The following is a 347,434-nucleotide window of genomic DNA, read 5'->3' as shown; positions in this document are numbered from 1 at the left end:
GCAAGACTCCGGTTCAGGCTGTCGATGAGACGCTCCGCGTCGAGCAGGCCGACGGATGCGTCCTTGAATGCAGCAACTGCATGCGCATGCGACGACAGGCGTTGCGCGAGCGTCGCGGGCACCGGTTGAAGTTGCGCGCGTGTGAAGCGATGCACGCCATCCACCGCATCGACGGGAAACGCGATCGGCCCTTCGTGCTCGCCGTTGCCGCGCTGCATGACGACGAGCCGCCCGAGCTCGCGCGCATCGATCGACACGCTTTTTACGGCGCTTTCACTCGTTTCGATACCGAAGAGCGCGGCGAGCGACGCGCAGACGATCAGACGCCCGCGCACGTTCGCAACACCCAGCACCGCGCGATGCCGCCGATGCGGCAGCGAATGCACCGGCCGCAGTTGCGCCACTTGCGCGCAGAACGGTGTCGGCAGGCCGAGCCATTCACCGCCGATGCGAAACACGAGGCATGAAAGCGTGTCCGCTTCGTCGTCGTTGCGACGGACTGGGGACGATGCGACCACGGACGTGCGCGCTTCCACGCGGTCGAGCATGCGCGACGCGGCTTCCTCGTGCGTCGGGCAGTTGCGGCAATGCACATAGCGTTCGAGCTTCGGGCACGATGCATCGCCGCGCACGCCGATGCGGTTCCAGCAATCGTCGATATCGACGGCGATGTTGATGTCGCGGGCGTTCATCGCGCGCTCCCGGTGACGCGTTCCGCACGCGCGCGCAAGAGGCGTGCGCCGCTTTCGTCGCCATCGAGCGAAAGGCATGCGGCGAGATGCGTGAGCGCTTCGCGATGCGCGGGATCGAGATACAACGCGCGGCGATAATGCCCGCGCGATTCCTGCTGCGCGCCGCGCGCATCCGCGATCACGCCGAGCAGATAGTACGCATCCGCGTTCGATGGATTCGCGCCGAGATAGTGACGCGCAGCGAGTGCGGCAGCATCGAGCTGACCGGCATCGGCAAGTTCACGCGCCTGCGCGAGGTCGTTGTTTGCGGGTCGGGTTCGAACGGGCGCTTCGACGGCCACAGGCTTCGCGCGAGCGACGGGCGGCGCGCTCGCCCACGCGGGCAAGACGAACGGCGCTGGCGTCTTGATCGCGGGCACGCCCGGCCACGTGCCATTGAACACGTTCGCGCTCGCGCGCTCCGGACGATTGAACGCGAACGCGAGCGGAATGTTCGCGGAGCTCATGCCCTCGCGCATCAGAAGCCCGGTTTCCGCCGGACCGACGAAGAGCGTGCCGCCTTGCGCGAGCAAGCCGTCGAGCACGCGCAGCACGGCGCATTGCGTGTCGCGATCGAAATAGATCAGCACGTTGCGGCACAGAATGAAATCGAAGCGCTCGAACGCGTGCGCATCGAGGTGCAGCAGATTCGCCTGCGTGAAGCGCACGCTTTGCGCGATGGCCGGATCAAGCTGCCAGCCGCCTTCGGCCGCGCGGAAATGCCGGTCGCGATAGCCGAGCGCGCGTCCGCGAAACGCGTTACGCCCGTAATGCGCGCGCCGGGCGATGGCGAGCGCGCGCTCGCTCACGTCGATCGCATCGATGGCGAAGCGCTCGGCGGGAATGCCCGCTTCGATCAGCGACATCGCGACCGTATAGGCTTCCTCGCCCGTCGAGCACGGCGCGCTCAGCACACGTATGGGTTTCGCGGGACGTTCGTGAAGACGCACGCGTGCAAGACGCGCGAGCGCGGCGAAGGCTTCGGGATCGCGAAAGAACCATGTCTCCGGCACGACCACCGCTTCGATCAGTTCCTGCATGCACGACGGGTCCTGCGTGACCGCGCGATAGTAATCGTCGAGCGTGCCGCCCTCCCGATCGCGCCACAGGCTGTAGCGTTCCCGCACCGCGCGCGAAACCGAATTCGCCCCGATCGACTCGGCATCGAGCCCGATCGTCCGGTGCAACAGGTCGATGAAACCACCGATGCCGGACGGTTCGTCGAAGGCGTTCGGCCGCGCGCTCATGCCGCGCTCCCGGCGAAGAGCAGCGCCTGCACGTCGTCGGGCAACAAGTGCTCGATGCGCACCCACTGGAGCAGCCCCGCTTCGTCGCGCGTGAGCGGGCCGAGATAGCGCGCGTGCGGCGTGTCGATGCCCGCATCGATGAACGAAGCGGCGTCGAACGTCACCGTGCGCGTCGCCTGTTCGAGCAGCAGGCCGAGCCGGTGAGGCGTCGTCACGCCATGTTCATCGCGGCGCGGATACGTGACGAGCGCGAGTCGCGTGGACAGTCTTTCGTGCGATGCGCGGGCAAGCGCGAGCGCCGCGAGGTCGATCACGGGCACGCTCGCGCCTTCGTAATCGAGCACGCCGGCAACCCATGCGGGCGCGCCCGGCAGCGTCTTGAGCGGCGCGAGCGGCAACATGCGCTCGATCTGCGCGCTGTCGAGCAGATAGCGGTCGGAGCCGAGCGTGAACTGGACGAAGAGCATCGCGGCGCGCCCTGCTTTAAGCAGCCACCTTGAAACGCGATACGCCCGTGCGCAAGCCGTTGGCGACGTGCGTGAGATCGTCGATCGCTTGCGTCGACTGGCGCAACGATTCGGCCGTCTGCTGCGCCGCCTCCGACAATTGCGACAGCGCCTGCGAAATCTGGTCCGCGCCGGTGGCCTGCGTCTGCATGCCTTCGTTGATCATCGAGACGCGCGGCGCGAGCGTCTGCACCTGATGGATGATCTGCGAAAGCTGTCCGCCCACTTGCTGCACGTCGAGCATGCCGCGGCGCACTTCCTCGGAGAACTTGTCCATGCCCATCACGCCTGCCGCGACGGCCGACTGGATCTCCTTCACCATCTGCTCGATATCGAACGTGGCGACGGCCGTTTGATCCGCGAGACGGCGAATCTCCGTGGCGACGACCGCGAAGCCGCGCCCGTATTCGCCGGCCTTTTCCGCTTCGATCGCCGCGTTCAGCGACAGCAGATTGGTTTGATCCGCGACTTTCGTGATGGTCGCGACGACCTGATTGATATTGCCCGCCTTCTCGTTCAGGATCGCGAGCTTGCCGTTCACCGAACCCGCCGCTTCCATCACGAGGCGCATGGTTTCTTCCATGCGCGTGAGTCCCGCCTGACCGGTGCCCGCGAGCGCCGCCGACTGTTCCGCGACGCCCGACACTTCGTTCATCGTGCGCACCAGATCGCGCGCGGTCGCGAAGATTTCACGCGACGTCGCGCCGATTTCCGTCGTGGTCGCAGCCGTTTCGCTCGCGGTGGCCTGCTGCTCGCGCGCGGTCGCGGCGATCTCCGACACGGAAGTCGTCACCTGCACGGCCGATTTCTGCGCCTGGCTGACGAGGCCCGTGAGCTCGTCGGTCATGCGGTTGAAGCCCGCTTCGAGCGTGCCGAATTCGTCGCGGCGCGCGAGCGCGAGCCGCTGCGTGAAGTCGCCCGTGCGCATCTTGTCGACGACATCGACCATGCGCAGCATCGGCACGGTCAGCGCTTTCATCAGCATCAGGCCGAGCACGGCTGCCGCGGCGATCGCAATCAGCATGATGACGATGAGCGTGACCTCCGACTTCTGCACCGAGGCGCGAATACTCTCGATCGACTTCGCATTGAACGTCTCGTTGTGATCGACGAGCGCGCGCGTCGCGCTCTGTCCCGCTTCCCATGCCGGCGTGAGGCGCGTGTTGAACGTCTCGACGGCCGCGTCTTTCGAGCTCGCGAGCGCGCGCAGCGTCTCGTCCTGAATCGGGGCGTAAAGCTCGCGCTGGCGCTTGAAAGCGTTGAAGAGGCGGCGATCGTCTTCTTCGAAGATGGTGGGCACGTAGGTGTCCATCAACTTGTCGAGCGTCGCGCGCGTTTCGGCGAGGCGCTGCGTGTCGCGGCGCGTCTGCTCCGCGTCCTTGTCGATGAAGACGAGCCGTTGCGTGATCGTGTAAGTCTCGAACCACGCGGCGCGCAGATCGTTGGATAGCGACACGCCGACCATCGAATCGTCTTCGAGGCTTTTGGCTTCCCGGTCGATGCCGCCGAGCAGCGTGTACGACAGTGCGGCCATGACGAGCATCAGCGAAAGAACGATGCCGAAGCTGGCCAGAATGCGGTGGCGAATGGACAGTTGCTTCACGCGATGAGCCCTGGCAGTGGATTAAGTCGCTGGCGCAACGCGCAAGCGCGAACACGCCCCGGCAACGAGGCTTTTCAATTGTAGGATGAATTCCGGCGCATCGAAGCCGCGCGCTCAGAGCGTGTGTCTGACGTGTTAACGGCCGATTGTGGCCGTGCTTGAATCCGCCGTGTGGAGACGAATCATTTCGCCGTGTTTCAGCACGGTGAACGCGTCGGCGGGCAGGCCAGCGTGGCGCGCGGCCTCGGCGAGACGGCGCGGCGGCTCGTCGAGCGGCTCGTCGGTGAGTTCGAACGAACCCCAGTGAATGCCGACTGCCTTTTTCGCACGCACATCCTCGAAGATGCGCACGGCTTCTTCCGGATCGACGTGCTGCGCATGCATGAACCAGCGCGGATCGTAAGCGCCGATCGGAATCAGCGCGAGATCGAAGCCGCCGAAACGCGCGCCGATGTCGCGGAAATCCGGCGAATAACCGGTGTCGCCCGCGAACCAGAACGAGTACGGACGCGCCGCGCCCGCCGGCGTCTTCACGACCCAGCTGCCCCACAGCGTTTCCGCGCGGTCGAAGAGCGTGCGCGCGGACCAGTGCTGAGCCGGCACGAACCAGATGTCGAGTCCCGAAGCGTGCGTTTCGTCGCTCCAGTCGAGTTCCTGCACGTTGGTCACGCCGATGTCGTTCATCCACCGCTTGATGCCGAGCGGCACCAGAAAGCGCGGCGGACCGCCTGCCTGCCGGTTGAGCGCCTCGATGCTCGGCTTGTCGAGATGATCGTAGTGATTGTGCGAGATCAGCACGATATCGATGTGCGGCAATTCATCGATCGTGAGGCCGGGCGGTGTCTTGCGCTTCGGGCCCGCGAACGAAAGCGGCGAGGCGCGTTCGGAGAACACCGGGTCGGTGAGGATGTTCACGCCGTCGAGCTGCACGAGCGCGCTCGCGTGACCGATCCACGTGAGCGTATCGACGGAGCGGTTCGCCTTGAGCCACGCGACATCGGGATGCGCCATCGGAAAGTGATAGCCGTTCGCGGGCGGCTTCGGCAAACCCTGCGTGAAACGCTCCCAGCGCCACTTCAAAAACGATTCGCGTGGCAAGTGGCCGTAGTTGTTTTCGAAGCCCGCCGCGGTGTGCTTCGCGTGATGCAACGGCTCAGGCGGCTGCAGTTGTTGCGCTTGCGCCGCGGGAACGGCCTCTTCGCTTCGCGCGGGCGTGCCCGACGAGCAGCCCGCCAGCAGCGCAAGCGCGCACAACGCGGCGTGGGAACGTCGCAGGATCACGCTGGCCGAAAAAGATGACAAAACACGCATGTTTTGAGCGAAGGCATGCCGAAGCGGGCATTCGATTGTACGAAATGCACGCGAAGCCGTCTTTGCGCGATTTTTCCGCCGATAGTCCGATAGCGGCTCGACCGCGCCGCATAAGGTTAAGCGCGCGCTGCACGGCAAACCGGCCCGCTTCTTGCGTTGTCTCGCCCCGGCACTGAAAAATCAGTGCTTCGAAAATCAATTGCGGCGCGCGCTCTTATTGATGCGATCATTGCATCCAGCGCGTAGCACGGCAGCGTCGGACACGGGGGCGTCATGAGCGGCAGTCAAAGAAGAAACGCGATCAACACATTCAACCCGCAATTGCACACGATGCACGCGATGCTGGTGTCGCGCTCCGCATCACACGTGGCGAGCGCGATGCGGCCGGAGGGCCGCGACGACGCGCTCGCGGAAGGCATCGCCGACGTCATCGCGCACTGCGGCCATGCCGGGCTGGGCCTTTTTCTGGCGGCGGTCTGGCACTGGCTCGACGAACGCGACTATCACGAAGCCGCGGATGGCGTGCAGCATCACATCGAAAGCGGCACGATGCCGACGCTTGCGCCTACGCTCAAGATGGCGCGCCGGCGCGATGCGCGCGTAACGTAACGCATGCAGTCACGCGTGAAGCCGTAGCGTTACGCGCCGAACCACCCCGCGTCGACGTAATAGTCGCGCGCGGTGCAGCGCGCTGCGTCGTCGGAAGCGAGAAACAGCACCATGCGCGCGACATGCTCGGGGTCGATGCGTTCGTGCAGGCATTGCTGCGCGATGAGCTTCGCTTCGCTGTCCGGCGACTGCCACAGCTTCATCTGACGCGGCGTGCGCACGGCGCCGGGAATCACCGTGTTCACGCGGATGCCATGTTCGCCGAGTTCGCGCGCGAGCCCGCGCGTGAGACCTTCGATCGCGGCCTTCGCGGTCATGTAGAGCGTGAGCTCGGGCAGCGCGAGATGCCATGAAATCGAGCCCATGTTGACGATCGCGCCATGCTTCGCCGCGCGCATGCGCTTCGCCGCGGCCTGCGCGCAGAAGAACTGATGCCGCAGGTTCACGGCCATGCGCTCGTCCCAGTACGCGGCGCTCACGTTGTCCCAATGATGACGATCGTCGTTCGCGGCATTGTTGACGAGCACGTCGATGGAACCGGCCGTATTGGCGATATCGTCGAACGCGCGTTCGATGGCGGCCGCGTCGCGCAGATCGCAATGCAGGAACGTCGGCCCATGCGGCTCGCCCGCGAGCGTCTGTTCGAGCCGGCGCGAATCGGCCTCGGCGACATCGATGAAAAACACGCGCGCGCCCTGCTTCGCGAATGCCTCGACGATCGCCGCGCCAATGCCGCTGCCGCCGCCCGTCACGACGACACGCTTGTCCACGAGACTCGGATAGATGGCGTAGGACATGGCGGCTCGCTCAATGTGAATGGCGCGGATTACCGCGCTTTTCGATCACCTTCAGATACAGCGTCGCGGGTTCGAGGCATCCGCCCGTGGACAGTTGCCCCACGGTTTGCCGATACAACTCCTGCCACGGCGTCTGCGCCACGGGCGCGGCGAATGCGGACTGCGCGCGACGGCTTTCGAGCTCGGCCTCATCGAGCAGCACGTTCACGCTGCGCGCGTTCAGGTCGACGCGAATCTTGTCGTTCGTGCGCAGGAGCGCGAGGCCGCCACCGACTGCCGCTTCCGGCGACATGTTCAGAATCGACGGGCTCGCGGACGTGCCGCTCTGCCTTCCGTCGCCCATGCAGGGCAAGGAATCGATGCCGCGCTTGATGAGTTCGGCGGGCGGCGCCATGTTCACGACTTCCGCGCTGCCCGGATAACCGACGGTGCCGCAGCCGCGAATCACGAGAATGCAATGCTCGTCGATGGCGAGCGCGGGATCGTTGATGCGCGCGTGATAGTCCTCGGGGCCGTCGAATACGATCGCGCGCGCTTCGAACGTGTTTTCCGCGCCGGGCTCGCTCAGATAGGTCTTCGTGAAGGCCTCGCCGACGACCGACATCTTCATGATGGCGCTATCGAAGAAATTGCCCGACAGCACCATGAAGCCCGCGCCGTGTTTCAAGGGATCGTCCGCCGTGCGGATGACGTCGTTGTCGGCCGCGGGCGCATCGCTCGCGATCGCGCCGATCGTGCGGCCCGATACGGTCAGGCAATCGCGTTCGATGAGTCCTGCCGCATCGAGTTGCCTGATGACCGCGGGCACCCCGCCCGCGCGATGGAAACTCTCGCCGAGATATTCGCCCGCGGGCATGCAGTTCACGATGAGCGGCACTTGTTCGCCATGACGCTGCCAGTCTTCGAGACTCAGCTCGATGCCCATATGCCGCGCAATGGCGATCAGATGCGGCGGGCAATTCGTCGATGCGCCGAGCGCGGACGCCACGACGATTGCGTTGATGAAGGCTTCGCGCGTCATGATCTTCGACGGCTTCAAGTCTTCGCGCACCATGTCGACGATGCGCTTGCCCGTCGCATACGCCATCTGTCCGCGCTCGCGATACGCGGCCGGAATGCTTGCGCAGGTCGGCAGCGACATGCCGAGCGCTTCGGCGAGACTGTTCATCGAGAGCGCGGTGCCCATCGTGTTGCAATGACCGATCGACGGCGACGAAGCGGTCGTCAGCCGCATGAAGCCTTCGTAATCGATCTCGCCCGCCGCGAGCAGATTGCGCGCATGCCAGATCACCGTGCCCGAGCCGACGCGCTTGCCTTCGTACCAGCCGTCGAGCATCGGACCGCCGGAGAGCACGATCGCGGGCATATCCACGGTGGCCGCCGCCATCAGACATGCTGGCGTGGTCTTGTCGCAACCGGTCGTGAGCACGACGCCGTCGAGCGGAAAGCCATGCAGGATTTCGACGAGCCCCAGATACGCGAGATTGCGATCGAGCGCGGCAGTCGGACGGCGGCTCTGCTCCGCGAGCGGGTGGACCGGAAACTCCATCGGGATGCCGCCTGCATCGCGGATGCCGGCTTTCGTGCGCGCGGCGAGTTCGATGTGATGGCGATTGCATGGCGCAAGATCGCTGCCCGTCTGCGCAATGCCGATGATCGGACGGCCCGATTGCAGCTCTTCGCGCGTGAGGCCGTAGTTCATGAAGCGCTCGACATAGAGCGCGGTCATGTCGGCGTGGGATGGATCGTCGAACCATTCCTGGCTGCGCAGACGCTTCGGATTCGATTGGGGCATGGGGTGTCTCTCCGATTTCTCGCAGTCGTTCGACATTCGACGCTGCGTTTATGGGTTCGTTACCGGTAACATCGAAATCAATGTTAGCACGCAATCGCCACGTTGCTTTGGCTCAGGCGCTTTCGCGCGGTATAACGGAATAGGTTACGCGCAGGCGCTTGCCGGACGGCCCGGTGATGCCCTGGTCGCGCGCTTCGAGCGCCGCAAGCAGGGTCTCGCCGGTGCGCAGACCGATGCCGTAGGCGTCGACGGAGACTGTCGTGATCGACGGCGTGCAGCACGCCGCGACTTCGAAATTGCCGAAGCCCGCCACGGCGATATCGTCCGGCACCGCGAGACCGCGCCGGTGGCATTCCATTATCGCGCCGAACGCGGACATGTCGCTCACGCACATCACCGCTTGCGTGTCGGGCCAGGTGTCCAGAAGCGCGGTGATCGCCGGGCCGCCGTGGCTCATCGTGATGGGCGAATCGCCGAGACGCACGATGCGTTCGTGATCGAGGCCGAGCGCCTTCATCTGCGCGCGGAAACCCTTCAGGCGATCCAGTCCGCGACGATCCAGTTCGCTCGCCCCGCCGATGAAGCCGATGCGCTCATAACCGCGATCGGCAAGATAGCGCACCATCTCGCGCGCGGCGCTGACGTTCGAGAAGCCGACGGCGGCATCGATCGGATCGGCGGGCGCATCCCACATCTCCACGACGGGCACGCCCGAGCGGCGCAGCAACGTGCGCGTTGCATCCGTATGACGTGAGCCGGTCAGCGCGATGCAGCGCGGCTGATGACGCAGCATCGAGCGCACGAGCCGCTCCTCGCGGTCCAGATGGTAGTCCGTGTCGCCGATCAGCAATTGCAGACCGTGCGGTTCGAGCGACGCGGAAAGGCCGCGCACGGTGTCCGAGAAGTTGGAGCTGGCGAGCGACGGCACCAGCACGGCGACGAATTCCGAGCGCCCGGACGATAGCGCGCCCGCGGCGGCATCGGCGACGTAGCCGAGATCGTCGATCGCCTTCTGCACGCGCTCGCGCGTCGCCAGCGCAACACTGTGGCCGGCGAGAACGCGCGATACGGTCATCTTCGAGACGCCGGCAAGACGCGCGACGTCGGACATGCGCGGCGGGCCGGCGGCGGGATCAAAGGGGGAGATCGGCATGCGTCGGCGTTCAGTCGACTCGCACCCAGCCGTCTTCCCGCTGTTCCAGGATGAGGTGGAGTTTGGTTTCGCCGGCTTCCCGGTCGGCGGCCGTCACTTCGGGGAAGGCGCGCTTGATGTCGCGATCATCGGCCCACGGGGCGACATTTTCGAGCTTGTAAGTGTAGGTGACGTCCGACCGATGCGCGGTCGGATCGGGCTCGGTCCAGGCGACAACCTTGCCGAGTTTGACGTGCGCATAGCAGAGCATCCATGCGCGTGGATCGCTCGTTGCGTTGGGGTCGCCTGCGGGCCGTGTCGTTTCCACCGCGTACTTCTGCCCTTCGCCGGTCAGACTGTACGCGATGCCGTTCTGTTTGGCGTTGGTGGTTGCCGGAGCCGTGGCCGCACGCGCGATCAGACCGCTTTTTTCGAGCGCGGCGAGTTGTTCGCGCAGCGCTGCGGACGAGTACTCGTTGAGATCCCGGTTCCCGTACACCGATGGGAATGCGTACGGGCCGCGACCGCTCCGATTCAGGCATAGCAAGCCGCGGTTGGTTTTCATGTCGGCGGAAATGGCGTCGCCCAGACTGGACTCGCTCGCGTCGTTCTTTTTGCCGCAAGCCACGACAAGCAAGGCGGCGCTCACGGCAGCAATCAACAGGCTCGTTCTCATATGCGCTCCGGGAAGGTCGGCATGATGGGTACAACCTTTCGATGCCATTCTACCGACAGAAGTCGGGTGTTCGAAGAAGGCATCGTGATGGAACGAACTCTCGTGATGCAAACGGCGCGCCCAACGCAAAAACCCCACCTTTGCGGGGTGGGGTTTTTGTTTGCAGCATGAGGAGCCTGACGATTACCTACTTTCACACGGGTGATCCGCACTATCATCGGCGTGGAGTCGTTTCACGGTCCTGTTCGGGATGGGAAGGGGTGGTACCGACTCGCTATGGTCATCAGGCATGACTTGTTGCTGTGTCGTCTTGGGGACGCGACAGCCAATCCGGGAAGAAGTAGCAGTGTTTGGGGTGGTGATCGTGGCACAACGACACTCAACCTGAGCGTGCCCCCTACGGGGGCGGCACTGAGTAAGTGCTGAAGCACTAACTCATTGCGTAAAACACACTGGTTATAGGATCAAGCCTTACGGGCAATTAGTATCAGTTAGCTCAATGCATTACTGCACTTACACACCTGACCTATCAACGTCCTGGTCTGGAACGACCCTTCAAGGGGCTCGAAGCCCCGGGGATATCTCATCTTAAGGCGAGTTTCCCGCTTAGATGCTTTCAGCGGTTATCTCTTCCGAACATAGCTACCCGGCGATGCGACTGGCGTCACAACCGGTACACCAGAGGTTCGTCCACTCCGGTCCTCTCGTACTAGGAGCAGCCCCCTTCAAATATCCAACGCCCACGGCAGATAGGGACCAAACTGTCTCACGACGTTTTAAACCCAGCTCACGTACCTCTTTAAATGGCGAACAGCCATACCCTTGGGACCGGCTACAGCCCCAGGATGAGATGAGCCGACATCGAGGTGCCAAACACCGCCGTCGATATGAACTCTTGGGCGGTATCAGCCTGTTATCCCCAGAGTACCTTTTATCCGTTGAGCGATGGCCCTTCCATACAGAACCACCGGATCACTATGACCTGCTTTCGCACCTGCTCGACTTGTCGGTCTCGCAGTTAAGCACGCTTATGCCATTGCACTATCAGCACGATTTCCGACCGTACCTAGCGTACCTTCGTACTCCTCCGTTACACTTTGGGAGGAGACCGCCCCAGTCAAACTGCCTACCATGCACTGTCCCCGATCCGGATCACGGACCAAGGTTAGAACCTCAAACAAACCAGGGTGGTATTTCAAGGACGGCTCCACCAAGACTAGCGTCCTGGTTTCATAGCCTCCCACCTATCCTACACAGATCGGTTCAAAGTCCAATGCAAAGCTACAGTAAAGGTTCATGGGGTCTTTCCGTCTAGCCGCGGGGAGATTGCATCATCACAAACACTTCAACTTCGCTGAGTCTCGGGAGGAGACAGTGTGGCCATCGTTACGCCATTCGTGCAGGTCGGAACTTACCCGACAAGGAATTTCGCTACCTTAGGACCGTTATAGTTACGGCCGCCGTTTACCGGGACTTCAATCAAGAGCTTGCACCCCATCATTTAATCTTCCGGCACCGGGCAGGCGTCACACCCTATACGTCCACTTTCGTGTTTGCAGAGTGCTGTGTTTTTATTAAACAGTCGCAGCCACCAGTTTATTGCAACCCTTTCACCCTCCTGGCGCAGGCCAGTCAAGCTACAAGGGCGTACCTTATCCCGAAGTTACGGTACCAATTTGCCGAGTTCCTTCTCCCGAGTTCTCTCAAGCGCCTTAGAATACTCATCTCGCCCACCTGTGTCGGTTTGCGGTACGGTCACTATTAGACTGAAGCTTAGAGGCTTTTCTTGGAACCACTTCCAATTGCTTCGCTTCCGAAGAAGCTCGCGCCACACCCTTGAATTACGTGCCCGGATTTGCCTAAGCACCTTCTCCAATGCAGCGACCGGGACTTCCAACACCCGGACAACCTTCCGCGATCCGTCCCCATCGCATCTAACAATGGTGCAGGAATATTGACCTGCTTCCCATCAGCTACGCATTTCTGCCTCGCCTTAGGGGCCGACTCACCCTACGCCGATGAACGTTGCGTAGGAAACCTTGGGCTTACGGCGAGGGGCTTTTCACCCCTTTATCGCTACTCATGTCAGCATTCGCACTTCCGATACCTCCAGCATGCCTTTCGACACACCTTCGCAGGCTTACGGAACGCTCTCCTACCACACGCACTTACGTGCGCATCCGCAGCTTCGGTGACTGGCTTGAGCCCCGTTACATCTTCCGCGCAGGACGACTCGATCAGTGAGCTATTACGCTTTCTTTAAAGGGTGGCTGCTTCTAAGCCAACCTCCTGACTGTTTTAGCCTTCCCACTTCGTTTCCCACTTAGCCAATCTTTGGGACCTTAGCTGGCGGTCTGGGTTGTTTCCTCTTGACACCGGACGTTAGCACCCGATGTCTGTCTCCCGTGATTGCACTCTTCGGTATTCGGAGTTTGCTATGGCGTAGTAATCCGCAATGGACCCCACAACCATGACAGTGCTCTACCCCGAAGGTGATACACGAGGCACTACCTAAATAGTTTTCGGAGAGAACCAGCTATTTCCAAGTTTGTTTAGCCTTTCACCCCTATCCACAGCTCATCCCTAACTTTTCAACGTTAGTGGGTTCGGTCCTCCAGTACGTGTTACCGCACCTTCAACCTGGCCATGGATAGATCACTTGGTTTCGGGTCTACGCCCAGCAACTGATCGCCCTATTCGGACTCGCTTTCGCTACGCCTGCCTTAATCAGTTAAGCTCGCTACTGAACGTAAGTCGCTGACCCATTATACAAAGGTACGCCGTCACCCCTTACGAGGCTCCGACTGTTTGTATGCATGCGGTTTCAGGATCTATTTCACTCCCCTCCCGGGGTTCTTTTCGCCTTTCCCTCACGGTACTGGTTCACTATCGGTCGATCACGAGTATTTAGCCTTGGAGGATGGTCCCCCCATCTTCAGACAGGATTTCACGTGTCCCGCCCTACTTGTCGTACCCCTAGTTCTTCCATCCTATTTTCGTCTACAGGGCTATCACCTGCTATGGCCGCACTTTCCAGAGCGTTCGACTAATACGATAGATAAAGAGTACAGGCTGGTCCCATTTCGCTCGCCACTACTTTGGGAATCTCGGTTGATTTCTGTTCCTGCGGTTACTTAGATGTTTCAGTTCACCGCGTTCGCTCCACGCAACCTATGTATTCAGTTGCGGGTGACCCATACGGGCCGGGTTTCCCCATTCGGATATCGGAGGATCAAAGCTCGTTTGCCAGCTCCCCTCCGCTTTTCGCAGGCTACCGCGTCCTTCATCGCCTGTGATCGCCAAGGCATCCACCACATGCACTTGTTCGCTTGACCCTATAACGAGTGTGTCTCTCGACTCACCACGTCATAGGCTGAGTATTCGCGTTGTGCCGTATTCCAAAGCAATCTTTCGATCACCTTTTCATACTTGATACAATCACTACCCTGACTACCCGACTCGCACCCATCTCTAAGTGCTTTTAGATAGTCTCTTTACTACTTCTTCCAGATTGTTAAAGAACGTTTAGCCGACAGGATCACTTCAATTCCTGCAGCATCAACTGGCTTCAATCGCCAATGCTTAATATTCACGCTCGGTGAACACTAGGCATTGAGGATTGGTGGAGGATGACGGGATCGAACCGACGACCCCCTGCTTGCAAAGCAGGTGCTCTCCCAGCTGAGCTAATCCCCCGCGTCTTAGGCCTGCACGACCCATCTCGACTCGTGGTGGGTCTGGATGGATTCGAACCATCGACCCCCGCCTTATCAAGACGGTGCTCTAACCGACTGAGCTACAGACCCAAAGCCTGTCTTAAACAACAGCCGATAAGCGTGAGCGCTTAACTTTTAAGTGCGAAGCTCGAGAAAGGAGGTGATCCAGCCGCACCTTCCGATACGGCTACCTTGTTACGACTTCACCCCAGTCATGAATCCCACCGTGGTAAGCGCCCTCCTTGCGGTTAGGCTACCTACTTCTGGTGAAACCCACTCCCATGGTGTGACGGGCGGTGTGTACAAGACCCGGGAACGTATTCACCGCGGCATGCTGATCCGCGATTACTAGCGATTCCAGCTTCACGCAGTCGAGTTGCAGACTGCGATCCGGACTACGATCGGTTTTCTGGGATTGGCTCCACCTCGCGGCTTGGCAACCCTCTGTTCCGACCATTGTATGACGTGTGAAGCCCTACCCATAAGGGCCATGAGGACTTGACGTCATCCCCACCTTCCTCCGGTTTGTCACCGGCAGTCTCCTTAGAGTGCTCTTGCGTAGCAACTAAGGACAAGGGTTGCGCTCGTTGCGGGACTTAACCCAACATCTCACGACACGAGCTGACGACAGCCATGCAGCACCTGTGCGCCGGTTCTCTTTCGAGCACCCCCACCTTTCAGCAGGGTTCCGACCATGTCAAGGGTAGGTAAGGTTTTTCGCGTTGCATCGAATTAATCCACATCATCCACCGCTTGTGCGGGTCCCCGTCAATTCCTTTGAGTTTTAATCTTGCGACCGTACTCCCCAGGCGGTCAACTTCACGCGTTAGCTACGTTACTAAGGAAATGAATCCCCAACAACTAGTTGACATCGTTTAGGGGCGTGGACTACCAGGGTATCTAATCCTGTTTGCTCCCCACGCTTTCGTGCATGAGCGTCAGTGTTGGCCCAGGGGGCTGCCTTCGCCATCGGTATTCCTCCACATCTCTACGCATTTCACTGCTACACGTGGAATTCTACCCCCCTCTGCCACACTCAAAGCCTGCCAGTCACCAATGCAGTTCCCAGGTTAAGCCCGGGGATTTCACATCGGTCTTAACAGACCGCCTGCGCACGCTTTACGCCCAGTAATTCCGATTAACGCTCGCACCCTACGTATTACCGCGGCTGCTGGCACGTAGTTAGCCGGTGCTTATTCTTCCGGTACCGTCATCCTCCATCCATATTAGGGACGAAGTTTTCTTTCCGGACAAAAGTGCTTTACAACCCGAAGGCCTTCTTCACACACGCGGCATTGCTGGATCAGGGTTGCCCCCATTGTCCAAAATTCCCCACTGCTGCCTCCCGTAGGAGTCTGGGCCGTGTCTCAGTCCCAGTGTGGCTGGTCGTCCTCTCAGACCAGCTACAGATCGTCGCCTTGGTAGGCCTTTACCCCACCAACTAGCTAATCTGCCATCGGCCGCCCCTATAGCGCGAGGTCCGAAGATCCCCCGCTTTCTCCCTTAGGTCATATGCGGTATTAATCCGGCTTTCGCCGGGCTATCCCCCACTACAGGACACGTTCCGATGTATTACTCACCCGTTCGCCACTCGCCACCAGGGTTGCCCCCGTGCTGCCGTTCGACTTGCATGTGTAAGGCATGCCGCCAGCGTTCAATCTGAGCCAGGATCAAACTCTTCAGTTCAAACCTGTTACTGTTTTCGGTTCCGTTAAGAACCGGTCGCTCACTCAACGTACTGACGATGATTAATCTGTCCTAAAACAGAAAAACCTTCCTCTGATACTTCGTGTGAGACTCTTGATACTTTTGCTATTGCTGATCCCGAAAGACCAGCCGCACTCGCTATCAAGCGCCCACACTTATCGGCTGTTAGTTTTTAAAGAGCACATCGCAAGACATCCAACCTCACCACCGTCTTGCGTCGCTGCGTTGTCTGCAGCAGAGAAACGAGATTATGACGGGCCGATGAAGCTCCCGCAAGTCCCTTTCGCAAATTATTTTTCTACGCCAGAACAGCGCGTCCGAAATCCAGATTTCTCAGTCTGATATTTCGAACGCGATAATCCTTGACTGATCTCCTCGCGCCGAGCGATCACTCGACGGCTCAACTCCCGAAAAACGGTTTGCAGAATCCCGCAGGCCCGACGCAGTCCGATGCCGAAGACATACCATGCTGCATCGGCATGCGCATCGCGCCGGAGCCCGCTGCCGCGCCGCCCGCCTGCGCGCCGCCATAGGCCTCGTTGGTCTCGTTCGCCTTCTGCGCGGCCACCTTCGCCTCCGCAGCCTGAATGTCGGCGGGATAGTTGGCTTGCTCGCCCATGGCGGGCGAGTAGCCGGCCTGTTCCAGTTGCGCGAGTTCGGCCTTCACTTGTGCGCGGGTCAACGGCACGTTTTGACTCTGCGCGAAAACGAACGTGGGCGAGGCGACCACAGCGAGGGACACGATAACTTTGGCGATAGCGTTCATGATGTTCACACTCCGACGGTAAAGGTTGACCGGATCGCACGCGATCCACGAACCTCATCGAACGCACAGGGCCCTTGCGCGGCTTCGACTCACTCCGACCGTTGCGAGCGCTAAAGCGCTAACTTCGATCGACACCTAGGTTTCAAGCGTTGAGGCTACGATTGGTTAACCCGCGCACGCGGCCATCTATTCCCGCGACAAGACGAGATTTCGATCGAGCGGCGCACGGCATCGCATCGACGTCTAGGGGTATCAGGAGGGGAAACAACGAGGAAGCGCGGAGGACGAAGCCGGATGAGGAGTCCGGCAAGGCGCCAGCCAGCACCCGTCCACCGCGAGCGTATTGTGAAGCAGGGCGGCGCAAAGATCATCGCCGCCCGCGTTGAAGATGCCTTGCCGATCCCGCAACAATGCTATTCGCGGGACCGATGTTCAATGCGCATCAGGCACGAGATGCACGCGCTTTTCGGTTGCAGCCTCGACGGCCGAGCGCGAATAAAGCAGCGGAAAGTATTGCCCGTCGAGCCACATCTTCGCGAGATCGCGATAGTGCGGGTTATCCGGATCGCCCGACTCGCCAGGCAGGTTCACCGCACGCGACGCATCCCAGTTGCCGACATCCACGACCACGCGAAACGAAGGACCATTGGTCTCGCGGAAATCGCTCGCGCGATAAGTCGATTGATTCGGCGTGTACGCGCTGCCGCCCTTTCCTGTCGGCCCGACATTGAGCTTTGCGCGCATGTCCGCGTCGACGACATCGGCGAGAGGATGCGCATTCAGGTTCGTCTGCAGCTTGCCCCATTGCCACTGGCTCGCATCGGCGCCTTGCAGATGCCGCATCTCGCCATACGCATCGCGCAGGCTCGAAAGCAGCACGGCGTCGCGTTTGGCTGGCGCGTCGGCGCCGAAGCGCGTCTGCGGATGTTCGAGCGTCTCGAGCATCACGGCAGTGTCGGGCGCGCCGAACGACGCCGCTGCATCCTTTGGCAATATCGCTTCCTTGAAGACACGCCCGAGATGCCGCGAGAGCCATACTTCTTCCAGCGCCGCCTGCGGTGAATCGGCGCCCATGTGCGCGTCCCAGCCCTTGAGCATCGCGAGTGCGGCGCGCGTGTCATCGTCATCGCTTGAAAGCGGCGCAAGCAAGGCGACGAGCCTGCGCGCCGGAATCGAAACGATATCGTTCTGCAAACGTTCCGAATCTTCGATCGACACCTTGGGCAGCGACTTCAACACTTCATCGATGCGCTGATGCCGCGAACCGTTGGTCCACTCGAAGCCGAGCTTGCGCTCGGCGTACGGATAACCGGCGGGCAAATTCATTTCATTCGACGTCGTGAAGTAGCCTTGCGCCGGGTTATAGACCGAAGGCATTGCATCGCGCGGCCAGAAACCGGCCCATTCATAGCGTCCATCGCCGGGCACGGGCATGAGGCCATCCCAGTTCGGTCGAATCGGCGCGAGACCACTCGGTACCCAGCCGATATTGCCGTCCTTGTCCGCGAAGACCTGATTGACGGTCGGCGCGCCCCATGTCGCGAGTGCGGCCTTGAATTGCGCGTAGTTCTTCGCGCGCATGTAACGCATTGAATCGAAGTAAGGCGACATGCCCGGCGACAGCCACGCGGTGCGCACGGCGAATGCGCGATGCTTGCTCTCTTCCGTGTAGATCACCGGGCCATGCCGTGTGAACAGCAGATCCGCGCTGACGGGCGCACCATTGCGAACAGCGATCTGCTCGCGCACGACGCGCATCGGCTCCCACTTGCCTTTATAGCGATACTGACGCGGATTCTCCGGATTCAACTCGTACACATAGAGATCTTCCTGATCGATATTGAAGATCGTGAGGCCGTACGCGATCGATCCGTTATGCCCGATGGAAATACCCGGCGCGGAAGGCTCGCCCCCGCCGATGATGTCGAGCGTCGGCGTGCTGATCTGCTGGATGTAGCGCAGGCTCGGCGCGGCATACGCGCGATGCGGATCGTTCGCCATGATCGCGCGGCCCGTCGCCGACTTCGATGGCGCGATGACCCAGTTGTTGCTGCCTTCGGTGACTTCTTCGGGATTGTCGGCGGCGGCGATGACCGTCGTCGAAGAATCCGCGCTCTTCATCGACTCCTTCGTGACGCGCACGCCTTGCGTCGCAAGCGTAAACACCTTGAGCACATCGTCGGGAAGACAAGGATCGAGGCCTGCCGGAACCTGCGCTTTCCAGGGCGGCTGCAAGCCAAAGCGTACGGTATCCGCATCGACCGAGCTCTTGCACGTCACGCGCGCCCGCGCCACTTCGCTCGTCAGGTTTCTCGTGAGACCGTGACTGCGAATCCGCACGATATCGTCGGCGCTCCATTTAGCGGGCCAATAGCCGATCTTGCGAAACTCATAAGGCATGCGGTCCGGATGCGCGGCAAGCCAGGCGACGTACGCGTTCACGCCTGCGGCGAAGCGCGTCGCCGCCGGTTTCGCGTCGGGTCCGTAGCGTTGCCATTCGGTCGCCATGTCGCCCCGATAGAGAAAGAGCCGCGTGGCCTTGTCCTGCTCCACATAGGCGGGGCCGAATACCTCGGAGAGCTCGCCGAGACCTCGCCGCCGCCAGAGGTCGATCTGGAACAACCGGTCGCGCGCCGCGTTGAAGCCTTGCACGAAGAAGGCGTCGCTGTCATTGGCCGCGAAGATGTGCGGAACGCCCCAGCGATCGATCAGAATGTCCGACGGCTGCGAAAGACCGGCCACGGCGATGGTCTCGACCTCCGGCGCGTCGGCAAGCGCCACTTGCGCCGCAAGCGGACCAACCAGCGAAGCGCCAAGCATCAGTGCGCGCAAGCGTAGTCCCATCTTTCTCTTCATCAGAGCGTCTCCTTTTTTATCGATGTTAATTCGAGTCACGCGAATACTGCACTGTAATGGGATTGCAAACGATACGCAAAGGTCCAAAAGAACGCTTCTTAGCAATCGCAATGCCTGATAGCGGATTAATTTGCATAGGTATGCGAATCATTAAGCGTGGATGTCAAAAACCTTCCCCGCTACATACGCACCTCTTACATTTTCATTCAAATTCACTGCCAGCTTTGAATAACTGAACGAAAGCCCTGTTCGACCGCCTTTTACGCAAACGTTTCACAAAAGTTTCGCGCAGCATGAGCACACTTGCGTCCGCCATCTTCATCGCATGCGTACGCAGAGGAGTTCGCTCATGCCGTGCCGTTTCTTTCTGATCGTCGCGCTGTTGCTGTCACTCGCTGCCTGCGGTGCGGGCGACGGCACATCTTCAGCCCCATCATCGACTGAGAACGCCGCATCGGATAGCACCGACGCCAACGCAGCCGCGGCATTGCCGGCGCTCGCCAGCGATCCGGTTGCAAGCGCTCAAGCGAGTCTCGACGACGATAGCCGTCAAGTCACGCCCGTTCTGAGCTACGCCCCGCAAACCGATGACACCCCGCGCCACTAACCCATCTCCCCCCAGCAGAAGGACAATAACCAATGACATCGAATAGCCGTCGCCGTTTTCTGCAAACCGTCGCCCACTCGGCTGGCGCCGCCGCAGCCCTCACCGCCTTCCCTGATTCGATCCGTCGCGCGCTGGCCATACCGGCATCTTCGCGTACCGGTAGTATTCAGGACATCGAACATATTGTCGTGTTCATGCAGGAGAACCGTTCTTTCGATCACTACTTCGGCCATTTGCGCGGCGTGCGCGGCTATAACGATCGATTTCCGATTCCGTTGCCGAACGGAAAACCCGTCTGGTTTCAGCCGTCCAAGGCCGATCCGACGAAACCCGTTCTGCCGTTTCACCTCGACACCGCCACGACGAGCGCGCAGTGCGTCGGCGATCTCGACCACTCCTGGTACAAGACCCACGCAGCAATCGATGCCGGGCGCTACGACCAGTGGTGCGCCAACAAGACCGATATGACGATGGGCTACCATCTGCGCAGCGATATTCCCTTTCACTATGCGCTCGCCGATGCATTTACCGTCTGCGACGCGTACTTCTGCTCGCTGCCCGGCCCCACGCATCCGAATCGCGCCTACCTCATGACCGGCATGGTCGATCCGACCGGCACGAAAGGCGGCCCGCTGCTCGACAACAACGACTTCGTGGACGGCGACGGCCCGCCGAACTATCAACTGCTCTCGTGGACGACCTATCCCGAACGCTTACAGGACGCCGGCATTTCATGGCAGATCTATCAGCAAGGGCTCACGGGCGCCGATCCGCTCAACGGCAATTACGGCACCAACATCCTGCAGAACTTCACGAACTTCATCAACGCGAAGCCCGGCACGCCGCTCTATGAACGCGCTCAGACCGTGCGCACGATCGATGACCTGAAGGCCGACGTACTCGCCAATCGCCTGCCGCAAGTGTCGTGGCTGTGCCCGCCCGCTGCGTTTTCCGAGCATCCGAAGTACACGCCGGCATACGGCGCGCAATACACGTCGCAAGTGCTCGATGCATTGACCGCGAATCCGGAAGTGTGGAGCAAGACCGTGCTCTTCATCATGTACGACGAGAACGACGGCTTCTTCGATCATGTCGTGCCGCCGCAGCCGCCGAGCTCGCGCGCACAAGGTCTTTCGACCGTCACGACCGACGGCGAAATTCACAACATCGTCAATCCCGCGCGCGGCGGCAGCTATACCGTCGATAACCTGCCCTACGGTCTCGGGCCGCGCGTGCCGATGACGATCGTCTCGCCGTGGACGAAGGGCGGCTTCGTGTGCTCGCAGGTGTTCGATCACACATCGGTGATCCGCTTCATCGAAACGCGCTTCAATGTGATGGAGCCCAATATCACGGCATGGCGTCGCGCGGTGTGCGGCGATCTCACCGCGGCATTCGATTTCCGCACGACGGATTCACGCATGCCGCCGCTGCCCGACACGAGCAACTACCGTTCGATCGCGGATAACCAATGCTCGACACAGCCGCCGCCGGCCGTGCCCGCAACGCCCGGCGCAATCGACGCGCAGGAATCGGGGCCGCGCTTCGCGCGCGCGCTGCCTTACGAATTGCACATCAATGGCCACGCCAAAGACAAGCAGAATCAGTTCGTGATCGACTTCGCCAACACCGGGCGTCAGGGCGCGCATTTCTACGTCTATTCGAGCAACCGCACCGACGGTCCGTGGCGCTATACCGTCGAAGCCGAAAAGTCCCTGCGCGAGACGTTCGATCTCACGAACACGAACGGCGTCTATGCATTTGCCGTGTATGGACCGAATGGTTTCATCCGCAATTTTTCAGGCAATGTCGCGCCGCAGACGCAAAAGCAATCCGCGCGCGCCGCGCAACCGGAAGTGAAGGCGCATTACGACATCGCGAACGGTAATCTCATGCTTCGCTTCGTCAACGACGGGAACGCGCATGCAAAGCTATCCGTCGTCGATAACGCCTACGGCGCGCATCCGCGTCAGGTGAACGTGCCGCCGGGCGCGACGCTCGAAGAAACTTGGATTCTCGGGGCCAGTCATCACTGGTACGACTTGACCGTCAGCGACCGTGACGACGCCAGCTTTTCACGCCGCATCGCGGGTCACGTGGAAACCGGCAAGCCGAGCATCACCGATCCGGCGGCTATTGCGCCGATGACCGCAGCGAGTTAAGCGAAGTGTCCCGCCTCGATGTAAGTCGGGGCGGGCTCAATCACTCGTCGTGTCGCGGCCTTTCCTGCAACACGGTGTCGCGAATCGCCTCCGCGAATTTCTCCAATGCCTGTACGGGTCCGCTCACGCTGTTGTACTCCTGAGTGCCGATCCGCCCTTCCAGTACCACCGCAAAGCCGCAGTCCTGCGCGATTCTCAAAATATCGTCCATATCGTATTCGCCTCAAGTCGTACATGGCGAAGCACTCGTAATGCCTGCTCGCCGTGACGCGCATAGGCATGGACACGTCAAATTTACCGAACCAAAACAATTAGCCGGGCATCTTTTCCTCTGACAAGAGAACGCCTGCGCTGCACTTTTCCTATCCTTCTCCTGATGGCGAGCGCGCCTCGCTTGACAGCGGCATTTCGACTCGCGTATTGTTTGGTAGACCAACCAAGAAACGGAATCGCCCATGAATCGCGTTGCCGCCACACCGATTTGCTTATTCGTCGTCGCGACGCTGGCGGCGTGCTCGCATCAGGCACGCGACAGTTATCAGGGCTACGTCGAAGGGGAGTTCGTCTATCTCGGCTCGTCACAGTCGGGCAAGCTCAGCGCGTTATCGGTCAAGCGCGGGCAAAGCGTAAAGGCAGGCGCGAGCACGTTCTCGCTCGAATCCACCGATGAAACCGCCGCACTCGATCAGGCCCAGCGCCAGCTCGGCGCAGCGCAGTCTCAACTCGAAGACATCCTTACCGGAAAACGCGCGCCGGAAGTGGCTTCGGTGCGCGCGCAACTCGCGCAGGCGCGCGCGAATGCCCGCAAGGCCGCATTGCAGTTGAGCCGCGACGAAGCGCAATTCGGCGCGGGCGGCATCGCCAAGGGACAACTCGACGATTCACGCGCCAATGCCGATGCAGCCGCCGCGCAAGTGCGCGATCTCATCGAACAGGTCGACATCGCACGCTTGCCGGGACGCCCGCAACAAATCGCCGCCCAGCGCGCACAGGTGGCGGCCGCGCAGGCATTCGTCGCGCAGGCGCAATGGAAAGTCGATCAGAAGCAAGTTGCCGCGCCCGCGGACGGACTCGTATACGACACGCTCTATCGCGTCGGCGAATGGGTGCAGGCGGGCAGTCCCGTCGTGCAGATGCTGCCGCCGCAGAATGTGAAAGTGCGCTTCTTCGTGCCTGAAACCGTGGTGGGCAGTCTCGCGACCGGCCGCGCGGTGTCGATTCATTGCGACGGCTGTGCCGAAGCCGTACCCGCGACGATCACCTACGTGTCCAATCAGGCGGAGTACACGCCGCCCGTCATCTACAGCAATGAAAATCGCGCCAAGCTCGTATTCATGGTCGAGGCGCATCCTCAAGTCGGCGACGCATCGAAGCTTCATCCGGGCCAGCCCGTCGCAGTGAGGTTGCAATGAACGCGCAGGACACGCCCTACGTCATCGACGTACACAATCTCAACAAGCATTTCGGCGACAAGCACGTTGTCAACGATGTCTCGCTGCAAGTCGCGCGCGGCGAAATCTTCGGCTTTCTCGGCCCGAACGGCAGCGGCAAGACGACCTCGATCCGCCTGATGTGCGGACTGCTCACGCCCGACTCCGGCAGCGGCACCTGTCTCGGCTATGACATCGTGCGCGAAAGCGAAGAGATCAAGCGCAATGTCGGCTACATGACGCAGCGTTTCTCGTACTGGGAAGACCTGACGATCCGCGAAAATCTCGACTTCGTCGCGCGCATCTATCAGATGACGAACCGCCGCGAAACGGTCGATCGCGCGCTCGAAGCGCTCGGTCTGCAAAGCCGCGCCAATCAACTGACCGGTTCGCTTTCGGGCGGATGGAAGCAACGCCTTGCGCTCGCCGCCTGCATGCTGCACGAGCCGAAGCTGCTCCTGCTCGACGAACCGACCGCCGGCGTCGATCCCACTGCGCGCCGCGACTTCTGGGAAGAACTGCATCGACTCGCGGCAAAAGGCATCTCCGTGCTCGTCAGCACGCATTACATGGATGAAGCCGAGCGCTGCCACAAGCTCGCGTATATCGCCTATGGAAAGCTGCTCGCGCAAGGCACCGCGAATGAAGTGATCGCCGCGCAGAATCTCGCGACATGGAGCATTCAGGGCGATCATCTGAGCGAGCTTTCCGAGCGCTTGCGCACGACGCCGGGCATCGATCAAACCGTCGTGTTCGGCTCGGCGCTGCACGTGAGCGGCAGCGATCACGCCGCGCTCGAACGGGCCGTGCGCGATGCGACGAAAGACGGCGCAATGCGCGCCGAGCGCATCGAAACCGGCCTCGAAGACGTGTTCATCTATCTGATGAGCCGCTCCACCGATAATTTCAAGGTGACGTCATGAACGCGCGCGGGCCGCTTGCGATGTTCGGGCGATTCTCCGTCACGCGCTGGTGGAGCATCGTCATCAAGGAGTTTCTGCAATTGCGGCGCGACCGCATCACGTTCGGCATGATCGTGGGCTTGCCGATCGTGCAGCTCGCGCTGTTCGGCTATGCGATCAACACGGACCCGAAGCATTTGCCGACCGCCGTCATCGTCGGCGATCAAAGTCCGTTCACGCGCAGCTTCGTCGCGGCGATGAAGCATTCCGACTACTTCGATATCGTCGAGACGCTGCCCGACGACGCAGCCGGCCGCCGCGCGCTCGCGCAAGGGCGCGTGCTGTTCGTGCTCGACATTCCGGCCGATTTCTCGCGTAAGCTCTTGCGCGGCGAGCGGCCCGCACTGCTCATCGAAGCAGACGCCACCGATCCCAACGCGGTGAGCAAGGCAAGCAACGCGCTGCCCGGCCTGGTCCAGTCCGTCGCCGGCAAGGACCTCACCGGCCCGCTTGCATCGCTGAACGGCAAGCCCGCCGCATTCGACGTCCAGGTGCATAACCTCTACAACCCCGAGGGCATCACGCAATACAACGTCGTGCCGGGCCTGATGGGCGTCATCCTCACGATGACCCTCGTCATGATGACGGGCCTCGCGATGACGCGCGAACGCGAGCGCGGCACGATGGAAAATCTGCTCGCGACACCCGTGCGCCCCGTCGAAGTGATGACCGGCAAGATCGTGCCTTACGTGTTCATCGGTCTCATTCAGGCATCGATCATTCTTCTCGCCACGCGTTTCGTTTTTCACGTGCCGTTCGTCGGCAATCCGTTCGCGATCTATCTCGCCGCGCTGCTGTTCATCGCCGCGAACCTGACGGTGGGCATTACTTTGTCGTCGCTTGCGCAGAATCAGTTGCAGGCCATGCAACTCACGATGTTCTATTTCCTGCCGAACATTCTTCTATCGGGTTTCATGTTTCCGTTCGCGGGCATGCCCGCATGGGCGCAGTTCATCGGCAATCTGTTGCCGCTCACTTACTTCAACCGCCTGATTCGCGGCATTCTGCTCAAGGGCAATGGCTGGGCGGATCTATGGCCTTCCGTCTGGCCGATGGCGCTCTTCACCGTCATCGTGATGGGCATTGCGCTGCGCTTCTATCGGCGCACGCTGGATTAGGGAGACGTCGATGAAACCCATGCTTTCTCTCTGCGCCCTCGTGCTGTGCGGCTGCACCGTCGGCCCCGACTTCCACGCGCCCGCGCCGCCGGATACGCAAAGCTATATAAGAACGTCGACGATGACTGCTTCCCAAGGCTTTCCGTCAACCGACCATGCCTTGCCGTTCTGGTGGAAGCAGTTCGGTTCCGATGCGCTGAACGATCTCGTCGATCGCGCATTGAACGACAGTCCGAGCCTCGCCCAGGCCCGTGCGAAGCTCGTGCAGGCGCGCGAGGACTACCGTGCGCAGGCGGGCGCAACGTATTTTCCCGCCGTCGATGCATCGCTTTCCACCTCGCGCCAGAAGGTCGATCCCGCTGCGTTCGGCGTGCCCGTGCCGAGTCCGGGACCGTTCACGCTCTACGACGCATCGGTCAGCGTGTCCTATACGCTCGATATCTTCGGCGGCGAGCGTCGCGCGCTCGAAGCATTACGTGCGCAGGTGGATTACCAGTCGTTCGAACTCGATGCGGCGCGTCTTTCCATCGCGGGCAATGTCGTATCGACGGCGATCCGGCGCGCTTCGCTGCAACAGCAGATCACGTTGACGGAGCGTCTCGTCGATGCGCAGACCCGGCAGTTGAGCATCATGGAAGGCCGCTTCGAAGCAGGCGGCGTCGCATCGTTCGATGTGCGCAGTCAACGCACGCTCGTCGAGCAGACGCGTGCGAGCCTGCCCTCGCTCATCGCGCAACGCAATCAGGCCGATCATCGGCTTGCGATATTGCTCGGCGTCGAACCGTCCAAAGCCGATTTCGATGCGATCACGCTCGATTCGCTGCACGCGCCCGAGAGCGTGCCGCTCACCTTGCCTTCGACGCTCGCACGCGAACGTCCCGATATCCGCGCGTCGGAAGCGCTGCTGCATCAGGCGAGCGCGAATGTCGGCGTAGCGACAGCCGACCTCTATCCGAAGTTCTCGCTAACGGCGGGCGCGGGCAGCCAGCGCACGAACATCCAAGACATGCTGAGCAGCGTGAACGTGTGGAATGTCGGATTGAATCTGACGCAGCCGCTCTTTCATGGCGGCGAATTGCGCGCGAAGAAGCGCGCTTCGGAAGCGGCTTACGACGCGGCGCTGTCGGCGTATCGGCAGACCGTGCTGGACGCCTTGCAGCAAGTCGCCGATAGCCTCACCGCGTTGCAAAACGATGCGAACGCATTGCAATCGCGCGCGGTGGCCGCGAGCGAAGCGCAAGCGAACCTCGATACGGCACATGCGCGTTTCATCGCGGGCGGTGTGAGCCGCTTCGATCTGCTCGATACACAACGTCAGGCGTTGCAGACGCAACTCGATCATGCGCTCGCGCAAGCGAATCGTCTGTCTGACACGGCCGCCCTCTTACAGTCGTTAGGCGGCGCGAGCGAAGACATGAAAGCAGCCTCCGCGCCGCAATGACGCCGACGCATCAACCCGCGAATCGCGGCTCGGGAATGCCTCGCACGCCCAGCCCCGTCACCGCGAACAAGCCGCCCTTGTCGCGCTCCTTCTGCGGAATGCCCCACATCGGGCGGCCCATCGTCGTGACATACAGGATGTCGAGATTCGGGCCGCCGAACATCACGCTCGTGAGATTGCGCACCGGAAACGGCACGACGCGGTCGAGCGTGCCATCGGGCGCGAAGCGCAGAATGCGTCCGCCAAATACGAGCGCGGACCAGATATAGCCCGCTTCATCGACGGTCGCGCCATCGAACGTGCCCGCCATGTCATGCGCGGAGGCGAAGAGCCGCTTGTTCGTCGCGGCGCCCGTTTCGATGTCGTAGTCGTACGCGTACATCTCCTTGCTGTAGGTGTCGGTGAAGTAGAACGTCTTGTTGTCCGGGCTCCAGCATGGGCCATTCGAGCAGCTAATGCCGCTGTCCAGACGCGCAAGCTTGCCGTCCGTGTCGAGCCGGTATAGGCCGCCGCTGCGCGTCGAGCGCTGGCCGCGATCGGCGTCGTAACGGTCGAAGTCATACGACATGGTGCCCGCGACGAAGCGGCCTTTGCGATCCACCTTGCCATCGTTGAAACGCGTTTCGGTATCGTCGCTTTCGGGATCGGCGATGAACTGCACGGTTTGCGATTCGAAGTCGTAGAAATGCAGGCCATTCGCGAGCGCGACGACCGCGCCGCCTTGCTCGCGCAACGCCATCGAACCGATGTGACGCGGCACGAAATAGCGCTTCACGTCGCCGCCGTCCGCGCGACAGCCATAGATTTCCGCGGCCGTGCTGTCGATCCAGTACAGCCGTTCTTCCTGCACATCCCAGAGCGGACCTTCGCCAAGGTGATTGTTCGCATCGACCAGCAAGCGTACTTCAGCCATCGTCGTCTCCTTTATTCGGGCTCACCATCCTCGATCCGACGGCGATGCGCGAGCAAGGCCATCAGTCTGCGATCGCGCCAGCGGCTGCGTTCCTCGATGCGCTCGCGCGGCAGCACCGCGCGACGCTCGGCGTCCAGCCTGCCGAGCGTATCGGCGGACCAGTCGAAGGATTGACGCGTCGATGCGATCGCGCGATACGTGCCGCCATAACGCGCCGCGTAGTCGGCAACCCCGCCGGGCGCATTGAGATCGATCGTTTCGAACGGGCCCATGAACGACCAGCGCATCGCGAGTCCGTCGCGAATCACGGTGTCGAGATCGGCCGCGCTCGCATAGCCTTGCTCGTAGAGACTCAGCGCTTCGTCGAGCAGCGCGCCTTGCAGGCGATTGAGCAGAAAGCCCGAAATTTCCCGATTCACGTTCACGGGCTTTTGACCCGCTTCTTCGTAGATGGCGCGGGCGCGTTCCATCGTCTCCCGCGAAGTCCACGGCGCGCCGCACAATTCGACGAGCGGCACGAGCGACGGCGGATTCACCGGATGCGCAACGAGGCAACGCGCGCGGCCTTCGATGCCCTCCGTGAATGTCGATGCAGGCAGTCCCGAAGTCGAACTCGCGAGCAGCGCATCGGGTTTCGTGAGCCGATCCAGTTCGATGAACAGCGCGCGCTTCGCCTCGACCACTTCCGCGATGTTCTCCTGCACGAGATCCGCATCCGCAACCGCATCGCCGAGGCTCTCGCAAATCACGATGCGAGACACGATTGCATCGACCGGTTCATCGATCAGACCGAACGAGGCGAGATCCTGCACGCTTTCACGAATCGCGGGAATCGCGCCGGACAGCATCTCCCGCGATGCATCGTGCAGTTTCACGTCGAAGCCGCTTTTAGCGAAGACGATCGCCCACGCGCGCCCGATGCGCCCCGAACCAATCACCGCGATGTTTTTCGCTTGCATCTGACTGTGGTCCTCATTCGAGTTGAGTTAGCCCTTCTTGTCCCGCAACGTGATGACAGCCGCCAGCACGACGAGCCCGTTGATGATGTCGCGCACGGCCGGCGGCACGGTGGTGCCCGCGAGCAGCGTGCCGAGCGCGGTCAGCAGGAGCGCACCGCCGAACACGCCGAGATAGTGCCCGCGTCCACCCGTGATGAGTGCGCCGCCCACGACCACGACCGCGATCGAAGGCAGCAGATACGGATCGCCCATGCCGAGAAACGCTTGCGAACTGAACCCCGCGAGCAGCAGACCGACGAGCGCCGAGCACAAGCCCGACAGGCAATACACGGCGATAAGCGTCGTGCCGACGCGCACGCCGGAGAGCTTCGCCGCGACCTGCGAATTGCCGACCGCATAAACGCGCCGCCCGAACGGCGTGCGATGCAAAAGCAGCAACGCGATGATGAGAAACACCGGCACGCTCCACGCCGCGAGCGATAGCGGACCGAGGCGCCCGTTGGTGAATTCGCTGATCGACGAAGGCGACCAGCCTTGCGGCGAGCCGTTGCAATAGATCAGCGTCAGACCTTGCAGCAAGCCATTCGCCGCGAGCGTCACGACGATGGGCGGCAAGCCGAGCATCACCACGCCGACCCCGTTGAACACGCCGACGAAAAGGCCCACGAAGAGCACGAGCGGCACGGCCCACGCAGCCGCACCGTTCACGCCATGCGTCAGTCCGGTCAACAGCACGCCGGACAGCGTGATGAGCCAGGGCATCGAGAGATCGAGTCCGCCCGTCAGAATGACTGCGCCCTGACCCAGACCGAGAATCGCGAGAAAGAGCGTGAGCGTTAAGAGACTGCTATAGAAATTCGCGCTGACGAGCACGCCGGGGCCATACACGATGCCGGTTATGACGACCACCGCGAAGAACAGCATATAAGCCGGCACGACATACTTCGCCCATTCCCGATTGCGCTCGATCCAGTCAGCGATGGCGCGCCCCTTGAGCTCCGTGTTCTCGATGGGCCGAAAATCGTCGACCTCGAACGTGACGCGGCGTGCGTTTCTATCGTCGCGCGCGCGCGTGCCCGTTCGCATCGCCTTGAACCATTGCGCTGCGTGCCGCGCGCATTCGTGCGCGGCCGACTGCTTGCCGATCGACGAGCCGAGCACCGCCAGAATCAGGATCACCGCTTCCGCAATTGTCGTGAAGAACGCCGATACATTCAGCACGAGCAGAATGTTCACGGTGATCATCAGCGTCATCGCGGCGAATACGGTGCCCACGCAGCCACCGCGCCCGCCGCCGAGCAGCGTGCCGCCGAGCACGACGGCGGTGAACATCGAAAGCAGCAACGGACGGCCCACGAGCGGATCGGCCGAACCCGTCTGCGCCGATACATACAGCCCCGCCGCCGCGTAGAACATGCCCGCGAGCGCATAGGTCGCGATGCGGTAGCGCGTGACCGGCATGCCGTTCGCATAAGCGCCGTCCGGGTCGCTGCCGAGCGCATAGAGCCCCACGCCGAAGCGCGTGCGCTTGACGAACGCCCAGACGAGCAGCGCGACGATCAGAAGCCCCGCCGACATCGGCAACTTGTCGGCAATGAGATCCGCCGTGAGCGCCGCGCCGAACTGATCGCCGACGCTGCCGCCGGGCTTGTTCTGAATCAGCAGCGTGAGGCCTTGCACCATGAACATCGTCGCGAGCGTGACGACGATCGATTGCAGGCGGAACCATGCGATCAACGCGCCATTGACGAGCCCGATGCCGCCGCCGATCGCGAGAATCAGTGCAGCGCCCGCCCATTGCTCGACGGGCGAGCCCTGCACGAAGCGCACCGCGAGCACGTTTGCGAGCGACACGACCGCCGACGCCGACAGATCGAAGCCGCCCGTCAATACGACGATGGTCTGCCCGATCGCCGCGAGCGCGAGCGTGGTCGCACTCGAAATGACCGAGCCGATGTCGTACAGCCCGACCGGCGTCGCGGACAAGGCGACCCATCCGGCGAGCATCGCGAGCAGGGCCGAGATGGCGATGATGAGCCCGCGATGATGATCGATGCGCGCGCCGAATCCCACGCGCGCGCCCGGCCGCACGATTTCGCTATCGGGCGACGCTACGGCAATCTTCATGAAGCACCTCTCAACTGGAAAGCATCTTGCGCATCACGTTTTCTTCGGTGAGCGCTTCGCCGGACAACTCGCCGGCATTGCGTCCGCGATACATCACCGATACGCGGTCGCACACGTTGACGAGCTCCGGCACATCGGTCGAGTAGAACAGCACCGCGCCGCCCGCCGCCGCGAAGGCGCGCATCAAGACGAAGATCTGATGCTTGGTGCCGACATCGATGCCGCGCGTCGGATCGAACATCAGCCACACGCGGCTTTGCGTGAGCAGCCATTTCGCCATGGCGATCTTCTGCTGATTGCCGCCCGAGAACGACAGACATGGCTTGTAGAGCGCGCGCGGATTCACTTCCATCTGCGCGAGCGAGCGGCGTATCGCCGCCTGTTCGCGCTTGCGGTCGATGAGCCCGAAGCGCGAGAAACGTCCGATCACGGGCAGGGACACGTTCTCGCCGCCAGGCAAGCGCAGAAAGAGGCCTTCGGTCTTGCGGTCCTCGGGCAGAAAACTCGTCGATACGCCCGCTTTCAGCGAGTCCGCCGTGGAGGTCAACGTGACCGGCTTGCCCTCGATGCGAATCTCGCCCTCGTCGATATAGCTCGCGCCGAACAGCGCCTCGAACAGCTCGCGCTGCCCCATGCCCTGCAAGGCCGCGATACCGTGCACTTCGCCGGGCTTCACGGCGAGATCGAAGTCGGTGACGACGCCATCGACGCGCACGTTGCGCGTTTCGATGGCCGGCGTCGCATCGCTCACCGCCGATGCGACCTTCGGCGGATACTTCGCCTCCATCGAGCGGCCGATGACGAGTCTGATTACTTCGTCATCCGATATATCAGCCGCATCGAACGCGCCCACGTCGCGGCCATTTCGATACACGGTGAGGCTGTCGCAGAACTCGCGCACTTCCTGCATGCGATGCGTGATGAACACGAAGGTCACGCCGCTCGCTTTCAGTTCGTCGATGCGCCGCGCGAGCCAGTTGACGTCGCGGCCCGAGAGCGCCGAGGTCGGCTCGTCGAGCAGCAGCACACGCGGCTGGCGCACGATCGCTTTCGCAATCTCGATCTTCTGCCGCACCGGCAAGGAAAGATCGCGGATATACGCGCCGGGACGCACGTCGGGCAGTTCGAGCCGGTCGAGCCATTCCGCCGCTTGCCGCTGCGCCTCGCGCTTCCTGATGCGCCCGAGGAAGCCGGTCGGTTCATACGACATCAGGAGATTCTGCGCGACGGTCAGATCGCGCACGAGCGTCATCTCCTGAAACGCCGTCTGCACGCCCGCGCGATGCGCGTCTCTCGGCGCACGCATCGTCACGTCGTCGCCCAACACGCGGATGCTGCCCGAGTCTGGCTGCATCAGCCCGGACAGCAGCTTGACCGTGGTGGACTTGCCCGCGCCGTTCTCGCCGAGCAGCGCATGCACCGCGCCGCGTTTCACCGAGAACGACGCGCCGTCGAGCGCGACGGTCGCGCCGAAGCGCTTCGTCACCTTCGACAGATCGATCGCCAGCGATGCGTCGTTCATCGTCGCACCTCAGTCCTGATTGCCCGTCAACGCGGCGTTGAAGCCCACTTCCTTCGTGTCTTCCGAATAGATGTCCGCGAACCAGCCCGGCGGCACCTTGTCCGGCGCGAACGCCGTGCAGCCCGCCTTCAGTTCGTCGATGCTGCCGGTCTTGCAGAGCTTCGATTCAGCGGTCAGCACGAGCGGCAGCTTCAACGTCACGCGCGCCGGAAAATCACCGCCATCGAGCTTCTTCACGGCCATCTTGAGCGCCATCGCGCCCGAATACGGCGGCGCGCCGTACGAGATCGAGCGATAGCCGATCGAGCGATACGCGCCCTGCCCATTCACTTCGCCGGGCGGCAACATCTGCACGCGATGCCCGTTCGACGATTCGCCCGCGCACGGCTTGATCTTGTCATCGGCGATGCCCGCTTCGAGCTGCATCGACGCCGCCGTGAAGCAGCCCACCTGCATCCACAGGCCGTCGATCTTGTCCCAGCTATTCGTCGCGAGAATCTTCGAGAGCTCGGTCTTGGCCGTCGCCTGACTCCACATGCCCGTGCCTTCCGCAACGATCTTGATGCCCGGGAACTTCGCGAACACCGCCTTCGCCGCCTCGGTGCGCGCGCGATCCACGGAGGTGCCCGGCACACCCGTGATCATCACGACATTGCCCTTGCCGTTGAGCGTTTTCGCGAGCCACTCGGCGGTGACGGTGCCCGCCTGATGCTGATCGATCGTGACGTTATGCGCGCACGGCTCGGTCACTTCGCCGTCGTATGCCGCGACCACCACGCCTTTCGAACACGCATTCTTGATCGCGCGATTCAAAGCCGTCGGCGAGATCGGATAGATGACGATGGCTTTCGCGCCGGCCTGCACCATCGAGTTGATCTGCTGAATCTGCTTCTGCGCGTCGGTGCCCGCGACCTGCACTTCGAGATCGACCTTGTCTTTCAAGCCGGGCGTGTTCGCCATCGCCTTGACCATGTTCGCGGCTTCCGTCTGCCAGTCGTTGCCGACATAGCTCATCGAAAGAAAGATCTTGTACTTGCCCGCCGCGTGCGCCTGTCCCGAGACGGCGAGCGCCGCCGCGAACGCGAGGCCGAGCGCCGCCCGGCCCGCATGACGAATCGATTGCGTCCATGCTTTCATGTCATCCTCCGTTGCTGCGTTATTGGTCTTCGACGATGCGCTTCTACTTGCTCACATGCGGCAGCCGCGCACTGGCCGGCAAGGCGATACCCGCGCTGCCGGGCACGACATTCGGGTCGTGTCCGGGTATGACGAAATCCGCGATCTGACGGATGCGCGACAACGAGCCGATCTCCGCGAGCGTTTCATGCACGATGCCCACGGGCACGAGATCGACGATGTTCTCCATGCAGTTCGCGCAATCGCCCGCGATCAGCACGACGCCCTCTTCCGTATCGACCGCGACGGACTGATGCCCCGGCGTATGACCGGGCGTCGGCACGACGCGCACGCCGGGCACGATATCGGTCACGCCGTTGACGAACTGCCAGCGAAAGTACGCAAGCGGCTCGCGGCCGATCAGGAACTCCTGGTAATACGTGGCCTGCGTCGGCAGCGGATGACCCGCGTACTCCCACTCCGCCGCCTGCACGATGAAGCGCGCGTTCTTGAATAGCGTATTGCCGCCCGAATGGTCGTAATGCAGATGCGTGTTGATGACGATATCGACATCGTCCGCGCTCCAGCCGACATATTCTTTCAGCGCGCGTTCGAGCTTTTCCTCGGGCGCCTGATCACACGGACAGACGAAGCTCGACACCCAGCCCGGATCGTGAATGCCCGTATCGACGACGATCTTCTTCGACGCGCCGACAATCGCCGTCGACCACACGGGCACCTTCATTTGCTGGCCGAAGTAGCGGCCATACACTTGCGAGGAGCGATCGACGGTGAGCCAGCCCGTCGGCATCGCGACTACTTTCAGCCTGGCGTTCACGATGTCCTCCGCCGTCAGAAGTTGGTGTCGCTCGCGCCTTTCAGCTTGAGCATCTCGCGCGCCTCGGCGGGCGTGGCGATATCGAGCGACAGGCCTTCGATAACCTGGCGAATCTTGCGCACCTGCGCCGCGCTCGATTCGGCGAGCTTGCCCGGTTCGATCCACAGCGAATCTTCGAGACCGACACGCACGTTCGATCCCTGCGCGACACCGATCGAGCCAAGCGGAATCTGATGACGGCCCGCACCGAGAATCGACCACACATAATCGTTGCCGAACAGCCGATCCGCCGTGCGCTTCATATGCGCGAGATCTTCCGGGTGCGGCCCGATGCCGCCGAGCAAACCGAACACGCTCTGCACGAAGAACGGCGGCTTGACCAGTCCGCGATCGACGAAGTGCGCGAGGTTATACAGATGCGAGATGTCGTAGCATTCGTGCTCGAAGCGCGTGCCGTTATCGCTGCACGACGTGAGGATGTATTCGATATCCGCGAAGGTGTTCTTGAACACGAGATCGCGGCTGTTTTCCAGATGCTTGCGCTCCCACTCGTACTTGAGTTCCTTGAAGCGCTCGAGCATCGGATAGAGACCGAAGTTCATCGAGCCCATGTTGAGCGACGCCACTTCCGGCTTGAAGTGATGCGCGGGCTTCAAACGCTCGGCCACCGTCATGTGCGGACTGCCGCCCGTCGTGATGTTGATGACCGCATCCGTTTCCGCCTTGATGCGCGGCAGAAACTCCTGAAACACGGCGGGGTCCTGCGTCGGATGGCCATCGTTCGGATCGCGCGCGTGCAGATGCAGAATCGCAGCGCCTTCCTTCGCGGCGGCGAGCGCGGCATCGCCGATCTGTTGCGGCGTCAGCGGAAGATACGGCGACATCGAAGGCGTATGAATCGCGCCTGTCGGCGCGCACGTGATGATGACCTTGCGTTTCGTTGCCATGTGATCCTCGTTGTTTTAAAGGACTTCCACGTTGCCGCAGACCGAGATCGCCTGTCCCGAGATGCCGCTGCCCGCGGGCGAACATAGAAAGAGCGCGGTGGCCGCGACTTCTTCGGGCGTCGTCATGCGGCGCAGCGAAATCTTCGCGAGATATTGCTTTTCCATCTCTTCATAAGAGAGATCGAGCTGCTTCGCGCGCGCGGCGATCACGCGTTCGATGCGCGGCCCCTTCACGATGCCCGGCTGGATCGCATTGACGCGGATATTCGAGGGCCCCAGTTCGATGGCGAGACTCTTGGTCATGCCGACGACCGCCCATTTCGTCGCGGCATACGGCGTGCGAAACGCATAGCCGAGCCTTCCCGCCACCGACGACAGCGCGATGATCGTTCCGCCGTCGCGCGCGTTACGCAAAAGCGGCACCGCGCGGCGCGCGAAGTAGAACTGCGCGTTCAGATTGACGTCGATGGTCTGTTCCCACTCGTTCGCGTCGAGTTCGTCGATGCCGCCGGTCGGGCCCGCGATGCCCGCGTTGTTCACGAGCACATCGAGTCCGCCGAGTTCGCGCTCCACATCGGCGAATACGCGCTCCACGGCTTCCTTGTCGGATACATCCGCGAGCGTGGACGTGATCGCATTGCACTCCGCGCTCGCTTCGGCCTGCGTCAGCGCATCGATCGTTTCGGCGCTCGAATCGCAGACATGCACGCGCGCCCCCGCATCGACGAATGCGCGCGCGATCACGAGCCCGATGCCCGACGCGCCGCCCGTCACGAGCACGCGCAAGCCCGCGTGCGGTTTCAGCATCTGAAGAACCGTCATGCCTTTGTCTCCCTTTTGTTTTCGATTCAGGCGCTCGCTTCGTTGCCGGGCTCGGCGCTTTGCAGACGCTCTTGCAGATCGGCCGCTGCATCACCGATGTCTTCCTCGATGCCGGCGCGCGCGCCTTCGCCGTCGCCGCGCCAGAGCGCTTCGACGATATGGCGATGCGCCGCCATCGACCGGCGCATGTGCGGTATGTCGGGCGCGACGAGATTGAGAAACGGACCGATGCGCATCCACAGGTTCTGGATCGTCGCGAGCGTGAGATCGCTCGCGCCGTGCGCGTAAATGGCGATGTGAAAGTCGAAGTTGCTGCGCAGATAAGCGGGCACGTCGCCGGCTTCGACATGCGCGTCCATGGTGTCGAAGATCGCCTGCAGCGCTTCGAGATGCGTTCGCGTCATGCGCGATGCCGCGCGCTTGGCGACCGCGCCTTCGAGTGCGATGCGCACGTCGCGCAGTTCGTCGAGCAAGTCGAGCGTCATCGGCGGGACCATCAGCGCGCGGCCGGGTCCGTCGATCAAGGCACCCTCTGCTTGCAGACGCGTGAGCGCGGCGCGCACCGGCATCGTCGAAGAACCGACGGCTTCGGCCACGCTGCGCAGACTCAGCAATTGTCCGGGCGCGAAGCGGCCCGTCATGATGGCTTGCCTTAACTGCGCGTAGACGCGGCCAGCCATCGTTTCGCGTGCAACTAATTCGAGCGCGGGTAAATCCGTCGTCGAGCGTGTCGCCACTTTGCCTCCGTTCTTTCGTTCGGCTGCTGCGATGCGGTTCGTTTGGTGTGACCTGTGATCACACTGCGATGGATGAAAGTGTCGGCTGCGCGAGCGCGTGAGTCAACCTCGGATTGCTAGGTGAAAACGCGGAGAACGCGGCGGATTGCGGAAGAACGCGTCAAGCGAACCGTCCCTGCACCGCCCTCTGAATCTCCGAGAACGCAACCGGCTTCACGAGATGATGATCGAAGCCCGCTTCCTTCGAACGCTGCCGGTCATGCGCCTGACCATAGCCTGTCACCGCGATCAGCAACGCATCCGCCGTTGCAGGACGCGCGCGCATTTCGGCCGCGAGCCGATAGCCGTCCATCCCCGGCAGACCGATATCGAGCAGTACGATCTGCGGCGCGAATGCATCGGAGAGCGCAAGCGCTTCGGTCGCGTCGTGCGCGGTGCGCACATCGAAGCCGTCGGCTTCGAGCAGGAGCGCCATCGCGGTGGCCGCGTCCACGCTGTCATCGACGAGCAGCACGCGCTTGCCGCTCGCCACGTTCGCGGGCGTCTCGCCCACGCCTTGCGCGGCCACTTGCGGGTCCTGCGCGAGCGGCAGCCATACGATGAATTCGCTGCCCGTCTGCGGCCCCGCCGAAAACGCCTCGATGCGCCCGCCCTGCAATTCGACGAGCGTCTTCGCAAGCGGCAGGCCGATGCCGAGCCCGCCTTCGGACCGTTCGAGTGAAGTCTCCGACTGCACGAAGAGATCGAAGATATGCGGCAGCATGTCGTGCGCGATACCGATGCCCTTGTCGCGCACGGCGATGCGCACTTCATCGCCGAACTGCTCGGTCTCGATCGCGATCTCGCCGTCTTCGAGACTGTACTTCGATGCATTCGACAACAGATTGCCGAAAACCTGCGCGAGCCGCACGTTGTCGCCGGCGACATAGAGCGGCGCATCCGGCAACTTGACCGTCAACGCATGGCGCTTTCTTTCGAGCGCGGGCTGCACGGTCTCGATCGCAGCCGCGATCGCCGCGGCGAGATCGACCGTTTCCCGGCGCAACGTGATCTTGCCCTGCGTGATGCGCGCGACGTCGAGCAGATCGTCCACGAGACGGCTCAGATGACGCACTTGTCTGTCGATGATCGCGCGCACCGTCGCGAAGTGCTGCACGGACGGCTCGCGGTCGGGATCGAGCAGATCGACCGCATTGCGAATCGGCGCGAGCGGATTGCGCAGTTCGTGCGCGAGCATCGCGAGGAACTCGTCCTTGCGGCGGTCCGCTTCGCGCAACAACAGCTCCGCGGCCTTGCGTTCCGATATGTCGTTGACGATGCCCGCGATGCGATACGGCCGCGCCGGATGCCCCGCCGCGCGCACCGGGAACGCGCGCTCCGCGACCCAGCACGGCCCGCCGTGCGCGCGCACGATGCGATATTCGACCTGATACGGCGTGCCGTTCGCAAGCAGTTGCCGGTATGCATCGGCGACATGATCGCGGTCGAGCGGCAGAATGTCGCCGGACCAGTGATCCGGTCCCGGCACAGGCGCGGGCGCGCCGCCGCCCGTATCGAAGAGATGCGCGTAAGCCGGGCTCACATAGAGCAGTTCGCCGGATGCGGGATCGAGCATCCAGAAGACATCGTCGATATTCTCGGCGAGCTGGCGAAAGCGCTCCTCGCTTTCGCGCAGCGCGTTTTCCGCGAGGCGCACGCGCAACAGCGCGCGCACATGCGCAATCAGTTCGGCCGGCTCGACCGGCTCGGTCAGATAACTGTCCGCGCCGCCTTCGAGACCGCGAATGCGATCGAGGCTGTGCACCGCCGCCGCCGATGTCTGCAACACGAGCGTGCCCGCCGTCTCCGGCGAAGCCTTGATCTGCCGGCACACTTCGAGGCCGTTGATGTCGGGCAGCTTCACGTCGAGCAGCACGAGATCGGGCGCTTCGGCGCGCACGCTTTCGAGCGCGGCGGTGCCGGTCGGCGCCTCGATCACGTTGAAGCCCGCGCGCGACAGGATGCGCGTCTTGGCATAGCGCGCGCCGTCGTTGTCGTCGACGTTGAGGATCAGCACCTCGTTCCGGTCGCTTCTCATGATGGTCTTTCCTTGCCCGTCACCGCATCCAGCACGCCCGGCAACTCGCCGCCGCCCACCGGCTTTTCGATGAATACGGTCGCGCCCAGCGCCTGCGCTTCGGTGCGATCTTCCGCCTCCCCGAGCACGAGGATCGGAATGCTGCGCGTCGCCGCCTGCGCGCGCAACGCGGCCAGCCAGATCCACGCTTCCGATGGCGCGGGCCGCACCGCGAGCAACAACGCGGCGGGCTGCGTGCGTGAGAGCAAGCGGCTGGCTTCGTCGAGCGTCGCGGCGTTCATTGCACGATACGGCGAATCGCGCAACGCCGCTTCGCAGTCGAGCCGCTCGATCGGATTGCTCGCGACGATCAGCACCGCGGGCCGCGTATCGCTCGCGGCATGATGTGCCGCATCGAAATCGGCGCCGTAGAACGCGGGAATCGTCGCGCTGAACACCGAACCGCGCCCGACCTCGCTTTCCAGCGACACATCGCCGCCGAGCAGCTTGCACAGCTTCCGGCACAGCGGCAGGCCGAGACCCGTGCCCTTCACATACTGCTGCAAGCGATTCTCGACTTGCCCGAATTCTTCGAACACGACCTGCTGATGTTCCGGCGCAATGCCGATGCCCGTATCGCTGACGGAAAACGTGATGAGCCGGCGCGCGTCGTCATAACTCGCGCTCACGCGCACGTCGCCGCGCTCCGTGAACTTGAGCGCGTTCGACACGAAGTTGCGCAACACCTGCGCGACCTTTCCTTCGTCGGTGCGAATGGGCGGCAGGCCTTCGCACGAATCGAACACGAGCTCGACCGCGCCGCCCGGCGACAATGGCCGCAACATGCCGCGCAGCGCTGAAAACAAGGTATCGACTTCGAATTCGGCGGGCCGCACTTCGATCTTGCCCGCTTCGATCTTCGCGAGATCGAGCAGGTCGTCAACCGTTTCCGACAGGTCTTCCGCGGCCTTGCGAATGAAGCGCACCTGCTTTTCCTGCTCTTCGGTGAGCTCGCCGTCGATGCGCTCCAGCAGGAGCTTCGACAAGGCGCGGATCGACGAAAGCGGCGTGCGGAACTCGTGACTCATGTTCGACAGGAAGCGCGATTTCGATTCGTCCGCGCGGCGCAGATGATCGGCGCGCGCATCCAGTTCCGCGTACAGCGCGACGACGCCGCGATTCGTATCTTCGAGCTCGCGCGTGAGGCGCGTCAGCTCTTCCTGACGTTCGCGCAGATCGGCAAGCGCCGCGATCAGTTCGCGATTCTGGCGCTGCAGTTCCGCGGCGGTGTCGTCGGCGGACTGGCGCGAAAGTATCTCGATGACCGACTGCAACTCGCGCGGCGCATGATCGGGCAAGGCCTTCGCAAGCGATATCGACGTATCGCCGCCAGCTTCGTCCGCGATCGCGCAATGATCCATCAACCGTTGCGCCGCGAGCAGGCCGAGCGCGGCTTGCGCGTCGTCCTTGCTGTCGTTGCGCATGGCGCGCAGCCGTTCGCCCGCGCCCTTGGCCGCCAGAAAGCGCACGACGAAGCGCGGCGGATGCGTGGCGTCATCGACGTAAAAATCGGCGCGCGCTTCGTGTCCCGCGAGCAGCACCGTGCGCGCGGCTTCGAGCACCGAAGTGGAAATGCGCGTCTGATCCTGCGGCGAAAAACCGAGCGCCGCGCTCGCATCGCGCGCCTTCACGCGGGCCGCGACGATATCGCGCTCGCCTTCGATACGCATCGCGTAGAGCGCGCGCGTCATCATGCGCTCCCGGCCGCGCGCGCGACGAACACGGTGATGTCGTCGCGGCCGCGCGCGAAATCGCGATACAGCACCGCCGCGACGAGCGCCGGATGACGCATCGCGAGCCCCGGATAGCGCGCGAGATCCCAGCGCGACGTGAGCCCGTCCGACGCGAGCACGACGAGCGCATTGGGCGGATACGGCACGTCGAATTGCTGCGCGCGCCGCGCCGAATGCCCGACGATGCCGCTGTGCGACACCAGATGCTTGTGCGCGCCTTCGCTCCACACGCTCGCCGAAATATTGCCGATGCCCGCGAACGACACCGGCATGTCCGACATCGACGCGAACGCCGGCATGCGCGCGATGCCGACCGCCGCGCCGCGCGTCGGGCGCAGCGCATCGTTGGCCACGTCCATGATGCGTTCGAGCGTCTCATCGCCATTCGCGGCCAGCACCTTCGCCGCTTCGATCGCGGCGACGTTGGCAAGCGGTCCGTGGCCGAGGCCATCGGCGACGAGCACGGTGAATTCGCCCTGATTCATATGGCACGACCAGGCATCGCCGCTAACGGTTTCGGTCGCGAGCGGCAGATTCACGACACCGTAGCTCAGTTGCGCGGCGGGCCTGTTCGCCGCGCCGGGCGCATTCCAGAACACGACGCGCAGCACCGTGCCGCGTCCGGGCGCGCTCCAGACATCGAGCTCGTCGGACAAACGTTCGATCGCGCCCATGCCGTTGCCGGGACTGCCCGCGGTCGTATAGCCGTCCTCGAAACAGCGATGCAAGTCGTGGATGCCCGGGCCGTTATCGATGCACAGCACTTCGATGCCATAGCGAGGCGACGCGCCGTGACCATCGACGAGCGGCCGCACCAGCAGTTCGCCGTGCTGCGCATGCTTGAGCAGATTCGTGCCGCACTCCGTCACGACGATCGCGAGTTCGCCCGCGGCGGTCTCGTTGAAAGCGAGACCCCGCGCGAGCTCGCCGATCAGCCGCCGCGCATGCGCGACCTGGCTCGTGTCGGCGATCTCGTAGCGCTGCTGCGCGGCCATCGATTCCTTCAGAACGGTTTCCATTTGGTGATCGAAACGTGTGTGCCGGCGCCCGGCGCCGAGCGGATATCGAACTCGTCGCACAGGCGCTTCGCGCCGCCGAGCCCGAGCCCGAGACCGCTGCCGGACGTGAAGCCGTCGGACAGCGCGCGCGGGATATCCGGAATCCCGGGACCGTTATCGACGAATTCGAGTTTGAGGCCGCGGCGGCCGTTGCGCTCGACGAGCGTGCAATGCACGTCGCCGCCGCCGCCGTAGATGAGCGTGTTGCGCGCGAGCTCGCTCGCCGCCGTCACGAACTTGGTCTGATCGATGAGAGACAGTCCTTGCGCGACGGCCTTCTCGCGGACGAACTGGCGCAGCCGCACGATCTGCTCGTCGGAGCGGATCGGCAGCGTGTCGGGCGGCGACGATGAGCTCGGCGCGGCTGTGGAGTGGAAGGTCGTCATGGCGTCGTTCACATGAGGCCGTCAGACCGTGCCGCTTTTCGCGAGCAGCGCCATGCCCTTTTCCACGTTGAGCGCGGTGCGCACGCCCGAGAGCGTGAGCCCGAGCTCGACGAGCGTGATCGCGACCGAAGGCTGCATGCCGACGACGACCGTCTCGGCGTCGAGCACGCGCGCCATCGCGGCGGTGTTGCCGATCATGCGCCCGATGAACGAATCGACCACATCGAGCGATGAAATGTCGATCAGCACGCCGCGCGCGCCGTCCTTCACGATCCGGCTCGTCAGATCGTCCTGCAGCGTGAGCGCGAGCCGGTCGTGCATGTCGACCTGAATGGTGACGAGCAAGAGCTTGCCCATCGTGAGAATCGGAATGCGTTCCATCGCTTGAGGCCCCGTTCAGTCGCGTGTCGTTCGATGCGTGCTTCGAATGGCGAGATGCGGCGTCATTCGGGTTGCAATGGATCGAAAGCGTCGCTCTGACGACCCGCGCGCGATGCGTCGTGCGCGAACGCCGCCGTCACCGACTTGCCGGTGCGTTGCAGCGCGACCACGAAGGCCGCCGCGAGCGACGCCTTGGTCGTGACGTTCGACAGGTTCACGCCGAGATGCACGATGGTCTGCGCGATCTGCGGACGAATGCCGCTGATGATGCAGTCCGCGCCCATCAGCCGCGCCGCCGCGACGGTCTTGAGCAGATGTTGCGCGACGAGCGTATCGACGGTCGGCACGCCGGTGATGTCGATGATCGAGATGGCCGCGCCCGTCTCGACGATCTTCTGCAACAGGTTTTCCATCACGACCTGCGTGCGCGCGGAATCGAGCGTGCCGATCAAGGGCAGCGCAAGAATGCCGTCCCACAACTGCACGACCGGCGTCGACAGTTCGAGCAGTTCCTGCTGCTGGCGCACGATGACCTGCTCGCGGCTCGCCTGAAACACTTCGGTCGTATAGAGGCCGAGTTCGTCGAAGAGCGTGCTGATCGTCCAGGTGAGATCGGCGAGCGTGGCGGAGTCGTTGCCGACCGCGTCGCGAAGGCGCGCAAAAAGCGGCTGCTTGAGCGAGAACACGAAGAGCGCGGTCTCGACCGGCGAGAAGCCCTGACGCGCGCGCTGCGACGACATGTCCGCGAGAAACGAGCGCACTTCCTGCCACGCGGGCGCCTTGAAATCGACGCGCTCGGCGCTGCTCAGCGCGGCCGTCAGAAGCGAGACGAATTGCGTGAACTGATTGCGCAGTTCGGCTTCGCCGACGAGCCCGCGACGCGACGCGATAGCGTGCTGCTGCGCGAACCACTCTGCGAGCAACTGCTCCTGATTGCCGGTGAACAATTGAGCGAGCCGCATTCCGCCGACCATTTCCATGCCGAAATCCCCGTGCGATAGATGTTTTTCGGGCGCTGCGCCCGGATGACTTTTGTTGCGCCGCCGCGATGGCTATCGAAACAAAGCAACGCAAGGCGCTCGGAATGTAGCATGCCATCCCGAAATTCGACAGTCCGCGACGCCTTATGGCGCAAGGGATTCCGGCGCATCGGCAATTGCTGCCGATCGCTTCGCGCGCGCCGCTCCAAGACAAGTCAAATCTCCTGATCGTTCAGCGTGAGAGCAGAAAGAGTTCGAGCGCCTGGAGGCTGATCGGCTTGAGCAGATAGCCGTCGAAGCGGGTTTCGCCGCTGTCCACGACAAGATCGGTGTGCCCTGTCATGGCGATGATGCGTGCGTGGCTGCTCGGCCCGCGCGCGCGGATCGCGGTGCAGAGTTCGCGGCCGTCGGCGTCGGGAAGCGTAATGTCGAGAAAAATGCTGTCGAATCGTTCGCTCGCCGTGAGCGCGAGGCAGCCCGCGCCGTCGTGCGCGATGGCCGCGGTATGACCCATCCCGCTTGCGATGTCGACGAGGGTCTCGATGCAGGCGTGATTGTCGTCGACGAATAGCAGGTTCATCGTCACTGACTCCGTTTCGACGGGATGGGTTATGCGCGTCGGACAGTGTAGTGCATGCCCGATGCCGCCCGCGCTTGCATTGCGCCAACGGCGAGGATTTGTCCGCGTTGCCCTAGATCGCATGATGCCGTGTATAGCGGCACGAATATTTTTTCGGCCGGCGCGCGGTGCAATACTCGGACGACTGCTTCACTCGACCCGTTCATCGAACCGCCGGAGCGCGCATGTCCCAAACGACTCATCCCGTCGACGAAGTGTTGCCCCTTGGTCAGATGCTCGCGGTCGGCATTCAGCACGTGCTCGTGATGTATGCGGGCGCGATCGCGGTGCCGCTCATCATCGGCGCGGCGTTGAAGCTGCCGAAGGAACAGGTGGCGTTTCTGATCAGCTCCGACCTTTTCGCGTGCGGGCTCGTCACGCTGGTGCAATGCATCGGTGTGTGGAAATTCGGCATACGGTTGCCGGTCATCATGGGCGTGAGCTTCGCGCCGGTCGGTCCGATGGTCGCGATGGCGTCCTCGGGCGCGGGCCTCACGGCGATCTTCGGCGCGACGATCGCGGCGGGCGTGTTCGCCATTCTGATCGCGCCGTTTTTCGGGCGTCTGATGCGCTTCTTTCCGCCGATCGTGACCGGCACGATCATTCTCACGATTGGCATGACGCTCTTTCCGGTCGCGATCAACTGGGCCGGCGGCGGGCGCGGCGCGGCGAATTTCGGCGCACCGGGCAATCTGATGATCGCGGCTGTCGTGCTGCTCGCGATTCTGCTGATCAACAAGTATCTGAAGGGCTTTCTCGCGAATATATCGGTTTTGCTCGGCATGGCGATTGGCTTTGTTATCGCCTTGCCGCTCGGGTTGATCGACTTCTCGGGGGTCGGCCAGGCGGCGTGGTTTGCGCCTGTGCGGCCGTTTGCGTTCGGCATGCCGACTTTCGATCTTGCGGCCATCGCGTCCTTGTGTCTCGTGATGGTGGTCATCATGGTGGAATCGCTCGGCATGTTTCTCGCGCTCGGCGATCTTGCGATGCGGCCCGTTTCGCGCGTCGATGCGACGCGAGGCTTGCGCACCGATGGTCTCGGCACGGTGATCGGCGGCATCTTCAATACGTTTCCGCATTCGTCGTTTTCGCAGAACATCGGGCTCGTGGGGATAACCGGTGTGAAGAGCCGATGGGTCGTCGCGGTGTCGGGCGTGATCTTGATTTCGCTCGGGCTGTTGCCCAAGTTATCCAATCTGATTGCTTCGATACCGGTCGTCGTGCTTGGGGGCGCGGGGATCGCGATGTTCGGCATGGTCGCGGCGACGGGCGTGAAGATCTTGAGTAAAGTGGATTTCGATAGCAAGAATAACTTGCTGATTATCGCGATCAGTCTGGGGGTGGGGGTTATTCCGCTCGTCGCGCCGACGTTTTTTGCGCATATGCCGGGGTGGGTGGGGCCCTTGACGCATAGCGGGATTACGCTTGCTGCGGTGTTTGCTATCGCGCTGAATGCGATGTTTAATCGCGGGCGTGGGGAGGGGGAGGTTGAGAGGGAACTTGCCGAGGATATGGCGTTGAGTTTGCGGCAGGGGGATAGGGAAGGTTGATTTTTGGGTTTTTGTTTTTGTTTTGGTTTCGTGGAACTTGCTTTGGTGTCGGTCTATTGGCACTGCCCCTCCCCGGGGCGGGGGTAACTTTCTTTGCTGCTGCAAAGAAAGTCACCAAAGAAAGCAGCTCTCTCACCGCCCGCGGTCACACGCAGTTTGGCCACTCTTCTCCTCCGGGAACGGCCCTCGCCTAAAGAGTGCCCCCATAGGCCCAATCGGGCTTGGATCGCGCACGGTCTGTCACATCGCGCCACACAACAAACTGGTACAGCCATCTCAAGCTCCGGCCAGCTTCGCGGCCGACGGGTGAATTGGGTTTGCGTGCGCGTTCGTCTTCCGTTGGTTTCCCTTGCATACTCCACGGCAGCGCGTAGCGCTGTGCCGAAGCTATTTCGTGCTGAACCAGCGCCTTTTGAGTACTAGCTTGTCAGACCGTGCGCGATCCAAGCCCGATTAGGCCTATGGGGGCACTCTTTAGGCGAGGACCGTTCCCCGAGGAGAAAAGTGGCCAAACTGCGTGTGACCGCGGGCGGTGACAAAGCTGCTTTCTTTGGTGACTTTCTTTGCAGCAGCAAAGAAAGTTACCCCCGCCCCGGGGAGGGGCAGTGCTAATAAACCAACGAGAAATCGGGAGCCGGCGAAAAATACCCACTACCATGTGAAGAACCACCCCGGCCCAAAAAAGAAACAATGCGCGAAGCCCTCTGGATCCTCCTAACCGCGATAGCGCTCGCCTACGCTCTAGCCTTTGCGGCCTTATATTGGCTACAAGGCAGACTCGTCTATCCCCTAGAACAGATTGAAGCCTTCAAAAGCCCCGAACTCGAACACCAAACCGAGCCCATCAGCATAAAAACCGCCGATGCCCTCACCCTGACAGCCCGCTACAAGGCGCCGCCAACCGAAACCTCCCCCACGATCATCCTCTTCCACGGCAACGGCGAAGACCTGACCCAACGCGCCCATATCGCGCTGGAGATGATCGAAGCAGGCTACGGCGTACTGCTCGCCGAATACCGCGGCTACGGCGGCAACCCCGGCAAGCCGCACGAAGCCGGCCTATACGCCGATGCCCGCGCCGCCTACGCCTACGCCGCAGCGCGTTCGAAACACATCGTGCTGCATGGCTATTCGCTCGGCTCGGGCGTCGCCGTGCAACTCGCGAGCGAAGCGAAAATCGACGCGCTGATTCTCGAAGCGCCATTCACCAGCATCGTCGAAGTCGCCGCGAAGCGCTTCTGGCTCTTTCCCGTGCGCCTGTTCGCGCGCGACCGCTACGACAGTCTGTCGAAAATTGCGTCCGTTAATGCGCCGATCCTGATCTACGGCGGCACCCAAGACGGCGTGATCCCGCCCGAGCAGTTCCAGCGCCTCTTCGGCGCGGCGCGCGGCGAAAAACAACTCGCGCTTATCGAAGACGCCGACCATCTCGATGTCTGGACGAAGGGCGGACGCGAACACGTCATGCGATTCCTCGCATCGCTGCAAGCCACGCGCCACGCAATGCAAGCCTAAGCGCCCGCCTTCCTGCGCGCACGTCCGAGCTTGAGCGTGATCCATGCCGGCGCGTGATCGCTCGCATGCGGCTCGCCGCGCACCCATTTATCGACGCCCGCTTCATCGAGCTTCTTCGCCAGATCCTTGCTGAGCAGAAGGTGATCGATACGCAAACCCGAATTCGTCTGCCAGTGATTGCGAAAGTAATCCCAGAACGTATAGATGCGCTCGTCGGGAAACGTCTTGCGCAACGCATCCGTCCAGCCCTGCGCGAGCAGGTCCGCATAGGCCGCCCGGCTCTCGGGCTGCAACAGCGCGTCCTTGAGCCATGAGCGCGTGTTATAGATGTCCTCGTCGGTGGGCACGACGTTGTAGTCGCCCGCGAGCACCACGGGATGACCGCTGTCGAACAAGGCCTTCGCATGCGCGTTGAAACGCTCGAACCACGCGAGCTTGTAATCGAACTTCGGGCCGGGCTGCGGGTTGCCGTTCGGGAGATACAGACAGCCGATCACGATGCCGCCCACCGCCGCTTCGATGTAACGGCTATGCGTGTCGTCCTCGAAGCCGGGCAGCCCGCGCCGGCTGAGCACGGGGTCGACGCCCTTCGCGAGAATCGCCACGCCGTTCCACGATTGCTGGCCGTGCCACAGCGCGCCATAGCCCGCGCTGGCGATCGCATCGGCGGGAAACTGCGCGTCGGTCGCCTTCAATTCCTGCAGGCAGACGATATCGGGCGCTTCGCGTTCGAGCCATTTCAATAGCGCGTCGAGCCGCGGACGGATGCCGTTGATGTTGAAGGTCGCGATTTTCACTCGGCGTCTCTCCATCGGTGGATCGGAATCGATCGTACACGCGTCGCAGATTGCGTGCCGCGTCGCGCGCGAGCAAGACGGCCGAAAATCTGCGACAGTCACGCACAAACGACAACCACGCGCGCCCCATGTCCGACGGCTCCATCCACTGGCAACGCAATCTCTACGTCTGCGTATTCGGCTCGTTCACGACCATCATGGCGATGACGCTGCTCTTGCCCTTCCTGCCGATCTACGTGCAGCAGTTAGGCGCGACATCGGTCGATGCGGCCGTGCAGTGGTCGGGCGTCGCGTTCGGTGCGACCTTTCTCGCGGCGGGGCTCGTCGCGCCGCTCTGGGGACGCCTCGCCGACCGCTATGGCAGAAAGCCCATCCTGATTCGCGCGAGCCTCGGCATGGCGATCACGATGTCGCTGCTCGGCGTCGTGCAGACCGTCTGGCAGCTCGTCGCGATGCGCTTTCTCGCGGGGCTCGTCGGCGGCTATGCGAGCGGCGCCATTGTGATGATCGCGACGCAAACGCCGCGGCATCGCACCGCGTGGGCGCTCGGCACGCACGCGGCGGGCATGATGGCGGGCAATCTCGTCGGTCCGCTCGTCGGCGGATTGCTGCCGGGTCTCATCGGCATACGCGCGACTTTCTTTCTCGCGGGCGGACTCATCTTCTGCTCGTTCATCATGACGACGCTGCTCGTGAAGGAAGAGCGCCGCTCGCCGGAGAGCGTGAAGCAAACGCCGCGCGGCGGATGGCGCGACGTGCCGCTTCTCACGCCCGTCTTCGCCATGCTCGCGAGCGCCATGCTGCTCATGTTCGCCAACATGTCGATCGAGCCGATCATCACGGTCTATGTTTCGCAGCTCGTCGACGATCCGAAGAAGATCACGCTCGTCGCGGGCTTCGTCATGTCCGCCGCCGCGCTCGGCAGCGTGCTCGCCGCGCCGCGCGTTGGACGGCTCGCGGACCGCATCGGCGCGCCGAAAGTCATCGTCTGTTGTCTTGCCGCGTGCGGCGTGCTGCTGATACCGCAGATCTTCGTGACCAACGGCACGCAGCTCGTCGTGCTGCGCTTTCTGATGGGCCTCGCATTGGGCGGCCTCCTGCCCGCGATCACGAGCGTCGTGCGTCACAACGTGCCGGACCATGCGGCCGGCTACATCCTCGGCTACGCGACCTCGGCGCAGTACATCGGGCAAGTAACGGGACCGCTCGCGGGCGGCTTCATCGCCGCGCATTCGGGCATGCACGCCGTCTTCGTGATGACGAGCGTTCTGATGTTCGCGGGCGCCGCGTTCAACGCATGGGTCTTTCTGCGAAAGAAGCGCGCCCGCGAGGCCGATGCGCAGACTTAGGCCTTCTCGCTGTCGAGATGGGCCATCTGCACGGCTTCATACCGATCGCCCGATGCCGCGCCCTTCGGCACGGCCGCTTCGATCGCGGCGAGTTCGTCGTTCGTGAGCTTCACGTCGAGCGCGTCGAGCGATTCCGTCAGCCGGTCGCGGCGGCGCGCACCGATGACCGGCACGATGTCCTCGCCCTGCGCGAGCACCCACGCAATCGCGATCTGCGCAACGCTCACGCGCTTGGCATCGGCGATCTTGCGCAGTGCATCGACGAGCGCGAGATTGCGTTCGACGTTGCCTTGCTGAAAGCGCGGGCCGCTCGCGCGCCAGTCGCCCGTTTGCGCGGCGTCCTTGTTCCAGTGCCCGCTGATCAAACCGCGCGACAGCACGCCATATGCCGTGATCGCAATGCCCAACTCGCGGCACGCCGGCAAGATCGCGTCCTCCATGCCGCGCGTGATCAGCGAATACTCGATCTGCAGGTCGCACACGGGATGCACGGCGGCGGCCCTGCGCAGCGTCTGCGCGCCCACTTCCGAGAGCCCGACATGACGCACATAGCCCGCATCGATCATCTCGGCAATCGCGCCGACGGTGTCTTCGACCGGCACGTTCGCATCGAGCCGCGCCGGACGATAGATGTCGATATGCTCGACGCCAAGCCGCTGCAAGGTGTACGCGAGCGCATTCTTCACGGCGACGGGACGGCCGTCGAAGCCGATGAAGCGGCCCGCCGGATCGCGCATGCCGCCGAACTTCACGCTGAGGATCGCGGCATCGCGGCGCGAAGGCGGCGCGCTTCGCAACGCCTCGCCGATCAACATTTCGTTGTGACCCATGCCGTAGAAGTCGCCGGTGTCGAGCAGCGTGACGCTCGCTTCGAGCGCGGCGTGAATCGTCGCGATGCTTTCCGCGCGATCGGACGGCCCGTACATGCCCGACATGCCCATGCATCCGAGTCCGATGGCCGACGATTGCGGGCCGGTCTTTCCGAGCTTGCGCTGTTCCATGCTGTTCTCTCCTGAAGGCGATGGAGAGCATTATGTGAGCAAAAAGCCCGTGCGATAATCCGCCTCAATGCGAATGGGCTGTGCGCCGAGGCGAACAATGAGCGAACCCGATCTGTCGGATCTTCACGCGTTTCTGGCTGTCGCGCGTTCGCGCGGCTTCAGGCAGGCGGCGCTGTTGCGCGGCGCGTCGGCGTCGTCGCTGAGCGAGGCGGTGCGCAGGCTCGAAACGCGTCTGGGCGTGCGGCTTCTCAATCGCACGACGCGCAGCGTGACGCCGACCGAAGCGGGCGCGCGCCTGATCGAGCGCCTCGCACCCGCGTTCGCGGAGATCGCGGGCGCGCTCGATGCCGTGAACGGCTTTCGCGACAGCCCGACCGGTACGCTGCGCCTGAACGTGCCCACCATCGTCTCACGCGAAGTCCTGCCGCCCATCGTCGCGCGCTTTCTTGCGACGCATCCGGGCATCACCCTGGAACTGAGCGCAAGCGATAAGTTCATCGACGTGCTCGCGGCCGGGTTCGATGCGGGCATCCGCTATGACGAACGCATCGAGCGGGACATGATCGCGGTGCCCATCGGGCCGCGCACGCAGCGCTTCGTCGCCGCGGCCGCGCCGGCCTATCTCGAGGCGCATGGCGAACCGAAGCATCCGCGCGAACTCGTGAATCACGCATGCATCGCGCATCGCTTCGAAAGCGGCGTGCTGGCGACGTGGGAATTCATGCGGGGCAAGGACGTGATACGCATCGTGCCGCAAGGGCCGCTCGTGACGTCATCGATCGAAGTGAGCCGCGCGTGCGCCATCGCGGGCCTGGGTCTGGTCTATACGTTCGACGAGTTCGTGCGCGAAGCCATCGAGCGCGGCGCGCTGGTGCCGGTGCTCAAACCGTGGTGGCAGAGCTTCACCGGGCCGCGTCTTTACTATGCGAGCCGCGCGCACGTGCCGGGGCCGTTGCGCGCGTTCATCGACTTCATTCGGGCCGAAAGCTGATCTTCGGACGTTATTGCTGCACGCCCCAGCGGCGCACGGTCACGCGCTCGAATGTATCGAACACGAGATGCTCGACCGCGAGCCCGATCACGATGACCGCCGCCAGTCCGGCGAACACGCGATCCGTATAGAGCTCGTTGCGGTTCTGGAAGATGTACCAGCCGAGGCCGCCCTTGCCCGAACTCGCGCCGAACACGAGTTCCGCCGCGATCAGCGTGCGCCACGCGAACGCCCAGCCCACGCGCAGGCCCGCGAGAATCGAAGGCAGCGCGGCAGGCACCAGAATCAGCATGACGTGACGCATGCCGTTCAAACCGTAGTTGCGGCCCGTCATGCGCAAGGTCGAAGGCACCGCCTGAAAACCGGCATACGTGTTGAGCGCGAGCGGCCACAACACCGAATGCACGAGCACGAAAAGCAGGCTGCCCGTGCCGAGACCGAACCATAGCAATGCGAGCGGCAATAGCGCGATCGACGGCAGCGGATTGAACATCGCGGTGAGCATCGAGAGGATGTCGCGGCCGATGCGCGTTGATACCGCGAGCGATGTCAGCACGAATGCGAGCGCCGCACCGAGCGCATAGCCGCGCAACAGCACGGACATCGAAATGCCGATTTTTTCGATCAGTTCGCCCGACGCGATGCCCTGGACGAACGCGACGAAGGTCGCGCTGAAAGTCGGCAGCAGAAGATCGTTGTCGACGGCGCGCGCGGCGATTTCCCACAGCCCGATCAAGACGAGCGCGATGATCGTCTTGCGCAGCCATGAGCGGTCAGCAAGCCGCTTCGAAAGCGGCAACGGCGCTTCGTGCTCGATACCGGCGGGCGCGGCGGGCGTGACTTCATATTCGGGCCGAACAGGCGGCACGGTGAGATGCGGCGTGCTCAAAGCGCGGCCTCCTCTTCAAACAACAAACGATGAATGCGCGCCACGCTCTGCTGAAACTCCCCGCGGCCCAGACTTTCCTGCGTGTATTGATGACTGTTCAGTTCGGCGCGCACGCGGCCTGGATGCGGCGTCAGCAGCAGAATGCGGTTGCCGACGATGAGCGCTTCCTCGATCGAATGCGTGACGAACAACAGCGTGAAGCGCTCGTCGCTCCAGAGGCGCAGAAGCTCTTCCTGCATGCGCCGGCGCGTGAGCGCATCGAGCGCGGCGAAGGGCTCGTCCATCAGCAGCACGCGCGGCTGCATCGCGAGCGCGCGCGCTATCGCGACGCGCTGCTTCATGCCGCCGGACAGCGTGTGCGGATAGGCATCGGCGAATTTCGCGAGACCCACTTTGTCGAGATAATGCAGCGCGCGCTCGCGTGCCTCCGCGCGGCCAAGCTTGCGCGCGACGCGCAGCGGAAAGGCCACGTTCTGCACGACGGTCTTCCACGGCGGCAGTTGATCGAACTCCTGGAACACGACGATGCGATCCGCGCCCGGCCCGCGCACACGTTCGCCGCCGATCTCGATGCTGCCCGCAACGGGTTCGATGAACCCGGCGACCGCCTTCAGCAAAGTGGACTTGCCACAGCCCGACGGCCCCAGCAGCACGAAACGGTCGGCGCCGTAGACATCGAAGCTGACATCGTGCGTCGCGCGCACGAGCCGCTCGGGCGTGCGGTATTCGAGCGTGACGTTCTTCGCGCTGAGCAACTTGCCGCTCGTGGAAGCATCGCGCTCGGCTTCTCTTGAGTACAGCGCTTGAGGATTGGCGGCCATGTTCGATGTGCTGGATTGCAAACGCACACGATACCGGCGCGCCCCGCGCGCGCGAACCAATCATTGCGCATATTCAATCCGCGATCGCGGATAAGCGCTGCGTCAGCTTCCGTCTTTCGTCGCGGGATCGCTGAAGAAGTAGTCCTGCCACGACTTCGGCTCGTTTCTGATCACGCCCACGCGATGCATGAACTGCGCAAGCGCGAACGTGTTCTGCGGCGCGACCTTGAATTGCACCGAAGGATCCTTGATAACCTTGACGAGCAGGTCGCGATCGATCTTCGCGTTGTTGACACGCAGATAGATATCGGCGGCCTGCTCGGGATGCTGCGTGATATAACGCGCGGCGTCGGCGAGACCGGCCACGAACGCGCGATACGTCTTCGGATTCTCGTTGCGGAACTTCTCCGTCGCATAGAGCACGGTCGCGGAACTAGGGCCGCCGAGCACGTCGTATGAATTGAGCACGATATGCGCTTTCGGATTGCCCGCGAGTTCCTGCTGCTGGAACGGAGGATTGCCGAAATGCGCGTTGATTTCCGTGCCGCCCGCGATGATCGCCGCGGCCGCATCGGGATGCGGCACCGCTTGCGTGAGCTTGTCGAGGCGGTCGTATTGCTTGTCGCCCCATTGCTTTGCCGCCGCGTATTGCAGGACGCGCGACTGCACCGAAACGCCGACGGCGGGCACCGCGATGCGATCCTTATCGCTGAAATCGGCGATGGTCTTCACGCGCGGATCGTTCGATACGAGGTAATACGGAAAATTGCCGAGTGAAGCGACGCCCTTCACGTTCTGCTTTCCGTGCGTGCGGTCCCAGATCGTCAGAAGCGGCCCCACGCCCGCCGCGGCGATATCGACCGAACCGGACAGCAGCGCATCGTTGACACTCGAACCGCCCGAGAGCTTGGCCCAGTCGACCTTGATATCGAGCCCTTCCTTCTTGCCTTCCTGCTCGATGAACTTCTGATCGCGCGCGACGTTGAGCAGCAGATACACGACACCGAATTGCTCGGCGATGCGCAGCGTGCCCTCGGCATGCGCGCCCGCCGACGTGATGCCGAGCGAAACCGCGAGCGCGGCGGCGAGCGCGCGTGCGGCGCCCTTCCCTGTTCGAGAATGCATCAATAAAACCCCGTGAATTAAGCGATATTCTTCAGAAAGGCGCGTCGCCTTCGATGGTCGTGCGATACAGCTTGCGGCGCTGATCGTCCGGCGTGCCCGCCGCGAGATGCATGACCGAGCGGTTGTCCCAGAACACCATGTCGCGCTCGCGCCATTGATGGCGATAAACGAATGCGGGCTGCGTGCTATGCGCGAAGAGCTCCGCGAGCAGTGCGCGGCTTTCGTCTTCGGGCAAGCCGATCACGCGCGTCGTGAAATGCTCGCTGACGAAGAGCGCGCGCCGTTTCGTTTCGGGATGCGTGCGCACGATCGGATGCGTCACCGGCTTCACTTGCGCGATCTGCTCGGCCGAGAGATTGGGCCGCCACGGACTGCGCTTTTGCAACTCCGCATACTTGGCGAGATACGTATGCTCGGCGGCGCGGCCCTCCACCGCTTGCTTCAGATGCGCGGGCAACGTGTCCCAGGCGAGATGCTGGTTCGCAAAGAGCGTGTCGCCGCCGGTGGCGGGCAACTCCTGCGCATGCAGCATCGAGCCGAGGCTCGGCGTGTCCTTGTACGAGAGATCGGAATGCCAGAAGTGACCCGCATCGCCGAGGCCGATCGGCTTGCCGTTCTCCATGATGTTCGACACGATCAGCACTTCCGGATGCCCCGCGAGCCCGAACTGATGCAGCACGTGAATCTGCAGCGGACCGAAGCGCCGGCTGAACGCGACCTGCTCGTCCGGCGTGATGCGCTGATCGCGAAACACGAGCACGTGATGATCCAGATGCGCGCGATGAATGCGCGTGAAATCGGCTTGCGAAAGCGGCTTCGAAAGATCGAGCCCGATGACTTCGGCGCCGAGCGGCGCGTCGAACTTGCGAATCTCGATGGATTGATCGGCGGCGTCTTGCGCGGCGCGCTCGGAATGAGGGGCGGTCTGAATCGTCACGTTCGAACTTGGGGCAATCGATGACTTCGGGGAAGCGATCAATCTAACGCGCCGCGATTGCCGCCGCAACGAAGCATCTGCGATTTCTTTATGCGCCAATGAAATAAGGCCCGCTTCAAAGGCCCACTTCATTCGCCCGAAAGATCGAACGGCAATTCGACCTGCACCGGCTCGATAAAACCGCTTTCGTCGGGCCGCCCCAGCGCGCTCACTCTCACGCCGAGCAGCCTGATCCTGCGATCGAGGACGATGCGCTTCAGGCATTCGGTCGCGGCGCGGCGAATCTCGGCCGGATCGGCCGTCGCGACGGGCACGGTCAGATCGCGCGTCACGGTGCGGAAGTCGTCGAAACGCAGTTTGATGCCCACCGTGCGCCCGACATAACCTTTGCGCTGCAAGTCTTCGGCGACGCGCGTGCACAGGCCCGTGAACTCCGCCGAAAGCGTCGCGCGATCGTGCTTCGGATGAAAGTCGCGCGCGAAGGTCGTCTCGCGGCTCATCGATTTCGGTGTCGAGCTGACGACGACGGGCCGCTCGTCCTGCCCCTGCGCGATGCGCGCGAGCCAGGCCGCATACGTATGACCGAAATGCGTCTGCAACAGGCCAGGATCGGCGGCCGCGATATCGCCCACGGTGACGATGCCGAGCGCCGCGAGCTTCTCGTTCGCCTTCGGTCCGATGCCGTTGACCTTGCGCGCCGCGAGCGGCCAGATGCGCGTCGGCAGATCGTTCATCGTGAGGATGGTGAGGCCGTCGGGCTTGTCGAGTTCCGAGCCGATCTTCGCGAGCAGCTTGTTCGGTGCGATGCAGATCGAGCAGGTAAGCCCGGTCGCGTCGTGCACGGCGTCCTTCATCTTCTGGCCGATCTCCGCGGATTCTCCGGCCAGGTCGCTCACATCGATATAAATCTCGTCGATGCCGCGATTTTCGATTTGCGTCGTGAAGCCAGCGACGGCCGCCTTGAAGAGGCGCGAATAATGCCGATAAGACTCGAAATCGGTGGGCAGCAGAATCGCGTCGGGGGCGAGCTGCGCGGCCTTCATCATGCCCATCGCGGAGAACACGCCGAACTTGCGCGCTTCATAAGTGGAGGTGGTCACGACGCCGCGGCCCGCGTAATCGCGCAGGCGCCTGAAGCGCCGCGTGCCGTCGGGCAGCGTTTCGGGAATGGCGTCGCGCCCACCGCCGACCACCACCGGCATGCCGCGCAACTCCGGATAGCGCAGCAGTTCGACCGACGCGAAAAACGCGTCCATGTCGAGGTGCGCGATGCGGCGCGGGGCGTGCAGGGAAGACGGCGCGTCCATCGAAAGGATCAGCGTGCCGCCGCGCGAAGCGGCGCGCGCGCGGCAAAACGGACGGGAACGAACGCGCGAAACATGCGGTGGCGATTCACGGCGCCCGTTGCGCGGCGCCGTCATGAAAAGAAAATGGCTTACTGTACATCCATACAGGTCTTTGCGCTAGCGCCTTGCCGCGCGCGCTGACCCGTTCATTCCGGCGTGCGCTTTTCCGCGAGCGCGCGGCGGCAATCGTCGAAAACCTGCCGCACGACATCCGACTGATAGTTGAGGTCTTCGCTGTCGAGAATTTCTTCGACGGCTTCGCGCGCCCAGTCTGCTTCGAGCATGGCGCAATGCTGCGTGGCGATATCCCGCGCGATGGCCGCGAGCTTCGCGACCGTGAGCCAGTCCGCGTAGCGCTGATGCCGGTCGAGCCACTTATGCGCGGCCTGCACGTGAAACGAAGGAGCGGGCCAGTCGCCATTCAGGTAATACGCGCCGAGACTGCCGCACGTGAGCCAGCAGAGCAACTCGACGCGGTCGCGGGCACTGAGGGTACGAGACACATCGTTCATGGCGGCCTTCACGAAAGACGATCGACGAATGCGGATCACGCCGGCGCTCCGTATGAAACCCGTATGAAATCCGTATAAAAACAAGATAGCACGGGATGGTGCGGCGCGGCAGTGCCTTTCGCGCGTCGTAATCCGCTTCACGGTGCGTTGCCGAACGCTTCGTCGTTTCGAAAAGGAGGGGTGGCTTCGCTGCTCTCATTTACCGCTAATTCACGCGGCATAACCTGCATTCGTCGGCCCCGCATGCGGGCCTTTCAATGACAGGAGCACATCATGTTCGAACGTCTTTCGCAATCCGTCGGCAGCTTCTTCTCGATGCACGATGCCCACGACGACTACCTCGCCTCATCGAGCGATCTCGCCGATCTCGAGCGCCGCATGCGTCAGGTCGAAACCGAAGATCACGACTACAGCATGCATTTTTGCGGCTCGCTCGGCCGGCATTACGATGCGCAGTGAGCGCGCGACGCCCGCAACGTGCGCTACTTCGGTTCTTCGCGGCCCGCCTGGCCCAGCATCACGGTCCAGCCGAGTCCGCGCACGTTGCGAATCACGCTCGCGCCGAATTTCTTTCGCACCGAATGAATGAGCACGTCGACGGCGTTGCTCTCGACTTCCTTGCCCCAGCCGTACAGCCGGTCTTCGAGTTGATCGCGCGAGAAGATCGTGCCGGGACGTTCGAGCAGCGCGTGCATCAGCGCGAATTCGCGCGCGGACAGCACGCCGGAATTTTCGCCGCACGTGAGCGTGCGTTGATCGAGATTGAGGCTGAGCGAATCGTCGCCGAGACGCGAGACCGCATAGCCTGCCTTGCGACGCAGCACGGCGCGTATGCGCGCGAGCAGTTCGGGCATGTCGAAGGGCTTGAGCAGATAGTCGTCGGCGCCGAGATCGAGGCCTTGCACGCGCGTGTCGAGATCGTCGCGGGCGGTGAGAATCAGCACCGGCGTTGCGTTGCCCGCGGTGCGCGCCTGGCGTAGCAGTTCGATGCCCGTCATGCCCGGCAAGCCCAGATCGAGCAGGGCCACGGTGTATTCGGCGGCGTCGAGCGCCTCGCGGCCCGCATTGCCGTCACGGACCCAGTCGACGGCGTAGTCGGCGTCCTTGAGCGCACGCATGAGGCTCGTGCCGATCTGCACGTCGTCTTCGATCAGGAGAATTCGCATGTTCCACCCCGCTCCCGCGAGAATGGCGCGCGCCACGCGCCCGGAAAGCGGCACGAAGAAATTAATGCACGACCGGTCGTGTTATTTCATTCTGAACCGGCGAGTTTCATTTCGCGCCACGCAGCGAATGCATTGTAATCGGCGCAAAACGGCGCGCAAATCCCTACGTGTTTCATGCGCAATCCGTCACGGCCGCCGCGCTCTCCTTCACGTCCTCGGCCGGAAAACCGATCGACGCCACGATGCCCGAGCGCCCGTCGCGGCGATTGGCCAGCATGACGTCGCCGCCATAACGCGCGGCGATCGCCTTCACGATCGAAAGGCCCAAGCCGCTGCCTTCCACGTCGGGATTGGCGCGAAAGAAGCGGTCGAACACGCGCGGCAGCAGCGCTTCGTCGATGCCCGGCCCCGTATCGACGACATCGACCCAGACCATGCCGGCGTCGCGGCGCATGCGCAGATCGATGGTGCCGCCATCGGGCGTATAGCGCACGGCGTTCGAGACGAGGTTCTTCACCGCCATGCCGATATCCGTCTCGACCGCGCGCACGTGCGCCTGCAGCATTTCCTCCGCGCCGATATCCAGGCCGCGCGCAATCGCGATCGGCAGCACGTCGGAGACCGCGTTCGTCACGACCGTGGAGAGATCGACGCGCGAAAGCGGCGTGCCGTTCACGGGCGCATCGGCGCGCGCGAGCCGCAGGAGTTGCGTGATGAGACCGCCGGCGCGCGCAATGCCCTTGCGCAATTCCTGAAAGCGCTCCTGATTGCCGGGGTAGATATGCGGCGCGAGATTGTCCGCCTGAAGCTGAAGCGCGGTGAGCGGCGTGCGCAGTTCGTGCGCGGCGTCGGCGATGAACTTGCGCTCCTTGTCGATCGAATCGGCGAGGCGCTCGATCATCGTATTGATCGAATGAATGAAGGGCTTGATCTCCGTGGGCACGCCGACCGTCGACAACGGTTGCAGATGGCCCATGTCGATGCACCGCACCTCGTTGCCGAGCGCGGTCAACTGGCGCAGCGAACGCCTGACGACGAACGCGACCGCGATCCACACGAGCGGCAGCAGCACGGCGATCGGCCAGAGCGTGACCGTCGCGGTTTCCGTGGTGAGCTCGCGGCGCACGGACGAGCGTTGCGCGACCTGAATGGTCATCGTCGGCTCCTGGCGGGTGAAGATGCGCCAGTGCTCGCCGTTGAATTCGGCGCCGCTGAAGCCGGGCTTCGCATCGCGCGGAAATTGCAGCGACGGGTCGGTCGTGCGGTAGGGCAAGTCGGCATCCGGCTTCCATACGACGACGACGATATCGCGGAAATCCTGCGAGCCGCGCGCGGGATTTTCCGGTATGCGTTCGACGAAGCCGCCCTCACGCAGGCGCGTGGCCACCTGTTCGAGGCGCATGTCGAGCAGCGCGCTCATGCCGGTCTTGCTCAACTGATACGAACTCACGCCCTGCACGACGCCGATGATGCTCACGAGCAGCCCCAGCGCGACGACCAGCTGATTCTTCAGTGATTTGAGCATGCGTGTATGCCGCTTCGGGAAGGACCGGGACGAGCCGGGACGCAAACCATTTTCCGGTTCGATTTTAGGCGACATTGCGGGGGATTTCGGTCTGAAAGACGACATGTGAGTGATGGAAGCGGCGCCGAGCGCGATGGATCTACATGGAGCAGCGTAGCCGTGTTCAATTAGCGTTTAATGAGGAACGTCTCGCGCACGGCCGAGCAGCCCGCGGCTCACCGGGATAACATTGCATGCGGCGCTGATTTAAAAGGCGGCATCGCGCGGATTGCAAGGAGATCGCAAGCCTACAAGCGCCGTCGCCGCGGAACCTTCCATTCGTCATGTATTCCCCGCACGCGCGCGGCGGGCGATATGCCATTCATAAAACGCATGTCACAAACCAAGAAAACCGCTCGTCCCCTCGTCATTGCCGCTGTCATGGCCTCGATGGCCATGGTCGCGATCGAAGCCACCATCGTCTCGACCGCGATGCCGCAGATCGCGACGCAGCTCGGCGGCCTCAATCTCTATAGCTGGGTGTTCTCGTCGTTCCTGCTCACGCAGACCGCGCTGACCGTGGTATTCGGCAAGCTCGCCGATATTTTCGGCCGCAAGCCCGCGATTCTCGTGGGCATCGCGATCTTTCTCGTCGGCTCGATACTCGCGGGCTTCGCGTGGTCGATGCCCGCGATGATCGTGTTCCGGCTGCTTCAGGGCGTCGGCGCGGGCGCGATCCTGCCGGTTGCGCTGACGGTCGTCGGCGATCTCTATCCGGCGCGCGAGCGCGGCAAGGTGCAGGGTTATCTCGCGAGCGTGTGGGCCGTGTCGGCGGTGCTCGGGCCGATGGTCGGCGGCCTGCTGATCCGCCAGCTTTCGTGGTCGTGGATCTTCTGGATCAACGTGCCGATCGGCATTCTGGCCGCGCTGCTCTTCACGCTCTTTCTGCACGAGGAAAAGCGCCACGACCGCCCCGCGGTCGATCTCGCGGGCGCGTTCTTCTTCACCGCCGCGGTGGCCGCGCTGATGATGGCGCTCACCGATGCCGGTCACGCGAGCAATGCGCGCGTCGGCGTGGAGATCGCGGTGCTGGTGCTCGCCATCGTGGGCTTCGTGGTGCAGGAGCGCCGCGCCGCCGATCCGATGATCTCGTTCAAGCTATGGTCGCATCGCCCGATTGCGGCGAGCAACGTCGCGACCCTGCTCGCCGGCATGGCGATGATGGGCCTCACCACCTTCCTGCCGATGTACGTGCAGGGCGTGATGCATCGCACGCCGGTCGAAGCGGGCCTCGCGCTCACGATGATGATGATCGGCTGGCCGAGCGGCGCCACGTTCACGTCGCGTACGTTCAGCCGCATCGGCTTGCGGCGTCTTCTGATGACCGGCCCGCTGTTCATCCCGCTCGGCGCATTGCCGTTCGTGCTGCTCGGCCCGCAATCGAGCCCGGTCTGGGCGGGCGTCGGCTCGGCGGTGCTGGGCTTCGGCATGGGCATCACGAGCGTGTCGTGCCTCATCCTGATTCAGGAAATCGTGCAGCCGCAGGAACGCGGCAGCGCGACGGCGTCGAACCTGTTCTCGCGCAATCTCGGCAACACGCTCGGCGCCGCCGTGTTCGGTGCCGTGCAGAACTACGGCCTCACGCACACGGACGGCCTGCCGCCCGTGCATGCGGATCAGTTGAAGCAATTGCTTTCGTCCGTGCCCGGCGACTTCTCGCTGAACAACGACATCCGCCTCGTGCTGCATCACTCGCTGCACATGACCTTCACGGCGATGTTCGTGATCGCGCTTGGCACTGTCGTCTCGATGATGTTCATGCCGAAGATCGACATTGGCCGCGCGCGGGGAAGCGCCGGCACAGCCAGCGCGGCCGATGCGAAAAACGCTGCAAATCAGGCTCTCCACTGAAATCCGCGCGATGATCTCGACGCAATACATCAGCCGCATCACGCTCATGCGCGACAAGGCGCCGTCCTTCGACGCCTATCCCTTTTCGCTGCCTGCCGTGCGTGCGCTCGATATGCTGGAGCCGCATCCGAAGGTCACGTTTCTCGTCGGCGAGAACGGCTCGGGCAAGTCCACCTTTCTCGAAGCGATCGCCGTCTCGATGGGCTTCAATCCCGAAGGGGGCACGAAGAATTTCCGCTTCGGCACGCGCGTGTCGCATTCGCCGCTGCACGAGTATTTGCGCATCGCGAAGGGATTCAAGCGGCCGCGCGACGGCTTCTTTTTGCGCGCGGAGAGCTTCTTCAATGTGGCGACGGAAATCGAGCAGCTCGACGATGAACCCGGCTTCGGTCCGCCGGTCATCGCGTCATATGGCGGCAGGTCGCTGCATGAGCAGTCGCATGGCGAGTCGTTTCTCACGCTGTTGATGGAGCGTTTCGGCGGGCAAGGGCTGTATTTGCTCGACGAACCGGAAGCCGCGCTTTCGCCGCAGCGTCAGTTGGCTGCGCTCGCGCGCATTCACGATCTCGTCAATGATGATTCCCAGTTCATCATTGCCACGCATTCGCCGATTCTCATGGCGTATCCCGATGCGTGGATCTATCAGTTCGGAGAAGACGGCATCGCGCGGGTCGCGTATGAAGACACCGAGCATTTCAAGGTGACGCGCGCGTTTCTCGCGAATCCTGAGCGCATGTTGCGCACGCTTTTCGACGGCGAGCGCTGAAGGCGTCCTGCCGATGTGGCCGGGCAGGACGCTGAGCCTGCCGTACTCAGTCTTGCGCCTGAATGAGCGGGCTGTCTTGCTTGGACTTGTCGACGCTCGCGTCGTTGCTTGGCTGAGCGTCCTGCGCCATCGTCTGCAGGTTCATGCCTTGCTGCGAGGCGGGAGCGCCGTCCATCGGCGCGTAATACGGCGAAGGGCCGTAGCCGCTTGCGAGCGCATAAGAAGCGGCGGCGAGCGCCGTGACGAAGATGATGCCTTTGAGATTGCTGATCATGATAGTGCTCCTGAGGGTTTCACGTAACCACTTCATCGGCCTCACTTGCACTGCCTGCCAGCAATCGAGCTTCTGAAATGTGATCGCAGTCTACTTGCATGTTTTCGTGTTGAAATCCCTACGGATGGTTGGGTAGGAACGTATGGGTTCTTGTTCGGCGGATCCCGTATTCGTGTCGGTTTATTAGCACTGCCCCTCCCCGGGGCGGGGGTAACTTTCTTTGCTGCTGCAAAGAAAGTCACCAAAGAAAGCAGCTCTCTCACAGCCCGCGGTCACACGCACGTTGGCCACTTTTCTCCTCGGGGAACGGCCCTCGCCTAAAGAGTGCCCTCACAAGCCCAACCGGGCTTGGATCGCGCACGGTCTGACAAACCAGTGCGCGAAGTGCACTGGTTCAGCACGAAATAGCTTCGGCACAGCGCTACGCGCTGCCGTTGGGTATGCAGGGGAAACCAACGAACACGAATGCACTCGCATACCCGATTGACCCATCGGCCGCGAAGCGGGCTGGAACTTGATATGGCTGTACCGGTTCGTTAAGTGGCGCGATGTGACAGACCGTGCGCGATCCAAGCCCGGTGGATCCTTCGAGGGCGACACTTAGGCGAGGGCCGTTCCCCGAGGAGAAAAATGGCCAAACTGCGTGTGACCGCGGGCGGTGACAAAGCTGCTTTCTTTGGTGACTTTCTTTGCAGCAGCAAAGAAAGTTACCCCCGCCCCGGGGAGGGGCAGTGCTAATAGACCGGCACGAAAGCAAGCTCCACGAGAACCAAAAAACGAAAAACCAAAACCCACCCCCTACCCCCTAACCACCTTCAAAGGAAACAAAACCCTAGAAGCCACCAACCCCAAAGCCCCCCCAAGCAAAGTCTCCCAAGCCCGCGCCGCGAGCAAAGAAACCGAATGCACCCCGCTGGCAGCCAGCGTCACCACAAGCACAAACGCAAAAGCCCCACACGCGATGTCATACCGCTCCGGCAGAGCCATTGCATAAACAATCATCGCCAAAGCGGAAAACCCCCACACAACAAGCGGCCAATGCTCCGCAAGCGGCAAACACACGAGCCCGAGCGGCACGCCAACGAGCGTCCCATAAATCCGCCGCCTGACGCGATCCGCCGTCCCCACCGCCGAAGTCGCGACGACATACACGCACGCCGTGATCGCCCACGCCGACTCCGCGAGCCCGAACACGCGATTGAGCGCCACCACGACCAGCGCGCCGCACGCCGCCTGCAGACCCATCGCCGTAGCGGGCGATATCGCCTCACGCCCATATGCAGGCTCCGAAGCCAGCGCGGGCAGCAGCGCCGGATGCTCCGCCGGTCCGCTCAACACACGCGGCACGATGGCCGCGAGCATGCCGACCGGCAGCGCGATCAGAATCGCCGACGCATCGCCGGGCGAGAGATCCATCCCATAGCCGAGAAGTTGCCCGATATAAAGCTGCGAGCCGATGCCCGCCCCGGTCAGCCCGAAGCGCTTGAGATAACCCGCGAAGAACGCGCCCGTGACGAGAATGAGTTCGGCGCCGCCCCGTCCCAGTTCACGAAAGATCGGCCCGAACAGCGCGAACGTGAGTGCGCCGAACGCCGCGGCGATGCACAACATGGCCAGATCGCGGCTCGATTCGTAGCGCGTCGTGCGCGCCTCGGACACGCTCGCCCACAGCGCGAACCCGCCCGCGAGCGCGCCGACGGACACGCCCACCGGCACGCGCTGCGTCACGTCATGCAGCGCGCCGAGCGCCGCCGCGAGTCCGTACGCGGTCACGAGCCGCAAACCCTTGATGCGCCGATGCGTGCCCGGATCGACTCGATCGATCCACGCGAGCGCCGCCCGTACGCGACGCGCGCCCGATCGCGCGAGCAGGGCCGCCGAATTCGCGAGGCGCGCTTTCGCGTCGCCGATGTGCTGCTCGTCATCCATGGACGTCACCGTAGGAACACGCGCCTGCCACGCATTCTAGGCGATGCCGCGCCGAGTCTTCAGCGCGCGTGCACGCCCGGCCGGCGCGCGCGGCCCGCTTTGCCGCGCCGCCTCGACGATGCAGTCGGCCAGCCGCGCCGCCGCATCCGGCTCGTCGGTGCGCAGCCGCCGCGCGCGCTCGACGAGACCGATCTCGCGATGAAAGCCATCGTCGCCGAGATCGAGCGCCACCGCGCCGCGCGGCCATGCGCCGATGCCATCGGACACTGGCACGAGCGCCACGCCCAGCCCGCGCGCGACCAGTTGCGCGATGCCCGGCAGTTCATCGACTTCGATCGAATCGCGCACCGCGATGCGCCGCTTGCGCAAGAACATGTCCACTTGCCGGCCGCCGAACGAGCGCCGGTCATAACGGATGAACGGCTCCGACTCGATCAGCTCGCGCCAGTGCGCGCCCTTCTTCGCCGCGGGCGCGAGCAGCACGAACGGCTCCGCAGCGAGCGTGCGCCACCGTAACTCGGCCGGCAGCGAGAACGGCGGACGGATGATGACGGCCATGTCCATCTCGCCCGCATCGACGCTCGCGAGCAGATTGAGCGACACGCCCGGCACGAGCCGGATGCGCCACGCGGGCGACGCGCGCCTGAACGCGCCGATCGCATCGGGCAACAGCGCCGCATGCGCGGACGCGATCGCGCCGACCGACAGCAGACCGCCGCGGCCATCCCCGCCTTCCGGTTCGGACAGGCGCGCGTAGAGCGCGAGCAGTTCGTCGGCGAGTTCGAGCGTGCGCCGGCCCGCCTCGTTGAGCGTCGCGGAACGCCCGGTGCGGTCAAACAGCGTCATGCCGAGATGCGCTTCGAGGCGCTGCATCTGCGCGCTCACGGCCGATTGCGTGAGGCCGATCTGCGCGCCCGCGCCCGCGAACGTGCCGTGGCGCGCCACCGCGATGAAAGTCTGAAGTTCGCGCAGCATGTCGATTCATCAAAAAAATTGGGGATGACTCCCGCAATATATCGTTTTTCAACACCGATATTTGTGAATAGACTGTGGTCTTCCCCTCCCCACTCATGACAAAAGGAAGCACGCCATGCCGCCGTTTCACCTCGCATTCCCTGTTCATAGCCTCGCTGCCGCGCGCGAGTTCTACGGCGAGCTGCTCGGCTGCCCGGAAGGCCGCAGTTCTGACGCCTGGGTCGATTTCGATTTTTACGGGCATCAGATCGTCGCGCATCTCGCGCCGGAAGAAATCGGGCATCGTTCGACGAGCGCCGTCGATGGCGACGCGGTGCCGGTGCGCCACTTCGGCGTCGTGCTGTCGATCCCGCAATGGGAAGCACTCGCCGACAAGCTGCGCGCCGCGGGCACGCGCTTCATCATCGAGCCGCATGTGCGCTTCAAGGGCGAAGTCGGCGAGCAGGCGACGATGTTCTTTCTCGATCCGTCGGGCAATGCCGTCGAGATCAAGGCGTTCGCCAATATGTCGTCGCTGTTCGCGAAGTAACGCGTTCGCCCAGGCGTCTCCTTTCGTTCGTGCGACGCATGCCTGACGGATCGTTTCCACTATAGAATCCGTCGGGCGCGCCGTGCGCGACATCGGGGAGACGGGAATGAGACCTTTGGAGGGACGCCGCCGCTTTCTCGGCGCGGCGCTGTGCAGCACGATCGCCGCGTGCGGCGGCGGTTCGGATTCCGGCGACGCCAACGCATCGACGCCATCCGGCGGATCGTCGACCGGCCCCGTGCCGGACGCGAACATCAACGCCGCTCTTGCCCAACTCGACGCGCTCGCGAACACCCTTCTAAGCACGACCGGCGTGCCCGGCATGGCCGTCGCGGTCGTGCGCGGCACGCAGACCGTGTACGCCAAAGGCTTCGGCACGCGGCTCGTCGGCTCGGGCCAGACGGTCGATGCCGACACGGTGTTTCAGCTTGCATCGGTATCGAAGTCGGTGGGCGCGTCGGTCGTCGCGCATCAGGTCGGCGCGGGCGGCATCGCATGGAATACGCCGGTGCGCGCGCATCTGCCGTGGTTCACGCTGTCCGATGAAGACGTGAGCGCGGCCCTCACCATCGGCGATCTCTACTCGCATCAGTCGGGCTTGCCCGATCATGCCGGCGACACGCTCGAAGACATGGGCTACGGCCAGCGGGACGTGCTCGAGCGTCTGCGCTATCTGCCGCTGCATCCGTTCCGTCATTCGTACTTCTACACAAATTTCGGCCTGACGGCGGCGGCGGAATCCGTCGCGGCCGCGGCGGGCATCGACTGGGCGACGTTGTCGGAAAACGTGCTCTACAAGCCGCTCGGCATGACGAGCACGAGCTCGCGCTACGCCGATTTCATTGCGCGGCCGAACCGCGCGACCGGGCACGTGAAGCGCGGCGATCAATGGGTGCAGGGCGCGGGCACGATGCCCGATGCGCAATCGCCCGCGGGCGGCGTGAGCGCGTCGGTCAACGACATGGCGAAGTGGCTCGCGATGATGCTCGGCGCGGGCGTGTTCAACGGCAACCGCATCGTCGATGCAACCGCCCTCGCCGCCGCGACGACCGCGCAGGTGCAAAGCTCGCCGCCCGGCGACGGCCGCCCCGCGGGCTTCTACGGCTACGGCTTCAACGTGGGACAGACGGAAGCCGGGCGACCGTCGTACAGCCATTCGGGCGCGTTCGGCGTGGGCGCGGCGACGAACTTCATGGTGGTGCCATCGACGAATCTGGCGATCGTCGCGCTCACGAACGGCTATCCGGTCGGCGTGCCGGAAGCGCTCAACCAGCAGTTCTTCGACATCGTGCAATACGGCTCCGTCCAGCACGACTGGTTCAAGCGCTACAACGACGGGCTCCTGCCGCTCACGAAGCCCTCGGGTTCCCTCGTCGGCGCGACGCCGCCCGCTTCGCCGCTGCCCGCGCGTGCGTTGTCGACTTACGTCGGCACGTACAAGAACGATTACTTCGGGCCGATTCAGGTCGTCGATAACGGCGGCGCGCTCGCCATCGTGATCGGTCCGCGTCCGCTGACGCTGCCGCTCTCGCACTGGGATGGCGATGTCTTCACGTTCGCGTTCGTCAACGAAAACGCAAACCCCGGCACGATCTCGAAGGCGTCGTTCCTGAGCGATCGCGTGACGCTCGAATATTACGACGCGGACGGCCTCGGCACCTTCGTGCGCTGAAGCAATGCGCATCAAAAGCAAACGGGACGCCGCGCGGGCGTCCCGTTTGTGCTTTCATCGCGCTGCTTGCTGCATGCTACTTGCTGCCTGCTACTTGCCAGAGCCGCTCGCGCTAACGGGCGCGCCGGGGCCGCTCGGCGTCGCGGTGCCGCCCGGTTCCGTGGACGGTCCCGCGTTCATCGGGCTCTTGTGCATCTGCTTCGAATGCGAAGACTTGTTGGCGTGCGGCTTCGCGTGCGCGGGCTGCGTCGTCTGCGCGTTGTCGCCGGCCTGAAGGCCGGTGTTCGAACTCGGCGGATTGTCCTGCGCGAAAGCGGACGCACAGACGAGCGCGAAAGCGCCGGCAGCGGCGGGAAGGGCGAAACGTTTCATGTCGGAGACTCCTGTTGGCGGTTTGCAAAAATGCCTGCCGGCCGCCGCAAGCGCGCGGCGGCCCGGTCGCACGTTACGAGTCAGCACGCGCTATGCCACGGTCTGACGATTCGCAATCGCCGAAGTCTCCGATGAAAGTTTTCAGGTCTTGAACACGGCGACGGTGCGCTTCAGCTCTTCGGCCTGCACAGCGAGCGCGGCGGCGGCGGCCGTTGCCTGCTCGACGAGCGCGGCGTTCTGCTGCGTGACCGCGTCCATCTGCGTGATCGCGACGCCAACCTGCTCGATGCCCTGCGTCTGCTGCGAAGAGGCCGTCGAGATCTCGCTCATGATGTCTGACACGCGCGTGACGGACGAGAGAATCTGCTGCATCGTGTCGCCCGATTGCTGCGCGAGGTCTTGCCCCGCCGTCACGTTCGTCACCGATTCGTCGATGAGCGTCTTCACGTCCTTCGCGGCGGCGGCGCAGCGCTGCGCGAGCGCGCGCACTTCCGATGCGACCACCGCGAAACCGCGCCCGTGCTCGCCCGCGCGCGCCGCTTCGACGGCCGCGTTCAACGCGAGAATGTTGGTCTGAAACGCGATGCCTTCGATCACGCCGATGATGTCGACGATCTTCTCCGAGCTGCCCGCGATCTTGTCCATCGTCGCGACGACGCCGAGCACGACGCCGCTGCCGCTTTCCACCGTCGCCGAAGCGCTCGCCGCGAGCTGGGTCGCCTGGCCGGCGTTATCGGAATTGAGGCGCACGGTGGACGTGAGTTCTTCCATGCTCGATGCCGTTTCCGCGAGCGAAGCCGCCTGCTCCTCGGTGCGCGACGACAGATCGTGATGGCCGTCGGCGATCTCGCGCGATGCCGCCGTGATGCCGTCAGCGACCAGCTTGATCTGCGCGATGGTCTGCGTGAGACGCGATTGCATCGTGTGCATCGAGTGCATGAGGCTCGACTCGTCGCCGCGCTGCACGTGCACGGCTTGCGCGAGATCGCCCGCCGCGATGCGCTGGCAAACCGTCGCCACGTCCTGCGGATCGCCGCCGATGCTCTTCAGCACGCCGCGGATGATGAGCGTCATCGCGAACGTGAGTGCCGCGCCGATCGCGCCGATGAGCAGCAGCGACTTCAGCAGGATCACGCGAAAGGCCGCGTCGATATCGTCGATGTAAGCGCCCGAATAGACATGCCAGTCCCATTCGCGCACGTAGTCGCCGTAGGTGATCTTGGGCAGCGGCTCCTGCTCGCCGGGCTTCGGATAAAGATAGGTCGTGATATGCGAGCCATCGAGACCGTGCTTGACGATCTCGGCCGTGAAGTGCTTGCCGGTGCTATCGACGAAATCGTTGATCTTGTTTTCCGTATCGGGCCGCACGGGGTTCATGATCTGGAACAGCTTCGAATCCAGAATGCCGATGTAGCCGCTCGTGCCGTAACGGATTGCGCGCACACTGGCGATGGCGAGCCGCTTCGCCTCGGCTTCGGGCAGCGCGCCGCTTTGCGCCTGCTTCACGTAGAACCTGACGACGCTCGTCGCCGATTGAACCTGTTCGGCGAGCCCGTCCTGGCGGTTTTGCATCAGCGCGTGTTTCGTGGAAATCGCGTTGAGCGCGCAAAGAAGAATCAGGCTGAGCCATACGAAGCCCACGATGCTCATGAGCTTGGTTTTGAAAGAGAGTTTTTTCACGATCTGATGGAAGAGCCGAGGGAGAGCGCCCGGGCGGCGCTCGCTGTGCGGCTTTCGAATCGTGGCTCTTTTACGTTTGCGCGCCGGACGGCGGCACGGCCTCGATTTCGAAAGCTGCGTGCAGATTAACGGCCGTGCGCGGGGGTTCTTTAGGGAGGGATGGGCAGCGCTTCAGGCAACAAAAAACGCCCCGCGCGACCGAAGTCGCACGGGGCGCTCAACTACTGCCACACACGTCGAATCAGTGCCCGAGCGGCTCAGTCGATTTCAGATCGCTAGTCATGGCCGTCTGCGGATGCGCGGCCTGCTTGATCAGCAACGCAACCGCCGAAACGATGCCCGCCACCGCGATCGTCGCGAAGATGCCGCCGAAGGTGAAATGCAGACGCGTCAGTTCGGCGACGAGGAACGACCCCGCGATGCCGCCGAATCGCCCGATGCCCAGCATCCAGGCGACGCCCGTGCCGCGCCCTTGCGTCGGGTAGAACGCCGCGGCGAGCGCGGGCATCGACGATTGCGCGGTGTTCATCAGCACGCCCGCCAGGAACACGACCAGCACCAGCATGCCGACATTGCCCGCCGCCTGACCGATCAGATACACGCTCACGGCCGTGAGCGCATAGCACGCCGCGATGATGCGGTTCGCGTTGAACTTGTCCATCAGCACGCCGCACAGCACCGCGCCGACGCCGCCGAGCGGGAACAGCGCGGAAATCAGCGTCGCCTTTTGCGGCGGCAGGCCGGATTCCTTGAGCAGGATCGGCATCCAGTTGATCGACGCGTAGAAGATCACGAGGCCCATGAAATACGTGATCCACAGCATGACCGAGCCGACGATGTACTGGCGCGACAGCACCACGCTCATGCCGCTCTGACCCGCCGCCGCCGGCGCGGCTTCGGTCATGAAGAACGAGCCGGCCTGCATCGCGTCCGACGAAATGCGCGCGAGCGTCGCGCGAATCTTCTCGACGGGCTTCGCTTTCGCGACCATGTAGCGCACCGATTCCGGCAGCGTGGCGATGAGCAGCACCGAAAGCGCCAGCGGCGCGACGCCGCCCAGCACCAGCACGCTGCGCCAGCCGAAATGCGGAATCATCCACGCCGCTAGAAAGCCGCCGAAGGCAGCGCCCAGCGGAAAGCCGCAGAACATCAGATTGATGAGCGTCGCGCGGCGGTTGTCGGGGCAGAACTCGCTCATCAGCGTGACGGCGTTCGGCATCGCGGCGCCCAGGCCGATGCCGGTGATGAAGCGCAGCGCCGTCAGTTGCGTGATGTCGGCCGAAAACGACGACGCGAGACACGCGACGCCGAAGATCAGCACCGACGAAAGCAGCATCGCGCGGCGGCCGAGCCGGTCGGACAGCGGCCCGGAGAGCAACGCGCCCGCGGCGAGGCCGAAGAGCGCCGCGCTCAGCACAGGCGCGAGCGCCGGGCGGCTGATGCCCCATTCGGTCACGAGCGACGGCGCGATGAAACCGATGGCGGCGGTATCGAAACCATCCAGCAGGACGATCACGAAGCACATTCCGAAGATCAGCCATTGAAACGGCGAAAACGGATGCTCGTTGATGAACGTCTGTACGTTCACGGCAGGACTTCTACTCACTTCATTCCCTTTTCGATGATGGACGCGCAACCGGCAAAAGCGCGCCCCGGACCCAAAATGTTCGCTGGACGAACAGCGATTCACATAGCGAACTCGCGCTGAGGGTACTGAAGAAGCTTGCGCCTCGTCAACGCGGGCTTACCCGCGTATAACGAAAGCGCCGGGAATGAAGCCTGTCTGTCAGGCGACGCGGCGTCCGGCGCGCCAGGTTTCGCGCGGCACCTGCACGTTGTCCACCGCCGCGACGCGCACGAAATCCGCGCGCAGGCCCGTCGCGATCGCGCCGCGGTCCGCGAGTCCCGCCGCGTGCGCCGGCGCCCACGAAACCGTGGCGACGGCGCGCGGCAGCGACCAGCCCGCCTTGCCGACGAGATCGAACACCGCGATCAGCAGGCTCGACGGCACGTAGTCCGACGAGAGAATATCGAGCAGCCCTTCCTTCGCCAGTTCCAGCGCCGACACATTGCCCGAATGCGAGCCGCCGCGCACGACATTGGGCGCGCCCATGATCGTCGCGATGCCGTGCGCGCGCGCGGCGCGGGCCGCTTCGAGCGTCGTCGGGAATTCGGCCAGCGCGATGCCGTCGCGCGCCGCTTCCTCGACGTGCTCGACGAGCGTGTCGTCGTGACTCGCGAGCGAGATGTTCAAACCCTTGCAACGCCCGACGATATCCGCGCGATGCTTCGCCGCATAGCGCTGCTGATGTTCGGCGAGCTCGGCGAGAATCTTGTCCGCGTGCTCGTCACTCCACTTGCCGTGACGCTCCTGATACTTGCGCCATTTCTCGTGATCCTGCCATTGGCGCTGACCCGGCGTGTGATCCATCACCGATGCGAGCTTGAAGAGCGGATGCGCAGACAACGAATCGAACACTTCGACGACATCCGTCGTGCCGACTTCGCAACGCAGATGCAGGAAGTGATCCGCGCGCAGCAGATCGCGCTCGACGAACTTGCCGATCGATTGCGCGCATTGCACCTGCAACTCGCGTCCACGCACGCCGTCTTCGGGACGCGAACCGACGCCCAGCGCATCGAACACGGTCGTGATGCCCGCCGCCGCCACCTGCGCGTCATGCACGATGATGGCCGCTTCGTGATTCCACAGCACGCCCGGACGCGGCGCAAGATGCTTTTCGATGTTGTCCGTATGCAGCTCGACGAAGCCCGGCAGCAGATAATCGCCGTCCCAGTCTTGCGCCTCGCGCGCGGCGGTATTGCCCGGCGCGATCTCCGCGATGCGTCCGTCCTCGATACGCACGGTGCCCACGAAGTCTTCATCGCGCGTCACGATGCGCGCATTCTTGATCAGCATGTTTGCAATATCCCGGATTCGGTTTGAACGGACGCGGCGTTCGCGCTCGCGAGCCGCACGATGCGCGTCGCGACGCGCTCGCGCGTGTCCTCGTCATGAAAGATGCCGACGATCGCCGCGCCCTGCTCGCGCGCCTCGACGATCAGATCGGCGACCACGTCGCGGTTCCCGGCATCGAGCGACGCGGTCGGTTCGTCGAGCAACAGAAGCGGATGCGCCGCGATCAGCCCGCGCGCAATGTTCACGCGCTGCTGCTCGCCGCCGGAGAACGTGGCGGGTGCGAGCGTCCACAAACGGCGCGGCACGTTGAGGCGTTCGAGCAGCGCGCTCGCGCGTTCGCGCGCTTCGTCTTCATCGAGGCCGCGCGACACGAGCGGCTCCGCGACGAGATCGAGCGACGACACACGCGGAATCGCACGCAGAAACTGGCTCACGTAGCCCATCGTGGTGTTGCGCAGGCGGATGATCTCGTGCGGCAGGGCATCGGTCAGCACGACGTGACGCGAAGGCGCGTTGTCGTCGCGAATCGCGATCTTGCCGCGCGTCGCGAGATAGTTGCCGTACATGCAGCGCAGAAACGTGCTCTTGCCCGCGCCCGAAGCGCCCGCGAGCACGACACATTCGCCGCGCGCCACATCGAGCGATACGCCCGACAAAGCCGTGATGCGCGCCCCGCCCTGCTGATGCAGCGTGAAGGTCTTTTCGATATCGCGCGCGCTCAGCATCAGCGCATCGTTCGCGACGAATTCATTACTCAATGTCATGTTCACCTCAGACCGGCAACACGGACGCCACGAGCGTCTGCGTATAAGGATGTTGCGGATCGTCGAGCACCTGATCGGTGAGTCCGCTTTCGACGACGCGCCCGTCCTTCATCACCATCAGCCGATGCGCGAGCAGACGCGCCACGCCGATATCGTGCGTGACGATCACGGCCGCGAGATGGAGCTTGCTCGTCAGCGTGCGCAACAAGTCGAGCAGCCGCGCCTGCACGGAGACATCGAGGCCGGCGGTGGGCTCGTCCATGAACACGAGACGCGGTCCCGTCACCAGATTACGCGCGATCTGCAGACGTTGTTGCATGCCGCCCGAAAACGCGGAAGGCAGTTCGTCGATGCGCGCGGCGTCCAGTTCGACGCGGCTCATCCAGTCGGCGGCCGTTTCGCGCAGCCGGCCATAGTGGCGCGCGCCGATCGCCATCAAAGGCTCGCCGATGTTCGCGCCCGCCGACACATTGCGGCGCAGGCCATCGCGCGCGTTCTGATGCACGAAGCCCCATTCCGTGCGCGACAGGAGGCGCTTTTTCGGTTCCGCGAGCGTCAGCAGATCGAGCGCTTCGCCCTCGCGTGTGGTGTAGGCGAGCGCACCGCCGTCGATCCCGCTGCGCAACGCGAGCGCATTCAGCAAGGTCGATTTCCCCGATCCCGATTCGCCGACGATGCACAGCACTTCGCCCGGATGGACGACGAGATCGACATCGACGCAGCCGCCGCGTCCGTCATAACGCTTGGTGAGGCGTCTTGCTTCGAGCAGTGCGTTCATCGCATCACCTCGTCGTCGCCGCGTCGGCTGTGGCAGTAGTCGCTGTCGGAGCAGACGAACATGCGCTTGCCCGCGTCGTCGACGATCATCTCGTCGAGAAAGCTCTCACGCGAGCCGCACAGCGCGCACGCATGCGCCCACTTCTGCACGCTGAAAGGATGATCCTCGAAATCCAGGCTCTTCACTTCCGTATAAGGCGGGATAGCGTAGATGCGCCGTTCGCGTCCCGCGCCGAACAACTGCAAAGCCGGGTTCATGTGCATCTTCGGATTGTCGAACTTCGGGATCGGCGATGGCGATGTGAGATAGCGCTCGTTCACCATCACCGGATAATCGTAAGTCGTCGCGATACTGCCGTGCTGCACGATATCCTCATAGTATTTCACGTTGATGAGGCCATAGTCCGCGAGCGCATGCAGCTTTTTGCATTCCGTCACGCGCGGCTCCAGGCGGAACAGCGGCTCGGGCATCGGCACCTGATACACGAGGATCTGCTTGTCCGTGAGCGGCGTTTCGGGAATGCGGTGACGCGTCTGCACGATGGTCGCATCGGCCGTGCGCGTGGTGGTCGCCACGCCTGCCGTGCGCGCGAAAAAGCGCCGGATGTTCACCGCATTCGTGGTCTCGTCGGAGCCTTGATCGATGACCTTCAGCGTATCGCGTTCACCGATGATCGCCGACGTCACCTGCAGGCCGCCCGTGCCCCATCCATACGGCAGCGGCATTTCGCGCGATGCGAACGGCACCTGATAACCCGGCACCGCCACGGCCTTGAGCAGCGCGCGGCGAATCATGCGCTTGGTCTGCTCGTCGAGATACGCGAAGTTATACCCTTCGGTGAGCGCGTTCATGCCGCATTCTCCTTGTTGCCGTTTTCGCCATGCGCCGCGCGCAAACGGCGCAGCAATTCGAGCTCGGACTGGAAGTCCACGTAATGCGGCAGCTTCAAATGCTGCACGAAACCGGACGCTTCCACGTTATCGCTGTGATACAGCACGAACTCCGCATCCTGCGTCGGCGAGCCCACCGTTTCGCCCAGCTCTTCGGCGCGCAATGCGCGATCGACGAGCGCCATCGCCATGGCCTTGCGTTCCGAATGGCCGAAGGCGAGGCCATAACCTTGCGTGAAGGTCGGCGGCACCTCGCCGCTGCCCGCGAACTGATTGATCATCTGACATTCGGTGATGTCGATATCGCCGATCTCGACCGCAAAGCCCAGTTCGTCGATATGCATCTCCACCGCGACTTCGCCGTGACGGATCTCGCCCGCGAACGGATGGCTATGCGCATAGCCGCGCTGCGTCGCATAACCGACCGCGAGCAGGAAGCCTTCGTCGCCGCGCGCGAGATTTTGCAGGCGCGTGGCGCGATCGGCGGGAAACGACAGCGGCTCGCGCGAGAGATCGCCCGGTTCCGGCGCGTTTTCGTGCGCGCGCTCCTGCTCGATCAGCCCTTCCTTGTCGAGCATCGAAAGCACACGCGGCATCGCATTTGTTTCGGATTCCTTTTCTTCGATAGCCGCGCCATTGGCGTGTTCGCCCTCGGCGAGCAACGTGAAATCGAGCAGACGCTGTGTGTAATCGTAGGTGCCGCCCAGCATCTGTCCGCCGGGAATGTCCTTGAATGCCGCCGAAATGCGGCGCTCGACGCACATCGCTTCCGTATCGACCGGCAGCGTGTAGCCGAAGCGCGGCAGCGTCGTGCGATACGCGCGCAACAGGAAGATCGCTTCGACAAGATCGCCCGCCGCCTGCTTGATCGCGAGCGCGGCGAGGTCTTCGTCGTAGACGGAGCCTTCGGTCATCACGCGCGCGACGGCAAGACGCATCTGCTCGCGAATCTGCGCGACGGACAGCTCGGGCACCGCGAGATCGCCGCGGCGCTTCATCGCAAGCACGTCCCATGAACGTTCGATGGCGCGTTCGCCACCCTTGACCGCGACGTACATCAGTTCACCTCCACTTGCGTCGTGCGCGGCAGGCCGACGAGCGCGCCGCCCGCCACGAAATAGCAATCGATGCCGCACGGAAAGAGCGCGGTGAGCGTCGCGCGCTGATGCCAGAACGCGTGCGTCAGTCCCGCGATGGCCACCGTGCGCGATTCCGCGATGCCCGGACCGCGCCACACGAGCGGCTCGCCTTCGGTCAGCGACGGCACGCGAATGAACAACGTCGCGGCATCTTCGGGCGATTCGGGCTCGCCATGCGAGAACGCGTCGAGCGAAGGCATGGCGCGCGCATCGTCGATATAGGCGAACGCTGCCTCGCGACGATCGTTCGTCAAAGGGGCGCTCGCGTGAAAGCGCAGCGCATCGCCGAGCACGTTGTCTTCGCGGTCGATATGGACGGGCGTCGAGTAATCCGTGATCGCCAGCAGCGACGCGAACGCCGCTAGCGGCACGCGGCCCGCCAGCGCATCGCGCAACGCGTGGTTATCGGGCAGCGCGGCATCGATGGCGACGATGCTGCCGGGGCGCGACAGCGCATCGAGCAGCGCGCGGAACACGCGCTGCGCGTCATGCACCGTGTCGTTGAAGCCGGGCACGAGCGTGGTCATGTCGATCTGCATCATTCGCCTCTCACCATCGTGAAGAATTCGACCTTGGTCGCGGCCGCTTGCGCTTGCCTGCGACGGCGTTCGTCCGCGATGCGCGCGGCCAGCGGCTCGATGACGCGCGCCTGCAAGCGGTCCGCGTAGCGCGGCATTTGCAGCAGCGCATCGACGAGCGCGGCGAGCGTCGCGCGTTCCTTGTCGCGGCCCATGTGCACCGCGACGCCGACCGGCGCGCTGCCGTCGCCGGTGCGCACACGCAGCGTGGCGCGCGTGACGGTCGTCTCGCCGAGATTGAAGGCATCGCCCGTGCCGCCGATGCGCGCACGCACCATCGCGAGCCCGGACTCCGGCGCGCGCAGCCATTCGTAAGCAGGCAGGCGCTCGCCGTCGAGCGCCGCGTCCAGCGCCTCTCGCAGCGCCTCACGCGGCGTGCGGGCGAGCACCGCCATCCATTCGCGGCGGCCCCGCGCGTGTGGCGCGTGCGGCTCCATTGAAGTACTCATCGCTTTCCCTATGTTTGTAGGACCGGTCGTCGCTATGCTACTCGTGGCCTTATCTAGTCGTCTAGACGTTTGGTCATGTGGTGAAGCTTTCACATTTCCATCACGAGTTGCGCACTACAATCCGGGAGAACGATATTCAAACCGACAGGAATGACAGCGCAATGACATCGAACGAAAATGCCGCGCCTCATGCGGTCGAGCGCGGCGCGGGGGTCGCGGTCTGGCGGCAGATCGAGCAGATTCTCGCCGCCGAGATCGCCGCGAAGAGCTTCGGCGACGAGGGGCGGCTGCCGAGCGAGGCGGAACTCGCGAAGCGCTTCGACGTGAATCGTCATACCGTGCGCCGCGCGATGCTGCGGCTCGCGGCGACGGGCCTCGTCAGCGTCGAGCAGGGGCGCGGCACCTTCGTGCAGCCCGGCGCGATCGACTATCAGATCGGGCGGCGCACGCGATTCACCGAGAATCTGCGGCGTCAGAAACATGCGTCGGCGGGCGTCGTGCTCACGTCCGAGCGCGTGAAGGCCGATCCGTCCGTCGCGAAGGCGCTCGGCGTGCGCGCGGGCACGCTCGTCTATCAGATCGAGACGCGCCACGATTCCGACGGCATTCCGATGACCTATGCGCGCAACTGGTATCCGGCCGCGCGCTTCAACGAGCTGCCCGCGGCGATCGAAGCGGCGGGCGGCGTGAGCGCCGCGCTCGAGACCTTCGGCGTGAAGGATTACACGCGCAAATGGAGCCGCATCGGCAGCGTGCTGCCTTCGTCGGAGGTCGCGCGGCGCTTGCAGATCAATCGCCAGCAGCCGGTGCTGTGGGTCGAAAACGTCGATGTCGACGAGCACGGCGTGCCCATCAAATACGGCATCACGCATTTCGCCGCCGATCGCGTGCAATTGATGATCGAGCACGATCTATGAGCGGCGCGCACGTGAATGGCGGCAATCCGCGCGTGGCCCTCTATTACGCGCCGCCCGCATCGTCGGCGTGGTGGCGCGAGGGGTGCGAATGGCTCGGCCGCGACGCCGAGAACGGACTGGAAAGCGCCACGCCCGCGCATGCGCTCACGCACGCGCCGCGCCGCTATGGCTGGCACGCGACGCTCATCGCGCCGTTTCACATGGCGCCGGGCATCGAGCTGGCCGACGTGCTCGCGTGCGCGCGCGCCTGGGCCAGTTCGGTGCCGCGCTTCGACATGCCGGTGCAAGCCGCGGAACTCGGCAACTTCGTCGCGCTGCGTCCCGCGCAGTCCTTCGACGACGACTGGCTGCGCACGCTCGCCGGCAACGCATTGCAGGCGCTCGCCGCGCTGCGCGCGGTGCCGTCGCGCGAAAGCATCGAGCGCCGCATTGGCGCCGGCATGAGCGCACGGCAGATCGCGCTGCTGCGCGAATGGGGCTATCCGTATGTCTTCGATGAATACCGCTTCCATATGACGCTCTCCGATTCGCTCGACGACGCCGTCGCGCGCGCATCGATCATATCGGCGTGGACGCGTCGCATCGAGACACTCGGCCCCTTGCCGATGCATGGCGCGGCGCTCTTCATCGAGCCCGCGCCGGGCGCGCCGTTCACGCTATGGCAGCGCCTTCCGTTCAACAACGCACAGGATGTCGTGGCATGACCAGATTCGACAGCGCAAAGCTGATCTACGTGATGGGGCCATCGGGCGCGGGCAAGGACTCGCTGCTCGGCTTCGCGCGCGAACGCGTGGGCGCGCACGTGATGTTTTCGCATCGCTACATCACGCGCGCGGCGGCGGACGGCGAGAATCACATCGTGCTCTCGCACGACGAATTCGCATCGCGGCTTTCGTACGGCCTCTTTGCGATGCATTGGGAAAGCCTCGGTCTTTGCTATGGCATCGGCATAGAGCTGGATGCGTGGCTCGCGCGCGGGATGCCGGTCGTCGTGAACGGTTCGCGGCAGCATGCGGAACTCGCGCTCGAACGCTATCCGGATGCGCGCTTCGTGCATATCGATGCCGCGCCTTCGGTGCTCGCCGCACGTCTCGCGCGTCGCGGACGCGAAGATGCGCGGCAGATCGAAGCGCGCCTCGCGCGGCGTCCCGCGTTCGAATTGCCCGCGCATGCGCATGTCGTGAAGATCGACAACTCCGGCATGCTCGCCGACGCGGGTACGCAATTCCTCGACCTGCTCGCGCTCGCGGGCCGCGCTTAACACCGCTTTTTCGCCTTCCGCGTCGCAGACGGCGGCGCGGACCCGGCCCCCTCTCCGCGTATACCCTCAGTTGCAAGTGGATTTTCGTTCGCCGACACTTCGCAAATATATTTGCGACTTCATCAATCAAGCAAATTGACTTGCCACCACTTCGACAAGGGGTCGATCATGAAATTCGCCGCAAAACTCGCCGTGGCCGCCGTCGCCGCGTTCTCTCTCGTCAGTGGCGCGGCCCGCGCCGAGACGCTGCTGGTCGCCTGCGACACGGCATTCGTGCCGTTCGAATTCAAGCAGGGCAACGAATACGTCGGCTTCGACATCGATCTGTGGAAGGAAATCGCGAAGGATCTGAAGATCGACTACAAGCTCCAGCCGATGGACTTCAGCGGCATCCTGCCCGCGCTGCAGACGCATAACGTCGATGTCGCGCTCGCGGGCATCACGATCAAGGAAGAGCGCAAGAAAGTGATCGACTTCTCCGACGGCTACTACGACAGCGGCTTCACGCTGATGGTGCCGGCCGATAGCGCGATCAAGGGACCGGACGACCTGAAAGGCAAGACGCTCGCGATCAAGACCGGCACGTCGTCCGCCGATTATGCGAAGGCGAACTTCAAGGGCACGGATCTGCGCGCGTTTCCGAACATCGACAACGCGTATCTCGAACTCGCGACCGGCCGCGTCGATGCCGCGATGCACGACACGCCGAACGTCCTCTACTACATCCATACGGCGGGCAAGTCGCGCGTGAAGGCCGTTGGCCCGCAGATGATGGCGCAGCAATACGGCATCGCGTTTCCGAAGGGCAGCCCGCTCGTCGCGAAGGTCAACGCGGAGCTCGTGAAGATCAAGGCGGATGGCCGCTATGCGGCGATCTACAAGAAATGGTTCGGCGTCGAGCCGGCGAAGTCCTGAACGCGGGCCACGGAGAAAAGCGATGCAGTTCGATCTCTCGGTCATCGTCGACGCCGTGCCCGCGCTCATGCACGGCGCGCGTCTCACGGTGCTGATCACCCTCGCGGGGCTCGCGGGCGGCATGCTCGTGGGCCTGCTGTTCGGTTTGATGCGCGCTTACGGCAATGCGCTCTGTCAAAGAATCGCGTTCACGTATATCGAGTTCGTGCGCGGCACGCCGATCGTCGTGCAGGTGATGTTCATCTACTTCGCGCTGCCCTTGCTGCTGCATGTGCGCGTCGATGCGATGAGTGCGGCCATCGTGTCGATCGTCATCAATTCGGGCGCGTATATCGCGGAGATCGTGCGCGGCGCGTTTCTCTCCGTGCCGCGCGGCCTCAAGGAAGCCGGGCTCGCGCTCGGCATGCCGGGCTGGCGCGTGCTTGCGTTCGTCGTCGGTCCGGTTGCGCTGCGGCGCATGACGCCCGCGCTCGGCAATCAGTTCATCGTGAGCCTGAAGGACACGTCGCTGTTCATCGTGATCGGCGTGGGCGAACTGACGCGGCAGGGCCAGGAAATCATGGCGTCGAATTTTCGCGCGGTCGAAATATGGACGGCCGTCGCGCTCATCTATCTCTGCATGATCGGCGCGCTGACCTTCGGCCTGCGCACGATGGAACGGCGGATGCGCATTCTATGACTACGATGAATCACAACGGCCGCATGGTGCAGTTCAAGGGCGTGACCAAGCGCTTCGGCAAGACGGTGGTGCTCGATGAAGTCGATCTCGACATCGACGCGGGCGAAGTCGTCGTGCTGATCGGCCCGTCCGGCTCGGGCAAATCGACGCTTCTGCGCTGCATCAACGCGCTGGAGCAGATCGATGGCGGCGATCTCGTCGTCGATGGCGTGAGCGTGCTCGGCGGCGCGAAGAAGGTGCGCGAGATCCGTCAGGAAGCGGGCATGGTGTTTCAGCAGTTCAATCTGTTCCCGCAGATGACGGCGCTCGAAAACGTCGCGTTCGGTCCGCGTCAGGTGCGCGGCATGAGCAAGCCCGAAGCCGAATCGCTCGCGCGCGATCTGCTGACGAAGGTCGGGCTCGGCGAGCGCGTCGGGCACTACGCGAGCGAGTTGTCGGGCGGACAGCAACAGCGCGTCGCGATTGCGCGGGCGCTCGCCGTGAAGCCCAAACTCATGCTCTTCGACGAGCCCACGTCCGCGCTTGATCCCGAGTTGCGTCAGGAAGTGCTGCGCGTGATGCAATCGCTCGCGGAAGAAGGCATGACGATGGTCGTGGTCACGCACGAGATGGCGTTCGCGCGCAAGGTCGGCACGCGTCTGATCTTCATGGAGCACGGGCATATCACGGTCGACGGCGCGCCCGCCGAATTGCTCGATAATCCACCGAATCAGCGTTTGCGCGATTTCCTGCAACACGTCGAATAACTTTTGGCGATTCACTTCGAATTTATGGCAGCACTCGGTTTTATCGACATTTCCGGCTCCCCGCGCGAAGCGGGCGAAGCGCTCGGCCGGTTCGGCGCGCACGCGGTTCATGCGCACTTGCTCAACACGCGCGCATGGCAAACGGTCATGCAATGGCGCGGCAGCGACACGGCGCGCGCCATGGCCGCGCTCGTGCGCGAACGCTTCCCGCGCGTGTGGGACGAGCTTCACGGACTCGCGGCGGGTCTCGCCCTGCCCTTCGACGACGTCTTTCTCTGGAATTGCCGCGGCGATGTCTGGGCGATGTCGCCCGATGGCTGCACCACGGTGCAGCTTCCCGGCGCGGACGTGCGGCGCGTGAGCCACAACGAGGACGGCATGCCCGGCTTCGACGGACATTGCGCGATTGCCGAATGCCGCATCGAAGGCGGTGCGGGATTCGCGGCTTTCGTCTATCCCGGCTCGCTGCCGGGACATACCTTCGCCGTGACGAACGACGGTCTCGCGATAACCGTGAACAATCTACGTCAGCGCGAAGTCGTCGCGGGCGTGCCGCGCATGGTGCTCACGCGCGCGATGCTCGATGCGTCCACGCTCGACGAAGCGGTGCGCATCGTGCGCGACAGTCCGCGCGCGGGCGGCTTTCATCTGACGCTCGGCGCCTGCGGCAATCCCGCGCTGCTGAGCGTCGAGTTCAGCGCGCATGACTGCTCGGTCGTCGAAGTGAACGCGCCTTCGTTACATGCGAATCACGCGATTCATCCCTCGATGCACGGCTTCTCGCAGATCGTCACCGACTCGTCGCGTCACCGGCAGGCGCGTGGCGATGCGCTGATCGCGTCGGCTGAATCGATCGATCCGCTTGCGATTCTCGCCGATCATGCAGACGCGGCGCTGCCGATTCATCGCACGCATCCCGACGATCCCGACGACGAGAACACGCTCGCCACCGCCGATATAGTCATTCATGCGTCTCACATAGAATGGGAGGTTCACGAACATCCCGGGCATCCCGCCCGGTATCGGATGATCAATGGACACAGGCAAACGGAAGGGGCGTCGCGCGAGCGAGGCTGAAGTGGGCGCGCAGATGCCGCCGCGCAACGTCGATGGGCTGCGCGAGCTCGTGATACGCATTGGCCGTGACGAAGCCGATGTCTCGCTCGGCGGCAAGGCGCATACCGTGCTCGCGAAGCTGCTGGAACGTCCCGAGGAAGTGGCGGTGCGCACGATCACCGATCTGGCGGCATCGCTCGATGTCAATGCATCCACGCTCACGCGCCTTTCGACGAGGCTCGGCTATGCGGGCTTCGCCGACTTCCAGAGCGTGTTCCGCGATAGCCTCGCCGAGCGGCATCGGCATTTTTATAGCCAGCAGGCGGAACGGCTCGTCGCGAGCAGCAAGGCCCATGCGCCCGATGCCGCGCCCGAAGTGGATATGGTCGTGAAGCTCGCGCGCGAATCGATCGGCAACGTGGAAGGATTCATTGCGCAGTTATCGCCAGCGGATTTGCGCAGCGCCGCGCGCCTGCTCGCCGAGGCGAAGCGCGTGCGCGTTCATGGCCTGCGCCAGTTCAGCGCGCTCGCGAGCTTCGTGTGTTATGGCCTCGGCATGATCCGCACGGATGTCGCGCTGCTCGATGCGCAAGGCCTGGGCGTCGCGGAAGGCCTCGCGCAGTTGCAGCCCGGCGATGTCGTGATCGTCACGAGCGTCGCGCCCTATACCCGCAGCGTCGCCGATGCCGCGGCCGCCGCGAAGGAAGCCGGGCTCGATGTCATCGCGATCACCGATACGCTGGCATCGCCGCTCGTGCCGCCCGCGCGTCATGCGTTCCTCATTCCGCACGAAAGCAGTTTCTTCAGCAACAGCATGGGCGCGTATCTCGTGTTCTGCGAAGGCTTGCTGAATCTCGTCGCGGCGCAGCTTGGCAAGCGTGCGCTGCATGCGCTCGAGCGACGCGAAAAACTCATCACGACGCTCGATATCGAAATGTCGTGACGTGCCTCAGATCACACGCTCGCGCACCCAGCCCGAGACAAGATCGATCAGCGACACGATCACGATGACGATGATCATCACCGCGGCCGTCTGCGCATAGTTGAACGAGCGGATGGCCTCGTACAGCACCACGCCGATGCCGCCCGCGCCGACCATGCCGACGACCATCGCGGAGCGCACGTTCGACTCGAAGCGGTACAGCGCGAACGAAATCCACAGCGGCAAGACCTGCGGCAGCACGCCGTAGACGATTTCGTCGAGACTGCTTGCGCCCGTCGCGCGCACCCCTTCGGCGGGACGGGCGTCGACAGCTTCGACGGCCTCGGCGAAAAGCTTCGCGAGCACGCCCGTCGTGTGCACCCACAACGCAAGCACGCCGGCGAACGGACCGAGACCGACCGCGACGATGAACAACATCGCGAAGACCATCTCGTTGATCGCGCGGCACGCGTCCATCAGGCGTCGTACCGGCTGCGCGATCCACACCGGCGCGATGTTCTGCGCCGACAGCAGGCCGCACGGCACCGCGCAGATCAGCGCGAGCGCCGTGCCCCACACGGCGACCGCGAGCGTCACGATCATTTCATGCGCATACGTGCGCCATTCCGTGAAGTCGGGCGGAAAAAAATCGCGCGCGAACTGGCTCATGTTGCCCGATGCGCCGAGCAGATCGAGCGGGCGCATGTCCGCGCTCGACCATGACAGACCGAGCACCGCGATCACGACGATCCAGCCGAGCGTCGATGTCCAGCTTCGTTTGGGCGCCGTTGCGTGAACGGGCCTTGCGATGCCCGCATCGAACGTGATTGCGTCGAGCGGCTTCATTTACTTCGCCGCCGTATCGAGCGCGGCGATCTTCTGATCGAGCGCGGCGATTTGCGCCTTCTTGTCGGCATCGTCGATATGCGCGTCGTTCTGGACCTGCTGCTTCTTTTGAAACAGCGCCATCTGACGAATCGGCACGAGCTGCGCGTTCGACGAATCCGCAAAGCCGGAGTAGCCCGAAATCGCGCTCATGACGGACTGCTCGCGCGGATCTTTCTGCGCGTAGTGATCGAAGAAGTTGCGCAGCTTGTCTTTCGTCGCCTGCGGCAGATCGCGACGCCATACGAGCGGGTCCGACGGAATCAGCGGCGATTTCCACAGCACGCGCACCTTCGGATACAGCTCGGGATGCGTCGACTTGATCGTGTCGAGCATGTCGGTGTTGTTGGTCGCGATATCGATCTTGTCGTTCACCACCGCGAGCATGTTCGACTCGTGGCTCGACGGCAGCACGCTCTTGAACGCGGTCTTTACGTTGATGCCGTTCTTCGCGAACAGATAGTACGAAGGCACGAGCGTGCCCGAAGTCGAGTTCGGATCGCCGAAGCCGAGGTTGATCTGCTTCGTGTTCTTGAGCACCTGATCGAGCGACTTCCATTCGCTGTTCGCGTTCGTGATCAGCAGCGAGTAATAGCCCGCCTCGCCGTTCTTGTACTTCACCTTCGCGAAGACTTCGCCATTCGAGCGGTCCACCGCCTCGATCGCCGATGCATTGCCGAAGAAGCCGATCTGCACCTTGTTGAAGCGCATCGCTTCGATGATGCCCGCGTAATCGGTGGCGAAGAACGCCTTCACGTCGAGACCGGTCTGCTTGTTCAGATCGTCGATGAGCGGCTGCCAGCGCTGTTTGAGCGCGGCCGACGAATCCGTCGAGATGATGCCGAAGTTGAGCGTTTCGGCGCTGGCGGTCTGCGTCAGCAGGCACGACGCGAGCGCCGCGCCAGCCAGAAGGAAACGGGCTGCTTTCATGTTGCGATCCAGGGGTTGTGATGGGGGTTGATGACTCAGGACGTGGCGAATGCAGGCGATGGCCGTGCAGCGTCCGCTGTCCCGGTGCGTTCCTGCGCCGCGCGATGCGTGAGCAGTTCATCCGCGGACGAGCCGTACAGATCGCGCAGCACGTCGGGCGTGAGCCGCTCGCTTGCGCCATCGAAGACGACGCGGCCATCGCGCAATGCGATCGTGCGCGCGCAGTACTTCATCGCGACATCGATCTGATGCAGCGACACGACGACCGTCAGCTTGTGCTCGCGATTGAGCGATTGCATGAGTTCCATGACGCGCCGCGCGGATTCCGGGTCGAGCGATGCGATCGGCTCGTCGGCAAGCACGATGCGCGCGCGCTGCACGAGCGCGCGGGCCAGCGCGGCGCGCTGTTGCTGGCCGCCCGACAGGTTGCTTGCTCGTTCGAAAGCGTGGTCGCCGATGCCCATGGCGCTCAGCGAATCCATCGCGAGCGCTTGCTCGCCGCGCGGAAAACGGCCCGCGAGACGCCGCCACAGCGACACGCGAGAGAGCGCGCCGATCAGCACATTGGTCTGCACCGACAACCGGCCGACGAGATTGAACTGCTGAAACACAAAGGAGACGTCGCGGCGAATCGAGCGCACTTCGCGCACGATCCTGCCGTTCTGCTGGATCGGACGGCCGAGCAGCGTCACGTGCGACGGCGCGGGGTCGGATGCCGTAAAGCCGGCGATATGGCGCAGCAGCGTCGATTTGCCCGATCCCGACGCGCCGATGAGCGCGACCATCTCGCCCTCCTCCACGCGCAGATCGACGGAGTCGAGCGCCTTGCGGCCGTTCCTGAACGTCTTGGTGAGACGCTCGATGCGAATTGCGTCCATAGCTTCCCTCGATGGGCGCGCTCGAAAAGGCGCGCTGAAACGTTCGGGAGATTCTAGGAAGCGAACATGACGAGACAGTGACGCGCATGAGACGTCTAGATGAATACATCACTTTGACCGCGCACGCGTTGAGACGATCGAGCAGAAATACGATCCGAACGAGCATTCACGTTTTCGGCGCCGCACCGCATGATGGACCCCAATGCATCGACCATTCGAGACACCATCATGAACACGATCCACAAGGATGTCGCCATCATCGGCGCGGGCAGCGCGGGACTGACGGCGTATCGCGCGGCCAGGGCGGCGGGCGCTTCTGCAATCCTGATCGAAGGCGGCGCGCACGGCACCACCTGTGCGCGCGTCGGCTGTATGCCGTCGAAGCTGTTGATCGCGGCGGCCGAGGCGGCGCATCACGCGACGCATGCGGCGGCATTCGGCGTGCATATCGACGGTAACGTGCGCATCGACGGACGCGAAGTGATGGGGCGCGTGAAGCGCGAGCGCGACCGCTTCGTGAGCTTCGTCGTCGCGGGTGTCGATGCGATGCCCGCGGAGGACAAGCTCACGGGCTATGCCCGCTTCATCGACGATAACCTGCTGCAAGTCGGCGAGCATACGACGGTGCGCGCAAAGAGCGTCGTCATCGCGACGGGATCGAGTCCGGTCATGCCGGCGATGTATCGCGCGCTGGGCTCGCGCGCCATCATCAACGACGACGTGTTCGCGTGGGACGATCTGCCGAAGCGCGTCGCGGTGATCGGCGCGGGCGTCATTGGACTGGAACTCGGACAGGCGTTGGCGCGGCTAGGCGTGAGTGTGTCGGTGCTCGGTGCGCGCGGACGCGTCGGGCCTTTGACAGATCCCGAGGTTCGCGGCTATGCAGCGCGCGTGTTCGGCGAGGCATTTCGCTTCGATCCGCGCGCGCAAGTCGAAGCCGCCGTGCGCGATGGCGACGAAGTGCGCTTGCGCTATGTGTCCGGCGCGGGCGAGACGATCGAAGACACCTTCGATTACGTGCTGGTGGCGGCGGGACGCAAGCCCAACGTCGCATCGCTGGGTTTGCAGAACACGTCGCTCGCGCTCGATGCCGATGGCTTGCCGGTCTACGATCCGCTGACCCTGCAGGCGGGCGCGCATCCGGTGTTCATCGCGGGCGATGCCAACGGCGTGCTACCCTTATTGCACGAAGCAGCCGACGAAGGACGCGCGGCCGGCACGAACGCGGCGCGTTATCCGCAGGTCGCGCCGGTCGAACGCCGCGCGCCCATCGCGATTGCTTTCACGGACCCCGGCATCGCGATGGTCGGTGCGCGTCATGTCGATCTCGCGCCGGATTCGTTCGTGACGGGCGAAGTGAGCTTCGAGGATCAGGGGCGCGCCCGCGTGATGCTCAGGAATCGCGGGCTCATGCATGTGTACGTCGATAAGGCGAGCCGCCGCTTCGTTGGCGCGGAATGGATCGGACCGGATGCAGAGCATATCGCGCATCTGCTTGCATGGGCTTTGCAGATGAAGCTCACCGTCGATGACATGCTGGGCATGCCGTTTTATCATCCGGTCGTCGAGGAAGGCTTGCGCACCGCGCTGCGCGATGCGGCTTCGAAGCTGGCGTGATCTCAGTCGGGAATCTCCGGCTCGACCAGTCTCGCCAGTTGAAGCAGCGACTCCTGCCAGCCGAGATAGCACATCTCGACGGGGATCACCTCAGGCACGCCTTCCTGCACGATGTCGAGCTCCGTGCCGCACGAAACCTGCCGCAGCGAAACGGTGACATGCATTTCGCCCGGCAGGTTCGCATCGTCGAAACGGTCCGTGTAGCGAATCTTTTCGAAGGGCACCAGTTCGAGATATTCGCCGCCAAACGAATGGCCGTGACCGGTGCTGAAGTTATGAAATGACATCTTGTGCGTGCCGCCCTCCCGTGCATCCATGTGATGGACCCGGCAGGTGAACCCGTAAGGCGGCAGCCATTTCGACATGGCGTCGGGTTCGAGAAAAGCACGATAGACGCGTTCGGGCGTCGCGCGCAAGACGCGATGAAGACGGACGATTCCGGTAGTCATGGTGTGTTCACCTTTCAGAAGAGTTTGGACACATCTCTACGACGATGCGTGCAAGCCCGGATCGACATTCGCTGGATCAGGGAAATCCCCAAGCAAACCCGCATACATAAACCAATGTAATGCTGCGCGGAAAAGAAATAGCATTGACGGTGCTTTTATGCCCTCGAATACTAGGGCTCCTCGGGGTACCGCCCGCGTCTCTCGTCCTCATCGTTCGGAGGATTGGCCGGCACTCCTTCTTCGGGCCACAACGAACAGGGAACGCGACATGAAGAATGCCTTATTCGCACGTTTCGTCATGAAGGCGGCACTTGCAGTTTCAGCAGTCACGTTCACGATGCACGCGCAATCCGCCGAGCCGATCAAGATCACGCTCGCCAACTGGGCCGATACCCAGGCGGTCGTGTACACCGCGAAATACGTTCTCGAAACGAAGCTGCAACAGCCCGTGACGCTCGTGAATGCGGATCTCGGCATCCAGTTCCAGGGGATCGCTCGCGGCGACGTCGATCTCATGCTGGGCGCGTGGCTTCCCGTCACGCACGCGGCCTACTTTGCCCGCTACAAGAATGACATGGTGGATATGGGCATCATCTACACCGGCGCGAAGATCGGCTGGGCGGTCCCCGACTATGTGCCCGAAAGCGACGTGGCTTCGATCGCCGATCTCAACAAGCCCGACGTCAAGACGAAGCTGAACAGCACGATCCAGGGCATCGAGCCCGGCGCTGGCGAGATGGTCGCATCGGAGAAAGCGATGAAGGACTACGATCTCGCCGGCTACACGCTGATCCGAGCGAGCGAGGCCGGCATGCTGACCGCGCTTTCGCGTGCCTATCAGTCGAAGCAGTGGATCGTGGCAACCGTCTGGAGCCCGCACTGGTTGTGGCAGAAGTGGAAGATGCGCTATCTGAAGGACCCCAAAGGCACGCTTGGCGGCGATGAACAGATTCATGGCTTCGCGTCGAAGCAGTTCGCGAGCAAATATCCTCGCGCCGATGTCTTCATCCGCCATTTCAAGCTGACCCTGGCCGATGTCGAAGAGATCGAACTGACCGGCAATACGACGAACGACTGGAATGCGGCAGCGAAGAAGTTCGTCGATGCGCATCCGGACAAGGTTCAGGCATGGCTGCAGCAGTAATCGCCTGATCGGGCCGCCTGACACGCATCGTGTCAGGCGGCGCATCGCTTTCTTATCGTCAGAACGACGCCAAAGGCGCGCCGAAAACGCCTTCTTCAGGCACGATTCCGAGCCCCACGCCCTGCGGCGGCCTGACATGACCGCCCTCGACGCGAACGCCATGCTTCGCGTCGAAGTGCCCTTCGATCATCGGCGCCGCGATCCAGACGCCATCGAGCAATGCGGGCGGCACCGTCGCGCCGATATGCGCACACGCCGCCGCGATGAGATCGCCGCCCCATGCGTCATCGCATGTATGAGGCAGGTTGCGCGCGACGCAGACATCGCGGAAGGCGCGCATCGGATGCAGGCCGCCGAGCCGCGTCACCTTCATGCCGAATCCATCGACGAGACGCGTGCCCGCGGCCGTGATTGCCGTGCCGAGGTTCGTGCAACTCTCGTCCATATACAGCGCGTGACCGATTCGATTGCGAATCGATTGCAGGTCTTCGATCGAATTGCACGGCTGTTCGAGAATGAACGGAATATGCGCGCATTCCCGGCTGAGCCGGATGGCGTCGCGCGTGCTCAGGCTGCGATTTCCATCGACGGCGAGACGTATGCCCGCACCTCGAATGACCTCCCATACCTTGATGACCGATTCGACATCTTCTTCGATGGCCCTGCCGCCCACTTTCAACTGAAGACGCGGATAACCTTCGGCGCGCTTTTCCGCCGCCACGCGCGCCACTTCGTCGGGCGCGCCGATGGTCACGGCGTAATAAGAAGGCAGGCGCTCGGCCAATGCGCCGCCAAGAAGATCGGACACGCTCACGCCGTAATGCTTGCCCAGCAAATCGTGCATGGCGATATCGACGGCAGCCTTCGCATAGCTGTGACCATTGAGCAGGCTTTCCATGCGATCGTGCAGCGGCACCGGCAACGCCTCGACGCCGATAATGCCGGGCGCCATCTGCGAAAGCGCCGCGAGCGCACCAGCCGGATGCGACTCGGCGTAAGTGGGACCGACGGGGCAGGTTTCGCCCCAGCCGCTCAGGCCATTGTCCGCGACGAGTTCGACCAACGTGGTCGTCAGCGAATAGACATCCGCGCGCGCCATCCTGTAAGGGCCATTAACGACAGGCAGTTCACATTGATATAAACGGATCTGCTTGATCTTCATGCTTTTACCCCGGGAATGGTCAGCACGAGTTTGCCGAGATGCGCTTTGCTCAAGAACGCCTCCTGAGCTTCGCGGATGTTCTCTAACGGAAAAGTCAAGGCCACGAGCGGCTTGATTTCGCCTCGCTCGATGTATGAGATCAGGTTCGGAAAAACTTCCTCGTCCTGAAAGGTACAGCCCATCAGCGTCAGGTCCTTGAGGTAAAGCGTGCGCAGGTCGATCTTCGATATCGGCCCTGCAATCGCGCCCGCGATCGCATAGCGGCCGCCCAGGCGCAGAACCTTGAGAAGCTCGGGCCACTGCTCGCCGCCGACCACATCGATCACCACATCGATGGCGTTTTCGCCGAGCACCGAAACGAGATCCGCATCCCGGTCGATGACGCGATCGGCGCCGAGATCGCGCAGCGCCGACGCCTTGCCCGGCGAAGCTTGCGCAATGACGGTCGCGCCGCGACGCCTGGCCAGTTGCACCGCCGCCGATCCCACGCCGCCGGATGCTCCGGTGATCAGGACCACTTCGGCGCCGAGCTTCACGCGATGCAGCATGTTCTCGGCGGTGGAATAAGAGCAAGGAATGGAGGCGAGTTCCGCGTCCGACCAGTCGCACACGACCTTGAAGGTTTCTCTCGACGGCGCCACGGCGAACTGCGCAAAGCCTCCGTCACATTCGCTTCCGAAGGTCCAGCATTCGAACGGCCGATAGCCCACATAGCTGCGAAGCATGCTGCTGATGAGCACGCGCTCGCCGATGCGCGAGGCTGGCACGCCGTCGCCCACCGCGACGATAGAGCCGCAGCAATCCGCGCCCTGAATCCGCGGGAAGTCGAGCGACGCGCCCGACCACGATGCGTCCGCGCCATCGACATGTTCGAATCCTTGCGCGCCGCCCGTTCCCGTATCGCTGTCGATGGATTTCGAGTACCACCCGATGCGCGTATTGATGTCGGTGTTATTCACCGCGGAGGCGCGCACCTGAATCAGCACCTCGCCTTGCTTCGGCCGAGGCACGGGTACATCGGTGCGATATTCGAGCTTGTCGAAGCCGCCCAGCCCGGTGAGGCGAACGGCGTGCATGGTGACAGGCAGTGGCGACATCATCTTTTCTCTCTCCGATACTCGGATAACACGGGAAGGCTTGTCACTCGTCCATCTCGGCAAGGCGTGGCCGGGGCACAATCGCAGGCGCGATCTTTTGCGTACCCGCCGCGCGCTGCTGGCCGATTTGCAGTAAAGCGATGCTGATGAAGATCAGCACGATCGCAACGGCTTCGAGCATCCCGAAGCGCTCTCCCACCGCCCAGCCAATCAACAGCGCAACCGCCGGCGCAAGATAGTTGGAACTCGACGATGCCACCGCGCCGAGCTTGTCGAGCAGGTAGTAATAGATCAGGAATGCCGCGCCCGTTCCCAGAAAGCCCAGCCCGATAACGACACCGCCCGTCGCGTGCCAGTCTTCGAGCAGGCGGCTCATGCCGGAGAAATCGGTCACGGTGCAAAGCATGATGAGAGCGAGCCCCATTTGCCATGTCGCCAGTGCAAGAGGCGGAAGATTCGCCGGCGACAGAAATCGCCGCACGTAGATGTATGAAAGCCCGAGCGTCATCGAACTCGCCAGCAGCCAGCAGACGCCCGTCAGATCGATGTCGCTCTCCGCGCCTTCCCAGGGCCGCGCTATCAGCACGATGCCGGCGAATCCGAGCAACACGCCGGCGCCCATCATCCCGTTGAATTTCTCGCTGCGCAGAAAGAGTAGCGAGAACACGGCGGTGAATAGCGCGATCGATCCGCCGAGCACACCGGCGATGCCCGAAGGAAGCACGGCTGTTCCTTCGATGATCGCGACATAGTAAAAGGCGGTAGCCGCACCCGCCATAACCAGAAAGTGCGGCAGCAGGCGCAGTTGTTCACGCGTGATGACTCGCCTGCGCCACGCGAAAAATGCGAGCGGCAAGAAGCCGAAGAAAACACGCAGAAATGCAACCTGAATCGGGCTGATCAGCGCCGTGGCCCACTTCATGTAAATGAAGTTGGAACCCCAGAGAACACCGAGGAAGACGAACGCGATTCTTGAAAGTGGCATGCTCGATGGATGGTTCGCTGTCGGATCGTTCGAGCACTCACCGGGATTCGAATGCTCGCGCTGTACCGAGTATTGGTTTTCCGGAAAACGTCGTCAATGCGCTTTATTTTCCCGAACGCATAACTCCACGTTATGCGTCGTTACGCCCGCGGCGTGACGAAGAAGCTCGACGAGCGTCTGAATCGTCGGCGTGATGCTGCGGCCGTGAGGCACGACCACGTAATACGCATCTTGCAGCGGAAGTGCCGCACTCGTGAGGCGGACCAGCTCGCCCGACGCCAGATGCTCGTGAAGCAGTCTGCCCCAGCCGAGCGCTACGCCCTGTCCGTGACGTGCCGCCTGAACGGCATCGTTATACAGGCAGGTACGAAGGCCGTATTTCAGTTTGGCCGGCCGCAAGCCCATCGCGCGGAACCACTCTTCCCAGGTCAGCCAGCCTTCGGACGTGGGGTCGTACGAGATGAGCGTCAGATTCGCGAGCTCTTCGAGCGAGCCGGGCGCGCCGTACTCGTCCAGCCATGCGGGCGAGCAGACGGGAAAGACTTCCTCGCCGAACAGCAGATGCGATGTGCCGTCGCTCCACTTTCCGTTGCCCCAGCGCACGGCCGCATGAACTTCGTTGTGCCGCAGGTCCGCCGTGAACATCGTCGTTGTCAGGCGCAGCCTGAGGTTCGGCTGAAGTCGCTTGAGCTTGGCGAGGCTCGGCATGAGCCGGAAATGCGAAAACGCGGCCGTTGTCGCGAGCACGAGTTCTTCTTCCTCGATGCCATTCGATAAGCGGTCGAACACGCCCGCGATTTTGCCCATCGCTTCCGCGACGACCGTGTAGAGCGCCTCGCCTTCGCTCGTCAGCGTCGAAGCGCGATGCAGCCGGTCGAGCAGACGCACGCCCAGCAATTCCTCGAGAATGCGGATTTGCCGGCTCACGGCCGCCTGCGTCACGCCCAGTTCCGCCGCGGCATGCGTGAAGCTGCGCAAGCGCGCAACGGCCTCGAATTCGACCAGCGCCGTCAACGAAGGTATAAGCCGCCGATAACCTTTCACGCCATCCATAGCAAGTTTCATCGTGGTCGAAGTGTCATTCCGGTCCGGCGGACCATTCCTTCATGCTGAGATTCGCCGTCGCGCCCAGGGTCAAAAACGGCTGAGGCGGAAGGCGCTTCGGCGCGGCAAAGCCACGGAACACCTGTACCAGCCATGAATCGATGCCAAGCGCCGCCTCGGCGGCCGCGATGCCCGAGGCCGTGGCTTTCGTCGCACCGACGCCATTGCAGGCGATGGCCGCGAACATGCCGGGCTCGATCTCGCCGAAGGCGGGCACGCCGTTCCATGTCAGCGCCATTGCGCCGGCCCACCGGTATTGCATGGACAACGCTTTGAGCATCGGGAAGCGTGCCTCGAACTTGCGGTCGTGAACGCGTCCCGCGCGCGCGATTGCGGCCTGGCTCACCTGCATGCGCGGGTTATAGGTGTATCGCGAGCGAATCAGGATTCGATCGCCGTCTTTGCCTCGCACTCTTCGCACCGTCGTTCCCATCGGGAAGGCCGGCGTGGCCGCCCATGAGCGATCGCCGCCAAGCAGGGAAGGATCGAATGCTTCGGTCATCGACGCATACGTATAGACATGCAGAAGCTGGCCACGAAAGAGGCCAAAGCTCTGCGCCTGCCCGTTATTCGCAAGGATGATCTTGCCCGCGTTGATCGCGCCTTTGGGCGTCTGGATGCGCCACGCCGCGCCGCGCCGTTCCAACGACAGCGCGGGCGTGTTTTCGTAGAGCCTGACCGAAGCGCCGAACGAATCGGCCAGACCGCGGATATACGCCGCCGGCTGGATGATGACCGTGCCCGGCGTATAGATAGCCGACGTGAACGCGCCCGTGCCGGTGACGGCTGCAATCTCTTTCTCATCGAGCAGCCGATACGGCTCGCCGACCTTCTCCAGTTGCTTCGCATAGGACACGACATGCCTGTCGCCCTGCGGACCGAGCGCGACGTTGTACTTGCCGCAAGGATCGAATACTTCCTTGCCCCAGCGTTTCTCGCTGGCAAGCTGGCGCGCAAGCGCAATGGCGATGCGATGGACCGCGATATCGTGCCGCCTCGCATCGCTATCGGAGCCGCCATAGTCTTCCGATGAAACCTCATGAGGCAGATCGATGATGAAACCCGAATTGCGCCCCGTCGCGCCCTCCGCAATTTCACCGGCCTCCAGGATGACGACATCGAGTTTCGGATCGAGTTGAGCAAGACGCCGTGCCGCGGAAAGCCCCGCGAAGCCGCCGCCGATCACGACGATATCGGCGTTCACCTCGCCATCGAGCGATGGACGCGGCGTGCGGCGAGGCAGCATCGTCACCCAGCCGGACTCGCCGAGATGCTGAGGCAGTTTGTTCGCTACGAACATGATGTGTCGCCCGATTTGCTATACCGCGCTTTCGCGCTCGACGAGTTCGCCCAGCGCGCTGCGCAGGGCGTCGGCCTTCCCCGATGAAAGACGCGACAAGGGACGACGCGGATTGCCCGCGCCATAACCTGTCATGTCCGCCGCCGCATAAACGGACTGCACGTAATCGCTTTCCCAGATCAGGGACATGACCGGTTCGAGCAGCCGCCAGATGTCGCGCGCGTCGTCCCATCGATGTTCCTGCGCCGCCGCGACGAACCGAAGGCACGTCTTAGGCGCGAAGTTCGCGCCGCCCCAGATCAGTCCTTTCACGCCCGCGTACATCGCGTAGGGTACGAGCGCGTCCGCGCCGTTCATCATCGGCAGACCGGTGCGGATCAGCGCCGCCTGCTTCGCGAGATCGCCGCTGCTGTCCTTCACCGCGAGGAACTCCGGTATGTCGCAAAGGCGGCGCAGCAATGAAGGCGTGATTTCGACGCCGACAGCTTGCGGCACGTTGTATCCGATGATCGGAAGTCCGCCGCGCGCGGCCGCCGCATAGAACTCGAAGACGCCATCGTCGTCTGTCGGGCCTTCGAAGAACGGCGGCAGCACCATCACGCCGTCAGCGCCGCAATCGGCGGCATGGCGCGTACGCTCGATGACATCGTCGACAAGCAAAGCCGACGTCTGCGCGATGACTTTGGCGCGGCCATCGATCACCTTCGCGCCGAACGCGACGAGCGCTTTCGATTCCTCTTGCGAAAGATAGACGTGCATGCCCGTACCGGAACTCAGCACGAAGCCGCGAATGCCTGCGGCAAGATAGCGCTCGATCAGCGCTTCCAGCCGTGCGTGGTCGGGCTTTCCATTTTCATCGAAAGGAGTGCTAATCGCCAGATTGATGCCGGGGAAAAGAAAATCATTCATGTCTTTAAGGTCGCGTCAGATTGAAATCGTCGAGAACAACGTCAGAACTCGATCGCCACGGCAACGCCTTCGGGCGCTACGTAGGAAGCCATGTTGCGCCGCGCCAGATAGACGTGCTCGCGCACGATCTCACCGGCGGCGTCGGCATCGCGACGCTGAATCGCATCGATGATGTCTTCGTGTTGCTGCACCGCCTCCGCGAGTTCGGCGTCCATCCGCTCGTCGCGCGGCTGATAAAAGGTCTTGCCGAGCCGTGCATGATCGATCAGCAAGCGGCACAGGCTCGGCAGCAGATAAGGGTTATGCGCCATCTTGCCGATTGCGAAGTGAAAGTGATCGTTTTCGAGCACGCGTTCATCCACTGCGTTGCCTTCGACAGCCGCGCGAAAGCGTTCCTGTATGCGTTTGAGTCCGTCTATTTCAGCTTGCGTCGCATGCACCGCCGCCAGCTTGGTCGTGGCGACATAGATGAGCGGGGCCGCAAGAAAGTAATTGCGCAGCGAGTCATAGTTCATCGACGCCACGCGCGCGGTGCGATTCGCTTCAAGTTCGATATAACCCTCGGCTGCCATCTGCCGCATGAGTTCACGCACCGGCGGCCGCGACAGACCGAACTCCTCGGCGAGCGCCACTTCGTCCAGGCTCGCGCCCGGCGCGAGTTCCATGCGCAAGATACGGTGCCGAAGCGCTTGCGCCAGTGTCGCCTTGCGGTCTTGCGACGGCGCTTGTGCGTCGTCCCGGTCGAGTTCCTCCACGTTCCGCTTCATGTGCTCTCCTGTTGTGCGCATCCTGTGTCTTCAATTTGTATTCGTCAAGACTTCAATGTGTCTTATCAGGGAATTCACGGATATGTGCGGCCATCCTGCGGGTAAATGCGTCGAACGCGCATAACTTAATGTAATGCGGCCTGGAAAATAAAGCCCATTGACGCTGTTATCGACGCCCTCAATACTCAGCGCTCAAACGAGGCGGTCTGAACCTGACGAGCCATACAAGAAGAGCGGGCGCATAGCTCGACACATCCACAAACGTGCCTGGAGCAAACAGGAATGGCGCATAACGAGCTTCAAGCGGTCCAGTTGAGTGAGAGAGACAGACTTCTGCACGACGTGCGCGCGTATCGACTCGCTCGCGTGCAGGAGCAGTTACGCAAGCACGACTGTCCGGCGATCCTGCTATACGACCCGGTCAACATTCGCTATGCCACCGATACGTCCAACATGCAGGTATGGGCAGGCCGCAATCCCGCGCGCTATGTGATGGTCTTCGCCGACGGCCGTATCGTCGCGTGGGAGTTTCACAGCAGCGAGCATGTTTGGGACGGACTGAACCTCGATGTCGAACTGCGCGGCGCGCTCAGTTGGACATTCTTCAATGCGGGCCACGAAGCGGAGCGCCGCGCGCAAGCGTGGGGCGCCGAAATCGTCGATGTGTTCACTCAGCACGCGCCCGGTAGCCGCGTGCTTGCCGTGGACCGGCTCGATCCGTTCGGCACGGCGTATCTGGAAAAGCAAGGCATCACCCTGCTCGACGGGCAGGCCTTGATGGAAACCGCGCGGCTCATCAAGTCGCCGGGCGAACTCGTGCTCATCGGCGAATCGCTGCGCACCGCGGAAAAAGGTATCGAACGCATGCGCCGCGAGCTACGCCCGGGACTGACCGAGAACGACATCTGGGCGCATCTTCACTTCGAGAACATCCGCAACGGCGGCGAGTGGATCGAAACGCGGCTGCTCGCTTCGGGCGATCGAACGAATCCGTGGATGCACGAGTGCTCGTCGCGCGTGTTGCAAAGCGGCGATCTGCTCGCTTTCGACACCGACATGGTCGGACCGAACGGCTATTGCTCGGATATCTCCAGAACATGGCGGGTAGGCGACGGCCGTCCATCGGATGAACAACGCAAGCTCTATGAACTCGCGTATGCGCAGGTCCACTACAACATGGATCTCCTGCGCCCCGGCATGACGATCAAGGAGTTTTCGGAAAAGGCATGGAAGATTCCGGATCAGTTCGTGAAGAACCGGTATTGCTGCCTTGCACATGGCATCGGCATGGTCGATGAATATCCTTCCATCGCGCATCAGGTCGATTGGGAAAGCTCGGGTTATGACGGACGTTTCGAAACCGGCATGACGGTGTGCGTCGAAAGTTATATCGGCGCTGAAGGGGGCACGCAGGGCGTCAAGCTCGAACAGCAGGTCGTGCTCACCGAAAACGGCTGCATCGCGCTGACGGATTGCAGCTTCGAAACCGACTGGCTGTAGTTATCGCATTTCATCAGGAGACAGCATGTCAGGCAATCGTGGAGTGGTTTATGTCGGGCCGGGAAAAGTCGAAGTGCGCAGCATCGCGTTTCCGGAACTGGTGGACCCTGCCGGCCGCAAGGCCAATCATGGCGTGATTCTCAAAGTCGTCGCGACGAATATCTGCGGATCGGATCAGCATATGGTCCGCGGCCGAACGACCGCGCCCGCGGGGCTTGTGCTCGGCCATGAGATCACGGGCGAAGTGATCGAGGTCGGCGCAGACGTCACGACGCTGCAAAAAGGCGATCTCGTTTCCGTGCCGTTCAACGTGGCCTGTGGCCGTTGCCCGATGTGCAAGGCGCAGAACACGGGCGTTTGCCTGACCGTGAATCCCGCGCGCGCCGGCGGCGCCTATGGCTATGTCGACATGGGCGGCTGGATCGGCGGTCAGGCGGAATACGTCATGGTCCCGTATGCGGACTTCAATCTGCTGAAGTTTCCCGACCGCGATCGTGCAATGGCCAAGATTCGCGATCTCACCTGCCTGTCCGATATCCTGCCGACGGGTTATCACGGCGCGGTGACGGCGGGCGTCGGACCGGGCTCGACGGTGTATGTGGCGGGCGCGGGTCCGGTCGGACTTGCCGCTGCCGCGTCCGCGAGACTGCTCGGCGCGGCCGTCACCATCGTCGGCGATGTGAATCCGGTGCGTCTCGAACATGCGCGAAAGGTCGGCTTCGAGACGGTCGATCTATCCAAAGATGCATCGCTGGCTGAACAGATCGCGGACCTGCTCGGCGAACCGGAAGTGGATTGCGCGATCGATTGCGTCGGCTTCGAAGCACGCGGTCATGGACACACGGGCTCGCAAGCCGAGGCACCCGCCACCGTGCTCAACTCGCTGATGGAAATCACGCGTGCGGCAGGCAAGATCGGCATTCCGGGCCTCTACGTCACCGACGATCCCGGTGCCACCGACGCCGCCGCGAAGCACGGCAGTCTCTCCGTGCGCTTCGGCCTCGGCTGGGCGAAGTCGCATTCCTTCTTCACGGGACAAACGCCCGTGATGAAGTACAACCGCAATCTGATGCAAGCGATCCTCTGGGACCGCCTCAACATCGCCGAAGTCGTGAACGTGTCCGTCATCGAACTCGATCATGCACCCGGTGGCTATGCCGAATTCGATTCGGGCGTGCCGAAGAAATTCGTGATCGATCCGCATGGCAGTTTGCTGGCAGCCGCCTGACATAAGCGCCTGTTTCAACGCTCAAACGCCCGCATTCGATGCGGGCGTTTGCGTTTTGCCGCGGGTCGCTAGAATGGCGGCATGTCGAATGCACTGAACAAACGCTCGCGGCACGAACCCGAATTGCCGCTTCACACACCGAGCACCGCGTCACTCGCCGTCGCGGCCGCCATTGCGATGATCGCGTGGCTCGCGTTCGCAGCGCAAACGGATATCACCGTCGCGCGGCTCGTGAATCGCGGCTATACCGTGTTCGATGGCCTCGCGCGCATGAGCAGCTATCTGACGAACGTGACGGTGCTGCTCACCGCGTTCTGTTTCACCTGTGTCGCAACGCGCGCGCAATTTCCGCTGGCCCGGTTCTTTCGCAAGCCGACCGTCATCACCGCGGTGGTCGTGTATATCGTGTTCGTCGGCATCGCGTATAACGCATTGCTGCGCTATCTGTGGACGCCGTCGGGTTATCGCGCGCTCGTCAATGAATCGCTGCATACGGTCGTGCCCGCGCTGGCTGCCTTGTACTGGCTGCTGTTCGTGCCGCGCTTTCATCTGTCGTGGCGGCGATGCGCGTTCTGGCTCGTCTATCCGCTGTCTTATCTTTGCATCACGCTATGGCGCGGCAGCCTGTCCGACTTCTATCCTTATCCGTTCATCAATGTCACGGAACTCGGCTATGAACGCGTGCTCGTCAATGCGACGATGCTCGTCGGCGCGTTCATCGTGCTGATGAGCGTGTTTCTCGTAATCAATCACCGGCGTCAGGATTTGAACGTCGCCGATCCGGAAGTCGAGTCGGGCGATTCGTCTTCCGGCGGCATCGACTAACTTTGTGCGCGCTCGCGGTTCACGACGAGATCCGCAATGAAGGCAAGCGCCAGCGCGCACGCGCCGCACGCAAAGATCAGCGCGTAGTTGTTGTGCGTGTGCGAGAACAGGAACGAATAGCCGTATCCCGCGAGCGCCTGGCACAGCGCAAACGCGGATGTCGCCCTGCTCCACGCGGCGCGCTGCTCGGTGTGATCGTGCGGCAGAAGTTCATGCACGCGGCCGAGCGCCAGCGGCACGATTCCGGGCGTGAAGATCCCGAGTGCGGCCGTCGCGACGGCGATCGCAGACGGATTCGCCGATAACGCCAGGAGCGCCGCCGCGCACGCCTGCCCCAACAAGGCATAACGGTATGCCAGACGAAAGCCGATGCGATCGCCCACGTTGCCGCAGATGAGCGGCCCGAATATCGCCGCGACGCCATACAGCACCCAATAGCGTGCACCCACTTCCGCCCCGCGTCCATAGCCGCGCGCAATCCAGTCGACGAGCAGAATCATTGCGGGCACGAGGCCGAACGCATTCGCCGCATATTGCGCGTAGAGAAGGCGCAGACGCGTGCCGTGATGCGCGTTGGAACGGATCGCCGCGCGCTGTGTTGCCGCGGCCGGCGGAGCCGACGCGGGCCAGCCGAACCACGCTATCGCGGTGAGCACGAGCGAGAACACGCCAAGACCGATCCAGGTGTCGTAGAGACCATGCGGGATGAGCTTCGGTATCAGCGTGCCCGATGCGGCGATACCGAAGCCCAGGCCGAGAAAGATCATCCCGCTCGCGAAGCCGCGGCGCGCGGGCGGAATATGCGGCAGGATCGTCGTGGCGACGAGCACCATGATCGCGCCGCCCGACAGCCCCGACAGAAAGCGCCACGCAAAGAACCACGCTATCGACAACGGATAGGCGCACGCGAAAAACGCCGCCGTCGCCACGGCCATCAGGAGACGCAGCGCGTGACGGTTCGTGAGCGCATTCGCTATCGCGCGGCCAAAGAGCGCGCCCGCGAAATAGCCCGCGAAATTCGCCGCGCCGAGCGTCACCGCTTGCGACGACGTGAACCAGTGCGCCTCGATGAGCGGCGGTATGAGCGGCGTGTAGGCGAAGCGCGCAAGGCCGATCGCGACGAGACTCGCGCAAAAGCCCGCCAGCATGGCGAAGAGCGTGCGTGCATCGAGTGAAGCGTTTTGATCGGCGCGTGCGGCCGATCCCGTTTGATTCGACATGACGAAGACTCCCGCAGCCGTGCGTGGCAGCACGCGGCCGGTCGATGTAACGTGAGAAGGATTGAACGAACTAGCGCTTGCCGGCGGTCAGGCCGAGCGGCGGGAGCTTCAGCATCGCCAGCGTGGGCGCGACAGCGCCAGTCAGCACCGCCGGCTCCGGATCGACACGCGCCAGCACGCGCACGCCGATGAGCAAGGCGAGCAGGCTGGATGCGGCAGCTTCGGCGGACACCACGCGCTCGATGTCGCCGCTTTTCAGGCCAGCCTTCATGCAGCGCTCGAAGAACGCACGCAGCACGGACATTTCCGCTGCAATGAGTTCGCGAAACTCGTCGTCCTCCGGCGATGCGCCGAGCGCCGCATTGACCAGCATGCAGCCGCGCCGATGCGCGTCCGATACTGAACGTTCAATGATCTCGCGAAAAAACGCGGTGATCGCGCGAGAAGGCGTCATCGTCGATTCGAGCCGCTGGATGCGCTCGCGCAACGTGTTGTCGAGATAGTGCTGGAGCGCGCGCAGAAAGAGCGCGCGTTTGTCGCCGAACGCGTTGTAGAGACTCGGTTGCGTAAGGCCCGTGAACTGCACGAGATCACGCGTGGAAGTGCCGTCGTAGCCGTGCGTCCAGAACGCATTGGCAACGGCGTCCAGCACGCTGTCTTCGTCGAAATTGCGCGGTCGCGCCATGGTCGTGCTCCATCGATTCGTCGCGCCGATGTTCTATATCGGACGATACAAAACGATTATATATCGATGGATACAAAACCGCGCGATATCTCCATACCGCGAGGCGGGTTTCGTGTTTTGCGGGGGAATCGACTGAGGAAAGAGGGAGCGCTTCGAGGACGCGCCTGCATCCCCGAAGGCATGGACGCGGTCAGGCTTCTTTCGTATCGAACATCAGCAGTTCGACGCCGGCCTGCGCGAAATTGCCCAGATCGGCGGCGGTCTTCTGTCCTTCGGGCGATTCGAGCGCGGCTTTGATCGCGTCGAGCGAATCGAACTGCAGCAGCGCAACGAGGTGATACGGCGAATCGCCCGATGCCGCCACGACGGGCCCCGTGCTGATTTCATAGCGCCGCAGGCCCGGCAGCGTCTTCGCGAGCGGCGCATGCGTCGAGGCGTAATAATCGTCGAATGCTTTCGTGTCGGGCGGATTCTTGTATAGCGCTACGATCTGGGCCATCGTCCTGTCTCCTGTGGGTGGTACGGCCTTACTGCTTCTCGAGTTGCAGATAGACGCGCTGCACGTTCTGCGGTTGCGCGATCGCATAGAGCTTGTAGTTTTTGAATGCGGGCACCTGAACGGTGTGCATCGCCTCGGTGAGGCCGATCCCGCTCTTGTAGGCGCGCTGCACCGACGCATCCAGCTCGCGCAGATAGACCCCCGTCTGCATGATGCCGTCGCCGCGTAAAGGCGCGCCGAAGCCGGGCACCACGATCTTCAGATCGAGTGCGCGCAGATGTTCCAGCGCGGCGAGCCAGCCGGGAATCTGCTCGTTGCGCAGTTCGGGAATGCGTCCGTTGGATACGAGCCCGCCCGCGAAGAGCACGCCGCTTTGCGTGTCGAGCACGGCGAGATCGCCCGGCGTGCTCGCGGGGCCGAAGTGCAGCAGTTGCAGCTTGCGTCCGCCGCTGTCGATCTCGGTCGTGCCGTTCACGGTTTGATCGGGCACGGTCACGCGCGAGCCAGCCATTTCGTCTTCGCCGAGCGTCTTGCGCAGATTCGCGAGGCAGATCGAACAGCGCTCGCGGATCAGTTGCGCCGTGCGCGCATGCGCGAGGATCGGCACGCCGTCGTCGCGGAACGCCGCCGCGCCAAAGACAAACTCGGGCGCCTGATGCGTGATGATGACGAGCTTCACCGGCAAGGGCGTGATCGTGCGGATCGCTTCGATCATCGCGCGGCCATAGCGGTAGGACGATCCCGTGTCGATCACCGTCACGCCATCCGTGCCGACGATAAAGCCATTATTCGCAACGATGCCGCTATTCTTCGGCGCGACCGCATCGCTGTCGCCGATGAACGCATAGACGCCCGGCGCGATCGCGACCGGCGCGGGCATGCCGCGCATCGCCGCTTGCGCGAGTGCGCTTGCCGCGAACAGCAACACGCAAACGAGCGCTTGCAGGCCGCGCCGCGTCATTTCATCGCCGACGTTTGCCCGCCGCCCGGCTGCGCAGTCACCGCGACGGCGCCGCCCCACTGCTTGTTCTTCGTATCCTCGACCTGCGCCTTCAATTCGCCGTTCGCACTCGGCACGAAATAAAAGCGAACATTCGGGTTCTCGCTGATCGAGAAATTGACGTTCGCGGTCATCACTGGTTTATCGGCATACGTGACCGATATCTTGCGAATGAAGTACGCCGTCGCATAGTTCCGCGTGACCTGATTCATCGCCATGCCCGTGCGATTCGGATGACGCACCATCAACTGCGCGAGTTCGGGCTTGCCCGCGACCGCCTGCCCTTCGGCCTGGAGCCTGAGTTGCCCCGCCGCGCGCTCGGCGGCGTCTTCGTCCTTGTCCGCGGGCGCCGAGCAGCCGCCCGACGCCTTCACGAAACGAATCGCGCTATAGAGCTTGCCGTCATTGGTTTCCGCGATCGCGCGCATGAACGTATAGTCTTCCACGCGCACGCGCGTTTCGATCGTCGCGAATCCCGACTCCGGCGTGAACTCGAACGAGCCTGCATACGGCTCGGGGTTTTCATCGATGAAGAGATAGATCTTCCTGATGTAATGCGACGGCGTCTGCGGGAATTGCGCATTGATCGCGATCGGCACGACGGAGGCATCCGCGGCGCGCGCGGGGGCATCGAGCTTGATGACCGCATCGCCGTGAGTCTCGATGGCGCGGCCCTTGAACGTGCCTTCCTTGAAGTCGAGCCAGCGCGCCACTTTGTCGGGATCGTCCTCGGGTTGCGCCGCTTGCGCGACATGAGGCGCGAGCGCCGCGGCCGCGAGACACGCGATCGTCGTCACGCGAACGCCGGACCATGCTGTCTTCATGATGTCCCTCCGATGCTGCGCTACTGCTCCCATTCGAGTTCCGCATACGCGGCCGTCACGTTGCGACGGTGATAGATGTCGTACAGGAGCCACTTGTCCTTCTGATCGACGCCGATGTTATCGACGGCCTGCCGGATCGTTTCGCCTCGCTTGATGGCCGCACGCACATCGCGCGCCAGATTCGCGAGATAGCGTTCCTCGGCGTCGAGCGATTGCGGCCAGGGCGGGTCGAGCGGGCCGTGTCCCGGCACGACATGACGCGGATTCATCTGCCGAATGCGCGCGATGTCGTCGAGCCAGCCGACGACGCTGCCATCGATCACAGGAATGCAGCCTGCGAATAAAAGATCGCCCGTCCACAAGGTCCCGCTCTTCTCATCGTATACCGTCAAATCGTTGTTGGTATGCGCCGTTTTCCATGTGCGCAGCGTCAGCGTGCGTCCGCCGAGATCGATGCTGCCGCTGCCGTCGATCGTCATCGTCGGCGCGACGATTTCGCTGCCCGCGGCCACATCGCCCAGTTCGCGATTCAGGGCGCGCATGTAGTTGTCCGCGCGCGAGGCTTCCGCTTGCGCGAGCGCCTTGCTGCCGACGAACTGAGGGTGATCGTCCTTGAACGCGGCATTGCCGAAGATGTGATCCGGATGCATGTGCGTGTTGATGACGTAGCAAACCGGCAGCGCCGTGACCGCGCGTATTGCGGCGCGCAACGCGCGGCCTTCGGCGAGCGTGCCGCCGGTATCGACCACTGCGACGCAACGCGTGCCGACGATGAAGCCCACGTTGGCGATATCGCCGCCGTTCGCACGCGTCGCGACATCATCGTGACCGCGGTGCGCGTAGTTGCCCGGCGCGACTTGCGTCATCGAGAGCGCGGTTTCGCCTCGCGCGATGGCCGCGCATGCGATCAGTATGACGAACGCCACATGACGCCACGCGGATGCGCCGGTCATCGGCCGCTGCCCGCTTCGGCGAGCCGTTTTGGCCGGCGCAGGCCGAACTGCGCGTATTCGCGTTCGAGAAACGGCTCGGCGTTTTCGAGGAGAAAGCGCCGGAACGCGAGACATGTGGGCGAGAGTTGCTTGGAGCGCGAATGCACGAGTTGCCAGGTTCGTTCGACAGGCGTGCCGTTCACGTCGAGCACGGCGATTTCGCCGGTGCGCAGTTCGAGCGACAGCGTGTGCAGCGAAATGAGGCTCACGCCCATGCCGGCCATGACGGCCTGCTTGATCGTTTCGTTGCTGCCGAGCGTGACGCTGCGCGCGGGCACGAAAAGGTTTTGCCGGAAGACATGCTCGGCGACCGCGCGCGTGCCGGAGCCCGGTTCGCGCAGAAGGAACGTATCGCTCGCGAGTTCCTGCAGATCGAAGCCGCGTGCCTGACGCAGTGGATGCGAGAGCGGCGCGATGATCACATGCGGATGATAGGCGAGCGGCTCGGCTGTCGTGCCGAGTTCGGGCGGCGGGCGGCCCATGATGGCGAGATCGGTGGCATTGTCCTGCAGCAATCGCAGGAGCGTTTCGCGATTGCCGACGGAGAAGTGCACATCGACTTTCGGGAACTGCTGCGAATAGAGCGCGAGCAGCTTGGGCGCGAAGTACGTCGCGGAACTGACGATGCTGACGGCTATCGAGCCGCTGTCGGCTTGCGTGAGCGACATCATCGCGTCTTCGGCGTCCTTGATTTCGCCGAGTATGCGGGTTGCGTGATGCGACAGGCGTTCGCCGGCTTCCGTCAGCGCGAGACGTCGCGCTACGCGTTCGAAGAGCGGGAGGCCTATGGCTTCTTCGAGTTGGCGGATTTGCATCGATACCGCGGGTTGTGTGAGGTGGAGTTCCTCGGCTGCGCGGGCGAAGCTGGGGCAGCGGCTCGCTATCACGAAGATTTGGAGCTGGCGCAGGGTTAGGGAACGGATGAAATTCACGGGGGGTTTGGGGGTGGGGTGGTTTGTTTGGGCTTCTATGGAATCCTGATTTCTTGTCGGTCTATTGGCTCTGCCCCTCCCCGGGGCGGGGGTAACTTTCTTTGCTGCTGCAAAGAAAGTTACCAAAGAAAGCAGCTTTGTCACCGCCCGCGGTCACACGCAGTTTGGCCATTTTTCTCCTCCAAGGTGGCACTCGCCTAAGTGTCGCCCTCGAAGGACCCATCGGGCTTGGATCGCGCACGGTCCGTCACATCGCGCCGCTTAGCGAACTGGTACAGCCATTTCAAGCTCCGGCCCGCTTCGCGGCCGACGGGTTTCCCTTGCATACCCGGCGGCAGCGCGCAGCGCTGTGCCGAAGCTATTTCGTGCTGAACCAGCGCGCTTCGCGCACTGGCTTGTCAGACCGTGCGCGATCCAAGCCCGGTGGGTCCTTCGACGGCGACACTTAGGCGAGTGCCACCTTGGAGGAGAAAAATGGCCAAACTGCGTGTGACCGCGGGCTTGAACGAGCTGCTTTCTTTGCCTACTTTCTTTGCAGCAGCAAAGAAAGTAGGTGCCGCCCCGCACAGGGGCAGTGCCAATAGACCGACACGAATACGGGATCCACCCCAAAAAAACCTACCGACTAGCCCGAGGCCCATTCGAAGCCTTCGGAGAACCCATATTCTTCAAAGCCCCTTGATAAGCAATCGTCTCCTTCTGCAGCGGATGCGCAAAATCATTCCCCTCCCCCGGCACTTCCGTGCGAATCATCAGCAACCGCCCGGGCACGTCATCGGCCATGACGAACGTATACCGCTTGCCCGTGTACTTACTGAACCGCTCCGAGTTCGGATCATTCAAATAAGGCTGAATGACGATCTGCTGAGCCTTGGGGTGCTTTCCAAGCCCGAGCGCCTCGCTCGACACCGTCGTAATCTGAGGCCCGGCCGCCAGCGCCATCCGCACACGCTGCTGGAAATAGCGCCGCTGTCCGCCGGTCAGTTGCTCCATCTCCGCGATATCGTGCTCCAGAAAATAGATGATCACCGGATTGCACGGCAGCCCGCCAGGCACATTCACATTGCCGGTGCGATCCGTCACGCGCGCGTCATTCTTGCTGTTGCCCGGACTCACGACAAGCACGCGCAACGTATCGTTGACCTTCGACGGCGGCCCGGAATAATCCACCGCATAATCCAGCTCGGTCTGCGGCTCGACGCCATCCATGTGCGACTGCATGAACAGCAAGCGCTCAGCCGGCTTGATATCGACGCCCGGCGCAGAGGCGGCAGGCGCATCCGCCGCGCTGACCGCAGGCGACGCCACCAATGCCGCGAACGCGATGGACCATGCGCAAAGCGCACCCCCGTATATGCGCCTCATTGCGCGGCCACCGGCTGCAATGGCAGCAAAGGAACCTGATAACCCGAAAGAATCTGATCGATCTTCGGCTGATTGGACGCTATCCAGTTATCGACCTTGTCGCGCCATGCTTTCTCGCCATAACGCACGCCCATCGATATCTCGTAGTCGAAACGAATCGGCTGGCCCGCCGGAAACGGCACGAGGCGCACCTTGTTATCGGAGCGATTGGCGAAATAGCCCGCAATCGGCCCCCATACGAAAGCCGCATCGACGTTGCCCTGCACCAGATCGTGTTCGATCATCTCGCCCGGAAAGGCCTCGGGATCGCCGCTTTGCCCCTGATACGACACCGCCTGATCGATCAGATTATTTCTGAGCAGCCAGTCGACCGCGGGGCTCTTCACGAAGATGCCTAGCTTCATCTTCTTGAGCTGGTCGGGCGGCAGGTTCATCAGGTCCGACGGCGACTTGATGCTCGCGTATTCGGGCTTGTTCGGAAACACCATCGCATAAGTGGAATGCAGATACGGGCGCGTAGTCGCCGTGAGTTCATAACCCTTCGGCACGCCGATGATCAGATCGCATTTGAAGCGCTCCGACTGCGGCACCTTTTCGCGCAAGGTATTGCGCACGAAACCCATGCGTTGCGGCCAATACGTGTATTCGAGCTTATAGCCGAAATCGCTCGCCATCTGACTCGCGATCTTGTTCTCGTAACCCTCGCCCTTCTTGTTCGAGAGCGGCATGTTGTTCGGGTCGGCGCACACGCGCAGCACGCCGTCCGCGCCATCGTTGTTCGGCAGATTGGGCGGCGGGGCGCTCGCCCCCTGTTGCGCGAAAACGGGTTGCGCCGAGAACGCCGCGAGCGCCGCGCAGAGTGCGGCCGCGAATCGGAACGAAGCGGCGCGGCTTGCATTACGATCAGACATCGATACCTCCGGGAGTGAGAGCAATCATCAGACGTTGGCGCGTCATGCGCCCGGCGTCTTCATTTTGCATCGATTGCCTGCAGGTCGCCCGGGTTGATCTTGCCGTCGGAGCGCCCCTTCAGATACGCATAGAGGTTCTCCCAATTCTTTTGCATCATCTGGCTGGAGCTGAAGTCGGGCATGCCCTTGTCCACGCGTCCGCCAAACACCGTGCGATGAAACTCGTTCTTGTCCAGCGTCTTCAAAGCATCGATCAGCGACGGGCCGACCATACCTTCCTGTTTCGCCCCGTGACAGCGTTCGCACGCCAGCGCGCGCCAGGTTTTCCAGCCCTGTAGCGTGTCACTGTCGACCTTGTTGCCATCGACGACCTTGTACGCGACCGGCTTCATCTGTCCAGCGCTCGACGGCGTCTGGGCGAACGAAGCGGACGACGCAGCGAGCGTCATCGAGAGCAGCAAGAGTGATCGGCCTTTCATACGTCGGACTCCTTGAACATGTCTTGTATATGGGGGTATTCGCGCGACGGCCATTGCGGCCGCCGCGCTGTGCTTCGATCAACTCAATCAACCACCCGGAATCGCGAACACGAAGAGCGTGCCGCCAAGAGCCGTGTACTTCGCGAGGTCCTTGTAGCCGCCCACTGCGCCGAGGCCTTCCGTCGACTTCTCGAGACCCGCCGCCATGCCGATACCAGCCCAGCCGCCGATGCCCGAATACACGCCGACGTATTGCTTGCCCTGGAACTGATACGTGAACACGTTGCCGATGATCCCGGACGGCGTCTTGAACTTCCACAGCTCCTTGCCGTCCTTGATGCGCACTGCCTTGATATAGCCTTCGAGCGTGCCGTAGAACACGATGCCGCCAGCGGTCGCGAGCGCGCCGGACCAGACCGAGAACTTCTCCGGCTTGGACCACACGATCTTGCCCTTCGAGGCATCCCACGCAATGAAGTTACCCATCGCGCCCTTCTCGTTCGGGCCCGGATACATCGAGAGCGTCGCGCCGACGAACGGCTGACCCGCCACGTAATCGACCTGGAACGGCTCGTAGTCCATGCAGACATGATTTGTCGGCACGAGGAACAGGCTGGAGTTCGGGTCGAATGCGGCCGGCTGCTGATCCTTCGAGCCGAGCGCCGCGGGGCAGATGTTCTTCACGTTGTGATCGGGACCGGCCTTCTGCGTCGAATAGCTCGCATTGCGAATCGGCAGGCCGCTCTTCAGATCGACGCTATCGGCCCAGTTCACGGCCGGATCGAACTTCTGCGCGACGAGCAGTTCGCCCGTATCGCGATTCAACGTATAGCCGAAGCCATTGCGGTCGAAGTGAACGATCGCGGGCACTTTCTTGCCGCCGATGTTCAGGTCCGACAGGATCATCTCGTTGACGCCGTCATAGTCCCACTCGTCGTGAGGCGTCATCTGATAGACCCACTTCGCCTTGCCCGTATTCAGATCGCGGGCGAAGATGGTCATCGACCATTTGTTGTCGCCGGGGCGCTGTGTCGGGTTCCACGTGCCCGGATTGCCCGAGCCGTAGTACACAAGGTTGAGTTTCGGGTCCCACGCGTACCAGCCCCATGTGGTGCCGCCGCCGTATTTCCACTGATCGCCCTGCCAGCTCTTGAGCGACGAGTCCGCGCCGACCGGCACCATCTTGCCGTCTGCCCAGGTCATCGTCGTTTGCGGGTCGAACAGCATTTCGTTATCGGGGCCTACGCTATAGGCCTTCCACACTTCCTTGCCGTCCTTGATGTTGTACGCGACGAGACGTCCGCGCACGCCGAACTCACCGCCGGAGATGCCGGTCAGCACCTTGTCACCGAAGACGTGCGGCGCATTGGTGTTGGTTTCGCCCTTCTTCGGATCGCCGTTCTGCGCGCTCCATACGACGTCGCCGGTTTTGGCGTCGAGTGCGACGAGCTTGGTATCGGCTTGCTGCAGGAAGATCTTGCCGTCGCCATAAGCTAGACCACGGTTGACCGTATCGCAGCACATCACCGAGATGACCTGATTGTCCTGCTTCGGCTGGTATTGCCAGATGAAGGTCTGATCCTTCAGGTTGATGGCGATAACCTTGTTAGGGAATGGCGAGTGGATATACATCGTTTCGCCGATGACGAGCGGCGAGCCTTCATGGCCGCGCAGCACACCTGTCGACATGGTCCAGGCAACCTGTAGCTTGCCGACGTTGTTTTCATTGATTTGCTTGAGCGTGCTATAGCGGTGATTCGAATAATCGCCCGCTTGCGCCGCCCAGTTCGAGGGATTCTTGATCAGGCTATCGAGCTGCGAGTCGGCCTGAGCGACATAAGAATTCAGGCCTGCCGTCGCTGCCACCGCCAGTCCAAGAACCAGGGTGCGTAAGTTCATGTCTCCTCCAGAATGGTGATGCTTCCGACCCAGGTGACTACGCTACCGGTTGCATCGTGCGCGCCTTCAAATGCAGGTAACGAGCTGCGCCTCGCCCGGTACATAGCCGGGCTTTTGCGTAGAGAGGCCAATTGCATATTCCATGCCGGTTTCTTCCGTGCTGCCTTAAATCGGGAATTTGACGCGTGATGCTGTCGTTAGCGGACGGGTTTTTGTCGGGTAGCGACACATACTGTGTCAAATACGCGAAGCAGAACGCGTGACATGACGCGTCGCAGCATGCCTTTTGCGCGATGGTGCGGGGCTCTCGCAAGCGGCGCATACTTGTGGCTCGCGTTCTTTGAATGGAGGCGGTTGCCATGGCTCAAGCCGAAAAGGTCTATTCCGACGAGGAAATCCAGCAACGTCTGACGGGTACGCTCGCGCATTGGTATCTCGAGGATGGATGGCTCAGGCGCAAGTTCAAGACAGAGAGCTGGAAGGGAACGCTTATGGTGGTCAATACGGTGGGGCATCTGGCCGAAGCGGCCTGGCATCATCCGGATTTGACGGTTTCTTATGCTTTTGTTGTGGTCAAGCTCAAGACTCATTCGGCCAAGGGCATTACTGATAAGGACTTTGCTTTGGCTTCCAAGATCGAAGAGGTCGTGCAGTGGCAGCCTGGGAAGGAGGGTGGGCCTCTTGAAGGGACGCCTTCGGATGATCAGCGGTTTCGGTATATCAAGTATGACGGGTAGGGTTTTGTTTTTTTGAGTGGAACTTGCTTTGTTGTCGGTCTATTAGCACTGCCCCTCCCCGGGGCGGGGGTAACTTTCTTTGCTGCTGCAAAGAAAGTCACCAAAGAAAGCAGCTTTCTCATTGCCCGCGGTCACACGCACGTTGGCCATTTTTCTCCTCGGGGAACGGCCCTCGCCTAAAGAGTGCCCCCATAGGCCCAATTGGGCTTGGATCGCGCACGATCCGTCACATCGCACCCTTCAACAAACGGGTACAGCCATTTCAAGCTCCGGCCCGCTCCGCGGCCGATGGGCTAATCGGGTATGCGAGTGCATTCGTATTCGCTGGTTTCCCTCGCATACCCCACGGCAGCGCGCAGCGCTGTGCCGAAGCTATTTCGTGCTGAACCAGCGCGCACAAAGTTATGGTTTGTCAGACCGTGCGCGATCCAAGCCCGGTTGGGCTTGTGAGGGCACTCTTTAGGCGAGGGCCGATCCCCCAGGAGAAAAATGGCCAAACTGCGTGTGACCGCGGGCGGTGACAAAGCTGCTTTCTTTGGTGACTTTCTTTGCAGCAGCAAAGAAAGTTACCCCCGCCCCGGGGAGGGGCAGTACTAATAGACCGACACGAAAGCAAGTTCCACAAAACCAAAACCAGATCAAAACCTGGTACAGGATTTGCCTAACCCCCAAAGCCCCAAAAAACCCCGCCGCAAAAAAGGACCTCGATGCCATCCCCCGGACGCCTGACCCCGCCCTCAGCGATTACAGTCGAGTCCCCATCGCGCCTGCATCTCGGCTTCATCGATCCGAACGGCTCGCTGGGCCGCACCTTCGGCAGCATCGGTCTCGCCATCGACGCGCACGCGACGCGCATCACGGCTCGTCAAGCGCCCGCATCACGACGCAACGATCCGCGAATCGAAGGCACCACGAGCGATGCCCAGCGCGCCCGCATAGCGCATTACCTAAGGCAGCTCCACACCGCGCTAGGTGAAAGCGGAGAAGACGGCCCGACGATCGACATCGAGGTGCACGAAACACCTCGCCCTCACACGGGGCTAGGCTCCGGCACGCAACTCGCCCTCGCGCTCGGCACCGCCTTCGCGCGCGTCAAAGGCCACGCGGCCAGCACCGCCGATATCGCCAGAATCCTCGCGCGCGGCGCACGCTCCGGCATCGGCATACATGGCTTCGATCACGGCGGACTGATCGTCGATGGCGGCCGCAACGCGTCCACGACAACATCGACGGCACTGCCGCCGCTCATCGCGCGTCAGCCGTTTCCCGAAGCATGGCGCGTCCTGCTCATCGACGACACCTCGCGCGAAGGCCTGCACGGCGACGAGGAAAAACGCGGCCTCGCATCGCTCGCGCCCTTTCCGGCGACGCTCGCCGCGCATCTCTCGCATCTCGTGCTGATGCGCATCCTGCCCGCGGTCGCGGAACACGACTTCGACACCTTCGCCGACGCCATCTGCGATATGCAGCACACCATCGGCGAATACTTCGCGCCCGTGCAAGGCGGCGTGTTCGCGAGCCCTGCCGTCGCGCGCGCGCTCGAAGCCGTCGCCGCCGAGCAGAAAGCCGGCATCGGACAGACCTCGTGGGGACCCGTCGGCTTCGCCTTCGTCGCGAGTGCGCAGGACGCCGAGCGCGCGCGCGCCGCCGCAGAACGCGTGTCGCAAGGCGCGCCGCTCGCCTTCACCATCGCAGCGGGACGCAACAGAGGCGCGACCTGGCGCGCGGCCGAGCCGCGCCAGCACGGGGCGAACGCCGCCTGAACAGAGACATCACCACACGACAAACGAGTCCATCGCCATGCCCGAAGCCACCGAACGACCCTACGTCCTGCACATGTTCACCGCGACGCCGCAAATGAGCCCGTTCGATGTGAACATGGCCGCCGATGCCGGCTATCAGATCCTCGTGCCCTACTGCAACGTCGGCGAGGACAGCGTCGTGCAGCTCACGCAGGATGCGATCTTTTCGCGCGGGCCGAAAGGCGTGTCGCGCACCGGCATCTTCATCGGCGGACGCGACGTGATGCTTGCCGCCGACATGCTCGAAAGAGCGCGCAACGCAATGGTCCCGCCCTTCGAAGTCTCGGTCTTCGCCGATCCGAGCGGCGCGTACACGACGGCCGCCGCGCTCGTCGCGCTCGCGGAAAAGCATCTGCGAACCGCGCATTCGGTCGATCTCGGCGGCAAGCGCGTGCTGATTCTCGGCGGCACGGGCGCGGTCGGGCGTGTCGCGGCGGCGATGGCCGCGTCGCTCGGTGCGGATGTCGCGGTCGCCAGCCATTCGAGCCAGTCGCGCGCCACGCAAGTGAGCGACGAAATCAACCGGCGCTTCGATATCGCCACCTCGGGCGTCGCGACCGGCACGCCCGATCAACTGCATCGCGAACTCGCGCGCGCGGAAGTCGTGTTCGCGACCGCGGTGGCCGGCGTGCAGGTGATGACCTCCGCCGATCTCGCGCATGGCAGGAATCTGCTGATCGCCGCCGATGTCAACGCCGTGCCGCCCGAAGGCATCGCGGGCGTCAACGTCATGGACGACGGCAAGCCGCTCGCGGGCGCGGCGCGTTCGGACGCGGTCGGCATCGGCGCGCTCGCCATCGGCAACGTGAAGTATCAGGCGGAGCATCGGCTCTTCCTGCGCATGCGCACCAGCGGCAAGCCCGTGTATCTCGGCTTTCCCGAGGCCTTCGACGAAGCGCGCGCGATCGTCGCGGGACAAAGCTCATGATGACGCGCGCGCCGCGTGTGGCCGTCGCCGGGTTGTCGGCGCGCCTCGTCGCGCAGTCGGCGGCGCGCGCGGGGCTGAACGTCGTCGCGCTCGATATCTTCGGCGACCGCGACACGCGCGAGCACGCGGGCATGTGGTTCGATATCGGCGCGGTAGGCGGACAAGGGCTTTCGATCGATCGCGCGCGCCTTTTCGATGCGCTCGAACACGCCGCGCGCCTGCCGCGCATGCTCGGCCTCATCGTCACGAGCGGCCTCGAACCGCTCGCCGACGAACTGTCGTGCGCGCCGCGCGTGCCGCGCTTCATCGGCAACGGCGCGCAGGCGGCGGCGGTGCGCGATCCGCGGCGCTTCTTCGCGCTGCTCGACGAAGCGCATATTGCCCATCCGGAGGTGCGTCATACGCGGCCCGCCGATCCGCGCGGCTGGCTCGTGAAGCGCTCCGACGGCTGCGGCGGCACGCATATCCAATGGGCGAGCGATGTCGAACGCGTGCCCGACGGCGCGTATTTCCAGCGGCTCGCGCAAGGCCGTTCGATGTCCGCGCTTTTCGTCGCGGCGCATCGCGAGGCGTCGGTGATGGGTTTCGCGGAGCAACTGACGGTCGAAGCCGGCCGGCTGCCCTTCGTGCACGCCGGCTCGCTCGGGCCGGTGCAACTGCCGCAGCGCATCGGCGCGCGCATCGTCGAAGCGATCGAACGAATCGTCTGGCAGACGGACCTCACGGGCCTGAACAGCATCGATTTTCTGCTCGACGGCGAGACCTTCAGCGTGCTCGAAATCAACACGCGCCCTTCGTCGACGATGGCGCTCTACGAAGCCGCATGGCCCGACGCGTGGCCGCGCGGGCTGATCGGCGCGCATCTCGACGCGTGTCTGCACGGCGAGCTGCCGCATGCGCCCGACACGCTCATGCAGGCGCCGCCGCTCTTTGCCGGGCAGCGCGTCGTGTTCGCGCCCGATGGCTTCACTGCGTCGCGCGCGTTCAGCGACGCCTGCTTCGCCGATCCGGCATGCCACGACGTGCCGCTCGTCGGCGCGCGCATCGAAGCGGGCCAGCCGGTCTGCACGATGACCGCGACGGCCGCCGCCTTCCCCGACTTGCGCGACGCGCTGGATCGCCAGTGCGCGCGTCTTCTGCAACGCATCAATACGGTCTGACTCATGACATCTCCGCCTATCAGCGTCAACGCATCGAGCGAGCGGCTCGTCGCGCGCCTCATCGACGATGCCGCGCGCCTTGCCGTCGAGATCACGCGCACCGATGGCGGCACCGTCATCGTCGATGCGGGCGTGAACGCGAAAGGCAGCGCCGAAGCGGGCATCCTGATCGCGCGCATCTGCATGGGCGGGCTCGGACGCGTGGCGCGGCGCGTTGCATTCGATCACGCGCCGCTCTGGCCGGTCTTCATCGAAGTGCATACGAGCAATCCGGTTCTCGCCTGTCTCGCGAGTCAGTACGCGGGCTGGAGCCTTTCCGCGACGAAAGAGCAGACGGGCGGCAAGAAGTTCTTCTCGCTCGGCTCAGGCCCCGCGCGCGCGCTCGCATGCAAGGAACCGCTTTTCGACGAACTCGGCTACCGCGACCGAAACGATCGCGGCGCGCTCGTGATGGAAGTGGACCGGTTGCCGCCGCAGGTCGTCATCGACAAGGTGCTGGGCGACTGCGGCCTCGCGCCCGAGCAGCTCGTGATCGCCGTGACGCCGACGCACTCTGTGGCGGGCACGGTGCAGGTCGTTGCGCGCGTCGTGGAAGTGGCGCTGCACAAGACCCATGTGCTGGGCGTGAGCTTGAGCGAGATCGTGGAAGGCAGCGGCAGTGCGCCCTTGCCGCCGCCCGCGCCGGACGGCATCCAGGCGATGGGCCGCACCAACGACGCGATTCTCTACGGCGGCCGCGTGCATCTGACCGTGAAAAGCGATGCCGCCGCGAAACGTCTCGCGGCCGAACTGCCCTCGTCGAACGCGCGCGATTACGGGCGGCCGTTCGCCGACATCTTCACGTCGTTCAACTACGACTTCTATCAGATCGACCCGGCGCTGTTCGCGCCCGCCGAGGTCTGGGTGTCGAGCCTCGAAAGCGGCGCGACGTATCACGGCGGCAAGGTCGATCGCGCGTTGCTCGAAGCGCAATGGAGCGCGTCATGAGCCTGCCGGCGTTGCGCGTAGCCATCATGACCGACGAAACCGGCTGGCACACCAGCCGCCTGAAGAAAGCGTTTCGCGCGCGCGGCGTGGAGGCGCGTTGCGTCGATCTCGCGGATTGCCGCATCGATACGACCTGGCCGCCTCACGGCCTTGCGATTCCCGGCTACGGCCACACGCTGCCCGACGCGGTGTTCGTGCGCGGCATCGCGGGCGGCACGTTCGAGCAGGTGACGTTGCGGCTCGGCATTCTTCACGCGCTGCGCGAATGCGGCGTGCCGGTTTATAACGATGCGCGCGCGATCGAGCGCAGCGTCGATAAATCGATGACGAGCTTTCTGCTCAACCGCTACGGCGTGCCGACGCCCGCGACGTGGGCCGCCGAATCCGCCGCGCATGCGCAGCGCGTGCTGATGCGCGAGGCCGCGGCGGGCCGTCAGGTCGTGATGAAACCGCTTTTCGGCTCGCAGGGTAAAGGCCTCAGGAAGCCCGGCGTGCGTCTGCCCTCGCTCAAACCGTTCAGCCAGGTCGCGTATCTGCAGCGTTATGTCGATGCGGGCGCGCCCGGTTTCGACTGGCGCGTGCTCGTGATCGGCGGCCGGGCGCTCGCGGCGATGAAGCGCGTCGGCGGCGACGACTGGATCCACAACTTCGCGCGCGGCGCGCGCTGCGAGCCGGCGGACATCACGCCCGCGCTCGCCGATATCGCCGTTCGCGCAACCGCGGCGCTCGGGCTCGATTACGCGGGCGTCGATCTGATTCCGGCCGAAGGCGGGCGACCCGTCGTGCTCGAAGTGAACGGCGTCGCGGCGTGGCGCGGCCTGCAATCGGTGACGCCGCTCGATATCGCGACCTTGCTCGTCGACGATCTGCTCGATCGCAAGCTGCCTCGATCGACGGGCGCGCTCGCGCTCGCCAGCGGCGATGAACACGCCTAGCGCGCTGCTTGCCGGGCGCGCGCGCGCGGCGTTCCTGCGTGCGTGCCGGCTCGATGTCGAGACGATGAAGCCCGGCAACGTGAGCGTCGCGAGCGCGGGGCACGGCATGACGTCGGCGCAATTCATCGCGAGCGCGGGCGCGGCGGCGGCGGGTTTGTTCACGCCGGGCGCACGCGTGGGCGCGCGCATTCTCGACGCCGTGCGCCGCACGTTCGATGCGGCCGGCTGCAACACCAATCTCGGCATCGTGCTGCTTGCAGCGCCCTTGTGCGCTGCGCTGGAGCGCATCGAATCCCTGGATGCCGCGTCCTGGCATCGGGAAACGGAGCGCGTGCTCGCCGAACTGGATATCGACGATGCGCGCCTTGCCTATCGCGCGATCGCGCTTGCGAATCCGGGCGGACTCGGCGACGCGCCCGAGCAGTCCGTCCACGCGCAGCCGACTGTGACCTTGCGCGCCGCGATGACGCTCGCGGCCGGGCGCGACAGCATCGCGCGTCAATATGAGAACGGTTTCGCCGATATCTTCGGTGCGGGCCTCGACGCGGCCGGCGCGGTTTCGCCGTCGAGCGAGCATCGCGCGATGCTCGACGCGTTCCTGGCGTTTCTATGCGGCTGGCCCGACTCACACATTGTGCGGAAGCTTGGCGCGGCGGTGGCGCAAAGTGTCACGCGCGACGCGGCGAAGCATCGCGCGGACTGGCGTGCGGCGGGCCGTCCCGCGCAGTCGGCTGAGCTCGATGCGTGGGACGCCGCATTGAAGGCGCGCGGCATCAATCCGGGCACGAGCGCGGACCTTGCGGTGGCGACGCTCTTCGTCGCGTTGATGACGAGCGCGGCATCGACATCGAATGCATGAAGCGCGCCGTGCGCGGACGAAAATTGGCACGGAACATGTTAGGAAGTTCGCGGTTGAGCGGTCGCATCGTGAATCGGGCGCACCGCGAGCCTTGCGCGGCTTGAGGGTCAACCGTCGCGAGTCGAGAGCAAGTCGCTAGTCCCTAGAACCAAATCCACTGGAGGAACAGCATGGCCAAGATCAACCGCGTCCTGGTAGGAGAGTCGCTCGTCGGCGATGGCAACGAGGTCGCACACATCGACTTGATCATCGGACCGCGAGGTTCAGCTGCAGAGACCGCGTTCTGCCACGCGCTCACGAACAACAAGGATGGCTTCACGTCGCTGCTCGCCGTGGTCGCACCGAATCTGATGACCAAGCCGAACACGATTCTCTTCAACAAGGTGACGATCAAGGGCGCGAAGCAGGCCGTGCAGATGTTCGGCCCGGCGCAGCGCGCGGTGGCGATGGCGGTGGCCGACAGCGTCGAAAGCGGCGTGATTCCCGCCGACGAAGCCGACGATCTTTTTATTTGCGTCGGCGTGTTCATCCACTGGGACGCCAGCGACGATCAGAAGATCCACGACTTCAACTATCAGGCGACGAAGGAATCGATCGAGCGCGCGGTGGCGGGCGAGCCGTCGTCGAAGGATGTAGTATCGAAGAAGGGATCGATGTCGCATCCGTTCTCGCCGAGTTGATTTTTTCTTGCTTGTGGCCGGTGCGTGGGTTGTGTCTTGCGTGCCGGCTGTTACGGGTTTATTAAAACTATGAGGCTCATCGCATGATCCCAAGTTGCCGCGCGCTGACGGTGGTGGCGTTCCTCTCGCTGATTTCATCGCTTTCGATCGCCGCGACGGGCGGCGGCGGCAGCGGTGCTGCGCCCGCAAAGACGCATGATTATCCGACCGAAGGGCGCGTGGAATATGTCCTCGGCTGCATGGAGGATAACGGGCGCGAATTCGCCAACGTTTATAAGTGCTCGTGTGCGATCGACAGGATCGCGAAAGTGCTTCCTTATGATGATTTTGTCGAGCAATCGACGTTTTCTAAATACGCTACGCTGGGTGGGGAAGGCGGGGCTGAGTTTCGGGTGGATCGGGCTAAGGCTCAGACCAAGAAGTTTCGGGAATTGCAGAAGGATGCGTTTAGGGCATGTGGGATTCAAGCTGCTGCTGCAGCCAAGTGAGCTTTCTTTTGCTGGGTCCCGTTTTGGTGTTGGTTTATTAGCACTGCCCCTCCCCGGGGCGGGGGTAACTTTCTTTGCTGCTGCAAAGAAAGTCACCAAAGAAAGCAGCTTCTCACCGCCCGCGGTCACACGCACGTTGGCCATTTTTCTCCTCGGGGAATGGCCCTCGCCTAAAGAGTGCTCTCACAAGCCCAACCGGGCTTGGATCGCGCACGGTCTGACAAGTCATAACTTTGAGCGCGCTGGTGCAGCACGAAATAGCTTCGGCACAGCGCTACGCGCTGCCGTTGGGTATGCAGGGGAAACCCACGCATACCCGGTTGACCCGTCGGCCGCGAAGCGGGCTGGAGCTTGAAATGGCTGTACCAATGAATTAAGTGGCGCGATGTGACGGACCGTGCGCGATCCAAGCCCGATGGGGCCTTCGAGGGCGACACTTAGGCGAGGGCCGTTCCCCGAGGAGAAAAGTGGCCAAACTGCGTGTGACCGCGGGCGGTGAGAGAGCTGCTTTCTTTGGTGACTTTCTTTGCAGCAGCAAAGAAAGTTACCCCCGCCCCGGGGAGGGGCAGTGCTAATAGACCGACAACAAAGCAAGTTCCACGAAACCCAAAAAAACCAAAGACCTCACTCCCTAACATACCCCCTCCCAATCCATGCAAGGCTTGCGGAGCCGCTACCTCCGCACAAACCCTCGACGCGTCGCCGTCGCTCAATCACCACACCCACCGCATCCACATCATCAAACTTCGCAGGCTTGGCCAACGAAACCCTCACCCAATGCGCGCCAAAATCCGCGATGACCAACTGCGCGATGCGCTCCGCCAGCGCTTCCAGCAACTGCAACCCATGCGACGCGAAGAGCGAAAGAACCGCCTCCCGCACTGCCGCATAATTAACCGTATCCTCGATGCGATCCGTCGCACACGCGCGAAGCGAAGGCACGCCGATAGCAAGATCCAGCCGCACCGGCTGCGGATCATGCAGCTCCGAAGAGTCGATGCCGATCACGGTCTGCCCGGTCAGCCCTTCGATATAAACGATATCCATCGCGCCATCAGCAGGTTGCGGCGCAACATAAACAGCTTCGCGGATCGGTTCGAATCGGCCCATGTGCTCATCGCCGCGTAAAGCGGTCCCTGTCGTAGATGGTGGAAAACCGGCAACCTGCGCCGAATGCATCCGTAAGGAGCAAGCAAAAAACGGGCGCGTTTGATCTTCTCTATGCGACTCCTTATTGAACCGATGCGTCATAGGATGTAAAGTTTTTGAGAACCGGGCCGGATCGGGGCCTTGAAAGCCATTCGGACAGCAATCGGCAACACCTGAAACTCACCCGATCCCCCGGCCACGAGGCGCGCCTGCAAGCGGAACACGCGTAGACAGGCAGGCAAAGCCGCAGCGCCAACGTAGAACACAACAGATTCGGCGCCGGACGGCCGCGCGGATAACCGCGCACCGGAAACGCGGCGCAACGGAGACTTGCCCCCATGTCGTCGCTTGCTGACGTAGACACGCATGTCCGGGAAGTGCTGAACATCGTCAATAATCCGCTGGCCGCGCGCCGCGCCAGCGATTCAGTCGCGCAATCGTGGCTGCGCTGCCTCACGGAGTTCCGGCTCGATCCGGCGCGCTTCGTGATGCCGCCCGTCCTGACGCAGCACGAATTGACCGAGCGACGCGAAGCCGCGAGCGATCTCATCGCCTGCTCGAAGCTCGAAATGACGACGCTGTATCAGCAGCTCGCCGATCCTGAACTCGCCGTCGTGCTCGTCGATGCGGACGGCGTCATCGTGCATCAGGTGTCATCGGTGCCGTTCGGCGAAGCGGTCGCGGCGGACGGCCTGCGCGTCGGCGCGCTATGGAGCGAGCGCGAAGCCGGCACGAACGGCATGGGCACGTGTCTCGTCGAGCGCGAATGCATCGCCGTGTGCCAGCACGAGCATTTTTATCCGCGCTACACGTCGCTCACGTGCTCGGCCGCGCCGATCTTCGATGAACGCGGCGGCGTCGCCGGCGTGCTCGACGTGACGAGCCGCTCGAAACTGCTTCAGCAGCATTCGCTCGTGCTCGTCGGCATGTCGCGGCAGATGATCGAAAATCGCCTGATCGATGCGCGCTATCGCCACGCGAACATGATCCACTTTCATAGCCGGCCCGAATTCGTCGGCACGCTGCACGCGGGCAAGCTCGCCGTCAGCGACGAAGGCGTGGTGCTCGCCGCGAGCCGCAGCGCACTCTTTCAGCTCGATCTGCGCTCGCCCGCCGAGCTCTGCGGCAAGCGCATCGAGGAAGCGTTCAACGCGACGCTCGAAGACATGATCGCGCGCAGCATCCGCGGCTCGTTCCATCCGGTGACGGTGTATAGCGCGAAGGCGAACAGCCGCTTCTTTCTCATCGCGCAGACGCCGCGCGAGGCCGCCAACGGCGCGACGCGCATCCTGATGAACGATCCGTCAGCCAGCGCCCGCCCGAAGCCCGCGGCGCGCAAGGACACGCGCGAAGCGCCCAGCGCCGGACGGCTCGACAAGCTCTCGCATCTGGAATTCGGCGATCCGCGCATGGCCTCGCAGATCCAGCTCGCCGCACGCGTGATCCAGCGCAAGATTCCCATCATCCTGCGCGGCCAGACGGGCACCGGCAAGGAAGTGTTCGCCAATGCGCTGCACAGCATCAGCCCGAATGGAGGCGGTGCGTTCGTCGCGGTGAATTGCGCATCGTTGCCGGAGAATCTCATCGAGAGCGAATTGTTCGGCTATCGCGCGGGCGCGTTCACCGGCGCGCAGCGCGAAGGCCGGCGCGGCAAGATCGTGCAGGCCAATGGCGGCACGCTCTTTCTCGACGAAATCGGCGACATGCCGCTCGCGTTGCAGGCGCGTTTGCTGCGCGTGCTCGAAGAACACGAAGTGACGCCGCTCGGCGCGGAAACCACCGTGAAAGTGGACTTTCAGCTCATCAGCGCGAGCCACCGCAATCTCGCCGAGCTCGTGCAGACCGGCATGTTCCGCGAGGATCTGTATTACCGGCTGAACGGCATCGAGATCAATCTGCCGCCCTTGCGTGAACGCGCCGATGCGCTCGCGCTCATCGGCCATATTCTCGAAACCGAATCCGACGAGCCGCCTACGCTTTCCGCGGAAGCGCGGCAGGCGCTGCTTTCGTATCCGTGGCCGGGCAATATCCGCCAGTTGCGGCACGTGCTGCAAATGGCGATCGCGCTGTGCGATGGTCCCGAGATCCGCTGCGCGCATCTGCCGCCGGATATCGTGAACGGCGCAGCGCCCGCGACGCAAACGCCCGCGCGCGCACCGGCCGCGCCGGTCCAGCCGCCGCATCTCGCCGACGACGCCGACACGTCCGCGCTCAACGCGATTCAGGTGAAGGAGCGCGAAACCGTGCTGCAATTGCTGGACGAGCATCGCTGGAACGTGAGCAATGTCGCGAAGGTGCTCGGCATCAGCCGCAATACGCTGTATCGGAAGATGCATCGACTGCATATCCGGCTGTCGCACGATACGCCCGGATCCGACAACGCCGCCTCCGACGCATGACGCAACCCACGCCCGTCCGAAGGCTCGACGAGTTCAAGCCCGACGCGCGCTTCGCGTGGTGCGTGACCGGCTCCGGCCATATGCTCGAGGAGTCGATCGCGCTGGCCTTGCGCCTGCCCGGCGTCGATCTCTTTCTTTCCGCCGCCGGCGAGGAAGTGCTGCCGCTTTATGGCTGGACGATCGCGAAGCTGCGCGAGCACTTCAAGGTGTTTCGCGACAACAGCGCGAGCAGCGTGCCTGTCGGCATGATCTATGGCGGCGAATATCACACGGTCGTGATCGCGCCCGCGACGAGCAATACCGTCGCCAAATGCGTGTTCGGCATCTCCGATACCCTGCCCACCAACCTCTATGCGCAAGCCGGCAAGCAATGCGTGCCGGGCATCGTGTTCGCATGCGATACCGCGCCTTCCGTCATCACGCAGGCCCCGCACGAATGGGTCGAAGTGAGGCCGCGCGCGATCGAGTTCGACAACGTCGAGCGGCTCGCGCGCTTCGCGCACACGACCGTGGCCCGCACGCTCGACGATCTCGAAGCCGCGCTCGATCAACGCCTGTCGGACCTGAAGCTCGCATGGAACACATCGTCTTCCTGACCGGGCGGCTCGCGCAGCTAAGTCTTCAGCAAGTGCTCGAAAGCATCGCGCCCGCCGCGTCGGGCACGCCCTTTTCATGGGAAGTGCGCGAGATCGGCCTTCAGGTGGCGGGCTTGATGACGGCCGACATGATCCGCAGGCGCGTCGCGATTCCATTGACCGAAGGCACGAGCCGCATGATCGTGCCCGGCCGCTGCCGCGGCGATCTCGATGCCTTGACGGCGCACTACGGCGTGAAGGTCGAGCGCGGTCCGGAAGAAGTGAAGGACCTACCGCAGTTCTTCGGGCGCGAGGCGCGGCATGTCGATCTGTCGCGCTACGAGACGGAGATTTTCGCGGAGATCGTCGATGCGCCGCGTCTCGATCTCAACGGCATCGCGGCACGCGCGCGCGAATACAAGCGGCAAGGCGCCGATGTGATCGACATCGGCTGTCTGCCGGAAACCGCATTTCCGCATCTCGAGGATGCGGTCGTGATGTTGAAGGAACAAGGCTATCGCGTGAGCGTCGATTCGATGCGCGATGAAGAGCTCGTGCGCGGCGGCCGCGCGGGCGCCGACTACGTGATGAGCCTCAACACCGACACGCTATGGATCGCGGACGAGGTCGCATCCACGCCGATACTCGTGCCGCGCGAGCCCGCCGACGCCGCCTCGCTCGATGCCGCCATCGACGCCATGACTCAACGCGGCCGCGCCTTTCTCGCCGACCCGATTCTCGATCCGATACCGTTCGGGCTCGCCGCGTCCATCGCGCGCTATGTATCCTTGCGCGAGCGTTATCCCGATGTGGCGATCATGATGGGCGTCGGCAACGTGACCGAGCTGACCGAAGCGGATACGAGCGGCATCAATGCGGTGTTGTTCGGCATGGCCGCCGAATTGCGCGTGGCGGCGGTGCTGACGACGTCGGTGAGCCTGCACGCGCGGCGCGCCGTGCGCGAAGCCGATGTGGCGCGGCGCGTGATGCATGCCGCGCGCGAAACGCAGACGCTGCCCAAAGGCATTAGCGCCGATCTTTCCGCGTTACATGCGAAGCGGCCTTTTCCCTACGATGCCGACGAGATCGGCGCGCTCGCCGCTTCTGTTCGCGATCCTAACTATCGCGTGCAGGTGTCGGCGGACGGGATTCATGTCTATAACCGGGACGGGCACCATGTCGCCGTCGATCCGTTCGCGCTGTATCCGCGACTCGGCGTGGAGCATGACGGCGGGCATGCGTTTTACCTCGGTGTACAGCTCGCGCGCGCGGAAATCGCATGGCAACTCGGCAAGCGTTTCGATCAGGATCAGGCGCTCGACTGGGGATGCGAGGTCGATCGGCCGGAAGAGGATCTGATGGCCTGGCATGCGCCCGGAAGCACGAAGAAGCAGCGCTAGGCCTTCCATTTGATCGAGCAGCCGAGCGCGGGATACTGCTCGGCTGCCGGCGTCTCGTCGTTTTCCGCTATCGCGCGCATCGCTTCGAAGAGATCGCGGCGCGCGTCCGGCAAGGCCTCTTTGCGCGAAGCATCGATGCGTCCGCGATAACGCAACCGCAAATCCCGGTCGAATCCGAAGCATTCCGGCGTGCACACCGCACCGTACGTGCGCGCGACGTCCTGGGTCTCATCGTGCAGATAAGGGAATGGCAGTTGCCATGCCTGCGCGACGGCGATCATGCGGTCGAAGGCGTCGTCGGTGTAGACGGTCGCGTCGTTCGAATTGATGCCTGCGACGTTGATGCCGATTTGCTGCAGCGCTCGCGCGTCGCGAATGAGGTTTGGCATGGCCGACTTGACGTAGGGGCAGTGATTGCACATGAAGACGATCACGAGACCGTTTTCGCCTTTGAGCGTGTCGAGTGTGTAGGTTTTGCCGTCGGTGGCGGGCAGCGTGAAGGCGGATGCGGTTGCGCCGAGTTCCGCTGTCGGGGATTCGGTAGGCATGAGATAGCTCCCATTTTTTTCCGCTGGCCGTTCGGCATATTGGCGGGGTTGACGGAGTCGGATAGCATGAGATTTCTTTTTAGTTATCCGGAGGATTTATGCACATTCTCAGCATCGACGAAGCACAGCAAGATCTACTCAAAGTCCTGGAGATGGTGGCGCAAGGCGAAGACGTGGCGATCGGCGGGAAGTATCCGACGCTGCTACTGAAGGTACGCTCGGTCGGCAACATCGTAGACAAGCACGGCAAAGAAGCGGGCGGCTCGATCATCATATTCGATCCTGAAGACGAAAGCGCGTTCGAGGACGAGGCCTTCAAACCCTTGCCCGATGACATGATCGAACAGATGTGTAACGGTCCGCTGTTTCCGGAGGAAATTCACGCCACACATGAGAGTCGATGATGCGCGTATTGCTCGATACCCACATCTACATCTGGCGCGTTTCGAACGATCGCCGGTTGACCCCTCGCTTTCGTAGGGCGATCGAGGAAGCGCGGCAGGTATATGTCAGCACGGCCAGTATCTGGGAATTGTCAATCAAATCCGCTCGCGGCAAGCTCGAACCGCAGGGCGAGCGTGCAATAGACGAACTGGAGGAGCAGCCGTTCATCGTGCTTCCCGTTCAACTGAAGCATGCCAGAGCAATACGCGACATGCCCGACCTTCATCGCGACCCGTTTGATCGCGTGCTCGTCGCTCAAGCGCTTACGGAAAACCTCAGATTCCTGACCGTCGACAGCGAACTCGCCGACTATTTCAACGAAGCCCTCCCCGCCTGACCCAGCGCCGCACGTTCCCCAAAGAAACGAGCGGCGCTCCTCTCACTGATACCGCTTCGCCATCGCCTCCAGCCCCATCGGCCTGATGCGATCCGCGTGCCCCGCGCACCCGAACGCCTCGAATCGCTCGATGCACAAATCGCGCGCCGCCGCCGTCGCCGCCTTCAGCGCATGCCGCGGATCGAATTCCGACTTCGCCGACGCCATCGCCCTTCGCATCGCGCCGGTCATCGCGAGCCGAATGTCGGTATCGATATTCACCTTCCTCACGCCGTTCGCAATGCCGCGCCGGATTTCCTCGACGGGCACGCCGTAAGTGGCCGGAATCTCGCCGCCGTGCTCGCGAATGATCGCCAGCCATTCCTGCGGCACCGACGACGATCCGTGCATCACGAGATGCGTATCCGGAATGCGTTCGTGAATCTCGGCGATGCGGTCGATCGCGAGAATGTCGCCCGTCGGCTGGCGGCTGAACTTGTACGCGCCATGCGACGTGCCGATGGCGATCGCGAGCGCATCGATGCCCGTCGCCTCGACGAACGCGCGCGCCTCGCCGGGATCGGTCAGCAAGCGGTCGTGCGTCAGCGTGCCTTCTGCGCCGACACCGTCCTCCTCGCCCGCTCGCCCCGTTTCGAGCGAACCGAGACAGCCCAGCTCGCCCTCCACCGAGACGCCCACCGAATGCGCCGCCTCCACGACGCGCCGGCTCACGTCGACGTTGTAGTCGTAATCGGCGGGCGTTTTCTGATCGGGCATGAGCGAGCCGTCCATCATGACGGACGTGAAGCCGGAACGAATCGCCTGCTGGCACACGGACGGACTCGCGCCGTGATCCTGATGCAGCACGACGGGAATGTCCGGATGCGCCTCCACGGCCGCGAGCACCAGATGCCGCAGATACGGCTCGCCCGCATACTTGCGCGCGCCCGCCGACGCCTGCAGGATGACCGGGCTCCTCGTCGCCTCGGCCGCCTGCATGATCGCGTGGACCTGCTCCATGTTGTTGACGTTGAACGCGGGCACCCCGTATTCGTGCTCCGCCGCGTGATCCAGCAACTGCCTCAATGCGATGAAAGCCATCTTGACGTCTCCATGCGGTTGGCAAAATTCAGGCGGCCACGCGGCGCGCTTCATCGACGAGCGCGTCGGTCGTCACGCCGAAGTGCGCGAACAATTCGCTCGCGGGCGCCGATTCGCCGAAGCGGTCGATGCCGATCACGCCCCCCTTCAGCCCCACGTACTGCCGCCAGAAACCGGTGACGCCCGCCTCGATCGCGACGCGCGGCACACCCTCGGGCAGCACGCGCTCGCGCCACACGTTGCACTGACGATCGAACACGGTGGTCGATGGCATCGACACCACGCGCGCGAGAATGCCCTCTTCCTTCAGCGGCGCGACCGCCGCGAGCGCGAGCGCCACTTCCGAGCCGGTCGCGATCAGCACGACGCGGCGCGCATCGCGTTCGCACGTCGATGGCCAATCGGCGAGCACGTAGCCGCCGCGCTCGATCGCATCGATCTGCGCGTCGTCGCGCGGCACGAAGGGCAAAGTCTGGCGCGAGAGCAGAAGGCACGAAGGCCGGTCGCGGTCGATAGCGCTCACCCACGCCTGCATCGTCTCGACGGTATCGCACGGACGCCAGACGTCGAGGCCCGGAATCATGCGCAGACTCGCGGCATGTTCGACCGGCTGGTGCGTCGGTCCATCCTCGCCGAGGCCGATCGAATCGTGCGTGAACACGAAGACCGTGCGCGTCTTCATCAGCGCGGCCATGCGCAGCGCGTTGCGCGAGTAATCGGAAAACGTGAGAAACGTGCCGCCGAACGGCAGATAGCCGCGATGCAGCGCGACGCCGTTGAGCACCGCGCTCATGCCGAATTCGCGCACGCCGAAGTGGATGTAATTGCCCTTCGCCGGCGACGCCGACACGTCCACCGCATCCTTCCATCGCGTGAGATTCGAGCCGGTCAGGTCGGCCGATCCGCCAAGCAGTTCGGGCAACGCGCGCGCGAGTCCTTCGATCGCGATCTGCGACGCCTTGCGCGTCGCGACCGACTGCCGCGCGCGGTCCGCATCGTGCACGAGCGCATGCGCCACGTCGCGCCAGTTCGCGGGCAATGCGCCGCGCACGCGCCGCTCGAACTCGGCGGCCTCGTCCGGAAACACGCGACGGTACGCCTCCATGCGGCGCTGCCAGTCGTCCTGCGCCGCCGCGCCCGCCTCGCGCGCGTCCCACAGCGCGCGAATCGACAACGGCATCTCGAACGGCGCATGCGTCCAGTCGAGCGCGCGGCGCGTGGCTTCGACTTCATCGGCGGGAAGCGGCGCGCCGTGCACGTCGTGCGTGCCGGCCATCGTCGGCGCGCCGAGCCCGATCACCGTCTTGCAGCAGATGAGCGTCGGGCGCTCCGACTCGCGCGCGGCCTGCAACGCGCGCGACACTTCATCGACGTCATGGCCATCCACCGCGCGCACGACGTTCCAGCCGTAGGCTTCGAAGCGCTTCGGCGTATCGTCGGCGAACCAGCCTTCGACATGGCCATCGATCGAAATGCCGTTGTCGTCATAGAGCACGGTGAGCTTGTTGAGCCTCAACGTGCCCGCGAGCGATGCCGCTTCATGCGACACGCCTTCCATCAGACAGCCATCGCCCACGAAAACGTACGTGCGATGATCGACGATCTCGTGCCCCGGCCGATTGAATTCGCGCGCGAGCAGCGATTCGGCGAGCGCCATGCCGACCGCGTTCGTCAGGCCTTGCCCGAGCGGGCCGGTCGTCGTTTCGACGCCGGGCGTGACGCCGACTTCCGGATGGCCCGGCGTCTTGCTGCCGAATTGTCGAAAGCGCTTGATCTCGTCGATCGAAAGGTCATAGCCGGTCAAATGCAAAAGCGCATAAATCAGCATCGATCCATGACCATTCGACATGACGAAGCGATCGCGGTCCGGCCAGTCGGGATCGGCGGGATTGTGCTTCAGATGTCGGCCCCAGAGCGCGACCGCGATCTCCGCCATGCCCATCGGCATGCCGGGATGACCCGAGTTCGCCTGACCAACCGCATCGACGGCGAGCATGCGAAGCGCATTCGCCATGTGTCGGATATCGGGTGAGCGATGATGCCTGGGCAATATTTCAGCGACGGCATTCATGGATGCCTCCTTTGATGCGATGTGAGAAACCTGTCTAAGCGCGCGCGCGCCGGTCGCGTAATTGCAGAATCATCGGCGTGAAGATGAGTTGCATCGCGAGACCCATCTTGCCGCCGGGCACGACGATCACATTCGGCCGCGACATGAACGAGTCGTGCAGCATCGTCAGAAGATAAGGAAAGTCGATGCCCTTCGGCTTCGCGAAACGAATCACGACGAAGCTCTCGTCGGGCTGCGGAATCTCGCGCGCGGTGAAGGGATTCGACGTATCCACGGTCGGCACGCGCTGAAAATTCACATGCGTGCGCGAGAACTGCGGACAGATGTAGTTCACGTAATCGGGCATGCGGCGCAGAATCGTATCGACGACCGCTTCGTGCGAATAGCCGCGCATCGTCTGATCGCGATGCAGCTTCTGAATCCATTCGAGATTGATGATCGGCACGACGCCGACGAGCAGATCGGCATGACGCGCGATATCCACTTTCTCGGTGACAGCCCCGCCGTGCAGGCCTTCGTAGAACATCATGTCGGTGCCGGGCGCGATGTCTTCCCACGGCGTGAAGGTGCCCGCGTCCTGCTTGTAATGCGCGGACTCGCCTTCGTCGTGCACGTAATGGCGATATTGGCCGCCGCCCGTTTCGCCATAGCTTTTGAACAGGCTTTCGAGTTCCGCGAGCAGATTCGCTTCGGGCCCGAAGTGGCTGAAGTTGACGAGGCCATCGCGCTCGCTTTGCTTCATCGCTTCGCGCATGCCGAGCCGGTCGTAGCGATGAAACGCGTCGCCTTCGACGATCTGCGCGTTGATCTTTTCACGCCGGAAGATATGCGTAAAGCTCTTCATGACCGTGGTGGTGCCGGCGCCGCTCGAACCCGTCACCGCGACGATAGGATGTTTGACTGACATGCGCTTGTCTCCCTGTTCTAGATGTGGTTAGCGCTGGTTCTATGCTTCCGTTTCCGGTAAGAACAGCGAACGCTCCTTGAACAATGGCGACGTAAAAGGCTTGTCTTCGCCGCGATCGTATTCGCCGTGATAGCGCTGAATGCGCGCGACTTCATTGCGTGAACCGAGAATCACCGGAACGCGTTGATGCAAGGCTTTCGGTTCGAGATCGAGGATGCGCTCGCGCCCCGTGATCGATAATCCGCCCGCCTGCTCGACGATGAAACTCATCGGGCTTGCTTCATACAGCAGGCGCAAACGTCCTTCCATCTCGGGCGTCTTGAAGTCGCGCGGATACATGAACACGCCGCCGCGCATCAGGATGCGATGCACTTCCGCGACCATCGACGCAATCCATCGCATGTTGAAGTCCTGCGCGCGGCAGCCGGTGCGGCCGTCCTTGCATTCCTGCACGTAGCGGCGCACGGGCGGTTCCCAGAAACGTTCATTCGATGCATTGATCGCGAACTCGCAGGAGTCGTCGGGAATGCGGATATCGGAATGCGTGAGCACGAAGTTGCCGACGTCGCGTTCGAGCGTGAAGCCGTGCGTGCCGTTGCCGACGGACAGCACGAGCATCGTCGATGGGCCGTAGATCGCGTAACCGGCCGCGACCTGTTCGCGGCCCGGGCGCAGGAACGATGCCTCATCGGGCGGATTGCTCTCGTCGCCACCGCGTCTGAGCACGGAGAAGATCGACCCGACGACGCCGTTGATATCGATGTTCGAGGACCCGTCGAGCGGATCGAACGCGAGCAGATACTCGCCGCGCGGATACGGCTCGGGAATGGCATAGACCTCGTCCATTTCCTCGGACACCATGCCCGCGAGCAAGCCGTCCCATTCGCAATGCTGCAGGAAGATATCGTTGGTCACCACGTCGAGCTTCTTCTGTTCTTCTCCGTGCGTGTTGATCGAATGCGCCGAGCCGTGCTGTCCGCTAAGCGCACCGCGCGTCAATGCGGCGGCGATCGTCTTGATCGATGCGGCCACATCGATCAGAAGCGCGGACAGTCCGCTCGCCGCTTCCGGACCGGGCTTGCGGTCCAGCGTGTCGATCAGGAACTTCGATAAGGTCGTGCGTCCATCCTGCATCGCGTTCTCCTTCGGGCGTTATGAATCGATGAACACGCGGCTTGCGCGAATATCGCTGGCATCGAGCTGCATGAGCGCGTTGGCATCGGCCGCGCCGCTGCCACGTTCCGCCGCGGCGAACAGCCGATTGGCCTGACGCAATCGCGCGCGGTCGAGCGCATTGCGCACCGAGCGCGCATTGGCGAAGTTGGGCTGTTTGATGCGTCGCTCGAGATACGCTTCGAAGGCTTGGCGCGCGTCGTCGTCGAAGCGGTAATGCATGTCGGTCAGCATGTGCTCGGCGATCTGCAGAAGCTCATCGGGCGCATAGTCCGGAAACACGAGGTGATGCGCGATACGCGAGCGAAAGCCGGGATTGCTGTGGAAGAACGTCTCCATGCGCGCTTCGTAGCCCGCGAGAATCACGACGAGATCGTCGCGCTGGTTTTCCATCGTCTGCAGCAGGATTTCAATGGCTTCCTGCCCGTAATCGCGTTCGTTCTCCGGCCGATACAGGTAGTAGGCCTCGTCGATGAAGAGCACGCCGCCCATCGCACGCTTGAGCACTTCGCGCGTTTTGGGCGCGGTATGGCCGATGTATTGGCCGACGAGATCGTCGCGCGTCACCGAGACGAGATGATTGCGCCGGATATAGCCCAGCCGGTGCAGCACTTGCGCCATGCGCAGCGCCACAGTGGTTTTTCCGGTTCCGGGATTGCCCGAGAAGCACATGTGCAGCGTGGGCGCACCCGACGCGATACCGAGCGTCTCGCGGGCGCGTTCCACGAGCAGATGCGCGGCGATCTCGCGGATACGCGTCTTGACGGGCGCGAGTCCGATGAGATCGCGGTCCAGCTCCGTCAGCACTTCTCCGATGCGCGAATCTTTGTAGAGCGCCATTAGATCGGCTTTCGTTTGAAGAGGCGCTGCTTCGAGCGTGGCTTCGGCGCTCATGATGTCGTCTCCTCATCAATAGCGCTCGCCGCTCGGGCGATCGGTTGCGTAGGTGCGGATCGCGTAGCGCTGGATGCGGCTTCTGTTGTCCTGGCGTTCGAGGCGGAAGCCTCGCTCTTCTGCCGGCCGGTTGACGATGAACGAGAGACGCATCGTTTCGAAGCCACGTACTGAATCGAAGGCGTTGACCTTGATGTAGTGGTTCGGATACGTCTTGCGGCATTCGTTCACTTCCATCAGCACGCCGGCGGCATCGCGGAGGTCGAACATGGGGAGGCCCCACATTTCCCAATAGGTGTTTCTTGGGTGGGGATCGTCGGTGTATTCGACTGAGCAGGACCAGCCTTGGTCTAAGGCGTAGTTGATTTGTGACGATATCTCCTCGTCGGTTAATTCTGGGAGGAAGGAGAAGGTTCCTTGGGTTATGTGCATTTTTTCGTCATCCTTATGTTGTATGGGTTGGGTTGGGTTTCGTGGAACTTGCTTTCGTGTCGGTCTATTAGCACTGCCCCTCCCCGGGGCGGGGGTAACTTTCTTTGCTGCTGCAAAGAAAGTCACCAAAGAAAGCAGCTCTCTCACCGCCCGCGGTCACACGCAGTTTGGCCACTTTTCTCCTCGGGGAACGGCCCTCGCCTAAGTGTCGCCCTCGAAGGCCCCATCGGGCTTGGATCGCACACGGTCCGTCACATCGCGCCACTTGATGTATTGGTACAGCCATTTCAAGTTCCAGCCCGCTTCGCAGCCGATGGGTCAATCGGGTATGCGTGGGTTTCCCTCGCATACCCAACGGCAGCGCGTAGCGCTGTGCCGAAGCTATTTTGTGCTGAACCAGCGCGTTCAAAGTTATGGCGTGTCAGACCGTGTGCGATCCAAGCCCGGTTAGGTCTGTGAGGGCACTCTTTAGGCGAGGGCCGTTCCCCGAGGAGAAAAATGGCCAAACTGCGTGTGACCGCGGGCGGTGACAAGCTGCTTTCTTTGCTTACTTTCTTTGCAGCAGCAAAGAAAGTGAGTGCCGCCCCGCACAGGGGCAGTGCTAATAAACCAACACCAAAACGGGATCCAGCGACACAAAAAAAAATCAAACCGCCACACTAGGCGTAACAGCAAAATCCGGCGTATCCGTCGAAGCATAATTAAACGTGACATCCCGCCAAGTATCGAGCGCCTGCTTCAAAGGCGTACAAAACCTCGCGGCAGCGTCCAACACATCCAACCCTTCATTGACAATATCGCGCCCCTCGTTACGCGCCTTAACCATAGCTTCGAGCGCAACACGATTCGCCGTCGCACCGGCCTGAATACCTTGCGGATGTCCAATCGTCCCACCGCCGAATTGCAGAATGCAGTCATCGCCGAACAGATCGAGCAGTTGATGCATCTGCCCTGCATGAATGCCGCCCGACGCAACGGGCATCACCTTCCGCAGTCCAGCCCAAGGCTGATCGAAAAAGATCCCGCGTGAAAGGTCAGGTTCGTTCCGAGCCTCTCGGCACACGTTGTAATACCCCTGCACCGACAAAGGATCGCCTTCGAGCTTGCCGACAGCCGTCCCCGCATGCGCATGATCCACACCCGCCATCCGCAGCCACTTCGCGATCACGCGAAACGAGATGCCATGATTGCGCTGCCGCGTATAAGTGCCATGCCCCGCGCGATGCAAATGCAGAATCATGTCGTTGCGACGCGCCCACTTCGACATCGACTGAATCGCCGTCCAGCCGATCACGAGATCGATCATCACGATGCACGAGCCGAGTTCCTTGGCGAATTCCGCTCGCTCGTACATGTCTTCCATCGTGCCGGCCGTCACGTTGAGGTAATGGCCCTTCACTTCGCCCGTCTCGGCTTGCGCGCGGCTCACCGCTTCCATCGCGAAGAGATAGCGGTCGCGCCAGTGCATGAACGCCTGCGAGTTGATGTTCTCGTCGTCCTTCAGAAAGTCGAGGCCGCCTTTCAGCCCTTCATACACGACACGCCCGTAGTTCTTGCCCGACAAGCCGAGCTTCGGCTTCACCGTCGCGCCGAGCAGCGGGCGACCATACTTGTCGAGCCGTTCACGTTCGACGATGATGCCCGTCGGCGGCCCCTGAAACGTCTTCAGATACGCAACGGGAATGCGCATGTCTTCGAGACGCAGCGCCTTTAACGGCTTGAAACCGAACACATTGCCGATGATCGAAGCCGTGAGATTCGCGACCGATCCTTCCTCGAAGAGATCGAGTTCATAAGCGATATAGGCGAAGTACTGCGGCTCGTCGGCGCGCTGATTCGGCACCGGGTCCACGCGATACGCCTTCGCGCGGTACATGTCGCATGCGGTGAGGCGGTCGGTCCATACGACAGTCCACGTCGCCGTCGACGATTCGCCCGCCACGGCCGCAGCCGCTTCTTCCGGCTCGACGCCCGCTTGCGGCGTGATGCGAAAGAGCGCGATGACATCCGTGTCCTTCGGCGTGTAGTCGGGCTGCCAATAGCCCATCTCGCGATACTTCATGACGCCGGCCGCATAACGCGAGCGCGGATCGGACGGATTGCGCGCCGCCTCGACGGCAGCCTTGCTGAAATCGTTCATTCCGTTTCCTCGACAGTGAGATGAGTGAGACTTCGCCTGTTGCCCCGCTGTGATTGCAGAGTAAGCACTGGCCGCAAGGAAAGGAATTCACGAATTACTTGGCCCGGCTTAAGCGATGCCTTATTGGGTGTTAGCCCTGATGCGGTTATCGCCGATGAGATGGGACACTTTGCTCTGATTCCGTCACAGTCGGTTCGCACGGCGGGGTATCGACGCTCTTCGGCATCCGCTTCATGTCATTGGCATGACGCTTGCATCGTCGAAACGCCGGCCCCCTCCCGGCCGCCTGGCGGATTCGTCCGCATCGGCAAGCATTGAAGCGGTTATCGAGGCTGCAACTCAACTCACATGGAGGAACGCGCATGCAATGGACTACACCGAGCTTCACCGATATGCGTTTTGGTTTTGAAATCACGATGTATATCGCGACCCGCTAAACACGGATCGAACCCGCACGAAGCCGCGATGCATCCCGCAAGCGGCGCTTTCGTGCGGCCCGAATTCATGCGCCGAGCCTTATGATCTACGAGACCATCGTGACGACCGCCGATCGCGAAGGCCGGCCGCATATCGCGCCGATGGGCGTGCGCTTCGAAGAAGGCTTCGCGATTCTCGCGCCGTTTCGTCCATCGGCGACGCTCGACAACGTCATCGCGACGAAGAGCGCGGTCGTCAACTTCACCACGGACGTGCGTGTGTTCGCGGGCTGCGTGACGGGCTATCAACGCGACTGGCCGACCGTGATCGCGAGCACGGTGCCAAGCGTGCGGCTCGCATCGACGCTGGCGCATACCGAGTTGCGCCTGGCCGAACTGCTCGATGACGAAACGCGTCCGACGCTGCGCATGGAATGCGTGCATCGCGAGACGCATGCGCCATTTGCGGGCTTCAATCGCGCGCAGGCGGCTGTCGTCGAAGGCGCTATTTTGGTGAGCCGTTTGTTCATGCTGCCGCCTGAAAAGGTGGATAGCGAGATTGCGTATTTGCGCATCGCGATCGACAAGACCGCGGGCGATGCCGAGCGCGAGGCCTGGCAATGGCTCTTGCAGGCGATCGAAGCGCATCGCGCGAAGGCGCTTCATTCGTAACATCCCTCTGGAGTTTTCATCGATGACCGCATTGCTCGCGAGCGTCCGCTCGTCCGACGAAGCATTCGATGCCGCGAATGCGGGCGCCGATCTGATCGATCTGAAGGAGCCGGGTGCGGGCGCGCTCGGCGGGGTCGCGATTCACGTTATCGCGAGGATCGTGCGGGAGTTGCGTGCGCGGTATGCGGTGCGGCCGATCAGCGCGACCATCGGCGATTTCCCTAACGATGCGATCGATGAGATCACGTCTCGTGTGCTCGATGTGGCTGCTGCCGGCGTTGATTATGTGAAAGTGGGCGTGTCGCCTGGTGCGGGGGCTTCGGCATGTTTGCGGCATCTGGCTGGCTTGCCTGCGGCGGTTGTGCCCGTGTTGCTATCGGATGATGGTGTGGATCGGGAGCTGGCCGCGCTTGCGGTGCGGTTGGGGTTTGTGGGTATCGTGTTCGATACGGCCCATAAGGATGGGCGCACGTTGTTCGATTGTGTCGATGCGGAAGGGTTGGCCGGGTGCATGGCCGATGCGCGCTCTCGTGGGGTGATGACGGCGGTCGCCGGGTCTTTGGGATGGAGTGATCTTGATCGGATTCGGATGTTGTCGCCGGATATTGCAGGGTTTCGCGGGGCGCTGTGTGGGGAGGGGGTTGGGCGCGGGGGGCGGCTCGATCCTGAGCGGGTTGGGAGGTGGGTGCGGGCCTTGCGGGACGGGGGCGCTGTTTGATTTTTTTTTGGCCTTCGCCGGATCCCGTTTTCTTGTTGGTTTATTAGCACTGCCCCTCCCCGGGGCGGGGGTAACTTTCTTTGCTGCTGCAAAGAAAGTCACCAAAGAAAGCAGCTCTCTCACCGCACGCGGTCACACGCAGTTTGGCCATTTTTCTCCTCGGGGATCGGCCCTCGCCTAAAGAGTGCCCTCATATACCCAATCGGGCTTGGATCGCGCACGGTCTGACAAGCCATAACTTTTAGCGCGCTGGTTCAGCACAAAATAGCTTCGGCACAGCGCTGCGCGCTGCCGCCGGGTATGCCGCGGAAACCCACGCATACCCGATTGACCCATCGGCTGCGAAGCGGGCTGGAACTTGAAATGGCTGTACCAATACATCAAGTGGCGCGATGTGACGGACCGTGTGCGATCCACGCCCGATTGGGCCTATGGGGGCACTCTTTAGGCGAGGGCCGTTCCCGGAGGAGAAAAATGGCCAAACTGCGTGTGACCGCGGGCCGTGACAAAGCTGCTTTCTTTGGTGACTTTCTTTGCAGCAGCAAAGAAAGTTACCCCCGCCCCGGGGAGGGGCAGTGCTAATAGACCGACACCAAAGCAAGTTCCACAAAAACAAAAACCAAAAAAACCTTAAACCGCCACATTAAGCAACCGATCCCTCATAACCGAAGCATCCCCTTTACTAAAAACCTCGACAACATAATTCGCATCCCGCACATAACCAGGAAACCGACGATCCAGAACCCCACGAGCAGCCAGCGCCTCAAGCGGCGCATTCGCCTCCACCTCACATGACTTCACGATCATCAACCGCTCCGCATTGAGCGAAGTCGAAAGCCACGCGGCGAGCGAATCCGACGTGGTATCCCAGTTGGTCATCGAATCGGGCGTCGAGCGCATCAAATCCGTCGGTACCCAAACCGCCACCCGCCCATCCCGCAACGCGCGCCGGATGCGATTCTCGTTCGACGCGAGCACGAGTTCCGACACCACGCCCTGCATCAGAATCGCGTACTGCGCCATCGCGAGCAAACACATGTTGTGCGCGGCGAGATCGTCGAATTGCCATTCGCGCTGATACTGCCGCACCGCGTCCGCAAAATCGCCCCCGCCCGGCACGATCACGACGCGCCCTCCGCCCACTTCCCATAGCCGCGTCAACCACTCGCGCAGCGCCGGGTCGTGACCGAGGCTACCCCCGATCTTCACCACCCACATGGTTCCTGTCCTCGTTCGATCATGCCGCCGGGCCACGCACCCGGTTCCATACCGCTCGCTGTATTCCACACGCTATCACGCCGCGCGCGGCGATGCTTCCTTCGACGAATCCACCTGCTTGCCCGCCGCCATCGACGCCAGCAACGCCACCGCAACGCTCGGCGCACACGTCGATACCCACTCGGCACGCGCGGCGTCGTCATCCGGTACGCCCGCCAGCCGCGCAAAGTCGATATAACCGCGCGCCTCCTGCCGCGCGAGCGCCGCCGCCAGAAACCGCCCGCATCCCGCGCCGACGATCGGCGCCGCCGCGAGCGCCGCGTCCCGCGCAATCACGCGCGCGAGATTCGCTTCGAGCGTGCGCAACTGCTCGTGCCGCCAGGTCTGCGCGAATCGCCGCCACTCGCCATCGCTCGCATCGGCGGCATCGCGGCCGATCATCCGCGCAATGCGCGCACGGCTCGCGGCTTCGGTCTTCGGGCCGTTGTCGGCGCTCGGATGCTGGTCGTGCTCCGGCCACAATTCGCCCGTCAGGCGATAGACGTCCGCGGTCGTCGCGAACCACTCGTTCATCACGCCCGCCGTCTCGCCGCGAAACGCGATGCGATGGGCCACGCCGCATAACGGCGTGCGCACGACGCCCTGATAGACGAGCTCGCCGCTGATGAGCCGCTCCGCATCGTTCGCGCCGCGCGCGATCACGCGTCCATCGACAATCGGAATGATGTCGGTCGTCGTGCTGCCGATATCGATCAGCACCGCCGCCGGCACGCACGCCGCGACCCATTGCGCGGTCGCGAGCCAGTTCGCCGATGCGACGCTGCGCCAGCCCTCCGCGCACGCCGAACGCGCGAGCCAGCCGGCCTCGCCGGCGAAGAACATCGTGCGCGGGCCGAGCCGTTGCGCGAGCGTGCGCGTGAGCGTGCGCACGCCCTCGGCGCGATCAGCGAAGCAATCGACCATTTCGCCCGTCATCGTGACGGCATGACGCGCCGATGCGTGGCCGGCGGCGGGCCAGCGCACGAACACGGCGTCGATCACGCGCTCCAGATGCGCGACGCCCTGCCACAACGGACACGCCCATTGCGCGACGTCCGCGAGCGCGCCCGCGCGCGTCGTCATCGAGACCTTGACGTGCGCGCCGCCCACGTCCCAGCCGAACACCGGCGCGTCGTTCGAAACCGGCGATGACGTCATGACAACGCTCCGCCGCACGCGCGCAGCAAGGGCGCATCGCCGTCGAAACCGGTCACGCGATGCGCCGCGAGCAGCTCCGCCGCGAGATTCTTTCCGCCGCGCCGGCTGAGTTCCGCATACGCGACAGTCAGGCGCGGATTCACCTCGATCACGACCGGCCCGCGCTCGTGATGCCACACGACATCGATACCGACGAAACCGCGCAAACCCGGAAACGCCTCCGCAACGCGCAGCGCGAGGCGTTCGAGCGCCCGTCCCTGCGGACCATGCCGGTCGATGCGATCGACATCGACGCCGTCGAACTGCACGATGCGCGCGCGCCGCCCGGACCCCGCCGCATCCGACATGCCGATGCGCTGCCGGTTGATGCTGACGAGCCGCGCGAGCCGCTCGCGGCAGATGAGCGACAGGCTGAGCGGCTCGCCATCGACCCATTCCTGCAGCACGGGATTGCGGCCCGCCGCCGCGCGCGCTTCGTATTCCGCGCGCGCGGCAGCGAGGTCGTCGTAGAAATAGGTATCGAGGCCGCCGGCGCCGTCGTCGGGCTTGACGACCCAGCGGCGTCCGGCGCCCGCGGCCGCGCGATCCGGTTCGAGCGCGGGCGTCGCGGCAATGCTGCGCGCGGCCAGACATGCGGCCGTCGCGCTTTTGCTCGATGCCGCGCGGATCGCTTCCTTCGCGCAGCCGAGCCAGCGCGCCTGGCCAACGGCATCGTAGAGCTTGAGCAGCAGTCCGTCGCATTCGGGCGCGACGATGCAGGCATAGTCGTGCTCGCGCGCCACGCGGGCGACGAAGGCCGTGACCGGTTCGCCGGGCGCCGCGCGCACGTAGCCGGCGTCGTCATCGACCTGTTCGAAGCGCGAGCTTGCGACGGTCACGTCGATGCCCGGCAGCGCGCGCAGATCGGCGGCGATGGCGTCGAGCATCACGCGGCCTTCGACGATCAGCGCGGAGAGGTCGGCGAGGCTGCCTGCGCCCGCCACGTCCGGATCGATGCCGCCGCCGGTGAGATACTCGAATACAAAGATCTTGGTCAAAGGAAAGCCATCCATGCAGGTGATACCCGTTCTCGATCTGCTCGACGGACACGCGGTGCGCGCGGTGCGCGGCGAGCGTTCGCGCTATCGGCCGATCCAGTCTTCGTTGTGCCCGACGAGCGATCCGGTTGCGATCGCCCGCGCGCTCGTTGCCGCGACTGGCGCGCGTACCCTGTACGTCGCCGACCTCGGCGCGATCCTTTCGCGCGGCGCGCACGACCATGCGCTCGCCGCGCTTTGCGATGCCCTCGGCGACGGCTTTCGCATCTGGCTCGACGCGGGCTTTACCGCGTTTTCGCCGATGCGCGCGTCGATCGAACGTATCGCGCGGCTGACGCAGTCGCCCGCGCCTGCCGCCATCGTTCCCGTGTTCGGCACCGAGACGCTGCTCGACATGGGCGCGATCGCCGAGGCCTCCGCGAGCGGCTTCGAGCCGATTCTCTCGCTCGACTATCGCGGCGGACGCGCGCTCGGTTCGATGCATGTCGAGAGCGCGTGGTGGCCGTCGCGCGTGATCGTGATGACGCTCGATCACGTGGGTGCGCAGGCCGGGCCTGATCTCTCTACCTTTGCTTCGGTTCGTGCGCTTGCCGGTGCTCGCTCGTTGATCGGCGCAGGCGGTGGGCGCGATGAAGCCGATCTCGTGCGGTGTGCCGACGCTGGCGCGGCTGCCTGGCTTGTTGCTTCCGCTGTGCACGATGGGACTTTGGGTCGTCGCGATGTGCCTCGCGGGGGTTCAGGGGGGTGAGCTTTCAATATTTGTGCCAAGGGCTTGGGGGCTTGGGTGGTGGTGTAATCCTTTGGCAAGGAGGTGTTGCATCGGGTGGTGCACGGGTGACAGTGTGTTGCATTGCGGAGCAGGTTTTTTTGGTTTTGTTTTTGTTTCGGTTCGTGGAACTTGCTTTGTTGTCGGTCTATTGGCACTGCCCCTCCCCGGGGCGGGGGTAACTTTCTTTGCTGCTGCAAAGAAAGTCACCAAAGAAAGCAGCTCTCTCACCGCCCGCGGTCACACGCACGTTGGCCATTTTTCTCCTCCGGGAACGGCCCTCGCCTAAAGAGTGCCCCCATAGGCCCAATCGGGCTTGGATCGCACACGGTCCGTCACATCGCACCACAGAACAAACTGGTACAGCCATTTCAAGCTCCGGCCCGCTCCGCGGCCGATGGGCTAATCGGGTATGCGAGTGCATTCGTGTTCGCTGGTTTCCCCTGCATACCCAGCGGCAGCGCGCAGCGCTGTGCCGGTGCTATCTCGTGCTGCGCCAGTGCGCTCAAAGTTATGGCTTGTCAGACCGTGCGCGATCCAAGCCCGATTAGTCCTTCGATGGCACTCGTTAGGCGAGGACCGTCCCCGAGGAGAAAAATGGCCAACGTGCGTGTGACCGCGGGCGGTGACAAAGCTGCTTTCTTTGGTGACTTTCTTTGCAGCAGCAAAGAAAGTTACCCCCGCCCCGGGGAGGGGCAGTGCTAATAGACCAACACCAAAGCAAGTTCCACGAACCGAAACGAAAACCAAAACCAAAAACCAAAACCGGCATCAACCTTGCTAACAAGCCCAACACCATGCCAACGCTCCCCCAAACACCACCAGCGCCAGCAAAAAACCCCCTCTGGACTTGTCCATTCTGCCCCCTGCTATGCGACGACATCCCGCTCGCGCGTACCCCCGACGAACGCCTAACCGCCCCGCACACCGCCTGCCCGCGGCTAGCCGACTCGCTTGCAAGCTTCACTCAGCACGACGCAAGTCGAAAACCAGCCATCAACGGGCAGCCCACCGATCCAACCTCGGCGCTCTCGCAAGCCGCATCGATCCTCTCGCGCGCACGGCGGCCGCTCTTCGGCGGACTCGCGACCGACGTAGCCGGCGCACGCGCGCTCTATGAACTGGCGGCGCAGTGCGGTGCAATCCTCGATCATCTGCACGGCGACGCGCTCGCCGACAGCAACCGCGTACTGCAAGACCGCGGCGCGTTCTTCACCACGCTCTCCGAAGTGCGCTCGCGCGCCGATCTCATCGTCGTGTTCGCGTGCGAACCCGCGCGACGCTATCCGCGCTTCTATGAACGCGTCATCGCCGAAAATCGCAGCGTGAACATCGTATTCGTCGGATGCGATGTCGATCAGGCCGCGCCCGCCCATGCCGAATCGATCCTGCCCGGCACCGATCCCTTCGATACGCTCGCGCTCTGGTCGGCGCATGTCGAAGGCGGCCGGCCGATTCCGCTCGCCGAACTCGTCGCGCTGACGGAGCGCATCATGAAGGCGCACTACACGGCGTTCGTCTACGAGCCGTCCGCATTGCCGACACAACACGCCGCGCTCGCGATCGAAGCGCTGCAGCGCATCGTGAAGGCGATCAACCGCACCGCGCGTGCGGGCGCGCTCGCGCTGACCGGCGACGATGGCGCCGCATCCGTCAATCAGGCCGTCACATGGCTGTCGGGTTTCCCGGTGCGCACGCGCGTCGCCTACGGCTTGCCGCTCGATCACGATGCGCATCGCTATCGCACGGAAACGCTTCTGCAACGCGGCGAAATCGATGCGCTGCTATGGATCTCGAGCTTCGCGCCCGAGCCGCTGCCCGCCTTGCTCCGTGACGACGTGCCGGCCATCGTCCTCGGCCATCCATCGACGACACTGCCCGCGCGCAACGCCCCGACCGTGTTCATTCCCGTCGCGACGCCGGGAATCGACAGCGGCGGGCATTTGTTCCGCGTCGATACGTCGGTGGTCGCGCCGCTCGCCGCCGCACGCGACAGCGCGTTGCCCACGGTCGCATCGATCGCTTCGCAACTCGCGCAGGCAAGGAGGCCGCAATGAGCGTCACGCGCCTGCGAGGCGGCACGCTCTACGACCCGGCGAACGGCATCGACGGCGAAAAGCGCGATCTCTTCATTCGCGATGGCCGCATCGTCGGCGATGCGTCGAACGAGCACATCGAACACGATTACGACGCGAGCGGCATGGTCGTGATGGCGGGCGGCATCGACCTGCATTCGCATATCGGCGGCGGCAAGACGAATCTGTCGCGCCTTTTGCTGCCCGAAGATCATCGCGACGATCCGCGCGCCGTGCCCGATCGCCCGAACGAAGGCCGCTATATGCGTCTGCCTTCGTGCGGCGTGTGCGCGCCGGGCACGCTCGCGGCGGGCTATCGCTATGCGGAAATGGGCTACACGGCCGCGTTCGAACCCGCGATGATCGCCTCCAACGCACGCCACGCGCATCTGGAAATGGGCGACACGCCGGTCATCGATCACGGCGCATATGTGATGATGGGCAACGACGAGCTCTTCCTGCAAATGCTCGCCGCGAAAGAAGACTTCGAGCGGCTGCGTGATTACGTCGGCTGGACCATCGATTCGAGCAAGGCGCTCGGTGTGAAGGTCGTGAATCCGGGCGGCATCTCGGCGTTCAAGTTCAATCAGCGTTCGCTGGATGTCGATGAAAAGCACGCGCATTACGGCATCACGCCGCGCGACGTGCTCATGACGCTCACGCGCGCGCTCACCGATCTGCGCGTGCCGCATCCGCTGCATGTGCACGCGAGCAATCTGGGCGTGCCCGGCAACATCGATTCAACTATAAGGACAATGGACGCAGCCGTCGGCCTGCCCATTCATCTGACGCATATCCAGTTCCACAGCTACGGCACGGAAGGCCCGCGCAAGTTCTCGTCGGGCGCGCGCGCGATCGCCGAAGCCGTGAACGCGCGGCCCAACGTGACCATCGATGTCGGCCAGATCATCTTCGGTCAGACCGTGACCGCATCCGGCGACACGATGATGCAGTTCAAAAATGCGCCGATGGCGAACCCGCGCAAGTGGGTGCTCGGCGATATCGAATGCGATGCGGGCTGCGGCGTCGTGCCGTTCAAGTATCGCGAGCAAAGTTATGTGAATGCGCTGCAATGGATCATCGGACTGGAGATCTTTCTGCTCGTCGACGATCCGTGGCGCGTCTCGATGACCACCGATCATCCGAACGGCGCGCCGTTCACGAGCTATCCGCATCTGATTCGCCTCTTGATGGACAAATCGTTTCGCGACGAACAACTCGACAAGCTGCACGCCGATGCGAAAACCGCGAGCGCACTCGCCAGCATCACGCGTGAATTCTCGCTATACGACATCGCGATCATCACGCGCGCCGGTCCGGCGAAACTGCTCGGCCTGAAAGACCGCGGCCATCTCGGCGCGGGCGCGGCGGCGGATATCGCCGTGTATCGCGACGACGCCGACCGCGAGCGCATGTTCACATCGCCCGCGTTCGTGTTCAAGGACGGAGAACTGATCGCGCGCGACGGCACACTGCTCGCCACGCCGACGGGCGGCATCCACTACGTGCGGCCCGAGTACGATCGCGCGATCGAAAAACGCGTGCGCGACTATGCGCAAGCGAATCTCGCGACGCGCTTCGAAAACATCGCCATCGGCGACGACGAAATCTGCGCGTGCTGCAACGGCGGGCGGCTCTTGCCGGTTGCGTGCTTCGCGGCGAGCGGAGTCTGACGCATGGTCATCAACGACACGCAGATCGACGACACCTTCGCCGAAGCCTTCCCGATGAAGGCGACGCGCCTCGTCATTACCGCGCATACGCCGGTGTGGGCGCGGCATGCCGCGAATTCGCTGACGGGATTCGCCACCTCCGTGATCGATTGCGGCTGCGAGGCGGGCATCGAACGCGATCTGGCAGGCGACGAAACGCCTGACGGAAGACCGGGCGTCTCCGTGCTGATCTTCGCGATCTCGTCGAAAGAACTGGCCAAGCAGATCGCGCGGCGCGTCGGGCAATGCGTGCTCACGTGCCCGACCACCGCCGTGTATGGCGGCATCGATCCGTCGAATGTGCGCGCGCCGCTTTCGGATAACGCGCCGCTCGGCGCGGGCCTGCGCTTTTTCGGCGACGGCTATCAGATATCGAAAGTGCTCGGCGGCACGCGATACTGGCGCGTGCCGGTGATGGACGGCGAATTCGTCTGCGAGGAATTCACCGCGACCGTGAAGGCGGTCGGCGGCGGCAATCTGCTCTTTCTCGCGCGCGATATCGACAGCGCCCTGCATGCGGCCGAATCCGCCGTCGCCGCGATGCATCGCTTGCCGAACGTCATCACGCCGTTTCCGGGCGGCGTCGTGCGCTCGGGCTCGAAGATCGGCTCCAAATATGCGGGCGCGAGCGCATCCACCAACGATGCGTTCTGCCCGACGCTCGTCGGTTTGTCGAAGAAAAGCGAACTGACGCCGGATGTCGCGTGCGTGCTCGAAATCGTGATCGACGGCCTGACCGATGCGGACGTCGGCGCCGCGATGACGGCGGGCATCGCGGCCGCGACGAAGATCGGGCGCGCGGGCGGCGTGCTGCGCATTTCGGCGGGCAATTATGGCGGCAAGCTCGGACCGTATCACTTCAAGCTGCATGAACTGTCGAAGGATATCGACGGGAGCCGCGCATGAACGCCATCGAACTGCGCGTAAAAAGTACGCCGGGCTTTCGTGTCGATGCGTCGAATTTACTGCCCGCGGTGCTTGCATCGACCGAATCGAACGAGTTGCCGCGCATCGTGCTGCAAGGCGCGGGCGAAACGTGCGCGCTCGGCGATCTTTTCGATATCGCGCGCACGCAAGCCGAAACGGCGAGTCTTACCATCGAGGGCGACGTGCGATGGCTCGATCGCATCGGCGCGAACATGACCGAAGGCACGCTCACGGTGCATGGCCACGCGGGCGATCATGCGGGCACGAAAATGCTCGGTGGCGCGTTGCACATTCATGGCGATGCCGGCGCGTTCGCCGCGTGCGAAATGCAGGGCGGACGGCTCACGATTCACGGCGATGCGGGCGATTTCGCGGCAGGCGCGCTGCCCGGCGACATGGAAGGCATGACGGGCGGCACGCTCACGATCCACGGCAACGCCGGCGCGCGCCTCGCGGACCGCATGCGGCGCGGCACCGTGCTCGTCGCGGGCCATGCGGGCGATTTCGCCGCGTCGCGGCTGGTTGCGGGCACGGTCTGCATCGGCGGCGAAGTGGGCGCACACTTGGGATACGGTATGCGGCGCGGCACGGTGTTGCTGACGCGCGCGCCCTCTCGCCTTCCGCCGACTTTCACGGAAGGCGGCCACGGTTTCGACACGTTCTGGCTGCTGTTCACGCGCATGCTTGCGCAGGCGATCGCACCGTTTTCACATCTCGCGGGCACGATGTTGCCGCGACGCTACGCCGGCGATCTCGCCGTCGACGGACGCGGGGAATTGCTGATCGCCAATTCATAGGCAGGAGATGAACAATGGAATGTTGGCACTTCAAAGGAGAGAGGCGATGAGCACCGCGCGGACATCCGCGGCGTCGCGCGACGGCAGGCTGCCCGGCCCGAGCGAGCGTTTCGCAGGCCCATTGATCGCGCTGCACTGGCTGATCGCCGTCGCGATCATCGCGATGCTGTGCATCGGCTTCTATATGGTCGGCCTGCCGCGCGGGCTGCCGTTCAAGTCCGATCTCATCAACTTCCATAAATCGCTTGGAATTACCGTTTTCCTGCTGGTGCTGATGCGCATCCTGGTACGCCTGGCTTATGGCCGTCCGCCTCTGCCGCCGATGCCAACGTGGCAACGCGCCGCCGCGAGCATTACGCAGGCTCTTTTATACGTAGGGATGGTGGCGATGCCGCTCACCGGCTATCTCGGCTCGTCGTTCAACAAGTTCGGCACGAAGTTCTGGGGCCTCACGCTGCCGCAATGGGGCTGGGACGACAAGCACTTGCGCGGCATCTTTTTCGGCATTCACGAGACGATCGCGTGGATCATGGCGGCACTGGTCATCGTACATTTTCTGGGCGCGATGAAGCATCAACTGATCGATCGCGACGGTCTTTTGCGGAGGATGTGGCCTTGAAGATTCGCGTGCTCGGTTCATCGGCGGGCGGCGGTTTCCCGCAATGGAACTGCAACTGCCGCAATTGCGACGGCGTGCGGCGCGGCACGATCGCGGCGCGCGCGCGCACGCAGTCGTCCATTGCCGTGAGCGATAACGGCGAGGACTGGCTGCTCGTCAATGCATCGCCGGACATTCTTGCGCAGATCGCGGCGAACCCGGAATTGCAGCCCGCGCGCAAGGTGCGCGACACGGGCATCGCGGCGGTCGTCACGATGGATGCGCAAATCGACCACGTCACCGGTCTTCTAATGCTGCGCGAGCGCGGCACGCCCTTGCCGCTCTATACGACCGACGCCGTGTGGCAAGACCTCTCGACGGGCTTTCCGATCACGTCGATCCTTTCGCATTACTGCGGCGTGGAGCATCGTCGCATCGCGCTCGATGGCAACGCGTTTTCAGTGCCCGAACTGCCGCGCGTCAAGATCGACGCCTTGCCTCTGTCGAGCAAGGCGCCGCCTTATTCGCCGCATCGCGATGCACCGGAAACGGGCGACAACATCGGGCTCATGTTCACGAATACCGCTACGAACAAGCGCGCATTCTATGCGCCGGGGCTCGGCGCGCTGGAGCCGCATGTGCTCGACGCGATGCGCGAAGCAGACCTCTTGCTCGTCGATGGCACCGTATGGACCGACGATGAAATGATCCGTCTCGGGCTCACGAAGAAGACCGGCAAGGACATGGGTCACCTGGCGCAAAGCGGCGCGGGCGGCATGATCGAGGTGCTCGATTCGATCGATCGCGACGGTGTACGCAAGGTGCTCATCCACATCAACAACACGAATCCGATTCTCATCGAAGACGGACCCGAAAGACGCATGCTCTCGGAGCACGGCATCGAAGTCGCGCACGACGGCATGACATTCGATCTGTGACCTCGCTGTGACCTATACGCCATGGAGAACGACCCGATGCTGAATCCCACCACAGGCCCGATCTTCACGAAGGTGAACGGCGACGGCCCCGCGTGGACGCGCGATGAATTCGAGGCGCAGTTGCGCGCGAAGGGCACGGCGTATCACATTCATCATCCGTTCAACGTGAAGATGAATAGCGGCGGCTGTTCGAAGGAGCAGATACGCGGCTGGGTCGCGAACCGCTTCTACTATCAGATCAACATTCCGCTGAAGGATGCGGCGGTGATGTCCAATTGCCCCGATCGCGAAACGCGCCGCCGCTGGGTGCTGCGCATTCTCGATCACGACGGTTACGGCGATCAGCCCGGCGGCATCGAAGCATGGGCGCGGCTTGGCGATGCGGTCGGTCTCTCGCGCGACGATCTCTGGTCGCTCAAGCTCGTGACGCCGGGCGTGCGCTTCGCCGTCGATGCTTACGTGAACTTCGCGCGCCGCGCGCCGTGGCAGGAATCGGTGTGCTCGTCGCTCACCGAGATGTTCGCGCCGCAGATTCACAAGGACCGTCTCGCGACATGGCCCGAGCACTACAAGTGGATCGAGCCGGACGGGCTCCATTATTTCCGCTCGCGCGTCTCGCTCGCGCAGCGCGATGTCGAGCACGGCCTCGAAGTGACGCTCGCGCATTTCACGACGCGTCAGGCGCAGCAGCGCGCGCTCGACATTCTGCAATTCAAGCTCGACATCCTCTGGACCATGCTCGATTCGATCGAAAAGGCCTTCCCGCAATGAGCGATATCCCTCCGACTCAACGAAAGCAGGAAGCCGTCGAGGCGCCGGACGATTCGCTGCATCCGAAGCTCAAGCGCCTCTTTCGCCTGCAATGGGAACCGGCGCAGGACGCGCATGTGCTGCTGTATCCCGAAGGCATGGTGAAGCTCAATCAGAGCGCCGCGCAAATTCTTCTGCGATGCGACGGCACGCGCGATATTCCCGCGCTCGTCGCCGATCTCGAAGCGGCGTTCAATGCAAGCGGCCTCGGCGACGACGTGCGGGCGTTCATCGCCGGCGCGCGTGCGCGGGGCTGGCTGGAGTAGCGTCATGACTGACTTGTCCGAACCCATCGCGAAGCCGGCGCACGAAGACGCGCCGAATGCACCGATTGCGCCGCCTTTGTGGCTGCTTGCGGAATTGACGTATCGCTGTCCGCTGCATTGCGTGTTCTGCTACAACCCGGTGAACTACGCCGACCACACGCGCGAACTCGATACCGATCAATGGCTCGACGTCTTGCGTCAGGCGCGCGCTTTGGGCGCGGCGCAACTCGGCTTTTCCGGCGGCGAGCCGCTCCTGCGTGACGATCTGGAAACGCTCGTGGCCGAAGCGCGCAAGCTCGGCTTCTATACGAACCTCATCACGTCGGGCATTGGTCTCACGGAGAAGCGCATCGGCGCGTTGCAGGACGCGGGCCTCGATCACATCCAGCTCTCGTTTCAGGACTCGTCGCAAGAGCTCAACGATTTTCTCTCCAGCACGAAGACCTTCGACTACAAGAAGCGCGTCGCGAATCTCATCAAGGCGCACGGCTTTCCGATGGTGCTCAACTGCGTGCTGCATCGCTATAACCTGCCGCATATCGGACGCATCATCGACATGGCGCTCGAGATGGGCGCGGAATATCTCGAACTCGCAAACACGCAGTATTACGGCTGGGCGCATGCGAACCGCGCGCAACTCATGCCGACGAAAGAACAGCTCGATGAAGCGGAAGCCGTGGTCGAGCGCTATCGCAACGAGATCGGCGACAAGTGCAAGATCTTCTTTGTGGTGCCCGATTACTACGAGCGCAGGCCGAAGCGCTGCATGAACGGCTGGGGCTCGGTGTTTCTCGGCATCGCGCCCGATGGCGCCGCCTTGCCGTGCCATACCGCGCGCTCGCTGCCGGGCCTCACGTTTCCGAACGTCACCGACATGCCGCTCAAGGACATCTGGTACGAGAGCGACGCGTTCAATCGCTTTCGCGGTTTCGGCTGGATGAAGGAGCCGTGCCGCAGTTGCGATGAAAAGGCCATCGACATGGGCGGCTGCCGCTGTCAGGCGTATCTGCTCACGCAAGATCCCGCGAATGCCGACCCCGTGTGCGACAAGTCACCCCATCACGAGCGCGTGATCGAAGTGGTGCGCGCGGCATCGGCAAGACAGGAACCGCAGGAACAGCCGATCATCTTCCGCAACGATGCGAACTCGAAACGCATCGCGGCGCTCGATCGCGAGAATGGTGCAGAAAAAGGAGAAGACAAACCATGATTGCCGACATCTCCGTGCTGCTCGTGGACGATCACGCCGTCGTGCGTGAAGGCTACAAGCGTCTGCTCGAACTGAGTCCCGACGTGAATGTCGCGGGCGAAGCGGCGAATGCGGCCGAGGCTTACCAGAAGTTTTGCGCGTTGCAGCCGGATGTCGTCGTGATGGATCTCGCCTTGCCCGGCGCGAGCGGCATCGAGGCGATGCGGCGCATGCTCGCGCGCGAGCCGCATGCGCACGTGCTGATCTTCAGCGTGCACGAGGAAGCCATCTTCGTGCGCCGCGCGCTCGATGCCGGCGCGCGCGGTTATGTGACCAAGTCGAGCGCGCCCGATGTGCTCGTGGAAGCGGTGCGCGCCGTCGCGCGGCGCATTTCGTATCTGAGCCCGGACGTTTCGCAGGCGCTCGCGTTGCGCGCGAGCATTCAGGAAGGACGCCAGTTATCGGCGCGCGAGTTCGAAGTGCTGCGCTTGCTGGTGCAGGGTTATACGCTGCCGAGCATCGCGGAGAAGCTGGGGTTGAGCCAGAAGACCGTCGCGAATCATCAGTCCGTGATCCGCCAGAAGTTCGGCGCGGACAACGGCGTGCAACTCGCGCAGATCGCGAATCGCTTAGGGCTTCACTTCGCCGATTTCGCTTCGTCGGCGGCGGCTTCGTTCGGGACCGAAGTCGGCAACGGCAGCCCCGCCTGAGCCGGCACGCGCGCGCAAAACAGAAAGCCCGAACCCGGCTCGCTCGCGATCTGAAACTCGCCGCCGAGCGCTTCGACGCGCTCGCGCATGCCGATCAGCCCAAGCCCCTTGCGCGGCTTCGCGAGATCGACGCCCGGCCCGTCGTCGGCCATCGTCACGACGATTTCTTCCGGCGCACGCGCCAGATAAATCTCGACGCGCGACGTCCGCGCGAACTTCGACACGTTCGTCAGCCCCTCCTGCACGAGCCGGTACAAGGTGATGTTGAGCGTATCGCTGAGATCGTCGAAATCGCCATCGACGGCGAGCGTGAAGGTCGCATCGGGCAAGCGTTCGCGCCAGCCATCCACGCAATGTTCGAGCGCGGTCGGCAGGCCGAATTCGTCGAGTCCGATGGGACGCAGCTTGCGAATCATCCCGCCGATCTCGCGATACACATGCGTCCCGCTTTGCATCAGCGCGAGCGACAGCCGATGTATCTCCGCCTCGCGCCCGGCCGACAGATCGCGGATGCGTCCGGCATCGAGCGACATCGCATTGAGGTATTGACCGAGCTCGTCGTGCAGTTCGCGCGCGAGATGGCGGCGCTCGGTTTCCTGCGCGGCTAGCGCCTGATTCGCGAGGCGCCGGTTCTCCGCCAGCAGATGAGCCGCTTCCTCTTCGAGCGTGCGGCGTCGTTGCACTTCCGATTGCGCCTCGCGATAGCGACGCCAGGCGAACCATGCAAGACCGAGCGCGAGCACGACGAGCGTGGGCGGCAATTCGTCGAGCTGAAAGCGCTCGGCGCTGCGCGTCCAGTGATACGCGAACTCGCTGAAATCGAAGCGCGCGAAGAGCGCCCCGGCCACGATGGTCACGCCGAACACGCACGCAAGATCGCGCCACACAGGCGCGCGGCGCTCTGCGTTTTTCGTGTCTTGCGCGGTAGAGGGCAAGGATTCGGTCGGCATCACGGAATCCATTCTACGCACGGCTTCATCGCACAGTGCGGTGCCTGAAACGCAATTGGGAACGCTTCCCTGCGCGATCGGGAAAAGCTCCCGGTCCACGCGGCCGTTCTTATGCGACGCTTTCATTGAAAGAAATATTCCTTTCGCGTGGATCAAAAATAGAAGAGGAGACGATGATGAAGAGCATGCCGCGCAAGCCCGCGCACGCGCATCCGTTCAAACCCCGAGCAGGACTGCGGCTCGTCTTCGGCAGCGCGTTCGCGAGCATCACCGTGGCCGCGTGGGCGCAGACGCCGCCGGCCGATACCGCCGAAGCGCCCGCGCCGGCCTCCGCCACCGTGGCGCAAGCCGATGCGCCGCCGAATACGGAATTGCCTTCGATCATCGTCGTCGGCACCACGCCGCTCGTGGGCGTGGGCACGCCGCTCGAGAAAGTGCCCGCCAACGTGCAGACGATCAAGGGCGCGGAGATCGAAGCGCAGCACTCGCCGACCATCACCAATTATCTGGAGAAGAACGTCGTCAGCGTCGATACGAACGACGCGCAGGGCAATCCGTGGCAGACCGACATCAACTATCGCGGCTTCACCGCTTCGCCGCTGCTCGGCACGCCGCAGGGTCTTTCCGTGTTCATGGACGGCGTGCGCATCAACGAGCCGTTCGGCGATGTCGTCAACTGGGATCTGATTCCACAAGCCGCGATCCAGACGATGCAGATCATTCCCGGCTCGAATCCGACCTTCGGCCTCAACACGCTCGGCGGCGCGGTCGCGGTGCAGACCAAGAACGGCCGCAGCAATCCCGGCGGCAACGTGGACGTGAGCTTCGGTTCGTGGGGACGCAAAAGCGCGCAGATCGAGCAAGGCGGCGTGATCGGCGATCACCTCGATTACTACTTCACCGCCAATATCCTGAACGACAACGGCTGGGCCGATCACAATTCGAGCAAGCTGCGCCAGGCGTTCGGCAAGATCCGCTATACCGACGCCGATACCACCATTTCCGTTTCGATGGGCGGCGCGGACAACACGCTGAACGGCTCGCAGACGATCCCGCGCTCGTTCATGGACAACTTCCGCCAGGCCTACACGTTCCCCGACACCAACGAGAACCAGGTCGGCTATCTCACGATCAACGCGGAGCATTACTTCACGCCGAACGTGCAGTTGAGCGGCAACGTGTACTACCGGCACTATCGCAACAAGAACGTGAGTTCGAACGTCAACGACGACTTCGATCCGGACGGCGACGACGAAGACGAACTCTCGCAGGCCTTCAACGATCAGTCGGTGATCGTGACCGACAGCTACGGCGCGAGTCTGCAGCTTACGCTGCTAAACAAGCTGTTCGGCAAAGACAATCAGTTGATCCTCGGCGCGGCGGGCGACTTCGCGAATTCGCACTTCACGCAGGCCTCGCAGCCGGCGGCGTTCGAGGAGAACCGCGCGACCATCGGCACGGGTCCGTTCGCGCCGACCACGGACGCGAAGACGCGCAATCAGAACTGGGGCATCTACTTCGAGAACACGTTCTCCTTCAACGAACAATGGTCGATGACGCTCGCGGGCCGCTATAACTGGGCGAAGGCGGTGATCGGCGACGAAAGCGGCGTGCAGCCGCTGCTCGACGGGAATCACACGTTCTCGCGCTTCAATCCGGCCGTGGGCTTCAACTGGAACCCGACGCCTGGCTTCACCGCTTACGCCACGTATAACGAAGGCATGCGCTCGCCGACGGCCATCGAACTCGCGTGCGCGGACCCGGCCGCGCCCTGCTCGCTGCCCAACGATTTCATCGCAGACCCGGACTTGAAGCCCGTGATTTCGAAGACGTTCGAAATCGGCGCGCGCGGCCGTATCGGCAACCATACGTCGTGGAGCGCGGCGGCCTATAGCACCACGCTCACCGACGACATTCAGTTCGTCAGCGCCCAGGGCGCGGGAAGCACGCTCGGCTATTTTCAGAACGTCGGCAAGACGCGCCGGCAGGGCTTCGAGCTCGCGGGCCGCACGCAATGGGGACCGGTCGGCGTCGCGGCGAGCTATAGCTATGTGAACGCGACGTATCGATCGACGTGGACGGAAAGCAGCACCAGCAACTCGAGCGCCGACGACGATGGCAACATCACCGTGCATTCGGGCGACCGCATTCCGGGCATTCCGGCCAATACGGTGAAGATGCGCATCGACTACAACCCGATTTCGCGCTGGAATATCGGCACGAATCTCACGTATCGCAGCAATATCTTCGCGCGCGGCGACGAGAACAATCAGGACGTGAACGGCAGCATCGCGGGCTATTTCATCATCGATCTCGACACGACCTACAACGTGACCAAGCAGTTGCAGGTCTATGCGACGGTAAAGAACCTGCTGAACAAGCGCTATGCGAACTTCGCGATTCTCGGCGAGAACTTCTTCGACGGGCCGAATCACACCTTCAACAACGGGGCGACGGTGAACGAGCAGTTTCTCGGCGTGGGCGCGCCGCGCGGGGTGTGGGTGGGGATGCGGTATGCGTGGAAGTGAGGGCGTTCGAAAGCGCGCCGTCTAGTCCTGCCAGGACTTCCACGGGATGCCGCGTGCGTTGATCCCGTCCCACATCGCGACGTTGCATTCGTGCTTGTCCTGATCGCTGCGCGGATGCACTTCGTCGAACAGAGTCAGCGTTTGGTGCAGCAAGCCCAGCAGGCCGCCTTCGAGTACGGCGGGGCTCGCGCCCCAGCGCAGATCGATTTCCGATATCGCGATGCCCACCGAACGATGCAGCGCCAGAAGTTCGTTCATGTCCCAGTCGCACTTTGGCGGATGCGCGTACAGCTTGCACAGGTTGGCGATGTCATGCCCGGTCACGCGCGGGTAGAACGCCGGCAGGATACGCGCGTACAGGCGAGCCTTGGCTTCATACAACGCGGACAAGCTCAGATTCAGCGACGTCATGCCGCGATGAATCCGGTAACGGGTCAGCGCTTCAGGCAGATTCGCGAAGCGCGCACCGCGCAACATGCAATCGAACCAGAAGCCGAGATCGTCGACGATATCGAGATTGGGATCGTAGCGAATGCCGTGCCGCTGAACGAACGCGCGGCGGAACATCGTGCTCGGATTGGCGATATACGCCTGGCCTGCGACGAAGCGCGCCTTGATATGCGCGTCGTCGAGCGGGAAATCGCTCACGAAATCGTCTTCGCCGAAATGCCGGATTTGCGAGCCGACGACCGTGATGTCCGGGTGCGCATCGAGAAACGCGGCCTGCTTGCTCAGCCGCTCCGGCTCCGCGATATCGTCGTGATCGATACGCGCGATGTATTCGCCGCGGCACAGATCGAAACCCCGGTTCGCGTTGGCCGGGCGGCCCAGATTGTGTTCGAGCGGAAAAACGCGGATGCGCGAATCGTTCAGGCTGCGCGCGAGATCGAGCGTGGCGTCGGTGCTGGCGTCGTCGAGCACGAGAATTTCGAAATCCGCTTCCTGATGCAGCAGCGACTGCAACGTTTCGACGATGTGTTTCCCGGCGTTATACGTCGGGATAACTACAGATATCTTCGGCATGATTCGGTGAGGGCGCAAGCGGGCGATCCTCGATTATCCGCGCGTCCTGAATCCGAAGTGTGAAACAAGGTATGGCCGCACGCGGCGGCCATCTACCATCACCCCTCACCGCCCTTCGATCGACCCCGCGCTCGCCGGATACGTCACGATGCCCCACGCGAGCGGCAAGTCGCCGATCTGCTTGACCTCTTTATAGTCGGCGCCGTCGAGCACATAGACCGCGTTCGAGCGCCCGCACGCGAGCAGCAGCTTTGAGCCGTCCGGCGTGAAGCTGAAGTGCCAGCAGCGCTGCCCGACGGGCACGTCCTGCATGTGCGCGAACGTGGTGCCGTCGAACACCTGCAGCGTCTTGTCGCGCGATGCCGCCACGAGAAGCCGCTTGCCCGATGGATCGAACGAGACGCCATACGGACCGGTCTTCGTATCGACCGTCTTCAGCGTCTTCAGACTCGTGCCATCGAGCACGACGAACTTGTTCGCGTTCTCCAGCGTCACCACGTATTGCTTGCCGCTGGGCGATACCTTGATGCCGCGCGGTCGCGAGCCCTTCGCGAGCTTCACCGTGCGTACCGGCTTGCCCGTGCCGACGCGATACACCGACACGGTATCGTCGCCCTCGTTGGTCACGAGAATCAGCTTGCCGTCCGGCGAAAACTCGACGCCCTCGGTCTCGTGTCCGCTCTTCACCGAATGCGTGACCTTCAAGGTCTTCAGATCGACGATGGCGATCTCGGCGGGCGGCGAGTTCGGGTCGTCATCGTCTTTTTCGGGTTCGCCCGGCTTGGGCGGGCCGCCGCTTTCGCCCGGTTCGTAGGTCACATACGCATAGCCGCCGAACACGCGCACGAACTCCGGATTCTGGCCGATCTTCACGCGCCGCGTAACCTTGCCCGTCGACGTATCGATTTCCGAAAGATCGCCCGTCGCCTTGTTCGCCACGTAGAGCCGCGTGCCGTCCTTGTTCAGCGAGAGGCCGCGCGGGCCGTCCTTGCCGAAGTCCCAGGTCTTCGTGAGCGAAAGATTCTCGAGGTCGATGACGCCGATGCCCGCCTTCTCGGTCGTCACGTAGGCGGTCGGCGCGGCGGCGTGCGCGACGTTCGCGGCGAATGCAACGGCAAGCGCGAGCGATGGCGCGATTCTGACTTGCATGGTCGTCTCCAGCGGTTTCGTGTGGCTTATTCGAGTTCGTTCGGACGCACGCGCGCGGCGCATCGCACAGCGCGCGTGCCTGCAAGTCCAACTTAGCCCAATCGAAGGCGCGCTGGCAACGGCATCGGCCGGGAGAAATTCCCGAAATCGCCGCAGATGCGGCGTCGCGGCATTCAGCGCGTCGCGTCCGGATCGCTCGCGAGCAGATCGACGAGCGCCTTCGCGCCGCGCCGCCACGAGAGATCGGTGTTGCCGCGAATATCGACCGAACGCTGAAAAAGCGTCGCGCCGGTGACGGCATCCTCGACGCGCAGGTTCATGTTGAGAATGAGGTTGCTGATCTTCTGCACCCAGCACACGCCGACGCGCGATGCATCGAGTTGCTTCGCCACGCGCAGCTCGCAGCCATTGCACGCGCTCATGTCCTGCGTGCCTTGCAGCGAAGCGATGAGCTCGCCCGCCTGCGCGTTGTCGGCGACGCGAAAGAGCGCGCGTTCGCGCACGTCGTCGCGCAATGCGCCGCTCACCATCTTCAGGCGCTGCGACTGAATGCGGTTGATATCGGCGTCGTTGTAGGCGGCGTTGTCGTCGATCAGGGTGCAGTCGAGCAGGGCGATCGACTGCGCCGCGCCTTGCGCCAGCGCACCGCTCATGAAGATAGCGAACGTCATCGCGAGCATCGCGCGAAGTATGGGGATCATGGTCATGGCCTCGATGATGTGCTGCGGTCTGCGCCAACAGCAGACCGCATACCTGTTCGCGCCCATCCAACATACCGGCGGCGAGCGCCGCGATCAAGCGGCGCGACGCATGAAGCGACCATCCCCGCGAAGCCGCTCCCGCAAGGCTCACGCGCGGACGCGCACTTCGATCGCGGCAAATGGCATGGGGCTTGCAAAAAACCTCGCGAGCATGTGCCGTGCTCGACACGCCGAATCCACTCAAGCCAGGAGAACCATCATGAAACGCATGCTGATCGTCGAAGACCTGAAGGCCGGTCCCGATGACGCCATCGAAGCTTCGCTCACGCCAGCGCAGATGAAGCGCATCGTCGGTGGCCGCGCGGTGCTCGCGACCGTCGACGGCAGAGGCTATGCAACCATCGACGACTGGGACGTCAACCTCGCGATCTTCGAAGGCCGCATCAAAGGCAGCGAACGCGACAACTGAAACGCGCGCGCCGGGCACGCATCCGATCCGCGATGCGTGCTCACGACGCCGCGCGCAATGCTTCATCCGCGACGGCAAGCCGCGAAGCCATCATCTTCACGACGAAGCGATGCCATTCCTGCGCGGTCAGCGGATCCTCGAGTTCGAGCTTGCGCAATGCCGCGAGCGTGAGACGACGCAAGCGCGCAGGCTCGTCGGCGACGACATCCGCGCTGCGCGGCGCATGCGTATACACCGCCATCTCGCCGATGATCGTGCCCGGCCCGAACGAGCGCAGCCGCACCGAGCGCCCGTCCGCGAGCGGCAGCGAGACGGTCACGCGCCCTTCCTCGACGATATAGAGCGCATCGCCCGCGTCGCCGCGCCGAAAGAGCGCTTCGCCCGCGCCGACATCGCAGACATCGAGCCAGTGCGCAAGGCCATCGAGCGCGCGCTCTGTGAAATGCGGCGCGAGCATCGCGCGAAAATCGCCGGACGGCGCGCATGGCTCGAATGCGCGCGTCAACGCGGCAAGCTGGCGCCCTTCGATCCATTCGAGCCCGGCATCGAGCGTCTCGAACTCGTGAATGCCGAGCGCGAGCGCGCCCGTGCGCATGAGCCGCGCGCGCGAGTTGCGCGGCAGCGCGGTCAGCACGAGTTCCGCGCCGATCGCCGCGCATGCCTGACGCAGCTTCACGAACGCGAGCGACACCGACGCATCCATGCCGTTGGTCCACGCGAAATCGAGCACGACATAGCGCACCGGCCGCGGACCATGCGAGCGGATGCGCTCGCGAATACGCTGCAGCATCGAATTCGCCGAGCCGAAGAACAGAAAGCCTTGCAGGCAGACGCCGCAGATTTCATCGCCGCGATCGATCAGAAAGCGCGTCTCCTCGATGCTGCGCTCGACATTCGACGTGCGCGTGCGGCCATCGAACTCCATGCGCACGCAGCCCGCGCGGCCATACAGCAAGGCGAACGTGACGCACGCCGCGACCACGCCCGCGACGACGCCCGCAATCACGCCATAGAAGGCAATCACCGCGAGAATCAGCGGCACGAGCACATACTCGTGCCACGCGAGCTTGCGGTACGCGCCGACGAGCCAGTCCATCATGAGCCGCAAGCCCATGTAGATCTGCATGCCGACGAGCACGGGCACCGGAAAGAGCGAGACGAGATCGGGCGAAGCGATCAGCACGAAGAGGCACGCGAGCGCAGCGAACACGCCCGCCGCGCGGCTCGTCGCGCCGGCGCGCGCGTTGAGCATCGAGCGGTTGTACGACTGGTAGCCGACCATCCCGCCGAAAAGCCCGCTCGCGATATTCGCGAGGCCCGCGGCCCGCATCTCGCGATTCAGGTCGATGTCCTGACCGGTCGCCGCGCCCATCGCGGTCGAGTTCATGATGATCGTGATCGCCGACACCGACGTGACGATGAGCGTCTCCGGCATGTGCGCGACGATCGCGCGCCAGTCGATCTCGCCGCGCGCAAGCGATGACGGCAGATGCAGCTCGGGAATATGCAGCGCGTGCATCGGCACATGCTGAAGCAGGAGGCCCAGATCGCGCGCTTCGTCAGGCGAGATGCCCGAAGCGTGCAACAGCGCATAGAAGAGCGCGATGCCGATGGCGAGCGTGATCGGCAACGCGGCCGAATGACGCCAGGTGCGCGCGAGGATCGTCGCGAGCGCGCCGACGAACAGCGCGGGCGCCCATGCGAGCCAGTGCAGGTGCACGAGCCGCGGCAGCGCATGCCAGTCGAGCGCGACGCCCGTCAGCACGCGAAACGCGCCCGCGATCAGCAAATAGCCCGTGCCGGCGAGAAAGCCGCCCATGACGGGATACGGCAGGAATTGCAGCGAGCGGCTGCGCTTGGACGAACCGATCGCGAAGAGAATGAGCCCCGTCACGAGCGAGCACAGCGCGATGGCGACGAGCACCGTCAGCAGGATCACCGTGGGCGTGCCGCCGTTCGCGCGCACGCTGCTCGCGACGCCTGCCGCGACGCCGACGAGGAACGCCGTCGCGTTGCTGTCCGGCCCGCCGATGTTCATGCGCATCGAGCTCGTCAGCGCGATCACGAACGCGGTGACGATGCAGCTCACGAGCGCGGTCGGCACGCCGAGCTCCGCATAGCGCGCGAGATCGGCGCTGAAGATAAGCGTGCCGAGACTCATCGCATAGCACAGCATGACGAGCGTGGAGACCGTGCCCGCGGTGATGTCGCCGACGAGCGCGGTCGCACGCGGCATGGCGCGCTCAAGGACCGTGCGATGTGTCGTGGCTGGCTTCACGGCGCCTCCCGGAGGCGGGAAAACGGCTGACAGATGCGCTGAAGGTGCGCGGAAAAGTATCCGCCGCGCGCGAGAACGCTGTCAATTTCCGCGCAACGCGTCTTTCGTCTGACGTGAACGGTCAGCCGTGCATCGCGGTGGATTGATCGCGTCAACAAGAGTAACGTTGACTCGTGAGCGAACACTACAAAGGAGGCGATCATGCCCGACGATCCCGCTCAATGGCGCGTCTTCGATTACGAAGGATTCGAGATTCACGTGCTGCCGCAAGCGAAGCCGACGCCCGAGCACGCGCCGCCCAGCAAGATGGAGCGCTACGTGTATATCGGTCATGTGTGCAGGCCCGGCGCCCACGCCGACACGCCCGGCGAAGCCGTGCATTTTCATGCCGATGGCGACGACGCGTACAAGACTGCGGAAGATGCCGTGGACGATGCGCGGCATATCGGCAAGAGCATCATCGACGGCACGCATCCGGATCTGTCGGTGTTGCCGCTCGTATCGCATCAGCATCATTCCGGATGAGCGGCGATCAGCAGCCGGACGAGGGCGATGCGCGCATCGAAAGCCTGAGCGCGATCACGCTCGCGACGCGCGACATGGACCGCGCGGTGCGCTTCTATGAAGCGCTGGGCTTTCGCATGTTGTATGGCGGCGTGAACGAGGCATTCACGTCGTTCGCACTCGGCAGTTCCGGCAGTTCATACCTCAATCTCACCAGCGAGACGCACGGCCCGATCCAGTTCTGGGGCCGCGTCATCATCTACGTGTCCGATGTGGACGCGTTCTATCGGAAGGCGGTGGCGCAGGGCATCGAGCCGCAATTCGCGCCACGCGATGCGCCCTGGAACGAGCGCTACTTCCATCTCACCGACCCCGACGGTCACGAACTGAGCTTCGCGCGCCCGCTCTGATCCGGCGCGCGCAGGCACGACGTTCGCTTCATACCCAGTGACGGGTAGCGTACGCATTCGCCCTTTCATATGACCGATCGCGCACATACCCTCGCATCGCGTTGCACGAGGATGACTCCATGGCGTGACGCATCTTGCGGAAACAAGGCATGGCCGAAGATGCGTGAAAGCTCGCTGTTGCTATTTCGCAAAAACGGGCACGGGCCTGGAATCCAGGCGTAGAGTTCAAGTGCTTTGTCAAGAACGTGGTGCGTCGCGGCAGGGGATTCATCGGACGGGGCTTCAAACAACGGCGGGTTCTGCCGTTATCCCGAACATGAATGCCGCGTGCTGGAGACTGAAATGAAATGCGCGAACGAGCGGTCCCTGCGTTATCAGGTCGAGAAATGGCTGGCGCCCGGCTGTGTGCCGGTGCATGTGCGGCAGTTCAGCCGCACGCGTTCCGATGGACGCCGCTATGTCTGTGTCGAGGCACTGCACGGCGCGGTATCGAGAGCGCTGTTCTTCTTTCGTCACGACGATGGACACTGGTGCGTCTACCCGCCCGCGCCCAGTCGAAACAACATGCGCGGCGAACGGCTCGCCGCGTGATTCGATGCTTCTATTGCTTGTTTTGCAGGTCTGATTCGATTGTCCGGTTTCAGCCGCCCCGCTCGAAGACAGAGCGTTCCTCGCGACAGCAGCACATAACTAGAAACGCATATTGTTGAGGAACTGAAACCACATCGCGCCGAGCGGATTCGCAGCGCCGGCGGTGGCGGCTTCCTTCTCATCCTTTTTCGGTTCCGGCTTCGCTTCCGCCTTTTCCTCGGGCTTCTTCTCCTCCTTATCGAGCGCTTCCGCCTTCGCCTGCCGCGATTCGTGCAGCGCGATCGCGCTGTCGGCTATCTGCCTTGCCGTGGATTCGTCGCATTGCGCGCCGAGCAGCACGCCGAACACGACATCGCGGTTATGGCCTTGCGACGCGAAACGCATCGCGAGCGATATGCGCTTTGCATAGAGCGCCTCGCGTGCCTCGCGCTCTTTCGCTTCACGCGCCTCGCGTGCCTTGCGCGCCTTCGCTTCGCGCGCCTCGCGTTCCGCTTCTTCGCGACGTGTGCGCTCTTCCCAGCGACGCATCTCTTCCGCATAGATGCGATCGTAGACCTCGCGCTGCGCGGGGTCGGACAGGATGGCGTAGGCTTCCTTGATTTCCTGGAACTTCGCGCGGGCGGCGTCTTCGTTGCCCGCGTTGCGGTCGGGGTGGCAGCGCATCGCGGCTTTGCGATACGCGCGTTTGATTTCTGCTTCGTTGGCGTGCTCGTTCACGCCGAGCGTTTCGTATAGCGTTGCCATCTTGCGTTCGGTGGATACGGGTGCCGGTCATCGTAACACGCGAAAAACGGGGTCTCTTCGCGCGATGCGGCGTTGCAACACAAGCCCTTATCGACCGATGACCGCGCGTGCGGCCGCACTGCCGAGCGCATCGAAGAGGGCGCGCGCCGGCCTCAGATAGCGCGCGATATGCAGCCGGATATTGACCACCGCCAGCACGAAAATAACGAGCGTGACGAGCAGATAGTCGCGCCGCTCCGGCATGACGTGATAGCGCGTGTGCAGCAGCACGAACACGATCCACGCGAACGCGGGCGCGTGCAAGCTCCAGTGCCTTTGCGCGAAATGCCACGCGATGCGTCGCACATCGCGGCGTGACGCACGATCGAGCCCGGCGAGCGCCGGATGGCGGCTGAACGAGAAAGGCATCGTATCGATCCTCGCGCGCGATGCGGCGAACGCAGCCATCGTCGCGTCATGAAAGCCTGCGAAAATCGCGCGCTTCCCGCTTTCAGCATAACCGCTCGACGGTTTCCTTACGATGGCCCTTTCACTCGACGACATCCGGCAGCTTTTCGACAGGCACGGCTCGATCGCCTACAGCGGCGAGCCGGTCACGCAGTTGCAGCACGCGTTGCAGAGCGCGACGCTCGCCGAAGCGGCGGGCGCGAGCCGCGAGCTCGTCGTCGCCGCGTTGCTGCACGATCTCGGGCACTTGCTGAACCTGCAGGGCGCGACGCCGAGCGAACGCGGCATCGACGATCTGCACCAGTACTACGCGCTGCCGTTCCTGCGCCCGCTCTTTTCCGATGCCGTGCTCGAACCGATTCGCCTGCACGTCGATGCGAAGCGTTGCCTGTGCGCGATCGATCCGTCGTATTACGCGCGTTTATCGGCGGATTCGGTGCGCAGCCTGCAATTGCAGGGCGGCATCTTCGGCGACGAAGCCGCGCAAGCGTTTCTCTCGAAGCCCTACGCGCAAGACGCCATTGCGTTGCGCCGCTGGGACGACGAAGCGAAAGACGCGCATCGCGTCACGCCGGACCTGCCGTATTTCCTGGCGATGGCGGCGAGCGTCGCGCGTGCGTCGAGCTAGCCCGCGCACGAAAACGTTCGTTCGTGTATCGCGCTAGACTGTGCGCCATGCATCGAATCCCATTCCAATACGTCTCGCGTCACGCGAGCACCGCATCGTGAAAGGCGGCAACTTCCGCGTCACCGCCGCCGTCGTCGCCAGCGCCCTGTTCATGCAGAACATGGACGGCACGATTGTCGCGACGGCCATCCCGACGATGGCCCGCGATCTCAACGTCGATCCGGTTCATCTCTCCAGCGCGATCACCGCGTATCTCGTCGCCTTGACCGTGTTCATTCCCGCGAGCGGATGGGTCGCCGACCGCTTCGGCGCGCGGCGCGTGTTCATGTGGGCGATTGCGACCTTCACGCTCGCGTCCGTCGCGTGCGCCGCCGCCACGACGCTGCCGCAACTGCTCGCCGCGCGCGTCGTGCAAGGCCTCGGCGGCGCAATGATGGTGCCCGTCGGCCGCCTGATCCTGTTTCGCGGCGTCAAGCGCGAAGAGCTTCTGCTGGCGACCACATGGCTCACGATGCCCGCGCTCGTCGGCCCGTTGCTCGGCCCGCCGCTCGGCGGCTTTCTCACCGACGCGCTCTCGTGGCGCAGCATCTTCTGGGTCAACGTACCGGTCGGCGCGATCGGACTCTTTCTCACATGGAAATTGCTGCCGCCATCGACGCCCGAAGACCGCACGCCGCCCGATCTGCGCGGCATGCTGCTGGCGGGCGTATCGCTGAGTCTCTTCATGGTCGGCATCGAAAGCGCGGGGCGCGGCGTGCTGCCGGCGGGCATGCCGTGGATCTGCGCCGCGGCCGGTCTGCTGCTGTTTCGCGTGACGGTGCTGCATTGCCGCCGCGTGACCAATCCGGCGATCGATTTTTCGCTGCTGTCGATTCCCACGTTTCACGCCGCGACGATCGCGGGCAGCCTGTTTCGCGCCGGCGCGGGCGCGCTGCCGTTTCTCGTGCCGCTGACGCTGCAGACCGGCTTTGGCTATAGCGCGACGGCAAGCGGCCTCGTCACCTTCGCGAGCGCGCTCGGCTCGTTCTGCATGCGCCCGATGACCGCGCTCGCGCTGCGGCGCTTTTCGGTGCGCACGGTTTTATGCGCGGGCAGCGTGATCTTCGCGGCGGTGCTGCTCGTCTGCTCGACGATGTCGCAGGCGTGGCCCGCCGCCGCCATCTTCCTGCTTCTGCTCGTGGGCGGACTCGGCCGCTCGCTCAGTTTCGCGACGATGGGCGCACTCGCTTTCGCCGATGTCCCCAAGCCGCGCCTCGCCGCCGCGACCTCCTTCCAGGGCACCGCGCAGCAGTTGATGAAGGCGGTCGGCGTGACGGTCGCGGCCGGCACGATCCAGGCGACGATGCTCGTTTCCGGCAGCGCGCATACCGAGCGCTGGCAACTGGCGTGCGGTTTCATCGTCACGGCGATCGTCGTGCTGGCTTCGCTGCCGATGTTCGCGCGCCTCTCGGCGGACGCCGGCGAGGGCATTTCGGCACCGTCGTCGGCCAAACGCGCCGAGCGCACGTAAATCATGCCGAATTGTCAAAATAAACATCATATTTAAGACAAGTACCTGATCCACATAGGTTTTTTATGTGGCTATAATGCGGTTCCGCTTTGATCTCTCCCGTCCGATGCGTCGTTTCCTCGTCTTCTTTGCCGCGCTTGCCTTCTCGTTGAGTTCCGCGCACACCGCGCTCGCCCAGGAAGCGCCGACCAGCGCCTCCGCCAGCGACGCCGCCGCGCAAGACCCGAAGGCACAGGAAGCCGGTCACAAGATTTCGAACATGCTCACGCGGAAGTTCGGCGTGGCGCGCGAAAAGGCGCAGACCATCGCGTCGGCGGTCATGGCATCGGCGGCGAAATATTCGCTCCCGCCCGCGCTGCTGCTCGCCATCATCTCGATCGAATCGCGCTTCAAGGAAACGGCGAAGGGGCCGAACAACGCCACGGGGCTGATGCAGGTGGTGCCGTCGGCGCACAAGAAGCTCGTGCGCAACGTGGATCTGACGGACCCGGAAGACAACATCGAAACCGGGTCGGCCATCCTCTACGGCTATATGAAGTCCGCTCAGGGCGACATGGACGCCGCGCTGAAAAACTACGGCGGCTCGCGCGCCTATGCCGAAAAGGTCAGCTTGCGCGCGAAGACCTTCGAGCCGGCTGCATCGGTGGATGCGGCATCGGCGGCCGGTCAATAAATCTCGCGCCGTTCAGGGCGCATGCTGTTTCTCTCGCGCGCCGCCTATTAGACGGATGTCGCACCGCCGGGCTGACATCGCATCAATACGCCTTGTGCGTGCCGGTTCCGTTCGACTTCATGCCGCCCGAGTTCATGTCGCCGTTATTCGGCACGCTGCGTTGCACCGTGCCCTTGTCCTGGCCCATGCCATTGGTGGCGTCGTTGCTCATGCCGCTCTTCGCGCCGGTGCCCGTGGTGCTGTCCGCCGCGCCGCCCATGCCGGTGGCGCCGCCCTTGCCACCCGCAGCCGACCCCGCCCCCGACGACCCATTGCCGCCCGCGCCCATCGAGCCGCCTGCCTGCGCATAGACGCCGCCCGACAAGCCCAACACCAGCGCCGAAATCACCAGCTTCTTCGTAGTCGCGTTCATCGCACGTCTCCAGAGTTTGCCTGCCGGTCGCGGCAACGTATCGGATGCGACGACCGTGTGCGGATTAGCGCAAGCGACGTGCCGCATCCGGCATCGAATCAATAGCCGCAAGGCACATAGGCGCGACGATAGTTGTCGTAGCAATAGCCAGGCGGCTGCGCCGGTTGTGCGTAGACCGGCTGCGCGTACTCAGGCTGTTCATAGACGGGTTGCGCATAGGCCGGTTGCGCGTACACCGGCTGTGCATTCGCGACCGACGTCACCAGCGCACCCAGCACCGCGCCGCCGATCAAGGCACCGACGATCGCGCCGCCATCGCCGCCACCACCGTGATGGCCGCCGCCGCCGTGTCCATGCGCCGATGCCTGGCCGGCCATCGTCAGACTGCCGATCATCGTCAAGACAATTGCTGCGCGTTTCATGAGTTTCTCCATTTCCCGTTTGGCCGGGTTTATGGAAGTCATCTTAAGCAACCGGCTAAGAAATAACTGCTGCAGTTGGTAACTGTGCATTTCAACGATTACAAATGCGGCGTTGGAAATCCGCTAAAAGAAAATTCGATTCGGATACCGAATTACCCTAAGGCGAGTTACAAATGGATGCGAATTCGCGAAATCGTAACAAGCTTTTCGCTGCGGCCGGTAATGCGGATCGCCTTGCGCGAACGGCTCAGCCGCTTTTACCGTACGCCGTTTCATTTGCTCGCCACTGGTTACGCTTTGTCACCAGAAGAACGTCAACTATATCGACGGACACGGCGTTTTCATCCTCAGCGCGGCGCACTGCGCCTCGTGTCCTTATTAAAAGATCCAAGGGAGTTTCAAACCATGAAGAAGATCGTCGCTGCTCTCGCATCCGCCATGCTTGTCTCCACCGCATTCGCGCAAACCGCCACCACCGATGCCGGCAAAGCGCAACTGAAGGCCAATAACGAAAAGGCCGAAGCCCAGGCGACCGCCAACAAGAAGAAGGCGGAAGCGCAGCACGATGCCGCGAAGGCGCAGGCATCGGCGAACGAGGACAAGGCATCGGCGCAAGCCGACGCCAACAAGGAAGCCGCGAAGGTAGCGCAGGCGACCACGCCGGAACAAGCTTCCGACGCCCGCAGTGATGCCGCCAAGGCACAGGCGAAAGCCGACAAAAAGAAGCACGCTGCGCAGACGAAGGCCGACAAGAAGAAGCACGAGGCATCGAAGGATGCCAACGTGGCGCAAGCGAAGGCCGATAAGGAGAAAGTCGAGGCACAAAGCGACGCTAACAAGGCGGCGGCCGATGCGAAGGTAGACGCGGCGAAGAAGTAAGGGAGGCCGGCGTCATCGCATCGCGCACCGGGCACGCTCGATAATCAACCGGTGCGTTCCACAAGGCGAGTCTTCGGGCTCGCCTTTTTACTTTCGACTAAAGGAAATGCTCTAGTTGCGTGATCGGCGCGCGGCTTATCATGGGTGAAACATAAAAAGAAGGAGACGCCCCGCCATGCGCACGCTGACCGATCAGTTGTCGCAGTACGCCGCTTATCATCGCGACAGGCGCAATATCGCGACGCACTTCGTCGGCATTCCTCTGATCGTGCTCGCCATAGCCGCATTGCTGAGCCGGCCCGCGTGGCCCGTGTTCTCGGGCGCGTTCATGCTCACGCCGGCCTGCGTGCTGTTCGCGCTCGCCACGCTCTATTATCTCTGGCTCGACGTGCCGCTCGGCATCGCGATGGGTATCGTGTCGGCTGCGAGCGCGGCGTTCGGGCGGTGGGCCGCGTCGCAGGTCACATCGACATGGCTTGCCATCGGCATCGGCTTTTTCGTGATCGGCTGGGTGTTTCAGTTCGTCGGACACGTGCGTTACGAGCATCGCAAGCCCGCGTTCGCCGACGACATCATCGGGCTATTGATCGGGCCGCTTTTCATTCTCGTCGAGCTGCTGTTCGGGCTCGGTCTCATGCGCGGCCTGCGCGATGCGATCGACGCGCGCGCCGTGCGTTAATCGACGCGCTCGATCTCCTCCGCCACCGTTTCATGTTCGACGCTCGCGTGATGCTCGCTTATCGGCAAGGCCTGCCTGCGCGAACGTTCGCGCATCAGGAGCCGCGCGCTGTGCACGCCCGTCAGTACGACGGCGATCCAGATCGGCACATACGTTCCCAGTTCACGCAATGAAAATGGCTCGCCGAGCAAGAGCACGGCGACGCCGACGAGCAGCACCGGCTCCACGTAACCGAGAATGCCGAACAGCGCGATCGGCAGATGACGGCTCGCGCGCAGATACGATGCGAGCGCGATCGTGCTCAGCGCGCCCAGCCCCGGCAACAGCAGCAGCCAGAGATGCGGCTCGCCCGCGACTTCCGCGAACGAGCCGCGCACGAACAACATGATGGCCGCGACGGGCGCCATCAACATGATTTCCACCGCGAACGACACGAGCGGATCGGCATTGAGCTTGCGCCGCAGCATGAAATACGGCGGGTAGCCGAGCATCACGACGAGCGTCGGCCATGCGAACGCATGCGTGACGATGAGTTCGTGCGCCACGCCGGCGGACGCGGCGGCGACGCCCGCCCACTGGAAAGCATCGAGCCGCTCGCCGTAATGGAAGCGCCCGAGCAGCACCATCGCGAGCGGCAAGAGAAAATAGCCCAGCGACACTTCGAGCGCCCGCCCGTGCAGCGGCGCCCAGAGAAAAATCCACAACTGCACGCCGAGCAGCGCGGCGGCGGCGGCGAACGCAAGCAGCAGATGCGGCGTTTTGGCGAGCTTCGCGACGAGCGCGCATAATTGCGGCCAGCGTTTTCGCACGGCGACGAGCGCAAGCGCGCCGGGCAGCGTCCACAAGATGCGCCAGGCGAAGATGTCGAGGCCATCGAGCGGCGCGAGCCATTTCGTATAGCCGGACATGAGCGCGAAGAGCGTGGAAGCCGCCACGGACAGCGCGATGCCGCGCCCCAGATCATGCTGATTCATCGAAAAAGAAGCGCCCTCGCGCGAAAGTGAATGCACGCCGATCGAAACGGCGAGAGCGCATTCTAATCGCAGCGCGAGCGTCTTTTTCAAAACCCGCTTCACACACGATTCGCCGGCGTGCGCGCTTCTTGCTTGTCAGACGCGTCGCATTTCGACGTGAACTTCATCGCGTGAACGCCGTCTCACGCGACTGTCTTTAGCCGGTCACGATGATCGGCGACCCTTGCCGGTCCGGCGCGCGATTGGCCGGTCCGGTCCCGAAGTCCGAGCGGCAGCTCGCGCGTTTCCTCCGCCGCTCACGTCATTGCATCCGCAGCAACACGCGCCGTGCCCTCGTTTTTCGCTGAAGGCACGCGAAGAAAACGCCGCATCGATGGAGACGTCATGACTCAACCTGCCTTGTCGCCCCGCTTCGCCAACGCCTTCGCGGAGGCCGTGTACGTAGGACTCAGCAAGCGCCCGCAAAAAGAACTGCCCTCGATGTATCTGTATGACGAAGTCGGCTCGGCCCTCTTCGAAGTCATCACCGCGCTGCCCGAATACGGGGTGACGCGCGCCGAAGAACGCGTGCTGAAGGATCACGCGACGGATATCGTCGCGGCCTTGTCAGGCGAGATACAAGTGGCGGAACTGGGCAGCGGCAGCGGCCGCAAGACGCGCCGCATTCTTGAGGCGCTGTGTAAAAAGCAGCCCACCGCTTACCATCCGATTGAAATTTCTCGCACCGCGCTGCAGTTGTGCCGGCGCGAACTGAGCGACATCGAACGCGTGTCGATCGTCGGACATGAGCGCGACTATCTCGCGGGCCTGTCGGAAGTGAGCGCGAGGCGCAAGGATGGCGAAAGGCTGCTCGTGCTGTTTCTCGGCAGCACCATCGGCAATTTCGCGCGGCTCGCCGCGACCCGCTTTCTGCGCTCGATTCGCGGCATGCTCAAGCCCGGCGATGCGCTTCTGCTCGGCACCGATCTCATCAAACCGCTGCCGGTGCTGATCGCCGCGTATGACGATCCGATCGGCGTCACGGCCGCGTTCAACCTGAACATGCTCGCGCGCATCAATCGCGAGCTGGGCGGCGATTTTCCGCTCGATGCCTTCGAGCACGTCGCGCGTTTCAATCCGGATGCGCGCAGCATCGAAATGCACCTGCGCGCGAAGCGTGCGCTTTCCGTGCGCGTGCGCGAGGCGGACTTGCGCGTGGATTTCCGCGAAGGCGAGACGATCTGGACGGAAAGCAGCCACAAGTACGCAGCCGAGGAAGTCGCGCCGATCGCCGCCGACGCGGGCTTCGAATGCACGCACCAGTGGCGCGACGAGGAATGGCAGTTCGCGGAGAGCTTGCTGGTCGCGCGTTAGTGCTGCTCGAAGCGCTCGTAGCGTTTTTCGACGTGGCGCTCTTCGCTGTGAAAGTCGGTGACGCGGGCATGCGGCGGCCCGCGTCGCAGCCATTCGAGCATGAGATCGACCTGATTGGCCGCGCCCTGCACGACCGCTTCGACCGAGCCGTCGTCGAGATTGGCGACCCAGCCGCGCACGCCGAGCGCATGCGCCTTCCTGACCGTGTGATGGCGAAAGCCCACGCCCTGCACGACGCCGCGCACGCGCACGTAATAGGTTTCGATTCTCGTATCCAGATCCGGGCCTGGCATTGCGGACTCCCTTCGTTCGTCGTTCATAGGCCGCATTGTAGATTCAGCTCAGCCTGAACGGCTGCGCCCCGTCCGCGCGCTCGCCCGGGCGCGGGTGAAACACGCGCGGCAGCGTCACTTCGAAGGTCGTGCCGGCTTCGGCCGTCGAGCGCACCCTGACGTCGCCGCCGTGCATCTGCGCGATCTCGCGCGTGATGTAGAGCCCGAGCCCGAGGCCGCTCGATTCATGCTGACGCCGGCCCGAACGATACGGCGCGAAGATCGTCGGCACCACGTCGGCGGGAATTTCGCCGGCGTTCTGCACGCTGATGGTCACATCGTCGGCATCGCCCTGAAGGCGCACCTGAATCGCCGAGCCTTCGAGCCCGTGCTGCAGCGCGTTGCCGATGAGATTCGAAAAGACCTGCGAAAGCAGATCGCCGTCGCCTTGCAGGAGCGTGTCGCCCTGACGCAGCACGAACACGCGCCCCTTGCCGACGCGCGCCTCGTATTCGTCGACGATATTCTTCGCGAGCGTCATCAGTTCCACCGCGCGCGGCTGCAGCGTGACGCGCCCGCCGCGCAGGCGCGCAAGGTTCAGCAACTGATCGACCATGCGCACCATGCGCATGCCGCTCGACTTGATGCGCTCGCCGATATTCGCGACGTTCTCGTCCTTCACGAAGCGCGACAGATATTCCGCCGACGCGATCACCGCCGAAAGCGGCGTGCGCAGATCGTGTCCGAGCACGGCCATGAGCATTTCGTTCGCATCGAGCAGTTGCTGCACGGTCGCGAGTTGCGTCGCGAGCTGTTGCTTCTGCCGCTCCATCTGGATGAAGACATCGACCTTCGAATTGAGGATGCGCGAATCGAACGGCTTGTAAAGAAAGTCCACCGCGCCCGCTTCGTAGCCGCGAAACGTGCGGTTCGTGTCCTGCGCCGTGGCCGTGAGAAAGATGATCGGCACGTGCGCCGTGCGCGGGCTGCCGCGCATCAGTTCGGCGAGCTCGAAGCCGTCCATGCCGGGCATGTTGACATCGAGAATCGCAAGCGCAACGTCGTGCTTGAGCAGCAGTTCGAGCGCGGCCGGCCCCGATTCGGCTTTCAGCACCGACAGATCCGGCCGCGCGAGCGATGCTTCGAGCGCGGTGATGTTATTGCGGATGTCGTCGACGATCAGCACGTGGATGGGTTGCGTCATCTGGTGACTCCTTGCCTTCTTTTCATGGCTGGCGGCGGATGCATTGCGAAAGCCGCATCGTCATTGCGTCCAGCGTCAGTACTTCGTGCACCGCGCCCTCCGCGATCGCCGCGAGCGGCATGGCGGGCGACGGGGCCGTCGTCGGGTCCTGCGCCCAGCATGCGCCGCCCGCATCGCGGATCGCACGCGCGCCGCGCGCGCCGTCGTCGTTCGCGCCCGAGAGCACGATGCCGAGCAGCCGCTCGCCGTAGGCATGCGCGGCGGATTCGAACAGCACGTCCACCGAAGGCCGCGAGAAGCGCACCGGCGGATCGACCGAAAGCGCGATCGACGGCGCCTCGCCGCCTTCCGCCTCCACGAGCATGTGATAGCCCGCCGGCGCGAAATAGACGGTGCCGTGCGCGATCTCATCCTTGTCGAACGGCTCTTCGATGGGCAAAACGCAGCGCGTCGCGAAGAGTGCCGGCAAGAGGCTCGGCTGGCCCTGCCGCACATGCACGACGATGAGCACCGGCGGCGCGAACGCCTTCGGCAGTGCGGGCAACAAGTGGCTCAACGCATCGACGCCGCCCGCCGATGCGCCGATCACGACCGCTCCGATGTGCTGCATGCCGATAGTGTCGAACATCGTCACACCTTCTGATAAAGGCGCTCGCGCGGATTGAAGTCCGCGAAGCGGTCCGCGTACTTCGAAAAGCGCAGGCTCTCCTTGCTGCCGAGACCGAGAAAGCCGCGCCGCACGAGCGAATCGCTGAACAGGCCGAGCGCGCGGTCCTGCAGCGCGCGATCGAAATAGATCAGCACGTTGCGGCACGACACCAGATGCGCTTCCAGAAACACGCTGTCGGTGGCGAGCGAGTGATCGGCGAACACCACGCGCGACTTGAGCGTCTGCGAGAACTTCGCCGCGCCGTAGGCCGCGTGATAGTAGTCGGACAGCGAGCGCTTGCCGCCCGCCGCGAGATAGTTCTGGCTGAAGCCCGCCATGCGATCGAGCGGATAGATGCCGCCCTCGGCCTGACGCAAGGCTTCGGCGTTGATGTCGGTCGCATAGAACACGGTGCGGTCCGCGATCTTCTCCTCCGCGAAGAGCACCGCGAGCGACCACAGCTCCTCGCCGCTGCTGCATCCCGCGACCCACACCTTGATCGACGGATAGGTCTGCAGAATCGGCACGACCTGCTCGCGGATCGCGCGAAAGTACTGCGGGTCGCGAAACATCTCGCTCACCTGCACCGTCAGGTACTGAAAGAGCCGCGCGAAGAGCGCCGGATCGCGCAGGATGCGCTCCTGCAAATGCGAGAGCGTCGGCAGGCTGAAATCGTGCACGGCCTGCGCGAGCCTGCGTCTGAGCGAACTCACGGAGTAATGCCTGAAGTCGTGCTGATAGCGCAGATAGATCGCTTCCAGAATCAGCTTCAGTTCGATGTCGAACGTGTCGTCTTCGTCGTGCCGGCTGTCGTTCATCTGAGAATCGGTCCGTTCATCGCTGCCGCAGCCACACACGGCACAGCGACACGAGCTTATCCACGTCGATGGGCTTCGATATGTAATCGTCCGCACCCGCCTCGAGACATTTCTCGCGGTCGCTCGGCATCGCTTTCGCCGTCAGCGCGATGATCGGCAGGCGTGCATGCTCCGACTGCTTGCGGATTTCGGTCATCGCGGTCAGGCCGTCCATCTCGGGCATCATCACGTCCATCAGCACGAGGTCGATGTCGTTGCGGCGCGCCAGCGCTTCGAGCGCCTCGCGGCCGTTGCGCGCGATTTCGAGCGTCGCGCCCAGCGGCTCGATCACGCGCGACAGGGCGAAGATGTTGCGCACGTCGTCTTCCGCGAGAAGAATCGTGCGCCCTTCGAACACGTCGTCGCGCTGGCGGGCCGCGCGCAGCATGCGCTGCTGTTCGGGCGGCAGCGCGCTTTCGACGCTATGCAGGAAGAGCGTGACTTCATCGAGCAGGCGCTCCGGCGATTTCGCTCCCTTGATGATGATCGATTTCGAGTAGCGGCGCAGGCGCTGCTCTTCTTCCTGCGACAGCAGCCGCCCCGTGTAGACGATCACCGGCGGCGACGCGTGCCCGCCGCTCGTCGACACGCGTTCGAGCAGTTCGTAGCCGGAGCCGTCGGGCAGCGCGAGATCCATCACGACGCAATCGAACACGCCGCGCTGCATTTCCTCGATGGCCTGCGCAATCGATCCCGCGCCGACGATCGCCACGGTGTCGCTCGCGAGCAGCGCGTGAATGCTCTGGCGCAGCGCCGGATCGTCCTCGACGACGAGCACGCGCCGCATGCCCTGCGCCGAGCGCGCTTCGAGCTTGCGGATCGCGAGGGCGAGTTCGTCGCGCGCGCTCGGTTTCAGCGTATAGCCGATCGCGCCGAGATGCAGCGCGACATCGGCGTGATCCGTCGCGGAGACGATGTGGATCGGAATGTGGCGCGTGAGCGGATCGTGCTTGAGCCATTCGAGCACCGTGAGGCCCGACTGGTCCGGCAAGCCGATATCGAGCAGGATGCCGTTCGGCTGCAGCGAGCGCGCGAGCTCGACGCCCTGCGTCGCGGTGGCCGCGTGCACGCAGTCGAAATCGAGCTCGTGCGCGAGATCGTAGAGGATGCGCGCGAACGGCTGATCGTCCTCGATGACGAGAATCACGCGATCAGGACGCTTGCGCTCGGCGCGGTCGTCGGCGATGGCCACGGGCTCCGGCAACACGACAGGCGGCGCAACGGGAAGCGGCTGGGGCTTGACCGCCACCGGCTCCGGCTCGCTCGTCTGGCCGATCGCTTCGAGCTTCGCGGTGACGACGCCTTCGCGCGCGGCCACCGGCAGCGTCACGGAGAACACGCTGCCGTGCCCCAGTTCGCTCGACACCGCCACCGAGCCGCCGAGCAGACGCGAGAACTCGCGCGAAATCGACAGGCCGAGCCCGCTGCCGCCGTATTTGCGGCTCGTGGTGCCGTCGGCCTGCTGGAACGCCTGGAAGATCATGTCCTGCTTCTCGCGCGCGATGCCGATGCCCGTATCGCGCACTTCGAAGCGCAGCGCGTTGTCGCCCGCGCGGTGCGCCGCGACCGTCACGCGGCCGCGCTCGGTGAACTTGAACGCGTTCGAGAGCAGATTGCGCAACACCTGCAAAAGCCGCTGGCTGTCCGTGACGAAATAGTCCGGCACGTTCTCCCCGTGCTCGGTGACGAATTCGAGCCCCTTGCTTTCGGCGACCGGCGCGAAAGACTGCCTGAGCGCCTGCAAGATCGAATCGACGGACGTGGGCGCGAACTGCACGTCCATCTGTCCCGCCTCGACCTTGGACAAATCCAGAATGTCGTTGATGAGCGCGAGCAGGTCGCTGTTCGACGAATGGATCGTCGCGGCGAAACGCACCTGCTCGTCGGTGAGATTGCCTTGCTTGTTGTCCTGCAAGAGCTTGGCGAGAATCAGCGAACTGTTGAGCGGCGTGCGCAACTCGTGGGACATGTTCGCGAGGAACTCCGACTTGTACTGGCTCGCGCGCTCCATTTCCAGCGCATTCGCGGTCAGTTCCTGCTGCACCTGCAGGAGTTCGGACTTCTGCCGTTCGAGATGCTGCGTGTGCTCTTCCAGTTGCACGTTGGTCTGTTCGAGCTCGGCCTGCTGCTGTTCGAGCCGCGCCTGCGAGTCCTGCAACGCGCGGCCGCGCTCTTCGAGCTCCTCGTTCGAGACCCGCAGCTCTTCCTGCTGCACCTGCAATTCCTCGCTCTGGCGCTGCGTCTCTTCGAGCAGTTCGACGAGACGCGCGCGATAGCGCGCGGAGCGCATCGCCATGCCGATCGGTTCCGCGGCCATGTCGAGCAGCGCGCGGGCGTCGTCGAACCGGCCTTCGTCGCCGACAAAGCCGAGTTCGATCGCGCCCGCGGCTTCGCCATCGGCAAAAAGCGGCGCGATGACGACGCGTGAAGCCTTCGCGGAGCCGAGCGCGGAACCGGTTCGCAGATAATGCGCGGAGGCATCGCGCAGTTCGAGCACGCGTTCGTCGGCGAGTGCCTGGCCGACGAGCCCCTCGCCACGCGCGATCGTGCGCGGCGCGCTGTTTTCGTCCGGCAGCGCCCACGCCGCGACGCGCGCGAGCGCATCGCCTTCGAGCGCGTAGACCACGCCGACTTTCGCCTCCAGGTACGGCACGATCGAACGCAGGATGCTCACGCCGATCGAAGCCGGAGACTGTTCGCCGCGCAGCTTCACGCTCAATTGCACGATGCCTTGCTGAAGCCAGGTCGTGCGTTGTACGGCGAGCCGCGATTTGATATATAGATGCGCCACCGCCGCGAGCGTGAGCAGCACGACGATGCCCATCGCGCGGTTCACCTGGAGCACTTCGCGGCTCGCGTCCGGATCGAGAGGCGACAATGCGTAACCCGCGACCATCAGCACCGCGGAAGCGCCCGCGGTGACGATCGGCACGGCGGGACGGTCCACCCAGACGCACAGCACGACCGGCAGCAGATAGAAGACCCAGATCGCGACGCGCATCGGCGTGAGCACGTCGACGGCGAACACGACGGCGAGCGCGATCGCAATGGCGAAGTAGATCCAGGAGATGAGGTTTCGAGTGTCTTGAGGCATCGTTGACCGGTTATGTTCATGTTTTGCGCGCCCGCGCGCGACGGCAGGCAGCGACCTTAGCATGAGCCGCAAGTCCTTGTCACATCGGGCTTTGCAGCCGATCAGCGCATGCGTTTTCGCGCGGCAGTTGTTACGAAAGACCGTCGCGCCAGCGTTTTCATCGAGGTAAGAATGACTGATTTTTCCGGCTCTCGCGTGCTCGTCACGGGCGCCTCGGGGTTCGTCGGGTCCGCGGTCGCGCGGCTCGCCATCGCACGCGGTTTCGATGTGCGCGTGCTCGTGCGCAAGACCAGCCCGCGCAAGAACGTCGAATCGCTGAACGCGGAGATCGTGGTCGGCGACATGCGCGACGAAGCGTCGATGCGCGCCGCGCTCAAGGGCTGCCGCTTCCTGTTTCACGTGGCGGCCGATTACCGCATCTGGGCGCCCGATCCGTCCGAGATCGAGCGCGCCAATCTCGAAGGCACCGAAGCGACGATGCGCGCGGCGCTCGCCGAAGGCGTCGAGCGTATCGTGTATACCAGCAGCGTCGCGACGCTGAAGGTGACGAATTCAGGCGCGATCGTCGACGAAACGAAGCCGTCCGATCCGCAGAGCACGATCGGCGCGTACAAGCGCAGCAAGGTGCTGGCCGAGCGCGCGGTCGAGCGCATGGTCGCGCAGAACGCATTGCCGGCGGTGATCGTCAATCCGTCGACGCCGATCGGCCCGCGCGACGTGCGTCCGACGCCGACTGGGCGCATCATCGTCGAGGCGGCGACGGGCAAGATTCCCGCGTTCGTCGATACGGGCCTGAACCTCGTGCACGTCGATGACGTCGCGAACGGGCATTTTCTCGCGCTGGAACGCGGCAAGATCGGCGAACGCTACATTCTCGGCGGCGAGAACCTGCCCTTGCAGCAAATGCTCGCGGACATCGCCGGATTCGTCGGGCGCAAGCCGCCGACCGTCAAGCTGCCGCGCGGGCCGCTCTACCCCGTCGCGATCGGCGCGGAACTGTTCGCGAAATTCAGCGGCAAGGAGCCGATGGTGACGGTCGACGCGCTGCGCATGTCCAAGAACAAGATGTGGTTCACGTCGGCGAAGGCGGAGCGCGAGCTCGGCTACGCCGCGCGACCGTACCAGGAAGGGTTGCGCGACGCGCTGGAATGGTTCCGCGCGAACGGTTATCTCGCCTAGTGAATCGCGAAATCGGTGCGTGAAACGTTCCGGCTGCCGCAACGACGGCAAAACGTCGCAACTCTTCTATAAGACTTGAAAAATCTTAAGTCGTTGATATAGCAAGATAAACGCCTGTTTTCGCCGTCCGCGGGAGCCGAAATTCACACGCGCGCGTCGCAAAATCAGGCAGAATAGCGGTTTGTTGCCGGAGGGGTGACGCAGCCGGCGGTTTTTTCCAACCTGTTTTCGGATGTCGAGACAAGCGATGAGTAACCAGCAACCCACCATCATCTACACCCTGACCGACGAAGCTCCGCTGCTCGCGACCAGCGCCTTTCTGCCGATCATCCGTACCTTCACCGCGCCGGCGGGTGTCAACGTCGCGACGAGCGACATTTCGGTGGCCGCGCGCATCCTGGGCGAATTCCCCGAATACCTGACCGACGCGCAAAAGGTCCCCGACAACCTGGCGAAGCTCGGCGAGCTCACGCAGGACGCCGACACCAACATCATCAAGCTGCCGAACATCAGCGCGTCGCTGCATCAATTGACGAGCGCGATCAAGGAATTGCAGTCGAAGGGCTACAAGCTGCCCGACTACCCCGAAGAGCCGAAGAACGACGAAGAGAAAGCCATCCGCGCCCGCTATGGCAAGTGTCTCGGCTCGGCGGTGAACCCGGTGCTGCGCGAAGGCAATTCGGACCGCCGCGCGCCGCTCGCCGTCAAGAACTACGCGAAGAAGCATCCGCACAGCATGGGCGAGTGGAGCATGGCCTCGCGCACGCACGTCGCGCACATGAAGCACGGCGACTTCTATCACGGCGAAAAGTCCGTCACGAACGATAAAGCGCGCGAAGTGCGCATGGAACTCGTCACGAAGCGCGGCGAAACCATCGTGCTCAAGCCGAAGGTCAAGCTGCAGGACGGCGAGATCGTCGACAGCATGTTCATGAGCAAGAAGGCGCTCGTCGAGTTCTACGAAGACCAGATGCAGGACGCGTTCGACACGGGCGTCATGCTGTCGCTGCACGTCAAGGCGACCATGATGAAGGTCTCGCACCCGATCGTCTTCGGCCACGCCGTGAAGGTCTTCTATAAGGACGCGTTCGCGAAGCACGCGAAGCTCTTCGAAGAACTCGGCATCAACGTGAACAACGGCCTCGTCGATCTGTACACGAAGATCGAGGCGTTGCCGGAATCGCAGCGCGACGAAGTCATCCGCGACATGCACGCGTGCCACGAAAAGCGCCCGGCGCTGGCGATGGTCGATTCCGCCAAGGGCATCTCGAACCTGCACGCGCCGAACGACGTGATCGTCGACGCATCGATGCCCGCGATGATCCGCGCTGGCGGCAAGATGTGGGGCGCCGACGGCCGTCCGCAAGACACGAAGTGCCTGATTCCGGAAAGCACGTTCGCGCGCATCTATCAGGAAATCATCAACTTCTGCAAGACCAATGGCGCGTTCGACCCGAAGACCATGGGCACGGTGCCGAACGTCGGCCTGATGGCGCAGAAGGCCGAAGAGTACGGCTCGCACGACAAGACCTTCGAGATCGCCGAAGACGGCACGGCGCGCATCGTCGACAACGCGACGGGCGAAGTCATCGAAGGGCTGACGCAGGAAGTCGAGAAGGGCGACATCTGGCGCATGTGCCTCGTGAAGGATGCGCCGATCCGCGACTGGGTCAAGCTCGCCGTGACGCGCGTGAAGAACTCGGGCACGCCGGCGGTGTTCTGGCTCGACCCGTACCGTCCGCACGAAGCCGAACTGATCAAGAAGGTCGAGACGTACCTGAAGGATTACGACACCACGGGCCTCGACATCCAGATCATGTCGCAAGTGCGCGCGATGCGTTACACGCTCGAACGCGTGATTCGCGGCATGGACACGATCTCGGCCACGGGCAACATCCTGCGCGACTACCTCACCGACCTGTTCCCGATCATGGAACTCGGCACCAGCGCGAAGATGCTGTCGATCGTTCCGCTGATGGCGGGCGGCGGCCTGTATGAAACGGGCGCGGGCGGTTCGGCGCCGAAGCACGTCCAGCAGCTCGTGCAGGAAAACCACCTGCGCTGGGACTCGCTCGGCGAATTCCTCGCGCTGGCTGTCTCGCTGGAAGAGCTCGGCATTAAGAACGACAACGCGCGCGCGAAGCTCGTCGCGAAGGCGCTGGATTCGGCCACTGGCAAACTGCTCGACAACAACAAGAGCCCGTCGCCGAAGACTGGCCAGCTCGACAATCGCGGCAGCCAGTTCTATCTCGCGATGTACTGGGCGCAGGAACTCGCCTCGCAGACCGAAGACAAGGCGCTCGCCGAGCAGTTCGCGCCGCTCGCCAAGACGCTGGCTGCGAACGAGCAGAAGATCGTCGACGAACTCGCCGCCGTGCAAGGCAATGCGGCGGATATCGGCGGCTACTACAAGCCGGACGAGGCCAAGCTCGAAGCCGTGATGCGCCCGAGCAAGACGCTCAACGACGCGCTCGCGCAAGCTCAGGCGAAGTAAGGCGGAAGCGGACGCGCGTCATGCGCGTTCCGGCAAACCGGCATCTCTTTTCGAGATGCCGGTTTTGTTTTTGAGCCGACGATTTCTTCCGCGTAATCCGTGCCTTCGGTGCAATTGGTTACAACCTGTGCCAGCCTCGCCAAAGTCGAGCGGGTAAAATCGTTGCCTCGCCGCACGGCTGCAAGACACCGACACAGACACATTCGCATGAATCTACACGACCAGCTCGGCGCGCTGGAGTCGAGCCTCGACACGCTCCTCAGGACCGCCGCCGCATCTGACCTGACATCGGCTGAACCGGCTGAACAGGCTTCGCCGCCGAACGTTGCTTCGCCCGGCGAACCGCCCGCATTGCGCGATGCCCGCGAACCCGCCGATTCCACCGATTCCGCCGCACCCGCCGAACCGCCCGCGCTGAACGAGCCGCCGACGCTCGTCGTGTCGCGCCCGGAGCGCGACGCCATCGAAATGACCATCGCGGGCAAGACCGTGAAGCTGAGCCCGGAAGGCGTGTCCGAGCTGATCGAGGAGTTGTCGAACGTGCGCGCGTCGATGTCGGCGGAGCAGCCGATGGGCGTCGCGCCGGGATGGCGCTTCGCGGCCACCAAGAATCCGCTCATGGCGACGCAGAAATACCCCAACGGCGACCGCCTGCTGCTCATGCGTCACGGCGGGCACGGCTGGGTGCCGTTCACGTTGTCGCCGAACATGGTCATCGAGCTGTACGCCATGTTGACGAAAAAATAAGGCGGCTTCGTTGTCGAAGCCGCCCGCGCGGTCACGCAATCACGAACCTTCCTGAGTCGGCGCCTGCACGCGCGCCTTCCATTGCCCGCCCTTCCCGCTCCAGTAACGCACGGCTGAACCGACCGTCGCGCTGACATAGAACAACGCGACGAGCGGCAGGAGCGGCGCCCAAAACAGCGATCTGCGGTAATAGCGCAGCATCGGCCCATACGCGATGCACATGAACGCCCACGCCGCGCACGCGGGCCACGCGCGCGGGCCGAATGCCAGCGCGAAGACCGGCGGCACGAGATAGATCAGCACCATGCCGAGCAGCGTGCCGGCAAGCAGCAGCGGCGAATAGCGCAACTGCGTGAACGCGGTGCGCGCGATCATGTTCCAGATTTCGCGCCAGTCGTCGTACGGACGCAGCGATTCGCTGCGCTCGGCGAGGTCGAGGCGGATCGGCCGCGCGTCGTTGCGGCCCGCGCGATGCTTGATGCGCTCGGCGAGACTGCAATCGTCGATCAGTTCCTGACGGATCGATTCGATGCCGCCCGCTTCCACCAGCGCCGAACGGCGCACGAGCATGCATCCGCCCGCCGCGCCCGCGGTGGACTTCTTCACGTCGTTGACCCACGCGAACGGATACAGCTTCGCGAAGAAGAACACGAACGCGGGAATCAGCGCTTTTTCCGAGAGCGAATCGCAGCGCAGGCGGACCATCAGCGAGACCAGATCGCGGTCTTCGAGGATCGTGCGCGCGACGAGTTGCGTGGCGGCGTCGGCGGGATGGTAGATGTCGGCATCGGTCAGCAACAGGAACTCGGCGGGCAGGCCGAGCGAATCGATCGCGCCGATGCCCTGCGACTGCGCCCACACCTTGCCCGACCAGCCCGGCGGCAACGGCTGGGCGGTCAGCACGGTCAGGCGGTCTTCGAGCCCGAGATCGCGTGCGGCGGCGAGCGCGACGCTGGCGGTGCCGTCGGTGCTGTGGTCATCGACGACGATCACATGGAATGCGCCCGCGTAGTCCTGCTTGAGCAGCGAGCCGACCGCGCGCCCGATCACATCGGCTTCATTGCGCGCGGGCACGACCGCGACCAGCGCGGGCCATGCGCCGCGCCGCGCGATCTCCGCGTTGCCGAGGGCGTGGATCGTCGTATCGGACAGCGCCGGCGCGGCCTGCGCACGCCAGAAGCCGCCGCGGGCGAAAAGCAGCACGATCCATATCAGGAATGAGAGCCAGGCGATCAATAGCATGTAATTAATGATTCACGTGTAAACAGTTTTGCCGCCGGACTGCGATCCGGCCGCTTTTGGACCCGGGTTCGACCTGCGTCCATACCGTAACGTTGCGCGAAAAATACACCGCGCCAGAAGGTAGGAAGCCCAGTCCGGTCACCTGCGGCACGGGCCCGCGACGCGCGAGTCGCGCAGCGCGGGGCCCGAAGCGTCCGACAGTTTACTGGCTTCTGCGAACCGCCGTATTTACATGCCTCGCGCCAACGCCGGCATTGAAACAGGCATTGAGCACCCAAAAAGGGAACGCGTTAGAATACGCGGTCATCTTCGGCGCGCAGACCGACATCACCGTGTCTTTTTTTCCGATCTGCTTTCCCGGGCCTTCCGAACGTCTCCGAGTGTCGTTCAGGGCCGCGTCTTTGGGAAAGCGCGAGCTTCGCGCCGGCTAACCCGAGACCCGCGTCAGTCGGAGTTCGTTCGAATATGCGTATTATCCTTGCTCAACCCCGCGGCTTTTGTGCGGGCGTGGTCCGCGCGATCGAGATCGTCGATCGGGCGCTCGAACGGCATGGCGCACCGGTCTACGTGCGTCACGAAATCGTTCATAACCGTCATGTCGTCGACAATCTGCGCAGCAAGGGCGCACGTTTCGTCGAAGAACTGGATGAAGTGCCGCACGGCGCGGTCGCGATTTTCAGCGCACACGGCGTCGCGCGAAGCGTCGAGAAAGACGCGCAGACGCGCGGTCTCGATGTGCTGGACGCCACCTGCCCGCTCGTCACCAAGGTTCACGTGCAAGGCCGCCAGTATGTCGCGCAGGGGCGCACGCTGATTCTGATCGGCCATGCGGGCCATCCGGAAGTCGAAGGCACGATCGGGCAGATTCCGGGCGTCGTCGTGCTGGTGCAAAGCGAAGCCGAGGTCGCGAAGATGACGCTCGCGCCCGACACGCCCGTGGCGTATGTCACGCAGACCACGCTGTCCGTCGATGACACGCGCGGCATCATCGACGCCTTGCAGCGCCGCTTCACGGATATCGTCGGGCCTGACACGCGCGACATCTGCTACGCGACGCAAAACCGGCAGGCCGCGGTGCGCGAGCTGTCGAAGCAGGTGGACGTGCTGCTCGTGGTCGGCGCGACCAATAGTTCCAATTCGAATCGTCTGCGGGAGATCGGCGCCGAAAGCGGCGTGCCGAGCTACCTCGTCGCGGACGGTTCAGAGATCAGGCCGGAATGGTTTGCCAACGTGCAGACGGTCGGCCTCACCGCGGGCGCTTCGGCGCCCGAGGAAATGGTCAAACATGTGATCGATGCCCTGCGCGCATTCGGCAACGTCGAAGTCACGACGATGAACGGCCGCGAGGAAAAGGTCGAATTCAAACTCCCCGCGAAACTTATCCAGCCGGTCGCCGCCGTTGCGGCAACCGCGATTCGCGAAGAATAAGGAGAGGACGCAATTGTCTATCCCGATGCTCCAGAAGGCCCGCGTTGGCGCCTACATTTTCAAGCAGCACTTCACGGGCACGAAGCGCTATCCGCTCGCGCTGATGCTGGAACCGCTGTTCCGCTGCAATCTCGCGTGTAACGGCTGCGGCAAGATCGATTATCCGGACCCGATCCTGAACCAGCGTCTGTCGCTGGAGGAGTGCCTCGAAGCCGTCGACGAGTGCGGCGCGCCGGTCGTGTCCATTGCAGGCGGCGAGCCGCTCCTGCACAAGGAAATGCCGCAGATCGTAAAGGGCATCATGGCGCGCAAGAAGTTCGTGTATCTCTGCACGAATGCGCTCCTGATGGAAAAGAAAATGGACGATTACGAGCCGAGCCCGTACTTCGTCTGGTCCGTTCACCTGGACGGCGACCGCGAGGCGCACGATCACTCGGTCTCGCAACCGGGCACGTACGACAAGGCTGTCGCGGCCATCAAGGAAGCGAAGCGCCGTGGCTTTCGCGTGAACATCAACTGCACGCTGTTCAACGACGCGGAACCGGAGCGCGTGGCGAAGTTCTTCGATACGCTCGGTCCCATCGGCGTCGATGGCATTACCGTGTCGCCGGGCTACGCGTACGAACGCGCGCCGGACCAGCAGCACTTCCTGAACCGCGACAAGACCAAGAATCTGTTCCGCGAGATCTTCAAGCGCGGCAACAACGGCAAGAACTGGTCGTTCAGCCAGTCGACGCTGTTCCTCGACTTTCTCGCGGGCAATCAGACCTATCAGTGCACGCCGTGGGGCAACCCGGCGCGCACGGTGTTCGGCTGGCAGAAGCCGTGCTATCTGGTCGGCGAAGGTTACGTGAAGACCTTCAAGGAACTGATGGAAACGACCGACTGGGACAAGTACGGCACCGGCAAGTACGAGAAGTGCGCGGACTGCATGGTGCACTGCGGCTTCGAAGCGACCGCCGTGATGGATACGGTGGCGCATCCGCTCAAGGCGGCGAAAATCGCGCTGTCGGGCCCGCGCACGACCGGCGCGTTCGCGAAGGATTTGCCGATCGACAAGCAGCGTCCGGCGGAATTCGTGTTCTCGAAGCATGTCGAGATCAAGCTGGAAGAGATCGGACGCAAGCAGAAGAACAAGGGCGCGAAGGCGGCGGCGGCGGTGAATTGATTCGCGTGTTGCGTTGATCGATGAAGGGCGGACGGCTGATGAGCGTCCGCCTTTTTTCTTGCTGCTTACCAGATCGTCTTGACGTGCTCGTACTTGCGAATCAATCGATCCTTCGTGACGATGGGCGCCGACAGCGAACGCGCCGTCGCCACGATCAAGCGGTCTGCCGGGTCATTGTGAAACTCGCCTGGGAGATCGATCGACCTGATGGCGATATTGTTGTCCACGGGTACGAAACTCACCCCGTCGATTCGATTCACTTTCTCGATCCAGTCGCCGACGTCCATCGAAAGGCGTATCTTGCCTCGCCGCACGAGCAGCGCGATTTCCCAGGCTGTGATCGTGGAGACGACAATCTCGCCGTCGTCGCCCGATTCCTTTCTTATGGCCGAGAGCGCTTGCTTGCTGAGTGCGCCTCCGCCGACCCACCACAACAGCGTATGCGTGTCCAGCAGGATCATCGATACGCCTCCCAATCGCCCTCGCCGATCGGCTCGAACGCGTCTTCGCAGAACAGCACGCTGCCGCGCAATTCTTCTAGCGGCGTAAGTGTCGAACTCTCATACCGGCGCACTTCCAGCACCGGCTTGCCATGGTCTGTCACGATCATGCTTTCTCCCGTGGATTCGACGAGCCGGAAGTACTCAAGCGCCTTGGCCTTGAACTCCGATTTAGAAACTCGTTTGACAGTCATGATAGCGACCCTGGTCATGTGACGATAGTCATTTTACCCTCGTCCGGATGGAATAGGCAAAAGCGGCAGTCCGTCCGCAAAAAAAACGCGACGGCTCATCACCGTCGCGTTCTCATCTACAAGTCAGCAGCGCTGCATCAACAGCGCTGAGTCAACAGCACTTCCCCGCCCCGCTGCCATACCTCGCCTCCTGCCGCTCGCGAAAGAACTCCGCGTACGACATGACAGGCTTGTCGGGGTGCGTCGTCTGCATGTGCGTGACGTAGGCGTCGTAATCGGGCATGCCGACCATCAGGCGCATCGTCTGGCCGAGATACCGTCCTGCTTGCCGAAGATCGCTGAACATTGCTCGACTCCTCAGTGGCCCGCACGCACGGTGCTGGAAGCGCCCGCGGGCATCGCCTCGAACGGCGTCTCGCGCACTGTCGGCTTCGATTCGCGGCGGGCGCGCAGCACCGCCAGCACGCCATACACCGCGATGCTCAGCACCACGAAGATGAACAGACCGGCGAGCGCCGCATCGACATAATCATTGAAGATGATGCGCTGCATCTCCGGCAGCGACTTCGCCGGGGCCATGACCTTGCCCGCGTCGAACGCTTCCTTCAGCTTGGCCGCGTGCGCGAGGAAACCGACCTTCGGATTGGCGTCGAAAATCTTCTGCCAGCCGGCCGTCAACGTGCAGATGAGCAGCCACACGGTCGGCACCAGCGTCACCCACGCGTAGCGCTCGCGCTTCATCTTGAAGAGCACGACGGTGCCGAGCATCAGCGCGATGCCCGCGAGCATCTGGTTCGAGATGCCGAAGAGCGGCCACAGCGTGTTGATGCCGCCGAACGGATCGACCACGCCCTGATACAGGAAGTAGCCCCACGCGGCGACGCACAGCGCGGTCGCGGTCAGGTTCGCCGGCAGCGATTCCGTGCGGCGCAGCGCCGGATGGAAGGTGCCGAGCAAGTCCTGCAGCATGAAGCGGCCGGCGCGCGTGCCCGCATCGACGGCGGTCAGGATGAAGAGCGCCTCGAAGAGAATCGCGAAGTGATACCAGAAGGCCATCATCGCCGGGCCGCCGATCACCTGATGCAGGATCTCGGCCATGCCGACCGCGAGCGTCGGCGCGCCGCCCGCACGCGCGACGATCGTCGTTTCGCCCACCGCCTTCGCCGTCGATGTCAGCATGTCCGGTGTCAGCGCGAAGCCCCAGCTCGACACGGTCTGCGCGACCGCTTCCGGCGTCGTGCCGAGCAGCGCTGCGGGGCTGTTCATTGCGAAGTACACGCCGGGTTCGATCACGCATGCGGCGACGAGCGCCATGATCGCGACGAACGATTCCATCAGCATCGCGCCATAGCCGATGAAGCGCATGTTGACTTCGTTATCGATCATCTTGGGCGTCGTGCCCGACGAGATCAGCGCATGGAAGCCCGACACCGCGCCGCACGCGATGGTGATGAAAAGGAACGGGAAGAGATTGCCCGCCCAGACCGGACCGGAACCATCGACGAACTTCGTGAACGCCGGCATCTTCAACTCGGGCGCGACGATCAGAATGCCGATCGCGAGGCCGAGAATCGTGCCGATCTTGAGGAACGTCGAGAGATAATCGCGCGGCGCGAGCAGGAGCCACACCGGCAGCACCGACGCAACGAAGCCGTAGCCGATCAGAATCCACACGAGTTGCGTGCCGGTGAACGTGAAGTACGGCGCGAGCGCTGCCGATTCGGCCACCTGGCCACCGTAGATGATCGCGAGCATCAGCCCGATAAAGCCGATGATCGACACCTCGCCGATCTTCCCCGGACGAATGTAGCGCGTATAGACGCCCATGAAGAGCGCGATGGGAATGGTCGCGGCGACGGTGAACGTGCCCCACGGCGAATTCGTCAGCGCCTTCACGACGATGAGCGCGAGCACCGCGAGGATGATCACCATGATGAGGAACGCGCCGAACAGCGCGATCACGCCCGGCACGGTACCGAGCTCCATCTTGATGAGATCGCCGAGCGAGCGGCCGTCGCGGCGCGTCGAGATGAACAGCACGACGAAGTCCTGCACCGCGCCCGCGAACACCACGCCCGCGAGAATCCACAGCATGCCGGGCGTGTAGCCCATCTGCGCCGCGAGCACCGGGCCGACGAGCGGACCCGCGCCCGCGATCGCCGCGAAGTGATGGCCGAACAGCACGTATCGGTTGGTCGGCACGTAGTCGAGGCCGTCGTTGTGGCGCACGGCGGGCGTCATGCGCAGGCCGTCGAGTTGCAGCACCTTGCCCGCGATGAAGCGCGAGTAAAACCGGTAAGCGATGAGATACACGCAGACCGCCGCGATGACGATCCAGAGTGCGCTGATACGCTCGCCGTGTGCGAGCGCGATGGTGCCGAATGCGAACGCGCCCAATAGCGCGAGCGCGATCCAGACCAGGAATCCGGAAGCCCGATTCATGGCGTCTCCTTAGTTATTGACCGTGTCGGCCGATGGTTGCGCCGTGATAGCGCATTGGGCGGTAGTATTCGCTTTCGCCCGGGCGCTTACAAGCGCATAACTACGTATGCGCGCTACGTGGCTTCACGTAGCGGAAAACCCTGTATCGCCAATCAAGTGACGCACGACGCCGCCATGCGGCCCAGTTCGGGCGTTCCCGAAGGGTTGCCCTGCGAAGGGCAACGCATGGCTGTTTTGTATGTGAACAGGCCTTTGATGAAACTGAAGTCGAAGATCTTTCTGCTCGCAGTGGTGCCGTTCGCACTGGCCATCGCCGGAATCACCTACGGCGTGCGCCAGCAGGCCGAATCGCTCGCACAGGCGCAGCACGAAACCACGCAGGCCGCGTATATGTCGAGCAAGGAAATCGAGCTTCGGCATTACGTCGAGTTGGCGATGAGCGCGGTCGCGCCTTATTACGACGCAGCCGCCGACGATCCACGCAGCGACGACGAACGCCGCCGCCTCGCGCTCGACGCGCTGCAACGGCTGGATTTCGGCCAGGACGGCTACTTTTTCGTCTATACGATGCGCGGCACGTCGCTCATGCATCCGCGCCAGCCCGATCTCGTCGGACGCGATCTCTGGCTCATGCGCGATCCGAACGGCGCGCTGACCATCCAGCAGCTCATCGAAGAAGCGTCGAAAGGCGGCGGCTACGTGCGCTATGTGTGGCGGCGGCCGTCCACCGGCCTGCTCGCGCCGAAGCTCGGCTATGTCGTGCCGCTGCCGCGCTGGGGCTGGATGATCGGCACCGGCATTTATCTGGAGGATGTCGAAACGACGCTCGCGCGCATCGATTCGCAGGCGGCCGCGAACATCGAACGCACGCTCAAATGGATCGGCGCGATTGCGCTTGCGGCGCTCGCGATCATCGCGGTGTGCGGCGCGGTGCTCAACATCAGCGAACATCGCAGCGCGGACGCAAAGCTCAAGCGCCTCGCCCGGCAAGTCGTGGACTCGCAGGAGCAGGAACGCGCGAGACTGTCGCGCGAACTGCACGACGGCATCAGCCAGATGCTCGTCTCCGTGAAGCTGCTGCTCGAATCGGCGCTCGCGCGGTTCGAGCGTGGCGCCGCGCGCGAGCCGACCGCCGAAGCCGCGCTGGCGACAAGCCTGGGCCGTCTCTCCGGCACGCTGCGCGAAGTGCGCCGCATCTCGCACGCGCTGCGGCCCGCAATGCTCGACGATCTTGGGCTCGCCGCCGCGCTCGAACAGCTTGCGCGCGAGCTCGACGGTCAGGACGGCATCGAAGTGCGCTTCGAATCGATGACGGAAGGCAAACCTTGTGCGGCGCAGCGCGCGATCCTGCCCGATCCCGTCAATACCGTGCTGTTTCGCATCGCGCAGGAAGCGCTGACCAACATCGCGCGGCATGCGCAGGCATCGCGCGCGGCGATCGCGCTCGATATCGCGCCGCACGCCGTCACACTCGACATCACCGACAACGGCCGCGGCTTCGATGCGCACGACGCGTTTTCCAGCCCGTCGAGCGGCGTCGGCCTGCGCAACATGCGCGAACGGCTCGATACGCTCGGCGGCGCGCTCGCGATCAGTTCGCAGCTCGGCCGCACGTCGATCACCGCGACGGTGCCGTTGCCGCTCGCCGCACCGAATTTTCAGGGATATACCGATGAGCGTTGAATCCGCCCGCATCATTCTCGTGGACGATCACCCGCTCGTGCGCGACGGCTTGCGCGCACGGCTCGACTCCGTGCCGCATTTACGCGTGATCGGCGAGGCTGGCAATGCGAAGGAAGCGCTCGCGCTCGCCGCCGACGAGTCGAATCCGCCCGATCTCGCGCTGATGGACGTCGGCATGGCGGGCATGAGCGGCATCGAGCTGGCGGCGCTGTTTCACGAGCGTTTTCCGGGCATACGCGTGCTGATGTTGTCGATGCACGACAACGTCGAATATGTGAAGCAGGCGGTGCGCGCGGGCGCGAGCGGCTACGTGCTGAAGGACTCGCCCTCGGCCGAGATCATTCAGGCGATCGACGCCGTGCTCGCCGGCAAGACGTTTTTCAGCGCAGGGCTCGCCGTGCGCATGATCCAGGCACAGTCGATGCAGACGCCGCACGAACGCCTGACACCGCGCGAACTCGACATTCTCGATGCGCTTGCCGAAGGTTTGTCCAGCAAGCAGATCGCGCAGCAGCACGGACTTTCAGTGCGCACGGTGGAGACGCACCGGTTGAATCTCAAGCGCAAACTGGATATCGACGGGCAGGCCGAGCTGATCAAGTACGCGGTGGAGCACCGCAGAACGTGAAGCCCGGCCGCGCCGGAAGGAAGCGCGTGATCAACCCGCCGAACGGGCGTTATGCTCCGAGAGGAACTTGATGAGGGCGTCCACGCCGCCCTTTTGCAACTGACCGGCGAACTGTTGCTGATAGACCTGGATAAGCCATGCGCCCATCATGTCGATGTCGTAGATTTTCCAGCCCTGCGGCGTCTTTTGCAGGCGGTAGCGCACCGGATTGTCGCCGCCCGTGGAAATGACGTGGGATTCGACGACCGTGTCCTTCGTGTTGGCGTCGAGGCTGGGCGCGTCGAACTTGAACTTCACGTCCTGGTCGCGCAGTTGCGACAGGGACGCCGCGTAGGTGCGGACGAGCAACGTCTGGAACTGGTCGTAAAGCTGCTTCTGCTGCTCGGGCGTGGCGCTCGCCCAGGCCTTGCCGACCGCGATGCGCGTCGTGCGCTGGAAGTCGGTGGCGGGCAGAAAGCGCGTTTCGACCAGCTGCGTGATCTTCGCCATGTCGCCGCCGCGCGCCTGCGGGTCGGCCTTCATGGCGTTGACGGTGCCCTCGACGGCGTTCTTCACGACGGCATCGGGACTCGTTTGTGCAAGCGCCTCGCCGGTGAAAGACATCGAGGCAAGGAGAAAAGCGAAGCAAATGGACAGATAGCGTTTCATGGCACCCGTTCTCTGATCAGGTTTGTTGGCGCGCGGCGTGGCTGATTCTGCGGCCTTCGGACGTTGCAAAAGCGGCCATATGGCTGCGGGGTCAGTATACCGACACCGCAGCGCCGCAACAGTTCAAGCACGGAGTGTCCCGATGCGCCCGCTATACTTGCGCGGCACACCGCGTGTCTTGACGGCACGGTTCGGAATCCGGCGGTCGGCATCATGCAATCCGCGCGTTCGCACGCGCAAAAATAACAGGACACACAGGTAGCGTCTTCATGCTGACGTCCAACATTACCCGCTTCGTCACACTCGCCATCCGCCGCCCGGCGTGGATTATCGCCGTTTCGATCCTGCTCGGCGTCTTGTCCACGATTTATGTCGTTCACAATTTCCGTATCAGCACCGATGTCAGCCAGTTGATCGAAACCGAGCCCGAATGGGCCGCGCGCAGCAAGGCTATCGACAAGGCATTTCCGCAGCGCGGCGCAACGCTTCTGATCGTCGTGGAAGCGCCCGGCCAGGAATTCGCCGATGCCGCCGCGAACGAGCTCGCCGCCGCGCTCGCCAAGGAGCCGGAGCGCTTCAAGTCGGTGTCGCAGCCACAGGGCGGCGCGTTCTTCGAGCACAACGGCCTGCTCTATCTGCCGGCCGCTAAGGTCGAAGAAACCACGAAGCAGCTCGTGCAGGCGCGCCCGCTCATCAACACGCTCGCGCACGATCCGACGCTCACCGGTCTCGCGCAGACGCTCAACACCACGCTCAATCTGCCGCTGACGCTCGGACAGGTCAGTCTCGGCCAGATGGCCAGTCTGCTCGACAAGAGCGCCACCGTGCTCGACCGCGTGCTGGAACAGAAGCCCGCCGCGTTCTCGTGGCGCGATCTGGCCGATTCGTCGAAGACCGATACGGCCGGGCGCGCCTTCGTCACCGTGCTGCCCGAACTCAACTTCAATGCGCTGAAGGCGGCGGCGGGTGCGTCGGACGAGATTCGCGCGAAGGCGGCGGAACTCGGCATCGACAAGAAGTACGGTGCGACGCTGCATCTGACCGGCGCGCAGCCGCTCGCCGACGAGGAATTCGCCTCCGTGCAGGACGGCGCCGAGCTCAACGGCGCGCTGACTTTCCTCGTCGTGCTGATCATTCTGTGGGTCGCGCTGCGCTCGAAGCGCATGATTCTCGCGGTGCTCATCACGCTTTTCGTCGGGCTCGCAATCACCGCCGCGCTCGGCCTCATGATGGTCCACGCGCTCAACATGATCTCGGTCGCGTTCATGGTGCTGTTCGTGGGCCTCGGCGTGGACTTCGGCATTCAGTTCGGCGTGAAGTATCGCGAAGAGCGTTTCAGGCACAAGCGGCTCGACGTATCGCTCGCGGAAACCGCGCGCCATGTCGCGGTGCCGCTCACGCTCGCCGCGGCCGCGACCGCCGCGAGCTTCTTCTCGTTCCTGCCGACCGCGTATCGCGGCGTGTCGGAGTTGGGGCTGATCGCGGGCGTCGGCATGTTCGTCGCGTACGCCACCAACATGACGCTGCTGCCCGCGCTCATCAAGGTCTTCGCGCCGCCGGGCGAAGCGCATTCGCCGGGCTTTCCGGTGCTCGCGCCCGTCGACGAATTCCTCGACCGGCATCGCAAGCCTGTGCTGATCGGCACGCTCGTCGTGGTGATCGGCGCGCTGCCGCTGCTCTTCGATCTGCGTTTCGACTTCAACCCGCTGCATCTGAAGGACCCGCATACCGAGTCGATGGCGACGCTCACCTCGCTCAAGGATTCGCCTGAAGGCGCGGTCAACGATGTCGCGGTTCTCGCGCCCTCGCTCGCCGAAGCCGACCGTATCGCCGCGAAGCTGGAAAAGCTGCCCGAAGTCGAGCGCGCAACCACGCTCTCGTCGCTCATTCCCGACGATCAGCCGAAGAAGCTCGCGCTCATCAAAGCCGCCGCCGATCAGCTTTTGCCCGCGCTTGATCAGAAGACCGCCGCGCCGGTGACCGACGAAGTGCGCGTCGCGGCGTTGAAGCGCCTGTCGAACCAGTTGTCGCTCGCCGCCGACGAGCATCCCGGACCCGGCGACAAACAGGCGAAACATCTGTCGCAGACGCTCGCGAAGCTGGCCCAGGCCGACGCCGCTGCGCGCGACCGCGCCGAGCACGCGATGGCCGAGCCGCTGCGTCTCGCGCTCGCGCACTTGCGCGCGCTGCTCACGCCGACGGAAATCACGCGCGCGACGCTGCCGCCGCAAATGGTCGCGTCGTTCGTGACGCCGAACGGCCAGGCGCTCGTCGATGTATCGCCGAAAATTCCGGCGGGCGTCGATCCCAACGACGACGCGCTGCTCGCCCGCTTCGCCGATGCCGTGCAGAAGGCCGAGCCGGACGCGATCGGCGGGCCGATTTCCGTGCGCCATTCGGCGGACACCATCATCAAGGCGTTCCAGCAGGCGGCGCTCTACTCGCTCATTGCGATCGCGGTGCTGCTGTGGATCGCGCTACGTCGTTTTGGCGATGTTTTGCGAACTTTGGTACCGTTGCTGGTTTCTGCGATCGTCACGCTGGAACTGTGCGTCGTCTTCCGGATGCCGCTCAATTTCGCGAACATCATCGCGCTGCCGCTGATGCTGGGCGTCGGCGTCGCGTTCAAGATCTATTTCGTAATGGCGTGGCGCTCGGGCCAGACACGGCTGCTACAGTCGAGCCTCACCCATGCCGTTATGTTCAGTGCGGCCACGACCGCGACGGCATTCGGCAGCCTGTGGTTCTCCCATCATCCGGGCACGTCCAGCATGGGACGGCTGCTGGCGCTGTCGCTCCTGTGCACCCTGATCGGCGCGGTGGTGTTCCAGCCCGTGCTGATGGGCAAGCCGCGCAAAGTGCGTGCGGCCGATCGCGCGAAGCTGCGAGCGGCGCGACGCCATGACAACCTAAGAGGAATTGAAGAATGAAGTCGGGATCGGCGGCATTGTCCGCTCGTGCAATGCGTAAGTTGGGATTGAGTCTGATGATCGCGGGCGCGCTCGCGACCGCGGGCTGCGCGACTGGCCCGGATCGGAATCCGAAAGACCCGCTCGAACCGATGAACCGCAAGATCTTCACGTTCAACGACACGCTCGACACCTACGTTGCAAAGCCCGTCGCGCAGTTCTATGTGGATTACACGCCGAGCCCGTTCCGCACGGCCGTCAGCAACTTCTTCTCGAATCTCGGCGACTTCTCCAACTTCGCGAACAATCTGCTGCAATTGAAGATCACCGACGCGACGCAGGATTTGATGCGTATCGCGATGAACTCGGTGTTCGGTATCGGCGGCCTGATCGATATCGCGTCGCCCGCCGGACTGCCGAAGCATCATCAGGACTTCGGCCTGACGCTCGGGCACTACGGCATGCCGGCGGGGCCGTATCTGGTGTTGCCGCTGCTGGGGCCGAGTTCGGTGCGCGATTCCACGACGTGGCTCGTCGACTGGCGCGTGAACCCGCTTAGCTACTCGGAAGCGGAGATTCGCTGGCCGCTCTTCGGCGTGAACTTCGTGAGCGCGCGTGCCGATTTGATCGGCGCGACCGACCTTCTTTCGGCGGCGGCGCTCGACAAATACGCGTTCGTGCGCGACGCGTACACGCAGCGTCGGCAGTATCTGTTGACGGGCGGCGGCGCTTCCACGCTGCCCGATTACGGCGACGAGGGTGTGTCGGCTCCCGAAGGCGCGAGCGCGCCGGGCGAAAGCGGCGGCGGCAGCAAGGAGCAGGGCTTGCCGACGTATGACGATCCGGGCGCGGCGGCGTCGCCGGCGGGCGGGATGGGCGGCAAATCGCCCGCGCCGGTGGAGAATGCGCCGAAGGCGCAGCCGTCGCCGAGTTCCAGTCAGGGACAGGGCTTGCCGCAGTATGACGATCCGGCGGCGCAGCCGGCGAAGTGATGAGTCAACGGGCGCTGCGGCGCCCGTTGGTTTTTAGTGGGCTTCTTCTTCGGCCCGTTCCTCGATCAGATCGTCGCCTGAAACCTTGGGTGCTTCGACCGCGCGCTGATCGCGGCGATACGCTTCGAAAAGCTCGTCGGCATAACGGATCTGCGTACGGCCGTGCGGCTCCGGTTCACCCTGCTCGCTGAGATTGACGAACACCATCCTCTCGACGGTCAGAATGCTCTTGCGCGTGATCTTGTTGCGCACTTCCGCACGCAACGTGATCGACGTCCGGCCGAAATGCGTCGCGGTGATACCCAGTTCGATGATGTCGCCCTGGCGCGCCGAGCTCACGAAGTTGATCTCCGACATGAACTTGGTCACGACGCGCTGATTGCCGAGTTGCGAGATCGCGTAGATGGCGGCTTCCTCGTCGATCCAGCGCAGAAGGCTGCCGCCGAAGAGGGTGCCGTTCGGGTTCAAGTCTTCCGGCTTGACCCATTTGCGGGTGTGAAAATTCATTTGCAGTGCCTCGCTTGCTTACGGCGCGCGCCGGAAAACGAATGCTCACGACGCACGCTTGAATAGGGTTTTCCCTGATTATACAAATCTAAGGGTTAACCCGCAGAAAGCAAGGGCTGCGGAACCGCTTATCCCAACACCAACGCCCGCGCCGATTCCATCGCGTGCCGTGCCTGCACGAGCGTCACGCGGGCTTCCCGCGCATCGGACGCGAGGCGCAACAGCGCGCCGAGTTGCGACGGCTCGCGCAGCAATTCCCGCAGAATCGGCCCGATCGCCGTGGTGCCGTCGTCGCGCAAACCGGCGGTCGCGGCGGGCGGCAGCGTGCGCCAGGCCGGATCGACCACCGCGCGGCACACCGCGAACGGCAGCCCGCGCGCGGTTGCGATCGCGCCTGCGATATGCGATTCCATATCGACGGCAAGCGCGCCCGTCGACGAATGCAGCGAGCGCTTTTCCGCCTCGCTCTTGACAGGCGCCGTCACGCCCGACATCTTGCCGCGCCGCATGACACGCTCCACGGGCGTGCCCGCGAACGCATCGACGATACGCGCCGACCACGCCGCATCCGTGCGCAACTCGCCGAACGGCCCGCACACGCTTTCCGCGACGATCAGCGCGCCCGGCGCGAGATCCGGCGCCAGCCCGCCCGCCGTGCCGAAGCTGATGACGCCCGAGCAGCCGCGCGCGATCGCATCGGACAACGCGCGTTCGAGCCAGTCGGCGCGCGCCGCGAACACGACATCGACGCCCCGCCCGCGCACGATCTTCGCCTCGAACGCCATGCCGGTCACGGCGACGACGGGCGCGCTCACATCGCCGCCGTCACGCGCGTGAGCCCTTCGCGCGTCAGATTGCGGTAACGCGCGAGCGCCCACAGCGGGAAGAACTTGCGATAGCCGTGGTAGCGCAGATAGAACACGCGCGGGAAGCCCGTTGCGGTGAAGCGCGTTTCGTCCCACAGCCCGTCTGTCCGCTGCGTCTTCATCAGATAGCCAATGCCGCGCGCGACCGCCGGATGCTCGACCCGACCCGCCGCCATCAGCCCGAGCAGCGCCCACGCGGTCTGCGACGAGGTGCTCGTGGCCTGTTCGTAGCCGCGGTAGTCGAGCTTGTAACTGTCGCCGTCCTCGCCCCAGCCGCCGTCCGCGTTCTGGATGCCGATGAGCCAGTCCGCCGCGCGCGTCATGCGCGGGTCCGTCGGCGCGACGCCCGCGGCGTTCAGCGCGGACATCGCCGACCAGGTGCCGTAGACGTAGTTCAGGCCCCAGCGGCCATACCAGCTTCCGTCGCGTTCCTGATCGTTCACGATGTACTCGAACGCGCGCCGCGCCGGCTCGCTGTTGAGCGATGTCTCGCCGAGCTGGGCGAGCATCGAGAGACACCGCGCGGAGACATCGACCGTCGGCGGATCGAGCAGCGCGCCATGATCGGAGAACGGAATGTTGTTCAGGTAGTACTGCGTGTTTTCGGGTTCGAACGCGCCCCAGCCGCCGTCGCTGCTCTGCATGCCGACGACCCACTCGCGCGCCCGCGCGATCGATTCGCCGTACAGCGCCGTGCCGTTCTCGCGGTCCGCCCTCTCCATCGCCATCGCGACGACGGCGGTGTCGTCGACGTCCGGATAATGCGGGTTCGCGAACTGGAACGCCCAGCCGCCCGGCCGCACGTTCGGGCGGCGCGAAACCCAGTCGCCGCGCACATCCAGGATCTGCAGCGGCACCAGCCATTCGAGGCCGCGCGTGACCGCCGCGCGCGCCTTCGGCTCGCCCGTCTCGAGCAGCGCGTGCGCCGCGAGCGACGTGTCCCACACCGGCGAGAGGCACGGCTGGCAATACGCCTCGCCGTCGTCGGCTTCATCGACGATCAGCAGCTTGTCGAGCGACTTGCGCGCGATCGCGCGATTCGGGTGCTCGGGCGGATAGCCCAGCACGTCGTACATCATCACCGAGTTGGCCATCGCCGGGAAAATCGCGCCGAGGCCGTCTTCGCCGTTCAGGCGCTCGTCGACGAAACGCACCGCTTCATCGACCGCGCGCTCGCGGCCCGCTTTCGGCAAGAGCGGATCGGCTAGGCGCAGAATCGAATCGACCACGCGGAAGAACGCGAACCAGCCGCGACTCTGATGCCCCGAGCGCGACGGCATGCCGGTATTGACCGGCGGATTCGTGAACACTTCGTCGATGCGCACGCCGCGCGGATTGCGCGCGCGCGGGCGCTTGGCGTTGAGCACGAGCATCGGCACGATCACCGTGCGCGCCCAGTACGACACCTTCGAGAGATGGAACGGGAACCACATCGGCAGCCGCATGATCTCGACGGGCATCATCGGCACCGCGCGCCACGACACCACGCCGAACAGCGCGAGCAGGATGCGCGTGAACACGTTCACCTTTTCCGCGCCGCCCGCGGCGAGAATCGCGGCGCGCGCGCGCTGCATGTGCTCGGCCTCGGGCGAATCGCCGATCATCTTCAGCGCGAAATACGCCTTGACGGTCGCGGAGACATCCATGGCGCCGTCGGTGAAAAGCGGCCAGCCGCCGTCCTCGCGTTGAATGCGCCGCAGATAGCGGCCGATTTTCGCTTCGAGCTTCTCGTCGGCGGTCTCGCCGAGATAGTGGACGAGCAGCACGTATTCGGCCGGAATAGTTGCGTCGGCTTCGAGTTCGTACAGCCAGTAGCCGTCGGGATGCTGCGCCGCGAGCAGCGCATCGGTCGCCTGGTGGATGGCGGCGTTGAGCGGGGCGCCCGACACGCGCGCACCCACGGCCGACAGGGATAAATCGTTCATCAGCGTTCCATCGATGGGTTCAACAGCGCATCCGCGGCCTTCTGGCCGGAGCGGATCGCGCCTTCGATCGTCGCGGGCAGACCGGTCGCCGTCCAGTCGCCCGCGAGCGTGAAATTGTGCCAGCGCGTGCGCGTGGCGGGCCGCAAGCCTTCCTGCGCGGGCACGGCGGCAAACGTGGCGCGCGGCTCCGCGACGACCTGCCAGGGCGGCGTCGGCGCGGCGGGCATGCGCAGCGCCTTCGACGTTTCCTGCCAGACACGCCGCGCGAGTTCGTCGTGCGGCGTCGCGAGCCAGCGGTCGGCGCACGCGAGCGTGACCGAAAGCCGCCCGCCGGCCGCGAAAATCCGGTCCGACATGCCGTTGACGACACACGTCAGCGGCGGCAATCCGGCGGGTGCATCGACGGCGAAATGCACCGTGACGATCGCCCGCCAGGCGTCCGGCGCACTCAGCCCCGGCGCCACGCGGCGCGCCGCATCGGGCGGCACGGCGAGCACCACGCCATCGTCCGCGCCGAGCATGACCGGCTCCGCCGCGCCTTCGAAAGCGAGCGAGCTTACACGCTCTCTCGAATCCGTGCCCGATATGCCGATGCTCGCCACGCGCGAGCCGAGCCGGATATCCGCGCCGCCATATTGCAAAAGGCGCAGCGCCGGCTCGACGAACGCATGCGACAGCCCGTTTCTCGCGACGAGCGGACGGCACGCCTGACCGCCCTGCCCGACCGTCTCGCGCAGCAGGCCGGCGGCAAGCTCGGCGCTCGCCTCGGAGGGATCGGCGTTGAGCATCGCGCGCAGAAGCGGCCGCACGAGCAGATTCCAGACGCGATCCTTGCGGCGCACGGATGCCTCGATCGTGCGTCCGGGCTTCGCGAAAAAGAGCGGCAGGACGGCGAGATAGTCGGCGGGCTGCGTGCCGGGCACGCGCGCATCGGCGTCGAAAAGCCAGCGCGGCAGGCGGCCGGGCGACATGCGAATGGTCCAGGCCTGGCCGCTCGCCGCGTCGAAGAACGGATACTCGGGCTGCGCCGGGCCGATCAGCGTGTCCGTCGCGCCGATCGCGCGCAGATACGCCATCGTCGATTGATTGCCTGACAGCAGCAAATGATTGCCGTTGTCGAGCGTCACACCGAGCTTGGGATCGAAGGACGAGCGGCAACGACCGCCCGCGTGAGGCGCCGCCTCGTGCAGCACGACGCGCGCGCCGCGCCGCTGGGCCTCGACCGCGGCGGCGAGACCGGCTACCCCCGCTCCGACAACGACAACCCGCCGGAACATCAGATCAGATGGCGCGCCACGATCCACAGCAGGCGCGCACGCGGCGTGCGCACGCGCGTGCGCGGCAGGTCGAAGCCGCGTTTCAGATTGGCGTCGAGCACCGTGCGATACGCCGCCGACATGATGCGCGGCGCGCGCACCTGCGAGCGCGGCGAAGCGGCCATGATCGCGTCGGACTGAGCGTAGTGGCCCTTCGCGCGCTCGGCGAGCACGGCGCACACGCGCGGCAGACGCGCATCGCCGACGATGGTCGCCGGATCGCTCGTCGAAATGCCTTCGCGCGCGAGCAGCTCGCGCGGCAGGTAGACGCGGCCGATTTCCGCGTCTTCGTCGATGTCGCGCAGGATGTTGGTCAGTTGCAGCGCGCGCCCGAGATGATGCGCGAGGCGTCGTCCGGCGTCCTCGTGCATCCCGAAGATCCTCACCGATAGCCGCCCGACCGCGCTCGCCACGCGATCGCAATACAGGTCGAGCGTGGCTTCGTCGGGCGCGACGATATCGCCGGCGGCGTCCATCGCCATGCCGTCGATCACGGCGTGGAAGTCGTCGCGGGAAAGCTGGAAAGCCTGGATGTGACGCGTGAGCGCTTCGAGCGCCGGCTTCGGCGTGCCGGCGTAGCACGCGTCGATATCCGCGCGCCACTGGTCGAGCGCGAGCGCGCGCTCGCGCCGCGGCAGCGTGCCTTCGTCGGCGATGTCGTCGACCGCGCGGCAGAACGCGTAAATCTGGTACATCGCGTCGCGCTGCGCAGCGGGAAGGATGCGCATCGCGAGATAGAACGAGCTGCCCGACGACGTTTTCGCGGCGTCCGGAGCAGATTCGTCAGCGATGATGTTGGAAACGGCCAAGACGAACTCCGCTGTGGCGCCCCCAAGGGCAAATTAAGTGATCGGGCGCCGGTCTCGATGCAACCCGGCGCGCGCGGAACCACCTGGCGCTGTGAGGGAGGACTCGAAGAGAAAAGCCGGCGCAAGCCGGCTGCGACTGCGCCGGAAGCGGCAAAGAGTATATCAATACTTTGCCCGATTGCGCCTGATCGGCCGGGCCGCGCGGCGCGTCAGGCGAAGCCCACCGCCCGGTTGCGCCCTTCGCGCTTGGCCGTATAAAGCGCGGCGTCGGCCTCGTTGATGAGCGCCTCGTAGGATGACGTCACGCCGGCTCTCGCCCGCGCCGCGCCGACGCTCGCCGTCACCGGCACGCGCGCGCCCTGCACATCGATGGGCGTCTCGCCGATCGCGCGGCGCACCTTCTCCGCGACGATCATCGCATCGTCGAAGTTCGTGCAGGGCAGGAGCAGCGCGAACTCCTCGCCGCCGAAGCGCCCGAACACGTCCTGCACGCGCACGCTTTTCGCGACGCGCTCGGCCATCACGCGCAAGACCGTATCGCCGACGAGGTGGCCGAGATCGTCGTTGATGCGCTTGAAGTGGTCGAGATCGAACAGCAGCATCGAAAGCTCGCCGCCGTAGCGCTGCCAGCGCGAAAACTCGTCCGCGAGGCGCAGTTCGAAATAGCGCCGGTTCGCGATGCCGGTCAGGCCGTCGCGGTCGGCGAATTCCTGCAGCTTCGCCACGGCTTCGTCGCGGGCGCGCTGCATCATGCTCGCGTGCGTCGCGTCGGAAATCGTGACGCACACGGCGCGCACCTCGCGTTCGAGCGTGAGCGGCATGAACGTGCAGTCCTGCTGCATGAAATCGACGCCGCCCGTGATCGGACGGTCATGGTCGAACTTGAACAGATACGGCCGCTGCTCCCACGAACTGAACGCGAAACTGCCGAGCTGGAACACGCTTTCCACCTTGCGCGTGAACCACACGCGCGGCAGCTCCGGAAAGCTCGCGAAAATCGATTTGCCGATGACCTGATCCGCCGTCTTGCCGCTGTGGTCCTGCATGAAGCGGTTCCACATCAGCACGTTCAGGTCGCGATCGAGCACGAAAATGCCGAAGCCCACGCGCTCGATCACGAGTTCGGAAAGCGCGTGCCGCAGTTCGTCCATGCTCACGATAACGCCCCGTTCAGATGCTCGACAGCAACGTGTCGAGCGCGTCGCTCAAGTGCACGATGGCGTCTTCGGCCATCAGCATCACGAGATGCGCGCGGAAACTGTGGTCTTCGAGCGCGAAGTTCACTTCGAGCAAGAGCGCGGTCTTCCAGGCGAGCATGGCGGGCTGGAAGACATCGTCGAGGCCGATTTCCTGGCCGAGCATGCCCGGCGGCGAAAAAATCGGCGAGCGGCCGAGGCGGTCGAGAATGCACGACACGCACGCGCCCATCAAGACGGTGGCGACATCGAAGACGAGTTCGGTGCGCGTCGTCGCTTCGTAGGTGGACTTGGTGTACGGATCGTCGACGAGCGCGCACAACTGATCGACGCTGCCGCTCTTGCACAGCACGATCGCCTCGCCCTTGATGTCCGAGCGGAAACCCTGCCGCACGGCCGTGACGGTATCGGTGATGCCGGTCATCTCGGCGAGCGCGGCGGACGCCTCGGCCACGCTCACGACCCGCACGCGCGGCACCGAAAGCTCGATGAACGTGCCGAGCAGCGCCGACAGACGCGTCGCGGCCTGGCCCATCGCCATGTTGGCGACTTCCTGCAGCGCGTCGCGCTGATCTTCGTTCAGGGCGGCCTCAACCATGAAGTCCGTACTCCTTCAAAACGGGACGCAGCGCTTCGGGCGTCACCGGCTTCGGCAGGAACGCGATCGCGCCGAGGGCACGCACGCGCTCCTGGGCCATCGGCTGCACGTCGGCGGACACGACGATCACGAACGTGTTCAGGTCTTCGTGCTGCAAGGCGTCGAGCACCTGATAGCCGGTCATGTCGGGCATCGTCAGATCGAGGAACATCACCGAGGCGCGGCCGGCGCGGTAATGCTCCAGCGCCTCGCGTCCGTTGGTCGCGTAGGAGATCTCGACATCCCAGTCCGGCGGCAGCGCGCGCGTCAGCACCTTGCGCGCGAGCAGGGAATCATCGGCAATGACAATCGGCAACGGCATGGCTGGCTGGATCTCTTGTGCGTTTTCGGGCTGAAGCGGCCGTCTCGGCTTACACGGCATGCTCTCGCAAGTAATTACGGCATCCGCGCGGCGAACTTTATGGCGATGTTCACGGCGCGACCGGCGCGAACCCCTTGACGCGGCGATTGTGCGGACGCTGTCGGACGTGCGGGTCGGCGGCAATGAGCCACGCGCGGCGCCCGTGGATATAGGCGCGCCATGCGGCGGGCGTGCGTTGGACGATCAGCGCGCGCAAGGCGCGCGATGCGTGTTGAGTCCCGATCGGCGTCATATCGACTGCCCCGTGCGTGATCCGGACGTTGCCGGACCGTGGCCTTTTCTCCTCGCCCCGTCGCGCTGCTGGCCGGCGTCATCGACGGACTCAGCGGTACTGCTCCCCGGCGCGCGCCGCGAGGCTGCTTGTATTTCCGGCGTTCGCTCTCGCGGCGTATACGTCGGATGATTGCATTGTGTGCTTATGAGAATGTCAAGGCAACTCGCCAAAGTGCTTCACACGAAATAATCTGATGAAAATATTCGATGATCGGGCCATTTTCACTCGACGGACCGCAATGTGATAGGTTCTCATGCTTTTGTGTACGTTTGCGCTTCCGGGAATCTCGCTAACTGCGCGGCGCGTTCGAGTCTTTCCTCGACCGTTGCGCGCGCTACGAAAGATTGTCCGGCATGTTTCGTGCGTTCTTTTTGCGGTTCCACCGCTCACGTCGGACGGGCCGTGCCCGCGTACGCGCCCAGCGTGTACGGAAGGGTTGGGCGCCGAGTAAGTTTTCCAATTCGCTGCCAAAAATGACGCTGCAACGTGAGGAGTCCGAGGCCGGGCCTGCTGCGGAATCATGGCAGGACGAACCGCCATTTCCGGTGGTGCCGGAGCGCAACTTCGCCGCGCAACGCATGACGCTGTATGCGCTGCTCGTCGCGGCGATCGTGCTGCCTTGCGTGTACGTCGTGGCGACCGCGTTCACCGATTACCACGCGCGCGTCGCCGACGCCTCCGAGCAGGTCGCGCGCAACGCGCGGGTCGCCGAAGAGCACGCGCTCAAGGTCTTCGATCTCAACGTGACGCTCAACGAGCGCATCGTCGATCTGCTCGACGGGCTCGACGCCGACGCGATCCGCCGCGAGAGCGCCACCATTCATCAGCGGTTGAGAGCCGTCAGCAATAGTTATCAGCAGGTCGCGGCCGCGTCGGTATTCGGACCGGGCGGCAAACTGCTCGCGACGAGCCGCACGTTTCCCACGCCCGACATCTCCGTTGCGAATCGCGAAGACTTCGGCGGACTGCGCACGGGCCAGCAGATCGAGCAGATTTCGCGCGTGATGACCGGCCGCGTCGCCGGGGAGCAGGTGTTCAACACGGCCGTCGCGCGCCTGACGCCCTCGGGCAAGTTCGACGGCATGGTTTCGATCGCGCTGCGGCCCGCCTATTTCGCCGCGTTTTATCGCGAGCTGATCGGCGATAACCCGAGCGTGTCGCTCGGCCTGTCGCGCTCCGACGGCGAAGTGCTCGCGTGGTATCCGCCGCGCCCGCCCGACCGCATGACGCTCGCGGCCAGTTCGCCGCTGCGCGACGCGTATCGCGGCGGCGTGCGCAGCGGCGTCGTCAAGATGGTTTCGGGGCTCGACAATCAGTTGAAGATCGTCGCGTTCCGGCGCGTCGGCGCGTATCCGGTCTACGTGTCGAGCGGCTATCCGATCGCGACGATCTGGTCGGCGTGGTGGAAACATCTGAGCGTGCTCGCGCTGTCGATCTTCGCGCCGTGCGTGGTGCTGTGGGGCGTGATCGGCCAGTCGCTGCGGCGGCTCGCGACGGAAGAAGAAGCGTGGGAGCGCTGGCAGGCGGAAGCGTCGATGCGCCGCTCGATCGAATCCGCGTACCGGCAGGCGCGCAAGATGGAAGCGCTTGGCAATCTCGTCGGCAGCGTCGCGCACGACTTCAACAATCTGCTGATGATCGTCTCGACCAACGTGCAGATCGCGCGGCGGCGCGGCGCGCCGGGTCTCGATCGCGAACTGACGGCGATGGAGCGCGCGCTGAAAAGCGGCCAGTCGCTCACGCGCCAGTTGCTCGGCGTCGCGCGCAAGCAGCCGCTGCGCAGCGAGATCATCGCCATCGGCAAATGGGTGCCGGCCGGGCGCGAGTTGCTGCGCGCCTCGCTCGGAGCGAAAGTGGCGCTCAACGTCGAGGTCGCGCCCGACCTGTGGGCGATCCGCGTCGATCCGGCGGAACTGGAACTCGCGCTCATCAATGTGGCGGTGAACGCGCGCGACGCGATGCCCAACGGCGGCACCTTCGCCGTGCGCGCGGACAACGTGCGCTTTCGTCATCAGGACGGCTTTCCGATCACCGGCGAATTCGTGCAGATCACGCTGGAGGACAACGGTTTCGGCATGAGTTCCGACGTGCTCGGGCGCGCGTTCGAGCCGCTTTTCACGACCAAGCCCAAAGGCATGGGCACGGGTCTCGGCCTGCCGCAAGTGTTCGCGTTCTGCGAGCGCGCGGGCGGGCTCGCGACCATCGACAGCGCGGTCGGCGCGGGCACGGCCGTGCGCCTGTATCTGCCGCGCGCGGCGGCGGCGGGCGCGACGGAGGCGGCCGCGGCCGAAGAACTGGCCACGGAGAAGGAAGCCGACGGCCTGCGCGTGCTGCTCGTCGAAGATAACGAAGAGGTGGCCGCCGGCACCGAGGCGCTGCTCACGATGATGGGCCACCACGTCACCTACGTCTTCAACGCCGATACCGCCGCGACGGTGCTCGAAGCCGCGCGCGCCGACGCATCGACGGAATTCCCGTTTGACGTGGTGCTCTCCGACATCCATATGCCGGGGCAGATGAACGGCATCGATCTCGCGGAAATGCTCCAGCGCGCCGAGCCGCATCTTCCGGTGATTCTCGTGACCGGCTACGCCGAGGAGCTCGACCGCGCGCGGCAGGTCGGCGCGCGCGTGCTGTCGAAACCGTTCGATATCGCGTTGCTCGACTCGCTGTTGCGCGCGATTCACGAGCGCGTGCACACGCCGGGCGTGGACAGCCGCACCGCGCGTTCCACCGACCGCTGATCCGAGCGCTTTTTCTACGCGCGCTTGTAAAAGCGCGTCCCCGTTTGATCCCCGATGACAGCGCGCGCCGCCCGCGCCGATCCGGCACGCGAGTTGCGTGAATCCCCTCATGCACGGCGACACCACGTTGCCGATCCCAAGGAATTCCGCCCATCGCCGGAGGAGACTATGCGACACACCGTCATCGGAGTTTTCGACACATTCGCGCAAGCCGAGGATGCGCGCTCGGCCCTGATCGCGGCCGGCTTCCCGCGCGCGGATATCGAGTTGCAGGCCAATCCGAAACGCGACGACGCCGCCGCGCCCTCCGACATGCCCGACGCCGAGACGCACGCCGAGCCGGGTTTTCTGGCGAACATCGAGCGCTTTTTCAGCATGCTCTTCGGCGGACGCGATCAGCCGCCCGAAGTCGCGCATTATTCCGAGGCCGTGCGGCGCGGCGCAGTGCTCGTTGCGGTCGATACGCCGAGCGTCGAGCAGGCGGACGTCGCCCGCGCGACGCTGAGCGATCAGGGCGCGATCGATATCGACGAGCGCGCGGCAAGCTGGACGACGCTGGAACACGGCACGCCCGCGTCCACGGCGGCGGCTGACGACCGCGATCATTCGGTACTCGACGAACTCGGACGCGGCAGCGCCGTGCCCGGCCGCGAGCCGATCAACGACCCGGACGCCACGCCGGCGATGCGTGCGCGGGCGTATCCGCGCGCCGATGTCGGCGATCCGGCCACGCTCACGCCGCGCGATTACGTCAGCGACCCGGCCGACGATCCGCTGATGCCGCGCCAGGGCATGCAGTCGCAATCGCAGTCGATGCAGTCGCAGTCCCAATCGACGCAATCGATGATGAGCAAAGACCCGCTTGCGGGACGCGATCCGCTGACGGGCCGCGATCCGTACGCGACGACCGGCATCGATCCGCTTGCCGATCCACTCGCCGGCACGCCCGCCGATCCGCTCGCGGCGCGCACCGGACTCGCGGGCGAATCGCTATCGGAGCGCGATGCGCTCGCGGGCCGCGATCCGCTGCGCACGACGGGCGCCGTTCCGCCCGAGCGCGCCGCGATGGACGATCCGCTGAAGGCGCGCGACCCGCTGCCGGGCGTGCGCACCGACACGGCGTCGGAATGGCGCTCGGTCGAACCGCTCAGCCCGCTCGACGAGCCGGCGGCGCCGTATCAGCCGGGCGCGGCGCGGGCGGTGGGATCGTCGCCCGATCCGGTGGTGACATCGGCGGGCACGCAGGCATCGGGGCCGGTCGGTCCGTCGCCCACGATGTATCCGCAAACCACGCCTAACGAGTTCATGGAGTACGAGGAGGACTTCCGTGCCGACTATGAATCCAAATATTCGGCGACGGGCGAGCCGTACGAGGACTATCAGGGCGCGTATCGCTACGGCGCGACGCTCGGCAACGACGATCGCTACCGCAGCCGCGCGTGGGACGATCAGATGGAGTACGAGACGAAACGCGACTGGGAGAGCAAGCATCCCGAAGGCGATACGTGGGAGCGCTTCAAGGCCGCGATCCGCCACGGCTGGGATCGCGTGACGGGGCATCATCACGTTTGACGCGCGGAAATCGTCGCGCTGATGGAAGAACGGCCCGCGCTTGCGGGCCGTTTGCTTGTCAAAGGTGAGCGCTTACACCGCGCGGTCGCGCACCCATGCGGCGTACTTGTCCATGAACGTCTGCAGATACTTGCGCGTGTCCTCGCTCACGATGTTGCCGTTCGCGTCAATACGGCTTTCGTCGTGCTTGATGTACATCTCCGGCTGATTCATCAGCACGATATCGAGATACGCGCACACGCCGCGCAGATGCGATTGCGCGATGGCCGTGCCGATCGCCCCGACCGAGGTGCCGATGATCGCGCCCGGCTTGCCGCCCCACACGCTCTGCCCCCACGGACGCGAGGCCCAGTCGAGCGCGTTCTTCAGCACGCCCGGCATCGAGCGGTTGTATTCGGGCGTGACGATCAGCAGGCCGTCGGCATCGGCGATCTGTTGCTTGAATGCGCGCGCGACTTCGGGAAAGTCGCTGTCGTAGTCCTGGCTGTACAGCGGCAGGCCGCCGATATCGACGAAGTCGAAGGAAAAATCACTCGGCGCAAGCGATGCAAGCGCGTGCGCGAGTTGCTTGTTGAACGAATCCCGTCGCAGGCTTCCAACGACCACCGCGATCTTCAAGGCCATGACATTTCCCTCGTGAATGGTTGAAAAGATGAATGACCGGACGATGCTCCCGACCGGAAAACGCCGTCCGCATGACGACGCGCGAGCACATGATAGGCGCAACGCAAGGAAACCGTCTTCGATACCCGCCGATGCATTCCGCCTATTTTTGCGATGAATCGTGCAATCTACCTCGCGCCGCGACGCCACGCGGTTCGCGGCGAGCTATCCCCACGGTTATCCACAGTTTCTGTGGATAAGTTTGGGGTAAGTATTCCGGCTTTCAGTTTTTGATACGCAGACGAAACACGGTGCACCCGAATGGGCGGCTCGCCTGCTCAGGCAGACGAATTTTGCGCGTGGATAGAGGCGAATTGCGCGCCAGCATTCCACCACTCCTGACAACAATGTATTGGTTCAATCGGTATTTTTGGCCAATAGCTTTACTCGTAGACTTCCTCTCAAGCGTCATCCGACGCAAAGCCATCCTGGAGGTTACGATGAAAAAGATGCTGATCAGCGGTCTCGTCATGTCCGCGATTCTGGCCGCAGCGCCCGCTTTCGCTCAATCGACGTCCGCAGGAAAAACGCGCGCCGAAGTCAAGGCGGAACTCGCCAGCGCGCGGAGCGCCGGTGATCTCGACGCCATCAATTCGCTGAGCTACCCGCAACTGCGTCCGTATCAGGAGCGGCATGCGCAACTCCGTGCCGACATGCGCGACGGCGGCAGTTCGCGTTAATTCGTAACCGGTTCGAAAATCAGAGCGGCAATCTGAACTGGCCCTCCTCCACCGTCGAACAGAAGGTGGTTTCGCCCGATGCGCTCGCATCGGGCGTTTTTTTGTCTGCTAGAGCAGGACGGTCAGACAGAACGTGACCGTGACGAGCGAAATCACGGTCGAGAAGAGAATCGTGCTCGACGTCACGCCGCCATCCCGCCGATAAAACTCCGCGAGCATGAACGGTCCGGTGCCGGTCGGCAGCGCGCTGAGTATGACCGCCGACTTCGCCCAAAGCGGCGGCAAGCCGAACAGATGCAATGCCAGCCACCACGTCAGCAAGGGCTGAGCGAGCAGCTTGAGCGCGACGAGCGCGCTCGTCGTCTTGACGTTGTGCGCCTCGCCTTTCGCGCCGAGAAAGAGCCCGAGCGCGACGAGCGCACAGGGGCTCGCCGCGCCGCCCAGCAGCTTGAGCAATGCTTCAGCGCCTTCCGGCACGCGCGCGCCCGAGCCGCTCAGCAACGCGCCCGCGACCGGCGCGACCAGCAACGGATTCTTTGCGAGCGACTTTCCGACTTGCAAGAGCGTCGCGCCGATGTGCTTCTCCGTCTGAAGCCCGAGCTCGATCAGCACGATCGCCACCGCGAACAACACGCACACGGTGAGGATGGTCGCGATGACGGCGGGCGCGAGACTCTCCTTGCCGAACGCGAGCAGACAGAGCGGTATGCCGACAAAGCCGGTGTTCGGGTAAGCGGCGTTCAAGCCGTCGATGCTGGCATCCGCGAGACGACGAGACTGCATCAGGCGCACGGCGAGCGTGAGCAGAAAGATCACCGCCGAGCCGATGCCGAAAGCGGCGATGAACGCGGGCTGATCGAGCATGCTCCACGGCGTTTTCGCCATGATGTCGAAGAGCAGCGCGGGCAGCGCGAGATAGACGACGAAGCGGTTGAGTTCGGACGCCGCGCTCGGGCCGAGCTTGTTCAGCTTGCGGCATGCGTAGCCCGCGAAGATGAGGCCGAAGACCGGCAGGATGATCGTGAAGAGTGGCGTGAGCAGCGAAGGCAGTGATGCGAATGCTTGAAGCGAGGGAACCGGCGAAGGCATGAGGCAGCTGCTTTGAATGCGGAATGGAGAGAGCGTGAGGATACTCCTCATCGAAAAGGTGAGGCATTTCGGGAGTATCGCGACGGTGAGCCCCCTGATCGGTACGAGGCTCACTCTTTGACGAATCATCGGGATCGCGAAGCAAACCCTTTATCTCAGTCACATTGTTAGCTGGATGATGCAAACCGTTGTTCCATAACGTATTCGATTTGCACGCCGATCAGGCTTGCAGGACATCGCGCGGGGCGCGCCATCTTGCTCCGCATCCATCCCATTCGAGGCGACGAAGGCGGATTCGGCTTGAAGTGAGGCAATTCGGGAGCGGCACCGCGGGCGCGAAGTTTGCATTCGGCCACGTCCTCGGCGCGAGGCAAATCCCCGCGAAGACAAGCACTTACGGGCTTACGCGGTAGTGGCGGCACGCGCGCGGACACCATCGGCGAAGGGGAAAGGTGAGGCAATGCGGGAGCCGCCCCGGACGGAACGAAGCTTGCTGCTCCGTCTTCCCTGAATCACTTCAACTACGCGGGAAACATGAACATCCGAAGATCCTGGGCATACGGCGCCGCCGCGCTTGCGTTGATCGGCGGCATCGCGACACTGCTCGCGTGCTCATCGAGCGGGGCGCGCAAGAGCGGCAACGACCATGTGCCGGAACCGTCGAAGGCGGTCGATCTCGATCGCTATCTCGGCCAGTGGCACGAGTTCGCGCGCTACGAGAACCGCTTCGAGCGCAACTGCGAAGCCGTCACGGCGAACTACGCGCGGCGTGACGACGGGCTCGTGTCCATCGTGAATGCATGCAGGCAAGGCGGGCTCACCGGTCCGTACCGCTCGGCGGAAGGCCGCGCGAAGGTCGTGCCGGGATCGAACGGAACGAAGCTGAAGGTGTCGTTCTTCGGTCCGTTCTACGTCGGCGACTACTGGATTCTCGATCACGCCGACGACTACACGTGGTCCATCGTCGGCGAGCCGACCGGCCGCTATCTGTGGATATTGACGCGCGAGGCGAAACCCTCGGCGGAGTTGCGCCGCACGCTGATCGAGCGCGCGCGGGCGCTGGGTTACGACGTCACGATGCTGCGCGAGACGCAGCAGGCTTGAGCGGCGCGCGCGCCTAGCTTCCCTTGCACGCGACGAGCAACGAGTTCTGATTGTTCTCGGTGGTCTGGCCGAGCACGTCGTAACCGCTCGGACAGAGCACTTTGGCGTTATCGGTGCAATTGCGCCAGCCGCCATACGCGGGGCATTGGATCTGCTGCGTCGGGCGTCCATCGGCGGAAAAGAGCGGCGGCGCGCTGCTGCATCCGGCAAGCGCCCACGCGCTGCCCGCAAGCATGACTGAAAGGCCGATGGCACGGCCGGTTTTCATCCCGCGTTTCATCTCATACCCCTTTGATTCTTGGTCGTTATTTTCGATTTCGGGAGTATGCCACGCGAAGCTTTCGCGTCGATTTGCCTGTTCGCGAAAGCGCTTCAGACCGCGATGCCCAGCGCGGCGATCTTCTTGTACAAGGTCGCCCGCCCGATGCCGATTTTCTCCGCCGCATCCGCGACACGCCCGCCGCTTGCGCGCAACGCATCGGAGAGAAAGCGCCGTTCGAAGTCGGCCATCGCGTCGGCGTAAGACGGCATCGGAGGCTCATCGTCCAGCGCCGTGTCCGCGGGCGGCGCGAGCGCAAGACGCCCCGCATCGATGAACGCGCTCAGCATGCGCGCGTCGATGTGCTCGGTCTCCGACAGCATCAGCGCGCGTTCCAGCGTATTGCGCAGCTCGCGCACGTTGCCCGGCCACGAATACGCTTCGAGCAGGCGCAATGCATCCTGGTGCAGCACGAAATGGCCGACCTGCCCGGGACGCGTATCCGCCGACAGATCTTCGAGCGTCGCGTAGGCGAGCGCTTCGATATCGCCGGGCCGCTCGCGCAACGGCGGCGCGTGAATCGTCAGCACGTTCAGCCGATAAAACAGGTCCGCGCGAAAACGCCCCGCCGCGACGAGCGCGGGCAATTCCGCCGATGTCGCCGCGATAATCCGCACATCCGCGCGCACGATGCGATTCGAGCCGAGCGGTTCGAACTCCTTGTCCTGCAAGACGCGCAGGAGCTTGCCCTGAAGCGGCAGCGGCATATCGCCGATTTCGTCGAGAAAGAGCGTGCCGCCGTCCGCGAGTTCGAACTTGCCGACGCGGCCCTTGCGCTCCGCGCCGGTATACGCGCCCGCCGCCGCGCCGAAGAATTCGACTTCGAGCAGCGTGTCCGGAATCGCGGCCACGTTCACGGTGACGAGCGGCTTGCCCGCGCGCGTCGATGCGCCGTGGATCGCGTGCGCGAGCAGTTCCTTGCCGGTGCCGGTTTCGCCGAGCAGCAGGACGGGCGAATCGACGAGCGCCGCGCGCCGCGCCTGGCGCTTCACTTCCAGACTCGCCGGACTCGTGCCGACGAAGCTCGAAAACGTGTACTTCGCGCGCCGCGCCTGAGCCAGCGACTGACGCGTCGCGATCAGTTCCTGCTGCACGCGCGAGTAATGCGCGAAGAGCGGCGTGAGCGCCTTCATCTCGTCGAAGAGCGCAAAACCGATTCCGCCGATGGTCGCGCCCGCTTCATCCTTCAGCGGCAGCCGCGTGACGACGAGCGGTTCGCGGTCGGTTTCCAGCACGTCGAGCAAAATCGGCTTGCCGGTCGCGACGACTTCGCGCATGAGGCTGTTCGGAATGACCGCTTCGCAGTCGAGGCCGATCGCGTCGAGCGGGTCCGCAAAGCCGAAACGCGCCGCGTATCGCTTGTTGATCCACACGACGCGCGCGTCCGCATCGACGATGAAAGTGCCTTCGCTCAGATTCTCGAAGGTCTTGAAAAGCGACTCCATCGCGCGGCGCATCACGTCGCTGTAGTCCGCGGGGACGTTGATCCAGTCGTTGCGCATGGCGCCTGAAAGCTCCTCTTTCTCTTTATGGAGACGAAGGATCTCAATTTCGAGACGAGCCGGCAATCCGCATCTGTACTAATCTCTTGGCTGCGCCGGTGCCCGCGCGCGGCTTTTCAGGCGTCTCCGTTTGGAGACATGCGGCTGAAACGTGGCGATGTCATCCTCAGCGGATGCCCGCCACGCCTCGTTTCGCGGCCCTGGCACGAAATCTGCATTCGGCCCGCGCGGTGCGTATCCTTGCGCCGCAGGCGCTTCCACGAGAAGCGCGGACCCGTTTCAAAGAACAAACCACCAGGAGACTCAATGTCGTTCTTCATCGTGCTCGCCGCTCTGGCGTTCCTGATGCTTGCCGCCTATCGCGGCTACAGCGTCATTCTTTTCGCGCCGATCGCAGCACTCGCGGCCGTGCTCCTCACCGATCCGGCCGCCGTCGCGCCGGTGTTTTCCGGCATCTTCATGGAGAAGATGGTCGGCTTCGTGAAGCTGTATTTCCCGGTGTTTCTGCTCGGCGCGGTGTTCGGCAAGGTCATCGAGCTGTCCGGCTTCTCCGAGTCGATCGTGGCCGCGGCCATCCGCTATATCGGCAAGGCGCGCGTCAATGCGGTGATCGTCGCGGTGTGCGCGCTGCTCACCTATGGCGGCGTGTCGCTGTTCGTCGTGGTGTTCGCGGTGTATCCGTTCGCAGCGGAGATGTACCGCCAGAGCAATATTCCGAAGCGCCTGATGCCAGGCGCGATCGCGCTGGGCGCATTTTCGTTCACGATGGATTCGTTGCCGGGCACGCCGCAGATCCAGAACATCATCCCGACGACGTTCTTCAAGACGACCGGCTGGGCCGCGCCGTGGCTTGGCGTGATCGGCTCGCTGTTCATCATCGTCGTGGGGCTGACGTTTCTCGAATGGCGCCGCCGTTCCGCGATGGCGAAGGGCGAAGGCTACGGCACGTCGCTCGTGAACGAGCCGGAGCGCGTCGAATCGACGTCGCTGCCGAATCCCGTTCTCGCGATCGCGCCGCTGATTCTGGTGGGCGTGGCGAACTTCGCGCTGACCAAGTGGATTCCGACGTGGTACGGCGCGAGCTATTCGGTTCCGCCAGAGGTGCTGCCGGGCGTGCATGCGCCTGTCACCACGGCGATCAAGACCGTCGTCGCAATCTGGGCCGTTGAAGGTGCGTTGCTGCTCGGTATCGTGCTTGTGCTGCTGACGGCGTTCTCGCGCGTGAAGGAACGGTTTGCGGTGGGCACGCGGGCGGCGGTCGCGGGCGCGTTGCTCGCTGCGATGAATACGGCTTCCGAGTATGGCTTCGGCGGCGTGATCGCGGCGTTGCCGGGGTTTATCGTGGTGTCCGATGCGCTCAAGAGCATTCCGAATCCACTCGTCAATGCGGCGATTTCCGTTTCGGCGCTTGCGGGGATTACCGGGTCGGCTTCCGGCGGGATGAGCATCGCGCTTGCTGCCATGTCGGATACGTTTATTGCCGGGGCGCAGGCGGCGCATATTCCTCTGGAAGTGCTGCATCGGGTTGTGGCGATGGCCTCGGGGGGGATGGATACGTTGCCGCATAACGGGGCGGTCATTACGTTGCTGGCAGTTACCGGGCTTACGCATCGGGAGTCGTATCGGGATATTTTTGCTGTTACTGTGATTAAGACTTTGGCGGTGTTTTTTGTTATTGGGGTGTATTACTTGACTGGCGTCGTTTGATTTCTTTTTGCGTTGTTTTTGTGGCGGGGAATCCTGATTTCGCGTCGGTCTATTTGCACTGCCCCTCCCCGGGGCGGGGGTAACTTTCTTTGCTGCTGCAAAGAAAGTCACCAAAGAAAGCAGCTTCTCACCGCCCGCGGTCACACGCAGTTTGGCCACTCTTCTCCTACAAGGCGGCACTCGCCTAAAGAGTGCCCTCATAGGCCCAATCGGGCTTGGATCGCGCACGGTCTGACAAGCCAGTGCGCGAAGCGCGCTGGTTCAGCACGAAATAGCTTCGGCACAGCGCTGCGCGCTGCCGCCCGGTATGCGAGGGAAACCGCACGCAAACCCGATTGACCCATCGGCCGCGAAGCGGGCTGGAACTTGAAATGGCTGTACCAGTTTGTTGAGTGGCGCGGTGTGACGGATCGTGCGCGATCCAAGCCCGATTGGTCTTGTGAGGGCACTCTTTAGGCGAGGGCCGTTCCCCGAGGAGAAAAGTGGCCAAACTGCGTGTGACCGCGGGCGGTGACAAAGCTGCTTTCTTTGGTGACTTTCTTTGCAGCAGCAAAGAAAGTTACCCCCGCCCCGGGGAGGGGCAGTGCTAATAGACCGACACCAAAGCAAGTTCCCCAAAACCAAAACAAAAAAAACAAAAACCAAAAAGCCAAAACAAACCCCAATTCCCCCCACCCCCACGGCAATCCAAACTCCCGCAGTAAGAAAAAACCAAACCCAAAGGAAACAACCCATGACCTCAAATAAATCCCTCGCAGGCAAGACGGCGCTAGTCACCGGCTCCACAAGCGGCATCGGCCTCGGCATCGCCACCGCGCTGGCGCAAAACGGCGCGAACCTCGTCCTCAACGGCTTCGGCGACATCGACGGCGCACTGAAGCAAATCGAGGCAACCGGCGTGAAAGCCGTGCATCACCCCGCCGACATGACGAAGCCGCAAGAAATCGAAGCGATGATCGCCTTCGCGAACGAGCAGTTCGGTGGCGTCGATATCCTCGTGAACAACGCCGGCATCCAGCATGTCGCCACCATCGAGGAATTCCCCGTCGATCGCTGGGACGCGATCATCGCCATCAATCTGAGCTCGGCCTTCCACACGATGCGCGTCGCGCTGCCGCAAATGCGCGCGCGCAACTGGGGCCGCGTGATCAATATCGCCTCGGTGCACGGGCTCGTCGGCTCCGCGGGCAAGTCGGCTTACGTCGCCGCGAAGCACGGCATTCTCGGCCTCACCAAAGTCGCCGCGCTCGAAAACGCGCGCAGCGGCGTCACCATCAACGCAATCTGCCCGGGCTTCGTGCTCACGCCGCTCGTGCAGAAGCAAATCGACGATCTCGCCGCACGCGACTCGCTCTCGCCCGACGCGGCGCGCACGAAGCTGCTCGGCGACAAGCAGCCCTCCGCTCAGTTCGTGACGGCGCAGCAGATCGGCGACATGGCCGTGTTCCTGTGCTCCGACGCCGCAAGCGAAATGCGCGGCTCGGCGCTGCAGATCGACGGCGGCTGGAGCGCGCAGTAACGAGAGCCCCGCTTTATCGGCGACAAACCGCCGCACTTGAGCGTTTCACTCGGATTCCCTTAAAGAACGTGGGGCCTTTAGCCGTTATGTCCTTGTAATCAGACGCGCGCCGCCTCGCCGAGCGGCGCGCGAATCGAAGAAGAAAAGGACATCATGCGCAACAACCAGCCCGTCACCCAGCAAGAGTTCGATTACCCCGCCTCGGAGATGCTCGTCTCCGCCACCGATCTCTCCGGCAACATCCAGTACTGCAACCCGGCCTTCGTGTCGGTGTCCGGCTTCTCGCGCGACGAGCTCATCGGGCAGCCGCACAACGTCATCCGCCATCCCGACATGCCGCGCGAAGCCTTCGCCGATCTATGGGCGACCGTGCGCGCCGGCCGCTCGTGGACCGCGCTCGTCAAGAACCGCCGCAAGAACGGCGACCACTACTGGGTGCGCGCGAACGTGACGCCGGTCATGGAACACGGCAAGGCGGTCGGTTATCTGTCGGTGCGCGTGAAGCCGACGCGCGATGAAGTCCGCGACGCCACCGCGCTCTACGCACGGATGAACGCGGGCGATGCCTCGCACACGCTCGTGCGCGGCGCGCTGGTGAAAAACGGCATCGCGGGCAAACTCGCCGCGCTCGCGCATCTGCCGGTGAGCGTGCGTCTTGGCTTGGGCTTCGCCGCCGTGCCCGCCGCCATGCTGATCGCGGCGCTCGCCGGCTGGCGCGGCGCGCCGCCGCTGCCCTTCTGGTGCGCGCTCGGCGTCAGCGCTGTCGTGAGCATCGCGGGATGGCTCGCGCTGTCGCGTCAGGTCGATGCGCCCGTGCGCTCGATGTCCGGCTTCGCCGCGCGCATGGCGGCCGGCGATCTGACCGTCGATATGCCCGCCATCGTCCGTCGCGACGATCTCGGCGACGTGCAGCGCGCGCTCGCCCAACTGAAGGCGAATCTCGCGGCGATCGTCTTCGACGTGCGCGGCCAGATCGGCGGCATGCTCGACGCCGCCAACGAAATTTCGAGCGGCAACACGGATCTGTCGCGCCGCACCGAGATGCAGGCGGCATCGCTCGAACAGACCGCCGCGACGATGGACCAGCTCACCACGACCGTGCAAGGCAACGCCGACGCCACCGTGCGCGCGCTCGAACTCGTGAAGGAAGCGCAGGCCGCGGCCGACGACGGCGGGCGCATCGCGAGCCAGGTCGAGCAGACGATGGCGGGCATCACGGCGGCGTCGCGGCGCATCGCGGATATCACCGACGTCATCGACGGCATCGCGTTCCAGACCAACATCCTCGCGCTGAATGCCGCCGTCGAGGCGGCGCGCGCGGGCGAGGCGGGCCGCTCGTTCGCGGTGGTCGCGACCGAAGTGCGAAACCTCGCGCAGCGCTGCGCGGCATCGGCGAAGGAAATCGAAGGCGTCGTGGCGACGAGCGTCGCGCAGATCGCGGAAGGCACGAGCCTCGTCTCGCGCACGACCAGCCAGATGCGCGCGATCGACGAAGCCGTGCACCGCGTATCGGCAATCATCATGGAAGTCGCGAAGGCGAGCGGCGAGCAGGCCGACGGCATCGCGCAGGTGAACCAGGCGGTCGCGCATCTGGACGACTCGACCCAGCAGAACGCCGCGCTCGTCGAGCAGGCCGCCGCCACCGCCAAGCGTCTCGCGGAACGCGCCGAGGTGCTTGACGAGGCCGTGCGGCTTTTCACGGTGGCGAAGGCTTAAGGATCGGCGCAGCGCTTGGTACTATCGGAGCATTCACAACGAGGAGTGTCTCCGATGACCGCTGAGAACAATCGCACGGAAGAAGCGCGAGCGATGGAACGTATCGTCAACGCGACGCGCCAGGTTCAGTCCGCCTTTCTCGCGCTGCAGACGCACTTTCCGCCCGAAGGCGACGGCCGCCCGTCGCAGATGGCGCTGCAAACCTTCGACGCCGCGCTGCAGGAACTCGAAGACGCCCAGGCCGCCTTCGACACCATGCTCAACGATCTGTTCGACGGCAACCGCTGAACGCGGCTCAGGCGAAGGGCCGCTCGGCGGCGACGTCCTCGCTCGGGCCGCTCAGCGCCGCCGCGCCGTCCTTGTCGTTCAGGCCCGCCCACGGCACGCCGTCGGTGGACTGCCGGCGCGCGGCGGCCACGCATGCTTCGACCAGTTCCCGGAACGACACCGCCGCCGAGCTCGTGCGCACGAGCGTTTCTCCCTGCAGCGGGCTTTCCGGAAACACCAGTCCGACGATCAGTTCCGCCGACGGCGCCCGCTGATGCAGCCGCCGCAGCAGATTGCGCAGATACGGCGGCGACTCGGCCGCATCGAACGACACGACGCAGATGATCGACACGCCCGCGAGGTCCACCTCGCCGAAGCGTCCGCGCGAGAAGCGCTCGTAGCCCGCGAGATCCGCGTGCAGGCCATGTTTGCGGAATAGCTGCACGGCGATGGTCGCGGCGAGATCGTCCAGTTCGCTGCGGCCCGCGATGCACAGCACCGACGCCGTGTGCCCTTCCTTTTCGGCGTCGAAGCGTGCGGGCGGCAGTTCGTGCGCCACGCCTCGCCCTTCGTCCGGCGACTCGAAGCTCGCGGGCAATTCCTCTTTCGGCGCGATCGTGACAACCGTGTCTTCCGCGTCCTCCAGTCCTTCGATGATATCGAGCGCGGACTCGTTGATGCGCCGCAACTGATCCGCTGTCACGACGCCGCGCAGCACGTCGTTGTGGGCGTAGCGCAAGCCTTCGAGCGCAACTTCGTCGTAATAGGCGATGAGCGAGCGCTCTTTCAACAGGGTCTCCGCCTGCACGAGCGCTTCGTCGGGATCGTTCGCGAGCAGGCGCTGATAGAAGTTTTCCGCGGGCGTGAGCGCTGGCCGGTCGCCGAACAGCACATCGAGAAATTCGAGCCGATCGACATGACGGCCGAGAATCACGAGGCACAGCGTAAGCGGCGTCGACAGCACGAGGCCGATCGGCCCCCAGATCCAGCTCCAGAAGATCGCCGCGACGATCACCGCGAACGGCGACAGTCCCGTGCTGTGCCCGTACAGCAGCGGCTCGACGACCTGTCCCGCGATGATGTCGGTCGCGCCGAAGAGCACGATGGTCCACACGAACATCGCCCAGCCGGGTCCGACCGCCGCCGCGAACACGACCGCGACGATCGCGGCAATCCATGTCCCGACATACGGCACGAAGCGCAGGAGCGCGGTCATCACGCCGAACAGCAGCGCGCCCGGCACACCGATGATCGCGAGACCGACCGCGATCACGATGCCCACGCCCACGTTGATGCCGAGCTGCGCGAGGAAATACCGCGACAGGCGGCGCGCGGCTTCGTCCATCGCGGTGGTCGCGCGATGCAGGTCGCGCGAGCCGAACAGCCGGATCAGCCGGTCGCGCAGATCCTCGCGCTGCAAAAGAATGAACACCGCGACCACGAGCACGATGCCCGTCGTTTCCAGCGGGCTGATGACCGGCGACAAGAATCGTTGCGCGAGTTCGAGCGGCGTCGGCGTCGGCTCGTGCACTTCGACGGGCATCGGCTGATCGATCGGCGACGCGGCCGGGTTGTCCTCGTTCTTCGGCTCCTGCTCGCGCGCCGGCGACAGGCGTTTGAGCGCGCGCGAGGCGCGGCCGAGAAACTCGTCGGCGCGGCCGACCGTCATCTTCTGCACGGTGTCGATCTTGCGCTCGACCGCGACCTGATATTTCGGCAGATCGCCGGCGAGTTGCGCGACCTGCGCGCCGATCAGCGCGCCGACCGCGGTCAGCACCGACAGCGCGACGACCACCGCGACGATCACCGACGGCACCTGGCCGAAGCGCAGACGCCGCAGGAAATCGACGAACGGCGCGAGCAGAAAGCTCAGCAGAATCGCAAGGATGATCGGAATCATCACCGCGCGGCCGAAATACAGCGCGCAGATGACGACGACGCCCGTCACCAGCGACGCCAGCGCGCGCACGTTGGGCGCGTCGGGCGGCAGGATCTTCGCGGGTGGCCGGCGCGGCCCGGGTGCTTGCGGCATGAGTGACGGCTCGCTTGTTGGAGTGACGGCTGCGGCGCCCGGCGGGTGCGGAGGCAACACGCATCAAGCAAGGCGCGTGCCGCCGGGCGCGCGCCGGCGCCGCAAAGGTGAGTCGGTTCGGGACCCGAATTCTACTGCAACTGGTGCAATGGTGAGGCAATACGGGAGTGGCGCGGGACTTGCGCCGCGCTCTATCGAAATGATCGAAACAATCAGTTGGATGCGCACACAAAGCGCGTGCGACATTGACGCAACCGCAACGCACGGAACCCATCATGGCAGTCGATTCGCCCTGCATCAGCATCTGCAAGTTCGACGAGAAGACCGGTTTTTGCATCGGCTGTCTGCGCACTAAGGACGAATGCAAGCAGTGGAAGAAGATGAAGGACAAACATCGCGTGCGCATCATCGACGACCGGTCCGCGCGCAAGGCGAAGCTCAAGAAGCACAAGAAGTAAGCGCGGCGAAAGGACAAACGCTGGACTGGTCGGCAACAGGGTGATAGCGCCTGGAACGGCGCGCGCGCACTACACTGAACGCCTCATCGGCTTTCCACGGAGTCAGCCATGAAACTGACGACCGCCGCCCTCTTCCTCGCCGCTTCCTTCGCCGCACCCGCCGCTTTCGCGCAACTGCATCCGAGCGCGGAAACCGACATGTACGCGCCGCAGAACAGCACGAAACTCATGCCGAACGCGCCGCTCGGCAGTCAGTATCCAACCCACGGCAATGCGCAGGCCGGCGAACTCAATCTGAATCCGAGCGATCCACGCGCGCAACTCGTCAATGGCCTGCCGAACAACGCGAACAGCGGCGGATACGGCTCGCCGCTCGCGGGCAACAAGGCGAACGTGCCTCGCGGCGAATGAGTTGAAACGTGAGTCGAAGTGTGAGTCAAAGCGGCAAAGTGCCCTCACCGTTCTCGTTACGAGAACAGTGATTTGAATTTCCCTGGTATTCCGCTTCCCCAGGCAAAAACCCATACTGGTTTCACGGCGCGGGACTTCCCCGCCCGACACGACCAACCAAGGGAACTTGCCATGAAGCTCTACTACCATCCGCTGTCCGGGCATGCCCACCGCGCGCGTCTTTTCCTCAACCTGCTGTCGATCGCTCATGAAGACGTCTTCGTCGATCTCGCCGCCGCCGCGCACAAGACGCCCGAGTATCTCAAGCTGAACAGCTTCGGCCAGGTTCCCGTGCTCGTGGATGGCGACACCGTGATCGCCGATTCGAACGCGATCCTCGTCTATATCGCGAAGAAAGCAGGCGCTTCGCAATGGCTGCCCGAAGCGCCCGCGCAAGCCGCGGCCGTGCAGCGCTGGCTCTCCGTCGCGGCAGGGCAGATCGCGTTCGGCCCGGGCGCGGCGCGGCTCATCACCGTGTTCGGCGCGAAGTTCAACGCGGATGAAGTCATCGCCCGCGCGCACGCCGTGCTCAAGGTGATCGACGCGGAACTCGCGAACCGCGCATGGATCGCCGATACCGGCAACGCCCATCCGACCATCGCGGATATCGCGCTCTACAGCTATATCTCGAGCGCCCCCGAAGGCAACGTCGATCTAGCGGCCTACGCGAACGTGAACGCGTGGCTCGCGCGCGTCGAAGCGCTGCCTGGCTTCGTTCCGTTCCAAAAGACGGCCGCGGGTCTCGCGGCGTAAAGTGAGCGCGGCGGCGGCGCGTTAGTGTCCGCGTTCGCCCGAGCCGCGCCCGAACCGAAGAGGCATACGATCATGTCCGCTTCAGCGCTTCCCCATGCCGCCACGGCCACCGCGCCTTCGCCGTGGCATCGCGGTGAAATCGAAATTCAGAAGGCCTTCGGCGCATTCGAGCGCATGGACGGCGCCGGGCGGCGCTTCGTGCGGGATCACATGCCGGACCAGCATCGGCAGTTCTTCGCGCAGTTGCCGTTCATCGTGGCCGGTTCCGTCGATGAGCACGGCGATGCGTGGGCGACGCTGCTCGCAGGACATCCCGGCTTCATGCAGACGCCCGACGCGAGGACGCTGTCGATGACCCTCACGCGCGATCCGCTCGATCCCGCCGACGAGGGCATGCACGACGGCGCACCGATCGGGCTGCTCGGCATCGAACTGCACACGCGCCGCCGCAACCGCATGAACGGCGTGATTCGCCGCGACGGTGCGAACGCCGCATTCCACGTGGCCGTCGAGCAGAGTTTCGGCAACTGCCCGCAATACATTCAATTGCGCGATTTCGAGTTCGTGCGCGATCCGGCCGCGCCCTCGCCCGTTGCGCCGCTCGCGCTCGACGCGCTCTCTTCCCGCGCGAAGGCGATGATCGCGGGCGCGGATGCGTTCTTCGTCGCGTCGTATTTCGATCGCGAGGACGGGCATCGGCAAGTGGACGTATCGCATCGCGGCGGCAAGCCGGGCTTCGTGCGCCTTTCCGACGACGGCTCGCTCACCATTCCCGATTTCGCGGGCAATCTCTTCTTCAACACGCTCGGCAACATTCTCGTCAATGGCCGCGCGGGACTGGTGTTCACGGACTTCGAAACGGGCGATCTCCTGCAACTCGCGGGCGACGCCGAAGTGCTGCTCGATTCGCCCGAAATCGCCGCGTTTCAGGGCGCGGAAAGGCTGTGGCGCTTCACGCCGCGCCGCATCGTGTATCGCGCTCAGGCGTTGCCGTTGCGATGGAAGGCGCGTGCGGAAGGCGCGTCGCCGAATTCGCTGATGACGGGCGACTGGCAGCAGGTCGCCGAACGCCTGAAGGCCGTCGCGCTCGCCAACGCGTGGCGCGCGTTCCGCGTGAGCAAGACCGTCGACGAGAGCGACGCGATCCGCTCGTTTTATCTCGAACCGGCCGACGGCGCGGGCATCGTGCCGCACCAGGCGGGGCAACATCTGCCGATCCGCGTGATGCTGCCGGGCGAGACGAAGCCGGCCATACGCACCTACACGCTGTCGGTGGCGCCGTCGGACGGCGTGTACCGGATCAGCGTGAAGCGCGACGGCCGCGTGTCCGCGCATCTGCACGACACGCTGAAAGCGGGCGACGTCATCGAGGCGCGCGCGCCCGCGGGCGACTTCACGATCGATCCACGGGAGCCGCGTCCCGCCGTGCTGATGGCGGCGGGCGTCGGCATCACGCCGATGCTGGCGATGCTGCGGCACATCGTCTACGAAGGCCTGAGGAAGCGGCGCGTACGGCCGGTGTGGATGATCGTGTCTGCGCATTCGCTCGCGAGCCGCGCGTTCGCACAGGAAATCGATGCGCTTGCGCAAAGCGCGGGCGGCGCCGTGAACGTGATTCGCGTGCTCAGCGACACGAACGGCGCACAGCTCGACCGCGACTACGACGTTTCAGGGCGCATCGATATCGACCTGCTGACGAGCCGCCTGCCGTTCAGCGACTACGACTTTTATCTGTGCGGGCCGGGCGCGTTCATGCAGACGATCTACGACGGCCTGCGCGGACTCAATGTCGCCGATACGCGCATTCATGCCGAAGCGTTCGGGCCATCGGCGCTCAAGCGCACGGCGGATCGCGGCGCGGACGTGAAGCCCATGCGTCCCGCCGCCACCGCGCCCGTGAAGGTCGAATTCCTGAAGTCGGGCACGGATGCGCAGTGGAAGCCGGGCGGCGGCACGCTGCTGGAACTGGCAGAAGAAAGCGGCCTGTCGCCGGAGTTCAACTGCCGCGGGGGCACGTGCGGAACATGCAGGACGCGCATCGTCGAGGGCGCGGTGTCGTATGAGAGCGAGCCGGCTTTCCATGTGGACGACGGCGAAGCGCTGATCTGCTGCGCGGTGCCTGCCGCCGACTCGGAAGGAGCCTTGCGACTCGATCTCTAGATTGTGTCGAACGCGCCGATCCCCGACAATGCACGGCATCTTTTCAGCGGATGCCCGGCGCGCTCACATGGACCGATTACAGGCAATGACGACCTTCGTCACGGTGGTCGAAACGGGCGGCTTCGCCTCGGCCGCGCGCAAGCTCGACGTGTCGCCGTCGGTCGTGAGCCGCGTCGTGACGGAGCTCGAAGAGCATCTCGGCGTGCGCCTGCTCACGCGCACGACGCGCGTCGTGCGCCTCACCGACGCCGGCAGCGGCTATTTCGAGGACTGCCGCCGCATTCTCGGCGAAGTCGATATTGCCGAGCTGTCCGCGACGGGCACGCACTCGTCGCCGCGCGGCCTGCTCTCGATCACCGCGCCGGTGATGTTCGGCCGCCTGCACGTCACGCCGATCGTGCTGGACTATCTCAAACGCTATCCGGAAACCGATGCGAACTGCTGGTTCGTCGATCGCGTCGTGAATCTCGTCGATGAAGGCATCGACGTTGCGGTGCGCATCGCGCAACTGCCCGATTCATCGTTGCAGGCGATCAATGTCGGGCGCGTGCGGCGCGTGCTGTGCGCATCGCCCGCGTATCTGGAGAAGCACGGCATGCCGCGCCATCCGGATGACCTCGCGAACCATGCCGTGATCGCGTCCACGGGTTCTTCGACGCCGACGGAGTGGCGTCTTCACGACGGCGAGCGGCAAATCCCCGTGCGCGCGCATGCGCGCTTCACGACGACCACCAACGATTCGGCCATCGCCGCCGCGCTCGCCGATTTCGGCATCGCGCGGCTGATGTCGTATCAGGTCGCGCAGGACGTGTGCGAAGGGCGTCTCGTCATCGTGCTGCCGGAGTTCGAGCCGCCGCCCTTGCCGATTCATCTCGTGCATCGCGAGGGACGCCACGTCGCGCAGAAGGTGCGCGCGTTCCTCGATCTCGCCGTGGCCACGCTGCGCGCGGACGCGTCGCTGCGCTGATGCCTGCGCCTTGCGCGTGACAATTCGTCTGTCATCGGCGAATCGAACGCCCGTTAGCACGCCCGCCGTGCAAAATGCGGCCAAAACATGCAACATAGCTGTCTCGAACGATCGCACCGATCGGCGCGCTTTCGGCTTTCCCGAACCCTAACCGGCTCACGCACCATGACGAAACCAACTTCTCCCTCGAACGAACGCCCGCTCGACATGATCATCTTCGGCGGCGGCGGAGACCTGGCCGCGCGCAAGCTGCTGCCGGCGCTCTACATGGCGCACACCCACTGCAACCTGCCCGCCGACACGCGCATTCTCGCGATCGGCCGCAAGGACTGGTCGCGCGAGGACTACCTGAAGAACTTCATGGAAGAGCAGGCGCGTCCGTTCATCGAAGGCAAGGTCTTCGATGCGCAGTCGTGGGACAAATTCCTCGCGCTCTTCGACTACGTGCGCATCGACGTCGAGAACCCGTCGGACTTCCAGCGTCTCGCGCAGGCCGTGCGGCCGGGCTCGCAGCGCGTGCTGTATCTGTCGACGTCGCCGGAACTGTTCGTGACCATCTGCGACAACCTCGACAACGCGGGCATTCTCGATGAACACGCGCGCGTCGTGCTGGAAAAGCCGCTCGGCCACGATCTGGCTTCCGCGGTCGCGATCAACGACGCGGTCGGCAAGCACTTCAAGGAAGAGCAGATTTATCGCATCGACCATTATCTCGGCAAGGAAACGGTGCAGAACCTGATGGTGCTGCGCTTCGGCAACGCGATCTTCGGGCCGCTATGGCAGGCGCCGTATATCAAGAGCGTGCAGATCACGGTGTCGGAGACGGTCGGCGTGGGCAGCCGCGCGGGCTTCTACGATCACACCGGCGCATTGCGCGACATGGTGCAGAACCACTTGCTTCAACTGCTGTGCATCGTCGCGATGGAGCCGCCCGTTTCGCTCGATCCGGACGCCGTGCGCGACGAAAAGCTCAAGGTGCTGAAGTCGCTGCGCCCGATGTCCGTCGCCGATATCGCGCGCGACACCGTGCGCGGCCAGTACACGGCGGGCGCGGTGGGCGGCGAGGCGGTGAAGGGTTATCTGGAGGAGCCGAACGTGCCCGCGGACAGCCGCGCGGAAACCTTCGTCGCGTTGCGCGCGCATATCAACAACTGGCGCTGGGCCAACGTGCCGTTCTTCCTGCGCACGGGCAAGCGCATGCAGAATCGCCGCTCGGAGATCGTCATCGACTTCGCGGATCTGCCGTTCTCGATCATCCCCGATGGTCCGCGTCACTACGGCAACCGGCTCACGATCACGTTGCAGCCGGAAGAATCGATCCAGTTGCAGATGATGGCGAAGGAGCCGGGCAGCGGCATGCACATGCAGCCCGTGACGCTCAATCTCGATCTCCAGCAAGCCATGACGCAGCGGCGTGCCGAGGCGTACGAGCGTTTGCTGATCGATGTGATTCGCGGCCGCCTCACGCACTTCATGCGGCGCGACGAGTTGGAAGCGGCCTGGACGTGGGTCGAGCCGATTCTCAATGGCTGGAAGGAACTCGGCGACCGGCCGCGCGGTTATACGGCGGGAACGTTCGGCCCGGCGGCGTCGAGCGCGTTGATGGCGCGGGAAAATCAGGCCTGGGCGGAAGAGGCCTGACGCGCCGACCTTCTTTCACCGCATGACGGCGTGCGGCGCGCGTTTCGACGCCCACGCCGCACCCAGCGCCATCACCGCCGAGAGCACCACAATCCCGCCGAGAATGCCGCCAAGCCGCATGAGCGCGGGCGCAGGATCGGACGACCAGTGATGGTCCTGCACGAACACCATGATGAAGGCGATGCCGAACTGCCGCCCGACATAGCTCGCGCCTTGCGTGCCCGTCTGCACATGGCAGCCGATCCACACGCCGGCGCACAGCGCGATCATGCAGGCGAGCGCGTGATCGCCGAGCAAGGGCAGCAGCGCGAGACTCACCGCGCCCGCGAGCAGACAGCCGACGAAGCGCTGAATCATGCGCTCCGCGATCGGCTTGTGCGTCGGCTTGCCGAGCGCCGACGCGGGCAGGATCAGCACGGCGATCGCCGTCACCATCGCCTGCGCGAAGCCGGGCAGGTCCCACACGTAGGCAAGCGACGCAAGGATCATCACCGACCACGCGCTTTGCCAGCCGAGGCGCTTGCGCATGGCGAGCGCGATGTGCTCGTCGCGCGCCACGTGCGTCGCATCGAGTGCCTGCACGGCGCGGGCCGCATCGGACGGCATGACGGTGACGAGCTGCGCATTGGCGCCATCGACGCGATCGATCGTCGATGCCGCCTGCGCGCGCGGCACCGGCGGCGCCCCGCGCGACTTGCGATAGTGCTGCACGCCCGCGTGAAAAACCGCCGACACCGCCACGCACGCAACCGTCCCGACGACCACTTCCGCGACACGCAAGAGCGCGAACGACGCCGTCGCCGCCGCGGACGCGAGCCGATGCGCCTCGAACGTCACCATCAGCGACGTGACCGCGCCGAGTACCCACGCGTAGCCTGCATCAGAAATGAGCGCGCGATAGACCGCGACGCCCGTGATCACGCCGAGCAGCGGCACGAAGAGCCATGGCGCATCGCCGATGACGGGCCCGGCCACCGCGCCGATCAGCGCGCCCGCGACCGTGCCGATCACGCGCTGCACGCCGCGCTGGGCGCACGCGGAGAACTTCGTCTGCATCACCGCGAAGCCGCTGATTGCGGCCCACCAGATGTTGCTCAGGTGAAAGGCATAGGCGAGCGCGACGGCGAGCCCGACCGAGAGCATGGCCTGCGTGGCGAAAAGCGCGCGCGCGAGCGTCGGCCGGATCGCGATCAGCTCGCACCCGAGCGACGCGAAGGCATCCCGGACGATGTGGGCAAGCGCGCCCAGTGCCGCGGCGCTTTCGTGGAGGATGGGCTGGGCGCTTCGGGGAGAATCGTCGGTTGGCATCGTTCTGGCGAAAGAGCGGCGTTTGCTTGAGCGTAGCCGCCTGTCGTCCAGATGCAAAGCCGAACTGCGCGAGGTGCGGCAAATCCGCTACACGCGCGAGGTCAGCAGCCGGATGCCCGCCGCGCCGAACACGAGCGCGAGGCACGCGTTCAGTCCGCGCTGGATGCGCCGGTAGACGCGCCGCGCGGACGCCATCGAAAAGAGCGCGGCATAGCCGCCGAACACGCACACGCCGATGCACAGACAGCCCGCGACGACGACGAGCATGTGCCCCGCCCCCTCGCCCGACGACGATCCGAGCGCCGCGACGGACATCCACACGAGAATCGCCTTCGGGTTGGTGAGATGCAGAAGCGCGCCGCGCGCGTACAGCTTGCGTCCGCTCTGTCCGGACGCGTCCGTGGACGATGCGCGCACCGGCGGCCTGAGCGCCGCGCGCCCCGACTTGAACGCGAGCCACAGCAGATACAGCCCGCCGCAGATCTTCACGCCGATGAGAAAGCCCGAATACGCCGTGAGCGCGGCGGACAGGCCGAGCGCCGCGAGCATCGCCCAGAAGAACGAGCCGGACATGACGCCCGCCGCGAATGCGAACGCCGCGCGCCGGCCCGAGGTGCTCGCGATCGACATGATCGCAAGATTGCTCGGCCCCGGGCTCGCGGTGCCGACGAAATACGCGGAATACGCGATGAGCAGGTTGGCGCTGAACAGGGCGTGGTCGGTCATGGCCGTCGCGTCTCCATCGGGTGGAATGTACGGCATTGTCGGCGAGCCATGCCGGGCGCGTCCATGAACGATTTGGGTTCGAGCGGGCGGGCCAGTTGCGGCGGCGCGGACGCCCGGCGCTCAAGCTTCCACGTCGAGCTTCACCTCGTAGAGCGACTTGCCGTTCAGATCATGCAGGGAAACCGTCATCGCGCGGCTCGCCGGATCGATCTTCGCGCGCCCATAGAACTGCTGCAGCGCGGCGGGCGAGCGGTTCTGCGGATTGTCCTTCGGCACGCTCACATAGCGCAGTTCGGGACCGAAGGTCATGTCGAGATCGTTCGGGCCGAACGTGCCCGCGTTGATCGGCCCGCCGACGAACTCCCAGAACGGCTTGAACTCCGTGAACCGCGCGCGCGACGGATCGTAATGCGTCGCCTGCGCGTAGTGCACGTCGGCCGTGATCCACACGACATTTTTGATGTCTTCCCGCTTGATGAAGGCGAGGATGTCCCGCAACTCCAGCTCGCGGCCGAGCGGCGCGCCGTCGTCCGCGTTGGCCCAGGCTTCGAAAGTGCCCTTCGGCACGTCGGGGTTCGCATCGGGCACGACGAGCGAAATCGGCATGTCGCTCGCGATCACTTTCCACGTCGCGCGCGAGGCCTTCAGCGACGCCTTCAGCCATTCGCTCTGCTGCGAGCCGAGAAAGGCCGAGTCGGCGTCGAGGCGCGTCTGCCTGTTCGGCGAATTCGCGCCGCGATACGAACGCTCGTCGAGCATGAACACATCGAGCAGCGGGCCGAACTGAAAGCCGCGATAGACCTGCTCCGGATCGAGCTGATTGATGCGATACGGGTTGTATTCGAACATCGCCTGTTTCGCGCGCGCTTCGAGCAGGTTGATCGAGCGCGTCTGATAACGCTTCTCCGCCTCGCCGATCTGCTCGCCCGGATACCAGTTGTTGCGCACTTCGTGATCGTCCCATTGCACGAGGAACGGCACTTCGGCGGCGAAGCGGCGCTTGTTTTTATCGAGCTGGTTGTAGGCGAACGCGGCGCGGTAATCGTCGAGCGTCTGCGCGACATGCGACTTGCCCTCGGTGACGATGTTGGTCCACATCGTGCCGTCGGGCAGCTTCACTTCCGATTCGATCACGCTGTCCGCATAGATCTGATCGCCCTGATGGATGAAGAAATCCGGCGACTCGCGGCGCATCGCCTCATAGATGCGATAGCCGCCGAAGCGCTCGTTGATGCCCCAGCCCTGCCCCGCTTCGTCGCCGGAGAAGACGAAGGTGATCGGCTTGGCCGCATCGGGCGATGCCGTGCGCAGGCGTCCCGTCACCGGCTCGCTATAGGCCTTGCCATCGACGAGATCGGCGAAGCGCACGCGATAGAACACGTCCGCGCCGGGCGGCAGAGCGGTCAGATCGACGCGCGCCGTGAAGCCGCTGCCTTCGAGCGCCGCCGGTCCGATACGCCGCTGAAACGTGGCGAAGTTTTCGCTCGTCGAGTATTCGACGATCATGCGCGCGGGCCGGTCCGTGCGGCTCCAGACGATGCCGCTCGTCGCGGTGACGTCGCCGCTCATCACGCCGCCGGGCAGTTGCGGACGCAGCCTGTCCGACGTGACGACGGCAGGCGCCACGCCTTGCGCGAGCGCATCGGCGAGACCCGCGCCCGTGAGCGCGAGCCCCGTGCCGGACACGAGGCCCTTCAGCAAGGTGCGTCGGGACGGTTTGACGATGCGATCCGGCATGGGCGTTCCTCTCGAACTCTATGATGGTGCAGCGTTGCGCTGCGACGAATCGACGATGGTAAAACGTAACGGTGTCGCTTTTGTTTCAGCGCGCGCTTCATCGTCGTCGCCCGCACGGTTCGAGGCGATCAGCACGCGGCGGTTGCTATGACGGCTCACCGCGTCGGACACGCGCTCTTCCCAGAAGCGCCAGTGCGCGCCCTTCGCGCGACCGATCACGATGAGATCCGCATCGAACTCGCGCGCCGCCTGAGCGATCACGCGCCCGAGCGTCGCGCGCATCGGCAGATCCATCGTGACGCAGACGCCGTCCACCTCCGATGCGCGCATCGTCTGCAAGGTGTGGCGCTCGACTTCGCGCGCCAGCCGGTCGACATGCGCGAGCGCCGCGCCCAGGTCGTACTGCGCCGACGATACCGCCCAGAACGGCATGCGATCCACGATATGCAGCGCCGTGAGACGCGCGTTGAATTCGCGGGCCCGCGCTATGCCGAGCGTGAGCGCGGCATGGCTCAGGCCCGGCCCCACCGCGACGAGAATATGTTTTTGCATGATGTCGTCTCCAGTCGATCGCGTTTCACTGCATGCGCCATGTGCGCTTCACGGCATCGATCACGTCGGCTTCGGCGCACGTCATGAAGCCGTCCGCGACGACCGCCGATTCGCATAACGTGAGCACGTCGCGTCGCATGCGCTCGTCGCGCACTTCTTCGGCCAGTTGCTGCACGATGTGAGGATCGACGCGGCACGCGTCGTCCCATGTGAGCGGTGAATGGCGCATGAGGTCCTCGCACACTTCGCGCACGATTTCGTGAAGATCGCCGGGTGCAAGGCCTAAGCGCGCATAAAACCCGCACCGTTCGAGCTCTTCGATTTCCGCTCGCCCGATATGCCCGTCCGCGATCAGCGACATCACGACGATGCGCGCCGCCGCGCGGGGACTGTCCGATGGATAGTGACGCATGGCTTATCTCCTCGATGAAACATCGTCAACTGAAGGCAGTGCGTGCTGCTTCGTCGAAATCGCGCCGCCTGATGCCTTGCATCGTAGGAACGGAGAATGAGCCTCGAATGAGCATGCGCCGCTGTTCGCGCCGCCCGAACAAATGCGCTGAAAAGCGTCGGCCAACGCACGACAGTTCGCTTTCGCTTTGTTCGCGCTGAATGCCGCCGAGCCTTGTACTACAAGGCATTCGCAAAACTGGCACGGCCGATGCATAAGGCCTAGCCGTCGCGTCATGACTGCCTGCCACTGTTTGATGCGACCGGGCCGGCCGCCTCGCGCGCCGGCCCGTTTTCATCCGGCGCCGCGCGTTCAGCTTGCGGCGGCTCGCGCAGGCGCCAAGGAGAATCGACCATGAACAACTTCGACGACGCCTTCGAAGCGCTCATCGGCAGCGAAGGCGGCTACTCGTTCCACCCGGCGGACCCGGGCGGCGAAACAATGTGGGGCGTGACGGCGCGCGTTGCACGCGGCTATGGCTATGCGGGCGCGATGAAGGACCTGCCGCTCGAACTCGCCAGGCGCATCGCCAAGCAGAAGTATTGGGACCCGCTGCATCTCGATGAATTCGATCCGCGCGTCGCCTTCCAGATCTTCGACGCCAACTACAACGGCGGACTCGTCGTGCTGTGGATGCAGAAGGCGTCGGGCGCGAAGGAAGACGGCAAGTTCGGACCCGATACGGTCGATGCCGTCAAAGCCGCCGATCCGATGCGTTTCGTACTCCGATTCATTGCTTATCGATTGCGTTATCTGAAGGGCCTGCACGCATGGCCGACGTTCAGCCGCGGCTGGACCGAGCGCATGGCCGTGAATCTTCTTTTGGGAGCAGCATGATGGACTGGTCGAAAGTGGCGGCAACGATCGGCGCGAAGGCGCCTCTTCTGGCGGGTCTCATCGGCGGGCCTGTGGGTCTCGGCGTGACGACGGCGGCCGCGATCATCTCGCATGCGCTTGGCACGCCGAGCGATCCGGATGTCGTCGAGACCGCGCTCAACGATCCCGACGCGCTCGACAAGATTGGCAAAGCGGAAAACGCGAACTCGCTTCAGTTGCAGCAGCTCGTGGTGGCGGCGGCGCAGGCGCGCCTGTCGTTCGAGGCGGACATGGCGCGCATCGCGGCGGGCGACCGCGCCGATGCGCGCGCAATGGGCATCGCCAACAAGGACTGGGTGCCGAAGGTGCTCGCGATGAGCGTGACCGCCGGCTTCTTCGGCATCCTGCTGCTGATGGCGTTGCGCGCCTTGCCCGAGGCGAATCGCGATCTCGTCAACGTGGTGGTCGGCGCGCTCGGGACGGCGTGGATCAGCATCATCGGCTATTACTTCGGGACGTCGGCGGGCTCGATGCGCAAGACGGAGCTGCTCGCGCAACCCAGCGTGCCGATCACGCCGGAGACGGCCGTGACGTTGCGCGATCCTGCGCCGGCGGCGGCATCGGCTTCGGCTGCCCGCGATGCATCGGGCGCGCATGCGGATCATGCACCGCGCGCGTTCGTGCCGGGCGGGCAAGGTCCGATCTTTACGGGTGGGTCGTGAGCGGGAATCGCCGGTGAGCACCGGGACCGGCCTGAAAAGCGCTGATCCCGAAAACCCTCACCTCTCCCGCTCCCCGCAGCGCCGAAACCCCTTAAAACAAAGGCCTCAAACGCGCTCCGAACCCACGTTCCCGAAAACCCTCACCTCAGATCACGTTCAGCATCGACAACGCCGTCTCCTGCAACGGCTGCAGTACGCGAAGCAGCGCGGCCTCGCTCGTCTCTTTCCCGATCGGCATGTTCACCGACAGCGCGGCCACCACTTCGCCATGCCGGTTCTTCATCGGCACCGCGACGCCGCGCACGCCCATCTGCAATTGCTGCTCGATCGCGACGTAACCATCCACACGCGACTGGCGGATCTTCTCGTAGAGCTTTTCCTTGTTGGTGATCGTGAGCGGCGTGAAGGGCTTGAACTCGGTCGCGTCGAGCCACTGGCGCACGGAGGCTTCGTCCTTGTAGGCGAGCATCGCGATGCCGCCCGACATCAACGCCGCCGGCACGCGCGCGCCGAGCACGAAGCCCGTCGTCATCACGCGCGTGGAGCCGTTGCGCGCGATGATGACCAGATCCCAGTCATCCAGCACGCTCACGTACACCGACTCGTGTATCGACGCGCTCAACTGCTGCAGATAAGGCTGCACGATGCGCGGCAGCCGCGCCGACTCGAAATACGACCAGCCCATGCGCAACACGCGCGGCGTGAGATTGAAGAGCTTGCCGTCGGTCTGCACGTAGCCGAGATGCGCGAGCGTCAGCAGATAGCGGCGCGCGGCGGTGCGCGTCAAGCCCGTGCGCATGGCGGCTTGTGTCGGCGTCATGCGCGCGTGCTGATCGTCGAAGGCTTCGAGGATCGCCAGGCCCTTTTCCAGGCCAGCGATCCAGTCGCGTTTGTCGAGTGCCGGTTTAGTCATGCTGACATGCTTGTTTAGTTATGGATCACGGGATGTTTCGGCCTCCCACAATAGCCAATGGCTAGTGCTAACCCCCAAAGTGATCGATTATCGGACACGCGCGTGCGATAATCGCGCAAAATTTATCATAAAACGTTGATCGAAAGGGGTTGCGCTCTTATTCTCCAATCACTTTCAGAGCGACGCGTATTCAGACCTTCCGAATGCCCCGCCGCTCGCCCAGGTTCTCAGGCTCAACTCCATAAACCCATTGTTCGGAGACATCACTATGGCTAGCCTCAAGGAAGACGCGCACGGCGGCCGCCAGGCGAAAAAAGCGACCGCGAGCGGCTGGATCGGCTCGGCGCTGGAGTATTACGACTTCTTCATCTACGCCCAGGCAGCAGCGCTCATTTTCCCGCAGTTGTTCTTCCCGTCGGGCAATCCGAAGGTGGCGATCATCGCGTCGCTCGCGACGTACGGCGTGGGTTACGTGGCGCGTCCGATTGGCGCGTTCGTGCTCGGCCATCTGGGCGACACGCACGGCCGCAAGAACGTGCTGCTCATCTGCATGTTCCTGATGGGTCTCTCGACGATGGCGGTCGGTCTCCTGCCGACTTATCACCAGATCGGCATGCTCGCGCCGGCGCTGCTCGTCGTGCTGCGTCTGGTTCAGGGCTTCGCGGTGGCGGGTGAAATCTCCGGCGCAAGCTCGATGATTCTCGAACACGCGCCGTTCGGACGCCGCGGTTACTACGCGAGCTTCACGCTGCAGGGCGTGCAGGCCGGCCAGATTCTCGCCGCCGCCGTGTTCCTGCCGCTCGCCACGTTCATGCCGGAAGACATGTTCAATTCGTGGGGCTGGCGCGTGCCGTTCCTGCTGTCGGCCTTCGTGCTGGTCGCGGGCTACATCATCCGGAAGGAAGTGCATGAAACGCCGGCGTTCACGTCCGAAGAATCGCACGGCGATCTGCCGAAGTCGCCGATCAAGGAAGCGTTCGCCAACAGCACGCCCGACATGATCCGCGTCGTCTGCATGGCGCTGATGAACGTGATTCCCGTCGTCGCCACGATCTTCGGTGCGGCGTATGCGGTGCAGTCGTCGTATGGCATCGGCTTCCACAAGAGCGTGTATCTGTGGATTCCGGTGGTCGGCAATATCGTCGCGGTGCTGGTGATTCCGTTCGTCGGCAATCTGTCCGACAAGATCGGGCGTCGTCCGATGATGATCGGCGGTTCGCTGATCTCCGGCGTGCTGGCGTTCGGCTATCTGTATGCGATCAGCATCCACAGCGTGACGCTCGCCTTCCTGATGTCGCTGCTGATGTGGGGCGTGGTGTACCAGGGCTACAACGCGATCTTCCCGAGCTTCTACCCGGAACTCTTCCCGACCCGCTCGCGTGTTTCGGCGATGGCGATTGCGCAGAACGTCGGCACGACCATCACCGCGCTCCTGCCCGCGCTGTTCGCAGCCGTGGCGCCGCCGGGATCGGACAACATCCCGCTGACGGTCGGCGCCATTGCCTTCGGCGTGACGATCATCGCGGCAATCGCGGCTTACTCGGCGCGTGAGACGTATCGCATCCGCCTGAACGATCTCGGCAAGAAGGACGCCGTGCCGATGAGCGAGCAAGAGTACGAGCGTCTGCGCGCCGACTCGATGAACGTGGACAAGGTCGCCAAGGCGCGCCACGCATAAATCGACCGTGCTGGAGTGTTTGACGGGCCCTTCGGGGCCCGTTTTTTTTGCGCCCGGCGTTTGGAGTCGGCGTGAGCCGTTTAACATGAATGCCAATTCATCGATGACGCGGAGTTATGAATGGCGGGCTTCAACGAACGCATCCTCAACGGCATCAGCGTGTTCGCGGCGATCGTCGACGCGGGCACGTTCGCCGCGGCGGGCGATCGTCTCGGCATGTCGCAGCCCGGCGTGAGCCGCGCCATCGCGCGTCTCGAAGCGCGCCTGAAGATTCGGCTTTTCGACCGCACGACACGCAGCGTCGCGCTCACCGACGACGGCCGGCGCTTCTTCGCCCAGGTCATGCCGCATCTCGCGGGACTCGAAGAGGCGGCGGCCACCGCATCGGGCAGTTCGACGGCCGTGCGCGGTCGCCTGCGCGTGAACGTCGATCCGATTTTTTCGCGGCTTTTGCTCGGCCCGAAGCTCGATGCGTTTCTCAAGGCGCACGCCGATCTGCAACTGGAGCTCATCACGAGCGACCGGCTGGGCGACATGATCGCGGACGGCTTCGATCTCGCCGTGCGCTTCGGCGAGCCGCGCGAATCGAGTCTCGTCGCGCGCAAGCTGCTCGATACGCCGGTGCACACCGTCGCCGCGCCCTCCTATATCAAACGATGCGGCAAGCCCGCGACGCCGCAGTCGCTCGCCGACGACGCACACACGTGCATCGAGTTTCGCGACCCTGAAACGGGGCGGCCGTTCGTGTGGGAGTTTCATCGGAAGAAGAAGCGCGTCACGGTTCAGACACGCGGCCGTCTGACCTTGAACGATCCCGGCACGATGCTGAGCACGCTGCTGTCGGGCTATGGCATCGCGCAGATTCTCGCGCTCGGTCACGAGCATCTGCTCGCGGACGGCAAGCTGATCGATCTCTTCCCCGACTGGCCCGACGAGCGCTTTCCGCTCTATGCGTTCTATCCGTCGCGGCATCATCCGCCGGCGAAGACGCGGGCGTTTCTCGATCTCGTGATCGCGCTCACGGGCAAGCGCTGACTGCGCGCATCAACGCAATGCTTTCTCGAACCAGTGATCGGCATATGCTTCATCGCTGAACGGAGCGACTTCGACATAACCCGCCTGGCGATACAGCTCGATCGCCTCCTTCAGCGTCTTGTTGGTCTCCAGACGCACGGCTTTCGCACCGCTTCGACGCGCGTGCTGCTCGGCTTCTCCCAGCAAGCGCCGTCCGACGCCAAGGCCGCGCGCGGACGCGCTCACCCACATGCGTTTCAGTTCGGCCGCGGACTTGCCATGAAACTTGAGCGCCACGCAGCCCAGCGCCGCGCCGCGCAGTCTCGCGACGATCAGCGCGCCCCGCGGTGCGACGAGTTCGCGCGCATCGGCCGACAGGCTGCGCGACGGATCGAAACCGGCATCGAAGCGCGCATTCAATTCGGCAAAGTATTGATCGATGCACCATCGCGCATCGTCGCTCGCCGGGTCTTCGATCGCGAAGCGCATCAGCGAAGGTTGCAGCAAGCGCTCGACCTCCGCCATCGCCGCGACGAGCCGTTCGCGCTGCGATTCGTTCAACGGTTCCAGCATGCTGCCCGCGACCGTGTCCGACAGCCGTTCGAGTTCGTCGCGTTCGCCGCGGCCCGCTTCGGTCAATACGGCGCGGCGCACTCTGCGGTCGTCGGGACGGGATTCCACCGCGACGAGCCCTTGCCGTTCGAGCGATGCCAGCGTGCGGCTCAGATAGCCGGAGTCGAGCCCGAGACGTTCGCGCAGCACGCGAAGATCGACGCCTTGCGCGCCGATTTCCCAGAGCAGCCGCGACTCGCCCATGGGCCGGCCGCGTCCGAGAAAATGATCGTTGAGCGCGCCGATGCCCTCGGCAACGGTGCGATTGAAACTGCGAATCTGATTGATGTCGGCCGGATTCATGGCGATGCCCAAGGCGAGTTCAACTCTCTGACCTTAGTCAGAGAATTCGCCGGCGTCAAGTTCAATGCGTTTGCGCCACGGCTTCCACGCGCGTTTTCTCGCGGCGCCACGTCGCGGGCGGCTTGCCCACGAGGCGCTTGAACGCGCGGATGAACGCCGCTTCGGACGCGTAGCCCACGTCCTGCGCGACCGACGCGATCGTCGAGTTGGTGTTGCGCAAGAGACCCGATGCGACCTGCATGCGCCAGTTGACGAGATATTGCATCGGCGGCAGTCCGATCATGTCGACAAAGCGTTCGTGCAGCGCCGAACGCGAGAGACCCACGCGTTCGCCGAGCTCCTCGACGGTCCATTCGTGCGACGGTTCGTCGTGCATGACGGCGAGCGCACGGCCAACGAACCGGTCGCGCAATCCCGCGAGCCAGCCGCGGCTCTGGTCGGGCAGCACCTCGACGTAACGGCGCACCGCATCGACGAACATCATTTCGCTCATGCGTTCGAGCATCGCCTCGCCGCCGGGCCGCTTATGGCGCGATTCGACCACTGCCTGCTGCATGAAGTGATTAATCCAGCCCTGCGTACCGGTCTCGCTCAGATGAAGCAGGCGCGGCAACGTGGCGATCAGCGGATTGAACGGCCGCAGATCGCAGCCGAGAAAGCCGCACACGAGCATTGTTTCGTATGAATCACCGGGGCGCGGATTGTTGCGCGCTTCGACCGCGTCATAGGTCAGCGTAAAGGGCAACTGATCGATCTTCATCGAGAGCGGATCGATATCGACCTCGGCGCGAATGCCGGGCGCACTCGAAATCACATGCGCATCGCCATGCGGAAACACGATGATGTCGCCGCTCGCGAGACGCACCGGCGCTTCGCCAACCAGCGCGCCCCAGCAGTTGCCGTGCGTCACGACGTGATACTCCATCACGTGCTCGCAATCCGGCATGACGATGCTCGCGATGTCGCGCGCGGGCGGCGCCTCGGCCGCCCAGCTACGGTTTCCGCTCACATGAAAGAAGAGCGCGCCGCGCAGGCGCACCGTGCGCAGCACATCGGACAGGATGTCGTGACTCATGTGGGCTCCCGGTGAGCGAAAGCATCGGCGCGTCGCAAAGCGGACGATCGGGCAATTCGCGGCGACTCGCGGACAGGCATCGAAGCGATGGTAACGGGATACTGCCTGTGCCCGCCATCAGGGCGATGCTCGACACATCATCTGGAAACTGGGAACCTGGAGAAGGAACCATGCATGCGTTGAATACATCCGCGATCTGCGACGAGCCGATCAAGGCACAACCCGACTTCGCCGCGATCAAGGCCAAGCAGCAAGCCACATGGGCGAGCGGCGACTTTGCCGTGATCGGCACGACCTTGCAGATCGTGGGCGAAATGCTCGCTGAATCGATCGACGTGCGCGCAGGCGAACGTGTTCTCGATATCGCCGCGGGCAACGGCAACGCGACGCTCGCCGCCGCGCGCCGTTTCGCTCACGTGACATCGACCGATTACGTGCCCGCGCTGCTCGAAAAGGGCCGTGCGCGCGCGCAGGCCGAAGGACTTGCCGTCGACTTCAAAGAAGCCGATGCCGAAGCGCTGCCCTTCGATGACGGCAGCTTCGATGTCGTGCTGTCCACCTTCGGCGCGATGTTCACGCCCGATCACAAGCGCCCGGCCAGCGAAATGCTGCGCGTCGCGAAGAGCGGCGGGCGCATCGGCATGGCGAACTGGACGCCCGAAGGTTTCATCGGACAACTATTCAAGCTGATCGGCGGATACGTGCCGCCGCCCGCGGGCCTGCAATCGCCTGCGCTGTGGGGCACCGAGCCGCATCTGGTCGCGCTGTTCGGCTCGGAAGCGCTGGATATCCGTTGCGTTCGCAAGCACTTCAACATGCGCTATGAATCGAGCGCGCACTGGATTCAGGTGTTCCGCGATTTCTACGGGCCGGTGCATCGTGCGTTCGCCGCGCTCGATGCCGCGAAACAGGCGGATCTCGAACGCGATATCACGGCCTTGCTCGAACGTTGCAACGTGGCGGGCGCGGCATCGCTCGTGGTGCCGAGCGAGTATCTCGAAGTGGTGATCGTCAGACGCTGAAGTCCTGAGCGGCTCATGAGCGGCTCACGCGCCCGCACGGCGCGTGAACCGCCCGGCGAACTCAGAGCGTCACGGGCTTTTCGCTGCGCGCGCTTTCGATGATGGCCGCAAGCGTCGCGGCATTGTCGAGGCTCACTTGCGCGTAGTACTCGATTGCGGCGGCATCGTGCGTCGCGATCATGCGCGCGAAGCTTTCCGCCGCGAAGAAGAAACCGCTGCCCGCTTCGGATGCGACCGTCTCGAACGGCACCGAATTCGGAATGCCGCGCCGCACGCGCAACTGGCTCGGCAAATAGCCGAACTGATCGCCGGCAGTCTGCGCGCTCGTGTGATTCAGATATTCGGTGTCGATCGTGCCTTGCGTGCCGATGAGCGTCGCATGACGATGATTGGCCGCGTCCATCGAGCAGGAGACTTGTGCGCGGCGGCCATCGGCATAGACGAGCGTCGCCATGAGGCTGATATCGACCTTGCTGTCGGCCCACGTCGCGACGGCATCGACCCGTTGCGGCGCGCTGCCCATCACGAGGCGAATGAGGCTCAGCGGATAGCTGCCCGCATCGAGCAGCGCGCCGCCGCCGAGTTCCGGCTTCATGCGGATGTTCGCGCCGGGATTGCCCACCGTGAAGCCGAAGCTGGCCTGAATCGCGCGCACCTCGCCGATCGCGCCTTCGCCGATCAGCGTCATCATCGCGGTCGTTTGCGGCTGGAAGTAATACGGAAACGCTTCGAGCAGCATCACGCCATTGCGATCGGCGGCTTCGAACATGCGCACGGCTTCGTCGCGATCGAGCGCGAGCGGCTTTTCGCACAGGATGTGCTTGCCGTGGTCCGCGGCCTTGATCGCCCATTCGGCATGCAGGCTGTTCGGCAGCGGGATATAGACCGCGTCGATGTCCGGGGAGGCGAGCAGCGCGTCATAGCTGCCGAACCACGTTTCGATGCCGTTCGCTTCGGCGAACGCCTTCGCGCTTTCATCGCTGCGGCTCGCGACGGCGACGACGCGCACGGTCTCGCTCGGCCGGACGTCACGCGTGAATTGTCTTGCGATGTTCGCGCCGCCGAGAATGCCGAGGCGCAGGACGGAAGAGGCTTGAGTGGACGACAAGGCGGCTCCTTGAATTTGTACCAAACGGTTCACTCACGAAAGGTACCACAATCGCGCGCTTTTCGGCTTTCAGTGCACACACGAATCCGGACGATGCTTCGCGCCGCGCCGTTCGACGGGCACCTTGCAATCGTCCACGCGTTGCTCGTCGCTGGCCTTGTCGCCGAGGCGTTCTTTCAGGGTTTTCGGTTCGGACGCGGCTTCGGATGCGGCTGCCTCCACGGCATGCGCCGCGCCGCTCCACGCAATGCATGCACAGATGAGCAGGAGCTTCTTCATGACGGGCCCGCCGGCAAGGATGGAAACAACCAGCATCATCGCGCGTGAAAATATCGACGCCCCGCTTCTTGCGCTTTCATTCACGCATTCATTCCGCTGACGATATCGCTCTCAAGCAAGGACGGCGTCGCCACGCGCAAGCCGCGCACCGAGACGGCGAGGCCGCTCGCGTCCGCGCGGTTCTTCACGTCGAGCGTCGCATGATGCCGTTGCGCGACCCGCAGCGCGATAGCGAGCCCGAGTCCGCTGCCATGCCCCGACGTGCCGCTGCAACGATAGAAGCGGTCGCACACGCGGTCGATCTCGCTCTCCGGAATGCCCGTGCCGGAATCGAGCACGGTCAACGTAATGCCTGGCGTTTCGCGCCGCAAGGTCACGTCGACGCGGCCGCCGGGCGGCGTATGGCGAATCGCGTTGTCGAGCAGATTGTTGACGAGCGCGGCGAACGCGTGCGTGTCGCCCAGGATGGTGAACGCGTCGTCGTCGCTCAGCGCGTGTTCGAGTTCCAGACCGAGATCGATGTGTCGAGCTTCCGCCAGCAGCGAGAAATCGGCGACGCGCATTTCGCAGAGCGCGCGCAGGCTCATCGGCGCGATGGCCTCTTCGGGCGCGGCATCTTCGCGCGCCATGCTGAGCAACTGCTGCGCGAGGTGGATGAGACGGTTCAGGCGGCCGTCGATTTTCGCGATCGTCCCGTGATCGACCTGTAGCGAGCCGTCGCCGATGGCGCCCTGGATTTGCAGCTTCAGCGCGGTGAGCGGCGTGCGTAGCTCGTGCGCCGCATCCGCGACAAAGGTTCGTTGCGCCTGCGACGCGTCGTTCAGGCGCGCGAGCAGACCGTTCAATGCGTCGACGAGCGGGCGCAGTTCGTCCGGCATCGGCTTGGTCAATGCAATGGGTTCGAGCGATTCCGGCGAGCGCGCGGCGAGCGACTGCGACAGCCAGCGCACCGGCGACAGTCCGCGCGCGACGACGACCAGCACGATCACGACGATCGCCGGAATGAGCAGCGCAAGCGGCCAGATGGTGCGCAGCGCGAGCGTCACGGCCATGTCGTCGCGAATGAAATAGGGCTGCGCGACTTGCACGAAACGATCCGGCTGCGTGACGCCGAACGCGCGCCAGCGATAGCCCTCACGATCGGCGGATTGAAAGCCCTCGCCGAAGCGCGGCAACGCCGGCTCACGCGGCGAGTGATAAATGAGGCGGCCCGAGCGGTCCCATATGTCGATGACGAGGCTGTCGTCCGCGATGCCGTGCAGTTCGGGATCGCGTCCCTCTGCGATGCCGTCGGCGGTGATGTTGTGCGGCAGCGAAAGCGCGACCGTGCGCAGTTCGTAGTCGAAAAGCTCGCCCGCCTCCAGCCGCGCAGCGCTGAAAATGCCGATTCCCGCGATCAGACACGCAATGCCGAGGCCGCAGAAGAGCCAGCCGAGCAGCCATCGGCGGATGGATGTCATCCGATCCTCTTCAGTCGATAGCCGACGCCGCGCACGGTCACGATCTCGTCCGCGCCGATCTTGCGCCGCAGGCTGTGCACGTGGACTTCGATCGCATTGCTGCCGACTTCCTCGCCCCAGCCGTACAGCTTTTCTTCGAGCTCGTTGCGGCGGAACACGCGCGACGGCTCTTCGATCAGCGCCTGCAGCAGCGAGAATTCGCGCGGCACGAGATTGAGCACGACGCCGCCCTTGGCCGCTTCGTGCGCGGCGGGATCGAGCGTCAGTTCGCCGTGCGTATAGACGGGATGCTTGTGACCGGTGCGCCGCCGCAGCAGCGCGCGCACGCGGGCGGCGAGCTCGTCCAGATCGAAGGGCTTCATCAGATAGTCGTCCGCGCCGGTATCGAGGCCGCGAATACGGTCGTCGATGGCATCGCGCGCGGTCAGGATCATCACGGGCGCGGCGCCGCCCTTCTTGCGATAGTCCGCGAGCACGTCGATGCCGTCACGCTTGGGCAGCGTCAGGTCCAGCAGCACGAGGTCGTACACGTCGTTGCCGAGCGAAAGCTCCGCGGCCCGGCCGTCCTGCGCCCAGTCCACGGTGTAGCTCGCGCGGCGCAGCGCCGCGAGCACGCTTTCCGCGATCATCTCGTCGTCCTCCACCAGTAACAGGCGCATGCGATTCTCCAGGCTCTGACGCGTCGCCGCCGATTCTCCCGCCCGCATGCTTAACCGCCACTTAAGTCACGCGCGCGACCGCACATTGTCGCCCGGCATCGGCCAAGTGAAGCGCAGGCTTTAAGCATCGCATAAGGTTGGGCCACGCACTATACGTCGAACGCGCCGGCTTGCCGGCGAATCACCGCGCAGCAGCGTGCCACGCGATCGGGCGTGACTCGGAACTCGCCCGATCTCCTTCACCCGGCCTTGAGCCGGGTTCTTTTTTGCCTGTCCATTTTTGCCGGTTTGCCGCAAGGTGAGATTTTGCGGGAGCACGATTTACCGCATCGTTTCGCTTGCAAAAGTTGCGGGGCGCAACTAGTCTACGAGGACATCGTTGCGCTTCGCAACCAACGGAACCGCCATGGACTTCGTCGATACCCCCGTTCAATCCCGCGACAAAACCATCCTCGAGTTACGCGAGTTTTCGCGCAAGCTCGTGCGCGAACTGGGCTTCATGCGCAACACGCTCGCGGACAGCGGCCTCGCGCCTTCCGCGGTGCACGCGATCATCGAGATCGGCGCGACGCCCGGCATCCAGGCGCGCGATATCGCCGCGATTCTGCGGCTCGACAAATCGAACGCGAGCCGCCAGATTGCGCGGCTCGAAGCGGCGGGGCTGCTCACGCGCCAGACTTCGAGCGACGACGCGCGCTCGTCGGAACTTTATCTCACGTCGGCCGGGCAGAAGCTGCGCCGAAAGATCGACAAGTTCGCCACCGACCAGGTCTCCGACGCGCTGCGCCGCATGGTGCCCGAAGATCAGCAGACGCTCGTGCGCTCGCTCGCGCTGTACGCCGATGCGCTCGCGCATGGTCACGATCACCAGCACGAGAAGGCGCGCGCCGCGCATACCGAAAGCGCCTGTATCGTCGAAGGTTATCGGCCGGGATGCATCGGCGATATCGCGAGTCTGCACGCGCGTTTCTATGCGCATCATGCGGGCTTCGGCGTGTTCTTCGAGCGCAAGGTGGCAACGGAACTGGCCGCATTCGCCGAGAAACTGCCGGCGCAAGGCAAGGCGCTGTGGCTCGTCATGGAAGGCGAACGCACGCTCGGCTCGCTCGCAATCGATGGCGATGCCGCGACGCGCGTCGCGCATCTGCGCTGGTTCATCATCGACGATGCATTGCGCGGCAGCGGCGTGGGCCGGCAATTGATGGCGCGCGCAATGGACTTCGTGGACGCGCATTACGACGAGACGTACCTGTGGACCTTCAAGAGTCTCGACGCCGCGCGTCACTTGTACGAGTCGTTCGGCTTCACGCTGACGGACGAAGCCGAAGGCCAGCAATGGGGCAAGGCGGTGACCGAGCAGCGCTTCACGCGCCGCCCGGCCTGACGGTTCAGCGGCGCAAAACGCGCGAGGTTGGACCGAGATGTTGCGCGAAACGCCGCGCGCATTCGAGGCCGAATGACGTCGGGCGCGCGCCGCGATCGTGCGCGACATCGAAGCCCATGCGCCATGCCGCAATGCGCTTGCCGTAACAGGTGAGCGTTTCCAGCGATTGCATCACGAAGACGATCTCCGGCAGCACTTCGGCATACAGCGATTCGGCGTCATGCTCGTGGCCTTCAGCGAACGCTTCGTGGATCGCCACCTGACGATCGAACGCATCCGGCGCGACGATCAGGCCATCGCAACCCGCGCGCAGGTTGTCGATGAGTTCCTGGCCGCCTCGCCCGTTGAACACGGCGAGCGTCTGTTCGAGCGCGCGCAGGCGCTCGATGGTCGCGCGTATCGTCACGGCCGGGCCTTCGCCTTTGAGCAGGCGAAAGTTGGGCCGCTCGGCGGCGAGCGCGGCGATCGATTCCGCCGACAAACCCACGCCGAGATATTCGGGCGCGTTCTGCAGGCCTGCGCTCGCGCCGGTTCGTTCGAGCACCGAGGCGAAGAAGTCGTAGTAGAACGCCTCGGGCTCGCCGCGCTTGGACGGCGGCTGAAGAATGAGCCACGACGCGCCGCGTTCGAGCGCGTAATCGGCAAGCGCGACCTGACGCTCCACGCTATCGCCCGTGATGGTGACGGCAAGCGGCACGCGCCCCGCGATATGCGCGGCGCAATCGTCGATCATCGTGCGCTTTTCGTCTTCCGACAGGCGATTCACTTCCGTCGCAAGCCCGAGCGTGACGATGGCGGGCGCGCCCGCCGCGATGGTGGCGTCGATCTGCTTGCGCGTGGCGTCGCTGTCGATGCGGTTCAGCGCGTCGAAGAACGCATAGAGAACCGGCCACATGCCCGGCGGCGGCGCTTGATGCTGGTCTGTCATGAATCGCCTCCGATCAATGCGAGTCGCGCGGCACCGGCGCGCCGCTCGATCCGACGAGGAAGTCCAGATCCGCGCCCTGATCCGCCTGCAGTACGTGCTCGACATACAGGCGGTAATAGCCGCGCTTCGGCAACTCGGGCGCTTGCCACGCGGCGCGGCGTCGTTCGAGTTCCTCGTCCGATACGTCGAGATGCAGGCGACGCGCCTCGACATCGAGCTCGATCATGTCGCCTGTCTGCACGAGCGCGAGCGGGCCGCCCGCCGCCGCTTCCGGCGACACATGCAGCACGACCGCGCCGTAGGCCGTGCCGCTCATGCGGCCATCGGAGATGCGGACCATGTCCGTGATGCCCTTCTGAAGCACTTTTTTCGGCAGCGGCATGTTGCCGACTTCCGCGAAACCCGGATAGCCCTTCGGCCCCGCGCCCTTCAACACCATGATGCAGTGCTCGTCGATATCGAGCGAATCGTCGTCGACCTTGGCGTGCAGGTCTTCGACGTTCTCGAACACGACCGCGCGCCCGCGATGCTTCAAAAGCGAAGCCGTCGCCGCCGATGGCTTGATGACGGCTCCGTTCGGCGCGAGATTGCCCTTCAGCACCGCGATGCCCGCATGCGGCTTGAATGGCTGCGCGAAGGTGGTGATGACTTTCTCGTCGTAGTTCGGCGCCTCGCTCACGTTCTCCCAGATCGAGCGGCCGTTCACCGTGAGCGCATCGCGATGCAAAAGCCCTTGTTCGCCGAGCTGACGCAACACCGCGGGCAGCCCGCCCGCGTAATAGAAGTCTTCCATCAGGTACTCGCCCGATGGTTGCAGATTGACGAGGCATGGCACGTTGCTGCCGAGTTCCCAGTCCTCCAACGTCAGTTCCACGCCGATGCGCTTGGCGAGCGCGATCAGATGCACGACCGCATTCGTCGATCCGCCGATAGCCGCGTTGGTGCGGATCGCGTTTTCGAAAGCCTCGCGCGTGAGGATCTTGTCCATCGTGACATCGTCTTTGACCATATCGACGATGCGCCTCCCCGCCATATGGGCAAGCACCTGACGGCGCGCATCGACGGCGGGAATCGCGGCATTTTGCGGCAAGCCCATGCCGAGCGATTCGACCATCGAGGCCATCGTGGAGGCCGTGCCCATCGTCATGCAATGGCCGCGCGAGCGGTTCATGCACGACTCGGCCTCGACGAATTCTTCCTGCGTCATCGTGCCCGCGCGCACTTCCTCCGACATCTGCCACACGCCCGTGCCCGAGCCGATCGTGCCGCCGCGAAAGCGGCCGTTCAGCATCGCGCCGCCCGACACGGCGAGCGCGGGCAGATTGCACGATGCCGCGCCCATCAGCAACGCGGGCGTGGTCTTGTCGCAGCCGACGAGAAGAATGACGCCATCGATAGGATTGCCGCGTATCGACTCTTCGACATCCATCGACGCGAGATTGCGGAACAGCATGGCGGTGGGCCGCAGATTGGATTCGCCGAGCGACATCACCGGGAATTCGAGCGGCAGGCCGCCCGCTTCGCGCACGCCGCGCTTCACGTATTCCGCGAGCTCGCGGAAATGCGCGTTGCACGGCGTGAGTTCGGACCACGTATTGCAGATGCCGATGACCGGGCGGCCATCGAAGTTATCGTGAGGAATGCCCTGGTTTTTCATCCACGAGCGATGAATGAAGGCGTCTTTGTCCTTGCCGCCGAACCAGCTTTGAGAGCGTAGCTTGCGCATGAATGTCCCCTTTTTGATGCGCGTTCGTCATATTGTGGGATCCAGAGAAAAAGGCCGCGAGCGCGGCCTTGTTTCAATGCCGGACCTGTCGAGTTATACACCCCGCTCGCAGGCCCGGCGCGCTTTCTATCGCAAGATTTGACGATCAGTCGAGTGATTCCCTCGACCGTTCACGCATGCACGCGACCGCGATCACCGAGAGCGTGCCGCAGCCGATCACGTACCATGCGGGCGCCATCGCGCTCTGCGTGATGACGATGAGCGAGGTCACGAAAAACTGTGCGAAGCCGCCGAAGATCGCGACGCCCAGGCTGTAGACAATGGCCGCGCCCGTCGCACGCACCGATCGCGGAAAGAGCTCGCCGAGCATCGCGCCGGTCGGCCCGACATTGAGCGAATGCACGATCGACAACGCCGTGACGACCGCGAGCAGCGTTCCCGTGGTCGGCGACTGGTTCAGCAGCGCGAACGCCGGCCAGATCGCGAGCATGAGCAGAACGCGCGTCGTCTGCGCGAGCTTGTTGCGGCCGATGCGATCCGACAGATAGCCGCCGATCGGCGCGACGACGAAGAGGATCGCGCCCGACACGCAGCCCGAGAGCATCGCGGTCCAGCTCGGCAAGCCAAGCTGCTTCACGCCGTAGATCGACAGATAGAACACGATGATGAAATGCGCCGACGTGCCGCCGATCGTCAGTCCGAGCCCGTTGAGCACGGCGCGGCCATGCTCGCGCAACACCGTGACGAGGGGAATCTTCGGGGCTTTCGGTTGCGCCGCGACGCTTTCGCGCGGCGCTTCTTCCATCGTGCGCCGCAGCCACCAGCCGACCGGCACGATCGCGGTGCCGATGATGAATGGCACGCGCCATCCCCAGCTTTCGAGTTGCGCCGCGCTCAGCGATGCGGTGAGCGCGACGCCCGTCAATGCGCCCGCGAGCGCAGACAAGCCCTGGCTCGCGAACTGCCACGAGGCGTAGAAGCCGCGCCGGTTCGCGGGCGCCTGTTCGAGCAGCAGCGTCGTCGATGCGCCCACCTCGCCGCCCGCCGAAAAGCCCTGGATCAAACGCGCGATCACGAGGATGACGGGACCCGCGACGCCCGCCTGAGCGTAGGTCGGCGCGACGGCGATCATCGCGGTGCCGAGCGCCATCAGGCCGAGCGTGAGCAGCATCGCCTTCTTGCGGCCGGCGCGGTCGGCGTACATGCCGATCAGCAGGCCGCCGATGGGACGCGTGAAGAATCCGACGCCGAAGCTCGCCACCGCGAGCAGCAACTGGCCGACCGGATCGTGCACCGGAAAGAACAGCTTGCCGATGACGAGCGCGAAGAACGCATAGACCGTGAAGTCGTAGAACTCCAGCGCGTTGCCGACCGCCGCCGCCATCACGAGCCGCGTGCGCGCTGCGCGGCTTGTATGCGTCGATGCATTCGCCGGCGCGCTGGCGAAGGTGGGTGCGTTCATGATGTGCTCCGAGGGAATCAGTCGGCGAGCCAGGCTTCGGCCAGGCGCACCCAGTAGCTCGCGCCGATGGCGAGGATGTCGTCGTTGAAGTCGTAGCCGGGGTTGTGAACCATGCAGCCGCCCTTCGAGCCGACGCCGTTGCCGATCCACGCATACGTGCCCGGACACGCTTCGAGCATGAACGCGAAGTCCTCGCTGCCCATCAATGGCTTGGCGGCCGGCTCGACGCGCTGCGCGCCGAGCATCTTCACGGCGACATCGGTGGCGAAGGCCGTCGGTTCGGCGTGATTCACGAGCACGGGATAGCCGAGTTCGTAATCGATCTCGGCCGTGCAGCCGTAAGCGAGCGCCTGCGCGTTCGCGAGCGCGGTGATGCGCGCCTGCAGGAGTTCGCGCACGCCCGCGTCGAGGGCGCGCACGGAGAGCTTCATCAGCGCGGTTTCGGGAATCACGTTGCACGCCTCGCCCGCCTGCACGCTGCCGACGGTGACGACCGCGGGCTTTTGCGCATCCACTTCGCGCGCGACGATGCTGTTGAGGCCGAGCATGATCGATGCGACCGCGGGCATCGGATCGCGTGCGACGTGCGGCATGGCGCCGTGCCCGCCGACGCCGCGCACCGTGATGTTCACGCGGTCCGACGACGCCATGCCCGGCCCCGGCGTGAAGAACATGTCGCCCGCGGGCAGACCGGGCATGTTGTGCAGGCCGAACACGGCATCGCACGGGAATTGCTCGAAGAGGCCGTCTTCGATCATCGCGCGCGCGCCCGCCTCGCCTTCCTCGGCGGGCTGGAAGATCACGATGAGCGTGCCCGAGAACTGCCGGCTTTCGGCAAGATAACGCGCGGCGCACAGCAGCATCGCGGTGTGGCCGTCGTGGCCGCATGCGTGCATCGTGCGGGCGTGGGTGCTCGCGTACGGCAGACCGGTGGTTTCCTCGATCGGCAAGGCGTCCATGTCCGCGCGCAGGCCGATGCGCTTGCCGCCCTCGCCCGCCTTCAGCACGCCGACGACGCCCGTCTTGCCGAGCCCTCGATGCACTTCGTAGCCCCACTGCGCGAGCGATTGCGCGACGAGATCGCTCGTCTGCGTTTCTTCGAACGCCATTTCGGGATGCGCGTGAATGCGCCGCCGGACATCGACGAATTCGGCCGCGATGGCGGCAATGCCTGGAACGACGGGCTCGACTGACAACATGTGACACTCCTTGCTCGATGCGTTTTCAAGTGTCCCAAGGATATAAAGCCGAAACGCAAACCAAAAGACTGTAAATTTATTGCGTGATGACCGATGGTTGTCGGCAATAACCCTAGGATGTCCCTGATGAGCATGAAGTACCACCAGCTCCGTGCGTTTCTCACGACCGCCGAGCAAGGCAGCATCCGCGCGGCCGCGCGCAGCCTGCACCTGTCGCAGGCCGCGCTGACGAAAGCGATCAAGGAGCTGGAGCAGGATCTCGGCGTGCCGCTCGTTTTGCGCACCGCGCGCGGGGTGCAACTGACCGCGTTCGGGCAACAGTTGCGCGTGCGGGCGCATTTGATCGTGAGCGAGATGCGGCGCGCCGAGGACGACATCGCGCAGATGAAAGGTGCCGGCGCGGGCAGCGTGAGCGCGGCCGTTACGCCGACCGCGGCGTTATCGATATTGCCGCAGGCGTACCGTGCGTTTCGCCGGCAGATGCCGAATGCGCGCGTGAGTTTCATCGAAGGCTTCCCGGGCGTGGCGATGCCGCGCCTGCGCGATGGCTCGCTCGATTTCGTGGTCGCGGTCGTCGTGCCCGAGCATCTCGCGCCGGAGTTCGATCACATCGAGTTGTACGAAAGCCGCTCGGCGATCGTTGGGCGCGCGGATCATCCGCTGAGGCATTGCACGTCGCTTGCGGAGTTATCGGAGGCGGAATGGCTGTTGAATCCGTCGCCGGAAAGCTCGACGCAGGCGCTACTGGATTCGTATGCGGAGCGCGGGCTCGCGGTCCCGGGGCGCGTGATCGAGTGTCCGAGCTTCATCATCGCGCATGGGTTGTTGCGTGGCTCGGATGCGCTGGCTGCGATGCCGGCCGCGCTGCTCGACCATCCGTGGGTCGGCGAAGGACTCGCGATCTTCCCCATTGCCGATGCGTTGCCGGCGGTGTCGGTTCGCGTCGTGACGCGCCGGGACAGTCCGTTGACGCCCGCCGCCGCGTTGTTGCTGGAGTGTCTGCAGCATGCGGCGCGGATGTTGGATGCGGCGTGAACTGATTGCGGTCATTCACACAGCCAATCGCAGGAGAGCAACGACGCGTCAAAAGATGAGGCGTGTGCGACCGGACTAGCGATTGGATCGCAATGAATCTTCCGGGTTCGGATCTCGCGGATAGGCCGCCTGGCACATCTCCAGCACCTCGGCGCGAAGCCACCGATGGCCCGGATCCTGGTCCAGGCGAGGATGCCAAATCGCCGAGACGTTGAAAGCGGGTGTGAGAACCGGCAGCTCGAAGTATTGAAGCCCGTTGGCCGCGGCGTGGTCGGGTGTGAACGGGTTGCCGAGACAGGAATGCGGGATGGTGGTGAGCAAGTCTGAGTAACGGGCTAGTTGCATGGCGCTGGTGTAGGACGGCACCACCATCATCACCTTCCGCCGCAGGCCCAGTGCTTCGAGGGCCGCGTCCACCGTGCTAACCGCATCCTTGACCCGCGAAGTCGCCACATGGCCGCACGAAGTCCAGTGCTCGACGCTGAAACCTATGGCGCCCATAAGCGGATGCCCAAGTCGGCACACGCCCACGTAGCGGTCGCGAAAGAGCAGGCGCGTCCGGATCTCGGGGGCCTTGGTCCCGACGATACCGATCTCGAGATCAACCATGCCTTCGCGCAGTGGCTGAGCGTCCCAGTCTGGCTTGGGCGTAAAGCAAAGCTGCACGCCGGGGGCTGCGCGTTGGATCCTGTTCATCAAGGGCACACCGAGCAGGTCGATAAAGCCTTCTCCCGCTCGCAGGGTGAAGCGTTGCTCGAGGGTGGCGGCGTCGAACCCGTGGTCTGCAGGGCTGAGTAACGCTTGCGCTTCGCGCGTCAGCGAAGGGAGGCGCTGGCTCAACTGCTCCGCGTAGGGCGTGAGAACCAGCGTGCGGCCGGCCTGCAGCAGTAGGCGATCGCCAGTGGCCGTACGCAGACGCGTGAGCGTGCGACTCATGGCGGAGACGCTGAGGTTCAGGCGCCGGGCCGCTCCCGTAATGCTGCGTTCGGCCAGCAGCGCATCCAGGGCCGTCAGGAGATTGAGGTCGACGCGTGACATCGCTCGAGCATAGCGGAAAGGCGGCTAGGTGTGGCGTTCGGTGCAATGATGGATTGCAGGCAGGGCGTCTGGTGCAAAGCTGGAGTGGTCCCCAGAATGACTAACATCACACCGACGAAGAAGGAACGCTCATGCCCCACGCGCCAAACCCCACTCACACGCCCACGATTCTGCTCATCGGCGCCTCGCGCGGACTTGGCCATGCCATGGCGGCTGAGTTTCTGAGGAAGGGATGGCGCGTCACGAGTACCGTGCGCGCCGGCAGCGGCCGGACCCCGCTGCATGCGCTAGCCGAGGAGCATGGGGACAAGGTCGAAATCGAGACTCTGGACATCACCCGCCCCGATGAGATCCGGGCCCTGCACGAGCGCTTGTCCGACCGGACGTTCGACATTCTGTTCGTCAATGCTGGTACCACCAATCCGGATCCAACCCAAACTATCGGCGAGGTGTCGACCGACGATTACGTGAGCCTCATGATCACCAATGCACTCAGCCCGATGCGGGTGGTGGAACGCCTGTGCGATCTTGTTCCGCCCACGGGCCTGATCGGGGTCATGTCGTCCGGACAAGGCAGCATTGCCGACAACGAGTCCGGCCAGCGAGAGGTCTACCGTGGCAGCAAGGCGGCACTGAATCAGTTCATGCGCTGCTTTGCCGCGCGACAGGCTCAAACGCCCCGCGCCATGTTGCTAATGGCACCGGGTTGGGTGCGCACCGAACTGGGCGGGCCAGATGGGAAACTGTCGATCGAGGAAAGCGTTCCCGGGGTCGTGAATGTGCTGCTGGCCAAGCAAGGGCGACCGGGCTTGGAATACCTCGATTACCGCGGACTGACCGTGCGGTGGTGACCGGGATGCGCCGGTGTGCGTGGGCGAATCCTCGGCGGGCGGCGACATCGGCCAGCGCTCGCTCGCGGTTGCCTCAATGAAGCGCGCGCTTTTCCTGCGCCGCCTGCCTAAGCAGACCGAGCAGATCCGGATCGATGCCGTCCGTGAGCGGCAAGCCACGCTGCGTCTGGAATGCGTTCAGCGCGGAGCGGGTGAACCTGCCCATCACGCCATCGATGGCGCCGGGCGCGAGCCCGAGATACGTCAGATACACCTGGGCCGCACGCAGCACGAGGTCCGGCGTGCCGCCCGAGGCGAACTTGCTGTATGCGCCCGCAAGCCGCACGTCGTAGTTGTTGGCGCGATAGCTCGGGCCGTTGTAGCTTCTCGCGAACGTGGCCCAGTCGTGTTGACGCAGCGCTTTGTGCCATCCGTTCCCGGCCATCGTATGCGCCGTCGCGAGCAATTGGTCGTCTTCCGACCGGGTCATCGCGGCGATCATGGCCTGCACGCTGGCGTATCCAGCCGTGGAGAAGTTGAATCCCATCACCTGCCCGAGGCCCCATGACGCGCTCTTGAGCGCGGCAGTCTCGTCGAGCGCCTGGGCCTCTGCGAGACGCTCGTACTGATGCGCGCCGCCTTCCCCATAGCCGCCCGACGAAGGTGCACTGACCTCGGGATGCGTCGCGTCGAAGCGGCCGTTCGTCTGATCGTGAAACTTGTGACGCTCGAACAGGATCGCGGGCCGTCCGTCCGGCAGAAAGCCGCACGCGCGGGTCTCAACCGCCAGCACGGCCCACAGTTCCGGCGCCTTGAGCCCGAGCGTTTCCAGCGCGGTCCCGACACCTTCTTCGTCCAGGGGTGCGGCGTCGCCGCTGAATGGGATCGTCATCGTGGTCACCTTCGTATCGGTTGATGGGCGCAGCGCCTGCCAGCGCGCTATCCGGATGTCACGCGTCCGCGCGTCGCGATGCAAGTCGGGTAGATCGTCCCGGACGCATTGAAAGGACGAACGCGGGTGGCTTCGTTTGAACGCATCATGTTCTGTCATTCGCTCATGAACGGCGTGAAAGCGAATGCCTAAGTGGCACACGGGCGGACCGTCGTCATTGAGCCCAACGATACGTTTGAAGAATGCGCTTCAGTCGTGACTGCTGCGCTGCTGAGGAAATCGATGAGTCCGCGACGGTTGTGGCGCGTGACAGAGGGCATCAAGCAGACGTCGGCGATGGGCGAGCAGGCCTGGGGATGCTCCGCGAATTTGGATCGCGCCGCTTCCGGAGAGTCCGGATATGCTGGGCCCGGAAGTTCGCTACGTGAAAACGCCGTCGCAACGCCTTCACACGCGGTTCTTCGACATCAGCTCGCGGTCGCGTTCGTTCGGCGCTCTGTACGTGCCAAACAGCAGATCGGCGAGCGGAAAGACGAGGTTGTAGTTCACTTGTCGATACCGGTGATGCATCCAATGATTGCGCGCGAGCCACTGATACGCATACCACTTCCTGAAGAACGCATCGCTCGGAATGTGCATTTGTCTATGAGCGGCGAACCAGATGATGTGATGAAGCGCCAGCACCACTGAAAAAACCAAGGCCAGAATGTGATCCAGTTGAAAAAGCGCCGCGACGAATGGCACCGCGAGCACCGCGGTAAAGATGAAGTCGGGATCTACGCTGATATAGCGTCCTCGCGGATCAGGTTCGTGATCGAACTGCTGGTAATAAAGGTTGTGATGCAGGACGGCATGTTTGTAGTGTGTCGATTTGATAAAGCCGCTCCACGCCGTGACGCGGTTTCTCCTGTGCATGAAATACCTATGGAGAAGCCATTCGAGCACGGAGAGGAACACGTAGCTGAACGCGGTGGAAAGCGCGATATCGATAGACGTCGGGATCATTTTGTTCAGGCGAACACGTGGCGAATGAGGAAAGGGACCGTCGGGCAACACCAACGCGCTGACGCTCATCGATTGTTTCCGGAGCGGGCAATCGACATCTCTCTGCAGTCAATCCAAATAAATACGATAGGGGCGCCAATTGCAAGCGCGAGTGCGGACCACGCCACATAGCACGAAATCAGCGCCGAAGGTCGAACCAGGCAATGTGCATGACGGTTGCGCGCGCATTCCATTGAGATCGATTCTGACTTCGGCGAATGTAACCGCACTTGCGTCGCACCAGCTTGTAGAGGCCGGTATTGTCGAAATGCCCTCTATCCGAAAGCTGAAGTCGTGCCATGCGATGCCGGGCGGCGAAGGGTGTTAGATCCTTCCTCATTCAAGCGTCCGGTGCTCGATAGTATTACAAGCAACCGCCAATCCCGCATGAGCGCCGAAAGTCGACAGTTTTATTTTGGCTTCCTAATCACACATCAGGAGACAGAGTAGGTTTCGTCGGATTTTGGCTCCCTCTTCGGAAGATCCAGCGTGCCCACCGTGATTAGGCCCCAGACAGCCACTTCATGCAGTGAAAAGAAACGTCGCTACATCATTGTCGCTGGAGCGAGGTCCTCGAAAAGTCGACACTCTATCGTCCCGCCACAGGATCGCTTAGAACCTCACTTTAAGCATGAAACCCAGCGTGAACGGCAGATCGCTTGAAGGAATCGGCGGAATCAGGATGATGTTCGCGCCCACGCGCTTGTAATCGAGCATGATGAGCGGCGCGGCCACGGGCCCGACCGTATGGTTATGACCGATGCCGTAACTGCCGTAGTCGTAACCGGAAATGAGACCGGCCATCACGGCAAGCCTGATGTGATTCCAGTGCAGGAAGTCCGGCCCCCAGACGCCGCCGCCATAAAAGGAAGGCTTCGACAACGAGTTGCGAAAGTACCCACCGGTTACCGCCCATTGCGGCGCGACCCAGCACTCCAGTCCGATACCGGGATTGAACTCCTCGAAGTCCTTCTCCGGATGAACGTGATGCGAGGCGATCATCGCATCGACCCAAAGACCATCGTCGCACCAGCCCGCGTGCGCGGCAGGCGTCCACGCCGATGCGGCCAGCGCGACAGCCGTCAGAAAGCCGGCACGAGAGGTTCGGAAGCGGAGCGGCCAAATGCGCATGTGTTCTCCGCCATCGCACATGAGCGACGACGCCTTATTTTTGAGATGGTGGTCGAGGCGAACTCTACCTGATCGCGCCATTTTCGGGTGAGCAGGCGAAAAGCGCGTGACGGTCTGGGCACGTTTGTCCGTTCTCGGCGAAACTTGTCGAAGTTCTAATTTTTATTTCGAGGCAACGCGCGATGAAGTTTTATAAGCGTCTGATTGCGTTTCTGACGGCTACCGCGTTGATGGCATGTACGCCGTTGCAGGTGGTGACGCATCGCGTATCGCCGAACGAAGCGAGCGTGCCGCCGGGGCGTTATCAACTCGATCCGCATCACTGGAACGTGAGCTTCGACGTCGATCATTTTCACTACTCGCGCTTCGTCATCCGATTCGACAAGGTGACGGCGCAACTCGACTGGAATGCGGACGGCATGTCCGGCAGTTCGGTGCGCGCGGACATCGATACGTCGAGTGTCAATACCAACGTGCCGCTGCTCGATCGCATGCTGAAAGGGCCGGACATGTTCGATGTCGCGCGCTATCCGGCCATTGTGTTCACGAGCACGAGTTTTCAGCGCACTGGCGACGACAAGGGCGTACTGACCGGCGATCTGACGATACGCGGGACGACGAAACCGGTCACGCTGAACGTGACGTTCAACGGCCACGCGGTCAATCCGCTCACGAAGCAGGAAACGCTGGGGTTCTCAGCCGACGGACATTTCAGCCGTGCCCAGTTCGGATTGACGACGTGGTATCCGGCCGTGGGCGACGATGTGCACGTCGCCATTCAAGCGGAGTTTTCGAAGGCGCCCGCGCAGCCGGCGCAATGATGCGCGTGTCGGCTGTCGGGCGCGTCTTTCAGGCCTCTGTCCAGTCGAGCACGACCTTGCCGCTGTTGCCGGAGAGCATCGTATCGAACGCGCGCTGATAGTCGTCGACGGGAAAGGTGTGCGTGAGGATCGGCGACAGATCGAGGCCGCTTTGCAGCATCGCGACCATCTTGTACCAGGTTTCGAACATCTCGCGCCCGTAGATGCCTTTGATCTCGAGCCCCTTGAAGATGACCTTGTTCCAGTCGATCGCGGTTTGCGCCGGCGGAATGCCGAGCAGCGCGACCTTGCCGCCGTGGTTCATCGACTCCAGCATGGCCGTGAATGCGCTCGGGACGCCGGACATTTCCAGCCCCACGTCGAAGCCCTCGGTCATGCCGAGTTCGCTCATGACGTCGCGCAATTCCTCCCGGGCGACGTTGACGGCACGCGTCGCGCCCATCTTGCGGGCGAGTTCGAGGCGATACTCGTTGACATCGGTGATGACGACATTGCGCGCGCCGACATGCCGTGCGATCGCCGCGGCCATCACGCCGATCGGGCCCGCGCCGGTGATCAGCACGTCCTCGCCGACGAGATTGAACGACAGCGCGGTATGCGTTGCATTGCCGAACGGATCGAAGATCGCGGCCAGATCGTCGGAGATATCGGGAGGAATCTTGAAAGCGTTGAACGCCGGAATCACGAGATATTCGGCGAACGCGCCTTCGCGGTCCACGCCGACGCCAACCGTATTGCGGCACAAATGACGGCGACCGGCGCGGCAGTTGCGACAGAATCCGCAGGTGATGTGCCCTTCGCCCGACACGCGATCGCCGATGGCGAATCCGCGCACTTCCTGGCCCATCTCGACAATCTCGCCGACATATTCGTGACCGACATGCATGGGCACGGGAATCGTCTTCTGCGCCCACTCGTCCCACTTCCAGATGTGGATGTCGGTGCCGCAAATGGCAGTCTTCCGGATACGGATGAGCACGTCGTTGTGGCCGACATCGGGCCGCTTCACGCGCGTCAAGGTAAGGCCGGGCGCGCGTTCGAGTTTGGCTAGGGCTTTCATTGCGTTTGGATCCTGACGTTTGGTCTTCGTAGTGATGCTGAGAAGAGCGCGGGTTCGTGGCCCGGCCTTTCTTTATGCGCATAAAGTCCGGAGACGGTGCTCAACGGATGACGCCGAGCGACCGGCCGACGCGAGAAAACGCATCGACCGCGCGATCGATCTGTTCCGGCGTATGCGCGGCACTCATCTGCGTGCGGATGCGCGCGCGTCCCTTCGGCACGACGGGGTAGGAAAAGCCGATCACATAGACGCCTTCGTCGAGCAGCGCATCGGCCATCTTCGATGCGAGTTGAGCGTCGCCAAGCATGACCGGAATGATCGGATGCTCGCCGGGAACGAGGTCAAAACCGAGAGCGGACATCGCGCGGCGGAAGTGCGCACCATTCTCGCGGACGCGTTGACGCAAGCTTGCGCCTTCGCTGCTGGCGAGCAGTTCGAGCACTTTGAGCGAAGCGGCCGCGATACTCGGCGCGAGCGTGTTCGAAAAGAGATACGGCCGGCTTCGCTGACGCAGCAGTTCGATGACTTCCTTGCGGGCAGCGACATATCCGCCCGATGCGCCGCCGAGCGCCTTGCCGAGCGTGCCCGTGATGATGTCCACCCGATCCAGCACACCGCAGTGTTCCGGCGTGCCGCGCCCGTTTTCTCCGATGAAACCGACGGCGTGCGAATCATCGACCATCACCAGTGCGCCGTAGCGGTCCGCAAGATCGCAGATGCCAGCAAGGTCGGCGATGATCCCGTCCATCGAAAACACGCCGTCTGTCGCGATCAGCTTGAAGCGCGCTCCTGCTGCGTCCGCTTCCTGAAGCCGCGCTTCGAGATCCGCGAGATCGTTGTTCTTGTAGCGCAGACGCCGCGCTTTGGAGAGACGCACGCCATCGATGATGCTGGCGTGATTCAATTCGTCACTGATGATCGCGTCTTCTTCGGTCAACAGCGTTTCGAAAAGACCGCCGTTCGCGTCGAAGCAGCTCGAATAAAGAATCGAGTCCTCGGTTCCGAGAAATTGTGCGATTGCCTGTTCGAGTTCCTTGTGCACGGTTTGCGTCCCGCAGATGAAGCGCACGGATGCCATGCCGAACCCGTCGGCGTCGAGTCCGGCTTTCGCGGCGTCGATAAGACGACGATCGTCCGCAAGTCCGAGGTAATTGTTCGCGCAGAAGTTGAGGACGTCGCTCCCGTTCGCCAGCCGGATATCCGAGGACTGCGGGCTCGCAATCACGCGCTCCGTTTTGTAGAACCCTGCGGCGCGTATCTCGTCGAGCGTCGAGCGCAAATGGGAAAGGTATCGGTCTTTCATCGCAATCCTTGTTCTTGACGTGCTCATGCATCCGCGTGCTTTGCTGCTCGCGCCGCGGCCCATAGCCCTGTTATAGTGCATTCATCGCATCGGACATGTTCGATATTTCGAACAAATTTCCAGTATGCCGAACACTCTAAGGGATTAGTCGAGTCATGGCAAGCACGGGTTCACAGGAAAAAGCAGGCGAATTCAGCGCGGGCGGTGCGGCGCCGCCGCGCGTCGGGGAAATCATTCAGCGATTGCGCAGCGAACGGAAACTTACGCTCGATGATTTGTCACGAGCTGCGGGGGTGTCGAAATCGATGCTGTCGGAAATCGAGCGCGACAAAGCCAATCCGACGATCGCGGTCGCCTGGAGATTGACCAACGCGCTCGGTATCAGCCTCGATCAGCTCTTCACGCAGCAAAGGCCGGCCGAAGCCATACGTGTCGCCGGTCCACACGAGATACCGACCTTGAGCGGCGACAACGGCGGCTATCAGTTGCGCGTGTGGGGCCCGATAGAACTCGCCGGCAAATTCGAATGGTACGAACTCACGTTACAGTCGGGCGCGGCGCTCGCGTCGAATGCGCATGAGCCGGGCACGCGTGAGCATCTCACGGTCTTGAACGGTTCAATCGAAGTGGAAAGCTCGGGCACGACTCGTCGGCTCAAGAGTGGTGAGACCGCGCGATATGCGGCAGACGAAGCGCACGCGATTCGCAACGTGGGGCGCGCTGAGGCGAAGGCGCTGCTGGTGGTGATCCACGGCTGACTTTATGCGCATCAAGTTCGGGCAGCAGCACCGCCGGCCCAAAGAAAAACGGGACACGCAAAAAGCGTATCCCGTCTCAAATGCGACGCCTAAACTCCTGCGCCGCCGTGCCCGTCCTTACGGGTTCTTCTTGATGCTGTCCTTCAGATCTTCTTTCGCATCGCCGACGCCTTTCTGGACTTTGCCCGCTGCCTGCTGCATATCGCCCTTGGCTTCCTGAGCCTTGTCGCCCGTCATCTTGCCGACGCCTTCGTTGATCTTGCCCTTGACCTGCTTGCCAACGCCTTCGACTTGATCCTTGTTCATTGCAGTTCTCCCGTGGTTTGCAGTGCGATCGGCCGCGCTGTGCCGTCGAACGAATGCAGAAAAGCGTCTGCGCGTTCCGCTCAGGTGATGTCCCAAGCATGGCTCTAAGATGCGCTTCGTTCGCCAACGCGCATAGTCGTGCGCGTCTGAAAGGCACGTAGGCGGAATCGCACATACACCCGGGTCGACTAGCGAGACGCTATTTTCATTGCAACAAGTACTGTATATTTGTACAGTACAATAAGACCAGTTGGAAGGGGTGGATCATGGAGTCGAATGGCGAAAATCTGAGCAAGAGGCAATTTGCCCGTGCTGTGCGCGACCTCGAACGCATCACGCGTCAGATTGCGGGACGTTACATCGACAAGGGCGTGCCGCTGACTTGGCGGCTGCTGCACGCAATCGAAGCGGAGGCCGTAGCAGACCTCGGCTTCGCCGGGCGGCATGAAGCGACATTGCGCGAACTATTCGCGCGTCCCGACGACTTTCATTTCCCTGAAACCGACGACGTAGTCGACGTCGCGTCCTCCGACGCCTTGCCCGCCGTATTCGCCTTCGCCGTGGACGCCTACGAGCGCGCCGCACGACACGGTCGACCGCAACTCGCCATCGCAGCGCACTGACGCGCATCCCGGGCACGCGGGCGATCCGCGTGCCGAACCTAGGTCATTTCATCTCGCAACGGACATCGTCAGGGCGCGAAATCGGCCGACATGTCAGCGTCGGACCGCGCTTCGAGCCTGCCATCCCTGCATGCCGCGCGAAACACCTCGTAGTCCTTTTCCACCTGCTCCGCATAGTTGCGTCCGTAGCGCACGAGCACTTCCGCCATGCGATCGCTGTTGCCGAGATAGCCCGAAATCTCCGGTGCGCGTCCGCCCGATTTAGCGTGCGCGCGGGCGAGCGCCCAGCCGCACATCGCGGCGTACTCGCGAAAAACGTCATCGGTGAAGGTCTCGAATTCGGCGGAAATTTTCATGTCGCGCAACTGGCGGATGTAGAGCGAGCGTCCGAGCGGGCCCGTCGCCCAGCCAAGAAACGGGTCGGTCGCCGCCTGCATGAGGCGCTGTCCGTGAACGACGCGATGACCGTCGTGTTCGGGATCGTGAGTGTCTTTGTCGTTGTCTTTATCCCTGGCGTGCTTCGCGTATCGCGCGACGACCGATGTCGACGCCTCCTTCATCTGCAGGAAGAGCGGCTGGTCGTGGGCATCGGTAAGCAGCAGAACGAGGCAGCGCGTGCCGACGCTGCCTACGCCGACCACCTTGAAAGCGACGTCCTGTAACGTGAACTGCGATAAGAGCCGTGCGCGCTCGGGCGTCAGCGTCTCGACATACTGCCGCACGAGCGCCGCAAAAATCTCCTCGCGGCTGCCTTTGAGCTTCATCCATTCGTCGTTCTTATCGATCAGTGTGTTCTTGCCGCGAACATGAAACACAGCGGGGGGCGCATCGCGGATGCGCCACGTGCCGCCCGTTCGATCCGCCACCTTCGGCAGCATGGTCTCGTGGGTGCGGCGCGAGGCACGCTCGATGCCGCGCTTGATGCGCCGCCGCGCGTCATCGCTCTGCACGGCGGCGTACATGCGATCGAACGTGATGCGCTCGTACCAGAGATCGAGCACGCTCATTTCAGCGTACTCGCGCATATGCATCTGATAGCTGCGCGCGGCGAGAAAAGCGAAGTCGTCGGCCGCAAGATCGCCGTGACCAAGTTGACGCCCGGCGATCGTGAAACTCGCGACCAGGCGCTTCACGTCCCATTCCCAAGGGCCATGCGCCGTTTCGTCGAAGTCGTTGAGATCGAAGATCAGCGCGCGCTCCGGCGTCGCGAACCCGCCGAAATTCGACAGATGGCAGTCGCCGCAAATCTGAATTGCGATGCCGCTGTCCGGCGTCGCGGCCAGATCGTGCGCTTGCAGGATCGCGCTACCGCGATAAAACGTGAACGGCGACACGAGCATGCGGCCATAGCGCAGCGGAACGAGCGCTTCGACGCGCCCTTTGCTGCTCGATCGCAGCAGTTCGATGGGATCGCGGTCGATATCGCCGATCGCCTCGTGCACGCCCCGTGGTGTGCGCTCGCGCGCAGCGCGTCCGATCGCGCGGCGTTCCTGCCAGGATTGCTGGGCCATCGTTCACTCCAGTATGCGCATGAGCGCGAAGGTGGAAGGAAGCCGCATAGACGACAGTAGTCGACAAACCCTGCGCCCAGCAAGACGGTTATCGACACTTCGATGAACACCCTCGCTTGACGTGAGTCGCACGAAGCCCGACCCTGTCCGCAGTGCCATACAGTAGGCGATGCGCCTCCCGACACCATGCCGAACACTTCCGATCTCTTCGACCAACAGCGCGCCGACTGGCAAGCCGATCCGCACGCCGCTTTCGACGCGTGGCTGGCGCAGCAGGCGTTCCGCGCGTCATCGGCCGATGTGTATCGTGCGCAGTGGGGCAACTTTCTCGAATGGCTAAGCGCGAAGCGTGCGACGCTGCATACGGTGCAGCGTCCCGTTATCGAGCAGTTTGTCGCGCAACTGGATATCCGGCGTCCGCAGCGCATGCGCTATCTGAGGCTGATCGAGCGCGTGCTGGATCACGTGCGCGAAGTGGAATCGGCGGCGACGAATCCGGCGCGCTTCATCGCTCAGGACGGCAACGCCGCGTGGCGCAAGGCGCGCGACAACGAACCGACCGGCTTTCTGACGCACGACGAACGCGCGCTGCTCGTCGCGCATTTGTTCTCGCCGATCGGCGCGTTACCGGCCGGACAGCGCTGGCGTGAGCGGCGCGATCGGGCGTTGGTCGCCGTCTTTCTCGGCGGGGGCGTGAAAACGGGCGAAGCGGCCCAGTTGGCGATCGATTGCTACGCGCCGGGCGCACCGTACATCACGGTGGATGCATCGAATCCGTTGCTGATCCGGCAGGCACGGCTCGCGCCGTTCGCCGTCGAGTTGCTCGAGAACTGGATCAGCGAACGCAAGACGGCCGGTATCGCTGGCGAACTGCTGTTTCCCGCCGCGCCTTCGGGTCGCTCCATGCACAAGGCGACGATGCTGCGCGCGATCGATGCGGTCGTGGCGGCGTCGGGCATGGCCGCGTCGCGCGTTGCGCGCGCGAGCCCGCAGACCTTGCGCAACACCTACGCCGCGGAACTGTTCGAAGACGGAACGGACCCCGATCGCGTCGGGCAATGGCTCGGTTTCCAGCAGACGATCTCGGTCCACCGTCTGCATCGCGCATGGCAGGACTGGATGGGTGAGCAAATACGGGAGCGGGATCTTGCGCAAGCGCGCGCCGGCGCGGCTGCAGACGCAGGCTCGCCGAGCCCGATCGACGGTCCCGAAAACACTCACCTTTGATGCGCTGCGATCCGATCAGAGGACGTCGGCACGAGCGGATCGATTGAACCCTTCGACAGCCGCGAGCTTCGACGACACCGCGCCCGAGGTTCGCTCGCAATTCGGGCAGGACAGTTCATACTCGTCTTCGTGACGCTGCAACTCGGGTTCCGCGAGTTCGCAGGCAGGGCAAACGGCGGGTGCGGCGACATGCGCATCGAGCTGCGTGCCCAGAGCGGCGATTTCGGCGGCGCTCAGGCGTCCCTCCGCGGCCATCGACACGATCAACGCGCCGACTTCGGCGCTCGCGCCGGACTGCACCCGTTGCGCATCGCGTTCGCGAATGAGTGCATCGATCTCGTCCGACTGCTCCCGAACTTGCGATTCGAGCCGGTCAGCACGACTTCTGGCGGCGCTAAGTTGTTGAATGAAATCGAATTCTTTCTGACTCGCGTCGCGAGCGCCCGCCTGATAGGTGGCGGCCATGCCGCGCAGGGAATCGAGCTCCACCAGCATCGGCCGTACGCGCCGCTCGGCTTCCTTGACGGCGTCCTTGATCTGCTGGGCGTAGTGTTCCGTGTTCTGACGCAGATCGCTCTGCAGTTCATCGACACGGTCGCGAAGTCGCGCCGTCGAAGCCTGTTCCTCGCGAAGGCGCACCGACAGCGCCTCGCTTTCCTTTTCCCAGCGTTCGATGACCTCGCGCAAGCCCGCGTGAGCCTCCGATCCCTGATCGCGCAGCGCCTTCAGTTCCGCTTCGAGTGCCGCGATCCGGGCCGCGCCGGCTTCGGCGCGCGCCTCTGCGCGCTGATGAGCCTGCTCGATAGCCTCGCGACGAATATCGGCCTCGTGGATCTGGGCCTGCGCCGATGCGAGCGTGGCGTCAAGACGAGTTTTGTCGTCGGTTAGGGAAGCGCGCGCCTGGCGTTGTGCCTCGTTGTATAGCTCACCCAATAATTCGCCGGCGCGCTCCTGCAATGACGCCGGGATCGCGCCAGTGTCGATCCGCTGGCGCAACGATGAACGCAAGCCGGCCCAGAATGCTTCGATGTCTTTCGGAATGTCGCTCGCGCTGCCTGTTTGCGTGAATTCGCGGACGATCGTTACCGAAGGGCGGATGCCCAAGTCAAAGAAAAGGCGCTTACATGTGTGCTGCGAAAGATCCTGCCGCCGTGCGCCGGCGGACCGCATTACGTCGAGTTCCTGACGTAAGGCTTCGCGAATATTATGTTCCATGCTGAGGCTGCGGCAGTTTTAACGTGACAATCATAACGTTTTACGTGTCATGCGTTACGAATAACATCGGTCTAGCTGGTCGGACATCTCCATGACCGCATTTGATGCGTCTAGAAGCCATTTGCTTACGCGCCGAAGGGATTTCCGTGAAACATCCTTAGCTTGCTTTGGCAAACGCTTGATTTTGCTAAGATTTTAGTCTGATTCGAGCTAAATGTGCTTGTTTCACGAGCTCACTGTTGGATGGAGTCTTATCGGAAGACACATCGTCACTTGAGAGTATTAGAAGTAAACACCCTTGAATCCCTTTAAAAACAGTTAACGCCAGGCGGAAGCCTTGTCCCACAAGGGTTTGCGGGATGCTAGGTGAGATTGTCCGGGACCTATGGTGAAGCTCTCCGGGAGACATCGGTGATGAGCTTCGGGGCGCTTGGTGAGGACTCGCGGGAAGCATCGTGAGCGGATTCGGGGACAGTCCGTAATGCTAAGGTGAGCGTTTTCGGGACGTCTGTTTGCTGATCGCGTTGACTGATGGGGGTGGACCGGACCGCCCCTGGCTCTTGAAGGTGAGATCATTCGGGATCACGGCGGAGGGGTCTTTTATCAATCAATTTCGGTTGTTTTTACCGATTGGTGAGATTCTCCGGGGCAGAATCGGTTCGTAGGGTGAGGCTTTTCGGGCGCTGTGAGCGGGATTTCCCAAAAGCGGTGCGTTCCGCACGGCCAAAGGTGAGCTTTTTCGGGGCGTAATAGCCGTCGACGGACGTTTTGCGCCGGCCAGTTCGACGCTTCGCCTTGGATTTATTGCCAGTCTTAGGCCTGAGGTGAGGTTTTTCGGGGGCCGAGAGAGTGCCACTTCCGCTTCCCTTCGTGCCTAGCGAGTTATGGAAAGGTGAGCATCTTCGGGAACACCTTCTACGAGCAGATCGCGCGGCGCCAAATGTCCGAAAGCGCCTCGCCACAAAATCCTCGATAAAACAGCCAGTTAGTCAGTGTTTTCTTTCGGCACCTTCGCCATCGGTGAGTAAATTCGGGAGCAGCCAATAAGCGCGGGCGCCGGGCCCTGAAGTCGCACGGTGAGCATTTACGGGAATCCGCTTACTCGGAGCGACGCTAAGAAAGCGAGATAAGTGCCTGATAGACTGAGACTTCTCCACAGCGACGCGCAAAGGTGAGTATTTGCGGGAGGGCACGGATAAGGCTTTTCAGGGCGCGAAATATAGCGATGAAAGCCGTATCGGTGAGGTTTTACGGGACTATTACGCCTCAACAAGGCTAGGTTCAGCCGGCGCGCAGCCTGATTGTGCAGCCTCGATGGCGTGAAAGGTGAGGCTTTTCGGGGAGTCGCGCATGTCGCCAACGTGCGCGTGATCGATTCAATCGATGGGAGGGCAGCGGTGACCTCCTAAAGTGACAGGACTGGCTCGCTGTCGCGTTGTCTCTCATGTGCAACACGTCATTCCCTAGGCCAAAAAAATTTTGCGGTGAGGGTTTTCGGGACGCTCTCAAAGCGTCGTGGAATACGCGAAAACATCGCGCAATCCGTTTACCCGCGCGGATACTGCAAATATGAGATGGCGTCGATCGGTGAGTGGTGAGGGTTTACGGGAGCGCACCGCAGTGAGCCTGTGCGATGAGTTCCGTATCACCGTACGACGGTGAAGACACCCCTATAGACGCGGTTCACCCCAGTCGGTATCCTTCGTCGCAATATCGATCCCGACCATCGCATGGCCACCAAGCGCGCAAAGAAAACCGACGTTGTCAGCCCGAGCTCGGCGGAATTGCGCAAGGCGGTCGAGGCCATCGCGATCCAGCCCAAAAGCGGCAAAATCACGCTGCTGACCCGAAAGCTCTTCAATGTGCTGCTCGCGGTCGCCCAGCAAGCCGATGAATCCGGTGACACGTACCGTGCGCTGCTTTCGGACATCGTCGCGAATTCGGCGTTCGACTCGAACGATACTGCGCTCGTCAAAGAACATCTGCGCCGCATGGTGTCGGTGCAGGTCGAGTGGAGCACCGGCACATCGAGCCAGAAGCCGGGCCGGAAGTGGGGCATTTCGACGTTGATCGCCGATGCGGAAATTCTGGAAGACCCGACGACCCGCCGGGTATGGGTCGAATTTTCCTTCGCGCCGAAAATCAAAAAGAAGCTGCTCGATCCGGTCCAATACGCGCGTCTGAGCCTGCAGTTTCAGAGTCAGTTGCGCAGCAGCGCGGGCCTCGCGCTCTACGAAATCTGCGTTCGCTATCTCACCAATCCCAGTCATTTGACGATGCGCGAAACCTGGGAATGGTGGCGGCCGATCCTTTCCGGCACGCCCGACACCGAAGCCGGCGACGAAGCCAAGCGCGAATACAAATACTTCAAGCGTGATTATCTGCGTCCCGCGATCGCCGAAGTGAACGCGGTGACGAACATTTTCGTCGAGTTGGTGGAGCATCGCGAGGGAAGGCGCGTCGCGGAGATCCAGTTCCGCGTGACCGAGCGCAAGCAGCCGATGCTCGCGCTCGACGAGCATCCGAACGTGTTCGACAGCACGCTCGTCGATCGGATGGTCAAGATCGGCATTCCCCTCAAGGACGCTCAGACGCTGTATGCGGACAGCGAAGAGAACCGCATTCGCGCAGCGCTGCAAATGACCGAGCAACGGATGCGAAGCACGTCCTTACCGCCGGTCCGAAGCGCCGCGGCGCTTTTCAAGGACGCGCTCAAGAAGGGCTATGCGCCGCCGGTCGAGGCGTTGCCGCCTGCGACAACGGGCGCGCCGGCACGTGTGCCGGGCGCCGCCGCAGCAGCGGCTGACGATCTCAAGGCTCGCTTGCTGAGCGAATTTTCCGCCTATCGTCGCAAGGAAGCGCGCGTGCTGTACGACGAGCAAGGTGAGGAAGAACGGGAGCTCGCACGTCAGTCGTTCGAGGATGACGTGCTGCCGGGGCTGGGCACGCACATGCGCGACGATTGGCGCAAGCGCGGCCTGGATTCGAAGCTTGCCGAAACGTCGTTCTTCGACTGGCTTGCTCGAAAGACGTGGGGCGAGCCCACGGACGGCGACTTGCTGGCATTCACATTGAGTCAGTCGCGCGCGGGTTAATGCTGCAGACGTCGTGACCACCGCAAGAAAGCACGGTGGTCGCCTATCACTTCACTTCTTCGACTCGACGGGCTGAAGCATCGACTCGATCTGATGCAGTATTTCGTCACGCTTTTCGCGCGACAAGCCGCGCAAGCGCAGTTCGAGACGGTCCTCGCCATACGATTTGAGGTCGCCGACCGCGACGCCGTCGAGTTTGATCTCGAGGCGCTGCGCATAGCGTTGGCGACTCGGCGTCTTCGGGGTGTCCTGCGCGCTTGCGCGTCCCTTGACGATATCGGCGACCTGGCGCGTGCTCAGATCGTCCGACGTGATCTTGTTGATGAGACGCAGCGTGGAGTCGCTGCCGCGAGCGGCGTGGTATCGGGCGATCTGGTAGGCCATGTTGGAGCCGAAGCGGTCCGGCCGCGCGACCATCTCATGCATGACGTTCTCAGGCAGCTTGGCGATGGACAACGCCACGGCGATCGTCGATTCGTCGAGGCCCAGATGATCCGCGAGCTCACGTTGACTCTGAAAGTGATGCTCGTCGAGGAAGCGGCGCCAGACCACGGCATTGTCGAATACGGTCTGCGAGTCGCGCTGAACGTTCAGGTCGTAGCCTAGCTTGTAGCTTTGAATACCAATAGGCAGGTCGACGACCACCGCCTTGACGGTTTCCTTGTTCGCCTCTTTCAGTGCTCGGACGCGACGCCCTCCATCACTGACGAAGAACGTTCCCGGATTCTCGTAGTCGGGAATGACGTGAATGGCCTGCTGCTGGCCTTGCTTTGCCAGATTGACGGCCAGTTCCGCAATCGAGGACTTCAGATAGAAATGGCGCGGGTTGAACGGGCTGGTCTTGATCGATTTCAGCGGAAGCTCGATCACTTGCCCCGCTGCATAGCGATTCGCGCGTCGCCACGCCCGATATTCGTCGGACTCGAGATCGGTCGCGCTAACGTTTTGCTCGTCGGCGACAAATGCGCTCGACCGGCCGTTCGCCGCGATCTGTCCCACGTGCTGAAGATCCACGATGCCATCGATCGCGTTGAGACGATCAAGTGCCGTGCGCTTTTCGCTGCTCGTCGAATCGGGGCGGGCCTTGAAGCCCTTTGCAAACTGGGACGGTTTCATTCAGGGTCCTTTATGCGCATAAAGTCAGGAGAGGATGTCGAGGATTTCGTCAGCCACGGCGCGGATCTCCGTCGCAGCGAGGCGCGACCCGCGATCACTCATCTGCAGAACGGTCTGCCCGAGCGCCATCGCCTGCTTGTAGCACTCGCGTGTGGGAATCTGCGTTTTAAGCAAAGGAAAGCCAAGCTCCTCAAGCGCAACCTTGAGTTCACGCGTGAGCATGCGCTTCTCTTCGGTCTTGTTCAGAAGGAAGACGGCGCGCAGGTCTTCGTTCATCACCTGCGCTTGTTGAACGAGCTTGACCAGGCCGACACTCGACCAATAGTCAGCCGGCGACGATGAAGTCGGAATCACCGCGACACTCGCCGCGAGTAGTACGACGCCCGACACCTTCTCGGTAATCGACGGCGGGCAATCGACCACGATGAACTCATAGTCGTTGACGAACTTCTTGATCTCACGATGGATCTGCCCACCCGCTTCAGAAAGATTGACGACGGGAAAAGGAATTCCGCTAGCGCCATCCGATGCAGCGCTCGACCAATGGATCAACGTGTTCTGTCCATCCGCGTCGACTACGAGCACGCGCTTCTTCTTTTCGTGAAGGGCTGCACCGAGATGCATTGCGATCGTGCTTTTGCCGACGCCGCCCTTTTGCTGCGTGATCGCTATGATTTCCGCCGCCACGTTTTACTCCGAAATTAAAGTTTGTTGAATTCTACATTGGCATTTCTATTTTTCCAGTGAAAATAACAACAAATCACGCGCGTTAGCCATTCGGCCTAGTTTTATGCGCATAAAGTCGGTGCGTCGCACGAATTTTCGATTAGACCCAGTTCGACGAACGTGGTCCGCGCGACTTTATGCGCATAAAGTCAGCGGCGATTTCGCTCGCGGGAAGGCCCCCGTTGAAAACCCGTTTCGCAACAGCGCGCGCCCTTGCCCGATGCCACGAACCTTTGCCGTTGACGTCATCACCTGCAAAACAAAATCGCCTATGCTAAGCGCTGTCTAATCGCCGCCTGTGCCGGAGCTGTCATGACCGTTCGCAACCTGGACATTCTGTTCGCCCCGAAATCGATTGCGGTCGTCGGCGCCTCATCGCGCGCAGGGAGCATCGGCGAGATGGTGTGGGCGCGTGCTTCATGCGCCGGCTTCGAAGGATCGCTTTGGCCCGTCAATCCAAAACACGCGTCGCTGGGCGGTGAGAAGGTTTATGCCGATATCGACGACCTGCCTGAAGCACCTAACATTGCGGTGCTCTGCACGCGACCGCATACGTGGCCGGATCTCGTCGAACGATTGGGTCGCCGTGGGACGAAAGCGGTCGTGATCGTCGGCGAGGCGACGCCGCGCGGTGGGCTATCTGCATCGCGACAGGACGATCTGCAAGGCGCCGATGAATGGACCGCTCGCACGCTCGCCGCCGCCCGCCCTTTCCTCGTGCGCGTCGTCGGTCCCGCCAGTCTTGGCGTAGTGACGCCCGCCATCGGTGCGTGCCCCGGCGCGCCCGCGTGCAACGTCAAATCGGGCGGCGTCGCCTGGGTATCCGGATCGAACGCATTGACGAACGGCGTGCTCGGCTGGGCGCGTGCACGTGGGCTCGGCTTTTCACGAATCGTCGCCCTCGGCGATGAAGCCGATGTCGATTCCGGCGACATCCTCGATTTTCTCGCCAGCGATGCGTCGACGCGCGCAATCCTACTAGCGGTCGAAACCGTGCGATCGGCGCGCAAGTTCATGTCCGCCGCGCGCGCTGCTGCGCGGAACAAGCCAGTGCTCGTGCTTCGAACCGGTCGCGACGATCCGTTCGATCGACTCTACGGCGCCGCTTTCCGTCGCGCTGGCCTCGTGCGCGTCGATTCACTCGACGACTTGCTCGACGAAATCGAAACGCTCGGCATCGGTCGCGTCGCGGCGAGCGATGTCGCGACCGTCGTCACAAGCGATCGCGGCGTCGCGGCACTCGCGCAGGATGCGTTTGGCGCAGCGGGCGATGACCTCGCGCAATGGCCTACTGCGGCGCGCGATGCAATTGCCTCCGCGCTGCCCCGCGCGCGTGCGGGAAACCCGCTTCTGCTTGGCGATGCGGCCACGCCCGCCGATTTCGGCGCAGCGCTCGAAGCACTAGCGTCGCACCGCGAGACCGGCACCGTGTTCGTCGTACATGCGCCGACTCACAGCGCGCCCGTCGCTGACGTTGCGCGAACGTTGATTGCCGAGCGGCGCCATGCCTATCGAGGATTGCTGGCGTGCTTCTTCGGCTGCGTCGATGCTGCTACGCGCGATGAATTGCACGCGAACGGCATTCCCGTGCATACGACACCGCATCGGCTCGCGCGCGGATTCGCGCGTCTCGTCGATTTTCGGCAAGGGCGCGAGTTATTGATGCAGACGCCCGACGGGCTTCCCGCCGACATACCCGAAGACATCAATGCCGCGCAACGCGACATTCGAGATGCGCTCGAAAACGGCGTCGCGGAATTGAACCGTGAACGTGCGGCGCGTGTGCTTGCCCGCTTCGGCATCACGGTGAAGCCAGGACCGCCGGACTCGCTGACCAGCGATGCCGTCGAAATTCAGACTCGCCTGCTCAACCATCGCGTATTCGGTCCGGTGTTCGAGTTCAAAGCGGAAGGCGCGCTCGGGCTCGCCGACGCCCTTCACGAGTTCGCATTGCCGCCGCTCAATCCCACGCTGGCGCGCGATCTCGTCATGCGGTCGCCGCGCTCACGCGAATTGCCCGCCGACTCGCTGCTCAATTCGCTGACGGCGCTGTCGCAACTCGTTTGTTATATCGAAGAAATCGTTGCCTTGCGGCTCATCCTGCGCGTGACGCGCGATTCGGTTGCCGTTCACGAACCGCAACTTACACTCGGCGCGCATCGCAAGCCTCTCGCGATCGTGCCGTATCCGCGCTGCCTCGAAGAGACGCTCGACTGGCGCGGTATGCGCATCACCGTGCGTCCGATTCGTCCCGAAGACGAAGAGGCGCATGCTGCGTTCGTTGCGGCGAATACCGCCGAGGACTTGCGCCTGCGCTTCTTCGGCGCAGTGCGCAGCTTCGATCATTCTCAACTCGCGCGCATGACGCAGATCGACTATGACCGCGAGATGGCGTTGATCGTGACGCGGGCGAACGGTGACGGCATGAACGAAACGCTCGGTGTAGCCCGCGCGATCGCCGATCCCGACAATGAGACCGCCGAATTCGCGGTAGCCGCGCGTTCGGATATGAAGGGAAAGGGATTGGGAGCGCTTCTGCTATCGCGCATCATCGAGTATGCGACGAAGCGCGGCACGCGCTGGATGATTGGCGAGGCGCTGCGCGAGAACGCCGGCATGATCGCGCTGGCGCGCAGCAAGGGTTTCGAGTTGACGAAGACCGAAGACCCGGGCGTCGTCGGCTTCAGATTGCGACTGTGCGAGACGCCGTCGCCTTCGACTTTACGCGCATAAAGTCGGAGGCGGCGGAGCCGTCCGGCTTTATGCGCATAAAGTCCCGGTGAACCCCTCGCGTCACGCTGCCAGCTTACCCAGCGCTTCATCGACGTGAGCACGCGACAACGCAAGCTCGTCGAGCAACGCTTCGGTGTACGTAGCGCCTGTCTCCTTCTCGAGCCGCGCGATGGTCAACGCGCAGCGCGACGTGTCCTTCAGCGTTGCGATGAACGGCTTCACCGATTGCCCCGACGTGAACGCTTCGAACAGCGGCACACGAATCTCATCGGGCAGCGCACGCGAAGTCCATTGATAGGGCTTTCCGTTGTGCGTCAGTTGCGGCGGCAGCGTGCGTTCTTTCTTTGCGGCCGGAATCAAGCCAAAGGTACGCGCCGCATCGCCGATTTGCTCGGCCGAAAAAAGTTCGTCCGGCGTGATATCGAACTGCGCAATATGGGCTTCGATTGCCTGCATTGCGGCCGCGCGATCGTCGCGCTTTTTCTGCGCACGCGCGACGATCTCGCGCAGTTCATCGGCTTCGTCGGACGTGATCGTGAAGTTCGCCTGCTTTTGCTGAAGTTCGCTGAAGCGGAGGAATTCGGAGTCGGAAAGGAGTTTCGCCATCGGGGAATGCGTCGGATTGAATGCGGCCACGCGGAATTACGGCGCGCCGCCATTTTGAGAGGGCCGCTATTCTAACGCGCGCAACGCACGACGGTCAGTCGTGCATCATCGAAAGCGACGCGGCGGCGTCCTTCAGCAGCGCAGTGACGTCATCGATGGACGGCGCAACGTATTCATCGATGCGGCGCATGTAAGGACAGGTGAGGGCGGCGATCGCCTGCCCCGACGGTCCGAGCAGCGGAAACGTCACGTCCGTCACGCCGAAGGTCTGCTGACTGTCTTTCTTCGAATAGCCGATTTCGCAGATCTGCCGGTAGTCGGCATCCAGCACCGCGCGATCGAGCGCAAGTTCGCCTTTGACCTTCGTATGTTCGGCGAGCATGTGCTCGCGCTGTTCGCCGGTTTGAAAAGCGAGCATCACACGGCCCGAGCCAGTGTCGATCAATCCGACGCGCGAACCGAGCCGCACCGAGATGCCCCAGGTTCCGGGCCCGTCCACTTGAGCGATGACGAGCAGATTGCCGCGATCGTAGACGGCGAGATGCACCGATTGTTCGGCAGCGTCGGCGAAACGCTGCATGACGGGCAGCGCCTCGGCGATCAGGCGATTCATCGGCGGATGTCGATGCGCAAGCGCATAGAGCTTGAGGCTCAGCGAATAACGATCGCCCTCCGGCGAACGCACCACATATTGGCGCGCGACGAGCCGCTCCAGCATCCGATACATCTCGCTCGCATTGCGCCCGAGCATTTTCGTGATTTCCGCGCGCGTCAGCCCCGATTTCTGCTCGGACAGCAATTCGAGGATATCGAGTCCCTTGTCGAGCGCGGGCGCGCGATAGCGATCGGCATCGTTGTCTTCAACATCCATGTGCAGTCTGGGTCGATTCATGAGTTGGCGCCGAGTTTAAGCCTTTTGTCAGTGAACGCCGATGCCGCCGGCGAAAACCAGGCTAGGGAAATTACCGATCGCCTCGTCGTCGGTCGTTCTTGACTTCGAATTGTGCGTATATGAATAATATGTTCACTGATGAATATATGCATCAAAAGTTTCCCGCAGCACCCCCACGTGGCAGTCACGAAGAACAGCACGTATTCAGGAGACAACGCATGAAGTTCACCAAGACGCTCGCCGTCGCCATCGCCACGGTCAGCACGATGGGCCTCGCCAACGCCGCCGATAGCGGCAAAGTCGGCCTGGGTCTGCCGCTGCTGACTTCGCCGTTCTGGCAGTCGTACAACAACTACCTGCCGAAATATGCGAAGGACATGGGCCTCGACATCCTCGCGCCCGTCAATTCGAACGGCGATCCCGCGCAGCAGATCACCGACATGAACAACCTGCTGAACCTGGGCGCGAAGGGCATCGTCGTCGGGCCGCTGGATTCGGCGGCGATCAGCCGCGCGCTCGATGCGTCGTCGGCGAAGAGCGTGCCGGTCGTTGCGGTCGATGTCGCGCCGACGCAGGGCAAGGTCGCGATGGTCGTGCGCGCCGACAACCGCGCGTACGGCACGAAGTCGTGCGAATACATCGGCGAACATGTGAAGTCGGGCAAGGTCGTGCAGATCATGGGCGATCTGGCGTCGGTGAACGGCCGCGACCGGTCGGAGGCGTTTCGCGAGTGCCTGAAGAAATATCCGTCGCTGAGCCTGCTCGAGATTCCGGCCGCGTGGAAGGGCGACGCCGCCGCGACGGCGCTCGACAGTCTGCTGACCGCGAATCCCGATGTGAAGGCGATCTACATGCAGGCAGGCGGCGTCTATCTGTCGCCGACGCTTCAGACGCTGCGCCGCAAGCAAATGCTCTTCAAGGCGGGCGATCCGAAGCACATCGTGATCGTGAGCAACGACGGCATTCCGCAGGAATATGACGCGATCCGCCGCGGCGAAATCGACGCGACCATTTCCCAGCCCGCCGATCTTTACGCGAAGTACGGCCTCTTCTATATCAAGGCGGCGCTCGCCGGACAGACCTTCAAGCCCGGTCCGACCGATCACGGCAGCACCATCGTTCAGCGCGCGCCCGGCATTCTCGAAGATCAGTTGCCCGCGCCGCTCGTGACGAAGACCAACGTCGACGACAAGTCCCTCTGGGGCAATACCGTCAAATGAGCGCGCCCGTCGTTGAAGCGCTCGGCCTGACCAAGCGTTACGGCTCTACCGCCGCGCTCGCCGACGTCACGATGCGTGTGCTGCCCGGCGAGTCCCACGCGCTCGTCGGGCGCAACGGCGCGGGCAAATCGACGCTCGTGTCGATGCTCACCGGCCTGCGCAAGCCCGACGCCGGCGAGATCCGCTTCGGCGGCCAGCCCGCGCCGCCGCTCGCGGACCGCGATGCGTGGCGCGAGCGCGTCGCGTGCGTCTACCAGCATTCGACGATCATCCGCGAGTTGTCGGTGGCCGAGAACCTCTTCATCAACCGGCAACATCGGCGTGGCGGCGTGATCGACTGGCGCGCGATGCGCCGCGACGCCCGCGCGCTGCTCGATCACTGGAAGATCGACGTGCGCGAGGACGCGCGCGCCGGCGATCTGACCGTCGAGGCACGGCAACTCGTCGAGATCGCGCGGGCGCTGTCGTACGGCGCGCGCTTCATCATTCTCGACGAACCGACTGCACAGCTGGACGGCGAAGAGATCAAGCGTCTCTTTAGGCGTATCGAAGAGTTGCAGACAGAAGGCGTCACTTTCCTGTTCATTTCCCATCACTTGCAGGAAGTGTACGAAATCTGTCAGGCGGTGACCGTACTGCGCGATGCGCGGCACATCGTCAGCGCGCCGGTCTCGGTGTTGCCGCGCGACAAGCTGATCGAAGCGATGACGGGCGAGCAGGGCGGTCTCGCCGTCGCCGATGCCGCCGCGCGTGCGCCTTTGCCCGCCGATGCGCCGATCGCGCTGTCCGTGTCCGACCTTTGCGGCGACGACTACGCCGGCGTCGGCTTCCAGGTGCGGCGCGGCGAAGTCATCGGCCTGACGGGCGCGACGACGAGCGGCCGCACGAGCGTGGCGGAAGCTATCGCCGGTTTGAAGGCGCAGAAGAGTGGCGCAATCCGCGTCGATGGCCGCGCGCTGCCACCCGGCGATGTGCCCGCCGCGCTCGCGAACGGCGTCGGTTGTGTGCCGAAGGACCGTCATCGCGAGGGTCTGGTGCTGTCGCAATCCGTCGCAGAAAACGCCTCGATGACCATCGCGCGCACGCTCGGCCGTTTCGGAATCGCCACGCCCGCGAAGAAAAACGCCTTCGGACGCCGCATGATCGCCGCGCTCGGCATCAAGACACCTGGACCCGACCACGAAGTGTCAGGCCTGTCGGGCGGCAATCAGCAGAAGGTCGTGATGGCCCGCGCGCTCGCCACCGATCCGAACGTGCTCGTGCTCATCGATCCGACCGCGGGCGTCGACGTGAAATCGAAGGAAGCGCTGCTCGGCGTCGTCGAACGCGTGCGCGAGGAAGGCAAGGCGGTGCTCGTCGTGTCCGGCGAGCTCGACGACCTGCGCACCTGCGACCGCGTGCTCGTCATGTTCCGAGGCGCGATCGCCGCCGAATTTCCTGCCGGATGGCAGGACCATGAACTCATCGCATCCGTCGAAGGAGTGAGTCTCCATGAAGCATGACGTTTCCAGTCCCGCGATGGCCGGCGTGCCGATGCAAAGGCAGCGCCCGCGCATCGAGCTCGCGCGTTTTCGCGATCTCGCGCTCGTGCCCGCGCTTGCGTTGCTGCTCGCGATCGGCGCGTTCGTCAGCCCGAGCTTTCTGACGCAGGCCAACCTGATCAGCATTCTCGGCGCGTCGGCGGCGCTCGCGCTCGTCGTGCTCGCCGAATCGCTGATCGTGCTGACGGGCAAGTTCGACCTGTCACTGGAATCGACGGTCGGCATCGCGCCCGCTGTCGGCGCGATGCTCGTGATGCCCGCGGCCTCATCGGGCTTCGGACCCGAATGGCCCGCGGCGGCCGGGCTTGCGGCGATCGTCGTCGTGGGCGCGCTGGTCGGTTTCGTCAACGGCTTTCTGGTCGTGCGGCTGCGGCTGAACGCGTTCATCGTCACGCTCGCGATGCTGATCGTGCTGCGCGGCATGCTCGTCGGCGCGACCAAAGGCGGCACGCTGTTCGACATGCCGCCGTCCTTCTTCACGCTCGCAACGACGCTCGTGCTCGGCCTGCCGCTCTCGGTCTGGCTCGCGGCGGTGGCGTTCGCGGTTGCGGCGTTCATGCTGCGCTATCACCGCCTCGGCCGCGCGCTCTATGCGATCGGCGGCAATCCGGAAGCGGCGCGCGCGGCGGGCATTCGCGTCGAACGCATTACGTGGGGCGTGTTCGTGCTGGGCAGCGTGCTCGCGTCGATCGGCGGCCTGATCGTCACGGGCTACGTCGGCGCGATCAACGCGAATCAGGGCAACGGGATGATCTTCACGGTGTTCGCTGCGGCGGTCATCGGCGGCATTTCGCTCGACGGCGGCAAGGGCACGATGCTTGGCGCACTGTCAGGCGTTTTGCTGTTGGGCGTCGTGCAAAACCTGCTGACACTTGCGCAAGTTCCGTCGTTCTGGATCCAGGCGATCTATGGCGCGATCATCCTCGGCTCGTTGATGGTGGCGCGGCTCGCGGGTGGCGAAGCGCAAAACTGAGAGACACACATGCAAGGAAACACCGATCCGCGCCTCATTCTGCTGAGCCCGGAAGACAACTGCCTGATCGCCGCCGCGCGTTTGCCGGCGGGCGAAACGCTGATGATCGAAGGCGCGCCGGTCACGCTCGCGACGACCATCGAACTCGCGCACAAGATCGCGCGGCGCGCGCTGTCGAAGGACGACAAGGTGCTGCGCTACGGCGCGATCATCGGTCACGTCAATGTCGATGTGGCGTGCGGCGAGCATCTGCATACGCACAATCTGGACAGCGACTACATTCCCACTTACACGCACGACGCCGGACACGCCTACGTGCAGCACTGAACACTTCCATGAACACTTCCGTACTGCAAGGCTATCTCCGCACGGATGGCCGCAAAGGAATCCGCAATGTCGTCGCGGTGGCGTATCTCGTCGAATGCGCGCATCACGTTGCGCGCGAGATCGTCGCGCAGTTTCGTCCTTCGTTCGACGATTTCGATGCCGCCGCGCACGATGACGCACCGCCCGTGCATCTGATCGGCTTTCCGGGTTGCTATCCGAATAGTTACGCGGAAAAGATGCTGGAGCGCATCTGCACGCATCCGAATGTCGGCGCGGTGCTGTTCGTGTCGCTCGGCTGCGAAAGCATGAACAAGCACTATCTCGCCGATGTCGTGCGCGCGAGCGGCCGCCCCGCCGCCGTGCTGACGATTCAGGAGAAAGGCGGCACGCGCAGCACGATCCAGAACGGGCTCGACTGGGTGCGCGAGGCGCGCGCGACGCTCGCCGCGCAACCCAAAGTGCCGATGGCGCTCGACGAACTGATCGTCGGCACGATCTGCGGCGGCTCCGACGGCACGAGCGGCATCACGGCGAATCCGGCGGTGGGCCGCGCGTTCGATGCGTTCATCGATGCGGGCGCGTCGTGCATCTTCGAGGAAACGGGCGAGCTCGTCGGCTGCGAGTTCCATATGAAGCGGCGCGCGGCGCGGCCCGAACTCGGCGACGCGATCGTCGAATGCGTGCAAAAAGCCGCGCGCTATTACACGACGATGGGCCACGGCTCGTTCTCGGTCGGCAACGCGGATGGCGGGCTGACGACGCAGGAAGAGAAATCGCTCGGCGCGTACTCGAAGAGCGGGGCATCGCCGATTGTCGGCATTATCAAGCCCGGCGACGTGCCGCCGACCGGCGGGCTTTATCTGCTCGATGTCGTTCCGGACGGCGAACCGCGCTTCGGCTTTCCGAACATCAGCGACAACGCGGAGATCGGCGAGCTGATCGCGTGCGGCTGTCACGTCATCCTGTTCACGACCGGGCGCGGTTCGGTGGTCGGCTCGGCGATCTCGCCGGTTATCAAGGTCTGCGCGAATCCGAACACCTATCGCAACCTGTCCGGCGACATGGACGTCGACGCCGGCCGCATCCTCGAAGGCCGCGCGACGCTCGACGAAGTAGGCCGCGAGATCGTCGACGTCACGCTCGCGGTGGCGGCGGGCGCGGCGTCGAAATCCGAGTCGCTCGGGCATCAGGAATTCATCCTGACTTACAAAACCTTCGAGCCGGTCGGCCCGGCGTGTTTGCCGGTCAGCGCGCGACGCGTTACTGTGGCGGCTTGAGTTTCGCCATCTAAAAATCATTCGAGGTTTGCAGATGACCGCAGGAACGCAAGAGGCAGTTTCCCGCCGGCGCAAGATCGGCCGCACCGCGCTCGACGTCACGGCGCTGTCGCTCGGCACCGCGCCGCTCGGCGGGCTGTATCACGAACTGACGGAAGACGAGGCGCGCGCCACCGTCGATGCGGCGTGGCAGGCCGGCATCCGCTTTTTCGATACCGCGCCGCATTACGGCCACACGAAGGCGGAACATCGTCTCGGCGATGCGTTGCGGCACTATCCGCGCGGCGACTTCGTGCTCTCGACCAAAGTGGGCCGGCGCTTCGTTCCGCGCACGATGCCCTACGACGGCAGCGAAGGCTGGGCCGCGCCGCTGCCGTTCCAGGCGATCTACGACTACAGCTACGACGGCATTCTGCGTTCTTTCGAGGACAGCCAGATGCGGCTCGGCATGATCGATATCGATATCGTGCTGATTCACGATATCGGCCGCGTCACGCACGGCGATGCGAACGCGCATTACTGGAAGCAACTGGTCGATGAAGGCGGATTTCGCGCGCTCGAAGAGCTGAAGCAATCGCGCGGCGTGAAAGCGGTCGGCCTCGGCGTGAACGAAGGCGCGGCGGTGCAGGAAGCGATGGCGGAATTCGATATCGATTGCGCGCTGCTCGCGGGCCGCTACACGCTGCTCGAACAAAATACCCTCGACGATCTATTGCCCGAATGCGAGAAGCGCGGCGTGAGCATCTTGCTCGGCGGCGCGTTCAACTCGGGCATTCTCGCGCGCGGTCTCGATACGAACGCGCACGGCGACCTCAAGTTCAATTACGGCGACGCGCCGAAAGAGGTCGTCGAACGCGTCGGCAAGCTGGAGCGCGTGTGCCGCGAACATGGCGTCGCGCTTTCGACGGCGGCCATCCAGTTTCCTTATGCGCATAAAGTCGTGGCCACAGTGCTGATGGGCGCGCGCACGCCCGGCGAACTGCGCGAGAACGCGGCATCGTTCGCGACGCCGGTTCCGTCCGCGCTGTGGGACGCGTTGCGCGCCGAAGGCCTGCTTCATGCGAGTGCGCCGGTGCCGCGATGAACATTGATGCGCACCAGCACTACTGGGACCCGGCGCGCGGCGATTATGGCTGGCTCACGCCGGAGATGAAGCCGCTGTATCGCGTCTTCGGCCCGGACGATCTCGCACCGCTGCGCAAGGCAACCGGCATAGAACGGACAGTCGTTGTGCAAGCCGCGCCGACCGTCGACGAAACGCGTTACTTGCTCGATCTCGCCCGCGCCGACGATTCGATCGCGGGCGTCGTCGGCTGGGTGCCGCTCGATTCGACCGATGCGGCATCGATCATCGACGAATTCGCCCGCGAGCCGAAGTTCAAGGCCGTGCGCCCGATGCTGCAGGATTTGCCCGACGATGCGTGGATCGAACACGCGCCGCGCGCGGACGCCGTCGAACGGCTGATCGATCTCGATCTCGCCTTCGACGCGCTGATTTTTGCGCGGCATGTTCCGTCGATCGTGACGTTCGCGGGGCGCTATCCGAAGCTCAGGATCGTCGTCGATCATGGCGCGAAACCGCCGATCCGCGATGGCGCCGAAGGCTGGCAACCCTGGGCCGACGGCATCGTGCAACTCGCCGCATTACCGCAAAACCTTCGCTGCAAACTTTCCGGTCTGGCGACGGAATCGAAGGAAAACTGGCGCGACGAAACCTTAAAACCTTACGTCGCGCATCTTCTCGAACATTTCGGACCGCAACGTCTGATGTGGGGCAGCGACTGGCCGGTGTTGAACCTGAACGGAAACTACCGCGACTGGCACGCCACCGCCCAAAACCTCACGTCGCATCTCGAAAAAGCCGATCAGGACGCGATTTTCGGCGGAAACGCCCGCGCGTTCTATCGTATTTGATCGGCTGCTATACCCGGCATGTCTCAAAAACACATTCGACTGGAGCAGTAGATGGTACAAAGACTGGCAGGCAAGACGGCGCTCATCACGGCGGCGGGACAAGGCATCGGCCTCGCGACGGCCGAGCTTTTCGCGAAAGAGGGCGCGCGCGTCATCGCAACCGACATTCGCACGGAATCGCTCGAAGGCAAGCCGTTCGAAGTGAAGCGGCTCGACGTGCGCGACGCGCAGGCGATCAATGCGCTCGCCGACGAAATCGGCCCGATCGACGTGCTGTTCAACTGCGCGGGCTTTGTGCACGCCGGCTCGATTCTCGAGGCGAGCGAGGAAGACTGGGATTTCGCCTTCGACCTGAACGCAAAGGCGATGTACCGGACGATCCGCGCATTCTTGCCGAAAATGCTGGAGAAGGGCGGCGGCTCGATCATCAACATGTCGTCGGCGGCGTCGAGCGTGAAGGGCGTGGCGAACCGCTTCGTGTATGGCGCGTCGAAGGCGGCCGTGATCGGTCTCACCAAGTCCGTCGCCGCCGATTTCGTCACGCGCGGCGTGCGCTGCAACGCGATCTGTCCCGGCACGGTGGAATCGCCGTCGCTCAAGGACCGCATCGCCGAGCAGGCGAAAGCGCAGGGCGCGAGCGTCGAGCAGATTCAGGCCGCGTTCGTCGCGCGTCAGCCGATGGGCCGCGTCGGCCGTGCCGAAGAAATCGCCGCGCTGGCGCTTTATCTTGGCTCGGACGAATCGTCGTTCACGACGGGCCAGATTCATATAATCGATGGCGGCTGGTCCAACTGACCGATCGCTCAATCTTTTCGAAACAGGAGATCAAACCAGATGAAGCTGCTTCGTTACGGCCCCAAGGGTCAGGAAAAACCGGGTCTGCTCGACGCCGAGGGCCAGATTCGCGACCTGTCGAAGGTCGTGGATGACATCGCCGGCGCGACGCTGACCGAAGCGGGCCTGGCGAAACTGCGCGGTGTGGATGTCGCGACGCTGCCCGTGGTCGATGGCAATCCGCGCATCGGGCCGTGTGTGGGGCGCGTCGGCAAGATGGTGTGCATCGGGCTGAACTACGCGGACCACGCGGCGGAATCGAATCTGCCCGTGCCGACCGAGCCGGTCATCTTCAACAAATGGACGAGCGCGATCTGCGGCCCGAACGACAATGTCGAAATTCCGCGCAACTCGGTCAAGACCGACTGGGAAGTCGAACTGGGCGTGGTGATCGGCAAAGAAGCCAAGTACATCGATGAAGCCAACGCGCTCGATTACGTCGCGGGCTATTGCGTGATCAACGACGTTTCCGAGCGCGAGTGGCAGCTCGAACACGGCACGCAATGGGACAAGGGCAAGGGCTTCGACACGTTCGGCCCGATCGGTCCCTGGCTCGTCACGAAGGACGAAATCGCCGATCCGCAGAAGCTCGATCTGTGGCTCGAAGTCGACGGCAAGCGCTATCAGAATGGCAACACGAAGACCATGGTCTTCACGGTCGCGCAACTGGTCGCGTATCTGTCGAAGGTGATGAGCCTGCAGCCGGGCGATGTCATTTCGACGGGCACGCCGCCGGGCGTCGGCATGGGCGTGAAGCCGAACGCCGTCTACCTGAAAGCGGGACAGACGGTGCGCCTCGGCATTCAGGGCCTCGGCGAGCAGCAACAGAAGACCGTCGCGGCGCAATAAACCGCGTCATTTCTGCTTCAAAGGCCCGCCGCTGCACAAGCGCGCGGGCTTCTCTAGCTCTCCAGCGTTCAGCGCGAAAACTGAACCGCATCACATTGTTCGGCCACACCGGCAACTCTGTTCAAGTCGCGGCGCTTTTTCCGAAGCGCAACGCGGCCTAGAGTGTCAGGCCTGAATCCAGCATCAATTCATCATGCATATCGATACACCAGCAACGCCAGCGTCGTCGGCGGGCATGTCAACGTCCGTGCGTCAGTGGCTTTCGGTCATTGCGGTGGCGGTGAGCGCGTTCGCGTTCGTGACAGCCGAGTTCCTGCCCGTTGGATTGCTGCCGCAAATCGCGCACGACCTCGACGTGTCGAATGGCGTCGCGGGCCTCATGGTCACGATTCCGGGCGTCATGGCCGCGATCTTCGCGCCGACGCTCATCGTCAGCGCCGGGCGCATGGACCGCCGATACGTCTTCCTGATGCTGACCGCGGTGCTGCTGATCGCGAACATCGTGTGCGCGATCGCGACGAACCTTCCGGTCATGCTCGTCGGACGCGCCTTGCTCGGCGCCGCGCTGGGCGGCTTCTGGACGCTCGCCACCGCGGCCGCGCCGCGACTCGTGCAGGCCAGGGACGCGGCCAAGGCGACCGCCACCATCCTCACCGGCGTGACCTTCGCCACCGTCATCGGCGTGCCGCTCGGGACGTTTATCGCGTCGTTCGCATCATGGCGCGCGTCGTTCGCGGCCACGGCGGGGCTGGTCGCGGTGGCGTTCGTCGCACAGGTGCTACTCGTGCCGTCGCTGCCGTCGGCATCGGCGTTGCGCCTGGCCAGTTTCAGGACGCTGCTCGGCCGGTCTCATACGCGCCTGAGCCTGCTGATGGTCGCGCTCGTCTTCGGCGCGCATTTCTCGACGTACACCTACATCGCACCGCTGCTCGAACAGGACTTTTCGCTGAGCGCGATCACCTTCCTGCTCTTCGGGTTCGGCCTCATAGGCTTCTTCTCCAACGCGCTGATGTCGATGATCGTCTCGGACCATCTCAAGAAATCCGTCGCCGCGATGGTCCTGTTGCTGCTCGCGGCCCTGTCGTCGATGCTGCTGCTCGAACATTCGGGCATCGGCGAAACGGCCGGGATGCTGCTGTGGGGCGTCGCGTTCGGCGCGCTGCCGCTATGCTTCAGCGTCTGGATTCAGCGCGGGACGGCGGATGCGCCGGAAGCCGGCTCCGCCATGTTCGTGAGCATCATTCAGGTGGCGATCGCCGCCGGCTCGGCGGTGGGCGGCACGATCGTCGATCGCGCGGGCGTGCGCGCGGACTTCATGCTCGGACTCGCGCTCGCCCTGCTGGGCCTCGTGACATTGCAACGGCTCGCGGCCCTGGAGCGCGCCGTCAAGGTACGTTCATTCGACCGGACCTGCGACGCGTCGATCGAATGACGCATCGGCCGTGATGGCGCTCAGGCGTGATAAACCGGCTCCGCGGCAGCGCTGTCGACGATCCGCGTGATCGTGCCCTGCGCGACCGCGACGAGCCGCTCGGCGCCGCCGTCGGTGACGAATACATCGCACTGACAGGTGGCCTGCGTGAGGCCCGCATGGACGACGCGCGCCCGCGCCATCAGCGTGCCGGAGACGGCCGGGCGCAGATAGTTGATCTTGTATTCTCCGGTGACGACCTTCGGCCCGAGCCGCAGCGCGCCCGCGAAAGTCAGCGCGTTGTCCACGAGATAGCTCACCACCCCGCCGTGCACGAAACCGTGTTGCTGCCTCAGCTCGTCCCTGATCGGCAGGCACAGCGTGAGGCTCGCTGAATCGACCTGCATCAGTTTGGTTCCAAGCAAGGCGCTGAACGGTTGCGCATTCAGCGCACCGCGCGCGATATCGACGATTTCGGCCATTCGGACACTCCTTGGGTGGGTTCGGTGCCGTCCTGCAAAGACAATAGGAAGCGTTCGCGCCCACTGCAAGGAAGTCACGCAAAAATTGTGCAATGGAGCGTTTCGAGCGGCATGCGCGCCTTCCGGCGACGCTTCGCCGGGACCGCGCATTCCCCGCATTCGCGTAGACAAGTCATTGCGGCAAACGATTCAAGCTTTCCGGCCTCATTGCCGTAAACCCGCACTGTCCCCGCATCGCGCGGGCCTCAATTTCGGAAAGTGTGGGTGTTTGTGATGTTCGGAAAGATCAAGGTTTCATCCGGTTTGCTGGCCGTTCTGGTGGTGTTTTGTCTCTTTCAGCTCGTGACCGAAGGGCTCGGGTTCTGGTCGCTCTCGCGCACGCACGACGATGTCGGCAGTCTTTCCGACATCGCGCTCAAGCAGGTGAACGCGGTCAACAAGACCACTCAGCATCTGATGGACGCGCGCATCAACCTCTCCCGCGCGGGCACGCGCATGGTGCGCGGCGGCACGGAGCCGACGGAAATCGTTCAGCACGCGCGTGAGGAGATCGCGGCGGCGGACAAGTCGTTCACCGCGTTCCTGAACGCGCCGAAGACCGGCGACGAGAACGTGGCGCGCATGACCGCGCTGAAGGCGAAATACGCCGAGTATTCGAAGGCGCTGTCGGAGCTCGTCCAGTATCTCGACGCGGGCAATATTCAGGCGTTTCTGGACCAGCCGACGCAAGGCTTCCAGGACCGCTATCTCGCCGAGCAGCAGAAGTTCGTCGATTTCGGCGATGAAGCCGGCCGCGGCTATCTGTCGTCGATCGATACGCGTTACGCGTGGTTCCGCGCCGTGGGCATCGTGATTTTCGTGGCGCTCGTCGCGGGCGTCGCGCTTACGCACGTCGCGCTGCGCCGTGGCGTGATCGCGCCGCTGGAGGAAGCGGGCCGTCATTTCGAGCGCATCGCGAAGGGGCGTCTCGACGAGCGCATCGAGGATCGCGGCACGAACGAGATCGGCCGTCTGTTCGCGGGACTCGCGACGATGCAGGCGAGCGTCGCGGGCACCGTGAAGACCGTGCGCGAGACGTCGGATTCGATCAACTTCGGCGCCGACGAAATCGCGAGCGGCAACGCCGATCTTTCCGCGCGCACGGAGAATCAGGCGGCGTCTCTCGAAGAAACCGCATCGAGCATGGAAGAGCTGACCGCAACGGTGCGTCAGAACGCCGAGCACGCCCGCGAGGCGAACACGCTCGCGGGCCAGGCGCTCGACGCGACCTCGCGCGGCTCCAGCGTGGTTGATGACGTCGTCGAGAAGATGCGCGGCATCGCGGCGAGCTCGGACAAGATCGCGGAAATCATTTCTGTCATCGACGGTATCGCGTTCCAGACCAACATTCTGGCGCTGAACGCGGCGGTCGAGGCGGCGCGCGCGGGCGAGCAAGGGCGCGGCTTCGCGGTCGTGGCGGGCGAAGTGCGCGGGCTCGCGCAACGCTCGGCGCAATCGGCGAAGGAAATCAAGGAGCTGATCGGCGAATCGGTCGCGCAGGTCAGCGACGGCTCCGTGCTCGTCGAGCGCGCGGGCGCGGCGATGCGCGATGTGTCGGCGTCGATCTCGCGCGTCACGCAGATGATGGCGGAAATCAGCGCGTCGTCGCTGGAGCAGAGCGTGGGCATCGAGCAGGTGAATCAGGCCGTCACGCAGATGGACGAGATGACGCAGCAGAACGCGGCGCTCGTCGAAGAGGCCGCGGCGGCCGCGTCGTCGCTGCACGAACAGACGCGGCAACTGAAGGCGGCGGTTTCGGTGTTTCAGCTCGCCTGAGCGCGTTCCCGCTTAGGCAGGCAACGCCGCGTACGACGTCGCGAGGTGATACGGCGTCGTCGACGGCATTTCGGCGCGGGTGATCTCGCCCTGCGCCGAGCGGCATTCGACCCAGCCGGTTGCATGCAGGAAGCGCGCGCGAAAGCGCTCGATCTGCTCGCCGACGGGGTCGCCGCGCGTGGCCAGCGCACGCAGATATTCCGTCTGCGCCCAGATGCGCTCCGTGCCGTCGATCACGCGGCCGGCTTCGTCGAGCGCGGCGCACACGCCGCCGGTTTTCGCGTCCACGCCGTGCCGTTGCGCGAAATCGAAGGCGCGCGCGAGCTTTTCGTTGAGGCCCGCCGCTTCGAACGCGGCGTGACCACTGCCCTGCGCCAGAAAATACCACTCGAACTGATGGCCCGGCTCCAGCCGGTTGCCCGGCGCGCCCATCGGCAATTCGGCGATCGCGCCGCTCGGCTGATGCACGAACGCATCCGCGACGGATCGCGCGAGCTGCGCGAGACGCTTGTCGTAGGCGGGGTCGCCGGTCGCCTCGCGCGCGGCGAGCCACGCTTCCGCGAGATGCATCAGCGGATTTTGCAGCGGCGTTTCGAGCGTCGCGCCGAAGTCCTCGGCGAGCGCGGCGTTCAGGAGATCGCCGCCGCTCGAAAAGCGCGCCTCGACGAGCCGCGAGGTCTCATCGAGCAGCGCGAGCGCGTCGGCCGAGCCGCTCTTTTTCGCGTAATGCGCGCACGCGAACACCACGAACGCATGCGTGTAGAGATCCTTCTGGCGTTCGAGCGGCGCGCCGCTCGCATCCACGCTATAGAACCATCCCCCGTTTTTTCTGTCCTGAAAATAGTGCCGCAGCGATTCGAAGAGCGTTGCGGCATGGGCGAGGTCGCCAGCTTCGGAGAACACGAACAGTTGCCGCGCGCAGGCCATGGCGCGATACCGCTTCGGCGGTAACGGTGCATGATCGGCGGGCGCGACGGCTTCGTACGCCAGCCCGAGCGACGCGTTGAACCCCGGACCGCGCCAGACGGGCAGCACGACGTTTGCATAATGGGCGCGCAACTGCGCGGCGGAATCCGGGCTCGTCGATTGCATCGGCGATGAAGCGGTGAGTGGTTGATCCTGCATACGAAGACTCTGATTGGGTCCGAAAAGCGCATGGCCGTGCCAGGGTCACGCAACAGGAAAGAATAGCAAAACCGGCCCGGCGCGCGCCGCGTTTTCAGGTGCGGCAACGGGCTTTTCAAACGAGGAGGGCGCACAACATGTTGGGAAATGTGGAACTCGTTTCGCGGCTCGTGATGGCCGCGGCGCTCGGCAGCGTCATCGGCTTCGAGCGCGAGCGGCTCGCGTGGGCGGCGGGGCTGCGCACGCACATGCTCGTGTGCGTCGGCTCGGCGCTTTTCATGATCGTGTCAGCGTTCGGTTTCGCGGATGCGCTGACGGCCGATCACGTCGTGCTCGATCCGTCGCGGGTCGCGGCGCAGGTGGTGTCGGGCATCGGCTTTCTCGGCGCAGGATCGATTCTGTTGCGCGGCGAGATCGTGCGCGGCCTGACGACGGCCGCGAGCCTGTGGTCCGTCGCGGCGATCGGGTTGGCGGTCGGCGGCGGGCTGTACACGGCGTCGATCGCGGCGACGGCGATCATTCTCGTCATCCTCGCGGGGATCAAGCCGCTCGAACGCCGCTTCATCAACGTGAAGCAGCGCCGCCAGCTGACGATGCTCGTCGATCGCGGCTCGCTCAGCTTTCACGCGCTGCATGAGGCGCTCGGGCCCGGCAGCGTGCGCGTGAAGCAGTTCATCGTGCAGCAGAGCGACGATTCGGCCGATCTGGACGAGGTGCGCGTGGAGTTGTCGCGCGCATCGGCGCTCGAATATCAGGCGATCCGCGAGCGTTTGCGGCAACTCGACGTGGTGCGCGAGTTTCGCGAGGAAGACGTGAGCTGAATTTGCCTCGCGATGGCTGGATTGCCCGTGCAGCCGTGCGACAATGCCGCCTCTCGAAAATATCCGCTGAAACGCCGGCGTGCCTCGCGCGCCGGCCGTGGAAGCTGCCGTCTTGCGACCTTATGCCAGATTCCGCAGTAAAAAGAGATCCTGACACGCTTCGAGCCGAATCCGCCGCCCAAACCCGCCGTCGACGCGCGCAAGCCATGCAGGCCGGCGCCGACGCCGAGAAGAAGCTCGCCCGCGCCGCGCGCTCGGCGCAGCGTCTCGCGCAACTGAGCGAAGGCGCGCGCGGCGGCGAAACGCTCGACCTGTTCGCGGAAGACGCGGAGCGCGCGCAACTCCAGGCGCTGAATACCGATATCCGTCAGGGCACGTTCGAGGGATTCGAATTGCCGGACGTGTTTCTCGCGGCGGTGCAGTCGAGTTGCGGCACGCCGCCCGCGGGCGTCAATGCGGCTGAATCCGCGGCCGCGAAACGCGCGGCGCGGGGCACGGCGGCATCGCCCCCGGAACAGGGCTTGTTTCAGGACGAATCGCCCGAAATCGACGCATCGCAGCCGGATCAGCGCGAGTCCGCGGACAAGACCGGCGCGATCGCCGCTGCCGCGCCGCGCTCGGCGAGCATCAGCACGTCCATCGCGCCGGAAAGCGCGGCGCGCGCGCTGATCGCGCAGGATCGCGGCGAGCCGAGCGTGCGTCCGGCGCGCGGCGAAGCCGAGCCGTTCGCGAAATCGAGCGCGCCCGAACTCGACCGCGCCCGCGCCACCGCGTTCGCGGACACCATCGACGCGCTCCACGCCGTGATGGCCGAGCAGCGCACGTCCGCCACGGCCCACGCGCGCCGCATGAAGACGATGCTGACGATCATTGTCTGCGTGATGCTCGTCACGGTGGCGACCGGCATCGCGCAAACGGCGGTGTTGCTGCGCATGAGTCACGACGCCAAGCTGCAGCAGGATCGCACGGAGCAATTGATGCTCAACCAGCAGGCGACGCTCGCCTCGCTGTTCGATACCGATTCGGCGACCTTCAGCCTGCGCCCGCCATCCGACGCGCCGCGCAACGCCGGCGATGCCTCGCCGGCGCAGGCCGCGCCGCAAACGCACACGCGTCACGCACACCATCGCGCCAGTTCCGCGGCGCACTGATCCCGCCCTTATGTCACATTCTTGCGACACACCGCAGTGCGGCGGCGTGCCGCACGTGCGTTCCATTTGACGGTGGAAGGCCGCCGTTCGGGCGTTTGCGTCCCGTCCCTGTATTCAGATTCGAGCAAGGACCGGTCGCTAGGTAGAAAAACTACAGGAAAATTTCTTAGAAATGCTGCATTGCACTAGAAATCGGGCAGGGCTATCCCTATAATTCTAACTAAGGGAAAACCCTCAATCGTCAAACGGAGTCAGTCATGAGCTACCTCTTCGCCCTGCTGCAAAAATTTGCTTCGCTGTTCGAATCGCCGCACCTTCCGATGGACAAGGACTACTCGTATCAAGCGCGTTTCCGTGAATCGGAGCGTCAGCGCAAGTCGCGCGGCACCGCTTTCGGCATCCGCCTGTAATGCGCGGCTAATGGCGGCGCGGGAAACACAACACCAGCAACACACGACGGCCAACGCCGTACGACCCGCCCGCCGCTTCATCGCTGTCATGTAGTTTTTCTAGCAGTTTTCAGCCGTCCCGGCGTCTTTGCCGGCGCATCTTTTCTCCGCGCATGCCCGCGCGCGACGCAGTTTCCCTTCCTTTCGTCTTTCTGACGGCGCTTAAAAGACTGTTTGCATCGCAAAAACGCGCCTCGACTTGTCTTCCGGCGACACGCCGAAATCTCCGCGTCATTGCCCTTCGACAGCCGCAAAGCCTTATCCAGCATGGCTTTCGCCGCACATGCGGAAAGCGGCCTATATTCAAGTGTCGTATTTCCACATGTGGTTGTCGCAAATAGTCGGCTGATGCGACTTTTTTCTAGCAACTATGTATGCACAGCGCGGACGCACGTCCGCCCTCGCCAGGAGATATTCGATGAATTCCCCCAAGGTAGTAGTCGAAGGACTGTGCAAAGTATTCGGCAACAGTCCCAAGCAGGCGCTCGACATGCTGGCCGGCGGCGCGACGAAGGAAGAAGTCTTCAAGCGCACCGGACAGATTGTTGGCGTCCATAACGTCTCCTTCGACGTCAAGGAAGGCGAGATTTTCGTGCTCATGGGCCTGTCAGGCTCGGGCAAATCCACGCTGATCCGGCTCATCAACCGTCTGGTCGAGCCGACCGCCGGAAAAGTGCTGATCGATGGCCGCGATGTGGCCGCCGTCAAGCGCTCGGAACTCACGGAGCTGCGCCGCAAGGACATGAGCATGGTGTTTCAGTCCTTCGCGCTGATGCCGCAGCGCACCGTCATCTCCAACGCCGCGTTCGGCCTGGAAGTCGCGGGCGTCGGCAAGAAGGAGCGCGAAGCCCGCGCGATGACCGTGCTCGAACAAGTCGGTCTCGCGCCGTTCGCGCAGAAACTGCCGTCGCAGCTATCGGGCGGCATGCAGCAGCGCGTGGGCCTTGCTCGCGCGCTCGCCGTCAATCCTTCGCTGATGATCATGGACGAAGCGTTTTCCGCGCTCGATCCGCTCAAGCGCAAGGAAATGCAGAACGTTCTGCTCGATCTGCAACGCGAGCAGCGCCGCACGATTCTTTTCGTGTCGCACGATCTCGAAGAAGCGATGCGCATCGGCACGCGCATCGCGATCATGGAAGGCGGGCGCGTGGTGCAGATCGGCACGCCGCAGGAAATCATCACGAATCCCGCCGATGACTACGTGGAGGCCTTCTTCGAAGGCATCGACACGAGCCGCTATCTCACCGCCGGCGATCTGATGCAGACTGACGAAGTGCCGCTCATCCGGCACAACATCCAGATCGACGCGTCGAGCGTGGCGCAAACCCTGAACGGCAGCGCCGACTATGCGTTCGTGCTGGATGCGCAGCGCCGTATCCGCGGCTTCGTCGGGCGCGAGAGCGCCAATGTTCAGCATATCGATTGCATCGAGCGGCACATGGCGTTGGACGACGTCGTGAACCGCGTGGTCGCGAGCCCCGCGCCGCTGCCCGTCGTCGAGGCGGACGGCTCGTACTGCGGGTCGATCAACAAGACCAATGTCCTGAAGGTCCTTACGCACCATCGAGGTTCCCATGTCTGAAATCATTCCGCTTGGCAGTTGGGTGGACCACGGCGTCCACTATCTCCTCGATCACGACGCGAAGACGTTCGATTCCATCGGCAAGGTCATCGAGACATTCGCCGCCGCGGTCGAGCACGGCCTGCAGGCCGTTCCGATGTGGGCGCTCATCGCGATCTTCGTCGGCATTGGTTTATGGCGCGTGGGCTGGCGCTTCGCCACCTTCGTGCTTGCCGCGCTATTGCTGATCTACGCGACGAACTTCTGGGATCAGATGGTCATTACGCTGGGCCTCACGTTGTCGTCCACGTTCATCAGCCTGTTGCTCGGCATTCCGCTCGGCATCTGGACCTCGAAGAGCAAGTATGTCGAAATGGCCGTGCGCCCCGTGCTCGACCTGATGCAGACGATGCCCGCCTTCGTTTACCTGATTCCGGCCGCGATGCTGTTCGGCCTGGGCCGCGTGCCGGGGATTCTCGCGACCGTCATCTTCGCGATGCCGCCCGCCGTGCGTCTCACCGCACTCGGCATCAAGCAGGTGAACCGCGAGATCGTGGAAGCGGGACAGGCATTCGGCTGCACGCCGTTCCAGTTGCTCTACAAGGTGCAGATTCCGAACGCACTGCCTTCGATCATGACCGGCGTGAACCAGACGATCATGATGGCGCTGTCGATGGTCATCATCGCATCGATGGTGGGCGCGGGCGGTCTCGGCAACGACGTGCTCGCCTCGATTCAGCGTCTGGATATCGGCCTGGGCTTCGAAAGCGGCTTGTCGGTGGTGTTGCTGGCGATCATTCTCGACCGCATCACCGAGAGCTTCGGCCGTTCCCCCGGCATGGCGCGCGCCCCGCTGTTCGCGGGTCTCAAGAGCGTGATGAAAGTGCGCCGCGCACCGGCGACGCAACAAGGCTAAACGAGGTCCATGCATGAAGCGCGACGCGATCGTCCCAGCGGGTACCGAATCACCGTTGTCCAATCTCGCGCACTTCGGCTTCCTCACGCTGCCGAACTTTTCGATGATCGCGTTCACGAGCGCGGTCGAGGTGCTGCGCATGGCCAATTACATCGGCCGCACGCAGCACTATCGATGGTCGATCATCACGCCGGATGGGGAGCCTGCGCGCGCAAGCAACGGCATCACCGTGAAGCCGACGGTGACGCTCGACGAAGCCGGCATGCCGGACGTGCTGATCGTTTGCGCGGGCTGGCATGTCGCGGATTATGTCGATGATAAGGTTATCGAACTATTGCAGCGCGCGCACGAAGCGGGCATTCCGCTCGGCGGCATTTGCACGGGACCGTATGCGCTGCTTGCGGCGAAGCTGCTCGACGGTTATCGCTGCACGCTGCACTGGGAAGACATGTCGCCGGTCAACAAGCGCTTTCCGCATGTGCGGTTCGCGGACGAGCTCTTCGTGATCGATCGCGATCGCATGACGTGCACAGGCGGCACCGCGCCGCTCGACCTGATGCTCAATCTCGTCGGCATGCGGCTCGGGCAGGCGCATGCGGCGCAGGTGTCGGAGCAGTTCATCGTCGAGCGGATTCGCGGATCGACGGATTACCAGCACATTCCCGTCGATGCGCGCGTGGGATTCTCGCGCGCCGAGCTCGTCGAAGTCGTGCGGCTGATGGAAGCGAACATCGAAGAGCCTTTATCGCTCGAAGAACTCGCGCGGCTCGTGCATCTGTCGCAGCGTCACTTGCAACGCATGTTCAAGATGTTCCTCAACGTGTCGCCGACGCATTACTACCTGACGCTGCGTCTGCGCCGCGCGCGCGAACTGCTGCGCAACACGGACGCGTCGATCGCGCGCGTGACGAGCATTTGCGGGTTTCATTCGCCTTGTCATTTCAGCAAGGCGTATCGCGCGCAGTTCGGCCATGCGCCGAGCGTCGAGCGGCGATTGTCGGCCTGACGCTTTTCTTTTTATATCTTCGGTCCGCGCGGCTTTTTATCGAAGCCTCGCGCGCGGGCCGGGTCGTGCCTTTAAAAAACTCGGAGAGAGAACGATGAAGCGCTTGTGGATTGCGTCGATAGCTTCGCTGGCAACGGCAATGTTGACAGGCGCGTACGCCGCCGAGCCGGCCGCGTGCAGGAACGTGCGCTTCGCCGATGTCGGCTGGACGGATATCGCGGCGACGACCGGCCTTGCATCGACGGTTCTGCAGGGCCTCGGCTACAACCCGACCAAGACGATCGCTTCGGTGCCGATCACTTTCGCGGGTGTGAAGAGCAAGCAGATCGACGTGTTCCTCGGCTACTGGTCGCCGACCATGGACCCGATGATCGATTCGTTCAAGAAGGCGAATCAGGTCAAGATTCTGGCGACGCCGAATCTGACCGGCGCGAAGTACACGCTCGCGGTGCCGGACTACGCGTATCAGGCGGGCATCAAGAACTTCAGCGATATCGCGAAGAACTACGACAAGCTCGACGGCAAGATCTACGGCATCGAGCCGGGCAACGACGGCAATGCGCTCATCAAGAAGATGATCGACGGCAACATGTACGGGCTCGGCAAGTTCAAGCTCGTGGAGTCGAGCGAGGCGGGCATGCTCGTCGAAGTGAATCGCGCGATTCGCGAGAAGAAGCCGATCGTGTTCCTCGGCTGGGAGCCGCATCCGATGAACGTGCAGATGAAGATCGATTATCTGGCGGGCGGCGATGACGTCTTCGGGCCGAACTACGGCGAAGCGAAGGTGCTGACCGTCACGCCGACCGATTACGACACGCGTTGCCCGAATGTCGCGAAGCTCGTGTCGAACCTGCAGTTCACGACGGATATCGAGAACCACGTGATGCTGCCGATCATGAACAAGACCGACGCGAACAAGGCCGCGCGGGCGTGGCTGAAGGCGAATCCGGCGGTGCTGGACAAGTGGCTCGCGGGCGTGAAGACGTTCGACGGGAAGGAGGGGTTGCCGGCGGTGAAGGCGTATGTGGCCGCAGGGAATTGAGGCATAGAAAATCAGTAACATCCGATTGTCGATCGAATCGTGAATCGCGCAAAGTCGGCGCCTTTCACGAAGGAGTCGACAATGAAAAAGAAGACCGTGGCGTTCGTTCTGGCCGTCTCGCTTGCTTCCGGTGTGAGCTTTGCGCAAAGCAACAGTACCCCGTCGGAGCAAATTTCCTACGGGGCGGTGTCCATCCTTTCCGCTCCCGTTCTGAGCGTGGGCGCAAGTGCAAAGGGAGAGAATGCGGTCGATGTGGCTGCGTCGGTCGCTGCAATGGGCAGCGCTCTGATCGTCACCGGCATCGCCGAAGGCAGCAAAGACACAGTCGAGTTGATCGCCAAGGCCGCGAGCGGCGCGGGCAAAATATCCGTGAAGGTTGCGCGAAGCACGCTTCAAGGTTTCGGCTTATCCGTCGGGACGACATTGAATGTCGTGGCGCAATCGACCGGTACGGCGCTCGTCGCATCCGGCAAAGTGCTGGCGTTCATTCCGAACGCCGCCGGCGAATCGCTGCTGCATCATTCCCGCGTCGCCGGCGCAAGTCCGGTTTCGCAGGAGGCCCACGAGTGATCGGACGCGGCTTGATTCGAACGGTGTGCGTGACGCTGGCAGTCTGCGCAAGCCATGCATTCGCGGGACAGGGATGTAGCGAACGTCCTCTCACGCCTGAGACGCTGCAAAAAGCGATGAGCACGGCGCAACGCGTCACGGGCGAACTCGAAACGAAGGGCGTTCAGATGGCCATAGTCGGACGTGTCGGTCAGGATTTGAGCAAATATGGCCTGCATTACAGCCATGTTGGTTTCATCTATCGTGAACGTTCGGGACAACCTTGGCGAATTGCGCATTTGCTGAACGACTGTGGAAGCAATCGTTCGGATCTCTGGTACGAGGGCGTCGGCAACTTCTTTCTGGATGATCTTTTCGCCTACGATGCGCTCGTTCTCGTGCCACCGCCCGATATATCGGCGCGCCTGCTGAGTCGGATGTCGGACGCGAAGGCGCTTCGCTCGCTTCACGATCCGGACTATAGCCTCGTTGCTTATCCGTTCTCGACGCGGTACGAAAACTCCAATACCTGGATACTGGAAAGCATCGCAGCGACGACGGCTAAGGATGCGGTCATTCACGACCGAAGCGAGGCGCAGGCGTGGTTGAAGATGGCCGGCTATCGCCCTTCGGAACTGGAGATTGGCGCGCTGACCCGGCTTGGCGGACGAGCATTCAAAGCCAATATCGCCTTCGACGATCATCCGAACGAACTGCGATATAGCGGTCACATTCGGACCGTTACCGTCGATTCGATCAAGCGTTTCGTGATGTCGCGTCCGGATGGCTGGCAGGCTTTCGAAATCAAGGCGCAGCCGTAGTCATCGAGCCGAATCGCCACTGCGACCGCCGTTCATGCGGACGCGGTGGCGATTCAAAGCTAGCCGTTACTCAACTCCGATAATCCGTCCTCGCGCCCCCCTCGATCATCCTCAACGCCGCGTCCCACTGCAGCGCCATGATCCCATCGGACTCATCCCTCCGATACTGCTCCGCCGTCAGTTCGCAAACCTTCTGCGAAGGCAGATTCAATTCCGCATTGCCCGCGAGCGCCCGGATCTGAATCTCGCACGCCCTTTCCAGAAAATACATTTCCTGAAACGCCTCGGGAATCGACTTACCGCATGTCAGCAACCCGTGATTTTTCAAAATCATCGCGTTATGCGGCCCGAGATCGTTGACGAGCCGATCCCGCTCCGCGAGATCCAGCGCGATGCCTTCATAATCGTGATAAGCGATATGCCCGTAATACTTCAGCGCGTGCTGGCTGATGGGCAACAAGCCTTGTTTCTGCGCCGACACCGCCGCGCCCGCCGCCGTATGCGTATGCACGACGCACAGCACATCGGGACGCGCCATGTGGATCGCGGAATGAATCGTGAAGCCCGCCGGATTCACGCGATACCGCTCGGGATCGTCGCTCGCACGCGCCTCGACGGGACGCCCTTCCTGATCGATGCGCACGAGGTCCGAGGCGCGCATCTCATCGAACAGCACGCCATATCGATTGATCAGAAAGTGATGATCTTCTCCCGGCACACGCGCGCTGATATGCGTGAAGATCATGTCGGTCCAGCGGAAGTGTCCGATCACGCGATAAAGCGCCGCGAGATCGCAGCGCACCTGCCATTCTTCCTGCGAATACCCGTGAGTCTCCATGCCGTTCCTCCTTGGTGTGTCGAGCCGCGGAAAACGTGAAGCGGATAAAGCCTAGATTGCCTGGGCGCGGCCCGGAAAAACTTCGTCGTAGTCCATTGCGTGCGTGGCTTCCTGCGCGTCCTGCGTCCCGCCGCCCTGCTCGCGATACATCATCGGCGGCACGCCGAATTGCTTGCGGAACTCGCGGCCGAGATGCGATGCGTCCGAAAAGCCGCAGCTCGACGCAATATCCGCGACGGTCTTGTCCGAGCTCGTCAGAAGCCATGCGGCCGTGCGCAGCCGCACCTGCTTCGCGTAGGCCTGCGGCGCCTTGCCCGTCTCCGCCTTGAAGAGCCGTTCGAGCTGACGCGTCGAAAGATCGAGCTTGTGCGCGAGTTCATCCAGCGAGAGCGAACGCCCGACGTGCTGCTCCATCAGCAGGATCGCACGTTTCACTTTGGGATGCGTGGCGGGCGCGAGGCCCGGCGGATGCGGCTGCGGCGCGTTGCCCTTCTGCATATCATCGACGAGGAGAATGCGCAGCGCCTTTTGCACCGTCGCCGTTTCGAAGTGACGAAGCAGAATGGCGGCGGCGACATCGATCGAGGCGCGCCCGCCCGAGCACGTAATGCGCCTTCTGTCGATCACGAAGAGACGATCGGCGACGAGCGCCTGCTCGTCCGCATGCGGAAAGCGCTCGACGAAATCCCAGTAATGAAACCAGCTCACGCAGATGCGATGCCCTTCGAGCACGCCCGCGCGCATCAGCGAGAACACGCCCGTGCACATGCCGACGAGCGTCGCATTCGTCGCGGCGGCGCGCCGGATGAACTGAAGCGTGGCCTCGCTCGTGGCGGGACCGGAATGCAGCAGGCCGCCAACCACGACGACATAGTCGAACGGCTCGGCCTGATCGTAGGTTTCCCACGGCGTGATCTGAATGCCGCAACTCGCGCGCACGGGCGCGAGCGTCTCGCCGATCACGCTCCACGAGCAGCGCACCGGGCGGCTGAAATCGCCTTCGTCGGCGGACAGGCGCAACAGGTCGACGAAACCGGAGAACGCGGTCAGCGTGAAGTTCGGCAACAGGATGATGCCGAAGCGAATGCGCGATTTCGACTGGCCGTCGATGGACGACGGCGGAAGGGGCTCTGCGGGGCTCATGCGGGCGACATGCGGCTAGACGTTATCCAGCGAGCATAACACTCGGCTGCGGGCCGCGGGCGCGTCTCGGAAACGACGCGGCCGGCGTCGAGTGACGCCGGCCGCATGAATCGCAAAAGGAAGAAGGAAGCGGCGCTCAGCCGCCGAGCACGGCGAAGCCCCATGCGAAGACGCCGCCGATCAGCGCGCCCGTCGCGCGGCCGAGCACGCTCGCGATCGTGTAATCGCCCCAGCGCTGCTCGATTTCCGCCTTCAACACGCCGAAGTAGCGCAGCACGGGATCGATGGAGCAGAGCAACACGAGCGCGCCCCAGACGGGGGCCTCGCGCGTGAGCACGTGCTCGGGCGAAAGCAGGCCGATTGCCTGGAGCGTGCCGACGACCACCGCGCCGACGAGGAAAGCGAGAACCCAGGATTTGAAGAACTGGTCGGGGAGTGCGTGAGTTTCCATCGAATGCGAACCGGAAGAAGCGGGGAAGGTAGGTAGGAAAGCGTGAGCGCGGGCTCAGTCGAATACCTAGGGAATATACCGATGCACGCTGTCCCGGCGCTTCGGACCAGTCTCAAAACGAGGGAAAGTGCAACGAAGATGCGCAAAAAGGCGCGAATCGCGAAAGGGTCTGTTACGCGCGTCGCACCGGCTGCCGGGAATCACCGGGAAAACGCCGCCCACGAAGCGCTGACGCCGCTATCCCATTTCGACGGCGTTTTTGTTCTATCGGGTCTTTATAGGGTTTGGTGCAATAGGCGCCATAGAGAAACCCCGCGAAACCACGGCCGCGCATCGCGCAACGCCACACCCAGGGACACGCCAATGAACGTCAGCGTCTTCGATCTGTTCAAGATCGGCATCGGACCGTCGAGCTCGCATACCGTCGGACCGATGATTGCGGCGTGCCGGTTCGCGTCGCATATCGAGGACGCCAATCTGCTCGCCTTCGTCACCCGCGTGCGCGCGGAGCTGTTCGGCTCGCTCGGTGCGACTGGGAAGGGCCACGGCACCGACAAGGCCGTGCTGCTCGGCCTCGAAGGCAATCTGCCCGACCTCATCGATCCGGACATCATCGCGCCGCGCCTGAAGGAAATCCGCGCAAGCAAGCGCCTGAATCTGCTCGGCAAGCATGAAGTGGCGTTCGAAGAGCGCGAGCATATCGGCTTCTATCGCAAGCTGATGCCGGGCGCGCCGGGTTCGAGCATCGTGCATCCCAACGGCATGCGCTTTCAGGCGTTCGACGAGAACGGCCAGTTGCTCGTCGAGAAAGAGTATTACTCGATCGGCGGCGGCTTCGTCGTGAATCGCGAGGGTGATCGCGTCAATGGCTTGCGCGCCGGCAGCACGGTGCCGTATCCGTTTCGCACCGGCGACGATCTCATGCGCATCTGCAAGGAGACGGGTCTGTCTATCGCCGAAGTGACGATGCAGAACGAATGCGCGAATCGCACGGAACAGGAAGTGCGCGAGGGCATGCTCGCCGTGTGGCGCGTGATGGCCGCGTGCGTCGAGCGCGGCTGCAAGGAGCGCGGCGAGTTGCCGGGCCCGATGCGCGTGAAGCGCCGCGCGGCCGACTTGTCCATCCAGTTGCGCACGCGTTCCGAAGAGTCGCTGCGCGATCCCCTGTCGATGCTCGACTGGGTCAATCTCTACGCGATGGCCGTGAACGAAGAAAACGCAGCGGGCGGCCGCGTCGTCACCGCGCCGACCAATGGCGCGGCCGGCGTGATTCCCGCGGTGCTGCACTACTACGTCAAGTTCATGCACGGCGCGAACGACGAAGGCATCGTGCGCTTCCTTCTGACCGCGGCCGCCATCGGCATCATCTACAAGGAAACCGCGTCGATCTCGGGCGCCGAAGTCGGCTGCCAGGGCGAAGTGGGCGTCGCGTGCTCGATGGCCGCCGCCGCGCTCGCCGCCGTCATGGGCGGCACGCCCGAACAAGTGGAAAACGCCGCGGAAATCGGCATGGAGCACAACCTCGGCATGACGTGCGATCCCGTCGGCGGACTCGTGCAGATTCCGTGCATCGAGCGCAACGCGATGGGCTCGATCAAGGCGATCAACGCGGCGCGCATGGCGATGAAGGGCGACGGCAAGCATTACGTGTCGCTCGATTCGGTCATCAAGACGATGCGCGAAACCGGCGCCGACATGAAAACGAAATACAAGGAGACGTCGCGCGGTGGCCTCGCCGTGAACGTCATCGAATGCTGAATCGATTGCAAGCACAAACCCCGCACGAAGGAAGAGATACACCATGAGCCGCTATTCCATCTTCAGCCTGCTGCGCAACGGCATGTCGTATCACGAGAACTGGGAGCGCCAGTGGCGAAGTCCCGAGCCGAAGCGCGAGTACGACGTGGTGATCGTCGGCGGCGGCGGTCATGGTCTCGCGACGGCCTACTATCTTGCGAAAGAGCATGGCATCACGAACGTCGCGATTCTCGAGAAGGGGTGGATCGGCGGCGGCAACACCGCGCGCAACACGACCATCGTGCGCTCGAACTATCTGTGGGATGAATCGGCCGCGCTGTACGAGAAAGCGATGAAGCTGTGGGAAGGCCTCTCGCAAGACCTCAACTACAACGTGATGTTCTCGCAACGCGGCGTGATGAACCTCGCGCACAATCTGCAGGACGTGCGCGATACGGAACGCCGCGTGAACGCGAACCGCCTCAATGGCGTCGATGCCGAGTTCCTCACGCCGCAGCAGATCAAGGAAATCGAGCCGACGATCAACCTCAACAGCCGTTATCCGGTGCTGGGCGCGTCGATTCAGCGTCGCGGCGGCGTGGCGCGTCACGATGCGGTGGCCTGGGGCTTCGCGCGCGGCGCGGACCGCGCGGGCGTGGACATCATTCAGAACTGCCAGGTCGTCGGCATTCGCCGCGATGGCAATCAGGTGACGGGCGTCGATACGACCAAGGGTTTCATCAAGGCGAAGAAGGTCGCGGTCGTCACGGCCGGCAGCACGACCACGCTCGCCGACATGGCCGGTGTGCGTCTGCCGATCGAAAGTCATCCGCTTCAGGCGCTCGTGTCCGAGCCGATCAAGCCGGTCGTGAACACGGTGATCATGTCGAACGCGGTGCACGCGTACATCAGCCAGTCCGACAAGGGCGATCTGGTGATCGGCGCGGGCGTCGACCAGTACGCGGGTTATGGGCAGCGCGGCAGCTTCCATATCATCGAAGGCACGCTGGAAGCCATCGTCGAGATGTTCCCGGTGTTCTCGCGCGTGCGCATGAACCGTCAGTGGGGCGGCATCGTCGATGTTTCGCCGGACGCATGCCCGATCATCTCGAAGACCGACGTCAAGGGCCTTTACTTCAACTGCGGCTGGGGCACGGGCGGCTTCAAGGCGACGCCGGGCTCGGGCTTCGCGTATGCCCACACCATCGCACGAGACGAGCCGCATGCACTGAATGCGCCGTTCTCGCTGGATCGTTTCTATACCGGTCATCTGATCGACGAACACGGCGCGGCTGCCGTGGCTCACTAAAGCTAACCGCACAAGGAAAGAAACATGTTGCTGATCGAATGCCCCTGGTGCGGGCCGCGCGCCGAAACCGAATTTTCCTGCGGCGGCGAAGCGGATATCGCGCGCCCGCTCGACACCGAAAAGCTCTCCGATAAGGAATGGGGCGATTACCTCTTCATGCGCAAGAATCCGCGCGGCGTGCATCGCGAGCAATGGAACCACGCGCAAGGCTGCCGCCGCTGGTTCAAGGTGCAGCGCGATACGGTGAGTTATGAGATTCAGGGCTACGAGACGTTCGACCGTCCGCTGGCTGTGATGCAAGACAACGGAGGCACGTCGAAATGAGCCAGAAAGATCGCATGAGCGCGGGCGGACGCATCAACCGCGCGATTCCCGTGACCTTCACCTTCAACGGCAAGACGTATCAGGGCTTCGAAGGCGATACGCTCGCTTCGGCCCTGCTTGCCAACGGCGAGCGTTTCGTTGCGCGTAGCTGGAAGTATCACCGTCCGCGCGGCATCATCACCGCGGGCGTCGAAGAACCGAATGCAGTGGTGCAGCTCGAAACCGGCGCGTACACCGTGCCGAACGCGCGCGCGACCGAAGTCGAGCTCTATCAGGGGCTCGTCGCGACGAGCGTGAACGCGAAGCCGAGCATCGAGAAAGATCGCATGGCGGTCAACCAGAAGATCGCGCGCTTCATTCCCGCGGGCTTCTACTACAAGACGTTCATGTGGCCGCGCAAGCTCTGGCCGAAGTACGAAGAAGTGATTCGCGACGCGGCGGGTCTCGGCGAAGCGCCGAAGCAACTCGATGCCGACCGCTATGACAAATGCTTCGCGCATTGCGACGTGCTCGTGGTCGGCGGCGGACCTTCGGGTCTCGCGGCTGCGCATGCCGCGGGCCTGTCCGGCGCGCGTGTGATTCTCGTCGACGATCAGCGCGAACTCGGCGGCTCGCTCTTGTCGTGCCGCGCCGAAATCGATGGCAAGCCCGCGCTGCAATGGGTGCAGAAGATCGAAGCCGAACTGCGCAAGATGCCCGACGTGAAGGTACTTTCGCGCAGCACGGCGTTCGGCTATCAGGATCACAACCTCGTCACGATCACGCAACGTCTGACGGAACATCTGCCCGTCTCGCGCCGTCAGGGCACGCGTGAACTGATGTGGAAAGTGCGTGCGAAGCGCGTGATTCTCGCGACCGGCGCGCATGAGCGTCCGATCGTCTTCGGCAATAACGATCTGCCGGGCATCATGCTGGCGTCGGCGGTGTCGACGTATCTGCATCGCTACGCGGTGCTGCCGGGCCGCAACGCGGTCGTCTTCACGAACAACGACGACGCGTATCAATGCGCGCTCGATCTCAAGGCCGCGGGCGCCGATGTGACGGTTGTCGATCCGCGTCCCGCCGAATCGAAGGGCACGTTGCCCGCGGCCGCGCGCCGCTATGGCGTGCGCGTGCTGAACAACGCGGTCATCACCGTCGCGCATGGCAAGTATCGCGTGGCGTCGGTCGAAGTGGCCTCGTATGCGAAAGGCCAGGTCGGCCAGAAACAGACCGACCTGCAATGCGATCTCGTCGCGATGTCGGGCGGCTGGAGCCCGGTGCTGCATCTGTTCGCGCAATCGGGCGGCAAGGCGCACTGGCACGACGAAAAGGCGTGCTTCGTTCCCGGCAAGGCGTTGCAGAAGGAGAGCAGCGTCGGTGCATGCGCGGGCGAGTTCTCGCTCTCGCGCGGCATCCGCTTCGGCGTCGATGCGGGTGCGGATGCGGCGCGCGCGGCGGGTCATATCGTCGCGAAGCCGAATGCCGTGCAGGTCGCCGAGATCGTTGAAGCGCCGATGATGCCGCTGTGGATCGTCGGCAACAAGGAACTGTCGACTCGTGGTCCCAAGCAATTCGTCGACTATCAAAACGACGTGTCCGCCGCCGACATTTATCTTGCCGCGCGCGAAGGCTTCGAATCCGTCGAGCACGTCAAGCGTTATACGGCGATGGGCTTCGGCACCGACCAGGGCAAGCTCGGCAACATCAACGGCATGGCGATTCTCGCGGGCGCGCTCGGCAAGACGATTCCCGAAACCGGCACGACGACCTTCCGCCCGAACTACACGCCCGTGACTTTCGGCACGTTCGCGGGCCGCGAGCTGGGCGAGTTCCTCGACCCGGTGCGCAAGACCGCTATCCACGAATGGCACGTCGAAAACGGCGCGATGTTCGAGGACGTCGGCAACTGGAAGCGTCCGTGGTACTACCCGAAGAACGGCGAAGACCTGCACGCGGCGATTGCGCGCGAGTCGCTCGCGGTGCGTCAGAGCGTCGGCATTCTGGACGCATCGACGCTCGGCAAGATCGACATTCAAGGCCCGGATTCCGCGAAGCTGCTCAACTGGATGTACACGAATCCGTGGAGCAAGCTCGAAGTGGGCAAGTGCCGCTATGGCCTGATGCTCGACGAAAACGGCATGATCTTCGACGACGGCGTGACGGTGCGTCTCGGCGAACAGCACTACATGATGACGACGACCACCGGCGGCGCGGCGCGCGTGCTGACGTGGCTCGAACGCTGGCTGCAAACCGAATGGCCCGACATGCGCGTGCGTCTCGCATCCGTGACGGACCACTGGGCGACGTTCGCGGTCGTCGGCCCGAACAGCCGCAAGGTGCTGCAGAAGGTGTGTCACGACATCGACTTCGCGAATGCGGCGTTCCCGTTCATGAGCTATCGCGACGGCACGGTGGCGGGCGCGGCGGCGCGCGTGATGCGCATCAGCTTCTCGGGCGAGCTTGCCTATGAAGTGAACGTGCCGGCGAACGTCGGACGCGCGGTGTGGGAAGCGCTGATGCTTGCCGGCGCGGAATTCGACATCACGCCGTACGGCACCGAAACGATGCACGTGCTGCGCGCGGAGAAGGGCTACATCATCGTCGGCCAGGATACGGATGGCTCGATGACGCCTTACGACCTCGGCATGGGCGGGCTCGTGGCGAAGTCCAAAGACTTCCTCGGCAAGCGTTCGCTCACGCGTTCGGATACGGCGAAGCAGGGACGCAAGCAGTTCGTCGGCCTGCTCACCGACGACCCCACGATCGTGCTGCCCGAAGGCGCGCAGATCGTATCGGGTCCGTTCCAGGGCGACACCGCGCCGATGCTTGGTCACGTCACGTCGAGTTATTACAGCCCCATTTTGAAGCGCTCGATCGCGCTCGCCGTCGTGAAGGGCGGTCTCGACAAGATGGGCGAATCGGTTCTGATCCCGCTTGCGAACGGCAAGCGCATCACCGCGAAAATCACCAGTTCGGTGTTCTACGACAGCGAAGGAGCACGTCAGCATGTTGAATGAAGTCAAGGCATCCGCGACGGTCGTCGACCGTGCCATCAGCGGACAAGGCCTCAGCGGCACGTGGCAGGAAAGCCCGCTCGTAGGCGCCGATGCGCTCATGAAGTCGCATCAGAGCGGCTCGCCGAAAGCGTTTCGCCTGACGGAGCGCCCGTTCCTCGAACTCGTGAACGTGCGCGGCGATACGCGCGATGCGGCCTTCGTGAAAGCGGTGCAGAACGTGATCGGCTGTGTGCCGCCCGAGAAGGCGAACACCGTCGCGCGCGGCAACGGCTACACGATGCTGTGGCTCGGCCCCGACGAATGGCTCGTGCATTCGGACGCGGCCCACGACGCGGCCCGTCCCGCGCCGCTCGAAGCGAAACTGCGCGATGCTTTCGCCGGCCAGTTCTCGGCGGCGGTGGATATCGGCAGCGGCTATACGGTGCTCGAAATCGATGGCCCGAAGACGCGTGAAGTGCTGTCGCGCGGCTGCCCGCTCGACCTTCATCCGAAGGTCTTCGGTCTTGGCCAGTGTGCGCAGAGCCACTTCTTCAAGGCATCGATCACGTTGACGCCGCTCGGTGGCGATCGCTGTGAAATCATCGTGCGCCGCAGCTTCGCCGATTACTTCGTGAAGATCATGCTCGACGCCGCCGAGCCGCTGCTTTCATGAAGCCGTTCGAGCCGCTCGACATAGGCGGGAAAGGCTGGCGCATCGTCGTCGATGAGTTGATCGTGAAGACGAGCGTCGGCCTGTACGAGCACGAGCATGTCGCGCCGCAGCCTGTCTGCATCGACGCCAGTCTGCGGTATCGCGAGATGCCGCAGGAATCGAGCGATGGCCTGATCGATTACGAAGCGTGGTGCAATCGCGTGAGCGCGTTTCTCGAAACGAAGCCGCACACGCGCCTGCTCGAAACGCTCGCGGTCGAGATTGCCGCGCTGTCATTCGATGAATGGCCCGCGCTCGATGCGCTCACGCTCTCGCTGCACAAGCCGAAGATCCGCGAGGGCACGAAGCGGCTCGGGCTCGAGCTCGACTGGCGGCGCGCGGACTACGTTGCATGGCGCATGCAGGCGGACGCGCTTCACGCTGCGGCGCGATGAATCCGTCACGCGACATCGCCGCGCAGTGGTCGGAGCGCGCATGCAAGGAGCACGATGCGTACGCGGCGCTCGCGTTGCTCGACCGCAGTATCGCGCTGAAGCATCGGCGCATCGCGTTGATTCGCTATCTGCATGCGCAGTATCTCGGTGCGCCGCTCGAAGCGCGGCATCACGATTATGTGAAGGCCATCGCCGCACGGCTCAGCATGGAAGCGTTGATGCAAATCGCCGCGACCGCGCGCGCCCGCTTCGATGCATGACGCGTGTGCGACATTCGATGACGCAATTCCTCTGGTACGGCGAATTATGTTGGCGTCTACTGAAGTCATCTGAACTTGCGCGGCGAAGGCCGCATCGGGAGAGATGACATGTCTGTTGCCAGAGAGCCGCGCGCGAGCGCCGCGGCACGGCTCGAACGCCTGCCGTTTTCGGGGTATCACCGCACGATTTTCATCATCATCGCGATCGCGTTTTTCTTCGATTCCGTCGATCTCGGGACGATGACTTTCGTGCTCGGTTCCATCAAGACCGAGTTCGGCTTGTCGACCGCCACGGCGGGACTGGTGGCGAGCGCGAGCTTCTTCGGCATGGTGCTGGGCGCGGCCGTCGCGGGCTTGCTCGCGGATCGCTTCGGACGCCGGCCCGTGTTTCAGTGGAGCATGGTGCTGTGGGGTCTGGCGTCGTATCTGTGCTCGACGGCGCAATCCGTCGATGCGCTGATTTTTTATCGCGTGCTGCTGGGCATCGGCATGGGCATGGAGTTTCCGATCGCGCAGACCTTGCTGTCGGAGTTCGTGCCCACCGCTTCGCGCGGCCGCCTGATCGCGCTGATGGATGGATTCTGGCCGCTCGGGTTCATCGCATCGGGCGTGGTGTCGTATTTCGTTTTGCCGACGTTCGGCTGGCGCACCGAGTTCGCGTTGCTCGCGATTCCGGCTGTGTTCGTGCTGATCGTGCGTCGCGTGGTGCCGGAATCGCCGCGCTGGCTGGAACATCGCGGACGCATCGAGGAAGCGGACCGCGTGCTCGCCGATGTCGAAGTGAGGGTGATGAAGGCGAAAGGGCTGAGTCGTTTGCCGGCGCCTTCGATGCTGGCGGAGCCGACCGCGAAGCACGGCAGCGGTGCGTTTCGCGAGATCTGGAGCGCGGCGTACCGGCGACGCACGGTGATGGTGTGGACGCTGTGGTTCTTCGCGTTGCTCGGGTTTTATGGACTGACGTCGTGGCTGGGCGCATTGATGCAGCAAGCCGGTTTTGCCGTGACGAAGTCGGTGTTGTACACGGTGCTGATTTCGCTCGGTGGTGTGCCGGGATTTTTGTGCGCGGCGTGGCTCGTCGAACGGTGGGGGCGCAAGCCGACCTGCATCGCCTCGCTCGTGGGTAGCGGCGTGATGGCCTATGTGTATGGACAGACCGCGCTGCATGCGGAAACGCCGACGCTGCTCATCTGCGCCGGGCTCGCGATGCAGTTTTTCCTCTTTGCGATGTGGGCCGTGCTTTACACCTACACGCCCGAGTTGTACGGGACCGGCGCGCGCGCGACGGGATCGGGATTCGCGTCGGCGATCGGGCGCGTCGGGTCGCTGATCGGGCCGTATGTGGTGGGTGTCGTGTTGCCGGTGTTCGGGCAAGGGGGCGTGTTTTCGCTTGGAGCCGCGTGTTTCGTCGTTGCGGCTTCGGCGGTATGGGTTCTGGGAATCGAAACGAAAGGACTTACGCTGGAGACTTTAGTCTCCGAGGCGGAGGAGCAGGAAGGGAGTGGAGTGCTGGCTTCGGCCAGGGAGTGAGTTTGCAGGTGTTTCAGGAAGGGCGATTTGTGGGCCGCGCTTGCGCGGCCTTTTTTTGTGCCCCTAGAAATTCGGCGGTTTCGTATGGATCGATCTTCCTCGACGGATAAGAATAGGTATCCATAACAAACGAATGCTGCGCATCGTCAAGTAGTCTGGGCTGGGATCGCGCGGCCGTTGAGGATATGCAAGAGAAAGAAGGAAAGCAGCATGTCGCCTGGGGCAAGCGAGCGCGCGAGGGTGACGAGAACGCGCCGTTTCATCCGCTTTGCGATCATATGCTTGACGTGGCGGCGTGCTTTGTCGCGCTGACAGCGAAGGGCGGCCGCATCCGCGAGGCGATGCACGCCACAGCGAAGCGCGTGCTCGACGACAGAGACATCGCGCGACTGGCCGCGTTCGTGTTTCTGCACGACTTCGGCAAGGCGAACAGCGGGTTTCAGGCGAAGCGCTGGCGAACGGGCGCGCCGCGCGGCTGGCCTCTTCATGCGGGGCACGGCGTCGAAGCGCGGCTTGCTCTGGAAATGGATGAGCACCTGCTCGCAGGACTGCCTCTCGATGAAATGTCGGCGTGGGGCGGCGCGGCCGTCGATCTTTTGCTTGCGAGCTTGGGCCATCATGGCCGGCCGGTGCGCGAACCTGTCGGCATCGATCCGCATCTATGGCAACCCGTTTTTGCTGCCGACGGGCGCGAGGTCTATAACCCTGCGGCCACGCTCAGACAAATCGGCGACCGGTTGCGGCGGGATCTGCCGCGAGCATTCGAGCCGGGCGGCGAATCGTTGCCTAATCTTCCGTCGTTCGCGCATCTGTTCGCCGGCCTCGTGCAGTTGGCGGACTGGCTGGGGTCGAGCAAGCAGTTCTTTCCTTACAGCGAACCGGGCGTCGAGCGAACGTTCGACGAAGCCCTTCGATACGCGACCGAGGCCGTCGAGCGAATTGGGCTCGATGTCACGCACTTGCGTGCGGCGATGCGGAACGCACGCATCACGTTCGAATCGGCGTTCAACGTGTCGTCGCCGCGACCCGTACAAGCCGCACTGGGCGATACCGATCTCGGGCCGTTGCTGATTCTCGAATCCGAGACCGGCAGCGGCAAGACCGAGGCCGCGCTGTGGCGCTTCGCGAAGCTTTTTGAGGCGGGGAAAGTCGACTCGCTCTACTTTGCGCTGCCGACGCGCGTCGCCGCGGTGCAGGTGTACGAACGCGTGCGCGATTTCGTCAGGCGACTTTGGCCGAGCGATGCGCCCGTTGTGGTTCGCGCGCTGGCGGGCTACGAAAGTGCCGATGGCAGCGACATGATCGCCTTGCCCGACTACGAAGTTCTATGGTCCGACAATCCTGACGATATCGCAGCGTCGAAGCGCTGGGCCGCCGAGTCGCCAAAGCGCTTTCTCGCTGCGACGATCGCTGTGGGCACTATCGATCAGGCATTGCTGGCCGGATTGAGCGTGCGTCATGCGCATCTGCGGCATGCGGCGTTGAGCCGCTCTTTGCTGGTGGTCGATGAAGTGCACGCGTCGGATACGTACATGTCCGAGTTGCTGGAGCATCTGCTGAAAGCGCATCTGGCAACGGGCGGGCATGCGTTGCTGCTGTCGGCAACGCTCGGTTCGCGACAGCGCGTGAGGTTTCAGAACCGTGCGCATCCGCCGTGCATCGAAGAAGCGTGTGCCGTGCCGTATCCCGCGCTGATCGACGGCGCACGCATAAGCAAGTTGGGCCGTAGCGGAGCGAAGAAGCACGTTCACTGGCAAACATGCCGAGCCATCGACGACTTCGCGCACGTGGCCCGGATAGCGGTCGATGCCGCGCGGCAAGGCGCACGTGTGTTGATCGTGCGCAATACGGTGCCATCGGCGATTGCGACGCAGGAGGCCATCGAAAGCATGGTCGACGATCGCGCCTGGCTGTTCGATGTGAACGGCGTCGCGACCCTCCATCACAGCCGGTTCAGCCGGCAGGACCGCCCGCGGCTCGACGAGGAAGTCGAGGCGCGCATCGGCAAGAAGCGCGATGGCATGAAGCCGTGCATCGTCGTGGGCACGCAGACGCTTGAGCAAAGCCTCGATCTCGACGCCGATCTTCTCATCACCGATATCTGCCCGATGGATGTGCTCCTGCAGCGCATCGGACGTCTGCATCGTCATGTACGGCCTGCTTCAGCGAGACCCGAGGCGTTCCGCGAAGCGCACGTGTGGGTGCTCATACCAGAGAGTGGGTCGTTCGACGCTTACCTCGAACGCCCGCGCCATGGGCTCGGACGGCTGCATAACGGCGGTGGCGTCTATTCCGACTTGCGCATGATCGAAGCGACGCGCCGTCTTATCGAAGCACGAGGCGAACGCGAGATTCCGCGCGATAACCGCAAACTCGTCGAGCACGCGACGCATCCCGATTGCCTCGATGCCATCGCGGCCGAGTTCGGCCCGGCATGGCAGGCGTTGTCGCAACAACTCGACGGGAGCGAAAGCGCGAAACTTGTCATCGCCCGGCTTCAAGCGCTGGACTATGCAGCGAGTTTTGAAGCGCTCGCCTTTCCCGGCAACGATGAGCGCGTCGCGACCCGCCTCGGCGCGAAGGACCGCCTGATCCGTTTCGATCCGCCCGTGCGCGGACCCTTCGGCATCGACGTGCGCGAGATTGCCATGCGCCATCACATGCTGCCGGATGACCTCGATCCCGACGCAGCGCCCTCCGACATTGCACTGTGTCACGACGGCTTCGCGTTCTCGCTCGGCGGCGCGCGTTTTACGTACGACCGCTTCGGCGTGAGAAAAAGGAGATTGGCGTGACGCTTCAATTCAATCTGCTGGACGACCATTTGTTCCGCTATCGGGGCGTCGATGACCAGCCTCACAATGCGAGCTTGCCGGAACTATTGGTCGCGCTCGGGCGAGACGCGGTGCGCGATTTCCCTGCGCTCCGCCCGCATCAGCGTCATCCGTGGCATGCCTTTCTCGTGTGTCTCGCGGCGATCGCATTGCATGAAGCCAAACGCGATGAACTGTGGGACACGCCGGAAGAATGGCGTCGCGCGTTGCTCGCGTTGACTCCGGACCATCCGGACGGCGCGGCCTTCTCGCTCGTCACGCCCGACGATCGCCCCGCGTTTTTGCAAGCGCCATGCAAGAGCGGCGAGACGCGCACGTGGAAGAAGCGTCTGCTCACGCCCGACGCCGTGGACATGCTGATCACGTCGAAGAACCACGACATGAAAGCTGCTCGCATGATCCACGCGGACCCGGAAGATTGGGTCTACGCGCTCGTCAGCCTTCAGACGCAGGAGGGCTTTCTCGGCGCGGGCAATTACGGTATCTCGCGCATGAACGGAGGATTTGCGAGCCGTCCGGCGTTAGGCGTCGTGCCGGCGGGACATGTGGGCAAGCGCTGGGCGCGCGATACGCGGCTGCTCCTCGAACAGCACGCAAGCATCGCTAAACGGTGCGACCTCAAGAGCAAAGGGGGACTGGCGCTCGTATGGCTGCGGCCCTGGGACGGCACGAGCAGTCTTTCGCTCGGCGAACTCGATCCGTTCTACATCGAAATATGCAGGCGTGTGCGGTTGACGATGCACGGTACGAGACTCGTCGCGCTCGCCACGAGCAGCAAGACCGCGCGCATTGCGGCCAAGGAGCGCAACGGCGTCACGGGCGATGCATGGACGCCGGTGAACATAGCCGAGGCGAAGGCGCTATCCATCACGGCAAGAGGCTTCGATTACCGGCTCGCCAGCACGCTTGCCTTTTCGACGGATTTTGAACGAACGCTAGCGAGCACGCTGCTGGAGGAAGACGGCGAGACGGGTCTTTACCTTCTCGCGCAAGGCATCACGCGCGGACAGGGCAAGACGGAGGGTTATCACGAGCGGCGTATTCCGGTATCGCCTCGCATTCGCGAAGCCATGCGCATGCGCCACACCGACGAAATTGCGAAGCGCGCGACGGATCGCATCGCGGCCATAGCCGATGTGCGCAGAGTCTTATGGATAGCGATGTGCAACCTCCTCGGCAACGGCGATTCCAGCGTCAGCGACGACACGAAGAAGAAAGCGGGTGACTTCTCGAGAAGATTCGAGCACGAGGAAGATGCACGCTTTTTCGACGATCTCATCGAGGAAGTCGAATCTCACAACGAGAACGAGGCGCATGACAAATGGATCGGCGAGCTTGTCGATCGCGCGGAGAAGGTGCTGGAACGTGCGTTCGTCGCCGGGCCGCGCAGCGCGGAAAGACGGTATCGCGCGCAAGGCGGCGCGCTCTCGTGCTTTCACAGTTTCATGCGCACGCAGAAGCATGTTGCGCAACGAATCGTCGGTGTGCTGAAGCGCCGCGACGAAGCGCGCAGAGACGCGCGGCGCGATTCATTGGAAGAGGTTGAACATGACATCAATTGAAGACACCGCGCTCGGATCGAGACGCAAATTCTACGCGCAGATAGGCGCGATCACCGGCTTCATCAAGGCGGGCAAGGAGAGCGAGGGTTCGTTGAAGGCGGATTGTGTCGCCCTTGCACGGTTCGATCCCAACGCGCAAACGCTCACCGTGCAGCAGATCGCGGCGCTTACCCGCGCGCTGCAACGCGCGAAGGTCGAGTGCGATCGATTCAGCCTGAAAGAGTGGCGGCGCTGGGGACTCATCGCGCATGGCATTGCGCTGTCCGTTCACTGCTCCCCCGATGAAGCCGCGCCGCGGCTCGGGCAACAACTGCAACTCGCCGGCGTCTCCGAAGCGCGCGTAACGCGTCTGCTCAACGCGCGGGGCGAGGCGCTTTTCCAGAACCTCCCGCGCGTCGTGCGATTGATGGCCAGCCGCAACGTCGCACCGAACTGGATCGAGCTGGGCACGCTCATTCTCAACGAAGGCGCGGTGGATTCGAAGCGCAAGCGCATCGCCGAGCGGACGCGTATCGCCATTGTGCGCGACTACGCCAGAGCCAGACTCCAGAGCGAACGCAAGTAAAACCGCGCGTCGTCGAACGCACTCAACCAATGCAGAACAGGAAACTCACCATGTCGCAAGCACGCTTCATTCAGATTCATACGCTGCAAAGTTATCCCGCCGCGCTGCTCAACCGCGACGACGCTGGGCTGGCCAAACGCCTGCCAATGGGTGACGCCATCCGCACGCGCATATCGTCGCAATGCCTGAAGCGGCACTGGCGCGTGGCGGACGATCATCATTCGCTGGCGTCGCTCGACGTGCCGATGGCGATTCGCTCGCGCATCACGCTCAAGCTGATTCGCGATGAGCTGATGAGGCAGAACGTTCCGGAAGCGCTCGCGCAAGCCGCCGCCGAAGCGCTGCGTCACGAGGGTTTGCTCGACAAGGCCGGCAAGGATCTCAAAGGCAAGGAAGCGCTGGAAACCGGCCAGGCCGTGCTGCTCGGAAGGGCCGAGATCGATTATCTCGTCGCGCGCTGCGCTGCGTTATCCCGCGATTACAAGGACGAGACCGCGTTGAAGGCCGCGATCAAGACCTTCCTGAAAGAGGAGAAGTCGAACATCGAAGCGCTGAAGCACGGAAGCGGACTGGAGTCGGCGTTGTTCGGCCGCATGGTGACCTCGGATGTGCTGGCCTCGCGCGATGCCGCCGTGTATGTCGCGCATGCCTTCACGGTGCACGAGGCACAAGTGGAGAACGACTATTTCACCGTCGTCGACGATCTTCTGCGCGAGACGGGCGAACGCGGCTCGGCGGGCATCTTCGATACGGAACTCGCTTCGGGCTTGTACTACGGCTATGTCGTCGTCGATGTGCCTCAACTGGTCGCGAATCTGGAAGGCATCGGCGTGCGCGAATGCTTCGACGCGCCCGCCGAGCGGCGCGCGCTTGCGGGCGAGGTCGTGCATAACCTGCTGCATTTGATCGCAACCGTCAGCCCCGGCGCGAAGCGTGGCTCCACCGCGCCGTTCGGTCATGCGAGCCTGATGCTCGTCGAGACCGGCGACTGGCAGCCGCGCACGCTGGCGGGCGCATTCGAAACCGCGCTGTCGATGGAGCCGGGCACCAACGTGCGCAAGAAGGCCATCGTCACACTGGCGGATGAGTTGCAAAAGCATGATGCCGCGTACGGGGCGCCGCTTGCACGGCGCTTCATGTCGCTCGACGATGCGAACATGCCGGGCGCGGAGCGGGTCTCGCTCGCCGAGCTTGGCCAGTGGACGCAGGCGCGCATCGTCGAGGGCGCGTGAGATGCGCCGCCATCTACTGATGCGCTTACGCGCGCCGCTCGTGGCGTTCGGCGGCGAAGCAATCGACAACTATGGCGTGATTCGCGACTTTCCGGCGTTGTCGATGCTGACCGGATTGATCGGCAACGCGCTCGGATGGGATCGAAGCGACTTCGCGCTGCTCGACGGATTGCAGGCGCGCCTGGTCATGGGAACACGGCTCGACAACGGCGGGGAGCGTCTCGCGGATTTCCAGACGGCGCAGATCGGCGCGAACGATGGCGGCTGGACGACGCTAGGCGAGCCGGAAAAGCGGCGCGGCGGCGAAGATTCGTACAAGAGCCCGCATCTTCGTTATCGCGACTATCACGCGCGGCTCGATGCGCTCGTCGCGTTGCGGCTCGAACCGGCGGACGAAGAACCGACGCTCGAAGAAATCGCGCATGCGCTCGATCATCCGAAGCGGCCGTTGTTCATCGGGCGCAAGCCGTGTCTGCCGTCGGCGCGCCTCGTCGTCGGTATGGTCGATGCCAGCGATGTGCTCGACGCATTGCAACGCGCGCCATCGCCTGACGAGCGCGAGTTTCGCTTTCAGTGGCCACGCAAAGAGGGCACGCTTAAGAACGCGCGCGCGCTCGATATATGCGACGAACGCAACTGGAAGACCGGCGTGCATGGCGGTTGGCGCGCCGTGCTCGAAGGGACGGGTCCGCATATCGCGCCGTGCGCGAGTTTATCGACTTTGCCGGAACTGCCAGCATGACCACGCTGAATCTGATTCATTGTGAGCCCGATCTTCGCAGGCTGGTGGCCTGGGCCGCACGGCAGGACTGGATTCCACCGGGCGGCGACATCGGCTACGCGCTTCATGCGGCGTTGGGGCGCGCCTTCGGTGATCGTGCGCCGAAACCTTTCTACTATCGCGATGAGCGCAGCGGCTTGCTTGCCTATAGTTCGAGTTCCGCCGATGAGCTGCGCGAGGCGGCGTCGCTTGCGAGCCCCGACATCGCCGCTTTGCTGGGTCTCGATGCGGTGCGGGGCGGCGGCGGTCTGAGCATCCGCGAGTTCCCGGCTCGGTGGACGAAAGGGCGCATGCTGGGTTTCGAGGTGCGCGTATGTCCTGTGGTTCGGGACAAGGAAGGGCATCAGCATGACGCTTATCGCGCCGCGTTGGACCGCGCCGAGGATAAGGCGGATGTGAAGCGGGAGCCCGTGTACGGAGAGTGGCTCGCCCGCCAGTTCACCGCGACGAACGCGGCGAACATCATCGAATCGCGCATGATGCGTTTCCAGTTGACGACGTCCGTGCGCCGGACCAAGGCGGCGGCGGGTTCGAACGGCAAGCGGATCGCGCGTCATGTCGGCGGCCCGGATGCGGTGTTTCGCGGCCACTTGTGCGTCGAGGACCCGCAAGCGTTCACGAGCTTGCTCGTGCGCGGCGTCGGGCGTCATCGCGCGTTCGGGTTTGGCATGTTGCAGCTCAGGCCTGCTTCGATAGCGACATGAATCGCGGACCAGGCCCGTGCTGAAGGGACGCCTCGGACTCGAGACATCCCGGGTTCCGCATGCGGACCGTCACGGCCTTCTTTGGCTGGAGCGCGGCACGCTCAATGTGATCGACGGTTGCCTGAGTTTTGCGGGCGGGCAGCATGTGGATCAGATTCCGCATCAGTCGGTATCGATGATTTTGCTCGGCCCCGGCAGCAGCGTGACGCACGACGCGCTGCGCTTGCTCGCGCGTCACGGGACGCTGCTTGCCGCAGTCGGCGTCGATGGCGTGCGCACGTACACTGCGCCGCCGTTGATGCCGGACCGCTCGGATGTCGCGCGACGGCAAGCGGAGTTGTGGGGCAATCCGCGAAGGCGTCTGTCGGTCGCGCGGCATATGTATGCGTTGCGTCTGGGCGAGGTGTTGCCGCATCGCGATCTGGACACGCTGCGCGGTATCGAAGGCGCGCGCGTGAAGACGATCTATCGGCTGCGCGCGGAGCAATTCGGTATCGACTGGGAGGGGCGTCGCTATGACCGAGCGAATCCGGACGCCGCCGATCTGCCGAATCAGGCGATCAATCATGCGGCGACGGCGGTGCAGGCGGCGGCTGCGATCGCCGTGCAGGCGCTCGCGGCGATACCTCAGCTCGGGTTCATCCACGAGGATTCGGGGCAGGCCTTCGTGTTCGATATCGCCGATCTCTTTCGCGATGACGTCACGCTGTCCATCGCATTCGCCGCGGTGAAGGAGGCGCAGCGTTGCGAGCATCCGATCGACCGGCTCGTGCGGCGCGAGGCGGCGCGCGTGTTTCGCAGGAAAACGGTCATTCCCGCGATGATCGATCGCGTGAAGCAGGTACTGCGTGTCGATGAGAAGCGGGAGGCGGGCGATGGCGCTGGTCGTCGTGGTGACGAGTGATGTCGCGGACCGGTTTCGGGGATTTCTCGGATCGGTGATGCTCGAAGTATCGGCGGGATTGTATGTCGCGCCGCGCATGAACAAGGGCGTGCGGGAACGGACGTGGGCGGTGCTTGCCGACTGGCACGGGCATGAGCCACGAGGCAGTGTGGTGATGGTGTGGCGGGATCTGGATGCGGTTGGGGGGATCGGTATCTCGCATCTCGGTGCGCCGCCGAGAGAGCTTGTGGAGGTGGATGGGATGTATGTTGTCAGGCGGATGATGACGGGGTAGGTGGGGTGGTTTCGTTCTTTGAAAATTTGGATGGTTTTATTGGAGGTAAATGGGGCATTTGCCTTTTCTGTCATGGGGTTATGAGGGAGAGGTTCCTCCGCGTGTGCGGAGATAGACCCTTGAGCCTTTCATAAGTCGGACCCAACGGCATGGTTCCTCCGCGTGTGCGGAGATAGACCTCAGCATGTTCCAATCGAGATTGGAACCGCCCGGGTTCCTCCGCGTGTGCGGAGATAGACCCATCGACGGCTACAAGGTGGGGCAGGACTTGTAGGTTCCTCCGCGTGTGCGGAGATAGACCGTCTCGTCGTCCAACTTGGCGAAGTCCACCGTCGGTTCCTCCGTGTGTGCGGAGATAGACCACGGCCATAACTTCCCTTCAGGGTTGCGACCATGGTTCCTCCGTGTGTGCGGAGATAGACCCGAAAGCCGGGTCCGGAAAATTCGCCGCGCCGTGGTTCCTCCGTGTGTGCGGAGATAGACCGTCTAAGCGGGGGCCACGATGCGCAAACAACGGGGTTCCTCCGTGTGGGCGGAGATAGACCCCGCGCTCAGATGGCGTATTACAACTGTGGGCCGGTTCCTCCGCGTGTGCGGAGATAGACCTTTATCCGCGGGTATCCCCGCGATCGCCTGACCGGTTCCTCCGCGTGTGCGGAGATAGACCCTAAATCGATGTTCGAGCGGCGCATTGCGAGAGGGTTCCTCCGCGTGGGCGGAGATAGACCGGACTTTTTCGGCAATGCGACGGAGATCCGGTGGGTTCCTCCGCGTGTGCGGAGATAGACCCGTCAGTGTCTGGAAAAGGACACTCGGCACGCAGGTTCCTCCGCATGCGCGGAGATAGACCCAGTGATCCGCTCGGCGAGCCTCTGAAGGCAGTGGTTTCTCCGCGCGCGCGGAGATAGACCGTGCCGCGCGGCAGAGTCGTGGTTCAAGGACGTGGCTCCTCCGCGTGCGCGGAGATAGACCTCCGTATCTCTCGCTCGGCACCTATGGCGCGCAGGTTTCTCCGTGTGTGCGGAGATAGACCCTGGTCGTTGATCTTCGCAGTCATGCGCTGCCAGGTTCCTCCGCGTACACGGAGATAGCTCCCCGACGACTGCCGCTTCACCCCCCAACCCCAACCCCCACCCGCTCCACCCCACCTCCCACCGCCCGTGCCCTTCTCCCACCCGCCACAAAATAATCCGTCTCCACCCTCTCCAACGCCGCCACTCCCCGAATCCGATCCGCGATCTTCTCCGCCAGCATAATCGTCGGCGCATTGAGATTGCCGGTCGTGATCTGCGGCATGATCGACGCATCCACGACGCGCAAGCCTTCCATCCCATGCACGCGTCCTTCGCCATCGACGACGGCCATATCGTCATAACCCATCTTGCAGGAACACGAAGGATGAAAAGCCGTCTCCGCCTTCGCGCGCACGAATGCATCGAGTTCGGCATCGCTCTTGAGATCATCGGAAGGATGAAGCTCACGCCCGCGATACCGCTCCAAAGCCGGCTGCCGCATGATCTCCCGCGTGATGCGAATCGCATCGCGGAACTCGCGCCAGTCCAATGTATCGGCCATGTAGTTGAAAAGAATGCCGGGATGCGCATGCGGATCGCGCGACTTGAGCTTCACGCGTCCGCGGCTCGGCGAGCGCATCGATCCGACGTGCGCCTGAAAGCCATGCATCCTGATCGGATTCGATCCGTTGTAGTTGATCGCCACAGGCAGAAAGTGATACTGGATGTTCGGCCACAAATCGTCGTCGCGCGTGCGGATGAAACCGCCCGCTTCGAACTGATTGCTCGCGCCGACGCCCGTCCCGTTCAACATCCATTCGAGGCCGATCGCCGGCTGGTTCCACCACTGCAATGCCGGATACAAGGACACCGGTTCCTTGCATTCGTACTGCATATACATCTCGAGATGATCCTGTAAGTTCTCACCGACGCCCGGCAGATCGTGCACCACCGGAATCTCCAGTTCCTTCAGCCACGCGCTGCGTCCCACGCCCGAGCGCTGCAACAACTGCGGCGATGCAATCGCGCCGCTGCAAACCAGCACCTCACGCCGCACATGCGCCGTCACACGCTGTCCGCCATGGACATACGCGACGCCGATCGCACGCTTACCGGAGAACAACACGCGATCCGTTACCGCATGCGTCACGATCGTCAGACCAGCGCGATGTTTCGCGCGATCCAGATAGCCGCGCGCCGTGCTCGCCCGCCGGCCGTTCGCGGTCACGGTGCGATCCATCGGACCGAAGCCTTCCTGCTGATAGCCGTTGAGATCCTCCGTGCGCGGATAGCCCGCTTGCACGCCTGCCTCGACCATCGCCGCGAACAGCGGATTGTTGCCGGGCTTGCTCGTCGTCACATGCACGGGACCATCGCCGCCGTGATACGCATTCGGCCCGATATCGCGCGTCTCGGCCTTGCGAAAATACGGCAGGCAATCCAGATAGCTCCAGTTCTCGAGACCGGACATCGAAGCCCAGTTGTCGTAATCGAGCGCATTGCCGCGGATATAGCACATGCCGTTGATGAGCGACGATCCGCCCAGACCCTTGCCGCGCCCGCACTCCATGCGACGGTTGTTCATATGCGGCTCTGGCTCGGTTTCATACGCCCAGTTATAGCGCCGCCCCTGCAGCGGAAAAGCCAGCGCCGCCGGCATCTGCGTGCGAAAGTCGAAGCGATAATCCGGCCCGCCGGCTTCGAGCAGCAGCACGGTCACGTCGTCGTCTTCGGTGAGACGCGACGCAAGCACGTTGCCCGCCGATCCCGCGCCGACGATGATGTAGTCGTATTCGTTCACGCTCATCGCAAGACTCCTCAAAACACGGGCTGATACGGGCCCAGCTCGACCTGGACCGACTTGGTGCGCGTATAGGCGTTCAACGTCGCGATGCCGTTCTCGCGCCCGATGCCCGATTGCTTGTAACCGCCCACCGGCATTTCAGCGGGCGATTCGCCCCACGTATTGATCCAGCAAATGCCCGCTTCGAGCCGATGAATCACGCGATGCGCACGCGACAGATTCTCCGTCACGACACCCGCAGCTAATCCGTACTCCGTATCATTTGCGCGTGCGATGACTTCGTCTTCGTCGTCGAACGCGAGAATGCTCATCACGGGACCAAAGATTTCTTCGCGCACGATGCGCATGTCGTCACGGCAATCGGCGAACACGGTCGGCTCGACATACTGACCGCGCGCAAACACGCCATCGGCAAGACGCGCACCGCCCGCGACGAGCCGCGCGCCCTCGCGCTTGCCGCTTTCGATGAAGCCGAGCACTTTCTGCAACTGCGCCGCGCTCACGAGCGGCCCGAAGTTGGTATCGGGATTATCGGGCGCGCCGATGCGAATGCGCTTCACGCGCTGCGCGATCAAGGCTTCGAACTTATCGATGACGCCGCGTTCCACGAAGACGCGCGTGCCGTTCGTGCAGACCTGTCCCGCGCTGAAGAAGTTCGCGGTCGTGGCGATATCGGCGGCGCGTTCGAGGTTCGCATCGTCGAAGACGATGAGCGGCGACTTGCCGCCGAGCTCCATCGTCACTTCCTTGAGCGTGGAACCGCCCGCGCGCGCCATCACTTTCTTGCCGGTCTCGACGCCGCCTGTGAACGAGATCTTCTCGATGCCGCCATGCTCCGCGAGCATCGCGCCGACGCGTCCGTCGCCTTGCACGACGTTGAACACGCCCGCCGGCACGCCCGCTTCGCTATAGATTTCCGCGAGCTTGAGCGCCGTCAGCGGCGTCACTTCGCTTGGCTTGAAGATCATCGCGTTGCCCGCCGCGAGCGCGGGGGCGGACTTCCAGCACGCGATCTGAATCGGGTAATTCCATGCGCCGATGCCCGCGCACACGCCAAGCGGCTCACGCCGCGTATAAACGAACGACGATTCGCGCAACGGTATCTGCGCGCCTTCGATGGCCGTCGCGAGACCGGCGTAATACTCGATGACATCCGCGCCCGTGACGATATCGACCGCGCGCGTTTCGGCGATCGGCTTGCCGGTGTCGCGCGTTTCGATCGCGGCGAGTTCGTCGTTGCGCGCGCGTAGCAATTCGACTGCGCGCCGCAAGATGCGCGAGCGCTGCATCGCGGTCATCGCGGCCCATTCGCGCTGTCCCTCGCGCGCCGATCGCACCGCCCGATCGGTATCCGCCTGCGACGCCTGCTGCACGCGCGCGAGCGTTTCGCCCGTCGCGGGATCGAGCGTGTCGAATGTTTCGCCGCTCGTCGCATCGACGTATTCGCCGCCGATATAAAGCCGTTGCTCTCCGAATGCGGACATGTCGCGCTCCTTTTGCAATGTTCGGTTTTTAGCCGCGTGCTTCCAGCACGAGGTCGATGTATTCGTAAGCGACGCGCAGCGCGCCTTTGGTGTCGAACGGTTCGCCCGCGAGCGCGCCGCGCAGCCAGAGGCCGTCGATCAATGCGGCGAGACCGCTCGCGGCGCGGCGCGCGGCGGGCTTTGTCAGCGCCCGCGCAAAATCGGCGCACAGGTTCGAGTAGAGACGCCGCGTGTTCACGCGCTGCAAGCGTCGCAACTCGGGCTTGTGCATGCTTTCCGACCAGAACGCGAGCCAGGTTTTCATGACCGGTCCGTTCACCTGTTCGACATCGAAATTCGCCGCCACGACCGCGCGCAGCTTCGAGCGCGGATCGGGCTTCGCGGCCTTGCGGCGGCGCGACGTGCCCTGCCACAGCGAGCGCAGCACATGGCGCATCGTCGCTTCGAGCAGGCCGTCCTTGTCGCCGAAGTAATGACTCACGATGCCCGTCGACGTGCTCGCGCGCTGCGCCACCGAGGCGAGCGTCGCCCCGGCGAGACCGGACTGGTCGATGGTGTGCAGCGTGGCGTCGATGAGTTGCGCGCGGCGGATTTCGCGCATTCCGAGCTTGGGCATGGTTCGAGACGGGGAAGATCGTGCGTCGATACTAGTTTTTTTATATTGAACGGTCAATCAACAAAAAATGGGTCACGACGGCGATGTCGGTTTCAGTCAAACACGCGTCGCATTGAGTGCCAGTCGCCCGGCCGCGGCGGCGCTACGCTCGTTGCACGGGCGCGGTCATCGCTCAGATGCATCGCGCGTGCCGTCCACGAAACATGGAGACGATAATGAGCAGCAATCGCGGCGTCGTTTATCTGGGGCAGGGCAAGGTCGAAGTGCAATCCATCGACTATCCGAAAATGGTCGATCCACGCGGGCGCGACATCGGCCACGGCGTCATTCTGAGGGTCGTCACCACGAACATCTGCGGCTCGGACCAGCACATGGTGCGCGGCCGCACGACGGCGGAAGTCGGCCTCGTGCTCGGTCACGAAATCACGGGCGAAGTGATCGAAATCGGGCGCGATGTCGAGACGCTTTCCATCGGCGATCTCGTTTCGGTGCCGTTCAACGTCGCGTGCGGCCGTTGTCCGACCTGCAAGTCGCAGCATACGGGCGTGTGCCTGAACGTGAATCCGTCGCGCGCGGGCGGCGCGTATGGCTATGTCGATATGGGCGGCTGGATCGGCGGGCAGGCGGAATACGTGATGGTTCCCTACGCCGACTTCAATCTGCTGAAGTTTCCCGACAAGGCGCAGGCCATGTCGAAGATTCGCGACCTCACTTGCCTTTCCGACATTCTTCCGACGGGTTATCACGGCGCGGTGATGGCGGGCGTCGGTCCCGGCTCGACCGTGTATATCGCGGGTGCGGGCCCGGTCGGGATGGCGGCTGCGGCATCGGCGCGCTTGCTGGGCGCGGCGTGCACGATCGTCGGCGACATGAACGAGGAGCGTCTTGCGCACGCTCGTGCGATGGGCTTCGAGACCATCAATCTTTCGAAGGATGCGACGCTCGGCGAGCAGATCGAGCAGCTTCTCGGCAAGCCGGAAGTGGATTGCGCGGTCGATTGCGTGGGTTTCGAGGCGCACGGTCACGGCAGCGACAGCGGCCACGAAGCGCCCGCCACGGTGCTGAATTCGCTGATGGAGATCACGAAGGCCGCGGGCGCGATCGGCATTCCCGGCCTGTACGTGACCGACGATCCCGGCGCCGTCGATGCCGCCGCGAAGAAGGGCGCCCTGAGCATTCGTTTCGGCCTCGGCTGGGCGAAGTCGCATTCCTTCCACACGGGCCAGACGCCTGTCATGAAGTACAACCGCAATCTGATGCAGGCGATTCTGTGGGACCGTTTGCCGATCGCGGATATCGTGAACGTGTCGGTCGTATCGCTCGACGAAGCGCCGGAAGGCTATCGCAAGTTCGATGGCGGCGCGCCGCGCAAGTTCGTCATCGATCCGCATGGTCTGCTGAAAGCGGCTTGAGTTAGCAACATCATCGAAATCGGCGGCATACTTGCTGTATGACCGCCGATTATCTTCGCACCGCGCTTACCTTTCGGCTCGCCCTCGCGGACGATGCCGCCGAGATCGCGCGCATCCACGTCGAGGCCTGGCAGGCCGCCTATCGGTCGATCTTTCCTGCTGCCTATCTTGATTCCCTTTCTATCCCGAAGCGGCAGGCGTTATGGACGCAACTGATCGCGCGGGGTATGCCGCGGGTGGTGCTGGCGCAGCGCGATGAAGTTACGTTGGGCTGGATTGCGTGGGGGGCTTCACGCGATCACGACAGCAAGACGACCGACGCCGAGATCAAGGCGATTTATATCGATCCGCTGCATTGGCGGCAAGGCGCGGGGAGGATGTTGATGGACGAAGCCATTAATGCGGCGGCGAGTGAGGGTTATCGGGAGATGACCTTGTGGGCGTTGGAGGAAAACGCGCGGGGCTTGCGGTTTTATAAAGCGCTGGGGTTTGCGCTTGATGGGGTGTTTCGGACGGAAAGGGTTGGCGGATGTGAGGTGTGTGAGACGCGGTTGCGGGTGGCAATATAGTTTGGTTTTTTGGTCTGGTTTCGTGGAACTTGCTTTCGTATTGGTTTATTAGCACTGCCCCTCCCCGGGGCGGGGGTAACTTTCTTTGCTGCTGCAAAGAAAGTCACCAAAGAAAGCAGCTTTGTCACCGCCCGCGGTCACACGCAGTTTGGCCACTCTTCTCCTCGGGGAACGGCCCTCGCCTAAAGAGTGCCCTCGAAGGACCAATCGGGCTTGGATCGCGCACGGTCTGACAAGCTAGTACTCAAAGGGCACTGGTTCAGCACGAAATAGCTTCGACACAGCGCTACGCGCTGCCGTTGGGTATGCAAGGGAAACCGCACGCAAACCCGATTGACCCATCGGCCGCGAAGCGGGTCGGAACTTGAAATGGCTGTACCAATATATTAAGTGGCGCGATGTGACGGATCGTGCGCGATCCAAGCCCGATTGGTCATGTGAGGGCACTCTTTAGGCGAGGGCCGTTCCCGGAGGAGAAAAATGGCCAACGTGCGTGTGACCGCGGGCGGTGACAAAGCTGCTTTCTTTGGTGACTTTCTTTGCAGCAGCAAAGAAAGTTACCCCCGCCCCGGGGAGGGGCAGTGCTAATAGACCGACGCGAAATCAAGCTCCACAAAAAACCTCAAGCCACCATAACAGAAGAAACAGAGGCTAAAGGAGGCACTTGCTTCCTCCGCTCCCTAGTCGGAGCGGTCCCAAACGCATCCCGATAGCTTTTAGAAAAATGACAAGCGGACTGAAACCCGCAAGCCATCGTGATATGCATGATCGACATATCCGTCTGAAGAAGCAATTCCCGCGCGCGCCGCAACCTTAAAGTCAGATAGTAATGCGTAGGCGTCATCCCGAGATGCTCACGAAAGAGCCGCTGCAACTGCCGCTGCGACATCCCGGCCAGGCGGGCCAGTTCCTCCCGCGATAAAGGCTCTTCGATATTGTTCTCCATCAGCGAGATAACTTCGAAAAGCGACTTATTGGCCGACCCAAGACGCGCCACCAAAGGCATGCGCTGCTGCGCAGAAGTATCCCGCACATGCTCGACAATGAACTGCTCCGCGATCTGCGTAACCCGCGCAGTGCCAACCCGCGCCGCGATGAGATTGAGCATCATGTCGAGCGGCGCGACACCGCCCGTGCACGTGACGCGATCGCGATCGATCACGAATAGCTCTTTGAGAAAGCGCGTGTCGGGAAACTCTTCTTTAAGCGCCGACATGTTTTCCCAGTGAATCGCGCAGGCATAACCGGCAAGCAGCCCCGCGCGCGCCAGCGCATACGTTCCGGTGCACAGAGAACCCAACACGCTCCCGGTGCGGGCAAACCGTCGCAAAGCAGACAGATGCTCAGGCGTCGTCGAGCGCTGCACGTCGATGCCGCCGACCACGAACACGATATCGGGCTGTCCCACGCACTCGACCGGACCGGTATCGACGGAAAGCCCGTTGCTCGCCGTCACCGGGCCGCCTTCGGGACTCACGAGCGACCATCGATAAAGCGGCTGCCCCGTCAGGTAATTCGCCATGCGCAGCACTTCGATCGCATTGGTGAACGCGATCATCGTGAAGTTGGGAAGCGGCATGAACGCGAAGTGCGACAGCGACGCCGTGCGATCGGAGGACATGTGAGAACTGATTCCTTGGAATCTATTGATTGGCGCCGTTCGACGCGGCGCTTTGCCACTTTTCTAATTTTGATTTCGAGTGCAACTACCATGCCATCAGGCTAAACCCTGAGCTTGGCGAGGCGCCGCTCGTGCTCGCTGCGCCCGCGCACCGGCGAGGAGCCAGACGTCATAAGGATCGCACCGCGATAGCGCACGATCGTTCCGGCGCAGTGCAGCACGATGCGCGAAAAAATCAACTACACCGAATCGCAATTCGCCACTTGTCGAAAACAGACGCGCATGTCGGAAAAGGTAAAGAACACGTCTGAATTCGTAAATTGACCGGCAGGGCGAACGACAAGAATAGACCCATCGACGAAGGCATCGATCGGGCGACGGAAAAAGCCCTCAAGCCTGCGTTTCTCCCCTCTACCCGGCAACACGGAGCACACACAGATGAGCACCCTGCACGACAACAGCATCATCATCGACGGACTGAATATCTCGAAGTTCGAGCGCTCCGTGTTCGAGGACATGAGAAAGGGCAACGTGACCGCGGTGAACTGCACGGTCTCGGTATGGGAAGACTTCCAGAAGACCATCGACAACATCGCGGAGATGAAACAGCAAATCCGCGAATACAGCGAAATTCTCACGCTCGTGCGCACCACGGATGACATTCTGCGCGCGAAGAAGGAAAACAAGACCGGCATTATCTTCGGCTTCCAGAACTCGTATGCGTTCGAGGACAACCTCGGCTATATCGAAGTGTTCAAGGAGCTCGGCGTGAACGTGGTGCAGCTTTGCTACAACACGCAGAACCTGGTCGGCACCGGCTGCTATGAACCGGACGGCGGTCTCTCGGGTTATGGCAAGGAAGTGATCCACGAGATGAACCGCGTGGGCATCGTGGTCGATCTCTCGCACGTCGGCGCAAAGACGTCTTCCGATGCCATCGCCTGCTCGAAGAAGCCCGTCACGTATTCGCACTGCTGTCCCTCAGGTCTCAAGGATCATCCGCGCAACAAGTCCGATGACCAGCTGCGCGAAATCGCCGACGCCAACGGTTTCGTCGGCGTGACGATGTTCTCGCCGTTCCTGAAGAAAGGCCCGGACGCGACCGTCGACGATTATCTCGAAGCGATCGATTACGTGATCAACGTGATCGGCGAAGACAAGGTCGGCATCGGCACCGACTTCACGCAAGGCTATAGCACCGAATTCTTCGACTGGATCACGCACGACAAGGGCCGTTATCGCCGTCTGACGAATTTCGGCAAGGTGGTGAACCCGGAAGGCATTCGCACGATCGGCGAATTCCCGAACCTCACGGCCGCCATGGAAAAGGCCGGCTGGAGTGAAACGCGTATCAAGAAAGTGATGGGCGAAAACTGGATGCGCTACTTCGGCGAAGTCTGGAACGTCTGAATCTGAGAGCCACGACAAATACAAAGGAACCCCGCAATGCAACCGCAACTGCCTATCGACGTCGATCCGCAAACCGGCGTATGGACCACCGACGCGCTGCCGATGCTGTACGTGCCTCGTCATTTCTTCACCAACAATCACGTCGCCGTCGAGGAAGCGCTCGGTCTCGAGACGTATGCCGAGATTCTTTACAAGGCCGGCTACAAGTCCGCGTATCACTGGTGCGACAAGGAAGCCGAGAAGCACGGCATCAGCGGCATGGCGACGTTCGAACATTACCTGAAGCGTCTGTCGCAACGCGGCTGGGGTCTGTTCGACATCGTCGAAGCCGACCCGGAGACGTCGCATGCGCGCATTCATCTGCGTAACTCGTCGTTCGTGCTTCAGCAGCCGGGCAAGCAAGGCAAGCTCTGCTACATGTTCGCGGGCTGGTTCGCCGGCGCGATGGACTGGGTGAACGACACCGCGCCCGAAGGCGCGAAGAAGGGCCCGCGCTCGAAGTCGATCGAGACGCAATGCGCTGCTGAAGGCCACGCTCATTGCGTATTTGAAGTATCGCCGCTGTAAGCAAAGACACCATTCCGAGGTCGATCGCAATGCGTTACCCGAACCTTTTCAAGCCTCTTCAGCTCAACAAGCTCACGTTGCGCAACCGCATCGTCAGCACCGCGCATGCGGAGGTCTATGCCGAACCGGGCGGCCTGCCCGGCGACCGCTATATCCGTTACTACGAGGAAAAGGCGAAGGGCGGCGTGGGCCTCGCCGTGTGCGGCGGTTCGAGTCCCGTTTCGATCGACAGCCCGCAAGGCTGGTGGAAGTCGGTGAATCTTTCGACCGATAAGGTCATCGATCCTCTCGCTCGTCTCGCCGAAGCCATGCATCGTCATGGCGCGTTCATCATGATCCAGGCCACGCACATGGGCCGCCGTTCCGCTTGGCACGGCGAGCACTGGCCGCATCTGATGTCGCCCTCCGGCGTGCGCGAGCCGGTGCATCGCGGCAACGCGAAGATCATCGAAGTGGAAGAGATCAAGCGCATCATCGAGGATTTCGCTGCGGCCGCGAAGCGCGTGAAGGATGCGGGCATGGACGGCATCGAAATCTCGGCCGCGCACCAGCATCTGATCGATCAGTTCTGGAGCCCGCGCACGAACTTCCGCACCGACGAATGGGGCGGCTCGCTTGAAAACCGCCTGCGCTTCGGCACGGAAGTATTGAAGGCCGTGCGTGAAGCCGTGGGCGCGGACTTCTGCGTCGGCCTGCGCATGTGCGGCGACGAGTTCCATGAAGACGGACTCTCGCACGAGAACCTCAAGGAAATCGCGCAGGCGATGAGCGAAACGGGTCTCATCGATTACATCGGCGTGATCGGTTCCGGCGCGGATACGCACAACACGCTCGCCAACTGCATGCCGCCGATGGCGCTGCCGCCCGAGCCGTTCGTGCATCTCGCGGCGGGCATCAAGACAGTGACGAAGCTGCCGATCATGCATGCGCAAAGCATTCGCGATGCAGGTCAGGCAGAACGTCTGCTCGCCAACGGCATGGTCGATCTCGTGGGCATGACGCGCGCGCAGATCGCCGATCCGCACATGGTCATCAAGATTCGCGATGGCCGCGAGGACGAGATCAAGCAGTGCGTCGGCGCGAACTATTGCATCGACCGCCAGTACAACGGGCTCGACGTGCTCTGCGTGCAAAACGCGGCGACTTCGCGTGAAGAGACGATGCCGCATGTCATCGAAAAGACGCGCGGGCCGAAGCGCAAGGTCGTCGTGGTCGGCGCGGGCCCCGCGGGTCTGGAAGCGGCGCGCGTCGCACGTTCGCGCGGTCATGACGTCGTGCTGTTCGAGAAGAACGACTACGTCGGCGGCCAGATCATGCTCGCCGCGAAAGCGCCGCAGCGCGAGCAGATGGCCGGCATCGTGCGCTGGTTCGACATGGAAACCAAGCGCCTCGGCGTCGATCGCCGTCTCGGTGTCGCGGCCGACGACAAGATGATCATGGCGGAGAAGCCGGATATCGTCGTGCTCGCGACGGGCGGCTCGTCGTTCACGGATCAGGTGCCCGCATGGGGCGTCGAGCAAGGTCTGGCGGTGAGCTCGTGGGACATTCTCTCGGGCAAGGTCGAGCCGGGCAAGAACGTGCTCGTGTACGACGGCGTGAGCACGCATGCGGGCGCGGGCGTCGCGGACTTCATCGCGTCGCGCGGCAATAACGTGGAGATCGTCACGCCGGACGTGAAGGTTGCGGACGACACCGGCGGCACCACGTTCCCGATCTTCTATCGGCGTCTCTATGCGCAGGGCGTGATTCATACTCCTAACTATTGGCTCGACAAGGTCTACGAGGAAGACGGCAAGAAGATCGCCGTGATCCGCAACGAGTACACGGAAGAGCAGGAAGAGCGCGCGGTCGATCAGGTCGTGATCGAAAACGGCATCACGCCCAATGACGCGCTCTACTGGAAGCTCAAGCCCGAGTCGCTCAATCGCGGACAGATCGACATGCACACGCTCTTCGCATCGCAGCCGCAGCCCTCGTTGAGCGAAGAGCTCGGCAACGGCCGCTTCCTGCTGTTCCGCGTCGGCGACTGTATCTCGATGCACAACATCCACAGCGCAATCTACGATTCGCTGCGCCTCTGCAAAGACTTCTGACGAGGTATTCGACGATGAACCCCGTGTTTGTCATCACCGCGCTGCTGTGGCTTTCGATGGCGGGCCTCGCGTTCGCCTTGCTCAAGCGAGCGGCATACTGGCGCGAAGGCCGCGCGACGACGGCCGGCGCGTATGGCTGGGCGAATCTGCTCACCATCCCGAAGCGCTATTTCGTCGATCTGCATCATGTCGTGGCGCGCGACCCGTACATCGCGAAGACGCACGTCGCGACGGCGGGCGGCGCGATCCTCGCGATGGCGCTCGTTTTCATCAACTACGGTCTCGCGATTTATTCGGTCTGGCTCGACCGCGCGATCTTCCTGGCGGCGATCATCATGTTCGTCGGCGCGATGTTCGTGTACAAGCGCCGCCGCGCGAAGGACGTGCCCGCGCGCCTCTCGCACGGGCCGTGGGACAGCCTGCCGCTTTTGCTTGGCTCGTTCGCCGCGGGTCTCGCGTTGTTCACACTGTTGCCGGCTTCGTGGATGTCCGGTTCGCTCGCGGTCATCATCGCGTTGCTGATCGCGGCGGGTGCGTACACGATGACGTTCGGCGCGGCGCAAGGCGGCCCGATGAAGCACGCGATGGCGGGTTTGCTGCATCTCGCGTTTCATCCGCGTCAGGAGCGCTTTCATGCGAAGACGCAGCACGAACATGAGGCCGTGCCGCCCACGGCGCTCAAGAAGCCCGTGCTCGATGCGAAGGAATATGGCGTCGGCAAGCCGGTCGAGTTTCGCTGGAATCAACTGCTGAGCTTCGACGCCTGCGTGCAGTGCGGCAAGTGCGAAGCGGCGTGTCCCGCGTTCGCATCCGGCCAGCCGTTGAATCCGAAGAAGCTGATCCAGGATCTCGTCGTCGGCATGGTGGGCGGTTCGGACTCGCAATACGCGGGCAGCCCGACGCCCGGCATTCCGGTCGGCAAGCATTCGGGCGGACCGGCCAAGCCGCTTATCTCGCAGATGATCGAAGCCGACACGATCTGGTCCTGCACCACCTGCCGCGCCTGCGTGCAGGAGTGCCCGATGCTGATCGAGCACGTCGATGCGATCGTCGATATGCGGCGCAATCAGACGCTGGTCGAAGGCGATGTGCCGGGCAAAGGCCCGATCACGCTCGCGAATCTGCGCGAGACGGGCAGCCAGAACGGTTACGACATCGGTGCGCGTTACGACTGGTCGGTGGATCTGCAAGTGCAGGTCGCGCAGCCGGGACGTCCGGTGGATGTGCTGCTGATCGCGGGCGAAGGCGCGTTCGACATGCGTTACCAGCGCACGCTGCGCGCATTGGCGAAGGTCATGAACAAGGCGGGCGTCGATTACGCGGTGCTCGGCGGCGTGGAGACGGACACGGGCGACACCGCGCGGCGTCTGGGCGATGAAGCCACGTTCCAGCAATGCGCGTCGAAGCTGATGAACACGTTGTCGCAGTATCAGTTCCGCCGCATCGTCACGGCCGATCCGCACGTGCTGCATAGCCTGCGTAACGAATATCGCGCGCTCGGCGGTTATTACGAAGTGCAGCATCACACCGCGTTCATGGCCGAGCTCGTCGCGACCGGCAAGCTCACGCCGAAGGCCGCCGCCGTGCTCGCCGACAAGAAGATCACGTATCACGATCCGTGCTATCTCGGGCGTTACAACGGCGAAACGGAAGCACCGCGCAAGCTCTTGAAGACCATCGGCATCAAGGTCGTCGAGATGGAGCGTCACGGTATGCGTGCACGCTGCTGCGGCGGTGGCGGCGGCGCGCCGCTCACCGATATTCCCGGCAAGCAGCGCATTCCCGATATCCGCATCGCCGATGCGAAATCGATCGGCGCGGAAGTGGTCGCGGTGGGCTGCCCGCAATGCACCGCGATGCTCGAAGGCGTGGTCGGTCCTCGTCCCGAAGTGCTCGACGTGGCGGAACTCGTCGCAGCGGCATTGGAGTGAAGCGATGAACAACGACATCAAACGAATCGATCCGCGCCGTCCCTTCATCATCACGGCGGATGGGCTCAAGCGCATCACGCTCGGCGAGATCGGCAACGGCGTCGTGGTGAATTTCACGCACGGCGGCCACAAGGAAGCGACGAAACCGCGCCGCACGACGAAGCCCGCGACGCGCGCGCTGCTCGTCGCGGCGCATACGGATCGCGGCGCGCTCGACGATCACGCGCGCCAGGCGCTCGCCGCCGCCGCATTGCTCGCGGACGATCAGACGGAAGTCGTGCTGATCGCGTTCGGCGAGTTCAAGGACGATGCCGCCGCGCTCGGTGCGGATCGCTATATCGAACTGCCTGCGTTCGACCGCCGCAACTTCGCGCCGGACGAAGAAGTCCGCGCGCTGACGGCCTGCGTGGCCGCCTTCACGCCCGCGCATGTCTTCATGCCGGACAACGCGACGGGCGACGGCGATCTCGGCCGGCGTTACGCCGCGCGCGCCGATGCATCGGTCGCAACGCACGTCGTCGAGCTGGATGCGGCGCGTGTCGCGTCGTATGCGCATGCGGGGCGCGCGGTCGCATCGCGTGCCTTGCCTGATGTCGTGCTGCTCGCGCCGAACGCCGTCGATGCGAAGCTGCCGTTCGTCGGCGCGGGCGAATCGGTGAAGGCGGAAAGCATCGTGCCCGCACCGAAAGCCAGTGCATATGTCGATCTCGGCATCGAAGAGATGGACGCGGCGCAAGTGGCGCTGGAAGAGGCGGATTTCATTGTGTCGGCGGGCAACGGCGTGTCCGATATCGCCGCGTTCGAAGCGCTCGCGGGCACGCTGGGCGCCGCGATCGGCGCAAGCCGCGTGGCGGTGGACGACGGCAAGTTCACGCGCGACAAGCAGATCGGCGCGACGGGCAAGACTGTCGAGGCGAGCGTCTATATCGCGTTCGGCATCTCGGGCGCCGTGCAGCACTTGCAGGGCATCAAGGATTGCCGTCACGTGATTGCCGTGAATCTCGACGCCAGCGCGCCCATCGCGAAGCGCGCGAATCTCACCATCGTCGCGGACACGCAAGAGACCATCAAGGCGCTGACCGATGCCGCAGCCGCCGCGCGTGCGGCGCGTGCGAGCGGCGCATCGATCGTGCAGACGGCGCGCGTCGTCGAAGGAGTGGCAGCATGAAGATCGCCGTATTGGTTTCCACGGGACGTCACCCGGTCAGCGGCGTCGCGCGCTATAGCCGCAACGATGCGGCGGCGCTGACGATCGCCATCGACATCGCGAAGAAACACGGCGCGCAACTCGACGTGCTGCATGCGGGCGATCCGGCGAATCCGGCGCTCGCGGAATATCTCGCGCTCGGCGCGCCGAAAGTCGAAGTGCTCAACACGCAGGGCGACGCAAGCGCGGCGCTCGCGCAACGGCTCGCGGGCTACGACCTCGTGATGACCGGCACGCGCGCGGAAGGCGCGTTCGACAGCGGCACGCTGCCTTACAAGCTCGCCGATGCGTTGAACGTGCCGCTCGTCGGCGCGGCCGTCGATGTGAGTGTGACGAAAGAGGGCGTCGAAGTGCGCCAGTTCATGCCTAAGGGTTTGCGCCGACGCGTGCGCGCGCCGCTGCCCGCGCTCGTTGCCGTGCATCCGCTCGCCAATGCTGCGCCGCGCTACGCCTATGCGCGCATGCGCGAAGGCCATGTCGCGCCGGTTGCGGCGAATGCGCCCGCCGACAAGGACCGCACGCTCTGGAGCGTCGGTCCGGTCACGGCCAAGCCGAAGAAACTCGCTGCGCCTGAGAAGCGTTCCGGACACTCGCGCATGCTCGGTGCGACGACCACGGAAAGCCGCGGCGGCAGCGTCGTAATTGAAGGGAGTTCCGTCGAAAAAGCACAAGTGATTCTGGCGTATTTGCGCGAGCATCAACTCGTCGATTATTGATTTCCGACGCAGTCCCGAACCCACATACAGAAAGCAGCAGCCCGCGTTCAAAGGTGTTTGGCGGGGCACCAGACGTGACGCACAACGGAGCACACGATGAAAGTTTCGGCAGACGTTCGCGCTTTGATCGAACGCCGCAAAAAGGGCCACACGCTCGAGGCGCCGTTCTACACGAGCGACGAAATTCACGCGCTCGACCTCGATGCCATTTTCCGCAAGACGTGGATTCAGGTCGCGATCGAACCGGACATTCCCGAGCCGGGCGATTACACGACGGTCGAGATCGGCAGCGACTCGATCCTGATCGTGCGCGACGACGACATGGAAATCCGCGCCTTCTACAACGTGTGCCGGCATCGCGGCGCGCGCCTGTGCAATCAGGAGAAGGGCTCGCTCGGCAATATCGTGTGCCCGTACCATAGCTGGACGTACAACCTGTCCGGCGAGCTGATGTTCGCGGAGCATATGGGCGATCAGTTCGACCGCTGCAAGCACAGTCTGAAGAAAGTGCACGTGCAGAATCTCGCCGGCCTGATCTTCATCTGTCTCGCCGACGAACCGCCCGCCGATTTCGCCGTGATGCGCGAAGCGATGGAGCCGTATCTCGCGCCGCATGGCCTGAAGGACACGAAGATCGCGGCGAGCATTGATATCGTCGAGAAGGGCAACTGGAAGCTCACGATGGAGAACAATCGCGAGTGCTATCACTGCGTCGCGAATCATCCGGAGCTGACCATTTCGCTCTATGAGTACGGCTTCGGCTATCAGCGCTCGCCCGCCAACGAAGAAGGCATGGCCGCGTTCGAGAAGACCGTCGAAGAGCGTACGAAGCAATGGGAAGCGATGTGCCTGCCGTCCGCCGAAATCGAGCGTTTGAGCGATCTCGTGACGGGCTTTCGCACGCAGCGTCTGCCGCTCGACCGCGACGGCGAATCGCAGACGCTCGACGCGAAGGTCGCATCGAAGAAGCTGCTCGGCGGCTTCGAGCAGGCGGACCTGGGCGGCCTCTCGTTCTGGACGCAGCCGAACTCGTGGCATCACTTCATGAGCGATCACATCGTGACGTTCTGCGTGCTTCCGCTCGCATCGGGCGAAACGCTCGTGCGCACGAAGTGGCTCGTGCACAAGGATGCGCGCGAGGGCATCGACTACGAAGTCGATAACCTCACGGCCGTGTGGCGCGCGACGAACGATCAGGACCGCACGCTCGTCGAGTATTCGCAGCTCGGCGTCGCGAGCAACGCCTACCAGCCGGGCCCGTATTCGCCGTTCACGGAAGGACTGGTCGAGAAATTCTGCGAGTGGTACATCGGGCGTCTTGCCGATTACGCGGATACGCCCGAGCACGGCGTGGATGCGTCGCACGGCGAGAAAGTCGTTTCCTTCATGCGCTAAAGCCGCCGTAGCAGGAGCAGAACATGATGCGCGATCAGGCCACGTTCGAGCCGACCTCAAGCCGTGTCACCCAGCCGCAATTCTGGGGGACGCTGCCCAAGCGCTGGGATTGCGACACGGACGAAACACTCGTCTGCTGTCACGTGCGGCAGGAAACGCACGACGTTAAAAGTTTCTTCTTCAAAGCGCCCGGCGAACGGACGTTCTCGTTCCAGCCGGGGCAGTTCATCACGCTGGAACTCGAGATCGACGGCGAGCAGATCAACCGCTGCTACACGATCTCGTCGGCGCCGACGCGTCCGCACACGATCTCCATTACGGTGAAGCGCGTGCCGGGCGGCCCGGTCTCGAACTGGCTGCACGACAACATGGTCGCGGGCGCGACCGTGCGCGTGCTCGGGCCGTCGGGCGAGTTCACCTGCGCGCAGCATCCGGCGCGCAAGTATCTGTTCTTGTCGGCGGGGTCGGGCATCACGCCGCTCATGTCGATGAGCCGCGCGCATCACGAACTCGGCGACGATGCCGATATCGTCTTCGTGCATAGCGCCCGCACGCCGGACGACATCATCTTCGCGCGCGAACTGGATCTGATCGCGTCGAACCACAGGAACTTCCGCACTTCGTTCGTCTGCGAGCGCGTGGGCGCACGCACGAACTGGCCGGGCGTGACGGGCTTTCTGACGCTGCCGCTTCTGAAGCTGATCGCGCCGGACTTTCTCGAGCGTGAAGTCTTTACGTGCGGTCCCGCGCCGTACATGAAGGCGGTGCGCGATCTGCTCGACGAAGGCGGTTTCGATCGCAAGCAGTATCACGAAGAGAGTTTTTCGTTTGGCGTCGTGGAGGAGGTGGCGGCGGAACTCGCCACCGCGCATGTCGCCGACGCAATTGTCACGCAAACCGATTTCGTCGAGGCGCGTGAGGAGGCGGTTGGCTTCGCGCCCGCGCCCGCCCCCGAACCTGCGATCGAGCCCGTGGCGGAGCCGGCAATCGAAACGAAGTTCAAGGTGAACTTCGCGAAGAGCCGGCGCGACATTGAATGCGGCAGCCGCGAGCATGTGCTGGATGCGGCCAAGAAGGCGGGCGTTCGTTTGCCTTCGTCGTGCACGCAGGGCATGTGTGGAACGTGCAAGGTGAAGCTCGTTTCGGGCGAAGTGAGCATGAAGCATGCGGGCGGCATTCGGCAGCGGGAGATCGATCAGGGCATGGTGCTGCTGTGTTGCAGCAAGCCGTTGAGCGATCTCGTCGTCGATAAGTGAGCTTGCGCCTCGGGCGCGTCGCTTACTGACAACTGTGTGTCGGAAAAGCGCGTTACGAGGCAATTCTGGCTGGTGATTCTGTTCGCTACACGGCGTGGGGCCGCTAAGGGGAAACCAAATGAAACCGATGAGAAGAGCGCTCGTGCTCGGGGCGATGTCTGCTGCATTGACCGCGAGTTTTGTGGCGAATGCCGCTGACAAGCCGACCATCAAGATCGGTTACGTGGAAGGCTGGGACGATAGCGTGGCGACGTCGAACGTTGCCGCGCGCGTCATCGAAAAGAAGCTGGGTTATCCGGTGCAGCTCGTGCCGGTCGCGGCGGGCGTGATGTGGCAGGGCGTCGCGCGCGGCGATCTGGATGCGACGCTGTCCGCGTGGCTGCCGGTCACGCATGGCGCGTACTGGAATAACTTCAAGTCGAAGGTCGTGAATCTCGGGCCGAACTTTCAGGACGCGAAGATCGGGCTGATCGTGCCTGAGTATGCGAACGTGTCGAGCCTGTCGGATCTCGAGGCGAAGAAGGCGGAATTCGATTCGCGCATCGTTGGTATCGATGCTGGCGCGGGTGTGATGCAGAAGACGAGCGAGGCTATCAAGGCCTATAACCTCGACTATAAGCTGCTGCCGAGTTCGGGTTCTGCGATGACGGCGGAACTGGCGCGTTCCGAAGCGGCCAATAAGCCGATTATCGTGACCGGCTGGAAACCGCATTGGATGTTCGCGAAGTACAAGCTCAAGTTTTTGGATGACCCCAAGAAGGTGTTTGGCGAGTCGGAGCACGTGGATAACATCGTGAATCCCGAGCTCGAGAAGAAGGCACCGCCGGTGGTGGCGTTTCTCAAGAAGTTTCAGTGGAAACCGGGTGAGATCGATAGTGTGATGCTCGCGACGCAGAATGGGGAGAAGCCGCAGGCTGCGGCGGATGCCTGGATTGCCGCTCATGGGGATCGGGTGGAGGCTTGGACTAAGTAAGGTTTTTTTTGCGTTGGGCAACGCTGGGCACCGTGAGGGGTTTTCTTCTTTGCGGTGCTTTTTTTTGTTCGTGGAACTTGCTTTCGTGTTGGTTTATTAGCACTGCCCCTCCCCGGGGCGGGGGTAACTTTCTTTGCTGCTGCAAAGAAAGTCACCAAAGAAAGCAGCTCTTCAGGCCCGCGGTCACACGCAGTTTGGCCACTCTTCTCCTCCAAGGCGGCACTCGCCTAAGTGTCGCCCCCGAAGGACTAACCGGGCTTGGATCGCGCACGGTCTGACAAACCATAACTTTGAGCGCACTGGTGCAGCACAAAATGGTTTCGGCACAGCGCTACGCGCTGCCGTTGGGTATGCAGGGGAAAACATCGTTGCGCACGTGCATGCGATTGACCGGTCGGCCGCGAAGCGGGCCGGAACTTGAAATGGCTGTACCAGTTTGTTGAGCGGCGCGATGTGACGGATCGTGCGCGATCCAAGCCCTGCGAGTTTTGTGGGGGCACTCGCTACTCTGGGGGCCATTCGGCCAATCGCCTGTGCCGCGGCCGGCATGAAGTGCTTAGGCTGGGGAAAGCTGCTTTCTTTGCCTACTTTCTTTGCAGCAGCAAAGAAAGTAGGTGCCGCCCCGCACAGGGGCAGAGCTAATTGACCAACACGAAACCGGGATCCGGCGATAAAAAAAACCTACCGCAAAACCACAGTCCTCTCCCCATTAATAAAAACCCGCCTCTCGACAAAAGCCTTAACCGCCCGCGCAAGCGTAATGCACTCCACATCCCGCCCAGTCGCCAACAACCGATCCGGACTATAAGAATGGTCGACGCGCTCGACCTCCTGCTCGATGATAGGCCCTTCATCGAGATCATCAGTCACGAAATGCGCAGTGGCGCCAATAAGCTTGACCCCCCGCGTATGCGCCTGATGATAAGGCTTCGCCCCCTTGAACCCCGGCAAGAACGAATGATGAATATTGATCGCCCGCCCCGCGAGCTTGCGGCTCGTTTCACCCGAAAGAATCTGCATATACCGCGCAAGCACCATCAACTCCGCGCCGGACGTATCGAACAAATCGAGCAAACGCGCTTCCTGCTGCGGTTTGGTATCGGCGGTAATCGGCAGATGATGAAACGGCAATCCATGCTGCTCGGCCAGCGGCGCGAAATCCGTATGATTCGATCCGATCCCGACGATATCCATCTTCAACTCGCCCATGCGCCAGCGGAACAGCAAATCGGCTAGACAGTGCTCCAGCTTCGACACCATGATGAGCACCTTCGGCCGCACGGCGAGATCGTGCATCGCCCAGGTCATCGAGAAACGCGCCGCGATAGCCTCGAATTCGCGCTTCAATGTCGCCAGATCGAGCGCTCGCTCGACAGAAGCACCGTGGAACACGCAACGAACAAAGAAACGGCCGGAGAGATCGTCATCGAAGACGGTGAATTCGTCGATATAACCGTGGTGCCGCTCCAGAAAACCGACGATGGCGGCGACCTGCCCCGCCGCGCTCGGGCACGAAACGGTAAGCACCAGTTGATCAAAGCGGGAATCGGCGGCCATGCGTGCTCCACATTCGAATGGTTGCAGCGCCGCGAAATGCAGCGAGCGTACGCGCTAGTAGAGCAAACCAGCCGCGCTCCGGATAGAAGCGAACCGCCGTGCCAATAGTACGAAAGCGTCAGCCGACGACGTCGCATTCCTCCAGCAGCCAGTCGCTGAACGCGCGCACAGCGGCCGACGCCTCGCGCGGCGTGACGAGCACGTAGCCGCGATCGGTGACGAGCGGCGCATCGCAGAGCGCGACGAGCTGCCCCGTCGCGATCAGTTCATCGACGAGCGGCGCCCAGCCAAGCGCAACGCCTTGTCCCATCACCGCCGCGTGCGCGACGAGCGCGTAGCTGTTGAAGGTGAAACCACCATGCGTGGGCGGCGCGGCGAGGCCGTGCGCCTCGAACCATCCGCTCCAGGAAAGCCAGCGCTCCGGAAACGTGGGTTCGAGATGCAGCAGCGGCAGCGTGAGGAGATCCGCGGGCGAAACGGGCGTCTGCCTGCCCGCGACGAGCGCGGGGCTGCACACCGGCATCACGCGTTCGGGCAGCAGCTTCACGGCGGTTTTCGCGCCCCAGTCGGCGCGCGAGTCGCCGAATACGATGAGCACGTCGGCATGATCTCCCGATGTGCTCGGCAGGCTCTGCGACGTGATGATCTTGACATCGACATCGGGCATCAACGCCTTGAATTGCTGCAGGCGCGGCATCAGCCAGTAAGTGGCGAAGCCGAAATCGGTCGATAGCGTGAGCGTGCGCTGCGCGTGTCGCGAGCGGATATCGGCGGTGGCCGCGCGGATCACGTCGAGGCCCTGACGCACCGCATCGAAAAGACGCGCGCCGTCCTCCGTGAGCGTGACGCCGCGATGCCCGCGCTCGAATAGCGCCGCGCCCAGCGATTCCTCCAGTTGCACGACGCGCTGGCTCACGGCGGGCTGCGTCGACCCAAGCTCGCGCGCGGCGGCGGTGAAGCTCGCAAGACGCGCGGCGGATTCGAACATCAACAACGCCTGCATTGGCGGCAGACGGTCCGGCCGCGGCATAACGCCCCCTTATGAACGCATAACGATTTGCTGTCTTCACAGACGCGATTTGAACGGCAATAGTGACGTTCAACGCCAATCAATGATTCTATGCGAGGCACGCTTTCATGCTTGAGACGAAACAAAATATCCTTGTGCTGATGGCCGATCAGCTCACGCCCTTCGCACTCTCCGCATACGGCAACCGCGTGACGAAGACGCCGCGTATCGATGCGCTCGCGCGCGAAGGCGTCGTGTTCGAATCCGCGTATTGCGCGAGCCCGTTATGCGCGCCCTCGCGATTCTCCCTGCTCGCGGGCAAGCTGCCTTCGAATATCGGCGCGTACGACAATGCCGCCGAATTCCCATCGGAAACGCTCACCTTCGCGCACTATCTGCGTGCCGAAGGTTATCGCACGATTCTCTCGGGAAAGATGCATTTCTGCGGCGCGGACCAATTGCACGGTTTCGAGGAACGGCTCACGACCGACATCTATCCCGCCGATTTCGGCTGGACGCCCGACTGGCAGAACTTCGACGCGCGCCCGACGTGGTATCACAACATGAGTTCCGTGATCGACGCCGGTCCGTGCGTGCGCACGAATCAGCTCGACTTCGACGACGAAGTGACGTTCACGACGCGTCAAAAGCTCTTCGATATCGCGCGCGAGCGTCATGCGGGCAAGGACGCGCGGCCGTTCATGATGGTCGCGTCGCTGACACATCCGCACGACCCGTATGCGATTCCGCGCAAGTACTGGGACATGTATCGCGATGACGATATCGACATGCCTTCGTATCGCGATTCGCTGGAAGCATGCGATCCGCATTCGAAGCGCCTGCGCCACGTGTATGAAGCGGACCGCACGCCGCCGACCGAGCGGCAGATTCGCAACGCGCGGCGCGCGTATTACGGCGCGGTGTCCTACGTCGACGATCAGTTCGCGTCGATTCTCGAAGCGCTCGAACAGGCGGGCCTCGCCGACGATATGATCATCGTCGTCACGTCGGATCACGGTGAAATGCTCGGCGAGCGCGGACTCTGGTACAAGATGACGTTCTTCGAAGGCGGCTGCCGCGTGCCGCTGATCGTGCATGCGCCGAAGCGGTTTCGCGCGCATCGCGTGCCTGATTCCGTCTCGCATCTCGACGTGCTGCCGACGCTCGTCGAATTCGCGCGCGGAGAAGCGCCGCAAGCGTGGCCCGATAGCATCGACGGGCAAAGCCTCATGCCGCATCTCGACGAATCGGGCGGCCATGACGAAGCGATCGGCGAATATCTCGCGGAAGGCGCGATTGCGCCCATTGTGATGATCCGGCGCGGGCGCTTCAAGTTCATCCACACGAGCGTCGATCCCGATCAGCTTTACGACGTCGAGGCCGATCCGTTCGAACGCGAGAACCTCGCGGGCGATGAGCGTCACGCCGCGCGGGTCGCCGAATTCCGCGCGGAAGTCGAGAAGCGCTGGAATCTCGACGCGCTGCATCGCGACGTGCTCACGAGTCAGCAGCGCCGCCATTTCCACTTCGCCGCGACGACGCGGGGCACGATTCAATCGTGGGACTGGCAGCCGCATGTCGATGCGAGCCAGCGCTATATGCGCAATCACATCGATCTGGACGATCTCGAAGCGATGGCGCGTTTTCCCGCCGTCGAGCACTGAGGCGCGCTTCGCACTATCACCCCACATCCGACAGGAACGCACCATGAAAAAGGGCTTCATCCATGTGCTCTTCGCTGCCGCGCTCAGTTTCGGCGCGGCCACTCACGCGCTCGCCGCCGAGCCGCCATCGTGCACGCAGGTGCGCATGGCGGGGCCTGGGTGGACCGATATCGACGCGACGAACGCAATGAGCGGCATCGTGCTGAAGGCGCTCGGCTACAAGCAGAATATCGCGAACCTGTCGGTGCCGATCACGTATCAGGGCATGAAGAAAGGGCAGATCGACGTCTTTCTAGGCAACTGGATGCCCGCGCAGGCGCCGCTCGTGAAGCCGTTCTTCGATGAGAAATCGATCGGCGTGGTGCGGCCGAATCTGTCGAACGCGAAGTTCACGCTCGCGGTGCCGGAGTACGTGGCGGCGGCCGGCGTGCATTCGTTCGCGGACCTGGCGAAGAACGCCGACAAGTTCGATAACCGCATCTATGGCATCGAGCCGGGCGCGCCCGCGAATCAGAACATCAAGCGCATGGTCGATGACAAGGCGTTCGGCCTCGGCGACTGGAAGCTCGTCGAATCGAGCGAAACCGCGATGCTCACGCAAGTGGATCGCGCCGTGCGCGACAAGAAATGGATCGTGTTTCTGGCGTGGGAACCGCACGTCATGAACACGAAGTTCAAGCTTGCCTATCTCGATGGCGGCGACAAGTACTTCGGCCCGAACTACGGCGGCGCGACGGTCAACACGGTGGCGCGCAGCGGCTACGAACAGCAATGCCCGAACGTGGGCCGGCTGTTCAGGCAGATGACGTTCAACGTCGATCTGGAGAACGGCGTCATTACCGAAGTGCTGGAGAAGAAGACGAATGTCGACGCCGCTGCCACGGACGCGCTGAAGCGTCATCCGGAACTGCTGAAATCGTGGCTCGACGGCGTGACCACGGCGAGCGGCGGCAACGGGCTGGAAGCCGTTCAGACCGCGCTCGGCGTGAAGTAGCGAAGCTCAGCCGCGTTGTATGCTGGCGCGGTCCTGTGCGGCCATCAGCGCGGCGCGCAGTGGCGACTGGATCGCGACGAAATGCACCATCAGGCTATCGGCTTGCTGGAAGTACCACGGCGTGTTGATCGTCATGCAGTCGAGGCCGTGTTCGAGTTTCCAGCCGAGCCGATCCGTCAGCAGATTGGCGATGATGGTCTGATCGCCGCCGTTCGCATACGTGCTCGATTTGTCAGGCGCGGCGCTCACATGCGCATGAATCTCGTCGACGAATGCAAGGGTCGCGGGCTTGCGGCGAAAGCCGAGCACGCCTGCGTTGATGACCCACGGACCGATGTCGTGCGCAACGAAGATGTCGCGCGAGGCGAGCAGCGGTTCGAGCGGCTTCTTCTGGTCGAAGAAGAGGATGTCCGCATCGATCCAGATCGCCCACTCATGCTCGGGCAGATGCTTGCGCAGGAACCACGGCTTGAGCCACGTTCCTGACGTGTCCGGCCCGACTTCGGCGGGCGTGTGCCGATAGACGTGAAGCGTATAGCCGTGGCGTTCGCAATAGCGGCGCATGTTCAGTTCGGCGATGGCGCCATACGCGCGCACGTTCGGCGTGTAGTACGTGACGAGCGCGATGGGCTTGCCGGGGTTGTAGACGCTGTATCCCTCGCTGGGGACAGCGGTCTGCGCCGGGAACTGGAAGAGCGGCATGCCCTTTTGCTGCCAGTCGTTGATGTGTTCCGCGAGCGCGTTGCGAAAGCCCGCTGGAATGAAGCCATAGTTGGCCTCTTCGCCGAGCACGATGGTCCAGAGATTGGAGATTTTCGCCCAGACGGGATCGTAACGCGGACCGCAATGCATCGTTGCCATGACGCCGCCACGCTCGCCGTGTGCTTCGATGTAATCGAGCGAGGCGAGCAGATCGACTTCGCTGGTGCGCGCTTTGCCGAGCTTGCATCGATCGATGTAGTGAACGATGAGATTGCGCACTTCCACCGTGTTGCGCCAGATCTGCACGGCGTTCTGACGCTGTTCCGCCGGGCCGGAGACGGCCATGAGCGCATGCTGGCGCCCCTCGGCAATCGGCTCGACGGGCTGCATGTTGAGCACGATGCAGTCTTTGCTCATGCAGACGAGTAAGGCCATGTCGGGCATGCGGCGCAGGTGATGCAGGATCGCTTCGTACTTGAGCAGCAGTCGCTGTGAACTGCATCGCATGCCGGTCATCGAGACCATGGCGTGCTCGTAACCCATGCGGGACGCGTAGTGCTGGTGATTGACGAGGACGTCGGGTGCGTCGTCTTGGAAGAGGCTCAGGCAGCGTGTGGTCATGTCGTTCGGATCGAAAGATCGGCTTTCGGTGATGTGGCTTTTTTACAGATTCGGAAGTATCCGGAACGACGACCGGTGCGGCTATCGGGCATGTCTGAAATAGAAGAAGTTCGAATACCCGATGAGCGCTTGCCTGTGAAGTAGTCGCAACTAGACAGATTTGCGTCGCAATCGGTCGAGCCGCGACATATATGGAACCTTATTTTTGAGTATGCCGACGCGGCCTCCGGGCGCGTCGCGCACAGTTCGAACGCTGTCTTCGGCAGTTCCCGCAAGTGTCATCGCGATAGGCCTTCGCGCGCCCCCGCGTGAGGCAGGGCATCGCTTTTTCCAACGCAATATCGATCAAGACGAGCAAAGGACGAGCACATGAGAAGAACACTTGCCGCGGGACATGCCGCGAAGATCGCAGGCCTCGCGTTCACAGCGGGCGCGGCGAGCCTGCCGATGGCGGCGCATGCACAGAGCAGCGTGACGCTCTACGGCATTCTCGATGCGGGCGTGACCTGGGTCAGCAATACGGGCGGCTCGCACGTCGTGAAGTTCGACGACGGCATTTCCTACGGCAACCGCATCGGCTTTCGCGGCGTCGAAGATTTAGGCGGCGGCCTGCAGGCCGTGTTCGTGCTCGAATCCGGCTTTCATCTCGGCAACGGCCAGTATGCATTCGGCGGCGCGGAGTTCGGCCGGCAGGCGTACGTGGGCCTGAAGAATCAGTGGGGCACGCTGTCGCTCGGCAATCAGCTCGACATGACCGAGGAGTTCGTCTATCTCTACAACATCTCCGCGTGGGCGAGCGGCTATGCGATTCACCAGGGCGACTTCGACCGCATGAACGGCGATCGTCTGCCGAACTCGGTCAAGTTCCTGTCGAACGATTTCGGCGGCTTCACCTTCGGCGGCATGTATTCGTTCGGGAATCAGGCGGGCAATTTCCATCGCAACAGTGCGTGGAGCGTGGGCGCGCACTACACGGCGAGCACCTTCAACCTCGGTGCGGCGTACACGCAGTTGAACAACCCCAACGGCATCTACGCATTCGATCCTTACGCGATGATCGGCGCGCGCACTTTCCTCGGCCAGCCGACCGTATCCGTCGATCCGGCGACGGGCGCGGTCACCGATCTCTACAGCGCGAACTCGTTTCCTGTCGACAAGCAGGGCGCGTTCGCGATCGGCGCGGCATGGACCATCGGCAAGCTCATGCTGTCGGGCAATTTCACGTACACGACCATCAAGGGTCTCGGACAGACGTCGCACATGCAGGTGTACGAAGGCGGCGCGTCGTATAGCTTCATGCCCGACCTGAGCCTGTACGGTGGCTATCAGCACACGCGCTTCGAAGGCAATCACTGGAATCAGGGTTCGCTCGGGCTGCACTATCTGCTCTCGAAGCGCACCGATGTCTATATCTCCGGCGATTATCTGCGCGCATCCGGTCCGATCGACGCGGTCATCGGCTATAGCTTCACGCCCTCGTCGTCGAATACGCAGGCCGATGTGCGCGTCGGCATGCGGCATTCCTTCTAGGCGGCAGCGAGCCCCGCGGGGCCGACGGCGCGCAATGCGCTGCGGTCCTGCCGCGGGCTCGTATTGAAGCGCGCGCGGTACGTGCGCGAAAAGTGCGACGGCGATTCGAAGCCGCACGCGACGCATACCGCGAGAATCGACATGTCCGTTTGCTGAAGCAGCTCGCGCGCGCGTATCAGGCGCAGGCCGAGATAGAAATGCGTCGGCGTATCCTTCAACGCCGAGCAGAAAAGCCGTTCCAGCTGACGCCGCGTCACGCCGATCGATTCCGCGAGCGCATCCGGCGACAACGGTTCCTCCATGTGCTCCTCCATCCGCTCGATCACCTGAATCAGCTTGCGATTGTGGATGCCATAGCGCGCCGCGATCTGTAGCCGCTGATGATCCGAGCGCTGCCGGATGCGTCCCAGCACGAACTGCTCCGACACTTGCGCGGCGAGGCTCGCGCCATGCTCGCGCGCGATCACGTCGAGCATCAGATCGATCGATGCCGTGCCGCCCGCGCACGTGATGCGCCGCGTATCGATCTCGAAGAGCTCCTGACTCGTCGCGATGGCCGGATAGCGTTCCGCGAACGCCGCGGCCGCTTCCCAGTGCAGCGTGGCGCGCTTGCCCGCAAGGAGGCCCGCTTCCGCGAGAATGAAGCTGCCGGTGTCGATGCCGCCGAGCGTCGCGCCCGTGCGATCGAGCCGCCTGAGCCAGTCGCCGATCGCGCGCGTATAGCGCGAAAGCGGCTCGAAGCCCGATACGACGAACACGGTGCGCGCCTCGCTCACGCTGTCGAACGCGCCTTCCGCATTGAGCGAGATGCCGTTGCTCGCGACGACCGGGCCGCCATCGACGGACAGAATATGCCAGCGATACAGCTCGCCCGCGAAGCGATTGGCGACGCGCAGCGGCTCGATCGCGGACATGAATCCGATGGACGAGAACTCGGGCAGCAACAGGAAGTGGAAATCGTGCGGAGCGGGCATCGGATCGATCGATAGAGGCGGGTCGCGACGAGCGGGGCGTCCACGCTATCAAGTGCAAAAAGCAGGCGCAATCCGGCGCGCCCCGAGGGACCGGCGTATGACATCACCGTAGCGGGCAGGTCGCAAGCAGTCAAGTCGCGGTCGCAAGCGGTCGTTCGGGCGCTTTTATGCGGCGTTACTTTCTACTCACGCCGGCAATCGAACCGGCACATCGATTCAACCCTCACCGGAAGCCACGACATGAGACATCGCCTGATTTCGAACCTGGTCCTTGCCGGCGCCTGTGCTGCCGCATTTGCTGCGACGCAGTTCGCGCATGCGGAGGACGCGAGCTGCCGCACGGTGCGCTTCGTGGACATCGGCTGGACCGACATTACCTCGACGACGGCGCTCGCCTCGGTCGTGTTCGAGGGGCTGGGTTATGCGCCGCGCACGACGGTGGCGTCGGTGCCGATTTCGCTGGCGGGGTTGAAGAGCAAGCAGATCGACGTATCGCTCGGATACTGGTGGCCGGTGCAGCAGAAGGCGGTGGAGCCGTTCCTCGAACAGAAGAGCATCCAGAAGCTGGAACCGCCGAATCTGTCGGGCGCGAAGGCGACGCTTGCCGTGCCGAGCTATGCGTACGACGCGGGCATCAAGACCTTCGCGGATATCGCGAAGCATCGCGATGAGCTGGGCGGCACGATCTATGGCATCGAGCCTGGCAGCAGCGCGAACGCGAAGATTCAGAAGATGATCGACAACAATCAGTTCGGGCTGGGCGGATTCAAGCTGGTTGAATCGAGCGAAGCGGGGATGCTGGTGACGGTCGGGCGTGCGGTGCGGGAGAAGAAGCCTGTGGTGTTTCTCGGCTGGGAGCCGCATCCGATGAACATTCAGATGAAGATCAATTATCTGGCTGGCGGGGATGAGGTGTTTGGGCCGAATTACGGCGAAGCGCGGGTTTATACGTTGACCAATACGGATTTTCTGACGCGGTGTCCGAATGCGGGGAAGTTTGTTTCCAATCTTCGGTTTACGACCGATCTCGAGAATCGGTTGATGCAGCCTGTCATGAATAAGGAGCGGCCTCAGGAGGCGGCTAAGGCCTATCTCAAGCAGCATCCGCAGGTGTTGGATGCTTGGTTGGCGGGGGTTAAAACTGTTGATGGGAAGGATGGATTACCGGCGGTTCGGCAGTATTTGGGGCTTTGATTTTTTTGTTTTCGTGGAACTTGTTTTCTCGTTGGTTTATTAGCACTGCCCCTCCCCGGGGCGGGGGTAACTTTCTTTGCTGCTGCAAAGAAAGTCACCAAAGAAAGCAGCTTTGTCACCGCCCGCGGTCACACGTAGTTTGGCCACTTTTCTCCTCGGGGAACGGCCCTCGCCTAAAGAGTGTTCACAGGACTAATCGGGCGTGGATCGCGCACGGTCTGACAAACCATAACTTTTAGTGCGCTGGTTCAGCACGAAATAGCTTCGGCACAGCGCTGCGCGCTGCCGCCGGGTATGCCGGGGAAACCCACGCAGACCCGATTGACCCATCGGCCGCGAAGCGGGCCGGAGCTTGAAATGGCTGTACCAAGAAATTAAGTGGCGCGATGTGACGGACCGTGCGCGATCCAAGCCCGATTGGGCCTATGGGGGCACTCTTTAGGCGAGTGCCACCTTGGAGGAGAAGAGTGGCCAAACTGCGTGTGACTGCGGGCGGTGAGAAAGCTGCTTTCTTTGGTGACTTTCTTTGCAGCAGCAAAGAAAGTTACCCCCGCCCCGGGGAGGGGCAGTGCTAATAGACCGACACGAAATCAGGATTCAAAGACACAAAACAAAAGCAAAAAACACAGTAACCCTAACCATCAAAGAGAACACCATGAACTACGAAGTAATAGTAACCTGCGCAGTAACCGGCG

General features: G+C 63.4%; 321 protein-coding genes, 2 tRNA genes, 3 rRNA genes, 2 pseudogenes and 1 CRISPR repeat array (1 of these 329 only partly in view). Of the genes and pseudogenes, 160 read left to right on the top strand and 168 right to left on the bottom strand.

The window, feature by feature from the left end; genetic code table 11:
- The 5 genes from LY284_RS24720 to LY284_RS24700 all read right to left on the bottom strand — a co-directional run.
- A partial coding sequence (locus LY284_RS24720; RefSeq protein ID WP_077158137.1) for a chemotaxis protein CheW occupies positions 1-692 on the bottom strand: 692 nt, incomplete at its 3' end.
- Positions 689-1,978, bottom strand: a complete 1,290-nt coding sequence (locus LY284_RS24715; RefSeq protein ID WP_233388319.1) for a protein-glutamate O-methyltransferase CheR — start codon at positions 1,976-1,978, stop codon at positions 689-691. The genes LY284_RS24715 and LY284_RS24720, both read right to left, overlap by 4 nt.
- A complete protein-coding gene (locus LY284_RS24710) occupies positions 1,975-2,445 on the bottom strand; it encodes a chemotaxis protein CheW (RefSeq protein ID WP_053568536.1) in 471 nt (156 codons plus the stop codon). The genes LY284_RS24715 and LY284_RS24710 overlap by 4 nt, the downstream gene beginning before the upstream one ends.
- Positions 2,446-2,461: 16 nt before the next feature.
- Complete coding sequence (locus LY284_RS24705; protein ID WP_233388318.1) at positions 2,462-4,087, bottom strand: methyl-accepting chemotaxis protein; 1,626 nt, start codon at positions 4,085-4,087, stop codon at positions 2,462-2,464.
- 135 nt (positions 4,088-4,222) lie between these two features.
- Positions 4,223-5,398 carry an MBL fold metallo-hydrolase gene (locus LY284_RS24700; RefSeq protein WP_233388316.1) on the bottom strand — a complete coding sequence of 392 codons (1,176 nt, stop codon included), beginning with the start codon at positions 5,396-5,398 and terminating at the stop codon, positions 4,223-4,225.
- A gap of 273 nt (positions 5,399-5,671) precedes the next feature.
- Between LY284_RS24700 and LY284_RS24695 the strand changes: the two genes are divergently transcribed.
- Complete coding sequence (locus LY284_RS24695; protein ID WP_014250251.1) at positions 5,672-6,007, top strand: hypothetical protein; 336 nt, start codon at positions 5,672-5,674, stop codon at positions 6,005-6,007.
- 29 nt (positions 6,008-6,036) lie between these two features.
- On the opposite strand, the gene LY284_RS24690 is transcribed toward LY284_RS24695, so the two are convergent.
- The 11 genes from LY284_RS24690 to LY284_RS24640 all read right to left on the bottom strand — a co-directional run bounded on the left by LY284_RS24690 (position 6,037) and on the right by LY284_RS24640 (position 19,440).
- Complete coding sequence (locus tag LY284_RS24690) at positions 6,037-6,804, bottom strand: SDR family NAD(P)-dependent oxidoreductase (protein WP_233388314.1); 768 nt, start codon at positions 6,802-6,804, stop codon at positions 6,037-6,039.
- Positions 6,805-6,814: 10 nt separating this feature from the next.
- The gene (locus LY284_RS24685; protein WP_233388312.1) at positions 6,815-8,599 is read right to left on the bottom strand and encodes an IlvD/Edd family dehydratase; all 1,785 of its coding nucleotides are present in this window, start codon (positions 8,597-8,599) and stop codon (positions 6,815-6,817) included.
- Positions 8,600-8,711: 112 nt separating this feature from the next.
- On the bottom strand, positions 8,712-9,752 hold the full coding sequence (locus LY284_RS24680) for a LacI family DNA-binding transcriptional regulator (RefSeq protein ID WP_233388310.1): 1,041 nt from the start codon (positions 9,750-9,752) through the stop codon (positions 8,712-8,714).
- Positions 9,753-9,762: 10 nt separating this feature from the next.
- A complete protein-coding gene (locus LY284_RS24675; RefSeq protein ID WP_233388308.1) occupies positions 9,763-10,407 on the bottom strand; it encodes a hypothetical protein in 645 nt (214 codons plus the stop codon).
- A 174-nt stretch (positions 10,408-10,581) separates the two neighbouring features.
- Positions 10,582-10,695, bottom strand: a 5S ribosomal RNA gene (gene rrf / locus LY284_RS24670).
- 172 nt (positions 10,696-10,867) lie between these two features.
- Positions 10,868-13,742, bottom strand: a 23S ribosomal RNA gene (locus tag LY284_RS24665).
- A 285-nt stretch (positions 13,743-14,027) separates the two neighbouring features.
- Positions 14,028-14,103, bottom strand: a tRNA-Ala gene (locus LY284_RS24660).
- Positions 14,104-14,136: 33 nt separating this feature from the next.
- A tRNA-Ile gene (locus tag LY284_RS24655) sits at positions 14,137-14,213 on the bottom strand.
- A gap of 63 nt (positions 14,214-14,276) precedes the next feature.
- Positions 14,277-15,809, bottom strand: a 16S ribosomal RNA gene (locus LY284_RS24650).
- Together the 16S, 23S and 5S rRNA genes with 2 tRNA genes alongside form the textbook arrangement of a ribosomal RNA operon.
- A gap of 421 nt (positions 15,810-16,230) precedes the next feature.
- A complete protein-coding gene (locus LY284_RS24645; RefSeq protein ID WP_233388306.1) occupies positions 16,231-16,596 on the bottom strand; it encodes a DUF4148 domain-containing protein in 366 nt (121 codons plus the stop codon).
- 432 nt (positions 16,597-17,028) lie between these two features.
- Entirely contained in the window at positions 17,029-19,440 is a 2,412-nt protein-coding gene (locus LY284_RS24640; RefSeq protein ID WP_233388443.1) for a penicillin acylase family protein, read from the bottom strand.
- 361 nt (positions 19,441-19,801) lie between these two features.
- Here LY284_RS24640 and LY284_RS24635 point away from each other — a divergent pair, with 361 nt between their 5' ends.
- Positions 19,802-20,059 (top strand): hypothetical protein, encoded by a 258-nt coding sequence (locus LY284_RS24635; RefSeq protein WP_233388304.1) that lies wholly within the window; start codon positions 19,802-19,804, stop codon positions 20,057-20,059.
- A 32-nt stretch (positions 20,060-20,091) separates the two neighbouring features.
- A complete protein-coding gene (locus LY284_RS24630; protein ID WP_233388302.1) occupies positions 20,092-22,221 on the top strand; it encodes a phosphocholine-specific phospholipase C in 2,130 nt (709 codons plus the stop codon).
- Positions 22,222-22,261: 40 nt separating this feature from the next.
- On the opposite strand, the gene LY284_RS24625 is transcribed toward LY284_RS24630, so the two are convergent.
- Entirely contained in the window at positions 22,262-22,432 is a 171-nt protein-coding gene (locus LY284_RS24625) for a hypothetical protein (RefSeq protein ID WP_014251776.1), read from the bottom strand.
- A 244-nt stretch (positions 22,433-22,676) separates the two neighbouring features.
- Between LY284_RS24625 and LY284_RS24620 the strand changes: the two genes are divergently transcribed.
- From LY284_RS24620 to LY284_RS24605, 4 genes are read left to right on the top strand one after another with little or no spacing between them, the layout of a single operon-like run.
- Complete coding sequence (locus LY284_RS24620; RefSeq protein WP_233388299.1) at positions 22,677-23,633, top strand: HlyD family secretion protein; 957 nt, start codon at positions 22,677-22,679, stop codon at positions 23,631-23,633.
- Positions 23,630-24,574: an ABC transporter ATP-binding protein gene (locus LY284_RS24615; RefSeq protein ID WP_233388297.1), complete on the top strand. Its 945-nt coding sequence runs from the start codon at positions 23,630-23,632 to the stop codon at positions 24,572-24,574. Before LY284_RS24620 ends, LY284_RS24615 begins: the two co-directional genes overlap by 4 nt.
- Positions 24,571-25,731 (top strand): ABC transporter permease, encoded by a 1,161-nt coding sequence (locus LY284_RS24610; RefSeq protein ID WP_045452948.1) that lies wholly within the window; start codon positions 24,571-24,573, stop codon positions 25,729-25,731. The genes LY284_RS24615 and LY284_RS24610 overlap by 4 nt, the downstream gene beginning before the upstream one ends.
- Before the next feature lie 10 nt (positions 25,732-25,741).
- The gene (locus LY284_RS24605) at positions 25,742-27,172 is read left to right on the top strand and encodes an efflux transporter outer membrane subunit (protein ID WP_233388295.1); all 1,431 of its coding nucleotides are present in this window, start codon (positions 25,742-25,744) and stop codon (positions 27,170-27,172) included.
- A 10-nt stretch (positions 27,173-27,182) separates the two neighbouring features.
- Here LY284_RS24605 and LY284_RS24600 read toward each other — a convergent pair whose 3' ends face one another.
- The 16 genes from LY284_RS24600 to LY284_RS24525 all read right to left on the bottom strand — a co-directional run bounded on the left by LY284_RS24600 (position 27,183) and on the right by LY284_RS24525 (position 44,387).
- Positions 27,183-28,085, bottom strand: a complete 903-nt coding sequence (locus LY284_RS24600) for an SMP-30/gluconolactonase/LRE family protein (protein ID WP_233388293.1) — start codon at positions 28,083-28,085, stop codon at positions 27,183-27,185.
- Positions 28,086-28,096: 11 nt separating this feature from the next.
- Positions 28,097-29,044 carry a 3-hydroxyacyl-CoA dehydrogenase gene (locus tag LY284_RS24595; protein ID WP_233388291.1) on the bottom strand — a complete coding sequence of 316 codons (948 nt, stop codon included), beginning with the start codon at positions 29,042-29,044 and terminating at the stop codon, positions 28,097-28,099.
- A 27-nt stretch (positions 29,045-29,071) separates the two neighbouring features.
- Positions 29,072-31,171, bottom strand: a complete 2,100-nt coding sequence (locus tag LY284_RS24590; protein WP_233388289.1) for an ABC transporter permease — start codon at positions 31,169-31,171, stop codon at positions 29,072-29,074.
- Between the two features lie 10 nt (positions 31,172-31,181).
- Positions 31,182-32,693, bottom strand: coding sequence for a sugar ABC transporter ATP-binding protein (locus LY284_RS24585; protein WP_233388287.1), 1,512 nt, complete (start codon positions 32,691-32,693; stop codon positions 31,182-31,184).
- A 9-nt stretch (positions 32,694-32,702) separates the two neighbouring features.
- Positions 32,703-33,830: a sugar ABC transporter substrate-binding protein gene (locus LY284_RS24580; protein ID WP_233388284.1), complete on the bottom strand. Its 1,128-nt coding sequence runs from the start codon at positions 33,828-33,830 to the stop codon at positions 32,703-32,705.
- Positions 33,831-33,873: 43 nt separating this feature from the next.
- Positions 33,874-34,647, bottom strand: a complete 774-nt coding sequence (locus LY284_RS24575) for an N-acyl homoserine lactonase family protein (protein ID WP_233388283.1) — start codon at positions 34,645-34,647, stop codon at positions 33,874-33,876.
- Positions 34,648-34,661: 14 nt separating this feature from the next.
- Positions 34,662-35,594, bottom strand: a complete 933-nt coding sequence (locus LY284_RS24570) for a 3-keto-5-aminohexanoate cleavage protein (RefSeq protein WP_014251765.1) — start codon at positions 35,592-35,594, stop codon at positions 34,662-34,664.
- Positions 35,595-35,609: 15 nt separating this feature from the next.
- Positions 35,610-36,416, bottom strand: coding sequence for an SDR family oxidoreductase (locus LY284_RS24565; RefSeq protein ID WP_233388281.1), 807 nt, complete (start codon positions 36,414-36,416; stop codon positions 35,610-35,612).
- A 26-nt stretch (positions 36,417-36,442) separates the two neighbouring features.
- On the bottom strand, positions 36,443-37,096 hold the full coding sequence (locus LY284_RS24560) for a GntR family transcriptional regulator (protein WP_077158120.1): 654 nt from the start codon (positions 37,094-37,096) through the stop codon (positions 36,443-36,445).
- 217 nt (positions 37,097-37,313) lie between these two features.
- Positions 37,314-39,230, bottom strand: a complete 1,917-nt coding sequence (locus LY284_RS24555; RefSeq protein WP_233388279.1) for a response regulator — start codon at positions 39,228-39,230, stop codon at positions 37,314-37,316.
- The gene (locus LY284_RS24550) at positions 39,227-40,963 is read right to left on the bottom strand and encodes an ATP-binding protein (RefSeq protein ID WP_233388277.1); all 1,737 of its coding nucleotides are present in this window, start codon (positions 40,961-40,963) and stop codon (positions 39,227-39,229) included. The genes LY284_RS24555 and LY284_RS24550 overlap by 4 nt, the downstream gene beginning before the upstream one ends.
- Positions 40,960-42,021, bottom strand: coding sequence for an ATP-binding SpoIIE family protein phosphatase (locus LY284_RS24545; protein ID WP_053569831.1), 1,062 nt, complete (start codon positions 42,019-42,021; stop codon positions 40,960-40,962). Before LY284_RS24545 ends, LY284_RS24550 begins: the two co-directional genes overlap by 4 nt.
- Positions 42,006-42,446 carry an anti-sigma regulatory factor gene (locus tag LY284_RS24540; RefSeq protein ID WP_014251759.1) on the bottom strand — a complete coding sequence of 147 codons (441 nt, stop codon included), beginning with the start codon at positions 42,444-42,446 and terminating at the stop codon, positions 42,006-42,008. The genes LY284_RS24545 and LY284_RS24540 overlap by 16 nt, the downstream gene beginning before the upstream one ends.
- Positions 42,447-42,467: 21 nt before the next feature.
- On the bottom strand, positions 42,468-42,827 hold the full coding sequence (locus tag LY284_RS24535; RefSeq protein ID WP_014251758.1) for an STAS domain-containing protein: 360 nt from the start codon (positions 42,825-42,827) through the stop codon (positions 42,468-42,470).
- Positions 42,828-42,889: 62 nt separating this feature from the next.
- Entirely contained in the window at positions 42,890-43,807 is a 918-nt protein-coding gene (locus LY284_RS24530; RefSeq protein ID WP_053569829.1) for an STAS domain-containing protein, read from the bottom strand.
- Positions 43,808-44,039: 232 nt separating this feature from the next.
- Positions 44,040-44,387, bottom strand: a complete 348-nt coding sequence (locus LY284_RS24525; protein ID WP_233388276.1) for a response regulator — start codon at positions 44,385-44,387, stop codon at positions 44,040-44,042.
- Between the two features lie 224 nt (positions 44,388-44,611).
- Here LY284_RS24525 and LY284_RS24520 point away from each other — a divergent pair, with 224 nt between their 5' ends.
- Entirely contained in the window at positions 44,612-45,976 is a 1,365-nt protein-coding gene (locus tag LY284_RS24520; protein ID WP_233388273.1) for a nucleobase:cation symporter-2 family protein, read from the top strand.
- A gap of 690 nt (positions 45,977-46,666) precedes the next feature.
- The gene (locus LY284_RS24515) at positions 46,667-47,491 is read left to right on the top strand and encodes an alpha/beta hydrolase (RefSeq protein ID WP_233388271.1); all 825 of its coding nucleotides are present in this window, start codon (positions 46,667-46,669) and stop codon (positions 47,489-47,491) included.
- Here LY284_RS24515 and LY284_RS24510 read toward each other — a convergent pair.
- Positions 47,488-48,303 carry an exodeoxyribonuclease III gene (locus tag LY284_RS24510; protein WP_233388268.1) on the bottom strand — a complete coding sequence of 272 codons (816 nt, stop codon included), beginning with the start codon at positions 48,301-48,303 and terminating at the stop codon, positions 47,488-47,490. The genes LY284_RS24515 and LY284_RS24510 overlap by 4 nt on opposite strands.
- Before the next feature lie 113 nt (positions 48,304-48,416).
- Between LY284_RS24510 and LY284_RS24505 the strand changes: the two genes are divergently transcribed.
- Complete coding sequence (locus LY284_RS24505; protein ID WP_052485721.1) at positions 48,417-49,637, top strand: MFS transporter; 1,221 nt, start codon at positions 48,417-48,419, stop codon at positions 49,635-49,637.
- Here the strand turns inward: LY284_RS24505 and LY284_RS24500 are convergent.
- Positions 49,634-50,638: an aldo/keto reductase gene (locus tag LY284_RS24500; protein ID WP_233388266.1), complete on the bottom strand. Its 1,005-nt coding sequence runs from the start codon at positions 50,636-50,638 to the stop codon at positions 49,634-49,636. The genes LY284_RS24505 and LY284_RS24500 overlap by 4 nt on opposite strands.
- A 97-nt stretch (positions 50,639-50,735) precedes the next feature.
- On the opposite strand from LY284_RS24500, the gene LY284_RS24495 reads away from it, so the two are divergent.
- A complete protein-coding gene (locus tag LY284_RS24495; RefSeq protein WP_233388264.1) occupies positions 50,736-51,629 on the top strand; it encodes a LysR family transcriptional regulator in 894 nt (297 codons plus the stop codon).
- 10 nt (positions 51,630-51,639) lie between these two features.
- Here the strand turns inward: LY284_RS24495 and LY284_RS24490 are convergent, their stop codons facing one another.
- From LY284_RS24490 to LY284_RS24465, 6 genes are all read right to left on the bottom strand, one after another.
- The gene (locus LY284_RS24490) at positions 51,640-52,518 is read right to left on the bottom strand and encodes an ABC transporter permease (RefSeq protein WP_014251749.1); all 879 of its coding nucleotides are present in this window, start codon (positions 52,516-52,518) and stop codon (positions 51,640-51,642) included.
- Positions 52,515-53,339, bottom strand: a complete 825-nt coding sequence (locus LY284_RS24485; RefSeq protein WP_233388261.1) for an ABC transporter ATP-binding protein — start codon at positions 53,337-53,339, stop codon at positions 52,515-52,517. Before LY284_RS24485 ends, LY284_RS24490 begins: the two co-directional genes overlap by 4 nt.
- Positions 53,340-53,441: 102 nt before the next feature.
- The gene (locus LY284_RS24480; protein WP_041732043.1) at positions 53,442-54,464 is read right to left on the bottom strand and encodes an ABC transporter substrate-binding protein; all 1,023 of its coding nucleotides are present in this window, start codon (positions 54,462-54,464) and stop codon (positions 53,442-53,444) included.
- Positions 54,465-54,495: 31 nt separating this feature from the next.
- Positions 54,496-55,401 carry a TauD/TfdA dioxygenase family protein gene (locus tag LY284_RS24475; RefSeq protein WP_375294283.1) on the bottom strand — a complete coding sequence of 302 codons (906 nt, stop codon included), beginning with the start codon at positions 55,399-55,401 and terminating at the stop codon, positions 54,496-54,498.
- Positions 55,402-55,529: 128 nt separating this feature from the next.
- Positions 55,530-56,708 (bottom strand): DNA polymerase IV, encoded by a 1,179-nt coding sequence (gene dinB / locus LY284_RS24470; protein WP_233388259.1) that lies wholly within the window; start codon positions 56,706-56,708, stop codon positions 55,530-55,532.
- A 185-nt stretch (positions 56,709-56,893) separates the two neighbouring features.
- On the bottom strand, positions 56,894-57,259 hold the full coding sequence (locus tag LY284_RS24465) for a hypothetical protein (RefSeq protein ID WP_014251744.1): 366 nt from the start codon (positions 57,257-57,259) through the stop codon (positions 56,894-56,896).
- Positions 57,260-57,532: 273 nt separating this feature from the next.
- Between LY284_RS24465 and LY284_RS24460 the strand changes: the two genes are divergently transcribed.
- Positions 57,533-57,718 carry a DUF3563 family protein gene (locus LY284_RS24460; protein ID WP_014251743.1) on the top strand — a complete coding sequence of 62 codons (186 nt, stop codon included), beginning with the start codon at positions 57,533-57,535 and terminating at the stop codon, positions 57,716-57,718.
- A 23-nt stretch (positions 57,719-57,741) separates the two neighbouring features.
- Here LY284_RS24460 and LY284_RS24455 read toward each other — a convergent pair whose 3' ends face one another.
- Together LY284_RS24455 and LY284_RS24450 are read right to left on the bottom strand one after the other, a co-directional pair.
- The gene (locus LY284_RS24455) at positions 57,742-58,425 is read right to left on the bottom strand and encodes a response regulator transcription factor (protein ID WP_014251742.1); all 684 of its coding nucleotides are present in this window, start codon (positions 58,423-58,425) and stop codon (positions 57,742-57,744) included.
- A gap of 172 nt (positions 58,426-58,597) precedes the next feature.
- Positions 58,598-59,950, bottom strand: a complete 1,353-nt coding sequence (locus LY284_RS24450; protein WP_233388257.1) for an ATP-binding protein — start codon at positions 59,948-59,950, stop codon at positions 58,598-58,600.
- A gap of 372 nt (positions 59,951-60,322) precedes the next feature.
- On the opposite strand from LY284_RS24450, the gene LY284_RS24445 reads away from it, so the two are divergent.
- Both LY284_RS24445 and LY284_RS24440 read left to right on the top strand, forming a co-directional pair.
- Positions 60,323-61,840, top strand: coding sequence for an MDR family MFS transporter (locus LY284_RS24445; protein ID WP_233388256.1), 1,518 nt, complete (start codon positions 60,323-60,325; stop codon positions 61,838-61,840).
- A gap of 10 nt (positions 61,841-61,850) precedes the next feature.
- Complete coding sequence (locus LY284_RS24440; protein WP_045452879.1) at positions 61,851-62,606, top strand: AAA family ATPase; 756 nt, start codon at positions 61,851-61,853, stop codon at positions 62,604-62,606.
- 46 nt (positions 62,607-62,652) lie between these two features.
- On the opposite strand, the gene LY284_RS24435 is transcribed toward LY284_RS24440, so the two are convergent.
- The 3 genes from LY284_RS24435 to LY284_RS24425 form a co-directional block, all read right to left on the bottom strand.
- Positions 62,653-62,880 carry a hypothetical protein gene (locus LY284_RS24435; RefSeq protein WP_233388253.1) on the bottom strand — a complete coding sequence of 76 codons (228 nt, stop codon included), beginning with the start codon at positions 62,878-62,880 and terminating at the stop codon, positions 62,653-62,655.
- A gap of 798 nt (positions 62,881-63,678) precedes the next feature.
- Complete coding sequence (locus LY284_RS24430) at positions 63,679-64,809, bottom strand: FUSC family protein (RefSeq protein WP_233388252.1); 1,131 nt, start codon at positions 64,807-64,809, stop codon at positions 63,679-63,681.
- 36 nt (positions 64,810-64,845) lie between these two features.
- Positions 64,846-65,784, bottom strand: coding sequence for a LysR family transcriptional regulator (locus LY284_RS24425; protein ID WP_233388249.1), 939 nt, complete (start codon positions 65,782-65,784; stop codon positions 64,846-64,848).
- Between the two features lie 115 nt (positions 65,785-65,899).
- On the opposite strand from LY284_RS24425, the gene LY284_RS24420 reads away from it, so the two are divergent.
- The gene (locus LY284_RS24420; RefSeq protein ID WP_041732036.1) at positions 65,900-66,313 is read left to right on the top strand and encodes a VOC family protein; all 414 of its coding nucleotides are present in this window, start codon (positions 65,900-65,902) and stop codon (positions 66,311-66,313) included.
- 106 nt (positions 66,314-66,419) lie between these two features.
- Positions 66,420-67,985 carry a serine hydrolase gene (locus tag LY284_RS24415; RefSeq protein WP_233388247.1) on the top strand — a complete coding sequence of 522 codons (1,566 nt, stop codon included), beginning with the start codon at positions 66,420-66,422 and terminating at the stop codon, positions 67,983-67,985.
- A 90-nt stretch (positions 67,986-68,075) separates the two neighbouring features.
- Here the strand turns inward: LY284_RS24415 and LY284_RS24410 are convergent, their stop codons facing one another.
- The 10 genes from LY284_RS24410 to phnG form a co-directional block, all read right to left on the bottom strand.
- Entirely contained in the window at positions 68,076-68,357 is a 282-nt protein-coding gene (locus LY284_RS24410) for a hypothetical protein (protein ID WP_233388245.1), read from the bottom strand.
- Positions 68,358-68,498: 141 nt separating this feature from the next.
- On the bottom strand, positions 68,499-70,037 hold the full coding sequence (locus LY284_RS24405) for a methyl-accepting chemotaxis protein (protein ID WP_014251734.1): 1,539 nt from the start codon (positions 70,035-70,037) through the stop codon (positions 68,499-68,501).
- A gap of 241 nt (positions 70,038-70,278) precedes the next feature.
- The gene (locus LY284_RS24400) at positions 70,279-71,643 is read right to left on the bottom strand and encodes an MFS transporter (protein ID WP_233388243.1); all 1,365 of its coding nucleotides are present in this window, start codon (positions 71,641-71,643) and stop codon (positions 70,279-70,281) included.
- A gap of 180 nt (positions 71,644-71,823) precedes the next feature.
- Complete coding sequence (locus LY284_RS24395) at positions 71,824-72,957, bottom strand: alpha-D-ribose 1-methylphosphonate 5-triphosphate diphosphatase (RefSeq protein WP_233388241.1); 1,134 nt, start codon at positions 72,955-72,957, stop codon at positions 71,824-71,826.
- Positions 72,951-73,721 (bottom strand): phosphonate C-P lyase system protein PhnL, encoded by a 771-nt coding sequence (phnL, locus tag LY284_RS24390; RefSeq protein WP_233388239.1) that lies wholly within the window; start codon positions 73,719-73,721, stop codon positions 72,951-72,953. Before phnL ends, LY284_RS24395 begins: the two co-directional genes overlap by 7 nt.
- Positions 73,722-73,728: 7 nt before the next feature.
- Positions 73,729-74,499 (bottom strand): phosphonate C-P lyase system protein PhnK, encoded by a 771-nt coding sequence (gene phnK / locus LY284_RS24385; RefSeq protein ID WP_053569811.1) that lies wholly within the window; start codon positions 74,497-74,499, stop codon positions 73,729-73,731.
- The gene (locus LY284_RS24380) at positions 74,496-75,350 is read right to left on the bottom strand and encodes an alpha-D-ribose 1-methylphosphonate 5-phosphate C-P-lyase PhnJ (protein WP_233388237.1); all 855 of its coding nucleotides are present in this window, start codon (positions 75,348-75,350) and stop codon (positions 74,496-74,498) included. Before LY284_RS24380 ends, phnK begins: the two co-directional genes overlap by 4 nt.
- Positions 75,347-76,447, bottom strand: a complete 1,101-nt coding sequence (locus LY284_RS24375; protein ID WP_233388235.1) for a carbon-phosphorus lyase complex subunit PhnI — start codon at positions 76,445-76,447, stop codon at positions 75,347-75,349. Before LY284_RS24375 ends, LY284_RS24380 begins: the two co-directional genes overlap by 4 nt.
- Entirely contained in the window at positions 76,447-77,070 is a 624-nt protein-coding gene (gene phnH / locus LY284_RS24370) for a phosphonate C-P lyase system protein PhnH (RefSeq protein ID WP_233388233.1), read from the bottom strand. The genes LY284_RS24375 and phnH overlap by 1 nt, the downstream gene beginning before the upstream one ends.
- Complete coding sequence (phnG, locus tag LY284_RS24365) at positions 77,067-77,555, bottom strand: phosphonate C-P lyase system protein PhnG (protein WP_233388231.1); 489 nt, start codon at positions 77,553-77,555, stop codon at positions 77,067-77,069. The genes phnH and phnG overlap by 4 nt, the downstream gene beginning before the upstream one ends.
- A 161-nt stretch (positions 77,556-77,716) precedes the next feature.
- Between phnG and phnF the strand changes: the two genes are divergently transcribed.
- From phnF to LY284_RS24325, 8 genes are all read left to right on the top strand, one after another.
- Positions 77,717-78,472 (top strand): phosphonate metabolism transcriptional regulator PhnF, encoded by a 756-nt coding sequence (gene phnF / locus LY284_RS24360; RefSeq protein ID WP_014251725.1) that lies wholly within the window; start codon positions 77,717-77,719, stop codon positions 78,470-78,472.
- Positions 78,469-79,176: a DUF1045 domain-containing protein gene (locus LY284_RS24355; protein WP_233388230.1), complete on the top strand. Its 708-nt coding sequence runs from the start codon at positions 78,469-78,471 to the stop codon at positions 79,174-79,176. Before phnF ends, LY284_RS24355 begins: the two co-directional genes overlap by 4 nt.
- On the top strand, positions 79,173-79,733 hold the full coding sequence (gene phnN / locus LY284_RS24350) for a phosphonate metabolism protein/1,5-bisphosphokinase (PRPP-forming) PhnN (RefSeq protein WP_053569806.1): 561 nt from the start codon (positions 79,173-79,175) through the stop codon (positions 79,731-79,733). The genes LY284_RS24355 and phnN overlap by 4 nt, the downstream gene beginning before the upstream one ends.
- A 168-nt stretch (positions 79,734-79,901) precedes the next feature.
- Positions 79,902-80,648, top strand: coding sequence for a glutamine ABC transporter substrate-binding protein GlnH (gene glnH / locus LY284_RS24345; protein ID WP_014251722.1), 747 nt, complete (start codon positions 79,902-79,904; stop codon positions 80,646-80,648).
- 22 nt (positions 80,649-80,670) lie between these two features.
- Positions 80,671-81,327, top strand: a complete 657-nt coding sequence (gene glnP / locus LY284_RS24340; protein WP_014251721.1) for a glutamine ABC transporter permease GlnP — start codon at positions 80,671-80,673, stop codon at positions 81,325-81,327.
- Entirely contained in the window at positions 81,324-82,073 is a 750-nt protein-coding gene (gene glnQ / locus LY284_RS24335) for a glutamine ABC transporter ATP-binding protein GlnQ (protein WP_045452839.1), read from the top strand. Before glnP ends, glnQ begins: the two co-directional genes overlap by 4 nt.
- A 24-nt stretch (positions 82,074-82,097) precedes the next feature.
- Complete coding sequence (locus LY284_RS24330) at positions 82,098-83,150, top strand: C45 family peptidase (protein ID WP_233388228.1); 1,053 nt, start codon at positions 82,098-82,100, stop codon at positions 83,148-83,150.
- Positions 83,107-84,072: a MurR/RpiR family transcriptional regulator gene (locus LY284_RS24325; RefSeq protein ID WP_233388227.1), complete on the top strand. Its 966-nt coding sequence runs from the start codon at positions 83,107-83,109 to the stop codon at positions 84,070-84,072. The genes LY284_RS24330 and LY284_RS24325 overlap by 44 nt, the downstream gene beginning before the upstream one ends.
- 6 nt (positions 84,073-84,078) lie before the next feature.
- On the opposite strand, the gene phnE is transcribed toward LY284_RS24325, so the two are convergent.
- From phnE to phnC, 3 genes are read right to left on the bottom strand one after another with little or no spacing between them, the layout of a single operon-like run.
- Positions 84,079-84,897, bottom strand: a complete 819-nt coding sequence (phnE, locus tag LY284_RS24320; RefSeq protein WP_045452832.1) for a phosphonate ABC transporter, permease protein PhnE — start codon at positions 84,895-84,897, stop codon at positions 84,079-84,081.
- Positions 84,898-85,866: a phosphonate ABC transporter substrate-binding protein gene (phnD, locus tag LY284_RS24315; RefSeq protein WP_045452829.1), complete on the bottom strand. Its 969-nt coding sequence runs from the start codon at positions 85,864-85,866 to the stop codon at positions 84,898-84,900. It abuts the gene before it with no gap.
- Positions 85,867-85,901: 35 nt separating this feature from the next.
- On the bottom strand, positions 85,902-86,744 hold the full coding sequence (gene phnC / locus LY284_RS24310) for a phosphonate ABC transporter ATP-binding protein (protein ID WP_233388226.1): 843 nt from the start codon (positions 86,742-86,744) through the stop codon (positions 85,902-85,904).
- Between the two features lie 228 nt (positions 86,745-86,972).
- On the opposite strand from phnC, the gene LY284_RS24305 reads away from it, so the two are divergent.
- Entirely contained in the window at positions 86,973-88,361 is a 1,389-nt protein-coding gene (locus LY284_RS24305) for a dihydrolipoyl dehydrogenase (protein ID WP_233388225.1), read from the top strand.
- A 2-nt stretch (positions 88,362-88,363) separates the two neighbouring features.
- Here the strand turns inward: LY284_RS24305 and LY284_RS24300 are convergent, their stop codons facing one another.
- Entirely contained in the window at positions 88,364-88,810 is a 447-nt protein-coding gene (locus tag LY284_RS24300; protein WP_233388224.1) for an SRPBCC family protein, read from the bottom strand.
- 268 nt (positions 88,811-89,078) lie between these two features.
- Here LY284_RS24300 and LY284_RS24295 point away from each other — a divergent pair, with 268 nt between their 5' ends.
- Positions 89,079-89,954, top strand: coding sequence for a glycine betaine ABC transporter substrate-binding protein (locus tag LY284_RS24295; RefSeq protein ID WP_014251712.1), 876 nt, complete (start codon positions 89,079-89,081; stop codon positions 89,952-89,954).
- A 58-nt stretch (positions 89,955-90,012) separates the two neighbouring features.
- On the opposite strand, the gene LY284_RS24290 is transcribed toward LY284_RS24295, so the two are convergent.
- The 7 genes from LY284_RS24290 to LY284_RS24260 form a co-directional block, all read right to left on the bottom strand.
- Positions 90,013-91,116 (bottom strand): mandelate racemase/muconate lactonizing enzyme family protein, encoded by a 1,104-nt coding sequence (locus LY284_RS24290; protein ID WP_233388223.1) that lies wholly within the window; start codon positions 91,114-91,116, stop codon positions 90,013-90,015.
- Positions 91,113-92,216, bottom strand: coding sequence for an alcohol dehydrogenase family protein (locus tag LY284_RS24285; RefSeq protein ID WP_233388222.1), 1,104 nt, complete (start codon positions 92,214-92,216; stop codon positions 91,113-91,115). The genes LY284_RS24290 and LY284_RS24285 overlap by 4 nt, the downstream gene beginning before the upstream one ends.
- A 40-nt stretch (positions 92,217-92,256) precedes the next feature.
- The gene (locus tag LY284_RS24280) at positions 92,257-93,198 is read right to left on the bottom strand and encodes a DMT family transporter (RefSeq protein ID WP_233388221.1); all 942 of its coding nucleotides are present in this window, start codon (positions 93,196-93,198) and stop codon (positions 92,257-92,259) included.
- A 93-nt stretch (positions 93,199-93,291) separates the two neighbouring features.
- Positions 93,292-94,263: a LysR substrate-binding domain-containing protein gene (locus LY284_RS24275; protein ID WP_233388220.1), complete on the bottom strand. Its 972-nt coding sequence runs from the start codon at positions 94,261-94,263 to the stop codon at positions 93,292-93,294.
- A 13-nt stretch (positions 94,264-94,276) separates the two neighbouring features.
- Positions 94,277-95,602 carry an FAD-binding oxidoreductase gene (locus LY284_RS24270; RefSeq protein ID WP_233388219.1) on the bottom strand — a complete coding sequence of 442 codons (1,326 nt, stop codon included), beginning with the start codon at positions 95,600-95,602 and terminating at the stop codon, positions 94,277-94,279.
- A gap of 18 nt (positions 95,603-95,620) precedes the next feature.
- Positions 95,621-96,511 carry a dihydrodipicolinate synthase family protein gene (locus LY284_RS24265; protein WP_233388218.1) on the bottom strand — a complete coding sequence of 297 codons (891 nt, stop codon included), beginning with the start codon at positions 96,509-96,511 and terminating at the stop codon, positions 95,621-95,623.
- 41 nt (positions 96,512-96,552) lie between these two features.
- Positions 96,553-97,278, bottom strand: coding sequence for a GntR family transcriptional regulator (locus LY284_RS24260; protein WP_233388217.1), 726 nt, complete (start codon positions 97,276-97,278; stop codon positions 96,553-96,555).
- 282 nt (positions 97,279-97,560) lie between these two features.
- Here LY284_RS24260 and LY284_RS24255 point away from each other — a divergent pair, with 282 nt between their 5' ends.
- The 3 genes from LY284_RS24255 (at position 97,561) to LY284_RS24245 (ending at position 100,831) form a co-directional block, all read left to right on the top strand.
- Positions 97,561-98,778, top strand: a complete 1,218-nt coding sequence (locus tag LY284_RS24255; protein ID WP_233388216.1) for a Xaa-Pro peptidase family protein — start codon at positions 97,561-97,563, stop codon at positions 98,776-98,778.
- 25 nt (positions 98,779-98,803) lie between these two features.
- On the top strand, positions 98,804-100,006 hold the full coding sequence (fdhA, locus tag LY284_RS24250; protein ID WP_233388215.1) for a formaldehyde dehydrogenase, glutathione-independent: 1,203 nt from the start codon (positions 98,804-98,806) through the stop codon (positions 100,004-100,006).
- An 81-nt stretch (positions 100,007-100,087) separates the two neighbouring features.
- Complete coding sequence (locus tag LY284_RS24245; protein WP_045452791.1) at positions 100,088-100,831, top strand: Pr6Pr family membrane protein; 744 nt, start codon at positions 100,088-100,090, stop codon at positions 100,829-100,831.
- On the opposite strand, the gene LY284_RS24240 is transcribed toward LY284_RS24245, so the two are convergent.
- The 11 genes from LY284_RS24240 to LY284_RS24190 all read right to left on the bottom strand — a co-directional run bounded on the left by LY284_RS24240 (position 100,828) and on the right by LY284_RS24190 (position 111,637).
- Positions 100,828-102,051, bottom strand: a complete 1,224-nt coding sequence (locus LY284_RS24240) for a YbfB/YjiJ family MFS transporter (RefSeq protein ID WP_233388214.1) — start codon at positions 102,049-102,051, stop codon at positions 100,828-100,830. The genes LY284_RS24245 and LY284_RS24240 overlap by 4 nt on opposite strands.
- 70 nt (positions 102,052-102,121) lie before the next feature.
- Complete coding sequence (locus tag LY284_RS24235; protein WP_233388213.1) at positions 102,122-102,736, bottom strand: TetR/AcrR family transcriptional regulator; 615 nt, start codon at positions 102,734-102,736, stop codon at positions 102,122-102,124.
- Between the two features lie 190 nt (positions 102,737-102,926).
- The gene (locus LY284_RS24230; protein ID WP_045452786.1) at positions 102,927-103,235 is read right to left on the bottom strand and encodes an EthD family reductase; all 309 of its coding nucleotides are present in this window, start codon (positions 103,233-103,235) and stop codon (positions 102,927-102,929) included.
- A gap of 28 nt (positions 103,236-103,263) precedes the next feature.
- Entirely contained in the window at positions 103,264-104,196 is a 933-nt protein-coding gene (locus tag LY284_RS24225) for an MBL fold metallo-hydrolase (RefSeq protein WP_233388212.1), read from the bottom strand.
- Positions 104,193-105,059 (bottom strand): quinoprotein dehydrogenase-associated SoxYZ-like carrier, encoded by an 867-nt coding sequence (locus tag LY284_RS24220; RefSeq protein WP_233388211.1) that lies wholly within the window; start codon positions 105,057-105,059, stop codon positions 104,193-104,195. The genes LY284_RS24225 and LY284_RS24220 overlap by 4 nt, the downstream gene beginning before the upstream one ends.
- 20 nt (positions 105,060-105,079) lie before the next feature.
- On the bottom strand, positions 105,080-106,012 hold the full coding sequence (locus tag LY284_RS24215; protein ID WP_045452779.1) for a quinoprotein relay system zinc metallohydrolase 2: 933 nt from the start codon (positions 106,010-106,012) through the stop codon (positions 105,080-105,082).
- Complete coding sequence (locus LY284_RS24210) at positions 106,009-106,983, bottom strand: LysR family transcriptional regulator (protein WP_014251695.1); 975 nt, start codon at positions 106,981-106,983, stop codon at positions 106,009-106,011. Before LY284_RS24210 ends, LY284_RS24215 begins: the two co-directional genes overlap by 4 nt.
- 618 nt (positions 106,984-107,601) lie before the next feature.
- Positions 107,602-108,348 (bottom strand): hypothetical protein, encoded by a 747-nt coding sequence (locus LY284_RS24205; protein WP_233388210.1) that lies wholly within the window; start codon positions 108,346-108,348, stop codon positions 107,602-107,604.
- A complete protein-coding gene (locus LY284_RS24200) occupies positions 108,345-109,259 on the bottom strand; it encodes a substrate-binding domain-containing protein (RefSeq protein WP_014251693.1) in 915 nt (304 codons plus the stop codon). The genes LY284_RS24205 and LY284_RS24200 overlap by 4 nt, the downstream gene beginning before the upstream one ends.
- Before the next feature lie 59 nt (positions 109,260-109,318).
- The gene (locus LY284_RS24195) at positions 109,319-109,738 is read right to left on the bottom strand and encodes a c-type cytochrome (RefSeq protein WP_014251692.1); all 420 of its coding nucleotides are present in this window, start codon (positions 109,736-109,738) and stop codon (positions 109,319-109,321) included.
- Positions 109,739-109,825: 87 nt separating this feature from the next.
- Positions 109,826-111,637: a methanol/ethanol family PQQ-dependent dehydrogenase gene (locus LY284_RS24190; RefSeq protein WP_014251691.1), complete on the bottom strand. Its 1,812-nt coding sequence runs from the start codon at positions 111,635-111,637 to the stop codon at positions 109,826-109,828.
- A gap of 359 nt (positions 111,638-111,996) precedes the next feature.
- On the opposite strand from LY284_RS24190, the gene LY284_RS24185 reads away from it, so the two are divergent.
- The 9 genes from LY284_RS24185 to LY284_RS24145 all read left to right on the top strand — a co-directional run bounded on the left by LY284_RS24185 (position 111,997) and on the right by LY284_RS24145 (position 120,213).
- Positions 111,997-112,374 carry a 4a-hydroxytetrahydrobiopterin dehydratase gene (locus LY284_RS24185; RefSeq protein ID WP_014251690.1) on the top strand — a complete coding sequence of 126 codons (378 nt, stop codon included), beginning with the start codon at positions 111,997-111,999 and terminating at the stop codon, positions 112,372-112,374.
- Between the two features lie 707 nt (positions 112,375-113,081).
- Entirely contained in the window at positions 113,082-114,137 is a 1,056-nt protein-coding gene (locus LY284_RS24180) for a beta-ribofuranosylaminobenzene 5'-phosphate synthase family protein (protein ID WP_233388209.1), read from the top strand.
- 37 nt (positions 114,138-114,174) lie between these two features.
- Positions 114,175-115,104, top strand: a complete 930-nt coding sequence (locus tag LY284_RS24175) for an NAD(P)-dependent methylenetetrahydromethanopterin dehydrogenase (protein WP_233388208.1) — start codon at positions 114,175-114,177, stop codon at positions 115,102-115,104.
- Complete coding sequence (locus tag LY284_RS24170; protein ID WP_233388207.1) at positions 115,101-116,264, top strand: ATP-grasp domain-containing protein; 1,164 nt, start codon at positions 115,101-115,103, stop codon at positions 116,262-116,264. The genes LY284_RS24175 and LY284_RS24170 overlap by 4 nt, the downstream gene beginning before the upstream one ends.
- Before the next feature lie 3 nt (positions 116,265-116,267).
- A complete protein-coding gene (mch, locus tag LY284_RS24165; protein ID WP_014251686.1) occupies positions 116,268-117,251 on the top strand; it encodes a methenyltetrahydromethanopterin cyclohydrolase in 984 nt (327 codons plus the stop codon).
- Positions 117,248-118,186, top strand: coding sequence for a RimK family alpha-L-glutamate ligase (locus tag LY284_RS24160; protein ID WP_233388206.1), 939 nt, complete (start codon positions 117,248-117,250; stop codon positions 118,184-118,186). Before mch ends, LY284_RS24160 begins: the two co-directional genes overlap by 4 nt.
- Positions 118,173-119,045, top strand: coding sequence for a triphosphoribosyl-dephospho-CoA synthase (locus LY284_RS24155; protein WP_233388205.1), 873 nt, complete (start codon positions 118,173-118,175; stop codon positions 119,043-119,045). The genes LY284_RS24160 and LY284_RS24155 overlap by 14 nt, the downstream gene beginning before the upstream one ends.
- A 170-nt stretch (positions 119,046-119,215) precedes the next feature.
- Positions 119,216-119,725, top strand: coding sequence for a formaldehyde-activating enzyme (gene fae / locus LY284_RS24150; RefSeq protein WP_014251683.1), 510 nt, complete (start codon positions 119,216-119,218; stop codon positions 119,723-119,725).
- 83 nt (positions 119,726-119,808) lie between these two features.
- Positions 119,809-120,213: a hypothetical protein gene (locus LY284_RS24145; RefSeq protein WP_045452759.1), complete on the top strand. Its 405-nt coding sequence runs from the start codon at positions 119,809-119,811 to the stop codon at positions 120,211-120,213.
- Between the two features lie 624 nt (positions 120,214-120,837).
- Here LY284_RS24145 and LY284_RS24140 read toward each other — a convergent pair.
- Complete coding sequence (locus tag LY284_RS24140) at positions 120,838-121,323, bottom strand: dihydroneopterin aldolase (protein ID WP_053569778.1); 486 nt, start codon at positions 121,321-121,323, stop codon at positions 120,838-120,840.
- A gap of 377 nt (positions 121,324-121,700) precedes the next feature.
- Here LY284_RS24140 and LY284_RS24135 point away from each other — a divergent pair, with 377 nt between their 5' ends.
- Genes LY284_RS24135 through LY284_RS24125 form a run of 3 tightly spaced genes read left to right on the top strand, consistent with a single transcriptional unit; the run spans position 121,701 to position 125,736 of the window.
- A complete protein-coding gene (locus LY284_RS24135; RefSeq protein WP_014251681.1) occupies positions 121,701-123,761 on the top strand; it encodes a sigma-54-dependent Fis family transcriptional regulator in 2,061 nt (686 codons plus the stop codon).
- On the top strand, positions 123,758-124,357 hold the full coding sequence (locus LY284_RS24130) for a flavoprotein (protein ID WP_233388204.1): 600 nt from the start codon (positions 123,758-123,760) through the stop codon (positions 124,355-124,357). The genes LY284_RS24135 and LY284_RS24130 overlap by 4 nt, the downstream gene beginning before the upstream one ends.
- A complete protein-coding gene (locus tag LY284_RS24125; RefSeq protein WP_233388203.1) occupies positions 124,336-125,736 on the top strand; it encodes a DUF6513 domain-containing protein in 1,401 nt (466 codons plus the stop codon). The genes LY284_RS24130 and LY284_RS24125 overlap by 22 nt, the downstream gene beginning before the upstream one ends.
- On the opposite strand, the gene LY284_RS24120 is transcribed toward LY284_RS24125, so the two are convergent.
- The gene (locus tag LY284_RS24120; RefSeq protein ID WP_233388202.1) at positions 125,733-126,284 is read right to left on the bottom strand and encodes a thioredoxin family protein; all 552 of its coding nucleotides are present in this window, start codon (positions 126,282-126,284) and stop codon (positions 125,733-125,735) included. The genes LY284_RS24125 and LY284_RS24120 overlap by 4 nt on opposite strands.
- A 98-nt stretch (positions 126,285-126,382) precedes the next feature.
- Here LY284_RS24120 and LY284_RS24115 point away from each other — a divergent pair, with 98 nt between their 5' ends.
- Positions 126,383-126,688 carry a hypothetical protein gene (locus tag LY284_RS24115; protein WP_233388201.1) on the top strand — a complete coding sequence of 102 codons (306 nt, stop codon included), beginning with the start codon at positions 126,383-126,385 and terminating at the stop codon, positions 126,686-126,688.
- Positions 126,685-127,065 carry a type II toxin-antitoxin system VapC family toxin gene (locus LY284_RS24110; protein WP_309243206.1) on the top strand — a complete coding sequence of 127 codons (381 nt, stop codon included), beginning with the start codon at positions 126,685-126,687 and terminating at the stop codon, positions 127,063-127,065. Before LY284_RS24115 ends, LY284_RS24110 begins: the two co-directional genes overlap by 4 nt.
- Positions 127,066-127,107: 42 nt before the next feature.
- Here the strand turns inward: LY284_RS24110 and fba are convergent, their stop codons facing one another.
- Genes fba through LY284_RS24080 form a run of 6 tightly spaced genes read right to left on the bottom strand, consistent with a single transcriptional unit; the run spans position 127,108 to position 133,622 of the window.
- A complete protein-coding gene (gene fba / locus LY284_RS24105) occupies positions 127,108-128,145 on the bottom strand; it encodes a class II fructose-bisphosphate aldolase (RefSeq protein ID WP_045452742.1) in 1,038 nt (345 codons plus the stop codon).
- A 28-nt stretch (positions 128,146-128,173) separates the two neighbouring features.
- Positions 128,174-130,216, bottom strand: coding sequence for a transketolase (gene tkt / locus LY284_RS24100; protein WP_233388200.1), 2,043 nt, complete (start codon positions 130,214-130,216; stop codon positions 128,174-128,176).
- Between the two features lie 34 nt (positions 130,217-130,250).
- Positions 130,251-131,123 carry a phosphoribulokinase gene (locus tag LY284_RS24095; protein ID WP_045452737.1) on the bottom strand — a complete coding sequence of 291 codons (873 nt, stop codon included), beginning with the start codon at positions 131,121-131,123 and terminating at the stop codon, positions 130,251-130,253.
- Between the two features lie 39 nt (positions 131,124-131,162).
- Positions 131,163-132,257 (bottom strand): class 1 fructose-bisphosphatase, encoded by a 1,095-nt coding sequence (locus tag LY284_RS24090; RefSeq protein WP_233388199.1) that lies wholly within the window; start codon positions 132,255-132,257, stop codon positions 131,163-131,165.
- An 18-nt stretch (positions 132,258-132,275) separates the two neighbouring features.
- Positions 132,276-133,190: a CbbX protein gene (gene cbbX / locus LY284_RS24085; RefSeq protein WP_233388198.1), complete on the bottom strand. Its 915-nt coding sequence runs from the start codon at positions 133,188-133,190 to the stop codon at positions 132,276-132,278.
- Positions 133,191-133,205: 15 nt separating this feature from the next.
- Positions 133,206-133,622, bottom strand: coding sequence for a ribulose bisphosphate carboxylase small subunit (locus LY284_RS24080; RefSeq protein ID WP_233388197.1), 417 nt, complete (start codon positions 133,620-133,622; stop codon positions 133,206-133,208).
- Between the two features lie 498 nt (positions 133,623-134,120).
- On the opposite strand from LY284_RS24080, the gene LY284_RS24075 reads away from it, so the two are divergent.
- Positions 134,121-134,285, top strand: a complete 165-nt coding sequence (locus LY284_RS24075) for a hypothetical protein (RefSeq protein WP_233388196.1) — start codon at positions 134,121-134,123, stop codon at positions 134,283-134,285.
- Here LY284_RS24075 and LY284_RS24070 read toward each other — a convergent pair.
- Positions 134,269-135,762 carry a form I ribulose bisphosphate carboxylase large subunit gene (locus LY284_RS24070; protein WP_077158058.1) on the bottom strand — a complete coding sequence of 498 codons (1,494 nt, stop codon included), beginning with the start codon at positions 135,760-135,762 and terminating at the stop codon, positions 134,269-134,271. The two genes, LY284_RS24075 and LY284_RS24070, sit on opposite strands and share 17 nt — an antisense overlap.
- Before the next feature lie 362 nt (positions 135,763-136,124).
- On the opposite strand from LY284_RS24070, the gene pqqA reads away from it, so the two are divergent.
- From pqqA to LY284_RS24055, 3 genes are all read left to right on the top strand, one after another.
- Positions 136,125-136,199 (top strand): pyrroloquinoline quinone precursor peptide PqqA, encoded by a 75-nt coding sequence (pqqA, locus tag LY284_RS38780; RefSeq protein WP_008354335.1) that lies wholly within the window; start codon positions 136,125-136,127, stop codon positions 136,197-136,199.
- 81 nt (positions 136,200-136,280) lie between these two features.
- On the top strand, positions 136,281-136,850 hold the full coding sequence (locus tag LY284_RS24060) for a DUF447 domain-containing protein (RefSeq protein WP_045452723.1): 570 nt from the start codon (positions 136,281-136,283) through the stop codon (positions 136,848-136,850).
- Positions 136,851-136,872: 22 nt separating this feature from the next.
- Complete coding sequence (locus tag LY284_RS24055) at positions 136,873-137,568, top strand: (5-formylfuran-3-yl)methyl phosphate synthase (RefSeq protein ID WP_233388195.1); 696 nt, start codon at positions 136,873-136,875, stop codon at positions 137,566-137,568.
- Positions 137,569-138,198: 630 nt separating this feature from the next.
- Here LY284_RS24055 and LY284_RS24050 read toward each other — a convergent pair.
- The 3 genes from LY284_RS24050 to LY284_RS24040 all read right to left on the bottom strand — a co-directional run bounded on the left by LY284_RS24050 (position 138,199) and on the right by LY284_RS24040 (position 141,020).
- Entirely contained in the window at positions 138,199-138,786 is a 588-nt protein-coding gene (locus LY284_RS24050) for an aspartate/glutamate/uridylate kinase (RefSeq protein WP_014251667.1), read from the bottom strand.
- 75 nt (positions 138,787-138,861) lie between these two features.
- A complete protein-coding gene (locus tag LY284_RS24045) occupies positions 138,862-139,983 on the bottom strand; it encodes a hydantoinase/oxoprolinase family protein (protein WP_233388194.1) in 1,122 nt (373 codons plus the stop codon).
- Positions 139,980-141,020, bottom strand: a complete 1,041-nt coding sequence (locus LY284_RS24040; RefSeq protein WP_233388193.1) for an ATP-grasp domain-containing protein — start codon at positions 141,018-141,020, stop codon at positions 139,980-139,982. The genes LY284_RS24045 and LY284_RS24040 overlap by 4 nt, the downstream gene beginning before the upstream one ends.
- Positions 141,021-141,033: 13 nt before the next feature.
- Between LY284_RS24040 and LY284_RS24035 the strand changes: the two genes are divergently transcribed.
- From LY284_RS24035 to LY284_RS23985, 11 genes are all read left to right on the top strand, one after another.
- Positions 141,034-141,768 carry a HisA/HisF-related TIM barrel protein gene (locus LY284_RS24035; RefSeq protein ID WP_233388192.1) on the top strand — a complete coding sequence of 245 codons (735 nt, stop codon included), beginning with the start codon at positions 141,034-141,036 and terminating at the stop codon, positions 141,766-141,768.
- An 815-nt stretch (positions 141,769-142,583) separates the two neighbouring features.
- Positions 142,584-143,843, top strand: coding sequence for a formylmethanofuran dehydrogenase (locus tag LY284_RS24030; protein ID WP_233388191.1), 1,260 nt, complete (start codon positions 142,584-142,586; stop codon positions 143,841-143,843).
- Entirely contained in the window at positions 143,840-145,534 is a 1,695-nt protein-coding gene (locus LY284_RS24025) for a formylmethanofuran dehydrogenase subunit A (protein WP_233388190.1), read from the top strand. The genes LY284_RS24030 and LY284_RS24025 overlap by 4 nt, the downstream gene beginning before the upstream one ends.
- 3 nt (positions 145,535-145,537) lie before the next feature.
- Positions 145,538-146,479 carry a formylmethanofuran--tetrahydromethanopterin N-formyltransferase gene (gene fhcD / locus LY284_RS24020; RefSeq protein ID WP_014251661.1) on the top strand — a complete coding sequence of 314 codons (942 nt, stop codon included), beginning with the start codon at positions 145,538-145,540 and terminating at the stop codon, positions 146,477-146,479.
- Positions 146,476-147,297 (top strand): formylmethanofuran dehydrogenase subunit C, encoded by an 822-nt coding sequence (locus tag LY284_RS24015; RefSeq protein ID WP_233388189.1) that lies wholly within the window; start codon positions 146,476-146,478, stop codon positions 147,295-147,297. Before fhcD ends, LY284_RS24015 begins: the two co-directional genes overlap by 4 nt.
- Before the next feature lie 46 nt (positions 147,298-147,343).
- Positions 147,344-147,916: a cytochrome b gene (locus LY284_RS24010; RefSeq protein ID WP_014251659.1), complete on the top strand. Its 573-nt coding sequence runs from the start codon at positions 147,344-147,346 to the stop codon at positions 147,914-147,916.
- Complete coding sequence (pqqB, locus tag LY284_RS24005) at positions 147,913-148,833, top strand: pyrroloquinoline quinone biosynthesis protein PqqB (RefSeq protein ID WP_233388188.1); 921 nt, start codon at positions 147,913-147,915, stop codon at positions 148,831-148,833. The genes LY284_RS24010 and pqqB overlap by 4 nt, the downstream gene beginning before the upstream one ends.
- A 36-nt stretch (positions 148,834-148,869) precedes the next feature.
- On the top strand, positions 148,870-149,604 hold the full coding sequence (pqqC, locus tag LY284_RS24000; RefSeq protein ID WP_198066095.1) for a pyrroloquinoline-quinone synthase PqqC: 735 nt from the start codon (positions 148,870-148,872) through the stop codon (positions 149,602-149,604).
- Entirely contained in the window at positions 149,601-149,909 is a 309-nt protein-coding gene (pqqD, locus tag LY284_RS23995; protein WP_231927786.1) for a pyrroloquinoline quinone biosynthesis peptide chaperone PqqD, read from the top strand. The genes pqqC and pqqD overlap by 4 nt, the downstream gene beginning before the upstream one ends.
- A 4-nt stretch (positions 149,910-149,913) precedes the next feature.
- A complete protein-coding gene (pqqE, locus tag LY284_RS23990) occupies positions 149,914-151,119 on the top strand; it encodes a pyrroloquinoline quinone biosynthesis protein PqqE (RefSeq protein WP_045452697.1) in 1,206 nt (401 codons plus the stop codon).
- Positions 151,116-151,808: a response regulator transcription factor gene (locus tag LY284_RS23985; protein ID WP_233388187.1), complete on the top strand. Its 693-nt coding sequence runs from the start codon at positions 151,116-151,118 to the stop codon at positions 151,806-151,808. Before pqqE ends, LY284_RS23985 begins: the two co-directional genes overlap by 4 nt.
- Here the strand turns inward: LY284_RS23985 and LY284_RS23980 are convergent.
- The gene (locus tag LY284_RS23980) at positions 151,736-152,758 is read right to left on the bottom strand and encodes an ATP-binding protein (RefSeq protein WP_045455435.1); all 1,023 of its coding nucleotides are present in this window, start codon (positions 152,756-152,758) and stop codon (positions 151,736-151,738) included. The genes LY284_RS23985 and LY284_RS23980 overlap by 73 nt on opposite strands.
- Before the next feature lie 176 nt (positions 152,759-152,934).
- Between LY284_RS23980 and LY284_RS23975 the strand changes: the two genes are divergently transcribed.
- Positions 152,935-155,286 carry a TonB-dependent receptor gene (locus LY284_RS23975; protein ID WP_045455433.1) on the top strand — a complete coding sequence of 784 codons (2,352 nt, stop codon included), beginning with the start codon at positions 152,935-152,937 and terminating at the stop codon, positions 155,284-155,286.
- Positions 155,287-155,307: 21 nt separating this feature from the next.
- On the opposite strand, the gene LY284_RS23970 is transcribed toward LY284_RS23975, so the two are convergent.
- The 3 genes from LY284_RS23970 to LY284_RS23960 form a co-directional block, all read right to left on the bottom strand.
- On the bottom strand, positions 155,308-156,309 hold the full coding sequence (locus LY284_RS23970; protein ID WP_233388186.1) for a glycosyltransferase: 1,002 nt from the start codon (positions 156,307-156,309) through the stop codon (positions 155,308-155,310).
- 105 nt (positions 156,310-156,414) lie between these two features.
- The gene (locus tag LY284_RS23965) at positions 156,415-157,458 is read right to left on the bottom strand and encodes a beta-propeller fold lactonase family protein (protein WP_045452694.1); all 1,044 of its coding nucleotides are present in this window, start codon (positions 157,456-157,458) and stop codon (positions 156,415-156,417) included.
- 173 nt (positions 157,459-157,631) lie between these two features.
- Entirely contained in the window at positions 157,632-158,159 is a 528-nt protein-coding gene (locus tag LY284_RS23960) for a DUF3280 domain-containing protein (protein WP_233388185.1), read from the bottom strand.
- A gap of 4 nt (positions 158,160-158,163) precedes the next feature.
- On the opposite strand from LY284_RS23960, the gene LY284_RS23955 reads away from it, so the two are divergent.
- Positions 158,164-158,628 carry a hypothetical protein gene (locus LY284_RS23955; protein WP_233388184.1) on the top strand — a complete coding sequence of 155 codons (465 nt, stop codon included), beginning with the start codon at positions 158,164-158,166 and terminating at the stop codon, positions 158,626-158,628.
- 40 nt (positions 158,629-158,668) lie between these two features.
- On the opposite strand, the gene LY284_RS23950 is transcribed toward LY284_RS23955, so the two are convergent.
- A complete protein-coding gene (locus tag LY284_RS23950; protein WP_233388183.1) occupies positions 158,669-160,864 on the bottom strand; it encodes a SulP family inorganic anion transporter in 2,196 nt (731 codons plus the stop codon).
- Between the two features lie 243 nt (positions 160,865-161,107).
- Between LY284_RS23950 and LY284_RS23945 the strand changes: the two genes are divergently transcribed.
- The 3 genes from LY284_RS23945 (at position 161,108) to LY284_RS23935 (ending at position 162,411) form a co-directional block, all read left to right on the top strand.
- A complete protein-coding gene (locus LY284_RS23945; RefSeq protein ID WP_045452688.1) occupies positions 161,108-161,431 on the top strand; it encodes a hypothetical protein in 324 nt (107 codons plus the stop codon).
- On the top strand, positions 161,428-161,820 hold the full coding sequence (locus tag LY284_RS23940; RefSeq protein WP_233388182.1) for a VOC family protein: 393 nt from the start codon (positions 161,428-161,430) through the stop codon (positions 161,818-161,820). The genes LY284_RS23945 and LY284_RS23940 overlap by 4 nt, the downstream gene beginning before the upstream one ends.
- 342 nt (positions 161,821-162,162) lie before the next feature.
- Positions 162,163-162,411 (top strand): hypothetical protein, encoded by a 249-nt coding sequence (locus LY284_RS23935; RefSeq protein WP_014251646.1) that lies wholly within the window; start codon positions 162,163-162,165, stop codon positions 162,409-162,411.
- Between the two features lie 99 nt (positions 162,412-162,510).
- On the opposite strand, the gene LY284_RS23930 is transcribed toward LY284_RS23935, so the two are convergent.
- Both LY284_RS23930 and LY284_RS23925 read right to left on the bottom strand, forming a co-directional pair.
- Entirely contained in the window at positions 162,511-163,155 is a 645-nt protein-coding gene (locus tag LY284_RS23930; RefSeq protein WP_233388181.1) for a DnaJ domain-containing protein, read from the bottom strand.
- An 87-nt stretch (positions 163,156-163,242) separates the two neighbouring features.
- The gene (locus LY284_RS23925) at positions 163,243-163,602 is read right to left on the bottom strand and encodes a hypothetical protein (protein ID WP_233388180.1); all 360 of its coding nucleotides are present in this window, start codon (positions 163,600-163,602) and stop codon (positions 163,243-163,245) included.
- 73 nt (positions 163,603-163,675) lie between these two features.
- On the opposite strand from LY284_RS23925, the gene LY284_RS23920 reads away from it, so the two are divergent.
- From LY284_RS23920 to LY284_RS23910, 3 genes are all read left to right on the top strand, one after another.
- Positions 163,676-164,230, top strand: a complete 555-nt coding sequence (locus LY284_RS23920; RefSeq protein ID WP_233388179.1) for a phosphonate degradation HD-domain oxygenase — start codon at positions 163,676-163,678, stop codon at positions 164,228-164,230.
- Between the two features lie 97 nt (positions 164,231-164,327).
- The gene (locus LY284_RS23915) at positions 164,328-165,740 is read left to right on the top strand and encodes a DHA2 family efflux MFS transporter permease subunit (protein WP_233388178.1); all 1,413 of its coding nucleotides are present in this window, start codon (positions 164,328-164,330) and stop codon (positions 165,738-165,740) included.
- 106 nt (positions 165,741-165,846) lie between these two features.
- The gene (locus LY284_RS23910) at positions 165,847-166,413 is read left to right on the top strand and encodes a transglycosylase SLT domain-containing protein (RefSeq protein ID WP_233388177.1); all 567 of its coding nucleotides are present in this window, start codon (positions 165,847-165,849) and stop codon (positions 166,411-166,413) included.
- Positions 166,414-166,495: 82 nt separating this feature from the next.
- On the opposite strand, the gene LY284_RS38965 is transcribed toward LY284_RS23910, so the two are convergent.
- Both LY284_RS38965 and LY284_RS23900 read right to left on the bottom strand, forming a co-directional pair.
- On the bottom strand, positions 166,496-166,825 hold the full coding sequence (locus tag LY284_RS38965) for a hypothetical protein (RefSeq protein ID WP_304503014.1): 330 nt from the start codon (positions 166,823-166,825) through the stop codon (positions 166,496-166,498).
- A gap of 98 nt (positions 166,826-166,923) precedes the next feature.
- A complete protein-coding gene (locus LY284_RS23900) occupies positions 166,924-167,247 on the bottom strand; it encodes a hypothetical protein (RefSeq protein WP_053569882.1) in 324 nt (107 codons plus the stop codon).
- A gap of 84 nt (positions 167,248-167,331) precedes the next feature.
- Here LY284_RS23900 and LY284_RS39310 point away from each other — a divergent pair, with 84 nt between their 5' ends.
- Together LY284_RS39310 and LY284_RS23890 are read left to right on the top strand one after the other, a co-directional pair.
- A complete protein-coding gene (locus LY284_RS39310) occupies positions 167,332-168,126 on the top strand; it encodes a hypothetical protein (RefSeq protein WP_233388176.1) in 795 nt (264 codons plus the stop codon).
- 175 nt (positions 168,127-168,301) lie between these two features.
- The gene (locus LY284_RS23890) at positions 168,302-168,805 is read left to right on the top strand and encodes a DUF962 domain-containing protein (protein WP_233388175.1); all 504 of its coding nucleotides are present in this window, start codon (positions 168,302-168,304) and stop codon (positions 168,803-168,805) included.
- On the opposite strand, the gene rarD is transcribed toward LY284_RS23890, so the two are convergent.
- Entirely contained in the window at positions 168,802-169,779 is a 978-nt protein-coding gene (gene rarD, locus LY284_RS23885) for an EamA family transporter RarD (protein WP_233388174.1), read from the bottom strand. The genes LY284_RS23890 and rarD overlap by 4 nt on opposite strands.
- 384 nt (positions 169,780-170,163) lie before the next feature.
- On the opposite strand from rarD, the gene egtD reads away from it, so the two are divergent.
- On the top strand, positions 170,164-171,132 hold the full coding sequence (egtD, locus tag LY284_RS23880; RefSeq protein WP_233388173.1) for an L-histidine N(alpha)-methyltransferase: 969 nt from the start codon (positions 170,164-170,166) through the stop codon (positions 171,130-171,132).
- Here egtD and LY284_RS23875 read toward each other — a convergent pair.
- The 5 genes from LY284_RS23875 to LY284_RS23855 are packed head-to-tail and all read right to left on the bottom strand — an operon-like array spanning position 171,129 to position 177,208.
- Positions 171,129-171,425 carry an acylphosphatase gene (locus LY284_RS23875; protein WP_014251634.1) on the bottom strand — a complete coding sequence of 99 codons (297 nt, stop codon included), beginning with the start codon at positions 171,423-171,425 and terminating at the stop codon, positions 171,129-171,131. The two genes, egtD and LY284_RS23875, sit on opposite strands and share 4 nt — an antisense overlap.
- A gap of 43 nt (positions 171,426-171,468) precedes the next feature.
- A complete protein-coding gene (locus tag LY284_RS23870; protein ID WP_233388172.1) occupies positions 171,469-172,608 on the bottom strand; it encodes a hybrid sensor histidine kinase/response regulator in 1,140 nt (379 codons plus the stop codon).
- A gap of 22 nt (positions 172,609-172,630) precedes the next feature.
- On the bottom strand, positions 172,631-173,236 hold the full coding sequence (locus LY284_RS23865; protein ID WP_231927783.1) for a chemotaxis protein CheB: 606 nt from the start codon (positions 173,234-173,236) through the stop codon (positions 172,631-172,633).
- Between the two features lie 2 nt (positions 173,237-173,238).
- Positions 173,239-174,075, bottom strand: coding sequence for a protein-glutamate O-methyltransferase CheR (locus LY284_RS23860; protein ID WP_077158038.1), 837 nt, complete (start codon positions 174,073-174,075; stop codon positions 173,239-173,241).
- 16 nt (positions 174,076-174,091) lie between these two features.
- Positions 174,092-177,208, bottom strand: coding sequence for a response regulator (locus tag LY284_RS23855; RefSeq protein WP_014251630.1), 3,117 nt, complete (start codon positions 177,206-177,208; stop codon positions 174,092-174,094).
- A gap of 171 nt (positions 177,209-177,379) precedes the next feature.
- Between LY284_RS23855 and hpnA the strand changes: the two genes are divergently transcribed.
- From hpnA to LY284_RS23840, 3 genes are all read left to right on the top strand, one after another.
- On the top strand, positions 177,380-178,387 hold the full coding sequence (hpnA, locus tag LY284_RS23850) for a hopanoid-associated sugar epimerase (protein WP_233388171.1): 1,008 nt from the start codon (positions 177,380-177,382) through the stop codon (positions 178,385-178,387).
- Positions 178,388-178,634: 247 nt separating this feature from the next.
- The gene (locus LY284_RS23845) at positions 178,635-180,881 is read left to right on the top strand and encodes an NADP-dependent isocitrate dehydrogenase (RefSeq protein ID WP_045455420.1); all 2,247 of its coding nucleotides are present in this window, start codon (positions 178,635-178,637) and stop codon (positions 180,879-180,881) included.
- Positions 180,882-181,088: 207 nt separating this feature from the next.
- Positions 181,089-181,628 carry a hypothetical protein gene (locus tag LY284_RS23840; protein ID WP_233388170.1) on the top strand — a complete coding sequence of 180 codons (540 nt, stop codon included), beginning with the start codon at positions 181,089-181,091 and terminating at the stop codon, positions 181,626-181,628.
- 39 nt (positions 181,629-181,667) lie between these two features.
- Here LY284_RS23840 and LY284_RS23835 read toward each other — a convergent pair whose 3' ends face one another.
- A complete protein-coding gene (locus tag LY284_RS23835) occupies positions 181,668-182,870 on the bottom strand; it encodes a glycosyltransferase (protein WP_233388169.1) in 1,203 nt (400 codons plus the stop codon).
- A gap of 465 nt (positions 182,871-183,335) precedes the next feature.
- On the opposite strand from LY284_RS23835, the gene ispH reads away from it, so the two are divergent.
- Positions 183,336-184,298 carry a 4-hydroxy-3-methylbut-2-enyl diphosphate reductase gene (ispH, locus tag LY284_RS23830; RefSeq protein ID WP_045452649.1) on the top strand — a complete coding sequence of 321 codons (963 nt, stop codon included), beginning with the start codon at positions 183,336-183,338 and terminating at the stop codon, positions 184,296-184,298.
- Between the two features lie 13 nt (positions 184,299-184,311).
- Entirely contained in the window at positions 184,312-185,466 is a 1,155-nt protein-coding gene (hpnH, locus tag LY284_RS23825) for an adenosyl-hopene transferase HpnH (RefSeq protein WP_014251624.1), read from the top strand.
- Positions 185,467-185,531: 65 nt separating this feature from the next.
- Here the strand turns inward: hpnH and LY284_RS23820 are convergent, their stop codons facing one another.
- The 4 genes from LY284_RS23820 to LY284_RS23805 form a co-directional block, all read right to left on the bottom strand.
- Positions 185,532-185,927 (bottom strand): type II toxin-antitoxin system VapC family toxin, encoded by a 396-nt coding sequence (locus LY284_RS23820; RefSeq protein WP_233388168.1) that lies wholly within the window; start codon positions 185,925-185,927, stop codon positions 185,532-185,534.
- Entirely contained in the window at positions 185,924-186,163 is a 240-nt protein-coding gene (locus tag LY284_RS23815) for a type II toxin-antitoxin system Phd/YefM family antitoxin (protein ID WP_374730260.1), read from the bottom strand. The genes LY284_RS23820 and LY284_RS23815 overlap by 4 nt, the downstream gene beginning before the upstream one ends.
- A gap of 148 nt (positions 186,164-186,311) precedes the next feature.
- A complete protein-coding gene (locus tag LY284_RS23810; protein ID WP_008354281.1) occupies positions 186,312-186,506 on the bottom strand; it encodes a YbdD/YjiX family protein in 195 nt (64 codons plus the stop codon).
- An 11-nt stretch (positions 186,507-186,517) separates the two neighbouring features.
- A complete protein-coding gene (locus LY284_RS23805; protein WP_045452643.1) occupies positions 186,518-188,602 on the bottom strand; it encodes a carbon starvation CstA family protein in 2,085 nt (694 codons plus the stop codon).
- Positions 188,603-188,857: 255 nt separating this feature from the next.
- On the opposite strand from LY284_RS23805, the gene LY284_RS23800 reads away from it, so the two are divergent.
- Together LY284_RS23800 and LY284_RS23795 are read left to right on the top strand one after the other, a co-directional pair.
- On the top strand, positions 188,858-190,285 hold the full coding sequence (locus LY284_RS23800; protein WP_053569742.1) for a cache domain-containing protein: 1,428 nt from the start codon (positions 188,858-188,860) through the stop codon (positions 190,283-190,285).
- Positions 190,275-190,913: a response regulator transcription factor gene (locus tag LY284_RS23795; RefSeq protein WP_233388167.1), complete on the top strand. Its 639-nt coding sequence runs from the start codon at positions 190,275-190,277 to the stop codon at positions 190,911-190,913. Before LY284_RS23800 ends, LY284_RS23795 begins: the two co-directional genes overlap by 11 nt.
- 30 nt (positions 190,914-190,943) lie before the next feature.
- On the opposite strand, the gene LY284_RS23790 is transcribed toward LY284_RS23795, so the two are convergent.
- Complete coding sequence (locus LY284_RS23790) at positions 190,944-191,561, bottom strand: phospholipid-binding protein MlaC (RefSeq protein ID WP_077158032.1); 618 nt, start codon at positions 191,559-191,561, stop codon at positions 190,944-190,946.
- 269 nt (positions 191,562-191,830) lie between these two features.
- Between LY284_RS23790 and LY284_RS23785 the strand changes: the two genes are divergently transcribed.
- Together LY284_RS23785 and LY284_RS23780 are read left to right on the top strand one after the other, a co-directional pair.
- Complete coding sequence (locus LY284_RS23785) at positions 191,831-194,491, top strand: MMPL family transporter (RefSeq protein ID WP_233388166.1); 2,661 nt, start codon at positions 191,831-191,833, stop codon at positions 194,489-194,491.
- Positions 194,488-195,462: an MlaA family lipoprotein gene (locus LY284_RS23780; RefSeq protein ID WP_375294282.1), complete on the top strand. Its 975-nt coding sequence runs from the start codon at positions 194,488-194,490 to the stop codon at positions 195,460-195,462. Before LY284_RS23785 ends, LY284_RS23780 begins: the two co-directional genes overlap by 4 nt.
- Positions 195,463-195,495: 33 nt before the next feature.
- Here the strand turns inward: LY284_RS23780 and LY284_RS23775 are convergent, their stop codons facing one another.
- The 9 genes from LY284_RS23775 to LY284_RS23735 form a co-directional block, all read right to left on the bottom strand.
- Positions 195,496-195,969: an acyl-CoA thioesterase gene (locus LY284_RS23775; protein ID WP_233388165.1), complete on the bottom strand. Its 474-nt coding sequence runs from the start codon at positions 195,967-195,969 to the stop codon at positions 195,496-195,498.
- Positions 195,970-196,097: 128 nt separating this feature from the next.
- Entirely contained in the window at positions 196,098-196,784 is a 687-nt protein-coding gene (locus LY284_RS23770; protein WP_375294281.1) for a phosphorylase, read from the bottom strand.
- Complete coding sequence (gene shc / locus LY284_RS23765) at positions 196,781-198,760, bottom strand: squalene--hopene cyclase (RefSeq protein WP_233388164.1); 1,980 nt, start codon at positions 198,758-198,760, stop codon at positions 196,781-196,783. The genes LY284_RS23770 and shc overlap by 4 nt, the downstream gene beginning before the upstream one ends.
- Complete coding sequence (hpnE, locus tag LY284_RS23760; RefSeq protein ID WP_233388163.1) at positions 198,760-200,037, bottom strand: hydroxysqualene dehydroxylase HpnE; 1,278 nt, start codon at positions 200,035-200,037, stop codon at positions 198,760-198,762. Before hpnE ends, shc begins: the two co-directional genes overlap by 1 nt.
- Complete coding sequence (gene hpnD, locus LY284_RS23755) at positions 200,037-200,885, bottom strand: presqualene diphosphate synthase HpnD (protein ID WP_014251611.1); 849 nt, start codon at positions 200,883-200,885, stop codon at positions 200,037-200,039. The genes hpnE and hpnD overlap by 1 nt, the downstream gene beginning before the upstream one ends.
- Before the next feature lie 209 nt (positions 200,886-201,094).
- Complete coding sequence (locus LY284_RS23750; protein ID WP_233388430.1) at positions 201,095-202,036, bottom strand: GGDEF domain-containing protein; 942 nt, start codon at positions 202,034-202,036, stop codon at positions 201,095-201,097.
- Positions 202,037-202,055: 19 nt separating this feature from the next.
- Complete coding sequence (locus LY284_RS23745) at positions 202,056-202,679, bottom strand: chemotaxis protein CheC (RefSeq protein WP_233388162.1); 624 nt, start codon at positions 202,677-202,679, stop codon at positions 202,056-202,058.
- A complete protein-coding gene (locus LY284_RS23740; protein WP_014251608.1) occupies positions 202,672-203,040 on the bottom strand; it encodes a response regulator in 369 nt (122 codons plus the stop codon). Before LY284_RS23740 ends, LY284_RS23745 begins: the two co-directional genes overlap by 8 nt.
- Positions 203,041-203,149: 109 nt before the next feature.
- Positions 203,150-203,332: a hypothetical protein gene (locus tag LY284_RS23735; protein ID WP_041731998.1), complete on the bottom strand. Its 183-nt coding sequence runs from the start codon at positions 203,330-203,332 to the stop codon at positions 203,150-203,152.
- Positions 203,333-203,847: 515 nt separating this feature from the next.
- Here LY284_RS23735 and LY284_RS23730 point away from each other — a divergent pair.
- A complete protein-coding gene (locus LY284_RS23730; protein ID WP_233388161.1) occupies positions 203,848-206,118 on the top strand; it encodes a hybrid sensor histidine kinase/response regulator in 2,271 nt (756 codons plus the stop codon).
- Between the two features lie 168 nt (positions 206,119-206,286).
- A complete protein-coding gene (locus tag LY284_RS23725) occupies positions 206,287-207,690 on the top strand; it encodes a hypothetical protein (RefSeq protein WP_233388160.1) in 1,404 nt (467 codons plus the stop codon).
- Between the two features lie 72 nt (positions 207,691-207,762).
- Here the strand turns inward: LY284_RS23725 and LY284_RS23720 are convergent, their stop codons facing one another.
- Complete coding sequence (locus tag LY284_RS23720; protein WP_014251605.1) at positions 207,763-208,314, bottom strand: NADPH-dependent FMN reductase; 552 nt, start codon at positions 208,312-208,314, stop codon at positions 207,763-207,765.
- A 479-nt stretch (positions 208,315-208,793) separates the two neighbouring features.
- Here LY284_RS23720 and LY284_RS23715 point away from each other — a divergent pair, with 479 nt between their 5' ends.
- Positions 208,794-209,033, top strand: a complete 240-nt coding sequence (locus LY284_RS23715) for a DUF4148 domain-containing protein (protein WP_041731995.1) — start codon at positions 208,794-208,796, stop codon at positions 209,031-209,033.
- A gap of 108 nt (positions 209,034-209,141) precedes the next feature.
- On the opposite strand, the gene LY284_RS23710 is transcribed toward LY284_RS23715, so the two are convergent.
- Positions 209,142-210,122 carry an AEC family transporter gene (locus LY284_RS23710; RefSeq protein WP_233388159.1) on the bottom strand — a complete coding sequence of 327 codons (981 nt, stop codon included), beginning with the start codon at positions 210,120-210,122 and terminating at the stop codon, positions 209,142-209,144.
- 534 nt (positions 210,123-210,656) lie between these two features.
- Between LY284_RS23710 and LY284_RS23705 the strand changes: the two genes are divergently transcribed.
- A complete protein-coding gene (locus tag LY284_RS23705) occupies positions 210,657-211,226 on the top strand; it encodes a lipocalin family protein (protein WP_233388158.1) in 570 nt (189 codons plus the stop codon).
- Between the two features lie 13 nt (positions 211,227-211,239).
- On the opposite strand, the gene LY284_RS23700 is transcribed toward LY284_RS23705, so the two are convergent.
- Positions 211,240-211,494 (bottom strand): hypothetical protein, encoded by a 255-nt coding sequence (locus LY284_RS23700; RefSeq protein WP_050878526.1) that lies wholly within the window; start codon positions 211,492-211,494, stop codon positions 211,240-211,242.
- Between the two features lie 104 nt (positions 211,495-211,598).
- Positions 211,599-213,047, bottom strand: a complete 1,449-nt coding sequence (locus LY284_RS23695) for a sigma-54-dependent Fis family transcriptional regulator (protein WP_233388157.1) — start codon at positions 213,045-213,047, stop codon at positions 211,599-211,601.
- Positions 213,048-213,353: 306 nt separating this feature from the next.
- Between LY284_RS23695 and LY284_RS23690 the strand changes: the two genes are divergently transcribed.
- The 4 genes from LY284_RS23690 (at position 213,354) to LY284_RS23675 (ending at position 218,277) form a co-directional block, all read left to right on the top strand.
- Positions 213,354-214,754, top strand: a complete 1,401-nt coding sequence (locus LY284_RS23690; RefSeq protein WP_233388156.1) for a GntP family permease — start codon at positions 213,354-213,356, stop codon at positions 214,752-214,754.
- A 733-nt stretch (positions 214,755-215,487) separates the two neighbouring features.
- Positions 215,488-216,273, top strand: coding sequence for a 3-hydroxybutyrate dehydrogenase (locus tag LY284_RS23685; RefSeq protein ID WP_045452611.1), 786 nt, complete (start codon positions 215,488-215,490; stop codon positions 216,271-216,273).
- Positions 216,274-216,426: 153 nt separating this feature from the next.
- Positions 216,427-217,989, top strand: a complete 1,563-nt coding sequence (locus LY284_RS23680) for a PAS domain-containing methyl-accepting chemotaxis protein (protein ID WP_233388155.1) — start codon at positions 216,427-216,429, stop codon at positions 217,987-217,989.
- Between the two features lie 54 nt (positions 217,990-218,043).
- On the top strand, positions 218,044-218,277 hold the full coding sequence (locus tag LY284_RS23675) for a hypothetical protein (protein WP_014251597.1): 234 nt from the start codon (positions 218,044-218,046) through the stop codon (positions 218,275-218,277).
- A 7-nt stretch (positions 218,278-218,284) separates the two neighbouring features.
- Here the strand turns inward: LY284_RS23675 and LY284_RS23670 are convergent, their stop codons facing one another.
- Positions 218,285-220,288, bottom strand: a complete 2,004-nt coding sequence (locus LY284_RS23670; RefSeq protein ID WP_233388154.1) for an AI-2E family transporter — start codon at positions 220,286-220,288, stop codon at positions 218,285-218,287.
- A gap of 275 nt (positions 220,289-220,563) precedes the next feature.
- On the opposite strand from LY284_RS23670, the gene LY284_RS23665 reads away from it, so the two are divergent.
- The 6 genes from LY284_RS23665 (at position 220,564) to zwf (ending at position 226,717) form a co-directional block, all read left to right on the top strand.
- Positions 220,564-220,746, top strand: coding sequence for a DUF1289 domain-containing protein (locus tag LY284_RS23665; protein ID WP_014251595.1), 183 nt, complete (start codon positions 220,564-220,566; stop codon positions 220,744-220,746).
- A 108-nt stretch (positions 220,747-220,854) separates the two neighbouring features.
- On the top strand, positions 220,855-221,157 hold the full coding sequence (locus tag LY284_RS23660; protein ID WP_233388153.1) for a hypothetical protein: 303 nt from the start codon (positions 220,855-220,857) through the stop codon (positions 221,155-221,157).
- Positions 221,158-221,328: 171 nt separating this feature from the next.
- The gene (locus LY284_RS23655; RefSeq protein ID WP_045452600.1) at positions 221,329-221,949 is read left to right on the top strand and encodes a glutathione S-transferase family protein; all 621 of its coding nucleotides are present in this window, start codon (positions 221,329-221,331) and stop codon (positions 221,947-221,949) included.
- 72 nt (positions 221,950-222,021) lie between these two features.
- Positions 222,022-224,109 carry a pyridoxamine 5'-phosphate oxidase family protein gene (locus tag LY284_RS23650; protein ID WP_233388152.1) on the top strand — a complete coding sequence of 696 codons (2,088 nt, stop codon included), beginning with the start codon at positions 222,022-222,024 and terminating at the stop codon, positions 224,107-224,109.
- 67 nt (positions 224,110-224,176) lie between these two features.
- Positions 224,177-225,076 carry a LysR family transcriptional regulator gene (locus LY284_RS23645; RefSeq protein ID WP_233388151.1) on the top strand — a complete coding sequence of 300 codons (900 nt, stop codon included), beginning with the start codon at positions 224,177-224,179 and terminating at the stop codon, positions 225,074-225,076.
- A 165-nt stretch (positions 225,077-225,241) separates the two neighbouring features.
- The gene (zwf, locus tag LY284_RS23640) at positions 225,242-226,717 is read left to right on the top strand and encodes a glucose-6-phosphate dehydrogenase (RefSeq protein ID WP_014251590.1); all 1,476 of its coding nucleotides are present in this window, start codon (positions 225,242-225,244) and stop codon (positions 226,715-226,717) included.
- Positions 226,718-226,732: 15 nt separating this feature from the next.
- Here zwf and LY284_RS23635 read toward each other — a convergent pair whose 3' ends face one another.
- From LY284_RS23635 to LY284_RS23615, 5 genes are all read right to left on the bottom strand, one after another.
- Complete coding sequence (locus LY284_RS23635; RefSeq protein ID WP_233388150.1) at positions 226,733-228,025, bottom strand: FUSC family protein; 1,293 nt, start codon at positions 228,023-228,025, stop codon at positions 226,733-226,735.
- Between the two features lie 87 nt (positions 228,026-228,112).
- Positions 228,113-228,751, bottom strand: coding sequence for a LysE family translocator (locus LY284_RS23630; protein ID WP_233388149.1), 639 nt, complete (start codon positions 228,749-228,751; stop codon positions 228,113-228,115).
- Positions 228,752-228,871: 120 nt separating this feature from the next.
- Positions 228,872-230,488, bottom strand: a complete 1,617-nt coding sequence (locus LY284_RS23625; protein WP_233388148.1) for an alkaline phosphatase — start codon at positions 230,486-230,488, stop codon at positions 228,872-228,874.
- Between the two features lie 18 nt (positions 230,489-230,506).
- The gene (locus tag LY284_RS23620; RefSeq protein WP_233388147.1) at positions 230,507-231,040 is read right to left on the bottom strand and encodes a universal stress protein; all 534 of its coding nucleotides are present in this window, start codon (positions 231,038-231,040) and stop codon (positions 230,507-230,509) included.
- A 25-nt stretch (positions 231,041-231,065) separates the two neighbouring features.
- A complete protein-coding gene (locus LY284_RS23615) occupies positions 231,066-231,452 on the bottom strand; it encodes a TerB family tellurite resistance protein (protein ID WP_014251585.1) in 387 nt (128 codons plus the stop codon).
- Positions 231,453-231,845: 393 nt separating this feature from the next.
- On the opposite strand from LY284_RS23615, the gene LY284_RS23610 reads away from it, so the two are divergent.
- Together LY284_RS23610 and LY284_RS23605 are read left to right on the top strand one after the other, a co-directional pair.
- Positions 231,846-232,328, top strand: a complete 483-nt coding sequence (locus LY284_RS23610) for a glycoside hydrolase family 108 protein (protein WP_014251584.1) — start codon at positions 231,846-231,848, stop codon at positions 232,326-232,328.
- Positions 232,328-233,029: a hypothetical protein gene (locus LY284_RS23605; protein WP_014251583.1), complete on the top strand. Its 702-nt coding sequence runs from the start codon at positions 232,328-232,330 to the stop codon at positions 233,027-233,029. The genes LY284_RS23610 and LY284_RS23605 overlap by 1 nt, the downstream gene beginning before the upstream one ends.
- Positions 233,030-233,174: 145 nt before the next feature.
- Here the strand turns inward: LY284_RS23605 and LY284_RS23600 are convergent, their stop codons facing one another.
- A complete protein-coding gene (locus LY284_RS23600; protein WP_045452576.1) occupies positions 233,175-233,942 on the bottom strand; it encodes an IclR family transcriptional regulator C-terminal domain-containing protein in 768 nt (255 codons plus the stop codon).
- Positions 233,943-234,210: 268 nt separating this feature from the next.
- Between LY284_RS23600 and LY284_RS23595 the strand changes: the two genes are divergently transcribed.
- Together LY284_RS23595 and LY284_RS23590 are read left to right on the top strand one after the other, a co-directional pair.
- Positions 234,211-235,620: an MFS transporter gene (locus tag LY284_RS23595; protein WP_014251580.1), complete on the top strand. Its 1,410-nt coding sequence runs from the start codon at positions 234,211-234,213 to the stop codon at positions 235,618-235,620.
- Positions 235,621-235,740: 120 nt separating this feature from the next.
- A complete protein-coding gene (locus tag LY284_RS23590; protein ID WP_014251579.1) occupies positions 235,741-236,655 on the top strand; it encodes a LysR family transcriptional regulator in 915 nt (304 codons plus the stop codon).
- Positions 236,656-236,664: 9 nt separating this feature from the next.
- Here LY284_RS23590 and LY284_RS23585 read toward each other — a convergent pair whose 3' ends face one another.
- Together LY284_RS23585 and LY284_RS23580 are read right to left on the bottom strand one after the other, a co-directional pair.
- Positions 236,665-237,549: a helix-turn-helix domain-containing GNAT family N-acetyltransferase gene (locus tag LY284_RS23585; protein WP_233388146.1), complete on the bottom strand. Its 885-nt coding sequence runs from the start codon at positions 237,547-237,549 to the stop codon at positions 236,665-236,667.
- 61 nt (positions 237,550-237,610) lie between these two features.
- On the bottom strand, positions 237,611-238,624 hold the full coding sequence (locus LY284_RS23580) for an AraC family transcriptional regulator (RefSeq protein ID WP_233388145.1): 1,014 nt from the start codon (positions 238,622-238,624) through the stop codon (positions 237,611-237,613).
- 170 nt (positions 238,625-238,794) lie between these two features.
- On the opposite strand from LY284_RS23580, the gene LY284_RS23575 reads away from it, so the two are divergent.
- Positions 238,795-239,646 (top strand): class I SAM-dependent methyltransferase, encoded by an 852-nt coding sequence (locus LY284_RS23575; protein WP_014251576.1) that lies wholly within the window; start codon positions 238,795-238,797, stop codon positions 239,644-239,646.
- A gap of 61 nt (positions 239,647-239,707) precedes the next feature.
- Here the strand turns inward: LY284_RS23575 and LY284_RS23570 are convergent, their stop codons facing one another.
- The 4 genes from LY284_RS23570 to LY284_RS23555 all read right to left on the bottom strand — a co-directional run bounded on the left by LY284_RS23570 (position 239,708) and on the right by LY284_RS23555 (position 243,152).
- On the bottom strand, positions 239,708-240,754 hold the full coding sequence (locus LY284_RS23570) for a Gfo/Idh/MocA family protein (protein ID WP_233388144.1): 1,047 nt from the start codon (positions 240,752-240,754) through the stop codon (positions 239,708-239,710).
- Between the two features lie 69 nt (positions 240,755-240,823).
- Positions 240,824-241,033 (bottom strand): hypothetical protein, encoded by a 210-nt coding sequence (locus LY284_RS23565; protein WP_233388143.1) that lies wholly within the window; start codon positions 241,031-241,033, stop codon positions 240,824-240,826.
- Between the two features lie 80 nt (positions 241,034-241,113).
- Positions 241,114-242,493, bottom strand: coding sequence for an ATP-binding protein (locus LY284_RS23560; RefSeq protein ID WP_233388142.1), 1,380 nt, complete (start codon positions 242,491-242,493; stop codon positions 241,114-241,116).
- Positions 242,490-243,152 carry a response regulator gene (locus LY284_RS23555; protein WP_014251572.1) on the bottom strand — a complete coding sequence of 221 codons (663 nt, stop codon included), beginning with the start codon at positions 243,150-243,152 and terminating at the stop codon, positions 242,490-242,492. Before LY284_RS23555 ends, LY284_RS23560 begins: the two co-directional genes overlap by 4 nt.
- A gap of 406 nt (positions 243,153-243,558) precedes the next feature.
- Here LY284_RS23555 and LY284_RS23550 point away from each other — a divergent pair, with 406 nt between their 5' ends.
- Positions 243,559-244,536 carry a helix-turn-helix domain-containing GNAT family N-acetyltransferase gene (locus tag LY284_RS23550; protein WP_233388141.1) on the top strand — a complete coding sequence of 326 codons (978 nt, stop codon included), beginning with the start codon at positions 243,559-243,561 and terminating at the stop codon, positions 244,534-244,536.
- 4 nt (positions 244,537-244,540) lie between these two features.
- Here LY284_RS23550 and LY284_RS23545 read toward each other — a convergent pair whose 3' ends face one another.
- From LY284_RS23545 to LY284_RS23530, 4 genes are all read right to left on the bottom strand, one after another.
- On the bottom strand, positions 244,541-245,464 hold the full coding sequence (locus tag LY284_RS23545) for a dihydrodipicolinate synthase family protein (RefSeq protein WP_233388140.1): 924 nt from the start codon (positions 245,462-245,464) through the stop codon (positions 244,541-244,543).
- A 13-nt stretch (positions 245,465-245,477) separates the two neighbouring features.
- Entirely contained in the window at positions 245,478-247,190 is a 1,713-nt protein-coding gene (locus LY284_RS23540; protein WP_233388139.1) for an IlvD/Edd family dehydratase, read from the bottom strand.
- A 145-nt stretch (positions 247,191-247,335) separates the two neighbouring features.
- On the bottom strand, positions 247,336-248,652 hold the full coding sequence (locus tag LY284_RS23535) for an MFS transporter (protein ID WP_233388138.1): 1,317 nt from the start codon (positions 248,650-248,652) through the stop codon (positions 247,336-247,338).
- Between the two features lie 17 nt (positions 248,653-248,669).
- A complete protein-coding gene (locus LY284_RS23530; RefSeq protein WP_233388137.1) occupies positions 248,670-249,851 on the bottom strand; it encodes a M20 aminoacylase family protein in 1,182 nt (393 codons plus the stop codon).
- 132 nt (positions 249,852-249,983) lie between these two features.
- Between LY284_RS23530 and LY284_RS23525 the strand changes: the two genes are divergently transcribed.
- Positions 249,984-250,886, top strand: coding sequence for a LysR substrate-binding domain-containing protein (locus LY284_RS23525; RefSeq protein WP_233388428.1), 903 nt, complete (start codon positions 249,984-249,986; stop codon positions 250,884-250,886).
- 75 nt (positions 250,887-250,961) lie between these two features.
- Here the strand turns inward: LY284_RS23525 and LY284_RS23520 are convergent, their stop codons facing one another.
- The gene (locus tag LY284_RS23520; RefSeq protein ID WP_233388136.1) at positions 250,962-251,924 is read right to left on the bottom strand and encodes a LysR family transcriptional regulator; all 963 of its coding nucleotides are present in this window, start codon (positions 251,922-251,924) and stop codon (positions 250,962-250,964) included.
- 131 nt (positions 251,925-252,055) lie between these two features.
- On the opposite strand from LY284_RS23520, the gene LY284_RS23515 reads away from it, so the two are divergent.
- Entirely contained in the window at positions 252,056-252,775 is a 720-nt protein-coding gene (locus LY284_RS23515) for an SDR family NAD(P)-dependent oxidoreductase (RefSeq protein ID WP_233388135.1), read from the top strand.
- A gap of 73 nt (positions 252,776-252,848) precedes the next feature.
- Here the strand turns inward: LY284_RS23515 and LY284_RS23510 are convergent, their stop codons facing one another.
- The 3 genes from LY284_RS23510 to LY284_RS23500 form a co-directional block, all read right to left on the bottom strand.
- The gene (locus LY284_RS23510; protein WP_077157996.1) at positions 252,849-253,646 is read right to left on the bottom strand and encodes an N-acetylmuramidase domain-containing protein; all 798 of its coding nucleotides are present in this window, start codon (positions 253,644-253,646) and stop codon (positions 252,849-252,851) included.
- A 447-nt stretch (positions 253,647-254,093) separates the two neighbouring features.
- A complete protein-coding gene (locus LY284_RS23505) occupies positions 254,094-254,651 on the bottom strand; it encodes a sterol desaturase family protein (RefSeq protein ID WP_233388134.1) in 558 nt (185 codons plus the stop codon).
- 651 nt (positions 254,652-255,302) lie between these two features.
- On the bottom strand, positions 255,303-255,821 hold the full coding sequence (locus tag LY284_RS23500; protein ID WP_233388133.1) for a hypothetical protein: 519 nt from the start codon (positions 255,819-255,821) through the stop codon (positions 255,303-255,305).
- A 182-nt stretch (positions 255,822-256,003) separates the two neighbouring features.
- On the opposite strand from LY284_RS23500, the gene LY284_RS23495 reads away from it, so the two are divergent.
- Entirely contained in the window at positions 256,004-256,642 is a 639-nt protein-coding gene (locus LY284_RS23495; RefSeq protein ID WP_233388132.1) for a YceI family protein, read from the top strand.
- Positions 256,643-256,670: 28 nt separating this feature from the next.
- Here LY284_RS23495 and tdh read toward each other — a convergent pair whose 3' ends face one another.
- Positions 256,671-257,702: an L-threonine 3-dehydrogenase gene (gene tdh / locus LY284_RS23490; protein WP_045452530.1), complete on the bottom strand. Its 1,032-nt coding sequence runs from the start codon at positions 257,700-257,702 to the stop codon at positions 256,671-256,673.
- A gap of 100 nt (positions 257,703-257,802) precedes the next feature.
- Positions 257,803-259,005 carry a glycine C-acetyltransferase gene (locus LY284_RS23485; protein ID WP_233388131.1) on the bottom strand — a complete coding sequence of 401 codons (1,203 nt, stop codon included), beginning with the start codon at positions 259,003-259,005 and terminating at the stop codon, positions 257,803-257,805.
- 155 nt (positions 259,006-259,160) lie between these two features.
- Between LY284_RS23485 and LY284_RS23480 the strand changes: the two genes are divergently transcribed.
- Positions 259,161-259,763, top strand: coding sequence for a helix-turn-helix domain-containing protein (locus tag LY284_RS23480; RefSeq protein WP_233388130.1), 603 nt, complete (start codon positions 259,161-259,163; stop codon positions 259,761-259,763).
- A gap of 117 nt (positions 259,764-259,880) precedes the next feature.
- Here LY284_RS23480 and LY284_RS23475 read toward each other — a convergent pair whose 3' ends face one another.
- A complete protein-coding gene (locus tag LY284_RS23475; protein WP_014251556.1) occupies positions 259,881-260,069 on the bottom strand; it encodes a CsbD family protein in 189 nt (62 codons plus the stop codon).
- A gap of 266 nt (positions 260,070-260,335) precedes the next feature.
- Here LY284_RS23475 and LY284_RS23470 point away from each other — a divergent pair, with 266 nt between their 5' ends.
- Positions 260,336-260,692: a DUF2471 family protein gene (locus LY284_RS23470; protein ID WP_014251555.1), complete on the top strand. Its 357-nt coding sequence runs from the start codon at positions 260,336-260,338 to the stop codon at positions 260,690-260,692.
- A 68-nt stretch (positions 260,693-260,760) separates the two neighbouring features.
- Here the strand turns inward: LY284_RS23470 and LY284_RS23465 are convergent, their stop codons facing one another.
- Positions 260,761-262,203, bottom strand: coding sequence for a DUF2252 domain-containing protein (locus LY284_RS23465; RefSeq protein ID WP_233388129.1), 1,443 nt, complete (start codon positions 262,201-262,203; stop codon positions 260,761-260,763).
- Between the two features lie 186 nt (positions 262,204-262,389).
- On the opposite strand from LY284_RS23465, the gene LY284_RS23460 reads away from it, so the two are divergent.
- A complete protein-coding gene (locus LY284_RS23460) occupies positions 262,390-263,430 on the top strand; it encodes a tyrosine-type recombinase/integrase (protein WP_233388128.1) in 1,041 nt (346 codons plus the stop codon).
- Positions 263,431-263,445: 15 nt separating this feature from the next.
- On the opposite strand, the gene LY284_RS23455 is transcribed toward LY284_RS23460, so the two are convergent.
- A complete protein-coding gene (locus LY284_RS23455; RefSeq protein WP_233388127.1) occupies positions 263,446-264,645 on the bottom strand; it encodes a DNA-binding protein in 1,200 nt (399 codons plus the stop codon).
- A gap of 1,730 nt (positions 264,646-266,375) precedes the next feature.
- Here LY284_RS23455 and LY284_RS23450 point away from each other — a divergent pair.
- Complete coding sequence (locus LY284_RS23450; protein WP_233388126.1) at positions 266,376-267,740, top strand: replication initiation protein; 1,365 nt, start codon at positions 266,376-266,378, stop codon at positions 267,738-267,740.
- Between the two features lie 51 nt (positions 267,741-267,791).
- Here LY284_RS23450 and LY284_RS23445 read toward each other — a convergent pair whose 3' ends face one another.
- On the bottom strand, positions 267,792-268,856 hold the full coding sequence (locus tag LY284_RS23445) for a ParB/RepB/Spo0J family partition protein (RefSeq protein ID WP_233388125.1): 1,065 nt from the start codon (positions 268,854-268,856) through the stop codon (positions 267,792-267,794).
- Positions 268,857-268,880: 24 nt separating this feature from the next.
- Entirely contained in the window at positions 268,881-269,543 is a 663-nt protein-coding gene (gene parA / locus LY284_RS23440) for a ParA family partition ATPase (protein WP_045452505.1), read from the bottom strand.
- A 351-nt stretch (positions 269,544-269,894) separates the two neighbouring features.
- Between parA and LY284_RS23435 the strand changes: the two genes are divergently transcribed.
- On the top strand, positions 269,895-272,315 hold the full coding sequence (locus LY284_RS23435; RefSeq protein ID WP_233388124.1) for a GNAT family N-acetyltransferase: 2,421 nt from the start codon (positions 269,895-269,897) through the stop codon (positions 272,313-272,315).
- A gap of 60 nt (positions 272,316-272,375) precedes the next feature.
- On the opposite strand, the gene LY284_RS23430 is transcribed toward LY284_RS23435, so the two are convergent.
- Positions 272,376-272,921 (bottom strand): hypothetical protein, encoded by a 546-nt coding sequence (locus LY284_RS23430; protein WP_233388123.1) that lies wholly within the window; start codon positions 272,919-272,921, stop codon positions 272,376-272,378.
- Positions 272,922-273,015: 94 nt separating this feature from the next.
- A complete protein-coding gene (locus LY284_RS23425) occupies positions 273,016-273,792 on the bottom strand; it encodes an IclR family transcriptional regulator (protein WP_053569700.1) in 777 nt (258 codons plus the stop codon).
- Between the two features lie 239 nt (positions 273,793-274,031).
- On the opposite strand from LY284_RS23425, the gene LY284_RS23420 reads away from it, so the two are divergent.
- The 10 genes from LY284_RS23420 (at position 274,032) to LY284_RS23375 (ending at position 284,180) form a co-directional block, all read left to right on the top strand.
- Positions 274,032-275,033 (top strand): sugar ABC transporter substrate-binding protein, encoded by a 1,002-nt coding sequence (locus tag LY284_RS23420; protein ID WP_375294280.1) that lies wholly within the window; start codon positions 274,032-274,034, stop codon positions 275,031-275,033.
- Positions 275,030-276,535, top strand: a complete 1,506-nt coding sequence (locus tag LY284_RS23415; protein ID WP_045455389.1) for a sugar ABC transporter ATP-binding protein — start codon at positions 275,030-275,032, stop codon at positions 276,533-276,535. The genes LY284_RS23420 and LY284_RS23415 overlap by 4 nt, the downstream gene beginning before the upstream one ends.
- On the top strand, positions 276,525-277,547 hold the full coding sequence (locus LY284_RS23410; protein ID WP_233388122.1) for an ABC transporter permease: 1,023 nt from the start codon (positions 276,525-276,527) through the stop codon (positions 277,545-277,547). Before LY284_RS23415 ends, LY284_RS23410 begins: the two co-directional genes overlap by 11 nt.
- 9 nt (positions 277,548-277,556) lie before the next feature.
- Positions 277,557-277,874 carry a UxaA family hydrolase gene (locus LY284_RS23405; RefSeq protein WP_014251542.1) on the top strand — a complete coding sequence of 106 codons (318 nt, stop codon included), beginning with the start codon at positions 277,557-277,559 and terminating at the stop codon, positions 277,872-277,874.
- Between the two features lie 8 nt (positions 277,875-277,882).
- The gene (locus LY284_RS23400) at positions 277,883-279,151 is read left to right on the top strand and encodes a UxaA family hydrolase (protein WP_233388121.1); all 1,269 of its coding nucleotides are present in this window, start codon (positions 277,883-277,885) and stop codon (positions 279,149-279,151) included.
- Positions 279,152-279,185: 34 nt separating this feature from the next.
- Entirely contained in the window at positions 279,186-280,235 is a 1,050-nt protein-coding gene (locus LY284_RS23395) for an aldo/keto reductase (protein ID WP_233388120.1), read from the top strand.
- Complete coding sequence (locus LY284_RS23390) at positions 280,232-281,065, top strand: amidohydrolase (RefSeq protein WP_233388119.1); 834 nt, start codon at positions 280,232-280,234, stop codon at positions 281,063-281,065. The genes LY284_RS23395 and LY284_RS23390 overlap by 4 nt, the downstream gene beginning before the upstream one ends.
- 51 nt (positions 281,066-281,116) lie before the next feature.
- Positions 281,117-281,860 (top strand): SDR family oxidoreductase, encoded by a 744-nt coding sequence (locus LY284_RS23385; protein ID WP_014251538.1) that lies wholly within the window; start codon positions 281,117-281,119, stop codon positions 281,858-281,860.
- 39 nt (positions 281,861-281,899) lie between these two features.
- The gene (locus LY284_RS23380; protein ID WP_077159005.1) at positions 281,900-282,748 is read left to right on the top strand and encodes an ureidoglycolate lyase; all 849 of its coding nucleotides are present in this window, start codon (positions 281,900-281,902) and stop codon (positions 282,746-282,748) included.
- Between the two features lie 193 nt (positions 282,749-282,941).
- Positions 282,942-284,180: an MFS transporter gene (locus tag LY284_RS23375; RefSeq protein WP_053569692.1), complete on the top strand. Its 1,239-nt coding sequence runs from the start codon at positions 282,942-282,944 to the stop codon at positions 284,178-284,180.
- A 20-nt stretch (positions 284,181-284,200) separates the two neighbouring features.
- On the opposite strand, the gene LY284_RS23370 is transcribed toward LY284_RS23375, so the two are convergent.
- Positions 284,201-284,641, bottom strand: coding sequence for a PaaI family thioesterase (locus LY284_RS23370; protein ID WP_045455378.1), 441 nt, complete (start codon positions 284,639-284,641; stop codon positions 284,201-284,203).
- 273 nt (positions 284,642-284,914) lie between these two features.
- Between LY284_RS23370 and LY284_RS23365 the strand changes: the two genes are divergently transcribed.
- Positions 284,915-286,456 carry a methyl-accepting chemotaxis protein gene (locus tag LY284_RS23365; protein ID WP_014251534.1) on the top strand — a complete coding sequence of 514 codons (1,542 nt, stop codon included), beginning with the start codon at positions 284,915-284,917 and terminating at the stop codon, positions 286,454-286,456.
- 12 nt (positions 286,457-286,468) lie between these two features.
- Here the strand turns inward: LY284_RS23365 and LY284_RS23360 are convergent, their stop codons facing one another.
- Positions 286,469-287,581, bottom strand: coding sequence for an AGE family epimerase/isomerase (locus LY284_RS23360; RefSeq protein WP_233388118.1), 1,113 nt, complete (start codon positions 287,579-287,581; stop codon positions 286,469-286,471).
- A 137-nt stretch (positions 287,582-287,718) separates the two neighbouring features.
- On the opposite strand from LY284_RS23360, the gene LY284_RS23355 reads away from it, so the two are divergent.
- The 9 genes from LY284_RS23355 to LY284_RS23315 all read left to right on the top strand — a co-directional run bounded on the left by LY284_RS23355 (position 287,719) and on the right by LY284_RS23315 (position 295,897).
- Positions 287,719-288,402, top strand: coding sequence for an MgtC/SapB family protein (locus tag LY284_RS23355; RefSeq protein WP_041731971.1), 684 nt, complete (start codon positions 287,719-287,721; stop codon positions 288,400-288,402).
- Between the two features lie 206 nt (positions 288,403-288,608).
- Positions 288,609-289,553: a hypothetical protein gene (locus tag LY284_RS23350; protein WP_233388117.1), complete on the top strand. Its 945-nt coding sequence runs from the start codon at positions 288,609-288,611 to the stop codon at positions 289,551-289,553.
- Positions 289,554-289,810: 257 nt separating this feature from the next.
- Positions 289,811-289,963, top strand: coding sequence for a hypothetical protein (locus tag LY284_RS23345; protein WP_167351001.1), 153 nt, complete (start codon positions 289,811-289,813; stop codon positions 289,961-289,963).
- A gap of 457 nt (positions 289,964-290,420) precedes the next feature.
- Positions 290,421-291,584, top strand: a complete 1,164-nt coding sequence (locus LY284_RS23340; RefSeq protein WP_053569690.1) for a glycine betaine/L-proline ABC transporter ATP-binding protein — start codon at positions 290,421-290,423, stop codon at positions 291,582-291,584.
- Positions 291,577-292,479: a choline ABC transporter permease subunit gene (gene choW / locus LY284_RS23335; protein ID WP_014251528.1), complete on the top strand. Its 903-nt coding sequence runs from the start codon at positions 291,577-291,579 to the stop codon at positions 292,477-292,479. The genes LY284_RS23340 and choW overlap by 8 nt, the downstream gene beginning before the upstream one ends.
- A 13-nt stretch (positions 292,480-292,492) precedes the next feature.
- On the top strand, positions 292,493-293,485 hold the full coding sequence (locus tag LY284_RS23330; protein WP_014251527.1) for a GlxA family transcriptional regulator: 993 nt from the start codon (positions 292,493-292,495) through the stop codon (positions 293,483-293,485).
- A gap of 94 nt (positions 293,486-293,579) precedes the next feature.
- Complete coding sequence (locus LY284_RS23325) at positions 293,580-294,527, top strand: choline ABC transporter substrate-binding protein (protein WP_233388116.1); 948 nt, start codon at positions 293,580-293,582, stop codon at positions 294,525-294,527.
- 81 nt (positions 294,528-294,608) lie between these two features.
- The gene (locus LY284_RS23320; protein ID WP_233388115.1) at positions 294,609-295,097 is read left to right on the top strand and encodes a hypothetical protein; all 489 of its coding nucleotides are present in this window, start codon (positions 294,609-294,611) and stop codon (positions 295,095-295,097) included.
- Between the two features lie 116 nt (positions 295,098-295,213).
- Positions 295,214-295,897 carry a DUF2145 domain-containing protein gene (locus LY284_RS23315; RefSeq protein ID WP_233388114.1) on the top strand — a complete coding sequence of 228 codons (684 nt, stop codon included), beginning with the start codon at positions 295,214-295,216 and terminating at the stop codon, positions 295,895-295,897.
- 70 nt (positions 295,898-295,967) lie between these two features.
- On the opposite strand, the gene LY284_RS23310 is transcribed toward LY284_RS23315, so the two are convergent.
- The 3 genes from LY284_RS23310 to LY284_RS23300 form a co-directional block, all read right to left on the bottom strand.
- Complete coding sequence (locus LY284_RS23310; RefSeq protein ID WP_014251525.1) at positions 295,968-296,735, bottom strand: class II aldolase/adducin family protein; 768 nt, start codon at positions 296,733-296,735, stop codon at positions 295,968-295,970.
- 51 nt (positions 296,736-296,786) lie between these two features.
- Positions 296,787-297,878 carry a GlxA family transcriptional regulator gene (locus LY284_RS23305; protein WP_045455916.1) on the bottom strand — a complete coding sequence of 364 codons (1,092 nt, stop codon included), beginning with the start codon at positions 297,876-297,878 and terminating at the stop codon, positions 296,787-296,789.
- Positions 297,879-298,014: 136 nt separating this feature from the next.
- Complete coding sequence (locus LY284_RS23300; RefSeq protein WP_014251523.1) at positions 298,015-298,329, bottom strand: hypothetical protein; 315 nt, start codon at positions 298,327-298,329, stop codon at positions 298,015-298,017.
- 363 nt (positions 298,330-298,692) lie between these two features.
- Here LY284_RS23300 and LY284_RS23295 point away from each other — a divergent pair, with 363 nt between their 5' ends.
- From LY284_RS23295 to cas2e, 16 genes are all read left to right on the top strand, one after another.
- Positions 298,693-300,087: an L-serine ammonia-lyase gene (locus LY284_RS23295; RefSeq protein ID WP_233388113.1), complete on the top strand. Its 1,395-nt coding sequence runs from the start codon at positions 298,693-298,695 to the stop codon at positions 300,085-300,087.
- A 43-nt stretch (positions 300,088-300,130) separates the two neighbouring features.
- Positions 300,131-301,375, top strand: a complete 1,245-nt coding sequence (locus LY284_RS23290) for a sarcosine oxidase subunit beta family protein (RefSeq protein ID WP_014251521.1) — start codon at positions 300,131-300,133, stop codon at positions 301,373-301,375.
- A gap of 24 nt (positions 301,376-301,399) precedes the next feature.
- Positions 301,400-301,699 carry a sarcosine oxidase subunit delta gene (locus LY284_RS23285; RefSeq protein ID WP_014251520.1) on the top strand — a complete coding sequence of 100 codons (300 nt, stop codon included), beginning with the start codon at positions 301,400-301,402 and terminating at the stop codon, positions 301,697-301,699.
- Positions 301,696-304,698 (top strand): sarcosine oxidase subunit alpha family protein, encoded by a 3,003-nt coding sequence (locus LY284_RS23280; RefSeq protein ID WP_233388112.1) that lies wholly within the window; start codon positions 301,696-301,698, stop codon positions 304,696-304,698. Before LY284_RS23285 ends, LY284_RS23280 begins: the two co-directional genes overlap by 4 nt.
- Positions 304,688-305,350: a sarcosine oxidase subunit gamma gene (locus LY284_RS23275; protein WP_233388111.1), complete on the top strand. Its 663-nt coding sequence runs from the start codon at positions 304,688-304,690 to the stop codon at positions 305,348-305,350. Before LY284_RS23280 ends, LY284_RS23275 begins: the two co-directional genes overlap by 11 nt.
- Complete coding sequence (locus tag LY284_RS23270; RefSeq protein ID WP_233388110.1) at positions 305,347-305,784, top strand: dihydroneopterin aldolase; 438 nt, start codon at positions 305,347-305,349, stop codon at positions 305,782-305,784. The genes LY284_RS23275 and LY284_RS23270 overlap by 4 nt, the downstream gene beginning before the upstream one ends.
- Positions 305,781-306,044 carry a hypothetical protein gene (locus LY284_RS23265; protein ID WP_233388109.1) on the top strand — a complete coding sequence of 88 codons (264 nt, stop codon included), beginning with the start codon at positions 305,781-305,783 and terminating at the stop codon, positions 306,042-306,044. The genes LY284_RS23270 and LY284_RS23265 overlap by 4 nt, the downstream gene beginning before the upstream one ends.
- 108 nt (positions 306,045-306,152) lie before the next feature.
- Positions 306,153-307,571 (top strand): MFS transporter, encoded by a 1,419-nt coding sequence (locus LY284_RS23260; protein WP_233388108.1) that lies wholly within the window; start codon positions 306,153-306,155, stop codon positions 307,569-307,571.
- Between the two features lie 185 nt (positions 307,572-307,756).
- On the top strand, positions 307,757-310,366 hold the full coding sequence (gene cas3, locus LY284_RS23255; protein ID WP_233388107.1) for a CRISPR-associated helicase Cas3': 2,610 nt from the start codon (positions 307,757-307,759) through the stop codon (positions 310,364-310,366).
- A complete protein-coding gene (gene casA / locus LY284_RS23250) occupies positions 310,363-311,967 on the top strand; it encodes a type I-E CRISPR-associated protein Cse1/CasA (RefSeq protein WP_233388106.1) in 1,605 nt (534 codons plus the stop codon). Before cas3 ends, casA begins: the two co-directional genes overlap by 4 nt.
- Complete coding sequence (locus tag LY284_RS23245; protein WP_233388105.1) at positions 311,954-312,532, top strand: type I-E CRISPR-associated protein Cse2/CasB; 579 nt, start codon at positions 311,954-311,956, stop codon at positions 312,530-312,532. Before casA ends, LY284_RS23245 begins: the two co-directional genes overlap by 14 nt.
- Positions 312,533-312,582: 50 nt before the next feature.
- A complete protein-coding gene (gene cas7e, locus LY284_RS23240; protein WP_233388104.1) occupies positions 312,583-313,764 on the top strand; it encodes a type I-E CRISPR-associated protein Cas7/Cse4/CasC in 1,182 nt (393 codons plus the stop codon).
- Between the two features lies 1 nt (position 313,765).
- On the top strand, positions 313,766-314,506 hold the full coding sequence (gene cas5e / locus LY284_RS23235) for a type I-E CRISPR-associated protein Cas5/CasD (RefSeq protein ID WP_233388103.1): 741 nt from the start codon (positions 313,766-313,768) through the stop codon (positions 314,504-314,506).
- A complete protein-coding gene (gene cas6e, locus LY284_RS23230) occupies positions 314,503-315,249 on the top strand; it encodes a type I-E CRISPR-associated protein Cas6/Cse3/CasE (RefSeq protein WP_233388102.1) in 747 nt (248 codons plus the stop codon). Before cas5e ends, cas6e begins: the two co-directional genes overlap by 4 nt.
- Positions 315,250-315,265: 16 nt before the next feature.
- A complete protein-coding gene (gene cas1e, locus LY284_RS23225) occupies positions 315,266-316,153 on the top strand; it encodes a type I-E CRISPR-associated endonuclease Cas1e (RefSeq protein ID WP_233388101.1) in 888 nt (295 codons plus the stop codon).
- Complete coding sequence (gene cas2e / locus LY284_RS23220; RefSeq protein WP_233388100.1) at positions 316,125-316,427, top strand: type I-E CRISPR-associated endoribonuclease Cas2e; 303 nt, start codon at positions 316,125-316,127, stop codon at positions 316,425-316,427. Before cas1e ends, cas2e begins: the two co-directional genes overlap by 29 nt.
- Positions 316,428-316,517: 90 nt before the next feature.
- Positions 316,518-317,521: direct repeats of the CRISPR family, unit length 28 nt; unit sequence GGTTCCTCCGCGTGTGCGGAGATAGACC.
- A 16-nt stretch (positions 317,522-317,537) separates the two neighbouring features.
- Here the strand turns inward: cas2e and betA are convergent.
- From betA to betI, 3 genes are read right to left on the bottom strand one after another with little or no spacing between them, the layout of a single operon-like run.
- Positions 317,538-319,247: a choline dehydrogenase gene (betA, locus tag LY284_RS23215; protein WP_233388099.1), complete on the bottom strand. Its 1,710-nt coding sequence runs from the start codon at positions 319,245-319,247 to the stop codon at positions 317,538-317,540.
- 11 nt (positions 319,248-319,258) lie between these two features.
- Positions 319,259-320,728: a betaine-aldehyde dehydrogenase gene (gene betB, locus LY284_RS23210; protein ID WP_233388098.1), complete on the bottom strand. Its 1,470-nt coding sequence runs from the start codon at positions 320,726-320,728 to the stop codon at positions 319,259-319,261.
- A 28-nt stretch (positions 320,729-320,756) separates the two neighbouring features.
- Positions 320,757-321,344, bottom strand: coding sequence for a transcriptional regulator BetI (gene betI, locus LY284_RS23205; protein ID WP_014251504.1), 588 nt, complete (start codon positions 321,342-321,344; stop codon positions 320,757-320,759).
- Between the two features lie 215 nt (positions 321,345-321,559).
- Between betI and fdhA (LY284_RS23200) the strand changes: the two genes are divergently transcribed.
- Both fdhA (LY284_RS23200) and LY284_RS23195 read left to right on the top strand, forming a co-directional pair.
- Positions 321,560-322,756 carry a formaldehyde dehydrogenase, glutathione-independent gene (gene fdhA, locus LY284_RS23200; RefSeq protein ID WP_014251503.1) on the top strand — a complete coding sequence of 399 codons (1,197 nt, stop codon included), beginning with the start codon at positions 321,560-321,562 and terminating at the stop codon, positions 322,754-322,756.
- Between the two features lie 38 nt (positions 322,757-322,794).
- Entirely contained in the window at positions 322,795-323,325 is a 531-nt protein-coding gene (locus LY284_RS23195) for a GNAT family N-acetyltransferase (RefSeq protein WP_233388097.1), read from the top strand.
- A 622-nt stretch (positions 323,326-323,947) separates the two neighbouring features.
- Here LY284_RS23195 and LY284_RS23190 read toward each other — a convergent pair.
- Positions 323,948-324,946, bottom strand: a complete 999-nt coding sequence (locus tag LY284_RS23190) for a GlxA family transcriptional regulator (RefSeq protein WP_014251501.1) — start codon at positions 324,944-324,946, stop codon at positions 323,948-323,950.
- A gap of 29 nt (positions 324,947-324,975) precedes the next feature.
- On the opposite strand from LY284_RS23190, the gene LY284_RS23185 reads away from it, so the two are divergent.
- From LY284_RS23185 to LY284_RS23140, 10 genes are all read left to right on the top strand, one after another.
- A complete protein-coding gene (locus tag LY284_RS23185) occupies positions 324,976-325,257 on the top strand; it encodes a hypothetical protein (RefSeq protein WP_233388096.1) in 282 nt (93 codons plus the stop codon).
- A 127-nt stretch (positions 325,258-325,384) separates the two neighbouring features.
- A complete protein-coding gene (locus LY284_RS23180; protein ID WP_014251500.1) occupies positions 325,385-326,356 on the top strand; it encodes a dipeptidase in 972 nt (323 codons plus the stop codon).
- Positions 326,357-326,392: 36 nt separating this feature from the next.
- Positions 326,393-326,923 carry a DUF5943 domain-containing protein gene (locus LY284_RS23175; protein WP_014251499.1) on the top strand — a complete coding sequence of 177 codons (531 nt, stop codon included), beginning with the start codon at positions 326,393-326,395 and terminating at the stop codon, positions 326,921-326,923.
- Positions 326,924-326,952: 29 nt separating this feature from the next.
- The gene (locus LY284_RS23170; protein ID WP_014251498.1) at positions 326,953-329,016 is read left to right on the top strand and encodes an NADH:flavin oxidoreductase; all 2,064 of its coding nucleotides are present in this window, start codon (positions 326,953-326,955) and stop codon (positions 329,014-329,016) included.
- 14 nt (positions 329,017-329,030) lie between these two features.
- Positions 329,031-330,947, top strand: a complete 1,917-nt coding sequence (locus LY284_RS23165) for a (Fe-S)-binding protein (protein WP_053569677.1) — start codon at positions 329,031-329,033, stop codon at positions 330,945-330,947.
- Positions 330,948-330,951: 4 nt separating this feature from the next.
- On the top strand, positions 330,952-332,115 hold the full coding sequence (locus tag LY284_RS23160; protein ID WP_233388095.1) for an electron transfer flavoprotein subunit alpha/FixB family protein: 1,164 nt from the start codon (positions 330,952-330,954) through the stop codon (positions 332,113-332,115).
- Entirely contained in the window at positions 332,112-332,870 is a 759-nt protein-coding gene (locus LY284_RS23155; protein WP_233388094.1) for an electron transfer flavoprotein subunit beta/FixA family protein, read from the top strand. Before LY284_RS23160 ends, LY284_RS23155 begins: the two co-directional genes overlap by 4 nt.
- A 96-nt stretch (positions 332,871-332,966) precedes the next feature.
- Complete coding sequence (locus LY284_RS23150; RefSeq protein ID WP_014251494.1) at positions 332,967-334,265, top strand: SRPBCC family protein; 1,299 nt, start codon at positions 332,967-332,969, stop codon at positions 334,263-334,265.
- Between the two features lie 23 nt (positions 334,266-334,288).
- Positions 334,289-335,521 carry an FAD-binding oxidoreductase gene (locus LY284_RS23145; RefSeq protein ID WP_375294279.1) on the top strand — a complete coding sequence of 411 codons (1,233 nt, stop codon included), beginning with the start codon at positions 334,289-334,291 and terminating at the stop codon, positions 335,519-335,521.
- Between the two features lie 118 nt (positions 335,522-335,639).
- Positions 335,640-336,494, top strand: a complete 855-nt coding sequence (locus LY284_RS23140) for a glycine betaine ABC transporter substrate-binding protein (protein WP_233388093.1) — start codon at positions 335,640-335,642, stop codon at positions 336,492-336,494.
- A 681-nt stretch (positions 336,495-337,175) separates the two neighbouring features.
- Here LY284_RS23140 and purU read toward each other — a convergent pair.
- Positions 337,176-338,051: a formyltetrahydrofolate deformylase gene (gene purU, locus LY284_RS23135; RefSeq protein ID WP_233388092.1), complete on the bottom strand. Its 876-nt coding sequence runs from the start codon at positions 338,049-338,051 to the stop codon at positions 337,176-337,178.
- Between the two features lie 118 nt (positions 338,052-338,169).
- Complete coding sequence (locus LY284_RS23130) at positions 338,170-339,081, bottom strand: choline sulfate utilization transcriptional regulator (protein ID WP_233388091.1); 912 nt, start codon at positions 339,079-339,081, stop codon at positions 338,170-338,172.
- Between the two features lie 107 nt (positions 339,082-339,188).
- Here LY284_RS23130 and betC point away from each other — a divergent pair, with 107 nt between their 5' ends.
- A complete protein-coding gene (gene betC / locus LY284_RS23125; protein WP_233388090.1) occupies positions 339,189-340,724 on the top strand; it encodes a choline-sulfatase in 1,536 nt (511 codons plus the stop codon).
- Positions 340,725-340,767: 43 nt separating this feature from the next.
- Positions 340,768-341,718, top strand: a complete 951-nt coding sequence (locus tag LY284_RS23120; protein ID WP_233388089.1) for a choline ABC transporter substrate-binding protein — start codon at positions 340,768-340,770, stop codon at positions 341,716-341,718.
- A gap of 6 nt (positions 341,719-341,724) precedes the next feature.
- Here the strand turns inward: LY284_RS23120 and LY284_RS23115 are convergent, their stop codons facing one another.
- A complete protein-coding gene (locus LY284_RS23115) occupies positions 341,725-343,041 on the bottom strand; it encodes a hypothetical protein (RefSeq protein WP_233388088.1) in 1,317 nt (438 codons plus the stop codon).
- A 369-nt stretch (positions 343,042-343,410) separates the two neighbouring features.
- Between LY284_RS23115 and LY284_RS23110 the strand changes: the two genes are divergently transcribed.
- Positions 343,411-344,571: a porin gene (locus tag LY284_RS23110; RefSeq protein ID WP_014251486.1), complete on the top strand. Its 1,161-nt coding sequence runs from the start codon at positions 343,411-343,413 to the stop codon at positions 344,569-344,571.
- Here LY284_RS23110 and LY284_RS39305 read toward each other — a convergent pair.
- Positions 344,568-344,873 carry a helix-turn-helix domain-containing protein gene (locus LY284_RS39305; protein ID WP_375294294.1) on the bottom strand — a complete coding sequence of 102 codons (306 nt, stop codon included), beginning with the start codon at positions 344,871-344,873 and terminating at the stop codon, positions 344,568-344,570. The two genes, LY284_RS23110 and LY284_RS39305, sit on opposite strands and share 4 nt — an antisense overlap.
- A gap of 78 nt (positions 344,874-344,951) precedes the next feature.
- Here LY284_RS39305 and LY284_RS39300 point away from each other — a divergent pair.
- Positions 344,952-345,074, top strand: a pseudogene (locus LY284_RS39300) (hypothetical protein); the annotation flags it as partial.
- Here the strand turns inward: LY284_RS39300 and LY284_RS39295 are convergent.
- Positions 345,042-345,545, bottom strand: a pseudogene (locus LY284_RS39295) (AraC family transcriptional regulator); the annotation flags it as partial. The pseudogenes LY284_RS39300 and LY284_RS39295 overlap by 33 nt on opposite strands.
- Before the next feature lie 240 nt (positions 345,546-345,785).
- On the opposite strand from LY284_RS39295, the gene LY284_RS23100 reads away from it, so the two are divergent.
- Both LY284_RS23100 and LY284_RS23095 read left to right on the top strand, forming a co-directional pair.
- Entirely contained in the window at positions 345,786-346,739 is a 954-nt protein-coding gene (locus LY284_RS23100; RefSeq protein ID WP_233388086.1) for a choline ABC transporter substrate-binding protein, read from the top strand.
- 655 nt (positions 346,740-347,394) lie between these two features.
- A protein-coding gene (locus tag LY284_RS23095; protein ID WP_233388085.1) for a 3-keto-5-aminohexanoate cleavage protein crosses the window boundary here: on the top strand, positions 347,395-347,434 show its 5' portion. 890 nt of this gene lie beyond the right edge of the window; only the first 40 of its 930 coding nucleotides appear in the window; the start codon lies at positions 347,395-347,397; its stop codon lies off the right edge, out of view.

The sequence above is a fragment of the Caballeronia sp. PC1 genome, assembly GCF_021353155.1.
GTDB classification, from domain to species: Bacteria; Pseudomonadota; Gammaproteobacteria; order Burkholderiales; family Burkholderiaceae; genus Caballeronia; species Caballeronia cordobensis.
This window is presented reverse-complemented; position numbering and strand designations above follow the sequence as displayed.

Bases quoted from the DNA above. Each gene is read 5' to 3' on its own strand.
- LY284_RS24700 (WP_233388316.1), bottom strand. From the start codon at position 5,398: ATGCGTGTTTTGTCATCTTTTTCGGCCAGCGTGATCCTGCGACGTTCC.
- LY284_RS23595 (WP_014251580.1), top strand. From the start codon at position 234,211: ATGGCTAGCCTCAAGGAAGACGCGCACGGCGGCCGCCAGGCGAAAAAA.
- LY284_RS24140 (WP_053569778.1), bottom strand. From the start codon at position 121,323: ATGGGCCGATTCGAACCGATCCGCGAAGCTGTTTATGTTGCGCCGCAA.
- dinB (WP_233388259.1), bottom strand. From the start codon at position 56,708: ATGGACGCGCCGTCTTCCCTGCACGCCCCGCGCCGCATCGCGCACCTC.
- LY284_RS23735 (WP_041731998.1), bottom strand. From the start codon at position 203,332: ATGACGCCGATCGGGACTCAACACGCATCGCGCGCCTTGCGCGCGCTG.
- LY284_RS24180 (WP_233388209.1), top strand. From the start codon at position 113,082: ATGCCATCCCCCGGACGCCTGACCCCGCCCTCAGCGATTACAGTCGAG.
- LY284_RS23840 (WP_233388170.1), top strand. From the start codon at position 181,089: ATGAATCTACACGACCAGCTCGGCGCGCTGGAGTCGAGCCTCGACACG.
- LY284_RS24190 (WP_014251691.1), bottom strand. From the start codon at position 111,637: ATGAACTTACGCACCCTGGTTCTTGGACTGGCGGTGGCAGCGACGGCA.
- LY284_RS24590 (WP_233388289.1), bottom strand. From the start codon at position 31,171: ATGAAGATTGCCGTAGCGTCGCCCGATAGCGAAATCGTGCGGCCGGGC.
- LY284_RS24495 (WP_233388264.1), top strand. From the start codon at position 50,736: ATGAGCGAACCCGATCTGTCGGATCTTCACGCGTTTCTGGCTGTCGCG.
- LY284_RS24145 (WP_045452759.1), top strand. From the start codon at position 119,809: ATGATCCCAAGTTGCCGCGCGCTGACGGTGGTGGCGTTCCTCTCGCTG.
- LY284_RS24500 (WP_233388266.1), bottom strand. From the start codon at position 50,638: ATGGAACAGCGCAAGCTCGGAAAGACCGGCCCGCAATCGTCGGCCATC.
- LY284_RS23660 (WP_233388153.1), top strand. From the start codon at position 220,855: ATGAAACTGACGACCGCCGCCCTCTTCCTCGCCGCTTCCTTCGCCGCA.
- LY284_RS24515 (WP_233388271.1), top strand. From the start codon at position 46,667: ATGCGCGAAGCCCTCTGGATCCTCCTAACCGCGATAGCGCTCGCCTAC.
- LY284_RS23720 (WP_014251605.1), bottom strand. From the start codon at position 208,314: ATGGCCTTGAAGATCGCGGTGGTCGTTGGAAGCCTGCGACGGGATTCG.
- LY284_RS24615 (WP_233388297.1), top strand. From the start codon at position 23,630: ATGAACGCGCAGGACACGCCCTACGTCATCGACGTACACAATCTCAAC.
- LY284_RS23705 (WP_233388158.1), top strand. From the start codon at position 210,657: ATGAACATCCGAAGATCCTGGGCATACGGCGCCGCCGCGCTTGCGTTG.
- LY284_RS23920 (WP_233388179.1), top strand. From the start codon at position 163,676: ATGGCCCTTTCACTCGACGACATCCGGCAGCTTTTCGACAGGCACGGC.
- fhcD (WP_014251661.1), top strand. From the start codon at position 145,538: ATGGTCATCAACGACACGCAGATCGACGACACCTTCGCCGAAGCCTTC.
- LY284_RS23950 (WP_233388183.1), bottom strand. From the start codon at position 160,864: ATGCCGCGTGCGACCGCGCTCGTCGGCGACATCACCGCGGGCACGGTC.
- pqqC (WP_198066095.1), top strand. From the start codon at position 148,870: ATGCTGAATCCCACCACAGGCCCGATCTTCACGAAGGTGAACGGCGAC.
- LY284_RS23355 (WP_041731971.1), top strand. From the start codon at position 287,719: ATGTTGGGAAATGTGGAACTCGTTTCGCGGCTCGTGATGGCCGCGGCG.
- LY284_RS24565 (WP_233388281.1), bottom strand. From the start codon at position 36,416: ATGACGGTTCTTCAGATGCTGAAACCGCACGCGGGCTTGCGCGTGCTC.
- LY284_RS23435 (WP_233388124.1), top strand. From the start codon at position 269,895: ATGACCGTTCGCAACCTGGACATTCTGTTCGCCCCGAAATCGATTGCG.
- LY284_RS23550 (WP_233388141.1), top strand. From the start codon at position 243,559: ATGGACTTCGTCGATACCCCCGTTCAATCCCGCGACAAAACCATCCTC.
- cas7e (WP_233388104.1), top strand. From the start codon at position 312,583: ATGTCGCAAGCACGCTTCATTCAGATTCATACGCTGCAAAGTTATCCC.
- LY284_RS24110 (WP_309243206.1), top strand. From the start codon at position 126,685: ATGATGCGCGTATTGCTCGATACCCACATCTACATCTGGCGCGTTTCG.
- phnD (WP_045452829.1), bottom strand. From the start codon at position 85,866: ATGAAAGCAGCCCGTTTCCTTCTGGCTGGCGCGGCGCTCGCGTCGTGC.
- LY284_RS24550 (WP_233388277.1), bottom strand. From the start codon at position 40,963: ATGATGACGCGCGCGCTCTACGCGATGCGTATCGAAGGCGAGCGCGAT.
- LY284_RS23945 (WP_045452688.1), top strand. From the start codon at position 161,108: ATGCCCGACGATCCCGCTCAATGGCGCGTCTTCGATTACGAAGGATTC.
- LY284_RS23500 (WP_233388133.1), bottom strand. From the start codon at position 255,821: ATGCGCATTTGGCCGCTCCGCTTCCGAACCTCTCGTGCCGGCTTTCTG.
- LY284_RS24245 (WP_045452791.1), top strand. From the start codon at position 100,088: ATGTCGAATGCACTGAACAAACGCTCGCGGCACGAACCCGAATTGCCG.
- LY284_RS23345 (WP_167351001.1), top strand. From the start codon at position 289,811: ATGAGCTACCTCTTCGCCCTGCTGCAAAAATTTGCTTCGCTGTTCGAA.
- tdh (WP_045452530.1), bottom strand. From the start codon at position 257,702: ATGAAAGCCCTAGCCAAACTCGAACGCGCGCCCGGCCTTACCTTGACG.
- LY284_RS24600 (WP_233388293.1), bottom strand. From the start codon at position 28,085: ATGGCTGAAGTACGCTTGCTGGTCGATGCGAACAATCACCTTGGCGAA.
- LY284_RS23280 (WP_233388112.1), top strand. From the start codon at position 301,696: ATGAGCCAGAAAGATCGCATGAGCGCGGGCGGACGCATCAACCGCGCG.
- LY284_RS24685 (WP_233388312.1), bottom strand. From the start codon at position 8,599: ATGCCCCAATCGAATCCGAAGCGTCTGCGCAGCCAGGAATGGTTCGAC.
- LY284_RS23420 (WP_375294280.1), top strand. From the start codon at position 274,032: ATGAAGTTCACCAAGACGCTCGCCGTCGCCATCGCCACGGTCAGCACG.
- LY284_RS24465 (WP_014251744.1), bottom strand. From the start codon at position 57,259: ATGAACGATGTGTCTCGTACCCTCAGTGCCCGCGACCGCGTCGAGTTG.
- LY284_RS24030 (WP_233388191.1), top strand. From the start codon at position 142,584: ATGCCAACGCTCCCCCAAACACCACCAGCGCCAGCAAAAAACCCCCTC.
- tkt (WP_233388200.1), bottom strand. From the start codon at position 130,216: ATGAATGCCGTCGCTGAAATATTGCCCAGGCATCATCGCTCACCCGAT.
- phnN (WP_053569806.1), top strand. From the start codon at position 79,173: ATGACCAGATTCGACAGCGCAAAGCTGATCTACGTGATGGGGCCATCG.
- LY284_RS23475 (WP_014251556.1), bottom strand. From the start codon at position 260,069: ATGAACAAGGATCAAGTCGAAGGCGTTGGCAAGCAGGTCAAGGGCAAG.
- phnC (WP_233388226.1), bottom strand. From the start codon at position 86,744: ATGGACGCAATTCGCATCGAGCGTCTCACCAAGACGTTCAGGAACGGC.
- choW (WP_014251528.1), top strand. From the start codon at position 291,577: ATGTCTGAAATCATTCCGCTTGGCAGTTGGGTGGACCACGGCGTCCAC.
- LY284_RS23160 (WP_233388095.1), top strand. From the start codon at position 330,952: ATGAACAACGACATCAAACGAATCGATCCGCGCCGTCCCTTCATCATC.
- LY284_RS24435 (WP_233388253.1), bottom strand. From the start codon at position 62,880: ATGATCAGCAATCTCAAAGGCATCATCTTCGTCACGGCGCTCGCCGCC.
- egtD (WP_233388173.1), top strand. From the start codon at position 170,164: ATGACTCAACCTGCCTTGTCGCCCCGCTTCGCCAACGCCTTCGCGGAG.
- LY284_RS23835 (WP_233388169.1), bottom strand. From the start codon at position 182,870: ATGCTATTGATCGCCTGGCTCTCATTCCTGATATGGATCGTGCTGCTT.
- LY284_RS23870 (WP_233388172.1), bottom strand. From the start codon at position 172,608: ATGACGCAACCCATCCACGTGCTGATCGTCGACGACATCCGCAATAAC.
- LY284_RS24220 (WP_233388211.1), bottom strand. From the start codon at position 105,059: ATGAAGACAGCATGGTCCGGCGTTCGCGTGACGACGATCGCGTGTCTC.
- LY284_RS24535 (WP_014251758.1), bottom strand. From the start codon at position 42,827: ATGGAACGCATTCCGATTCTCACGATGGGCAAGCTCTTGCTCGTCACC.
- LY284_RS24195 (WP_014251692.1), bottom strand. From the start codon at position 109,738: ATGAAAGGCCGATCACTCTTGCTGCTCTCGATGACGCTCGCTGCGTCG.
- LY284_RS24630 (WP_233388302.1), top strand. From the start codon at position 20,092: ATGACATCGAATAGCCGTCGCCGTTTTCTGCAAACCGTCGCCCACTCG.
- LY284_RS23965 (WP_045452694.1), bottom strand. From the start codon at position 157,458: ATGCAAGTCAGAATCGCGCCATCGCTCGCGCTTGCCGTTGCATTCGCC.
- LY284_RS23390 (WP_233388119.1), top strand. From the start codon at position 280,232: ATGAACATTGATGCGCACCAGCACTACTGGGACCCGGCGCGCGGCGAT.
- LY284_RS24375 (WP_233388235.1), bottom strand. From the start codon at position 76,447: ATGTACGTCGCGGTCAAGGGTGGCGAACGCGCCATCGAACGTTCATGG.
- LY284_RS23670 (WP_233388154.1), bottom strand. From the start codon at position 220,288: ATGCCGCAAGCACCCGGGCCGCGCCGGCCACCCGCGAAGATCCTGCCG.
- rarD (WP_233388174.1), bottom strand. From the start codon at position 169,779: ATGAATCAGCATGATCTGGGGCGCGGCATCGCGCTGTCCGTGGCGGCT.
- LY284_RS24045 (WP_233388194.1), bottom strand. From the start codon at position 139,983: ATGACGTCATCGCCGGTTTCGAACGACGCGCCGGTGTTCGGCTGGGAC.
- LY284_RS23495 (WP_233388132.1), top strand. From the start codon at position 256,004: ATGAAGTTTTATAAGCGTCTGATTGCGTTTCTGACGGCTACCGCGTTG.
- LY284_RS24415 (WP_233388247.1), top strand. From the start codon at position 66,420: ATGAGACCTTTGGAGGGACGCCGCCGCTTTCTCGGCGCGGCGCTGTGC.
- LY284_RS23785 (WP_233388166.1), top strand. From the start codon at position 191,831: ATGCTGACGTCCAACATTACCCGCTTCGTCACACTCGCCATCCGCCGC.
- LY284_RS24510 (WP_233388268.1), bottom strand. From the start codon at position 48,303: ATGGAGAGACGCCGAGTGAAAATCGCGACCTTCAACATCAACGGCATC.
- LY284_RS23690 (WP_233388156.1), top strand. From the start codon at position 213,354: ATGTCGTTCTTCATCGTGCTCGCCGCTCTGGCGTTCCTGATGCTTGCC.
- LY284_RS23560 (WP_233388142.1), bottom strand. From the start codon at position 242,493: ATGACATCCATCCGCCGATGGCTGCTCGGCTGGCTCTTCTGCGGCCTC.
- LY284_RS24055 (WP_233388195.1), top strand. From the start codon at position 136,873: ATGACCGCATTGCTCGCGAGCGTCCGCTCGTCCGACGAAGCATTCGAT.
- LY284_RS24410 (WP_233388245.1), bottom strand. From the start codon at position 68,357: ATGAAACGTTTCGCCCTTCCCGCCGCTGCCGGCGCTTTCGCGCTCGTC.
- LY284_RS23450 (WP_233388126.1), top strand. From the start codon at position 266,376: ATGGCCACCAAGCGCGCAAAGAAAACCGACGTTGTCAGCCCGAGCTCG.
- LY284_RS23295 (WP_233388113.1), top strand. From the start codon at position 298,693: ATGAACGTCAGCGTCTTCGATCTGTTCAAGATCGGCATCGGACCGTCG.
- cas2e (WP_233388100.1), top strand. From the start codon at position 316,125: ATGGCGCTGGTCGTCGTGGTGACGAGTGATGTCGCGGACCGGTTTCGG.
- LY284_RS24075 (WP_233388196.1), top strand. From the start codon at position 134,121: ATGGCCAAACTGCGTGTGACCGCGGGCGGTGACAAGCTGCTTTCTTTG.
- LY284_RS23935 (WP_014251646.1), top strand. From the start codon at position 162,163: ATGAAATGCGCGAACGAGCGGTCCCTGCGTTATCAGGTCGAGAAATGG.
- fae (WP_014251683.1), top strand. From the start codon at position 119,216: ATGGCCAAGATCAACCGCGTCCTGGTAGGAGAGTCGCTCGTCGGCGAT.
- LY284_RS23625 (WP_233388148.1), bottom strand. From the start codon at position 230,488: ATGCCGGATCGCATCGTCAAACCGTCCCGACGCACCTTGCTGAAGGGC.
- LY284_RS23650 (WP_233388152.1), top strand. From the start codon at position 222,022: ATGTCCGCTTCAGCGCTTCCCCATGCCGCCACGGCCACCGCGCCTTCG.
- LY284_RS24555 (WP_233388279.1), bottom strand. From the start codon at position 39,230: ATGAGAAGCGACCGGAACGAGGTGCTGATCCTCAACGTCGACGACAAC.
- LY284_RS23140 (WP_233388093.1), top strand. From the start codon at position 335,640: ATGAAACCGATGAGAAGAGCGCTCGTGCTCGGGGCGATGTCTGCTGCA.
- glnQ (WP_045452839.1), top strand. From the start codon at position 81,324: ATGACTACGATGAATCACAACGGCCGCATGGTGCAGTTCAAGGGCGTG.
- LY284_RS23725 (WP_233388160.1), top strand. From the start codon at position 206,287: ATGCGACACACCGTCATCGGAGTTTTCGACACATTCGCGCAAGCCGAG.
- LY284_RS24265 (WP_233388218.1), bottom strand. From the start codon at position 96,511: ATGAATGATTTTCTTTTCCCCGGCATCAATCTGGCGATTAGCACTCCT.
- LY284_RS23375 (WP_053569692.1), top strand. From the start codon at position 282,942: ATGCATATCGATACACCAGCAACGCCAGCGTCGTCGGCGGGCATGTCA.
- LY284_RS23395 (WP_233388120.1), top strand. From the start codon at position 279,186: ATGACCGCAGGAACGCAAGAGGCAGTTTCCCGCCGGCGCAAGATCGGC.
- LY284_RS24380 (WP_233388237.1), bottom strand. From the start codon at position 75,350: ATGAACGCGCTCACCGAAGGGTATAACTTCGCGTATCTCGACGAGCAG.
- betA (WP_233388099.1), bottom strand. From the start codon at position 319,247: ATGAGCGTGAACGAATACGACTACATCATCGTCGGCGCGGGATCGGCG.
- LY284_RS24710 (WP_053568536.1), bottom strand. From the start codon at position 2,445: ATGCTCTTCGTCCAGTTCACGCTCGGCTCCGACCGCTATCTGCTCGAC.
- LY284_RS24235 (WP_233388213.1), bottom strand. From the start codon at position 102,736: ATGGCGCGACCGCGCAATTTCGACGAAGACAGCGTGCTGGACGCCGTT.
- LY284_RS23400 (WP_233388121.1), top strand. From the start codon at position 277,883: ATGAACACTTCCGTACTGCAAGGCTATCTCCGCACGGATGGCCGCAAA.
- LY284_RS23265 (WP_233388109.1), top strand. From the start codon at position 305,781: ATGAATCCGTCACGCGACATCGCCGCGCAGTGGTCGGAGCGCGCATGC.
- LY284_RS24225 (WP_233388212.1), bottom strand. From the start codon at position 104,196: ATGACGCGGCGCGGCCTGCAAGCGCTCGTTTGCGTGTTGCTGTTCGCG.
- hpnA (WP_233388171.1), top strand. From the start codon at position 177,380: ATGACTGATTTTTCCGGCTCTCGCGTGCTCGTCACGGGCGCCTCGGGG.
- LY284_RS24545 (WP_053569831.1), bottom strand. From the start codon at position 42,021: ATGGAAACCGTTCTGAAGGAATCGATGGCCGCGCAGCAGCGCTACGAG.
- LY284_RS24300 (WP_233388224.1), bottom strand. From the start codon at position 88,810: ATGACTACCGGAATCGTCCGTCTTCATCGCGTCTTGCGCGCGACGCCC.
- LY284_RS23985 (WP_233388187.1), top strand. From the start codon at position 151,116: ATGATTGCCGACATCTCCGTGCTGCTCGTGGACGATCACGCCGTCGTG.
- LY284_RS24230 (WP_045452786.1), bottom strand. From the start codon at position 103,235: ATGGCCCAGATCGTAGCGCTATACAAGAATCCGCCCGACACGAAAGCA.
- LY284_RS24260 (WP_233388217.1), bottom strand. From the start codon at position 97,278: ATGAAGCGGAACGTGGAGGAACTCGACCGGGACGACGCACAAGCGCCG.
- LY284_RS24090 (WP_233388199.1), bottom strand. From the start codon at position 132,257: ATGCAGGATGGACGCACGACCTTATCGAAGTTCCTGATCGACACGCTG.
- betI (WP_014251504.1), bottom strand. From the start codon at position 321,344: ATGCCCAAGCTCGGAATGCGCGAAATCCGCCGCGCGCAACTCATCGAC.
- LY284_RS23320 (WP_233388115.1), top strand. From the start codon at position 294,609: ATGAAAAAGAAGACCGTGGCGTTCGTTCTGGCCGTCTCGCTTGCTTCC.
- LY284_RS24240 (WP_233388214.1), bottom strand. From the start codon at position 102,051: ATGTCGAATCAAACGGGATCGGCCGCACGCGCCGATCAAAACGCTTCA.
- LY284_RS24035 (WP_233388192.1), top strand. From the start codon at position 141,034: ATGCAGGTGATACCCGTTCTCGATCTGCTCGACGGACACGCGGTGCGC.
- LY284_RS23535 (WP_233388138.1), bottom strand. From the start codon at position 248,652: ATGAACGCACCCACCTTCGCCAGCGCGCCGGCGAATGCATCGACGCAT.
- LY284_RS23680 (WP_233388155.1), top strand. From the start codon at position 216,427: ATGCGCAACAACCAGCCCGTCACCCAGCAAGAGTTCGATTACCCCGCC.
- purU (WP_233388092.1), bottom strand. From the start codon at position 338,051: ATGGCCGCCGATTCCCGCTTTGATCAACTGGTGCTTACCGTTTCGTGC.
- LY284_RS23310 (WP_014251525.1), bottom strand. From the start codon at position 296,735: ATGGAGACTCACGGGTATTCGCAGGAAGAATGGCAGGTGCGCTGCGAT.
- LY284_RS24270 (WP_233388219.1), bottom strand. From the start codon at position 95,602: ATGTTCGTAGCGAACAAACTGCCTCAGCATCTCGGCGAGTCCGGCTGG.
- LY284_RS24015 (WP_233388189.1), top strand. From the start codon at position 146,476: ATGAACGCCATCGAACTGCGCGTAAAAAGTACGCCGGGCTTTCGTGTC.
- LY284_RS23565 (WP_233388143.1), bottom strand. From the start codon at position 241,033: ATGAAGAAGCTCCTGCTCATCTGTGCATGCATTGCGTGGAGCGGCGCG.
- LY284_RS24460 (WP_014251743.1), top strand. From the start codon at position 57,533: ATGTTCGAACGTCTTTCGCAATCCGTCGGCAGCTTCTTCTCGATGCAC.
- LY284_RS23955 (WP_233388184.1), top strand. From the start codon at position 158,164: ATGGCCTCGATGATGTGCTGCGGTCTGCGCCAACAGCAGACCGCATAC.
- LY284_RS23445 (WP_233388125.1), bottom strand. From the start codon at position 268,856: ATGAAACCGTCCCAGTTTGCAAAGGGCTTCAAGGCCCGCCCCGATTCG.
- phnK (WP_053569811.1), bottom strand. From the start codon at position 74,499: ATGAACGCACTGCTCGAAGCAAGACGCCTCACCAAGCGTTATGACGGA.
- LY284_RS23740 (WP_014251608.1), bottom strand. From the start codon at position 203,040: ATGCCGTTGCCGATTGTCATTGCCGATGATTCCCTGCTCGCGCGCAAG.
- LY284_RS23925 (WP_233388180.1), bottom strand. From the start codon at position 163,602: ATGGCTGCGTTCGCCGCATCGCGCGCGAGGATCGATACGATGCCTTTC.
- LY284_RS23730 (WP_233388161.1), top strand. From the start codon at position 203,848: ATGACGCTGCAACGTGAGGAGTCCGAGGCCGGGCCTGCTGCGGAATCA.
- LY284_RS23505 (WP_233388134.1), bottom strand. From the start codon at position 254,651: ATGATCCCGACGTCTATCGATATCGCGCTTTCCACCGCGTTCAGCTAC.
- LY284_RS23585 (WP_233388146.1), bottom strand. From the start codon at position 237,549: ATGAATCCGGCCGACATCAATCAGATTCGCAGTTTCAATCGCACCGTT.
- zwf (WP_014251590.1), top strand. From the start codon at position 225,242: ATGACGAAACCAACTTCTCCCTCGAACGAACGCCCGCTCGACATGATC.
- LY284_RS23325 (WP_233388116.1), top strand. From the start codon at position 293,580: ATGAAGCGCTTGTGGATTGCGTCGATAGCTTCGCTGGCAACGGCAATG.
- LY284_RS23940 (WP_233388182.1), top strand. From the start codon at position 161,428: ATGAGCGGCGATCAGCAGCCGGACGAGGGCGATGCGCGCATCGAAAGC.
- LY284_RS24690 (WP_233388314.1), bottom strand. From the start codon at position 6,804: ATGTCCTACGCCATCTATCCGAGTCTCGTGGACAAGCGTGTCGTCGTG.
- LY284_RS23900 (WP_053569882.1), bottom strand. From the start codon at position 167,247: ATGAAACGCGCAGCAATTGTCTTGACGATGATCGGCAGTCTGACGATG.
- LY284_RS23120 (WP_233388089.1), top strand. From the start codon at position 340,768: ATGAAAAAGGGCTTCATCCATGTGCTCTTCGCTGCCGCGCTCAGTTTC.
- LY284_RS24620 (WP_233388299.1), top strand. From the start codon at position 22,677: ATGAATCGCGTTGCCGCCACACCGATTTGCTTATTCGTCGTCGCGACG.
- LY284_RS24215 (WP_045452779.1), bottom strand. From the start codon at position 106,012: ATGACCGGCGCATCCGCGTGGCGTCATGTGGCGTTCGTCATACTGATC.
- LY284_RS38965 (WP_304503014.1), bottom strand. From the start codon at position 166,825: ATGAACGCGACTACGAAGAAGCTGGTGATTTCGGCGCTGGTGTTGGGC.
- LY284_RS24125 (WP_233388203.1), top strand. From the start codon at position 124,336: ATGGAACACATCGTCTTCCTGACCGGGCGGCTCGCGCAGCTAAGTCTT.
- hpnE (WP_233388163.1), bottom strand. From the start codon at position 200,037: ATGTTCCGGCGGGTTGTCGTTGTCGGAGCGGGGGTAGCCGGTCTCGCC.
- LY284_RS23710 (WP_233388159.1), bottom strand. From the start codon at position 210,122: ATGCCTTCGCCGGTTCCCTCGCTTCAAGCATTCGCATCACTGCCTTCG.
- ispH (WP_045452649.1), top strand. From the start codon at position 183,336: ATGCGTATTATCCTTGCTCAACCCCGCGGCTTTTGTGCGGGCGTGGTC.
- LY284_RS23775 (WP_233388165.1), bottom strand. From the start codon at position 195,969: ATGAATTTTCACACCCGCAAATGGGTCAAGCCGGAAGACTTGAACCCG.
- LY284_RS24175 (WP_233388208.1), top strand. From the start codon at position 114,175: ATGCCCGAAGCCACCGAACGACCCTACGTCCTGCACATGTTCACCGCG.
- LY284_RS23360 (WP_233388118.1), bottom strand. From the start codon at position 287,581: ATGCAGGATCAACCACTCACCGCTTCATCGCCGATGCAATCGACGAGC.
- LY284_RS24070 (WP_077158058.1), bottom strand. From the start codon at position 135,762: ATGAACGATTTCAGCAAGGCTGCCGTCGAGGCGGCGCGCAATCCGTCC.
- LY284_RS23195 (WP_233388097.1), top strand. From the start codon at position 322,795: ATGACCGCCGATTATCTTCGCACCGCGCTTACCTTTCGGCTCGCCCTC.
- LY284_RS23715 (WP_041731995.1), top strand. From the start codon at position 208,794: ATGAAAAAGATGCTGATCAGCGGTCTCGTCATGTCCGCGATTCTGGCC.
- LY284_RS23930 (WP_233388181.1), bottom strand. From the start codon at position 163,155: ATGGCAACGCTATACGAAACGCTCGGCGTGAACGAGCACGCCAACGAA.
- LY284_RS24585 (WP_233388287.1), bottom strand. From the start codon at position 32,693: ATGAACGACGCATCGCTGGCGATCGATCTGTCGAAGGTGACGAAGCGC.
- LY284_RS23480 (WP_233388130.1), top strand. From the start codon at position 259,161: ATGGCAAGCACGGGTTCACAGGAAAAAGCAGGCGAATTCAGCGCGGGC.
- LY284_RS23460 (WP_233388128.1), top strand. From the start codon at position 262,390: ATGCCGAACACTTCCGATCTCTTCGACCAACAGCGCGCCGACTGGCAA.
- LY284_RS24610 (WP_045452948.1), top strand. From the start codon at position 24,571: ATGAACGCGCGCGGGCCGCTTGCGATGTTCGGGCGATTCTCCGTCACG.
- LY284_RS24305 (WP_233388225.1), top strand. From the start codon at position 86,973: ATGAACACGATCCACAAGGATGTCGCCATCATCGGCGCGGGCAGCGCG.
- LY284_RS24605 (WP_233388295.1), top strand. From the start codon at position 25,742: ATGAAACCCATGCTTTCTCTCTGCGCCCTCGTGCTGTGCGGCTGCACC.
- LY284_RS24525 (WP_233388276.1), bottom strand. From the start codon at position 44,387: ATGAACCTGCTATTCGTCGACGACAATCACGCCTGCATCGAGACCCTC.
- LY284_RS24115 (WP_233388201.1), top strand. From the start codon at position 126,383: ATGCACATTCTCAGCATCGACGAAGCACAGCAAGATCTACTCAAAGTC.
- LY284_RS23370 (WP_045455378.1), bottom strand. From the start codon at position 284,641: ATGGCCGAAATCGTCGATATCGCGCGCGGTGCGCTGAATGCGCAACCG.
- phnH (WP_233388233.1), bottom strand. From the start codon at position 77,070: ATGATGCAGATCGACATGACCACGCTCGTGCCCGGCTTCAACGACACG.
- LY284_RS23820 (WP_233388168.1), bottom strand. From the start codon at position 185,927: ATGATCCTGCTGGACACGCATACGCTGTTGTGGTGGGTCGGCGGAGGC.
- LY284_RS23270 (WP_233388110.1), top strand. From the start codon at position 305,347: ATGAAGCCGTTCGAGCCGCTCGACATAGGCGGGAAAGGCTGGCGCATC.
- LY284_RS24185 (WP_014251690.1), top strand. From the start codon at position 111,997: ATGGCTCAAGCCGAAAAGGTCTATTCCGACGAGGAAATCCAGCAACGT.
- LY284_RS23590 (WP_014251579.1), top strand. From the start codon at position 235,741: ATGGCGGGCTTCAACGAACGCATCCTCAACGGCATCAGCGTGTTCGCG.
- LY284_RS23145 (WP_375294279.1), top strand. From the start codon at position 334,289: ATGATGCGCGATCAGGCCACGTTCGAGCCGACCTCAAGCCGTGTCACC.
- phnG (WP_233388231.1), bottom strand. From the start codon at position 77,555: ATGAGTACTTCAATGGAGCCGCACGCGCCACACGCGCGGGGCCGCCGC.
- LY284_RS24080 (WP_233388197.1), bottom strand. From the start codon at position 133,622: ATGCACATAACCCAAGGAACCTTCTCCTTCCTCCCAGAATTAACCGAC.
- LY284_RS24480 (WP_041732043.1), bottom strand. From the start codon at position 54,464: ATGCATTCTCGAACAGGGAAGGGCGCCGCACGCGCGCTCGCCGCCGCG.
- LY284_RS23285 (WP_014251520.1), top strand. From the start codon at position 301,400: ATGTTGCTGATCGAATGCCCCTGGTGCGGGCCGCGCGCCGAAACCGAA.
- LY284_RS23790 (WP_077158032.1), bottom strand. From the start codon at position 191,561: ATGAAACGCTATCTGTCCATTTGCTTCGCTTTTCTCCTTGCCTCGATG.
- LY284_RS23115 (WP_233388088.1), bottom strand. From the start codon at position 343,041: ATGACCACACGCTGCCTGAGCCTCTTCCAAGACGACGCACCCGACGTC.
- pqqE (WP_045452697.1), top strand. From the start codon at position 149,914: ATGACTGACTTGTCCGAACCCATCGCGAAGCCGGCGCACGAAGACGCG.
- LY284_RS23100 (WP_233388086.1), top strand. From the start codon at position 345,786: ATGAGACATCGCCTGATTTCGAACCTGGTCCTTGCCGGCGCCTGTGCT.
- LY284_RS23365 (WP_014251534.1), top strand. From the start codon at position 284,915: ATGTTCGGAAAGATCAAGGTTTCATCCGGTTTGCTGGCCGTTCTGGTG.
- LY284_RS24695 (WP_014250251.1), top strand. From the start codon at position 5,672: ATGAGCGGCAGTCAAAGAAGAAACGCGATCAACACATTCAACCCGCAA.
- LY284_RS23630 (WP_233388149.1), bottom strand. From the start codon at position 228,751: ATGACCGACCACGCCCTGTTCAGCGCCAACCTGCTCATCGCGTATTCC.
- LY284_RS23655 (WP_045452600.1), top strand. From the start codon at position 221,329: ATGAAGCTCTACTACCATCCGCTGTCCGGGCATGCCCACCGCGCGCGT.
- LY284_RS23405 (WP_014251542.1), top strand. From the start codon at position 277,557: ATGCAAGGAAACACCGATCCGCGCCTCATTCTGCTGAGCCCGGAAGAC.
- LY284_RS24505 (WP_052485721.1), top strand. From the start codon at position 48,417: ATGTCCGACGGCTCCATCCACTGGCAACGCAATCTCTACGTCTGCGTA.
- LY284_RS23510 (WP_077157996.1), bottom strand. From the start codon at position 253,646: ATGACGATCCCATTCAGCGGCGACGCCGCACCCCTGGACGAAGAAGGT.
- LY284_RS23865 (WP_231927783.1), bottom strand. From the start codon at position 173,236: ATGTTCGACACTATCGGCATGCAGCACATCGGAGCGGTCGTGATCGGC.
- LY284_RS24325 (WP_233388227.1), top strand. From the start codon at position 83,107: ATGGACACAGGCAAACGGAAGGGGCGTCGCGCGAGCGAGGCTGAAGTG.
- LY284_RS39305 (WP_375294294.1), bottom strand. From the start codon at position 344,873: ATGGAGGAACCGTTGTCGCCGGATGCGCTCGCGGAATCGATCGGCGTG.
- LY284_RS24675 (WP_233388308.1), bottom strand. From the start codon at position 10,407: ATGAGAACGAGCCTGTTGATTGCTGCCGTGAGCGCCGCCTTGCTTGTC.
- LY284_RS23810 (WP_008354281.1), bottom strand. From the start codon at position 186,506: ATGTTCAGCGATCTTCGGCAAGCAGGACGGTATCTCGGCCAGACGATG.
- LY284_RS24715 (WP_233388319.1), bottom strand. From the start codon at position 1,978: ATGAGCGCGCGGCCGAACGCCTTCGACGAACCGTCCGGCATCGGTGGT.
- LY284_RS24680 (WP_233388310.1), bottom strand. From the start codon at position 9,752: ATGCCGATCTCCCCCTTTGATCCCGCCGCCGGCCCGCCGCGCATGTCC.
- LY284_RS23580 (WP_233388145.1), bottom strand. From the start codon at position 238,624: ATGAGTCACGACATCCTGTCCGATGTGCTGCGCACGGTGCGCCTGCGC.
- LY284_RS24295 (WP_014251712.1), top strand. From the start codon at position 89,079: ATGAAGAATGCCTTATTCGCACGTTTCGTCATGAAGGCGGCACTTGCA.
- LY284_RS23415 (WP_045455389.1), top strand. From the start codon at position 275,030: ATGAGCGCGCCCGTCGTTGAAGCGCTCGGCCTGACCAAGCGTTACGGC.
- LY284_RS24275 (WP_233388220.1), bottom strand. From the start codon at position 94,263: ATGAAACTTGCTATGGATGGCGTGAAAGGTTATCGGCGGCTTATACCT.
- LY284_RS23745 (WP_233388162.1), bottom strand. From the start codon at position 202,679: ATGGTTGAGGCCGCCCTGAACGAAGATCAGCGCGACGCGCTGCAGGAA.
- LY284_RS23170 (WP_014251498.1), top strand. From the start codon at position 326,953: ATGCGTTACCCGAACCTTTTCAAGCCTCTTCAGCTCAACAAGCTCACG.
- LY284_RS24120 (WP_233388202.1), bottom strand. From the start codon at position 126,284: ATGCCTACCGAATCCCCGACAGCGGAACTCGGCGCAACCGCATCCGCC.
- LY284_RS23155 (WP_233388094.1), top strand. From the start codon at position 332,112: ATGAAGATCGCCGTATTGGTTTCCACGGGACGTCACCCGGTCAGCGGC.
- LY284_RS24635 (WP_233388304.1), top strand. From the start codon at position 19,802: ATGCCGTGCCGTTTCTTTCTGATCGTCGCGCTGTTGCTGTCACTCGCT.
- LY284_RS24540 (WP_014251759.1), bottom strand. From the start codon at position 42,446: ATGACGACCTTCCACTCCACAGCCGCGCCGAGCTCATCGTCGCCGCCC.
- cbbX (WP_233388198.1), bottom strand. From the start codon at position 133,190: ATGAGCGCCGAAGCCACGCTCGAAGCAGCGCCTCTTCAAACGAAAGCC.
- LY284_RS23525 (WP_233388428.1), top strand. From the start codon at position 249,984: ATGAAGTACCACCAGCTCCGTGCGTTTCTCACGACCGCCGAGCAAGGC.
- LY284_RS23530 (WP_233388137.1), bottom strand. From the start codon at position 249,851: ATGTTGTCAGTCGAGCCCGTCGTTCCAGGCATTGCCGCCATCGCGGCC.
- LY284_RS23665 (WP_014251595.1), top strand. From the start codon at position 220,564: ATGGCAGTCGATTCGCCCTGCATCAGCATCTGCAAGTTCGACGAGAAG.
- LY284_RS23620 (WP_233388147.1), bottom strand. From the start codon at position 231,040: ATGCAAAAACATATTCTCGTCGCGGTGGGGCCGGGCCTGAGCCATGCC.
- cas3 (WP_233388107.1), top strand. From the start codon at position 307,757: ATGCAAGAGAAAGAAGGAAAGCAGCATGTCGCCTGGGGCAAGCGAGCG.
- LY284_RS23385 (WP_014251538.1), top strand. From the start codon at position 281,117: ATGGTACAAAGACTGGCAGGCAAGACGGCGCTCATCACGGCGGCGGGA.
- LY284_RS24445 (WP_233388256.1), top strand. From the start codon at position 60,323: ATGTCACAAACCAAGAAAACCGCTCGTCCCCTCGTCATTGCCGCTGTC.
- LY284_RS23875 (WP_014251634.1), bottom strand. From the start codon at position 171,425: ATGCCAGGCCCGGATCTGGATACGAGAATCGAAACCTATTACGTGCGC.
- LY284_RS23350 (WP_233388117.1), top strand. From the start codon at position 288,609: ATGCAGGCCGGCGCCGACGCCGAGAAGAAGCTCGCCCGCGCCGCGCGC.
- LY284_RS23685 (WP_045452611.1), top strand. From the start codon at position 215,488: ATGACCTCAAATAAATCCCTCGCAGGCAAGACGGCGCTAGTCACCGGC.
- LY284_RS23380 (WP_077159005.1), top strand. From the start codon at position 281,900: ATGAAGCTGCTTCGTTACGGCCCCAAGGGTCAGGAAAAACCGGGTCTG.
- LY284_RS23330 (WP_014251527.1), top strand. From the start codon at position 292,493: ATGAAGCGCGACGCGATCGTCCCAGCGGGTACCGAATCACCGTTGTCC.
- LY284_RS23860 (WP_077158038.1), bottom strand. From the start codon at position 174,075: ATGAACGACAGCCGGCACGACGAAGACGACACGTTCGACATCGAACTG.
- LY284_RS23430 (WP_233388123.1), bottom strand. From the start codon at position 272,921: ATGGCGAAACTCCTTTCCGACTCCGAATTCCTCCGCTTCAGCGAACTT.
- LY284_RS24010 (WP_014251659.1), top strand. From the start codon at position 147,344: ATGAGCACCGCGCGGACATCCGCGGCGTCGCGCGACGGCAGGCTGCCC.
- LY284_RS24135 (WP_014251681.1), top strand. From the start codon at position 121,701: ATGTCGTCGCTTGCTGACGTAGACACGCATGTCCGGGAAGTGCTGAAC.
- LY284_RS24580 (WP_233388284.1), bottom strand. From the start codon at position 33,830: ATGAAAGCATGGACGCAATCGATTCGTCATGCGGGCCGGGCGGCGCTC.
- LY284_RS23410 (WP_233388122.1), top strand. From the start codon at position 276,525: ATGAAGCATGACGTTTCCAGTCCCGCGATGGCCGGCGTGCCGATGCAA.
- LY284_RS24330 (WP_233388228.1), top strand. From the start codon at position 82,098: ATGGCAGCACTCGGTTTTATCGACATTTCCGGCTCCCCGCGCGAAGCG.
- LY284_RS23425 (WP_053569700.1), bottom strand. From the start codon at position 273,792: ATGGATGTTGAAGACAACGATGCCGATCGCTATCGCGCGCCCGCGCTC.
- LY284_RS23615 (WP_014251585.1), bottom strand. From the start codon at position 231,452: ATGCGTCACTATCCATCGGACAGTCCCCGCGCGGCGGCGCGCATCGTC.
- LY284_RS23470 (WP_014251555.1), top strand. From the start codon at position 260,336: ATGGAGTCGAATGGCGAAAATCTGAGCAAGAGGCAATTTGCCCGTGCT.
- LY284_RS23910 (WP_233388177.1), top strand. From the start codon at position 165,847: ATGCGTCGTTTCCTCGTCTTCTTTGCCGCGCTTGCCTTCTCGTTGAGT.
- LY284_RS23675 (WP_014251597.1), top strand. From the start codon at position 218,044: ATGACCGCTGAGAACAATCGCACGGAAGAAGCGCGAGCGATGGAACGT.
- LY284_RS24520 (WP_233388273.1), top strand. From the start codon at position 44,612: ATGTCCCAAACGACTCATCCCGTCGACGAAGTGTTGCCCCTTGGTCAG.
- betC (WP_233388090.1), top strand. From the start codon at position 339,189: ATGCTTGAGACGAAACAAAATATCCTTGTGCTGATGGCCGATCAGCTC.
- LY284_RS24355 (WP_233388230.1), top strand. From the start codon at position 78,469: ATGAGCGGCGCGCACGTGAATGGCGGCAATCCGCGCGTGGCCCTCTAT.
- LY284_RS23975 (WP_045455433.1), top strand. From the start codon at position 152,935: ATGAAGAGCATGCCGCGCAAGCCCGCGCACGCGCATCCGTTCAAACCC.
- LY284_RS24640 (WP_233388443.1), bottom strand. From the start codon at position 19,440: ATGGGACTACGCTTGCGCGCACTGATGCTTGGCGCTTCGCTGGTTGGT.
- LY284_RS23890 (WP_233388175.1), top strand. From the start codon at position 168,302: ATGCGCACGCTGACCGATCAGTTGTCGCAGTACGCCGCTTATCATCGC.
- LY284_RS24170 (WP_233388207.1), top strand. From the start codon at position 115,101: ATGATGACGCGCGCGCCGCGTGTGGCCGTCGCCGGGTTGTCGGCGCGC.
- LY284_RS23970 (WP_233388186.1), bottom strand. From the start codon at position 156,309: ATGCCGAAGATATCTGTAGTTATCCCGACGTATAACGCCGGGAAACAC.
- betB (WP_233388098.1), bottom strand. From the start codon at position 320,728: ATGTCCGCATTCGGAGAGCAACGGCTTTATATCGGCGGCGAATACGTC.
- LY284_RS24570 (WP_014251765.1), bottom strand. From the start codon at position 35,594: ATGGCAACGAAACGCAAGGTCATCATCACGTGCGCGCCGACAGGCGCG.
- LY284_RS23575 (WP_014251576.1), top strand. From the start codon at position 238,795: ATGCATGCGTTGAATACATCCGCGATCTGCGACGAGCCGATCAAGGCA.
- LY284_RS23455 (WP_233388127.1), bottom strand. From the start codon at position 264,645: ATGGAACATAATATTCGCGAAGCCTTACGTCAGGAACTCGACGTAATG.
- LY284_RS23465 (WP_233388129.1), bottom strand. From the start codon at position 262,203: ATGGCCCAGCAATCCTGGCAGGAACGCCGCGCGATCGGACGCGCTGCG.
- LY284_RS23130 (WP_233388091.1), bottom strand. From the start codon at position 339,081: ATGCCGCGGCCGGACCGTCTGCCGCCAATGCAGGCGTTGTTGATGTTC.
- LY284_RS23700 (WP_050878526.1), bottom strand. From the start codon at position 211,494: ATGAAAACCGGCCGTGCCATCGGCCTTTCAGTCATGCTTGCGGGCAGC.
- glnP (WP_014251721.1), top strand. From the start codon at position 80,671: ATGCAGTTCGATCTCTCGGTCATCGTCGACGCCGTGCCCGCGCTCATG.
- LY284_RS23645 (WP_233388151.1), top strand. From the start codon at position 224,177: ATGGACCGATTACAGGCAATGACGACCTTCGTCACGGTGGTCGAAACG.
- phnL (WP_233388239.1), bottom strand. From the start codon at position 73,721: ATGACATTGAGTAATGAATTCGTCGCGAACGATGCGCTGATGCTGAGC.
- LY284_RS23290 (WP_014251521.1), top strand. From the start codon at position 300,131: ATGAGCCGCTATTCCATCTTCAGCCTGCTGCGCAACGGCATGTCGTAT.
- mch (WP_014251686.1), top strand. From the start codon at position 116,268: ATGACATCTCCGCCTATCAGCGTCAACGCATCGAGCGAGCGGCTCGTC.
- LY284_RS23110 (WP_014251486.1), top strand. From the start codon at position 343,411: ATGAGAAGAACACTTGCCGCGGGACATGCCGCGAAGATCGCAGGCCTC.
- phnE (WP_045452832.1), bottom strand. From the start codon at position 84,897: ATGAAGCCGCTCGACGCAATCACGTTCGATGCGGGCATCGCAAGGCCC.
- LY284_RS24255 (WP_233388216.1), top strand. From the start codon at position 97,561: ATGGCGCATAACGAGCTTCAAGCGGTCCAGTTGAGTGAGAGAGACAGA.
- LY284_RS24560 (WP_077158120.1), bottom strand. From the start codon at position 37,096: ATGGCTGGCCGCGTCTACGCGCAGTTAAGGCAAGCCATCATGACGGGC.
- LY284_RS24200 (WP_014251693.1), bottom strand. From the start codon at position 109,259: ATGTCTGATCGTAATGCAAGCCGCGCCGCTTCGTTCCGATTCGCGGCC.
- LY284_RS23545 (WP_233388140.1), bottom strand. From the start codon at position 245,464: ATGACAGACCAGCATCAAGCGCCGCCGCCGGGCATGTGGCCGGTTCTC.
- LY284_RS24595 (WP_233388291.1), bottom strand. From the start codon at position 29,044: ATGCAAGCGAAAAACATCGCGGTGATTGGTTCGGGGCGCATCGGGCGC.
- LY284_RS23780 (WP_375294282.1), top strand. From the start codon at position 194,488: ATGAAGTCGGGATCGGCGGCATTGTCCGCTCGTGCAATGCGTAAGTTG.
- LY284_RS23980 (WP_045455435.1), bottom strand. From the start codon at position 152,758: ATGCCGACCGAATCCTTGCCCTCTACCGCGCAAGACACGAAAAACGCA.
- shc (WP_233388164.1), bottom strand. From the start codon at position 198,760: ATGAACGATTTATCCCTGTCGGCCGTGGGTGCGCGCGTGTCGGGCGCC.
- fba (WP_045452742.1), bottom strand. From the start codon at position 128,145: ATGGCTTTCATCGCATTGAGGCAGTTGCTGGATCACGCGGCGGAGCAC.
- glnH (WP_014251722.1), top strand. From the start codon at position 79,902: ATGAAATTCGCCGCAAAACTCGCCGTGGCCGCCGTCGCCGCGTTCTCT.
- LY284_RS23610 (WP_014251584.1), top strand. From the start codon at position 231,846: ATGAACAACTTCGACGACGCCTTCGAAGCGCTCATCGGCAGCGAAGGC.
- LY284_RS24280 (WP_233388221.1), bottom strand. From the start codon at position 93,198: ATGCCACTTTCAAGAATCGCGTTCGTCTTCCTCGGTGTTCTCTGGGGT.
- LY284_RS23515 (WP_233388135.1), top strand. From the start codon at position 252,056: ATGCCCCACGCGCCAAACCCCACTCACACGCCCACGATTCTGCTCATC.
- LY284_RS23600 (WP_045452576.1), bottom strand. From the start codon at position 233,942: ATGACTAAACCGGCACTCGACAAACGCGACTGGATCGCTGGCCTGGAA.
- LY284_RS23845 (WP_045455420.1), top strand. From the start codon at position 178,635: ATGAGTAACCAGCAACCCACCATCATCTACACCCTGACCGACGAAGCT.
- LY284_RS24430 (WP_233388252.1), bottom strand. From the start codon at position 64,809: ATGGATGACGAGCAGCACATCGGCGACGCGAAAGCGCGCCTCGCGAAT.
- LY284_RS24060 (WP_045452723.1), top strand. From the start codon at position 136,281: ATGATCTACGAGACCATCGTGACGACCGCCGATCGCGAAGGCCGGCCG.
- LY284_RS24455 (WP_014251742.1), bottom strand. From the start codon at position 58,425: ATGCGAATTCTCCTGATCGAAGACGACGTGCAGATCGGCACGAGCCTC.
- LY284_RS24440 (WP_045452879.1), top strand. From the start codon at position 61,851: ATGATCTCGACGCAATACATCAGCCGCATCACGCTCATGCGCGACAAG.
- LY284_RS24485 (WP_233388261.1), bottom strand. From the start codon at position 53,339: ATGGCCGCCAATCCTCAAGCGCTGTACTCAAGAGAAGCCGAGCGCGAT.
- LY284_RS23340 (WP_053569690.1), top strand. From the start codon at position 290,421: ATGAATTCCCCCAAGGTAGTAGTCGAAGGACTGTGCAAAGTATTCGGC.
- LY284_RS23305 (WP_045455916.1), bottom strand. From the start codon at position 297,878: ATGAGCCCCGCAGAGCCCCTTCCGCCGTCGTCCATCGACGGCCAGTCG.
- LY284_RS24095 (WP_045452737.1), bottom strand. From the start codon at position 131,123: ATGTCAGTCAAACATCCTATCGTCGCGGTGACGGGTTCGAGCGGCGCC.
- LY284_RS23795 (WP_233388167.1), top strand. From the start codon at position 190,275: ATGAGCGTTGAATCCGCCCGCATCATTCTCGTGGACGATCACCCGCTC.
- LY284_RS24050 (WP_014251667.1), bottom strand. From the start codon at position 138,786: ATGTGGGTGGTGAAGATCGGGGGTAGCCTCGGTCACGACCCGGCGCTG.
- phnF (WP_014251725.1), top strand. From the start codon at position 77,717: ATGACATCGAACGAAAATGCCGCGCCTCATGCGGTCGAGCGCGGCGCG.
- LY284_RS23855 (WP_014251630.1), bottom strand. From the start codon at position 177,208: ATGCCTCAAGACACTCGAAACCTCATCTCCTGGATCTACTTCGCCATT.
- LY284_RS24025 (WP_233388190.1), top strand. From the start codon at position 143,840: ATGAGCGTCACGCGCCTGCGAGGCGGCACGCTCTACGACCCGGCGAAC.
- LY284_RS23750 (WP_233388430.1), bottom strand. From the start codon at position 202,036: ATGGACGAACTGCGGCACGCGCTTTCCGAACTCGTGATCGAGCGCGTG.
- LY284_RS24285 (WP_233388222.1), bottom strand. From the start codon at position 92,216: ATGATGTCGCCACTGCCTGTCACCATGCACGCCGTTCGCCTCACCGGG.
- LY284_RS23960 (WP_233388185.1), bottom strand. From the start codon at position 158,159: ATGATCCCCATACTTCGCGCGATGCTCGCGATGACGTTCGCTATCTTC.
- fdhA (WP_014251503.1), top strand. From the start codon at position 321,560: ATGAGCAGCAATCGCGGCGTCGTTTATCTGGGGCAGGGCAAGGTCGAA.
- LY284_RS23180 (WP_014251500.1), top strand. From the start codon at position 325,385: ATGAGCACCCTGCACGACAACAGCATCATCATCGACGGACTGAATATC.
- LY284_RS23315 (WP_233388114.1), top strand. From the start codon at position 295,214: ATGAGCACGGCGCAACGCGTCACGGGCGAACTCGAAACGAAGGGCGTT.
- LY284_RS23520 (WP_233388136.1), bottom strand. From the start codon at position 251,924: ATGTCACGCGTCGACCTCAATCTCCTGACGGCCCTGGATGCGCTGCTG.
- LY284_RS23165 (WP_053569677.1), top strand. From the start codon at position 329,031: ATGAACCCCGTGTTTGTCATCACCGCGCTGCTGTGGCTTTCGATGGCG.
- LY284_RS23190 (WP_014251501.1), bottom strand. From the start codon at position 324,946: ATGTCCTCCGATCGCACGGCGTCGCTGTCGCACTTCGCGTTCATGCCG.
- LY284_RS23805 (WP_045452643.1), bottom strand. From the start codon at position 188,602: ATGAATCGGGCTTCCGGATTCCTGGTCTGGATCGCGCTCGCGCTATTG.
- LY284_RS23635 (WP_233388150.1), bottom strand. From the start codon at position 228,025: ATGCCAACCGACGATTCTCCCCGAAGCGCCCAGCCCATCCTCCACGAA.
- LY284_RS23300 (WP_014251523.1), bottom strand. From the start codon at position 298,329: ATGGAAACTCACGCACTCCCCGACCAGTTCTTCAAATCCTGGGTTCTC.
- LY284_RS24395 (WP_233388241.1), bottom strand. From the start codon at position 72,957: ATGCTGATCAAGAATGCGCGCATCGTGACGCGCGATGAAGACTTCGTG.
- LY284_RS23150 (WP_014251494.1), top strand. From the start codon at position 332,967: ATGAAAGTTTCGGCAGACGTTCGCGCTTTGATCGAACGCCGCAAAAAG.
- cas5e (WP_233388103.1), top strand. From the start codon at position 313,766: ATGCGCCGCCATCTACTGATGCGCTTACGCGCGCCGCTCGTGGCGTTC.
- LY284_RS23695 (WP_233388157.1), bottom strand. From the start codon at position 213,047: ATGCGCAACGACTGGATCAACGTCCCCGCGGACTACAGCGACGTGATG.
- LY284_RS23175 (WP_014251499.1), top strand. From the start codon at position 326,393: ATGCAACCGCAACTGCCTATCGACGTCGATCCGCAAACCGGCGTATGG.
- LY284_RS24160 (WP_233388206.1), top strand. From the start codon at position 117,248: ATGAGCCTGCCGGCGTTGCGCGTAGCCATCATGACCGACGAAACCGGC.
- LY284_RS23275 (WP_233388111.1), top strand. From the start codon at position 304,688: ATGTTGAATGAAGTCAAGGCATCCGCGACGGTCGTCGACCGTGCCATC.
- fdhA (WP_233388215.1), top strand. From the start codon at position 98,804: ATGTCAGGCAATCGTGGAGTGGTTTATGTCGGGCCGGGAAAAGTCGAA.
- LY284_RS23555 (WP_014251572.1), bottom strand. From the start codon at position 243,152: ATGCGCCTGTTACTGGTGGAGGACGACGAGATGATCGCGGAAAGCGTG.
- pqqD (WP_231927786.1), top strand. From the start codon at position 149,601: ATGAGCGATATCCCTCCGACTCAACGAAAGCAGGAAGCCGTCGAGGCG.
- LY284_RS23800 (WP_053569742.1), top strand. From the start codon at position 188,858: ATGAAACTGAAGTCGAAGATCTTTCTGCTCGCAGTGGTGCCGTTCGCA.
- LY284_RS23245 (WP_233388105.1), top strand. From the start codon at position 311,954: ATGACATCAATTGAAGACACCGCGCTCGGATCGAGACGCAAATTCTAC.
- LY284_RS24205 (WP_233388210.1), bottom strand. From the start codon at position 108,348: ATGAGGCGCATATACGGGGGTGCGCTTTGCGCATGGTCCATCGCGTTC.
- cas6e (WP_233388102.1), top strand. From the start codon at position 314,503: ATGACCACGCTGAATCTGATTCATTGTGAGCCCGATCTTCGCAGGCTG.
- LY284_RS24645 (WP_233388306.1), bottom strand. From the start codon at position 16,596: ATGAACGCTATCGCCAAAGTTATCGTGTCCCTCGCTGTGGTCGCCTCG.
- LY284_RS24155 (WP_233388205.1), top strand. From the start codon at position 118,173: ATGAACACGCCTAGCGCGCTGCTTGCCGGGCGCGCGCGCGCGGCGTTC.
- LY284_RS23260 (WP_233388108.1), top strand. From the start codon at position 306,153: ATGTCTGTTGCCAGAGAGCCGCGCGCGAGCGCCGCGGCACGGCTCGAA.
- LY284_RS24290 (WP_233388223.1), bottom strand. From the start codon at position 91,116: ATGAAGATCAAGCAGATCCGTTTATATCAATGTGAACTGCCTGTCGTT.
- LY284_RS24625 (WP_014251776.1), bottom strand. From the start codon at position 22,432: ATGGACGATATTTTGAGAATCGCGCAGGACTGCGGCTTTGCGGTGGTA.
- LY284_RS24130 (WP_233388204.1), top strand. From the start codon at position 123,758: ATGACGCAACCCACGCCCGTCCGAAGGCTCGACGAGTTCAAGCCCGAC.
- LY284_RS24420 (WP_041732036.1), top strand. From the start codon at position 65,900: ATGCCGCCGTTTCACCTCGCATTCCCTGTTCATAGCCTCGCTGCCGCG.
- LY284_RS24425 (WP_233388249.1), bottom strand. From the start codon at position 65,784: ATGCTGCGCGAACTTCAGACTTTCATCGCGGTGGCGCGCCACGGCACG.
- LY284_RS23485 (WP_233388131.1), bottom strand. From the start codon at position 259,005: ATGAAAGACCGATACCTTTCCCATTTGCGCTCGACGCTCGACGAGATA.
- LY284_RS23540 (WP_233388139.1), bottom strand. From the start codon at position 247,190: ATGCGCAAGCTACGCTCTCAAAGCTGGTTCGGCGGCAAGGACAAAGAC.
- LY284_RS23605 (WP_014251583.1), top strand. From the start codon at position 232,328: ATGGACTGGTCGAAAGTGGCGGCAACGATCGGCGCGAAGGCGCCTCTT.
- LY284_RS24450 (WP_233388257.1), bottom strand. From the start codon at position 59,950: ATGCTCAAATCACTGAAGAATCAGCTGGTCGTCGCGCTGGGGCTGCTC.
- LY284_RS24530 (WP_053569829.1), bottom strand. From the start codon at position 43,807: ATGGAAATGGTCGGCGGAATGCGGCTCGCTCAATTGTTCACCGGCAAT.